Here is a 454,066-nt window from a genome sequence, read left to right as displayed (position 1 = left end):
TCAGTGGCTACTATCGCCGTCGTGAGACTCGAGGGCGGGCGGCCCGCTGTCACGCCGCGCCTCGAGGAACTCGTGCTCGTCGTCTGAAAGATCTCGGTCGCGAAACTCCTCGAGACCGGCCTGATAGCGCTCGCGCTCGTCCGGGTGCCAGTCGTCGGTCGGTTCCGAATACTCGAGGATCAGTTCGGCGATGCCGGTCGTCTCGCCGGTATAGGAAAAACCGGTCCGGTAGAGCGCCTCGTAGGCGTAGGGGTTGTTGACGGCGATTCGAAGCCGGTCGTAGCCGCGTTCGACCGCGCGATCACGGACCAGCCCGCAGAGTCGGGGACCGATTCCCTCACCCCGAAGCTCTCGGTCGACGGTCACGTAGCGCAGCCACAGCGTGTCCGCGTCGGTGCGATCCTCGTTGAACGCCACCGCTGCGACGATCCGGCCGTCGGGGGCTCGAGCCACCGCCTTGCCGGAGTTCGTCATGACGAACTTGCCGGCGTAGCTGAACCGTTCGTGATCGAGCCGGAGTTTGGGGCCGTCGGGCGGCCAGCCGAGCAGTTCGTACTCCACGGGATCGCTTGGCGGGCGATCCACTACAATGTCCGGGTTCGGACGGTCCGCGACGGGTGACTGTCCCCATCGCCGACCGTGACGAACACTTTTGGACCCGTTCGTGATAGCCTGTCCACGATGAGCGGCGAATCCGACACGACGACTGCGTTCGGACTGCGCGGCACCACCGGCTGGTTCGTCGGCGGCGCGCTCGGCGGTGCGATCGGCGCAGTCGCCTTTGGCATCGTCATGGTGCTCCTCGAGCCGGGCGTCCTCGAGGCCGCCATCCCCGCGATCTACGGCCTCGAGCCCGCCGGCCCCCTCGGCTGGGGGATCCATATCGCCCACGGGGTCGTCCTCGGAGTGCTCTTCGGCCTGCTCGTCACGCGACCCTGGATCCTCGGAGTGCTCCGGACTGACGTCGAGACCGACGTGCTCTCTCGTACCGGAATCATCATCCGGCTGATCGGAGCCGGACTCGTCTTCGGACTCACGGTCTGGGCGATTCTCCCGCTGATCGTCCTCCCCGTCTGGGTATCCACGCTCGGCGTCGGCGAGCAGACCTTCTCGTCGGTCGCCGCCGGCAGCCTGCTCGGGCACGCACTGTTCGGCGTCGTCCTCGGAGCCGTCTTCGCCGCAATCGTCGATCTCCGCGATCGGAATCCCGACACCCCGATATAGCGGGACCGCTCAGCCGACAGTGCTCCCAACCGACGACTGTTTATTGACTGACCGTCCAGTCAGTACTAGAACGATACCGCCATGAAAGCGATCCACGTCGACAGTATCACCAAGGAGTTCGACGGCGTGACCGCGGTCGACGACCTGTCGTTCGCGGTTGAGCGCGGCGAACTGTTCGGACTGCTCGGGCCGAACGGCGCGGGCAAGTCCACGCTGATCAACATGCTCGTGACGCTCCTCCCACCGAGTTCCGGAACGGCGTCGGTCAACGGACACGATATCCGGTCCGAACGGGGGGCCGTTCGATCCAGTATCGGCATCGTTTTCCAGGAACCTGCCCTCGACGAGGAGCTCACCGGCGCGGAGAACCTCGCGTTTCACTCGCGACTGTACGGTCAGAATCGAGCCGAACGCGCAGAGCGAATCGACGAGGTGCTCGCACTCGTCGGACTCTCCGCCGAGCGCGACGAGCCCGTCGGTACCTACTCCGGCGGCATGAAGCGCCGCCTCGAGATCGCCCGCGGGTTGCTGCACGAACCCGCCGTCCTCTTCCTCGACGAGCCGACCGTGGGCCTTGACGCGCGCACTCGCCGCGACACCTGGGAGTACATCCAACGGCTGAACGAGGAGGCCGGCGTCTCGATCGTTCTGACGACCCACTACATCGAGGAGGCCGACCACCTCTGTGACCGCGTGGCGATCGTCGACAACGGCGATATCGTCGCGATGGACTCGCCGTCGGCGCTTAAAGCGTCGCTCGGCGGCGACGTCGTCGCCCTCGAGTTCGCGAGCGACGACGACCCGACAGCGCTGTTCGACCGACTCGAGGAACAATCGTGGAGCCGCGAGTACACCGCGAGCAACGACGGCGTCCGGGTTACAGTCGACGACGGCGACGCGCGGATCGCCGACCTCGTTCGACTGGCCGACGACGCGGGCGTCCGCATCTCGTCGGTTGATCTCCGCGAGCCGACCCTCGAGAACGTCTTCCTCGAACTGACCGATCGCTCGGCGGCGGGCAGCGACCGGAACGGAGCAGCCGGAGATCAGACCGTGATGGCGAGCGGTGACCAGACGGGGACGGCACTCGAGTCCGGCGACGACCGCTCGAGCGCGGTTTCCACGGAGGATCGGCCATGAGACTCGTCGATCCGCAGGCGATCTACGGGCTCTGGCTGCGCGATACGAAGCGATTCCTCCGGTCGCCGTCGCGGATCGTCGGCTCGCTGGCGATGCCGCTGTTGTTTCTGGTCTTCATGGGATTCGGGTTTCAGGGTGCGGCGATCCCGGGCCTTCCCGAGGACGTCGACTATCTGCAGTACCTCGTGCCCGGAATCGTCGGCTTCACGATGCTGTTCGGGGCCTCGTTCGCCGGCCTCTCGATTCTGGCGGATCAGGATGTCGGCTTCCTGAAGGAGATCCTCGTCGCGCCCGTGAGTCGCACCTCGATCGTCCTCGGCCGGATCGCTGGCGGGTCGACGACGGCGCTCGTACAGGCCCTCCTGATCCTCGGGCTCTCGATACCGCTCGGGTTCGTACCTGTAAGCCTGCTCTCGCTCCCGATCGCGGCCGTCTTCCTCGCGCTCCTCGCGATCACGTTCGTCGGCTTCGGGATCGCGCTGGCCTCCCAGTTCAGCGACAGCGAGGGGTTCGGCCTGATCGTCCAGTTTGTCATCTTCCCGCTCTTCTTCCTCTCCGGGGCACTGTACCCGCTCGAGGGGCTCCCGAGTTCGGTGCGGTATCTGGCGTACGCGAACCCGTTGACCTACGGGGTCGACGGACTGCGAGGGGTGCTGGTCGGCACCTCGTCGTTTTCCGTCTGGCTCGATCTCGGCGCGCTCGTCGTCTCGTCGGCCGCGATGGTCGCGATCGGCGCGGCGCTGTTCCAGCGCGTCGAGGCGGTCTGAGCGGCGTCTGTCGTTTTATCACTCGGCTAACTCGTGCCGTCGGACGGGGTCGCCTACGCTTTGTCGGCGATCGGGAGGTCGTCGACGGCCCCGACGATCCGTTCGCGCTCGGATTTCGCGGCTTCCCAGTCATCGACCAGTCGGCTGCCGATCGCGCGCAGTTCCTCGTTTTCCAGTGGCTCTTCTTCCGGCAGCGAACGAAGCCGCTCCTCACCCGTGTGTGTCCTACTGTACTTCCAGTTCGCACCGCGAACGCACGTGGTCGGATTCCGATTCCGCGTGATCACCCAGGGGTCCGTCACCGCCTCGTAGTCGCCGCCCGCCGCCAGCGTCGAGACGAGTTCGGGCAGTCGGCGCAGGGAGAACGGCTCCGTCACGGTATCGGTCGGCCCGTTGGCGACGACCAGTGGCACCTGCGCGAGCTCTTCGTGCGGGTACCCGCCGTGGCCGTACCGGCCGTGTTCGCCGAACAGTTCGCCGTGGTCCGCATGGATCACAAGCAATGGATCTTCGTCCATCTCGTCGAGATCGTCGAGCAACTGCGAAAGGAACGCATCGGTGTGTCGAACCGTATCCTCGTATGCGTCCAGAAGCGCCGCGCGGAACCGCTCGTCGAACCAATCCGGTCGGCCGGCGTACATCCATATATTCGCCAGATACGTCATCACTCTCGAGCGCGAGCGATACTCGTCGCCCGGGATGTAGGGGAGGTGCGGATCGACCAGGAACGACCACATAAAGTAGGGCTCGTCGGCGCTCTCGAGCCAGGACGACAGCTCGTCGTAATACGTCTCCCACGACATGAACATGTCCTGGCCCTGCCACCAGTTGAGGGCCTGGACGAGCGCGTAGCGGATCGAGTCATCCGGCTTCCCGCCCTCGATGAGCCCCGACGAGAGGTCCTCGTCCATGAAGTCCTGGAAGTGGTCGAAGCCGGCATCGAAGCCGAAGTGACTCGAGGTCCACGGATTCGCGGTGAACCCCGCCGTGTCGTACCCGGCCGCCGACAGCCGCTCGGCTATCGTCCGCTGCGAGCGGAGGTGCGACTGGATATGGGTTCGCATCTGTGCTTTGGTGAACTCCGTGCTCCCCGATCGCTCGACGGCGTGCGCTCCCGTCATGAACGTCGTCGCCGACTCGTGGGTCGCCGGCCCCGTCGCGATCGCGTTCTCGAACGCGAGTCCCTCGTCGGCGAGTCGCTCGAGGGTCGGCATCGATCCCGACGAGTCGTCCGCATAGCCACAGTAATCGAGTCGAAGACTGTCGACAGTCAGTAGGATAACGTTCCGTTGATCGCCCATTCTGTCGAGAGGCTATCCGGCCACGATAATTAATGCCGGTGTCGTATTCGGCAGCCTCAACCGTTTATACGCCGGGTAATTATCTAGCTCGTGCGCCGATAGTCGCGTCATGGCTTCGAATCAGACCGTTGAGCTGGACCGCGATGACCACGAATCGATCGCACTCCCGTCGGAACTCGTTTCGCGGATCGAATCTCGAGTTCCCAGAAGCGACTTCGACTCGGCCGACGAGTACGTGACGTTCGTCGTTGAAGAGGTCCTGGCCACCGTCGAAGCCGAAACCGAAACGGACGACTACGAGGCGGAAGCGCAGGACGAAGTCGAAGCGCGCCTCGAGTCGCTGGGCTACCTCGAGAGTTAGCGATTCGTCACCGCCGGTGGCTCCGTTCGGGGCCGAGTCGGTCGAAGTCTGCTCGAAGACGGTCGCGTTCGCTCCGCTCGCGCCCCGGGACGTCCGTAATTTCAAATCTCGTTTCCGATCCTACTCGCTCGCGAGTTCGTTTGCGACAGAATGTGCGGATCGGGAGTGGTTCAAATCCCGCTATCGCGCATTTTCTCCTCACGTCCGTTTTCCGTGAGGCGATGGTCAACGAGCGTTCGGCCGACGTAGAGAGGGAAAAGAAGGTACCTCATCCCGAAGACCATCGGACAACCAAAACCGAACAGGCCGATCAACCGGCGGTTTGCTGGCTGGCGTCGACGGAGGGCACAAGGAGGAACGCGACGAACGACCCCGCGCTGGCAATGGTAAACCGTTGCGTCCATCGTTGAAGGCCAGCGGAGGTAGTCGTGGTGGGTTATGATGCACCGGTTATGAAAGTGATTTGATCGGTACATATCCGCCTACTTCACTTCGATGGGGTTTATCATACGTTCGGCCTCCTGATCGATGGATGTGACAAGACAACCAGTGATCTCGTCCATGACGAAACCAAACTAGCATACATCTGACAATGCCGAAAGCGGGAACGTCACAGGGCGGACTGTTTAGACCGGATGGCGGGTTGGTCTATCGCCTAGGGACATCACTGTTGGTCTCGGCCGCCGCACCACACGAGTCTGTATCCGTACCCTCGCCGCGACCCACGAGCCGAGCCCAGACGACCAATAGACTTGGAAGGACGAACACGCTTGCAAGGAAGGCGAAGACGATGGTGAGCGCAGTAATAAGGCCGAATGACTGGAGGAACGGAAGTATCGCGACGAGCAACACAGCAAATCCGCTGGCAGTCGTCACTGCACTCGAGAGCAGTGCGCCGCCAGTACCACTCACAGTCTCGTGCAGTGCCGCCGCGACTGTCTCCGTCTCCTCGAGTTCCTGGTTAAACCGTTCGCTGATGTGGAGACTATAGTCCACTCCGAGTCCGATGGTAAGTCCGGTGATCATGCCAGTGACGATATTGAACGGGATATCGAGCAGCGCCATCGTTCCGAGTACCCATGTCAGGGTGAACGCGACAGGAACGATCGTTATGACTCCGAGTGAGGCGCTCCCCTCAGTGAACCGGTAGGCGGCCGTAAGGACGACGAGTACCGACACAAGCGCGACCACCAGACTCATGAAGGCTGTCTCCGCGAGCTGATCAGCCGTGATCTGGTTCACGATGGTGTCCCCCGTTGCGATCGTTGAAACGCCCTCGCCGTCGACGTCCTCAGCGATCCACCCCATCTGGTCACGGACGGTTTCGTCTTCAGCACTCCCGTCGACCATTACAACCATCCGAATCGCCCGGTACTCGCCGTCATCACGGTAGATGACATTCTCTGCCTCTTCGGGCGCGATTCGGTAGAGTTCTTCGTAGACGGTGGCCACGTTTTCGTCCGGGACACCATCGTTATCGGTATCGGCGGCCGCGAGCGTCGCGTTGAACGAGTCGTTCTCCGCCGCGACTCGATCCATCACCGTTATCGGATCAGTGATCGCGGCCTCGCCACCGATGTACGTCTCCGTCGTATCCATGCTGCTGGCGTTCTTCCGCGCCGAGTTGAGGCGATCAAGCGTTGCGGGGTCGGCTACGTCACCCCTGACGAGTATCGTCGTCGTTGTATCCTGTCTAATAAAATCAGAGTCGAGCGTGTCAATTGCCGTTTCTGCCGTGTACGTTCCCGGTGCAATCGGGCCGGGTAAGTTCTTCAGCCAGTCGTCGGGGTCCTCCGCCAGGAAGTCGGACTGCTCGAAGCTGGCGTTGATTCCCGTCGCACCGTAAACGCCCACACTACTAACGAGGAGTGCGACAATGATAACGACGTATGGGGCCGTCGTTGCGAGTGTCGCACCGGTATCGAGGAGGCGACTGATTAATCCGGTCCCAGTCCCGACTGCCGGTTTCACACGGTCAACACCGCGGCTCTCGAGCAGCTCGTCGAGTTCGACCTTCAGCGCAGGGACGAAGACGCCGAAGATGAGTAGTGTGGCAACGATCCCGATCGCGCTAACGATCCCGAGTTCACGGAAGACTGCCAGCGGACTCGTGAGGTTTGAAAGGAAGCCGATGACAGTCGTTGTAGTCACGTAAACGAGCGCGACACCGACACTACCGAGTGCGACGGCCATGGCGCGACTGGGTGCCGTTTCACTGGACCCGCGGGCCTCGCGGTAGCGCATCACGACGTGGAGCCCGTAGTCGATGGAAAGCCCGGTGAGAAGAACGAGAACGACGATGAACGGCTGGCTGAACGCGATGTCGAACCACCCCATTGCACCGAACGTCCACGCGAGGACGAGGACGATTCCGAGGAGTCCGAGCAGGATGTCGGGCAAGTCCCTGTAGACGACCACGAGGACGAGCAGGACGAACGCGACGGCCAGCGGCCCGACCAGCAGGACGCTGTCGACCATTGAGTCAATAATCTCCGTGGACACGATGCCATCCCCGTAAATCAGGACAGACATAGAGTCGTCGTCCGGTGCGAGGTCTGTCATGGCCACTTGGGAGTCCTCAATCTCGTCGGGCGCGTCACCCGGCGCAAACGAGCCACCAGGTGTCTCCTGGGACACCACGAGCAGTGTCGCGTTGGCTTCGGTTGATCCCCGCTCGTAATAGTCGGGCATGAACGCGAGCGCCTGTGTCGATCGACTCGTGTTTCCAGTGAGTACGTTGGTAACGATTCCATCGACCTGTGACTCGTTCAGCGACCGGAGTTCGTCGATTTGAGTACTGAGAGAGGGGTCGAGATTGCTCAGGCGCTGCTTGTCCTCGGAGAGGGCCGCGTACTCTTCGGCCAGTATACGTTGCGTGACGTTCCCGTCACCGTCTCCGGTCCCGTTTTGGCCGTCGGTAGTCGCGTTCTCATCAGTCGCCGCGCGACGCTCCTCGACGGCGTTCGTAAAGAGCGCGTACTCCGTCTCGGTGAGATTTATCGACGTGTTCGCGTTGACATCCTCGAACGCCGGTCGGATGCTGGCGTTCGGGTTATGAGCGAGCGAATCGAGGGTAGCGTCGAGCGTCGATTCCGTCTCGGAGAGTTCGCGCTCACGGGTTCGAAGCTCCTCGGCTTGGTCGTCACGGAACGCCGTAGTTGCGATCAGATTCGCGACGCTCCGCGTGGAGTCGTTCTCGACGAGTGTGCCGTTGACCGTTTCGTTGTTCCGTACTGTTTGCTCGTATTCGAGTATCGAAACGAGTGTCTCCTTGTCGAGGACGTCATCGTCTTGGACGATGATCTGTGCAGACGTCGTGTTCGTCGTGCCCGCAGAGAAGTTCCCCTCGGAGTAATCGAGCGCGTCAGCTTCGTCAGCATCAGTCTGGAACTGATCAAGCGAAGTCGAGCGTTCGACCATTGGGATCCCGGCGACAATGACGGCCGATGCGATGAGCATGACTGCGATCACGAGACGAGCGTTTTCCGTGATCTGCTCGCTTATACCGGGCGTCATTGTGAACTCGTCCGTTGGTTTGACATTTCTGTGATTGTTTGTAATTCAAGAAATACCAGCCTGTCCGTGTCGTGGAAAAGACTATCGATACCATAAAAGGAAACAACCCTGGATTCAGCTTGTAGTACGCTAAACGCCTCATGAGCTGTGATTTCCAGCATTATGTATGAGTGCGAGTCTATACCGGTTAGTCGCTAGTGCGAACCATTGAGCGTATCACGAACATATTAGTGACTGGTGTTATTCAGAACAATTCCCGACGAGGAGTTACCCTCAATGCCACACGCGAAACTCACGATCGATCTCCCAGAGCACATCTGGATTGGAGATCTCTCGGCTACCCATCCGGAGTTAGTGTTCCAAGTTGTCACAAGTATCGTCGGAAAAGACACCGGCATCGGACTCATCCGGCTTACCGCCACCGATCCGCTGCCGATCATTACCGACATTCAGGCCCGCGATGACATCGATAGCCTCGAACTGCTCTGGAAACACGACGACGAAGCGCTCCTCCAGATACAGACGTCGAACCCCCTCCCACTCCTCCCGATCTGGCGAGCTGGCGTTCCGCTCAAGATGCCGTTCGACATCCAGAACGGGCAGGCCACGTGGAACGTGACTACATCGAACGACCGCCTTTCGAGCCTCCGTACACACCTTGATGATCTCGGAATCGGATTCACTATTGAACACATTCGTGATATTGATACGAGTCAGGCGGATCGATTGCTAACTGACCGCCAGCAAGAGGTGTTGGCAACGGCCGCCGAAGAGGGATATTATCAGGTGCCACGGGAATCGACGTTAGGCGACGTAGCTGACACTCTCGGAATCGCAAATGCCACGTGTAGCGATGTTCTCCATCGTGCCGAGGGCCACATCATTCACTGGTTTATAAATGAACATATGGAAGTGTAACACCTCCATCACGAGTACGTCGATAGACACCTACCGTGGTCGTTAAAATCACATCGAAGAGTAGTTTCAGACAGCTCCAATGTGAGTTGACCGGTGCCAAACGTGGTGGTCTTCCGGCAGTTCGAGATGGGGCGCGCCGGGCTTCTCGTACTCCGCCGTTTTGAAGGCCTTCCGGACCGATTCGTGGACGATGTTCGGCTCGTTAAGCCGGGCGTTCCACTTCGTAACCGGATCGAACATGTCGACGACATCGATGGCCTGATGACTCTCCGTGCTCCGGAACCACAATGACTCCATCGACCTTGTCACGTTCATCCTGCAAAAGCCCCTACCTCCGATTCCGCGAAAACCGGGGAACTGCTGACTACACCTCTAGTATGACTGAAATTTTTTACATCTCTGGGACGGCTCCGGGGTGCGATACGCCAACCCACGTTGTAAGCTTCGAATGGCATGGTCGGGTCATTGCTGGAAAGCCGGAAAACCAACGAGCGAACGGCTGAGGAGTGCGCGGACCGGGATTTGAACCCGACTGCGAGACGGTCGTCCTCACTTCGTTCGGACGCTGCGACTCGCGTGCTTCAAATCCCTCGTACGATTGCTGTCGCTCGCGAATTTGCTTGCGACAGCAATGCGCGGACCGGGATTTGAACCCGGGCCATGAGCTTGGAAGGCTCAGGTCCTACCACTAGACCATCCGCGCGCATTCTCGGATTTTCGTTCCACGTTTAAGGCTCTTCCTTTTCCTCGTGGCTGCCCGCTGGCGATCAACGTCGCCGGTGGGGACGAATTAGCCACCTTCGAAACGGGACTATTCGGTCGTCCCAGTGCCCGCGACCGTCGCATAACAGTTCCCGCTCGAGAGTTCCCACTCGAGTACCTCGAGGTCGCTATCGATGAGATCGGTCTCGAATTCGTCAGGGGCGTAGATATGGTAGAATCGGTCGACCGCCTCGCCGTCGGGGAGAGTCCACTCGACCGTCGTATCGAACCCCTCGGTTTCCTCGAACCGGTCGTGGGCGGTCGACCACGCGCTGACCAAGGCGCGGCCGTCGGGGGCGAGTACCCGCGCGAGGTCGTCCAGACTCGCCCGGCGGGCCGCCCGCGTCGGCAGGTGGTGCAGTGTCGCAACGTAGATCGCGATATCGATGCTGTCGTCGGCCAGCGGGAGTGTCGACGCGTCCCCCTGAACCAACTCGACGTCGAAGTTGCGCTCGAGCGCGCGCTCCCGGCCCGTCTCGAGCAAGCCGCGGCTGACGTCGAGGCCGATGACCGTCTCGAGGCGGGGCTCGAGGAGCTCGGCGTGGCGACAGTTGCCGCAGCCGAGATCGAGTCCGACGCCGGCGCGGTCGGTCGCGTGGGCGTCGACGAAGGCCTCGACTTCGGGCCAGGCGTACTCCCGCGTGGACGCGAAGTGGGTCGCGATCCGGTCGTAGGTGTCCCGCACGTCGGCGCGGCGGGTGCGCTCGTCGTCGTGACTGTGAGTTCGATCGCGACCTTGATCCCCGGCCATCGTCGGGTTTCGTCGACGAACCCGCAAAAAATGTTCGTAACCTCTCGAGGATTCGTATTTAGATCCTCCTGTGAGTACCCTCTACCCACTACGAACATCACGAAAGCCCCTGCCGCGCTCGACCGTCCGGGCCTCGCTTCGCTCCTCGCTCCCATCGGTCGCTCCGGTGCTTGCGTCGTCCGGGACGGATCGACCGCGACAGCCCCTTTCAGTCCCACCTGTATCGGCTGACCGGGATGCCACCGCGGGTGGGACTGAAAGGGGCTGCTGGCTCCGGGAAGACGGACGACGCAAGCACGCGACCGACGGGAGCGCGCAGCAAGTCCCTCGACCGGAGCCAGCAGGGGCTTTCGTCGTGGTTTCGGACAGTCCCGTCTCTGCGGTTCTCTGGGAAATCGGTACACCAGTCCGTATCAGAGCCACTGGACCTGGCCGGGGCTGAGCCGACAGCCACACGGACCCGCGATATGCTCCATCGGCCCGCGAGTCGTGACCGTGATCACCGCGTCGTCGCACTTCGGACACGGCGGAAAACTCGAGCGCTCGTCTCGATCGTCGTCGCCGTCACCGGCGGCTCCGGGATCGCTCGAGCCCGAGTCGCGGTCGGTCATTGCGGCTCTCCGTTCGCGTTTCGGGCGTCGTGACTCGAGGGTCGGCGATCGTGGCGGTACTGGTGTCGTCGTGCGAGGCGTTTATGTCTCGGTAGAAGTAATTGAATCATGGCTTGCAAACCGTGCCGTTTGGAAGCCACGCTTCGGGTGCTGTAACACCCGGGGCATTTTAACGCATGCCCCCGCGTTCGGAACCGTCGCTTCCGTTCCGATACTGTTTGTACTGTAACTTATAGCTACTGGAATAAACGGTCTGCGTCGTGTTTCGGCACGTTGGTGGGTATTCGAGTGGGCTCGGACTCGCTCGAGGAAGGGGAGTTAGATTCGTGTGAATGCGGGACTGTGACGGGGACTCGAGGAATTCGAGGGGTTTATCTATTCCCGTCGGAAAGTGAGAGATGCGCTCGAGGGCTTGTAGATCAGCGGTAGATCACTCCCTTGGCATGGGAGAGGCCCCGGGTTCAAATCCCGGCAAGTCCACTCGTAATTAAATACCATAGAGAGGGTTCTATACCGCAAGGTAGAACCTTCAAAACGTCTGGGTTTGTCACTTTTGGGCTGACGACTATTCCCTCACAGAATAGAGTTCAACAGAAAATCGTATGCAGGCAGACGCCTGTTGGCGGTTTTTTGAGGGAATCGAGGTGGTTTGCGTGATTTGTCGCCTGACCGGCGACTATCATTCGCCACTGATCTGTGAGTTCTGCGGTTGCGAAATCGACTATCCGAAAAAGCGCTGCCGGGCGCTCGAGGATGGGAGGTGTCAGCCGTGACTCGAAAGGAAATCGCGAGAGCCGGTCACTCGTCCAAAGTTATCTCGGCTCTCTGCGGCGCACTGCTCCGATCTCCGGGAGCAATCACCCGACACATAGCGGAGGTGATCGGGCGTGCAAAATGACCGCGCGATCCGGTTTGAAATTTCCGCTACCCGCATACAGCGGCTCACAGTTGGGTGGTCGCTGTGAGCGCGCGGAAGTTCCTGCGGTTCCAGTGCCACGAGTTTGACGGTCACTTCCATCTCATTCGGGATGGGTTGAAGCCGTACTACGCACTTACGGACGTCCGGAAGAACCACGACTGGACCAATGACGGAAAGCCGTCCACCACTTTCGAGTCTGGTGGCGAGACCTGGCGGGTCTGTCTTGACTATGACAACCAGTCAATCCTTCCGTGGGATGATTTGTCCTATAATCTCGAGACGGCGTATCTGTACCGGCTCTATTCCGTCCGTGAAGACGAGACGTACGACGACGATGTCCAATGGACTGGTCCCGTCAAAGACGTAAATGGCTACATGGACCTCGGCGCGCCGTACGTCGATGCACAGGTCAGGGATCGAACATCGAGTTCGATCGCTACTCCGACTTACTCGCAGAAGCAGCGGCGACGTTTGGGATCACGCGACGGTACTTCGACGAGTTCTACAAGACGAGCAACATCGTCGACGCAGCAGTGTCTGTTCGACTGCTCCGGTCGAAGTCCGGTCCGATCTATGCGGCGGACGGTCCGATCGCCCGGATACATTCGCTCTTAGAATCTGATCGCTCTGGGTATCGGAAACACGTCGAAGACAATCTCGACCGCCCCGGTGACTACGTGACCAGTGTCGGCAACGATCAGCGGGCCGGACAGATCGTCCGAGTCCATGAGAGCGGAAAGGAGGCCAAGCACTACTATATGAAGGATCCCGACAATTACGATCCTGACGAGTTCGGGTGGCATCCCAAACTCGAGGTCGGATATCAAACGAGCGTCACTGATCAGACTGTCTACTGGCAGCGGGATGACGACGAACTCGGCCGCGAGCTCTGCGAGGCTCACTGCTCGCGGTTCACGGAAGTATCCCCGTGCGTAGGCCAGTGCCAGCGTTTCGCGCTGGATATCGGTAAGTCCGTACGACCTCGTCGGTTCCGGGTCGACGAGATGGCGGATCCGCACGAGATCGATCTCGATGTCGTGTGCCGTACAGTACCGCTGAAAGGTGCGGACACAGGAGTGGTCCGCGAACCGCAGTTCGAACTGCCACTCCACCGCGGAGCCCGTCGCCTCGAGGACGGTGGCCACCGCCGTCTCGATGCCGGTGATGACGCCGTCCACGTCCTCGGCCCACTCGGCGCGGAACAGCGTCCGATCTCCGACCGTGTCGACCGCCGTCAAGCGCTCTATCGCCGGTTCCGTCCGCGCGGCCGCCGAGAAAGCGTCCACGTCGGACTCCGTCCCCGTCACCCAAAAAAGGGCAGCACGGCCTCGCCGACGGGATCGATCCGTTATCATTCGCGGTTCCAGCGGACACTGACCGGTGGTGCGCCGACGGTATCTCCGCCGTACAGTTCGGAACGGACTCGTCGTGAGGAGTTATGCTACCGGTTACTTCGCTGGCGACGCGCGTGATTCCGTCGTCCGCTCGCACCGCTCCATGTCTCTCTCCAAAACACCAACTGGATGTCACTATCTCCTTGTTGTGTTCCCCTACCTGTGAATGTCGGTATCTCGCCGATATCGACCGGCCGCTGACGATTTCGCGTCCGTTCTCGAGACGAAACGGCAATGCCTTTGCGAACATTTCTGGAAGAATCGCACGACACAGCCGGGATGCCGTGACGAGAGACTGGTTCTTCGTCGCGAAATGTGTTCGAATCCCGTCTTTCAGTAATTGCTGAAAATAGCGGATTCTAGCCTCGAAGGAGTCAGGAAGTCCGTACGTTTCGGAAGGAATCATATTACAATACCTGATATTCCGGTACCGGATCCTGTGTTAGCAGACACTCACACGAGAGCTATTTAGCATGGATCCGGACAATACGAACAAAACGGAAGAGGAGAACCGACTGCCGAGCAGTCTCGACTTCCCGACGAGACGATCGTTCCTCAAGGGGTCGGCCGCGTCCGCAGGGATGCTGGCCGCAGCGGGGTGTCTCAACGGCGATTCCGCCAGTAACGGCGACAAGACGGAGACGATACCGGGCGACGAACCGGCGCCGGGCGGACAGGTCCGACAGTTCACCGTCCACGCGATCGAGACCGACGTCGTCTACAACGCGTTCGGGCTTCATCAGCCCAAGGCGACCGTCTACGTCCTTGAGGAGAATCTCGTGGAGGCACTGGCCGCCTCGGACGTGACGCCCGACGACGCCTTCGCGGATCTGCCGGACGACGCGCGCGATAAGAAGCGTCAGAAGAAAGACTACCACCGCGACGATCTCAATAAGAAAGAGCGGAAGAAAGCGGAGAAGAAACTCGAGACGGCGGAGAAGGAGATCGAAGAGGCGAAGAAACGCAAGGAGAAGGCGAAAAACGACAAGGAGCGCAAGAAAGCGCGGAAGGCGCTCCACCGAGCGCGCAAGAAGAAGGCGAAAGCAAAGCGGAAGCTGGGCGACGTCGACACGTCAGTCCTGCAGCCGCTGACGATCCGCGCGAACGTCGGCGACGTGTTCGAGATCGAGTTCGTCAACCACCTCGATCGGCACGCCTCGATGCACCAGACGGCGCTGCCCTACCAGGTGACCGAGTCCGACGGCGCGAGCGTCGGCGACAACCTGGACACGACCGCGGCTCCCGGGGAGACGGTCAGCTACGAGTGGTACGCCACCCACGAGGGGACTCACTTCTTCCACGACCTCGCCAATCCGGCGTTCGACAGCGCCGACGCGCCGCCCGAGGAGGCTAACCTCGTCTCCCGCGGCCTGTTCGGCTCGGCCGTCGTCGAGCCGCCGGAAGCGACGTGGACTCATCCCGAGACCGGCGAGGAACACCGTAGCGGCGTCCGCGCGGACGTTCACGTGCCCGGCGAGGACGAGCCCGCCCACCGGGAGTTCATCATCCACTACCACACCCCGGAGGGAGTCTACCCCGCCGACGGCAGGGAGCTGATCTGGCCCGGCTCCGACGAGCCCCAGACGGTCCACGCGATCAACTACCGGGCCGATCCGACCGGCATCAGGCTCGGCGAGGAGGGGCTCGAGCTCGTCGACGACCCCGATCCGGACGCCGAGGATGTCGAGGAGTACTTCTACAACTCCTGGATCTTCGGCGACCCTGGTGGCGGCGACAACGTCTACCGGACGTATCTGGGCGATCCGGTCAAGCTGGTCGCCGTCGGCGCGTCCCACGAGGAACGCCACTCCCACCACCTCCACGGCCACCGCTGGAAGGAAGTCGGCGAGCGCGAGGATGTCGACACCCTCGACGTGCAGAACCTCGGGTTCGGCGCGACCCACGAGACGAAACTGGTCACCGCCCACGGCGGCGTCGGCTTCTTCGACGTCCGGCCGATCGGCTTCGGCCCCGGAGAGGTGCCCGACCGGCTTGAGGACGGGCTGAACCTCGTCGACGACGAGTTGGACCTCGACGACGATGACGACGACCTCGAGGGGATCGCGGACCCGCTCGAGACGGTCCGGCCGGGGATGGACTGGGACGAGGCGTTCGACGTCGGTGCCGGCGGTGCCCACGGGTCCACCGGCGACTACCTGCTGCACTGCCACCTCTTCCCCCACTACGCCGAGGGAATGTGGGCGAGCATGCGCGTCTACGACAAAGTCCAGGAGGATCTCGAACTGCTCGAGGACAACGCGCCGCCGCTGGACGCGGACGACGAGACCCCCGGCTTCCCCGACTTCATCCCCGGGGAGCAGGGCGAAGCGCCGCCGAAGCCGCCGTACGATTTCATCCGCGATCCGACGCCCGAGGAGGCCGCGGCGCTCGGCGATATCGTTCCCGGCGCGCCGTACACTGATCCGTGCGATCCCGAGATCGCTCCCGAGGAGTTCGGCGGGCCGCCGGCGGGCGAGGACGCGCCGGTGCGCGAGTACAACATCGTCGCGCTCCCGGCCGAACTCGTCTACAACGACGCTGGCGACCACGACCCCGACGGGCAGGTGTTCGTCCTCAAAGAGGACGTCGCGGACGTCCTGACGGGGAAGATGAACCCCGAGCCGCTGGTAATTCGAGCCAACGTCGGCGATTGCGTCGACATTACGCTGACGAACCTGATGCCGTCGGGACGGTCGAACCACATCCACTTCGTCTCCTACGACGTGCTGGGCTCGGACTCGCTGGCCAACGGATTCAACTACGATCAGGCGGCCGAGCCCGGCGGCCAGATGACCTACCGCTGGTACGCCGACGAGGAGGGGACGATCCTCTTCCACGACCACATTGACGGGATCGACGAGGTCATGCACGGCCACTTCGCCGCGCTGATCGTCGAACCCGAGGACTCCGAGTGGTACGATCCCCACACCGGCGACCCGATCGAAGCTGGGACCCAGGCGATCGTCTCCCAGCCTGACGGCGAGGACTTCCGCGAATTCGCCCTGCTGTACCACGACTTCGCGCCACTTCGCAACCGGCAGGGCCAATTCGTCAACGAACTCGAGGAACACAATCGGAACGCCGGCGTGATGGCGATCAACTACCGGAACGCGCCCTACTACCGCCGCGGGCCCGATCCGGACCCGGCGTACGTCCACAGCTCGTACGTTAACGGCGATCCGCCGACGCCGGTGCTGGAGACCTACGACGGCGACCCGGTCCGGATCCGCGTGGTCCAGCCGGCCTACGAGGAGCAGCACAACTTCTTCATCGACGGGACCAAGATCACCCCGGCCGGTGCGAGTCCGGAGGATACGGCCTCGCAGGCCATCCACGTCGCCGAGGCGTTCACGTTCTTCCTCGACGCGGAGGCCGACGACCTGCCCAATCCGGACGGGATCCCCGTCTACGACCACCTCTACGGATCGGGCGTCACCGACGACCTCTGGGACGGGATGTGGGGCGTCCAGCGCGTCTTCGGCGCGAGCGTCGATCACCTGCAGCCGCTGCCCGACCGCGGCGCTCCGAAAGGGAAGATCACCGAGGACCAGCTCCGCGAGATGGGCCACCCGGCCCCGTTCCTTGACTGGAAGAAACTGGGCCGCAAGGCGTGGCTCACCTACTCCGAGGACGTCCAGCGGAAGTACGACCTCGGTAAACACGCCCTCGACGAGCAGTGGCAGCGCGATCTGGTCGAGGCGTTCGAGAAGACGAACCACGAGGGACTCCTCTCGAAACTCCTGTACGGCGACCTCACTCTCGAGGATATCCTCGCGGCGCTCGGGCTGACGCGCAAGGAACTGAAACACGAGACGGACATCGATCCGAAGCGGCTGAAAAAGCGCCTCGAGGAGTTCGACGGCGTGGGACGGCTCGACAAGCCGCCGTTCCCGGCGGACGAGCCGGCTCGTCAGAACCCCAACGTCGGCGAGATTCCGCCGCGGGCGCCCGAGCCGGGCGATCCGTGTCCCGACGGGTCGGTCGTCCGCGAGTACGACGTGACCGTCTTCCAGACGGACATCGTGTTCAACGAGTACGACGACCACGATCCCTATGGGATCGTGATCGCGCTCGACGAACACGTCGAGGAGATCCGGGCCGGCGAGCGCCCGTCCAAGCCGCTGACGCTCCGGGCCAACGAGGGCGACTGCATCCAGATCAACCTCACCAACGAGCTGCCGGTCGAGTTCGCCCCCGATCACGCCCACCCCGAGATGCGCACCCGGGAGCAGGACCTGAACATCGAGTGGGAGGAGTCCAACCGCGCCTCACTCAGCCCACAGCGGCTCGAGATGGACGCCCAGGGTTCGCAGGGTGTGACCATCGGGTTCAACTTCGACCAGACGATCCCGCCGGGCGAGACGATCACCTACCGCTGGTTCGCCGACGAGCTGCTCGGCACGTCCATCCTGTGGGACATGGCAGACGTGCGCGGCCACCGCCATCACGGCGCGTTCGGCCACCTGCACGTCGAGCCAGAGGGGTCGATCTGGCTCGATCCCGCCACGGCCGAGCCGCTGGCCGACCACGGCGATCGCTTCGCGCCGTCGATGACGACCGAGAGCATCATCGTGCCCGACGACGGCCCGGCGTTTCGCGAGTTCCCGCTGTCGTTCAGCGACGGCCGGTACATCGTCAACCGCGACGATCCTGACGACTGCGTCGTGCCGCCGGGACCGGACGACGACGCCGATGCGGCGTGTAACCAGATCCCGGACGATCCTGAGGATCAGGGCTACATGGCGATCAATAACCGCGCGGAGCCGTTCATCCGGCGGTTCCAGACCGGCCCGGACGACCAGCACCTCGTCTTCGACTCGGAGGTCCACGGCGACCCGGCTACGCCCGTGATGAACGCCTTCGTCGAGGATCCCATCCGGTTCCGCGTCAGCCACTCCGCCGACAAGGCTCGCGGGCTCGACTTCCATCTTGCCGCCCACCAGTGGCTCCGTGCTCAGGACGTCCCCGAGTCGGAAATCGTCGGCGTCGGCGACCAGTTCATGCCGGGCAGATCGCGCAAAATCGATCCGCTGGGCGGTGCCGGCGGCCTCGTCGACAGCGTCGGTGACCACATCTACATGGAGACGAAAATGCGCCGCCGCCTCGAGGCCGGCGCGTGGGGAATCTTCCGGGTTGGCGAGGACGACGACTTCGCCGAGCCGGTCCAACCGCTGCCGGATCGGATCGAGAAGAAGAAACTGAAGCCGGAGGCCCGCACCGGTTGGACCGTCGCTCGCGGCGACGCCACCGGCAACGGGACGACCGACGTGCTGATCGGCGTGCCCGGCAGCCGCATCGCCGGCGACGACGCCGGCGCGGCCTACCTATTCCACGGGCCGGTCGACGAGAGCGATCTCACCGACCTGTCGAACGCCGACGTCCAGTTCCTCGGAACGCCCGGGAAGCGAATTGGCTCCGCCGTCAGCATCAAGAAGAACGAAATCCGCCTCTCCGCGAAGAACGGAAAGCATCAGTACGTCTTCGACGGCACGAAGAAGCTACCGCCGTCCGTCGAAGTGGCCGACGCAGACGACGTTCGCTGACGAGGCGGTCACCCGCTCGTGACGCGGCGAGCGGTCGTTCCCACCCGCTTCTGTCCGAGCGGTCCTTGCTCTCCGATAGCCGACTGGAGACGCCTCGTTGAGCGGTACGGATCCGCGAAGGCGATGCCGCCGATCCGATACTCGGTATGCTGCTCGGCCTATCTACGGAGACGGCCGTACCACGACGCGCTCCGAACGGAAACGCGTTTTCGGACCACACTCCCCTCTCGAATTGACTCGAGTCGATCACGTAGTCGACGAACGGACCACGTGAGAGACGGTTCGCGAATCCGGCTTTTACGTTCGCATGACTGCCGGGCATCGAGCCCTGCCGAAAGACGGGACCTGAAAGGGTTTCAGGTGCGCCCTCGTGAGTAAATCAGACTCGAGGCGCATATTACGTATTCAGGCGAGTGTTCAAATAGAATCTGCCCGATTTCAGCGCTCGAGACCGTATAGTTTCACGGACATGTGGTGAAACGGGTGAAAACGGTCTACAAGCTATTCCGAACTGATAATCCCGAATTCATCTCAGTACTGGTGACCTCTACTACCGCCTGACTACCCCGCAGTACCTCGGTTTCCCATCTAGCAAGTGCCGCGGAGCTAGACGCGTATCACCGAAGAGAGGTGATGTGTCCGACATATCGACAGTCTCCGACACGTGGGGACTGCCTACTGGAACGATACGTCCCCCTCATTATCGTCGTCGCAGACCGGGCTGCCATGAGAGACGACTCATACCGGACTCTCGGAAACGATAGCTTTCGACGGACCTTCCTGCAGCTCGTCGCCACAACGGGCGCCGTTGCAGGAGTCGGCATGGCCGCGGCCACGCAGGAGGGTGGGAGCGAGTTCGCGTTCGACGGTGACGCGGACGGATGGATGGGCACTGCACCCGCGGCAATCAGCGGCGAGACGAACCCGACGCTGCAGGTACGGGCCGGTGAGACCTACACGTTTACCTGGACGAACGTCGACGGGGCACCGCACAACGTCGTGATCGCCGACGCCGACGGCAACGCGCTCGAGCGGACGGCGATTCTCGAGACGGAGGGCGAAACCCAGTCCCTCGAGTTCGAGGCGACCGCGGAGATGAGCACGTACTACTGTGAAGTACATCCAGACTCGATGCGCGGGGAGATCACGACGGGAGATGGGGCGGCCGCTGCTGGCGACGAGATGGCGATTTCGGAAGCCTTCAGCGCCGGCCAGCTCTCTGGCGAGCAGCAGACCGACCCCGTCGAGACGGCGGCGTCGGGAGCGGCCCTCTTCGGTCTCGGAGCGGACGGGAACGAACTCCACTACGTCCTGCTGGTCGCCGAGATCGAGAACGCCACGCAGGCGCATATCCACCTCGGCGGCTCCGACGAGGACGGCGACGTAGTCGCGTGGTTGTTCGGGCAACGAGACGAGCAGGACGCGTTCGCCGACCCGCTCGAGCAGGGGGTCTCGGGCAGCGGGCTCCTCGCGGAGGGGACGATCACGGGCGACGACCTCGTCGGCCCGCTCGAGGGCGAGTCGCTAGATGCCCTCCTCGACGAGCTGCGCGGAGAGACCGCGTACGTGAACGTCCACACCGAGGCGAACCCCGGTGGCGAGATCAGAGGTCAGACCGGGACCGCCGACGCGGCCACCGTGGAGTTCACCGAGCGCGTCGACGCATCCGTCACTGAAGGCGAGTCGATGCAGGTCGGTACGCAAATCTCTCTCGACGTGTCAGACTCGAACGGGGATGTTGCCAACCCGAACGACGCTCCGGGAGACGGCCCAGTGACGGGAGAAACGGAAGGCGACATCGAACTCACCCACGAGGGGACCGTCGCACCCGGAAACACCGTCACGATCACGGCGACCGCCGACGGCGAACCGGTCGTCGATGCCAATGTCGAAGTGGAGGACGGAGATGGCGACCGTCGACCTGCGGGCCAGACCGACGAGAGCGGACAGATCGAAGTTACGATCCCCGAGAGCGGTGACAGGGTTGGCGAACTTCGCGTTCGGGTCCGTAAGGGCGAACGCGAAGGGGAACTCGAAATCGAAGATAATGACTGAACAGTCTCGAGTACGGCCGATACCCACGCTACAGCGCATAATTTTTGCGCTAATAACCATAACTATGCCGTTTTCGTGATTTTTGTCCAGTATAGTCGCTGATTATCTTCGATCCCTCAGTTTCACGTGGCAGTTTGATAACCGCCGCTCCTTCATCATCGACAGTGCGTTCAATATCCAGTTAGTGACTCTTCACAAGATCCTGATAGTCGAGTAAGCCTGTTATCGGAGGTCGTAGTAATCCCTCTCGGAAGATGGCAGAGAACTCAAGGTGGGTGATATCGATGCGCTTGCTCTCTCTGGTCGCGTCGAAGAGGCGCAGTCTCGATTCGAGTCGCTGTGTTCGTACCTGAATCCGCTCGGACTCATCGTGGAGGAGATCGATCCGGAATCCGGTGCGCATCTCGGAAACTACCCACAGGCGTTCAGTCATATCGGCACCGTCAACAGGGCACTCTATCTCGGCTACATCGGCGGCCACGAGACGCCCGGTCCGGCACCGATGGGGATTCGACTCGGCGATCCGGTCGCGCTTCCCAGCGAGGAATAACGGACCGGCGCTCGAGCACCGGACCGACCCCGTGACGATGTCCAACCTCGGGACGGCGCTATCGTCAGCCAATCTCGATCGCGCCGCGCATACTCTGGGGATGGACCTGACAGTAGTACTCGGCCATTTCTTCGGTAGCCGTGAACGTGACCGTCTGTGTAGCCCCTTCGTCGTCGACGAGTTCGGACGCCTGAAGCTGGTCCCCGTTTTCGTCTTCGATCGCGAAGTTGTGCTGGAGTCCGTCGGCGTTCTCTCAGACGAGTACGTATTCGGTCCCCGCCTCGAGTTGGAGTGTCGGGTTCTCCGTGTCCGCGATGGCAGCTGGAGCCACCCCTTGCCAGGCCGATGCGGTACCTGCTAACTGAAAGTCGGCGTCTCCATCTGCCGATTCCTCAGCGTTCGACGCCTCCTCGTCCTCCTGGCCGGGGAACTCCCACTCGTCGAACGGGCCCTCGACAAGTAACGGCTAATATGATCTTACTAAATCCAGACCGTCGGAACGCCATTAGTCGCGGAATCGGCCGTCTTAATCGTTCAGTGTTCCCGAAACTATAGTAGTCACTGAACGTCACTGCACACTCGATCGTACGACAACTGTGCGATCAGTGTGTGAATCGTTTCAGTTGTTACTATAGGGACAGGATGGTTCGAAATACACTGCATCGAGACTGTTGCAACTGTTTTCTCCGCCGGTCTCGTACCGACAGCCATGTCATCACCCGACAGCGAGCTGGTTATCTACGAATGTTCGACCTGTGGCGACCTTCGATTGAGCGACGGGGACGCGAGATGTTGCGACGGAGCGATGGACACCGTTGAGACGACGGATCCGACCGAGTCACCGGATGTCGAGGAGATAATGCACGACGTATTCGATATCTCGCCGACTGAACTCGAGGTCTGTCGGCGAGTGATGGCCGCCGGCGAAACGACCATCGGCGAACTCGCCGAGACGATCGACCGCGACCAGAGCGTCGTCAATCGCCACCTGAATCATCTCGTCGATCTCGGCGTCGTCGCGAAGACGTCTCGCGTCCTTGCCGAAGGTGGCCGCGTCAACGTCTATTCGCCGCGTTCTGAGGAGGAAGTGCGACGCCAGCTCGAGCTCGGACTGTACGCGTGGTGTCTCGATGCGATCGAACTGCTCGAGGAGGTCAATGAGGTAAAGATCGCAATAATGGCCGAAAACGCGGAGGACGACGCGAGCGGCCTCGGCCGATCGATGGTCGATCGATTACTCGCTCGGGGCGACACCTCATGATCGAGTGACCGGTCACCGATCACAGAGCGATACAGGAAGAAATCGGTGGGTGCGGTCTGTTATTTTGAGACACGCGTATTGATTTGTTCGGATATTCGTTCATCAGCGCGGTGGAGAGCTACGCCTGCATCTCGCTCGACGTCGAGGCGGCCCCGGAGAGCGAAGGCGCCGACGGTCAGATTCGATTCAGCAGTCGGCGACGCCATCCCGGTCCCCGACCCGCTACATACGAGGCGGCCTACCGGCTGATCGACGAGCTGTTTTTGGCTCCCGACGGCTCGGTCCGGTATACGGACGTCGAACAGGAGCCCTGGCCGCTGTGTCCGGCCACCGCCGATATCGAGATGAATACGGTGTTGGCCGCCGACGGCTTCGCGCACCCGGAGTCCGAGCCGGTGTACTTCTATAGTAGCCACTGAAACGATTCACACACTGATCGGACAGTTGTCGGTCGATCAGGCGTACAATGACGTTCAGTGGCTACTATACAGGTAGGGCCTCGATGTCGTCGAATCGCCGGGTAAACGACTCGAGGTGCGGGAGTAATCAAGTCCGAATGAGAACTGATCGACGGCACCCAGCCGTTCCCCCTTTGAAACTCCACGTCGACGCGTCGAGTGCGCAACCGTCGTAGTCGGCCAGCGGCAGCCGGTAGCATGCGTCCCGGCGAGAGACGGGCCGTCCGTGTCGACTGGACGGATCGAATGAGGTGGTCCTCTATCCGATTCACAGATTGAATTTTTGGGAAAATTTCATCCATCTCTCTGGATAAATCACTCTCGCATGGCGAATGGAGAAGGCAGTAACGTAACCCGTCGAACCGTCTTGCGATCGACCGGCATCGTGTTGGCTACTGGTGTCGGTTCCGTAGCAGTGACTGGCAGCGCTGCCGCGGCCAGTCCATTCGAAGTCTGCGATCAGGTGCAGGTGTGGCCCGATCAGGGGAACGCGGCCCCCGGTTGGGAGAACAGAGATCGGTCGGGCGACTATCAGCTTATCGATCAGGGATACGCTGGCATCGTCAGAGAGGTCGACTCGTCCAACAGCACGGTCAGAGTCGACTGGCACCACTACGACTACGACTGGTGGATGTGGGTCGGTTTCCTCCGCGAAATCGATCCGCCGCAGTACCGCGAACCGCCGTGTGCATAACGGCCATCGGCTCGTTTTTTCTCGAGATCGAGCCGAGCAGCACGGAGACCGTCACCGCAGTAGTGTCGGGAGGCGGATCCGAATCGCGAGCGCGTCGTTTGCGGTTGTCACACCAGCCGTTGCCCTATCGCTGACCGTTCGGATTCGAGCGATCGGTCCACCGTCACATCCTCACTGCAGACGTCCGATCCGCCACCCCTCCAGTCGGGAGCCGTACTGTCTCCGTGAATGGTGCATTCCGATCGCGACGAGCACGCGGTACTGTCGCCGCGCCGTCACCCCTCGTCGAATTTGCGACGCACGATCTCGCGCTCAGCGTCCGTCAGTCCGTACAGCGAACACGCGCGATCGTCGATCCGCCGATCGGTCGCGTCGATCTCCGTCTCGAGTTCCGCGGCCCGGTCTCGGGCGTCGAGAAACCGCCGAAGCCCGTCTTCGACCTCGGTCGGACGGGGCAGCGTCAGCGCCTCGAGGCGGTCGAGTGGCGAGATCGTCTTCGCGGCGGTCGGTCTGAAGCCGGCGACGCCGTCGCCCGCCTCGGTGGCGTAGGGGACGACGGCTTCGACGAGCCCCGCGAGTCGGGTCTCGACATCGACGAGTTCGACGGCCGGAATCGGATCGGTTTCCGCGTAGCCCCACCGATCGGTCTCGGCGGCCGCGGCGGGGTCGGGTTTGTACCGAACGGTCGCCAAGAGGACGACGTCCGAATCGCTCGAGTCGACCGCGACCGAACCGAGCCGCAGGTTCGGCCACTCCTCGGTCGTCGACGCAAGTTTCGTCGCCGCGACGCCGTCCGTCCGTCGAGCGGCGTCGAGATCGCCGAGCGACGGCCCGTTCGGATCCCGGCCGAGATAGTCGGGGACATACAGGTCGATCGCCGACCGGTCGGCGGTGAGCGCGAGCCGTTTCTCGACGGCCGCGACGAGTTCGGCGTCGGGCCCGTCGGCCATCGGGACGGGGAGCCCCTCGAGCGTCGACTGGTTGATCTGCGGGAAGACGGCGCGGTACGCGGCGTGCGTGTAGTGGTGGTAGAACGCGAGCGCCGACGAGTGCAACACGCCCAGGAGGTGTTTCAACTCGGCCGGCGAGTCGGCGTCGCTGCGGACGTTGTAGGCCGACTTGATCGTGGCGAGGCCGTCAGCGTCGTAGGTCCCGACGAGCGAGTCGCTCGTCTGTCGGACGAGCAGCTTGGGGCTCTCGTAGTTTTGGGTGGGTTTCTCGAGGTCGGCCGGCTCGACGAACCGGAGTTCGTCGGCGTCGAGCCCGTATCGGCACACGGCGCTCCCGGGGGCGATCGGGCGCGTCGTCGGTCCTGACCGCTCCCGAAGGATGTCCGCTCGCTTGCTGATCTCTTCGCCGCGAGAGATGGAGACGGCGTCCCCCAGCGGCGGATGGGCGGCGACGGTCGAGCAGACCGACCGCGTCTCGCGGTCGAGATAGACGAGGAACCGGTTCGCGTCTTGCGCTTCGAACACGCTTGCGGGGATCGAATTCGCCCGATCCGAGTCGGCGGAGAGCGACGCGAGGTCCGCCTCCGTCGTCGCGTCGGCACAGCGGACGTCGGTTCCGTCACCGCCGCTCACGAGGATCGCCGCGCCGCTCTCGACGCCGTCGAACGCGGTGCCGAGCCTGACGATTTCCGCGAGCGACGTCTCGCTCAGGACGTACTCCCGGATCGGCTCGTTCCCCTCGCGAGCGAGGATCGAATCGGGGACGACGATGCCGACCCGTCCGTCCCGGGACAGTCGGATCGACTGTTCGTAGAACGCGACGTAGAGATCGAACTGGTTCTCGGTCGCGCTGAACGCGTCCTCGAGGTAGGAGCGCAGGCTTGCGTCGATGGTCGCGCTGATCGTCCCGCGACCGGCGGTCGCGACCCAGGGCGGGTTGCCGAGCACCGCGTCGAAGCCGGGGGCTTCGAGTCGGTCGTCGTCACCGTCGCTGTCGCCGTCAGCGTCGTCGTCGCCGTCGGCGTAGATCTCCGGGAACTCGAGCTCCCAGTGGAAGTACCCCTCCTCGTCGGCCCGCCGCTGGGCCGCGGTGAACCACTCGGTTCGAGCGAGCGTCTCCCAGTCGTCGTCGCTCTCGAGCGCGGCAACGAGCCGTTCGAGCGCGTCGTCAGGGACTCCCTCGAGCCCAAACTCGCGGGCGGTGTGGACGTTCGCCATCGCCTCGAGTCGCTGTCGCCGGTCGCGCCGCTCTCGACCGTCCGTCCGCCCGAATACCGCGGATCGAGTCGGCTCGGTTTCGAGACGCGTCGCGTCATCGCCACCGAGATCGTCGCTCGATGCGCAGTCAGCGAGCGCCTCGAGGTCGCTCCCGACGAGCGCGTCGCCGGTTTTCAGGTGGTGATCGAGGGCCACCGGCGGCCCCTCGGCGGACAGCGTTCGGAGCTGCAGCGAGGCGATCGCGATCTCGACAGCGAGGGGATCCCGGTCGACGCCGTAGAGACAGCGCCGGGCGACCCGCCGCCGTATCTCGTCCACACCGCGCTCCGCCGGCACGGACTCGATGCCCGCTCGAGCCGCCGCGTCTTCGGCGGCGACGATCTCGCGCGTCAGGTACTCGAGCGCGCACGTCAGGAAGTGACCGGTCCCCATCGCGGGGTCGAGGATCGAGCGGTCGAACGCGCGCTCGGCGACGCCGTCCGTCCGGTCGATATCGGCGTCGGCGAGTCCGCCGTCACAGTCGGTATCGACGGCGGCGAACTTCGCCCGGATCTCCTCGAGGAGCGGCCCCACCGTCTTCTCGACGACGTGTTCGACGACGTGCTCCGGGGTGTAGTACGACCCCGACGCCTTCCGCTGGTCGCCGTCCGCGGTCAGATACACCTCGCCGGCCGCGACCGCGACGGTGTCGCCGTCGCTCGCGGGACCGTACTCGCCGTCAGCGAGCGCCAGCGGTTCGTCGGCGATCGCGAGCCGGTACTCGAGCAGCCCCTCGTAGATATCGCCGAGGCGGCGACCGTCGAGCGACGAGTAGTCGATAAACGGTTTCTCGCCACCGTCGGCCTGCCGTCGAGCCAGCAAGTCGATAGCCGTCGCCAGCGACGCGTCGCCGATGCGGTGGTTCTCGAGGAATCGAGCGGTGTGACTGTCGTCCTCGCCGGATCGATTCCCGCGGCCGATCGGCGAATCGAGCTCCTCTAGTCGCGACCAGAGCTCGGCCGTTTGATCGGTGTACGACGGACCCGAACCGTCGGATTCGGCCGCGATGGACCGAGCAAGCGATCGGAGGGTCGCCGGCTCAGCAGGTCCGGTATCGTCCGCTGTCTCTCCGCGGTCGCCGCTCGGTTCGGCGGGCCGGCGACCTCGACTCTCCGCGGCGAACGCGATCAGGAGTCGAACGAGCGCCACGAGCGAGGCGTCGTAAAGCACGTCGAACTCCTTCGCGCTGAGGGCCTCGTCGAGATCGTTCCCGGGATATCGACGGAATCCCCGCGCGAGGACCTCGAGCGCGTCGGCGGCGTTCTCCTCGAGCGTCGCCCCCATCTCACGAGTGAACTCGGCGGACCGGTCGTAGAGGTCGTCGAGCAGGCAGTCTCCCTCGGTGTCCTCGAGGAAGGCGTCGCGGCGGAAACACAGGTAGAAGTATTTGAACGCCTCGAGGTCACCCGTCTCGAGTACGGCCGGCAGATCGATCTCGTAGTACGCGTCCAGTCGATGGCCCGTCCGCTCGGTGTAGAGTCGCCACCGCCGGCCGTTCGTGAGCACGGCCCACTCGACCGACGACTCGCGCAAGGCGGCGTGGATCCGGTAGCACGGCGTCTCGGCGTCGCGTTCGCGCTCACCGCTCCCGCGGGCCTCGAGCGCGCGTTCCCAGCGCCTGACGTCGGCGATCGCGACGATGGCTTCGTCATTGTCTCCGTTACCGTGGCTGTCGTCGTTGCCGTCGGCTCCGGTGCACTCGAATACGTCGCGAGCGCCGTCGGACTCGAGGAAGACGTAGTCCGCTCGATGTTGCGTTCGATCAGTCCGCTCGTCGCGCACGAACGAGTGTCCCAGCGTCCGAAACACGGGTCGGACGAACGCTTCCTCGAGCCGGGATCGGCTTTCGTTCGCAACTGTTTCCCTCACTCGTTCCCAGCAGGCACTAATCTCATCGAACGCCGCTCGGAGCTCGTCTTCGTCGATCTTGTCCCAGGCGTCCGTCTCGGGAAGGTGGTCCTCGAGGTATGCACTCGAGAACACATCGTGGCTAGTCCGGTAGGGACACCCCTCGCGACGAGAGCGGTCGGTGGGAGCGCCGACTCGGTTCCGGGACACCGCTTTCCTTTGCGTGATCCGAGTCGCGGCATATAGCTGTTCCCCCGGACGGGGGTTCCTCCCCGTCGGTTCGTCGGGTCGCTGCTGCCTGCTCACAACTGGTGTCCCCTCAGCGAATGTGGGAGCGCTCCCGTCGGACTCGAGAGTAACATCGTCTTACAGCTATCCGCGCCTCGACCGATAGCTGCGGCTGTCGCCAGTCTCTGATTGGCGTTCCATAATGCCGATTTGGAGCCGGTCGTGATTCCTTACTCGAGACTGAGCGGGGCGATCTCCCAGCCGATTTTCTCGGACGAGACGGAACGGTCGGCGCGGTTTTTGAGCCCGGTCGAGGGAGTATCGGTGGACGGTATGAGCGAGTCCGCGACCGACGACCCGACGACCGACGAATCGCACACTCGCGGACGGGGTGAACCGGCCGGCCAGCGGTGGCTGAGCGGGATCGTCTCCCTGATCGGGCTGTGGCTGGCCGTCTCGCCGCTGGTCTACGAGGCAGCCAACTCCGTGCTGTGGAACAACCTGTTGATCGGCGGCGCGATCGTCGTGTTCGCGGGCTACAATTACTACCGGATCACCATCGACAACTCCACCAGTATCGGCGTCATGTCGCTGGCCGCCCTGCTGGCGCTGTGGCTCGCCGTCTCCCACTGGGTGATCGCCGGGCAGTTCGCTCTGGGTGGCCTCGAGGAAGCGAGCACGGGGCTACTCTGGAGTAACGTCGTCTCCGGGTTGGTCGTCGCGGCACTGTCGGCGTACATTGCGTACGCCGGGGACCGTGAGATGTCGACGCAGGCGGCCACCGGAACGTGATCCTCGCTCGAACGGGTTCCCCGATAGAACGCGATTCAGGCCGATACGATACCGAACTGATCGTTTCCTCCTCGGCGGTTCCGTCACTACCCTGTGGGCGGTTCCGTCACGGGTACCGCTCCGAATCGGCGTCGGGCGTGCGTCGCTCGAGCAGGTCGAGGACGGGTTCGGTCGCGGCCAGTCGAATCCCGGTTCGCGTCAACCGATCCCGGATCGCGGCGGGAACGAGCGTGCCGTAGAGCGATCCGAGGAGCGGAACCGGGCCGACACGGTAGTGCGTGTCGGGGTTCGGAACGGTGGCAGCCTCCCGAATCGTCGCGGCGACCCGATCGGGCTCGTTGATCAGTGGACCGCCGCCCTCGACGGCGCGAACTCGCCGGAGGACGCGGTAGAGGTCGGTGTACTGCGTGGGTCTGACGACGTTGACGTTCCGGCGTTCGGCCGCGGTCGTCTCCGCGTCGGCGTCGGAGCGCGACGGTGACCGCGCGGTCGCAGCCGCGTCGTCGACCGCCCGCAGGGCGCCGTCGTAGAACGGCGTCGCGACGACGCCGGGCTGGACGATAACGACTTCGACGTCCGAGCCGACCAGTTCCTGTCGGAGCGCGTCGCTGAGACTCGCGAGCGCCCACTTCGAGGCGGTGTAGCCCCCGATGCCGGCGAGCGCGAGGCGATCCGCGGCGCTAGTGACGTTGACGATCCGGCCGCGGCCCCGTTCGCGCATTCCCGGCAGGACCGCTCGAATCAGCCGGTGGGGCCCGAAGCAGTGGACGGCGAACTGGCGCTCGAGCAGGCTGGTCGGCACGTCTTCGATCGGCCCGAACTGCCCGTACCCCGCGTTGTTGACGAGGCAGTCGACGCCGCCGTCCTCGTCTCGGACGCGAGCAACGACGCGCTCGATGGCCTCGGGATCGGTCAGGTCCATCGCTGCGATCTCGGCCCCACGGTCGGCCAGCTCCTCGAGGCCGTCCCTGTCGCGGTCTCGAGCGGTCGCGTAGACGCGCCAGCCGTCGGCGACCAGCGCGCGAGCCGTTTCGTAGCCGATTCCCGTGGAGCAGCCGGTCACGAGTGCGGTCGAGGGCATGGGACTGGCTACGACGAGGCCGGTAAAGGGAGTCCCCGTCAGTCGAGTCCGAGGAGTGTCACGGGGTGTGACGAATCCCGCGGCGAAGTGCGGGCTGCCGTGCGGTCAGTCGTCGAACGGGTCGTCGTCAAAGGGCTCATCCTCGTCGCCGAACGGACCGTCGGTATCGTCGTCGACCGGTCCGTCATCGTCCTCGTCCGCCGGGCCCGCATCGTCCGGCGGACCAGCGTCCTCGGGCGGCCCGGTATCGTCTTCGTCGACCGGTCCGTCATCGTCCACGTCATCCGGTTCGTCGTCGCCGAATATTTGCTCGAACAGATCGGGTTCGTCGTCGGACGAGTCGTCGGTGGTCGTCCCCTCGTCGATCGACGTGTCGGAATCGGTCGGCGAATCGTCCTCGCTCGGCGACGAGTCGTCGTCGGTATCGGCGGTCGGATCGCCGTCGTCGGTATCATCTGATGGGGCGTCGGCATCGTCCGCGGAGTCCTCGGTGGTCGTCTCGGATTCGCGCTCGTTCGAGTCCTCCGACGTGGTCGCGTTCGACTGGGCGGCCGACGCGTCGTCGTCCGTCTCGAGCGACGAATCGCTCGGGTCGCCGGCCGTCATGTCTGGGGCGAATAGCAATGCGAGTACCCCGAACGCGAGCAGGACGACCGCGATCGTGGCGAGCAACGCCGCGCCCGATGGGGTGTCGTCGCGTACGCGTGACATTCATTGATCGGTACCGGGCCTACCCGCTTTGTTAATTTCAGCCCACAGCGCCACAGGCACCGGATTCCCGCGCTCCGTGAGAGGGAAGGAACCGCTCGAGCGGGTCTCCGTCGGCCGAGAACGGCTCCGGCCGGTCCGATGTCGACCGCAATGTCCGCGGTCACGTGTCGACCCCGATGCTCGCAGCCACATGTCAACCACGATGCCCGCAGCCACATGTCGACCGCACTGCCCGACAAGGCCGCCGTCCGCGGCCGAACAATGATATAGCCGGCCCACCGAGTGAAAGCCAACGGATCTCTCCGATAATGACGAGCCACTACGATCACGCGCAGGTACAGGAGTTTTGGCAGTACGTCTGGGAGCGCGACGACGTTTACGCGCTCGACGAGGACGCCGACGATCCGACCTACGTCCTCGGCATGTTTCCCTACACGTCGGGCACGCTCCACATGGGTCACATCCGAAACTACGCGATCACGGACGCCCACGCTCGCTATCGCCGAATGCAAGGCGACGACGTGCTCCACCCGATGGGCTGGGACGCGTTCGGCCTCCCCGCCGAGAACGCCGCGTTCGAGCGAAAGACCGATCCCGAGTCCTGGACGCAGGCGTGTATCCGGCGCATGCGCGAGGAACTCGAGAAGATGGGCTTTGGCTACGACTGGTCGCGCGAAATCACCACCTGCGAGCCGGACTACTATCGGTGGAACCAGTGGCTGTTCAAGCGACTCTACGAGGCCGGACTCGTCGAGTACGAGGCGGCGACGGTCAACTGGTGTCCCGATTGCGAGACCGTGCTGGCCGACGCGCAGGTGGCCGAGCGCGAGGACGAACACAGTGAGTCCTCGGATCAGGAGAGCGACGAAGCCGCGAGCAGCGACGGAGACCGCGTCTGCTGGCGCTGTGAGACCCCCGTCGGGCGGCGCGAACTCGACCAGTGGTTCTTCACGATCACCGACTACGCCGAGGAACTCCACGACGGGCTCGCGGACCTCGAGGGCTGGCCCGACGGCGTCCGCGAGATCCAGCGCAACTGGATCGGCCGGCAGGACGGGGCGCGGATCACGTTCGACGTGTCCGACTCCAGTGGCGAGAGGAGCGACGGCGATGGTGACAGTGATCGACCCGTCGACGTGTTCAGCACGCGGCCGGAGACGATTTACGGCGCGACCTACCTCGCCGTCTCGCCCGGCCACGAACTGGCGAGGACGCTGGCCGACGGCGACGATGCGGTCGCCGAGTACGTCGAAACGGTCCGCGAACAGGACCCGGACGAAGTGGGCTTCTCCGGCATCGAGACGGACGCGACCGCGGTGCACCCGCTGACCGGGGCGGAACTCCCGGTCTACGTCGCCGGTTACGTCCTCGAGGACGTCGGCACCGGTGCCGTGATGGGCGTCCCCGGCCACAACGAGCGCGACCACTCGTTCGCGCTCGCACACGACCTGCCGATCGAGCGCGTGATCGTTCCCGACGACGGGACGGCCGAATCCGGCGTCGAAAGCGAGGCTTACACCGGCGAGGGAACGCTCGAGGGAAGCGGCGAGTACGACGGCCTCGAGAGCGAGAGTGCCCGCGAACGGCTCGTGGCCGACCACGACGCGCTCGCGGAAGACGTCACCTACCGGCTGCGCGATTGGCTGATCTCCCGGCAGCGCTACTGGGGGACGCCGATCCCGGTTGTCCACTGCGACGACTGCGGGCACGTGCTCGTCTCCGACGACGACCTCCCCGTCGAACTCCCGGAGTTCGTCCGGACGACGGGCAACCCGCTGGACGCGGCCGAGGAGTGGAACGAGACGACCTGTCCCGACTGCGGCGGCCCCGCGCGCCGAGAGACGGACACGATGGACACCTTCGTCGACTCCTCGTGGTACTTCCTGCGCTTCCTCTCGCCCGACCTCGCGGACGCGCCGTTCGACACCGACCGCGCGGACGACTGGATGCCCGTCGACGTCTACGTCGGCGGCGAGGAACACGCCATCCTCCACCTGCTCTACAGCCGCTTTTTCACGAAGGCGCTGGCCGATATCGGCCTCCTCGAGCAGCGAGAGCCCATTCGGGAACTCAAGAGCCAGGGGACGGTGCTGTACGACGGCGAGAAGATGTCCAGTTCGAAGGGCAACGTCGTCGACCCAGAGGAGTACGGCGCGGAGACGACGCGGCTGTTCGTCCTCTCGGCGGCCCACCCCGAACAGGACTTCGAGTGGACCGCCAACAACGTCCGCGGGGCCTACGACCTCCAGCAGACCCTCTACGGGATGGCAGCGGACTTCGTCGAGGCGGGCGACACCCGCGTCGAACGGCGAGATCACGACGAGTACGTCGACCGGGAGATCGACCGGACGATTGCCGCGGTCACCGAGGAGTACGACCGGTTCCGGTTCCACCGCGCAGCCACCGAAATTCGGGAACTCGCGCGCCTGCTGCGACGCTACCGCGAGTACGATCTGCCACACGACGACGTCTACCGGCGGGGCATGTTGACGCTCGCCGCGGTGATCGCGCCAATGGCCCCGCATCTCGGCGAGGAATGCTGGAACAAGCTCCGGGGCGATGGGCTCGTCGTCGAGGCCGACTGGCCCGAACCCGACGGCGACGCCTCGGCCTACCGACTCGAGCGGGGACTGGTCGAGCGGACGCTCGAGGACGTCCGGGATATCGTCGACGTTGCCGCGATCGACGAACCGGAACGAATCGAACTGGTCTGCGCTCGCGAGTGGAAGTACCGAGCCGCCGAACTGGTCGACGAAGCGGCATCCGACGACCCTGACGCGGTCCCGGACACGGACGCGATCGTCGACCGACTCCTCGCGGCCGACGGCGTCGCGGCCGACCGCGAGACCGTCGGCTCGTTCGTCGGCCGACTGGTCGGTCGCGACGGCGGCCCGGAACCCGGACAGCGGCTGGGTGCAGATCGCGAACTCGAGGTTCTCGACCGCGCGACCTGGCTCGTCACCGACGAGTTCGGTGCGGATGTCACCGTCCGCCGGGCGGCCGCTGACGACGACCTGGCGGAGAAAGCGCGGCCGGGCAAACCCGCGATCCACATCGAGTAGCACGCTTTTGCGTTCGATCTCGCGCGACGGTATCGAGTCTCGTCCGACGAGGTTCGATTCTGCACGACCGGCTTCGAACCCACACGATGGATCCGTGTTCGTGGGCGGTGTGATCGGGTGTCGTCTGGGGACGCGGCCCATTCGAGAAGGACAGTTTTATTCCACCGGCTTCGGAAGGTTCGAATACGATGGTGGAGGGTGGCGATAGTGTCGGCGCGCCGTCAGTGGTACCGCCGAGTCAGGCAGTGATCGAAACGGTCGCCAAAGCCGAGGGCGTGCAGCCGGCGGAACTGGCGCCGCCGCAGTACGAGTCGCTTCACGCGATCGTCGACCCGACGGCGCTCGATGCGCTCTTCGCGGACCGACCGAACGGCACGAACAGACCGGACGGAACCGTCTCGTTTCGGTTCTGTGACTACCACGTCACTGTCGACCGAAACGGGACGGTCACGCTCGAGGAACCGACCGAACCCGCGGACTGAGATGGCGGTCGGACGAGGCGGCCGTTTCCGATGGATGGAATCGACGGTGAACACGGAAAGACTCTTTTCGACGAAGCATCGAGTACTCCATCGATGGAGAGCCACTACGAGGTCCTCGGGCTGTCGCCGGACGCCGACGACCGGGCGGTCCGTCGGGCCTATCGGAGCCTGTTGAAGGTCCATCACCCCGATCAGGGTGGCTCTCGAGAACAATTTCTGCGGATCAAGGACGCCTACGAGGCGATCCTCGGCGAACGAGCGCCGGGCGACCGCGAAACGGACGGCGGCGCGATCATGCGGGGCGATATGGGGTCCAACCGTCGGCGCGATCCGACCTACGATCCCTCCGGGTGTGTCGAACGCGGCGACCGCGAATACGAACTGACCGTCAGCGGTGAGTACCTCACGCTCAGCCTCGTCGGACTGGTCCACGACGTCGATCTCGCCTCGCTGGTCGACGGCCCCATCACCGTCGCGACCACGTGGACGATGGCCTTCTTCCGCGCCCACAACACGAGTTCGCGGCCGCTTCCCTGGCAGGGGAAAGCGAACACGAGTTTCTTCGGCGACGACGGCTTCCTCTACGAGGGCTCGAGCATCGTCGCTCCACACGCGAACGACCTCCCCGAGCGCTGGACTGGCACCGACGTCGAACTCGAGCCGGGCCGCGCGGTAGACGGCGTTGTCATCGCCCAGGAGCTCCCCGACGACGTCTCCCTCGACCAAGTGATGTACACCCAGCACGTCCCCGGCGAGGACGCCGATGAAATCGTGGACACGGAGCGCTACCTCTTCGAACTGCGGCCGCTCGTTCGCGAGCGGTTGAATCGGTTCCCGTTCGCTCGAGACTGAGAAATCGGTTCTCGAGGCCAGTTCGTTCGAGGCTGAGCCTCGAGCGCCGACTCGTGTGCTGGGCGTGTGCGAGCCGTGCTGGAACAGCAAACGTGATACGGCGGTGCTCCGAACGTCCGATAATGGCAACCGCTGACGCGAGACGCCGGCTCCGCGAGCGCCCGATGGGCGTAACGGTCCTCCTGACGATCGTCGGATACGCGCTGGTGCTCGGGACGTTCCTGTTGGACATCCCGATCTACCCCGATCTGACGAACGCGCAGGTCAACCTGCTTTCTCATGTGATCGCGGTCATCAACACGACAGCGACGGTGGTGTTGCTGTTGGGCTGGTACTGGATCCGCGCCGGCGATGTCGAGAAACACCGGCTAGCGATGGTCACCGGCTTCGCGTTGATCCTGGTGTTCCTGGTCGTCTACCTGCTCAAGGTCGGCGGCGGCGGCACGAAAGAGTTCGTCGGTCATCAGGGCGTCTACTACGCCTATCTCGTCATGCTGGCCATCCACATCATCCTCTCGATCGTCTCGGTTCCGGTCGTCCTCTACGCGCTGATCCTCGGGCTGACCCACACGCCCGCGGAGCTCCGGCAGACGCCCCACGCCAGAATCGGCCGCATCGCCGCCGGCGCGTGGATTCTGAGTCTCTTCCTCGGCGTCGTCACCTACGTCCTCCTCAATCACGTCTACGACTACGAGTTCGCGGCGATGCTCGTGCCGATCCTGTAAGCGGCTCGAGTCGGCAACGCGAGCCCGTTCACCGGACGGACCAACAGCTTCTCCCGTCACCCGCCCGTACCCTGCACAACGAATGCAATTCGTCGAAGAAATCGTCGTGGACGAGTTCCTGCCCACCATCCGATCGCTGCTGGCCGGTGACCTCCGGGAACGCGGCCTCACGCAGAGCGAGGTCGCAGAGGTGCTCGGCATCAGCCAGAGCGCCGTCTCGAAGTATGCCCACGGCGACGTGACCGTCAACGATCGCATCGCCACCGACGAGCGCGTCCGCGACCTCGTCGAGGAACTCGGAACGGGACTGGCGGCCGGCGAAATATCCCCGGTGCAGGCCCTGATTGAACTCGAGGTGCTGATCCGCGAACTCGAGGCCGGCGGGGACCTCCTCGCCCAACTTCACGAGGCGGCCGTCCCGGAGCTAGCCGACCACGGCTCGGGCTTTCGGGTGCACGATCCCGAGAGCGACCTCCGGACCAGCGAGCGGATCCTCTCGTCGGTCCGGCGAGGGCTGCGCATCCTCGAGACGACTGGGGGATTCACCGCGCTGATCCCCGCGGTCGGCTCGAATCTCGTCGCGTGCACGCCTGGGGCCGACGATGTCGACGACGTGGCGGGCGTTCCGGGCCGGATATTCGACGTGAAAGGCCGGGCGACCGTCCCCGCGGATCCCGAGTTCGGCGTCTCGGAACACGTCGCAGGCGTCTTGCTGGCCGCGCGCCGCCACGGTGCGGATGTCTCGGCGGGGATCAACATCGCCTACGAACAGGCACTCCTCGACGAACTGGCCGAGCAGGGCTACGTCGCCGCGGAGTTCGACGAATCGGACGACGTCGCCTCGAGCGTCGGCGCGGCGATCGAAGAGGAACCCGAGGCGACGGTGCTCTACCAGACCGGCGGGATGGGGATCGAGCCGCTGATCTACGTCCTCGGCTCCGACGCGGAGTCGGTCGCGGACACGATTCGATCGCTCGTTTGAGCGGTCATCACTGACACTGCATGACGTCCGAATCCGAATCTGAATCCGCACAGGAGTTCTACGGCCGCTGGGCGCGCCTCTACGACCTGATCGCCCGTCGGACGCCCGGAATCGCACGGCTCCGAGAGCGAGCGGCGGTCGCCTGTCGGCTCGAGCCCGGCGACACCGTCGTCGAGATGGGCTGTGGGACGGGCGCGAACCTGCCGTTTCTGCGCGACCGGGTCGGTCCCAAGGGGACCGTGATCGGGATCGACTTCACGCGACCCGTGCTCGAGCGGGCCCGCGCAGCCACCGCGGCGTCCGACAACGTCCATGTCCTGCAGGGCGATGCGACGCGACCGCCGATGAGGGCCGCGCTCGAGGCGGTGGAGGGACAGCCGGACGACGGGGTCGACGCCGTCCTCGCGACGTTCGTCGTCGGGATGCTCGAGGATCCAGCGGATGCGGTCGACGACTGGTGTGATCTCGTCGGCTCCGACGGCACCGTCGTGCTCGCCAACGCCGCCCGAAGCCGGGAATGGTACGCGCCGCCGGTCAACGCCGTCTTCCGGGCGATCGTCGTCCTCTCGACGCCGCCGACGACTCGGCTCCGATACGAGAGCGATCCCCACATCCGGCTCGACGAAAAGATCGACGCCGCACACGCTCGTCTCCGCGAGCGCGCGGTCGCCGTGGCGGACGAGACCCACGTCTTCGGCGTCGTCCGACTGACGGGCGGGCGACTCGAATAGCGAACTGCCCGTTTCGGATGACGGGACGACAGCTCAATTCGGACTCGCCGTCTCTCACTCGAACCGATGCGACGGCGTCGTTCGGTACTCGTTCTAATTACTGGCCGCCGCCGCGAGGCCCTCGTGCTCCCGAATGCGCCGTGCCATCGCGTCGGGGATCGGACTCGGCCGCTCCGTGTCGGGATCGATGTGAACGATCGTCGTTTCCGCCGTCGCCGCGACGTCGCCGTCGACGCGGATCTCGTAAGACATGGTGCAACTCGAGTCACCCAGCCGGGTCACCGAGAGCGCGACCGTGGGCTCGTCGCCATTGGTGATCGGCCGCTCGTAGGAGATCTGGAGGTCGACGATGACGAACGAAATCTCCTCGGACTCGAGCCCGGCCACTTCCTCGAGGTAGGCGGTCCGACCGGCTTCGAGGTAGCTCGCGTAGACGGCGTGGTTGACGTGGTTCATCGGATCGAGATCTCGGAAGCGAACGGGAACGTCGACGGTAAACTCCGCACACATTGTACGTTGTCAGAGTCGACTGAGACAAAAGTACGCACCGGTTCACCGAGAAGTCGCCGCATGTGTGTACGAGAATGAAGGGTCGAGCGGACCGAGTGCCCTGCTATCGCGACAACAGGGAATCGCCACGCCCTCCCCAGCCGATTTCTACTCACGGCGGCGGAGCCGCCGTCTGCTTACGGGCCTTCGCACGTTCGCATGGTCTGCGAGACCTCCGGTCTCGCACTATTCGTATGGTTCGCGGAACCGGAGGTTCCGCGCTAACACTCGCTCCCTTCGGTCACTCGTTCATCCAACGGAAGACGCGTACGCGTCTTCCGAGCCGTTGCTCACTCTGTTCGCAAAGCCCTCGCGCACCGTCGACTCGCGGCTCGCCAGCGCTCACGGCTCCGCCGTTCGCGTTTTCAAGGCGCTCGCACCGCTCGCGCCTCGCTTGTCTCGCCGCGATTCAGTACGCGCCACCGCACCGCATATCGGGAGATTCATCGGTGAAACTCATCCCTCGTACAATGGCGCGTGCTCGCTGCAGAACGCCGGCTCGCGCAGTTGCGCGTCGATCAGGTCCTCGTGGTAGTGGGCGTTGAAGAGTCGACAGCCCTCCCGATCGCAAAAGGCCTCGCCGGTTTCGAGGTAGTGGGACGCCTGTAACGCGTACCCCTTCAGCGCGTCGGTGGTCCGCGGGTCGTCCTCGACCAGGAACTCGCCGTCGACCTGGTTCTCGAGGACCTCCCGCGGCGGCGCGTCGCCCGACAGGAGCGCGTGGCGCTGCTTTTCCTTGTAATAGTCCTCGGGCTTCGCGGGGGCCTCGTAGAGCCCCGGCACCGAAATCAGCGCCGGCTGGCCGAGGACGTTCACGCGCTTGTGCCAGCGGCCGTCGTGGTCGCCCCACGTCCCGATCGCGCGGTCGAGGATCGCCACGTGGAGGGTCTCGAGCCCCCGTTCCTCGACGGGAAGCGCCGCGTTGAGTGCGCGCTGGACCGCCGCGCCGTCGTAGAGGACGCCGCCCTCACGCTCGGGGTGCTCGAGCGCCCGTTCCTCGTAGCGGATCGTCCCCAGCATCGTGTTGCCGGTCTCGCGCTCGTATGGTGAGGGAACCCGCGCCTCGGCGAATTTCTCTGGGAGGTCGTCTGTACGGTGGACCTCGAGGAATCGGTCCCGAACGCGCACGTCGGCGTCGACCCGCGCCTGTAACCAACCGGCTAGCTCGTCGACGTCGGCGACCGTCGTCGGCGCACGGTAGCAGATGACTCGCTCGACCATGTATAAACCCGTGGTACCACCGCGTGAAACACTTACGATCGGGCGCTGCCGGACGCGGGTTCACGGCGGCCGGACTGTCGGTTCGATCGCTCGACGGACTGTCGAACGCTGTGGGAGCCAGTACCCGCCCGGTCGGCGATGCCGTCGACTGCGACGCCGTCACCCCGCAGACCGCTGTCGCTCGCGGTAAAAGGACGCTCAATTCACAACACTACTCTTTACACTATCTATAATTATGCAAATTACTTCTGGTATGGACAATATAGTCTGGAATCAACACGCCATTATTCCCGATCGTGGTACGGGTGGGCGGACCATGACAGACGATACGAACGATATCGACCGAACCGACTCGAGCGACCGATCGATCAAACCGAGTTCCGGCCACAGGGCCTCCCGGCGGGCCGTTCTCGGGAGTGTCGCAGGACTGACAGCGGCGAGCGTCGGGAGTACAGGGGTGAGCGCCACGTTCTCGTCTTCGGTCTCGAGTCCGACCGTCGAGGGGCCGATCGAGGGCGGAAGCCGGACTGGCGGGCCGCTGCTCGCAGCGCCCCACGACCTCGAGTCGTACGGCTACGTCGAAGAGGAGTATTTCATCGCGGGCGAAGCGCGCCACGACGACTCCTTCATCGACGGGGAACAGGCGGGGGAGACGAGCGAATACAAGACGCGCGTCCTCGTCTACCGACCGAAACGCCGGAGGGATTTCAACGGTACCGTTACCGTCGAGTGGCTGAACGTCAGTACGCAGATGGACGCGCCCGTCGCGTGGCCGAACGCCTACGACTCGCTGATGCGCAACGGGACCGCCGTCGCGCTCGTCTCGGCCCAGAAGGTCGGGGTCGACGACTCTCAGACCGACCAGGATCTGGTACGCTGGGACCCCGAGCGGTACGGGAGTCTCCACCACCCCGGCGACCGATACGCGCTCGACATCTTCGCCCAAGCGATCACCGCGCTCAAGCCGCGCGGCTGGGACCGCTGGGACGTTGAGACCGATCCGCTGGGACGTCTCCGACCCGACAACGCTCTGGCGACCGGCCACTCGCAGTCGGCCTTCTTCCTGCTGCGGTACATCAACCTGGCCGCGCCGGCGTACGGCGTCGTCGACGGGTTCCTGCCCGCGGGGAGCCCGCTCACGACGGCCCGGACCGACCAGGCGCCGATCCTGTGGTTCAACAGCGAGGACGAGGCCGGCGGCCTCGAGGACTTCTCGGAGAACGGCGAGACACCGGAGATCGACATCCCGACGTCGGGGCTCCGCCTCGACGAGCTGTCCATCGGGCCCCGGGACGACGAGCGCAACTTCGTGCTCTGGGAGGTCGCGGGGGCCTCGCACGTGAACAACTGGCTCAGCCGGTGGACCGAGGCGGTCCGTCGGCGGGACTTCCAGGGCCTCGAGCCGAACTGGGACCCCGAAGCCGCCGGCGACTACGGCCAACAGCCCGACGGCACCTACGGCGAGTGCGGTTACAACTACTTCACGGCGCGGTACGCCTGGCGAGCCGCCCTCGAACAGCACCGGGAATGGGTCGCCCGCGGTGACCGGCCGCCCCGCGCCGACCGCATCGAGCGCACCATCGACGACGAGGGCGTGACCCTCGAACGCGACCGCTTCGGCAACGCCGAGGGCGGCCTCCGGCTCCCGCCGCTGGACGTGCCGGTGGCGACCTACGACGCCGCGAGCTGCGACCTGACCGGCCGGACCGATCGCTTCGACGCGGCGAGGCTCGACCGGCTCTACCCGTCCCACGACGCCTACGTCACGGCGATCAGGACGGCGAGTGCGGCGGCCGTCAGGCGCGGCCACCTGCTCCCGAGTGACGCGAGAGACCTCCGGCAACGCGCTGCCGACTCGCCGATCGGCGAGTAACTGCCGGCGGGCGACGGCTTGGTGCAAGTGACCGTCGTCGAGCTTCCCGTTCCTGTCCGACGACCGGCGAGAACTGTCAGCACACGAGGGCGCCGTAGAAGAGCTGTGTCGGGTCGCGGGGGAAGCGCGGGTCGTTCCGCTGGCGTCGTTGGATGGGCAGAAGCGGGAGTGACTGCGGAACCGATCAGTCGTCGGCCGGTGCGGCCCGAGAGGTCAGCTCGACGGGATCGGCGTCGACCTCGAGTTCGTCGAGCGCGACCTGGGCGGCGCGCTTGCCGGAGACGAGCATGGCACCGAAGGTCGGCCCCATCCGCGGGAGGCCGTAGGTCGTCGCGGTCGCCATCCCAGTCGCAATGAGTCCGTCGTGAACGAGCCCGGTGTGTTCGACGACGGCGTCCTCAGACTTGCCGACCCACATCGAGTCGTGGCCGGGCGAGTCGTGTCCGGGCGCGCCGTAGGTGTCGTCGCCGGTGCTGTCCATGCCGGTCGCGTTCTCCTCGGCGTCGGCGATGCCGGGCGCGTCGAGCACGCCGCGCTCGTCGAGTTTTTTGACGGCCATCGCGTCGTGGCCGGTCGCGTCGATGACCAGATCGGCCTCGACCGCAATCGGGTCGACGCAGGTGATCTCGCGGGGCAGCGCGTGGACCGGCGTCCAGTTCATCACGATGCCGCCGACGCGGTGGTCTTCGCGGATGACGATGTCCGTGAACTCGGTCATGTTCTGCATCTTCGCACCAGCGTCGCAGGCGGCCTTGATCAGGCCGGAACAGGCCTCCGGCCCGTTCGCGACGTAGAGTCCCTCGCTGTCCTGAGACTGCTTGTAGTCCACCTCGAGTTCGTCGAGGACTTGCTGGGCGGGATCCCGGACCGTGACCTTGTTCATCAGGAAGCCCCCGAGCCAGAAGCCGCCGCCGAGGTAGTTGTTCTTCTCGACGACCATCACCTTCACACCCCGCTCGGAGAGTTCCTTCGCCGCCGTCAGCCCCGAGGGACCGCCGCCGACGATGATGACGTCCGAGTCCGAGAAGTCCATGAACTCCTCGGTCCACTCCTGTCCGATCGCGCGGGTGACGTCGGCTTCGCCGACCTGACTGAACTGCTCGAATTCGCTCATACAACTGGGTAGTAACACTTGGTGGTGTTAAGTCTATCGTCGCCGCTACCCAGAATATAATCAACGTTCGTGGAGCTCTACCGGTGTGATACGTCCGTGAGTAACAGCGGCGCCCGTGCGTTCGGCCAGCGACCCGACTCCTCGGTCACGAACGGCGATCCCGACGACTCAATCGTCGACGTATTCGGGCTCGCTCTCGTCGACGGTAGTCGGCTCGTCTCGAGGTGACTCGCTACCGCTTGCGGACTCGATCTCGTCGATGACGCCCTCGGTCCACGTCCCGATCCGGAACCAGCCGACGGCCACGACGAACGAGCCGACCATGCCCGCGACCAGTGCCAACCAGATGCCTTCGACGCCCCAGCCGAGGCCGGAGATTGCGAGGTTGGTTCCGGGGATCGTCACGGTCCAGGCGAACGCGAGGCCGATGACCAGCGGGAACCTGAAGACCCACCGCGAGAGGATCGAGAGGACCATCGCCTCGCGGGTGTTCCCGGCCCCGCGGAACGCGCCCTGAATGACCATCACGCCGGCGAAGGGTGCCCAGAAGAGGGCGGTGATCCGAAGGAAGATCACGCCCTCGGCGATCACGGCCGGGTCCGCGACGAATACCCTGATCGCCGCGGCCGGAAACGCGAACAGGACTGCCGCGACGGCGAAAATGAACACCATCGTCGCCGCGGTCGCGGTTCGCGCGACGGCGACGGCCCGATCGGGCGTCTCCGCGCCGAGATTCTGTCCCACCCCGGTCGCGGTCGCTTGCCCGACGGCCCCGGCGACGGCCCACGTCACCGACATCAACCGGACGCCGATCCCGAACGCCGCGGTGGGTGCGGGTCCGAAGCGGGCGACGAAGCCGGCCATCGCAACCGCCGCGAAGCTGCGCGCCCAGCCGTCGAACGTGGCCGGATAGCCGATGCCGACCAGCCGCTTCAGGAGCGCGACGTCGGGCGTGAGATCTCCGATTCGGAGCCGAACGCCGAACCGGCCGTCCAACAAGATTGCGATCCCCGCGAACGTAGCGAGCCCGCGCGAGAGAAACGTGGCGATAGCCGCTCCCCGCGTCCCCATCGCGGGGAATGGACCCCAGCCGAGGACGAAGAAGGGATCGAGCACGACGTTGAGGCCGGCCGAGACGAACACGAGCCACATCGCCGTCTTCGTGTCGCCCGCTCCCTGCAGGGAGGACCGAAAGGCGAAAAAGAGGAACGTGAAGGGAAGCGCGAGGAAGATCACCTCGATGTAGGCCAGCGCTTCGACGAACACCGGCCCGCGAGCGCCGATCAGGGAGAGCAGCTGCCGCCGGACGACGTATCCGAGGACGGCGAGGACGCTCGAGACGGCGAGCGTGAGCAGGATCGTCTGGGCGACGACGCGGTCGGCGGTGCGGTCGTCGCCGGCACCGACGTACTGGGAGACCAGTGCGATGGTGGCGGCGGTGATCCCCATCGCAGTGGAGACGAACAGCCACGAGAGGGGAAACATCAGTGAGACGGCGGCGACGGCGTCGCTGCTCACGCGGCCGACCCAGAACATGTCCGCCAGATTGTAGACGGTCTGGAGGAGGTTCCCCAGGACCAGCGGCCACGCGAGGCGGCAGAGTTTCGGGGAGATCGCCCCCGTCGTCATGTCGACGCGCTTGCGCTCGGGTTCCGGTGTTGACACGAAACGGTCCGTTCCGTGTGTCGCTCGGGCGTGACAAAAGGGCTCGGCTCGCGGGCTCGGGTTGCCGGATCCGCACGGTCGTTCGCACGCGCGACCGCACTCACGCGAGCCCGCGCGGCGCGCACACCCGCGCTGTCGGCCGGTTTCGGCGAAAACGTTATCAGATCCTCAGCCGTACCGAGCGACGATGACCGATATTCGTCCGCGACGACGGCCGGACGCTCGAGGACCGAGAGGTGAGCCGCGGTGGAGCTGATCATCACGGAGAAGGACAACGCGGCCCGCCGGATCGCCGACATCCTGAGCGGCGGGACCTACGACTCGAGTCGCGAGAACGGGGTCAACGTCTACGAGTGGGGCGGCAAGCGCTGCGTGGGGCTGTCGGGTCACGTCGTCGGCGTGGACTTCCCCTCGGAGTACTCCGACTGGCGGGATGTCGAGCCCGTCGAGCTGATCGACGCGAGCGTCGAGAAGACGGCCACGAAGGAGAACATCGTAGCGACGCTGCGCCTGCTGGCCCGTCGCGCCAATCGCGTGGCGATCGCGACGGACTACGACCGGGAGGGGGAGCTGATCGGCAAGGAGGCCTACGATATCGTTCGCGAGGTCGACGAGGACGTTCCGATTCGACGCGTGCGGTTCTCCTCGATCACGGAAAACGAAGTGCAAAACGCGTTCGACGAGCCGGACGAACTCGACTTCGACCTCGCGGCCGCCGGTGAGGCCCGCCAGATCATCGACCTCGTCTGGGGGGCCGCGCTCACGCGCTTTCTCTCCTTGTCCTCGGGGCAACTGGGTAACGACTTCATCTCCGTCGGCCGGGTGCAGTCGCCGACGCTGAAGCTGATCGTCGACCGCGAGCGCGAGATCGAGGCCTTCGATCCGGAGGACTACTGGGAGCTGTTCGCGGACCTCACGAAGCGCGAGGGTGATTCGGCCCCCTTCGAGGCCCAGTACTTCTACCGCGACGAGGACGACAACGAGGCCGAACGCGTCTGGGAGGAGGCCGTCGCCGAGGACGTTTACGACACGCTCTCGAGCCGCGACGCGGCGACCGTCGTCGACGTCAACCGGCGGACCCGGACCGACACGCCGCCCGAGCCGTTCAACACGACCCAGTTCATCCGCGCCGCGGGTGCCATCGGCTACTCCGCCAAACGGGCGATGTCGATCGCCGAGGACCTCTACACCGCCGGCTACATCACGTACCCGCGGACTGACAACACCGTCTACCCCGACGATCTCGAGCCCGAGGAGCTCTTGGACGAGTTCGTCGGCCACCCCTCGCTCGGCGACTCCGCCGAGTCGCTGCTCGAGGCCGACGAGATCGATCCGACGGAAGGTGACGAAGAGACGACCGACCACCCGCCGATTCACCCCACGGGCGAGATTCCGACCCGCGGCGATGTCTCGGACGACGAGTGGGAGGTGTTCGAACTCGTCGTACGGCGGTTCTACGCGACCGTCGCCGACGCCGCAGTCTGGGAACACCTCAAGGTCGTCGCCGAGGTCGACGACTGCCGGCTGAAGGCCAACGGCAAGCGCCTCGTCGAGCCCGGCTACCACGACGTCTATCCGTACTTCTCGACGACGGAGAACTTCGTCCCCGACGTCGACGAGGGCGAGGAACTGGCGCTTTCCGACGTCGAACTCGAGGCCAAACAGACTCAGCCGCCCCGACGATACGGCCAGTCGCGGCTCATCGAGACGATGGAGGATATGGGGATCGGGACGAAGTCGACCAGACACAACACCCTCGAGAAGCTGTACGATCGGGGCTACATCGAGAGCGATCCGCCGCGGCCGACGAAGCTCGCGATGGCCGTCGTCGACGCGGCCGAGAACTACGCCGACCGCGTCGTCAGCGAGGAGATGACCGCCCAGCTCGAGGCCGACATGGACGCCATCGCGAACGGCGAGGCGACGCTCGACGACGTGACCGACGAGTCTCGGGAGATGCTCGAGGAGATCTTCGAGAACCTCGCGGACTCGCGCGACGAGATCGGCGACCACCTCCGCAAGTCGCTCAAAGACGACAAGCGCCTCGGACCGTGCCCCGAGTGCGGGGAGGACCTGCTCGTCCGCCGGAGCCGCCACGGCTCGTACTTCATCGGCTGCGACGGCTACCCCGACTGCGAGAACACGCTGCCGCTGCCCTCGACGGGGACGCCGCTCATCCTCGAAGAGGAGTGCGAGGAACACGGCCTGAACGAGGTCAAGATGCTCGCCGGTCGGCAGACGTTCGTCCACGGCTGCCCGCTCTGCAAGGCCGAGGACGCCGGCGAGGGACCGATTCTGGGCGAGTGTCCGGAATGTGGGGACGAGCACGGCGGCGAACTCGCCGTCAAAACGCTCCAGAGCGGCTCACGCCTCGTGGGCTGTACGCGCTACCCCGACTGCGAGTACTCGCTGCCCCTGCCCCGCCGGGGCGATATCGAGGTCACCGACGAGTACTGCGACGAGCACGAGCTGCCCGAACTCGTCGTCCACAGCGGCGACGAGCCCTGGGAACTGGGCTGTCCGATCTGTAACTACCAAGAGTTCCAGGCCCGCGAGAGCGAAACGGGCTCGGACCTCGAGGCGCTCGATGGGGTCGGCGCGAAGACCGTCGAGAAGCTCGCCGCGGCGGGGATCGAGGACCTCGAGGACCTGACCGACGCCGATCCCGACGCGGTCGCGTCGGACGTCGAGGGCGTCAGCGCCGACCGGGTTCGGACCTGGCAGGCGAAGGCCTAGACGCGTTTCTCCACTTGCCGAACGCCCTCGGCGAGTTTCTCGCGATTGAAATACATCCCTTCGACGGCGAAGACCGCCGCCGCGATGGCGACGACCAGCCAGAAGACGCCCGGGAGCTGGGAGTAGAGGTACCACGTCAGCATGACGAAGAAGGCCGCCGAGCCGATGACGCCGAGCAGCGGCGGAATCGGGTTGACGTCGACGCCCGCCGCGTCGCGCACCGAGAGCGCGAGGGCGCTCATCGCGCCGAAGACGACGATGAAGGCCAGCGAGGCGAACTCCACGACGGCCTCGAGGCTCCCGAGGACGGTGAAGGCGGCCGTCAGGAGCCCGATGACGATCACGGTCCGCGACGGGGCGGCGTCGGCGTCCGCGTCGCCCATCTCGTGAGGGAGGATGTCGTCGCTGATCAGGTTCTTCGCGAAGATGGCTTCGCTGAACAGCGTCGAGTTGATCGCGCTCGCCGTCGAGATGAGGCCGGCGAGCCCGACGGCGAGCGCGAGCCACTTCGAGATGGTCAACGCGGCGTAGAGCAGCGACGGTTCGGGCTGGGCGGCGACCACCTCTTCGGGCAACAGCGTCGTGATCACGAACCCGACGAGGATGTAGATGGCCGCCGCGATGGGAATCGAGATGGACACCCCTTTCGCGAGGGTCTCGTCCGGGTCGTCGAACTGCTCCTGATCGTAAAACAGCAGTTGCCAGCCCTCGAACGAGACGAACCCGACCGAGGCGGCGAGGATCGGATTGAGGCCGAACTCCGCGAAGCCGAGCCGTAGCTGGTAGTTCGCCGCGCCGAACCAGAGCCCGATCAGGCCGAACGCGGCGATGATCCCCGCCTGGACGAACACGAGATACCGTTCGACCGCCGCCGACGAGCCCGCGCCGAGGAGGTTGATTCCGACGAAGACCGCGAGCACGCCGACCGAGAGGAACTGCCGAATCGGGAGCCCCCAGACGTACTCGTAGCCGATCAACATCTGGCCGTACATCCCGAACGCGTAGGCGTACATCGCCATCGTCCCGATGTAGCCGACGACGATCGTCCAGCCGACCACGCCGGCGACCGTCGATCTGCCCGTGAGTTCCTCGATGTACGAGACCGAGCCGCCGTCGCTGTCGGTCGCGTCGTTGAGCTTGATGTACGAGTACGCACAGCAGAACACGACGACGGTCGCGAGACTGTAGGCGAACCACGTCAAGATGCCCGCCGCGGCGACGACGATCCCGATCGCCGCGTAAATACCGCCGCCGACGATGCCGCCCACGCCCAGTGCGACGGCCGTTCCGACGCCGAACTTGTCGTCTCCGTTTTCACTGTTTCCGCCCTCACCGCTGCCGTTCCCGCTGCCTTCGTTTCCGCCACCGGCGTTCTCGCCGCCGTTCTCACTCATGATTCCGACCCCACCGTGACGACCTCGTCACCCGCTGCGAGCCGCGGATTGACCCGTGTGATGGGATGGACGCGGAAGTTCTGCACGTCGGCGGCCACCGCGAAGCTATTCTCGAACGAACAGATGGGGAGACAGACTCGGTCCTCGAGCAGCCGGGTAATCGCCTCCTCATAAAGCCTGCGTCGCCGTTCGCGGTTCTCGGTCTCGCGAGCCGCTGTGAGCCGCTCCATGACCGCATCCTCGCGGTAGAAGGTCCCGTTCGTCACGCCCGCCATGTTCTCGTGGAACGTCGGGTAGAGGTGCGAGTCCGGATCGGGCGTGCCGCTGCTCTCCCCGACGAACACCGAGTAATCGCGCTCGGAGCCGGAGACGTATCGCTCGAGAAACGTCGATTCCGGTTTCGAGACGACGAGCGCGCCGTGGCCGGCGTCCCTGAGCCCGCCGGCCAGCGCCTCGCCGAACTCCTTGTGTTTCGGATCCGTCGAGGTCAGGATGCGGAGCTGGCCGCTCGCTTCGTCGGCCTCGCGGAACAGCTGGCGGGCCCGTTCGGGGTTCGTCTCGTTCGCGAGGTCGGCCCACTCGTCGGTCGGCATGTCCCACTCGTTGGCGACCTGCGGCGGCAGCGGACTGTACTGGCGCTGTCCCACCGGCTCGACGAACTCGGCGACCGCTTTCTCGAGGTCGAGACAGTAGCTGATCGCCTCCCGCACGCGGGGATCGGTCGTCGGTCCCTGGTTCAGGTTGAAGCCGAAGTAAAACGACGTGAACCCTCTCCGGCGCTTCACCGACGCGTTCGCCACGTCGCTGACGTGGTCGACGATCATCGGCGACACCGGCTCGATCGCGTCGTTGCGGTTCGTCCGCAGACTCGTCAGCTGCGTCATCGGGAACTCGACGTACGCAACGGTGAGCCGATCGATTTCGGGAACCGTCTCGTCCCAGTAGTCGTCCCAGCGGCGCAGTGTGACCTTCTTCTCCGCGCTGAACGACGACACCTCGAACGGGCCGGCTCCGACCGGCTCCGTCGCGAACGCCTCCCTGTCGTCTTCTCGCTCCTGCCGGGGGACGATCGGCCGCGTGAGCGCATGCTCGAGCGCCGGATACGGTTCCTCGAGCGAAAACCGAACGGTGTGCTCGTCGACGGCGTCGACCGAATCGAACGGGCTCACCCGCCACGCCGTCGGCGCGTCCTCCTCGAGCGGCGCGGTAAATGAGTAGACCACGTCGCCGGCGACCACCGACCGCCCGTTCTGAAACCGCGCGCTGTCGTTGAGTTCGACGACGGCCGAGCGGCCGTCGTTCTCGAACTGCGGCTCGCCGGTCGCGATTTTGGGGACGGTGTCGGTCCCCTCGCCGTACTCGTAGAGCCCGTCGAACACCCGCCCGATGACCTGTTCGGAGCCGATCGATTTCGCGGTGATCGGATCGAGCGTGATCGGCGGACGGAGCGTCCCGAGCCGGAACCGCGACCTCGAGCTCGTCTCGAGCATCGTCGAACACCCGGCCACGGCCGCACCGCTCGAACCCCCCAACGTGGCGAGCAGGGCGCGCCGGGTCGTCCCGTTCTCGTGCGTCGTCGTCTCGTTATCGCGCTGTACCGCCTCATCCAGTCGACCGTTCGTTCCGTCGTCCATCCGTCTCGAGGTCCAGTGATCGGCTGCTGTCGTCCCGTGATCGGTTCCGATTGCACTCGTTGTCGAGAACGCTTCACTGATCCGTTAGTGGCGGCTGACTGTGTGCAGTCGGCCTGCACCTGATGGGGGCCGTTACCGATGTCTCACTCGAGTAACCGACCGATGAGCAACTCGGCAGGGCCGCTCAGTTCCCCCGTCTGACAGCCGCTACCGCACCGGGACGGCAGAAGTCACTACCCTTTTCACGACAGCTCGCCCAGTCGGTACTGAAACGTGGCCTCGCTCGTCGTTACAATTCTGGCCGGCGTCTGCTTCGGGCTCGCGCTCGCTGCCCCGCCGGGACCGATGAACGCGATCATCGCAGAGGAGAGCGTCGTCCGCGGCTGGGGAGCCGGTTTCCGGGCCGGCCTCGGTGCGATGCTCGCGGACGCGATCTTCTTCGTCCTCACGCTGGCCGGAATCGTCGCCGTGATCGATCGCCTTTCGGGCGTCCGTCCCGCGCTGTATCTGGCCGGCGGCTGTCTCATGCTGTACTTCGCGATCGGTGCCATCGACGAGGCCAGAACCGCCACGTCGTTCACCGACGCCGGTCGAGCCGCCGCCTCGGGGTTCAGGAAGACGCTCGTACTGTCGTTGACCAACCCCTACCAGATCGGCTTCTGGCTCACTGTCGGCGTCGGCCTGCTCGAGCCCGGAACGCTGGACGTGCTCGCTTACGCCCCGGCGGTCGGGCAGGCGCTCGAGGGTGCGCTGGTCGTCCAGACCGGCTCACCGGCGCTGCTGGTTGGCTTCTTCGGCGGCGTCGCGTGCTGGATCGTCGCCTATCCGGCAGCGCTGGTCGCGGCGGGGCGCCGCGTCGACGCCTTCGCACCCGTAATCGCCGTGCTGAGCGCCGTCGTCCTCGTCGGGTTCGGACTGCTGTTTCTCGCGATGGGCACGCTTCGACTCGTCTGAAGCTTCAACTCGCCTGAAGACGGTTACTCGCCTAGCGCGGCGATCTCGTCCTCGAGCCACTCGCTGAACCATTTGACGCGTTTCAGACGCTGGTGGGCGATGCTCTCGGCGGTCTCGCTCTCGACCCGCGAGGCGGCGTCGTAGCCGCGCTCGAGGACGCGCTCGATCATCTCGTCGCACTCCATGTGAGTGCGGGCCTCGTAGCCCATCCGGAGCAACATGAGGGCGGTGCCGTTCGCGCCGACCTTGTCGAGCAGGTCGGCTTCGATGAGACACTGCGTCTCCAGTGCGAGGTCGGTCAAATCGCCCTGATGGGAGTGGTGTTCGATGGCGCGACACACCTGCTGGACGAACGATTCGGGGTACTCTCCGCGCGACTCGAGGTACTCGCGGGCGACGCGAGCGCCGGCCTCCGCGTGGAGTTCCTGATCGGTCTCGAGTTTGGCGACGTCGTGGAAGAGGGCGGCGACGCGGGTGACGTCAGTGTCTGCACCCTCCTTCTCGGCGATCTCGACCGCGAGATCGACCACATTGAGGATGTGGTTGTGCCGGTATTCGGCGGAGTGCCAGGGATACCAGCGCATCCGACCGCCTTCCTCTTCTTTCTCGACGCTCGCGGCGAGATACTCGAAGACGAAGCCCTTCATTGCCTCGAACTCGGCGTCGGCCACTCGCGTTTCTTTTATTTCAACGCCCACGATAGATCCCTCCGCAGCAGACGAATGATAGTCATTACCGGAATGTTCGGTCGTTTCGCTCTTTAGCCTTTGGTTCGGAACGGTTTCGTGATAACGTGACAGTTACGACATGAAGAACGGTCGACTGACCTCGCACTCCCCGAATCGCTCTCGTCTCGAAATCCTATCGCTGCGCGTCGGATGCGAACTATTTTCCGTTAAAGTCAAACGGTCGGCTCGGAAAGGTGTGGGTATGAGCAGCGAACAGGAAGCGGAGTCGATTCGGTGTCTCGTCGCCAAAGTCGGCCTCGACGGCCACGACCGCGGGGCTCACGTCATCGCCCGCGCGTTCCGAGACGCCGGCTTCGAGGTCATCTATTCCGGACTGCACAAAGCCCCCGACGAAATCGTCCAGGCCGCAGTGCAAGAGGACGTCGACGTCCTCGGCATCTCCATCCTCTCGGGGGCCCACGACACCCTCGTTCCGAAGATCATGGACGGCCTCGAAGAGTACGGTGCCAAAGACGACACGCTCGTCCTCGCCGGCGGCGTCATCCCCGACGAGGATCGGGAGGGACTCGAGGAAGCGGGCGTCGCGGCGATTTTCGGCCCCGGCACCTCGATCGAGGAGACCATCGAGTTCGTCCGCGAGAACGTGCCCCAGCGATGAGCGTGGACCCCGACGACCGAGCGCTGCTCGAGGCGCTGCTGGCGGGGGAACACCGCGCGCTCGCCCGGACCATTTCGAAAATCGAGAACCGTTCGCCGGGGTATCGCGATCTGGTCTCGGAACTGTACGCCCACACGGGGAGCGCCGACGTGATCGGCATCACTGGCTCGCCGGGCGCGGGGAAGTCCACTCTGGTCGACAAACTCGCCGAGTCCTACCGGGATCGGGGTGAAACCGTCGGGATCATCGCGATAGATCCCTCCTCGCCGTTTACCGGTGGGGCCGTACTGGGTGATCGGATCCGGATGGCCTCGACGGTGGGCGATATGGACGTTTTCGTCCGGTCGATGAGCGCCCGCGGCACGCTCGGGGGTCTCTCGACGGCCACCGCGGACGCCGTGAAGGCGATGGACGCCTTCGGCAAGGACAAGATCATCATCGAGACCGTCGGCGCAGGGCAAAACGAAATCGACATCGTCCGCACCGCCGACACCGTCGCCGTGCTCGTGCCACCTGGCTCCGGCGACGACATCCAGACGCTGAAAGCCGGCATCCTCGAGATCGCCGACATTTTCGTCGTCAACAAGGCCGACCGCGACGGGGCCGACCGGACCGTTCAGGAACTGCGAGAGATGATCCAGCTCGGCGACGGGGGCGACCTCGCCGGTGGCGGCGGCCACCACAGCCAGGAGGTCATCGACGCCCACGACGACTGGGACGGGGAGCCGGACGAGGACGACGGGATCGACGAGGGCTGGACGCCGCCGATCGTCGAGACCGTCGCCATCCACGGCACCGGCGTCGACGAGTTCATCGACGAACTCGCAGCCCACCGGGACTACCTCGTCGACTCCGGCGAGCACGCCGAGCAGGTACGCACGCGCTACGCCGAGGAGATTCGCACTCTGTTGCGCGAGGATGTCCACTCGATGCTTGAGGAGGAACTCGCCGCCGCCGGCGGGATCGACGGCCTCGCCGAGGCCGTCCGCCAGGGCGAGACCGATCCGTACACGATCGCCAGCGACGTACTCGAGCCCGTCGAAGACTGCCTCGAGGACCTCGAGACCGATACGCACGTAAACTCGCGATAGAGCGCTCGCTCGCAGCACCGTCCCCGACACGTTCTGAACCCGAACCCGAGGTCTAAGGCCGTTGCCGTCGTACGGTCACGTATGAAAGCCCGAACAGTCCTCGGTGCAGCGCTCGGAACCGTCGGCGGGGCCGTCGTCGGTAATTACCTCCTGAAGCGGCGCGCCGGCGACCTCGAGAGCCCGCTTCCCGGTATCGAACGAACGTATCGGTGGCGGGGAATCGAATCGACCTACACCGTCGCCGGCGATCCGAACGACCCCGATATGCTCTTGCTCCACGGAATCTACGCGGGTGCGAGCAGCCGCGAGTTCGCGCCGATCATGGAACAGTTGGCCGACGACTACCACGTCTACGCGGTCGACCTCCCCGGCTTCGCCCGATCGGAGCGGCCGCCGCTGATCTACTCGGCATCCCTCTACACCGAGTTTATCCGCGATTTTGCGGCCGAGATCACCGACGAGCCGATCGTCGTCGCGTCCTCGGTGACCGGCGCGTTCGCCGTCGACGCCGCCGACGAGGCCGATATTGAACGGTTGGTGTTGATCTGCCCCACCGAGGAGACGAGCGACGCGCGACCGTGGGTCCGTACCCTTCTGCGGACGCCCATCGTCGGGACAGCGCTGTATAACCTGCTCGCGAGCAAGCCGTCGATCCGGTACTTCTACGACCGCGACGGCTACTACGATTCCGACCGCATCGACGCCGACGAAGTCCAGTACGCCTGGGACAGCGCCCACCAGCCCGGCGCGCGCTACGCCCCCGCTTCCTTCGCCGCGGGTACCCTCGACCCCGAGTTCGACCTCGCGACGGAACTGGCCGCCCTCGAGACGCCGACCACGCTCGTCTGGGGGCGCGATGCGGAACTCGTCCCGCTCCGGGAGGGCCGCGATCTCGCCGAGGCGGCCGACCTCGATCTGGTCGTCATCGATTATGCGACCCAACTGCCACACGCCGAACATCCCGACACGTTCGTCGAGTACCTGCGCGCGGAACTCCCGCGGGCCGGTATCGGCGTCGACGAGTAGCCGGCCGTCTCCGGCGGCTTCGATCCCCTATTTCGGGACGTTCTCGATCGCCGTCGGTGTGACGGCTGCTTCCTCTCGTTCGTCGCCCATGCCGGTCGTGACGATGAGGCGCATCCCGCGGCGCACGCTCATATCGATCTCGTGAACCTGATCTTCCGGAAGCAACACCAAGCGGCCGGCGGTCGGGTTCGGGCTGTTCGGCAGGAAGACGTTGTAAGCGTCCTGCCCGGCCACGTCCTCGACCGCCCGCGGGCTTTCGCCCGTGACGAGACCGATCATGTAGACGCCCTCTCGAGGGTACTCGACCAGCACGACGCTCTCGTAGCCCGTCTTCCGCTCGACGAGCGAGTCGGCGACCTGACGAACGCTCCCGTAGATCGTGCTGACCAGCGGCACGACGTTGACGAGCCGACCGATGTTGCCGAACAGGTGGCGTCCGACGCTCTGCTGGGCGAGAAAGCCCAGCACGACGATCGCGGCGACGATCAGGACGACGGCCAACAGTTGCGCGACGACTTCGACGTTTCTCGTGTACTGCGCCAACCCCGCGGCGCGAACGACCGGCGTGACGAACTGCAACGACCAGTTGACGAGAAATCGAAGAATGTACAGCGTGACCGCGAGCGGCGCGACCAGGATCAGTCCCGCGACGAAGCTGCTCTTGATACGAGATGAGAGAGTCATAGCATGTCGTACTCGCCGAAGTAAAAATAGCCTCTGGCGACCGAAAGAAACCGCGCGTCAACCGATCGTCGCGACGGCCCCGATCAAACTGGAATCGGTTACACCGGCTGGAATCCGATGACTCGCTCGCCGGTCGTCTCGGAGACCGTGATCTCGAGTTCGACCGTCATGCCGGTCTCGACGTCTCCGGGTTCCACACCGATAACCTGTCCCGTGATCCCCACTGAGCCGAAGTCGGCGATGGCCGTCGCGTACGGAGCGTCCTCCTCGAAAGCCGGCGTCGGAACGTGCGTGATGGTGAACGTCTGGACCGCGCCGGTCTCGGGCAGGGCGACCTCCTCGAGGTCGGTCGAGCCGCAGTCGGGGCACACCCGTCGCGGCGGCAGGGAGCCGTGACCGTTGGCGCACTCAAGGGCGTAGGCCTTGCCGTCTTCGGCGGCGTCGAGCCACTCGTCAAAGCCGGCGTCGGCGACGGATTCGGCGTCGCTCATCGATCCGTCACCTCCAGGACGTGAACGGTTGCGCTGGCGACCGTGCCGCCCGCGTTGTGGGCGACGCCAGTCGTCGCCCCGTCAACGTGTTCGCTGTTGGGATGCTCGCCGGCCAGCAGGTCGGTGACTTCGGCGATCTGAGACGCGCCGGTCGCGCCGACGGGATGGCCCTTGGCCTTGAGCCCGCCGGAGAGGTTGATCGGCGTCTCGCCGTCCGCGGTCGTCCGCCCGTCGCGGGCCGCCGAGATCCCCTCGCCGATCGGCTCGAGATCTAAGGCCTCGAGCGCGAGCACTTCGGCGATCGTAAAGCAGTCGTGGACCTCCGCGAGGTCCACGTCGCCCGCGTCGACACCGGCATCGGCGTAGGCCTCTTCGCCGGCCTCGCGCGCGGCGGGCGAGCGAGCGAGATGTTCGCGGTCGTGTAGTGCCATCCGGTCGCCGCCCTGCCCGGTGCCCGTGATCGCAACGGGTGCTTCGAGGTCGTGCTCTTTGGCGTAGGACTCGCTCGTCAGCACGAGCGCGGCCGCGCCGTCGGAGATCGGACAGGCATCGTACAGTCCGAGCGGTTCCGAGACCGGCGGGGCCTCGAGGACGTCCGAGACCTCGATCGCGCTCTGGTACTGGGCCTTCTCGTTGGTCAGGGCGTTCGCGTGGTTCTTGACGGCGATGTGGGCCAGGTCCTCGTGTTCGCCGCCGAACCGGTCGAAGTAGGCCTGGGCCATCAGCGCGTACGCGCCGGGGAAGGTCACGCCGGCCCGCACCTCCCAGAGGTCGTCCGCGGCGATCGCGAGCGCTTCGGTCGCGCCCGCGGTACCGAGGTTGGTCATCCGTTCCGCCCCGCCGACCAGCAAGACGTCGTTCTCACCGTTTCGGATCCGTTTGACGGCCTCGCGGACGGCGGTGCCACTCGAGGCACACGCGGATTCGTAGCGGGTCGCGGGGGCCTGTACGCCCGCCGCTTCGGCCATCAGCGGTCCCTGATGGCCCTGATGTTCGGAGAGTTCGCCCATGAAGTTGCCGTAGAGGACGGCCTCGACGTCGTCTCGAGGGACGCCGCTCGCTTCGAAGGCCGTGATGCTCGCTTCGGCGAAGAGATCGCGGCCGGTCCGTTCGGGGCTGTTTCCGAACGGCGTCAGCCCTGTTCCTGCTACTCGTACGTCACTCATAGACACAGTTAGCAGTTGGATCCGTTAATACTCCGCGGTTACGGATCCCGCCTCACGTTCGGTGATACGTCAGATGGAGTGACGGTCGCTCTTTCCGCGGCCTTTTATGAGAAGCCGACGCAGTTTCGAGCATGGCATCCGTTCCGTTCGATCTGGATCTCCTGACGGAACTCACCGAGACAAGCGGTGTCCCCGGCTACGAGGATCGCGTTCGCGACCTCGTCGTCCGAGAACTCGAGGAGTCCGTCGACCGAATCCGTACCGACGCGATGGGCAACGTCGTGGGGACGCTCGAGGGCGAGAGCGACTATTCGGTGGCCGTCGCAGCCCACATGGACGAGGTGGGGTTCATGGTCCGCCACGTTCGCGGAAGCGAGGACGAGTACGGCTTCGTCGAACTCGACGCGCTCGGCGGCTGGGACGCCCGCGTCCTCAAAGCCCAGCGGGTGACGATCCACGCCGAGGCGGAGGATATCCCCGCGGTCATCGGTTCGCCGCCGCCGCACACGTTGGACGAGGACGAACGCGAGAAAGCGGCTGAAGTCGAGGACGTCGTCGTCGACCCCGGCCTCCCCTACGAGGACCTCGAGGAGCGCGTCTCCCCGGGCGACCTCGTGACGATGGCTCAGACCACCGAGCGGGTCGGCGAGACGATCACCGGCAAGGCGCTGGACGATCGGGTCTGTCTGTTTGCCATGCTCGAGGCCGCCCGCCGATTGACGGACCCGGACGTGACGATCCACTTCTGTGCGACCGTCCAGGAGGAAGTCGGCCTGCGGGGCGCTCGGACGCTGGGCGTCGACATCGACCCCGACCTCGCGCTGGCGATGGACGTCACCGTCGCCAACGACATCCCCGGCTTCGACGCCGGCGAGCGCGTCACCGAACTCGGCGACGGCACCGCGATCAAGCTCAAGGACTCGAGCGTCATCACGAACCCCAAACTCCACGGGCGACTCCAGTCGATCGCCGACGAGGAGGGGATCGACTACCAGCTCGAGATCCTCCCCGCGGGCGGCACCGACACGGCGGGCTTCCAGCAGGCGTCCGGCGCGAAACCGGTCGGCGCGATCTCGGTTCCGACGCGATACCTCCACACCGTGACCGAGACAGCCCACGTCGACGACGTTGCGGCGACGATCGACCTGCTCGAGGCGTTTCTGGCGACCGAAGACGGAGCGTACGACTACACGCTCTGAGCCGGTGACCGGGCGTCGTGACCGCTCGCACGGTTCCGTTCAGCGGCGATGGACGATAAGCCGCTGACGGCCGCGGCGAGCGAGGCGATCACCGTTCGTTCGAAGCAAGCTGGGGCAAGCGACGGCGGTGCCTGACGAAGCACATTTCAACGATGCCTCTCATTTCACTCGTACCAGACTTTCATGGACGCTTCCGACGTTCCCGATCTCGACGGTATCTCACCGCGTGCGTGGCGGCTCCTTCGGGTCGCCGCCGGGTACGACCAGCGGGCGGTCGAACGGGAAGTCGACGAGCTGATGCAGGCCCACATCTCGATGCTCGAGAGCGGGAATCGGTCCCTGTCTCGCTCCCGCCGACGGACGCTCTTGAAACTCTACGGCTCCGAACTCACTGACGACCAGGTACGAGCGATCGTCGACCACTTCTAGCCGTCACGGTACGGCGCGTTCGCGAATGAAAGGGCTTAAGAATAATAGTGATAATTCTCGCTGTATCAATGATACATAGACTGTTGGGCGGCTCAAATGGCCGAATAATACAATTTCTCCTGGCGGGGATCGGGTTGGTGGCGATCGCGGCCGCGCCCTCCCCGTCGGGGCTCTCGACGACGGGGCAGTACGCCATCGCGACGATGTTCTTCGCCGGCTTTCTCTGGGTGAGCGGCGCGCTCCCGCTGGCGGTCACCGCACTGACGATTCCGGTGTTGTTGACCGGGACCGGCGTCTACGACACCATGGACGCCGCTCTCGTCGGGTTCGCCGATCACATCATCTTCCTGTTCCTGGCCGGATTTATGCTCGCGAACGGGATTCAAAAGTACGATATCGACCGACGGATCGCGCTGTACGCCATCGCCAGGATGGGAAGCTCACCGCGACGGCTGATCCTCGCGATCATGGTCGTGACCGCCGTCTTGTCGATGTGGGTCTCGAACACCGCGACGGCCGCGATGATGACGCCCATCGCGGTCGGCGTCCTCACGCAGGTGCTCGACCGGGACGATCTCGCGTCGGCGGGGGAATTGACCCGAGATCCCGAGGCGGCCGAAACGACCGATACGGTCGCCGACGGTGGGGCCGTCGAACAGACGGCCGACTTTACGAACCTCCAGATCGGGATGCTCCTCGGCACCGCCTACGCCGCGAGCGTCGGCGGCGTCGGAACGATCATCGGCACGCCGCCGAACGCCATCCTTGTCGGCCAACTCAACGCGATTCTGGACTACGAAATCGGATTCGCCGACTGGTTCCTCGTCGGCTTCCCGGTCGTCGTCGTGACGCTCCCGATCGTCTGGTTCGTTCTGACGTACGTGCTGTATCCCCCAGAGGTTCCGGAAGTCGAGGGGGCTCGAGCCACCGCCCGCGACCAACTCGAGGCCATGGGCGAACTCGATCCCCGCGGGAAACGGGTGGCGGCGATCTTCGCCGTGACGGCTGGGCTCTGGATGCTCGGCGGCCTCGGCGAGTTCTTCGAGCCGTACCTCTCGAGCGTCTGGCTGACGACGCTGTTCGGCGGGGACGGAATGACGGTCTTCGGCGTCGAGGGCCACCAGGGGCTGCTCTACTACGTGATGGTCGGAGTCGCTGCGATTCCCGCGCTCGTGCTGGCCGATACGATGGAGTGGGACGAACTGGTCGACATCGACTGGGGAACGCTGTTGTTGTTCGGCGGCGGTATCTCGCTCGCAAACGCCCTCGCGGACACGGGCGCGACGGAGTGGATCGCGGATACGGTGTTCGGCGGCCTCGTCGGTGCCCCTATCGTACTCGTCATCGGTGCGGTTGTCCTGGTGGTCATCTTCCTGACCGAGATGACGTCGAACTCCGCGACGACCAGCATCATCGTCCCCATCCTGATCAGCCTGGGGAGCGTCTTCTCGGCAACGCTCGGGCTGACCGACTTCTCGACCGCGCTCTTTCTCTCGGTCGCCGGTGCGATCGCCGCCAGTTTCGCCTTCGCGCTCCCGGTCGCGACGCCGCCGAACGCCATCGTGTTTGGCAGCGGCTACGTCAAGCAGCGCCACATGCTCCGGACGGGGCTCGTTCTGAACGCAATTATGACCGTCGTCCTGACGGGGCTCATCTGGTTCCTCTTTACGTTCGTCTGGCCGCACTTGTTGTGGTAAGCGACCGAAGACGGCGGCACAGTCGCTCGGAATCGATCGAGCGCTCCTCGAGTAGTGACCCAAAATACGTGTTTTATTCTCCGGAAATGACCGCGTTGAAACCCCATCTCTCCTACACATTTGGATCAGCAAAAGACCGATACACTGCGGGTGTATCAGGACGTGTTCTTTCGCACGCCGAACCAACCGTCGGTGACCTCAGTCCCGAGTATCGGCGGGAACGGTATACTGGCTGATAACGCGAATGCCGTGGGGATTACCCCCGAACCGATTCACCCGGTCGCGTCGCGCACAACGAGCGTCTCGTCGGCGAGGTATCGATCGAGGACGTGCGCGTCCGCTTCGAGTGTCTTCAGGTGGCGGCGCAGGAGTTCGCTCGTCGCCACATCGCCGAACTGGTCCGCCAGTTCGATATGTTCACGCCACTGCACCGCGAGCGTCGCGTACCCATCGAGGTCACGCTCGAGCGACGAGCGGACGTCGTAGTGATGGGCTTCTTCGATGAACATTGGCGCGTGTTGGCGGATACCCATCGGCCCACAGGCCGGAACACCGCCGAGCGCGGTGATCCGAATAGCGATATCGTCGGTCATCTCCGTGAGCCGGTCGGCAGCATCCTCGAGGAAGTCACCGATTGGCCCCGATTCGACTCCCTCGACGAGCCAGTAATGCTTGCGCACCTGATTGAAGAGGATATACAGCCCCGATATTTCGCCGTTCAAGGCTGTGACCAACTGTTCAGCCACGTCCCGTTCGAGACGGAGCGCATTGTCGGCTACCGTCCCCCACTTCTGACGGACGTGAGACGGGTCGGGTTGTCGAAGGTGTGGTGTACTCGTCATTGTTCCCGCAGCACCGCCGCCCGAACGAGCGTCTCATCTTCGAGTAATTGCTCGATGACGTGGGCGTCCGCTTCGAGGTCTTCGAGGTGGTCACGGAGCAGTTCGGCCGTCCCCGGATCGCCTCTTTTTTCCGCGAGAGCGATGTGTTCGCGCATACTGACCATCAGGGTCGCATACCCCTCGAGATCACCGTCCAAGGAGGGACGAAGGTCGTAGAGATCCTCGGCCTCGAGGTGGACTTCGGCCCGTTCCTGAAGCGTCGGCGGCGTATTTGGCGGAATCCCCCCGAGTTCGACGATCCGAATTGCGAGGTCGTCGGTACCCTCGCGAACGCGCTTGTAGGCATCCTCGAGGAAGTCAGCGACTTCCTCGTGTTCTGCACCTGCAGCGGTCCAGTAATGCTTGCGAAGCAGGTAGAACAGATTGAACAATCCTGCGTGGTCGATGCTCAAGGCGTCAACGATTACCTCGGCGTCGGCGCGGTCGACCCGGAGTGCGTTCTCCGCGATGGTACCCCACTCTTGACGGCGCTCGCTCATCTCGGGCTCCCGAACGAGTCGGCCTTGTTTCTGTGCCATTTGGGTCACCCGTTCAGTGAGTGGCACTTTCGAGGACGAGCGTGTCGTCTTCGAGGTAGTGTTCGAAGTGGTGACCGTCTTCCTCGAGCGTGACGAGGATCTCGCGCAGCATCTCGCCGGTCGCGGGATCACCGAGGTTCTCGGCGAGTTCGATGCTGCCGCGCATCGACTCGATGATCTCGCCGTACATCTCGAGGTCGTTCTCGAACATGGTGCGGACGTCGTAGACGTCTTCGCCCTCGAACTCGACGGTCGCGCGCTCCTCGAGGTTCGCCGGGCCCGAGACGGGGACGCCGCCCAGCGCCTGTGCGCGCTCGGCGATCTCGTCGGCACCTTCTTCGACGTGTTCGTAGGCCTCCTCGAGGAACTCGTGAAGCGGCAGGAACTCCGCACCTTCGACGACCCAGTGGTGCTTTTTGAGTTGGTGGTAGAGGACGTACGAGTTCGCCAGTTCGGAGTTCAGTGTCTCGACGATCTGTTCGGCTTTGTCCTGATCGAGCCGGAGCGCGTTTTCGTCGACGGTGCCGGCCTGTTGACGGACGGTCGTCTCTTGGGTACTCATCACATGGGGGTAGTCGCTCGACAGCCTTATACCTTTCAGGCGTCGCACATTTTCGGGAGACCTAAAATCGTTTCGTAGAACCAGTGATATCAGTCTTCAAACCTACTCAACGGGACATTCGGCGCAGCAGAACTGGAAGAACCGAACGCTCCGTACTGGAGCGACCCTCTGTATTCAGCAGACCGCTTTTGGCAGTTATCACGGAGGCCGTTGAACACAACGGGAGAGACAGCCGGTTCAGAACGCGAGCGCGTCGACGAGGATCGCGACGAGCACGGCCCCGAGGAACGCGTTCGAGGCGTGGAACGACCGGAACGCGGCGGCCTCGGTCCGCTCGAAGTGGAGGCGAACGGCGGCCCAGAGGAAGATTCCGCCGAAGACGACGACTGTTCCGGCGTACAGCGCGCCGAGTTCGGTGATCCACGCCAAGGCGATGGTGCTTACGAACGTCGCGGCGATGTAGTAGAGGATGTGTTTGCGGGTGACGGTCTCGCCCCGGACGACCGGCATCATGGGAAAGCCGCCGCGAGCGTAGTCGTCCTTGTAGGCCAGCGCGAGGTTGTAGAAGTGCGCTGGCGTCCAGAGGAAGATGACGCCCGCGAGCGCGAGTCCGGGCCAGCCGATCTCGTTCGTCACGGCGGCCCAGCCGATCAGCGCGGGCAGCGCGCCCGCAGCGCCGCCGATAACGGTGTTTTGCACCGTGTTCGGCTTGAGCACCAATGTGTAGACGACGCTGTAGAACATGATCGCGGCCAGGCCGAGCGCCGCCGCCAGCCGATTGATCGTCAGGAACGCCCCGAGTGACAGCGCGGTCAGCCCGAGTCCGAACGCGAGCGCGTTGCGGACCGGGATCAGGTCGACCGCCAGCGGTCGATCCGCGGTGCGGGACATCTTCTGATCGACGTCGCGCTCGAGGACGTGGTTGAAGGTCCCGCTTGCGCCGATCGCGAGGACGCCGCCGCCGAGCGTCGCGACGATGGTGTAGATCTCGAGTCCGGGGCCGGCCGCGAGCGCCATTCCGGCGGCGGCGACCAGACAGAGCAGCCACATCAGCCGCGGTTTCATCATCTGGAAGTACGCGAAGGCGGTGAGCCGTGCGCGAGCCAGCCGACTCGAGGGGAGCGTGCGCTCGGACGCGGCCGGGACTTCCTCATCGAGGTCCGCGAGCGGTTCCGGCGAGTCGCTGGCGTCGTCGTCGCTCCCGGTCGCGATCTCGAGGTCCCACGCGAGCGCGAGGACGACCCCCGAGAAGATCACGAGGCCGAGCGCGAGGTGGAGTCCGGGGAGGATCGCGGCGGGCCCGATCGTCGCGGTGACGGCGCCGACGCCGACCTGAACGATGTAGAGGAGGGCGGCGACGACCAGCACCGCTCGGACGCGACTCGAGGCGTCACCGAGGATCGCGGCGAGGGCCGTCGCGGTGACGAGCAGGCCGACGACGACGGCCGTGAGTCGGTGGGCCCACGCGATGGCGAGTTCGGTCTGGCTCAGCGGGTCGACGGGTGCGTGACAGGTCGGCCACGTCGAGCACGACGCGGCCGCGTTCGTCAGCGATGTCGTCGCGCCGACGATCAACAGCAGGTAGACGCCAAGCGCGGTCGCTGTGAGCAGTGCGGAGAAGCGGCGTCGCGTGCCGATCGGGCGGGGAAACGACTCTGTTGCCACGGCTTTTCTCGTCTACACCCTTCGACTCCGCGTATTTATGGCTCCCGCTTCTTCCCGTTTGCAGCGATTTTTCCGCACATTGAACCGGTCACGGGGAGCGTACTGACAGCCATCGGTATCGCCGTCGGCGCCGCAGCAGTCGAGGGCCGCCCGAAGAGGGATTGGGCCGGCCCGCATAGTGGGTAGCGTGTCCGGTGACTCACAGGGGCAAGTCCCTGCGATCGATACTCTCTCCGGAGCGAGCACAGCCACTGGAGAGCCCGAACTCGACGTGCGTGATCAGCCGCCGGCCCGCTGTCCCTACTGCGATCGACCGTTTCGGCGAGCGCGCTACGAGTCGCTCCACCGCGGCCTCGAGCACGCCGACCGACTCTCGGAGCGCGAACGCGCGACCGTCGAGCGGGCCGTCCGCGAGGAACGCGCGGAGACGCGCCGCTTTCGGCTGTACGCGCTCGGCGTCCTGGTCCTGCTGTACTTCGGACTGCTGATCGTCGCCGCGTTCGTCGTCTGATACGGACTGTTGTACGTCATTCGAGTCTCGCATTCGTCGTCCAACTCACATCCCCATATCGTCGGCTGCGTCCGGAACCGGGAGATCGTGTGGCGAGACGCCGAGCAACTCTCCGACGTGATCGAGGGCCATATCGAACCCGTAGTAGCGCTCGAGTTCGTCGCTTTCGGCCGTCGGCCGTACTTTCAACATCGCGTACCCGTCGCGGTTCTGGGCGATTGCAGCCGTCGGGCCGGTTCTGCCGCTATCGGACTCCATGCGCTCGAAGGAGAGGATGCGTTCCATCTCGGTTTCGTCGTAGGTGGCCCTGATACCGCTGGCCTCGGCCGTTCGATCGTCGGTCATGCCGGCAACTCGCGGGGCGACCACCGGGAAGCTGTCGGTTCCCGTCGGCGGCCCGCGAGGAAAGCGGACATCGACACCGATTTTTCGGTCGCCTTCGAGAGTCGCCACGTGAGCCGTTCCGAGCCCTCCACGGCCCGCCGACCGCTCGCGGCGTTTCGACTCACGCGAGCGGTCACGCTCCAGTGGCTCGTCGTCTCCGCGGTCGGATTCTTCGGCTTCGCCTACTGCTTCGGGCACGTCCTCGCGTGGGTTCGCGGAACGTCGCTCGAGCCGATCGTGATCGCGCCGTCCTCGCCGCCGACGGTGGTCGGGCTGATCGCCGTCTCCCTCGGACTGCTCGTCTGCGTGGTCGTCCCCCACGAACTGCTCCACGGGGTGTTCATGGCTCGCTACGGCGACGCCCCGAGCTACGGCATCGGTCTCTCGTACTTCGTGTTGCCGTACGCGTACGCCGAAACGAGCGGCGCGAGCTACACCCGGAACCAGTTGCTCGTCGCCCTGCTCGCGCCGTTCGCGGTGATCACGACCCTCGGACTCGCAGCGATGGTCGTCGTTCCGTCACCACTGTTGATCGTGCCGCTGGCCGCGAACGCGGCCGGTTCGATCGGCGACCTCTGGATGGCCGCCGTCCTCTGTCAGTACCCCGCCGACGTTCGCGTCGGGGACCCGCCCGGCGGCGTCCAGGGGTTCGGAATCTACGGCGCTGACGACCGCTCCGTCAGCCGGCTTCCGGGCGCGCCGCTCCTCGCACGGTTTCTGACCGGGAGCGTCGGAACCCTCGCCGCGATCGTGATCTACGCGCTGTTCGCCGTCCTCCTCTCGCTCGCGGTCGGCTCCGGCGATGTCGTCCTCGGCGATCCGGAGAGTGGCTGGCTGCTCTTCCGTCACGACCGCCACCCCGACGGCACCGCACTCCTCGAGATCGGCGACCGAGCGCTGCTCGCCGCGGCCGCGCTCGGTGGGATCGCGTGGACGATCATCGCGACCGTCCGTCGGCAACTCGAGCGCGACTGAGCCGGGACGTGCGAGCGAGCACTGAAACCGTAACGCTCGAGCGTCTCTCGGACGCACCTCGAGTATGAGCAAGTGGCTCCGGAGCGGTCGTCGTCGGGACATCTGTTTCCTGCTCGCCGCGGCCGAGGCGGGCGAGCTACGCGGCCAGGAGCTGAAATCGCGCCTCGAGTCCCACTACGACGACCGGCTTGACCCGAAATCGTTCTACGGCTCGCTGTCGGCCCTGGTCGACGCGGGCTTCGTCGAGAAACGAACCGAGGGACTGCACGACGTCTACGCACTAACCGAGGCGGGCGACCGACGGACGCGCGAGCACGGAGCGTGGGTCCGGGAGTGTCTCGAGGACGGCGACGAGACCGTCGGATAGGTCGTGGAACACCGTATCGGTCACTCGAGGGACGGGTTTCTGATGAGGCGGACGGCCACGTACAGCGGGATGGCGAACAACAGCCCGAAAAGCGGAACCATCGCGAAATCGACGTACTCGCCCTCGATTGCGAACGTCATCACGATCAGCGTGTACGCGATGATCGCGAGGAACAGCTCAGTTCGGTCCATGCGCCCACTGCACGCTGGAATACTGTAAACGTACTGTGATATATCCAGTGGAACAAACGCTGCCGGCGACGAATCGCGGCGGCCGGTGCTCGAGGCGGGCCGAGAGGCTATTCCTCGAGCAACTGGTCGCCGATCGTGTTGCGCAGCACCTCGCTGGTGCCCTCGTAGATCTCGTTGAGCTTGGCGTCGCGGTAGAAGCGCTGGGCGGCGAAGTCCTTGGTGTAGCCGTAGCCGCCGTGGATCTGGATCCCTTCGTTCGCGACCTCGCGGCTCACTTCGGAGGCGTAGAGCTTCGCCTGGGAGGCGTCCTTGATGTAGTCCTCGCCGCGGATCTTCTTGTCCGCGGCCTTGTGCATGAGCATCTTGGCGGCCTGGATCTTCGTGTCCATGTCCGCCAGCTTGTGTTTGATCGACTGGAACTCGCCGATTGGCTGGCCGAACTGCTCGCGCTCGTTGGCGTAGTCGCGGGCCTCCTCGAAGGCCGCGCGAGCGATACCGACGCCGCGGGCCGCGATCGTAATTCGGCCGCCGTTCAGCGTCTTCAGCGCGTGGACGAAGCCGTCGCCCTCCTCGCCGAGTCGGCGCGATTCCGGGATCCGGAGGTCGTCGAATCGGAGCTCTGCGGTCGGACAGCCCTTGTCGCCGAGCTTGTCCTCCGTCCCCTCGACGATGAAGCCGTCGTCCTCCTCGGGCCGAACGATGAAGGAGGAGATTCCCTTGTTGCCCGCCTCCGGATCTGTTTTCGCGAAGAGCGTGACCGTATCGGCCACGGAGCCGTTCGAGATCCAGAGCTTGCCGCCGTTGATGACGTACTCGTCGCCGTCCCGTTCGGCGATCGTGTCCATCGCCGGCACGTCGCTGCCCGCGCCCGCCTCCGAGAGCGCGAACGCCCCGATGTCCTCGCCCGCCGCGACGGGGGTCAGATATTCCTCTTTCTGGGACTCGTCACCGAACTCGTAGAGCATATTGCCCGCCAGCGAGGTGTGAGCGGCGACGATCGTTCCCAGCCCGCCCGAGCCACGGGCGATCTCCTCGAGACCGATCGCGTAGGAGTGGTAGTCGAGTCCGGCACCGCCGTACTCCTCGGGGAAGGGCATCCCCATCAGCCCGAGTTCGCCCATCTCGCTCACGAGATCGGCGGGGAACTCGTCCTCGTGGTCGATTTCCTCGGCGACGGGGACGACCTCCTCGTCGACGAACTCCGAGACCATATCTCGAATCTGTTGCTGCTCGGCCGAGAGTGCGAAATCCATATCACGGAATTCGAGGCCTCCATCCTTTATTGTTCTCTCTTCGACGAATTCATCTCGAGACGCTGTCAAAAACGAGAGGATCGTAGCGGAGATCGGGACTTCTCGTGACTCGGCTCCGATCCACCGTGTCTATCCGCTCGTCGCTCAACTCGAGCCGATCGTCTCGAGCGCGTCCTCGATCGACTCCTCGCCCGAGAGGATCTCGAACGTCTCGCCGGAGACGGGCTCGAAGTCGATCGCGGCCACGAGCGTTCGGGCGACGTCTTCGCGAGGGATATCACCGTCACCCAGCTCGAGCCCCTCCCCCGCTCGAATCTCGCCGGTGCCGGATTCGTTGGTTAGCTCGCCCGGCCGCACGATCGTATAGTCGAGGCCGCTGTTGCGGAGATACTCGTCGGCCTCGGCCTTGGCGATCAGGTAGTCCCGAAGCGCCTCGGGTCCCGATTCCGGGTCGTCGGCACCCATCGAGCTGAGCATGACGAACCGGTCGACGCCCGCCGCGCTCGCCGCGTCGATCAACCCGATCGCGCCGTCGCGGTCGACGCCGTAGACGTCCTCGCCGCCCGAACCGGCCGCGAAGACGATGGCGTCACAGCCCTCGACTGCGTGGTCGACATCTCCGGTCAGGTCTGCTACGACCGGCTCTCCGCCCAGTTCAGCCATCTTGTCGGTCTGGGACTCGTCGCGGACCATCGCTCGAGCGGTGCGATCGCTCGCGCCGAGGAGTTCCGTCACGTGCTGTCCGACCTGCCCGTGCGCGCCGGCGATGAGTACGGATTCGGTCACGATTACGGCTTCGCGTCGTTCCGTGATACCGGTTTTGTCGGGAGTCGCCGGGTCGTAGTGAACCGCGTCCGCGGTCGATGGCTCCTTCGGTTGGCCACCGATCGGAAGAGCACGCCGCGACCGCGGTGTTTTTCCCCGATGGTCACCAAACTAACTCGAGTAGATGACCACGGGCCAGTCTGAATCCCCCACTGACGCCGACCTCGAGTGGTGTTACGACGCGGTTCACGGCGTTTCGCGGACCTTCTCGATTACGATCGACCGGCTCGAGGAGCCGATGTCGAGACACATCTGTGTCGGCTACCTTCTTTGTCGAATTGCCGATACGATCGAGGATGCGGGCCATATCCCGCCGGACGCACAGACCGAACTGCTCGCGACGTACGATCGACTGCTCGATCCGAACGCGGATGGCTCCGTCTCGGCGTTCATGGACGACGTCGAGCCGTGGATTCCCGAGGAGCGAACCGACGACTGGGACGTCGTCGCCGAGACGCCCCGGGTCCTGCAAACGTTCGAATCGCTCGAAGAGGAGCCCCGCGAAATCATGCGCGAACCGGTCCGCGAACTCGTCGACGGAATGGCGATGTTCACCGATCGCTACGCGAGTGAGGGTGGGTTACGCCTCCAGACGATCGAGGAACTCGAGGAGTACTGCTGGTACGCCGCCGGCACCGTCGGGACCCTGATCACCGGACTGGTCGCCCGCGGCACGTCGCAGGAACGGGCCGACGAGATGCGGGGGAACGCGCGCTCGTTCGCGCTCCTCCTCCAACTGGTCAACATCGCGAAGGACGTCGAGTCCGATTACCACGACGAAAACAACGTCTACCTCCCCGCCGAGTGGCTCGCGGCGGAGGACGTCGAAATCGAATCGGTGACCGACGAGGACCACCACGGCGGCGTCACGAACGTCATCAAGCGGGTGACGGGCCGCGCCGAGCGCTACCTCGACGACGCCCACCGCTACCTCGAGGTCGTGCCCGAACACCACGGCAACCGGCTCTCGGCGTGGGCGATCCCCTACCTGCTGGCGGTTGGGACCCTCCGCGAACTGCGCGAACGCCCCGAAGACGTCGTTCGCGAGGGCGACGTCAAAGTGTCTCGAGCGGAGGTGTACGCGCTCCTCCAGCAGTTCGAGGACGGCGTCTCCCCCTCGCGACTGGACGAACTTCGCACCAAGATGGCCGAGCAGCCGCTCCACCAGTAGCAGCGACCGATGAGACGCGAGCAGCCAGGGATCGACATGTTGACTTCGGACCAGTTCTAACGATCGAGTACCAATGAGTTCGGATATCCCGGACGGGCCGATCGTTCTTTTCGACGGCGTCTGCAACCTCTGTAACGGGTTCGTCCAGTTCATCCTGCCCCGGGATACCGACGGAACGTTTCACTTCGCTTCGCTCCAGTCCGATATCGGCACGGAGCTGCTCGCCGAGCACGGGCTGCCGACCGACGAACTCGAGTCGATCGTGCTGATCGAGGGCGACGACTGTTACGTGAAGTCGTCCGCAGTCATTCGCATCGCGCGGCTCCTCGGCGGCGTCTACGCGCTGCTCGGCCCGACTCGATTCCTGCCGCGCTGGCTCCGGGACCGAGCGTACGATTTCGTCGCCGCCCGCCGCTACCGTTGGTTCGGCAAGAAAGAGCAGTGTGCCATGCCGCCAGCGGACGTGGACGTGAACGCTCGGTTCCTCGAGTGAGACGGGGATGAGAGACGAGTCACGGTTTGCGGTTCAATCGGTATCGATAGCCAGCCGCCGACCGAGCAGCGCGAGCGGGTAGCCGAACGCGGCGACGCTGGCGACCCACGGGAGCAACAGGAGGCCGTAGATGGCCGGCCCGTATCCGAAGACGGAAACGGGTGCGACGGCCGCGATGGCGGCGATCGGCGTGAGTGCGGCGACTGCGATAAGCGCAACCGCCGTCCGCCCGCGTTCGGCGGCGTGCCCGATCGGGAGACAGAGCGCGGTCGCCAGGCCGAACAGCGCGGGAAACGCGTACACCGGCGGCCCGGCGAGCAGGAGGGTGACCCCTGCGGCGGCGACCGTCGCGAGCACCGACAGACCGACGAACCCGCGAGTCTCGAGTCGTCCGCCGACCCGACGCGCCGCGCTCCCCAGCAGGGCGTACCCGATTCCGAGCGAGGCCAGCGCGACGGGTCCCGGCGCGAGTCCGTCACCGGTCGACACCGCGCCGACGACGAGGAAGCCGACCGCTCCGATCGACCCGACGGCGACGATCAGCCGCTCGAGCGTCGTCGCATCGAAGTCGGTAACTCCCCAGTCGATGCGAGTGATCGCGATTCCCACGATTCCGATCAGTAGTCCGGGAACGAGCCCGCCGCTGACGCCGTGAGAGAGCGCCGTCGGGCCGACATCGAGGCCGATCGTCGCGTAGCCACTCGCCGTTCCGAGGACGCCGCCGCTGCCGTACGTGGCGCGCGTCTGCTCGCCGAAGTCGCCGTCCGCGCCGCGCTCGGTTCCGTTTGTCCACGTCGCGGCGTTGCCGTCGATCTCGGCGCCGGGGATCCGGTTCGTGATCTCCGTCCCGTCGGGCGCGTGAATCGTCATCCGCTCGGCCACCAGCTGGTAGCGCGTCGGCGACGTGCCGGTCGCGAAGTAGTCGACGATCCATTGCTCGCCGACGCCGCGTCTGGCCACGTCATCGACCGCGTAGGTCACGACGACGGTCTCGCCGTCGAGCCTCGACTCCACGGCCCGGACGTCGCCGTCGGCGACGTGGTATCGTGCCCAAGCGTCGCCGACCGCAGCCTCGAGGGCGCTCGCGTTGCTCCGGTAGCGCTCGGCGGCCGATTCGTTGACGGGGACTCGGGCCACCCACCGGGAATCGCCGGCCTCGTCGACGTACACGTCGAGCGTTCCGTGCCCCGTCGCACCCGCGATTTCGGCATCGTTCGCGACGCCGGGCCCGCAGACGCCACAGAGCTGCGACGGTGGGGGTGCGCCGGCGACGGCGGTGACGCCGGCGACGCCGATAAGGCTACAACAGAGGGCGATGACGGCGAGACGAACGAGGCGCATCGAGTCGACAGACGCGTGTCAACTGCAAATACGTTACGACGGTCTGAAAGGAACTGGCGATACTTTCGGGCTCTCTGTCGGACGATACGGTGCGGGATCGACGACTCTTCCGGACGACACGATACCGGATCGACGACACCGCCGGACGACTGCGGTTCGGTCAGTCGTACTCGTAGAACCCCGTCCCGTCTTCTTCCCGAGGTCGCCGGCCTCGACCTTTCGTTTGAGGAGGTAGGCGGGTTTGTAGCGGTCGCCCAACTCATCGTGGAGCGTTTCGGTGGCGTGGAGGCAGACGTCCAGTCCGATGTGATCCGCGAGAGTGAGCGGCCCCATCGGCACGTTCGTTCCGAGTTCCATCCCCGCGTCGATATCGGCTTTCGTGGCGACGCCCTCGTCGTAGGCCCGAATCCCCTCGTTGATCCAGGGCATCAGGATACGGTTGGTGACGAAGCCCGGCTTGTCGTCGGCCTCCCAGGTCGTCTTCTCGAGGTCCTCCGCGAGGTCGTGGGCCAGCGCGGTCGCCGTCTCGGTCGTCTTCTCGCCGACCACGATCTCGACGCCCTCTATGATCGGGACGGGGTTCATGAAGTGCAGGCCGATCACGCGCTCGGGGTGCTCGAGGTCGGCCGCGATCGAGGTGATCGAGATCGTGCTCGTGTTCGTCGCCAGCAGGATGTCTTCGTCACAGATCCGCTCGAGGTCGGCGAAGATCTCCCGCTTGATGTCTAACTCCTCGAGTGCGGCCTCGACCACGAGGTCGCAGTCCGCGAGGTCCTCGAGGAGCGTCGTTCCCTCGATCCGGTCGCGGATCGTCTCGGGGTCCGATTCGAGGCTTTCTCGATTTGCGAGTCGCTCGAGGCTGTCGTCGATGGTGTCGAAGCCGTTCGCGACGAACTCCGATTCGATGTCGCGCATCACCACGTTATAGCCGTGCGTGGCGGCGACCTGTGCGATACCGCTGCCCATCGTGCCCGCGCCGACGACGCCGATCCGGTCGATTCGTTCGCGAACCATACGGACGCTTCCCCCGTTGGAGCCGTAAGCGTGCCGGTGAACGGTCCGTCGCACCGTGGAACACTCGGTCGGGACAGAACGAACGGGTATCGGGTCGACGGGCCGAGGATAAGTTTCAAGATGCGAGAGTGTGAGCTACGGATATCCGGTGGATCGCGTGAGCAAGAAAAACGTCGCCAGCGACGCGGGAACGGGGACAACGAGTGAGGACACGACCGACGAGACCGGTGTCGTCGATATCGGAATCACCGTCGACGTCAGCGGCGACGACTCGAGTATCGACGGCGACGCCGACGACGCCATCGAACTCGAGTTCGACGAGGGAGCGGAAGACGAGTCGGCCGAGGCGGCCGAAGCGGCCCACGAGCTCGAGACGGCACCCGATTCCGCGCTCGAGCCCGCCGAGCGTGAGGCCCTCGAAACCGTCGATATCGACACCGACGCGGTCGCGGAAAAGGAGTACTCCTATCGCCTGTTACTGGATGAAGGGGTCGACGAGTCGGTCGCCGATGCCCTCCGACGGCGGTTCTCGCTGTCGTGGTCGTTCGAATCCGACGGCGACCTCGAGCGCCGCTCGAGCGAAGTCCGCGGGCTCGGCGACGCCGAGCGCGAGTGGATCGCCGTCAGCGGCGACGAGGACTGGCAGGCCTTCGAATACGACCACACGGAGCCGATCTCGGTCGGACGGGAGCGACCGACGGAGCGTCCGTATCCGGAGCCGACGCCCGTCACGGCGGTGGCGGGTGTCGGTCCCGACGACGCCGACGCACTGGCTGAGGCCGGCGTCCGCTCGGCAGAACGACTGGCGACGGTGGACGCGATGACGGTCGCACGCCTCCTGGATCTGAACGTGTTGCACGTCCGAACGTGGCGTCACAACGCGCGCGAACTACTCAAGTAGTTACTTTCGACGGGGGAGTCGAAACGAATTGTCCGTTTTTGACACGACTGGCAGACGATGCAAACCGAAATTACTACTTTTGTATGGAATTTCTATAACCCGGATCATCAGAGATTTATAGCGGCCTGTTGGACCGTCTAACAGATGATTCCGATCGACGACTCTCCGATCGTTCGCGACGGCAAGTCACTGATTCTGGCGATGGACCACGGGCTCGAGCACGGCCCCGTCGACTTCGAGGCGGTCCCGGAGAAACTCGATCCGTCGACGGTCTTCGAGACGGCGACGCACGACGCCGTCACGTCGATCGCCGTCCAGAAGGGGATCGCGGAGGGTTACTATCCGAGCTACGAGGACGACGTCAATCTCCTCGTGAAGCTCAACGGGACCTCGAACATGTGGATGGGCGAGCCCGACTCGGCGATCAACTGCTCGGTCGACTACGCGGCCGAGATCGGTGCCGACGCGGTCGGCTTCACCGTCTACAGCGGGTCGAACCACGAAGTCGAGATGTACGAGGAGTTCCGCCGGGTTCAGGAGAAGGCTCGCGAGTACGACCTCCCCGTCGTCATGTGGTCCTATCCACGCGGCCAGGGACTCAAGAACGACACCAAGCCGAGCACGATCTCCTACGCCACGCGCATCGCCCTCGAGGTCGGTGCCGACATCGCGAAGGTCAAGTACCCCGGCAGCGCCGACGCGATGGAACACGCCTGCAAGGCCGCGGGCGACATGAAGGTCGTCATGAGCGGCGGCTCGAAGACCTCCGACTACGACTTCTGCTCGACCGTCGAGTCCGCCGTCACCGCCGGCGCGAGCGGACTCGCCGTCGGCCGCAACGTCTGGCAGCGGGAGAATCCGACGCGGATCCTCGACGCGCTCGAGGAGGTCATCTACGAGGAGGCGACCGCCGACGCCGCACTCGAGGCCACCGAATAGGATGACGGTCTCCGACCCAGTCGTCGAGAGCGTCGTGGCGACGATCAGTCGCTCGGCGACCGAGATCCGGCAGGGACTGATCGGCCGCCGCGGGACGGTCGACGAGGAAAACCCCAGCGGCGAGACCCAGGCCGAGGCCGATATCTGGGCCGACGAGTTGCTGGGCGATCGGCTCGCCGAGATAGACGGTGTCGGCCAGTACGCCAGCGAGGAACGCGCCGAAGCCGTCGACTGCGGTGCGGATCCGGCTGCGAGCGACGCGTACGCCGTCGCAGTGGATCCGCTCGACGGCTCCTCGAATCTCAAATCGAACAACACGATGGGAACGATCTTCGGCGTCTACGACGCCGCGCTTCCCGCTCGCGGTGAGACCCTCGTCGCCGCCGGCTTCGTCCTCTACGGGCCGATCACGACGATGGTGATCGCGACCGACGACATCGTCACCGAGTACGAACTCTCCGGCGGCGAGCGGACGGTCGTCGACCGCGATCTCGCCCTGCCAGACGAGCCGGTCGTCTACGGCTTCGGTGGCCGGGTCCCCAATTGGCCCGACGACTTCCGCGAACACGCCCGCGAGATCGAATCGGAGCTCAAACTCCGCTACGGCGGCGCGCTGATCGGCGACGTCAATCAGGTGCTCACCTACGGCGGCACCTTCGGCTATCCGGGCCTCGAGTCCCGGCCAGAAGGCAAGCTTCGGCTGCAGTTCGAGGGGAACCCCATCGGCTACGTCGTCGAGCAGGCCGGCGGGCGCTCCTCGAACGGTGTGCAGTCGCTGCTGTCCGTCGAGCCCGACGATCTCCACGACCGGACGCCGGTCCACGTCGGCAACGACGAGTTGATCGACCGGCTCGAGGACGCGCTCGCGTAGCCGGCGAGCGGAGCGGGGGCGTCACGGCTCACTTCGACTCATTTCGATTCGTTTCGATTTTCGTGCTCCGCGCCGATCCAGGCCGCCGTGAGGGCGACGTAGAGCCCAACTCCGCCGAGCAGCAGGGCGTAGAACGCCCAGCGGGGCCACCCGTTCTCGAGGAACACGAGCGTCAGGAACAGGACCCACAGCGAGACGACGAGCAGGTCGACGAGAATGCGCAGGCCGCCGCTCGTGACGGCGGTGAGGGCCCGTCGAGCGCGTCCGTTTCTCGAGGTGCGAGGGGTATCGTTACTCATGCTGCGTCGGTCGGTCGTATCGGCGCGGTTCGGTTCGTCGTCGATCAGAAGTGGTAGCCATGTTGTTCGGTCAGTCGATAGGCCCCGACACCCCAGACGTAGCTCTGTCCGGGCCACCAGGTGCGAGCGTTGTTGAAGCCCGCAACGAGGACGTCCTCGTCCTCGCCCTCCGGATCGCGGTGATAGCTCACGGAGCCGCTGTCGCCGTCGGTCAGGTCCATCTCGCCGCCCCAGCGGATCTGTCCGCGGCGACAGAACTCGTCGGTGAAACAGGTCACCGCGTCGATCCCCTGGATCTTCCCCGTCGTGTGGCCGGACAGCGCGCCGACTTTCTCGAGTTCCGCGTCCCGGGCGACGAGATCGGCGAGGCCGAACTTGGTAAACTGACCGCGAACGCGGGGTTGTCTCGGTGTCTCGATCCGGCTGGTGGGCTCGACTCGGCCGGTCGGCTCGACGGCGGCGACGTCCTCGGCGGGATGATAGTGTGCGACGGTCCCCAGTTCGATGGCGTCTCGCTCCTCGCGAGGAAGGTGGAGTGTGCCGTCGGTTGCGTCGTGGTCGTCCATGAACGCGTGTTCGGCCGTCACGAAAAACTGGCGCTGCCCGTCGGGGTGATACAGCGCCGGCCCGAGCGTCGCCATGCTTGAGGGGGTTTCGCAGGCGACGCCGCTCGGGACTCCGCCGTCCGGGATGGCATCGGCGAGTCGCGGTTCGCGGTGCTCCGGACCGTTCTGAATATCGCCGACATCGATGATCGTTTCGGCCTTGATATCGATTCCCTCGGCGAGTTCGCCGACCATTTCGGAGACGGAGTGGCCGTCTCCCGAGACGCCGACGGAGACGGTGGCGGTCCCACTCTCGTGGTCGCCGGGAACGACTGCGCTGCCGAGATAGCCGGTAAAGGCGATACGCGCCAGCCGTTGATTCAGTTCGAAGGCGGACTCGACGGCGGCGTACCACTCCGCGGGGACCGTCCGGGTTCGTTCCCGTATCGACCAGGGATCGTCGGGGTCCTCTCTGACGAGGGCCGTGACCACGGGCACCTCGCCGTCGTCGGCCGCGAGGAAGTCGTCGACGCCGAGCCACGCGGCCATCCCGAGGGCGTACCCGCCGCTGACGAGGGTCCGAAGGAACGAACGTCTGTCCATTCCGCGATCGATTCGGTCTCGAACCGTTGCGAGTCGCTGGGTTGACTGCTCGGTGTGCGCCTCGGACATGTCGCGATACTGATCCTCGCTACTGTCCCGTTCCGCCACTGCAACCCGTCGAACGGACCGATCGCAAGCGTCGCGGAACGGGATCGGTAACCGTCGAAGTAAACGCCGAAATCGAGCAAAGGGATTTTGCCTGCAGGTGCCGCCGACGGAACTGCAGTCACCGTCGGCGACGGCAGCCGGATATAATGACTGCACGACTGAACGCGAGCGTTCGTGACACGCGGCCGATCAGTATCGCCCGTCTCCGTGTTGGTGACCGCGGAGGCACGACGCACTCTCGACCGGTTCGCGCCGCGACCGCGACGCATCCTCCTCATCCGCTCGCGGCGACCTCCGGATCGGTTGGCAATCGACCCGGCGCGAACCGCCCTCTCCTCCGACTGTGCCGTCAGCGTTCCCGAGCCGATCGGCCCGCAACTCGAGCCCGCCGCGGCGAAAACGGTATCCCGCCGCCCGACACAGGTGGGAGCATGCGAGTTCGTATCGCGGCTGGTGCCGCCGACGACGAAGCGGTGGCGATCGCCACCGCTCTCGCCGAACACCTCGACGAATCGGTCTCGGTGTACGTCGGCGACGAGACGGAGCCCACGGCGGTCCACGACCTCGAGGAAGACGCGGTCGCACCGACCGACGGCGGTCCGACCGCGCGGAACGATGAGCGCGATCGACCCGACGCCGATCGTGGTGACGCCGATCTCGGACCGACCGAACGCGAGGAACGCCTGTGGGACGAGATCGACGACATCCTCGAGGGTGGCCCCGAGAAGTACAAAGAGCAACTTCCCGAGCAGGGGAAGCTGTTCGTCCGCGACCGGCTCGAGCTGTGGTTCGCCGGCGAGGACAGCGAGTTGCGCTTCGAGGACGGCACGTTCGCGGCGTTCGACGACTGGCATCCCAGCGGTGCGGGGACCGACGACGTCAGGGACGAGGTGGACGGAGAGAGCGGTAGCGAGGACGACGTTGACGAGGACGGAGCCGCTGCTGACGCCGACCGATTGCCGGCGGACGGGCTCATCACGGCCGCGGCGACGTTCGAGGGGCGGGACGTCCACGTCATGGCCAACGATTACACCGTCAAACGGGGCAGCATGGCTGCCAAGGGTGTCGAGAAGTTTCTCCGGATGCAACAGAGAGCGCTCAAGACGGGCAATCCGGTGTGCTACCTGATGGACTCCTCTGGCGGCCGGATCGATCAGCAGACCGGCTTCTTCGCGAACAGGGAGGGGATCGGGAAGTACTACTACAATCACTCGATGCTCTCCGGGCGGGTGCCACAGATCTGCGTGCTCTACGGTCCCTCGATCGCCGGTGCGGCCTACACGCCGGTCTTCGCGGACTTCACGATTATGGTCGAGGGGATGTCCGCGATGGCGATCGCGTCCCCGCGAATGGTACGGATGGTCACTGGCGAGGAGATCGACCTGCAGGAACTCGGCGGTCCGCAGGTCCACATGCGGGAGTCGGGCTCGGCGGACCTGATCGCGAGGGACGAGGAACACGCGCGCGAGCTAGTGGCCCAACTGATCACCTATTTACCGGACAACGCCGACGAGAAGCCGCCGAAACGGGAGCCGACGGCACCCGCGAAGTCTCCAGACGGAATCGACGCCGTCGTCCCACAGGAGCCGAACAAGGGGTACGACATGACCGACGTGATCGACCGGCTCGTCGATGAGGGGTCGTACTTCGAGTTACGACCCGATTACGGCCCGGAAATTATCACGGCCTACGCCCGGATCGACGGCCGCCCGGTCGGTATCGTCGCCAATCAGCCCGCCCACCGCGCCGGCGCAATCTTCCCCGACGCGGCCGAGAAGGCAGCGGAATTCGTCTGGAAGTCGGACGCGTTCAATATTCCCTTACTCTACCTCTGTGACACCCCCGGCTTCATGGCCGGCTCACAGGTCGAGAAAGAGGGCATTCTCGAGCAGGGAAAGAAGCTGATCTACGCGACGTCCTCGGCGACGGTCCCCAAACAGACCGTCGTCGTCCGCAAGGCCTACGGCGCGGGGATCTACGCGATGGGTGGCCCGGCCTACGATCCCGAGAGCGTCATCGGTCTCCCGTCGGGCGAGATCGCCATCATGGGCCCCGAAGCGGCGGTCAACGCAGTCTACGCCCGCAAGCTCGCCGAAATCGACGACCCCGAGGAGCGCGAGCGGATGGAGGAACGGCTCCGCGAGGAGTACCGCGAAGACATCGACGTCCATCGGATGGCCAGCGAGGTCGTCATCGACGAACTCGTCCCGCCGAGCACGTTGCGCGAGGAACTCGCCGCCCGATTCGACTTCTACGCCGATGTCGAGAAGTCCCTGCCCGACAAGAAACACGGGACGATCCTCTGACGGCGGGCGAGCGATAGCCGGAATCGGGGCCCGAATCCCGAACTCCCGACCCGCGACCGAGGTCGCGGCAGACGCTTCGACGAAGGCAGGGGTTATCACAGGCAGGCCCCTGTCACCGAACGATGTCGGAACACGATTCTCCCATCGATAGTACACCGTCTCGGTTCGGTCGTCTCCTCTTCGCGACCGGGCTCGCCGTTCTCGCGGTTCGAAATCTCATGAACCTCGAGGGGCGTATCGCCTACGCGGACGCGAAAGGCGTCCCTTCGGCAAACAATCTCGTGCCAGCGGCGACCGGACTGCTCCTCGGCGGAAGCGTCGGAATCGGTCTCTGGCGGCTTCCGAAGCTGTCCGCCGGAAGCGTGATCGCGTTCTTCGCGGGAGTCACGCCCGTCATGCACGATTTCTGGAACGTCGACGCCGAGTCACGCGGTGAAGAACTCACGTCCTTCCTACAGAACCTCGCGCTAATCGGCGCTGCGGTCGCCTTCCTCAAGCGCGCACGCGAGAACTGACGAACCGCTCGAAACGCTTCCGTTGACGAACCGTTCTAAACGGTATCCGTTCGCTTCTCGCGTCGCACTGCAAGTCCCGTTGTCGGGTAAGCCGTGATTGACACGGATACCGTCCAGTGAACCGCTCGTCCATCAGTGTATACTCGCTCGCGGATCCGCTCTCGCTCGAGTCGGCCGATAGTTACGACGACTTACCGATGGCGGCTGCCGGCCTATGACTGACATAACAATACATCGAACGCTGGAACTGGAGCGTGCTCCCAGTGGGACGGCTCCGGTTCGACTCCGGGAGGGAGGCTATGAGCTCCGAGGGCGCGTTCTTGCGCCGCCGCCTGCCCGGCGACGTCACGCCGGTCTCTCTCGAGCGACTGTGCTGGGCGTTCGTCGCGCTCGCCCTCATCGCGGACGTCGCGACGACGTTCGTCGGCCTCCACCTCGGACTGTCCGAGTCGAACCCGGCCGCCCGCGGCGCGATCGAGGGGTACGGCCTGGCCGGGATGCTCGCGCTGAAGGCGTTCGCGATCGGCGTCGGCCTCGTCTGTCGCCCGCTCCTCGAGCAGGCGTACCGTCCGATCGTTCCGGCGGGACTCGCAGTACCCTGGCTGGTCGCCGCGATGGTGAACCTGTACATGATTTCGCTCGTTCTCTGATCGCTCGACGGTCTGATACGGAGCGGTCGGCGGCCGCGACGCGGACGAACCGCGGTCGTCCGTTCCGCGCGTCTCCGAGTTTATACGGGATACCGGCAGAAGTGTCGCTATGGCTCGCTCTCGAACGTCGACTCGACGACAGTGGCTCCGCCGCGGGACCTCACTCGGCCTCGTCGGTCTGGCAGGGTGTCTGAATCCGTTCGCCGACTCGACGGGCATCGAATTTCCACCCGGGCTGAGCGCCGACGGCGTCGACGATTCCGACGCGCTCCTCGAGGCGCACGAAGCGGCCGTGACGGCGACGTCTTTCACCGGCGAATACGACCGTCAGCTCTCCGTCGATGTTCCGGAGATCGATGACTCCAGGGAGTCACCGGTGACGATGGACGCGTTCGAGATCCGGGCCGAACCGAGCGCGGAACGCGTCGTGCGATCGCGGCGCGGAGGGAGTCCCACCCCCTCGCTGGAGCGGGTGGTCTACATCGACGGCGACCATCGAGCGACCGATTATCCGGGTCCCCTCGAACAGGAATCGGCAGCGGACCTCATCGAGGACTCGCTCGAGCCGATCGGTGACTGGCTGCTCGAGGCCGTCGCCGAATACCGTGGAACGCGATCGAACGAGACGGGTCCCCTTCACGAGTACCGTCTGTCGGGGATCGATTCCGAGCTGATCCCGCGAGGGTTTCCGGACGGAGAGACCGACGGTGACGGACTCGTTCTCGTCGACGAGAGGGGCCGAATTCATCGGTATCGAACGACACAGAGCGGGCAAAACGATGAGATCACGATGGAGCTCGAGGTCGAATTCGAATTCGGTCGGTTCGGAGAGACGACCGTCGAAGAACCCGCAGGGGTCGATGCGGTCGGGCCGGACGGCCATCAGGTGATCGAGCCGGGAACGCGGATCGAACTCGAGGCACAGACCGACTGGGTCGCCGTTGCGCCGTCGAAGATCGAGGGGTTCGAGAACCCGCCGTTCGCACTCGAGGAGGGCGAATCCTACGAGATCGGGTGGACTGCGGGAGACGGTGGAACGCACAATCTCGAGATCGTGGATGCAGACGGGACCGTCGTCGGCGATCTCGCGACCGAGCAGATCCACGGGGAAGACGGCGAACGGTGGTTCGAATTTACCGCGACCGAGGAGATGGCTGCATACAGATGTGGGTCGGACGAGTCGAGTGCGGTGGGAACGATCGCAGTTCACTAACTCGAATCGGTCGGATCGGTACCGTCGGTACACTGTCGCGCGTTCGTGGCTGTTGACGGCCGGCCGGTTGACGGCCCTCTCCTGCTCACGAACGCCGCTCTGCGACGCGTCGCCACTCCCGAACCTCCTCGAGGATCGCGCCCCACTGCTCGGGTCGGCCCGGAATCTCGCCACCCGTTAGGCGCTCTCGTTCGGCCTCGAGTCGCTCGCGGATTCGCGCCGGCTCCTCGACGTTCCAGAAGGCGAGCTCCGAGCCGCTGGCCGTCTCGATCGTGACGGTACCGTAGCCGACGAGGCGACCGATCGGGTCCTGTTCGACGGTCGTGTTCTGGATCCGCTCGAGGGAGACGGTTCGGACTCGGATCCCGAGAACGCCGTGGCGGGTCGCGGCCACCGAATTCGTGACGACGAACGCCGTCCGCGAGACGCGGGCGTACTGCCACAGCGCCGGCGCGACGACGATCGGAATCCCGACGACCGCGAGGGCCGGAAGCATCTCGGTAGCGACCGCGGCCAGCACCGCCACCGTTCCGACGAGTGCGAACGCCGCCCACGGGAGCACGGTCTGTATTCGCGGGCTACCCCGCCAGCGGATCCGCTCGCCGCCCTCGGACTCGAGCGGGAGCCAGTCCGGGACCGCCGTCGGATCGCCGGGAGCGGCCGTTGCGTCGGACGACCCTCCTGACTCCGCCACCGAATCAGATGGATTCGTCCGTGTCATGCTCGTTTCACCGTCGATCATCTTTCCGATCGACCGTTCGATCGTCGCTCCGGGTGGCCGTTCGATCGTCGCTCCGGGTGGCCGTTCGATCGTCGCTCCGGGTGGCCGTTCGATCGTCGCTCCGGGTGGCCGTTCGATCGTCGCTCCGGGTGGCCGTTCGATCGTCGCTTCGGTCGGCCGTTCGATCGTCGCTTCGGTCGGCCGTTCGATCCGTGGTTCCGTCGGCGTCGCCACCGTTCGCTCGAACGGATCGGTCGTCCTCGACGGCCTCCCGAATCGCCCGTAGTTCGGTGAGGATTGCCGCGAGCGTGTCCTCGCTCGAGTGGCCGTCCGCGGGCTCGCCGCGGTTGCGGTCGACCCGTTCGCTGATCCGTTGCTGGACGGCTTTCGGGTCCGGTACGGATTTGAAGGCCATTTCGACGCCGGAACCGCCGGCGGTGCTGACCTCGACGTTCCCGTAGCCAAAGTGGGCCCCAAGGGCGCTCTGGCTGTAGGAGATGTCCTGTACCTTCTCGTGTTCGATCCGCTTGACGTCCCGCGAGAGCACGCCGGTCTTCGCGTACAGCGCGCGATTCGTCACCACGTAGTGGGTGTTAGTCACGCGGAGGTACTCGCTGGCGATGATGATGATCCCGATCAGGACGATCGCGAGCGGAATTCCGATCGCGAACGCCGGAATGAGCGTTCGCCGGTCCGGACCGCCGGCCCAGACGATTTCTTCGTCGTCGTCCAGCGAGAGCCACTCGAGGTCGGCGGGGTCGACGCCGTCGGTTTCGATTTCGGAACTCATCGCGCGTCCTCTCCGTCGTCGGCCGCGCGCTCGCGTTTCAGCGAGAGCACGGTCCGGTCGAACTCGCAGACGAGGGGTTCGTCCGGATCGTTCGCTTTGAACGCCTCGACGTGCATGGTGACGATCCCGCGCTCGCCGTCGCTGGTCTCGCGCTTGTCGGTAACCGTCGACTGGGCGCGGATCGTATCTCCGTGAAAGACCGGGTTCGGGTGTTCGACGTCGTTGTAGGAGAGATTCGCGACGATCGTTCCGTCGGTCGTCTCCGGGATCGAAACGCCCACGGCCAGGCTCATCGTGTAGAGGCCGTTGACCAGCCGCTCGCCGAACTCGGTGTCGGCCGTGAACTCCCCGTCAAGGTGGAGGGGCTGCTGGTTCATCGTCATGTCGCAAAAGCGCTGGTTGTCGCTCTCGGAGATCGTCCGCCGGCGCTCGTGGGTGATGGTCTCGCCCACGGCGAACTCCTCGTAGTACAGTCCCGTCATAGGTCCGGTGTCTCGCAGTACCTACAAAAACGTGGTGTCGCGCTCGAGGCGAAAACCCGGCGTCTCGCTCGAGCGCCCCGCCGTCGCCTCGCGATCGATCGGCGTTACTCGACCATCCCGGTCTCCTCGCCGGCGTCCTGCTGGACCCAGATCGTCTTCGTGTTGACGAACTCCCGAATCCCGTGTCGGGAGAGTTCTCGCCCGTAGCCCGAGTCCTTCACGCCGCCGAAGGGGAGTCGGGGATCGGACTTCACGAGTTCGTTGACGAACGCCAGCCCCGACTCGAACCGGCGGGCGACACGCTCGCCGCGCTCGAGGTCGTCCGTCCAGACGCTCGCGCCGAGCCCGAACCGGGTGTCATTGGCCTTCTCGATGGCGGCTTCCTCGTCAGGGACCCGGAAGACCGTGGCCACGGGGCCGAACAGTTCCTCCTGATCCGCGGGCGCGTTTTCGGGAACGTCGGTGAGCACCGTCGGCGGGTAGAACGCGCCGTCGCGATCCATCGGTTCGCCGCCGAGTTCGAGTTCGCCGCCCTGCTCGAGCGTCTCCTCGACCTGTTCGTGGAGGTCTTCCATGAGATCCTCGCGGGCCTGCGGGCCGATGTCGGTGTCCTCGTTCATCGGATCACCGACGGTCTGGGCCGCCATCTCGTCGACGAACCGGTCGAGGAACTCGTCGTAGACGTCGTCGACCACGATGAAGCGCTTGGCCGCGATACAGGACTGGCCGTTGTTGATGAGTCGGGCCTGCACCGCCGTCTCGACGGTTTCGTCCATCGGCGCGTCCTCGAGGACGACGAACGGGTCGCTGCCGCCCAGCTCGAGGACGTTTTTCTTGAGTTGGCTGCCGGCGGTCTCGGCGACGGCCCGACCCGCGCCGTCACTGCCCGTGAGGGTGACGCCCGCGATGCGGTCGTCCTCGATCACCGCGTCGATCTCGTCGGAACTGATCAGCAGCGACGTGAACGCGCCCTCGGGGAATCCCGCCTGCTCGAAGACATCCTGAATGGCCTGCGCGCAGCCGGGGACATTCGAGGCGTGTTTCAGCAGACCGACGTTGCCCGCGGCGAGATTTGGGGCGGCGAAGCGGAACACCTGCCAGAAGGGGAAGTTCCAGGGCATGATCGCCAGTACCGGCCCCAGCGGCTGGTAGGCGACGACCGTCCGCGCGCGCTCGTCGCTCGCGATCACCTCGTCCTGCAGGTGTTCGGCGGCGGTCTCGGCGTAGTAGTCACAGACCCACGCACACTTTGCGACCTCGTCGCGGGCCTGGCCGATGGGTTTCCCCATCTCTTCGGTCATCAGTTCGGCGTAGTCGTCCTCGTTCTCCCGCAAGACGTCGGCCGCGTTCGCCAGGAGTCGCTGGCGCGTCTCGATCGGCGTCTCGCTCCACTCCTCGAAGGTCTCGCTCGCCCGCCGAAGGCGTTCGTCTCGCTCCTCGTCCGACGTCTCCTCAAAGCGATCGATCACGTCTCCCGTCGCCGGATTGGTACTCTCGATGGACACGTAGCGACCGACCACGACCACCGGCTTAGTACGCAGGGCTGCCCACTACGGGAGTCACTGTTCGTCACGGTCGTTCGTCTCACACAACTCCTATTCACGTCGAGTCCCTAGCAATGATAATGTCGACCTACACGTACCGCGACGATTCACACCCGCCGCCCGAGCGCCCGAAGATGGTCCTCTTCTGCCCCGAGTGCAGTCACGAAGGCCCCCTCCCCGACGACTGGGATATCGCGACGACCGGGAGTGATCGACTGCTCGTCTGCCCCGACTGCGGAACGACCATCGACCGGCGGTCGCGGCCCCGCTCTGATCTCCTCGAGGCGACGTAGCTCGAGCCAACCCCACTCGCCCCGTCCCGGTCGTCCCGCTTCGATTGTTTCGTCTCACTCGTCAGTTTTCTCTCGTCGCTCGCCTCGAGCCGACGACTCAACGACTTTGTCCGTGGACGATCAACCGAACGGTATGGCCCGCAGAAGCATTCTGTTCACCCCCGGCGATCGCCCCGAAATGTGTCGCAAAGCGCCCGAGTCCGGCGCGGACGTCATCATCTTCGATCTCGAGGACGCCGTCGCCCCGCAACGCAAGGCCGAGGCCCGCGAGGCGGTTCGAGACGTGCTGTCGGATCCCGATTTCGATCCCGACTGCGAGGTCTGCGTTCGGGTCAACGCGATCGACGCGGCCGCGGGGACAGCCGCAGCGGACGATCTCGATGAGTTGCTCGATGACAGCGAAGACGCCCTCGAGAGCCTCATGCTCCCGAAAGTCGACTCGCCCGACGACGTCCGTGCGCTCGTCGACGAACTCGACGACCACGACGCGTCCCTGCCCGTCTTCGCACTGCTCGAGAGCGCGGCTGGGATCCTCGCTGCAGCGGAAATCGCGGCCGTTCCCGCGACCGACGCACTCGCGTTCGGCGCGGAGGACCTCGCGGCGGATATCGGCGCGACGCGGTCCGCGGAGGGTCTCGAGGTGTGCTACGCGCGCGAGCGGGTCGTCCTCGCGGCGGCCGCGAACGATTGCGCGGCGATCGACACCCTCGTCACCGACTTCGAGAACGAGGAGCGACTCCGCGAAGACGCCGACCGCTCCGTTCGATTCGGCTACGATGGCAAGCTGGCGATTCACCCCGCACAGATCGGGCCGATCAACGAGGCGTTCACGCCGTCGGCCAAGGAACGGGAGTGGGCCGACCGCGTGTTCGAGGCCAAACGCGAGGCCGACGCCGAGGGGCGGGGCGTCTTCGTGGTCGACGGCGAGATGATCGACGCGCCGCTGATCGCACGCGCCGAGCGAATCCGAGACCGGGGCGAGGCGGCCGAGGAACGGTGACCGGCGGAACGGCGACCGAATGGCCAATATAAAAGGTAATTACGCCGAGACGGTTGGATGAACGACGTATTCCGTGATAGATATTCGCTACGCTTATCCCCCGGTCGCCAAAACCATCGGTGCATGAGCGAGGATGTCAACCCATTCGAGAGCCTGCAATCGCAGATAGACGATGCTGCAGCCGTTCTCGACGTGGGCGACGACGTGATCGAGCGGCTCAAACATCCCGAACGGGTCCTCGAGACCAACCTCACGATCGAACGCGACGACGGAACGCTCGAGCGGTTCACGGCCTTCCGCTCGCAGTTCAACGGCGACCGCGGCCCCTACAAGGGCGGCATCCGCTACCACCCGGGAGTCTCCCGCGACGAGGTCAAGGCGCTGTCGGGCTGGATGACCTACAAGACCGCGATCGTCGACATTCCACTCGGTGGCGGCAAGGGGGGCATCGTTCTCGATCCCGACGACTACTCCGAAGCGGAACTCGAGCGGCTCACCCGCTCGTTCGCGAGGGAACTGCGCCCCCTGATCGGCGAAGACCGCGATATCCCCGCGCCCGACGTGAACACGGGCCAGCGGGAGATGAACTGGATCAAGGACACCTACGAGAGCCTCGAGAACACGACCGAGCCGGGGGTCATCACGGGCAAGGCGCTCGACTCCGGGGGCAGCGAGGGCCGCGTCGAGGCGACCGGCCGCTCGACGGTTATCGCCGCGCGCGAGGCGTTCGACTACCTCGACAAGGATCTCGAGGGCGCGACCGTCGCCGTCCAGGGCTACGGCAACGCGGGCTGGATCGCCGCCAAACTGATCGACGAGATGGGCGCGACCGTCGTCGCCGCCAGCGACTCGTCGGGCGGTATCTACGACCCCGACGGTTTCGATCCGGTCGCGGCGAAGGATCACAAGAACGAGACGGGCAGCGTCGTCGGCTTCGAGGGACGCAAGGAGATCACGAACGAGGACGTGCTCACGCTCGACGTCGACCTGCTGATTCCGGCCGCACTCGAGAACGCCATCGACGCCGACCTCGCCGAGGACGTCGAGGCGGACGTCATTTCGGAGGCCGCGAACGGGCCGCTGACTCCGAAGGCCGACGAGGTCCTCGAGGGGAAGGACGTCTTCGTCATCCCGGACATCCTCGCGAACGCCGGCGGCGTCACCGTCTCCTACTTCGAGTGGGTCCAGAACCGCCAGCGCTTCTACTGGTCGGAAGAGCGCGTCAACGAGGAACTCGAGACGGTCATCGTCGACGCCTTCGACGCGCTGGTCGACACCTACGAGGAACACGACCTCGAGAACCCCCGGACCGCGGCGTACGTCGTCGCGATCCAGCGCGTCGCCGACGCCTTCGCGGAAGCCGGGAGCTGGCCCTGATAGCGAGCCGACGGCCGTTTTCGCGACTCGAGCAGTAGTTTCGGGGAGCGCTTTGCCGTCCGTTCCGTCGACTCTTTTGTTCGTGGGGGCTTGCCGAAATTGTCCGGCGTGTTCGATGCAGTGACTGCCAGCCGCCCCTATTCGCTCTGAATGCTACTGGAAAAACGATTTCATATTGACAGACAGTCGTCGTTCCAATAAACACTTACCACCTGAAACACCACATGGTGGGAAATGGATCGACAACTGAATCGACGAAGCGTCATCGCGGGCCTCGGGGTCGCCGGCCTCGCGAGCCTGTCGGGCTGTCTGGGATTGATTGGAATGGCCGAACACGAGTCCTCACCTGCGGGCGTCGAGGCCGCCGCCCGCGAGGAAACCGGCTACGAGCAAACCGAGATCGAGGAGCTCTCCATCGAGCGTGACGTCGGTCCCACGAACGAGACCGTCACGGTCATCAATTACATGACCAAACACGAAAAACAGGTCGGGATCATGGGGCTCGGCGAGCGGCGCGCTGCCATCTACAACGTGTTGACGACCCCGCAGGTCAACATCTTCGGCCGAGAACTCAACCCCGTCGGGGAGATGTCGACCCAGGAACTCATCGACCTCGTCAGGAGCAACTACGACGGGATCAACGACATCTCCCACGAGGGAGACAGCGACGTCACGATCCTCGACCAGTCGACGACCCAGTCGCGGTTCAGCGCCGACGCGACGTTCGACGGGCAGGAACTCGCGGTCGACATTCACATCACCGAGGCCGTCGAGGCCGACGACGACCTGCTCGTGACCATCGGCGTCTACCCCCAGCGCCTACAGAGCCAGGAGCGGCCGAACATCGCGACGCTCACCGAATCGGTGACCACCGACGTCGATCCAGACGACTCGACCGGCGGTTCCGAGGACGGCGGGAACAGCGACTCGAACGAAAGCGACGACGGCAGCGGTGACAACAAAAGTGACGACGGCAGCGGCGACAACGAAAGCGACGACGGCGTCCTCGGCTAACGCCGTCTCGACGGAGTGTTCCCGTTCGGCCTCGAGACGGTCGATCGGCCGGTACCCACGACGCGGTCGTCGATCTGACCGCGTGCCCGTCAGAGCCCGAGTTCTCGACCGATCACCAGGTGCTGAATTTCGCTGGTTCCCTCGCCGATTTCCATGAGCTTCGCGTCGCGGTAAAATCGCTGCGGGGCGAAATCGGTGGTGTAGCCGTAGCCGCCCAGCACCTGGACGGCGTCCTCGGCGACCTCGCGGGCGGCCTCGCTGGCGTCGAGTTTCGCGAGGGCCGATTCCTTGGTTACCGGATCGCCCTGGTCGTATTTCCGGGCGGCCTGGCGGGTGAGCAGTCGCGCTCGTTCGGTCTTGCGGTACATATCGACGATCGTGTCCCGAATCGCGTCGAACTCGCAGATCGGCTGGCCGAACTGCTCGCGCTCCTTGCTGTAGGCCGTCGCGTGTTCGTAGGCACCCTGGGCGAGCCCCGTCGAGAGCGCGGCGATCGAGATGCGGCCGCCGTCTAACGTCTTCTTGGTCTGCTCCCAGCCGTCGCCTTCCGCACCGAGCAGGCGGTCGTCGGGGAGCCGAACGGCCTCGAGCGAAATTTCGCAGGTCGGCGAGGCGTTGAGTCCCATCTTCTCCCAGGTCGTCGTCACCTCGAAGCCGTCGTCCTCGCGGGGATCGACGATGAACGTCGAGATGCCGTCGTAGCCCGCGTCGGGGTCCGTGACCGCCTTGACGAGGATCGAGCCGGCCTCGGAGGCGTTCGTGATGAACTGTTTGGTCCCGTCGAGCACCCACTCGTCGCCCTCTTTCCTCGCCCGGGTGTCCATGTCGGACGCGTCGGAGCCGCTATCGGGTTCCGTCAGCGCCCAGCCGCCGACGTACTCGCCCTCCGCGAGCGGGCGCAGCCAGCGCTCCTTCTGTGCGCTCGTGCCGAACAGTTCGATGGGTTTCGAGGCGAGGGAGGTGTGGGCGACGTAGGAGAGCCCGATCGCGCCGGAGACGCGACCGAGTTCCTCGGCGACGAGCGCGTACATGAGCGTATCGCCGCCGAGACCGCCGTACGATTCGTCGATCGGAACGCCCATCATGTCGAGGTCGGCGAGTTGCTCGAAGATTTCCGCGGGGAACCGATGCTCGTCCTCGATCTCCTGGGCGATCGGTTCGATCTCGGTCTCACAGAAGTCCCTGACGGTCTCCCGGATCATCCGGTGTTCGTCGGGTAGCTCGACGGGCATATGCGATACTTGCCGGGGCGAGGAATAAACGCACCGCCGACCGTGAACGGGCCGACCGCTACCAGCCGCGGTCGTCGTCCGACTCGCTCGAGTCGGTGCCGTTCTGCGAGTCGGTGTCGTCCCAACCGGTGTCGTCCCGCGAGTCGGTGTCGTCCGTATCGTTCCACCCGTCGTCTCGAGACTCGTCGCGGCCCCACGGATCGGACTCGTCGTCCCGACCGCGCCCGTCCCCGTCGGGACCATCGTCATCGGGACCGTCGCCACCGGAGTCCCAGCCAGCGCCCGCTCCGCCGGTGCGGTCCGAACCGCCGTCGCGGACCGCCGCTCGCTGCTCTGGGATCAGATCGAGTTCCGAGTCCGTGTCGCCGAGGACCAACAGCGCGTAGTATCGCAGATACGTGACGACCGGCACCTGAATCAGCGCGCTGAGAAGGACGAACAACAGGATGAACAGCGGGATGAACAGCAGGGCGAGCAGGTTCACGAACGGGATGAGCAGGAGGATGACGAGGAGGATCACGAACGGAATCAACAGCACGATGAGGAGGATCGTCGTCGCGAAGCCGATCACTAACTGGAGCACCCAGACGAGTAGGAGGTAGACGACGTACTCTTTCCAGTTTCCGGTCAGTGTCGGCCAGAACCGTTTCCAGGCGGCGAGGACGCCGAGCTCCCGCTCGAGCATCGTCGGTGCGACGAAAACGGTGGTGAACCGGTCGGCGATGGCGAACCCGATGCCGACCGGGATCGCAAACAGGATGAACAGGCCGATCAATCCCCACGCGATACCGTCCGAGGTTGAGAGGACGATCGCGACGAGGGGACCGCCGAGGAGAAGCAACGCGATCAGCCCGAGCGCGACGCGGAATCCGAAGAGCCGGGTACCGCGGCCGACGTTGCGCGACGTGTAGCGGCGAACGTGAACCTCTTCGGAACGCAGCGACTCGAGCAGCGTGAACTCCAACAGCGAACTCACGAAGAGGAATCCGAGGCCGAGGACGAGAAGGATCGCCCCGATCGCGATCAGTATCGGCAGCCACTCGGCGAAATCGACGCTCGTCATCGGATCAGTTCCGGTGTCGGGTGGCGTCTCACCGCCGATCCCGCCGCCGCCACCGGAGAACGACGAGCCGCCGAATCCGGTACCGCCGACGAAGAAGACGATGAGCGCCAGTTTGAGCCACATCCAGGGACGGACCGGCGTCAGAAACTCCCGAGTCACGTCGATAGCGTCACTCAAATCGTCGATCGCAAACATTTCCTTCAAATAGGATGTCTCGAGTGTTAACCTTGTTGTTCTGTCAATAGTCGTAGTCGTACGATCGGCAGCGAATCGCGCTCCGAGTCCGGATCCGGTGCTCCAGCCCGGACCTCCCATACGGGCCCGGAACCCGGTCACGGAACGCCGACCGCCGAACGCGGGACACGTCCGGCCGGTAACAGTTCGGGACGCATTTAACGCCGACGCTCCTGACTGAAACGTATGGACATCCGCCGGCTCGCGCGAGGGACCGTCGAGTGGAGCCGCATCGAGCGCGTCGTCCGGACGCTGGCGGACCGCTACGACCGCGAGTGCGTCCGCGTGGAGTTCCTCGAGGCCGACAACTGGCTCTCAACCCCGTGCGTTATCGACGACGAGTGGTTCGTCAAGATCGTCTCCCGGCAGAACGCCCTGGTTCACGCGGTGTTGACGACCGGTCGGAACGTCGGCGCGTTCTCCTCCGGGACGGAGGGGTTTTTCGACCGGTTCGACACTCCTCGAGAGATGGTCGAACACGAGTACGACGCGACCGAGCGCATGCAGGAGATCGGCGTCAACGCGCCCCGGCCGATCGACGCCTTCGAGGTCAACGGGCTCGGCGTACTCGTCCTCGAGTATCTCCCCGAGTTCGAGTCCCTCGACGACGTCTCAGACGACATCGTCGCCGAGCGAGCCCCCGAACTGTTCGCGATGCTCGCCACTCTCCACGAGCACGGGCTCGCCCACGGTGATCTGCGGGCCGAAAACATTCTGCTCTGTGACGGCGAGTTCTACTTCATCGACGCGACCAGCGTCCACGAGGACCGCGCAGACGAGACGACCGCGTACGATCTGGCCTGTGCGCTGGCCGTCCTCGAGCCCCGAATCGGTTCCCGAGACGCCGTCGACGCGGCCGCGACGGTGTACGACCCCACGAAACTGCTCTCGGCGCGGGAGTTCCTCGATTTCGTCCGCCTCCGCCCCGACCACGAGTTCGACTCGACGACGCTCCGCAGCGAACTCGAGAAGGCGGCCGATCTCGGCGAGCAGTGACCCGCGTTGGGTCCGTTTCGAGACCGTCGACGATCGACGACGATTGTCCCTTGCTCGCCGAGGACTGGACTCCCATCGCCGACGGACCGGCCAGTGCAGGCACCACGAGTTTTCGCGATCTGGCGCTACGCCGACGTATGTGCGCGACGTTCACCGACGACGATGTCGGCAAGCGTGTCGAAACCGCCGGCGGCGACCCGCTGGGAACCGTTCGGATGACCGAGGCCGAAACGGCCTACGTCGACGCGAATGAGGGGGCGACGGGGACGATCCGGGCGATCCTCGAGTGGGAGACCGACGAGGAAATCGTCCCGATGGACGAGAGCGCCGTTAGCGAGATCACCGAGACCGCGATTCGGCTCGAGGACGAGCGCTCGTTGCCGGCGGAACCGGCCGAGGAGGGCACCGATCCCGTCATCGAGCGCGACGAGAGTACCGACGCGCGCGGCGATAGCGACGAGCAGCGGACGCTGGGTCCGCAGCCGGGTGCGCCCGACGAGCCGGCATCGAGCGAGGAGGGGCGGACCGGGCAGGGCCTCGAGCCGTCGACCGAGGGGATGACGGAGTCCGGCGCGGAGCGGCATCCGGATACCGAGGAGGCCCCGCCGGAGGGGGACCGGACGGTTACGAAAGACCGCGGCGAGGACGAGGATCGATAATCGGGCGTGTAGACGGGTCGGTACGTTTTGATGGAATCTCGTGAGACAACCGTCCTGCTATCGTGGCACCAGGGAATCGCCACGCCCTCCCCAACCGAATTCTGCTCACGGGCGCTGCGCGCCCGTCTGCTCACGGCGGCTCCGCCGCCGTTCGCATGGTATGCGAGACCTCCGGTCTCGCACTATTCGCATGGTTCGCGGAACCTCCGGTTCCGCGCTAACGCTCACTAGCGTTCGCTCATCCACATGAAGACGCGAAGCGTCTTCCAAGCCTTCGTTCACTCCGTTCACGAAGACCTCGCACGACGTTGCGTCGCGGTTCATTCGCATTCACCGCGGCCCAGCGCGCGCCACCGCACGCCGGTTGATCGATCTAAGTACTCTCGAGCCTCTCTCCTTCTTGCATTCGGCTGGCTCGAAAAGCGAGAGTTGTCGGCTATCACTGCTCGAGCGGTTTACCGATCGAAAAACGGGCCGGTCGATTCAGGCGCGGGCTCGCGTTTGTTCCGGCGTGTCGGCCTTGTTGTTGGCGTAGGCGTTGTAGGCCGAGAGGGCGGCGACGAGCAGACCGGTGATCGCGGTGCCGGTCGCGAGCGTACTGCTCCCCATCTCGATGAACGAGGGCGAGATGAGCGCCCACAGCCCGAGCAGGACCGCGAGCGATGCGACGCCGACGCTCGCCAATCGGTCCCTCGAGAGGCGGACGAAGTTGTAGCCCGCGGCGAGGAAGATCGCCGTTCCGACGAGCGTATCGTTCCAGATCGCCGCGTCCGTGGCCTCGAAGAGGAACGGCGAGGCGACGAGGTAGAGCCCGAGCAGCGCGACGAGGGCGCTCAGCCACTGCATCGCGTCCGTGTTCAGGGAATTGTAGTCGGTTCGGGTATCGCGGCCGGTTTCGGTGTTCGGTGTGTCACTCATTTGTTACTCACACTGAGGTAGCGGCCATTCGAGCAAAACGTGCGTGCCTGCAACTGTCGGGAAATTCGCCGGCTGGAATTTCTGCGTTGTTGGCCAGTTCGGGACTGTTCGTTGCTCGGTCGGCTCTCCGAGTCAGCTATCGGTCGATCCACGACGCGCTCGAATCCCGAGGAATCGTCCGTGTTCGCGCGTTTCTCACGAGCGACCTCGAGCGAACGAACGGTGGGGTTTCGAGTATCCAACCCTGCAGTCCGTTCGTGTGATGTGAACCACCAGCAGGATTTTCACCGTGCCCGCCGTTTCATCTCGTATGAGCCAGCAACGCACCGAACGGGGACGCGGCCACTACATCGGTGGCGAGTGGACCGACGGGAACGGCGCGGAACGCGGTCCCGCCGGCGATCGGACGCAGCCCGACGCCGGACGGGCGTTCGAGAGCGAGAACCCCGCGACCGGGGAGCCGCTGGCGACCTTCCAGCGCGGGACGGTGGCCGACGTCGATGCCGCCCTCGCGGCCGCCGAATCGGCCGCCGAGGAGTGGCGCTCCCTGTCCTACATCGATCGCGCGGAGTACCTCTGGGACATCTACCACGAACTGCGGAACCGCCACGATGAGTTAGGGAAAATCGTCTCGAAGGAGTGTGGCAAGGAGATTTCGGAGGGAAAAGCCGACGTGACCGAGGCCTGGCACATGGTCGAGTGGGCGGCTGGCAACGCACGCCACCCGCACGGGGACGTCGTCCCGAGCGAGATCGGCAGCAAGGACGCCTACATGCGCCGGAAGCCACGAGGTGTCGTCGGCTGCATCACGCCGTGGAACTTCCCGGTCGCGATTCCGTTCTGGCACATGGCCATCGCCCTGGTCGAGGGTAACACCGTCGTCTGGAAGCCCGCCGAGCAGACCCCGTGGTGTGGCCAGATCATCGCCGAGATGTTCGAGGAGAGCGGGATCCCTGACGGCGTCTTCAACATGGTTCAGGGCTTTGGCGACGCCGGCGCGGCGATCGCGGACGACGAGCGCGTCGACACCGTCCTCTTCACCGGGTCCGCCGAGGTCGGCCACGAGATCGCTGGCAAGGTCGGCGGCGAACCCGGCAAACTCGCGGCCTGCGAGATGGGCGGCAAGAACGGGATCGTCATCACCGAGGAAGCCGACCTCGATATCGCCGTCCACGCCGCGATCATGTCGAGTTTCAAGACCACGGGCCAGCGCTGCGTCTCGAGCGAGCGCCTGATCGTTCACGAGGACGTCTACGACGAGTTCAAGGCCCGATTCGTCGACATCGCCGAGGACATCGCGGTCGGCGATCCGCTCGAGGAGTCGACGTTCATGGGCCCGGCGATCGAGGCCGATCACGTCGAGAAGATCCGCCGGCACAACGACCTCGCCCGCGAGGAGGGAGCTGAGGTGCTGGTCGATCGGTTCGAACTCGAGGACGGCGAGATTCCGGACGGCCACGAGGAGGGGGCGGCTACTGCCGTCCCAGAATCGCAACGCGATTCTGTGGGCACATCAGAAGCACAACGTGCTTCTGAGGACGCCGATGGTGAGCGTAGCGGCAGCTACGCGAACGGCTACTGGGTCGGGCCGTTCGTCTACGAGATCGACTACGAGTCCGACCTGCGCTGTCTGAACGAGGAGTGTTTCGGCCCGCACGTCGCCCTGCTCGAGTACTCGGGAACGATCGAGGACGCGGTCGAGATCCATAACGACACCCCCTACGGACTGGCAGGCGCGATCATCTCGGAGGACTACCGCCAACTCAACTACTTCCGAGACCGCGCCGAAATCGGGCTCGCGTACGCGAATCTGCCGTGTATCGGCGCGGAGGTCCAGCTTCCCTTCGGCGGCGTCAAAAAGTCCGGAAACGGGTATCCGAGCGCCCGCGAGGCCATCGAAGCCGTCACCGAGCGGACGGCGTGGACGATGAACAACTCCAGGGAGATCGAGATGGCACAGGGGCTGTCGGCCGATATCAAGACGACCGAGGACTGACGATAGTCGGCGAGCTATCGGTTCCGTGCCGATACGACGCTGACTCGCTCGCCAGTATCAACGAGCCACTCGACTTTCATTTTCTACCTCCGAACGAATCGCTTATCCGGGGATTCGTGGAAGGGAGGAGTACATGAAGGCAGTCGTTCTCGCGGCGGGTCAAGGGACGCGGATGCGACCGTTGTCAGAATCGGTTCCGAAGCCCATGCTACCGGTCGCCGATCGACCGCTCGCGGCCCACACCGTCGACGCGGCGGTCGACGCTGGAGCCGACGAAATCGTCCTCGTAATCGGATACGAGGGCGAAACGGTCCGGAACTACTTCGGTGCCGAGCACCGCGGCGTCCCCGTTTCCTACGCCGTTCAGGAAGAACAGGCCGGGACCGCCGACGCGGTCAACGCCGCTCGAGACCACATCGAGGGTCCCTTCGCCGTGCTCAACGGCGACAATCTCTACGATCAAGCCGCGATCGACCGGTTGTTCGATGCCTGTCCGGCCGTGTGCGCGATCGAGGTCGACGAGCCGAGCAACTACGGCGTCCTCAGTACCGACGGCGAGGACGGCCTGATAACAGAAATCGTCGAAAAGCCCGCCGATCCGCCGACGAACCTCGCCAATGCTGGGGCCTACGCCTTCCCCCCCGAAGCCCGCGAGTGGCTCGAGGTCCCCGCGAGCGAACGCGGCGAACACGAGATCACCGACGTCGTCGCGCGGGTGATCGACGAGTACGACGTGACGCCGATCACCCTCGAGCGGTGGCTCGACGTCGGTCGGCCCTGGGAACTGCTCGAAGCCAACGAGTGGAAACTCGCGGAGATGGAGCGCCGGATCGACGGCGACGTGAGCGAGGACGCGCGGCTCGAGGGAGCGGTCGTCGTCGAAGACGGCGCGACGGTCGAACCCGGCGTCGTGATCGAGGGACCGGCGCTGATCCGCGAGGGCGCTGAGATCGGGCCGAACGCGTACGTTCGCGGCGCGACGCTGGTCGGCCCGGACGCCGAAATCGGCCACTCGGTCGAGATCAAAAACAGCGTCGTCTCCCGCGGAACGTCGGTCAGTCACCTCTCCTACGTCGGCGACAGCGTCCTCGGCCGCGACGTCAATTTCGGCGCGGGGACGAACGTGGCGAACCTCCGCCACGACGACGCCGATATCCGATTCACGGTCAAGGGTGAGCGCGTCTCGACGGGCCGACGAAAGTTCGGCGTCGTCGCCGGCGACGAGGTCAAAACTGGGATCAACACGAGTCTCACACCCGGACTGAGACTCGAGACCGGAGCGACCTCGAGGCCCGGCGAAACCGTCGAGCGAGATCGGTAACGGATCGGTTGCCGGCTCCGTCGAATCGTCCTCGGCGGTATCGTCGGCTACTGTACTGTCTCAATTGCGCTCCCATAGCCGACGGACGGTAATCATCCCCGGATATTCGATATCGAAACCAGCGATTCAGGCCGTTCAGCGCCGAGACGCCGCCCCTTCCGGAAGTAGTTGCTCGAGGGCAACTATTTATGTAGCATTGGTATCAGTTACCATCCATGTCGACGGCGACGGTTCGCGGAACGATCAGGGGGATGGGGGAACGAGCGAATCCGGCCTTCGCGGTGGCTGTCGTGGCCGTGCCGCTGGCCGCGCTGGGTTACGCGGTGACGGTCGGGACGCTCCAACAACACACCTACGTGCACGTGATGGCGGGGATACTCTGGACCGGGTTCGATCTCTTCATCGGAGCCGTGCTCGGGCCGGTCATCGGCGGCCTCGACGACGATCAGAGTTCGGCCGTGTTCCAGCGACTCACGCCGAAGACGTCGTTTCTCCTTCCGTCACTGGCGTTCGTCACGATCGCCGGCGGTATCACATTGGCCCAGCGGATCGGCATGTTTCCCCACGCCGAGTCGTGGCTGGCGCTGTTCACCGCGGTGAACCTGATTCCAATCTTGCTCTTGCTCGGGTGGCGACTGAACGCGTGGACCGACCGCCGCTGGCAGATTCCCTTCGCCGTCGCGACGATCGGCTCGCTGTCCTGGGTCGCGCTCACGATCGACCAGTTCGCGATGACCGAGCCCGCGATCGCCGTCGCGCTCGGCATCGTGACGATCCTCTCGGTACAGGGGTTCGGATTCCTGCTCCCCGGCGAGTTGCGGATGTACAGAGAGATGCGCTCGGCCACCCCCGATCCGTCGGTCATCGCCGCGATCGGCCAACAGAACGCGATGCTCGGCGGCGTTCAGGGGTTCTTCCAACTCCTCTTGATCCTCGATATGGTCTATCTCCGCTACGGCGGGTTCCCGTTCTGACTCGACGGCACTAGACGGCCGTCCACCACAGTCTCGATAGCCGTCTGCTCAGTACAGCCGGTGGAGTTACCGCTGCGGTCGGGTCCGCAAGGAGTGCACCCGCGAGTGACCACCGGGAGCGAGCGGCCTTTTTAGCGTAGATTTTTGCAAGCGGTTCGAGTGAGCGAAGCGAACGAGGACCCGCAGCGAAAAGGTACGTATACAGATGGGATGGGCAGTCACTTCGAATAGGCGGACAACAGTCCCTCTCGGTAAACTGTACACTGGATTCAGGTTCTGCTGGAGGTTTCACGTCGATCGAACTGACTCTCACTCGAGCGAACGAGCACGAAACTAAGCTGAAAGGTGGGAGGCGAAAGGTGGGACGAGGCGGGTGCGGACGTGGTCGCTCGGTTCCCGCGGGAAACCGAGCGTGCGACGGGCCGGAGCGACGCGCTATGCCGGATAGACGTGAAAAGCGCCTGTGCCGGCATCCGAACCAAGGATCTGGTGAAGTAAAAAGTCAGCGGTCGGCAGCCGGTGACGGCCGCGGTGCAAAGGCGGTCACGGCCGGCCGGTTCCGAGCGGTCACAGCCGTCGATCCCGCAGCGCCGGGAACTCCGCGCGGACCCTGTCAACCGTTCCGGGGTCGATCTCCGTCGTGACCAGCGCCGGCTCGTCGCCGCTCGAGGCCAGCGAGACGCCCCAGGGATCGTAAACGCTCGAGCGGCCGAGCAGCGTGGCGTCGTCGAACTCGCCCGCGCCGTTGATCGTCGCGACGTAGGCCTGGTTCTCGATCGCGCGGGCCCGCGAGAGGGTCTCCCAGTGTTCGATGCGCGGGTAGGGCCACGCGCTCGGGACGAGGACGAGGTCGACGCCGTCGTCGACCAGTCGCCGGTAGAGTTCCGGAAATCGCAGGTCGTAACAGGTCGTCACGCCGACGGTGAAGTCGCCGATCGTGGCCGTCTCGAGGCGGTCGCCGGGGACGAGCAGTTCGGACTCCGCGGATTCGTAGCCGAAGAGGTGGTGCTTTCGGTAGACGAGTTGCAGGTCGCCGTCGGCGTCGAACAGCGCGGCGGTGTTCGCCAGTCCCTCGTCGGCCGGCGTCTCGACGCTATCGGTCGCCGCCAGATCCTCGACGATGCTCCCCGCGAGGACGGCAATGTCGTGATCGTCGGCCGCCTCCCGAAGCCGAGTAAACGTCTCGCCGCCGAACGGTTCGGCGGTGCGCGCGTAGAGGTCGAACGCGAAGTAGCCCACGGTGAACAGTTCCGGCAAGGCGACCAAGTCCGCGCCGCGATCAGCGGCCCGCGACACTGCCTCGAGCGCCCGGTCGACGTTCGCGTCGACCTCGCCGGCCTCGACGTGGATCTGTGCGAGTGCGAGCCTGAGCGAGTCGCCGGTCTCGGCGTCCGCAGCGGCGGCGTTCGCGTCAGCAGTCATTGTTCACCTGTGGCCGCCCCACCACCGTTACTGTGTCGGCTGCGGTACCGTGTCGACCGCATGACTGTGACAGCTGCGGTACCGTGTCGACCGCATCACTGTGACAGCTGCGTTACTGCGTCGTCTGCAGGTCCCGCTCGAGCGCGCGCTGGAGGTTCTCGAGTTCCGAATCGAGATTACGCTTGAAGAACCGTTCGACGCCCGGGAGCTTGCCGTCGACGACGAAGGCGTTCTCGAGGCGAGCACCGTCGTCGGTCTCGACGATCTCGTGTTCGCCGGTGACGTCCATCACTTTCGATTCGCCGACGAACTTGACGTACTCCGGCGGTCGTCGCGTGACGTCTTCGGTGTTGACGGTGACGGTTTTTCGAACGAGCGGGATCGGGAGCGAAACCTGCCAGGTCGCGCGCCGTCCTTCCGGATCGTCGATCGCGTAGGATTCGACGACGCTGATCGCCTGGGCACGGTTCGCCGGATCGACGATAAACTCCCAGACTCGTTCCGGCGACGCATCCACCTCAAATGATCGGTCGATCCGTACAGTCATGCCCGTACCTGTGCGATTGTCGGATAAAAAGACCGTGGACCGGCAGGGAAACCCGTCGCTGCGATCGTGGCGAGCCACAGCAAAATCGGGCGAGGGTGAGAGAGTCGAGCGATGGGACGTCGACGCCGATTAACTGATCGTGACTCGCCAGGTCGTCGACCGGGCGCGGCCCCATTTCTCGATATCGACATCGTCCGTTTTCTCCGCGAGGTGTGGCAGTCGAGCGCCGACCTGTTTCGACGAGAGTCCGATCGCGTCCGCGATGTTCTTCGCTCGGAAGTACTGTTCGCCGCGGGCAGCGCTCTCGCGGAGGTACGAGACAATTCGCCGCTCTTCGTCGGAGTAGTCGGTCATCGTCCGTACGTTACCCTAGGTGGCCGTTGGTCTTAACTGTTAACGGCCGGAACGTGCCGGGTTCGGTACCGAGCGCCGGTCGATCGGCCGTCTCGAGCGCCGATTCGGTTCGAGCTGTCGATCCGATTCTACTGTCGGTCCGTCGCTGTGCCTCGTCAGTCGAAGAGGTGGATGCCGACGACCGCGAGTGAGCTAAAGAGAACGGCCCCAGCGAAGCCCCACGCCGCCGTCACGTCCGGTGCGCCGACGAACATGACGAGTGCGCCGATCACTGCGAGTGCGCTCAGTGCGAGCGCCAGTCCGACGCCCTTGTCCGTCGTCTCGGTTTCCGTAGCCATGCTCGGGCGTTGTGTGTGGGGTCTCTTAACTTCTCTCTTTTGTGACCGAATGACGGCCGACGACGCCGGTCAAACCGGTGTCGCAGTCACTTGATCGTGGTGTGCTCGGACTCCTCGTTGAGCGAAAGGTTCGCCGCGATTTCGGCGTTTCGCATCGCGTACTGGGCGGTCTGCTGGAGGCTGACGAGCACTTCCCGGACCCGTAGCAGGTCTTCGTTATCCATCTCCGGTAACTCCGCGAGGATCTCCTGCTCGAGGTCGGAGATCTCGTGAAACAGCGCGCGAACCTCGTTGGACTTGTTGTAATCGCGTTCGACGGCCGCTTCGACGGCTCTGGACGTGATATCGTCGACTAGTTCGTTCAGTTCCCGAATGTCGCGCATCACGGAGCTGTCGACGTTGAGCGAGTGGCCTTCGGTCTCGATGACGATCTCGGCGATGTCCTCGCCGTTATCGGCGGTCAGTTCGAGGTTCTTCGCGATCGAGCGGTAGCCGATCAGCGGGAAGCCCGTGTTGAGACCGACCGCTCGCGCGAGGTTCGGGTTCTGGTAGGCCGTAAAGATCAGGCGAAGCAGGAGGACGAAGATCTTGTTCGCCTGTCGCTCCCGATTCAGGGCGCGCTGGGCCAGATCGGGGTTGCCATGAGCCAGCGCCTTGATTCCCTCGCCGCGCATCGTCTGCCCGGTTCGCTCGAGGCGCTCGAGGAGGTTGTCGAGCGTGAAGTCCTCGGGATCGACCGAGCAGCGGATCGAGATGCTCTCGGGGGTCTCCTCGATGACGCCCAGTCCCATCAACTGGGTCTCGGCCTGATAGACGGCGTTGATATGATCGGACTCGAGGGCGCCGTCCTCGCGCTCGATGCGGATGATGCGCCGCCCGAGGACGTACTGGGCGACGATCGCGCGCTCGACGGCGTCGGCGTCGAGTTCGTCGGTGTGGATGATCGCTTCGGTCTCCTCCGTGTTGGCCGACTCGGGCATCACGGTCAGCGTGCCCTTGCCGCTGGTCCGTAGCGATACTTCGTCGCCCTTTTCGACGGCGTGTTCGGACGCCCACTCCGCCGGGAGCGTCATGGCGAGGGTCGATGGACCGAGTCGTTGCACTTTCCGCGTTTCCATGTGACACCATAGTAGCGACTTGACCTTAATCTTGACTATATGGTCATTATCGTGAGTCCAATCGTTATATGGTTGCAGTCAGCGGCCGTTTCAACATCACCCTTATATAATTTGCTTCGTGGCCGTCCGTTGAGCGGTTTTCCGGGGTGCGGACGGCGGGGTTCGACCTGTGACCGAACCACGACGAGACGGTAACTGAGACGGCGACACTCGAGCGGACCAGAGGGGTCAGGCGACGGGAACCATCCGCGTGGTAAACCGACCGGTCCGAACCTGCAGCCACCCCTCGAGTCGGTCGTCGATCTCATCGTCGTCGGTATCGACGTGCAACGTATCGATTCCGTCCAGTTTCTCGTCTGCTGCGACGACCTCGATGTCGTCGGCTCGGCGAATTACTGCCGGGGAAATCTGGTGGTTCCCCCGACCGAAGATGAACCCTTGCCCGCCGATCGGCGAGACGACGATGGTGACCGGATCCGCGAGCACCGCGAGGATGTCCGACTCCGCGGCGTCGCGAGCGAGAATCTCACCGCGTTGGCCGTCCGACTCCGCATCGTCTCCCCCCGTTCCGTCCGTTCCGTCCGTTCCGTTCGTTTCGGCCCCAGCGCGCCAGACATCGACGCCCAGCGGCGAGGGGTCGATTCCCAGTTCCCGCTCGATGGCTCCGACGGTGCTGCCGGGACCGAAGACGTAGGTCCGTCCCGGTTCGACTTCGCGGGCGAATCCCGCGGCCAGCGAGTCGACGCTGCCACTCGAGACCTGCTTGCCCGACTGCAGCGCTGGCGCGACGGGGACCGGAACGATCGCTCGCAGTTCCGACCGGACCTCCCCCTCGCGGTAGGCCGCCTCGTCGATGTCGTTTACCTCGCGGGGCTCGACGCGCTCGAACTCGGCGGCGATCCGGCCGGCGTCGGTCGGGGTGACGCCGAAGACCGACGAGTAGATCTTGACTCCGGCCGGCACGCCGAGCATCGGCGTCTCTCCCGCCGCTTCCTCGAGCACCGCGGCGACGTCGACCGCGGTGCCGTCGCCCCCGACGAACAGAACCAGGTCGACGCCCCGCTCGAGCAGCGCGCGGACGGCAGCGCGGGTATCGTCCGCCGTCGTCTCGGCGGCTCCGGGATCGCCGGGTCTCGCCGGGTCGCTCGAGTCGCCGTCGCCAGCCGCCGCCGGATCGTAGACGACCGTGGGCTCGAAGCCCGCGTCCTGGGCCGCCCGTTCGCCCAGCACGCCGGCGGCGGTGTAGACGGTGAGATCCGGTGCACGTCGGTGGAGCGAGCGCAACGCCTCGCGCGCCCGGTCCGGCGCTCGCGGCTCGGCACCCCGTCGGCGCGCCTCCTCGACGTTCCCGTCGGTCCCCTTCAATCCGACCCGACCGCCCATCCCCGCGATCGGGTTGACGATGACGCCGATTGACTCCATGGCTGGCTATCCGAACGCCAGTGGGAAAGCGGTATCGCAGCAGTCCGTCGGTCTCGCGCCGCGAGCGGTACTGCAACTGCCCTGTGACTCACTCGCGACTGCTCTACGATTCATCCACGACTGTCCCACGCCCCATCCGCAACCGTCCTGCAACTCACCTGCGACTCATCCACGCCTCGAGACCGACGAGCGACGACCTATCCGCTCGTTTTCTGAAGGATTAAGAGGGATGGGAACCGATCGCCGACCATGCCTGCACTGATCGACGCCGCCGTTCTCGCGACGGAAACGGAACTGCCCATGGACATCGTCGGCTGGAGCGCGCTCGCCCTGGGTCTGCTCGTAACGGTCGCCTGGATGGCCTACTTCTACCGCTGACGATCCAATCTGGTTACGGAGACTCGATCTGCTCGCGGAGCCACGCGGCCGCTTCCGCGACGGTCGCTTCGTCGGTCCCTTTGAGTTCGACCCGGACCGACTCGCCCGGATAGCTCCCGACGGAGACGTCGTAGCGCTCGCGGAGGGCAGCAATCCGATCGAGGAGCGCGCTCTCGGGTTCGTCGGCGACGATCGTCTTCCGGTAGGTCGGCGTCCCCGTGAACTCGTCGGCGATCGTCTCGAACATCGCCTTCATCTCCGAGGGGACGCCGGGAAGCACGTACACGTCCTCGAGGACCGCGCCGGGAGCGACACCGGTTTCGTTGTGCAGCGCCCGCGCACCCGCCGGCAGGTCGGCTGTCCCCGCCGCGAGGTCGTCACGGGTGTAGCCGTCCGTCTCGAGCCAGGCGAGGGCGTCGTCGTGTTCCTCGAGCGAGCGCCCGAGCGCGGCTGCAACGCCCTCCATCGTGAGGTCGTCGTGCGTCGGACCGAGCCCCCCGGTGACGATCACGGCGTCGTACTCGGCGCGGTACTCGTTGACGACGCGGGCGATGTCGTCGACCCGGTCGGGGAGCGTCGTCACGCGCTCGACGTCGACGCCGCGATCGTCGAGCTGCTCGCAGAGCCACGTTGCGTTGGTGTCCGCCGTTCGTCCGGCGAGCAGTTCGTCTCCGATCGTCACGACCGCGACGTTCATACCGCCTCGTTCGAGCCGGGTCCTCAAATGCGTCTCGCCCCTCGCCGACGCACGGATACACCACGCTTCCAATGGGATCGACACCTCGACCGTTTACTCTGCGAGTAGATATCACATTAGTTGTATCCGAAATAATACTCTGCGAAGGAGAGTGTTAATAGATCAGGTAATTCAGTATAACAGGTAACTCGTAATAACCAAAAGATTCAATTATGGTAATTGATAACGAGCGGAGTATGTCTCGCAGTCGGACGGAACGAACGGACGCGGATTCGACCTCGGTGCTCTCCGCGCTAGGCAACAAATACAGCGCAGAAATCCTCTGCGCAGCGGGAACGCCGAAATCAGCCCAATCACTGAGCGAAGCGATCGAGATTCCGATCGCGACCTGCTATCGCCGAATCGAAGAGCTCGTCGACGCCGGGCTGTTGACCTGCGAGGGCCGACAGCTCTCCGAGGAAGGACGACGAACGAATATCTACCGACGCACGCTCGACGAGATCGAGATCGACTTCTCGGACGACGCGCCCGAGTTTTCGCGCAAGCGTCGCACCGAGGCGAAAAATCGGCTCCAGGATCAACTCCAGGACTGACACGAACTGTTGTCAGTGCCGAAGCAACTGCGAACCGTTCTGCGATTGCTCCAGTGCACCGGTACAGCAGATCGTATGACGACGGCTTCGATACCGGGTCCTCGCTGCTTCGCCACCGATTGACGCCGTCCCTCGCTACCGGGAACCGCATCCTCGTCGGCGCCGACCCCATTGGCCGTCCGTAATCGGCCATCTTTAAGTATTCTCTCGAGAATACCTGAATATGACTGAATCAGTCGAAAACTGCGAGTCCGGACCGGCCGCCACGGCGGACGACGGCGTCGTCGGGAGCCGTCGCGTCCTTCACGTCGGCCGCGACCGGCCGATCAGAATCAGCGCCGGTCACCGGATTAGACACCACGACGGCAAGTGTTCTCAGCCCCACGGACACAACTACGAGGTCGCAGTCACCGTCGCAGGCCACCTGACCGAAGAGGGATGGATCGCTGACAAAGGGGATATTACTGACGTAATATCCGAGTGGGACCACATGTTCCTCCTCGAGGCCGGTGATCCCCTCGTCGAGGCCTTCGAGACTGCCGGCGACGACGATGCCGTCGTCGTCCTCGAGCACCCGCCGACGGCCGAGGTGATGAGCGTGATCCTGGAGCGAAAACTCGAGGCGGCCCTGCCCGAGACGGTCACCGACATTTCGGTGCAGGTCAGCGAGACGCACGAACTCTGCGGCGGAAGCGGGTTCTGAGATGCCGGTTTCCGATTCAGTCGACCTCGAGAACGCGGCCGAGGGCGCGGCCGAAGTCGACGCCGAGGACGGTCGTTCCACCGAGGGGCTCCCGATCAACGAACTGTTCTACTCGGTCCAGGGAGAGGGAACGCTCGCGGGCGTCCCCTCGGTGTTCGTTCGGACGAGCGGCTGTAACCTCCGGTGTTGGTTCTGCGACTCCTATCACACCTCGTGGGAGCCGACCCACGCGTGGCTGGGACTCGAGGAAATTCTGGCGGAAATCGAGTCCCACGACGCCGATCACGTCGTCCTCACCGGCGGCGAACCGCTGATTCACGAGGAGAGCGTCGCCCTGCTCGAGGCGCTCGCGGACCGCGGCTATCACACCACCGTCGAGACCAACGGGACGATCTACCGGGACGCGCCGATCGACCTCGCCTCCGTGAGCCCGAAACTCGAGAGCAGTACGCCGACGCCCGAGCGCGATCCCAACGGGGAGGGCGAGTGGGAAGCGCGCCACGAGAGCGATCGAATCGATACGGACTCGCTCGTTCGACTGGTCGAGAGCTACGACGTTCAGCTGAAGTTCGTCGTGACCGACGCCGAAGACATGCCGGAGATCCTCGACTTGCTCGCGGAGCTCCGCACCGCCGCCGACGTTCCGATCGGCGATGACGACGTGCTCTTGATGCCCGAAGGAGCGACTCGAGAGCGCCTCGCGGAGACCCGCACCCAGGTCGCCGACCTCGCGATGGAGTACGGCTTCCGGTACACGCCGCGACTGCACGTCGACCTCTGGAACGACGCCCCCGAGACGTAATCACAGCGTTCGAGATCACTATGACCGAAACGACCACCGACACCGCGACCGACGAATCGACCGCCGAACGCGCCGTCGTCCTTCTCTCGGGCGGCATGGACAGCGCCACCGCCGCCGCCGAAGCCCGCGAACGGGGCTACGAGATCTACGCGCTGCACACCTCCTACGGCCAGCGAACGGAGGACCGCGAACTCGAGTGTGCGCGCCGACTCGCCGACGAGTTCGACGCGGCCGACTTCCTGCAGATCGAGACTGGCCACCTCTCGGCGATCGGGGCCTCGAGCCTCACCGACGACGAGATGGCCGTCGACGACGCCGATCTCGAGAGCGACGAGATCCCCTCGTCGTACGTCCCCTTCCGGAACGCGAACCTGCTCTCGATGGCGGTTTCCTACGCCGAAGCGAACGATTGCGAGGCCGTCTTCATCGGCGCCCACAGCGAGGACTTCTCGGGGTATCCCGACTGCCGCCCCGAGTTCTTCGAGGCCTTCGAGGCGGTCGTCGATGTCGGCACGAAACCCGAGACCGGAATTTCGATCGAAGCACCCTTCGTCGACGACTCGAAGACCGACATCGCCGAGCGCGGCGTCGAACTCGAGGTCCCTTACGAGCACACCTGGAGTTGCTACCGCGAGAACGAACCCGCGTGCGGGACCTGCGATTCGTGTGCGTTCCGGCTGCAGGCCTTCCAGACCATCGGCGTTCGCGACCCGATCGAGTACGCCGAGCGACCGTCGTACGCGGACGAAACTGGCGGTCAGTAGCCCGCTCGCGATTCGTCAGGCCCCATCGGGATCCGTCGGAAACCGTGAAAATTAGCCGCGATCTGCCGGAATCCGCCAGAGTTTAGCAGAAGCTGTCAGAAACTGTCCGGGTTCCGGCACGCGATGAAAACCTTCAACAGCCGACACGTCGAACTGACTGCTCGTGACGCATCCCGTGTTTCGATGGTTCCGAGACGACGACGGGAGCTGGCAGTTCCCCGAGGGACGTCGCGGCGAGTTCGTAACGCTCGCACTCTCTCTGCCGGCTCTGGCCACGTTCGTCCACATCGATGGAGGGCTTCCCCGGCCGCTCGAGTACTGGCCGGCCGTGATCCTTGGCGTCTGTTCCGGGTTCCTGTACGCGACATCCTATCGAGAACCTATCGTCGAGCGCGTTCCCGATTTGGTCTCCGTCGGGCAGGTGTTCTCCCTCTTGGTCGGCGGGTTCGGCCTCACGCTCCTCCGGCTCATTCACGTCGCCGATCCCACAGTCCTGTTCATCCTCGCCGCCGGCGGGACGATCACGCTGGTCTACGGCGTCAGGTTGTGCTCGCCGTTCCACCCCGGTCTCGATCCGCCGCGTCGCGGCGTCGAACCGCCACCAGCGGTCGAATCGGAGTCGGGGACTGTGACGGAGACAACCGCGACCCGTGACCGCTGACTCCGACCGTCGCTACCGCGCCGCCTCGAGTCTGCGTTTCACTCGTCGTCGCCGGTCCGTCGGCGCAGCCACTCGAGGGCGAGTGCCCCGCCGGCGATGCTCGTCCCGGCGGTGAACCCGGGAGTTTCGTCGGCATCGTCGGACGATTCGGTATCGGTGTCGTCGGTCGATTCGTCGCCGGCACCAACCGATTCGTTTCCGCCGTCGGAGCCGGTCTCGTCTTCGCCGTCGTCGCTTCCGTTGCCGGAGCCGGTCTCGTCTTCGCCGTCATCGATTTCGTCGCCGTGCTCTTCGCCGTCGGTTCGGATCGCGAACAGGGCATCACCGCTGACGTAGACGGTGTCGCCGACGACCGCCATCTGTCGCGGCTCCGTCCCGGTGTCGATGCGCCACTCGCCGCGTCCGTCCGTTCGGGCGAACGCGGCCACGCCGGATTCCTCGAGCCCCACGTAGACGGAGTCGTCATCGACGACCGCCGACGCGAACGAATCGTCGCCGTCCGACGGCTGCCAGACGCGATCCCCCGTCTCCGAATCGTAGCCGGTGACGGTCTTCCGGTCGCCGTCTTCGGCGTCGGTCACGGCGTACACGCGATCGTCGGTGAGCACGTCCAGCGAGTGGGTGGGTACCGTCGATCGCTCCGTACCGGTTTCGGCGTCGTATATCGTTACAACGCCGGCTTTGACGGCGGCGGCGACACCGTCGGCGACGATCGGCCGACCGGAGAACGTGCTCGAGGCCCAGTCGTCGACGGTGTCCGTCCACCGTTCGTCCCCGGTTTCGGCGTCCAGGGCGATCAGCCGCTTGTTGCTGAGGGCGAACACCGTTCTGCCGGCGACGGCGACGGAGTCTCGCTGCAGGTAATCGCCTCGTTCTCGCCCGTCGTCGGTCGTCACCGTGCCCGGTTCGAACTGCCAGCGCCGCTCGCCGCCGCGTGCCTCGAGCGCGTACAGGACCTTGTCGGCGACGAGAAATACCAGTCCGCCCGCGACTGTGGGTGATAGATTCGTTTCGGACCCGAGGCCGCTCTCCTGCCAGCGGATGTCTCCGGTCGCAACGTCGAGTGCGGTCAGATTCGGCTCGTCTCCTTTGCTGGTGACGTACACCGTGTCGTGTGCGATCGCCGGTGGCCCCGTGGCAGCCATCGGCTCCTCTCGACTCGCCGCCGTGATCTCGGTCTCCCACTGGAGCGAGCCGTCGATCGCGTCGATCGCGCGTACCTGCCCGTCGTCGGCGACGAGGTAAACCGTCCCGTCGACGACGGCGAACGTTCCCCCGTGATCGTCCTCCCAGGCGACGCCGACCGGCGGTTTCGGTCCGGTCGAACCCGGAACGAAACCCGTGTTTCCCGCATCGCCGCGGATCGACGACCAGCCCCTCGAGCCGTCCGCAGTCACCGATTCGTCGGTCGTCGATTCCCCGTCCGTGGTTTCGTCGCCCGCGGATCCGTCGGCGTCGGTTTCCTGGGCCGCTCCCGTGCCCGTCGCCGCCCCCATTCCGGCAGCAAGCGTGAGCCCGGCGTACCGGAGAACGGTCCGTCTTTCGTGCTCGCTCATGATCTATCCGAACGGCGGTATCGAGCACTGTTATTTATCGGTCCGATAACAGCGTTCCGTCCCGGAAATGCGGGAGGTAGAACGGTTGCGACAGCGGAAATACTCGTCAGTGAAACGAGGTGCTGGCCGGTTTTTCGGCTCCTCACCACGCCCGCTCGAGCACGCCCTCGATTTCGTCGACGGTCGGCTCCAGCCCCGGCGGCGCGTTCGCCATGAACGCGTCGTTCAGAATCGCCTCCGCCACCGCGGTGAACGCCTCGGGTTCGGGGCCGTCGACGTCTCGCAGCCGCGAGGGAAGGCCGAGTGCGTCCCGGATTTCGGTGACCGCCTCGACGACCGCGGCCTCGTGATTCGCGGCGTCCCCGACCCCGAGCGCGTCCGCGAGCATCCCCGCTTGAGCGTCCACGCCGTCGCTCTCGAAGAGATACTCGAGGACGTGCGGGACGACGATGGCGTGGGCCGCCCCCTGCTGAACGTCGTCCGTCCGCGTGAGGCCGTGGCCGAAGGCGTGGACGATCGACGCCGTCGTCTTCCCGGGTCTCGAGATGCCGTACTGGACGAGGACGACCCCCTCGAGGATCGTCTCGAACGTCCCGATATCCCGCTTGCCGTCGCCGAACGCTCGCAGTCCGTTCTGGAGTGTCTCGAGGCCGTGGCGGGCGGTCGCATCGGTGATCGGCGTCGCGTTGCGCGCGTAGAGCGTCTCGATTCCCTTGTCGAAGCCGTTCATGGCCGAGCCCGCGAGGATCGAGGCGGGCGTGGTCGCGACCAGCTCCGGATCGTAGACCGCCGCCGCGGGCATCAGTCCCGGATCGGAGATGCCGCCGCCGATCTCCTCGTCGACCAGCCCCGACTCGGGGGACGCGGTGATCCCGGCGACCATCGAGAGATCGGCTCCGGCGAGCGTCGTGGGAATCGCGACGATCGGAATCAGCCCCTCGTCGGGGACCGTGATCGTTCCGGTCTCGGCGAACTCGGTGGCTACCTCCTGGGCTGCACGGTCGCTCGCCGCGAGGATGCTGATGACTTTCGCGACGTCGAGGCTGCTGCCGCCGCCGAGGCTGACGAGCACGTCGGCGTCGTCCATTCGCAGCCGCTCGCGGCCGTCGATCGCCGTCGCGAGCCGTTTTGTCGTCGTCGTCTCGTCGAAGACGCCGGCCAGCCGATCACCCAGCCCCGTCCTGACCGGCTCGATCACATCGGGCGTGCTCCCGACGGTCGAGCCGCAGACGATCAGCGCCCGCTCGAGACCCTGTGCCTCGAGTTCGCCCTCGAGGTCGTCGACGCAGCCGGTTCCGAATCTGACGGTGGCGGGTTCGTACTCGAATCGGAAGGCCGGATCGCGGTCGCTCGAGTCGGATGCGGTCATGGGCATTCGTACGGGACGGGCAGTGTTAAAGGCGCGAGCAGCGGCGATCCGCTCGGACTCGTAGCCGGTTTGCAATCGCCCGTCGAGATCGACGCGTTATCGACCGGCTCGGTCGGCCCAGGGCCGCAGAATTGCGTGAACGGCCTCGTTCATCGGAACGTCGACATCGACCTCGCTCGCATGTCGAACGACGGAGCCGTGCAGTGCGTCGAGTTCCAGTCGCTTGTCGTGTGTCAGGTCGTAGTGGAGCGAGGAATACATTTCCGAATCCAGCTCGCGCGCAAACTCAAGCCACTCATCGACGGTTTCGTCGGGGAGATCGACGTCCTCCGCTCGAGCGACGGCACAGACTTCCTCGATGATCCGGCGGTACATCGCCCACGAGGCGTCCGTCTCGCGGAGTTCGCCGATCGGGAGCCGAGTCGTGGCGGTCATTCCCGCCTGCGCACAGATGAACGCGAACTTCCGCCAGAGTTCGACGCGGATGTCCGTGGCAAGGACCGCGTCGATCCCATCGCTCGCCGACAGTGCGTCGTCGAGTCGTTCGATTCGGTCGGTTCGCTCGCCGTCGAGTTCGCCGTAGACGAACCGGGCCGGCCCGCCGGTGTGTTCGACGACGCCGGGCTCCCCGATGGTCGAGAAGATGTAGGCGACGCCACCGACGACGTGGTCCTCACCGATTTCGTCGGCGAGCCATCGCTCGTTGTCGACGCCGTTCTGGACGGAGACGACCGCCGTCCTCTCACCGAGTAGCGGGGCGAGACCCGCGGTCGCGTCTCGCGTATCGTGGGCCTTCACGCAGAACAGGACGACATCACACGGCCCGATGTCCGCCGGGTCGTCGGTCGCCGGCAGCTCGACCGACGTATCGCCGCGGATGCTCTCGACGCGCAAACCGTCGGATCGGAGTGCAGCGAGGTGGTCGCCTCTCGCGACGAGATGGACCTCGTGGCCCGCGTCCGCGAGGCGAGCCCCGAGATAGCCGCCGACGCCGCCGGCACCGAATACAGCGACTTTCATACCGTTCGTACGGAGAGATCAGTCAAAGGAATTGTGGGTTTCCGGCCCTCAGCGGCTCGAGTCAGTCCCTACTCGAGTCGACGTTCGGCCCCTCGAACTCGGGTAACTGGGCCTCGATCTCCTCGCGTTCGTTCTCGAGCCACCCCGGGAGCGCTAGCCGTTCGCCCAACGCCTCGAGGCCCTCGTCTTCCGTGAAGCCGGGCCCGGTCGTCGCCATCTCGAAGAGGACGCCGCCCGGTTCGCGCGTGTAGATCGACTGGAAGTACTTCCGGTCGATAACCTCGGAGGGCGACAGCCCCGCCGCGGCGAAGGCCTCGCGCCACTCCTCCTGTTCCTCGACGCTTTCCGCCACGAACGCGACGTGGTGAACGGTTCCGATGCCCATCTGCCCGCGTCCGGCATCGGTCTCGACGAGGTCGACCACCGAGCCCGGACCGCCCGTTGCGCTTCGGTAGCGCCGACGGCCGCCCGCTTCGGCCTCGAGTTCGTAGCCGAGGACGTCGGTCAGAATCGTCTCGGTCGGGCCGTAGTCGTCGACGGCGAGCGCGACGTTGTAGAAGCCCCGGAGCTGGTGCTCGGTCGGAACCGGGCCGTCCTCCCACGGCGTCGCGTCAAATTCGTCATCGGTCGCGACGAGTTCGAGTTCGATCCCGTCCGGGTCCGAAAACCGGAGCACGGTCTCGTCGAACCGTTCTTCCGCCGTGAACTCGACGCCCCGAGACTCGAGGCGGTCGCGCCAGTAGTCGACCGAATCCGAAGCGATTCCGTAGGCAGTCGTCCGTGTCTGTCCAGCGCCGAACCGACCCTCGTGTCCCTGATCGGTCCACGGGAAGAAGGTGATATTCGTCCCGGGAGAGCCCTCGCCGTCGCCGAAGTAGAAGTGGTAGGTGCCCGTATCATCGTGGTTGACGGTCTTCTTCACGAATCGCAGGCCGAGCGTCCCGACGTAGAAGTCGGCGTTCGCCTGCGGGTCCTCGGCGATCGCCGTGACGTGGTGGAGTCCGGATGTGTTCGGTGACATTACCGCTGTTAGGGACCCAGTGTTTGAATCGTTTGCTCGCGTTCGCGTCACCGGGGGACACGCGGGTTACCGCTTATTCCGACTCGCCCAAAACCGGATCACTCGTGACTCGAGACGACGGTTCGGGACCGAACCTCGAGGCGGGCGACGGAAACAACGATGACCGTTAACAGACGCCATGGCACGTATGAGCTGTCCATCTCTCGAGTATCGTGACGGTGCCGAGAGCAACGCGCAACTGGTCGAACGCGTTGTCCGCGTCGCGGCGGAACTGGGCCGCGAGGGCACGACGCCGGTGCAGGCGCGGGAGATACTCGGGCTCTAGGTGTCGACCCGGTCGGCTGTGAAGCGCGGCTCGGAACCGATGGAGAGCAGGAACCGTCCCATCAGGAATACACTGACGAGCGTCAGCGCGCCGAAGATGACGATTTGCGGGAGCGGTACCGGTTGGCCATCGCGGACCATGAACACCGACATCGCCAGCACGGCTCCACCGAGGGTCGCGATCTTGACGAGGAGGACAGCCGTGAACGCGTATCCCCACGCCTGGCGCTGCCAGAGCCAGTACGCCGAGAGGGCGAACGCGGGCACGACGACGCCGAGATCGAGCGAGTAGATCACCGACGTCGGGAGTCCGGCGTCGGCGATGCTCGGCGGTGTCGTCCCCGAAACGGTCGCCGGCAGGATTTCCGACAGCCAGAGCAGCGAGATCAGGACGACCAGCAACAGCTGGAAGCCGACGTACGAGCGGATCGACGCGTCTCCGACCTGCCGTTTCAACGCGGATGCATCGAGACGGACCGTTCCGCCAACGAACGTAAACAGCGTCAGCCAGAGCAACGCGACGTAGACGAGGTAGAGTTCGTTGAACGCGGTCATGAACGCGTAGGAGGCGTACGTGTACAGCAGGTAGCCGGTGACGCCGAGCCACGAGACGTATCCTCTGAGCGAGCCGCGAGCGGCGAAGAACAGCGAGACGGCCAGCGCGGGGACGGCGACGACGAGCGTCAGCAGGTCCTGGCCGTATACCTGCGGGAGCAGTACCGGCGCGTCGCGGTAGAAGCCGGGGACGAACAGCCCCACCAGCGTCGCAATGACCGTCAGGACGAGTGTCACGAGCGATGCGATGCCGTACGAACGTGGAATGAGGGGGTGAGCGGCGGCCATTCGAGTCAGTTCGCGCTGCCTTCTTCGGGCGATCCCAGGCCGAGACGACCCTCGACGAACGCGGCGAAGTCCGCGGCAAAGGCCTCGACCTCGTCCCAGTCGGTGTACTCGTAGTCGCGGGAGGTGTCCGTATCGCCGGTCGCATCCGTGGCGATCCGTTTCATCATGAGCCGCTTGAGGAAGCCGTACTTCGAGTACCGGAGCGCGCCCCCGAAGCGGGCGATTCGGTCGGGCTGCCAGTCGGTCTCCTCGAGGAACGCATCGACGTAGCCCGCCGCTTCAGCACGCCGGGTTTCGTCGCTCACGGCGTCGGACATGGACAGCTGGAAGAACGCCGTCGGACGGGCGGCCAGCGTCTCGCGGGTAGTTCGCACGAAATCCCGAACTGCCGGCTGGTGTTTCCCCATGTGGATCGATGCGCCGACGAGCACGGCATCGTACGCCTCGCAGTCGAAGTCCGCCGGAATCTCGTCGACGTTCATCACGGTGGCATCGTGCCCGCGGTCAGCGAACACGTCGCCGATTCGATCGGCGACCGTCGCCGTCTGTCCCTCACCGGTCCCGTAACTGACGAGAATCGAACCCATCGTTGCTCTCCGTTTCAGTACGGCCTACGAGCCGATAAAAGAGCAGGGCGGACCCCGCCCTCGCTGCGGCGGGCTCGAACGACGGCCGCGGGGCCACGGACCCAAATGATTAGCCGGCTCCGGTCGTAGCGTCGATATGGACGTTCTCGAGGCGCTCCGAGCGGAGTCCGGCGTCGTCGCCGTCGTCGGTGCGGGCGGCAAGAAGACGACGCTCTATACGCTTGCCGAACGCGCCGCAAGCGATCGCTCCCTGCGAGCGGTCGTGACGGCGACGGTTCGGATCCCGATCTTCGATCGACACGTCGAGGAAGTCGCCGTGACTGACGACCCGGTTGCGGCCCTCGAGCGAGCGGACGCGTGGCCCGTCGGCGTCGTCCCGGAGCGGGAGGGCGAAGACCGGTACGTGGGGTACGATCCCGATGTCGTCGACGACATCGCGACGGCCGACGTCGCCGATCTCGTTCTCGTCAAGGCCGATGGTGCGCGGACGCGGGAGTTCAAGGCACCGAACGAGCGCGAACCGCAACTTCCCCGACACGTCGACACCGTCGTCCCGATCGCGAGCGTGCAGGCCGTCGGAAAACCGCTCTCGGCCGACCACGTCCACCGGCCGGAGCGAGTGGCGGCGATCACCGGGCTCGATCGCGGCGATGTGATCCGGCCCGAAGACGTCGCTCGAGTGCTCGCGAGCGATCGCGGCGGGCACAAGGGAGTTCCGGACGGAGCGACGGTCGTCCCGCTCCTCAACAAGGTCGATGACGCCAAGATGCGGGATGTCGCAGCGGACATCGGACGGGAGTTGCTCGAGCGAGCGCCGGCCGTGAGGCAAGTCGTTTTGGCGCGGATGGTCGGTGAGGAACCGGTGATCGACGTCCTCGGGACCTAGTTCCCGACTCGTGTCACAGTCCGAGGCCCAGGACGGGATCGGTTCGTTTCCTCGAGTCGATTCGGCGCTCTCTCGAACTCCTCGCGACTGTACTCGCGTTCTCTGGTCGAAAATGGGGTACGACGGAATCTCTCACGAGGAACGGACGAGCCGGTCTTTCGACAGGTCCGATTCGAGTACGAATTGATACTGATTTCCCACCTGCCGTCGAGCGAGAACCCAGTTCGAACCAAAGAATTAGACATATCTAATTTAATTACGAGGGATTGATACCACGGTTGCATCGATCGAAGCGACTGTCGCCAGAAGAATCCGTGGTCGAATAATATTTTCAGTTACCACGGGACGAATGCGCAAGAAACTTCCAGTGGCGGTATATTGACCGAACTGTCCAGTCAGGCACGGCATCCGCGACTTCCCGTTTACCGATTGACTCGTTAGATATTTTGATTAGACATGATCTAAATTTAGACGCGTCAAATTCATATAGGGGGTCGACTAACACCCGAACGTGAACGGACGAGTACCCAGATCGGAATCGAGACCATGCCATCACTAGATTATACCAGCGCAGCTGAAGTTACAGCACAGCTTGAGGAACGACTCGTCGAAGCGGTCGGGGAGAAACCGGACGTCAGCCGACGAACGGTGCTCGGCGGGCTCGGGGTCGCCGGGAGTGCTGCGGTCGGGATCGGGAGTACGCGAGCGGGTGCCGATTCCGGCCACGACGAGGACGAACACGGGACGTTCGGTGCCGTCGACGAGTACCGCGATTCGACTTTCGATCCCCACGAGTTCCTGAGAACGTTCAACACGGGCGAGAGCGGTCAGGACGCCGTCCCACAACGAATCTACGAGGAGAACGGCCGAACCGTTCGGGAGTTCGAGTTCACCGCAGTCGATACGACGATTACGATCGCGCCGGGCATCGAGTTCGAAGCCTGGGCGTTCAACGGGCAGGTACCGGGGCCGACGATCCGCGCCGTCGAGGGTGATCTCATTCGGGTCACGTTCGAAAACTTCGGGCGACACGCCCACACGATTCACCCGCACCTGAAGAATCTCGACCCCGAAATGGACGGCATTCCCCAGAACGGACCCGGCGTGCTCGAGACCGGCGAGTCGTACACCTACGAGTGGATCGCACAGCCCGCCGGCGTGCACTTCTATCACTGCCACTCGCTGCCGTTGAAAGAGCACATTCACCGTGGCCTTTACGGCGCGATGATCGTCGATCCGGATCCCGAACGGGTCAGGGAGAACCCTGCCGATTACGTGACGGACCATCCGAGTCAGATCACCGACGCGATGGTCGACGATCTGGTCGACGAGGCCAAGACGCGCAACCACGAGTACGCCGAGAACGACGCCGTCAACGAGTTGGTGATCGTGATGAACTCGTTCGATACCAACTTCGACGGCGGAAACGAGGTCTACGCTGCGAATACGCGGGCCTTCGCATACGGCGTCGGCGAGACCGACGGGAACGGCGACTGGACGGCTGGCGAGACGAAACGCCCCATCCGGATCGACAAGAACGAACGGCAGCGAGTGTATCTCGTGAACGCGACGGAGTTCGACCTTGTCAACTCTTTCCATACCCACTCGCAGTTCTTCGATTACTACGACCACGGGACGACGTTGCTACCGACGCGCCAGACCGTCGACACGGTCATGCAGACGCAGGCCCAGCGAGGTATCATCGAACTCGACTACTCCGATCACGAGCCGGGGCTGTACATGTTCCACGCTCATCAGTCGGAGTTCGCCGAACTCGGCTGGATGAGCTTCTTCGAGGTGGTCTAAATGGCGGACGAACGGCGGGATACCACGACGGACGGAGGCCTACCGGCCGAAACCGAGGTCGGGCAGCCGCTCGGCGTCCCGCGATGGGTCACTGCGGTGCTCCCGATCGTATTGCTCGTCCTCGTCCTGGGCGCGTTCGTGTTCACCTCTCCCCTCGCAGGGATACAGGGTGGTGAACCGCTCCCCGACGTGACGGTCACTCACTCCACGCTGCCGAGCGATGACACCGTCGTCTTGCACGTCACGAACAACGGCCCGGAGGAAGTAACGATCTCGCAGGTCCTCGTCGACGAGGCCTACTGGAACTTCCGCGTCGAGGGCGCCGGCGGTGATCGGACGCTCGAGCCGCGAGAAAGCGCGCGCGTCGTCGTTCCGTATCACTGGAATCCGGGCTGGGACCTCGAGGTCGATCTCGTGCTCTCGGACGGCGCGACGGTCAGTCACGGTATCGAAGCGCCCCAGCAGAGTCCCGGCTTCGGCGCTGACGTCCTGTGGACGCTGGCGCTTATCGGACTGTTCGTCGGGGTGATTCCCGTCGCGCTCGGCATGCTCTGGTTCCCATACATCCGGACGATGAGCGACCGGACCTTGCACGCCGTTCTCCTGTTTGCCACCGGTGTGCTCGCGTTCCTCGCGTTCGACGCCGGATTCGAGGCGTTCGAACTCGCCGAGCGAATCCCGGGGGCTTACGAGGGCAACCTCCTGGTCGTCTCCGGGGTTCTCGGCGCACTGTTACTCGTGCAATCGATCAGTTCGTGGCGGGAGGGACGCGCCGCCGGCGACGGTCGAGCGGGCGGCGGTCTCTGGGTCGCGTATCTGGTGGCGCTTGGCATCGGCCTCCACAACCTCGCGGAGGGACTCGCCATCGGGAGTTCGTTCGCGCTCGGTCGCGTCTCGCTCGGCGCGTTCCTCGTCATCGGGTTCATGCTCCACAACGTGACGGAAGGTCCGGCGGTCGTTGCGCCGGTCGCGCGTGACGAGCGCCCGGCCTGGTGGCACTTCGTGGCGCTCGGTCTCCTCGCCGGCGCACCGGTCATCCTCGGCGGATGGATCGGGAGCCTCGCCTACTCGCCGACGGTCGGTGCGTTCTTCCTCGCGATCGGTGTTGGTGCGATCCTGCAGGTCGTCTGGGAGATCACACGGATGGTTCGTGACGCGGGTGGACGCGTCGGCAGTGCGACGAATCTGCTGGCCTTCCTGATCGGCTTCGCCGTGATGTACGCGACCGATATCTTCGTGGCGATCTGAGACGGCCACGCTTCAATACTCGTATTCATGCCATTCAACCGCGCTGATCGGCGGGCGATCCTCCGTCTCGGCGGTACCGCACTCGCGACGATCGGGACCGCCGGGTGTCTGCAGAGTCGGTCGTCGACCGATCGGACCGTCACGATGACCGGCGGGTTCGGGTTCGATCCGGAGGCGACGACGATAGCACCCGGACGGACCGTGACCTGGAAGAACACGAGCGACGTCGATCACACGGTCACCGCTTCCGAAGCCGAGCTTCCGGACGGTGCCACGTACTTCGCGAGCGGCGGCTTCGAGTCCGAGCGCGCCGCGAGAAATACCCTGACAGCGGGTCTCATCGAACCGACTTCCGAGTACGAACGGACGTTCGAGGTGCCCGGCACGTACCACTACTACTGTATCCCCCACGAGAGTTCCGGGATGCTCGGGACCGTTCAGGTCGAGTAGGGCCGGACGTAATCCTTCGCTGACACGGTGATTCAGTATCCACGAGAACGACCGCTGTGTTCCATCACAGTGGACTCATCAGTTGGCCCGGTTGGAATCGCGGTGTACCGAACCGATCCGATCCGCGCATTCCGATCGCGCGGGGGTCTGATTGTCCTCGAGCAGTGAGCAGTCAGACGTACTTGGCGTCACGCGCCGTCCTCCTTGAGTCGCTCGAGCGCCGCCTCGAACTCCTCGCGTGTGTTGACGTTCTCGAACGTCTCGAGCGGCGCGTACTCGCGTACCTCGTCCTCGTCGACGACGATGTAGTCGAGGTCCAGCAGGGGCTCGACGACTCTGCGCTCGTCGCGCTCGAGGGCGCGCTCGCAGGCTTCGGCCATCGGCCCGGCGCGATAGACGGCCTGGGTGGTCTGAAACCACTGGTCCTCGAGCCGCGGCACCGCGGCCTCGTGGCCGGCCGCCCGGTCGAAGAGGTGGTCGACGAGGGCTGGCTCGACGAAGGGCATGTCACAGGCGACGACGGCGGCGTACTCTCCGCTCGCGTCGCGAAGCCCAGTCATGATGCCCGCCATTGGCCCGCGGTCGGGGATCGGGTCGACCGCGAACGAGAACTCCGGTCCCCCCTCGAGGACCGAGCGGATCGCCGTCACCTGCTCGTCCCGGCAGTTGACGACGATTTCGTCGACCACGGGGTCGAGGCGATCGACGACGCGGCGGATCATCGGCGTCCCGGCGAGGTCGGCGACGGCCTTGTCCGCCTCGCCGAAGCGGGTCGAGTGACCGCCCGCGAGGATGATAGCCGTGCGCTCGTCTCGTCCGCTCTCGAGGGACATAGTCGACCGTTCGTCCAGCGATGGCAAAAGGGTCAGGTCGCGGTCCGGGTCGAATCGAACGGTGTCGATCAGTCCGAGAGCCGCCAGAGCGCCCGATACAGCGTCCACAGATCGCAGTCGAAGCGGTCGGCGAGCGAGCGACAGCGCTCGAGGTAGGTCTCGTACTGCGGAACCGACGGCGGATCCGGATACGAGTGAGAGAGTTCGTCCGCGTCCCGGAGCGTTGACCACTCGCGAGGACCGACGACGACGTACTTCGCTGGGTCGATAAACATGCAAAACGCCGAGGCGACGGGGACGTCGACGGCCTCGAGGGCGGTCAGCGAGTCGATCCCCGCGGCGGCATCGTCCGAGCCGCCTGCGTCGATAGCATCGACGGCGTCGGCGATGGCGTCTCTGACGGTTTCGAAGTCGTTGCTCCAGAATCGATCTTCTGCGTCCCGTCGCTCGGCGTCGGGGTAGCCGCCGAGAAATCGCCGGTAGTACCACCTGACGACCCAGGCCGCGTCCCGCCGGCCGTACTCGCCCGACTCGAACGCTGCCGGGAGCGTCTCGAGGTTCTCTTCCTCGACGGCGTACAGGGGCTCTCGCTCTCGATACTCGCGCGCCTGGGATTCCACGAGCGACCGCGTGAGCTCCATCGCGTGACGGTTTCGCACGCGTGACCGTTAGCGTTTCCCCGTCGAGTACTCCCGGTTGATCCGTCGCTCGCTCCAACTTACCGCCTGCATGGTAGAAAGCCTCATGCACACTCGGATAGTGAGATGCGTCTAACGGGTGCGACACCTGGAGGCTATCCAATGTCCAGTGATCAGCAAGAGCCAGTCAAGACGATCTGTCCGTACTGTGGCGTCGGGTGTGGAATCATGGTACAGCCCGGCGAGGAGCCCGGCGACGTCCAGTTCATGCCGTGGGGTGACGCCCCGGTTAACGAGGGGCGCATCTGCATTAAAGGCGGCGCGGCGACGGAGGTGGTCGACCACGAGGACCGACTCACCGACCCGCTGATCAAAGAAGAGGGGGAGTTCCGCGAGGCCTCCTGGGAGGAGGCCTACGAGTACATCGTCGGCGAACTCGAGCGGATTCGCGACGAGTACGGCCCGGACGCGATGGGCTTTTTCGGCTCCTCGAAGGTGATGAACGAGGAGAACTACCTCCTCCAGAAGCTGGCTCGCCGGTATGGCACCAACAACGTCGACAACTGCACGCGGATGTGTCACGCCTCGACGGTCTGGGCGCTCCGGACGAGTCTGGGCGCGGGCGCGATGACCAACAGCATGCGCGACCTCCGCGAGGAGGCCGACGTGTTCTGGATTCAGGGGGCGAACCCCGGCGAGCAACATCCGATCGCCAACAGCCAGTACTTCCGGCAGGCCGTCCTCGAGGGGGCGACCGTCATTCAGGTCGACCCGCACGCGAACAAGACGACGCGATCGTTCCAGATCGACGACACCGACCGTCACCAGCACCTCCAGTTGAATCCCGGCACTGACATCCCGCTTCTCAATATCGTCCTCACGAAGATCCTCGAGCACCACGAGGACCACCCCGAGGACGGTTGGATCGACGAGGAGTTCATCGAGGAGCGCACCGAGGGGTTCGACCACCTGAAAGAGACCCTCGAGGATTTCGACAAGCAAGCAGCGGCAGAGGAGTGTGGCGTCGACCTCGAGGCGATCGAACTCGCGGCCGAGAAGTACGCCGAAGCCGACAACGCGGCCATTTTCACCGGGATGGGGATGAGCCAGCACGCTTGCGGCGTCGATAACGTGCAAAACGAGATCAATCTCGCGCTGATCACGGGTAACCTCGGGCGACCCGGCACGGGCGTCAACCCGCTTCGCGGCCAGAACAACGTCCAGGGGACCTGCGACGTCGGTGCGATGCCGAACGTCCTGCCGGGCTACCAGCTAGTCGACGACGACGAGGCCCGCGAGTCCGTCGAGGAGGTCTGGGGCTTCGAGATTCCGGCCGAGCCCGGGCTGACGAACGTCGAAATCTCCTACGAGGCCGGTGACTCGATCAAGGGCCTCTACGTCATGGGCGAGAACCCCGTGATGAGCGAACCCGACGCTAACAACGTCGCCGACCGGCTCGAAGACCTCGAGTTCACGGTCGTCCAAGACATCTTCCCGACCGAAACCGCGGAGTACGCCGACGTCATCCTCCCCGCCACTACCTGGGCCGAACGCGGCGGCACCGTCACCAACACTGACCGGCGCGTCCAGCGGATGCGCGGCGTCGGGAAGGTCCACGAGAACACGAAACACGACCTCGAGATCGTAAGCGAGGTCGGGACGCGGCTGTTCGATGATGGCGACGACCTGTTCGGCTTCGACGACCCCGAGGCGGTCTTCGAGGAGCTCCGGCAGGTCTGTCCGAGCTATCACGGGATGACCTACGATCTGCTGGGCGAGGAGGGACTGCACTGGCCGTGCTACGAGCCCGGTGACGAGGGGGATCCGTTCCTCTACGAACACGAGTTCGACACCGAGAGCGGCCTCGGCCGGATCGAGGGTGTCGCCCACCAGCCGCCGGCCGAGACGCCCGACGACGAGTACCCGCTGATCCTCACGACCGCGCGCCTCGAGGAACACTACAACACCGGGACGATGAGCACGCGATCGCCGACGCTCAACAAGCAGACTCCGGAGAACTTCGTCGACGTGCATCCGACCGACGCCGAGCGCTACGGCATCGAGGACGGCGAGTACGTCCGTCTGCACTCGAGACGGGGCGAGATCACGCTCGAGGCCCACGTGACAGAAGACACCAAAGAGGGGGTCGTCTGGACGACGCCGCACTTCGCGGCCGCCTCGGCGAACAAGCTCACGAACCACGTGCTCGACGAGCGCTCGAAGATTCCCGAATACAAAGCCGCCGCCGCGGAGATCGACGTCGATATCGAACCTCTCGGCGAAACCGCGGATCCGGCGGCCGGGGACGACTGAGACGGCCGTATTACGCGGTTCGGTTCCTAGAGGGTGGACGCCGAGTCGTCCGCGACCGTCACCCCGGCCAACTCGAGCCACGGGTCGGCGCTCGACTCGGTGACGACGACCTCGACCAGCGGCCGATCACACGTCTCGCAGACCGATCGAATCCCGACGCGGGGCCGCCGACAGCAGTGCTCGAGGCGTTCGGCCGTCGTCGTCACCCCACTGTCACAGGCCGGACAGCGGTCTCGAAGCACTCGCAGTCCCGTCAGGAGGTCGCGACGCTCGTCGACCGCGAGCGCGTCCCATCCCTCGAGTCGGGTTCGGAGTTCGGCCGCCGCGGCCACGTCCGCCGCGAGCGCCGCGGTCGACTCCCATCGGACCTGTGTTCGACCGTCGAGAACGTACGACGCGTCGCCGAGTTGCCTGATTTCGTCCGCGCCGAGCATCGACCGCACGTCGTCCGAACGCGGTTCGGGAGCGCCGTCGCGCGGTAGTCGCTCGTTCCACTGCCGCTGAAAGGACGGTTCCAGTCGGATCTCGTCCCCGTGTTCAGTCGCGACGGTGGTGTCGGTCAGAACGGTTTCGAGGGCGTCGGGCGAGACCGTCTCGACCGTCAGGGCGTCCGACGGGGATTTGCCGAACACGGCGAGAAGGCGATCCGGAAAATACCGTCGGGTGATCGTCGGGGTGCCCGGAACGAGGTAGCCACGGAGGCGGATGAGTCCCAGAAAGACGGTGAGCGCGAGCGCGCCGACGGGTGCGGTGGTCGCGACACCGATCCCGACCGCGAGCGTAATCGCGATGACAACGTTGATCGCCGTACACGGGAGACACCGGTTTTCACCGGTGTACGCGGGCTGCTCGAGTCGCGCGAGAACATCGGGAAGGTCGATCACCGGTCTCCACTGTCGCTCGGTACGCGCCGGACGGTGAAAAACTGCTGCCGTCATCGCGTCGGGGACCGTGCTCGGTGGCGATACCGATTCGCTGTCCCGATCGTATGTGACGGGCGGCGGTCACTTTCGGGAAGGCGACCGCTACAGGCCGTAATCGACACCGTACCGGACTCCGTCCGCTCTACGGGTTGGTCGCCGCCTGCGACGAGGGTCGAACGGACCGAAATCGACTCTGTCCGCAACTTTATCTATTGCAGCCTCACTCTCATTTAGACAGGCCGTAGCGATCCGGAATTCTTTGATAAGCATTATCAAAATACGTAATGGAGTTCTTTGTGGCGTGGTATCATGACACAAATATCCACTGCGTCAGATATGACGGTCGCGGAACAACGCGATCTGGCGACGGCTCTCGGCGTCGATACCCCAGGGGACGGGACGGTAACGTGGGAGCTACTCGCCGGACAGATCGAACCGCGGTCCGACTCGGCGTTCGCCTCTCGAGGCGAAGCAATCCGGGCCGATCTCGCCGGGCGACTCGATCGCGAACTGCTCGAGCGAGAACGGGAGAACATCGCGGACGAAATCCGCCGTTTACCGGACGTCCGCGATGTCGGCGTCCCGGACGAACCGAGCGGACTGTATACGGACGTCGCAGCACCCGGCTGGCGACTGTACGACCATCTCCTCGAGGTGAACTTCTTCGAGAGTCTCGACGAGAATCTGCCGCGGTTCACGGCGGACCACATCGAGACCACGGCGCGCGAACTCCTCCTCGCGGACCCTCTGTCGTCGTCGCTCGACGACGTCGGATTCGACGAGTCGGAGAAGACGGCGCTGTTGCTCGACGTAGCGAACAACGACGAGCGCCTCGCCCACTGGGTCCCGTCGAACCAGATTCCGGACGGCGTCGAGTTCGAGACGGAAACCGTCCCGCCGCTCCACCAGCGCGCGATGGGCGGGGCGCTGCTGTGGATCCGCGGGCTCGACAGACACCTCTGGCAGAACGAGGTGATGATCACCGATGAGATCCTCGACGACGCGGTCAGGTACGTCAAGGCGATGCTGGGCGGACTGTTCGTGACGGCGACCGCTGCGTGCGACCTCGCCGGGGACGGGCAGTTCACGGACGAGCAGCTGACCGCCGCACTCACCGCGGGTTCGGCCGTCCAGATCGTCAGCCAGGAGGAACTGCTGCACAGCGTCTTCTACATCAGAGACGACATGCGCGCTCCGAGCGAACTGAGGTGATTCCGCATGGCACTACGCAACGACAGGGCCGTTCAGGCCGCACGCGATATCGAACTGCAAGAGATCGAAGACGGCTATACCTTGGTCGGAGGCCCCGAGGAGGCGGTCACCGAACAGCATGACACCGACCGAATCCCCGAGGTCGACGTCGACCAGGAGATGCTGAGCAACACCGGGGACGATCCGGAGTCGTGGCTCATGTACGGCGGGAACTACGAACAGCACCGGGCCACGCCCGCCGACGTCATCACCCCCGAGAACGTCTCCGACCTCGAGCTCGAGTACGAGCTGTCGGTCGGGACGGGCTCGAGCATGGAGGGAACGCCAATCGTCGTTCCGGGGGACCCGCCGGTGATGTACCAGACCAACGGACCGAATCACATGAAGGCGATCGATCCCCGCGAGGGGGAGGTCCTCTGGAGTTACACGTACGCGCCGCCGATCGGCGTCGAACTCTGTTGTGACGACAACAACCGCGGAGCGGCCGTTCTCGGCGACAAGGTGTACATGACGACGCTCGACTCGGGCGTCGTCGCGCTGGATCGCTACACCGGTGAGGAGGTCTGGCACACGAGCACGGCCGACCACGAGGAGGGGTACTCAGCGACGTGGGCACCGGTGATCCGTGACGGGACGCTGTACACGGGTAGCGCCGGCGGCGAGTACGGCGTGCTCGGGTTCGTCGCCGCACTCGATGCGGAGAGCGGCGAAATGCAGTGGCAGACCGAGACGCTCCCGGAAGACGAGTGGGTCGGCGCGAGTCGAGAGCACGGCTGTGGGACGACCTGGATGACGCCGACGATCGACGAGGAGAGGGGCGTTCTCTACACAGCAGTCGCGAATCCCGGTCCCGACTTCGACGGCACGGTGCGGCCGGGACCGAACTTCCCCACCTGCGGAACCATCTCGCTGGACCTCGAGAGCGGAGAGTGGGAGTGGGGGTTCCAGAGCAGTCCGCACGACGTCTGGGACTACGACGCGGTCGCGCCGCGAGTGTTGGTACGCGACGTGGACGTCGAGGGCGAGTCGATGGACATCGTCGCTGGCTCGGACAAGACCGGCTGGGTTTACATGCTGGACGCCGAGTCCGGCCAACTCCACGAGCGTAGCGAGGAAATCTGCCAGCATATCAATATGTGGGAGATGATCCCTCACATTAGCGAGGACGAACGGATCCCGTTCGTCCCCGGTGCGCCGGGCGGCAACGACTGGCAGCCACCGTCGTACAACCCCGAAACGGGGCTGGTGTACGTCATCCACCAGAACTATCCGCAGGACCTCTACTGGCGCTACGAGGAGTTCAGCGAGGGCAACCCCTACTGGGGCGGCAACCTCGACGATCCGGCCAGCGAGTTCCCCGACGAGTGGAACGAGTCGATCACCGCCTTCGCGGCGGTCGATCCGGCGACGGGCGAGCGCGTCTGGCGCGAGTGGATCGAGAGCGAGGAAGAACGGTACATGTGGGGCGGATCGCTGTCGACCGCGACCGGACTCGTCTTCAACGGGACCCAGAACGGCACCTTCGTCGCCTACGACGGCGAGAGCGGCGAGCGCCTCTGGGAACACGAGTTCGACGTGCCGATCAGTGCCTCGCCGATGAGCTGGTACGACCCCGGCGAAGAGAAACAGTACGTCGCCGTGCAGGTCGGCGGCAGCGGCTGGCTCCGGCAGGGCCCGCGCGGCGACACCCTCGCCGTGTTCTCGATGGACGGCTGACCAGACAGACAATCGAATCCGACTGATACACGACACACCATGACGAACGAACAACGCTCACGCGTGGACGTTTCCCGTCGCGGCGTGCTGAAGGGAACGGCGACGATCGCCGGAGCGGTGGCGACCGCGGGTCGCGCAGGTGCGTATCGCGACCTCGATGTCACGTTGCCCGCTACCCAGAACGACGGCGAGGGCCGCACCTTTCAGTTACTCGGGATCGTCGGCGGCTGGATGGGGGTCGCACCCCACGACGTCGACGCCGTCTCGAACCCGACGCTGCGATTGATCGAAGGCGAACAGCACGAAATCATCTGGACGAACGGCGACGGCGCGACCCACAACTTCAACATCACCAGCGGCAGCGCCGTCGGCGACGACGGCGAGATACTTGAGTCGACGGAGACGGTCTCCGAACAGGGAGCGACCACCTCCCTCGAGTTCACCCCGCAGGAGGAGATGGAGGAGTACTTCTGTGCGCCGCATCCGGCCCAGATGCGCGGTCCGGTCGAACTGATCAGCCCGGACGAGACTCACGAACTGGTGATCCATGTCGAGGACGAGAGCGGCGAGCCGCTCGGCGCGGAGGTGCTCGTCGGCGACCGACACTCGTTCTCGAACATCGCCGCTCGGCCGACCCCGCCCGAGGAGGCGTCGGACGAGCAGGCGATGGCCCGCTTCGACCTGCTCGAGGACGGCGAGTACGACATCGAAATCTGGACCTACGGCCACGAACGGATCACGGATACGGTGACGATCGATGGCAGCGACAGAGAGTTCGTCGCGACGCTATCACCCATCGAACCCGGCGAGCCGACCGAGACCTACTCGATGCGACTCGAGGAGGGCCAGTGGGTCGGCCAATCGCCCGACTCGATCGCCGATGAGACGAACCCGACGCTCGAACTCGAGGCGGGTGAAACCTACGCGGTCGAGTGGGAGAACGCGATCGGCCGCCACCAGCCCGAGGGAGAAAACAGACACTACGAACCCCTCCCCGGCCACAACTTCGCGATCGCAAGCAACGGTGAGACGAACCAGTGGGACACGTACGTCCGGTCGGACTTCACCGCCGACGAAGGTGCGACCCAGAGCGTCGAGTTCGTCGCCAAAGAAGAGATGGCCATCTATCTCGACCAATCGCAACTCGATGCGCTCGGTGAGATTACCGTCAGCGGAGGGAACGGCGAAACGACCGGCGACTGAAACCCTTCCGCCGTTCGGCGATCATTTTTCTTCGGTGTGGTCCCGTTTCAAATCGATGGAACTGACGCGGATCGCACCGCTCGGAACGCATCATGCGACCGCGAATGAACACTCCAACAGTGATCAGTCGGCCACGATGCTCCAACGGTGGTCCGCCGGCCGCGATGAGGCGGTTTGACGGGAGTACCGGATCCTCGATCGAGTGGCCTCGGAGACTGTCTAGGGGTCCGGAGCGTCACCAGCGAAGCCAGCTCTGTCCGATTTCGGCGCGATAGTCCGGCCAGATACGGATGGACGAAAACTCGTGGCGGGACGTTACGAAGAGAGTTCGTCGAATCTGTCGACGCCGGATTCCGCGACGTCCATGTCCTGCTCGACCGCTCCCCCGCTCACGCCGATCGACCCGACGACGTCACCGTCTCGCAGCAATGGGTAGCCGCCGCCGAAGATGACCATCCGCCCCTGGTTGGTGTTCTGCAGGCCGTACAGCGATTCGCCCGGACGGGTCGGATCGGCCAGTTCGTCCGTCGGCATATCCAGGGCGGCCGCCGTGTAGGCCTTGTTCCGCGAAATGTCGACCGACGCGAGCCACGCGCCGTCCATCCGGTGTTGAGCGATGAGGTTTCCCTCGGAGTTCGCGACCGTTATCACCATGGGATTGTCGATCTCGTCGGCTCGCTGTTCGGCCGCGTCGATGACCTCCGTCGCTGTCTCGAGGTGTATTGTCTCTACCATGCGGGTTTCTCCCACACTCTAGAGCGCTATAAACACCCTCTATGAAAAAATTCATATATCTTGTATACTCACCTGTACTTTCCACTTAATGTAGCCATTTACACTCTGATAATGTTGTATTTATGTGTAATGGTAGTGTTCGCACGAACATTTACAACGGAGCTTGTGGTCCGTTCACCGGGGCTTGATAGCAAATGTCAATGGACGCCGTCGTCTACCAGGGACCGCACGACGTGGCCGTCGAAGCGGTTGACGAACCCGAGATCGAACACGAAAACGACATCATCGTCGACATCACGACCACGTGTATCTGTGGCTCGGACCTCCACATGTACGAGGGACGAACCGCGGCCGACCCGGGGATCGTCTTCGGTCACGAGAACATGGGGAACGTGATCGAGACCGGCGACGCCGTCACGTCGCTCGAGGAGGGCGACCGGGTCGTGATGCCGTTCAACGTGGCCTGCGGGTTCTGTCGGAACTGTGAGAACGGCTATACCGGATTCTGTACCAACGTCAATCCCGGCTTCGCCGGCGGTGCGTACGGATACGTCGCGATGGGACCGTACAAGGGCGGCCAGGCCGAGAAACTCCGGGTACCCTACGCCGACTTCAACGCGCTGAAGCTACCGGCGGGTGACGAACACGAGGATTCCTTCGCACTCCTCGCGGACATCTTCCCGACGGGGTGGCACGGCACCCGGCTCGCGAACCTCAAACCCGGCGAGTCGATCGCGATCTTCGGAGCCGGCCCCGTCGGCCTGATGGCCGCCTACAGCGCGAAGATTCAGGGAGCCTCCGAGATTTACGTCGTCGACCGCGTCGAGAGCCGCCTCGAGCTAGCTGAGGACCACTGCGATGCCCGCGCGATCAACTTCGAGGAGAGCGATCCCGTCGAACAGATCAAAGATTTGCACGGCGGGGGCGTCGACAACGGCGTCGACGCGGTGGGCTATCAGGCGATCGACCCCGAGACGGATCCGACCGACGACGCGTACGATCCGGCCCGCGAAAACCCTGCGGTCGTGCTCAATCAACTCATCCAGACCGTGCGCCCGACCGGGGAACTCGGTATCCCGGGACTGTACGTCCCGTCGGACCCAGGTGCGCCCGACGAGATGGCGGCGCAGGGCCGTCTCGGCATCGACTTCGGAAAGCTCTTCGAGAAGGGACTGAAGCTGGGCACCGGCCAGTGTAACGTCAAGGAGTACAATCGGGAGCTTCGAGACATGATCATTGAGGGACGAGCCGATCCCAGCTGGGTCGTCTCCCACCGTGTCGACCTCGAGCGCGCGCAGGAGATGTACGAGAAGTTCGACGAACGCGAGGAAGGCGTCACCAAGGTCCTGCTCGAGCCCTAGCTGTTCCGGCCGGGCAGGATTTCGATCCGTCGGCGAAACCGACGTTAGCTCCGCAGCCACGCTGTCGGGTGTTCGTCGCGAAGGTGATCCTGATACCGTTTGATCAGCTCCGGATAGGATCCCGCAGCCCCGCGCCACTCGCAGCGATCGCACTCCCGTTCGACCCTGTCGGTCGCGCTACTGACGTAACCGCCCCGTCGGTTCATGCTCACCGTCGCGTTCTCACGTCGGCATAATCCTTCTGGTCCGACCGACGATCACCCGCGTTCGCTACCGCCGGGAGTTCGCTCCGCGCCTGCGATCGACTCGAGTGAGAGCGGCCGCTCGACCGGAAAAACTGGTATGGCGACGACCGGCGTAGTCGACCGTATGTGCCAGTACTGCAGCTACTCCCTACACGACGGCTGGACGCGGCTGCTCGAGTACGACGATATCTATCAGGACGCCCGTCCCGACCGGCCGACGGATCAGTCGACGCACGGCTTTCACGAGTCATGGGCGGAACTCAGTGACCAACTGGAGTCGTAGGGACGGGGTAACAGCTACAGCGGGAACGGATCGGCCGCGGCTTCCGTCTCCGCCGCGTCGTCACCCTCGATCAGAGACGCCTCGAGGTCCTCGCGGATTCGCTCCGCGTTCATTTCTCGACCGATGAACACCAGTTGCGTCCGACGGTCGTCGTCCGGTCGCCACTCGCCGATCGGACCGGCCCTGACCGACGGCCCGGCCTGACTGACGCCGATCACCTCCTCGCGGTTCGCGACGTGACAGACGCCCTTGGCGCGGACGATCGATCCGTCCCAGTCCTCGAGCCAGGCCGCGAGTCGCTCCGGGTGGAACGGTCGGTCGGACCGGAAGACGAACGAGGAGACGCCGTGTCGTTCGGCGACGCTTTGATCCGGGTCGTGATCGTGCGCCTCGTGGTCGTGGCCCTCCCCGCGCAGGTGACGTTTCCACCCCTGAGAGCGCTTCGCCGTCTCGAAGTCGAACCGACCGGTGTCGAGAATGACGTCCGGATCCACCTCGCAGTAGGTCGTTTGGAGCCGTTTCGCCCGCGGCTGGAGGGTCTCGACGACCGCTTCGATCTCCTCGAGGACGCCGTCGGGAACCATATCGGCCTTGTTGAGAAGCAGGACGTCGCAGAACTCGACTCCCTCGACGAGGACCTCGCTCAGGGGTCGGTCCTCCTCGGGTTGGGCGTCCTCCGGTAGCTGGGCCCCGGCGTCGAACTCCTTCCAGAAGCCGTACGTGTCGAGGACGGCCACCATCGTATCCAGCCGAAACAGGGCCGTCGGGTCCACGTCGCTTTCGTCTGTCCCCTCCGTGAACACCTGCGCGACGGGAATCGGTTCGCTAATCCCCGACGACTCGACCAGCAGGTAGTCGAACGCTCGGTTCTCTGCCAGTTGCGCCGCTTCCTCGAGGAGATCACCCTGTAACCGACAGCAGATACAGCCGTTCGAGAGGTCCACGATTCCCTCGTCGTCGTTCTCTCGTGCGATCAGCTCCGCATCGACGTTCACCTCACCCATGTCGTTGACGATCACTGCCACCCGTCGGCCGCCCGGATTCGACAGCACGTGATTGATCAGCGTCGTCTTTCCCGCGCCGAGATAGCCGCTGACGACGGTGACCGGAATCGTGCCACTTCGTGTCATGATATGGGGTGTATCACGAGCGGAACGCTACTAAGTAACCGGGCGGTTCGCGCCGACAGTCTCGAGTGTGTGATTGTTTTGCACTGATCAGGTCGGCGATGGGAGGACAACGTGTTACTCGTCGGGAAGTCGGCTCTCGCGATAGATCACCGCGGTTTCCATGTCGACCTCCTCGAGTCCGACGATGATGTCCTCCTCGGGCGTCAGGTCCTCCGCCTCCCATTCCTCCAGGAAGGCGACGGCGTCCTCGCGTTCGGCGTAGGGACGCGGATCGATCCCCATCGGATCCTCGGCGGCCTCCTTGTCGGTGATGAGCACGAAGTGCGCCGCGGTCGCGTCGATGAGATCCCGGGTCTCGTAATCGGTCGTCCAGGCAGCTGCGATCGGCGAGTTGGGCGTCGACGACACCGTGTACGCGAACAGACAGCCCGGCGAGTCGAAGACGGCCGCCAGCCCGTTTTCGTGGACGAGTTGCCCGGTTCCGAAGTATTCCTTCGCCGTCATGCCACAGACAGCACAGCGCTCCCCGTCGTCGAAATCGAACGGGCCGTCACCGTCGAACTCGATTTCCATCGACGGCTCGTACACCTGCGCCTCGGAGTCATCGTTCCCGTCGCCTTCGGAGCCGTCGTCGCCGAGACAGCCCCCGGCGCACGCGGCCACGCCCACCCCGAGCGCGCCTAGCAGCCGACGACGCTCGAGTCCGTCCCGTTGAGTCATACCCCCAGTACGGGACCGCCGATCAAAGCCGGCGTGGTTCGGGCGTCGAATCCGACCGCATCGTCTCCGGTGACTGCGAGCGTGGCCCTCACTCGAGTTGCGCTTTCGCCAGTCGGTGGCGGGCCCGAAACATGGCTTCGAATCCCGGCTTCGAGACCGGTCCGACCGCATCGCCGAGGCGACCGAACGGCAACTCGTAGTCGACTCGGTCCCGGACGACGGTCCGATCCCCGTCGGCGAAGAAGCTGTGCGTGTGCTCCCACCGATCGAACGGGCCGTGGACCATCTCGTCGCGGAAGTACGCCGAACCCTCGTCTCGCTCGCGGTCCGTGATCACAGACGTCCAGTGCTGGCGCGGCCCCGCCCCGAACGGGCGCAGTGAAAGTGCGACTTCCGAACCGGGCTCGAGCACGTTCGGATCCGGCTCGCCGTCGGGGCCGATCACGCGCTCGACGCGCAGATCCAGCCAGTCCGGCGTCACCGCCTCGAGGCCGGACACCTGTGAGTGAAACGCCCAAACGTCATCAAATGGTGAGTCGACAGTCGTTTCGCGTTCGTACGTCGGCATCGCTCGTGCGTCCTACGACGGCCAGCGGGAAAACGTTCGTCCCACGAACGGCGACGGCGGAGACGAGAGTCGAGCGACCTACTTCAACCGTTCCTGCAGAAACGAGGGATGCGCCGCGGTGACGCCGTCTATCTCGAGCAGATCCTCGGAGATAATCTCGCCCAGCGAGTCGCCATCCTCGGCGCGCACTTCCGCCATCAGCATGTGATCGCCACTGGAGCTGTACAGCGCCTCGACCTCCTCGAGGTCTTTGATCGCCTGCGTCGCCTCGACGTAGCGTTCGCTCGCGACGTCGAGCCCGACCAGCGCGATGGTCTGGCTCGAGAGTTTCTTCGGGTCGATGTCGGCCGAGTAGCCGATGATGACGCCGTCCTCCTCGAGTTGGTTGATATACTTCCGCACCGTGGGTTTCGAGACGTTCGCCCGGTCAGCGATCTCGGCGTAGGACGCCTGTGCGTCCTCTTCGAGAACCTCAAGGATACGATCTTCCGTCGCCTGAGTACTCATGGCTGTATGTTTTGCTCCGGCAGAAAAATATCTTTTGTATACGAAAACGACGAATATCCGAACGGAAGACGATGCGACGGTGGTTCCGACGATTATCTACGCGGGCACGTAACCGCCGGACTTATTCGCCCGCTGGCCGCAGGTTCGCTATCGATATGGTCGAACCGAATCTCGTCAGCGGTGCCGTCTGGGTCGTCTGCGGGCTCGCGATTCTCGGTCTCGGTTCGCTCATCGCGTTTCGCGGACGAGTGGACCTGCACGCGAACTACGACGAGTCGGTCGACCCCGCACACGTCGCTCGCTGGGCCGGCGGAACGGCGCTGCTCATGGGGCTCCTCGTCGTCGCTTACGGCGTTCGCGAGATGCGGTACGGATTCCAGCCCGACCTACTCGCCGGCCTGGTCGTCGCCTTGCTCGTTCTGAGCTACCTCTCGAAGCGCTTCGCCGGCGGCTTCGGTGCCGGCGAGTAGTGAGCGCCGATACCCCGCTCCCGCCGTTGACCGGACCGATGCGTTAATGAGACGCGACAGGTGACGTAGTAAACATGTTCGTCGGCGATAGCGACTATCGGTCCGCGCTCCCCGTGCTGGCGCTGCTACTGGTTCTCCTGACGGCCGGATGCGCCGCCCTTCCGAGTTCAGGCCCGACTCCGGCGGACCTCGAGCGAGAGATCGCCGCGGCCGACCCGCCCGAGGAGGTCTCCGCGACGGTCGAGGTCCGCCGGACGATCGACGGCGAAACGACCCGCTACACCGAGGACGTCTGGCTCCGCGCCGACGGTCGGAGCCGCGTCGAAACGAGCGCCGACGGGACCGAGACCGTCGTCGTCGACGACGGCGACGATCGCTGGCACTACGATCCCGCCGCCGACTGGGCGACTCGCCTCGAGACCGATCCGAACGCGACGTCGTACCTCGAGGGGATTTACGCACAGCAAGAGCGGTACCTCGAGGCCTACGAGATCACGGGCGTCGAGGAGGCGACGGTCGACGGCCGGGACACCTATCGCGTCGCGTTCGATCCGCCGACCAACGAGACGATCGAGCGCTCGATCAGCGTCCTTATCGAGGACACCGAATACGTCCTGCCGCTGGCGACCAGCGAGGGAGAACCCGCTCAGCGCGGCGCTGATCGCGTCGAGGTCTGGTACGACCGGGAGACGCTATTCCCGGTCAAACACGCGATCGAGGGCGACGGCGTGACGCTGGAGCGAACCTATCGGAACCTCGAGATCGACGGCGGGATCGACGACGAGCGCTTCGCGTTCGATCCGCAATCCGCGACGAGAAACGAAACGATCACGCTCCCGTCGATCAACTCCTACGAGACCGTCGACGCGGCCGACGAAGCAGTCCCGTTCGATGTCGCCGAGCCGCCCGCGGACGCGCTGCCAGACGGGCTCGAACTCGACTCGATTACGGGCTATGAGTTCCACGGCGAGAACCGGACGCAGGTGTCGCTCCAGTACCGGACGCCGGGCGACGAAACGGTATCGGTCGTCACGAGCGACGGCCCGCGGCGGTTCGCAGTCGGCGGTGACGCGGTTGCGATCGGGCGCGTGACGGGAACGATCGCCGAAACGGATCAGGGGACGGAGCTACAGTGGTCGTGTGGCGAGCGCTATCACTCGGTGTTCGCCAGTCACGCGTTCGACGACGGGACGGCGCTCCGAGTCGCGCAGTCGCTCGAAACCGGCTGTTAGCCGACGGAACGTCCTGAAAAACGGGACTGCGACTGACAGTCGGTACCGAGACGGCCCCCGACTGTCGGGCTATGGGAGCGGACCGCAATTCGGTGTGCGCTCAGGTGTGGCGCTCGAGCAGATCGTAGCTGCGCTCCCACTCGGCGTCTTCGTCGAAGTAGCGCTCGGCGAGGGGCTGGTCGGGGAGTTCGCCGACGGCCGACTTCTCTTCCTGGTAGGACGGCCGGTCTTCGTCGACGTAGTAGCGACCGGTCAGGACGGTGCCCTCGTTGAGGACGTCCTCGGTCTCGTGCATCATCTCGGCGGCCTCGCGTCGGTCGGTGATGTCGTGGTCGTAGTCCTCGGACTCCTGGATGTCGATGTAGGGGACGTACTGCCGAGCGTCCTTGTTCCAGGTCGGACACTGGGTCAGGAAGTCGACGTGGGCGAAGCCGTCGTGTTCGATGGCTTCCGCGATGATCTCCTTCGCCTGATTCGGGTTGACCGCGGCGGTGCGGGCGACGTAGCTCGCACCGGCGGTCAGCGACAGTGACAGCGGTCGGATCGGCGTCTTTGCGCTGCCCGAGGGCTGGGTCTTGGACTTGTGACCCTTCGGGCTCGTGGGCGAGGTCTGGCCCTTCGTCAGGCCGAAGATCTCGTTGTTGAACACGATGTAGGTCATGTCGTGGTTCTCCCGGGCCGTGTGGATGAAGTGGTTGCCGCCGATCCCATAGCCGTCGCCGTCACCGCCCGCCGCGATGACCTCGAGGTCGGTGTTCGCCAGCTTCGCGGCGCGGGCCACGGGCAGCGATCGGCCGTGGATCGTGTGGAAGCCGTAGGTGTCAAGATAACTGCTCAGTTTGCCCGAACAGCCGATCCCGGTGACGGTCAGGACCTCTTCGGGCGTCTTGCCGACTTCCGGCAGCGCCTGTTTCAGCGACTTCAGGACGCCGAAGTCGCCACAGCCCGGACACCAGGTCGGTTGGGGTTCGACGCCGGGGGTGAACTCTTCCCGGTCGATCTCTCGTTCCTCTCCGATTGCGTTGAATGCACTCATTGTTAGTCACCTGCCGCAGGTTCGATTCGTACCTGTGCGGTCGGTTCGCGGTCGTCGTCGGCGAGGTTGACTTCGTAGCCCTCGACGATTTCGGCGGGCTCGAAGGGGTTGCCGTTGTACTTCAGCAGGCTGGTCATCTTCTCGCCGAAGCGGCCCAGTTCCTTCTGGATCAGCCCGCGGAACTGCGCGGTGGCGTTCATCTCGACGACCATCGCCTCGTCGACGCTCTCGAGGAACGCCGTGACTTCGGCTTCGGGGAACGGCATCATGTCGGAGACGCTGACCCCCTTGACGGAGTGGCCGCTCTCGTTGAGCCGGTCGACCGCCTCGTTGACGGCACCGTGGGACGAGCCCCACGTGATGATGCCGTAGTCGGCCGTCTCGTCGCCGAAGTACGTCTGGTTGGAGTCGTGTTCCTCGTCGAGTTCCTCCCGGATGGTCTCGAGTTTCTCGATGCGCCGCGTCATCTGTGCGACGCGGTTGTCGGGATCCTCGCTAATGTGGCCCACTGGCGAGTGCTCGTTCCCGGTCGCAAGGTAGCGCCCGTCCTTCTGGCCAGGCAGCGACCGCGGGGCGACGTTGCTCTCGGCGTCCTCGTAGTTGAAGCGCTTGAACTTGCCGCTCGCGTCGTGGGCGGCTTCCGAGAGCTCGTCTTCGGTCAGCGTCGATCCCAGATCCGGCTGGGGCTCGCGGTCGAAGAACTCGACGTCGACGTTCTTGTTCTCGCCGGAGAGCTTCTGATCGTAGATGACGATCGCCGGAAGCTGGTAGTCCCACGCGATCTCGAACGCGAGTCTGGTCTGTTCGTAGGCCTCTTCGATGTTGCTCGGTGCGAAGACGACTCGCGAGGAGTCGCCCTGGCTCGTGTAGAGGACGAACTCGAGGTCGCCCTGCTCGGGCTTCGTCGGCATCCCGGTCGAGGGACCGGCCCGCATCGACTCGACGAGGACGAGCGGCGTCTCGGTCATCTCCGCCAAGCCGAGCGGTTCGCTCATAAGCGCGAAGCCGCCGCCGGAGGAGCCGGACATGGCCTTCGCGCCCGCGTGGCTCGCACCGAGTGCGAGCGCCGCGGCGGCGATCTCGTCTTCGACCTGTTCGGAGACGCCGCCCATGTCGGGGAAGTTCTGGGCGAGGATCGTGAACACGTCCGTCCACGGCGTCATCGGGTAGCCGGCGATGAATCGACAGCCGGCGTCGATCGCGCCGTAGGCGATCGCGTTCGAGCCCGACAGGAGCGCCTGCTCGGTCTCGTGAGAGCCCTCGGGTGCGCGAAGGTCGTGCTCGAACTCGTACTCCTCGTTGATCGTGTCGTAGGCCTCGTGGAGAATCTCGAGGTTCGCCTCGAGAACGTCGCCGCCCATGGCGTCGGACATCAGGTTCTCGATGTGCTCGAGATCCATGTCGAGCAGCGCCGCCGTGACGCCGACACCGGCGGTGTTGCGCATGACTTCGCGGCCGTGTTCGCGTGCGAGCGACCGGAGGTCCATCGGGAAGACGTGCCAGTTGTTCTCCTCGGCGCGGGCCTCGAGATCGATCGCCTCGACGTCCTCCTCGCTGATGAGGCCCTCGTCGTAGACGATGATCCCGCCCTCGCGGAGTTCGTCCAAGTTCTCCGAGAGCGGTTTGATCTCTTCGTTTCCGTAGTAGGCCTCCTCCTGCGGGTTGCGGGCGAACGAGTCCCCCAGCGAGAGCAGGAAGTTGTAGCCGTCGCCGCGTGACTGTACCTCGCGGTCTGCGGCCCGAATTTCGACGTACGTGTGGCCACCGCGGATCCGCGACGGATAGTGGCGGTGTGTAAATACGTCGAGCCCCGAGCGCATCAGCGCCTTGGCAAAGTTCTGGCTCGTCGAGTCGATTCCGTCTCCGGAACCGCCCGCGATTCGCCAGATGAGTTCGTCGCTGCTCATATGTGGATCAGTGGCCTGTGGGCCAACCGTACTCGGAATTCGCACTACCGAACCTAAAGACTTTGCTATAGATTACCAAGGAACTTTCGTGAAGAATGGACATCCATTGAAGAATATGTGTGAAAGACCATTACTTTTGTCGCGAGTTCCGGCCATGATTGTTCACATTTGTTCATGGAACACGTCTCCCGTTTCTCACCATTGAATTCTACGCACGTTTCTAAGCGTTTCTACAGCGTCGACGCGATCCCGTCGGGAGTGACCGGCTCGAGGCCTGTCTCGTCGACGAACGCGGCGAGGAAGTCCGCGCGCTCGGGTATTTCGGTCGGGTGGTGGGAGTCGGTGCCGAGGGTGACGGCGATGTCGTGTTCGCGAAGCACCGTCAGGAAGGACTCGGCGGGGTGGACTATCTCGGCGTCGGAGAGCGCTCGCCCGGCGTTGATCTCCGGGACCGTCCGCGAATCGGCGAGCGCTTGTGCCACCCGTCGATACTGGTCGGTCGTCGCCCGGCCCCGCAACGGCGGCGTTCGCTCGAGCAGATCCACGTGAGCCGCGATATCGAACAGTTCCGACTCGACGAGCGCAATCAGGGTCTCGAAGTACTCGTCGACGACCGCGTCGCGCTCGGCCTCGCTCATCTCGGCGAAGTGGGACGCGACCTGCACGTTGTTCTCGTCGACGTCGTGGACGCTTCCGATCGCGTAGTCGAAGTCAGCCTCCGAGAGGAACGCGTCGATGGCCGCCTCGTCGCGCGGATCGTAATCCATCTCGATGGCGTCGTAGATCTCGAGGTCGAAATCCTGACGCAGGCGGTCGATCCCCCGCCGTCGGCGCTCGTAGGTCAGATCGAGATTGAACCCGTAGACGTTTCGCATCGACGCGTGGCGCTCGCGCGAGGCGACGTTACAGTGGTCGGCGAAGCCGACGCCCTCGAGGCCGGCCGACTCGGCCGCTCGAACCATCGACCGGAGGAAGTCGCCGTCCGAGTAGTTCGAGTGGACGTGAAAATCCCGCATACGTGGCCGACCACGGGCGACGAGTTAGTCGTTTTGCTCGCGGAACGCGTTCCAATCGCGGGGTTCGCGAGCGGCGAGACGGTGGTTTTCGGTCCCGTCGGACGACGTGAACCGGTCGCCGGCTGACCGGAGTAACACCGGGGTAATCAGCTAACCCCGGTATCCGCGAGCGCTTAAGTCGGTCTCTCCCCCAGACAAACGTACGGAACTAGTAGATGTCACAGCAGAAATCCGATTACGTAGACGACGCCGAGATCGACGCGACGCTCGACGGACTGCCGACCGAGGAGGCCGTCGAGACGGCCGCGGAAAACCTCGAGGCCAACGGCTTCGAGGTCGTCGTCGCCGACTCGGCCGAGGAGGCGCTCGAAACGATCCAGTCGCAGATCCCCGCCGGCGCGTCGGTGATGAACGGTCACTCGACGACGCTCGAGGAGATCGGCTTCGCCGACTACCTCTCCGAGGGCGACCACGAGTGGGAAAGCCTGGCGGACGAGATCTGGAGCATCGACGACGACGCGAAGCGCCAGGCCGCCCGTCGCGAGTCACAGACCGCCGACTACTTCCTCGGCGGGATCAACGCGATCTCCCAGACCGGCGAACTCGTCGCGGCCGACCGCTCGGGCAGTCGGATCGGCGCGTACCCCTTCGCCGCGAGCAACGTCGTGATCGTCAGCGGCGTGAACAAGATCGTCCCGACGCTCGACGACGCGCTCGAGCGCCTCGAGTCGGTGGCCTACCCCCTCGAGAACGAACGCGCACAGGAGGCCTACGGCGTCGATTCGGCCATCGCCAAGGAACTCATCTTCCGACAGGAACTCGAGGAGGGTCGCACGACCGTCGTCCTGATCCGCGATCAGCTGGGATACTAACGAGCCGGTCCGTCGGGTAGGGTCTCTGCAGTGCAGAGACACCACCTGACACGGTATTTTCTCTTGAACTCCACTGATCAGTACAGACGAAGGCGTTACCGGAGCGGCTCTCTACTTCTCCGATAGCTGGCAAAAACAGCGTGCTGACTATAGAGCGTGGATGCAGCAGTAACTACTAGAGGCCACTAGTCCATCATTCCAGCCGATATCAGATACTAGCGCCCCGAATGAGAGCTTCGTCACCTACTCAACGACCAGCATCTTGTTAGCACCACGCTGAAATTCGAATGGGACCTCTCGGATGTCTGTGGAATACCCCTCTGACTGGAGACTCTCGATGAGTTCCACAATGAGTTCGGATTGGTCGGCATCGAAGCCGTGCAGCGGGAACACTCGGAGTTGACCGCTAATTCGGTGTAACTCCCGGATCGTTTCGTGGTGAAACTCATCGGACAACCGGTCGTCATAGAGGAACAAAAAGTGTGCCGAAAGGACAAGATCAAACGCTCGGTCGGCAAACGGGGTCGCCGGTAAATTTGCATAGATGTATCGATCGCCGTTGTGAGCAAAATCAGACAGGAAACGGGAGGCTGCCCGTTCACGGTAGGCTCTGAGCTCGGAGACACGATCATAGAACTCCCACACGTAGAGATCCTCGACACCATCGAGAGCAGCCATGGCCGTCTCGATATCCTCAACACAAATTTTCGACAACGCGGCCGGCGACCGATCATACATCTTGTCGACACCAATAGCCTCAATCCCGTGATTGTTGGCCTCCGCGACGAAAGAACAGGGGCCAGCAGGACAGTCGAGAACACGTTGCCCGACCCACGTAGCGGGGTCGAAATCAAACATCTGTTGGTATTCGATGAATGTTCGACCGATGAAAGCGACCTCATCAATGCCGTACTTCTTTTCACCCATAGTTCCCCATCGTCACCGCACACAAATATACATTGGTGTATAACTATGTCTATTCTTGTGGCATTTTGCCGTCATTGGATGCAAGATTCCCGCTCTGTATTTCGCACAACTCAATGACACTGACCAATATCTGCTAGAACGTTCCGTGTTCAATTCGTGTGTATCAGGTACTTTCCTTCCGTAGGTGTCTGACGAATCGGAAGGAGACAGCGTCGATTGGTTCTCTCTTGTCTGCTATCGACTCACTATACCGTCTCCGTCCACGAAACAGAATCGAGTGCGTGCTTCCCGACCGGCGAGCTACTCGTTGCGCGGACTGCTCGGGTGATAGTCAGTGTCGTACTCTCCGGGCTGATCGTCGACGCGGTCGGGGTTGAGCCGGCCCGACAGCAGCATGAAGTCCACCAGGGTCAGGGCGAGCATCGCCTCGACGACGGGGACACCTCGTGGCGGGAGAACGGGGTCGTGGCGGCCGATGACTTTCTCCTCTTTGAGTTCGCCGGTCTCCCAGTCCGCGGTCTGCTGGGACTTCGGGATCGACGTGGGCGCGTGCAGCGTCACTTCGCCGTAGATCGGCTCGCCGCTCGAGATGCCGCCCTGAATCCCGCCGTGGTCGTTCTCGACCGGCGTTGGATTCCCCTCACCGTCGAACTCCCAGTCGTCGTTGCGCTCCTTGCCGGTCCACTCGGCCGCGTCGGTACCGAGACCGAACTCGAAGGCCGTCGTGGCGGGCACCGCCATCATCGCCTGTCCCAGTCGCGCGGACAGCGAGTCGAAGCGGGGCGCGCCGAGGCCGACGGGGACGCCCTGCGCCTCGAAGTAGATGCTGCCGCCGATGGAGTCGCCTTCCTCCTGGTACTCCGCGATCAGTTCTTGCATCCGCTCGGCGGTCTCCGGATGAGCACAGCGGACGTCGTTTTCCTCCGAGTGCGCCACGATCTCCTCGAAGTCCACCTCAGGGGCCTCGATGTCGCCGATCTGGTTGACGTGGGCCGTGAGCTCGATCCCCTGTTGAGCGAGCAGTTTCTTCGCGATCGCTCCCGCGGCGACCCAGTTGACCGTCTCGCGAGCCGACGAGCGGCCGCCGCCGCCCCAGTTTCGCGTCCCGAACTTCGCCGAGTAGGTGAAGTCACCGTGGCTCGGTCGGGGTGCGGTGATGAAGGGCTCGTACTTGCCCGAGCGGGCGTCCTTATTCTGGATGACCAGTCCGATCGGCGTCCCGGTCGTGTAGCCGTCCTGAATCCCGGACTTGATCGAGACCGCGTCGGGTTCGCCGCGGCTGGTCGTGATCATCGACTGCCCCGGCTTTCGACGGTCGAGGTCCGCCTGGATGTCCTCCGCCGATAGCTCGAGGCCGGCGGGACAGCCCGAAACCGTACAGCCCATCGCCTCTCCGTGACTCTCGCCGAACGTGGTCACCTGAAAGAGGCGACCGAAGCGGTTGCCGTTCATTACCACGTCCTCGGTGGCGGGGCCACTTAGCGGTGCAGGATTCACGCAGGGCGTCCGAGATCGCTGACTATCGAACTCGCTGACTATCGAACTCGCTGACTATCGAAGGCTCGGACCGGGTCGACGGCGGATCGTTCCTCCGCGTCGCTTCAGTTCCGGGCCGCCGACACACTCATCACCATCGGAGTCATACAATCGTACTGGTATTTAATGGGACGACGCCGTCGGCGATCTCGAGGGGGGAGTACGAGACGCCGGTTTCTCGCGACGGGATCGCTCGTCGGCGGCGGACTCTTGCTTTTCGGTGGGACGGGAGCGTTCTCACAGCTCGGCGCGAGCCGGGCCGTCTCGATGAACGCGACCGAGGACGGCAGCGCGTTGCTCGGACTCGACATCGCTTCGTCGGTGCGGGCCGGTACGGCCGACCAGAATATGGTCGCCCTGACGAATAACACGAGCGACACAATCGACGTCTCGCTTTCGCTCTCGAACTCCGGTCAGGGGACGCTCTCGCCGTCCGCCCTCTCGATCGAGAGCGGAGCGACTCGGTCCGTCTTCGTCTCCGTCGATGCCGACAGCCCGACCGGGAGCGACGCGCTGGCGTTCGACGTCGTCGCATCGAACGAGACGCTGAGCGTCTCACTGGAACGCCGCGTTACGGTCACCGCTGGTCCGGCGTTCAAACACCAAATTCGTGACGATTCGCGGAACACCAACGCCGCGTTTACGATCTCCTACCGCGTGAGCCGACTTCCGAACTTCGACCGGGTGGAGCTCGAGGTCGAGAACCTCGACGCCGGTCACATCGGCACGACGACGTACACCGAGAGTGGCCCGGAGCAGACCGTCTCGTATCCGCCGGGAGGGGGCACTGACGGTGGCGCTGCCGGCGATACCTACGAGTTCCGGTTTCGGGTCTACGACGCCTCCGGCGAGGTCACCGATTGTTCCACGGTGGTCACGACGACCGCCGACGGTTCGAACCCGCCGGGCGACGATCTCGCTGACGAAGGCGATCCGACGCTCGTCGGATTCACCGTCACGAACGACGTCCTGCATACGAACAATCGGTTCACCGTCGATTACGAAGTCGATCCGGGCGAGGAATTCGGGGAGGTCACCGTCGGTTTCGACAACACCGAACACGCCTGGTCGGATGCCACGGAAACGAACGATGCGGCACCGACCGGGACAGTCAGCTATCCGTCGGCGAATAACCGACAGGGCGGTGTCAACGGGGACACGTACGACGTCACCGTCTCCGTCTCCAATCAAAGCGGTATCCCCGTCGACAGCGGCACCGTCTCTATCGCCGCCGGCTCCGGCGAAACGGTCGACTGGCCGTAATCGAACTCGCTCGAGCGCCCCATCACCGTACAGCTATTTCAGTACAGATCTCGTACGATAACCGAATGGGCAACGACGAGTTCGAACCCGACCCGTTCGCCCTCGACACAGCGGCCGGTGAGCTCCCGGTCGATGACGTATTCCGTCTGCTCGCGGATCGGCACGCCCGCTACGCGCTCATCTATCTTCACGACAACCCGACGCCGACGGTCGAGGAGCTCGCGGACGTCCTCGCGGCCAAGGACGCGAGCGACCGAGCGACGATCGCGACGCCGGCCGATCGGAATCCGATCCGAATTCGGTTGTATCACGCGATACTCCCCCGGATCGACGCACTGGGGTTCATCGCGTTCGACTCCGGGACGAACGCCGTCACCGACGCAGCGATCCCGACCGCAGTCACCGACGCCATGGGAGTAACCGATCCACCGCCATGAACTCGCTCGGAACCCTCATCGAGCGGATCGAACGACAGCGGAAAACGCTCGAGGTCTACGCGGACGACGACGCGATCAGCGCGGAACTCGGACGCCAGTTCGAGACGCGGAACGTCGACGTGGTCCACCGATCGCTCGGCTCGCTCGACGATTCGGGGTTCGTGATCGTTCGGAGCGCCGACGGCGAGTTCCGCGGCGCGCTGGGGATCGACCAGTTTCGCGCGATTCTCTCGCCACAAATCCATCCGCCCTGGGAACTCGCCGACGCCGATTACGACCGAGCGGAACTGTTCGATTTCCTCGAGAACACGCTGTTTACCACCTACGATCGCCGTCAGATGGTGGCCACAGCTCGCGAAATCGAAGAGCGGGCGTGGCGCGTCGGTTCCGGCCGGCTGTATACGGGGTTCCAGCGAGCGGCGGCGCTCGCCGCACAGACTGCGGTCTACGAACGACTGGGGAGCCACGGCTCGCTCGCGGTGGCAGTCTTCCTCAACGACGCGTGGAACAGAGCGGCGCTCGACGGCATGACGGTCGTGTCCAAACCGGGCAGCGAGCTCGGCGAGTTCTGGTTCGTGGCGTTCGATGGCGGTGACACCGAGATGGAATCCTGTGCGTTACTCGCCGAGGAACGACGAGACGGCGAATTCTACGGCTTCTGGACGTACGACCCGTCGATGGTCGACGAACTCGTTACGTATCTCGAGACGACGTACGACGTCTCATGACATCCTCCCCGGCGTTCACGCCGGGGAGGGGAGATGTTACCCGTGTTTCGCTTTGGAAACGCTCGACGGGCAGACGCTCTTCGAGCGCTCCCCCGTTCTCGAGAACGTTCTCGGAGAGACAGTTTCACCTATCTATTTTCGGTATACCGGGCAGTAGCGCGCATATCTATTCTCGAGAGAAGATATATGAGTTAGTCGCTCGAAGTCGAGACAATGACGGATCGTCCAGCGCCCGCGGAGCCGCCGACGGAAGGGTGGAAGACGGATCGGACGACGTTTCAGCGAGTCTACGACGTCCTCGTCGGAACCACCGAACCCGTGTCTGCACAGCAGTTCGCAGCATGGGCAGACTGTTCCGAAAACGGTGCTCGTCGAGCGCTCGAGCAACTCGCCGAGATGGGAATCGCGGACCGATCGAACGAGCGGCCGGCACTGTACCAGCGGAATCCATCGTACTTTCGGTGGAAACGCATCGAGACGCTCGCACGCGACCACAGCGCGAGCGACCTTCGCGCTCGCCTCGAGGACCTCATCGAAGCGGATCGGAAACTCCAGGAGAAATACGGCGTCCCCGATCCGGATGCCGTCGTCGCAGACGACTCGATCGAGGATCACGAGACCCTCCACGACCGCTGGGAGGACCTCACGGAGTGGCGGACGACCCGACGGGACATCACACTCCTGAAACGGGCCGTCCAGCGAGCGGAGTCGTCCTCTGACGGTCAGGTGAAGGTTTGAAACGTGGCCGAACGAGAAGAGGGACCGAGCGGTCCACTCGATGTCCCGACGCTCGAGGTACTCGCACAGCGGACAGCCACGCATTCGCTCGTTTCGAACTGGGAGTTTCGACCCGATTCACTCTCCCCGAGGGTCCTCGAACTCCGGCTCGACGAGACGCGGTATCCAGCAGCCGTGAGTGAAAGTCGCTTCGACGTACGCTGGTTCGTCGGCGGAGACTATACGATTCAGTATCTCGAGACGCACGAAGACCGAACCTGGCAGTGCCGATGGGATCGACATCCGAAACCGACCGCCCCTCGGGAGCATTACCATCCTCCCCCGGACGCGTCGTCACCTGTCGAATCCTCGTCGCTCGAGTTAGCCCATCACCTCGGGGTCCTTTTCAGCGTCCTGGAGCGTCTCGAAAACCGAATCCGAGAACTACACGAGTGACCCGCTCCGGGCAGTTCGAACGGAGTCGCCGCACACCACCGCGGCTACGTTTCGTTTCGCTTGTCGCTCGCAGTTCTCACCGCCTTCGTTCGCGAAGCGACCAAAAAAACTCAGGGTGAGCGTCTCAGGGCAGTTCGAACTCGATCGCCGCTCCCTGTCCGAATCCGACGCACTCGGTCGCGATCCCGCGGTCGACCCCGCGGCGGTTCATCTCGTGGACGAGCGTCACCGGCAGGCGCGCGCCGGAACACCCCAGCGGGTGCCCGATCGCGATCGCGCCGCCGTTGACGTTGAGCTGATCGTCCGGAATCCCGAGTTCGCGCTGGGAGTACAGCGTCTGACTGGCGAACGCTTCGTTGATCTCGACGAGGCCATAGTCGTCGATCTCGCGGTCCGCTCGCTCGAGCAGGCCCTCGGTGGCGGGGACCGGGCCGACGCCCATGACGGTCGGATCGACGCCCGCGACGTAGCTGGTCCCGACCTCGGCGAGGACCTCGAGGTCGTTCTCATCGGCGAATTCTCGGCTGGTCAGCAGGACACCGGCCGCGCCGTCGGCGATCTGGGAGGCGTTACCGGGCGTGACGGTGCCGTCTTCCTTGAATACGGTCGGCAGTTCGGCGAGCGTTTCGGTAGTCGTTCCGGGACGCAGGCCCTCGTCCTCGTCGTGGACCCCCTCGTCGGTCTCGATGGGGACGATCTCGTCGTCGAACTTCCCCTCCTCGGTGGCCTCGACCGCGCGCTGCTGGCTCCGTGCGCCGTACTCGTCCTGTTCCGCCCGGGAGATATCGTGCTGCTCGGCGACCTTCTCGGCCGTCATCCCCATCTGGAGGTTCCGCATGCCGTACTCCTCGTCGAGTCCGGGGTACATCTCGCCGCTGTCGGCGGCCCCCATTTTGACGCGGCTCATGCTCTCGACGCCGCCGGCGATGACCGCGTGATGGCGTCCCGCGGCGATCGAGTCCGCGGCGCTGATGATCGCCTGCGCCGAGGAGGCACACTGCCGGTCGACGGTCGTCGCCGGAACCCCTTCGCCGAGTTCCGAGAAGAGCGCGATCTGTCGCGCGATGTTCGTCCGCTGTTCGGCTCGCTGCTGGGCACAGCCCCACATCAGGTCGTCGACATCCTCGCCGTCGACGCCCGTCTCGGCGAGCATCTCGTCGACTAGCGGAATCGAGAGATCTTCGCTCCGGACGTCCGCGAGCGCACCGTCTTCTCTCCCCTGTGCCGTCCTAACAGCGCTAACGATTACCGGCGTATTGCTTGCCATTGTATATAATCATTTTTCGAGGGGTTAAAAAACTATCTCTGTCGGAGGGCAACCGGCGTGGCCGACGAGCAGGCGGTGACGGCGCTTCCGAGAGCTTACTCCAGTCGCTCGAGTCCGACCCCTAACTCCTCGAGCATCCCGAAGAAACCCGGGAACGAGACGTCGACGTGGTCGGCCCCTTCGATGGTGGTCTCGCCGTCGGCGACCAGTCCCGCGAGCGCGAGCGCCATGATGATCCGGTGGTCGTCGCGTCCGGAGACGGTCGCTCCCGAGAGGCTCGAGTCGCCGCCGTGGACCGTCAGCGAGTCCCGTTCCTCGGTCGTTTCGACGCCCATTTTGCCCAACTCTTCGGCCATCGCGCTCACGCGGTCGGTCTCCTTGTACCGGACGTGCTCCGCGTTCGCGATGTGCGTGTCGCCCTCCGCGACCGCACCGAGGGTGGCGATCGTCGGGAGCAGATCGGGCGTGTCCTCGACGTCGACTTCGATCCCCGAGAGCGCGGCCGTCGAAACATCGATCGTCCCCGCGTCGCGGTCCCAGTCCACGTCGGCACCCATCCGCTCGACGATGTCGACGATCGCGGTATCGCCCTGCGCACTCGGATGAGCGCCCTCGATGCGGACGCCCTCGCCCTCGGTGCCGGCGATCGCACCCGCCGCCAGCGGGTACGAGATCGACGAGAAGTCGCCGGGCACAGCGTAGTCGCCACCCGCGGGACGGTAGGACTGCCGGCCGTCGACCGCGAACCCGGCGTCCGTCTTCCGCGCCTCGACGCCGAAGTCGTCGAGCACCTCGAGCGTGATGTCGACGTACGGCGCGGATTTGAGTTCGGTCTCGAGTTCGATCGAAATCCCCTCGTCGGTGACTGCACCGGCCAGCAGCAAGGCGGTGATGTACTGCGAGGAGACGTCGCCGGGGATCGATAGCTCGCCGCCAGCGAGCGGGCCGGTGACGACCAGCGGGGCCTGCCCGTTCCCGCGGGTGCTGTCGGCTCGAACGCCGAGATCGGTCAGTGCCTCGAGCAGCGGCCCCTGAGGGCGCGAGCGCAGGGACTCGTCGCCCGTCAGCACCGCGGTACCGTCCGCGAGTGCGGCCGCGGCGGTGACGAGTCGCATCGTCGTCCCGCTGTTCGCGCAGTCGATGACGTCCGCCGGGACCTCGGGTCGGCCGTCGAAGCCGTCGATCTCGAGGGAGCCGTCATCGCACCGGTCGACGTCGCCGCCGAAGAGTTCGACCGCGCGGGCGGTCGCCTGCGTGTCCGCGCTCCAGAGCGCGTCGCGGACGGTCGCCCCGTCGGCGTAGCCCGCCGCGAGGATCGCCCGGTGCGTGTAACTCTTCGAGGGCGGTGCTCGCGCCGTCCCGCGGACGCTCGAGGGCGTGATAGTGACGTTCATGGTCGGTCTGTGGAGGGGGCCCGCCTTACCGATACCGATCCCGTTAGTCCCGTCTCGAGAGATATCGACGAGCGAGTGATGGCGTGTTTCCGCGACTGCGCCGCGCTTATCGGAATTCAGAAGGGACCTCGGCGAACCTATAGTAGCCGCTGCAAGTCACTGCACACCTGATCGCGCGACAGTAGCGCGGTTCGGAGCGAGCGCGGTTCGGAGCGAACGGAGTGAGCGAGAACCGCGGGGATGCGAACGGCGAGCGAGAACCGCGGACTGTGCGATCAGTGTGTAAATAGTCGCAGTTGTTACTATACTATCAAGCGTCGTGTGAGAGGACCCAATCGTTTTCACGTTCCGTAGCGTACCTCCATCATTGGGGGATGTTAACGTGAAACAGTATACTAGAGACTCGCCGGTCGTCGACATAGCGTATCTCGCGCGGTCCGAACATCGTGTCCCGACGCTCGTCGCACTGACGGAGCGCCCCCGGAGCCGCTCCGAACTCTGCGAGTTGGCCGGGGTTTCGTCGTCCACGATGCGCCGGACGCTGGACGAATTCGACGACCGGCTCTGGATCCGCAAAGACGAGTACCAGTACGTCGCGACACGACTGGGAGAAGCTATCGCGTCCGGGATGGAGGACTTGATCGAACGGGTCGAAACCGAGCGAACGTTGCGTCACGTCTGGCACTGGCTCCCCGACGCTATCGGCGAGTTTCCGTTCAAGACGTGGTCGGAACTGACCGTAACCGTTGCCGAACCCGACGCTCCGTATCGTCCGGTGGGACGATTCGAGTCGCTTCTCCGGGAGACGACCACCGTACGGTCTCTTCGCCCGGAAGTCGCGCTGATGGATCCGTGTTTCGACGTGCTCCACCGACTGATCGACGAGGGCGTAGACGTGACGTTGATCGACCGGCCGGAGTGTCACGAGTATTTCATTTCGACGTACCCGGATCGCAGTTCGGCGATGATGCAACGGGACAATTTCACGGTTCTAGAGCACGATGACCTCCCTCCATACGGGATCGGTCTGCTCGACGAACGCGTTACGATCAGTTGCTACGAGCAGGATAGTGGAACGGTACACGCACTGATCGACACCGACGCGCCGGCGGTCCGCGAGTGGGCGGCGTCCGCCTACGAAACCTACAGGTCCGATGCACGCCGCGTCGAACCGCAAACGAGCGTCGGGTAAGGCTTCCAGCGACGCAATCCGACCGATTACGTGCCACTCACTTTCCGCAGGATTACGAGGCGAACTGCTACTTTACTGTGATCGGACTCGACGAGGGTCGGATTGCAGTCGGTGGTTCTTTTGCAGTGGGTGCGTGAACGGCAGGAATCGACTATTTTTCACGATATAGCTACTATACGCCAGGGTTCGTAATCACTCTCGCCGGCTGGAGACACAAAAAACGCTCTAACCGGGGGAGACACAAACGATGGCTGACGAACGACAACTATTGCACGGTATCGACCTCGAAACACTCGAGGGGTTCGCCGCACACGCAGCGGAGAACCCCGAAGCCGTCCAGTTCGGCCTCGGGGCGTCCGCGACCTACGAGGGGACGGCCGCGCACAGTCTGGCGAAAGTCGATAGCTACGAGCTCGGGGGTGAGACGATTACTCGTGAAACGCGCGAATACACGATTCCCTACGGTGCCTGGAAGGAAGTATTGGACGCCGGTGGGTGGGTCGGCGGGACCGATCGGCTCGAACCGGTCGAAGCAGCGCTGTCGGCGCTGGCTGCCTGTATCAACGTCGGCATCAGCATCAACGCCGCCGCGAACGGCGTCGATATCGACCACCTTCAGACGCACGTCCGGACCGATTTCGATCCAGCAGTTCTCTTCAGTCTCGAGGAACTCAAAGAGGCCGACTCGGTCTTCGAGAACCTCTCTGCCGAGGTCGAGATCGACGGCGAGGGTCTCGATCAGGACCTGATCGACGAATGGGCGCGGCGGGCACCCGTCTACACGTTCGTCTCTTTCGCCCAGGACGTCGATATGAGCATCAACGCGCCCGCCGAGGTGGTGGGCGACGACTAACCGGTGACCACCGATGAGCAAATCGCTCGACACGGACAAACTCGAACGTGAGGTCAAGTCGATGTATCGGGACGTCGCCGAGTCCGTTGACGCGGCGTTCCACTTCGAGACGGGTCGCAACCTCGTCGACCGTCTTGGCTACGACCCCGACGATCTCGAGTACGTTCCCGACGCGTCGATCGACTCGTTCGCGGGCGTCGGCTACCACTTCGATCTGGCCGAGCTCGAGCCGGGCGAGGCAGTGCTCGACCTCGGTAGCGGGTCGGGAATGGACACCTTCGTCGCGGGAGTACATGTCACTGAGACCGGCACGGTGACGGGTATCGATATGACCGACGAGCAGGTCGAGAAGGCTCGCAACCTGGCAGCGGATGCCGGCTTCCACAACATCGAGTTCCACCAGGGGTACATTGAGACCCTTCCGTTCGAGGATGGATCGTTCGATGCGGCAATCTCGAACGGCGTGATCAACCTCTCGGCGGAGAAGGATCGTGTCTTCGAAGAGGTGAGCCGCGTGCTCAAGCCCGACGGTCGGTTAGCACTCTCGGATATCGTCAGCGAGCAACGACTGTCTGAGAGCATCAAAACCAACGCGGACCTCTGGGCGGCCTGTATCGGTGGCGCCGAACAGGTCGACGACTACACGGCGATGATCGAAACACCTGGCTTCGAACTCATCGAAGTTCGGGATAACCCGCAGTACGAGTTCACCTCAGAACGGGCGCAGAGTGCGTGCCAGAAGTACGGCGTGAAAAGCATCTCACTCGTCGCTCGAAAGCGCTAATATCACTTTTCTATTGGACGGGGTCAGATCGTATGAGACGCCATTACCGTACTATATAGCTGCTCTCTGTTCAATACACATTTCTAACGTCTTGCTTATGTATCGGCTGTTGCTTCGGCACCTACCCAACCCGTACTGATCAGCGGGGCGTTCCTGTCTGAACGGCAGTCGAAGAGAGGTGTCTACCGGCGGAGCAGGCCGAGTGCCTCGGGGTCGTCCGAGAATCGGAGGTTCTCGGGATGACGAGAGAGCGTCGCTCTCTCGAACCACTTGACCCCGAGGCGGTTCACGAACGAATCACGAACAACCGATCGACGCCGCAATTTCGAGCAGCGGCGTATCGTCAGTGAGACTCGAGACCTCGTAGCTCAGGTCGTCACACGTCCAGAAAATGGTTTGAATTCGGCCGTCGCGACGGTAGGCCGTGGTACCGTCGACCTCGGTTTCCTCGAGCGTCGGCGACGTCGGGCTGAACCGCTGGAACTCTCGGACGGCCACGTAGAGTTCGCGTGCGACCACGTTCGGATCGTTGTACCACAGCATCGCGGTGGTCCCACCGTACTCGTCTTCTCGATCGATAACGGTGATCCGATCGAGCGCGTACGCGTCCGGCACGTCCGGTTCCGGAAGCTCGTACGGGAGGTGCGCTTCGGCAGCCCCTCGACGCTCGAAGACACCTTCGGGCTCGCGGCCATCGGTAACGACGGTCACTCCGTTCGGTGGTTCGTACGTGAACGTCCCCGGTGCGAGCCCCTCGTCGACCGAAAGATCCTCGTACGTGACGGTCAGGTCGTGGCGCGTTTCGCCGTCCTCACGCATCGTGTTCCGTTCCCTGATCGGATACCGATACTCGTCGTCGATCCATACGGTCCGGACCACCTCGAGTTTCTCGAGGTCTCGGATGATGTTCACCGGCATGACGTACGTCGTGTCTCCGACGACGAGCTCGACCTTCGGTCCGATGTCGTCGACCGGCGGTTTCGTCTCGACGACGTGTGCAGTGCGGCCGTCGACGGTCTCCGTCCCCTCGTAGCCGAGGCGGTACTCCTCGAGGAGGTTCTCGAGAACGAGGCGCGTCTTGTCGGTGTCGACCTTGTTCGGATGGAACTGTTTGTCCACCACCGCCGATGACGGGTTGTACTCCCACGTCGTCGCTCGGTTCGTCACGGTGACCGAACCGACCGGAACGTCCGGATCGGTCGACTCGAGCACTTCGATCCGCTGTTTGGCCGGCGGTCGTCGAGCGATGCGCTCGACCCGTTCGACGGTCTCGTCCGGGGCGTCGACCGACACGGTTCGCCGGGCCTCGAGGGACCGCATGTGGCGGCGCGTCTCGATTGCGTCTCGGACGAGACCCGCGCCCGTCGGCGGCTCGTCGTCGTCGGAATCACTGAGACAGCCGGCGAGTGCGACAGCGGCACTCGTCGCGAGGAGCCGACGACGGTTCATACCCGGGAATTACCACCGCTAATGATAAGTTTGTGGGTTCGAGCCGATCCTCGACCCGACGGCCGGGATCCTCGGGATTATGTACGGCGCTGACACACATCCGTCTATGAACCTCGACGTCGATCTCTCCCCGCTTCGGGATTTTCTCGAGGCCGAAGAGTTGGACGGCTATCTGATCGATGACGACGCTTCGGATTCCGACCAGCGGTACGTCTCCGGTTTCACGGCACCGGATCCCTTTCAGACGCTCGTGACCGCCGACGGAGTCCATCTGCTCGTCTCCGGCCTCGAGTACGGTCGCGCGAGCGCGGAGGCGAGCGTCGACTCCGTCACTCGTCGAGCCGCGTACGAGTACCAGCAACTCGTGGCCGAGTACGGCCGCTACGAGGGGAAGATCCGTATGCTGGCGGCGTTTCTCGAAGACCACGACGTTGACTCGATCGCAGTCCCCCAGAACTTCCCGACGGGGACCGCGGACGGACTCCGCGAGCACGGTCTCGCGGTGACGGTCGAACGTGAGGGGATCGTGACGGAGATCCGCGCGACGAAGACCGAGTGGGAGATCGACCAGATCCGGGCGAGCCAGCGTGCGAACGAGGCTGCGATGGCGAGAGCGGAGGAACTGATCGCCACCGCGGACGTCGAGGACGGCGTCCTCGTCCGCGACGGCGAGGCGCTCACCAGCGAACGCGTGACGGAAGCGATCGAGGTCACCCTGCTCCGCCACGGCTGTGCGCTCGACGAGACCATCGTCGCCTGCGGGTCTGACGCTGCGGACCCCCACGACCGCGGGAGCGGGCCGCTCGAGCCCGACGAGTTGATCGTGATCGACATCTTCCCGCGGGACAAGGAGACGGGCTACTTCGCCGATATGACCCGAACCTTCGCCCGCGGCGACCCCGGCGAGGAGGCCCGGCGACGCTACGAGGTCACGCGGGAGGCCTACAAGGCCGCGCTCGAGTCCGTCGCGGCCGGCGTGACGGGTGCCGACGTTCACGCTGTGGCCTGCGACGTGATCGAGGACGCGGGCTACGAGACGCTGCGAAGCGATCCGAACACGGAGACGGGATTTATCCACAGCACCGGTCACGGCGTCGGCCTCGACATCCACGAGGAGCCCAGCGTCTCGCCCTCGGGCGGCGAGCTCGAGGCCGGCCACGTGATCTCGATCGAACCCGGCATCTACGATCCTGCGGTCGGCGGCGTCCGCATCGAGGATCTGATCGCCGTCACCGAGGACGGCTACGAGAACCTGACCGAGTATCGGATCGGGCTCGAGCCGATGGTTGGCGGTGGACAGGATGGTGGGATGTCCGGGTGAAAGGGTCCAGCGGGAGACAGGGGGAAAGCCCTGCATCCGTGACCGGGTCGTTTCCAGTCCCCCAGCAAAGCGGTGGGTATACACGGTCTCGGTTTGACAGAACGGGACCTGCTGGTCCTGCTCGACAGCAACTCGGGAGAAAGGCTTCGCCGCCGAACGAAACACTGCCAGTCCGTGAGCGGGAGTACGATAGACGTCACCGCTGTACTTCGCTACAACTGCCGACAATGCCGAAATAGCGGTTGGCGTGCTCTCGTGTCGTCGCCACCACCGCTATTCGACCTGAATATCGGCAACCATCGTATTCGGATGGACCTCACAGATGTACGTGACCATCTCGCTGCTGGCCTCGAACTCGAGCCACTGATCGTCGCCGGGTTCGGTGACCCGCTCGGTTGCGAGGTCGCCGACGACAGCGTCGTTTTCGTCGTAGATTGCGATGTTGTGCTCGGCGCCGTCGCCGGTCGTCCAGCCGATCTCGTAGGTCTCCCCCTCCTGAAGGATGAGCGTCGGGTTCTCCTCGTCTGCGATCGAGTCGGGCGCGATGCCGAGCCAGCCGGCTGTCTGCCCATCGAACTCGATTTGTGTGTCGGGATCGATTTCAATACCGCCGGTCCCACCGTTGCCGCCGTTCCCACCGTTGCCGTCGCCACTGCAGCCGGCGATGAACGCGATCGACGCTGTGGCACCCGTTAGCTCGAGCATCCGTCGTCGGGACACGCCTCTATCTTGTGTCATGACTCTCACTTCGGATCTAATAACGATAAGTAGCTGGAGAATTCCCCCAGAATGGGAACATAGTTCCAGCGACAAGTGACCAGTTCAGCGATAGTCGCCGCCGTCCGCGCCCCGCGCCGCGTTGATCCGCTCGAACTGGTCGTCGCTCAATTCGAATTCGACCGCACCAACGTTCTCCTCGAGTTGATCGGACGTCCGCGCGCCGACGATCGGCACGCAGGTAAAGCGGTCCTGTTCCATCAGCCAGCGCAGCGAGACCTGGGCCGGCGTGGCGTCGACCTGCTCGGAAACGGACTCGACGGCCTCGAGCACGCCCCAGGCGGTCTCGCTGGTGTAACGGTCCTCGAAGAGGTCGGTGAGGGTGCCCCGGGAGCCGTCGGGCGCAATCACGCTGCCGTCCTCGGCCCGTTCGTACTTCCCGGTGAGGAAGCCGCCCGCGAGCGGCGAGTACGGACAGACGGCGATATCCTGATCCGCACAGACCTCTAGGTAGTCGGTCACGTCGTCCGTATCGGCCGCGTTGAACATCGGCTGAGTCACGTCGAAGCGCTCGAGGCCCTCGACATCGCTTTCCCACAGCGCTTTCGTGAGCTTCCAGGCGGCCATGCTCGAGGCCCCCAGATAGTGGACCTTCCCCTCGCGAACGAGTTCGGTGAGCGTCCGCATCGTTTCCCGGATCGGTGTGTTCTCGTCCCAGCGGTGGATGTAGTAGAGATCGAGGTAGTCGGTTCCCAGTCGCTCGAGGGTGCCCTCGATCTGTGCGCGGATGTGCTTGCGTCCCAGCCCGGAGTCGTTCAGACCGGGCTCGCCGCGACCGTCGAACGGGAAGTAGACCTTCGAGGCGATGACGATATCCTCGCGGTGAATATCGCGGTCCTCGAGCCACTCGCCGATCCACTCCTCGCTGGTGCCGTTCGGATCGCCGTAGACGTTCGCGGTGTCGATGAAGTTGATCCCGGTATCCCAGGCGGTGTCGAGCAGTTCGCGGGCCTCCTCGCGGTCGGTCTCGACGGTGCCGTCGCTCTCCTTTCCGAAGCGCCAGGTGCCGAAGCAGAGCCTCGAGACCGTCGTGCCCGTATCGCCGAGCGTGGTGTACTCCATGGGAACGGGTTCGTCCGCGGGGTGCAAAACGGATGGGGAAGCGGCGAGCGAGCGTCGGTCACTCGAGCGCGGTGACGATTCGCCGAACCCGGACGCGGTGGGACCGCGAGCGGTCCTCTCGTCGTTCCGAAACGATCTGCTCGAGTTCGGTCGCCGTCTCGTCAGTCAGGGTGTCGTAGTACTCCTCGAGTCCGGTCACGTCTCCGCGTTTGGGTTCGAATAGGAAAAAAGCTCACTCGAACGAGGGCAGTACCTCCTCCTCGTAGAACCTGATCGCCTTCTCCTGTTCGTCCCCAATCTGGTGGAAGTAAACGTGGTCGTAACCCGCGTTGATCGCCTCCTCAATGCTGTCGATATGGGCCTGCGGGTCGGGTTCGGTGGTGGTCCCGGCCTCGGCGATGTCTTCCTTCTCGACCATCTGTGCGGCCTGTTCGAAGTGGGCCGGCGTCGGGAGTTCCTGGCCGAGCTCCCCCGGGAGCGAGCCGTTGGGCCACTGCTCGTAGATCGTCTCGATCGCTTCCTCCTCGCTGTCGGCGTAGCAGCCGTGGAGTTGGCTGTATTTCGGCCCGTCGCCGCCGGCGTCCTCGTAGGCCTCGATCGGCTCCGATTTGGGGCCGGAACACCAGAGTCCGTCGACGGTCTCGGCGACCCACTCGGCGGTCTGCGGGCCGAACGCGCTCCCGATCGTCGTCGGCTGCTCGTCCGGCACGGTGTAGAGGCGCGCGTTCTCGACCGTGTAGTGTTCCCCGTGGTGGCTCGTCGGTTCGCCGGTCCACAGCGAGCGCATGACGTCCATCGCCTCGTCTAACATCTCGAGGCGAACGTCGTGTTCGGGCCAGCGCTCGCCCGTGACGTGCTCGTTCAGGTTCTCGCCGGTGCCGACACCGAAGGTAAAGCGGTCGCCGAACATCTCGTCGACGGTGGCGACGGCGTGGGCTACGTTGACGTATGTGTTTACCCCGAAGTCTCGACAGCCGGCACAGCGTGAGCCCGTAAGATCATCTCATTGTTGCTGACGACTCGACGAAGTTCTTCGTAGGGATTGCGTCCCTGCTGGCGCCATGTCGCCAGCAGGGACAAGAGCGTCTCGTGAACGAACATACCTCGGTCGTTACGGAGTGTGCCGATGATTTTCCGGAGAACGACTGGTTCACGCAGTGCGTTCTCAGCTGCGTTGTTCGTCTGGGAGACCGCTGGCTCACCGACGAAGGTGAGCCAGTGGTCGATCCCTCCTTCGATCTTCCCGAGTAGTGTTGCCACTGTTTCGTCGGTTACTGACCGCTCAACGAGCGATCTAAGCCCGTTCTGGCATGATCGGTGCATCTGTGCTCTCTCACGAGGACTCGGGTCGGTCTCCAGCCACGACTGGAGACCGACGAACATCTGTTTGAGATACCGGTGAACCGGCTCTGCCTCCTCGTGGTCACTAGCAATGTCCTCGGCTTCCCGGAGAAGATGTGCCCAGCACCGCTGAAGATTACTGGTGAACGCTGGATACGCCGTCCACCCATCGCAGATGACCGTTCCCGCGAAGTCCTCTCCGAGGACTTCCGCGGGGACATCGCTCCCACGACTTTCTCTTACGGCGTACAGTGTGTGCTCTCTCGTCCGAAACGTCCAGATCCACGCTTGCTCACCCTCGCGTTTGATACCAGTTTCGTCGACGTGAACGATCTCTGCTTGCTGAATCTGTCTTCGAATCTGTTCATATTCGTAGCGACCGGCGCGCGCAGCGCGCTCGGTCGCGTGCCACGCGGACGCGCCTGAGAGTTCTAGCCCGTGCAGTTGCTCGAAGCGATCAGCGATTTTCCGGTAGGGAAGGCGGTGATCGTACCGAGAAAGTGCTGCTTGAGAGATGACGTTCACCCCGAACTGCCCCTCATTGGGGCAGTCGGGGTGTGTAGCAACAGTTTCTGTTCCACAAGAGTCGCACTGGTAGCAGTGGCGGTTGTACTGGGTGACTTCAGGAGGCTGCGGATCAGGAACCTCCTCAACGAGTCGGGGGCTGACGCCCACCGACTCGTCGAAGTGTTTGCCACATTCGGGACAACAGTCACGGGTGACTTCGATCTCTTTGTCGGGACCAGCTGTTACACGCCACTCTGGATCATGACCGTCCTTCCGTCCAGGAGTGCCGCCGTCGGTTCGAACATTCTCGTCTTCGTCGTCCTGCGAGGTCGGGGACTCGTCAGTCCCCGACCGTCGCTTACTGGGTGGCGTGTGCGGATTTTCGTACTTGCGAAGACGTGTTTCGAGTTCTTCTATCCGCTCGTCCTTCTGATCGACTTCCTGTTGAAGTTCTTCGACTTGTTGTTCAAGTTGAAGAAGTCGAGAAAGGAGCTCTTCTTTGGTGAAATCGTCTGCGTTCACAGACTCCACCAACGAGTTATGACAGCAGAGGCAACGGGATGGGCTCCGCAGTGGAGCCCATCCCTGAGAGTCGTATCCGATGTCTGCTGCCTGTTCATATCGTGTCCGTTGAACGCTTCCTACGAGACAGTACCGAAATTAGCTCGGGCTAAACACGTACACGTTGACTGGATGGATCCGGGTTGTCGGGCAGGTGACGCCAACGCCGACTTCGATCTCGTCGGTCGCGGTCGCAATGGCGCCGAGCGTCGACCAGACGAACGGCGATTCGCCCTGGGACGATGTCCAGGGATGGAAGTGATCGGAAACCGAGAGAAAGTCGAAGCCGGCCTCCTCGGCTTGCACGGCGATATCGACCAGTTCCATCGGGCCGAACTCCTCGCTCGAGAGGGTGTATCCGAGTTTCGTCATTCCCGATCTCGTATCAGGACCGGACGGGTAACGGTTGTACCTGCGACGGCAAGAGCGCGTGCGCGGTTCGGAGCGAACGCGGTTCGGAGCGAACGGAGTGAGCGAGAACCGCGGGAATGCGAACGGTGAGCGAAGCGAGCCGTGAGCGAGCAACGCGAGCGAGAACCGCGGGGTGAGCGGGGAACGAAGTGACCCGCGAACGGCGCATCGAGCCGTGAGTAGGCGGCGAAACCGCGAGTGAGAACTGCGCGTTGCGAACGGAAGCACAACGACCCGCAACCCCGGCCGGCGGAATCGAACCCCTTACCCGCGATGCGCGGAAACCCGTCGGTATGGAAGCCGTAGTCGAAGCGACGGACCTCGAGAAGGTCTACGGCGAGACGACGGCCCTCTCGGGGGCGTCGCTCTCCGTCGAGAGCGGCGAGGTCTTCGCGCTGATCGGTCCGAACGGGGCCGGGAAGACGACGCTCGTCCGGTCGCTGACGGGGACGACCGAGCCCGACGGCGGCAGCGCGCGAATCCTCGACGCGTCGCCGTCGGCCGTCGACCGCGACCGGCTCGGCGTGCTGCCACAGGAGTTCTCGCCACCCGGGAGACTCAGCGCGAGGGAACTGCTCGCCTACTACGCGGGGCTATACGACGACGCGCGGGACTCCGACGACGTCCTCGCGGACGTCGGCCTCGTCGACGCCGGCGACACCTGGTATGAGAATCTCTCGGGCGGCCAGCAGCGCCGGGTCTGCGTCGGCTCCGCGCTGGTCAACGACCCCGATCTGCTCTTCCTCGACGAGCCGACGACCGGGATCGACCCCGCCGGCCGCCGTACCGTCTGGCGACTAATCGAGGACCTCGCCGCAGGCGGGACGACCGTCGTCCTGACCACCCACGATATGGCCGAAGCCGAGCGGCTCGCCGACCGCGTCGGCCTGCTCGCCAACGGCTCGCTCGTCGCGCAGGGAAGCCCCGACGCGCTCGTCCGCGAACACGGCGGCTCGAGCCGGCTCACGATCGAAACGGCGGCCGATCCGGAGGCTTTCGCGGAGCTTGAGTACCCGGTCGAACGCCCGGAGCGCGGCCGGGGTCGAGGCCCCGATAGCGCGGTCGTCGTCCGCGACATCGATCCGGCCGCGATCGGCACCGTCGTCGACTATCTCGAGGCCCGCGACATCGAGTACACCGAACTCTCGTGGGCCGAACCGGACCTCGAGGACGTCTATCTCACCCTGGCCGACGCGACCGAGCGGGAGCGAACCGATCGGCTCGCGGGCGGGGAGCGCGGGGGAAGCGGGCAGGGCGATTCCGACGAGTCTGATATCGCGCAGGCGGGTGAGACGGCGTGAGCCGGATGGGACGCGTCGGGGCCGAGACGAGCGCCGGCTGGCGGTCGTTTATCCGCCGGCGGACGGCGGTCTTTTTCACCTTCTTCTTCCCGATGATCCTGATCGTCATCTTCGGCGCGCTGATCCGCACCGATCCGACCGGCGAGGGCCTGTTCACGGAGCCGGCGGCCTACTACGTCCCGGGCTACCTCGCCGTCGTCGTCCTTTTCACGCCGCTGTCGCGGATGGGCAGCGAGGTCGCGCGCCACCGCGAGGGGAGTCGCTTCGAAAAGCTTGCGACGACGCCGCTGACTCGAGGCGAGTGGTTGCTCGCCCAGACCGTCGTCAACGCAGCCATTATCGGACTCGCGAGCCTGCTCATCCTCGGGCTGGTGGTCCTGCTGACCGGCGCGGAAATCGCGTTCTCCCCGCTGCTGGTTCCCTACACCCTCGTCGGCGTCGTCTGCTTCTGTGGCGTCGGCGCGATGCTCGGGAGTTACACCGATTCGCAGGACGGTGCGGTCGCCGCGAGCAACGCGATCGGGCTCCCGCTGCTCTTCCTCTCGGAGACCTTCATCTCGCTTTCCCAACTGCCCGGCTGGTTCGAACCGCTCGTGAACCTCTCGCCGCTGACCTACTTCGCGCGGGGGGTGCGGGCCGCGACCTATTCGGGTGCGGAGACATCCGCAGTCGCCGGCGTCGATCCCGCGCTCGCGAACCTCGTGATTCTTGCCGCGCTCGCGCTCGTCGCGTTCGCGCTGGGTGCGCGGTCGATCCCGCGGACGGACTGATCCCCGCGGACGGACTGATCCCATCGCTCCGCGACGAATCCGCGGGCCGTCGCTCGCCTCGAGAACGAACCGATTTACGCGCGGCACTCGAATCGACGCCAACCAGTATGCGCTCAGGCCACCCCACGGAGCAGGCCGTCGGTATGGAGTATTACGTCAGCGACGCGGACGGCGTCGGCGGCCGCCTCCGCGAGGACGACGCCGATTTCCGGGTGCGCGAACTCGAGCGCTTCGCCACGGAGCCCGTCGACGCGCCGACGGACGCCTACCCGCACCTCGTCTTTCGAGCGACGCTGCAGGGGTGGGACACCAACGACTTCGCCTCGCGGCTCTCGGACGCGTTGGGGATCTCGCGCGAGCGGGTCAACTGGGCCGGCACGAAGGACAAGTACGCCGTGACGACGCAGCTGTTCTCGGTCTACGGAGCCGGCCCCGCGGCCCTGCCCGAGATCAACGGTGTCGATATCGAGGTTCTGGGGCGGGCCGGCCGGAACCTCGAGTTCGGCGACCTCGCCGGCAACGAGTTCGAACTCGTCGTCACCGATCCCGAGCGCCCGGAGAACGCCGCGGCGATCACCGACGAGTTGAGCGAGTTCGGCGGGCTCGAGGACGGCGATGGCGGCGCGACGGACGGCGATTCGGACGAGGGCTCCGCAGTTTCGATCGGCGTCCCCAACTTCTTCGGCCAGCAGCGCTTCGGGAGCCGCCGGCCGGTCACGCACGAAGTCGGGCTCGCGATCGCCCGCGACGACTGGGAGGGTGCGGTGATGGCCTACCTCGGGAACCCGACTGAGGCGGAACCGGAGGGGACGCAGGAAGCTAGAGGGTTCGTTGAGGAGACCAGAGATTGGCAGGAAGCCCTCGAGCGAGTCCCGCACCGCCTCCGCTACGAGCGTTCGATGATCCACGCGCTGGCCGAGTACGACGGCGAGCCCGGTCCCGAACAGTTCAGGGAGGCCCTCGAGCGGGTGCCATCGAACCTCCAGCGGCTGTTCGTCCACGCGGCCCAGTCCTACGCGTTCAATCTGATGCTGAGCGAGCGCCTCGAGCGCGGGCTGCCGTTCGATCGCCCCGTCGCGGGCGACGTGGTCTGTTTCTCGGATACCGATGCGCCCGACGGGCTCGAGCTTCCCGATACCGACCGGCTTCAGCGCGTCGACGAGCGCCGGGTCGACTCGGTGACCCGCCACTGCGAGCGCGGCCGTGCGTTCGTCACCGCGCCGCTGGTCGGCACCGAGACGGACCTTGCCGACGGCGAGCAGGGCGAAATCGAGCGTGCCGTCCTCGAGGATCTCGGCCTCGAGCCCGCGGACTTCGATCTTCCCGGAGAGTTTCACTCGAGTGGCACTCGGCGAGCGATGCTCCTGCGAACGGATTTGTCCCTCGAGACCGAGCCGCTGACGCTCGAGTTCGCGCTGCCCAAGGGGTCGTACGCGACGGTCGTCCTTCGGGAGTACCTGAAGGTGGATCCGGTCGACCTCGGATAGGGGGCGGGACGTCGACAGCGTCGGCCACCCGTCACGGTCACCGCAGTTTTTAGGTTGCTCTCTCGAGTATCGAGGGAACGACATGGACACCGCGACTCACTACGCGCCGAAGCGATCGGGTCCGCGAGCATGATCGGGACGAACGAGGACCGCGAGATCGTCGACTGGCGAACGCTAACCGAAGACGGGCAGACTGTGTACGAGATCGAGTACGACGAACCCGTCTCGGCGCCGACGGGGAGATCGAAGTCGCTGTTCGGCGCGAGCAGCGGCGGGACGGTTCCGGCGGGCGAGCAGTACTTTCACCTGCCGGACGGAGAGCGGATTCCAGCGAGCGAAGCGGTGTTTGACGCCGACGGGACGACACTTCGAGTCCGTCACGAACCCTCGATGGTCGCTCGCCTCCGGCGATACCTGCCGTGGTGACGGGGTCGACCGTTTCTGTCCGCTCCCACTACGAAAGGACCGGCCGTCACGATTCGCAGTGAACGAACTGACCGCCGGAACTATCGCTCTCGTTGCGGAGGACAAGAGTTCCCATACTGTCACGTGAACCAGTATCGTCTGTTCGACCCATTCTCGCTGTTTATGTCGGCGCTGTACGTCGTTCAGGGCTTACTGGGACTGACCGAACAACGCATCTATACCGGCGATCAGCGATCACGCGCACCGCTCGTCTCGAGGATACATCTCGCCGTCTCGGTACTGTGTACCGCGACCGGCGTCGCCAGCATGCTGTGGATACGATGGAACGGACTCCCGACGACGTGGTATCCGACGATTCTCGCCTGTGGGCTGCTCAGCTCTATTCTCGTTCAGAGGTGGATGTACCGAGCGGTGGGCGTCGCGCACAGCCCGGTGATCGATCGGGTCTCGGCGCGTTTGCACTGAAATCACTCGAGTCCGCCGTTATCCGAAATAGCCTCGGAGCACCGCACCGAAGCCGGCGGCTCCAATACAGATCGAAAGGAGACCGCCGACCCCGGTCGCGGTGAGCGCCCCGCTGATTCCCGCAGCGACTAGCAGCGGCTTCAGCCAGCCGTCGTCGCGATCGACCAGCCGATCGGCGATCGCGAGGTAGGCGATAGCTCCGCCGATCGCCCACACCAGATACACGACGAAGAAGAGCGGAACCGCCACCAGGATCCCGACGATCGTGATGAACAGGAGCAGTATCAACAAGCCGAGAGCGAGCAGCGAGACGATCCCGTATACGAACGACCCGATCGGGTCCTCGAGCATGTCTCCCATCATCCGCTCGGTGAACTCGGGGACGACGGCGACGAGGATCGCGCCGACGACAAGCGTGGTCAGGAACGCGGTGATCGCGCCCCCGAGGAGTCCGTTCATCGTGCCGATATCGATGTCGACGCCGGGATTTGTTTGTACGATCAGCGTGACCGTCAAGAGAGCGTGACCGAGTACGATCATAACGTCTAGAGGGATTGCAGTGATGTGAACGTACTGTGTCGTCACCGTTCCGGGACCTGCTGACGGGTTTTTGCTCGCTCGTCTCCTACTACAGCTATGCGCAGCAAACACCTACAGCGGGAAATCGACGACCTCGTGGCGCAGGGCTGGAAGATCGAGGAAGAAACGCCCGACCGCGTCGTGCTGGTCGACCGGGAGTTCGGCTCGGTGATCTCACACGTCCTGGTCGCCCTCCTGACGTTCTGGTTCTCGATGGGGCTGGGAAACGTCGTCTGGGGCGCGTACAACTACGTCTCGAACTCCCAGCGTCGCGTCCTCTGGGAGGGCGGTGGCGACTGTCCGTCCTGCGGTGCAGACGTGCCGTCGTCCGCGGATTACTGTCCGTCCTGTGGCGCGGACCTCGAGTCGGTCGCCGAGCCGAACGGGGGTGTCGTCTGTCCCGAGTGTGACGCGGTTGCCGCCGACGGGTCGCGGTACTGTCCGTCCTGCGGGACGAAACTCGCAGCCACGTTCGGTCGCTCGTCGTCGGGGAACCGAACTGATACGTAGCTCGCCCGCTATCGACCGAACAGGCAATGGAACTGGACTCGGACCCACACATCCTCCTGACGAACGACGACGGGATCGACGCGCCCGGCATTCGGGCGCTGCACGACGCGCTCACGGCGGTCGGTACGGTCACCGTCGTCGCACCCGATCGAAACCGGAGCGCCGTCGGCCGGTCGCTCTCCTACGGCCGGACGAAGTCGTCGGACGACGACTTCTCGATAGAACTGGAAACGGATTCGTTCACCTCGCCGGTTCCACACACCGATCACGAACTCGGCTACGCCGTCGACGGTACCCCCTGTGATTGCGCCATCGTCGGCACGAAAGGACTCGAGCCCCAACCCGACATCGTCGTTTCGGGCTGTAACTCGGGTGCAAACCTCGGGGCCTACGTCTTCTCCCGATCGGGAACCGTTAGCGCCGCGATGGAGGCGGCGTTCCTCGAGACGCCGTCGATCGCCGTCTCGATGGACACCCTCGGCTACGACCGGGACCTCGAGCCGGTCGACTTCGAGCGAGCGGGCGAGATTACCGCCAATCTCGTCGCCGGTGCCGCAGGGACCGGACTGTTCGACCGCGTCGATTATCTGAACGTCAACGTGCCCCGGCCGGATCGCGAGCCGAACGGGTTCGAACTGACCCGGCCGACCGAGGTCTACGAGATGGACGCCGCGTTCGAAAACGGCGCGTTCCAGTTGACCAACCGGCTCTGGCAGCAGATGGCGAACCGGGATATCCCCGACGACGAGGACACCGATCGTCACGCCCTGCTCGAGGAGTGGGTATCGATCTCTCCGCTCCGGGTCCCCTACGAGGTCGTAGACACCGAGCCGGTCCAGCGGATACTCGAGGACGTCCTGTAGCCCCGAGTACCGGCTGAAAAACACGGCCGTTTTACACGCCTACGTTCAATTGAGTGCTATGGAGTGTCGCCACTGTGCATCGCCGCTCGAGAAACCCGGAGACTTCTGTCTGGTCTGCCGGGAGGCCAACACCGAGGCGATCGTCCTCGAGGCGGCACGCGACAGAGCGACCATCACGATGCTCGCCGGCGAACCCGGCGAGCCGACCGAGCGAGACCCCGAAACCGACCGCGACGAGCTAGTACTCGGCGAGACGACGATCACGACGACGCCGGAGGACGGCGAGAACGAGCCCATCGAACTCCGGAACTTCGCGGGACTGATCGGCGACGAGATCCGCCGCAAGCGACCCGAGGAGGTCTACGCCGGCGGCGTCCGGACGGTGATTCGCGCCGTTCGCGATGACACCCACCACTCGTTCTATCGCGTCGACGACGACGATCCGGTTCGGGCGGTCCTCGAGCGCCGCGGGAATCGTGCGCTGGATGTCGTCGAGACGCCGCCGGCCGAGAAGATCGGCGGCAGCCACACGACCCTCATCGGGGGGCGGACCGGGATGCGGGCCATTCGGACCGTCGCGGACCATCCGCACGTCAAGAAGGTGATTCCCGGCCCGATCGACGCCGGTGGCAAGGGTTCTCAGTCCGGTATGCGCGCGAAGGTTACCCGCGCCGACGACGGCGGCAACGTCCGGATGCTGTTGCGGGACGGCTCGAGCGTTCAGGAAAACCGCGTCGTGACGACCGCTCGCGACCGGGAGATGGGCGAGCGGATCCGCGATGATTTGAACGACGTACTCACGGACGGGGAGTTTCAGTAGTTGCCAGCTTCCGCCATCGATGACAGTATCGCGGTCAGGAGATTCTCGAGGCAAGTATTGTGGCTTCCCGATGGCGGTGACAGGTGCTGCTGGTTCTCCCAGCCTTAATGGGACCGATGTAATTAGATATAATTAGCCATGCTCGAGCGACCGGACGCCGTCCTGACCCTGATTCCGCTGGTGGCGGTCAGCGGCCTCGCGATGCGAACGCTGATCGCGACCACGGGTATCGGAACGTGGCTGCTCGGCGCGCCGCTCGCACCAGTCGGATACGTCGCCGCGCTCGCGCTCGTCTTTCTGGAGCTGCTGGCGTGGCCGGTCGCCGAGCGGATCGGCGAGTCGTAGCCGTCCCAATCCGACTGAACCGTCTCGACCGCGGTGGCTCGATCATCGCGTCTCACCGAGTCGCCTCGTCCCACCGCGATACGATCCCGCCGTACGAGCCGACGTGACTCAACAGGTTTAAGAATCCGCTGGCGATAGACAGCACTACTATGGCCAACAAAGGAGAGGTCGGTAGCGCCGGTCGGTTCGGAGCCCGCTACGGCCGCGTCGCACGGCGTCGCGTCAGCGAGATCGAAGACGACATGGAAAACGCCGAAGTCGACGGCGACGACGTCACCCGTGTCGGCACCGGCATCTGGAAGAACGAAGAGACCGGCGAGGTCTTCACCGGCGGCGCGTACCGCCCCGAGACCCCCGCCGGCCGCACAGTCAAGCGCTCCATCCGCGCTGCCCTCGCAGAAGACACCGAGGACGAGTAACCCGCTTCGAGACCAGTATGAGTTACAAATGCTCCCGCTGTAAACGCGACGTCCAGCTCGACGAGTACGGCGGCGTCCGCTGTCCCTACTGCGGTCACCGCGTGCTCCTGAAAGAGCGCAGCCGCGACGTGAAGGAAGTCGACGTCCAGTAACGCGTGTCTTCTCACGACGCGACCCTCGAGTTCGAGTACGAGAGTGCGTCGCGTGCCCGATTGATCGCCGAGAGCGTCGCACGTGAAATCGGCGAGATCGACGACGAGCGCTCTCGAACGAGCCTCGAGCGAGACGGCAGCCGGCTTCTGATCGAGATCGTCGCCGCCGACGTGGTCGCCCTGCGGGCGGCGCTGAACACCTGGTTTTCGCTGATCGACGTGGCGGAACGGACCGCCGACGCGGGCACACGGGTTCTCGAGTCGCGCTAACTCCTCGGTATCGACTCTGAGAACGCCCGTGATCCCGGAACAGGCAGGCACCGGCGTTTTTATCGCTTCGTTCGAGGAACCAGTATGGCCGAACGTGACGAGACGTGGCTCGGATTGCGACGGGACGCCAAGCCGCTGGTGATCGCCGGCCTCGCACTCGGAGTGGGGTTAGGCGGCTTCTTCGATGGGATCGTCTTCCACCAGATCCTCCAGATTCACAATATGCTGTCGTCGTATCCCGACTCGAGCGTCGCGACGGATCTGGAACTCAACGTGATGGCTGACGGACTCTTCCACCTCGCGACGTACACCTTCACGATCATCGGGCTCGTCCTGTTTTCCCGCGCGTGGCGGTTTCATCCGGTGCCGAAATCCGGACGCATCTTGCTCGGCGCGGTGATCATGGGCTGGGGCGTGTTCAACGTCGTCGAGGGGCTCGTCGATCACCAGCTACTCGGGCTGCACCACGTCTGGCCTGCCGGACCCGGCCCGATCATCCTGTGGGACGCAGCGTTCTTGCTCTGGGGCGCGCTCTTCACCGTCGGCGGCTATCTCGTGATTCGGACCGACAGCGCCGCTGTGCCGGGGGCCAGCGCCGAAGCGGTTGCAGCGGACGGTAACGGCTCGGAGTAGCCCGTTCGGACGCTGCTGATAGGTTGGCAGCCGGTCCGCGGCCGGACGGCGAATCGGAAGACAAAGCTGGCCTTTATCAGTCCGGAGGGCGACGGTCGAGATATGCAAGGAAACCTGCCGCCCGAAGCACAGGAGAAAATCGAGCAGCTACAGGACCTTCAGGAGACGGCACAGGAAGTCGCCGTCCAGAAACAGGAAGCGGAGTCGGGACTCACCGAGGCCCAGAACGCTCTCGACGAACTCGAGAACATTGACGAGGGAACGACCATGTACCGGAACGTCGGCGAACTCCTCGTCGAGACGGACTACGACCAGGCCGAGGAAGACCTCGAGGAGAAGGTCGACACGCTCGAGATCCGCCTCGAGACCCTCGAGAAGCAAGAAGAACGCGTGCAGGACCAGTTCGAGAGTCTCCAGGAGGAACTCGAGGACATGCTCGGCGGTGGCGGCGGCATGGGCGGTCCGGCCGGCCCCGGCGGCCCGGGCGCTGGCGGCGCATAAATGTCGACCGACGAGCCGTCTGACGAGACCCTCGTCCAGACGGCAGCCGACGCTGCAGAGGGCGTGATCTTCTCGCAGTACAAACAATCCGACGTGCGCGATTACGACGTGACCGTCGTCTTCGAGGACGGCGTTCTCGAGGTCGATGTCTACCTCAACGCGCCCGAGGACGAAGACGAGGCCGACCCCGAACAGGTCGCCGACGACGCCGCGCTCGCGGCGCGACACGCGGTCGACGAACTGTTCGAGGAGTAGCGAACTCTACTCGCGTTCACGTATCAGCCCAGAGAGCCACTGCCGACGTACGCGAGTCCGACGATACCGATGAACAGCACGACGCTCGCAACGGGCTCCGAAAAGGGACCGAGCGAATCGCCGACGAAGCCGACCGCGACGAGCGCCGTCGCGATCGCCGTCGGAAGCGGGTGTGCGACCAGTTGACCACCGAACGCTCGGAATCGCCAGGGGAGCATCGCGAGGCTCGAGGCCGCGATCTCCCCGAGCGGCCGATTCCCGTCTGGGTTTTCCGCCGGCTCGAACACCTCGAGTTCGCCGTCGCTGACCGTCACGATTTCGCCGGTGTTGACTCGGCGACCGTCGGCGTCTCCGACACGGAGCAGCGTCGCGGCCCCCTCGCTCGTTCCGACGACGCGATAGATCCCGTCCGGGTAGTCGCCGCCGGTCGGGCGGACGTGATCACGCATGGAGAGCGACTGCATGCTGCTACGGCGTCGCCGGAGCCACGTAATAGTAGAGGCTCGAGTCCCGATGCTCGAACGGCACGGACAAAAATCCGACCGCAGGCTGTCGAGGGGCTCGGGCTGGTCTCCCGGAGGCACCGGACCGTGCGGAAATTTTACACGCGTACTCGGTGACGTGACCGACCATGTCGGCCAGCATCGACACCGAGTTTGCCGATCGCGTCGTCACGATCACGATGGACGAGCCCGAGCGAGGGAACCCCCTCTCTCGAGACGATTATCTCGCGATCTACGACGCGTTGCAGGCGGCGCGCGACACCGAGGCGCGGTGTATCGTCCTGCAGGGTGCCGGGGACGCGTTCTCGTCGGGGTTCGACGTGGAGTCGATGGGTGAGTCGGACGACGAGGACGGATCGATACACGACTCCCTCGAGCAAATTCAGCGCCACGAGCACAGGCTCGTCCGAGAGATCATCACGCATCCGCTCCCCGTCATCGGGAAGATCGACGGACCGGCCATCGGCGATGCGGCGGGGTTCGCTATCGCGTGCGACGTTCCGCTCGCGAGCGAACGAACCAGAATCGGCTTTTCGCACGTGCGCTTCGGCCTGAGCATGGACTGTGGGATCTCGTACGTCCTCCCCCGGCTCGTCGGTCGCGGACTCGCCATGGAACTGACGATGACCGGCCGGATCATCGACGGTGACCGCGCTCGCGATCTCGGACTCGTGAATCACGTCTTTCCGACCGACGAGTTCGAGGACCGGGCCGACGAGATCGTCGCGGAGATCGCGAACGGGCCGCCGATCGCTCTCAAACACATCAAGGAGCTCATCAGGACGAGTCACGAAACGAGCCTCGACGACGCGCTGGCAAACGAGGCGACGCGGCAGACGATCGTCTTCGAGACCGAGGACTATCAACGTGCGGTCGAGGCGCTACGCAACGGCGAGGAGCCGGAGTTCCGAGGGCAGTGACAGCCACTCGAGACCGGCCGGAACGCGGTTAGTGTCCTTCGAACGAGGGATCGCGGTCCTCGCCGAACGCCTCGACGCCTTCCTGGTGATCCCGCGTGCTACTGGCGAGGTTCTGGGACTGCGCTTCCCGCTCGACGACCTCGCGGATCGAACTGTTGTGCGATCGGTCGATGTTGCGAACGGAGTAGTGCAGCGCGACCGTCGGTCCGGTAGCGATCCGCTCGATCAGATCGCCCGCCTCGGCCTCGAACTCGTCGGACGGATACGCGTGGTTGATCAGCCCGATTTCGTCGGCCTCCTCGCCGGTGATCGTCTCGCCGGTGAGCGCCAGTTCCTTCGCGACGTACGGGCCGACGGCTCGCGTGACGAACAGCGACGTCGCGTAATCGAGCGTCAGGCCGATGTTCCGGAACGCGAGTCCGAACCGGGCGCGGTCGCTCGCCAGCACCATGTCACAGGACATCGCGACGCCGACGCCGGCCCCGACGCAGTAGCCGTCGACCGTCGCCACCGTCGGCAGCTCGAGGTTGTAGATGCGAATCGGGATCGCCGCGCAGTCCTCGACGATGTCCCGAGTGCGTTCGTGGTCCGTGTACTCGGCGTCGTCCATGCCGCTGATGTCGCCGCCGGCGCAGAACGCCTTCCCCGCCCCCTCGAAGACGACGACTCGTGCGTCGTCTCGGTCGGATACTTCGTCGAGGGCTTCCTCGATACCGGTTTTGATGCCCGCCGAGAGGGCGTTCATCCGATCCGGTTGGTTCAGCGTGACGGTCGCGATGCCGTCCTGTACGTCCAGGAGTACGTCTTCACCAAGCATACCAGCTCTACCATCAACGGTGAGACGTATATCACTATCCCAGACTGTTTCGGTGGCCGAAGCGACGCGAAGGCGGCCCCGAGGCTGCCGTCGTCAGCAGTTGCGCCTGCGGAACGAGGACCCTCTCCGAGAGACCGATACGGTCACCCATCACCTGGCGACCAACGTCACGGCGTGAGACGTGACCCTGTGCGGCGGTGGAGCGAGTCGCCGATGGTCCGGAGTAGCTGGTCTACGTTACTCTCGGGTTCCGCACCAGTCGATAGCCGTCAGCGCGAGCGTTTGCGCCGTTTCGACCAACGAATCTATCTCCACGTACTCGTCGGCACCGTGGATGTTGTCGCCGCGCGGACCGACCGATGGACAGGGGATGTCGTAGTAGCGGTTGTAAAATCGCTCGTCGTTGCCGGCGCTTCCGCCCCCGAAGGTCGTTTCCCCGCCGGTGACCGTCTCCGCGTTCGCCCGCGCGAGCCGAACGATCTCCGCGTCGGTGTCGAGTTCGTGCGGCGCGGCGTTCCAGCCGAACCACTCGAACTCGGGCGCGTGTTTGGACAGCCACTCGTCGTTCTCGGCGGTGTCTCGCACGGCCGCTTCCACGTCCGCCCGAACCTCCTCGCGTGTTTCGCCGGGCGGCCAGCCGATCCGCCCCTCCAGTACCGCCTCGGACGGGACCGTCGAAGGCCAGTCGCCGCCGTCGATGTTGCCCACGTTCAGGTTGGTCTCGTGACCGTCGAGTTCCGGGTTCTGCCGAACGGCCGGCTCGTAGGAGATGCGCGATTTCCGTTCCTGGTCCAGCTGGTCGAGCGCCCGATAGAGTTTCGTCGCCTTCCCGATCGCGTTCACGCCAGCGTAGCCCTGCGCGGCGTGTGCCGACTTTCCAGGCACGCGAACGCGGAAGTACATGACGCCGGCGCTCGCCATCCCGATGTTCGGGAGACCCGAGGGTTCGGTGATGATCGCCGCGTCGGGCCGATAGCCGCGCTCGAGCGCGGAGAGGACGCCGCCGGGGCCGCCGTCTTCCTCTTCGACGGTCGTTTGGATCGTGAGGTCGCCGGTCAGTTCAACGTCGAGGTCGTCGAGCACCTCGACGGCGACGAGAATGGACGCGACGCCGCCGAGCATATCGTTGCTACCGCGTCCGTAGAGGCGACCGTCTTCGACCGTGGCGCCCCACGGATCGTAGCGCCACTCGTCTTCGTCGACCGGAACGACGTCGACGTGTCCGCTCAGGGTTAGTGATCGCCCGTCTCCGACGCCGTTCCTCGTCGCTGCGACGTTCGGGCGGTCCTCGTACCCGTACTCCGCGTAGGACGAGGTCTCGAAGAACCCGGGGTGGTCCCGTAGTTCGTCGGCGTCGGGTTCCCACGTGTCGACCTCGAGACCGCGGGATTCCAACCGCGACATGACGACCTCCTGTGCGGGCTTTTCGTTGCCGGTCACGGACTCCTGGGCGATGAGTTCTTCGAAGAGATCGACGAGTTCCTCGCGCTTGTCCTCGACCCGATTACGGAGAACCGCCCTGTCTACTGTGGACATTTACCGCGTTATGTTACACCGCACCACATACTTACATCTTTCTCCGATGATCCCCCGGATCGACGGTCGGGACTCGACAGTACCTCCCAACGACATCCGCGAAAGGGACCGCGACCGCTGCGGAAGATGCCGAGCGTCCGCTACGCCCGATACCCACCGGGGGCGAGCAACTCGATCGGATGGGGAACCTCTCGCTCGAGCAGCGTCTCGAGCTGGTCCCCACAGGAGGTTCCCGAGGCCACGACGGTCTCCGCGCCCTCGACTTCCGACGCCAGCCGCTCGCCGACGTCCATACTCAGCTCGTAGTACTCCCGCTTGTAGCCGAACGAGCCCGCCATGCCACAGCACTCGGCGCTGGAGGTCTCGGGTGCATAGCCACAGCGCTCGAGGACGGCCACGGTCGGTGCCTCGAGGTCGAGCGTGCGCTGCTGGCAGTGGGAGTGATACGCCACCGGCTCCGCGCCGTCGCCGGTCGACAGCGTCTCCGGATCGGCCCCGTTCTCGAGCAGCCCGTAGACGTATTCGCAGATCTCGTAGCTGTTCGCGCGGAGCCGCTCGACGGACCCCTCGGGGAGCAAGCGCTCGTACTCGCGATGGACGGCCGCCAGATCGGAGGGCTCGATGACGACCACGTCCCGGCCGGCATCGAGATCCTCGGCGAGGGCGGCGTAGAGCTCACTGGCCTGCCGGTCGGCCGTCGCGATCATCCCCTGGGAGAGCGCTGCGCGCCCGCTCTCGGGCAGGTCCGGAACGCGAACGGGAACGCCCAGCGCCTCGAGCGTCCGGACGGCGGCCTTCCCGCGGTCGACGTCGACGTAGTTCGTGTAGACGTCGGGATAGAGGACGATCTCGCGGTCGAGGGCAGCCCCATCGCCGTCTGCGTCTGCTCGAGACCCGGCCCGTTCGACCCGTTTACTCGATGCCTCCACCCCGCCTCGCTGTGCTCGCGGCTCTGCCGCTCGCTTTTTCGAGGTGGCTTCGCCACCTCGCCCCTCGAACCAATCCACGAGCGATTCCCGCTGGAACGAAGGAAGATCGCGCCGCCGGTCGATGCCGAGGGTGTGCTCGAGCGCCGCACGGACCGGACCCGCGTCGGCCAGCCAGTTCGAGACGGGCGCGGTCGCGCTGGCGACCTTCGCGACGGTGCCGATATTGCCGAAGAAGCGCTTGCCGGGATCGAGTCCGCCCTCCTCGAGGTCGGGCGTGAGGCCGTCGACGAGGAAGTCGTACGATTCCGACTCGCCGCTCCGATTAACTCGGTCTCTGACGACGGTGTTGATCCACGGAATGTCGATCTTCACCGGGCAGGCGTCCACACAGCGCGAACAGCCGGTACAGAGGTCGTTGAACTCGGCCGCGGACTCCTGCCCGTGGACGCCGGCCTCCCAGCCGGTGGCGATCCCGCCCGAATAGGTCTCGCCGCCGAAGCCGTGGCCGCCGACGGACTGAAAGTTCGCACACGAGTTCGAACAGGCCCCACAGCGGATGCAATAGAGGGTCTCCCGGAGCTGGTCGTCCTCGCGCATGTCCATGCGGCCGTTGTCGAGCAGAACGAGGTGGAAGTCCCGATCCGGATCGCCGGTTCCGTCCGCCCCGCTCGGCACGTCGGCGGCTCCGTCGCCGTCGCCCGTAATCGGATCGTCCGGTCGGTCGAAATCGAGCGTCGGCGAGTCCGTCGGCGGCGACAGCATCGTCACGTACTGGGAGATCGGTTGGCCCGTCGCGCTCTTGGCGATGATGTCGACGAACGGCTCGAGGTCCGACAGCGTCGGGATGAGCTTCTCCACGCCCGCGATCGCGACGTGGGTATCGGGCGTCACCGCGCACTTGCGGGCGTTGCCCTCGTTGGTGATCAGCGTGATCGTCCCGCTGTCGGCGACGACGAAGTTCGCGCCGGTGATCCCCACGTCGGCCTCGCGGATGTGCTCGCCGAGGTGGTCGCGCGCGAACCGAGTGAGTTCCTCGGCGGTCTCGAAGGGCTCGTCGGGCTCGAACCGCTCGTTGAACAGCTCGGCGATCTCCGGCCGCGAGATATGCATCGCCGGGCCGACGATATGCGAGGGCGTGTCATCGGCCACCTGCAGCACCCACTCGCCGAGGTCGGTCTCGGTGACGTCGATTCCCTCGGTCTCGAGCGCGTCGTTGAGGTCGATCTCCTCGGTCGTCATCGACTTCGATTTGACGACCGACGGCGTCTCGCCGTCCCCGGCGATGCCGTTCTCTTCGGTCCCGGTCCGGACGACCTCGGACACGTACGCGTTCGCGTCCGCAGCGTCGTCGGCGACGTAGACGGTACCGCCGTTTGCCTCGACCGCCTCCCGGACGGTGTCGATCAGGTCGGGGAGCCGGCCGATAGCGTCTTCCTTGATCGATCGGGCGTCCGTTCGCAGCGCCTCGAGGTCGTCGGTCGCGCCGTAGGTCTCGTACCGACGGGCGTTCGAGGCGCTCGCGTGGGAGTGGATCGCTTCGCCTTCGGTCTCGAGCAGGTTGCGGATCCGATCGGCCTGCTGTGATCGCGTGCGCTGGGCCATTCTATCGGTCCTCCAGGACGATCACGTGAACGTCGCCGGGGCCGTGGACGCCGTGGACGAGATCGCCCATGTCGGCGGTGGCGCTCCGGCCAGTTGCGAAGACGACGCTGTCCCGACCGTCCGCGAAGCCGTCGGCGAGGCGATCGAAACCGGCGCTGATGTCCGGCACCACGTCGCTCTCGGCAACGACGGCGACGTGGCGCTCCGGGTAGAGGCTGATCGGCTCCGCGCCGTCGGCCGTCGACTCGACGGCGACGGTGCCGTACTCCGCGATCGCGAAGCCGACCGGCGTGACGCCGGTCTCAGCCGCCTCGAGTTCGCGGTTCGTGGGCGCCGTCGTCACCGAGCCGGGTAGCGCGACGCCCTCGAACGGCAGCGGTGCTCCGACGGCCGGCTCCTGGACGATGGTTTCGATCCGATCGGTCGCCTCGGCGGCCGGGACGCGCTCGAGCCCCACGTCGAGTCCCTCGAGTGCGCGTTCGAACCGACCGACAGTGTCGACTGTCATCATTTCTCACATCCGGGCGGACGGGCAAGAGGCTGCCGGTCAGTTTCGGCAGTCCCGAGGCGGTCGTCGTCGAACCCCGTCACACGACGCCCGAACGCCACCGCTCGCCCGAAAAAGATGTGGAGCGGCTCGTCGCTACTCCGAAACCGTCAGTTCGCCGTAATCGAACTCCTCACCCATCTCAGAGAGGCTGTCGAGTTCGTCCTGTTCCTCCCGGAGAGTCCGCTCTAAGGTGTCCGCGACGTCGTCCATGCCGAGCTGGTCCGCCATCGGGATGAGGTTCCCGTAAACGGCGATCTCGTAGTGTTCGGACTTCTGGCCGGCGGCGATGTTGAACCGGTCTGCGGCCTCGTCGCTCGGGTCCTTGTCCATGAACTCCTCGTGGGCCTGAATCATTCCCTCAACGACCGGATCCTCCTCGGCCTCCGCGTCGGCGTCGACCTGGTCGAACACCTCTTCGAGGCGCTGGACCTGCTGCTGTGTCTCCTCACGGTGTTCGGCGAACCCGGATTTGAGTTCGTCGTTCGTCGATGTCTCCTCGAGTTCCTCGAGCGCGTCGAGGAGTCGCTGTTCGGTGTGATACGCGTGCTTGAGGCCGTCTACGAAGAGGTCTTCGGTCGAATCTACGGTCATAAGCGATCGTGTGAGTGGACAGCGCTGAGTTCCATAAGCGAGTAGCTTGCAGCTGAGACGGACGATATTGACCGCCAATAAAACCGAATCGTCCGGAGCGCCTACTGCGATTCGCAGATTGCCAGGAAGTTCTCGAAAATTTCGTCGCCCTCCTCGGTGTGGGCAACCTCGGGGTGCCACTGGACGCCGTAGAGATCGCGGTCGGTATCGCTCATCGCTTCGACGTCGCAGACGTCGCTTTTCGCCGTCAGCTCGAAGCCCTCGGGCAGCTCCGTGACCTCGTCGGCGTGGCTCGCCCAGACGCGGGTCTCGGGGTGCAGCGAACCGGTTAGCGGGTCCTCGGCGTCGACGATGTCGACGGTGACGTCGGCGTAGCCACCGTACTCACCGCCCCCGACGCGACCGCCCAGCTCTTCGGCGATCAGTTGCATTCCCAGGCAGATACCGAGGACGGGGACGTCCGCGTCGAGGTATTCGGCAGACCGTCCGATCCGATCCATGTCCGGGCCGCCCGAGAGGACGACGCCGTCGGCGTCGACTTCGGTGGGCGGCGTGTCGTTGTCGATCAACTCAGTGTCGACGCCGAGGTCGCGAAGCGCCCGGCGCTCGAGGTGGGTGAACTGTCCGTGGTTGTCCACCACGACGATAGTCGTCATTGGGTGTTCGTAGCGGATCATCGGGTAAAAACGGTCCGAAACGCGCCCTCGAGTCGACCGATGCCCGCGATCGTGCGCCCGCGAACGGAAAAAGAACCACCCACTCGAGGCGCGGCTTTTTGACCCATCGCTCCAATTCCGTCGTCAAACCAATGAATCGGGCGAGCGCGGACGCCGGCGATATGCGGTGGGGCTGGATCTGTCCGCTGTGCGAGACGGACGCATCGGTGACGAGAGACCCCCACTCGGAGACCTTCCGCTGGGAGTGCGACGACGATGACTGCGAGGCAACCGGCTTCGGGTTTACCTCGCGGCGCAGAGCGAGGCTCGCGCTGCGGGAGTATCGCGAGCGATACGAGAACATCTACCGGTAGTCGTCCCGGTCGACGGACGCTCGCAGCCGGTCTCGAGTGCACTCTCGAGTCCGTACCGACCGCGGGAGTCGGTGTTCCGGTACGTTTAAGCGTTCGTCACCGGATGGCAAGCACATGGCAGTCGATCTCGGCGAATTCGACCATCCGGCGTGGCTCACCGCGGCGGGAACGGGCATCGGATACGCACTGATCCTCGCGGTGCTGACGCTGGCGCTGTTTATCGTGCCGTGGCTCGTCTTCACGGCTCTGTAACGTGGAGATGTGTACTGGCGGCTGATTTGACACCACCTTCTCCTCATCGCTACGCAACCACTCCGATTAGTACAAGAGAGTACCGTATCGCTCCAGATCGGTCAACCAGCATGCGGTGGCGCGCGCTGGGCCGCGGCGAATTTCGAGGCCTGAACGAAGTGAAGGCCTCGGTAATGTGAGCGGTGATCGGAGGGAACCGCGAACAAACTGTGAGCCGCGGCATAACGCCGTGCGAGGGATGAGTGAGCTCCGTCAGGCGCGATCGAATCGGCTGGGGAGGGCGTGGCGATCCCCTGTTGCCACGATAGCAGGACGCGATGTCTCAACCACTCCTTCCAGGACACGCCGTTCCGTTCATATAACCTATTGCACAGCAATGGCATCGCTTCTCCTGTCGAGACTGCCGACGTAGATACTCGAGCCTTACCGCAACCCCCGCTATCCGCTCCCGGTTACTCGAGCGCCGTCGCTCAGGCAGACGAAAAACGAAGCGAGAAACGACACCGACCTCGAGAGCGAGGACGAATTCAGGCGAACGTCTTCGAGACCTCTTCAGTCTCGTCGGATTCGGCCTGCACTTTGTCCCAGGCGTTGTGGAAGTCCTCCATCCGGATTTCGGTGCGGTCGTCGCGGATGGCGAACATACCGGCCTCGGTGCAGACGGCTTTGATGTCGGCACCGGAGGCGTTGTCGGCGTCTTCGGCCAGTTGGGCGAACTCGACGTCGTCCGCGACGTTCATCCCGCGGGTATGGATCTCGAAGATGATCTCGCGACCCTCCGCGTTCGGCTTGGGCACCTCGATGAGGCGGTCGAACCGGCCGGGACGAAGGATGGCGCGGTCGAGCATATCGAAGCGGTTGGTGGCGGCGATGATACGGATCTCGCCGCGCTCCTCGAAGCCGTCCATCTCCGAGAGGAGCTGCATCATCGTCCGCTGGACCTCGGCGTCGCCGGAGGTCTTGGACTCCGTTCGCTTGGAGGCGATGGCGTCGATCTCGTCGATGAAGATGACGGCGGGTTCGTGCTCGCGGGCGACATCGAAGAGGTCGCGGACGAGTTTCGCACCCTCTCCGATGAACTTGTGGACCAGTTCCGAGCCGGCCATCTTGATGAAGGTGGCGTCGGTCTGGTTGGCGACGGCCTTGGCGAGCATCGTCTTGCCCGTCCCCGGCGGCCCGTAGAGGAGCACGCCGCTCGGCGGGTCGATCCCGACGTCGTCGAACATCTCGGGCTTCTCGAGGGGCATCTCGACCGTCTCGCGGACCTCCTGCATCTGGTCCTCGAGGCCGCCGATGTCCTCGTAGCTGACCTCCGGGCTCTCGGTGACTTCCATCACGCGGGCGCGCACGTCAGTTTCGTTCGAGAGGGGTTTGACGATAGACAGCGAGTTGTTGACCGCGACCCGCGCGTCGGGTTCGAGGTCGTCGCGCATCTCGTCGGTGACTTCGGTCAGCGCCTCCTGATTGTTCCCGTGTTGTTTGATGATGACGCCGTCGTCCGTGACTTCCTGGACGGTGGCGACGAACAGCGGGGACTGCTTGAGCTTCTTGTTCTCGTGCGTGAGTCGCTCGAGTTTCTGCTGGTACTTGTTGTTCTCGGCGTTAGCGTCGAGGAGCTTGTCGCGCATCTCCTCGTTTTGCGCCTCGAGGATCTCCAGCCGTTCCTCGAGTGACTGTATTTTCTCCTGTTGGGACGCCTCGTCCTCGTCATATGGGAGGTCGACGTCGTCCACGGTGTCGCTCATCACGCACCCTTTGGGTGTTGGTTCATAAGAGGCTTCGGGTAGGTGCACTCAACCGTGAGGTATTACCACGAAGCATTAGATGGAATAGAAAATATTATCACTCCGTATTCGGAATGGGGAGGTAGGATGAGTGCTTCAGAGTCGCTTCGACAGGAACCCGACGAACGAGGAACGTGGGACGACGTTCGAGATCTTCCACCGAGCGCGAAACTCGTCGCGAAGGTCCTCGAGTACAACGAGACGATGACCCAACAACAGATCGCCGACGAGACGCTCCTGCCCTCCCGAACGGTCCGCTACGCGCTCAATCGCCTCGACGAGGAGAACGTCATCGACTCCCGCTTTTCGTTCTCCGACGCCCGCAAGCGCCTGTACAGTCTCGATATTCGATCGTAACGGCCGATCGCCGCTCTCGGTGCCTCGATTCGTTTCGCTTCGATTTGTCGTCGCAGTCGATTCGAACGCGTCGCCACTGAACGGCGGTCCATCAGGACGGTTCGACACGATCGTCAGCCTGGCGCGACACGATCGTCAGCACGGCGCGAGACGAATGTAACCTTCCGCTTCGCGTGACGTATCGGTTCTACTTTCACTTCGGTCACGGAACCCCTTTAGGGTCGGCTCGCCAACGACTGGCCAATGACGCGGGTTATCCATACGGGCGATACCCACATCGGGTACCAGCAGTACAATTCGCCCGACCGACGACAGGACTTCCTCGAGGCCTTCCGGACCGTCGTCGAGGACGCGGTCGCCGACGACGTCGACGCGGTGATCCACGCCGGCGACCTCTTTCACGACCGTCGGCCGTCGCTGATTGATCTGCAGGGAACCGTCGAAATCCTCCGGACGCTCGCCGACGCCGATATCCCCTTTCTCGCGGTCGTGGGAAACCACGAGTCGAAACGCGACGCGCAGTGGCTCGACCTCTTCGCGGATCTCGGACTGGCGACCCGGCTCGGTGCCGAGCCGGTCGTCGTCGACGACGTCGCCGTCTACGGACTCGACTTCGTCCCCCGATCGCGCCGGGAGGACCTCACCTACGACTTCGACTCGCTACCGGACGAAGCGGACCACGCGAGCCTGGTGAGTCACGGCCTCTTCGAACCCTTCGCGCACGCCGACTGGGACACCGAAACCGTCCTCGAGGAGTCGACCGTCGACTTCGACGCCGTCCTACTGGGGGACAACCACAAACCGGACACGGCGGAGGTGCTGGACACCTGGGTCACCTACTGCGGCTCGACCGAGCGCGCCAGCGCCAGCGAGCGCGAGGATCGAGGCTACAACATCGTCGACTTCGAGACCGACGGGACCGTCGCGATCAGCCGCCGCGGCCTTCCCTCGACCCGCGAGTTCGTCTTCGTCGACGTCGAACTCGAGGAGGGGGAGGGAGTCGACCGCGTCCAAGAGCGCGTTCGTCAGCACGACCTCGCGGACGCGGTCGTCATCGTCACCGTCGAGGGCGAGGGCAGACCGCTCGCCCCGGCGGCCATCGAGGAACTTGCGATCGATCGCGGGGCGCTCGTCGCCCGCGTGAACGACCGACGGGACCTCCCCGACGAGGACGACGACGTGTCGGTGAGTTTCGCCAATCCGGACGAAGCCGTTCGCAAGCGGGTGCGCGAGCTGGGGCTCAGCAACGCCGCCCTCGAGATCGATGAGAGCGTCCGAAACGGTGATCTCGCCGACTCGAACGTCCGCGAATCCGTCGAACGACGGGTTCGCGAGTTGCTCGAGGACGACGAGTCGGCGTTCGACCCGGCGCCCGAACGCGAACCGGGCGACGAGGACGTGACGACGGTTGCCGATCAGCTCGCCGACGAGAGCGATTCGGCGGCCGCCTCGGTCGCTTCGACCGAGGCGGCCGAAGCGGACGGAGGCACCGAGACGGCAGCCACCGATACCGACGGCGATGCGACGGACGATGTCGACGCGACGGAAGACAGCGACGAGCCCGAGGAGACTGCCGATGCCGACACCGCCTCGCTGGGTGATTTCGCGTGAGGGTCGACCGCGTCCGCCTGCTGAACTTCAAGTGTTACGGCGACGCCGACCTCTCGCTCGAGCGCGGCGTCACCGTCGTCCACGGCGTCAACGGCAGCGGGAAGTCGACGCTGCTCGAGGCGGTCTTCTTCGCGCTCTACGGCTCGAAAGCGCTAGATGAGCGCACGCTCGACGACGTCATCACGACTGGTCAGGAGGAGTGCGAGATCGAACTGTGGTTCACCCACGACGGCCGGGAATACCACATCGAACGCCACCTCAAGCTCCGCGGTGATCGCGCGACGACGACGAAGTGCGTCCTCGAGACGCCGACGGAGACCATCGAGGGAGCGCGGGACGTTCGTCGGGAGGTGACCGAACTCCTGCGGATGGACGCCGAGGCGTTCGTCAACTGCGCGTACGTCCGACAGGGCGAGGTCAACAAGCTCATTCACGCCTCGCCGAGCGATCGCCAAGATATGATCGACGACCTCCTCCAGCTCGGCGCGCTCGAGGACTACCGCGAGAGAGCCAGCGACGCCCGACTCGGGGTCAAAACCGTCCTCGACGGCCAGCAGGAGGTGCTCGAGGACGTTCGAAAACAGGTCGACCAAAAGGAGGACAAGGAGCTCCACGAGCGGCTGAACGGTCTCGAGTCCCGCCGCACGGAGATCACCGACGAGATCGACCACTACGAATCACAGCGCGAGCAGGCCCAGGAGACGCTCGAGACCGCCGCGGACGTCCTCGATCGACACGAGGAGACCCGCGAGGAGATCGAAACGCTCGACGAGGAAATCGAGGAACTGCGGTCGAAGATCACCGAAACCGAGCGCAAACGCGAGGACGCGAGCGACGAAATCAGCGAGATTCGGAGCCGGCGCGAAGCGCTCGCAGACGAACGCGTCGACCTCCTCGAGGACGTCGATCTCGAGGCCGACGATCCCGCCGAGGGAGCGATCGAGCATCGAATCGCGGCGCTCGAGGCCCGCGACGAGGAGCTCCGGGACGACCTCGAGGACGTTCGCGTGACGATCACGGAAGGGACCACCGAGATCGAGCGACTCCGCGAGGCGGCCGACGACCTCGAGGACCGAGCCGAACAGGCTCGAACGGAGGCGGACGAACTCGAGGACCGGATCGAGGCCGACGAGGAGACGATCGCCGATCGCGAGGAGAAACTCGACGACCTCGACGAACGGATCGACGACGCGCGGGCGACGTTCGACGACGCGCCCGTCGAGTTCGGGGCGACCGAATCACACCTCGAGGACCTCGAGGCCGAGCGGGAGGAACTGGTCTCGGCACACAACGACATTACCGCCGATATCCGGGCCGCCGAGAACGCGATCGAGGAGGGCGAACGACTGCTCGAGGAGGGGAAGTGTCCCGAGTGCGGCCAGCCGGTCGAGGACTCGCCCCACGTCGACGTGCTGGACGAACGCCGGGAGGAACTCGCTGATCTCGAGGCCGAGCGGGAGGAACTCGAGGCCGAGCGAGACGACATCGACGAACGCATCGATCGCGCTGAGGAACTGCGAGCGGCCGAACGGCGGGTCGATCGACTCGAGGAGAACCGCGACAACATCGAGCAGTTGCTCACGGAGAAACGCGAAAGCCTTGCAGACCGGCGTGACCAGCGCGACCAGTTGTGGGACGACGCCGAGGAGTACGAGGTCGACGCCGAGGAAAAGCGGGCCACAGCGGACGAGCGCGAGGAGGAGGTCGCCGACGCGCGAACCGAACTCGGGGCGATCAACACCGAGCGTGGGGAAATCTCGGAGACCCTCGAGTCCCTCGAGCGCAGTTCGGAAATCGCCGACGAGCGAGCCGCCCTCGAGAGCGATATCGAAACCCTCCGCGAGCGCCTGCAGGATTGGGAGACGATGAACGACGAGCGCCGAGAGGGACTGGCCGAAAAGCGCGACCGCAAGCGCGACCTCGAGTCCGAGTTCGACGAGGAGCGAGTCAAAACCGCGCGAGAGGATAAGCAAAACGCAGAGACGTACATCGAACAGGTCGACGAGAAACTCGCGGAGCTCGAGGAGCAACGAAACGGGATCCAGAACGCCATCGGCGCGGTCGAGAACGAACTCGAGGAACTCGAGCGCCTCCGGGAGCGCCTCGAAACCGTCGAAGATCGGTGCGAACAACTCGAGTCGCTCTACGACGAAGCCGAGACGCTGCAGACGACCTACGGGGAGCTACGGGCGGAACTGCGCCAGCGCAACGTCGAGACCTTAGAACGCCTGCTGAACGAGACGTTCGATCTGGTCTACCAGAACGACTCCTATGCGGCGATCGATCTCGACGGTGACTACCGGTTGACGGTCTATCAGAAAGACGGCGAGGCGCTCGAGCCCGAGCAGCTCTCGGGCGGCGAACGAGCACTGTTCAACCTCAGCCTGCGGTGTGCGATCTACCGACTGCTCGCCGAGGGTGTCGAGGGAACGGCCCCGATGCCACCGCTGATCCTCGACGAACCAACTGTCTTCCTCGATTCGGGCCACGTCACGCAACTCGTCTCGCTGGTCGAGTCGATGCGAGATCTCGGCGTCGAACAGATCGTCGTCGTCAGCCACGACGAGGAACTCGTCGGCGCGGCCGACTCGATCGTCCGCGTCGAGAAAGATGCGACGTCGAACCGCTCGCGACTCGAGCGCGGTCAGCCGCCGGAGGCGGAACTGCTCGCGTCGGACTGATCCCAAACGAACCGTCGCCTCCATCTCGAACCGGCCAGTTCGCTCGCGCTCAGGACTCTTCTACCGCCGACTCGTTCGTCGTCTCGATATCCGTCCGGATCGCGTCGAGTGCGGTCTCACACGTCTCGGTGATTCGATAGCCGCGCTCGCCGGCGACATCGGTTTCCTCGAGCAGCCCTGCGGCGGAGAGGACCGCGAATCGCCCGTGCAGATCGCTCTCACAGAAGTCGTAGGCGTCGAGCAGGGTGCGCACGCCGAGCGGCCCCCGCTCCGAGAGTTCGACCAGTAGACCCAGTGTTTCCTCGTCGTGGACATTCGTCAGTAGCGTCAAAACCGGATTGCTCACGCTTCGCGCAGCCGTCTCGAGGGCCGATTCATCGCCGACCGCCTCGAGGCGGTCGTTCTGGATGTAACACTCGTTACCGGTTTCGGGATCGCGAACGAGACTCGCTGTGTCCGATCGTTTCCGAAGCAGGTACCGTTTGCCGGTGTCGTCTTCGACTGTTTTCATGAGCGGTCGTTCCGGTTCGACGGCCGTTGTTGCGTCCCGTCTTCCGAAGCAGTTTCGGTTGTCTCGTCCGCAGTAAATCCGGCCGTTTCCGGGTTGGCAGTGGGGGTGTCGTCCGCCTTGGTGTCGCTCCCAGTGGTAGCGTCGCGTTCAGTGGGGACATCGCGTTCAGTGCTAGCGTCACGGTCAGTAGTTTCCCCGTCGGGAAATCCGCTGTATCGGCGACCGGCCAGCCCGAACAGAACGAGCCCGGCGATGAGAAGGATCCCGCCGCGCCTGAGGTCGCCCTCAAACGCGACTAGCATCAGACCGAGCGACACGACCAGAACGGCGACGTTGATAACCAACACCAGCACCCAGAAGGTTTCGATAATCTCGTCCGGGGCATCCATCTCGGAGGTGGAGACGCGAGGGATGTCGACTTCGACCGGCTGTTCGTCCGGGTCGCCGTCCGACTCGTCCCCGGTCGTCACCTGTGGGATCGTCAACCCGTCACTGTCGGGATCGTAAAACTCCTCCTCGGGGTCCCACTCCTCGGGCTCGTTCTCGTTCCGGTCGAGTACCACATACGGCCCGATGACCAGCGGGAGGAAAAACGTTCGCTTCGCGATGCCGTTTCATACGGACTACTGTCAGTCATTTCTGGCGCACCCGCGGCCCGCCGTGCGGGTGCGCCGGTACACAGTGACAGCAGACCGTCTCAGGCCAGCTCCTCGAGCGTGAGCGTTCGGGAGGTCTCTACCCACGCCAGCGGGTTCTCGGCGTCGTAGAAGACGACGCCGTCGTCGGTCTCGTAGGATTCGATCGTTGCGGTCCCCTCGGGTTCGCTGCTCGGTTCACTCCGATCCGTCGCGTCGTCTTTCATGTGGGTGGACACATCGATCACCTGATTTCATGCTATGTGTTAGCAAGTTATAGGTCTTGTTGCTCCTGCAAACCTTCGATACAATATATAAATGGGTCCACCATAGGGGATAAATAACCACCTTCTATAGTGGAATAATATTGCTAAAGTCACTATGGCTATGAAACGACGACGGTACGTTCGGGCTCTGTTGGGGGCCGCGACGATCGGTCCCGCGCTGGCACGTCTCGGGTTCCGGGACAAGCTGCTCTCCCGGCGGATGCGGGACTACTGGACGACCTTCGCCGCGACCGGGAACCCGAACAGTCGCCTCCGACCCGACTGGCCGCAGTTCACCGCAGGCGAGCAGACACAGGTGCGGCTCACCGAAGACGAGATCATTCGGGAATCCGGCCCGAAACCGGAGTGTCAGCTCTGGGAGCCGGTCTACAGGGACAACGTCGGTCTCTGAGTGGATCGTGGTCGCACCGTCCACTCCCTTGTGTCGGTCACAGCACTCGAGTGCTCCCGTCGCAGCAGTCAAGCGCACCCCGTGTGATACCGCTCGCGGGCGGGGATTGCAGGGGTTTTTATTCGCCGACTGCAAATCTCGCTATCATGACTGAGGCGGGCCAGACCGGACTCACGGAGTTCGGCGGCGACTCCGAGGAGACCGACGACCGGCCGGCAGAAGAGGCGGTTGCCATCGCCGGTAACGGCGGATCGAACGCCGCAGAGGTGATCGACGTCGTCGAGGAGACCCTCCCCGAACCCGAGGGTGAACTCGAGCTCGCCGTGATGCAGGTCGACTACACGATCGCCGGCTACGGCGACGAGGAGCGACCGATCATGCACGTGTTCGGGCGGACCTCCGAGAACGAACTCGAGCACGTGCAGGTCGTCGGCTTCCAGCCGTACTTCTACGCGCCGACGGAGACGCTCGATCGACCGCCCGAGGAGCAGTACGACCGGCTCACCGGCAGCGAAGAGTACGACGCGGACGGCGAGCCCTACGAGAGCATTCGGGGCGAGAAACTCACCAAGATCCTCGGCCAAACGCCCCGAGACGTCGGGCAGATCCGCGACGACTTCGATCACTTCGAGGCCGACATCCTATTCCCGAACCGGTTCCTGATCGACAAGGATATCCGGAGCGGCATTCGGGTACCGGAGCGACGCGCGGACGACGATTCACTGGTCGTCCCCCACACCGAAGTCGAGGCGGCCGATGTCGACGCCGACCCCCGCGTGAACACGTTCGACATCGAGGTCGACGACCGACAGGGATTCCCCGAGGACGGCGAGGAGCCGATCGTCTGTCTGACGAGCCACGACTCCTACGATGACGAGTACATCATGTGGCTCTACGAGGCCCCAATCGGCGACGGCGAGATCCCCACCGAAATCGACGGCTACGACCCCATCGAGGGCGCGATCGACCACGAGGTCCGGTGCTTCGAGGAGGAGGAGGCGATGCTCGAGGCCTTTATCGAGTACATCGACACCACTGATCCCGACATCCTCACAGGCTGGAACTTCGAGGACTTCGACGCGCCCTACTTCCTCGACCGCCTCGAGGAACTGTCGGGTCCCCACCACGAGTACGACCTCTCTATCGACCAGCTCTCTCGGGTCGACGAGGTCTGGCGCAGCAACTGGGGCGGCCCGGACATCAAGGGCCGGATCGTCTTCGACCTGCTCTATGCCTACCAGCGGACAGTCTTCTCCGAACTCGACTCTTATCGGCTGGATGCGGTCGGCGAGGCCGAACTGGGCGTCGGCAAGGAACGGTACGCCGGCGACATCGGCGACCTCTGGGAGGGCGATCCGACGAGATTGCTCGAATACAACCTCCGGGACGTGGAACTGTGCGTCGAACTCGACCGCCAGCAGGAAATCGTCACCTTCTGGGACGAGGTGCGTTCCTTCGTCGGCTGTAAACTCGAGGACGCGCCGACGCCGGGCGACGCGGTCGACATGTACGTCCTCCACGAGGCCTACGGGCGGTTCGCGCTGCCCTCGAAAGGCCAACAGGAGGCCGGCGAGGAGTACGAGGGCGGCGCGGTGTTCGAGCCGATCACGGGCGTCAAGGAAAACGTCACCGTGCTCGACCTGAAGTCGCTGTACCCGATGTGCATGACGACGATCAACGCCTCGCCAGAGACGCGAGTCGATCCGTCGGAGTACGACGGGGAGACCTACGTCGCGCCGACCAGGCCCGAACCGACCCACTTCCGCAAGGAGCCCGACGGCGTCATGCGGGAGATGATCAACGAACTGCTCGCCGAACGCGAAGAGAAGAAATCCCAGCGTAACGAGTACGAACCCGGTACTCGGGAGTACGAGCAGTACGACCGACAGCAGGGCGCGGTGAAGGTCATCATGAACTCGCTCTACGGGGTGTCGGGGTGGGAACAATTTCGGCTCTACGATAAGGACGCGGCATCCGCGATCACCGCGACCGGTCGTGAAGTGATCGAGTTTACGGACACCGCTGCAGGCGAGCTGGACTACACCGTTGCGTACGGGGACACCGACAGCGTCATGCTCGAGCTCGGCCCCGACGTGTCGAAAGAGGATGCAATCGAACAGTCCTTCGAGATTGAGGAGTACATCAACGGCCGCTACGATGACTTCGCGCGCGATGACCTGAATGCGGAGGAACACCGCTTCCAGATCGAGTTCGAGAAGCTCTACCGCCGATTCTTCCAGGCCGGCAAGAAGAAACGCTACGCGGGTCACATCACCTGGAAGGAAGGTAAGGACGTCAACAACGTCGATATCGTCGGCTTCGAGTACCAGCGTTCGGATATCGCCCCGATCACCAAGGAGGTCCAGCACCGCGTCATCGAGATGATCGTCCGCGAGGGCGATATCGAAGGCGCGAAGGAGTACGTCAACGGCATCATCGAGGACGTTCTGGACGGTGACATCTCGCTCGAGGATATCGCGATTCCGGGCGGTATCGGCAAGCGACTGGACAACTACGATACCGACACGGCGCAGGTCCGCGGCGCGAAGTACGCCAACCTGTTGCTAGGGACTAACTTCCAGCGCGGGAGCAAACCCAAGCGGCTCTACCTCGACCGCGTCGATCCCTCGTTTTTCGAACGACTCGAGGCGGAGGAAGGGTTCGACGCCCGCACCGACCCGCTCTACGGCGCGTTCAAGCGCGATCCCGACGTCATCTGTTTCGAGTACGAAGACCAGATCCCCGAGGAGTTCGAGGTCGACTACGACAAGATGCTCGAGAAGACGCTGCAGGGGCCGATCGAACGCATCCTCGAGGCACTCGACATCTCGTGGGACGAAGTGAAAAACGGGCAGGAGCAAAAGGGCCTCGACAGCTTCATGTGAGTCGGTCGGTGACGACCTCGAAGCGAGCGCCGCCGTCGTTTCCGCGATTGCCCGAATGAACCCCACTGTGCTCGAGCCTGTGGGTTTCCGAAACGAAAAATAATTTTCTTGAAATCGGACCGCATCCAATCGAACACGAAAACGTTATGGGGCGAACGCCCCTTGGTCAAGACGACAGAATACTATGGCACGCCTCGAACTAAACAACCTACACGCGGAAGTGGCGGAGGGCGACGAGACGATCCTCGAGGGCGTTTCCCTCGAAGTACAGTCGGGCGAAATTCACGCCCTGATGGGGCCGAACGGCTCCGGGAAGTCGACGACGGCGAAGGTCATCGCCGGCCACCCGGCCTACGAGGTCACCGACGGCGAAGTCCTGCTCCACCTGGAGGACGAGGAGTTCGGCGAGGATATCGATATCGACGAGGACCAGCGAACCTGGAACCTGCTCGACCTCGAGCCCAACGAGCGCGCCGCGCTCGGCATCTTCCTGGGCTTCCAGTATCCGGCCGAGATCGAGGGCGTCACGATGACGAACTTCCTCCGAACGGCACTGAACGCCAAGATCGAGGAGCGCGAGGAGCTCTTCGAGGACGAGGAGGAAGCAGTCGAAGAGGAAGACGATGAAGGCTTCGAGACTTCGCCGATGGAAGGGAACGTCGACGAAGGCGAGGTCGGTGTCGCCGAGTTCCAGCAGATTCTCCAGGAGAAGATGGAACAGCTGGAGATGGACGAGAAGTTCGCCCAGCGCTACCTCAACGCCGGCTTCTCCGGCGGGGAGAAGAAGCAAAACGAGGTGCTTCAGGCCGCCATCCTCGAGCCCTCGGTCGCCGTCCTCGACGAGATCGACTCCGGGCTCGACATCGATCGACTGCAGGACGTCTCGAACGGGATCAACGCGCTGCGCGACGAACAGGGCACCGGGATCCTCCAGATCACTCACTACCAGCGCATCCTCGACTACGTCGAGCCCGATCACGTCCACGTGATGATCGACGGTCGAATCGCCAAGAGCGGCGGGCCGGAGCTCGCCGAGAAGCTCGAGGACAAGGGGTACGACTGGGTCCGCGAGGAAGTCTACGGCACCGCGTAACCGAATCTGACTAGAACAACCGTAATAACGCTACAGCCGTAAACACAACTACATCAACCAATGAGTTCCGATCAAGACCACCTAAAAGAGACAGACACTGAGGCCCGGTTCGAGTTCAAGAAAGAAGAGAACTCCGCCGTTAGATCCGGGAAGGGCCTGACCGAGGAGGTCATCCGCATGATCTCCGACGACAAGGACGAGCCCGACTGGATGCTCGAGCGGCGTCTTCGCGCGCTCGAGCAGTACCAGAATATGCCGATGCCGTCCGACTGGCCCGGCATGCCCGATCTCTCCGAACTGGACGTCGAAGAGATCATCCCCTACATCCGCCCGGACGTCGACAAGCGCGAAGGCGTCGACGACTGGACGGAGCTGCCCGACGAGATCAAGGACACCTTCGACAAACTGGGCATTCCGGAAGCCGAGAAGAACGCACTCTCCGGCGTCGGTGCCCAGTACGAGTCCGAGGTCGTCTACCAGAACATGCAGGAGCAGTGGGAGGAGAAGGGCGTCATCTTCTGCAACATGGACAAGGCCGTTCAGGAGCACCCCGAAATCCTCAAAGAGCACTTCATGACGACCTGCGTGCCGCCAAGCGACAACAAGTTCGCGGCGCTGCACGGAGCCGTCTGGTCCGGCGGATCGTTCGTCTACGTCCCGGAGGACGTCACCGTCGAGATGCCAGTGCAGGCCTACTTCCGGATGAACTCGGAAGGGATGGGGCAGTTCGAGCACACGCTCATCATCGCCGAGGAAGGCTCTGAGGTTCACTACATCGAGGGCTGTTCCGCACCCAAGTACGGGACCCACAACCTCCACTCGGGCGGCGTCGAGGTCTTCGTCGGCGAGGACGCACACGTTCAGTACTCGACCGTGCAGAACTGGTCGAAGAACACGTTCAACCTGAATACCAAGCGCGCCATCGTCGAGGAAAACGGCACGATGGAGTGGGTCTCGGGCAGCATGGGATCGAAAGTGACCATGCTCTACCCGTGTACGATCCTCAAGGGTCGCGGCTCGACAGACACCCACATCACCATCGCCCTGGCGGGCGAGGGTCAGGACATCGACACCGGCGCGAAGGTCTACCACAACGCGCCCGAGACGAGTTCGACCATCGAATCCAAGTCGATCGCCAAGGACGGCGGCCGCACCAACTACCGCGGCCTCGTCCACATCGCCGACGGTGCCGAGAACTCGAGCACCGCCGTCGAGTGTGACGCCCTGATGTTCGACAACGAGTCCACGTCGGACACCATGCCGTACATGGAGATCGAGGAGTCGAAGGTCGACGTCGCTCACGAGGCGACCGTCGGCAAGATCGGCGATGAGGACATCTTCTACCTCCAGTCGCGCGGACTGGACGACGACGACGCCAAGAAGATGATCGTCGCCGGCTTCATCGAGCCGATCACGGAGGAACTGCCGATCGAGTACGCGGTCGAACTTAACCGCCTCATCGAACTCGAGATGGAGGGGAGCCTCGGATAATATGAGCGCAGGAACACAGGTACACGCCAATCTGACCGAAGAACAGGTACGCGAAATCAGCGGCGACTTAGACGAGCCCGAGTGGCTCCTCGAGATCCGTCTCGAGGCCCTCGACGCCCTCGAGAACCTCGACATGCCCGACGTCATCCGGACGCCGGGTCAGGACTGGACGAACCTCTACGAACTGGACTTCGAGTCCCTCGTGGACCCGCTGAACGCAGCAGAAAACAAGGACCAGGTCGGTCCCGACGAGGCCGAGGTCCTCTCGTGGGCCGACGCGGTTCAAGAGCACGAGGACCTCCTGAAGGAACACTTCGGTACCACCGTAGACCCCCAGGAGAACTACCTGACGGCGCTCTCGACCGCCCTCTTCAGCACCGGGACGGTCGTCTACGTTCCAGAAGGCGTCGACGCCGAAGATGTCGCCATCCGAACGGAGCAAAACTCCCGGTCGCTGTTCAACTACACGCTCGTCGTCACTGAGGAATCGTCCTCGGTTACGATCCTCGAGCGCCAGTCCACCGGCGAAGCGGCCGAGGAGCAGTACTACAGCGGCGTCGTCGAAGTCGCCGCCGGCGAGAACAGCTACGTCCAGTACGGCAGCCTCCAGAACCTCTCGGAGGAGGCCTACAACTTCACAGTCAAGCGCGGCGTCGCCGACACCTACGCGACGATCGACTGGATCGAGGGAAACCTCGGCACCCAGCTGACGAAGACCGAAGTGTCGACGACCCTCAGCGGCGATAGCTCGGAAACGCAGATCGTCGGGGCGTTCTACGGCCACAACGATCAGCACTTCGACCTCGACGCGAAGGTCTGGCACCGCGCCGAACACACGACCGCCGACCTCGTCACCCGCGGCGTCATCGACGACGTCGCCCGCTCGGTCTACGAGGGTGTCCAGGACGTCGGCACCGACGCCTGGGACACGAGCTCTTACCAGCGCGAGAACACGCTGATGTTAAGCGACGAGAGCGAGGCCGACGCCTCCCCGCAGCTGATCATCAACAACCACGACACCGAAGCCAGCCACTCCGCGACGGTTGGCCAGATCGACGCGGAGGATCTGTTCTACATGACCTCCCGTGGTGTCGACCCACGTTCGGCCCGCAACATGCTCGTCGAGGGCTTCTTCGTGCCCGTCCTCGAGGAGATCGATGTCGACGAACTCCGTGACGACCTCGAGAGTCTGATCGGTGCACGTCTTCGGCAGCGAGACTAGCGAGGCCCTCGAACGAACAGGGCGCTTCGCGCCCAGTGTATACCGAGACGCCGCCCGCTCTCTTTCCGTTCTTCTGTTTCGATCTTGTTCTGACGCCCGTTCTCCGAGACGACTAAGTAACAGCGGCCCTCTTGTCACGATATGAGTCTGGGACAGCGTGTCTCGAGCGACCACCAGTTGACCCGATTGCTACAGATCGGGGTCGTACTGGAGGAACTCGTCGAGTCACGCGCCGCCCACCACATCGAGTCCCTGCCCCCCCAGGAGCGGGCGGAGTTCGACGAGGAGGTGGAGGAGTTGCTCGCCGAGGCGGCCGCCGAGTCGGCCGACCACCGCGAGCGACTCGAGGCGCTGATCGACGATCTCGAGGCTGAAACGGTCGGATACGAGGAGATCAACGCGCTGGTCGACGCCCAGTATGGGCCGCCGGAGGATACGGACGGCGTTCTCTACGATCAGCTGGCGAACGAGGAAACGGCCTACAAGTTTTACGACGACCTGATCGACGCGATCGAGGCATCGGACGCTGGATTCGCCGTCGATCGGGATCGGCTACTCGAGACGCTGTACAGCATCCGCGAGGAGGAAAAAGAGGGCGTCGAGGAAGTGACCGAGATCATGGAGCACAGAGCATGATCGAGGGACGGACGACCGCGACGGCCGCTATCAGCGGCTCGCCGTCTGACGCCCGTATCGGCTCCCGGATTCAGTTACACCGGCGCAACACGAACGCGATCCACGGCGGCCCCAATGGAGGGAGAGCATGAACACCGCAGATCAATATCTCAAAGCGATCTACCTGGCGCAGCGAATCGAGGATGGCCCCGCATCGACCGGGACGCTCGCGGATCTGCTCGAGGTGAGTCCGGCCAGCGTCAACGAGATGATCGGCAAACTCCAGGACCGCGAACTCGTCGACCACGAGAAGTACAAGGGAGCCAGTCTGACCGACGAGGGGCTCGAGCGCGCCCACAATGCCCTCCAGACCTACTGTATCATCGAGCGGTTCCTCGCGAACGTCCTCGAGGTCGAGGAGTTTCGCGACGAGGCCCGCGCCCTCGAGAGCGTCATCGACGACACCGTCGCAGAACGGCTGGACACGATCATCGACCGACCCGAGCAATGTCCTGACTGTTTCGACGCCGAAGCGGACTGCTGTGAACTGCTCGAACTCGAGGCCGGCAGTCACGCGGATTAAGAAATCCTTTTTCCCTCTCTCAATCCCGTCCGAGTACACCGTTTCATTCAAGCGACGGAACCCACGAGACGGCCGATTCGATGCGACAGTCACCGTCGGTCAGGTGCGGTCGGACAGCGTCTGATCACCGAACCGAATGTACCGCCGTCCGATAATCGCTGCAGCAGCGAGTGCGACGACGACCGCCACGCTGAGTCCGATCGGGAACGACCAGGTATCGCCCGACCAGTCGGAGTCGAACACGTCGGCGTAGTAGCTCGCGACCCGCTCGCCGTGGAGCGCGACGAGCACCTCGCGGTTGTTCTCGAGCGAGTTCGCGTTCCAGTTGGCACTGCCGACGATCGCGACCTCCCGGTCGATCACCACCCCCTTGGCGTGGATTTTCTCGAATCGGTCGGTGTCCGCGACGAGGCGGACCTCGAGCGGCAGGTCCGCTCGATCGGCGATTCGCTCGAGGTCGGCCGCGAGCCGTTCGTTCTCGTCCGCGTTGTACCACGCCGATCCGAGTAGAATTTTCACGTCGACGCCACGGCGGGCCGCCTCGAGGGTCGCTTCAAGTAACGAGACGTCGGCGGCGATACTGGGCTGGATGACGAGGATTTCATCGTCCGCCCCGGCGAGTAGCTCCCGCAGTCGGCCCTCGGCGTTGTCCGGCGCGAGCAGGAGTTCGGCGGAGTCGACGGGGACCGTCGCAGGCTTGTGAGTCGTCGGGAACTCGGACCCGGCGTCGGACGAAAAACCCTGCTCCGTATCATCGACGAACGAGGCGTTCGCCCGGTAGGCGTCGCCCGATACCGTGTCCCAGCCCCGGAAATCGGCTCGAAAAACGCTCGCGAGATCGGCTGCGAGCGTCTCGTCCTCGAAGCGAACGCCCCAGCCGCGACTGCTCTCGCCCCCGACGCCCGAGGGCTTCCAGTTTTCGCTGGTGACCAGCACGCGGTCGTCGGCGACGGCGTACTTGGGGTGGTGGTACCGGTAGCGCCCGCCCTCACCGCCGATCACGCGAACGTCGACCCCGCCGGCCGCGAGCGTCTCGAGGACGCCCTCGGTCGCCGCCGGCGTGCCACCGACGGGGCTCGCCTCGAGGAGCACCGAGACGTCGACGCCACGCTCAGCCACGTCGACGAGGTCCGCAGCGATCGTCTCCGAAGTGACGGTGTAGCCGGCCAGCAGGAGCCGATCGTCGGCGTTCCGGATCGTCTCCCGCGGGATCTCGGGGCCGTCGGGGAGGACGAACGCGGTGGCCTCGTCGATCTCGGCGCTCGAGACGGGGAGACAGGTCGCGTCTCGTGGCCACCACTGGCCGCCGCTTTTGTTCTCCCCCTCGGCATCGGCCGACTCCGTTCGGTACCACCGTTCGGCTGCCGACGCGCTGTCGTAGGAAACGGAAGCGATCGTGGTCGTCGTATTTCGGAGTCGCAGGTCGTCGCCATCGTTCGCGAGCTGAAGGTGGCCCTCGAGCCCGAGGACGGGGAGCTCGGTCAGCGATTTCGTGGCGTTCGGGGACGGACTCACGGCGATGTTCCCGGTGACCGTCTCGTTCGGGAGTGTCGCCGTCGTGTGGCCGTCCGTGAGCGTCAGGGTCTCGAGGCGGGTTTCGGATGGAACCGCGAGGACGACGAACTCGCCGGCGTTGCCGTCGGTGGTGGGATTCGGGTAGAGACCGACGATTTGGGGTTTCTTCGTCGTGTCAGTGGCGGTCGAATTCCTGTCCCCTGCCCGAGGCGGACAGACGAGTTCGGACTGGCTCGGTGTTCCATCTGGGGCTGCTCGAGTGGCGGCCAGTTCGCGCCCCGACGTTCCGTTGGCGACCGCGAACCCAGCGAGTATCGTTGCACTGGCAACGAGACAGCAGGCGAGTACGGTGACGAGGGCGGCTCGCCGGAGATCCATCGCTCCGTCTGGCCGCCTTTCCCTACTTAAAATATCGGCGTCAACGGGTTCTGGTCGCGATTAAATCCGTCCGTAGTGCCGGGATGCCGAGATTTAGTACTGGTCGTATTGTCCTTCCTGCTTTCGGACGATAGAAGCTAAGCAAAAGACGGCTCTCCGCGATTTCGATCGTCAGGCCGCGGGCTCGAGGTCAACGCTCTCAGCTTCGGCCTGCACGAGGTAGGCGCGGTCGTCGTCGTAGTCGGCGACGATCTCGAGGGCGTCTTGGGTGCCGATGCGGTTGAGCGCCCACGCGGCGCTGGCCCGGACGCGGTCGGAGTCGTCGTCCGCGAGGACGTCCGCGAGCGGCTCGACGGCGCGGGTGTCGCCGATCAGACCCAGCGCGCGGGCGGCCCAGCTCCGGACGTCCGCCTCGTCGGCGACGAGCTGTTGAGCGATCGGTTCGACCGCGTCCGCGGCACCGATTTCGCCGAGGGCGCGGAACGCGGGCTGCTGGAGGTTCGGGTTGGAGTCGACGTAATCGACTAAGGTCTCGACGATCTCCTCGTCGTCGACGCCGATCTTCCCGAGGACGGCCATCGCGGCCTGATCACGGCGATTGGCCTTCTGGAGCATCGGGTCGATGGCTTCCTCGGGACCCATCCGCACGAGGGCCTCCATGCAGTGTTCTTCCATGAAGTCGGAGTCGAACGTCTCGAGCGCGAGCAGGATCTGCTCGACGTTGCCCTGCTTCTCGTGGACCTTGAGCGCGTGCCACTCCGGCGGGAAGTCCTTGACGTGATCGAGCACGTCGTAGTAGCCCTCGCGGCGGAGCTGCTCGCGGATCTCGAGATCGGTCCACTCGGTCGCGTCGTCGATACCGCTCTGCAGATCGTCGGTCGCCTCGAGCAGGCCGGCGATCGTTTCGGCGTCATCGTCGGCGTCGAGTACGGCGTCCTCGACGGCCTCGCTCGCGTCGTCGAGGGTCGCGTCGAGTTGCTCGGGCACCGTCTCGCCCTGATTGACCAGCGTGACCGAACTCCCGAGCAGGTCGTTTAACTCGTCGAGGAAGTCATCGACCGCCTCGATCAGTTCAGCCTTGCCCTCTTCGGTCCAGCGAGTGCCCGTGATCGTCCCGCTGGCATCGTCGATCTCGCTCACGACGTCCTCGCCGTAGGGGCCGCGCTGCTCCTCGAGGTCGGACTCGAGGTCCGAGAGATCGCTCTCGATCTCGTCGTACTCCTCTTGCAACTCTTCTTCCGGCGCGGGTTCTTCGTCTTCGTCCGCCTCGTCCTCGTCGGTTTCGGGCGGCTCCGGAACCTCGATGCGCTCGAGTTCGGTCCGGAACGACTCGAGGTCCGCCTCGACCACGTCGAGGTCGTCCTCGGTCTCGGCCGCTTCGAGGGTCGAATCGAGTCCCTCGAGATCAGCGGCCAGTGCCTCGAGTCGTCCGCGGATTTCCTCGAGGTCGGCGGGCTGCTCGTCGTCGCCCGGTTCGTCCTCGACGGCCCCGTCGTCACCGTTCGCCTCGTCCTCGCTCATCGTCCCACCTCGAGGCGACGCCGACGCGTGACAGTGTACATACCCTACGGTCGTGTCAGCACGGCCCTAAGCGTTTCCATGCACGTCGACCTCGCCGGTCCGCTCGGCGTCGCCCCAGTACAGCCAGGGGCTGAGCACCATGTACGCCAGCCCGAGTGTCAGGAGGGCGTACGGAAAGGTCCGACCGACGAAATCGGGAACGAGGATCGCGAGAGCGTGGATGACGCCCATGATAGCGGCGTCTCGAGCCAGCAGGTCGGGGTACTGGATCCGCGAGACCATCAGATAACAGAACGCGCCGGTGATCGCGAGCACGAGCCACGGCTGGGTCTCGCCGGCGAGGATCGCTGCACCGAGGATCGTCGCGGCTAGCGTCGTCTGAACCCCTTCCGTGTAGCTACCGGAGATGTCGTAAGCGGTGTACATTCCGAGTCGGGTGACGGCCATCGCGACGAACAGCGCACAGACCGTCGTCACGAGCAGGAGTTCGGGGGCGACCGCGCTGAAATCGATTTCGAGGCCCTCGGTGACGACGACGAAAGAGAGAACGGCGGGCGCGACGGCAAAGGAGGCAACGTCGGCGAGCGAATCGAGGTACGGGCCGGCGTCCGTGCCGCCATAGCGACGTGCGAGGATGCCGTCGAGGCCATCCGCGATGGCCGCCAGGAGGATTAGCCGGGCTGCCAGATCGATGTCGACGACCGCGACGACGACCGCGACGAACCCCAGTGCGGCGTTGGCGATCGTCACCGCGTCGGCGACGCCGAGCCGACCGACGAACCGGGGGAGCATATGCCCGGAATCGACGGGGAGCTACCTTACGTGTTTTCGTTTGCAGAGCGTTCCCACGTTCGAGGATTGAACCGGGGCGGTTATACCGCAACTCTCCTAACCGTTACGTATGCACCGGCGTGCCTATCTCGCTGCCGTCGGAACCGCCGCCTCGACCGGCCTCGCGGGCTGTTCGTCCGCGCTCAGCGTCCTCGAGGACGACCCCTGTACCGGCGACGACTGCCACATCGGGATGAACCGCACCGAGTTTCTCCCGGCGGAGTACGAGGTGTCCGTCGGCGACACGGTAATCTGGAAAAACACGAGCGAGGCAGACCACACCGTCACGGCCTACGAAGCGCTCATTCCGGACGACGCCGAGTATTTCGCGTCCGGCGGCTACGAGAGTCAGGCGGCCGCGTACGACGCTTGGGACGACCGCGGCGGCCGACTCGGGACGCGAGAGACGTTCGAGCACACCTTCGAGATCCCTGGCACGTACGAATACTTCTGCATTCCCCACGAAGGGGCCGAGATGACTGGCGAAATCGTCGTTTCGGAGTGACGGCCGCCAAAGGCCGCCGGCTCGAGCCTCGCGGACTACTTTTATCCCCTCCCGGTCGAACTATTCCATTGGAATGATCGTTATTCACGCGAGCTTCCCGATCGACCCTGACCGGCGCGACGACGCGCTCGAATTGATCGAGGAACTCGTCATCGAGTCACAGCGAGAAGAGGGGATAATCGACTACCGGGCGACCACGGACGTCTCCGATCCGAACCTCGTCCGCTTTTTCGAACAGTATGAAGACGAGGCGGCGTTCGGCGCACACGCCCAATCAGACCACTTCCAGGAGTTCTCCACGGCGTTACCGGAACTGCTCGCCGGTGAGCCCACGGTGACCCGATTCGACGTGGAGTCGGCCGAAGAACTCGAGCTTTGAGAGGAACTCGAAGTCGGACAGCAGTGGCTGGAAACGGGCTCGGTGATCGGAACGCGTCCGCTCGTTCTGGATCGGCCGTCACACGATCGATACGGTACCGGCTGGCCTCACACTCACGCTCGGCCGAAAGTCGCGTTCCCGATTTTCGGGCAGTCGATCGCCTCGAGAAATCGGTTTCCGGTCGAGAACCGGTCGCAAACCGGCCGTCTCATTTATGATATTCCGGCAGAATGTGGTCGTGTGAGTAACGGTTCTCAATCGGAACGCGCCGAGCAGCTTCGTGCTCTCCACGAAACCACGCGCGAGATGATGGCAGGTGAGACGCGGGAGGCGGTCGCGGATATCGCTATCTGTGCGGCGTCGGATATTCTCGGATTCAGTGCGAACGCGATTCATTTCTACGAGGACGAGCGCGGTCTCGTCCCGGTCGCTGCGACCGACAGGACGCGCGAAATTATCGGGGACGTGCCCGTGTTCGCCGAGGGGGAGAGTATCGCGTGGCGCGTCTATCGGACCGGGGAGGCGGCGATCGTCGAAGACGTCCACGCAGATCCCGACGTCTATAACCCGCAGACGCCGATTCGAAGTGAAATCCACCTCCCGATCGGAACGCACGGAATTTTCATCGCGGGCTCTGAACCCCGAGCGAGTTCGATGCGGCCGAACTCTCGCTGGGACAGGTGTTCGCCGCAAACATCGAATCGGCGCTCGAGCAAATCGAACGCAAGCAGGAGCTGCTGCGACAGAACGAGCGTCTCGAGGAGTTCGCCGGCGTCGTGTCACACGATCTCCGCAATCCGTTGACGGTCGCGCAGGGGTATCTCGCCCTCGCGCGCCAGGAGGGACTGCCGGAACAGTTCGACCGGATCGAAGAGGCTCACGATCGGATGGAACGAATCATCGACGACGTGCTCTATCTCGCTCGGGAAGGGGACGCTATCGGGGAGACTGAAGCGGTTTCCCTTTCCGCGGCGATCGATGCGGCGTGGACCATCGCGAGCGACGAGTCCGTGTCCGCGAATCTCGTGATAGCGGACGATCTCTGTGCGGTAACCGCGTATTACGGCCGTCTCTGTCAACTTCTCGAAAACATCTTCCGGAACGCGATCGACCACGCTGGCCCGGACGTGACAGTGACGGTGGAACGGACCGAGTCGGGGTTCGCAGTCGCGGACGACGGCCCCGGAATTCCCGCCGCGGAGCGTGACCGGGCGTTCGAACGCGGCTACTCGACGCGAGAAGCGGGTACCGGCTACGGTCTCCACATCGTCGCCGAAATCGTCGCGGCTCACGGCTGGGACGTTCGAGTGACCGAGAGCGACGCGGGCGGAGCACGGTTCGAAATCTCTGACACCGATTTAGCCTAACGCACCTCGATACGCGCGGTTAGATCCGCCGCAGCAACTGCTTTCGGAGCGACTGCGACGCTCTCGAGTTCGCCATCGGCGGCCCGTCTGGATGCGCTCCGCGATCGCTGCGGCTCTCGGTCGCCGTGAGCGGTGCGGGGTCGCTCCGAATCCCCGAGCGGATAAAACGGCGTGTCAGCGAGAACCGATCGATTTCGCCGTCGAAATCAGTCGTCCGCAGCGATGTCTTCGTCGTCGACGTCGACCGCAGTTGCTTCCTCTTCGGCGACTTCCTCGGGGTGTGCCTCGAGGGTGGCCTTCTGGATCTCGACGCGGCGAAGCGGGTAGATCGTCTTGGATTCGCCGTAGATCGCGGAGGAGAGATGTCCCTCGACGACGCTGTCGATGATCTCCTCGAAGGAGCGCTCCTCGGCGGCCTCTTCGATCATTGCGACCATCTGCTCGCGGATGGCCTTCTCCTGGCTCGCGTCGGCCTTTTTCGTCGTGAAGGCGACGGGCTGGATCTGGACGCGGTAGTCGTCCGTCGTGAGGACGGTGACGTAGGCCTCGATCTTCGAGGCACCGCGGCGGACCAGCGAGCGCAGGTAGTCCCGCGTCAGGGAGTGTTCGACGAACTCCGTGTACGCGCTGTCGCTCCCCACGTCGGTGATCTTGAAGGTGAGCTTCGTGTTGTTCTCGCTGGCGTTGTTGTTGAGGTCGCCGAGCGTCGTTTCGATGGTTCGGTCGTAGACCTTTTCCGGTTCGTCAGCGGGGGTTTCGCCGAGTTCCTGGCGGTCGAACTGCTCGGGTGCCAGGACGGTGTACCACCGCTTCTCCTGTTTCGCACGTGAAACTGATCGTTCACTCATTGTGTTGTATCGTGTGTTGAGTCGCTACCGCGTTCGGACACAGGTCCCGTGTCCGTCGGTTCCGCGTGCTGTACTGTCCGTGCCTGCAACATCACGTCGATCGCGACCTCGAGGTTGACGACGTAGTCGTCGACCGTCGATCGGAGACCGCTCGTCGTCTCGCGGTCGATCCGCGTGACGATCGTGCCCGCCGTCCCGTCGGTCGCGTCCGCTGGCGTCTCGTCGCCTGCGGCGTCTGCCGTTGTCTCGTCGTCATCCGCGTCTGTCGTCTCACCGTCGCGCTCGACGGTCGTCGACATCTCGTCGGTGTTGTCCGGGCTGAGCGCCCGCGCGATGAGGGCCGCGTCCTCGTGGTCCGTCCTGATCGTCGCGCGTCGGCTCATCGGAACTCCCTCACTGCTGCGATGATCGTCGATTTGTCCACGTCCGGGTCGTAGCGAAGGTAGCCGCGCCGGTGGCCGACGTCGTACTCGACGGCAGTGCCGGCGTCGGCAGCCGTCTCCGAGTCCGCGTCGGTCGCGCCGGTCTCGAGTTCACGAGCGACGCCCTCGACGGTCGCGCCGAGAGGATCGGCGTCTCGGGTCGCGATGGCAGCCTCGTCGTTTCCGTCATCGGACTGCGTCCGATTGCTCGAGGGACCGTGTCCCTCGTTGACGGCGAGAACGGCCGACTCCGGTGACCGGTAGGCCGCCGCAATCTGTGCGACCGCTTCGACGGGACCGTCGTCGATCCCGACGACGAACAGGCCGTCGTATCGTCCGGTCGAGGCGTCCGCGAGCGCAGCGTGAGCACGGCGTCCGTGCTCGCGCCAGGCATCGAGTGCCGCCTCGAGGACGTCGTGTCCCATCGCGAGTGCCGTTCCCGTGCCCGGTTCGGTTCGGGCCAGGGCCTCGAGCACGTCGGCGAAGCCGCTGAGCGTCGCAAAGGGGCCTTCGGGCGTGGCGTACGGCCGTAGTGCGCGTCCGATCGACGACGCGGCGGCGTCGGCCGCTCCGTCGGCTCCGACCACGTCGAGTGCAACCAGCGAGCCGATCGCACGGTGATCGTCCGTATCGAAGTCGACGGGGTCGCCATCGGTTGCGTCCGCGAGCGCTTCGTGCGTTGCGTCGGGATCGCCCGACCACGGTGCGTGGAGGCGCGTCGAGTACGCGAGTCCGTCGACCGGATCGGCGGTCGGCACCGCGACGCCCGGTCGCTGTTCGACGAGGCCGCGTTCGCGCGCGGTCTCGAGGAGCCACTCGCTCTCGCCGGCACCGGGTTCGCTCCCGCCGGCGACGACGCCGGCGAGTGCGAGCACCGGATCCGGCGTCGCACCCATCTCGCGGACGAGATCGACGGCTTCCAGCGTCGCCGGTCGACTCGCGGCCGCGAGCCGGACGAAATCGTCCGTCCCGGCCGCATCGGCGGCGCCAACGAGGATCGTGGCGTCGTCCTCGTCGCTCGAGGCCGGGACGCGCTCGGATCGCTCCGCGATCGTTCGGCCGACGGTCACCTGGTACGGCGTCTCGCGCTCGGCGAGGGCGCTCGCGAGGAGGCCGCTCGCAGCGAGTGCGTCGCCGTCGGCGCGGGCGATCAGGCGGACGAAGCCGGCGCTCTCGAGTGCGCTCGTGGCGGACGCCGGCTCGGCGGATCGACCCTCGGTGGACATGCGGGTTATTCGTCCTCGAGTTCGAGCAGCTCGGTCGCGACCTCGTAGGAGTACTGGAAGTCGGGCGCGATTTCGTCGCCGCGGTAGTACTTGACCAGGCGGCGAACCTTCGCTTCGGTGTTCTGCAGGGCGCGCTTGTTCTGGAAGTCCTGCTGGTTCTCACGGACGTGCTCGCGCAGGCGCACGGCACGGATCATGAGGTTCCGGAGGTCCTCGGGGAACTCCGATTTCGCGTCGTTCTCCTCGAGGATCTCGGTAATCTTCTTCCCGGTCGCCAACTTGACGTCCGGGACGGGCGTGCCGGTGACGCCTTCGTCACGCAGCTTCATCCCGACCTGACTGGGATCGTGGCCCTGTTCTGCCAGTTCGACGACTCGGGCTTCGATATCGTCCGAGTCGACGTCGCTCCACTCCGGCGGTTCGTCTGCCGACGGCTTGTCCGAACCGGACGAGCCGCGACGGCGGGTGTGCATTCGTGCCATTGGTTGAGGATAGGAATCGCACTGACCGCGAGTGTCGTCTGTCGAGCGACAGTCACTGCTCCCGCGTCGGGAGTCGCGCTGTCCGACAGTACGTGGCTCTCGCCGTGCACTTCCGCAATCCCAAGCCACCCGAAAGAGGGGGTGACACAGTCGGATTTGCGGCCGTGCGCTTCCCACTACCGCTTCCGTCGTCGGGGACTAAAGCGTTTCTACATCGACACCACAGTCGTCGGGCGGATGGCGAGTCCGCCGCGGCTCCCGCGGGGCTGCCGGTCAGAGCAAAATCGCGAAGACCAGCACGGAGAGCCCGATCATGGCGGCGGCGTGTTTCGTGCCCGCTCCGACATCCCCGGTGCTCAACTGGCCGGCGATTAACCCCGAGAACGTTCCCTGAACGAGGGTCGCGTGGTAGAAGAGCATGGCGTAGGCGTCGGCACTGACCTGGGAGAACCCGCTCAGGCCGCTGATTCCGGAGCCGGACGCGGCGGGTAGCTCCGCACCCCCGGTCGGGAGGTTCGGGATCAGATAGCCGGCGAGCACGGCGATGATGAACAGGAAGACCAGAAACGAGACGTAGACGACCACCATGTACTCGACCATCGCCTGCTTGCGCTCGCGCTCGAGACGGCGATCCGCCGCCGCTTGCCGCGCGGCGATTCGGAGGGTGGTCTCGAGGTTGCCGCTGGCCTTCATCGACTCGGTGAGCAGGGTGACGACCCGGGAGATCGAACGGGTACCGACGCGACCCTCGAATCGGCCGAGCGCCGTCTGGAGATCGGCACCCCACTGGATGTCGTTCCAGATCCGGTCGAGTTCGGGACCGAGCGGCCCGAGATCGGACCCTCGAACGCGGCCGATCGACGCGACGATCGACAGGCCGGCCTCGTTGACGCTGGCGAGTCGATCGAGCAGATCCGGGACCGCGCCTTCGATCGCCGCGAGCCGGCGACGGTGGAGTTCGTAGGCGATCGCGAAGATGGTCAGGACTCCGAAAGCCCCGACGGCGACGGTGTCGTCGACCGCCGTCGCGTCGAACCCGCCCTCGAGCGCCGTCGGGAGCTGACCGACCAGTGCTCCGAGCACGATCGGGACGGTGATCGCGAGCGTGAGCGTCGGCCGCTCGACGAGCGTTCGAATCGGGTGGCCGAACCGATCGCGGATCCCGGCCAGCAGGCGGTAGTACCGCACCCGTTCGACGTTCGGGTGCGGAGTCGGGGTCGGCCCGGTGGCGGCATCCCTCTCCGTTCCGCGCCCGCCGTCAGCCCGTTGTTCGACGCCGGAGGGAGCCGCATTGACGGACGGCGCGTCGACGGCGGGCGACTCCCTGGCGACCCCGTTGCTGGGGTCGAGCTTGTCGGTCACCGTACTCAGATACACCATGAAGCCGACGTTCGCCAGGGGCAAGACGAGGTAGACGAACAGCCGTAACTGCCCGAACGTGTCGTCGCCGGCGATCCCCATGACGACGAGAATGGTGATCAGAAAGAGCGGCCCCGCGACCAGCACCGTGACGTAGGCTTCGGCCAGCGTCCCGAGCAGATCGAGGGCGCTTTCCTGCTGGGATTCGGCGTCCTCGCGGTAGTCCTGATACTGGCGCTCGAGGAACGGCGAGAGCCCCTGCCCGCTCTGGAGGACGCTGACGAGGTTCTCGGTGAACTCGCGGAACTGCGGGCTGGGCGAGCGCCGCCCCATCGTCTGGAGGGCGGTGATGACGTCGGTGCCGAACGTGTCCATGCTCCGGAGTGCGACCGAAAACTCCGCGGCGGCCTCGCCGTAGGTGTCCTGCTGATCGGCGACGACGCGGACGACCGCTGGGAACGCCATGCCGCTCCGCGAGAGCGCGTAGATAAAGGCGACCAGCGCGGGTAATCCTGCCTCGATCCGTCGGGCGCGGGCATCAGCGACGTACCCCGGATACCACCATCGGAACCAGTAGGTGGCGTAGCCGGCCACGGCCCCGAGCGTGAGCGCGGAACCACAGAAGAGGACCACGAGTTCGACCAGCGACAGGGACGGGAGCCCGCCCATGGCCGCGAGGAACCCGAGCGGGTCCGGGAGCGCCGCCCGCAGCGTGTCGGGATCGATCGAGAGGAGAACGAGGAGGCCCCAGATCGCGTAGATTCCGAGAATCGAGCCGGCGACGGCGGTGATGGCGGCGTACAGTAGCGTCTTCGACCCGTAATCGCGGCCGGTCGTCGGAACCCGTGCGGCTCGTAACGCCGCTTGCCTGTCCGGGCGCTCGCCGCGGACCGCATCGACAGTGCTCCCGAAGAGCTGGATCGCGATCCGGCTCATGGCCCGATCGACGCGGTCGGCGTCTCTGGCGATCACGACCAGCGCACAGAGCAGCAGCGCGAACGCCAGCGGACCGACGGTGACGAGTCTCATCGGTCTCGAGCGTCGTCGCTCTCAGTTCCGATCGATCCGTTTGCACTTCCCGAATCGAGGCGGGTGGGACCGCTATCGTCGTCACCGGTCGGCTCATCGGCGGTCCCGTCCGCAGCAGCAGCCCGGTTCGTCGCATCGTCTACGTCGTCCGCAGCAACGGCCATATCGTCAGCAGCGACGTCCACATTGTCCGCGGTATCCTCCACGTCGGCCGCAGTTTCGTCCGCGATCGTCTCGAGGATCCGATCTGGGTCGCTGTAGTACTCGTTGACGAGCGCAGTAAAGCGGCGGTAGTCGGCGATACCGTTTGCCTGAAGGTACTCGAGGAACCGCTTTCGGTTCGCGAGTTCGGTTAGTAGCTCCTGTTGGCTCCAGCCGCGTTCGTCCCGGATCTCCGAGAGGAGCTTGCTGCCGGCGCTCCGAAAACTGTCGGTCTCGCCGTTCCACGTGTAAGCCGTCGAGTAATCGAGTTCGCCGGTCCGCTGGTCGACGCCTTCGATCTCCGCGAGGACCTTGTTCCGGCGCACGCGCTGATCGCCCGTTCGCGTCAGCGTCTGCACCGCGAGCACGTCGAGGCTCTGGACCATCGACCGGGGAACGTTGATCGGCTCGTTCTCGAGCCGGTTGATGGCCGTCTGCACCGAATCGGCGTGCATCGTCGAGTACGTCGTGTGGCCGGTGTTCATCGCCTGAAAGAGGGTCATCGCTTCCTCGCCGCGGACCTCGCCGACGATGATGTACTCGGGGCGGTGCCTGAGCGCGGATCGCAACAGGTCGTACATCGTCACGTCGGTTCCCTCGTGAACTCGCTCGCGCGTGATCGAGGAGAGCCAGTTGTCGTGAGATAACTGGAGTTCGCGGGTGTCCTCGATCGTCACCACCTTCGATCGAGGCGGGATGAACATCGAGATGGCGTTCATGCTGGTCGTCTTCCCCGACGCGGTGCCGCCCGCGAAGAGCAGGCTCTTGTTGTGCTCGATCGCGAGCCAGAGGTAGGCCAACTGTTCGACGTCGAACGTGCCGTACTCGAGCAGATCGATCGGCGTGAACGGTTCGTCAGCGTACTTCCGGATCGTAAAGGCCGAGCCACGCGGCGTCACCTCCTCGCCCAGCGCGAGTTCGGCCCGGGAGCCGTCGGGGAGGGTCGTCTCGACCATCGGGTCGCCGATGGAGATGTGTCGGCCGGAGTGTTGGGCCAGCCGGACGACGAACCGATCGAGTGCGGCCTTCTCGAAGGAGACGTTCGTCGCGATGTCGGTATACTCGTCGTGGTAGACGAAGAGGGGCAACTCGTAGCCGTCACAGGATATATCCTCGACGTGCGGGTCGTGCATGATCGGGTCGAGCGGGCCGTACCCCCGGAAGTCCCGGTGTATGAAATAAAACAGGCGGTAGAACGTCGCCGTGTCGATCTCCGCCCCGTAGTGCGCCAGAAACTCCCTGATCGTCTCCCGGAGCAGCGATTCGATGTCGTTGCCCTCGTCCTCGCGGTACAACAGTGGATCGCGAACGTCTTCGAGCAGCGTCTCGAGCAGGACCGCCTCCTCGTCGCGGAGCGTCGGTTCGACGGTCCGGTACCGGTGTTCGCTGGCGTCGTGGTCGTAGCCGATCGAGACGAACGAAAACGGCGCGTCGACCCAGTAGCGGTCGATCTCCTCGAGCCCCTGGGGGTCGTCGAACGTGACCAGCGGACCGTGACTGCTTGGCTCGTAGGCGCCAATGTCCACGGTTGACCCCCGGAGGGTCTCGACGAACCGTCGGAGCGTGCGCCGAGCGGCGTCGATCGTCGACTCGAGTCGGTCGCCGGCGGCCACATCCGAACCGTCGGTGTCAGTAGCCGCGGAATCATCGGATAGGCGGGTGCCGACGTTGCTCTCGCCGTTGGTTCTCGCTCCGCCCGAGCCGTTGTGATCTGAGGAGTCCATCGATCGCGGGTTTCGTGACACGTCCGGACGCGACTGGCATAAAGGAGACGGCCGACCGACGTGTAGATTGCCCGCTTCGAGTCAGTGTGACGAATCGCCGTGCTCACGATATCGTGGCGAATTATCAACCACTATTGATGAATTGCGCTTCGAATTACGGCCGCTTACATAATTTGCCGTGCGTTACGTTCATACCGCGGGAGTCCGAAGCAACAGGTACGGAATGAGGCGCGAGCACTTCACGTTAGATGTCACTCATATTGACTGGGTCGAGACCGGCGGCGAACCCAAAAAGCCCGTGGTATCGATCGATTTCACCGGCCCGGCGACGATGCTTCGCGAGCGCCTGACCGGTCCCGGCGGCGACGTTCTCGAGGCGAGCGAAACGGACGTAGCCCTCCGATTACAGGGGCCGCTAGCGGACGACACTGCGGGGGTAGTGAGCGTTACTAATCGTATCACCGGCGAGTTCATTCTCGAACTCAACGAGGACGCCGCCGACGTCCTCCAGTTCATTCAGGCCGCGCGCGGGTACGGCGATGCCGCTGACGACGAGGGCCGGTACGCGGTCGAGATCACGCTCGACGGTGACTCGTTCGTCGACTACGAGAAACGAACGTTTCTCGTCTACGACGACGAGGGGAGCCTGCTCCGGCAACACAGTCTCATCCCCAGCGGCGTCGAACTCTGAGCGTCGAGTCAGGACTCCTCCCCCTTTCGTCTTCCAGCGGCCCTCGCCTGTCTGTTCGGATCTGTCGTTCGAGACCCGTTTCTGTCGGCCGTCCCCGAATCGGTTTGACACGGCTGCTTTCATCTACACGATCGCTTTCGACTGCACAACCGTTCGCTCTCACCAGAATCATCGATCCGAATAGTCACGTTGATTGATGTTCACATGCGAGTCAGGGCTATGGCGACCAGGAGACGGATCGCGACGTACTGTGGGTTCGCCGGGCCGATCGTCTCACTGGGTGCGATCGTGCTCGCCACGATCGTTGCACCGCCCGAGACGTTCACGTGGCACGGACGGGCGCTTTCCGATATGGGTCGATACGGCGCGCCGACGTTTCTCCTGTTCAACGGTGGACTGATCGTCGGCGGACTGCTCGGTTTCCCCTTCGCGTGGCGGCTGTGGCTCGAGAGTCGAAATCGCCTCGAGCGCGTCGGCGTCGCGCTACTCGCGGTCGCCGTCGTCGGGATGATCGGCGTCGGGATCTTCTTCCTCGAACACACGACCCTCTACCTCGAGACGAGTTTGCACGGCCTCGCGGCACTGACCGTGTTCGGCGTGGCACCGTTTGCGGGGTGGATATACGGTACCGGTGCGGCGCTGGCCGGCGATGGCCGTCTCGCGGTCACCTCATTCTGGCTCGGAATCGTCCACCCTGTTGCGTGGCTGGGCTGGCTGGTGTCCCTCGGCGGTGCAATCGATACCGGAACGTGGTTCGCCGTCCCCGAATTCGTCGCTGCCCTCGCGTTCGGCGGCTGGATCCTCTCGCTGGCACTCACCGTCTCTCGTCGGGCTGACAGCGAACCGGACGTATCGGCCCACTGAGCGCTCCCGGTCGTTATTGCGACCGTCGGCCACACAACGCTTAAATCGAAACCGTTCTTACACGTGGGTATGCATAAAGACGAACTCCTCGAGCTTCACGAAGAACTCGTCGTCATCATGGAGTACTTCTCGGAGCGCGAGGAGGTCGACGAGACGCTGTTCGATCACTACCGACAGCTCGATGTCGACCCCTCGCACGTCCACAAATCAAAGAGCGAACACAAACACGCGGTCTTCGTCCTCGGCAACGCGCTCGCGAGCGCCATGAGCGAAGACGAGTTCTCGAGCGCCGGTCGGATCGGCAAGCGGATGAAGGAACTCGCCGAGGACGCAGAATCGAAGATATAGAAAATAGCGCGGTCGTCTAGGCGAAACGTATTTGGTGTGGTTCCCGCTTGTTGACGTATGGACTCGCGCACGCAAGAGCGCGTCGAGGAGTGGGACTCCCGCCCATTCAACGGCGGTTTCGACGGTCTCTCCGATCTCGCTGATGGTGATTTCTCCGGTGCAGTATCGGCGACGGGCACGTGGCTCTTTATGCTCAACGGCCGCATCGTCGGCATCATCGATGGCGACATTGCGGACTTCGAGACTGCCTCGGGCACTCGGTACGAGGCACCCCACCCGTCACTCCCCTTACTCTGTACGATGGAAGAACGTGGCGGCGAGCCGCGGGCGAAATACTATACGAACGAGACACCGCTTCGCGAGGTCGACGGCACGCTGCAAAGCGGTTCGTTCACCGGCTACATCGAACTGAGCGAGAACGTGCTCAGCGGCGACTACTACGCCGTCTACTACGGCGGTCGCCGCATGGCCGCGGCCTACATCGGCAACGCCGAACGGCTGCACACCGGGGACGATGCCTTCGAGCGAGCGGCCGACGAGGTCGGCATCTACGCGGTCACCGACGTCGAGATCGATGTCGTCGACGTTCCGGGGACGGCCGACGCCGACACCGGCTCGAGGTCGGAGACGGATCCGACAACGGACGCCGAGACGGTTGACCCACCCGTCGACGCGGGCGCTGCCGACCTGTCCCCGGCTCCCGATTCGGCATCCGATCCGACCACTGACTCAGCTACTGACTCACCGACCCCGTCGATCGACCCGATCGACGTCTCGGACACTGACCCAGTCGCCACCGACGACGCGGCCGGGAGCGACGCAATCGAAGAAGCTGCCGACGACGAGCCGACGCTGTCCTCGGAGATCGACCTGACGGGGGAGGCGACTGGTATCACGACGACCGACGAAAGCGAAGCGGAGCCGGAGTCGGCCACTGCGGGCATTACCGATTCGGGGCTGTCCGTCGATCTCGATCCGGCCTCTGATCCGGACGAGACCGCTGCGGACAACGAACGCACCCCAGCAGAGCAGGACGCGCGCGCGGAGACCGAGTCGACAGCGTACGCGGATCCCGACACCGGATCCACTGGATCGATCGGCTCCAAATCGGAGTCGGAGTCAACATCGGCGGAGTCGGGAGTCGAAGGGTCGTCGGCCGACGAGGGTACCACGCCAGATCCGACGGACGGTGACAGCACTGAGAGCGAGCCGTCGACGACCACGGAGACGACTACAGCGTCCACCGAGACGGCCGTAGATCCGACCGAAACTGTGGATTCCGCCGAGGTCGACGGCGCCGACACCGATGATCCACGACCGACATCGGACGACGGGTCCGCTTCGAGTCCCGACCTCGCGGAGGTCGAGGCGGCGGCCGAGGAACTCGATCAGAACGATATTTCCTGGGTCGACGAGGACGACGCGGACGAAGACCGTGGGGCGGACGAAGACGATGAGACATCGGCAATGGAGTCGTCCGACGACGACCCCGCAACCGCGGGCGAGGAGGTGAGCGCGGAGGACGGCCTCGAGGAACAGTTCGAACGGGAAGAAGAGTGGCGCGAGACGCGACGCATTCCCTCGATCGATCCGGAGAACAGCGAGGCGGTTTCCGACTCGAGTGCGGGCGGACGCGAGGCGAAATCGGATCAATCGTCGCCGGACCGATCCTCGTCGGTGCAGTCGTCGAACCCGGCCGACACCCCGTCGAACGACGCTCGATCGGACCCGAAGGACTCGGCGGCCGAGACGTCGGAAACGTCGCCCGCAGCCGCGTCCGGGTCGCGAACGGGACGATCCCAGGACCCTGAGTCGGAGCGTTCACGGAGTGAGGCCGCCGACGCGACCGACCCGAGCGACGAACGGGTCGTGGCCCTCACCGAGAAGGTCGAGACGCTACAGGAGCACCGCGACGCGCTCGTCGCGAAAGCGGACGAACTCGAGGCCGAACGCGACCGGCTGCAGTCGAAAAACGAGGATCTCTCCGGGACCGTCGAGCGGCTCCAGGCGCGGATCGAGGAGCTCGAGACGGAACTGCAACGCGCCCGTCAGCGCGAGGTCGGCGAGACGGAAACCGGAGCGAGCGCGGGCACCCAGCTCTCGCCCCAGCAGGCGCTCTCGGGGACGAACCTCTTCGTTCGGTACGGGTCGAAGAGTCAGCCGACCCTCGAGACAGCTCACGGCGGCAACGCGGATCGCAGCGAGGTCGCGTCAAACCTCCGACTGGAACACCACACCGGGTTCGATTCGACCGACGCCGCCGTCGACGGGACGCCCTACGAGGAGTTCCTCGAGTCGACGATGGAGTACCGGTTCGTCGACTGGGTCACCGAGATGCTGCTCTACGAGATTCGCGACACCGGCAACGCGGACGGACTGGGCGACCTCTATGACGCGATTCCGCGGATCGACCGGGCCGAACTCGGCGCGACCATCTCGCTCGCGGACGACGAGACCGAGGACGTGCCCGATCAGGTCACCTTCGATGTCGTCGCCTACGACAAAATGGGGAATCCGCTCGTGCTGGTCACGCTCAACGACTCGCGGGAGCCGGCGACGCAGGAACTCCTCGGCGAACTCGAGGAAGCCGCCTCTGCAGTGAAGGCGAACTATCCGGATCTGGCGGCCGCGATCGCCGTCACCTCGAGTTACTTCGAACCCGGCGCGCTCGAGGTGGCCGAGCAGGCCACGAGCGGAGGCTTCCTCAGCCGGGGCTCGAAACTGAGTTACGTCAACCTCTCGCGGAAGGACGGCTACCACCTCTGCTTGGTCGAGTCCCGTTCCGAAGGGTTCCACATGAACGTCCCCGAGCTGTAGGTCGTCGCCGTCGAATCCGGTCCGGTTTTGTCGTCGATAGCAGTTCTCATCATCGTACCGACGGTACCTACTACTGATCAACCAAATCGGCCGCGGTGGCTCTCTCGGCGCAGCGACGCTCTGAGAGGGACACGTACGCTATAGTGGCCGCTGTCCGGCAAAAAACGGCGGGAAGAAGTGTAGTTCGTCGGCGACGCACCGGCTGGTGGCTGCGGGGTCGGGCGACGGCGTCCGAACCGGACGCGAGACTAACCTTCGATCTCTGCGACGTCTTCGATCTTCATGCCGTCGAGCTTCTCGACGATTTCGTCGAGTTTGCCGTCGAGTTCGTCGACGAACTCAACGGTGCGCTCGGTCTTGATCGCTCCCTGACTCGAGGGCTCGATCAGGTTCTCCTCCTCGAGGACTCGAAGCGAGTAGCGGACCTTGTGGTGGGGGTATCCCGTCTCGTTCGACATCTTGACGATCCCGATCGGTTCGTTCTCGATAACCATCTTCAGGACCTGCAGATGACGTTCCAACATATCGACTTCCTTCTCAAGTCGGTCTATCATGGCATTTGTTAACTTGTCTTTGGACCTTTTAAAAGTTCCCCTCGAGAACCGGAACGTCCACTCTCAACTAGGTGTTCGTTCCTGTGAGTAGTTAACGCTTCCGGTGACGACAGCGCGTTGGAGGTGCCCGCGAGTGAGCCACCCGAATCGGTTGTTCCGGTACCCGAATCGGTTGTCGGTCCGATCGGGCCTCGAGCCACAGACCCGAGACCGGCAGGGAAGCGCGTTTGCGCGAACGCTGTCGCTCGGGTGGGGGACTCGCGGCCCTCGGGAGAGGCACCCGCATACCGTAATCTGTTTATCGGCCCGGCAAGAACCCGCCGCTGTTATGACCGTCACTATCGTCGGGTCGCAACTCGGCGACGAAGGCAAAGGTGGGGTCGTCGACCTCTACGGCGACGCCGCCGACGTCGTCGCCCGGTATCAGGGCGGCGACAACGCTGGCCACACCGTCGTTCACGACGGAACGAAGTACAAACTGTCGCTCGTGCCGTCGGGGGCCGTCCGCGGGAAGATCGGCGTCCTCGGCAACGGCTGCGTCGTCAACCCCGAGACGTTGTTCGACGAGATCGACACGCTGCGAGAGCGCGGCCTCGAGCCGGACGTTCGGGTCGCCGAGCGCGCCCATGTTATCCTCCCCTATCACCGCGCGCTCGACGGCATCGAGGAAGCGGAGAAGGAGGATCTCGCCGCCGGAACGACCAAACGCGGCATCGGCCCGACCTACGAGGACAAGGCCGGCCGCCGCGGCGTCCGCGTCGGCGACCTGCTCGACCCCGACGTGCTCCGCGAGCGCCTCGAGTACGTCGTCCCCCAGAAGAAAGCCCTCGCGGAGGAGGTCTTTGACAAGGAGACCGGCGAGGAGTTCGATATCGACCATCTCTACGAAACCTACCGGGAGTACGGCGAGCGCCTCGCCGAGGAGAACATGACCGTCGACTGCGGGACCTTCCTGCAAGAGCGGATCGACGCCGGCGAGAACGTCATGCTCGAGGGCGCGCAGGGAACCTCTCTCGATATCGACCACGGGGTCTACCCCTACGTCACCTCCTCGAATCCGACCGCGGGCGGCGCGACCGTCGGCACCGGCCTCGGCCCGACCGTCGTCGGCGACGGCGAGGTCATCGGCATCGTCAAGGCGTATCTCTCTCGAGTCGGGACCGGCCCGCTGCCGACCGAACTCGGCGGCGTCGAGGACCAGACGCCCGGCTACGAGGACGGCGAGGCGCAACGCGCCTCGGACGAGGAGGAACTCGCGACCTACATCCGCGACGAGGGTGGGGAGTACGGCACCGTTACCGGCCGCCCGCGGCGGGTCGGCTGGCTCGACATGCCGATGCTTCGCCACGCGGCCCGCGCGAACGGATTCACCGGGCTCGCGGTCAACCACATCGACGTGCTGGCGGGCCTCGAGACGGTCGAGGTCGGCCACAGCTACGAGTTCGACACCGCCGAGCAACGCTCGGCGAGCAATCAGAACTCGGGGAGTTCTGATGACGGTGAAGAAATCTTCACGATGCCGCCGACGACCGAACAGTGGGGGCGCTGTGAAGCCACGTTCAAATCGTTCGACGGCTGGCCCGAAGTCGACTGGGCCGCGGTCGCTGACGACGGCTACGAGGCCATCCCCGAGAACGCGCGGACCTACCTCGAGTACATCGCCGACGAACTCGACACGCCGGTCTACGCCGTCGGCGTCGGTCCCGGCCGCGAGGAGACCATCGTCGTCGAGAACCCGTACGAGTAGCGCGGCGGTCGGTTTCTTCTCTAGTAGCCACTGAAACGATTCAGACACTGATCGCATCGCTGTCATGCGATCAGGTGTGCAGTAAGTTTCAGTGACTGCTCTCTCACCGTCGGTTCCGTGCTCGAACTGCGAGCAGAGCGCTCGATTCGTCACCACTGCACCCACCACCGCCCAGTCGCCCGTCCGCTCGCGAGCGACGTTCCCGAAACCTTTTGCTGGAGGCGACGAGCCTACGTAGTATGAAGGAGTCGTTGCTGGACATTCTCTGCTGTCCGCTCGATAAACACGACCTGGAACTCGAAGACGCCGAGTACGACGACGAGGAAGTCATCGCCGGCACCCTCGTCTGTTCCGAGTGCGGCGAGGAGTATCCCATCGAGGACGGCATTCCGAACCTGCTGCCGCCGGACATGCGCGAGGAAACGCCGGCCTGACCGGCCAGATTCACCGTGTCTCCACCAGAGGTCACCGTCCACGTCAACCGCGGGTCCGCCGAGGCGCTCGAGCCGTCGAGCACGTCGCTCGAGACCGACGACTCGTTTCTCCTCTCGCTGTCGGGTCACGAGTCGCCCGCGCACGTCCACTGTCGCCTCGCGGGTGACCTCGAACGGATCGCATCGCTCGAGGAGACGAACTACTTCGTCGAACCGGACGACGTCACGACCGTTCCGATCGCCGTCAACGCCGACGTGATTGAACGTCCCGTCGACGGCCACCTCGAGGTACTGACGGGCTACGGCTCCGAGTCGATCTCGATCGCCGTCACCGTCGTCCCCGGCCCGCCGGACGTCGATGTCGACGAGTCCCTCGCCGAACCCGCCCGCTCGGAGCCCGAGCCGACGACGCTCGAGCGCGCGGTCGACCGGGTCACCGATGTCGCCGGGCTCGAGCCGGGAACGCTGGCGGTACTGGCACTCGGACTCGTCTCGGTCGGGATCGCCGCGCTGACGGCGGCATCGATCGGCAGTCCGGTCGTCACGGCGGGGCTCGCGATCGTCGTCGTCGGGTTTGCGGTCGCGTTGTTTCTGTTGATTCAGTAGACCGTTGCGTATCGTCGGTGTGGATTGTCGGTACAAATCCCCAGTACGAACCAGCCGACGGCTCGAAATTCGAGTTCCGGCGGGTCGCGGCCTCGAGTCCGAACCGCGAGCCGCGAGGCAGAATTCGAGTTACGACTCGGCGTCCGATTCAGTCGTCTACTTTCGTCGCCTCGAGCCCCTCCTCGCCGAATCGCTTGGCCCGGAGGTACCGCGCCCGGTAGCGGTTCGCGCCGTCGTTGACGTCGGCCTCACGGATCTCGTCGACCCGCCCCTCGGCGACCGCGTCGATCAGCTCCTCGAGCTGATTGAGTTCGCTGGTCGTCAGCTCGAGCTCGTAGGTTCGCTCTTCCTCGGACTCGAGGATGGCCCACTTGCGAGCGGCCGCGATGACGAGCGAGCAGGGCTCTCGGCAGGGGAAGGGGCCGTCGCCGCCGTCGGCGTCGAGGTCGTCGCCCTCCTCGTACTCCCACTCCCGCCGACGGAGACACTGGGAGTCGACGCAGCAGGCCTCGGTCATCCACTCGACGGCTTCGCGGGGGAGTTCGTCGATCACGTCGTAGATCCCGGTCTGTCGCTCGGCGGTCTCGAGCCAGTGGTCGACGTCGAGGGCTCCCTGTCGTTCTCGATGCCAGTTGGCGATCGTTGCCGGATAGAAGAACCCGACCGCGTCGACGAGGTCGTCGCCCGAGAGACCGGTAAAGGCCCAGCCGGCGGGGAGCGTCGGGGCGGTCTTCAGCGGCCGATAGCGGCCGTCATCGTCGTGCGTCGCGATCTCCCGCGCGTCTCGCGGCTCGTCGTAGACCTCGAGGTCGGCGAGATCGCTGTCGGCATCGTCGACGTGCCACAGGTCGTAGACGCGCTCGCCGTCGGGATTGTCGATATCGACGAAGCGGGCCGTGATAGACAGCTGGCCCCACTCGCGGTCGATACCGTCGCGAAGCGCGTCATACCGTTCGGGGACGCCGAGGGGCGCGTCGACCGTGGCTTCCGCATCCGCTTGGTCCTCGGCGTCCGCGAGCGGCGCTCGTTCGCACCACCGGAGGAAGGCGCGTCGCGCGGTCCCCTCCCCGCCGACCGTCTCCTGCCAGTAGCGCCAGTTCGTGACGTACTCGTCGCTGGACTCGAGGGCGCGCCCCAACGCGGCCTCGTCGAGGCCGGGCCACCGGTTCTCGCCCGCCTCGAGGTTGTACCCGTCGTCCGTCTCGTCGATTCGGAGGCCGTCCAACGCGACGCCCGACGACGCGCGGTCGAGCAGCGCCTCGAGATCGTCCGCCGCCACCGTCACGCGTCTAATCCCCCGCGCCCGCTCCCGCGTTCGGGTCCGGAATCGGCCCCGGTTCCGGCGACAGATGCGGCCAGTTCGCGGACCGCCTCGCGCGCGTCGCCGATATCGGCTCCGGCGTCGGCCGCCCGCTCGAGGAGGACGTCGGCCAGCAGATCCTCGGTGCCGACGGCACCGGTGTACCAGATCCGGTGGCCGTCAACATCGGCCGGCACGTCCCAGCCGAGTCGATAGTCCTCGGTTAGACCCATATCTTCGGGAATGTCTTCCTGCGTGTGGTAGCCGTCGGCGATGAAGAGGGGCACGACAACGATGTCGTCGCTCTCGAAGTAGTCCGTGACGTCGTCGACCTCCGGCTCCTCGTCCATGAACAGCGCCTTCACCTCGTCAAAGCGGTCTCGCTCGGCGATTCGGTCGCTGTGGTATTTGATAGCCTTCGCGGAGTTCTCGTTGCGGTCGGTACCGTGGCCGACGACCGAGAGGCCAAAGCCCTCCCCGACGTCCGGATTTTCGGTCGCGGTTTCGGCCCGCTGGACGATCACGTCCGTCATCGCGTCGTGCGTGCCGACCGGCCCGCAGTAGTGGATCGTCTTTCCGACGTCCTCGGCCTCGAGCGTGGCCTGTGATGCGCTGGTGCCGTCCGACTCCCACCTGTCGGGGTCCCACTCCTCGAGGCGCAGTTCCCGCGGAATGACTTGCTCAGTGAAGTAGCCCTCGCTGATGAAGAGCGGGACGACGAACACCTCGTCGGACTCGAGGGTGCGGATCACCTCGCGGAAGTGGGGTTCTTCCTTCCAGAACGCCTCCCGGACCTCATCGAACGCGCCCGTCTCGCGGATCGTGTCCGCGTGGGCGTAGGTCGGATCCGAGGCGTCCGGATTCAGATGCGATCCGTGTGCCGCGATGACCAGCGCTTGCATGGCCGGCGCTTAGGAGGGACACAGTATAGGGACTTCGCTGCCGGTCCACGTCGCCGGGTCCGATGACGGCGATGGAACCGTTCGACCCCGTAAACGACGGGTCTCACGACGGCATCGAAGCGCCGGGCGTTACGATGGCACCGAAGCGGCAAGCGTCACGACGGCACCGACACATCGGTTCGCGTCTCGCAGCTCTCATCGGTCGCTCGCAGTTCCGCGATCGCAGTGTACGCTCCCGGCTGAGGGTCGGACCACTCCGCCTCGTAGCTCACCGACTCGCCGGGGGCGAGGATGTCCGAGCTAAGCACCTGCGCGAACACCCGCCCGTCGGTGAATCGCCAGACTTCCTCCCCGTCCACGGCGAGCACGAACTCCGCCGTACACGCGTCCGTAAACTCGAGTTCGACCGCCTCGTCGCCCGCGTTGGTGACGGTAAACACGAACAACACGGCGTCACCCGCGTCGCCACCGGCCGTCTCGAGCGTTCCCTCGAGGCTCATGGCTCGACAGTGGGGGCCGTCGCGGATAGGTCTTGCCGGCCCTTGGTATCGAAAAATGACGGGGCTGCGCGAGACTATCTCGAGAGGACGACGTTGTCGAGATAGCTCGTGTCGTCGCCCGATCGGTACTCGCCGCGGATCCGGAGGGTCTCGAGAGCCGTGAGGACCTCGCGGAAGCGCTCCTCGGTCGCGATCGGCTCCTGACTCGTCAGATCGATCCAGGTGGCATCGGCCGAAATCGGTGCGTCGAACGTCGTCCACTCCTTCCCCGGATTGCTATCAGCCCCGCGGAACTCGTAGACGAGTTTCACGTCGCCGCTGGCGAGCAGGATGTCCCCGCCTTCGACCGGTTCGGCGTCGAACTGTCGGTCGGTCTGGCCCTGTCGGAGGTCGAAGGAGAGGGTCCCGCCGTAGAACGCCTCGCGATCGCCGAGGAACTTAAATGGAGCCTGATAGTACCAGGCGACACCGCCCTGATTTTCCTCGTCGCTGACGTGACCGCCGGGATTCCCGCCACTCTCGCGGTAGACCGGGTGATTGCTTCCGCCGTTTTGGGAGATGAGCCAGCCATCGGCGTCTCCGTCGAACGTGCTCTCGATGCGGTCCGCCGACGCGGGATCGGCCCCGGCGTCGATATCGTCCGTGTGAATCGTCTTTGTGAACTGCTCGGTCCCGTGTTCGTCGTAGATCCCGATCGTCAGGGTTTCACCCGACTCGTCGACGTCGACGGTACCGAAGTTGGCGTACTCTCCCTTGGCGAAGAACTCCGTCGGATTGAGTGCCGGATAGAGGTCGTCCGGTTTGCCGGCCGGCGCACCCAGCGGCCCCGCAATAGCCTCGACGAACTCGAACTCGCCGTCGTCATCCGGATCGAACGCGCCCACGACCGACTTGTGTACGTCGCCCGCGACGACGACCAGGTTCGATACCGGCTCGGTCTGAATGTGCTCGATAACCTCGAGTAGTTCCGCTTCGTAGCCGGTTCGATCGGCCGGCGTCGCCCACGAGTCCGACGGATACCCCAGCGGAGCCGGCGAGGCGAGGAGCTTCCACGTCGCGTCGGAATCGGCGAGGGCTCCCTTCAGCCACTCGAGTTGCTCGCGACCCAGCAGGGTCTTCGAGTCGAGGTCGACGTTCGGATCGCGGTACTGGCGGGTGTCGATGACGAACAGTTCGACGTGTTTCCCCCACCGGAAGGACTCGTAGAACCGGTTCGACTCGCCGGGTTCGGCGTCGTCGTCACGGTCGAGCGGCCAGTACTCGCGGAAGGCCCGCCGTCCGTCGGGCATCAGCGGCTCGATCGGCCCCGCGAAGTTGTTGATGACCTCGTGATCGTCCCAGACGGTGTACACCGACGTGGACTCGAGTAGCTCCCGCAGATTCGTCCGCTCCGCGATCTCTGCTGGCGGATCGCGCATCTCCTTGTACTTGTCCCGGTAGATCTCGAGCGACTCGTCGATCGGGGTGTCCTCGGTGATCTTCCCGGCCGGCGTCTGCGCGTCGGCGTAGATCGTGTCGCCGTGATAGAGGAAGAAGTCCGGCTCTCGCTCGGCGATCGACCGCAGTCCGGGAAACGGCGGCTCGATCGGGTCGTCTCCGTAGCCCCACGTGTCGCCGCTCCAGGCGAAGCTGACGCTCGCCTCATCGTCGGGGGCCGGTGCCGTCACGAACGTCCCGCTTTCGACCGCATCGGGAATCGCGCCGTCGGCCGTCTCCTCGCCGCCTCGGCCGTTGTCTTCCGGTTTCTCCCGGGGTCCGCGTCCGTTTCGACCGGATCGCTTCGAGCCGTCCTCCCCGCTTCGGCCCCGCCCTCGCCCTCGAGCACCCGCACCGTCGTCTCGGTCGCGCAGCGGTCGATACGACGTCTCCGTCGTCGTGGCCCAGACGTGGTAGCGATACTCGGTGCCGGACTCGAGGCCCTCGAGTCGGACGTGGCCGGTGTAGTCGGTCTCGCCGTCGATCGTCGTCCGATCGTAGCCGACGCTGTCGAATGCTCGGTCGTGACTGTACGCGACGTGTATCGTCGCGTCGCCTTCCGCACGCGCCCAGATCGTCGCCGTCGTCGCGGTAACGTCGCCCGCGGCGACGCCGTGTGTGAGTTCGATGAGGTGGCCTTCGCCGCCGTCATCGCTCCGGTCAGCCGCCTGGTCCGCCCCTGCGTCCGCCGCTGTGGTTCCGACGAGGCCGGTCGTCGTCGCGGCCAGTCCGACCGTCTGGAGAAATCCTCGTCGATTGTTCGTCGCCGAATCGTCTCGTTCGTTGGAGTGCGTGTCTGCCATGACTGCGGGAGATTCTCCCCCGGACCGACACAATATATTATATATTAGATCTAAATTAAAATATTGTTTTTCATCACTGATTTATTATCAGTCATACCGGTATGTACGCGGTCGTAGTGGCGGGGACCCGATCCCTACCGACGAGAACCGAGCGCAACGCTCCCGCCGCGGAGCGCTACGCCTATTTACGCCCGGTCCCAACCCGAACCCGTGCAACTGGTCGGCTACCGCTCGAGCGGGAACGGCTCGTCGCTGCTGGTGAGCGACGCCGCCGGGGAGGTCGATCACCGACCGCTCGAGGCCGGCAATGACCTCGCGTACTCGCTCGGAGAGCGCCACTGTGCCGGCACCATCGACGAAGACGGTGCGCACGTCGCCTGTGATCGGCCGTCGGCCCCCTACTGCGAGTACCACACGAGCACGTGGGTCTGTGCCCGCTGTACCGGCACCTGCCTGAAAGACGAAATGGACTGTTACGAGGCGCACGCGGTCTACATCGCGGCCTTCGCCCCCGACACGTTCAAGGTCGGCGTCACCAAACGCCGGCGGCTCGAGACCCGACTGCGCGAGCAGGGGGCCGACCGCGCGGCCCACGTCCACACAGTCTCGAACGGCCGGATCGCCCGCGAGATCGAGGCCGAGATCGCCGAGCGACTGGTCGACCGCGTCCGAACGGGGCCGAAAGTCGCCGCGCTCGCTGCAGCCGTCGACGAGGCCGCGTGGGAGTCCGCCCTCGCAGAGTTCGACGTCCTCGAGCGGTTCGATTTCGACTACGGGATCGACCTCGAGGCACGGCCGGTTCGCGAGACGATCGCTTCGGGGACCGTCGTGGGCGTGAAAGGCCGGTTGGTCGCGCTCGCGAACGGCGGGACGACTTACGCCGTGGACATGCGCGATCTCGTGGGGTACGACCTCGCGGAGGGCCCGTCGAATCGCGATCTGCAATCGTCGCTGGGATCGTTCGGGTAGGGATCACGGTCGGGCCGGCGTGCTCATCAGAGACATGGCAACCCTTTTCCCCGCCGCTCCAGAATCGGTTGGTATGACGGACGAAAACGAATCTCCCGACGGAGAAGACGCAGGCGAGAATAGCGAGGAGAAATCATTCCGCGAGCGAGTCGAGGAGATCCGCGAAAAGCGCGCCGAAGAGGGCGACGGCGAGGGAGAGGCTCCCGAGAACCCGTTCGGCGGCGGTGGCGGTCCGGGCGGCCCCGGCGGTATGGGCGGCGGCAATCCGTTCGCCCAAATGATGGGCGGCATGATGGGCGGCGGTGGCGGCCCCGGTGCCGGCCCGGGCGGTCCGGGCGCAGGTCCCGGCGGTCCCGGTGCCGGTGGACAGGACGAGAGCAACGAAGAACTCGTGCGTGAGGTCCGACAGATGCGCGACGAACTGCGCGATCAGACGCGCGCACTCAAGCGCATCGCCGACGCGCTCGAGGATCGATAACGCCGCACTGTCTCGTTTTCGACGCTTCTTCGGCAGATGAGTGACGCGAGAAGCGCGTCCGCCGCGCTCACTGACGGGAACACGACGCGATTACTGTCTGACGCGGAGTCGGTCCTGCTCGTCGTATCGGAAGCCAGCGTCTTCGAACGCCAGTTGTACCGCGTTGGCGTTCACTTCCCCGTCGGTCCCCAGAAACGGCGTTTCGGGGTCGTTCCCGTCCCACTCGAGGCTTTCGGGAACCCACTCGTCGATGACCGGCGTTGCCACGGGTCGAGCGTTTCCGTGGAACACCTCTTCCACTATCCACTCCTTGTCGACCAACTGTGCGAGGACGCGCCGGAACCGCGGATTGCTGAACGGTGCGTTCCGCGCGTTGAAGCCGAGGAAGTAGAACGTCCACGACGGCGACTCGACCAACCGGCCACTGTCGGATCTGCTGACGCCGTCGATGAGGTTCGTCTCGAGTGCCGACAGCGTGACGTCGGCGTCGTCGTTCTCGACGGCCTGAACCGCCGTTTTACTGCTCGGGGCGATTCCGACCGAGAACTCGTCGACGGTCGGTGACGGTAGATCGACGCGGCGGTCGAGCGTGAAGTGGGAATCGAACCGCTCGAACGTGAGCTGTTCGCCTTCGGTTCGGTCCACGAGTCGGAACGGGCCGCTTCCGACCGGCTCCATATTGTTCGTGACGACCGCCCTCGTGGTCCCCTGAGCGATGCTGACAGCGCCTGGGCCCCTGGCATCGGCTGCCCGGTCGCGCCAGACGTGTTCGGGGAGTATCGGAACGAGAAGGGCGCGTTCGCCGACCGCTCGATTCGTCCCGACCGTAATCTCGACGCGATTGCGGCGCCGAGCGTCGACCGTCTCGACGGATTCGACCTGGCCGCGAAAGCGGGGTGCTGGAGAGTCGATATCCCCGTCACCGAGGGACATGTCTTTGAGAAACTCGTACGTGAATTCGATGTCGCTGGCGGTTATCGACGTGCCGTCGTGAAACTCACACCCATCTCGCAGTCGGATATCGATCGTCGCCCCGTCCCACTCCCACGATTTTGCGAGCCACGGGTGGACGGCGCCAGTGGGATCGTCCGTCGCCAGCGAGTCGTAGAGCAACTCGGTAATCGTTCCGCGACCGCGATAGTCGACCGCGAGCGGATTGAGGTTTTCCGTCGGTCTTGCATCCGTGTGGGTGGCGCGAAGCGTCTCGACGCCCGCCGACGGCTCGAGACCGAGATAGCCGCGACGGGTCGCGAGGTGGTTTTCGCTCCAGCCGGTGAACCGATCCGTTCTGACGGACCGATGTTCCTCGGGAACGCAGATCGGAACGAACGGCTGTTCGACCGCGATTGCCTCGAGCGCGCTCGTGACAGCGTCGCGTCGTTCATCACCCTCGGCGCGGCGTTGCTTCTCGAGGAGGTCGTCGACGGCCAGGTTGGTGTAGCCGAATGGGTTCTGCCAGCCCGATTCGTCGGCATAGCGCGAGTACAACGCCTGATAGAGGTAGTCGGGATCGGTTCCGCCGGGGTGGCGACTAATGCAGATGTCAAAGTCGTGGTTGTACAGCACCGTCCGGTGGAAGTCGATGCCCGATCGGACGTCCAAGGAGACGTCGATTCCGGCGGCTGTGAACGCCTGTTCCAGTTCGTTCGCGATCCTGATGCATGCCCGATCGCTTTCGGCGGGGAGGGTGACGATCGTTAGCGAGAGCTGGTCGATGTTGTCTCGAGTTACGAGATTCCGGAGGCGTTGCAGACAGCCGCTGGTCGAGACCGTCAGACCGGCGGTCGCAGCGAGTGCGGCTCGACGGCTGATGGATGTGCCGTCAGTGTCGCGACTACTGCGTTTCGGGACGCCACGTCGTCCGTTCATTATGGTCGTCTCTCATCGTTACCCGCCGCGCTATAACAGTATTATGTTCCCCGTGGATATGAGTCGTCGGTGACGGCACTCGACTCGAGCGTATCGGCTGTGGGAACCCCATCGACGCAGTCGGACCGTGCCCGCCGCGTTCAATCCTGTTCCTGACTCGAGGGGAGTCGCTCCTGCAGCCAGGGGAGCCGGTCGCCGTATTTCTCAGTTAGTTCCTCGAGCGACCAGCGGCCGACGAGCCGATGCGAGAGGGCGACACAGAGGGCAGCGAGCAGTAATCCCGCAGTGACGTCGATTCCCCAGTGAATTCCGAGATACATCGTCGAAATCGCGACGCTCGCCGCCAGCACGACCGCGACGGGGAGCCACTTCGGAAACTCGGACCGCGTTTGCCACGCGAACGCCGCCACGGTCGCCGAAAGCGAGGTGTGAAGCGACGGGAAGACGTTCGTGCTGGTGTTGACCTCGCGGGTGAGATACTGGTACTCCGGGTTCGTATCGTACAACATCCGCTCCATGAGCTCGGCGGGCATCAGGTTCCGGGGGCCGTACGCGATCACGAAGATATACAGGATGAGACCGATCGCGTAGTTGAGCGCGTAGGCCGCCAACAGGCGGCGGAAGGCCCGGGTATCGGAGAGGGTAAAGTAGGCGATCACCGGGAAGATCAGCAGGAACGTGTAGCCGTAGACGTAGATCGATGAGAAGTACGCCGACGTCTCCGGGGTCTGAATCGCCTGAAAGACCAGGATAAACTCCCCTTCGATGTTGTAAAACGCCGATGTCAGGCGGATCCCGATCTGCCGCGATAGCTTCGGTGCGACCTGTCGGGCGACCCGGTTGATCAGTAAGACGACGATCAACACAGCGATCACCGGGGCAGTCGTCTTGAGCCGAGTTCGCCACTCCGAGCGCGTTCGAGCGAGGCGCTCACGGCCGATGAAGACGATGATCGACACCGGCACTAGAATCGCGATTACAACGGCGACCTGAGTCAGCACCTCGGCAAGCATCGCACCTAGTAGCCTCCAAGCAACCGACCGTTATCATCGTACCGGAACCCGGCGCTCTCGAACGTCGCTTTCGCCGCTTCGACGTTGAGTTCTCCGTCCGACCCGAGGAACCGCAGTACGGGGGCTTCGCCGTTCCACTCGAGGCTCTCGGGAATCCATTCGTCGGTGACCGGCGTTGCGACGGGGGTCGCGTGTCCGTAGAACACGTCCTCGACGATCGCTTCCTTGTCGATCAGTTGCGAAACCGCGCGTCGGAAGTGCGTGTTGCTGAAGGGTGCGTTGCGGACGTTGAATCCGATATGGTAGAAGGTTCTCGAGGTGGATTTCAACTGTTCGACGTCCGGGGAGTCGGGAATCGCGTCCAACGTGTATGCGGAGAGCATCGAGGCCGTCACGTCCGCATTCCCGTCGGCGACCTGCCTGATCGCAGACGAGCTGCTGGGGGCGATATCGAATCGGAGTTCGTCGACGGTCGGCCCGGGGAGATTGACGTCCTCACGGAGCGTAAAGTGGTCCTCGTATCTAGTGAGGCGAAGTTGCTCGTCTTGGGTTCGACTGTCGAACTGGAACGGGCCGCTTCCGACCGGCGGGATGTGGTCCCCCGTGACGGCGATCCACCGGCCTTGCGGTGCGGTAAAATCGCCGTCGGCAGCCCGTCCGTCTACCAGATCGTGCCAGTAGTGTTTTGGCAGGATCGGGACGGTAAACGCCCGCTTTGCGGCCTCCCGCCCGCCCTCGAACGAGAACAACAGTTCGTACTCGCCATCGACGGCGTCATCGTCGACGGAGATCTCATTGATACCGTCGACGTGCCCCTGATACCGCGGTGCCGGCGACGAGGGCGCTCGTCCGAGCGACGTGTCTTCGAGGAACCGATAGGTAAAGGCGACATCCTCGGCGGTCAGTGGCTCGCCGTCGTGGAACTGACAGTCTTCGCGGAGGGTGACCGTCGCGGTCAGCGTCGACGCCTGCTCGCTGTCATCCGGTTCCGTCCAGTCCCAGGACGTGGCCAGCCACGGCTCTATCTCGCCGTTGTTGACCGTCCCCAGCGAATCGAAGAGCAGGTCGATAGTCGTGTTTCGCTCACGCATTGTCGCCGAAAGCGGATTGAGGTTGCTCGTCGCGCGAGCGTCGGTTCTGAGCGCGTGGATCTGATCGACGCCGTCCGCCGGCTCGAGACCGAGGTAGCCGTGGCGGGTCGTGAGATCGGCCTCGTTCCAGCCCTCGAACCGACCCGCTCTGGCGAGGCGATACTCGTCGGGCATACAGATGGGGTCAAACGGTTTCGCCTGTGCCAGCGCTTTCAGGACCGAATGGACGTCTCGCTTCCGCTCGTCGCCCTCGGAGTGGCGCTGACGTTCCAGTAGCGTGTCGAACGCCATATTGGTGAGTCCGAAGGGGTTCTGCCAGCCGGCTTCGCTCGCGTACGTCGAGTGGAGCGTTTCGTAGAGGAAGTCCGGATCGTAATCGGCTGGGTGGAGGCCGACGTAGATATCGAAGTCGTGATCGATCAGGACCGCTTTGAGCATCTCCGATTGCGAGCGGACGTCCAGTGTGACCGCCATGCCGGCCTTCTTGAGGTTGCTCTCGAGACGGCGAGCGATCTGGATGCTCTGCTTGTCGCCTTCCGCCGGGACCGTTGCAATAGAGAGCGATAGCTGATCGTCGCCGGCCTGACCGACCACGCTTCGCACGCTGTTCATACAGCCGCTCGTCGTGATTGCAGCCCCCGTTGCGCCGGCCGCCAGAAACGACCGCCTGCTGAGACCGTCGTCGGGGAGGGTGGGGTTCCAATTCATAGCGTTATGTAGCACCTCCTATCATGTGATATATAACAATATTGCGTACTATGATTGAAGACGTGTCACTGTAAAGAATCTTTCTACTCGAGAGCAGATCCGCCTTGGACGCGAGTCGTGTGATAAGTTACCGATCAACTGGATAGCTGTCCGCGATCTGACGCCGGTTTCGGAGCGCAACATCAATAGGTCGACCGACGAAACGTCAGGTATGGATGTCGCCGCGGAACGAATCGAGCGGCTTCACGACCTCGCTCGAGCGGCGGCAGCGGACGGCGACGCCGATCGAGCTCGCTACTACGTCCGCCTCGCGCGGCGAGTCGCGGAGCGAAACCGCCTCACGCTGCCCCTCGCGTTTCGCCGATTCACGTGTGATCGGTGTGACGCGTATCTCCGGCCGGGAGCCAACGCTCGCGTCAGGTTACAGGACGGTCACGTCGTCATCACCTGTGACTGCGGTGCGCACGCGAGATATCCGTACGAGGACTGCGTCTCCGACGCAGACTGAACCGCGACCTGTGACTGCTACGACCTATGACTGCCGCGACCGAACGACGGCCGAATCACGACGCAGTCACTCCGCTGCCCGTCCGTGCCGAATCGAGAAGATTGAAACCGCTCCTCTTCCTTTCACGGGTATGGATCAACAGGAACTCAAGCGCCGCGCACACGACCTCGACGTGACCGTCTGGGTCGGCAAGAGCGGCATCGATGCTGTCGTCGACGAACTCGACGACCAACTGGACGACAGGGACCTCGTGAAGGTAAAATTCTTGCGGGCCGCCCGCGCCGGCAGTTCGACCGAGGAGAAAGCGGCCGACCTCGCCGACCACGTCCACGCGGACCTCATCGACACGCGCGGGCACACCGCAGTGTTGCATCGATGAGCGGTAGTCCCGCGCATCCGCTACAGAACGGAACTGGAGATCTCGGCGTGATCGGAAACGCGCTCGAGGACGCTGGACTCAACGCGACACAGGCCGGGATGGCCGAGGGAGCGATTCGATTCGCCATCGCGCTCGCGGTGATCTGGGTGATCGGTCGGTTGGTGCTCGTCCCGCTGGTCAGGCGAGCCCTCGACAGGCGCGAACTGGACGAACACGCCCAGAACCCGCTGTTGTTGCTCACCCGGTTCGGAGTCGGATTCCTCGCGTTCGCTGTCGCCTTCGGCTTCGCCGGCTTCGGCAACTTCCTCGTCTCGATGGCCGGCATCGCGGCGGCTGGTGCGCTCGCCATCGGACTCGCGATGCAGAACGTGATCTCGAACTTCGTCGCCGGCGTGTTCATCTACACGGACAAGCCGTTCCGCATCGGCGACTGGATCGAGTGGGAGGACGGCACCTACTCGGGCATCGTCGAGGATATCAGCCTCCGCGTGACCCGCGTCCGGACGTTCGATAACGAACTGCTTACGGTCCCCAACTCGGCGCTCACCGAGGGCGTACTCAAAAACCCCGTCGAAGCTAACAAGCTCCGGCTGAAGTTCGTCTTCGGCATCGGCTACGACGACGACATCGAGCAGGCGACCGAGATCATCGTCGACGAGGCCGAACGCCACCCCGACATCATGGACGACCCCGAACCCTCCGTCCGCCTGACGGAACTGGGCGACTCCGACGTCGGCCTCCAGTCGCGGATCTGGATCTCGAACCCGTCTCGTGCCGACTTCGTTCGAACCCGCGGGGAGTACGTCACCGCGGTTAAACGTCGCTTCGACGAGGAGGGGATCGACATTCCCTACCCCGTCCGCACGCTCGAGGGTGGCCTCGACCTCGAGAGCGGCCAGAGCGTCGTGCAACCCGCAGAGTAGCGGCAAAAAGCCTCCATCGTTCCGTCCGTTCTCCGCTGATCGACCTATGAGATATCCTGAACGGTCACGTTTTCCGGCGGCTCGAACGCGAACGTCTCGTCCTCGAGGCCGGTATTGAACGCGACCGTCTCGAACCGCTCGGTCATGACGATGCGCTCGCCGTTTGGCTCCTCGAACACGACTCGCTCCTTGAGCGGGTAGTCGTACTCCGTGTCGATCCACAGCGTCTGTTCGACGGCCTGCAGTTCGTCTTTCGGGTCGCTGGTCTCGAGGGCGTAGACGTACTCGGTGTCGCCGACGATCGCCGAAATTCCTCGTTCAACGGTCTCGTTTTTCGCGTCGACGTCGAGAACGTGTGCCTCCCGGCCCGCGATCCGCTCCGTCCCCTGATACTCGAGATCGTACTTCTCGACCTTCTCCGCGGCCATATCGGCCCGGTCCGATCGGACCGCGTCATCGTCGAACGGCTCGTCCGGCTCGAAGTACTGAGCCACTCCCGAATCGGGGAAGTAGAACCAGTTCATCGTCGCGTTCGAGACGTAGATGTTCCCGATCGCGGCGGAGTCCGATGCCTCGAGCACCTCGGTCCGCTCGTCGACGTACGGCCGTTTCTGGACGCGTTCGACCTCGGTAACAGTCACTGACCCGTTGGTCACCTTGGTTGTCCGGTTCCCCTGCACGTCCTCGAGATTGTCGGCGTGAACGAACGCGCCCTCGAACACCGCTTTCGGATCGGGGTCGTCGGAACTGCCAGGATCGTCGGGACCGCTCGAGGGAGCGTCGAATGCGACGCAGCCACTGAGGAGAACGCCCACGACAATGACTCCGAGAACGGCTGCGGATCGACGAGTCGTCATTAGTTTACACAGCTAGAAGAGTTACCGTAAGTGTTTCTGTTACTGTGTCCAGATAGCGGGCTGCTTCGTGACTCGAGTTGAAGCACACAGTCAGTGGCCGGGAGTGCGGCTCGAACAATAGTGAGAGCCGCGCGACCCGGGGAAAGGCAGGCGGTAACCCGGTACCGGCCGCGAGCGAAGCCGTGCGCGGCGCTACGCGCCGCGAACAGGCGAACGGCCGAAGGCCGTGAGATAGGCTGAGCGAGCGGGCCGACGACTGACTCGAAGCGAGCGAAGCGAGCAGAGAGGAAGGAGAAGTGCTTTTGATCGACCTTTTACCGAGTGAGCACGGCGCGCAGCGCCGCTGCTCACGCAGCGTAAAAGGTCGGTATGAATGCGGACAACCCCGATTGCCCGGCGTTCCGACCGGGGGAATCTCGGTTGCCTTCTCCACCCCGCAACCCGTCGAGCGACAGGTGTCCGGCGGTCCACTGCTCGCTTCCGCGCCTGATGGGCTGTCGCCGACTAACCACGATGGGGCGTCCCTGCGGACGGCCATCGTAGACCGCTGTCCCCGACGGACGAGGCTTCTCTGTTGGCTCCCGAGGCCCCGGTCGGTCTGACCGGACGCCCGCGGTGTTCGGTCCCCGCTAATGACCATAGCGCGGGTAACGAGCAGGGCCAAACTGCCCGACCTAGTCCATCTCAGTATAGTCGGGTGAGACGTAAGGGTCTTTCGTCTTTCCCGCAGCCGGCCGTGTGAAATCGGATGGAAAGAGAGCGGCCGAACAAGCTCCATACTCACCCGAGACACGGTCCGTCATCTCTGCGCTAGCCGAAACGATCAATTACGAGTAGTATAGATACGTGACTGTCAGCTTCGGATATGAATCGGCGGAAGTTCATCAAAACGACAGGTGGGGGAACGATAGTCGGGAGTGCGTTACCGTACTCGGCGGGACTCGCTCGAGGTACCTCGGGGATGCAGTGGCAGACTCCTGGTATCGAGTGGTCCCAAACGTTCGATCGAGGCGGCGACGATATCGCGATAACGGCAGTGGACGGCTCGGGTGACGGCTACCTGTTCGCCGGCCAGACGACGAGTGGCAGCGGCGGTCGTGACGCGTGGGTGCTCAAAACCGACGGGAGCGGGCGCGAAACGTGGCAGAAGACGTTCGGCGGCGGCGCACACGACTGGATTTCGGCGGCGACGCCAGCCGACAGCGGCTCCCTCTTGGCTGGCCAGACCGCCTCTCGAGGGAACGGCCAACTCGACGCCTGGCTGGTGAAGCTCGCGGCCGACGGCACCGAACAGTGGCAGCGGCCCTACGGCGGCACGGGGGACGACCGCGCCTCGTCAGTGCTCTCCGAACCCGGCGGCTACGTGTTCGCGGGCGGGACGAAATCGGCGGGGAGCGGCGGCGTCGACGCCTGGCTCATGCGGGTCGACGAGAGCGGAGACGGCGACTGGAACGAGGTCTACGGCGGGACCGGGGACGACTGGGCGTTCGACCACGTCCGGACGGACGACGGGGGGTATCTGCTCGTCGGCGAAACCGACTCCGCTGGAAGCGGTGGCCGCGACGCGTGGGTGCTCGCAACCGACGGCGACGGAACCGCGCAGTGGAATCAGGTCTACGGCGGGAGCGCGGACGATTACGCCCGCGCCGTCGTGCCGGCTCACGACGACGGCTACGTGTTCGCGGGCGGGACGAAATCCGCGGGGAGCGGCGGGACGGACGGCCTGATCGTCGAGATCGATTCCAGCGGCACGGAGACGTGGCGAAAGCGGGTCGGCGGACGCGACGACGACCGATTCACGTCGCTGGTCCGGCACGGAGAGGGGTATCTCGCCGTTGGTTCGACCGCCTCGACCGGTCGCGGCCAGCAGTCGACGTGGGTCGTGAAGCTCCTCGCCGACGGCAAGGTCGTCTGGCAGACCACGTACGAAACGAACGCCGTCGACTACGCGAACGCCGTCGTTGGCGGTGACGATCCGCTCGTGGTCGGAGCGCTCGAGCAGGGTGGAACCGGGAGCGCGCGGCTGGTGAAACTGGCGGGTGAATCGAATACCGGGGAACCGACCGCGGATTTCTCGGTCACGCCGACGCCGCCCGAGACGAGCCTGGAAACGAAGTACGAGGGGACGGGCTCGAGTGCGGCGAACGGGACCATCGCGACCTACGAGTGGGATACCGACGGCGACGGCGAGTTCGAGGAAGTCGGCGAGTCGGCGACACACGCCTACGAGCAAGTCGGGGAGGTACCCGTGACGCTCCGTCTCCGGACGGACGACGGTGGGACGACGGAGACGACGAAGACTCTCGACGTACGGGTCGCGCGAACGAGCGCCCTGCGGGAGCACGCTCGCGAGATCGACGACGTGACAGTGACCGATATCGACCACGAAGCGACGGTCGCGTCGGCGGTGTCGCGACTCAACGATCGGGTGAGAACCGATCGGCTTCCGCTCGAGACTGCGGAAGGAGCGACCCAGCGGTTGGTACTGGCCGAGACGTTCACGGTGGATGTGCTCAGCGGACTCGGCTCGGAGTCGTACGAACAGTCGGTTGAGGAGTACGATCTCGCTGGACATACGGCCGAACTCGTGCTCTCCTTACTCGTCGACCTCGCGATGATTGGCGTGGGTATCGCCGGCGGAAAACTCGGCACGTATATCGCTGACAAGCTTCCCTACCTCTCGGGATACGTCGACGATCTGGTGGGAAAGCTCGACGACGCGATCGCGAAACTCGCGGACTACGCCGCGGATCTGAGCGGCGAAGCGAGTACCGCACTGAAGGAGTCGTCCGACGAGATCGCGAAGGGAGCTGTCGACAAACTCGTCGAAGAGACCAGCGGCGAGATCGCGAAGCTTGCACTCGGTGAGTACATCGACGAGCAAATCTCGGCGTTTCAATCGACGGTTGCCGACACGTTGCGGCGGCCGATCGAATACACCATCGAGACGGACGGCGACAAAATCGACGACGACTACGACAACAGACTGGACGACGGACTCGCACTCGCATACACGCGGCTCGATCCGGACAGGCTCGGTCGAGAGGGACTCCGCGGCTCACTCACAGGTGCGCGGACCGCGCTCAACGACGGCGTAATGACTGTCACCGACGAGCTTCGGACCGCCCACGCGGGTCTTCAGGCGATCCAGGACACGCTCGACGAGTTCGGTCTCTTCGAAAACCTCGCCGACGCGTACGCGGCGCTCATGGAGGGCGATGCGGTCGAGACGATTCTCGAGATCCTGTGGGCGATCGGTTCGCTCGTCGGGGACATCGTCTCGGCGGTATACGACCTGCTCGGTGCCGGCTACGGCGTGAAAACGATGCAGGATGTCGCGAACGTTCACTACGAGACGGTCGACGGAATCGTCGAGGGAGCACCACAAACCAAACGATGAGCGACGAGATACCCGCGCTTCTCGAGCGATTCGAATCGCGGATCGATACCGAGGAGTACGAGTCGGCAGCCGAGACGCTGAACGAGATCGCCGAGGCGTTCGCCGGGACCGAGCGAGAGAACTCGCGCGTCTACGTCCAGTCGCTGGCAGCCAGCGGTCGCGCGGACGACGAGGAGACGCTGACGGCCTTCGCGGAGTCGGCAGCGACGCTCGACCTGCGGCGGTCGCAGTTCCTGTTGCAAGCGGCCGTCTATCTCTCCGCGCCGGCGAACTTCGAGGAGTCGACACTCAGGTCACGCATCGACGAACTCGAGGATGCCGAATCGACGACGGTCGAGCGGCGAACCGCTGCCGAATCGACCGTCGAGTCGGTGACGCTGCCGCCCCAGCCAGTGATTATCGACGTCGAGGGGCCGCGCCGACTGTCCGTCGGCGAGACGGCGACGCTGGACGTGGTGGCGGCGAACGTCGGTGACGAATCCACCGCATCCGTAACGGTAACCGGCAGTTCGGGAGACGGGCTCACGGTCGAGCACGGACCACAGACGATCGGACGAATACAGGCCGGTAGCGACCGTCCGGTCGAAGTTTCGATAACCGGACGGACGGCTGGCGAGTACACCCTTTCGATCGAGCTCGCCGCGGACGGTTCGGTGGCCAGCACGGAATCGGTGACCGTCGTCGTCCTCGAATCGGGCGATACGGATAGCACGACGGACTCACCGGGTGACGGACGGGGTGATGACGGCAACAGCGGACTACTGCCCCTCGTCGGCGGTGCGGGTCTCGGCGCGCTGGGAGGCGGTGGAGCGCTGTACAGGTACCTCTCGAAAGAGAGCGAATCGGACGCGGAGACGGACACGAATACGGGGACGGATGACTAATTTCACACGAGACGGCGACAGCGACAGACGTAGCGTTTCCCGACGGCGATTCGTTTCGACGACGGCCGCCGCCGGTGTACTCGCGACCGGACGCACGGCGGCACAGAATGACGATGACGGCGGGGGCGGGGACGGTGGCGGAAGCGCCGTCAACGTCGGAACCACCGACACAATCGAGAACGCCGACGAGGTCAGATTCGACGAGGCGATTCCCGTCGGCGAACTCGCGCAGTTGTTCATCGAGTTCGATACGGCCAATCATCCGGTCATCGGAACCGACGTTCAGTTTCAGGGGGTCGTCCTCAACACGGTGGCCTCGAACGAGGAACGAACCGCCGTCTCCGCCAATCTCGAGTGGGACGAGTTCGAGTGGGAGGGAGATCGCATACTCAGCCCGCTGTTCGAGCCGATGGCGTGGGTGAGCGGCGGCGACGTTTCGCTCGAGTCGTCGTTCTACGACGAGTATCAGCTGGTACGTCTCGCGGGAACCGCGGACGCGGATCAGCGCTTCTTCGATCGGTACGGATCCGTCCCCTACGTCTGGGGCGTCGTCCCCGCGACGGAGTCCGTTCAGCCCGGAACGGTGGTCGACGTGACCGGGACGGTCGAATACGCGGGGAGAGACGACAGTACGGTTGAGTTCGGCGCGAGCGGCGTCTATCTCACCGTCACCAGCCTGGTCGACCGTGGCCAGCGAACCACGATCTCGGCGAGTACCTCGAGCGGCGACCGTGCCTCGTTTCTCGGGACCCAGATCCGAACGCAACCCCAGCTGACAACCGGCCTCGCCGACCTCGAGTATTCCTACGAGACCGAGTTCCCGCGGCCGGCGGGCGGCTCGATCGTCACTCACGAGGGACAGGTCGAATCCACTGATTACGAGAGCGGTGGCATCGATACGGCGTCGATGCGGACGACGGGACAGCGGATCGTCGTCGGGGAGACGCGCCCGGGACAGTGGGAAGCCGAAAGCGGAGACAGCGGCGATTCCGAGGAACCCGAGTTTCCCAACACCGTCGCGGTACTGGACACGTCGGGAAGTATGGACCAGCGGGACACCGTCTCGGGAGACTCCCGAATAGCGGTGGCCAAGCAAAGCGCCCGATCGCTCGTCAACTTCGTCGAGAACGGCAACAAACTCGGCATCGTCGATTTCGATTATCGGGCAACGACGACCTCGTCACTCGAGTCACTCGACGAGGACGCTCGGGGCGTCATGAAAGACGATATCGACCGTCTCTCTCCAAGCGGGGGGACGTCGATCGGCGCGGGGCTGCGAGAAGCCCTCGATCTGCTTCGGGGCACGACCGGGCCGAAATCGATAATCTTGCTCTCGGACGGGGAACACAACGAGCCGCCGTCGCCGGATTCGATCCTGCCGGAGCTGAAGTCACTCGGCGTGACGATTTACACGATCGGGATGGGATCGTCGGCGGGGGAGACGCTCCTCGAGCGGCTCGCAGACGAAACCGGCGGCCAGTCCGCGTTCAGACCGGAACCGGGAGAGATTCGGCAGGTGTTCCAGCAGTTCTCGATTTCCGTCCAGAATCGCTCTCAGATCACTTCCGAGCGGGCGGAACTCACGGAGGGCGACACGGCTTCGGGCAGCGCCACTGTCGACGGCAGCTGTGACGAGGTGCAGTTCTCCCTCTCGTATCCCGGGAGCGAGATTACGTTGCAGCCCGAGACGCCCGCTGGTGAACCGCTCTCCGAGGGCGACGGCGTCGTTCACCGCGTCGGAGAGACGAGCGAGATCTGGACCGTCGAGGAGCCCGAAACCGGCGACTGGTCGTTCACCATGACCGGCGAACAGCTCTCCCGGCCTGAGGTGGCGACGACCGAGGTCAGTGCGGACTCGCCGATCGACGCCGACCTGTTCATCAACGATTTCCACTACGAGCAGACGGGGATGTTCCGCGTCGAGTTGAAGGCCACGAACGGAGAACGACGGTACACCGGCGGTGACGTGACGCTGACCGCAACCAACGGCGACGAGACCGCGGAGATCGCCCTCCGCGACGACCGCGGCGGTCCCGATCCGGTCGGTAACGACGGGATCTACACGGGGTATTTCCATCCGGAATCGACGGGCGAGTACACGTTTTCGGCCGCCATCACCGGCGGCGAGGTGGCCGATCTGCAGCGGGACTTCACCCGCCGACTGCAGGTCGACGAGGTGGTCGACCCCATCCGACCGTACCGCGAACGCGAGCCGCTATCGAGTGATACGTCGTCGACCGGCCTGCTCGAGCGACTCGAGCAGTACGCGCCGTTCGTCGGGATCGCCGCCGTCGGGGCGATCCTGGCCAAGCGCTACTGGCTCGGCGGAGACGACGGAGCTGGAACTACCGCCGAAATCGGCGCTGAGACCGATACCGGGAGGGATGCCGAGGCCGGGACTCACGCTGAGACCAGTACCGAGACCGGAACTGACGCCGAGGCCGATATCGAGGCCGGAACTGACGCCGAGGCCGATATCGAGGCCGGAACTGACGCCGAAGCCGATACTGAGACCGGAACTGACGCCGAGACCGGGATCGAGGTCGGAGACGCCGAGCGAGAGTAATTCGCGGTTGCCAATCGTCTCGAGGCCGTTTCACGGTCGAACGTGGCGTTCGTAGTATCGATTTCGTTCACTGCCGCGGAACGGACCACTTCTCGTCCCCCGACAGCTGTGTCGGTCGGGACGGGAACACTCACCCAAAAAGGCCGCGAGTCACGGCGAATGGCAACCCGACGAACGGCCGATCAGTCACTCCGCTTCGGCACCCTCGAACGCGTCGTCGAACTCCTCCGTCGTCGCCCCGAACTCGCCGGCCGGCTCGGGTGAGACCGCCTCGAGCGCTCGCTCGAAGTGCTCGCTCGTCAGTTCGATCGCCTCGACGTCGCGCTCTTCCCCGGTCGCTTCGGCGTGGACGTGTTCGCGGACGGCGATCGTCGCGGCCTCGCGGCAGACGGCCTCGACGTCGGCCCCGGTGTACCCCTCCGTCCGGGCCGCGAGGTCGTCGAGATCGACATCGTCGGCGAGCGGGCGCTCCCGCGTATGGATCTCGAAGATCTCGCGGCGGGCGTCCTCGTCGGGGTCGCCGACTTCGACGTGCCGATCGAGCCGTCCCGGTCGGAGGAGCGCCTCGTCGATCAGTTCGGGCCGGTTCGAGGCCGCGATGACGACGACGTCCTCGAGCGCCTCGAGCCCGTCGAGTTCGGTCAGGAGCTGGGAGACGACGCGCTCGCCGACGTTGGAGTCGCCGACGCCGCTGCCACGCTCGCTCGCGATGGCGTCGATCTCGTCGAAGAAGACGATGGTCGGCGCGTTCTCGCGGGCCTTGCTGAAGACCTCGCGGACGCCCTTCTCCGACTCGCCGACGTACTTGTCGAAGAGTTCGGGGCCCTTGACCGAGATGAAGTTCGACTGGGACTCGTTGGCGACGGCCTTGGCGAGCAGGGTCTTGCCGGTTCCCGGCGGGCCGTGTAACAGGACGCCCTTCGCGGGCTCGAGCGCGACTCGCTCGTAGGCGTCGGCGTGTTCCATCGGCCACTGGACGCTCTCGCGCAGGCGCTCTTTGGCCTCCTCGAGCCCGCCGACGTCCTCCCAGCTGATGTCGGGAACCTCCACGAAGACCTCGCGCATCGCGGAGGGCTCGATCCCCCGCATTGCGCTCTTGAAATCGGCTTCCGCGATCCCGATGGCCTCGAGCGCCTGCGCGTCGATCTCGTCCTCGTCGAGGTCGAGTTCGGGCCGCACTCGCCGCATGGCGGTCATCGCGGCCTCCTTCGCGAGGTTCTCGAGGTCGGCACCGACGAAGCCGTGCGTGGACTCGGCGTAGCGCTCGAGGTCGACATCCTCGGCCAGCGGCATGCTGCGGGTGTGGATCTGGAGGATCTCCTCGCGGCCCGCGGCGTCGGGGACACCGATCTCGATCTCGCGGTCGAACCTGCCGGGCCGGCGAAGCGCGGGATCGATCGCGTCGATCCGGTTGGTCGTCCCGATGACGGTGATCTCGCCGCGCTGCTCGAGGCCGTCCATCAAGCTGAGGAGCTGCGCGACGACGCGGCGCTCGACGTCGCCCTGGACGTCCTCGCGCTTGGGCGCGATGGAGTCGAGTTCGTCGATGAAGACGATCGATGGCTCGTTCTCGGCGGCCTCCTCGAAGACGTCGCGGAGCTGTTCCTCGCTCTCGCCGTAGTACTTCGACATGATCTCCGGGCCGGAGATCGTCTGGAAGTGAGCGTCGATCTCGCTCGCCACCGCGCGGGCGATCAGGGTCTTTCCGGTCCCCGGTGGGCCGTGCAGCAGGACGCCCTTCGGCGGCTCGATGCCGAGCGCTCGGAACAGCTCGGGGTGGCGCATCGGCAGCTCGATCATCTCGCGGACCTGCTCGAGTTCGTCGTCGAGCCCGCCGACGTCCTCGTAGGTCACATCCGGCGGCTGGCCGTCGGCGTCATCGCCGGCCTCGAGCGGGCCGGTCGCTTCGACCGAGAGTTCGTCGGCGTCGCGCTCGGTCACCGCGACCTCGGTCTCGCCGCCGACGACGACGGAGCCGCTCGGTTCGGTGTCGACGACGGTGACCGGGAGCCGCCGGCCGGAGCGCGTCGAGAGGAGCCCGAAGCCCAGCGACAACGAGAAGGTGTCGCCGGGGCTGACGGCCCGTTCGGAGAGCTTGTCCTTGAGATACGAGCCGACATCGCCCTGAATCCGGACGTTTTCGGGCAGCGCGAGCGTGACCCGCTCGGCCGGTTCGACATCGGCGGCCTCGACATCGACCGCGTCGTCTATTCGGACGCCCGCGGCCTGTCGGAGCTGGCCGTCGATGCGGACGATACCCCGTCCGGTGTCCTCGCTGCGGCCCGGCCAGACGCGCGCGACGACGCGCCCCTCCGGCCCCTCGAGCGCGACGAACTCGCCGCTCGAGACGCCGAGTTCGGCCATCGTCTCGCGGTCGATAGCGGCCAGACCGCTGCCTGCGTCCTTCCGTTTGAGCGGTTTCACTCGGAGTCGCATAGTCGTGAGTCGGGGTCGTACTGGTCGTGCTGGATACCGCTCGCCGACGCGTTCGAACGCGTGAACGACGGAATCAGGACGGGGGCCGACCGATCGACGCGTGCGGAACGTCAAACGCGTCGACGGGGAGGTGGTTCACCGGCTGGACCCGGGAAGCGGTTCACCGTGGTGAGCGCGGAGGTGAGGGAGGTCGGTTCGACCGTCCCGAGTCGGGGAGCGATCAGCCCTCGAGCGGGATCTCCTTCCCTTGGGCGGTCGACTCGGCGGTCGGTAGCCGGACCTCGAGGACGCCGTTCGTGTACTCGGCGGCGATCTCCTCGTCGTCGACGGTTTTGGGGAACCGGAACCGACGGTGGTAGGTCTTCTTGCGCCCGCGGTTCTCGTCGGCGTGTTCGGCGGCGATGTTCAGGACGCCGTCGTCCCACGCCAGATCGATCTCGTCGGTCTCGAAGCCCGGCATGTCGATCGTGAGGACGAACTCGTCGTCCTCCTCGTACAGTTCGTAGTCGCTGCCTCCGGTCTCACCGAACAGCTGAGACGGGAGGTCGAGGCCTTGCATCCACGTGCTCGGTGGGCTCGCTCGCACCATGGCTGTTCACCTCGAATACAGTTTGTGCTTGTCAGCGGTTCGTAATAACTTTTTCGAATCATGGTGTTTGGTACCAAGTAACGCTACGCGCGAGCGAGCGGAGGAAAAGGCCCATTAGTTACCCGACACATCCTTCGGGTATGGGACTCGGCAGCACCGCAAAGAAGATTCAGGGCATCTCGGACCGAGCGGAAGCGATGTACAAGCAGGTACAGAAACTCCAGCAGCGTATTACGGGGCTGGAAGAGGAGATGGACGAAACCCACGACACGGTCACGCGCATGGACCACCAGCTCACCGAACAGCGCGCGCTCTTGCTCGCCATCGCCGAGGAACAGGGGCTCGACGGCGAGGAAATCCTGGCGGAGGCGGCGATCGACGAAGCCGAACTCGAGGACGAGACCGACGATTCGGCGACCGACGGGGAGACGACGGCCGAGGCTACTGCGAGCGACACGCCCGCAGAATAACGGCTCGAGACTCCCGCCGTTTCGTCCGTTCACGTTCCCGGCGTCAGGCACCTATTCGGGACAAGAGCTAACAGCGGGGATACCTTCTGCCAGCACGATGACGACCCACGAGGAGCCGGCGGACTCGGTCCTCGAGACGATCGGTCGAACGCCGCTCGTTCGGCTGCAGGACGGGCCCGCGGACGTCCCCATCTACGCGAAACTCGAGACGTTCAATCCCGGGGCCAGTATCAAAGACCGGATCGGGAAGTACATGCTCGAGCGAATGCTCGAGCGCGGCGACGTGGCGGCCGGCGGGACGATCATCGAGCCGACCGCCGGTAACACGGGGATCGGGCTGGCGATCGCCGCCGAGCAACTGGACCTTGACGCGGTCTTCGTCGTCCCCGAGCGGTTCAGCGTCGAGAAACAGCAGCTGATGGCGGCGCTGGGCGCGGAGGTCATCAACACGCCCTCCGACGACGGCATGGACGGTGCGATCGCGCGCGCTCACGAACTCGCCGCGGAACTCGAGGACGCCGCCGTCCCCCAGCAGTTCTCGAATCCGCTGAACACGGAAGCCCACTACGAGACGACTGCACCCGAAATTTTCGAGGCGCTCGACGGTCGAGTCGGCGCGGTCGTCGCCGGCTGTGGCACCGCTGGCACGCTCATGGGGATCGCCCGCTACGCGCTCGAGCAGGATCCGGAAACCCACATCGTCGCCGTCGAGCCCGAGGGATCGGTGTACGGCGAACTCCTCGGCGAGGAGCGCGCGGAAGCCGAGTACAAGACCGAGGGCATCGGCACCCACGACACCGCGACCAACGAGCTGTTCGAGCCCGAACTGGTCGACGCGGTCGACGCCGTCTCGGATCGGGCGGCCCACGCGGAACTCAAACGGCTCGCCCGCGAGGAGGGCCACCTGATCGCCTCGAGTGCGGGTGCCGCGAGCGTGGCGTCGAAACGGGTCGCCGAACGGATCGACGACGGCGACCTCGAGGTTCCCCACGAGACGGTCGTCACGATCTTCCCCGACTCGAGCGAGCGCTACCTCTCGAAGGGGATCTACCGCACGTTCGAGGAGTGGACGTCGTAGACCGCCCCCAGACCGGGGCATCGATCGACCGACGGACCGGTGACCGATCCCGATGCACCCGCTAACCAGTACACTCTTTTGATTTCCCCGGAAGGAGTTGATATGAGCCGGCTGTCGGACCCCCTCCAGTCCGAAGCGGATCTGCCGCCCGCCCTACGGCCGAAAGTCGACGCCTACGCCGACCAGGGCGGCCTGTTGGGTGCGTTCACGTACTTTTTCGCGTCGCTCGAGACCGACGACGAGGAGCTCGCCGCGACGCTCGCGTCGATCCCGACCGATCTCTTCGTCGCGAGCGCGCTCCACGACGACGCGATCGACGAGGCCGACGAGTGGGGCGCGGATCGCAAGCAGCGACTGAACGAACACGTCTCGGTCGGCGACCTCGCCTTCGCGAACGTCGCCGCCGCCGTCGCCGAGACGCCGGCCGACGTCGACCTGCGCCCGGTGCTCGAGACCGTCCGCGAAATCGGGTCGGGCCAGCTCGCGGAGGAATCGTTCGACGCGACGACGGCGACCGTCGACGATGCGATCGCTCGCATCGAGGAACGCGGCGGCATCTGGGGCGAGCTCGCGGTCGAGATCATCGCGGCTCTGGGCCGCTATTCCGACGCGCAACTCGAGTACCTGCGGACGATCGCGACGAACGGCCTGTTCGTGTTGACCGTCATCGACGACCTCGCTGACCTGCCCGAAGACGTCGAGAACGGCGTCGCGACGCTGCCGCTCGTCTGCTTCGACGGGGAGCCCGACGAGTACCGCTCGACCGAGACGCTGATCGAGGCCGTCCTCGCGTCCGACGTTCCCGACCGACTCGAGGAACTCATCGCCCAGCGCCGGGCCGAAATCGACGCCGCCTCGTCCGAACTGTCCGCGTCGCTCGACCGGTCGAACGAGGCGCTGCTCGCGGCCGCCGCTCGAGCGCTGACGTGGTACTGTGAGTCGATCTGTTCGGTTCCGGTCGCCGAGACCGTCGCGCCGGAGCAGCGACGAGACATCCGCGACCGGCTGACGGGGGACGAGCGCTCGACGCGTCGGTACGTTGCCGAGCGCGTCGAAGAATACCGGTACCCGACTGCCGTCGACGCCGACGAAATCGGTTCGACCGTCACCGAACTCCCCGACGAACCGGTCGTTCGAACGGCGATCCGCCTGCAACACCTCGAGTCGATCGTCGACGGTGTGATGCACACGACCCTCGAGGACGCGCTAGCCGATCTTCGAACGGCGTCCGGGTCGGTTTCGTAATCGAGCGGTCTACGGCGGCTTCTCAGGACTGCAGTCTCTCTCTGGCCACCCTTCAGGCCATCAACCGTCGATGCTGGACCTTCATGCATTGATCCTGGACGACGGTTCGACCGTCGGTCTCAGCGCGGGCCGCCGCCTCGTCGTCGCGAATGCCCTGCTGGGTCCAGATGACTCGCACGTCGTCGCGCTCGAGGGCTGCGTCGACGATCTCGCTCACCTCGTCGCTCGGGCGGAAAATACAGACGACATCGATCTCCTCCTCGACGTCCGCGAGGGAGTCGTACACCTCGCGGCCGAATATTTCGTCCGCGAAAGGGTTGACCGGAATCACGTCGTAGCCGTGCTCGAGCAGGTACTTCGGTACGTCGTGGGCCGCCTTCCCGGGCGTGCTCGAGCAGCCGACGACGCCGATCGCGTCGTATCCGAGAATCGTCTCGAGTTCGTCCGCGGATTTGACTGGCATACCGCAGCGTACGGGCTCGAGGAGTAAACGTCTCGGGATCGTGGCGGCAGTGAGTTGTGGCGCGGGGGTATGGCGGCAGTGAGTTGTGGCGTCGAAAATGTCGATCCTCGGGAGATCCGATGCCCTACCCTCCCCGAAACCCCCTCCCTCGTGCTCGCGGCCTGCACCTCGCTGTGCGCGGCCCGGCGGCCGTGGTCACGTCGGTTCGGCTCGCGAGCGTTCGGCCCCGTTCGATTTCCCACCCGATAGCGGACGGGCGGTCGGCCGTTACAGCGCCGAAATCGCAGTGGCTACGGCTATCTCCGATTGAGGATGGAAAAGGCCGTGACTGATACCTACGTCGAAAGCCCGGCCGTCCGAATCGTGGGCTCCTCGCCGTCGGCCGCTTCCTCGAGTTCGATGACGGCGTCGAACAGCTGTTTGAGCGTGTTCATCGTCTGGTCGTCGTGAGCCGTCGAATCGATGACGTAGACACCCAGCGCGTCTGCACTCTGGATTCGACCCGTGAAGACGTGGAGGAACCGGAAGACGGTCTGCAGATCGGAGTACATCAGCAGCGTCGAGACGGAGTGCAACAGAACGCGGTTTTGGGTGACCCCTCGCGTCTCGTAGAACTCCTGGAGGTACTCCGAGAGTTTGATTCCGATGCCGGTCATATCAACTGGCGAGGAGGCGTATTTGATCCGCGGATCGTCGTCGATAGTTCCGATACCGCGCTGTTTCGTTACGCAGTCGACGACGCCGATGTCAGGTTCGACGCCCTCGTCGACGCGGTCGTCGAAGCTCTCGAGAACCTTGTCTGCGCTATCTTTCGTGGTGACGATGATCGAGCCGTCACCGCGGTTCGCGCCGCTCGCGAGGATATCGAAGGCGATCCGTCGTTTCCCAGTCAGTGGCGGGCCAGCGACGAGTACGTTCGTCCCCGGATTGAGTTCGGCGTCCGGCAGGACATCTGCGAGGTCATACATACGGGATACTCACATCCATTGCCGTGGCAACGAGCTGGTACCACAGCCCACTCCGATAGCCGGCGTGTTGTATGAGAATACGCGAAGCCGCTTATAGTACTTTTGATTGAAATACACGGCACATTCGTTCAATCGTCACACATGTCCGGCCTATCGTCCACTTCCGATCGCGCTATACCGGTGCAATCGCACACTATAGCGACAGTGACATCGAGAGGGCAGCACGACCGACGATAAACGCCACTGCAGCGAGAAACATCCCATACTTGAGATGTGATTGGCCGGCGGTCGGGTCTTCGAAACTCTCGTAGGCGGCGACGAGCATGATTGCGTCTGCGGGGACGACGACGAGTAAATACGCGACCCCGAACTCCTCGCGAAGGTACGGTATCGGACTGGCGACGACTGCCGCTACGAGCAAGAGGGCCGCGATGGCGAGCGCCCTGCGTTCCCCGATCGCGATCGGGAGCGTGCGGAGTCCCTCCTCGCGATCGCCCTCGAGGTCTTCGACATCCTTGATGATCTCCCGGGTCAACGTCGCGATCGCCGCGAGCACGAAGAGCACGACCGCTGGACCGATTTCGCCCCCCTCGATCGCCGCCGCGCCGAAGAGGAACGTGCTGCCGACGAGGTAGGCGACGAGCGCGTTTCCCAGTCCCGGAAGGCCCTTGAAGAACTCGGTGTACGCGATCAACGCCAAGAGATTGACGATCGCGATACCGATCGCCAGCCGGGGCAGTGCCAGCGCGAGGACGACCGCGCCGGCGAAGAGGACGACGCTGAACGCCAGCGCGCCGCGCGGACTCACCGCACCGCGGGGGATCGCCCGCTCGGGTTGGTTGATCCGGTCGATCTCCCGATCGAAGTAGTCGTTGATCGCGTTCCCCGCACCGACCGCCAACGCGGTGGCACCCACTGCTGCGGCGACCGCGATCGGCTCCTCGGTCACGCCGCCGGCGACGAACGAGCCGATGAACGTCAACACGCCCGCCGCGATCACGTTCACCGGCCGCGTCAACTCGAGCAACCCGCGACCGGTCTCCCCGGCTGTCATACGCTGGAGTGGTCATGCGGACCGGTTAAACGGTGCGGTCCGCCGTCGGGAGGCCGTGTACGCTCTCGGGTCGGTTGCTTCGGGGTCGGCTTGGCCGCTGGAAGCTTCGCTGTCGGTCAGCTCGATCGGCGCGTGACGTATCATTTCGGTGAAGTGTCGACCACTGGATCAGGCGGAGGCGACATCGGGCTGGCTTCCCTCGCAATCAGAACGAGACGGGAGTCGAACGAGAGAAAACTGGCTTTCGTTTCGTCTCAGTCCGCCGTTTCAGCGCCACTTCTCGAGGTCGCAGAGCACCTCGTCCTCGACCTCGAGCCACTTGCTCACCCGCTCGTCGCCGCTTGCGTCCGCGGGGACGGCGGTCCAGACGTACTCGTCGTCGGAGAGTAACTCGAGCGGGGGCGCACCGGACTGCACCTCGTCGGGGACGGGGGCCTCGGATTTCGTCATAGTACGTGTAGACGTTGGGACTACATAACAAAGACCCCTGATGGCGATTGTCAGTGGGTGAAAACTCTCGAGGCGTGGGCGTGTCTATCACTGGCGAAAGCGGTGAAAATCGAGTGACTTATACGGATACATCGGGAACGAAGCGATGCGGGCGCTTAGCTCAGTCTGGACAGAGTTCTTGGCTTCGGACCAAGCTGTCGCGGGTTCAAATCCTGCAGCGCCCATCCGTTTTCCGAACGATCTAGATTCAACAGACGGCGTAGACTTCCTTTTAAAGAAGACACTCTGAGCGCGAAAGAGTCCGTTCCGATTCATCACGGGGGTCGTCGCCGTCATGCGGTTCGCTAGATCTAAACTCTAGGTCTAACGACAAAAAGATAGGGGTCGTTGTGGTGATCGATTGGATAACTCATTACACCGCCTCACACTTCGTCAAGTGCACACACTCCCAGTCCTGTCGCACTCTGGTGGAACAATCAATCTCATCTCCGAAACGACCAGAGAACAGAACGGCAGAAGACAGAGCAGCGGAGGAAGTACTAAGTCCAGGTGTAACGGGCGGGAGAGAGGCAGGCACCCCCAAACCCGCGCTCACTCCTCAATGTCCTCTCCCTCTTCTTCGAGCCCGTACCGGTCCAGATTATCCAGTGCCCGCCCGATCGTCCGATCAGCGACACCGAGACGCTCCGCAGCCCTCCGCTTCGACAGCCCATCAGGACTGTCGTCCAACACCATCGACAACACACCGCGAACCTCATCGTAGTCCTCACCAGGAACGACTGTCCCCGAGTCATCATAGGCGAAGCCGAGCGGAGCACGCCCGCGGTCACGGTCAATCCCGTCCGCCCAGTCACGAACGTCCTGCACCTTAGCCTCCCGCTGAAGTTCGACCCCCGCTTTATCGAGCGACCGCAAACCGCCCAGTAACGCGTCTGCAGAGTCACTGTTGATCTCCGCTGCAGTATCGTTCAGATGGAGTGTCACGCCAGCGTTGACCAATGTATCGACCCTGTCTTGGATCTCTGCATGGTTCTTCCCGAGCGTCGCTAAGCTGTCAACGACCACGTCAGTCATCGGGCTCTGCTCAACCTGTTCAACACCTGCCGAGACGTGCGCCCTGTCAGAGTCAACACCCAGCGCCAAGACATGCCCGCGTGACACCCTCACCCCACCATCGAGAGAGAGCACCCCCGTTGAAACACGCCGACCAAGCTCAGCTCGCCCAGCAGAATCAGCCCAATCCGTACCGACAATCTGGGAGGCATGCGCTAAGCACGACCGTGCCGCATCCGCCAATTCCGTTCGAGTGGGGGCGTGGACAATCACACAGACCACAGTACCCGAGTCATCGTCATCAGTGACCTGTCCCCCATCGATATCAGTCAGTTGCATCTGATTCTCATCGTCTAATTCTGTCCCTGTCATCACATGTCAATGTAGTTTCGCCACGCCCATAAGTTTCCGCAGGGGGTTTCCGCGTCGGTGCGAAAACCATACGCGGAATAGTGAGCTCGTGGCGGAAACCCTACGCGGAAATGAAACAGATGTATGCGGAAACCATGCGCGGAAACTGTTCCTGGAGGATGTCTCAAACTGTTGGGTGTTGGAATCATGGCGCGGGTTCTAAGCGTCTTAGAAGCAGCGCCAAGCAATCTGTGTCTTTGAGAGGCGTTTGGCGCGGGTCTATACCGGCCAATATCGTCCGAAGACGTGTATTGATATGGAGTGGATGGAGGATTTACCTCCCAGGAAGTTGAGACGTTGACCACTGGGGGGCAGGACACTCAGACGCCGCTGGGCTTCGAAGTGTTACGCAACCCGCGGTCACGGGACAGTGTCCTCCCCGCGGCACTTGGGGTGCAGACGACGTCGGCGACACAGTCACGATCGACACCAACGAACTTGTCAACGACCAGCCGCTCACACACCGCCAGTACTCACCCACACCCAAGAGAAAACCTATAACGACAACCCAGAGACCACCCGAGGCATCGCACTAGTTATCCTGCAGTCTTAATAATAGGTTAGGGTCTGAGGAGTGACCAACACCATCGACGGAATGCTATACCAGCCTATTAACGCTTGAGGTCGCCAGCAATCCTATTTTGTTGAATTCATTTTCCGCTCGTAAACTCGCTGGTGGACATCTGCCCTCACCTACGTTTACAATGAATTTTTTAGAATCACGACAGAGCAGCAGAGCCGCTGACTGCCAGTAATGAAATAGTATTCGACAAGGCAACACATACCACCGATTGGCACTACTGTCGAACCAACGTTGCAAGTCTCCGTTCGACAATTTCCGACGGCCACGACGACTCGATTGTATCTCGTTCGACGCCGAATGTCTCTACTGTCCGATCCACTGGGTCTTCGGAACTCTCCTGCTGCTCGAAGAGGTACGAGTAAGCAGTTACTTGGAGTTCGTACCGGCGTCGCGTCTCCGGTGTTTGATCCGTCAGCGTGATCTTCAGATCGGCCACGTACTGTTCGCCGGAGGGCGATTCAACGACAAAATCGCTCGTGCCGTGTATCTCTATTTCGACGTCGTCAACAGTGACGAGACCATCGATGGGTCTCTCAACGGTAACCCGTTCGGCTCGTTGGATTTCTTCCCACAAGTCGGACGCGAGGAAGTCGTCCAGTACCTCCTCTCGGAAGAAGGAGAACAGTTTGTCGCGTTCATTGTCTCCGGTTCGCGGAGCGTGGTCGCCTACGACGTCATCGAACACGCGCCGAACTTCGTCACCCAGCGATCGAAGAGTGTGTTCCGGAACCTCGCGTTCGACAAGCGTGGTCAACACCTCGTGTAAGCAAGAGCCGACGTCGTCTGGGCCTAACCGGTCGAACTGCAGGGGGACGTCGTCGGGAACGTCGTTAGCATCTGTGTGCAGGGCATTGCCGAGGAGGTGGTCAAGTACCTGTTCGTCGGGATCGTCCGTGAGTGGATACAGCGTACTCGGGTGGGCGAACCGTGGAACCCATGGATCGAGATCGGTGCGTCGTGGTGGATTGACGGCGACGTCGTCGTCACGAGACGTGACCCTGTTTGTCCATGTTGCGCGAAGTGCGACATCATTGACGCCGACGTCGAACGACCCGGTGTCCGTATCGACCGTGTACGACCCAGTTTGCTTACCGGTGAAGTTGAGCCCGTCTCGGATCGTGTCAAGCCACCGGTCTCGGGGCCGGGATTCATCGGGCAGTGACCGTGGGAGTGGGACAACGAGGTGGTCTCTCGCCCGCGTGAGCGAGACATACAGGAGCCGCCAGGCTTCGGCTCGTTCGTTCGCCGCAACCCGTTTGAGACGGTCGGGGCCAACCAGCGATGTTGCGTCCGCGGACTTGGCGACGTCATCGCACCAGTGGCCCGTAGCCCACCGCAATCCAACATCGCGGTCCCGGGTGTCCTCGGGATCGTAGAGTCCGTTGGCGAACGGTGGGAGAGCAATGTCTGAGGGAATTTCGGTGTCCGTCGGCGGGGCAAGTCCGGCGATGCTCCCCTGAGTGAGGAACCGTTGTGCTTGAGGCCCGTGCTTCCAGAGGCTGAATCCGGGATTCGCAACGGCGACGACGTCGTCTTGGTCGCCCTTAGCGTCATGGACCGTCCGAAATTCGACGTCGTGACTCGTGTCGGCAGTACTCGGCTGGTTCGGTCCCATATACGGGCTCACTCGAAACGGTTCGACCAGCTCGGTGAGTTCACGTGGAGTGAAATGTTCGTCCGCTTCCCACTCCTCCAAGGTCTCTACGAGTGCATCGAGGTTGGCGACCCGTTGTGCAGGATCGACGTCGAAGCACCCATAGGAATCTGCGCGAAGGGCAAGTGTCTCGATGATGTCCTCGGCGTAGGTGCCAGCGGGGCGGGAGAGGAAGCTATCACGTCGGTCGTGGAGTTCGGAGAGGCCATCGAGTACGTGCTGGTGTGCGTCCGTGAGGTCGCAGTCATCGAGAACCGCGTCGATATCCCAATGGTGGGCCTCAAAGTTGTCTGCGAGTGGTTCGAGACCGAGATTCGACTCGGTGACGAGCGCGCGGGTTCTTTCGGGGTCGGCAGGTGCGACTAGCCATTCACAGACGTCAAGGACTACATTGACGACTGAGCACTCGAAGAGATCTTCACTCGCGTTCCGAACACTGAGCCCCATTTCCTCGAACGCCTCTTCATACACATCCATCTTCGACGTCCATCGGAACAACACGGTGATCCCGAGAGGGTCATCGTTCTCGTCAGTGAACGACCCATCTGCAAGCCCCTTCGAGAGGAGCGTCGCCAGTGTGGTTGCTTCCCCACGACCTTCGACAGGACTGACCCAGGCGTACGAATCAGGGTCTGAAGCTATCGGATCGAATGCCGCGATGTGGACATTCGACTCGTCGGTCGAACCACGATCAGCTTCTAGCCCAGGGTACCGGACGTCCAGTTCTCCGAGGTTCCCACGTGCTGGATCCGTGAGCGTTGCTTCCGAGATTTCGTTGATCGCACTGGCGACATCGGGGACGCACCGGTACGTCGTCTTCGCAGTCCGGTGCTCGTGGACATCCCAGTTGATTCCGAGATACTCTCCTTCGACCGTCGCGGTCTCGAAGAGCGTTGGTTCAGCGTGCCGCCACAGATAGACGCTCTGGAGCAGATCGCCCGCGCCGAACACACGCGCACTGGAGGTGACCAGATGGGAAAGTGCGGCGTGCTGTATCGACGACACGTCTTGGGCCTCATCGATAATCAGACTCTGTATTCTTGTCTGGTATCGCTGTCTGATTCTGGCCCGGTGAGCATCATCGACATTACCGAGTCGGTCGTCGAAGTACGCGTCCACGAGGTACGCAACATCTGTGTGGGAGACAACGCCACGGTCGCGGATAGTCTGACGATACGTAATTCGATACTCTTCGAGTACTGTACAGAAATCGTCAATACGGGCACGCCAGTCGCCGTGAAGTCTCGAATCTGCGTCACAGATTCGGCCTCGTTCGTCGTCGCCGATGTCGTCGTAGGCACTCTCGTCAATGTCTGCCCCGACACAGTGTTCCACCGCGGCGACGACATCGCTGAACGATCTTGGGCGACCCTCTGCGTAGACGTCTTCAACAATCTGTTCGAGATTGGAGCGGAACCCCTCCGTAGAGATACGGCGATCTCGACAGTAGGTGACGGCAGTCTCAAGCATCTCGCTCACGTCGTCGTCATACTCGCCAGTGGGATACGCGTCCTCCAGCCGCTCTACTCGCTGTGCCAAGTCTGGATCCTCCTGAATGCCCCGGTAACAGGCAGCATGCAGGTGTTTCTGCCGAGCCGTTTTGCCAACGACCGGCATCTCCTCAAAGCCGATGTCGGAGGCGATCTCACTCAGCACGTCCCGAAGGATACTGTCGATAGTACCGACGAATGGTGCTTGTCTGATCCGTTGGATCAGATATTCAACCTCTGTATCTGAGACTTTGCTTGCAGCGGGGACCAGATTGTGTTCGACAATCTCCCGAAGGCGGTCACAGATATCTGGAATGATGCTCTCCGCCTCACTACGGTTGAACGAGATGGCTGCAACTCGCTGTTCGGGTGTCGGGTCTCCAGCAACGTAGCGACGGAGAATGTCCTCTGCGGAGATATGGTCAGTGACCTCGGATTTCCCTGCACCTGGGACGCAGTTGAGAGTATACAATCCCGAATCGTGGTCGAAGTACGCGTCCCGAATGTCTCGTTGCGCGTTCTGGAGGCGGATCGGATCGTCACTCACTGTTGGCCACCTCGTGGTTAAGCATCGCTCGAACGTCGTTCGGGAGTTCTCGTTCTTCGCTCATCAGCTGTCGGCGCTCGTCGGGAGGAACAAGGTCGGTGTCCAGATGGTCTAGCAGTGGAGATGGACGGCGTTCTTCTCCAGAAGTGGATTCTGTGTGGCGAGTCACAATCAGTCCATTTCCAGCGGCCCGCAACGTGTCGTCAAACTGGTCACGGTCTCGACCCGTTGTCCACGCTGTTCGTGGTGCGAGCGTTCCAACACGCCCGTCGCCACGGAGGATTGCTTCTTGGAGTTCCGGGGGGACGACACTCTCTGTTTGCTGAGGCCACTCACCGTCGATCAACCCGACAGCGAGGACGTACGGCACGTTCAACAGCCAGATGTCGTTCGCTTCAACGATGTCGATAGCACGTGCGTTTGAGTGTTCCCGTCGGCCTGGGCGCTGGGTAGCGATTAGCTGACTTAACTCTGCGACGCTACTCCACGACCGGCCAAGTATTCCTTCATCGAGTCGATCTGCGTACTTGTGGCGCAGCTGTTGGACGAGAGTTTTCACACGAACGGTTGCTCGGGCGTCACGCTCTGTTTCGATAAGCGAGGGGGAATCATTCTCCTTCGTTACCGGGAGCCCGAGTTCCTCGTACGTATCGACGACGTCGGTAAGGACGTTCGTCACGGCTTCCGGGGTCGGTTCGGGGCAGTCACCGAGCCACTCGGCATACGTCACGAAGCGTTCGTCGATCCCCGGATTCGCTTCGAGTTCGTCGTGCCACTCACTGAGGGTTCGTGATTCGTCCGGTAACGCCTGCATCGACACCTGGACCGTCTTGGGATCGATTGGCCACTCCGACGACATCGCCGACGGAGGGGCCCAACGGTGTTCGAGCGGGCGACATAGGATTTCCCGAGATGGGTTATCAGAGGCGAGGACGTCGCATACCGACTCGATGAGTGCGAATGGGCGTGTCTGTGTTACCCTGAGCTGGACCCAAAACACGGGCGTTAGTCCATAGTGAACGGAAGCACGGTACAACGGCTCCTCGTAGTTGTCGAGGTCGCGTACTACTACGGCAATATCCCGGGTTGGGACACCGTGGTCTCGGAGACTTGCTACGGTAGCCATCACACTTCTCGCCTCCGCTCGCCGTGTCCTCGCTTTGATCTCAGCAATAGGCACGTCAGGGGGTTCAAGTGGTTTCGAAAGGCTGAGGCGATCTTCAGCGGTCACGACTCGAACACCACCGTACCAGGCTCGGTAACATTGAGAAGTTCAGGGAGACGACGCGAAAGGTATGATCCGGTTCCACGACGGAAATGGATGTGAACCGGGACCTGCGTTGCTTCCAGAATTGCGTGCAGTAGATCGACGTGTGCTGCAGGGAGACTACTGACTCCAACAAGCGAGATTCGTTCGACATCCGGAAACGCGGCTTCCAGACAGGTTCCATTAGTCCGAAGAAGATTTTGTGAGGCACGTCGAACAAACTCCACGTCAGAAACCACCTTCTCGATATCCTGACGGAGGGCGCGCTCGACTGCTACAGCCCCCTCCAAGATCTCAGCGGAATCAGCATCAATTGGAGATGGGAGTTCCTCCGCAATTCCGCTAAATGTCTCAAGGCGTTCTGGGTGAAACCCCGTTACACTCTCAACTACCGTTCTAATCTGCTCAATCTCTTGCGGAGCAGACGGTATCGTTGGTTCAGAGGTATCCAACCTATCATTCTCTGCCAAGAGCGACTGAATCATCGATAATCGATCGATACGGTCAATCGCATCTCTCGACTGCTGGTCGTCTGGAAGGAGGCGCTTTCCAACCTCTGGCGGATCTGCGAAGCGGAGGCGGTTTTTGGGGAGTTGGGCTTCACGAAGTCGGCGCTGTATGTTCCTTCGGTGTAACTCGACTGGTGCGAGAACTAACTCCGTTCTATTGGTTGAGTGCCGTACACGCTCCAGGAGCGTCTCTTCATGACCGACATGAAGCATTAGGTTCCGTGGGAGCTGGGTTTGGATGGTTCGTTCCATTGATTGGCCAGAGTCTGCCAGTGGAGGGAGAGTAAGATGTAGAATCTCCTTGTCAGCAGATTGTTCTTCTCGGATAGTTACATTAATCATAGCCACATCAACTATCTGTTTCTTCTGGTTTCTCTGACCGTTCCACAGCAGGACTGTAGCAGGTTCCACTCGATTCCTCAATGGTAACCTGTTGAAGCCATAACCCATCATCGGCGTCAACGGCGCTCAGTCGCGCAGTCGCTACTACATCTAACCCATCAGGCTCCGGATTCAGCGACAGGTTGCAGGAGTCACACGCGACAGCAGCGATGTACCAGCTGAGCAGCCCAGCGGGACGACGTCCACGGACCTGTATAGAACTCCCCTCAGACAGGGATCGACCACAGTGGTCACACTCTGCTGTACTCTCGGGAAAAGACTGGCCCGTTAACACCTGCTTTGCAGCCCTCTCTACGTCGCCACGGGAGTATGACTCTACGATACAAGCAAATGGGTCAACTCCGTCTGTGGACAGTCCGTAGAGCAACTCCTGAAGTCGGACCAGTTGGTAGCCAAGCTTTTGCTGGACTAATTCATCAGAGACGCTGCGTGCTTCTTCCGGAGTCATACATCTTCCTCCGAGGGTTTGTAACACGCAGTCGAAATCTGGCGAATGTGCGTGGCCAAGGGGTCCGTTGCTTCCGTCGGTGCAACCTGCTTGGATCGGCTATCGTATACTGCAGCACCCGTTTCATCAAGCGTTTCCAGGTGAGATTGGATAAGTGAAATATATACGCGTGTGCGCTGCTTCGAGGTTACCTCACTTGGGTCGGTGAGGTTCTCGATTGCCGCAATTTCGACGGCGAGGTCCGATACAGAGAGAACATCCTCACTTTGCGCTAACGACAGAATGACGCTCCGGCGACGGCTGTTCGAGATTGCGCGAAACGCATCGTCTGGATCCATCGGGATCGCACGGCAGGAGCTAGTCTGCTCCATTCGCCACCTCCCGAAGCCGGTCGATTACTTGGAAAGTGACCTGTACATCTCGGTTCTGTTTCCCGTGCTGTGGAGGAATCAGTCCCTCAATCGCGTGAGAGACAGAGTTATCACTCACGACACGAGTAGTGTCTTTCGCTGTCATAGCTGGCAGCATCTGCCCGGTGCTTCCACCACCGGGCGGCGGTTTCACGCCGTCATAAGGTACTGAATGGAGTATAAAAACTATTTGTATAGTTAGTGAGCAGTCAGCGATTTTGACGCTCTCCGGCCACAGGAGGAAGATTAAACCATGCAGTTAGCAGGACCCTAGTTAGGGTTCACTGGCTCTGTTGAGGTTCTTTAGTTCGGTTCTATCTGTCGTGAAACAGTCGGCGAGGAGGATTGCGAATTAACCGTGGAGGAAGGGTGTCACCGTGGGTCGGAATTCATCACTCTACAGATAATTATTATTCATAGGGGAAAGCCTATTATACAGTCTCCAAGAATATCTGTCGTGAATTATTGCATATGACTGGACAGAAGGCAGTTGAGGAATTCGAAGTGGATAGGTGGGCTAATCCAGATAACGTGTACGAAGCAGTATGCACGGAGTGCGGTACTGCAGCCAGATTTGAATCACCTAGGGTTCGATCTTCTGGGGAGACTTTTCAGCAGATCTGCTATAGTTGTAGCTCAGGCCGGTTTCTAGACCTGGGAGAAAGTCATGAATTCCGAGTAATTGACGTAGACCCCGATCTCGATGCTAGCCCCATCGAACCATCCCGAGTACCAGTCTATCAGTCGAATGACTCGGTTTGAAAACATTTCTCACCCCTCGGTTGAACTTAAACTCCCGCTCAATAGAACCAGCCAAACCCGTGTGATCCCTACGGAAACGACGTTGTTCTTCTGGGGTGCTATCGCCCTCGGAACACACGACAAACTCGCCCCAGCTGACACACAACGAGGGTCCAGCCAGATGCGTGCTGGGAAACGTATCTATGACCAGATTTCATGGTCGCTCTCTATCGATGGTGAGAAAGTTCCTCTTCTTCAAAAGTCTAAGTATCGGAATTCGGGCTATCACGGCTTAGCATGGTGGATTGCTCATGACCCGATTACGTTACCTGCCGTCGTTGATGTACACTTCCAGACGACCGGCGAGCAACCCACAATTGGCGGAGAGCCACTTGTACTCTGGAGTGAAACCGGAACACGAATCCCATGGAATAAATCAGTCAAGAGTACGATTCACTTGCGATCTGCAGACAATCCTGATCGTGATTTCGATACGCACCATGAACAACTCTGGGGAAATCATCTGGTATACGAACCGTATCAAGGAATGTTTCGCTAGTATTCCAGATATCGCAGAAAGCCGTGTGAGAAGATTAAATCCGGGGGCTCCGTGAATCAGACGATTTTGAAGAGGAACTGGCTACTATCTCCGAAGCAAAACGAGCCCCCTTCTCGTTCAAGACTATAGGCCAGTTCCAAGCATACAAACATCTCCTCGAAGAGGATTATCAACACCTCACAAAGCCAGTTAGTTAGAACGGCTGCTTACTGAAGGTGTGTTCAAAGACGGCGACGCCGCGCCGAGGGGGGCGTTGCCTCTGGTGGTGGCCATGCAATAAGTTCGTCAATATGGTTCGGCGGACTCCATGGACGATCCTCCCGGTGCGTCGGGCCCTCCACACGAACCGACTACCTGACAACCTGATCCACCGGTAGTTACTGGTCTAGTACCTCTCCTCATGAGTGGAAACGCTGTCACTGTCGCGCTTCCATCCTGCCAGTGATGTCCCTGAGGGACGTGAGGGCCACAACGGGTGGTGACTACCCAAACGTCTGTGGGTCTCCAAGAACTAACGGCTCCGTCATACTGCTAAAGGCGGAGCTTGCCATCATATCGACATCGTCATCGTCATCATATCGGTCAGTACGATAGACCTCCCCGACGAGTGCAAGCGGTTGCTGGACGACAACCGGGATAACCTGATTCTGGGGCAGGTCCCACTCACGAGCAAACAGACTTGCGTAGCCAACGGCTTGCCCGAACGCTCGCTGGAAATCCGAAATTGCCGTGTCGTTCATACTCTCCTTGATCTCGATGACGAACCAGTGATCGTTTACTGGAACCACTACGTCCGCTCTAAGCGATGTCTGTTTGTCCGGGTAGAGATGAGATCCAATTGGAACCTCTTTGAACACACGCTCGTTCTCAAACACTCCTGAAACAGCTTCCCAGAGCTGTTCTTCAGTGGAACTGCCGAGCGAGTCGCGGGAAACCCCCTCAATCCAACCCGTTATTGGGGGTGTTCCATCAGGAGACCCCACGCCGACCACGTCGGCGTTCAACTCCCGCCACGTCCCGCTTGTCCGGTGTTTAACCGTCATTCCCAGATCGAGGTATGCTGAGAGAAGCGGGGCGTCTGAGGGAGAAACCTCACAGACTGCAAGGATTTGCTCAATCTCCTCAAGTGCCGGTTTCGCGTGGACTGTTCGTTCGGTCCCACAACCCTTCTCGATCAGGTGTGTCTCGTCTTTCTCAATCTCCTTAGTCGTCTCCCAGTTTGTCTCATTGTCGTTGTCTTGCTGTCGAACCAGTTCACGGTCGCGCCGCCGGAAGTATGTATAGAGGATGAGTTGGCCGAGGCCTCGAAAGGTCGGGGAGGTCTTGCACTCTACGAGCCGCTCACGGCCGACATCGGATTGCGTGTATAGTGCGTCGATCGAACCAGCGAATGCGCCAGCTGCCGCATCCATAAGGTGATCAGTATCTCTCAGGAGGGCATTCGCCACTTTGACCTCTCGCTCGTATGCCTCCGATTGTTGTTTTATGTAGTCCTCGCAACACTCTTTCTCAGATAGCATTCATATGTTGAGGACGAGCGGACTCCATTTTAATGCACGCAACGGATTTGCTAGATCGCTCAGATATCCCATACTGTTGACTCCAAAGAGTGCCTTGACAGCGTTCTTAACTTCTCTCGACTAGATTCACCACATTCGGCTCTTTTCGAATCCACGTCTCTTGATAGATTTGTAGAGAGTCAGTAAGTATGGTCCCTGTACTGACCACTGTCCGCGGAGCGGCATTGCCACAGTTTTCGGAATCACGTCGGGAACCTAATCGATGGCCTACAAAAAAGCGGCAGCCGCGGCCCCGATAGCAACTGGCGTCCTTCTCGCTGGGACGGCTCCACGAGAAGTCACACAGAACGGACTCGAAATCTGGACGACGCCGGCGCTCACCGGTGGTCTCTCCGCGGTCGCTGTCGGCCACGGCGTTCTGACCGGTATCAGTGGGTTCGACTCCGGCGATGACCTCGATGGACACTACGACTGGACAACAGTCGCACTCGCGGGTCTCGCGCTGACGAGTATCGCCGTCGGTGCCGGAATCGCGCTGGCGTAGACGACGCTAACCGACCCGCGTCCGCGCTACGTCCGATACCTACTCGACGTATGCTGTCGTTCGGAATCTACAGAACAAGCCAACGCTCCTTACCGGTCAAAGTACGATCGGTCTCCAGAGTACTACAGAATTTCGCCCAGACTTTGTGGAATCATCCGACATACAGCTGATTCACCAAAATATTGATTTACACGTGATATTCTGAGTCTCAACCTGCGAAGTGATATACGACTGTTTATGGGGCTTTCTGCACTGTGTTTAGTTGCCGTGGGAGTTAACACACGGCATCCGTGAGAGAGAGAGAATGTGTTCCCGAAAATGCCGGACCATCGTGTGGCGTGGTGGCTACCACGATGGTCGTACTGGCATTAACTCGAAACGCAATCCTGCTTGGTAGGGCAATTCGCTGTATCGACTCAAATCACCGTTTATCCGAGTAGATTTGGTCTGGTACAGCGACAAGATGCAATCGAGACTCCAGAGTGGCAGATACTTTTTAAGAACTGTGTCACTGATCACGCTGCCTTTGTTCGAGAAACCCCGGTTTCTCGAAAACATGGATTAGTACTAAATATAGGCCTATCTAAAGGCCTATACAGAGATGCCAAAGACAAGAGTCAGTCAGGGGGCGAATGGACAGTACAAGGTCACTGTTCCGAAGGGGATCGCGGAAGCGATGGCCTTGGATGGACGACGATTAGAATGGAAAGTCAAGTCGGGGAACACATTGGAGGTGACCGTTGTCGATGAGTGATGTTTCCGTGCTTGAATGGAATACCGAGTGCTGGAAATGTGAACGGGAGACACCCGTTGTTTGGCCAGAGGAAGGACATCTGAATAGTGACGTAGGTGAGCAGCTAGCAGAAACAGACGAGTACCTAGTCCAAAGGGTGTACAGTAGGACCCAGGGGAGAGAGGTTTGGGGGAATGTCTGCGAACATTGCGACTCATACCAAGGAAATCACTATATCGAGCAGGAGGCGCTTGAACAGAATCCACCGCTAGTAGAGTGCAACGTCTGTGGAGAGCTGCACGAATGGTATCCCGACAGTGGAATGGGCGGCGCATTCGGACAAGGTTGGATTGACTGCCCTGAGTATGGGGCAGTTCCGGTCGGTGACCCCCGAGGTGAAGACGATGGCTGAGGTAATCGGATACACTCGACTCTCACAGGACTCAGATACATCTATTGAGCGTCAAAAGCGCCACATTCGGGAATACACTGATCAACACGAGATGTCCCTCGAACGGATCTACGACGACGGCGAGAGAACATCAGGTTGGGATGAGAGCAGGGAGGAGTATCAACAGGCCCGTAGTCGTGTCCAATCTGGAGAAATTGATGCAATCGTTATCAACGATAAACGCCGTCTCGCACGCGACTTCGACGAAACGATGAGGCTCATCCTGGATCTCCGTGAATACGATGTTGAAGCCCATACTTTCCAAAAGGGGCAGCTCGACCTCTCCGATCCAGTTCAAGCTGCCGTCGAAGTTCTCCAAGCAGCTAGCGAGCACGAAGCTAAGAAAAAAGAAATTGAGCGCGCACGCGAGGCTGTCCAAGAGCGGATGGACAAAGGGTACGACCACGGTCGCCCACCAATCGGATTTCGATTCGATAACGAGGGAGAACAATGGGTACCTGATCGTGACGGGGAATTTGACACCGTACTCGAAGCAATTCGTATGGTTGAGACTGGATCGACCTACCGTGAGGTGGAGGACGAACTGGAGATTGTCCCATCAACGATGTCCGGTATCATGGACAGAAAGGAACAGTATCTCAGCCTCAATAAGAACGGTTAGCTGGATATAAGCACCTTCGGGAGGGTGTCATGGAACGTTTCACACGGCCTTGAGTTCACCTAGCTCTACGGTGAACACGTCGATAAGTAGGTCTGCCCACCTATCGGTGTCAAACGTGGGAATTCACGCGCATTTAGATGATATCAAAGTACTGGAGACTAGCGATTAGCAGGATGGAACCAACTAGTACGAGTTTCATTACCCAAGACGGGACGTCTTTTCGAATTCTGAAAGCCCAGTCCATACGGACGAATAGTGGGCCCGATTATTATAAGCGAGGCTTCAATAACACGTATAGTTGAACTGAACACCGTATAGAAACCCTACACTTAGCAGTTGAAAGGCAGAACCTATTAGCTATTTAAGGTTTCAACAGAGCCCAAGTAACCTATCCGATCACCGCACCGAGCGGAGTTCTTCCGCGAATGGCACGGTGAATCCTCGCTACATAACGTGTGACCGCAACAACGACTCCGGCGTCCCCTCACGAACCATCTCCTTTACATCCTCTCGGTCCCATCCTACCATCTTCGGATCAGTCTTTGACTGCATCAACTGCTCTGCACCAATATTTCGCTCCGACGTGAACCCGCTCATACTGACGAAATAACACACTTTGCACGAAGCAGTTGCCATTGTGACCTTATCGTGAAACACGCTAATATCATCTGTCCCGGTAGGCTTCTCACGCCACTTGTTCTCCAATAGCGTCGCGTCTCCCACTAGTCGGTGCAGCCAATCCGGAGCGTCTAAACACGCCACAAAAACATCAATCTCCCCTGTCGCTATTTCCCGACCAATCACCACGTTAACATCGGGAAGCTGGTTGAACAACAGACCAACGAAGTAGTCGAAATACCGGCCCCTAGTTGCACTATCGTCGATATTCTCTAGCTCTTCGAACTTCGTCTGGAAATACTCTGCACTCAAGGTCGTCGCTGAATCTACGAAGGTCTCGAACTCCAGTTTGAGGTCAGAAAAAAATCGACGTCCTCCACGAACTCGTAAACCACCGACCAATTCGTTTTCTCGCTCGGATTGAACTCCTCACCACAGAAGCAATGTATTGGTCCACTCGGCACATCACTACGAGAGGCATATGTCCCGTGCTCTTGGTGACAGTTCGGGCACCGAACCTTCAGCTTCGCCGCAACCACCCCTTCATCGCACAACTCACTGAGGAACACAAGAACTTGTGACTCATCGACCCCCGAACGCTTCGCTAAGCCCGACCGAGTGAATCGATTTTGCTCGGTCTGAAGCTCACTCAGGGATGTTTTCAAATCCCTGAAGTTTTTGTTGGGGATATCCTCCACTTTCTCTGAGAACATCATTGATGAGTTCCTCAATCTCGTTGAGTCGCCCTTCCCGTTCGTAGCTCCTGAACCAAATTTTGCTTTGGGGTCGATTCAGGTACAGCGCGAAGTCGCCGTCATTGAGCTTGACGTACCCCTTCGATATCTCACCATCTTCTTCGTTAAGCTCTTGCTGTACTTGGTCGTCCTCAAGCAAGTTCATGTAATCTCCGCTTTCGTCTTTCTTCGAGGTATACCGGACTGAACTTGCTGTCCGACCATCGCCTTCGTTCACAACAACGTTCAGGTTCACGTACTTCTCAATCTGGTCGCTGAACTCGTCAACGAACGCCTGATCGAAGGACGGTTTGTAGAACACGTCCTCATTATTGTAATCCATCCCAACCGAGGACGCGATCTTCCGACAAATCCGTCGGGCCAACGGAACCTCAGCCGTTCGGACGTGTACTAAGTCAGTGTCTTTGTTGATGACGGCCACGCACTCATCTGGTTTCAAGTCGCGCTGTGGCTTACCGGTAGATGGATCGACTGTCTTCATCGACACGTACCGGCCAAGGATGACATACAGTCTGTTGTCGAATTCTTCGGTATCGACAAGGAACGGTTCGCCTTTCTGGTCTTGAACTTCTTCGGCTCGCGGGAATTCGCTGACGATACTCGCTGGGATGTCGTCGAATTCGTCGGAGATCCCTGTCAAGACGAAGAAGTTCAGGCTTTGTTTCCCTCCGAACCGGAATTGCTTCCGGAAGTCGTCGAATTCAACCTCATTGAGGACTTTGGCCACGTGCTCCTCAAGATCTCGATCTCCGTTGGGGTGTTCTTTGTCGTGGTTTCGGAGGAAGTCTCTGAGCGCCGTGTCGGCTATTTCTCGGTCTCGAATCCACTGCGTGCGTTCCTGGACGGTTTCCAGAGACCTTGGGATGGTTTCGCTACTCTCGCCAGCACCCATTTTCCTACTTATTGGGTGACATGCTATATAAAACCACTCCACAAACGTACCGGGGTCTGCGTTCTATCACCGAATCACGCAGAAATCAGAACTCACCGAGAGTCTTATGCTCTGCTTCGTCCACCCAATCTTCGGGTACGGTCAGTCCTAGGTCTGTACTTATCGCTTCCCGAGGTCACCAGAACAAGGTATACAAACTGTTGGCTCTGTTGAAGTCCTTGACCCGTGACAGATTTGGGGATGATAGGTAAGTGAAACAGAGTGAACCAAACGTTTTTTCTCCAGCGTAAATGATTCCCATAGTATGGATAGAACCGATATCGCGGGAATCAGTTTCGCCTTCGTTGGCACAATCGGACTCATTCGATTCGCGCTTGATCCATCACTCGAGCCTGTCGCACTGTTCTCCGCATTCCTGAGTGTCGTATTTCTCGCTCTTGGTGGAGTTTCTTTCTTCCGTGAGTCCACCTCCACGCCGTCCTCAGAACAATCAATCCGTGTCCCTGCCATTGCAGTTGGCTTGTTCATCCTCGGCGTCGGTGCCTACTTCGCCGTATAGTCGCAATCTTGCTGTTCCGAAGTCCCAGCATAACAGAGCCTCTGACGGCGCTTGTGACACGCAGTCCACCATCCCTGCGGGTGTACTAACTGTTCGGTAGGCACACCCACTCACCGGCTGTTTCACCGCATATAGTGTCCGACCAATAGGATTTCAACAGAGCCAAACTGTTCTATAGCATCCTCACCAGCAGACCAATAGGAATCTGCTTATCTCTTGAACGGGATTTTATATACTCAGCCCTACCTGTATCTGGTAATGAGTGACTCGTCGGACGACTATACGCTTGAGGACGCCCAAGACGAAGTCGGAATTCTTCGACGTGTAACCGACGACGTCGTCGAAGCAATCCAGAACGCGGAGAGCGAAGACGTACTGGAGTTTTTGATTGAGGACGAAAAACTCGACGTGGTCCACGACGGAGAGCGTGGTCTGGGTCAGGTTCGACGTGCCGTACTTGAGTCGCGGTTGGCGTCAGATCGACTCAAGCGTGTCGTAAGTCTCCGCGGCGACGAAACACCTGAAGAGATACTCGTTCCAAACGACGTGGAGCGGAACGCGAAGGTCGCGCTGGAAGCGGGCAAGCCAGTCGTCCTGTATGGGCCGACCGGGACAGGGAAGACGACGTTTGCTAAGCAACTCGCTCGTGAAACCGGAATCGGATACACCCTCAACACCGCGACACCCTCGTGGACGCCGTCGGACATCATCGGCGGCATCAGTCCGGACTACACCGGCGACTCACTAAGCTACCGGACGAAACTCGGCTGCGTGTCCGAAGCCGTTCAGCGTGCTCGCCGGTTCGACGTCGAATACGGCGTCATCCTCGATGAGATTACGCGAGCGGACATATCGAAGATCTTTGGCCCGCTGTACACTGCAATCGAGAACCCACACCAAACCATCTTTGAGACTGACGAAGGTGAGACTATTGAGCTGGACGAGCGGGTGAACATCATCTGTACGATGAACATGTCCGACCGGACGGTGAACGAACTCGATAACGCCATCACCCGCCGGTTCGCCATGATCGAGTTAGACGAGTACGAGGAGGACAAGCGCCGTCAGCTGTTCAAAGACTGGATCACCACGCACGTCACGGACCACACAGATCTTGGAGAAAGCGAGATTCTCCGGCTGTTCGAGCGGGACTACCAGGGTATCAATCACGGCCATGAATCGACGTCGCAGGGGTCGATCATGCGGTTCGGTCCGATGCACTACCGCGACGTCGCCGTCTTCCTCGGCGTTGGCTGTCGGGAAGGCGGAGAGTACGAGTACGACCAGACAGACGCGGTCGGACAGGCATTCCGGACGTACATCGTTCCGCGACTCCTGAACGCCGCCGCGTTCCCACAGATCGAGCGGATCGCGGAACACTACCGCGCGATGAACGGCGAGTTCGAGGAGTTCGATCTCGCCCCTGCTGCTGAGCTCGCCGAACGGGAACTCGAACAGGAACGACGCCAGATGGGCTCCTACGAGTAATGAGTACGGTTGACGAAGTTTACGAGTACGGGCAGGACACCTTCAACGTCCCTGAGCGCGGGGAAATCCGGATAGAGGGCTGTCCGTCGTCCATCGGGGACCAGCTTCGTCGCGCGTCCTTCACGCAGGAGAGCCCCGGCTTCTTCACGAAGAGCCAGGCGGCACTCGACGGTGAGCAGGAGTACGAAGTTGTCACGGTCACCGTAGATGGCGACGAAAACGAGGTACTCCACGTTGAGGCGACGGACATCATCGGCGTCGTGAGTCTCACGCCGTCGTCGAAGGTGCAGGTCGATCCGAAGATCGACTGGGAACACATCTTCGACATGCTCCTGGCCGTCTACGACCAGAACCGGTCTATCGAGTATCACGGGATCCCGCTGCAGGACTTTCTCTCCGACGATATCCATCTTGACGACGTGTTCGTGGTGCTGGCGATCAACTACCTGGATGGCTTGGAGACGATCCACCGGCAGGGGTACATCCGCGACTTGGTCATCCGCCGGCTCGACAGTCTTGACGGACGGGGGGAGATCGACGTCGAACAAACGCTGTTGAACCACGGGCGCGGGACGTTGGAGCCACACTGGATCCGCAACGAGACCGAGTATGACAACGCTGCGAACTCGCTACTCCACTTCGCTGGAAAGACGCTCCTTCGACTCTTCCGGCAGAATACCCACGAAAACGACCACCCTGCATACGATCGAATCTTCTCGGAAGTACACCGCGAGGTGGAGCGCCTGGAGAGTATGGGTGTCAGCAGCGGGTTGGACAGGATGGACGAGTATCGACGCCTCTCACTCAGCGACCTTCCAAAGCAGCGACGGTACTACCAGAAGGCGTTCGATGTTGCCAAGGCAGTGATGTCGTCGTCGCTCGGCCAGCAACTCCGTGATGGACCACGAGAGCTGGTCGTGGACTACGTCCTGAATATGGAGTCGCTGTTCGAGCAGTACTCTCAGGTCGTCATTGAGCGCGAACTCTCGTACATCAAGTCCTACGACCACCTCGGCGACCTCAACGACGTGACGCCCGTCCGGTCACCGTCCGTGAATCCGTTCGAGGGTGAAGGCCAGATCTACCACGAACCAGATCATGCGGTACAGGAGGGCGACGAAACGCTGGCGGTGCTGGACTCGAAATACTACGCAGAAGGCCACGATCCGGTGAAGGAATCGCCGTCCCGGTCGCGGTTGTTCAGCTACGCCTACCTTCTCCACTCTGATAGGCTCGCGTTCCTGTGTCCGCTGCTCGAACCGAAGCGTCGCCGCGTCGCCCAGACTGGAGCCGAACTGCAGATCGTCTCACCCGTGCAGGAGTTCACTCTGGACAGATACGGCGATGTCGTCCACGACTACCTACACGACGTCCTCGTCACGATATCACCCGAACTCGAAGCCTTCCGCGCTGTCGCGGAGAACCGGCTGTGCCTCGACGGCGTCGAAGAAACGGACCTGAGCGATGCGAAGTCGATGAGCGGCCCGTTCACCTTCAAGGACACACGGGACTTCTCGCTCCGCGTCCTCAAGGCTGCTGCCGACGAACACTCGTGGGAAGTCCGCAATCGGTATGACTTAGAACAGGACGGCGACTGGACGCGAGAGCAGATCGAAACGCGGTGTGAACAGCGCTACGAGCATACGACGACGTGCGTACCGGTGTTCTGTCGTGACCAGGGGCAAGAGTGGATCGACCTATACTTCCTAGGCGGCGGGGGAGACGTTGAGAAGGAAGGCCCATTGAAACTTTTATAGAGATAGTATGTACCAAGCACCGTACCAGTGGACGACCAACGAAGGAACGACACACGTCTTCTACGACAATAATCTGCCTCCGAGCGAAGGATTCGGCTGGGATAGTCTCTGTGATATAGAGAGAATTCCCATTGAAGGAGAGCACTTCGAACTCCAAGAGGATGTTACAGAGGAGTCGATAACGTGCGAACGTTGCCGTGACCAGCTCGGCAAATCGTATGTGGGTCTTGGAGACGACGATATCGCGGGTATTCGAAGTTGCTTGGTTAGAATTCGTCGGGATGGTGATGGGGTACTAATCGGGGCTCGTCGTCTCTGTCGGGGGAGACCTCTCCACTATGAAATCACGTTCGAGCCTACGTCCTTTACTGGTGATCTTCAGACAGAGATGGACGAGGTTTGCGAAGACTGCTGGCAGAACTACGTTGATCGTCAGTGGAGCGGCGACGTCGAAGGAGGAGAGCTTCAAGTCGAATGCTGGGTAGATGGTGAGAAAGAAACGTACTATGCAGCCTCCGTTGAAGCAATTAATACGGGCCCGAAAGCGAAGCTTCGACTGACCAGTGAGAATGGTCTCAAACAGGAACTTGCCAGAGAGAAGATCGACTCAATCACACTAACGCCAGCACAAATCGTGGACTACTGATTCCGTCAGCCGGGCAGTTTCTTCAGAGAGGCTATTGATTCCGTGGTTCAGGTTTCTGGTCAGAACGGTGCGACGAGCCACTTGCCATCTTCTTTCCGTTCAAGTTGGGGGCCGAAAACCTGCTGGAGAGAGTGAAGTTCACCCTCGTACCGAAGGTCGTACGTTTTCCCACTACGATGGAACGAACCTTCGACGACAAACTGTACTGTCGGACTCTGGTACTCTAAATCGTTTGCACGTTGATCCATCTCGCGGGCCAACTCATCCGCCAGATCCTCATCCGCCAAGGCATCTGCGAGACCAACAACACTCACACTATCTGGAACATCGTCTTCTTGGAGTCGCTGTACAAACTCTTCCACAGGAATCTGATGCTCGAAGGTCTCATACGCACCTTCGATAACGAGATTGTAGCGTCCGGGTATCTGTCCGGGACCTGCCATTACGCATACAACGACTCCGAAGGGACAAAAATGGATACGGTACCGTAGTTCCCAGTAGTTGCTAACGGGATTTCTATATTCAGATAGGTGTCTAAAGCTCAAACGACTGCGTTGGTAAGTAAATCTGCGTGCTGTGGTATTCGATACCTAAGGTGAGAACAGCGGGTGGGGGCCTGGAAGATGCCACGAAAGCACTATCTCGGTGTAGTCTTGCTAATTTTGAGCAGACATGACTAGTCGTAGGTCATCGGGTTCAACAGTACCCCCATCAGTTGGCGACGATGTCACGTCGCGTTCTAAGCTCACACATCTAAACCTGGTTGAGGGGAGCGCAACTCTACCCCGACTAAACGTAGAGCGGCCCGATGGTATACCGGGGGCTGAGCTTTATACGTGGCAGCAGGGTATAACAACATGTAATGGTAACAGCGAGCACATCTGACCGCATCGACCAGCAAACCCGGGATGACATCTACTCATTCTATACGGAACACCTCCAGGAGATCCGTGAGAAGTACGATGTCGCGTACGAGACTGAAGACATCGTCGTGATTACTGGTGCGAACGCTGAAATCAACGCTATCGCTGATTACTACGATGTTACGTACTCCGCAGTATGTAGTTTAATGCGCGAAGAATACCCCGAGCATCTCGGACGCAGTCTAAACACCTCGACAGAATACGGCACGCCACTCGTCATCCTCAAAACCGCGTAACAGGCGATGTCCTCTCAAGTAACCCTGTTGAAACCAGCGGCCAGACACTTTTCTTCCCAACAGGTAGTTGAATAAATGCACGATAGAAGCTAGAGAGGTCTAAGGTGTTCTCAATCTACGATACGAACTGGACAGAAAGTGAAGCCGACGCGATCTTCTAAGAATATTCAGTCAGAAATCAGGTCGTCCACATCAGCTGGTCGGATTCATCAGGTTTCGGTATCTCTGGATCTGAGTCAGCAAAACTCGACAAGAACGTCTGTTTCTTGCTTCTTGGAGGAAACACCGCGGAATCATTAATCATGATCTCTGTTGCTGGTGCAACTGTCGGATCAATCTCCTGCAACAGTCGGTAGGCATGTGGCGTAGTGAGTACCATCATACATTCACCACAGATCAACTCCGGATCTGACTCATCGAGATGAATTTGATATCTGGCGGATCCGTCACACCAACGGCACTCTGGTCTTCCGCGTTTTAATCGTTCTATCAGTTCCTCTGACCTCATCCTCCGTTTGGCGATCATGTTCAGCTGACTATGTTCTTTTCTATGCAAATCGATTGTCGAACCTTGCCGCCGGAGGGTGTCGTGTAGGTGTTGTAACCACGGGTTTACTTGAGAGAGATCGTCTTTCTGAGATTGGAACTCGATCTTCTCAGTCACATTATGTAGTATCTCCTGCCGTTCTTCCCGTGTGATCGAGATTGTACTGTATGCCGGGACCTCTTCTACGATCAGAACTCTACGCTCCGTTGCTGCCATCAGCATCACCTCTCGTTATACAGTAGGAACTCACTGGTCGAACTCTTCGTAACCGGTAGATGGGGTCGGTACCCAACGACCGAATCCGGAATTGCACCGTTGAGTCGAAATGTGCTTTCGGTATCATACTCCGGAATAGTGGAGTAACCAGGTGGGTAAAAACCTCTGCCCTTGGAACACCGTGATATCGCCCCAATAGAGCCTATACGTCCAATATCCGGATTGAGAGTCAGGGCAGCAGACTCACAGCACGACCATATCGCCGACTCGCCTTAGACAGGCCGTGGGAAGATGGGGTACGGCAAGCAACGGATGCACTCTCAGCGAGAGTTTCGAAATGGTTTATCGAAAAGCGCCACCGGGAGTTGTCTTCGCGTTCAGCTTCGGGGTTCCTATTCGCCGTAGCTCGTGATGTCCCGATCCCCGAGCACGCGCGTGTACGTGTCGTCGCCGGTCACGTCGGCGAGCCGACCGGCGAGTTCGCGCAGGTCGTCATCGACGTCCCACTTTTCGACGTAGTTCTGGATCGCCTGTCCCTTCTCGTAGCGATACCGCAGGAACTGGAGCTTATCGAGGTTCGAGAGGTGGTCGCCACCGTCGCCGTTAACTCGCTCCTGGATGTACGCCTGGCGCTTCTCGTTGTCCCAAGTGCCGAGTTCGAAGCCGTCGTCCTGGTTGTACAGGCGCGTCTCCTTGAGATCTTCGGGTGTGGCGTTCGTCCCGCGGCAGAGCTTGTTGACGTCGTCGAACGAGGGATTCGGCGTGTCCAGCAGGTCGATGAACACGTCCTCGACGCCGATGTCGCTTGCTTCTTGGATGATGCCGTAGATCTCCTGGACGACCTCCTTTGCGGACATGATCTCTCCGTCGCGCTGGACCTTACCGTGGTGCTTGGAGTACTCGCGGAAACACGCACCCATCTCCATCACGCCGATGTCGCCGCGAGAGAGGTCACGGTTTTCTTCGAGTTGCTTGCGGGTCCGTCGGGCCGTACGGTAGATGTCGCGGCGGAGGGAGTTCCACGACGCCGGGTCTGTCTCATCGATAGGCCGAGCAACGACGGCAATATCGAAGGACACGGCCTCCCCCGTGATGAATTTATTAGAGTCCGCACTGATTGGATACGTCGCTGTGACCTCGAATCCGTTAGCACATAACGATGCAAGCAATTCGCCCCACGACTCTGAGTCAGAGTGGTGATAGGTGAACGCCAGAACCCCATCGTCCTTTAGAGCTCGTCGGATTACAGCGAAGGCTTGCCCAATCTCGGTTTCGAAGTCCTCGACTGTTTTGTCCAGATACGGGTTAGTTACGATTGATTCGGCGCGCGGTGTCTGGTCGTGGTCAAATCCAGGGTATTCATCTTCAAGCAGAATCTTCTGCCAGACGTAAAAGTAGTCGGAGACCTCCGAGTAAATGATGTTGTCGTAGTATGGCGGGTCAGTAATCACTGCATCAAATTCATCCTCGAAGTCGAGGTTCCGCATATCCCCTTGGTGAAGAGAGAAGTCCTCACCAATTGACTGTGCGAACTTTCCCGTTTCCTGGGTTTCCCCGTCTTCAATAAACCGCTCCGTCGGAGAAGATCCATACTCAACACCGCTCATCACTTTATCAACAGAGTTTGAGAACGTACCTCGACCTGCTGAAGCGCCCCAGACATTGTTCTCAATAGCCTCTGAGGTCGGGACGAACGAGTTCATCCGGAAGACGCCCTCAACCTTGTTTGCAGGTTGGTTGTAGATACAGAACATATTCTGGAACATGAGGGAGTCCGTTAGAGCCAAGAGGAGGTAGTCTCGTAACGGCGGATCCACATCTTCGATAGACCGCATAATCTTCGCAATTGAGAGCAACTGACGCTCGTTTTGCATATCAGTCCAGTACTCGTATCCGTGGTCAAAGACATCATTCCCAGCCAGCTCAGAGGACGCAGTAATTGCTCCTTCTGGGATTTTTTCGTCGGGGACGTACTTATGAAGGTCATCACTACTCTCCCATTCCTCTATTGCCTCATTGAGGAGTTCGATGTCCGCCTTTTCGACGCGTTTGTACCCTTTATATTCACTTCGTTCCCCACCGGCGGATTCGCAGTGGTCGCAGTAATACTCGACCGCGTAAAGACGAAGATTTGGTGGGCCCTGTTCCTGGATGGCGTCCGTAATTGCGTACTTCTGACCGCAGTCAGGGCAGTTGTACTTCCCTCCCCGCGACACATTCCCGTTCTTCGGGATGAAACTATGACCACAGGCATCGCAGAGGCTTTCAGACTGCCAGTCGTCCACTAAAGTAACCGCCCCACAATCCGGACAGAGGACGTTGTACTTATCGTCGTTCTCATAACGACCCTTGGCCACTCTGTAGTCCTTGAACAGCGGTACAGTGTGGCTACAGGAGACACAGTCTAATTCCTTCACCCAGAAGTTGTACATCACATCTGCGTCGTGGTCGCCGTTAGGACAGGGCGTTTTGTAGTACTGGGTGACCTCCTCGGCGACATCCTTCTTCACTTTCTCGAAGGCGTCTTCCAGTTCATCTACGTCTGTCTGGCCAGCTTCGAGCTCCTTCTTCGTGACGAACCAAGCCACAGGGTTCAAATCATTCCCGACCACTTCTGCTCCGAAACGTGATGCTTCAACCAGTGAAGTTCCACCACCCATGAAGGGATCGAGCACTTTCTTACCTTCAACCCGGACATCCTTTGGATACAACTGCCAAAGACTCTCAGGGTCCGCCATATCGACCCGTTCAAGAATGGAAGCAATATCTAACTCGGCAGAGCCATCATCATTCCAGCTCGCCAGCGTCTCCCCATTGTCGCCCGGCTCGAACACATCCACTGTATCTGGGTCATCAAGGAGCGAGTAGAGTGAAATCGCTCGGAAGACACACCCGAGACGACGGGCCCACCATTTGTGCATGGTGTAGATAGGGCGGTAGTACATTTTCGCTCGCCCTTCTCGCTCGGCCAACTCATTCACGCGCTCAATAGGGAAGCCTCGCTCAATCGGAAGTTCCGTCCGCTCAGACGTCTCGGGTGATGACCCAGATTGTTCAGACATGATTCAGTATGGTAAAGGGATACAGAACTATCCCCTTAAGTGTGCAGTCTCCACGACTCCACTTAACGAATTAAGAGCCCGTTCCCTAAAGGACCCGCTGATGGTGGAAGTGTTATAACTGGGTGTTGAGAAAAGAGACGTATGACTAAGTCGGTGTTTCCGTACCCTGGGGGAAAAGCCTATCTCGCTCCCTGGATCATCGAACATTTCCCATCTCACAAGTGCTACGTCGAAGTGTTCGGTGGGAGTGCTGCCGTCCTCGTCACAAAGGAAGAGAGTCACACAGAGGTCTACAACGACAGAGACGGGGATCTTGTTCAGTTCTTCAAAGTGCTACGAGACCACGAAGAAGATCTGGTAGATTGGCTCGACAAAACCCCGTACGCAAGGGATCTCCACAAGGAATGGAAAGAGGACTTCTATTCCGGCGAGCGACCGGATGACCCCATCGAGCGGGCAGGGAGATTCTTTTACCTTCGGTACTCTCAATACGCCTCAAAATACCGAACAAAATCGGGATTCGCATCCGCAAGCCAACGGAATAAGGCTCGAAAGCTCCGTAATGCGACAGAGAAACTCCATAGTTTTGCTGAGAGGTTCCAAAACGTCCAGATTGAGAACCTTGATTACGCAGACCTGATGGATCGCTTCGACAGTGAGGAAACCTTCTTCTACGCTGATCCGCCGTACGTTGATGAAGGCGACGCTCTGTACCGCCACGGGGAGTTCGACCACGACCGATTCGTCGATACGCTCGAAGAAATGGATGGGAAGTGGGCAGTCTCCTACCAGCGACTCCCTGAGCGGTTGAAGAAATACCACGTTGTGGAGCAAGGCCGCTCCCAGTTTATGAACAAACAGCACGACAACGAGACTCGTAGCACAGAAGTCACTGAGCGTCTTGTGATGAACTACGATCCAAGCGAGGTGGGATCTTTCCAGACTGGTAGTCAAACGACGCTTTCAGGCCACTCTGACGAATGAGCTTGACCGTCTAATAGCGATCAGGAGTCAAATCCGTTCATCTGCCGATGTTCCGCAAGGAATTTGCGGTGTGGTCTCTTGTCGTCTTCTTCAGGAAGGTGTATCCTATCACCCTCTAACGGGCTGAAATCGTCATACCCGTTTAGCCCCGATTCATCCTTGACAAGGATCTCGTAGTCGTCAGAGAGCGAGATCCACCCACAATCAAAGGCCCAGTGATGGAGTCTACAGAGGGCAATACCGTTTTGAACGTGATCACGGCCATTCATACTCTTCGGGAAGATGTGCGCTGCCTCTACCTCAGGGTTCCCAGCAGGTGACAACCGTTTGCTCCCACAGACAGCACATCTTTCGTCATAGGCATCTCTCACTACCTTAGTGAATGCAGAGTCTCGTGCACGGCGTTGAGTCTCATTGAATTCCTCTTGTTCCTCAGTGAGTGTCGGTTCAGATGGAATCTGTTCTTCGACCGAATCACGTTCCGCTTCGATTTCATGCGGTGTAGGCTCTCCCAACCAATCAGATCCCATTCTCGACAAGATATCATATAGTCCCGGTTTATCCGGTAATCCAATCTGATTCAAAATATCAGATGTAATATTATGCGAGAGTTCTTCGGCACGATTACATCGTTCAGAAACTGTGTGTGTTTGATCAGTTTGTGTAAAGAAGCAGTCAACAAAAAGCTCGAAGCGATGAATCCGGATCGATTCATCATCTGATGAGTTGCTACGCCAATCACCTGGGAGATACTCTGAAAGAAGGTCCCGGGTGTGTTCTAATCGATACCGCATCTGAACGGCGCGTCGAAGGGAGCCTTTCCTGGCTGCGATCACGGTTTCACCCCCCGAACCACCGTTACGATGCTGAAAGCCGACTCCTTTTGTTTCCGCTTCGTCGAGGGTTCCCTCTTTGATTTGTAGATGCCGTACCCAACCGTAACTGTCATACAAATCATCGTCCCAGAAGGCGAACACCTCCCTTTCTGGGTTGTACCCGCCAACTAGAACCAAGTAGTCCCCTGAACGGTCTGGAGCCGCGGGGGAAACATTTCCCCCCTCGTGGTTTGGCAATCTTAGGTCGATTCGATATTCATCTTCTGATCGATGTTCTGATCCAGTAGAAGTCAAAGTGAACATGTAGAATCGGCATCTGGAGGGTTCTCCCTCCTCCAAGTACACTTCGAAAGGCGGGTCCGAATCAACACCACTATTTTGAACTACGTCATTGCCAATCGACTCTACAACAAGCGAATGGAGCTCCGACTTATCAAGTGAAGGCATATTATAAAGATATCATTATGAAGAGGCCGTATAAGTGTGGGTCCTCCATCACAGCGATTGGCCAGATGAGTTCTGAGATTCCCGATAACAGTAATCCCAATGAAACGTTCGTGAGCGCGTCAGGAGATAGGAAACAGGGGCTATCATTGGGACATCAGAGATAGTCGGTTCCCTCACGCTTTATTTCAACTGACACACTTATACCTCTATGGCTGACGATAACGACGAGATTTTAGGCGATCACCGCTGGCGGCGGACGACCCTCGTCCCACCCCTTGTTGATTCTGTTGGGGGATCTATGGAGATGGTGCGGTGGGCTCGTGAGCGAATGCCTGACTTCCTCGGGATCGCGTTAATGTACGATGCTGTCGGTGGAAAGCGGACAGTTGATATCGCTATCGCTTGCGCAGAGGAGGCACAAGAGATTCATGAGGGAGGGGATTTCGTTCTTTCCAGCGACTACGATGAACTCTCATCCTCAGAATTCGGTAGCCTGAAAGAGGCATTGGATGACGATGTCCTTGAGGATCTGTTTCACGGCTTAGAGCCACTTATCGCCTACTATCCGTCGTATCCTAAGGCGTCACTCTTTGATGAAACACCACCGGAAGAAGATCATCACCTCGGCTATCTGGCTGAGATCGTGGATGAACTTTCGGACCGACGGTCTCACCTTTCCACGTACGTTCAGGGTATTTTTGTCGGAACTCTGATGGCGACAGGTGGAATGATGATTCCTCCGGATAGCCCTCTTGCGGATATCAACGAAGTGTTTCGATACCCGGATACGGAGAAGTCAAGGGAGCTAGCGTCGGTAGTGAGAGCATCGACCAAAGCGACTAATGCCTCGGATGAGGCCGACGAAAACCAGAGTGACTGGGCTCGTCGATTCTGGCAGAGGGGATTTGAGATAACAGAGTGTATCTTTCCGCAGGAGGACCAAGACGCGGAGGAACAGGGAGAGAACCCCGATCAAGAGTTCTTTCAGGAACTTGCGGCAATCGGATATGAATACGAGACAGAGCTTCGAACCACTCTACTTGATCTTTGGTGGGATGCGAAGCATGATGCGGAGTTCACCGGAAAACACGAGGTACTGGACGGTTTACTTCTGAGACAGGTTAACTTGGCTACATCCCTTGCAGGGACTCCGGCAATGTGGTCACACGACATCGGCAGTATCATCCTTCGGTGTATGGCTGAGACGCATATCACGCTGGAGTGGCTCAATCAAAAGGGTGGCCGTAGTGATTACCAGGATTTCATTGAATACGGTCTCGGCCAAGAGAAGCTACTGCTGGAGCATTCCAAGAACGTGGCCTCCGAATTCCCAGATGAAGAGGTGGGGGATCTTGAACAAGGATTGGATGACTTAGAGCAGAAAATCGAAGCACAGAGAGCGATGTACCTGCTGCCGGTAGATGTGGGTCATTGGGCGGATAAGAATACCCGAGAACTCGCTCAGGAAGCTGGCTGTAAGGATGTCTACGATATGCGTTTCCAGCAGTACAGCGCCGCAGTGCATGGCCAGTGGAATGCGATGGACAAAGCGAATTTAGTCACGTGTCATAATCCGCTACACCAGTATCACAAGATTCCAGAGTTTAGGCCTGTGTATAAGAACCCCTACGCGGTCGTCGAAGCGGGGAACTTGATGAATCGAAGTTTCAGTAGTTGGATTGAGGCGCGAGAGATTAACGCTGAAGACCCTCAGATACCAGACTTGGCTGGGTCAGTAAAGCAGTTTATGAGAGAGTGGAATGACAGCTGACGTCGATTTCACGCCGCTTAGCAGGTACGTAGTTACTTCTGGAAGCTGATCTCGATTTTTAGGCTCGACGCCTCTTCCGGCATCCGCTCGAAGAGGTCTTGCACCTTCGTGTAGTCCTGTTCGGATCGCAACGTCAAGCTGACCTGTGTGCGCTCGACGTCGGCGGTCCCCTGAAGAGCACCGGGAACACCCTCCCTGTCGGGCAGCATGAACGTGACGTCGCCGTAATCGACACTTCCCGTCTGGTGGTTGTTCCGCCACTTGCTCCGCATCGCGGCGACGTCATCGCCGTTGTACTCGAAGCGCCACGTGGGTATCTCCGTGTCGGCCTTCCGGAACGGGTACCCGGGGACCCAGTCGGAAGCTTTCTCCGAACCGGTCGTGTTGACGACGTACTCGGGTTCTTCGTCCTTTCCGATGTTCTCCAGCAGGTACGTCCGCACCATGTACTCGGTAACGCTGCTGTCGAACCGGTCGCCGACCTTGTTCACCGTGAACTGATCCCCGGGTTCCAGGTCCTCGATGTACTCCAGGATCTGGTCGCCGATCCGCTCGGGAACGGTCGGGACGATCTTTACCGTCGTCGGGTCACGGTCGCCCAGCGAACCGAGATACCGACCGCCGGCTTCCAGGACGTAGTCGTCTACGAGGAATTCGTTGACTGCCTCGCGGGCGACGGACTCGGTCTCGTCCGGCGGGAGGAATACTGACTCCTCGGCACGGATTTCGCCGATGATCGTGTCGAGGTTCGCGTAACCGTCGTCGTCGATGTGCGTCTCGATGCGATCTACGAGGGACGATGCACCGACGACCTCCGCACCGCCGACGTCGCGGACCGTCGCGTCGGATTGGGGCTTATCGAGGATCTCGTTCCCTTTGACGATGACGTACTGCTCCTCACGAGCGAGCCGACCGATGGCCCGCATCACGACGTCGTGGCTGTCGCCGTCGATCCAGATCTCGCCGTCTTCGACGAGTTCCAGTTCGAAGTCACCGATATCGAGGGCGGTCGTTCCGCTCCCGAACCGCTGACGCAGTTCCTGCTCGACATCATCGACACCCCACACGTCCACGTCGTCTTGCTGGACGAGGACGGTGTCCAGCGAACTCCCGGAGAGATCATCGCGGAACCCTCCAGTGTCACGGGCGAGCACCGGTTTGTCCGAGAGCGCTTTGACAGTCGCATTTAGGACGTCGTTCGCACTGCCAGGGATCGGAAGGTCCGGGTCGCGGAGGAACTGCTCGTAGATGTCCTCAACCGAGATCTCCCCGCGTCGTTCTAAGAGATCTTCAGCGATATCCCAGACGTGCGACTGGAGGTCGAATGGGTCTGCGGATGCTGAGTCCGCGATGTTCGAGGCATTCAGCTCTGCCTCGTCGTGAACGTACACGTCAAGTTCCATCGGCGTCATCTGCCCCCAGTCATTGAGAAGGTCGTTCCCGTCAAGCACCTCTCCGTACAGGAGTTGGAGTTCTTCGCGGAGTTCGTTCTCCTCCTGCTCCCTCATGCCCTGAATCGACGCCCGGATTTCGTTATCGAGGGATTCGTCGGCGAGTACCTGCCGTGCGCCCTCGATGTACCGCGCCTTGTCGATATACCGTGTCCCCGACTCGATGGCCTTGTCGCCCGAGGGTTGGACGAACACGAGCGTGTTACGCCACTCGCGGCCACGCCCGTCGTTCGTGATGACCTTCTCGACCTCCTCGTTCGTCCACTGGTCGTCCTTCACGACGACCTTGACCTCACGGTCGTCCGGGATGTCCCGCATATCGTTCGTCCGGAATCCGACCGGATGCGCGTTCGACCCGAAGATATCGGTGATGAAGTCCGCGACTTCAGCCTTCGCCGACGTCTCAGAGACGTCTACGGCCGCGTTCCGGATGAGCGCGTTCGGGTTCTGCCGGTCGCGGATCGCGTACTTTCCGTTCAGCTTGTGGAGATGCCACGCGACACCGTGGAGACGTTCGAGGTTGAGGACAACGTCTGAGACGAGATCGCCTGTCTGGTAGGCACCCATGACGATCTCCGAGACCTCCGCGCCCTCGCCCTCGCTCGGCTTCAGCGAGTACAGGAGGATCGTGTTCAGAATACGTCGGCCGTGGGGAACATCGTCTTCATCGATGCGGCTTTTGATGTCGCCCGTCGCCGCGTTCAACCGCTCGTAGTTGATCTTCGCCAGCTCGTCCTCAAACTCGATAGCGTCGATATCACCGTGCGTGATCAGATCCGTCTGATCCTGCATCTCCAAGAGAACCTTCGAGAAGAGGTAGATCATCCCCCGCGTGTTCTGGTTATCCTCGTCAGCGTAGTACCGCGTCTCAAGCGCGTCCAGAAGCACGGGATGGAATGGATAGAGATCGTGCATCTCCGACAGCAGATCATCGGGAATGGAGACGTGATCGGACTGGTCGTACGCGTCGTAGTACCCATTGACGATTTCGCGGGCGGCGTTCTCGTTCACTGAATCAATCAGGCGGTGACGCAGGACCTCGCGTTTGTCCACCTGATTATTCATGTTGACCTCGACCGCCTGTTCCCGGTTCAGGATGTCGTGGACCTCGGAGCCCTCACGGAGGACAGAGACGATAGTGTATAGTTCGAGATCGGAGAGCGCCGTCGATTCGAGGAGCGACTGGAGGAAGGCTTTGTTCGCACTTTTCCGGTCGCCCTGGAGTGTATCGAACCAGTCCTCCAGTTCGTCCACGAAGAACGCGACCGTGTCGTCGCCGACGGCGTCCTGAATCGTCTGCATATCGGGATACCCGCCCGAACTGAACGTTCCAGGATCGTAATCGAGCGCCTCGAAGAACGGTTCCCAGAGATACTCATACTGCTCGTTCTGCATAGCGACTGTGACCGGCGTCGCCGACTCGGGAAGTGCCGTGTCGAAGCCTTCGACCGAGTCGCTTGCCCACGTACCTGCTGCGTCGGGGTCGTCGAAGCAGTGGTACAGCGCCACCATCTGGTGGGACTTCCCACTGCCGTACGGACCGTAGAGAATGTGCGTCCCGCGCGGGTCACCGCCCGTGAGCGAATCACGGAGAATCGAAAGCGCCTCACGGAGCCCCTGGGTCATCAGGGTTCGCTCAAAGAAGAGTTCCGCGTCTGACTCGAACTCGTCATCGTCATCCACGTTGTAGAGCTTCACCTGGCCATCGATCTGCCCCTCTTCCCGAAGCTCACGGCTGAGAGTTACCGTGTCTTCGAGGGTGTTCGACAAGGATCCTGTCTGTGCCATCTTGATACTTAAACACACCTCTTGGACACCCAATAAACACTATGGTCCTGCGAACATCTCCTTCTCAGGACCAACCAGACGTGCTCGCCTGCTTCGGTCGGTCACAAAACGTATTTCACGCGAACCTGTCTCTACGAGACTATGGGAAGTTACGACCTCGTTGATGTTGAGGTCACACACGAGTCTGCGGACGATCTTCTCGATTCATTGTCTGAGGATGGTGCAGAGGAGGATCATTTACAGAGCATCCAAGCTCTTCGTCTCCAAGCGGGCCAGCCGGACTCCGAACTTCGGTCGCTGAAAGAGTTGGACGAAAACTCCGTCAAGCTACTGGAACATCAGGTGGACGCAGCCTATCGGGCCCTCTTCGAAATGGACGGGAAGGCCCTTCTCGCTGACGAGGTCGGGCTGGGGAAGACCATCGAAGTTGGGATGATTCTCAAGGAGATGCACTTTCGAGAGACGGACGAGTCGGTCCTCATTCTCACGCCTGCGCAGCTGGCGAAACAGTGGCAGGCTGAACTCCGTGAGAAGTTCGGCCTTGAATTCGTCTGCAACTACGACGATGAATTCGAGGACTTCGACACACATGACTACATCATTGCGAGCATCGACACCGCGAAGAGTGAGAGACACCGTCAGACGGTTCTCGACCGTGACTGGGACGTTCTGGTTCTTGACGAGGCGCACTACGTCAAGAACGAAGAGACGGATCGATACGACCTGATCAACCGACTTTCGTATAATTACGCGTTCTTCCTCACGGCGACGCCGATCCAGAACGAACTAACGGACCTGTATAACGTCGTCTCGCTTCTCCGTCCCGGACTGTTCGGCACACGCGACGTCTTCCACCAGTACTTCGTGAACAGTAATCAGGAGACGCTGGTGAACCGAGACGAACTTCAGGACCGCCTGAACAGAGTCATGATCCGGAACCGACGGGAGGACACGGACATCGACTTCACCGACCGGACTATCGACACACGGACGTTCGATCCAACTCCGAAGGAACGTGAACTCTATCAGGCGGTCTCTGACTATGTGAAAGGTGCCTACAGCCAAGACCAGGGCCAGAAGCTCGTACTGATGCTCTTACAGAAGGAGGTCGTCAGCAGCCCGGTCGCGCTCAAGCAGACTATCGAGAAGCGACTCTACGACCAGTCGGAGCTCACGCACGCGGACGAACTGGAGTCCATCTTAGATTTGATTGATGAGATCGATACGGTGACCAAACAGGAACGACTCCTGGACATTGTCGAAGAAGCCCGTGACAACGTCGAGATGGGGAGAGTCATCGTCTTCACGCAGTTCCGAGCAACTCAACAGCAGATTCTCGATAGGCTCACTACGGAGGGGTACACGGTACACGCGTTTCACGGTGGACACTCCAGTAGCGAGAAGGAACAAATCATTGAGGACTTCGAGGATGAGGGTGGGATCCTCGTTTCAACCGACTCAATGAGTGAAGGCCGTAACTTACAGTTTTGTAACATATTAGTCAATTTAGACTTGCCGTGGAACCCGATGCGCGTCGAACAACGTATTGGACGCGTACATCGAATCGGGCAGAAACGAGACGTATTCATCTTTAACATGGCACTGAAAGATACGGTCGAAGAGTACGTTTTAGAACGGCTCTACCACAAAATCGACCTGTTCCAACAGAGCGTGGGCGAGCTAAGTGCGATCTTGAGTCGGTTAGAAGAGTCTGGTACGAGCTTTGAGGACCAGATTTTCGAGCGACTGGTTAATGCTGGTTCAGAGGTCGATCTGGAGAACGATTTCGATGCGATGGCCGTTGATCTGCAGGAACAACGTGAACTTGCGGACAAACTGGAGGAGTTCAACAACGGAGTCTTCGAAGGATTCGACCTGGGAGAAAGCGATGACTGAGGCAGCACTCGCGGTCACGCAGTCTCTCGTTGAGATATTCACCGAAGGCTACTTGGAGTCACTCGGTGGCACCATTGAGAAACGAGGGGACACCTGGGAAGTTACGATCCCAGACAATGAGGATACGGAATTGCCGGCGGGAAGCCTATCGTTGCTTTGTGGCGCAGACAGAGACGAAGATGCTACCGGAGAGTCTCTTCATCCAGAGAGTGAGTTTTTTCAGCGGATCCTCAGAGAGGCAACTGAGCGCCATCCCACCGGGAAACTATCGATAGAAGCCGATTGGGACGATGTGGAAATCCCCCAGTGGATCAAAGAAGGTGACGTCGAAGTCAAGGAGGCCCAGTTCACTCCGTATTACGACCGCACAGCGATTGTGGTTCTCTTCGAGGTGAGTATCGAAACCGTCAGTGAGTACCAACAAGAGCTCCTTCGCGCCATTGCTATCGACCATCGCTCGGAGCAGAGACTTCCAGCGTTGGAAGAGACGTTTCTTCATATGACGTCGATAACCACGAACGGCTCTCCCACTACCACGCAATCGTCATTGTCGGAGACAGACGCACGATCACTGCTTAACACAGCCCAGGATCAGCTGATGAAGAGCATCCAGAACGAGATTGAGGAGGTCCATAATGAGGCATCCAGAGCAGCGGACGCAGAGGTCGAAGAGTACCGCCAACTGCAACAACAACGGATCCAAGAGCTGGAGGAGGAACGTTCTAAGCTGTCTTCGAAGATCGATGAGTTGAGTGAATCGATCAATGGCGGTGATCAGGACGATCGCGTGGAGGCACTGAAGAAACGGAAAGAGGCAAAAGCTGAGTATGAAGATGTCGATTCGGAATTGCGTGCTCTGCACGAACGACGAGACCAGGGGTTTCCCCAGAAGCAGGATGAGATCCGAAAGCGGCATGCGTTGGATATTCGAGTGGCTCCCCTCACGGTAACACAGGTAGAGTACGAACGGGGAGAGATCGATATCGAACTGGCTGAGCAGGGAGTTTCCCGAACGGTGACGCTCGGATATGGGAGCGGGATCGGGACTATGGACACCGTCCAGTGTTCTTCATGTGATAGTGTGTTGAGCGTAGAGAATCCACTGAATACCATCAAAGACTCTCTTCGATGTAGAGCCTGCAGTTCCTCTAACGACTAGAGTCGGTACAGCAAAATCATCGAATTCATCGACAAACGGAGACCTCTCAGCGAACCTTAAGCATCGTCTCCCATGAGAATTAACTCATCACCCTCGATCTTTAGTAGGTCCTCATTCTCCAGATCGTGGCGTTTCACCCTTTTCACATCAACTCCCAGTGTTTCCCGATCTTGGTTGTATTCGTATCCTGGTGAGGACTCAGCGATTTCTCGCATCAATTGCCGGATCGTACTTTTCCGTATTTGACCTTTGAATAGGTCAACTGCATCGGGAATGCTGAAGGCCGCTTTTATTGAGGTGGTATCATCGGAGCGGTACGCAGCAACCTTGATAGCTAGCCGCTTGTCATCTCGATCCATAAGCATCAACGGCTTTTTAGTCGGATCTCGTGGATCCGTGAGCTCTAACCCTTCCGGATTAACGTATAACTTTGAGTTATTCGGATGCCACGTGAAATCCAATTCATCAAGCACTCTGGGGAGATACTGCTCACGAGTGTAGTCGCTAGCACTGATACCTTTGGCAGCCTCGATAGCCTGATCGAGATCATCGAGAGTGAATCCTCCCTCTTTAGGTCGTCCGAGTTCGTTAACGATCGTGTTGGTACGACGTTCTTTCGCCCCCATCGAATTATCGACATCCGGTTGAGACTCCTCCGAGATCCTCTGAAGCGTCTGTGTTACCCGTTCGATTACGCTACCGTCGGTGATGTATCCGTACATAATCGCCTCTGCTAGTTCACCGGCGGAACGATAATCGTCTTGAGAAGCCGATATCAGGGCTGTACGAACGTTTTCTTCGATTCGGTGGGAAGCAACGACTGTCTCTCCTCGATTAACCTCACGAGTTTTTTCTTTGCTTTCTGAACCACCCAAGGTGTCCGTGAGGTCATCAACTGCGTCTTGTAGATCCGCGAGTTCTCCCTGGTGGAGGAAGTATCGGAACTCCCGTTCCAACTCGATACCGGCATATGGCCGGCACTTTCCGAACTTGGCCTTGATTGCGTTGTTGAAATTCCGTTTCACGTCTTCGTCGATACGGAGATTCAATCTCACGCGATTGGTCTCACCGCTCACACAGACCACCCCGCATCAAGCTGCGGGAACCAACTGATGATGATCTGATAGATACGATGATGATGTATGCAATTGGTTACAGACAGTAGTAGTGTCTGTAGCACTTCGGCAACGTGGTCGGTCAGTTGCTCTCGTAGATCGGCGTCATGAATGGTTCTAGCAGTCCGACGCGACTGCCGAATGCTCTCCCCCTGTAGTGGGATCCCTGATCGGCGCGAAAAAGAAATTCTGAGAGCGGATTTGATAAGTCTCTCTTCGAGAATGAGTTGTTCTAATTCGATACCTCTCCGGTCGTGTCTTCGAACTGGTGTCATGGAGGAAAGCCTCCACCCGCCCATGTCTGGGCGAACCCCTGCGGCCGGAATTTGGAATTGAAGCTGTGAAGACGGTAGCCTAATTCGATTTATCCCTCCATCTCTCGGTGAAGCTGGTTGAGGGCAGGATTCTGTCCCGATCCAAGAGCCTGGATTGCGTCCCGTGTTTGTTGTTTCACAGTACGTAGGAGCTCCCCCTTCTTTTTCGGGAGGCGACTGTGATCCCCATCTTGATATCCCTCATCGGCAGCAAGGAACAGGGCAATTCGGGATCGTAACAAACTACGATCGTTCTCCTCACCAGCGATCAGGACGTAGGTTGCGATATATAGCGAAGCATCCTCCTTATACGGTACCAGATCAGCAGCATTCTCGCGGAACCATCGATACACGTCGTACATCAGATCGTCTACTTCTTCTGGCGAATCTGGGAAATCCCCTTCTGCGAAGATGAGGCTCGCTTCTTCGGAGCAACCATCCGACTGGCATTCCAAGAAGACTTCGTACGCCGTCAGGCCATCGATGCACAAGAGTTGTCGTCGATCCACCTCCTGATGTTCATGAGAGTAGATCTCTGGGCCCGATGGGAGGACGTGTCTATTACTATCAGTGCCGATGCTATCTGCGTCGTGGAACTCTGTCATGTCTATGAATTCGAAAACCGGGGTTAGTTAGCGAGCTGCTCTGCAATTGCCTGACTTCGGGCTTCCATGCGCTCGGACTCACTACGACCATCGTAGTGCGTCCGAATCACGGATGGGCTGACATCACAACGATCAGAGACGTAGTCGATTGGGACGTCCTCCCGGAGGAGATACGTGATCACACCGGCACGAACCATGTGCGGACAGGCGTTGTTCCCGCATCGCCACGCGTCAGATGACGTCATCGAATCATCGTGATCACACTCGTCTCCGAGCGCCTGTGGGCAACTCCACCGATAAACGGACTTCCGGATCGTTGATCTAGCAACTCTTCCGTTGCGGGTCGTGAGCAAGGGCTCACGACCGTACTCATCAGTGGCTGAGACGCGCTGATCATCGATGTACGCCTGAAGGGCTTCGACCGTCCCGTCTCGGATCAAGCCAACGAGCCGCTCGCTCCCACGGTCGTTCTTGAGCGATGTCTCCGATTCTGGCCGATAACGGAGTCGAAGCGTCCGATTGTCTGGATCGAAGTCCTGAACGTCCAATGAGCGGAGAGCGCCAATCCGGAATCCTGATTCGGCGAGCAGCGTCCAGATGATATGATCCCTGGATGCGTAGTGATACGTCTCCAGGTAATTGTGAATCTCCGAGATCCGTCCCATATCCAGCATCTCGTCGCGGACTTCGTCAGCTTCCTTGACGCGGAATGGGAGAATCTGCTCATGGAGCCCGACTCGGACAGCATCGATCGTTTCGCAGTACTCAACGAATTTCCGAGTGATGTCGATCTGCGTCTTCTCTGACTTAGGAGCTAAGTGATCAACACTCGTTGGAGCTTCTTCGGCACGCCAAGTGAGGTAGCGCTGGATCGCACGACCATCTAGCTCGTTGAGGTTTTCGATGCCGACCTGCTCTGTCCACTTCGTGAAATGACGGAGACTGGAACGATGTGTCTTCAATGACGAAGAGGCGAGTTCATTACGACGTCGGTGAAGATACCATTCAACGGCCTCTGCTGGCGAGATCGGCTTCAGATTGGTTGATCTGGGATCTCCACGAGTATTGTTCGACCTGTTGGGATCCGAACCGACTCGTCGATCATTCGGATCGTCATCCTTGCTGCTCATCGCTTATCACCTCGCTGGCTACGGTCTCTCTCAATCACTCGGTGAGAACACTGCTGAGGGTGAGCGGGGAGATATCTGGTTCGAGGATTGTGCTGTTCTTCAAAGGCGATTCCTTCGTGGATTTGATTTCCTGTTCTGGGCATTGTGTTGCCCTCATGCGCACCTACGGGCAACACGCAGAGCGGCCAGGCATTCCGTAGATCCGTACAACAACGGCCTGAACAGCCGCTACACTCTCAACCGGTATGGTGATCTACGATTGGGCGGCCAGCGCAATCAGCGCGGGCCGCCCATACGGTGACGGAGCTGGCGGAGCGTGAGCTGATCACTCCCTGGCTGTGGATTCCGTAAAACAGAGATGCTCCTTTCACTGGATCTGAATGCCAATTCCAATCGAAGCTAGAGGAGGAGTGTTCTACTGATCAGGAAGCCAGGAGGTTAGATGTGGAGAGCAGGCCCCTCTAACCAATAATCATAGACTTAGGTTGTCTTATCGATGGTAGTAGGTCAAATGTACGCTGGATTGAAAGGGTTAGCATGGTAGATAGTGGCAAATGACTATCCCCTGAACCGTCCAATACAAAGCGGCTGACGGGAAAGGACAAACCAGAGCCAATGGTTACGTACGACCTATCGAGAATGGACGTAGGATTGATTGCAGAGATGATTGCAGGGCGGCACGGCGGGTTTCCGGAGCGGCTTGAGGAGACAATTACGGCACACGCGACAGACCAACCTGAGAATGAGGAGTATAGCAAAGACGACGTCCGAATTCATTCGAAGAGTCGGAGTCTGACAAAGGAAACTCACTTAGGGTGTTACGTTGCCGGAAGACGGTGACTGGGGGTATTCGCAAGGCTGGATACCTGACGATATCCTAGTGGCGAAGGCACTGGCTCCACTGGAGGGGGCACCGAGTCCGTCACGTTCGAGAGAGGAGTTGGATCCGACGACAGATCTGCTGGCGTACTACGCGGTGGAGGTGAAGGCGGTATCGAGCGGAAATCGAGTTCGGTTGACGGAAAATCAGCAGGAGATGTTGGCAATCGTGAGCGAGGAGGTGGAACGAGTCTATCCTATCATCGTAATGGTGGACGTGGGCGGTCTGCCGGAGTCGGTGGAGGTAGTGGTTGATATTTATGAGGAATCGGTTTGGGCGGACGGTCAGATGTCAAAGACCGTCTAACTAATGTTGTGTTTTTCTAGAATACCCTGCATTCTATCCTTGGTTCTGGCCCGTTTGCGAGGGTTAATCGGTAAATATCGTCCTTGGGAGATGAGCCCCTTTTGGATAAGGGAAAAGAGTGTCATAGAACTATTCACAAGTGTTTTCTAACGCTCGTTGTTCGCTGAATATTCCGGTAGATAGAACTGCGTATGGAATACAAGGGTTCTTTGCCGGTTAGTGATTAAGAGATTACAATAATGGAGTTGCCGAAAGAGAAATACCAGGAACTCGTCAGGCATCTCTCTAATGGGATTCTCATCGTGGGTGAGTCAGGCGATATTCTGTACGAAAGCCCGTCTGTACAGCGTATTACCGGGTATCCGCCTGCTGAGCGTGTCGGTAATCAGGTATTCGAACACGTCCATCCCGACGATCAACAGAAAGTTCGTGAGACGTTCGCTGAAATCCTCGACGCTGAAGACGATGAGGTTGTTACCGATGAATTTCGCTACCGGCACAAGGATGACTCATGGATCTGGCTTGAGACCAGAGGGAGTAACCAAACGGCGACCGCGATTGGCGGATACGTCGTGAGTGTGCGCGACATTACGGAAACCAAAGAGCGTGAGAACCGTCTCAAACAGACCACAGCCCGTCTCGAAGCCCTCTTCGAAAGCTCCCCTGATATGATCGATATTCATACCACTGATGGGACTATCGTTGATGTCAACCAGCAATTCTGCGAGGCGTTCAACCAACCAAAAGACGAGATTGTCGGGCAGAAAGTCTGGGACATCGATCAGGAAATCGACTCAGACGAATTACAGGCCATTTGGGATGGAATGGACGTTGGAGATCGGAAACGAATCGAAACGGAGTTCGAGACGCATGACGGAACACGGTTTCCGGTCGAAGTTCACCTTACTCGCCTCCCGGTGGGAGATGGTGACCGATTTATGGTCGTCTCGCGGGACATCACTGAGCGAACGCAGCGGATTGAAGAAATCGAGAGGCTCAAGGAACGTCTCGAACTCGCAATCGAAGGCGCGAACCTCGGCGTGTGGGATTGGGACATGACGACCGATGAAGTCGAGTTCAACGAGCAGTGGGCCGAGATGCTCGGCTACACGCTTGACGAACTCGAACCACACCTCCACACATGGGAGTCGCGGGTTCATCCGGACGATCTTGATGACGTGACGGCTGCCCTTGAGGCTCATCGCCAGCAGCAAACGGACTACTACGACACCGAACACCGAATGCGAACTGCTGATGGTGAGTGGAAGTGGATTCGGGATCTCGGCAAAATCGTTGAGCGAGATGACGACGGTGAGCCAATCCGTGCGGTCGGCATTCACCTCGATGTTGATGAGTGGAAGACCCGTGAACGGCAACTCGAAGCGTTGAATCGGGTCACCCAGGAGTTGATGAGTGCGGACACGCGGGAAGAGGTCGCCGAGATCGGTGTGGAGACGATGAGAGATCTTCTGGAATTAGAAGCGAATTCAATCCATCTGTACGACGATGTTGCCGACGGGCTCGTTCCGGTGGCATCCACCGACGCCGTATACGATCTTATTGGCGAGCCACCCACATTTGCGGGTGGTGACAGTATTGCGTGGCGGGTTTATCAACGCGGGGAGACACTCTCTGTTGATGATGTTCACGAGGATCCGGACCGGTATAATCCAGCCACGCCGATTCGGAGCGAGCTTATCTTGCCACTCGGTAAATACGGGGTTTTGCTCGCCGGGTCATCGTCCCCAGAGACCTTCGACGAACAGGACGCACTCCTGGGTGAGATTCTGGCCGGCGGACTGGCGACAGCGCTTGAACAGTTAGAACGAACCGAGCAGCTCCGTGCCCGTGAGCGAGAACTCACCGAGCAAAACGACCGACTCGAAGAGTTCGCCAGTATCGTCAGTCACGATCTTCGGAATCCGCTCACCGTTGCCGAAGGGCGTTTGGAGCTGGCGGCGACGGAGTGCGACAGTGAACATTTGGACTCAATTGAACAAGCCCACGAGCGCATGCGGACGCTGATAGATGAACTCCTATCGTTAGCACGAGAGGGAGACGCCGTTACGGATTTCGATCTGGTCGCGCTCGATCCACTGGTAGAGGAGTGTTGGGCAACCGTTGAGACGGGTGCTGCCACGCTTATCACCGACACCGACCGCACCGTTCGGGCAGATAAAAGTCGGCTCAAACAGCTGTTTGAGAATCTGATTCGTAACGCTATCGACCACGGTGGTGAAGACGTCACCGTAACGGTCGGTGCACTCGATGATGGATTCTACGTTGAGGACGATGGGCAAGGAATCCCGGCCGACAAGCGTGAAGATGTCCTTAGAGCTGGCTACTCAACAAGTGAGGATGGCACTGGGTTCGGATTGAGCATCGTCAAACAGATTGTTGCAGCCCACGACTGGCAGATTCGTGTCACGGATAGTACCACGAACGGGGCCAGGTTCGAGATTCACGGCGTAGAAGCAGTTACTGAATAGGGCTGCTGTCTCCATCAATCAGCAACTTGGGTGTGCCAACCGTTCTATGACACCCTCTAAGGGAAATGGATTTCTTGCCAGACTCGCATTTGTGCGTATGCCCAATCCGTACGATGTCCTCGGAATAACAAAAAATGCGAGTGAGATCGTGGTCGAAGCTGCATATCGAGCACTGGTAAAGGAACATCACCCAGATCAGGGCGGGAGCCAAGAGCGTTTTCAAGAGATCCAAGATGCGTACGAGCAGATCCAGAACGGTGATCCAACTGCTGGTTCCACGGACGGTACCAGTACGTTCAGCGGATTTGCCCGTGGACTTGCGGCACTCGGCACACCTGTGAGTGCAGCGTCGATAGAGGGCACGCTCGCGGATGGTTTAACAATCGAGAAGGGGCCACTGCGCGTTTCCCTTGTCGGACTGTTCCGAACCGACATCGAACCACTTGCTTGGCCACACGAGGTTGATTCTATCCAGACTGAGAACCGATTTCTCTGTGTGACTCGAATCGAGAACACCTCCGAGTACGTACAGAAATGGAATGGAATCAGCAAAACGAAATTCGTCGGGAGTGACGGGCAAACGTATTCACCGACCCATGATTTGGCATCAACAGAGGCCGATATCCCACCCAACGTAGACCCGCGTGACACGAAACTGTCTCCACAGTTTTCGACCAACTACACTAAACTCGAACCAAAATCATGGACGCTCGGGATCACGGTCGCCCCAAACCTTCCAGGAGAGGTGGATCTTCAGCGGATGTCCTATACCCATAGTGTGTTTGAGGGTCATCAGACCGATGGGGTTGTGAAGGAAAAGATTCGATATGAGTTCTCGGTTACGCCGGAGCGACGGCAACAGATGCTTTCACTTATTGCGCAGGAACTGATGGACGAGATCCCAGACGGAACACCGTTGCAAGCGCTGGCGTCTACAGAGGACACTTCGGCGCAGGCCATGGGCAGCAGTTCACAATCTACGCAGGATGGTTCTAAGTCACAGGAGACCTCGACATCAACGACTGATGGAGCAACGGATGATGACACTAGCTTATTAAATTCGGAATCTCCGGTAGGGGGTGAGCTCTCGGAGCAGGAACGGGAGCGAGTAGCAGATATTATCCGGTTGGCACCGACGTCGAATGGAGACCTCGCTTCAGAGTGGGGGTTCGAGACTGGGAAAGAGGCGTGGCAGTACCTTTCACAACACCTGGACGATTACTACCGTCGGAACGAAAACAGTCGTATTGAACCGACGGAAGAAGCGACACAGATAGTTGGATAACGAATCTCTCTTACTGACCTGCGCCAGAATTCTTAGTAGGAGAGATCGGCTGACTTGGATTGTCGGAATGGAATTACCACTCTCCCTCTAACTGGATCACGTGAATGTCGTCTTGAACGTGAAGTAGCGTCGTACCATCTTTTGCCAGAAGGATTTCGCCGTCGCCATCCCATCTGTATAGATCAGCGGAGTATTTTCCGCGGTTAGGTTCGACAGTCACGTAGTCCTTTGCTACAACTCGTTCAATCGCGTTCCGCACCCCTTTCTTGCTAGGATCTTCCATTAACCGGTTATCTTCATCGATCAGCTCGTGGATTTTCGTGATCGACCGTAGCGCTCGGTCTGGATTGTCCTCCTGTTGAAATACCTCGAATAGTTTTACGAGAACTGCGCCTTCCAACTCTTTCGACTGAACGTTGAATTCAGTCTCTACATCGAACCAGTCTGGAAGCGCGTAGGTGCTAATATAGACTGTCGCACCGCCGTTTTCGAATACGGTTTGATCCCGACCAAATCTGAGTACCGCCTGTACGACTTGATCATGAGCGAAATACTGGTAGATCTTATCGCCAAGGTCGCCGAATGACTTCTCAACGTCCTCATCGTCGCTACGTGTTATTTCGACTGCCTCGCCGCATAACCCCGCCCAGAGACGGACAAGATCGTCTCCTGGGTGAGGCATGCCGGCGACGACCCCCAAGGATTCTGTTTCGAAGTCATTCGAGCTTTTGACCGTTGCATAATGTAGTGCCTGATGTTTATCGGACACTCGGGTATCGTCGGTCTCCCGCTCAGAATCAGTTTGTTTGACGAAAGTGTCCAGTAGTCCTCTGTTCTGATACCTCTCTAACGCTCGCTTTGTCGAAATTAGTGCGAATGGGTCTTCTTCAAGCGCCTGAACAGCAGCAAACCGGTCTGGGTCTGAGTCACTAATATCTCCAGCCGCATATGGGTACCATCCATCACCGATCTGGATGAGCGACATGTTCATCGCAGAACGGAGATACGTTGGGAAATCCTCGCGGTCAATTACCTGCTGATGATCAAACCCATCCTCTGGTGCAAAGAGGAGATTCCACAAGTCAATGGTAGGTGTCCCATCGAGACCGATAACCTGCTCTGCCTCGGAAAGATTTGGGGGATTAGAGCATACATCTCTCCCGTATTTCGATCTCGAAGGCATTTCGTCGCAGGTCCAAGGTCTGCACTTTGCCATATCTCGTCAAGTGAACCACCAGGTGGTGGAGCGAGGTCAATCCCTGGACCGATTCGCTCCATACAGAGCAAGCTAAACGTAAGAAACGGCGCATAGGCGTGAACATCATCATACTTCTCAAGTGTAGGATCTAAGAGATCAGAGTTCTGGGCCTCACGACGACTCGCTTTATGCTCTTGGAACCAGTTGATTGCTTCCTGCCAGCCCTTGGGGCCGTCTCGTCTCTGAATCAGGTCAGTGACATCATTGTAGACGTTTGTTGGGAAGTCTGTGTCCCCCTCGTCCAATGCGTGAAGGAAGCTGGGGACAATATCACCGGGATTGTCGATAACATCTGAATTGTCCCCAGGGAAAGGCTGTAGAAATGGTCCAGGGTTGAATTCGTCAATGATTACAATCCGATCTTGGATGTACTGACGTCGTTTACAGTGGCTATGATGCCCGATAAGGAGGTCAATCGACGCAGTTTCCCCATCAATCGTCTCCATCTTCTCCATATAGTCGCAGTCCATCCCACAGGGAGCCTGCTCTTGGAATTTTAAGTGAATCGTCCGCCCTGAATACCCCTTCTCATAGAGACGTTGAATATCTGCTGCGGACCCCTCGTTTTCTCCGAGGAATGTCTCGCAATCACGCTGGGGTGCGGGAATTCGCTCATACCGGATCTCACCATGTTCCTCTGCTTTCTCTTCGGCCTGTTCATACAGATCAATTCGGCGTGCGAGATACGTGACCGGCTTCTCTGCTTCGAGTGCTAATTTGACGGCGTTTGTTGTTTTACCGCTATTCGGAGGTGCTTCGATGAGTACGGGTTCCTCTGCGTCACCGGCATCCTCAATGAGTTCGTGAGTGTGTTCACGCACCGCAGAAATGTCGCCAGCGGCAGTAGAGTCAAGCATGCTGTCTTGTTTCAGTAACTCAGTAAAGATACCATGGGTTGAGGAAACACAGGCCCTCCACAACTCGGGAATAATTGAAAAATAAGATATTGGAACAGGCCGTTTAACAGAGATTAGTTACGGCTGGTTCTCAATCCATCCGGGCATATCATGGGAAGGAATTATTAAATAGCCAATTCTGAGTTAGCCTATTCTGAAATAGGCTATCCGGAAGTATTATTCTCCAGTGGGAGAGAGTAGACACATGGAACGCTTCGTGGATCGGGAACAGGAACTCTCACGGCTGCGTGGATGTTACGAATCTGACGACGCCGAGATGGTCGTTATTTTTGGTCGGCGACGACTCGGGAAGACACAGCTCGTCCAGCACTCGCTTTCCGACCGGGACGACGCCGTCGTCTACCAAGCCACGGAGACCACTTCACAGATACAACTTGACGAGTTCGTCGATGTTGCGGCCGACACGTTTCCTGGGATAACGGAGATCAAACAGAACTGGGAGTCCCTCTTAGGGTATCTCGGCGACCACGACGGAATTGTGGTCCTTGACGAATTCCCCTATCTCATCGATGCCGACGAAAGCCTTCCTTCGGTTATTCAGCGGCTGTGGGACCAACGCTTCCAGAACACCTCGGGTACGCTCATTCTGGTCGGATCCTCGATTAGCATGATGGAAGAAGCGACTCTGCTTGGAAACAGCCCACTGTACGGGCGGTTTACCGAGAAACTTGACCTCCGACCACTCGATTTCGCAGCCGCACAGGAGTTCCTTCCGGACGACTACTCGCCTGAAGAGCAGATTTTCACGTGGGGCATTTTCGGCGGTGTCCCGTACTACCTTGACGGTGTCAATCTTGATCAGGATCTCGGAGCCGTTCTCACTGAGGAAGTACTCTCTCAGAAGGGGTATCTCCACAATGAACCAGAGTACGTCCTCCGAACAGAACTCACAGACCCGAATCGGTACTTTGCGATCCTCACTACGATCGCTGCAGGGAAGACGACATCAAACGAGATTGCGCAAGCAGTAGGGATCGATGGGAAGCAGATTTCGACGTACACCCAGAAGTTAGAACGGCTCCGACTCATCGAGCGTGAGGTTCCAATTACCGAAGAGAAAGCGAAATCACGCCGCGGACGCTATCGGATCCTTGATCCCCTGTTTCGCTTCTGGTTCCGCTTCGTCTACGGCAAGGAAGACCGATACGAACGTTTGGGTGAAGACGCCTACGAGGCGGTTATCGAACCAGAACTTCCTGACTTCGTGAGCCAAGAATTCGAGAAGCTCTGTCAGGATGCACTGCCGAATCTGTTTCCCGAGGAGACGTTCCTCGATATCGGCCGCTGGTGGTACAAGGAGCATGAGGTTGATGTCGTCGGATTCACGACAAACGGAACCGTGGTTGCCGGGGAGTGTAAGTTCACGAACGCACCCCTTGACTACAGTGCGCTCGCCTCACTCGAAGACCATTCTGCGGAAATCCGCTGGACTCCAGATACTGGCGACACCAAGATGGAATACGCATTGTTCACGCGTAGCGGCGTCACACAATCCGTACAGGAAGCGGTCTCCGAACGCGATGACCTACATGTGTTCGACCTGCGCGACGTCACACAACACGCCTGAGAGCGCCGTTCGTTGACAAGAAAAGTTCTGAAAACAGCCATCAATGCCGGCTGGGTAACAGACCGAGAATCCCGGAGAAGGACCGAGTGTCGTCGTCGAATGCTTGAGCAACGGTAGTGCGGAGCTCGTCATGACCACAGATACTGATGCAGGGAGAGGGTCGTCGCCGCACTCTCAGCGAAGGGCTTCGAAGATCGCGGCCGATTCAAAAATGGATACGGATTAATTGATGAGATCGTCTGACCCCTGGACAGCGCAGTAGTACTGCCTGTCAGAGGTTATCCAGGTAATCCCGCCGTTGCTCCATCTTTTCGCGCTTTGTCCGGCGGTCGTAGTGCTGTTCCAACACGACTTTCGAGACATTCGCTCTGTCTGAAACGGCGTTTTCAGGTATTTCGTTGTTGAGTGAGTGCGTGATGCTCCCACGACGAATCGCGTGCGGGCTCACACTCGATGGACAGCTGGACGCAGCGTCCCGATCAGTCGCTTCACAGTCTTTTGGATCGCGGTCGTGCGGACACTCGGCACCGTATTCGCATGGTCGAGTCGCCCGATAACAATATCCGCGTAGCGTCGTCCGGTGTGCTCGACCTTGGCGTGACGCGAGTAACGGCTTTCGTCCCTGGTTATCCGTTACGTCCGGGCGCTTGTCGGCGATCCAGTCATTCAGGAGTTCACAGAGCTGATCAGACAGTGCCACGAGTCGCTCCCCGTCCTCCTTGTTCTTGATTGCCGTCCCCTGGTCTGGGCGATGACGGACATCGAGGTACTGCTCGTCTGGGTGGTAGTCACCAAGGTCCAATGCGTGCGCGGCTCCGACGCGCATCATCGTGTGCCACAGTAAGGCGATTGTGACGTGTCCCAACGTCGCGTACTGGTACTTTTCGAGGTGAGCCAGTACGTTCGTAGCCTGATCCGAATCAAGCATGACATCCCGAGTGTTCTGCTCTGGCGTCAGTGAGGGGGAGCGAACCTTCGTGCTCAAGTCCTGCTCAACTCCATCCACCTGCTCTAACCATCGGACGAAGACTCGCAGGGTGTCCATCTGAGTCTTCTCCGAGGCAAGTGAGAGATCGCCTTCGTCGCGCCGCCACAGTCGGTAACGGTGAAGTTGGCGACCGGTGAGATCGTTGAGATTCCCGATACCCTGTTCGTCGCACCAGCGAACGAAGTGCCCGAGCCGCGACCGGTGCGAGTAGATTGTTGCTTCGGTCAGCTCGTTTTCTCTGTCTGCTATGTACAGTTCGAGTGCCGTCTCTGGGTCGATTGGTTCCAGTGACATAATTGCCAGTCGGGTGGCGAACCGATCACCGACGATCGACTGGCCCGGGATGAGAGAACGAACAGTATCGCCACTGGGTCTGTTGAAGTAGGATCGCTCAGGGGACGACTGGAACCGGTTGAAACTCTCGTGTTCGAGAGTCGAACCGATGCCTGCAGCGCCCATGTTTTCGCGACTTGATTAGAATCCAACAGCCTGTAGTGGGACGTTTTCATCAGGTACAGACAACCAAGACAGTGAGCCTTGTCATTCTCCTATTGCCAATAGGATGATGACTTCGTAAGATGCCCGATAATACCGTCTCAACGATCATCCGGCCCGACGGCGGACAGTACCGCGTGATGGTTCCCCTGTCCAATCCTGAACACGAACAGGACCTTATCAAACTCGCCTCGACTATCGCTAAACACCGTGGCGGCGTAGTTGAAGCAGTTCACATCGTAACTGTGCCCGATCAAACGCCCCTCGAGCAAGCTGCCAGTCACGTCGATGAGAGAGACGATGAATCAGCGGACCTTCTCGCAAGTGCGCGTTCGGACGCAAATATCTTCGGCGTTGACATCGAGACTCACACTATCTTCGCACACCGTGGCTTTGAGCAAATTTTCGATACGGCCCGTAATTACGGGGCCGACATAGTGGTGATGGGCTGGGGTGAACACGGCCACGCCCGCGCCGAGACACGCCTCGATGAACTCACGGGAAATCCACCATGCGACTTCCTCGTGTTGCGAGATCGAGGGTTCGATCCGGCACACGTTCTGGTACCAACTGCAGGCGGTCCCGACTCGGATCTCAGTGCGGAAGTCGCGTCCCTGCTCCGTCAGGAGCATGGCTCAGAGGTGACGTTACTACACGTCGCCGACGATTTGGACGAGGGCGAATCTATCCTCCGAGAGTGGGCCGCTAAGCACGACCTAGAGGACGCAACCCTTCGGGTTGAGTCCGGCGATGTAGAAGCAGCTATCGAGCAGGCCGCCCGAGATGCGACGATGGTCATAATCGGAGCGAGCGAGCGAGGACTGTTGGCCCGTTTGGTGACTGGGTCACTGGTGGTGGGTGTGGTTAACGAACTGGAATGTTCGGTGCTACTGGCCGAGCGTCCAACGAGACGTTCCTTTCGGGAGCGGCTATTCGGGTTGGGAAAGTAGACTTTTTCAGGTTGAGAAATCGCCCCCGGTAAAGTAGAGAGTGAAGCGACCATTGCATGAACTCGCAGGAAGAGGCACGTCTCCTACTCACTGTCTCCAATATGATGGGGTGAGTTACTCGTCGATGTCGAGCCACGACCGGACCTGTTCGGTGATAGCAGCGGCGATGGCGTCACCGATGCGATCAGCCGACTCCGAGAGGTCCCACACGTGGTCGCCACCGCGAGACACCGTCACCCAGTCGACGTAGTCGTGACGGTCCAACTCGAGCAGGAGGTCCTTGAGAACCGTTTCGTCGAGCCGGCAGCCGAGCGCAGTCTCGATCGAGTCGGTCAACTGGGTCGTCGTCGCGAGAACGCGATCCTCGGGTCCGGTATTCGCGATCGCAGGCGCGGCAGTCGGTGTCGATGGGGATGGCGGCCGATCGGTCATTCTCGGCCACTGATTGTGGTGGTGGTAGTATTAATGCTGGTGGTAGTCGCGCGTGGCTGACTTCGAAACGCAGTCGTCGAATCGGTCGATCGCAGACTATCGCCGTCAGCCGATCACTGACTGTAGCCGCCAGTCGATCGCTCACTCGGCGTCGACGAGCTTGTAGCCGCCACCGTCGGTATCGATATCCTCGTCGGACGAGTCTTCGTCGTCTTCCGGCGGGTTCGGGGCGCGTTCGGCGTAGTAGATGGCGCCGTCGATCACGCGCGGCGTGCTCGTGACGACGCCGTCGTTGTCGACCTCCCAGATCGGCTCGCCGGTGCGTTTCTCGAGCGCGTAGAGCGTCGTGTCCTTCGAGCCGACGAGCACCCGCTGGTCGCAGACGGTCGGACAGCCCGTGATCGCGAGGTCGGTTTCGAACGACCAGTGTCGCTCGCCCGATTGCGCGTCGAGCGCGTACAGGTTGCCGTCGTGGCTCCCGATGAAGACCGTGTCCAGTTCGGGATCGAGCGCCGGCCCCGACATCACCAGGTTCCCCGTCTGGAACGACCAGTCTTCGGTGCCGTCCTCGAGGTTCACCCGGTAGACGTTGTGATCCCACGAGCCGAAGTAGGCGCCGCCGTCGTAGGTCGCGATCGGTCCCTTGATCTCGCTGTTGTTGTCGTCTCGGTCCTCGGTCTCGAACGACCAGGCGAACTCGAGGTCGGAGAGGTCGGAGTAGCGCCACCCGTACAGGTTGCCGTCGTTCGATCCACAGACCAGATGGCCGGAGTCGGGATCGATCGCCGGCGTCGAGTGCGGGTGATCCGTCGGCCGCCCCTCGGGCTCCTCCCAGACGATCGATCCGTCTTCGGCATCGACCACGAACGTGTTGCCCTCGGGATCGTAGTATTCGACGGCGATGACGATGGTGCCGTCGTGATAGAGCGGACTCGAGCCGATGGCGTCGCCGAGGTCGTTTCGCCACTCGATGTCGCCGGTCTCGAGGTCGATGGCGTAGAGCACGCCGTCGTACGCACCGACGTACGCGCGGCCATCGGCGATCGCTGGGGTTCCGTGGATGCCGCGGCTGTCGGTGTCCGTCCCGGTGCGCCAGCGCTCGGTGCCGTCGGCGTCGAGCGCGACGAGGTACCCCGTATCGCCGGGGAAGACAATACCGCCGTCCGGTAAGGGGACGGCGCTGGCCTTCGCGGCGCCGTGGGAGCCCGTATTGAGTCGGTCGAGCCGCCACTCCCGTTCGACCTCGTCGGGAACCGTGGCGTCGGGATAGTACCCCCACCGCTCGAGCGAGCGCCTGAACTGGGCGACGCCGTCGGGAACGGTCTGTTCGAGTCCGGTGTTCGCCAGTGGAATTTCGTCCGTACCGCGTTGCCCGAGACAGCCCGCGATCCCGGCGGTCGCAACCGTTGCAGTGCCGACGGCCTGGAGTATTCGGCGCCGACTGTGTGCCGTCTCGAATCGCCCGTCGACGGCACGTGAATCGTCTGTCATCGTCACGACGGTCTCACTCGAAGGGTACCAGCTTTGCGTTCTTCGCGACGAGTCCCCGTGCCGATACGCCGTCGACTGTAACCGGATATACCATTCGACGCCAAATCAACCGAGTCCGTCGCACTGGTTGTATCCGAACGGAGAGCGACTGCTATCCATCCTGTCGTCCCAACGCTCGGTCGCTCATATCGCTCGGCGTCCGAAGTTTCGGTTGCGAAACGGGCGACCGGCGTTGTCGCTACTCGTCCGCTCGCCTCGAGCGACGCGTCACTCGTCGGGCAGTTCGTTGATGATGACGACGGCTTCGCCGTCGATGACCGTCTCATCGTCCTCGTCGACGACCGCGGTGTGCAGCCGGTAGCGATCGCCGCCGAGATCCTCGACGATCTCACACTCGGCGGTGGCTGTCTCGCCGATTCGGACCGGCCCTGCGAACTCGAGGTCCTGCGAGAGGTAGACGGTTACCCCGGGCAGGCGGGCCAGCGCGGCGCTGATGGTGCCGGCCACGAGCGTCCCGTGGGCGATCCGGCCACCGAACTGGGTGGCTTCGGCGAACTCGGGCTCGAGGTGGAGCCGGTTCGTATCGCCGGAAACCTGTGCGAACGCCGTGACGTCGGCGTCCATAATCGGTTTCGTGAATCGGACGTAGTCGCCGACGCCGAGGGTATCGAAGTCGTCGGTCGACCGTTCCATGACCCAGTTCTCGTCGCCGAACGCGACCTCGACGGCCGGCGTCGATGTCGTCGTGTCCACGTCCGGTTGGGTGGCGGATGCCTCGCTCGGACGTGTCAACCCCATCGCGGCGAGGAAGACGTTGTTGGCCTCGACGTAGCTGTTGAAGACGTGTCTCGAGATATTGGCCCACTGCTCAGTTGCTGGAGCGGAGTCGACGCTGTCGGTGTCCGTACAGTGACTACTCATTGATCTGGTTCTGGGTCGGAGTGTCATTCGAGTGACCTGCCGATGCCGCAAGTGCGTACCACGGTCGCTGCCTTCGTGGTATCGCCAAATCATGTTGGGCCGCCAACCGTGACTCTCGTGAGCGTTGATGGGCGACTCCGGACAGCGATCGGCGTCGACTGCGACTGACGGTATCCCTGTGCGAGCGACTCACCGGAGCGGTCCGGCGAATCGGTTTCGAGAGGGAGCGACCGCCTACGCAGCGGGGAGGTCCTCGAGAAAGTCGGTCGCCGCCGCGTTGAACGCTCGCGGCCGATCCTGATTGACCAGGTGTCCCGACTCCGCGAGCTCGAGTTGCGTGCCGTCGGCGACGGCCGAGGCGATCTGTCGACCCTGTCGCTTGACCAGCGGAGCCTCTTGCTCGCCGTGGACGACGAGCGTCGGCGTTTCGATGCCGGATAGCTCGGGCGGATCGTACCGGTAGAGCGCGTCGAAGATCTTCCGGAACTCGGCCGACGGGATGTCGCCGACGTCATCGATCGCGTCGGCCCTGGTCTCGGGGTCGACCGACAGCCATCGCTCACCGGTCGTCGCCTGGATCGAATACAGCATCGAGCGGAAGGTCCCCGCCGACCCCGAGACCGACAGCGACGTGGCCAGCGCGGGCATCGGCGACCAGAACGATTTCACTCCCGACGGCATTTCTACGGGTGGCATCGACCGTACTGCTCCGCCCAGAATCGCGCCCGCCGCGTCGTCGGAATGGCGATCCAGATACTCCTGAACGACCATCGACCCCAGCGAGAGCCCACAGAGGATTGGCCGTTCGATCTCGAGTCGCGAGAGCAGTGCCTCGAGGTCGTCGGTGAAGAGGTCGATCGAGTACTCATCGGGCTCCGTCACGCCGGTGTTGCCGTGGCCCCGCACGTCGAGCGTGACGACCCGATAGTCGTCGGCGAAGTGTTCGATCTGTGGCTCCCAGGTCGTCCCGTCCATCCAGCCGCCGTGGACAAACACGAGCGGCGGCCCGTCACCGGTCGTCTCGTACCAGATGGTCCCGTCGTCGAGTTCGAGTTCTGCCATACACCGACTGGGGGCCGCTCGCTCTTAGAACGCCGGGTTGCATGCGACGCTCCGAGTGTCGGTCAAAACGGATTGCTGGTTCGTTCTCACTGCTGTCGCTCGAGGGATCCTCTCGAGAACTGCGCTATCGCTCCGTCTCGTCGGCCGCACGCTCGGCGGCCGTTCTGACGGCGTCGGCCGACAGGGTGGCGAGGTCGACCAGTTCGCCGTCGGTTTCGCTCGCGACGAGTGCCGAGAGGCCGGCGCGGGAGTCGTCGCCGGCGTCGACGACGATCACTCGAGTGTCCCCCGCCGCGAGCGCTCGAGCCGCGGTTCGCGTCGCCTCGGTCGGGCTCCCGTCGGCGACGTTCGCTCGCCCGTCGGTGACGAGGACGACGACAGAGGCGTCGGTGTCGGCACGCTCGAGGACGCGTCTCGAGGTCTCGAGGCCGGCCGGCAGCGGCGTCCGATCGCCCGAGGGGAGGTCCTTCAAGTGGCGAGCGGCCAGCGAGACGCTGTCGGTCGGCGGGAGCAAGACGTCGGCGTCCTCGCCGGCGAAGGCGACGAACGAGACCTGATCCCGGTGTTCGTAACTGTCGCGCAATAGCTCGAGGACGACGCCTTTCGCGGTTCGCATCGCCGGCCGCATCGACGCGCTGGCGTCGACGGCGAAGACGATCGTCACCGACGTCTCGCCGGTGCGGACGAACTGCCGGAGGTCCCGCTCCTCGATGCGGGACTCGCCCCGGGACGCGGCCGATCGGACCGACGCCGCGGCGTCGATCGCCCCCTCGCCCGAGGCGGGCTCGGTGCGGACCCGAGCGCCCCGGTTGTCCGTACTCGGTGCCGTGCTCGCCCGCGACCCCGTCGCCGTCGCGCTCCCGCCGCGTTCGGCCGTCGGCGTCTCGAGGTCCGGTGCCCGCGCCTCGCCGACGCCGGCCCGCTGCTGGCCGGGGACCAGTGGCTGGGCGGTTTCGTCGTCCCCATCGTCCCCGCCGTCCTCGGACGACTCGTCCGATTCCGAATCTTGTTCGCTCGAATCGTCGTCCGACTCGCCGTCACCGGCTTCAGCGGGCGACTGGTTCGCCGACGCCGGTCGCTCGCCGTCGTCGGGTCGCCGTTCGGGACTCGAGTCCTCACCGGTTCCGGACTCGTCGCCGTCGGAACCCTCCTCGTCGCTCTCGCCGTCGCCGTCCGCGCCGCCGTCGCCCTCGCCGCCGTCTCCGCGTTCGTCCCCGTCGCCGGGTTCCGATTCAGTTTCCTCGTCCGTGCCGTCCGCTCCGTCCTCGCTGTCACCGTCGTCCGCGTCGCTCTCGCTGTCACCCTCTCCCTCGTCCGGCGACCCCTCGTCGAATCGGTCCTCGAGCAGGTCGTCGAGCTCCGGTTCGTCCTCGAAGGGGGTGCTCCGGAGGCGGTGAGGGAGCGCGTACGTCGCGGCCTCGTGGATATCGGGCTCGATGACGGTCTCTCGGCCCTCGAGCGCGGCCAGCGTCATGGCGGTTCGAGCCGTCGCCACGTCACCGCGGTGGCCGTCGACGCCGGCCTCGAGGCAGAGTTCGGCGATCTCCGCTTTGAAATCGGGCGGGAGATCGACGCTCGAAAGGCGATCGCGGGCCGCGGCGAGGTCGTCGCGCAGCGTCTCGACCTCGTCGGCGTACTCCGTTCGCGGACCGGGAGCGCCGCCAGCGCCGCCGTCGGCCTCGAGCGCGCGGTCGATGATTTCGACGCGGTCATCGATCTCCCGACAGCCCTCGACGGTGGTCTGGAGGGCGAATCGATCCCGCAGTTGGGGCCGCAGCTCCCCCTCCTCGGGGTTCATCGTGCCGATCAGGGTAAAGCTCGCGGGGTGAGAGACGCTGATACCGTCTCGCTCGACGGTGTTGACGCCGCTCGCGGCGGAGTCGAGGATCACGTCGACGAGGTGGTCGTCCAGCAGGTTGACCTCGTCGACGTAGAGGATGCCGCGGTTCGCGCGAGCCAGCAGCCCGGGATCGAAATCCGCCTCGCCCGCCAGCGCGTCTTCGACCGAGAGGGTGCCGACGACGCGGTCTCGAGTCGCGCCCAGCGGGAGGGTGACGAGCGGGACCGGTCGCGTCTCGATCGGTAGGTCGTTGGAGTCGCGTTCGCGGCACTCATCGCACTGCAGATCGGGGTCGTCGGGCGAACAGCCGTACGGACAGTCGGTGACGGCCCGCTGCTCGGGGAGGAGATCCACGAGCGCTCGAACGGCGGTCGACTTCGCGGTTCCCTTCTCGCCGACGATCAGGGCCCCGTCGAGGCCGTCGTTGGCCGCGACAGTCAGCAGCACGCGTTTCAGATCGTCCTGTCCGACGATCGCCGGAAAGGGGAGTGACGACAGCTTTTTGCCCCCGGCGTTTGCAACCATACTTGCGCTAATACAACAGAGGTTTAAAAACACGATGGCACGGATCGGGATCTACACTGCGACGGAGAACGAACTCGGCTCGATCGGCCGGGCCGCACAGCGCCTCGAGGGGGTCGAGCTGGTCGTCCGGTCGGAGAGCGACCTCGACGAGGAGGCCGACGTCGAGGAGTTCGTCGAGGAATTGCGCGACGCCGCGGCGGCCGTCTTCTGGCTGCACGGGGCCGAAGACAGCATGCCGGGCTACGATTACGCGACGGGCGCCCTCGAGGAGGCGGGCGTCCCGCTGATCGTCAAGGCGACCGGCGACGCTTTCGCCGTCGAGGACACGACGGTTTCGGCGGCCCACCGAGACCGTGTCTACGACTACCTCGAGAAGGGTGGGACGATCAACACCGCAAACCTGTGTCGGTTCCTCGCCGCCGAGTACGAGGGTCGCGACGTCGAATACGACGAGCCGACGGAACTCCCCACCGAGGGCGTCTACCACCCGGATCATCCGGGGATCGAGTACGAGGACCTGCTCGCGACGCACGATCCCGAGAAGCCGACCGTCGCGGTCTGGTTCTACGAGTCCCATTGGACCCACGAGAACACCCGGTACGTGGACGCGCAGGTCCGGGCACTCGAGGAACAGGGTGCCAACGCCCTGCCGATTTTCTGTAACCCGGCGACCGATACGGACGAACAGGAAGACGCCGAGTGGGTGACGGACAACTGGCTGATCGACGGCGAGGCGTCGGAGACGCCTCGAGAAGGCGGTGGAACCGTCGACGGACAGTCCACCGTCGACGCCGTGCTCTCCTCGTTCATGTTCTCCCTCTCGATGGACGAGCGCGGCCGCAGCGCCGACGACGAAGGGAGTTCCGCGGAGGATGTCTTCCTCGATCGTCTCGGGGTTCCCGTTCTGCAGACGGTCACCACGATGCGCTCGCGCTCGCGGTACGAATCCAGCGACACGGGCGTGATGGGCTTCGAACTCGCCCTCTCCGTGGCGCTGCCGGAGTTCGACGGGAACGTGATCACGCACCCCATCTCGGGGAAGGAGCGCACCGACGACGAGGCCGGGATCGGCTCCGCGCCGAAACATCACTTCCCGATCGAGGACCGGATCGATCACGCGACGCGGCTCGCGGTCAACTGGGCCGAGTTACGGCATACGCCCAACGAGGACAAACAGGTCGCCGTCGTCCTCCACAACTACCCGCCGAGCGACGACGGGATCGGGACCGCGTTCGGCCTCGATTCGCCGGAGTCGACGGTCAATCTACTCGAGGAACTAGATGAGCGTGGGTACGACCTCGGCGATGAAATGCCCGACAGCGGGCAGTCGCTGGTGGAGAAGCTGACCGCACAGCTCACGCTCGAGGACCGCTGGGTCGCACCGGAGGACGTCCGCGACCTCTCGGTCGACGTCGTTTCACCGGACACGTACGAGCAGTGGTTCGCCGACGCCGACGAGCGCTTTCAGGAGAATATCGTCGAAGAGTGGGGCGAGGTCCCCGACCGCCCGTTCGCGATTCCGGGCGTCGAGTTCGGGAACGTGCTGGTCACCGTCCAGCCCCCGCGCGGGTTCGGGATGGATCCCTCGAAGGTCTACCACGACTCGAACCTGCAGCCCCCACACGACTACTACGCCTTCTACGGCTGGCTGCGCAACAGCTTCGAGACCGACGCGGTCGTCCATCTGGGGACCCATGGCAGCCTCGAGTGGCTCCCGGGCAAGACCGTCGGTCTGAACGGCGAGAGCGCACCGGATCAGCTGATCGACGACATCCCGAACGTCTACCCGTACATCGTCAATAACCCCGGCGAGGGGACCCAGGCCAAGCGCCGCTCCTACGCCGCGATCGTCGACTATCTGACGCCCGTCATGCGGAACGCGGGCACCTACGACGAGTTATCCGAACTCGAGGAACTCGCCAACCAGTACCGCGAGGCCGGGATGGAGGACGCCCGCGCCGACGACGGCCAGCACCTCGAGGACCTCATGCGCGAGAAAGTCGAGGAACTCGACCTCGCCGTCGAGTTGGGTATTACCGGGACGATCGACGAGAAGGCCGACGTTCGCGGGCCCGACGAGGCCGGCTCGAGCCTCGCTGAAGGCGACGTGTCGGGCGATGAGGTCGACATCGACGAACTGGTCGAACGAATCCACGAATACCTCACGGACGTGAAGACGACGCAGATCCGGCTCGGGCTGCATACGATGTCAGAACCGCCGGAGGATGAACGTCTCACCGAGTATCTGGTCGCCCTGACGCGACTCGAGAACCCCGGCGCACCGAGCCTTCGCGAGAGCGTCGCCGGTGCGCTCGGCGTCGAGTATCAGACGATGCTCGACTCGCCCGGCGAGTACGCCGAGGATCTCGGGATGACCTACGCCGAGGCCGCGGACGTCGTCTACGAGACCAGCGTCGACCTGATCGAAACGCTCGCGGAACACGACTTCGACATCCCGGTCTCGGGGCGCGAGGCCGATCCAGAGGACGAGGTGAACGTCAATCTCCTGATCGTCGACCTCGAGACGATCGGCGACGGACGCGCGAAGTCGGGGGCCCACAACGACCTGCGGAAGGCCCTCGCCTACATCTGCGAGGAGGCCCAGCCCCGCGTACAGGGGGCCGAAGACGAGATCCCCAGAACCGCGGACGCCCTCTCGGGCGAGTACGTGCAGCCGGGGGGCTCCGGCGCGCCGACCCGTGGTGGCGTCGACCTGCTGCCGACCGCGCGGAACTTCTACACGCTCGACCCGCGCAAGGTGCCGGCCAAGGCAGCCTGGCAGGTCGGGAGCGAAGTCGCGGAAGGGGTGCTCGAGCGCCACCACGGCGAAAACGACGAGTACCCCGAGGAGATCGGCGTGGTCGCCTGGGGAACGCCGACCGTTCGCACTCGCGGCGAGACCATCGCCCAGGTGCTGGCCATGATGGGCGTCGAACCGCAGTGGACCGACGCCGGGCGGATCGACGATGTCGAACCGATCCCGCTCGAGGAACTGGACCGACCCCGCGTCGACGTGACGACGCGCGTCTCCGGCCTCTTTCGGGATGCGTTCCCGGCCGCGGCGGGCGTCATCCACGACGCCGTCGACGCCGTGGTCGACCTCGACGAGCCCCTCGAGATGAACTACGTCAAAAAGCACGTCGAGGAGGAGGCCGAAGAACTGCAGGACCAGGAGGACCTCGACGAATCAGATGCACGAAAAGCGGCGAAGCACCGCGTGTTCACGACTCGGCCCGGCGGCTACGGTGCCGGGACGAACAAGGCCGTCGACGAGGGAAACTGGGACGACCGCTCGGACCTCGCCGAGGTGTACGTCCAGTGGGGCGGCTACGCGATGGGCTCGCGCGGTCGGGTTTCCGACGCCCACGCGTCCTTCGAGCGTCGCCTCTCGAGCGTCGACGCGACGGTCAAGATCGAGGACACGATGGAGCAAGACGAGTTCGACTCCTCGGACTGGTACGCCTTCCACGGCGGCTTCATCTCCGCCGTGAGCGAGATTTCCGGCGAGGAGCCCGCCTCCTACGTCGGCGACTCCTCGGACCCGGACAACGTCGACGTCTACACGAACGAGGAAAAGGTCCGCAAGGCGATGCGCTCGCGCGTGCTCAACCCCGACTGGCTCGAGTCCATGGAGGAACACGGCTACAAGGGCGCGGGCGACCTCTCGACGACGGTCGATGTGACGCTGGGCTGGGACGCGACAACCGGCGTCGTCTCGGACACGCTGTGGGAGGAGGTCGCCGAGAAGTTCGCCTTCGACGAGGATCGCCAGGAGTGGATGCGCGACGTGAACCCGTGGGCGCTCGAGTCCATTACGGACACCCTTCTCGAGGCCATCGAGCGTGACCTCTGGGACGCCGACGACGAGACGATCGATCGGCTTCGAGACCTGAACCTCGAGGTGGAAGGCGACCTCGAGGCGCGGACGACAAACGAGGGCGTCGGTGCGGAGGTGTCGACCGATGACTGACGGCGAGCGCGAACGCGTTCGGCCGACTGACGATACCCGCGGCACGCAGAGTGATTCCCGATGAGTGACCAGCAACAGGAGTTCGAAAACGAGTACGCCGATCTGGGTGCAACGACGCAGAACGCGATGGACATCGCGGAGACGAGCATGGACATCGTCCGGCAGTTCGTGCCGGACGAGACGCTGGCCGACCGAATCCGACAGAAGTCGGTTCACTCGATGGGCGACATCGAGTTTCAGCACTTGATCGAGTTCACCGGCAGCGACGAACTCGGCGACGACGAGGACGCGCCAGTCCGGGCCGGCGCTCGAGCCGTGCTCGACGAGGCGACCATCGTCACCGACATCACGATGTCGAAGGCCGGCATCACCGGTCGCGGCCACAACTGCGAGAAGCGGAAAGCGATCGGGAACGGTGCGGAACTGGCGAAGGAGACCGGAATGACCCGGACCGCGGCCTCGGTGCTCGAGCTCGATAAGCAGGGCGTCTACGACGGCGCGATCGCGACGATCGGCAACGCGCCGACGGCCGCCTTCGCGCTGGCGGACTGCATCGAGGACGGTACTCGACCGGCCGCCATCGTCGCGACCCCCGTCGGCTTCGTCAAGGCAGAAGAGAGTCGCCAGCGCATCCGCGAAGTCAGCGAAGAATACGATGTGCCGGCGATCACCAACGTCGGCCGCCGCGGCGGCAGCGGACTGGCGGCGGCGCTGACGAACGAACTGATTCACGTCGCGAAAGACGTCCGGACCGACGAAATCGACCTCGAGCTCGACGCCGAAACGCGAGCCGCGGACGGCCGGAACCGATGAGCGGCGAGTACGATCTCGATGCTGGCCCGGATCCGGCGACGTTTGCGGCGGGAGCGACGGAGTCAGATATCGACGAAGCGGCCGACGACCCGGTCTACGCCGTCGGCGTCGGCCCTGGCAATCAGGAGTATCTCACCCCCCGCGGCGAGCGCGCGATCCGCGAGGCCGACGTCGTCGTCGGCTTCGCGACCGTCGTCGAGTTCGTTGAGGAACTGACCGACGCCGACCTGCTGACCTGCGGGTACAAGGACGAGGCCGAAGCCCTCGAGGCGTTCGGCGAGCGCGTCGCCGCCGGCGAGTCGGGGACCGCGGTCGCGATGGGCGATCCGAACCACTCGGGCTACCAGTTCGTCGGGAAGGTCCAGGACGCCGTGGAACGCAGTTCCACGAGCCCTGACTCGCAAGCTCGTCAGGATACGGTGGAACGCCACGATTCCGAAATTTCGGTTCGCGTCATTCCCGGTATCTCCTCGATCCAGATGGCCGCCAGCCGCGCCCGGACGCCGATGGAGGACACCGAGTTCGTCACGCTGCACAAGAGCGGCGACCTCGAGGCGGACATGGACCGACTCGCCGCCGCAGCGACGGTCGACGACCGGCACCTGCTCGTGCTCCCCCGGCCGTACGACCGGATGCCCGGCGATATCGCGAAATTTCTGCTCGAGGAGGGTGCTGAGCCCGACCTCGAGGCGCTGGTGCTCGAGAAGCTGACCCACGAGGGCGAACAGATCCACCGGTTCACGCTCGGTGAACTGGCAGAACACGCCGGGGGGAACGGGAAAGACGACACGCCGTTTTCGGATCTGGTTGTGCTCGCGGTGCGACAGCCGGTATAACGGTCGCGTCGTCGTCTCGCCGCGGTCCGGTTCGAGACGGCCCCGTTCTCGAGCGCCGGGCGACCGTCAGTCGGCAACCCAGTAGTACAGTTCCTCCCGCGGTGCGGCGCACCCGGGACACGCCTCCGGCAGCTCCCCCTCGAGCCGTCCCATCTCGCCGCAGGACCGACAGCGCCACATGGTGCTCCCGCGGCTCTCGGGCTCCTGGGCCTCGCCGATCGGGATCTCGGTCTCGTCTTTGTTACGCAGTTCGTCCGCGTTCGACGGGTGGTCGGTTTCGGGCTGCATCACGATCGTTCGTACACACCATGGTATGTTAAATCATACCGTGGAGAGGGCTAGACATCGCTCGAGGTCGGAACTCAGAGACGACCTGTGGCATCGAAAAATCGACTGTGAACGGTTCTATTCGTCTCCTTCGTACTCGCGCAGTACCGACGAGACGGTGTTCGACACTTCCTCGAGCGCGACGGCGTTGGTCTTCCTGAGAGTATCGTCGTCCTGTGCCTGACCCAGGTGACGAAGCGCCTCGCGGAGGTGCCGTTCGGTGTCGGTTCCGTTTGCTTCACTCATAGTTTGAGGGGGCGGTCGTAACCGATTCGAGCGGTTAAGTTCGTCGGTGGTCCGAAAACAGTCGCCAAAACGACGTTTTGTAACCCGATTTCCAAAACACGACTTTTGTGCCTGATATGATAGTATGTCGCTTGGAGCGAGTGTCGCTGGCCATCTGTCCGGGGCCCCATCCGATCAGTGCGGATCGTCGCTGCGATGAGCGGTGATCTGACCGGTCGGTGCCACCGATGGATTCAAGTTTAGTTGTTCTAATACAAACGTATTGATGAACGGCCTCGAGACGACAACCCGATACGAACGGATCACCGGAGCGGCGGAGCGGATCCCGGGACGCGGACCATGAAGGGGTTCGTCCTCGGCGGCGTCAGCTCCGGCGTCGGGAAGACGGTCGCGACGCTGTCGATCGTGCAGGCCCTCGAGGACGCCGGCCACGAGGTCCAGCCCGCCAAAGCGGGGCCGGACTTCATCGATCCGAGCCATCACGAAGCGATCGCGGGGCGTCCCTCCCGCACGCTCGATCGCTGGCTCGAGGGCGCGGACGGTCTCCGTCGGAACTACCGGCGCGGCGAGGGCGACGTCTGCGTCGTCGAGGGAGTCATGGGGCTCTACGACGGCGACGGCTCGAGTACTGCGATGGTCGCCGAAGCGCTCGATCTCCCCGTCGTCCTCGTGGTCGACGCGAAGGCGGGCATGGAGAGCGTCGCGGCGACCGCACTGGGATTCCGCGAATACGCCGAGACGATCGGGCGGGACATCGAGGTCGCCGGCGTCGTCGCCCAGCGCGCCCACGGCGGTCGCCACGAACAGGGGATCCGCGACGCGCTGCCAGACGACATGGAGTTCTTCGGTCGAATTCCGCCGAACGACGACCTCGGGATTCCCGACCGACATCTGGGCCTCGAGATGGGGGCAGAGGCCGCGCTGCCGCGAGACGCGCTGCGGGAGGCCGCCGAATCGCTCGCGGCCGAGCGGCTGGCGGACGTCGCGAGGGAGCCGCCCGCTCCCGAGTCACCGTCGCCGAGCGTCGCGAGCGCGGAATCGGTCGACGCCACGATCGCCGTCGCCAGCGACGCCGCGTTTTGCTTCCGGTATCCCGCGACGATCGAGCGGTTCCGCGAGCGGGCCGAACTGGTCACGTTCTCGCCAGTCGCGGGTGACGCCGTCCCGGACGCGGATGCCGTCTATCTTCCCGGCGGCTATCCCGAACTCCACGCCGCGGAACTCGAGTCGGCGGGCACCCTCTCGGAGCTCGGTGACCTCGCGGCTGATGGGATGCCGGTACTCGGCGAGTGCGGCGGCCTGATGGCGATGAGCCAGTCGCTGACGACGGTCGACGGCGAACGGAGCGAGATGGCCGGCATTCTCCCTGCAGACGTCACCATGCACGACCGCTATCAGGCGCTCGATCACGTCGAACTCGAGGCCACCGGCGGAACGCTGACCGCACACGCCGGGGAGACGATACGGGGCCACGAGTTCCACTACTCGAGCGCCGCGGTCGACGGCGATGCCAGCTTCGCCTTCGAGACGGTTCGTGGCGACGGCATTGACGGCGACCACGATGGATTGACCGAGTACGAGTCGCTGGGAACCTACGTTCACGTCCATCCCGAGAGCGGGGCGTTCGATCGGTTCCTCGAGCGCGTCTCAACGAACTGAGCGTGTTCGCGGTCGACTCGGGGGCAGGAACCGTGGCTTGTAATAAACTATATATGTGCCATCGAACTACGATGTCGCATGCAACATCACAGTTCCGGAGATCGATCGACCGACCGGAACGAATCGGCGGGTGCCGCCATCGGGTTAGCGCTTCCCGTACGGGATCCTGGGCTTTTCAAACACAGTGCCGGCCCGCACGTTCTCAATTTCCTCAGCGATAACCCCGACATCGACGTTTCGGTTCGCCAACTCGCGACGGTGACGCCGGTGAGCGAGCGCGCGACGCGGGACGCGGTCGACGCACTCGAGGCCAACGACCTCGTCGAAACGTTTCACGAGGGAAATGCGCGGCGGGTCCACATCAACCGGACGCGACTCGACCGGCCGAACGACCCGATACGCAGCGTCCCACAGACCCGATTTCAGACGCCCGTTCGCGTCGCACAACAGTACATCGACGATGAACTCGACCGCGTCGAAGGGATCGTACTGTTCGGGAGCGTCGCCCGCGGGGAGGCCGACCGGCAGTCGGATATCGACCTCTGGATACTCGTCGACGGGGACCACCTGCAACGGCGACACGAAGCGAACAAACTCGCGAACCGTCTCGCTGATCTCCGGATCCCGCCGACCGTCGCGGCCGCGGACGCGACGGCTGCTGACTTCGATTCCAACTGGGGAGAGATCAAAACCCGACTCGAGGCTGAGGACCAGCAATGGGCGTCAGCAGAGCGGTATTCCTTCGAGATGGTCGTCGAAACACCCCAATCGATTATCGGTCAATCGGACCGGGTCGACGCCGAGAAACTGTTCGGTGAAGGCATCACGCTCCGATCCACGGAAACGCTCGAGCGGGTCAAACTGGAGGTACTCGCCGATGAGTGACCCCATCGAACTACTGGAGCGAATCGACGCGGCCGCGGACGCCTTCGGACACGCCCACGGTCGGCCGACGTTCGAACCGGAACTAAACGCGGCTCCCGACGCCGACGACGGTGAAGTCCAGACCCAGAAAGCGTGTCGCCTTCTCGAACTGACGAACCGAATCGACGACGTCGGTGACTACTACGGAGCTATTCTGGAGCATTCGTTTATCATTATCGAGCATACGTTTCAGGGATATCTACTAGCGGTGACCGGAACCGATGTGAACGAACTGCGGAATCACACGTCGCCGTACGAGTTCGCGAAAGGGCAGGTCCCGCTCGAAGACGAAACGATCGATTCGCTGAAAGCGCTGTACGACGCTCGTCGGACCGAACACTACTACGGAACGACCGTGACGACGGAGGCACAAGTGCGTACGATGCGATCGGTGGCAGCGACCGTTCACGAACGTGTCGTTACGTTCGACCACGACATCGAGCAGTTCTGTCTCTGTTCGTCGCTCGAGTAATCCATCGAGTCCTTGAGCCCCCGTTCACGAAATCTGAAACGAGGGTCAAATCATTAACACGACCCTCGACGTGGGTACCCGTATGGCCGAAACGATGCAGCGCCTCGAGCCCCTGGAGCGCCGTCCACTGACCGACCGAACCTGTCTCGTCACCGGGTCCTCACGGGGGATCGGTCGCGAGATCGCGTTCGAATTCGCCCGTAGTGGGGCCGATGTGGCAGTGAACTATCGATCGGCTGAGGACCGCGCGCTGGAGGTAACGGAGACGATCGAAGCCAACGGCGAGACGTCCGTCCCCGTGCAGGCGGACATCTCCGAACCGCAGGAGGTCGAACGGATGGCCGAGACGATTCACGAGGAACTGGGCGAGATCGACGTCCTCGTCAACAACGCGGGGATCACGATCGACCGCACGTTCGAGGACATGACCTACGAGGACTGGCAAACCGTTATCGACGTCAACCTCAACGGGACGTTCAACTGCACGAAAGCGTTCTACGAGGACATCAAGACCTCCGATCACGGCCGACTGATCAACATCTCGAGCGTCGTCGGCCAGCAGGGCAACTACGGACAGGCCAACTATGCGACCTCGAAGGGGGGCCTGTTCGCCTTTACCCGGACGCTAGCCCTCGAGTTGGCCAGCCACGGCTCCACGGCGAACTGCGTCGCACCGGGTTTCACGGAGACGGACATGCTCGAGAAGGTTCCCGAGCGAGTCCAGGAGAAGATCCGGGAAGATATTCCGCTGGGCCGGTTCGCAACGACCGAGGACATCGTCGGGATGGTCCGGTTCCTCGTCGGCGATCAGGCGGAGTACATGACCGGGCAGGTCCTCGGGATCAACGGTGGCATGGAGTGGTAGCGATACGGTTGGCGGAATTCGAACTGTCGTAGCCACAGAACGTCACTACTGTGGTGGTGTGTCGGCCCGAGAAACGTCCAGTGGTTTCCGTTTCTACTTCGCTTCAGCAGTTCTCGACCGTGTTTTTCGCCCGAGACGAACGGTTGATCCGGGCATCAAACGCAATTGTTCTACTCCAAGTGCACATTGACAATTGCAGTTGTTTTACTCCAAACAAAATTGTTTTAGGGGCGGCCTCTGTTCCACCTGATGATGCCACCCATCGCGCTGCCACACGACGCGAAGGCCGGACCGACTAAGTCGGAGGTCCGCGCTGTCGTCGGCTCGAAGCTCGCGCTCGAGCCGGACGACCACTTCGCGGAGGTCGGCTCCTGTACGGGGGCCGTCACGATCGAAGCCGCACAGCGAGCCGGGCGAGTGACTGCCCTCGAGCGGAAACCCGAGCGACTCGAGACGACCGAGAAGAACCTCGCCGCGAACGAGGAGTCGGTCCGCGCCGACGTCGAACTGCGAAACGCGGAAGCGCCTGAGGGGCTGCCCGACGACGCCGACGCGCTCTTTCTCGGCGGAAGCCGCAACTTCGAGGAAGTGCTCGATCACGCCGTCGAGACCGAAACCGATCGCGTGATCATGAACGTGTCGCGACTCGAGGTCGCCGGCAAAGCGACCGAAGCCTTCCGAGAGCGGGACTTGCTCGAGGAGGTCGTCCAGTTTCAGGTGAGCCACGGCTACGAACTCGCCGGCGCGACGAGTTTCAACTCGGATAACCCGGTGTACATGCTGGTCGGGAGCGCGACACCCGACGGAGAGACTGACGGCGACGACGGCGAGAAAGTCGTCGCGGACGGAAGCGGCGGTGAGCGATTCGCTGAATCGCGATCCTCGTCGGAGCAGCGCTCCGGCGTAGGTCGAATCGCTACAGGCGATTCGAAAGCGCGAGGTGCCGAGCGATGACGCTCTACGGCGTCGGACTCGGCCCCGGCGAGGCCGACCTCGTCACGGTTCGCGGGAAGGAGGTCCTCGAGGAGTGTGACGTGGTGTACTCGCCGGGCCGCTTATCGCGGACGGTCGCGCTGAACCACGTCGACGAGTCGAAGATCGGGGACCTCGATTTCCCGATGACGAAAGACGAAGAGAAGTTGCGAACGGCGTGGAAGGCGGCCGCGGCGGAGATCGCCCCGAACGCCCGCGACGGTGACGTCGCCTTCGTGACGCTTGGCGATCCCAACGTCTACTCGACGTTTGGTCACCTGCGCCGGACGATCGACGCCTTTCACCCGGACGTCGAGTTGGAGATCGTCCCCGGCGTGAGCGCGGTGACGGCCTTCGCGACCGCGATGGGGGTCGAGATCGAGGCCGGTGCGGGGCTCTCTTTGCGAGAAGCTGCAAGCGGGGCGAGTCCGACCGGTCCGGATCGAATGATCCTGTTCAAGGTCACCGACGCGCCGGCGACTCACGAGGGCCTCCTCGAGGCCGGCTACGACGTCACCTACGGCCGTCGGCTGTTCATGGAGCAAGGCGAGACCCTGGTGACGGACGATCCTGGAGAAATCGACGAGCGCGATTACTATACGTTGGCGTACGCCGAGAAGGACGGCCTCGAGGTCGAGCAGGCGACGGCAGCCTTCCAGACCGACGACGAGGGGGGGTCAGACGAAACGACCGCAGACGGTGAGCCGGTGACCGACGGCGGTCGGCTAATCGAGATCGAGCACGCTGAAGGCTGCGAGGGCGGCGACTGTGGCGGACACCGCGGAGGACACCGATGACTGACGAGACACCGAACGACCCGCAGGACGCGATTGACTCGCAAGGCGAAGCCCGCCGCGAGGAACTCGACGACCGGATCTTCGAACACAGCGCCGGCGACGAACAGGAGGGAATTCCCTTCGTCGGTGCCGGCCCCGGCAACCCGCGCTTGCTGACCGTCGCCGGGAAGGAACTGCTCGAGGAAGCCGACCTCGTCGTCCACGCGGGCTCGCTGGTCAACAGCGAACTGTTGGACGAGTACTGTGGCCACGCCGAGTTGGTCAATTCGGTGGGCAAGGACCTCGAGGAACTGATCCCGCTGATGCGGGATGCCTATGAGGAGGGGAAAAACGTGGTGCGACTCCACAGCGGCGATCCAGCCATCTACGGGGCCGCGCTCGAGCAGATGGACGCGCTGGAACACGAGGGCGTCCCGACTCACTTCATCCCGGGCGTCACGTCGGCGTTCGCGGCCAGCGCGACGCTGCGGACCCAACTGACGCTCAACGAAGTGTCGAACCACGTCTCCTTCACCCGGCCGCAGGGGAAGACCCTGACGCCCGAGGAGGACCACATCTCCGACTTCGTCGAGATGGGCGACGTGACGACCTGCATCTACCTCGGGACCCACGCGGTTCGGGACACGATGGATCGGTTGCTCGAGGACGATCACGACCCCGAGACGCCGGTCGCGGTGATCTACCACGCCTCGTGGCCGGACGAGGACGTGATCATCGGCTCGATCGGCGATATTGCCGATAAAGTGGAGGAGGCGGGCTATCGCGCCTCGGCGCTGGTCGTCATCGGCGACGCGGTGACCGGCGCGGGCTACGAGCGCTCCTTCCTCTACGGCGACTGGGCGAACCGCAGTTCTTCGGGAAATGCAGGCGAGACGGAGGCGAGCGATGATTGAGGCGAGTCATTACAACCGCAAACACGATGAAAGCCCCTGCCTCGCTCGACCGGCTGCGGCTCGCTGCGGTCCTCGCTCCGCTGCGGTCCTTACTTCCCCTCGCCGGATCGACCGAGGCAGCCCCTTTCGGTCCCACCCGAGCGGTGGTCCGGTCGGGTCGATCGAACGTGGAACGAACAATTTCGCTATGACAGCAATCGACCAATGAGTTCAGGAACTGAGAACGCGGATACGACGGACGACTCGAGTACGGATTCCGGCGGCGGCCACTGTTCGACGGCGGATTCGGACGGCGAGGTCGCGGAGGAGATCGCGATCGTCTCCTTCGGTCGGAAGATGGACACCGCCGAGGAGATCAAAGCCGAGATCGGCGATCGCTACGAGGCGATCGACATCATCGAGTACCACGGCGACGTCTTCGAGGAGCACTGGGGCGAGTACGACTGCTTCATCGGCCTCATGGCTTCGGGAATCGCGATGCGGAAGACGGCCCACCTGCTCGACGACAAGTGGGAGGACCCCGCGATCTGCGTCGTCGACGAGGAGCTGACGTGGGCCATTCCGATCACGGGCGGCCACCACGGCGCGAACCAGGTCGCACAGGACCTGGCGACGATGGGGGCCGTCCCGGCGATGACCACCGCTTCCGAGGCGGCCGGCAAGCAGGGCGTCGAGTCCCGCGCGAAGGCGATGGACACCCACGTCGTCAACGGCGATTCGACGGTGAAGACGAACCTCGCCGTCCTCGATGAGAACCTCGGTCCCGTGGCTCGGCTCGAGGGCCCGAAAGCCGTCCTCGTCGGCGACGACGTGACCGTCCTGAAGCGCAACATGGACGACGGGATCGTCATCGGCACCGGCAGCGTCTCCGGTGCGAGCACGGAGTCGTTCATCGCCGCGTGGGAGGAAGCCCTCGAGCAGACCGACTACGATCTCTCCGACGTGGAGTTCGTCGGGACTGCGACCCGGAAGGAAGACGAGGAAGGGCTGCTCGAGGCTGCCCAGAAACTCGACCTCGGTGTGGTCGCCTTCGACAAGGAGACGCTGCTCGAGCACGAGGGACCGACCCCCTCGAAGTCGAAGGAGCTGATCGGCTGGCCCGGCGTCTCCGAGGCCTCCGCGATCGCGGGCGGTGCCGAACAGGAACTCGTCCTCGAGAAGATCGGCTACGAGAACGAGGTCACGGTGGCGATCGGTCGATGAGTTCGGACGCTGAGGCCACCGAGATGGACGCGAACGCGGACGCCGCCGGCGGTACCCCCGACGACCACGGCACCCTCTACGTCGTCGGCATCGGCCCCGGCCTGCCCGACCACATGACCAAGCGGGCCAAGGAGGTCATCGAGTCCTCGGAGGTCGTCATCGCCTCGAGCCTCTACCAGGAGTTCCTGCGCGACGACGGAACCCTGCTACCGGAGGAGGCGACGGACGACGATGGCATCGCGATCCGAGACGACGGTTTCGAACAGGAGATCATCCGCTCGACGATGGGCCGCCAGATCGAACTCGCCCGCGCGGCGTTCGAGTACGTCCGCGAAGGGAAGGACGTGGCCCACGTCTCCGGCGGCGATCCGTCGGTCTACGGCAAGTCCGACCTCATCTTCAAAATGGCCGACGAGGACGACGCGACCGATATTCCGATCGAGATCGTCCCCGGCCTGACGGCGGCACTGGGCGGGTCGGCCAACGTCGGCGCGCCGCTGTGCAACGACTTCTGTACGGTCTCGCTGTCGGACAAGTGGCGCGGCTGGGACGAGATCGAGGAGAAACTTCGCGCAGCAGCGATCAGTGACTTCGTGATCGTCCTCTACAACTGCTGGCGGAATTACGAGAAAGCGGTTGACATCGTCCGCGAAGAGCGGACTGACGACGCCGCCGTGGCCATCGTCAACGACGCCGGCCGGGAAGACGCCGGCCGCAACGGCGAGAGCCAGTTCATCACCACCCTCGGCGAGGCCGCCGACCACGACGACAAGGTGTCGGGGATGGGCACCTCGCTGATCATCGGCAACCACGAGACCGAGACCTGGCGCAACGACGACCGAACGTACCTCGTCACCCCGCGCGGCGGGCGTGACGTCGACGACTTCTGAAACAGACGAGACACAATCATGAGTACTGATACCAACGCGGACGCCGAATCGACTTCGAAATGCGGTGCCTCGAGCACGGAGAGCTCCTCCAGCGAGGCGAGTACCGATAGCTCGAGCAGCTGCGGCGCATCGACCAGCACAGACGACTCGAGTGGCTCCACGTGCGGAGCCTCCTCGAGTTCCGGTTCCTCGTCGTCCTCGAGTAGCTGCGGGGCCTCGAGTTCGGACGACGATAGCTCCAACGAGAAGGAGGTCGGCTCGACGGTCGACGACTTCGACGCCGAGCCGGGCCAGCTGAGCGCCGTCGGCCTCGGTCCCGGCCACCCGGAGGGGATGACCGACCGCGCGAAGACGGCGCTGCTCGAGGCCGACCACATCGTCGGCTACACGACCTACATCGACCTCATTCCGGACGAGATCACCGAAGAAGCCGACGAGCTGTACGACACGCCGATGTGCGGCGAAGTGTCGCGAACGGAGGAGGCGATCGATCGCGCGCTGGCGGGCCACGACGTCGCCATCGTCGGCAGCGGCGACCCCAACGTCTACGCGCTGGGCGGCCTCGCACTCGAGATCCTCGAGTCCAAGGGCGCGACGGCGTCGATGGTCGACTTCGAGGCCGTGCCGGGCGTCCCGGCGGCCCAGTCCTGTGCGGCCCGGCTGGGCGCGCCGCTGGTCAACGACACCGTCTCGATCTCGCTGTCGGATCACCTCGTCCCGATGCCCGAGATCGAGTCGCGACTCCACTCCGCGGCCAAGGAATCGTTCACGATCACGATCTACAACCCCTGGAGCCGCAAGCGCCGGGAGAACTTCGAGAAGGCCTGCGAGATCCTGCTGGCGCACCGCGACGCGGACACGCCGGTCGGCATCGTCCACGGCGCCGGCCGCGACGACGAGCAGGTGCTGATCACCGAACTCGGCGAACTCGAGGAACTCGGCGAGAGCGAGATCGTCGACATGACGACGACGATCGTCGTCGGCAACGAGGACACCTACGTCTGGGACGACCGGATGGTGACCCCGCGCGGCTACGAGACGAAGTACGACTACTGAGCGCGATTCGGAGCACATCCACAATGTCACGATACGAAGTTACCATCGAGAAAGACGCCTGCGACGGCATCTTCGCCTGCCTGACCCGCGACCCGCGATTCGTCGAGGGCGAGGACGGCCTCGCGACGATCGACCCCGGCGCGGATCCGGTCTACGACTGCGAGGGCGAGGTCACCGACACCGACGAACGGGTCGTCGCGACGTTCGACGACGACCGCATCGACGAGGCCCAGCAGGCCGCCGCGGCCTGTCCGACGGACGCGATCATCGTCGAGGAGGTGGGCGAATGAGCGACGCGGAATCCGCGACCGAGATCGAGGTCCCGTCGGACCCGCTGGCCGGCCACGCCGCGACGGCGTACTTCTGGGGTCACGTCGCCGGGAGCGGCGACGTTTCGGACGACAGCATCGAGGTCGTCACCAACGACGAGGCGTCCGCGCAGGTGCTTGCTGCGGTCGCGGGCGGCGACCTCGAGCACGACACGACCACTCGCGACTACGCCCACGACACCTCGATCACGCGGACCGAAGACGAGTACACGCTCTCGATCGGCGATGACGGTGACGGAGGTGGAAGCGGCGAGAGCGACGATGCCGGCCTGCTCGGGCGCAGCGGCGCGCTCGGCCTCCCCGTCGACGGCCGCGGGAACTACCGCTTCGGCGCGTTCTCGAGCTACGATCGGGAACTGCTCCGCGGGCTGCTCGAGGGCTGTGGCACCATCTGCTTCAAGTCCTCGAGTGGTACCGTCGGCATCTCGTTCGTCCACGATGACGAGGAGTTGCTCGAGTTTGCCCGTGAGCTGATCGCGGAGTGCCCCATCGATGCTCCGATGGGCGACCTCTCGGAAACCTCGTCGGGCGGCTACTGGTTCGGCGTCGACGACGACGCCGCGCCCGACTTCGGCACGTGGCTCTACGAGAACTGCGAGGAAACCGGCCTGTTCGCGCCGAGTCGCCGCCGCAAACTCGAGAAGAGCCTCGAGCAGGCGTCGGCGTACGACGGCGACGAGACGTAGGACACCACAATCGATGAGCACTCCCGACCAGACCACACCCGCGTCCGCGGCCGGCTTCGACGACGAGGCCGTCCTGCTGATCGGGCACGGCTCCCGGCGCGAGAAGTCGAACGAACAGGTCCGCGAACTGGCCGCCGACCTCGAGTCCCGGCTGGGGATCCCGGTCGACGCCGCGTTCCTCGAGCTCGCGGAGCCGGCGATCGACGAGGCCTTCGCGGGGCTCGAACCCGTCGCGTCGCAGGTTACCGTCGTCCACTGCTCGCTGTTCGCCGCGAGCCACGTCAAGAACGACGTTCCCCTGGCGATCGAACAGGCCCGAGCCGAGCGCGACCTCGAGATCGCCAACGGCGCGCATTTGGGAGTCCATCCCGCAATTCTGGACCTGTTGGACGACCGCGCCGCGGCCGTCGAACGTGAACTGGGCGTCGACCGCGAGGCGGACGACGTCGCCGTCGTCGTCTGCGGCCGCGGCTCGAGCGATCCGGACGCTAACGGCGACGTGCACAAGCTGGCCCGGCTGCTCTACGAGGGCCGCGAGTTCGACCGGGTCGAGGCGTCGTTCATCGGCGTCACCGAACCGACGCTCGAGGAGAGCCTCCACGGACTCTCGAAGCACCGGCCCGACGCGGTCGTCGTCCTGCCCTACATGCTCGGCGACGGCGTTCTCACGCAGCGGGTTCGGGACTGGACGGCGGAGTTCGACGAGGACTATCCGTACGTCGACGCGCTCGCTGGCGACCCGCTCGGAACGGACTCCCGGCTGCTCGACGTCTTCGCCGACCGCTGGGAGGAGGCCCGCACCGACAGCGTCGAGATGTCCTGTGACACGTGCAAGTACAAGGTCGACCTCGAGGGCTACGAGGAGGACGTCGGCGGGGCTCGAGCCATGCTGCGCGCGCTGGCTCATCAGGAGGCTCACGCCGACCGCGAGGACATCGACGACGAACCGCACAGTCACGACGCGCCGGAAAAGCACGTCGCGGTCTGTACCAACCAGACCTGTGCCAAGATGGGGGCGCCGGCGGTCCTCGAGCGCCTGCGCCAGGAAGTCCGGGATTCCGACCACTGTGACGCCCGTATCACCCGCTCCTCGTGTCTCGGACGCTGCGGCGACGGGCCGATGGTCGCGGTGTATCCGGATGGAATCTGGTACGGCGACGTCGAAGACGACGACGCCGAACGGATCGTGGCCGACCACCTCGACCGGGACCGCATCGTCAGCGACCTCGTCGATCAGACACTGTAATCGAACCGACCGACGCGAAATCAACATTTCACGATATCCAACCAATGAGCTGCTACGAAATCGAAGCGCTACGACTCGGACTGATGACCGTCCTCGGCGTCGGGGACGACAGCACCCGCGATCACGCGGAGACCGAACTCGAGGGCCACCTCGAGGGCCCCATTCAGGGCCTCGCGGAGGCGGACAGCCTCGCGGAGATCGAACGCCACCTCGACGCTGCGCTGGTCGACTTAGAGGAGGAAGTCGCGTCGATGGACAGCGACGACCCCGAATACGACTACACGCGCGGGCGACTGCTGGCGGTCCGCGACGCCGAGCGGGCGGTTCAGCGGCTGCGCGCGCAGGGTGAGAGTATCGTGGACGGGCTGGGCGACGCCCACGATACACTCCACGAAACGTTCCCGGTCGAGGAGTGACGATGAGCGAAACTGTACCTGAAGCCGAACGCACAGTGAATTTCCGTCGGGTTCCACTCGGCCAGATCGAGACCGCCCGCAGCCGCCACATGTGGACTCGATCCGCGGTCCACGTCGCCGAGTCCGGTGGGCTCGTCGTCACGGGGACGTGGGACGGAACCGTCACCGCTCGCGACGCCGACACGCTCGAGACCCGCTGGACCGTCGATCATCCGGACCACGCGGTCGGGATCGCGTCGCTCGAGGCCGCTATCGATGAGGGTGCGGACACGATAGTCGTCGCCGGCCGCGGCGAAATGGGGACGATCGCGGCCTACGACGCCGAAACGGGCGACCGGCGCTGGCGGTACGACACCGTCGACGACGTCGGCGAGGCGGTCAAGGAGACTGTTTTCTACCTGCCCTACGTCGTCGCGCTCGAGACCGGAACCGATTCCGACGGCAACGAGCGGCTGTACGCCGCCGCGCGACGCTACGAGCGCGACGGCGAAACCCGACGGTGGCACAGTACCGTCTACGCGTTCGGCGCCGACGGCTCGGTCCGCTGGACGTACGAGACCGACGCCTCACCGATCGCGCTCGATCTCGATTCGTCGGGCGAACGGCTCGCGGTCGGTTATAACCGCTGTATGGGCGAGCACGACACCGGGCTCGTCGTCCTCGAGGCCGATTCGGGCGACCTCGAGTGGACCTGGGACCCCGGAACGGACGGCGACCGGCGCGTCGGCGACGTTTCCGTCGACGGGGACTCAATCGCGGTCTCGAGTCACGGCGACAAACGCGGCTATCTCCTCGGGCCCGGCGGTGCTGAGCGCTGGCACGTCGATCTCGCCGTCGAGACCGAAATCGAGGGAGAGACGCTGTACGCCTATCCGAATCACGCGTACGCGAGCGACGGCCGAGTGGCGTTCGTGACGGGCAATACCTACGCGGTCGAGAGCCGTGAGACCGAGAGTCGACACCCGAACGAACACCGTATCGCCGCGTTCGACGCCGACGGAGACCTCGTCTGGGACGACGACGTCCGTGGCTTCGTTCACGGACTTGCCGCCGACGATGGGCGACTGGTCACCCCCTGCGCACAGAACTTCCGGGTTCGCGATCCGGATACCCACGCCGTTCGCTGGTTCGATCTCGAGTCCGGCGTAAGCGGTTACGAGCACCTCGACGGAATCGCTACGGCGGCGGCCGTCGATAGCGGAACGGTCGCAGCCGTCGAGGAGCCGGTCGAGTACCACGACGAGGGCGAGACGCGCGGCGAGTACGCGCTTCGCGTCGGTTCCCTCGAGTAACGCGGTCGATCGGTTCGGCCGTCGCGGGGTGTTCTGTCGCAGTCCGTCGGACAGTCGCATACGCAAGGCCAACCCCCACAACGCTCACTCTCGTCTGTGGTTTCGTATAATGATCGAGGATCTCGCATCCGACGGCGCCGAGGAACGTTCGGATCTCGACGGAGCCGAACGGGCCTCGAGCCGTCCCGACGAGGCCGAGTTGATGCCAGGACCGCCACGCCGGGTGCTCACCGATGGCGGGCAGGCGGAGATGGAGGAGTCCGACGCCGAGCGAGACGACGACTCGAGCGAGGAAGCATCCGGAGATGAAGGACAGGGTGTGGAAGAGCCCGAAGGCGAAGCTGCGGAGGCGGAATCCGAAGACGAGCCAGAAACCGAGGACGAAGCGGAAACCGAGGATGAGTCGGAGGCTGAAGACGAGTCGGCGGAGGAACCGGAGATCGAAGCCGAAAGCGAGGGCGAGGATGCGGACGAAGACGAGGGCGAGGCGGACGAAAACGAGTACCACGTCGAGGGTGCCGACGAGGTCTACCAGGGCGACGACGCGTCGGGCGTCGTCCACCTTGATCTCGACGGGTTGTTCCTCGATCTGCTCGGACTCGAGGTCAACCTCGATCCGGTGACGCTGGATGTCTCGGCGCGACCGGGCGAGAACAACCTGCTGGGGAATCTGCTGTCGGCGGTATCGGGGCTGCTGGACGGCCCCGGCGCGATGATCGACACGGCGAAATCGCTGTTGAGCAAGCCGATCGAGTTCGTCAAAAGTCTGCTGAACAAGCCCGTCGAAAAGCTCACGGGGCTCTTCGGCGGGGACGAGGAAGCGAGCGAGGCGGACGCCGAAGAGGAAGAAGCGTCCGAAAGTGAAGAGGAGTCCCCCGGTCCGCTCTCGTCGGCGGTACAGCGTCTGAAGGACGGAGTCATGGGGGCGGCGAGCTGGGTGAGAGAGAAGCTGGCCGAACTCGTTCCGAGCGTCCCCACCGAGGAGATCGTCTCGGCGATCGTTAGCGCGACGCTCGAACAGTTGCTCGAGCAACTCGAGCCGGATCAAGACGAAGAGAGCGGTGGACAGGCGGAGCCGTCACAGGCGGAGGCAGCATAATGAGCGACGAGTCACTCACACAGCGGGTCGATACCGAGAAGATCACCGAGAACATCGACGTCGACGAACTGGTCGAGGGAACCGAGTGGGAAGACGAGATCGACGGGGACAAGCCGCTCGGAGAGGCGCTGGGCGGACAGATCGGCGCAATCCTCGGCCGGGCGATCGGCGAATCCCTCGGGCGGACGATCGGGAATATGGTCGTTGACGAACTCCTCAGTTCCGGCGAAGAAGCGGATGAAACGGATGAGGAGTCCGACGAAGGTAGTGCCGAAGACGGCGATGAGTCCGACGAAGAAGCCGACGCGGACGAAGCGGATGCAGAAGAGACCGACGCCGAGAGTGACGACGAGAGCGCCGAGAACGAATCCGAGGCTGATGCCGACGAGAGCGAGGCGCAAGGCGACGACGAATCGGACGCGGCGGATGAGGAATCGGCGGACGACGAATCAGAGCAGACGGCCGAAGCCGAGGAATAAGACTGTGATTCAGGGAACGCACTCGCTCCACGAATCGACTCGAGGTGGTCGCTGTGAGTGACGAGTCCGGTGGACTGAAGAGCATGGTTGCCGACGAGGTCAGCAACCAACTCGATGTCGCCGATATGCTCGGTGACGGGAGCCTTGAGGACAACATCGACGGCGGCGAGGTCGGCGCTTCGGTCGGTCGCCAGTTCGGCGAACGGTTCGGGCGCGAAGTCGGCGCGTCCATCGGTCGAGAGGTCCACGAGACGATCGCCGCGGGCGTCGAGGACGGGAAGGAACTCGACGAGATCCGAACGGATCTCTCGACGGCGGTTCGGGACGCCCTCCGCGAGTCGGTCGCGAACGTAGAGGGCCGCGACTCGCTCGAGTCCATGGCCAGGGGCGTGACCGACAGCAGTAGTCTCGAGGGACTCCTCGACGGCGTTGGAAGCGACGAGGCCGACGAGACCGATGAGGACGAATCCGATGGCGAAGAACAGGCAGAATCCGAAGACGAGGAGCGGACGGACGAAACGGACACACAGGCGGAAGACGGCACTGAAAGCGACGAAACGAGCACCACGGAGTCAGTTAAAGAGACCGCCGATACGGCCAAAGAATCGGTCGAAGGAGCTGCCAGCAAAGCCAAAGAGACGGTCGGCGGAGAGAGCGAGGACGGCGACGAGACGGGCGACGAAGCTGACGAATCGGCTGCCGACGGTGACGAGGCGGCTGACGAACGCGAAGAATCGACCGACGAAGCCGAACCGTCCGAAGCGGGCGCAGACGAGCCGTCCGCGGAGGACCTCGAGGATCTCCGGAAGGACACGCTCGAGGACTTCCTCGGCGTGATGTCCTACAGCGATCTGCAGTCGGTCGCGAAGGACGTCGATGTGAAGGCGAACCTCAGCCGAGAGGAGATGACCGACGAGATTATCGAGACGGTAACGGACGAGGAGCCTGACTCCGACTCGGACGGGGAGTCGGAAACGGAAGCGGAAGCCGAGTGACGGCTGCCGGGACGAGACGATCGACTGTACTCCGTCGCTCCCGAGCCGACTACCGCGCACGAACGGCGGGATATCCGAGGGCTACAGATGACCGACTCACAACTCCACGATCGAGTGCACGAGGTACTGGACGAAGCCGACGCGTTCAGCGGGTCGATCGTTTCCGGCAGTGATTCGGATGGCGAGAGCGACTCGGGCGATGAGAGCGAGTCGGCCGAACGGGACCTGCTCGAGACCGCTCGGGAGGCGAACGACCTCCTCGAGTCGGCCGACCCAGACGAACTGCTCGCGGCGGTCGGCCTGGACACGTTCGAAGACGGCTCCGAACCGGATTCGATTCCGGACGCTATCGCTCGCGGCGAGCGGGAGAACCTCGAGGACCTCCAGCGATTGCTCCACCTCGCGAACCTCGCCGACCGGGCTGACGACGATAGCTTCGAAGGGGCTGTCGGTGATCTCCGAGAAACGGTGAGCGAACGGGCCGAATCCGACGCCCAAGCAGCCGAGGAAGCGGAGAGCAAAGCCGACGAGGACGCGCCGGACGACGAGTCACCGGCTACCGAAGACGACGCGGCCGAGTCGGAAGCGGACGAGACGGCCGACGATCTCGGGGACCGCCTCCGATCGTCGATGGAATCCTCGTTCGAGCAGTTCGGGGACGACGTCCAGCAGCTCAAAGAGCGACTCGAGTCGGCGAGCGCCGGAAGCGCCGATAGTGAGACCGCAGGCGACGCCGATGCCGCCGACGAAGCGACAGTCGACGATGAAGCGGACGAGGCGGACGCTGACGAGGACGACGAGGGTCTTCTGGGATCAGGTCTCGGCGGCGAGGAAGAGCGTGGAACGGCGTCGAGCGGCCCCAGCCGCCACTCGACGATGGCACCGCCGCCGTCCAAACGGGCGGATATGCGCAAGACGACGCGGCACTCGACGATGCCGGACAAGCACTGAGAGCGCGGATTCGGGTCGCTCGCCCGATTCCGGCTCGAGGCGGGCGTCTCCTGTCAGCTTCGCGAAGCGGAGACTGTGCAAGTGGAGTCTCGAATCTATCCCGACTGTGTCCCGGCAGGCGCTGATGGGCGGGATCATGGCCATCGCGACGAGCATGCGCTCCGTTCGGAACGTCGTGGTAGCGGTGGCGGAGTCCGACGAGGTTTGACCAGGCGTCGATCGAATCGGTCCCGTTGACGTAATCGGTTACAGTTACGTTTTCACCCGTATCTCACTCGAGAGCGGTTTCGGTAACCACTGTCGGATACCCTGAGCGGTACGTTTATGCCACTGTGTTCCATCGTTGTTCCCAATATGGAATATCGACGACGAGAGCTCCTCGGGGCGAGTGCGGCGGGGATCGCCGCCGCCGTTGGCGGCTGTCTCGGGCTCGGGAGCGACCAGGGTGAGGGGTCGATCGCCGGCGAGGAACTCGCGCTCGCGACGACGACCAGCACGTACGATACGGGGCTGCTTGACGAGATCAACACTGCGTTCCAGGAGCGGTTCGGAACGCCCGTCGCGGCCAACGCTCAGGGGACGGGCGCCGCGATCGAGTCCGCTCGCAACGGCAACGCCGACGTGATTCTGGTCCACGCCCGCTCGCTCGAGGACGAGTTCATGCGGGACGGACACGGGGTCAACCGGCGGAGCCTGATGTTCAACGACTTCGTGATTGTCGGGCCGAGCGACGATCCGGCGGGGGTCGGCGACACAGAGCAGGCAACGGCGGCCTTCGAGGCCATCGCGAGCGCGAAAGCGCAGTTCGTTTCGCGCGGCGACGACTCGGGCACGCACACGAAAGAGGGAGCGATCTGGGACGAATCGGGTGCCGAGCCCGGCGGCGAGTGGTACCAGGAACTCGGTGACGGGATGGGCAACACGTTGAACAACGCGAGCGAGTCGGGTTCGTACACGCTCGCCGATCGGGGGACGTTCCTTTCGATGCAGGATAACGTCGACCTCGAGATCCTGCTTCAGGGCCCGATCGAGGGCGGGCCGGAGCTGCTCGCGAACCCCTACGGGATCATGGCGGCCAATCCGGAGATCCACTCGAACGTCAACTACGACCTCGCGATGGCCTACATCGGCTTTTTCACGAGCCCGGAGGGTCAGGAACTCGTCGGGGACTACACGGCGAACGGCGAACAGCTGTTCTACCCCGAGGCCCTGTCGGCGGACCCGAACTTCCAGCAGTACGTCCCGGAGGGATGGCAACCGGCCTCGAGCGAGGAGTGATCGACAGACCCACTACCCGGACGAAACGACTCACTATCCGGACGAAACAACCTACTACCGATGCCATTCGAGTCCCTCGCCGAACCGAACTATCTCCGGAGCATCATTCAGGTCTCGCTGACGGTCAGCCTGACCGCCATCCTGTTGAGTACCCTCCTCAGTCTGCCGATCGCCTTCGTCGTCGGCTTCGCGGATTTCCGCGGAAAGCGACTGATCACGGCCGTCATCAACACGGGGATGGGCTTTCCGAGCGTCGTCGTCGGACTGCTCGTCCTGATGGCCCTCTCGAACAACGGCCCGCTCGGGGCGCTCGAGCTCGTTTACACGCCCCAAGCCATGATCATCTCCCAGTGCGTCCTCGCCGCGCCGGTGATCACCGGCGTCGCCCTGTCGGCCATCGAGAGCGTCGACGACGCCGTTCGGGACGCGGCATACGGCGTCGGAGGGACTCGAGCCGATGTCGCACTGATCACCCTCAAGGAAGCCCGATACGGCGTCATCACGGGGATCCTCGCTGGCTTCGGTCGTGCGATCAGCGAGGTCGGATCGGTCCTGATCGTGGGCGGCAACATCGCCTACGCCGACGGGACGTCGAAAACGCGGACGATCACGACCGCGATCACGCTCGAGACGCGCCGCGGCGAGTTCGAGACGGCGCTTGTTCTCGGCGCGGTGTTGCTCGTCCTCGTCTTGCTCGTCAACGGGATCGTCTTGCGGCTCGGAGGTCGATAATGATTCGAGCGACTGCAATGGAGGCGGATCAGCGATGAACCTCGAGCTCGAGCACGCGTCCGACGGCGTCGACGACACGGACATTCTGGACGATGTCTCGCTGACTCTCAGGTCCGGCGAAATCGTGACGGTGATCGGCCCCTCGGGAGCCGGCAAGACGACGCTGTTGCGGCTGGCCGCGCTGTTCGAGCGGCCGACCGACGGTGTCGTCCGCTGTGACGGGACGGATCCGTGGTCGCTGTCGCGAGACGACCGACTCGAGTTCCGTCGGCGGATCGGCATGGTCTTCCAGCAAGCGAGTCTGTTCGAGACCTCGGTCGCGCGGAACGTCGATATCGGCCAACGGGTTCGCCGGCCGTGGTCGCAGCGCATTCGGGGATTCGTCCGACGGGTCGCAGACCGGTGGATCCGGAGCGCGCCGACGGTCGACGACCGGACGCTCGAGGCCCTCGACCTCGTCGGGCTCCGGGAGGCGTGGGACCGCGACGCGGGCTCGCTGTCGGGCGGCGAGGCACAGCGGGTGTCCTTCGCTCGCGCGCTCGCCGCGGGGCCGGACCTGCTGGTCCTCGACGAACCGACCTCGGACCTCGATCCGCGGAACACGGCCATCCTCGAGCGCGCGATCGGACGCGCTCGCGAGCGCGATCACGGCGTCTTGCTCGCGACCCACGACATGCACCAGGCCGAGCGGATCTCGGATCGCGTCGCTTTCCTGCTCGAGGGCGAACTGATCGAGGTCGGCCCGCCCGAGCGGATCTTCGACGATCCCCGCGACGAGCGAACCGCACGGTTCGTCAACGGAGACCTATTGTACGATGAAAACGAACTTCTCGCGTGAACGCCAAGAGAGGTTCGAGCGACTCGGAAACCGCCTTCGATTCGAGTGGAACCGCCGCATAATTCACCGATGACCATGGAAAAGGAGTTCGACACCTACCTGCGGATCGAGGACATTGCCGTCGATCGCAGTGACGTCGCGATGTTGCGCGCGATCGACGACCGCGGCTCGCTGTCGGGGGCTGCCGACGCCCTCGAGCGATCCTACCCCCGCCTCCAGCAGCGGGTAGTGGCGCTCGAGGAGGCGATCGGCCCTCTGGTCGAGCGCACTCGCGGCGGAGCCGACGGCGGTGGCAGTTCGCTGACGCCGACGGCGCGTGAGCTGCTGGCCCGATTCGACCGGCTGGTCGCGGCCTACGAGGGCGTCGCCCGCGTCGACGAGACGGTGCTCGGGGGTGTGGTTATCGACCGCGACGGGGAACTCGCGACCGTCGAGACCGCTGCGGGGGAGATTCTGGCCGTCGTTCCGGCCGACGCCGCGACGGCGTCCGTGACGATCCGCTCCGACGCCGTGAGTCTCCACGCGCCAAGCGACGTGCCGCGAGCCGAGGGGACGAGCGTTCGGAACCGGTTCCCGGGGACCGTCTCGTGGCTCGAGGCCGGGGACGCCGTCGCTCGAGTGGGGCTCGATCTCGAGGATGCAGACGGTGGCGACGGCGGGAGCGACACCGAACTCGTCGCGCTGGTCACGCGGCGGAGCGTCGAGACGCTGGGGCTCGAGCCCGGGCGATCGATCGTGGCCTCGGTAAAGGCGACGGCGGCGCGTGGTGTCGGGGTCGAAGATCGCTCACGCGAGGATACTGGAGACTGACAGTCCTTCGAATCCTTATCAGCCGTCTCTCTCTCTCGAGACTCGTCGAAGTCCAACTTATTGTCTTCCCTCGCCGATTTCGCTCTCGAACTGTGCGAAGAAATCGTCCATGAACTGTCGTCGCGAGTCGCCGAGACGTCGTCCCGGCGGGGTATACAGCTCGTTTAGACGCTCCTGGGCCCACTCCCGGAGGAGCGTGATGTCGGGACGGTCCGACGAATCCACTCCGGACACCGATGCATCGTCGATGACCGCGTACTTTTCCCCGGCTCTGCCCGACCGCTCGCCGACGATACAGGCCATTCGAACGATACCGCGTGCTCCGGCAGCGTCTAACTTGTCCGCATCGAAGAGCAGTTTGGCCTCGAGCGTCTCCGGCTCCGGAGAGTTCGCCCGAATACTGTGCGCCCGAATGCAGTGCGTGACCGCGTCGATTCGATCCGCCGTCACTCCGTCCGTCTCGAGAAGCTCCGCGGCTTCGGCCGCCGCCCACTCGGCGTGATCGTCGATCGCTCCCGTTCTCTCCCGCGGGCGACCGATATCGTGTAACCATGCCGCCGCGGAAAGGACGGCTCTGTCGACCCCGCTCTCGCAGTCCGCTGCTAACCGAATCGAGACGTTTCTGACTCGGGCAGCGTGGAACAGATCGTGCGCCGGAAGGCCGTCGTCGTAATAGGGCTTCGACAACTCTCGAGCGCGGGAACCCAATTCCTGCGACATTATACAACTGGTGACTATTTGACGAGAAATAATCGTTCTGGAGCGTTCGGATGGTACTCGGACGGGGCGGGTAACCACGTCCGAGGACGCCGCCCCGCGAGCCCCAATGCTTTCTCGAGGGGGCACGTACTGACGCCCATGTACGAGTCCATTCTGGTCGCGACCGACGGGAGCGAGGCCGCGGCGACCGCGGTCGATCACGCAATCGCGCTCGCCGAGCGCTTCGACGCGCCGCTGTATGGCATCGCCGTCGTCGACGAGCGCACCGAATACGATACCGGTATCGTCGATCCCGAAGAGGCACGCCAGCACCTACAAGAGCGCGCAGCGGGCTGGCTCGAGGAACTGGAGTCGACGGCGACAGAGGCCGGCGTGACCGTCGAGACGACCGTTCAGTCCGGCGTTCCCCACGAGGAGATCCTCGACGAAGCGGCCGATCGGGACGCCGGGGCGATCGTTCTCGGTTCTCGCGGCCGCTCGTCGTTCAAGGGGGCGCTGCTCGGGAGCACCGTCGACAGAGTCGTCAGGATCGCGGACCGGCCCGTGCTGGTCGTCGGTGGCGGCGGCGAGCGGGTCGATGACCGGTCGAACGGTGAGTCACCGCACAACGCCGACGGGAGCGATGTCTGAGTGGGGTCGAGCGGAGGGAGAACATTTACCTCTGCTGTCGTATGAAATAGTCGTATGTCACTGCTCGTTCCATTCGACGGGTCGAAGTTAGCGACGAAAGCGCTCGAGCGAGCCGACGCATTCGGCGACCTGCTCGACGAGGAGGTCATCGTGCTGACAGTGATTCCGGACGATGCCGAGTACGCGCGCGATCGCGGCTGGATCACGCAGGGCGAGCCGTTCGATCCGGACGCGATCGCGACGGGAATGCAGACCCGGGCCAAGGAGGTCGCGCCGGAGGCGACCGTTCGGATCGAGCGGGTCAGTTCCGACGAGCCCACTGCGACATCGACGACGAACGTCGTCCGCGAGATCCGACGGATCGCCGGCGAGATCGAGGCCTCCGTCGTCTTCATCGGCTCCGAGAACGCGGGCTCGGTCATCGCGCCCCAGTCGAGCGTCGGGAGCCCGGTCGCGAACGACCACCGATACGACGTCTACGTCGTTCGCGAACCCGGTCACGAAATCGATCCCGAGGAGATGGCCGATATCGATTCGACCCAGGACGATCTCTGATCGGCCCGAGGAACGTCACCTCGAGCAGCGGGATCGAGATCCGTACACTGCACGGCGATTGGGAGGAACGTTTATTCCTCTGACCGACTACCGTTCGGACGATACATGGTCGAACGGAACGGGCCGGATCGAGACGCGTCCGCACTGACCGGCTCCCCCTACAGTCCTCCCGACTCCTTCATCGAGCAGGCGAACGTCACCGATCCGACGCTCCATGAGACGTTCGAGAGGAACTGGCCGAACTGCTGGACGCGTGCGGCTGACCTCCTCTCGTGGGACGAGGCGTACGACACCGTCCTCGAGACGGCGGATGCTCCGTTCTATCGCTGGTTCGCGGACGGTCGGCTCAACGCCTCGTACAACTGTCTGGATCGCCACCTCGAGTCGGGGCGCAAGAACCACGCCGCGATCCGCTGGGAGGGGAAACAGGGCGAGCGCCGGACCTACACCTATCGGGATCTCTACGTCGAAGTCAACGAGCTCGCGGCGGCCCTGCGCGACCTCGGCGTCGCGGAAGACGATGTCGTGACGATCTACCTGCCGATGATCCCCGAGTTGCCGATCGCGATGCTTGCCTGCGCCCGGATCGGTGCGCCCCACAGCGTCGTTTTCGCCGGCCTCTCCGCGGACGCGCTCGCGACGCGGATGGACGCCGCGGACAGCGAGTTTCTCGTCACCTGCGACGGCTACTACCGGCGGGGCGACGCCTTCAACCAGAAGAGCAAGGCCGACAACGCCCGCATCGACCTCGAGCAGGACGTGCGAACGGTCGTCGTCGACCGGCTCGGCGATGACCTCCCACACGTCCTCGGAGACGGCGAGTGGGACTACCATGAGCTTCGCGACGAGTTCGCGGGCGAAACGGTCGAGCCGGTCTCGCGCGACGCGGAGGACATGCTATTTCTGATGTACACCTCGGGGACGACCGGTGAACCAAAGGGCGTCGTCCACTCGACGGGGGGCTACCTCGCGCACGTCGCGTGGACGACTCACGCCGTCCTCGACGTCAAACCCGAAGACACCTACTGGTGTGCGGCCGACATCGGCTGGATCACGGGGCACTCCTACATCGTCTACGGGCCGCTCGCGCTGGGGACGACGACCGTGATGTACGAGGGGACGCCCGACTATCCCGACCGGGACCGACTCTGGGAGATCGTCGATCGGAACGCCGTCGACGTCTTCTACACCGCGCCGACGGCGATTCGTGCGTTCATGAAGTGGGGCTCGGACTACCCCGCGCGCCACGACCTCTCCTCGCTGCGCCTGCTCGGCACGGTCGGCGAGCCGATCAGCCCCCGGCCCTGGAACTGGTATCGCGAACACATCGGAGACGGGGACTGTCCGGTCGTCGACACCTGGTGGCAGACGGAGACCGGTGCGGTGACCATCTCGACGCTGCCGGGTATCGACGAGATGAAACCGGGCTCAGCGGGGCCGCCGTTACCGGGGATCGACGCCAGCGTGGTCGACGCGAAGGGCGAGCAAGTCGCTCCCGGCGAGGCCGGCTACCTCACGATCGAGCGCCCGTGGCCGGGGATGGCGCGGACGCTGTACGACAACGACGAGCGGTTCGTCGCGGAGTACTGGCGGCGCTTCTCCGATCCCGAAACCGACGACTGGCGCTACTTCAGCGGCGATACGGCTCGAGCCGACGACGACGGCTACATCACCGTCCTCGGCCGGGTCGACGACGTAATCACCGTCTCCGGCCACCGACTCGGAACGATGGAGATCGAGGGCGCGATCGCCGACGTCGACGGCGTCGCCGAAGCCGCCGTCGTCGGCCGCTCGAGCGAGACCGAGGACACCGAGATCTACGCGTACGTCAGCACGGAGAGCGGCCACGAGTCCGACGCGACGATTCGGCGGGCGATCCTCGAGAGCATCGAATCCGCGATCGGTCCGATCGCCCACCCCGCGGAGTTGATCTTCACGCCGGAACTGCCCAAGACTCGCTCGGGCAAAATCATGCGCCGCCTGCTCGAGGACGTCGCCAACGGCGAGAAGTTGGGTGATACCAGCGCGCTCCGCAATCCGGAGATCGTCGGCGAAATTCAGGCTGAGATCGGCGACGAGAGCGACTTCGACTGATCTCGTTTCGCAGAATCAAGTATCGCGAAACCAGGACTGTCCGCTCTCACCCGTCGAATCAGGCGAACGGTTACGACTATCGACGAGAGGCGATACAATTATGTTCGCGTCTCCAGAACGAGCGAACCATGAGCCTCGAGGGGGGGACCGAGACAGTACTCGAGCGTCGGGAGTACGAGTCGCTTCTCGACGCCGCCGAAACCTACCGCGAGGCGCTGGTGATCCGTCTCTGTGGCGACGTCGGGCTCCGACCGCCCGAACTGGCGCGGCTCACGATCGGCGATATCGAGCAGGTTCGGATCGATCCGCCGCGGTACCTGATTCGGGTGTCGACCGACGACGGCGCGCGGGACCGGACCGCGTACCTGCCGACCCGAGTCGAGCGCGAACTCCGACGATACGCCCGGAGTAACGATCTCTCGAGCGCCGATCGGATCTTTTCGGTCACGCCCCGTCGGCTCCAGATGCTGGTTTCGGACGTGGCCGAGCGAGCGAGCGAGCTGTCCGACGAGGCCGGGCTCTCCGACGCCTCTACGAGCGATCTCCGGCAGTACTTCGCTCACACTGCCCTGGCCGAACACGACATCAACCCCCGGGTCGTCAAGACTGCGGGCGGCTGGCGCAGTTTCGAGGCCCTCGAGTCCTATCTCCCCGAGCCGACGGACGCCGAGATCGTCGACGCGTTCGATGCCGTCGAACGACCGTCGGGGGCCGGCCACGGACGATCGGGCGGCCGATCCGGGCCGGTGGTGGGCGACGATAGCGTCATCCGCCTGTTGCTGGCCGCGAGCGACCGATACGCGCTGCTCCGACTCGACGCGGATGGCTACGTCGAACGCTGGAATCGCAGCGCGGCCGCGATGTTCGGTTACCGGGCCGGCGAGATCGTCGGCACGCACGTCTCGACGTTCTATCCCGACAGCGCCGTCGAGGACGGCGCTCCCGAGCGGGCTCTCTCACAGGCCCTCGAGGAATCGGGCACCGAAACCGACGGGTGGCGCGTCCACGAGGACGGGTCGCAGTTCCGTGCGACCGAGGTCGTCTCGCCGCTGCGGGACGATCGGGGGACCACCGGGGGTTCGCCGTTTTCGTCCGCGATGTCACGGCCGCACACGAGGAGTTAGCGGACGCGCGCGAACAACGCAACGAGCTCGATAGACTGTACGCCGTCGCCGGCCAGCACCGCGCCGTGACCCACGCGCTGCTCGATTCGACCGACCACGAGGAGATCGAGACGGCGACCTGTGGAGCGCTCGCCGACGGTCGAGCCTACGAGTTCGCGTGGATCGACCGCGCAACGGTGTCGGATCGCCGCCGCGAGTGGCGCGCATCCAGCGGGATCGATCCCGACGCTGTCGAGCGGATCGCCCCCGACGAGTGGGACGACGAGGAGCCGATCGCCGACCTCACGGACGCGACCGCGGTGTCCGATGACCGCTACGGGGACCGGACCGTGCTCGTCGCAGACGACGTGACGGCGACGCTCGAGGCCGATTCGTTCGAGAACGACGCGTTCGAGGGTGCCGTCGCCCGGATTCCGCTGGCGTACGGCGATACCGTCTACGGGACGCTCTCCGTCGCGACCGAGCGCCCGGCGGCGTTCGGCGACGACGAGCGCGCGTGGCTCGCGACGATCGGTCGGCAGGTCGGCTACGCGATCGCTGCCATCCGCCGCCGAAACCTCCTGCTGTCCGACCGAGTGACCGAACTCGAGGTCGTCTGCCGCGACGACCGGTCGTTCTTCGTCGACGTTTCGCGCCGACTCGACTGTCGGTTCGAACTCGACTCGCTGGTCCCGATCGACGAGTCGACACAGCTCTACTACGTCCGCCTCGAGGACGCGTCGCCGGCCGACGTCTTCGACCTCGCCGACGACGAGCCCGGGATCGAGGACTGTCGGCTGGTCGAGACCGACGAGGAGGGCTGGCGCATCGAAGTCGTCGTCGACGGCTCCTGTCCCATCGTGACGCTCACGGAGTACGGTGTGACGGTTCACGAGGCGGTCTTCGAGGGCGGCACGGCGACGATCACCGGCGATTGCGCCGTCGACGCGGACCTTCGGACCATCGTCGACGGCCTCCGATCCGCGTTTCCGGACTCCGAACTGGTCGGAAAACGCGAGACCGAGCGGGCCGTCCAGACCGCCCGCGAGTTCCGAGAGGGGCTCGAGGATCGACTGACGGACCGACAGGAAGCCGCGCTCCGGGCGGCGTATTTCGGCGGCTACTACGATTGGCCCCGGGAGAGCACAGCCGAGGAAGTCGCGGACGCGATGGGCGTCTCCTCGCCGACGCTGCACAACCACCTGCGGAAGGGCCAACACGAGTTGCTTCGGACGTTCTTCGACGATCCGGCCGAGTAGTCACGGCGTCGCGAGGGATCGTCACCTGATCCGATGGGGGCTACGTCTCTAGAGGTGCCGTTCTATCCCCGCACGAAAATGTAGTATAAAAGCCCGCTTCGAGGGAGATCAGCTCGTTTCGCTCTCGATTCGTCCCGTTCGAGCGAGCGACGACCGAATATCAGGTCCTAATACAGTCAATATATGCTAGGTTCCCTTCCGCGTATCGGGTCGATTTTGCACAACTAGAGGCCGTCTTTACTATGCTCGTTGGAGATTGATTGGGTGTACCATGTCACAGGACAATGCCGATCTCGAGGCGCGACTCGAAGAACAGGAGGCGTTCGAGCCTCCCGAGTCGTTCGTCGAGCAGGCAAACGTCACCGATCAGGGGATCTACGAGGAGTTCGAGGAGAACTGGCCGGAGTGTTGGGAGCGTGCCGCCGACCTCCTCTCGTGGGACGAGGAGTACGATACGGTTCTCGAGGACGGGAACGCCCCGTTCTACGAGTGGTTCACCGGCGGCGAACTCAACGCGTCGTACAACTGCCTCGACCGGCACGTCGAGGAGGGGCGGGGCGACAGCGTCGCCATCGAGTGGGAGGGTGAACTCGGCGAGACGCGCACGTACACCTACGACGAGTTGCTCGACGAGGTCGAGGACTTCGCGGCGACGCTGCGCGACCTCGGCGTCGAGGAGGACGACATCGTCACGCTGTACATGCCGATGGTTCCGGAGCTTCCGATCGCCATGCTGGCGTGTGCCCGCATCGGCGCGCCGCACAGCGTGGTCTTCGCCGGCTTCTCGGCCGACGCGCTGGCCACCCGGATGAACTCGGCCGACAGCGAGTACCTCGTCACCTGCGACGGCTACTACCGTCGCGGCGACGCGCTCGATCACATCTCGAAGACCAACGAGGGCCTCGAGGGCGTCGAACACGAGGTCTCCGACGTCGTGGTCGTCGACCGACTCGGTGACGACCTCGATCACGAACTCGCGGACAACCAGCACGACTACGACGAGCTCGTGGCCGACCACGAGGGGTCGACGGTCGAGCCGGTCCCGCGCGACGCCGAGGACATGCTGTTCCTGATGTACACGTCGGGAACGACCGGCCAACCGAAGGGGGTCAAACACACCACCGGCGGCTACCTCGCGTACACGGCCTGGACGAGCCACGCGGTACTGGATATCGAGGCCGACGACACCTACTGGTGTTCGGCCGACATCGGCTGGATCACCGGCCACTCCTACATCGTCTACGGACCGATGGCGCTCGGCACGACGAGCGTGATGTACGAGGGGACGCCGGACTACCCCGACAAGGACCGGCTGTGGGATATCGTCGAGCGGAACGAGGTCGACATCTTCTACACCGCGCCGACGGCGATTCGCGCGTTCATGAAGTGGGGCGCTGAGTACACGGAGAACCACGACATCTCGAGCCTGCGCTTGCTCGGCACCGTCGGAGAGCCGATCAACCCGCGCGCGTGGAAATGGTACTACAAGCACATCGGCAACGAGGAGTGCCCGATCGTCGACACCTGGTGGCAGACGGAAACCGGGGGGATGATGATCACGACGCTACCGGGGGTCAACACCATGAAACCCGGCTCGGCGGGGCCGCCGCTGCCGGGGATCGACGCCCGCGTCGTCGACGCGCAGGGTGAAGAAGTCGACGCCGGTCAGGCCGGCTACGTCACGGTCAACAACCCGTGGCCCGGCATGCTCCGTACGCTGTACGACAACGACGAGCGCTTCCTCGAGGAGTACTGGCAGGAGTACTCCGACGAGGAGGCCGACGAGTGGGTCTACTTCCCCGAGGACGGCGCGAAGATCGACGAGGACGACTACATCACCATCCTCGGCCGGGTCGACGACGTGATCAACGTCTCCGGCCACCGGCTGGGGACGATGGAGATCGAGTCGTCCGTCGTGGGCGTCGAAGGGATCGCCGAAGCCGCCGTCGTCGGCGGCGACCACGAGGTCAAAGGCGAGGCAGTCTACGTCTACGCCATCCCCGAAGACGGCTACGGGGACCGACACGCCGAACTCGAGGAGAAGGCCATGTCGGCCGTCCTCGACTCGATCGGGCCGATCGCCAAGCCCGAAGAAATCGTCTTCACGCACGAATTGCCCAAGACGCGCTCGGGCAAGATCATGCGCCGTCTGCTCGAGGACATCGCGAGCGGGAACGAACTCGGGAACACCTCGACGCTGCGTAACCCGGACGTCGTCGACGACATCGCGGCACAGGTCGAAACGGACTGACGCGGTCCGTTCAGAACTATCTCTTCGAACTGAACGAAACAACGACACGAACTGAAACACGATACACGAAACCATGTCAGACAAAAACAGACACGATATGAACGACGATACCCACCAGATAGCGACCGACGGTGGGATGAGCGACGTCGAGCGCGAACGACAGATCGACTACATGGACGTCGAGATCAACCTGTTGAAGCCGGCGACCCCGTTCATGCGGGATCACCTGAAAATCATCTGGATCGGCTTTGGCATCTGGGTTTTGACGACGTTCGCACCGATCACGGCGACGCGTCTCGCACCCGATCTGATGACGCAGACGATGCCGCTCATCGGATTCCCGCTTCACTACTTCCTGCTCGCGATCGTCGGGCCGGGCGCGGCGCTCGTCCTCTCGGTGTGGTACGCGCGCAAGCGCGATCAGATCGACGAGAAGTACGGGATCGAACAGGGCGTTGCCGAACCGGAGACGACCGACACCGACTCCGTCCCGGACGACGCGGCCGCGACTGACGGAGGTATCGACGAATGATCGACGGCGCACCGATGCTGGCGGACCTCGCGATCGGAGCGATGGAGACGATGCCGTTGCAGTCGAGCGAAGCGCTGCTTCCGGAGGACTTGAACGTCTCGTTCAAACTGCTCCCGGCGATCATCGTCATCGGGATGATGGGGCTGTTCATCGTCGCCGGCTTCATGTTTCAGGTCGCCGACACGGACGACATGTGGGTCGCCGGCCGGTCGATCGGGAACATCGAGAACGGGATGGCCATCGGGGCCAACTGGATGTCGGCGGCGACGTACCTCGGAGTGGCCGCGACCGTCGCGATTTCAGGGGTCTACGGCCTGGCGTACGTCATCGGCTGGACGACGGGCTACTTCATCCTGCTGATCTTCATGGCCGCCCAGATGCGGCGGTTCGGGAAATACACCGCGCCGGACTTCGTCGGCGACCGCTTCAACTCCGACGCCGCGCGCGCCCTCGCGGCGCTCACCACGTTCCTGATCGGCTTCGTCTACGCGCTCGGTCAGGCTCGCGGGATGGGGCTCGTCGGACTGTACATCCTCGGCGACTGGTCGGCGATCACCGGCGGCGCGCTGTCCGCCTACCAGACGATGATGGTGATCTTCATGGTCATCACCGTCGCCTACCTCTCGCTGTCGGGGATGCTCGGCGCGACAAAGAACATGGTCCTGCAGTACGTCATCCTCATCGTCGCGTTCCTGCTCGGACTGGTCGTGACCGGCTGGTCCGGCGGCTTCACGACGGTGCTCCCGCAACTCGAGTACGGGATGATGATAGATACCCTCGGGAGCGAGTTCTCCGCCCCGTTCGCGGGCGGCAGCTACTACCTGTGGGTCGCGACCTGTTTCAGCCTGGTCTTCGGGACCTGCGGACTGCCCCACGTGCTGGTCAGGTTCTACACGGTCAAGAACGAGCGAGTCGCCCGCTGGTCGTGCACCTGGGGACTGTTCTTCATCTCGCTGCTGTACCTCAGCGCGCCCGCCTTCGCCGCCGTCGGGACCGCCCTGTACGGCGAGGAGGTCGGTGCCGTTTACGGCGATCCCGGCATGACCAGCGCGGCCGGTGACGTTCTCGTCGTGTTGGCCGCACAGCTCGCGGGTCTGCCGTCGTGGTTCGTCGGCTTCGTCGCGGCGGGCGGTATCGCCGCGGCCGTGGCGACGACCGCCGGCCTGTTCATCGCCGCCTCGTCAGCGATCTCCCACGACATCTACGCGAACATCATCAACGAAGACGCGACCCAGCGCCAGCAGGTGCTCGTCGGTCGCCTGAGCATCATCCTGATCGGTCTGCTCACGATCATCTTCGCGCTGAACCCCCAGCAGCCGATCGCGGCACTCGTCGGGTTCGCGTTCTCGCTCGCGGCCATCGTGCTGTTCCCGATGTTCTTCCTCGGTCTCTGGTGGGAGAACACGAACCGGCCGGGTGCGCTCAGCGGGATGACGACCGGCATCATCGTCTGGTTCATCCCCATGCTCAACGAGGGGAACTTCGGCCTCATCGACGGTGGACTCGCCATCGACGCCATCTCGACGTGGATGCCCGCCATCGGCTCGGCGCTCATCGGCACGCCCATCGTGTTCGCGGTCACGATCATCGTCTCGCTCGTGACCAGTGAACCGCCCCTCGAGACCAAACAGATGGTCCGGCAGTGTCACAGTCCGGATCCGATGCCCAAGGACAAGACCGCGGCGGACATCGTCGCCGAGAAGAACCGAGACGGAAACGCACCTGCGGATGACTGACCATGTACGAACGAATACTCGTTCCCACCGATGGGAGCAACGTCGCTGAGGCAGCGGTCGACCAGGCGATCGATATCGCCACGAAATACGACGCGGAAGTCCACTCGCTGTTCGTCGCCGACACGGACGCAATCGCGTACGGGTTAGGGACCGAACAGGTCGACCGGATCCGACAGGGTCAGTTCCAGGGAATGACCGAGCTGCGCGAAGACGCCGAGGCGGCGACCGGCTACGTTACGGACGCCGCCGAGGCGGCCGGCCTGACTGCCCACGAGCGTCACGCCGGCGGCCAGCCCCATCGGATGATCGCCGACTACGCCGAGGACAACGACATCGACCTCATCGTGATCGGCAGTCACGGTCGCTCCGGCGTCCGCCGGGCGCTGCTCGGGAGCGTCACCGAGCGCGTACTCCGCTCGACGACTGTCCCCGTGCTGGTCGTCGACTACGACGACGAGGACTGACTCGGACGCACAAGACTGACGGACGACCGACTCCATTCTTTCGACATGCCACGACACCACTGCCCACGGACAGGAGAATCGCCGCAATGAGCGTCGTTGATCGCTTGCGCGAACACGTCGAGGAAAACGGAACCGGTATGGTCTACGATCTGCTGTTCGCCGTCGTCTGGGTCGCCATAGTGAGCTTCCTCTTCGACTTCGTCTTCGTCGATGCACCCAGATGGGTGTTCTACATGTTCATGCTCGCCGGCATCGTCGCCTACTTCGGCTTCTTCTTCTCGCTCGAGCAGGCGAAACAACAGTAAGGGTCGGCGGTGGTCCCGATTCGACACGGACCCGCCGTTCGATCGCGTCTCAGACGGACGACTGTCAGTCAGTTTCGGCGTGCCCGACCGCCGTGTGGGTGCGCGTGATAGCAGCCGGACTCAGTCGTCCTCTCGAGCCGCGACCGCTCGCTGGCGGAGGCGGAAACAGAGGAGGGCGACACCGGCGAAAATGATCGGTGTTAGCAGATCCGACGCGGATCCTGACAGAGCGGGCTGAACGGTCATTCCGGCCATGACGGCGAACAGCAGCGCCAACAGTCCGGTGATCGGAACGACGAATCCCTCCGTGAACGTCGACCACCGCTCGTCGTTCGGCTCGTTGCTCATACCGGCCGTAGGTCGCGTGCTAACTAATATCCATGCATTCCCGCACTCCCGCTCTCCTCGAGCGCCTCGGTAGGTCGAGTACTCGTTCCCCTTCTCACCGGTGCTGTTCAGTCGACGTGCGGTCGCCCGCAGTGAATTCACCGCTCGTAGAATTCGTCGACTTCGGCGTCCGGGAACGCCGGCGTCGCGGCGGAGACGTACTCGAGCGTGCTGTCGCCGGTGTTCTCGAGGCCGTGTTCGGTGTTCGCCGGGATGTGGACCAGCTCGCCGGCCTCGACCGCGCGCTCGTCGTCGCCGACGGACATCACGCCCTCGCCGGAAACGATGACGTAGACCTGTTCCGGGTCGTGTTCGTGGCGGACTTGCCGCGCACCCGGCTCGACGTCGACCCAGGTGATCGTCAGGTCCGTCTCCGAGGCGTCCCGCTGGGAGTGCAGAATGTGGGACACGAGTCCGTCGTCTCGGCTCAGTGCCGGCGCATCAGATTTGTGTACTGATCGCATATCTGTAGAATATAACGGAGAACAGTTAATTCCACCCCCGCGTTTCAGAATCGCTACTCGTCCCAGTACTCCGTCTCGTCATCGGTGCGGTAGTAGCCCTCGAGCGACCGGTCGTCGCGACCGCCCGGCGGCGAGCCGACGTAGACGCCGAACTTATTCATCTCCGGGTAGACCGTGATATCCGGCTCGTTCATCGTCGATATCGCCAGATATCGGAGCGGTTCGTCGCCGTCGTTGACGACCCGATGGCCGCCCGACTCGTCGGCGGGAAAGGTGGCGTAGTCGCCGGCCGTCAGGGGCTCGAGGCCGTCTTCCGTCTTCAGTTGCCCCTCGCCTGCCAGCACGTAGATCGCTTCCTCGTTGGCCGTGTGGTAGTGGTAGGGCCACGAGCGCATCCCGGGCGGGAGTTCATAGAGGCTGCAGCCGAGGTCCGAGGCCCCGACGGCGGTGGAGAGTTCCTTCCGCCGGAACGCCGTTTGCTCTCGATCGTACTCTTTCCAGTCGACGGCCGACTCGTTGATCGTTTCCATACTATCTGTTACTCACGTCAATTATGTATACTTTCGTGTCACCCTCGGGCGTCGCGGATGATTCGCCGTGTAGTAGTCGCGAGTATGGAACAGTGGGTTCTGATAAGAATACGGTGAAAGAAGTGTCCTGCTATCGTGGCACCAGGGAGTCGCCACGCCCTCCCCAGCCGATTCACTCGTTCGCTCTGCTCACTCGCTCATCCCTCGCGCAGTATTGGCGGCCGCCCTCGCTTGGCTCACGGTTCCCTCCGGTCACCGTTCGCTTTCCGAGGTGCTCACTGTGTTCGCACCTCGCGACGCTCGGACGGCCGCCAGCGCGCGCCACCGAACGCCGGCTGGCCGGTCCGGAGTGAAACATAGTCCGTCTCTACTAACTGAATCGTCGCACTGGCCGCAAACAGGCTCGGCACGTGGAAAACGAAACCCCCTAACCGCCGCCGAGAGTGGCTAGCGGTATGCACGACGATAGCGAGGTCGCCGTCCTTCGGCTCGGCCACCGCCCCGGCCGAGACGAACGGATGACGACCCACGTCGGCCTGACCGCGCGGGCGCTGGGGGCCGACCGCGTCATCTTCCCCGACAACGCCGGCCAGTCGCTCGAGACGGTCGCGGACATCACCGACCGGTTCGGGGGCCCCTTCGCGGCCGAACTGACCGATTCGCCCCTTCGGATCATCCGGAACTGGGAGGGACGGGTCGTTCACCTCACGATGTACGGGGAGCGCGTTCAGGACGTGGAAGCCGATATTCGGACGGCCCACCTGTCCGAGGGAGAACCGCTCTTGCTCGTCGTCGGCTCCGAGAAGGTCTCCTTTGATGTCTACGAGGAGGCCGACTGGAACGTCGGCGTCACCAACCAGCCCCACTCCGAAGTGGCCGGGCTGGCGGTCTTTCTCGATCGGCTCTTCGAGGGCCGGGAACTCGAGCGGGACTGGCAAAACGCCGACCGGCGCGTGATCCCGATGGAGACGGGCAAACGCGTCGAATCAGCGGATTCGGAGCCCGATTCGGACCGGGAACACCAGTCGAACGGCGAGTAGTCGAGTGATTTCGAGGCTCGTTCTCAGCGGTAGCCGGCCGGTCTGAAGAGCCGAAACGGCCGGAACAGCCTGCTCTTGACCGTTCTAAGGAGGCTTCGGACGGCTGCGGTGGATCCCATCTCGTCCTCGTCGATCGCGTAGCCGTTGCCGGTCCGTTCAATCGCTCCCGATTCGCCGTGGATCTCGAGGAGGCGGTCGAAGTCCTCCGCCAGCAGCCCGGTTCGGTCACAGAGCTCCGTCTTCGTGAGCGGGCGGTCGGCCTCGCGGAGCTCCTCGAGGAGCCAGCCGCTGTGGAGGGCGGCGAGGTGGTAGTCGTCGTCCGTCAGGTCCTCGTCGGTACCGCTCGAGCCGTCGGTCCGCCGCGCGTACAGGCCGTCGAGACAGATCCAGCAGCCGACGGCGAGCAGCGACCCGCCAAACCAGTACCCGCCTTCCCGTAGTTGGATCCCTCCAACAGCGGCGGTGAACAGCCCGAGACCGAGCCAGGCGAGCGCCGGATCGACATCGTATCTGTCGAACACGCCCTCGAGAAGCGGCGCGCCGATTGCGATCCCGAGTAGCGTCCCGATGACGTTCAGATCGACCCCCAGAAACGAGAGAACGACGGCGATACCGACGGCAGAAATGATATCGGAGAGCCCGATTTGGTCGCGAGTCCAGGCGGCGAATTCGGGGACCATATATTGGGGATAAAACAGGAACGGTACTAAGTGTATCGCTCGAAAGGGGTCGATCTGTTCGCGTGATCGGCCGGCTCGCGAACCCGGACGTGTAGCCGGGACGGGTGGCTGATTAGTTCCGCACCCGGGCTGTAAGATGGATACGATTTTAAGCGCGGGCTTCGGTACCACGATACATGGATCTGGAAGCGGTCGATCAGTCCGCTCGAGCGGGCAACGTCGCAAAACTGTTCGACCAGACCGCCGCACAACACGGGGATGCACAGGCGATGGAACACCACGGTCGCCGCTGGACCCACGAGGAGGTCCGCGACTGGACCGCCGAACTCGCCGGCGGACTCCACGATATCGGTCTCGAGCCCGGCGACCGAATGCTGCTCTTCCTGCCGAACTGTCCGCAGTACCTCGTCGCCTCGATCGGTGCGTTCAAGGCCGGCGTCGAAATATCGCCGGTCAATCCACAGTACAAGCGCCGCGAAGTGGCCTATCAGCTGGAGGACACGGACGCGAGCGCGATCGTGACCCATCCGGCGCTGCGGGAAGTCGTCGATCAAGCGATCGAGGACGCCGAGATGGAGCCCGAAATCATCACCATCCGGAGCGAGGACTGGCCGCGGGACGACGCGGACCGCGCCTTCGAGGAACTGCGCGGCGAGCCGACGCTGGTCGATCGTGCGGACGACGACGTGGCCCTGTTGCCATACACTTCCGGGACGACGGGCGACCCGAAAGGCGTCCAGCTCACACACGAGAACACCCGGGCTCAGCTCATGTGGCCCCTGACCGCCTCGAACGTCGACGTCGAGCCCGAGGACGTCCGCAGTCTCACGTGGCTCCCCCTCTACCACATCACCGGCTTCACCCACACGGCGCTCCAGCCGCTGGTCGGCGGCGGCCGCCTCTACTTCCGCAGCGCCCTCGAGTGGGACGCCCAGGAGTGTATGCAACTCATCGAAGACGAGGGGATCACCCACTTCGTCGGCGTGACAACGATGTACGCCGACATGGTCGACTCCGATGACTTCGGCGAGTACGATCTCAGCAGTCTCGAGTCGGCTTCCGAGGGCGGCGCGAAGCTCTCGACCGCGGTCCAAGAGCGGTTCGAGGAGACCGCAGGCGTCGACATCTCGGAGGGGTACGGCCTCACCGAGACCCACGGCGCGACCCACACCCAGAGCGGCTCGACGTTCGGCCTGAAACACGGGACGATCGGCCAGCCCCTGCGGATGACCGACTGCAAGATCGTCGACGAGGCTGGGGATGAGGTCGCGCCCGGTGAGAAAGGCGAACTCGTCGTCCGCGGCCCGCAGGTCATGAAAGGGTATCTCAACTTGCCCGAGGCCACCGAGCAGGCCTTCACCGAGCACGGCTACTTTCGGACCGGCGACATCGCCCGCCGCGACGGGAACAACTACTACGAGATCGTCGACCGGAAAAAGCACATGATCAACACCGCCGGCTACAACGTCTACCCCAGCGAACTCGAGAACCTCCTCCTCGAGCACGAGGCCGTCGCGGACGCGGCCGTCGTCGGAATCCCGGACGAACGACGCAACGAGGTGCCAAAGGCGTTCATCGTCCCCGCCGAGGGCGTCGAGCCCGGCAGCGACGTGACCGCCGAGGATCTCACGGAGTTCTGTCTCGAGGAAGTGGCCAGCTACAAACATCCCCGCGAGATCGAGTTTATCGACGAACTCCCGCGAACGACCTCCGGGAAGATTCAGAAGTTCAAGCTGGCAGACGACGAAGAGTAGCAGCAATTTCGGCTATCGGCGTTTACGGAAAAGCTGGCGATTCGGTTCAACGGGTATCATCGAACAGTTCCGCTTGGCGTTGTCCTATCCGATGATCGAGATGTAACGTGAGAGTCGCGGCGTCTCTACCTGACAGCATTATCGCTCTCGCAGACCGTCGATGAACAGATACCCGATCCAACATCCTGTAGTACCAACAACGACGACTCCGACAATGCTGGATAGCAAGCTATCGCCTTGCGTCACCAGCCCGAGACCGGCTAGACCAGCTAGCGCGAGTAGATAGCCAAGGAGTGATCGGTGGAGCGAGGAAAAGAATCTTTCAGTTCCAGTGTCATTTCTACTCATATTTTATGATACAGCATCGAGTGTATAATTTTATTGGTTTAGTCAGACACGTCTCTCCGGCTAATTAGGTGCTGATTGATAGTACTCTGCCAACCCCTATTTCTGGTACTTCCTGGTGTTGAACTCGGCTGGGCAGTGCCTACGCCGTCTCGTAGTACCGGACGCCGTCGTCGGTTTCGTACGTTACGTCGTCCCGATTTTCGAGCGTGCCGAGCGCTCCGATCGTGTCGAGCACCGGTGCCATGTGCCGAACGTTGCCGGCGCGCTCTTCGGCGATCTCGAGCGCCGTGGCGGGTTCGATCGCCGCGGTCGCCGCTCGCGTCTCCTCGAGGAGCGCGTCGAGTCGGTCGCGCGTCGTGCCGACGGTCCGCTGGGGGTCCTCGAAGGTCGGGCCGTGGCCGGGGAAGACGTGAGTGGCAGTCGTCTCGGTCAGCCGCTCCATCGCCTCGTAGTAGGCGTCGATGGCCTCATCGGCACCCCGATCGAGCCCGACCTGAAAGGCCCCGGCACGGAACGGCTCGATGAGCGCGTCGCCCGAAAAGAGGACCGTCGTCCCCGCGACCGTCGTCTCGAAACACAGGTGATCGACTGCGTGGCCCGGCGTTTCGAACGTCTCGAACTCCTGGTCGCCGATCGTGACCGTCGCGTTGGGCTCGACCGCGCGGGCGGTCTCGGGTTCGACCAGCCGCCGATCGCGGTGCAGCTCCTCGAGTTCCTCCTCGACGACTTCCGTGCGCTCGTCGCCCACGTAGCCCGCTGCCGTCGTCATCTCATGAAAGCCCTCGCGGGCGGTCTCGAGATCGCGATCGAGTCTGGACAGCCCGGTTCGGGGGACGTGAACCGTCGCGTCGGCCGCTCTGAGAGACGGTAGCTGCCCGATATGGTCGCTGTGAACGTGGGTCACGAGCACGTGGTCGATATCGGCCGGCTCGAAACCGACGGCCTCGAGTCCCTCGCGCAGTTCCGCCTCGCCCGCGTCGTCCGGCGCGCCCGCGTCGATCAGAATCGGTTCCGGCCCGTCGAGGAGGTAGGCGGCGACGTGTTTCGGTGGCCAGGGAACGTCGAACTCGAGGCGATGGATCCGCGAGAGAGCGTCGTCGGCTCGAACGGGGCTGCAAGAAATGTCGGTCGTCATTATCTCGAGAAGTGAGATCCAGCTTGATAAACGTCGCGTCCGAACGCGCAGCCGACGGTCGGATTCATCGCGTTCGTGGCGGAATTTGCCTCGATCTGCTCAGTGGGCGTTTCATCGAACCGTCTCTCCGAGAGAGAAATGGAGTCTCGTCCCAGCGCGATACCACCCCTTCGGATCCCGACTCGATGGGGAAGGGCACTTGACAAGCTTTAATGGCTCCATGCCGTTACATAGAGGTAATGGCTTTTGAGGACCTGCTCGAGGATCCGGTAATCCAGAAATATTTGCACGAGCTGGTCGGTCCCAAGGGGATGCCCGTCGCTGCGGCACCGCCGGACGGCGAAGTGACCGACGAGGAGCTCGCAGAGGAACTGGACCTCGAGTTGAACGACGTGCGGCGCGCGCTGTTCATTCTGTACGAAAACGATCTCGCCACGTATCGGCGACTGCGCGACGAGGATTCGGGGTGGCTGACCTACCTCTGGACGTTCGAGTACGACAACATTCCGGAGAATCTCGAGGAGGAGATGTACCGGCTCCACGAGGCGCTCGACGACCGCCGAGAGTACGAGCGAAACCACGAGTTCTACCTCTGCGAGATCTGTTCGATCCGGTTCGAGTTCGGCGAAGCGATGGACTTCGGCTTCGAGTGTCCGGAGTGTGGCTCGCCGCTTGAATCGATGGATAACGACCGCTTGGTCAACGCGATGGACGACCGCCTCGCGTCGCTCGAGGACGAACTCAACCTGGACGCCTAATGGTCGTACTCGCAACCAAGCTGTACGTCGAGGGCGACGCCCGCGAGCGCTCGCTGGATTCGCTGCGGTCGCTGGTCGATAACGAAATCGGAGAACTCGACGTCGAGTTCGAAATCGGGATCCGTCACGACGACTTCCCGTCGGTGACAATCGAGGGTGACGACGCCACTGTCGCGAGAAACGTCCTCCGCGAAGAGTTCGGCGAGATCGTCCCCGATCTCGAGGCCGGCGAAACGTACGTCGGCACGCTCGAGTCCTGGGACGACGACGGATTCGTCCTCGACGCGGGACAGGGCGACGGCGTTCGAATCCCGACCGACGAACTCGGGCTCGGCCCGGGGTCGGCGACGCAAATCCGCGAGCGGTACGGACTCGTTCAGCACCTGCCGTTGCAGTTCGTGTACGGCGGCGATGCGGATAGCGACGATGACGCCGACGTCACTCCGTCCCGGCTCGCCGATGCCGAACAGGATCGGCTCTACGAGTGGACCCGCGGTGACGGCCGGCTCAACGTCAACAGCGCGACGCGAGCCGAGGTTCGGGCCACGCTCAACCGCGCTGGCCACGCGCAAGACTACGTCACCGTCGAACGACTCGGGCTGCTCGAGCAGAGCGTCATCTGTACCGAAAACACCGACCCGCCGGGACTCCTCGCGAGCGTCGGCGAGTACCTTCCGGCCGAACTCCGCTGTGTCGTTCCCTAGCATGAACCGACGGCTCGTTTTCGCGACGATTGCGGCCGCGTTGTTGATACTGGGAGCGGGCTGTTCGGCGTTCTCCGGTGGGATCTCGGACGAGCAACTCGATCAGGAACAGAACTACAGCGACATCCGTGACACCGACGCCGACGTCACCATCGCGCTCGAGGACGGCAACCTGCTCGGCGGCGGCGAGTTCCGGGCCGTCTACGACCTCGACGGGACCGACGAACTGGAGCTGTACCAGTCGACCCTCTTTAGCGACGAACCGCTGAACATCCACAGCGTCCGCTACTGGCATCCCAACGGCACCGAACTCACGGGCTCGGAACTCGAGATCGAACAGGGCGGATCGATGACCACCGTCCAGGTTCCTGACGGGGACGGCACGCTCGCGTTCTCCGGCGAGGCCGGGCGCAAGACGTTCCAACAGCCGGCATACGTCGGGGGCTCCTACGAGGTGCTGGTTCCCGAGGGGCATCGGACCTCGAACTTCCTGTTCGGCGACGTTTCACCGAACGGGTACGAGCGCACGGTCGCCGACGATCGGGAGCGACTCTACTGGGAGGAGATCGACGAGGACAGTACGATCTCGCTTCGATACTACCTCGCGCGTGACATCCCGCTGTTCCTCGGTCTCATCGGGGCTGTCGTCCTCATCGGCGGCATCGGGATCGGCTACTACTACCGACAGGTCAAGCGACTCCGGGAGGAACGAGAGGAGTTCGGCGTCGACGTCGACGACGATTCCGACGGCGGACCGCCGGGACTCCTGTAGTTAGTTCGACGTCTCTTTTCCGCAGATTCAGTGTTTGCTGCTCTCGGTTGAGACGGCCGCTCAGCCGTGTATCGTTCGTTCGTCGAGCCAGATGACGTCCGAGCCGTCCATCTCGAGTCGGCCTTTGACGTGGGTCGTGTTCGCGTGTGGTGGCTCGAGCGCGGCTGTTCGGACGGTTCTGGTCGCATCGACGTGGTCGACGAGCCAGCTATAGTAGCGGTCCGTCTCGTCGGTGACGGCGAAGACGAGCAGTTTCGGATCGTCGACCCGGGTCGCCGTTTGAAACGTCGATCCGAACACTCGAGGGAGGTCGACCACTCTGACCCGTTCACCGGCGACGGTGATCGTCCCCGCGTTCCACGGATCGGTGGCGTCGGCGAGGGACGCATCGTCAGCGACGCCCAGCACGGAGGCCACGGACTCGGCCCTGACGCAGTATCGCCGCTCCTCGAGGTCGAACGTGAGGACGGTCACGCGTTCGTCGTCGGTGCCGGTTTCGTCATTCGAAGCCGATACCATTTCGTCTGAAGACTTCTCGTTCGGAAAATAAGCCTTCCGGTGCGCGACGTGGGTGAACCCGTTCGGAAAACAATCAGTATATTGAACATACGTGATGGAGTCAACGTTTTAGTGATGGACGCTGATACACGAACGAGACCATGGCCCCGGACCTCTCCGAGAAGCTCCTCGGAATCGATATCGACGATGCCGATCGCACCCGCGATTCGGACGGCGGGGACGACGAGCAGGAAGAACTCCGCCAGTTCGTCTTCGTCGGCGTCGGTGAACACCGACTCGCGCTGCCGGTCGACGCGGTCAGAACGATCACCGAACCACCGGCGGAGCTGACCCGCGTCCCACGCGCGCCACCCGCGATCGAGGGGCTGATGGACCTCAGGGGCGAGATCACGGCCGTCATCGATCCGCGGGTTCACTTCCCGGTTTCCGAATCCCGCTCGGGCCGCGAACGACTGCTCGTGCTCGATCGCTCGAGCGACCGACAGTCGGCCGCGATCCGCGTCGACGAGGTGATCGGCGTCGAGACCGTCCCCGAGAGCGACGTGATCGACGCGGACACCGTCGATGCCAGTGAGCTGTCGGGCGAGGCCCTCGACCATCCCCTGGTCCTCGCACTCGTGACGCAGGAACGAAAACCGGAACCGGAGCCGCGCGTCGGACACGTGACCACGGACGGATCGACCGACAGCGGTGTCGAGACACCTGAGGCCGGAGCAACAGTCGGTGGCGGCGATTCTGCGGCGCTGTCGTCGGCTCGTCGCACGAGCGGCGTCGGCGAACCGATCGGGGAGGCGTTCGAGATCGAATCGGACGAGGACACCGGCGACGACATCGATGAGGGCAAGAGGGACGATTCGACACAGGAGATCATCGTCGAAGCGACCGCACTCGTCGATATCGACCGACTGCTGTTGGCGTCGGGAAACCGGTAAAACTGCTGCGAACCGGCGGTTATCGATCCACTGCTCTGAGTGGGGTCTCCGGGGCAGATTCGACATTTATCATGACTGATAATCGAGAGACAGCATTTATGGTAGTTGTATCTCTACGGACGTTTGGTGTACTACTGAATGTCGACAGGGGTGCTCATCGTGGACGACTCTCATTTTATGCGGAACCTACTGCGGCAGATCTTGGAACAAGATTACCGCATTCTCGGAGAAGCGTCCAACGGAGCAGAAGCCGTCAAACTGTACAAAGAACACGACCCCGACATCGTCATGATGGATATCGTGATGCCGAAATGCAACGGCATCAAGGCGACCGCGGCGATCAAGAAAATCGATCCGGACGCCCGCGTCATCATGTGTACGAGCGTTGGACAGCGTGAGAAAATGAAACTCGCCGTGAAAGCTGGTGCGGACGGCTACGTGACGAAACCGTTCGAAGAGCCCAGCGTTAGAAAGGCCCTCTCAGACGTCGTCGCGGCATGACGCGAGTACTCGTTGTCGACGACTCGAGGTTCATGCGGACAGTCATCGGCAACGCGCTCGACGAGGCCGGCTACGAGGTCGAAACGGCGGCGAACGGTGCGGACGGTGTGGAACTCGCCTCGACCTTCGACCCGGACGTCGTCACGATGGACGTCGAAATGCCCGAGATGGGTGGCATCGACGCCGTCGAGCGGATCATGGCGACGAATCCGACCATGATCCTCATGCTCAGCGTTCACACTGAACGCGGTACGGAGGCCACGCTCGACGCTCTCGAGCGCGGTGCCGTCGATTTCCTTCACAAGCCCGACGGCTCCGACTCGCGCAACATCGCCCACCTCACGGACGAGGTCGTCGCGAAAGTCGACGACTTCGCCGAGGCGAACGTCTCGTCGGTCGCGCTCGCTCGTGCCACCGCGGCGGCCCACTCGACCCGATCGGGACGCGCCGGCGGCCCGGGACACAACACTGTGACCGGAAACGCGGTCGCGGGCGGCGGATCCGACGCACAGCTTCGCCACGACAGCGGGACGACCGGTCCCGACGCCACTCCGGATATCGGGACTACGTCCGCCACCGACGAAGCGGCCGAACCGATCGCCGTTGACGGTGACCGGGCGGACGCGCCGACGATCGTCCTCGGCGCGTCGACCGGCGGCCCGAAGATCGTCGAACGGCTGTTCGAACGGCTGCCGGCGGCTCTCGAGGCGAAGGTGCTGGTCGTCCAGCACATGCCCCCCGACTTTACGACCCGCTTCGCCGAGCGACTCGACGCTCGGAGCGCGTACGACGTCACCGAAGCCGCGGATCGCGATCGGCTCGCGGCCGGCGAGGCCGCGGTCGCACCGGGAAACGCCCACCTCGAGGTTGCGAGCGACGTCGGCGGCCGCCTCCGCCTGCGACTCGACGACGGCGAGCGGGTCCACGGCGTGCGGCCGGCGATCGACGTGACGATGGAAAGCGCCGCCGAACGGGTCTCCGACGCGCTCTGTGGCGTCGTGCTGACCGGGATGGGCCGCGACGGCGCGGCCGGCATCGAGGCGGTCAAGGCCGCGGGCGGTCGAACGATCGCTCAAGACGAGGAAACGAGCCCCGTCTTTGGCATCCCGTGTCGGGCGATCGAAACGGGCTGCGTCGACGCGGTCGCACCCGCCCACGACATCGCCGACGCGATCGTCAACGCGTTCACGACGGACGGTGAGACCGATGACTGATTATCTGACAGACTTCGTTCAGGAGAGCGAAGAACGAATTACGGAACTGAACAACGCCTTGCTCACCCTCGAGCGGGACCCCGACGACGAGGAGGCGATGGAGAACATCTTCCGGATCGCCCACACCCTCAAGGGGAACTGCGGGGCGATGGGGCTGGATGCGGCCAGCGACCTCGCCCACGCGATCGAGGATCTGCTCGACGCCGTCCGCGGGGACGAGATCGACGTGACGCCGGAGCTGATGGACGTCGTCTTCGACGGCGTCGACGAGCTCGAGACGATGGTCGACGAAGTCGCCGCGACCGGCGAGATCGAGACGGATCCGTCGGCGACGATCGAGGCGCTTCGAACGCACCTCGAGGACGTCGAGAACGAGGCGGCAACCGGACTCGTCACGCCCGCGGCGGACGAGATCGACGACGTGTGCTCGCGGTTCGAGCCGCCGGCCGACGCCGGTCACGACGTCTATCTCGCACGGCTTTCGATCGCCGAGCGGGAGGGCGTCAACAACGGCGAGTTGGTCGTCGACGCATTGATCGACGCGTTCGATCTGATCGGGACCGATCCGCCCCGCGAGACGATCGAGGCCGGGGCCCACGGCGACCAGTTCGACGCCGTCTTCGCCACCGCGGTCGGCGAGAGCGCGATCTCCTCCGGTCTCGAGCCGGTCGAAGAGGTCGCGGACTTCGAACTCGTCGACGTCTCCGATCGGTTCGAGACAGCCGACGAGGCGGCGCCGACGGCGGATCAGCTTGCGGATTCGGCCGAGCGGGCCGACGATATTTCGCCCGAGGAAGCCCAAGATCTCGAGGTTGACGACCTGCTCGACGAGTTCACCGAGTTCGACGACTTAGACGAGATGGTCGAGGACGTCGGTGACGACGAACTCGAGGTCTTCGAGAACATGGGCGAGGCCGGCTCGTTCGACGACCTGTTGGACGAGGATGATCTCGACGCCGAGCCGCGAGAACCGCCCGCAACGCCTCTCGACGAGGCCGACGACGCGGCGACTCCCGACTCGGAGACGGCGACCGACGACAACCCCGATACGGCTGAGGCGGACTCAACGGCCGAAGCCGACAATGTCGACGACGCCGGCGCGGTCTTCGACGAACTCAAAGACGAGGTCGAAATGGTCGGCTTCGACGAGTTGCAGGACGAACTCGCGGAACTCGAGTTCGACGAGTTCGACGACGAGGACGAGGTTGGTATGGACGAGCTCCTCGGTGAGGACGTCGACGACGACGCGTTCCTCGACGGCGAGGAGCCGTCCGAGAGCGCGGTCGACGACATCCTGGTCGATGCGGAGTCGGACGAGGCCCTCGCTGCGGACGCGGCCGATGACGAGGACGAGACCGAAACATCCGGTGTCGACACGACGGCGGCCGTCGGCGTGGACGAAGACTCTGTGGCGGACGACAGCGGCCTCGAGCCGGCGACCGAGCCGGACGAGGACGTGATCGCCGATGACGATGACGTAGCCGGTGCCGAAGCGGATGATAACGTGGCTGCTGCCGAAACGGATGATGTGGCTGGCGGACCGGACGACGAGATCGAGGCCGCATCCGCACCTGATCGGATCGACGAGTCCGAACCAACGGACTCGAAATCCGACGTTCCCAGCGACGATCCGGTCGAGACAGCCACGGCCGAGGACGACGCAACGGCCGACGAAGCTCCCGTTGGGGACGTCGCGGCGGCCGACTCGACTTCTGACGCCGTTGCGGACGAGCAAATCGCCGACGAACCAGTTGCGGACGAACACGCTGTCGACGAATCAGTTGCGGACGAACACGCTGTCGACGAATCAGTTGCGGACGACACAGTCAGCGACGATACCGATGAGACTGACGCCAACGGAGTCGACGACGATGCAGCCGACGACGGTATCGCCGCGGCCGATACCGCTGACGCCGAACCGGTCGGCGACGCTGACGAGTCCCCGACAGCCACCGATGCAACCGAAACCGAGTCGACCGACGATGCTCCCGTCGAAGGCGACGATTCCACCCTCGAGACCGACGAAACCGGCGGCGGTTTCGAAAACGACGATGGCCTCGAGTCCGCGCCAGACGATGTCGAGCAAGCCACCGCTACGGACGATGACACCGTATCCGGCGGTTCCTTCGGTGCTGATGCTGACGTCGAAGCGGAGTTCGAGCCGACGGCGGCCTTCAGCGACGACCTCGAGGAGGCGACGGACGACTCGGATCCGTTCGATGACGAGGATGAGGGAACGTTCGACGACGATGTGTTCGATGACCCCGCGACCGAGTCGGATGATTCAGACGCGGACGATGACTTCGAAAGCGAGTTCGGGGACGATCTGTCCGACGACCTCGACGACGAGGCGTTCGCCGGAACCGATGAGTTCGACATCGGCGGGGTCGACTTGGACTCGCCCGCCGCGTCTGGGGAAGACGACGACTCGAGCGAACCGTCGGCGGCGTCATTCGGCGACGATGCGGCCGATTCGGACGCCGACACGGACGATGAAGCGGCCGTCCGGATCATCGACGAACCCGAATTCGAGCGTCCGGAGATCGACATCCCCGAGTCGAGCGATCGGCCCGACGCCGATGCCGAAACCGACGAAATCCAATCGGTCAGGGTCGATGTCGAACAGATCGACTCGCTGCTCACGCTCGTCGAGGGGCTGGTGACGAGCCGCGTCCGACTCCGTCATGCGGCCGAGGCCGACGACGACGGCGACGACGCGCTCGAGACGGAACTCGACGCGCTGTCGGGCCTGACGACCGATCTGCAGGAGACGGTGATGGACATCCGTCTGGTGCCCCTCGAGACGGTGACGAACCGCTTGCCGCGGGTCGTCCGCGACATCGCCCGCGATCAGGACAAGGCGGTCGAGTTCGAGATGACCGGCGAGGACGTGGAACTCGACCGGAGTATCCTCGATCGGATCGGCGATCCGCTGATCCACCTGGTCCGCAACGCCGTCGACCACGGGATCGAACCGCCGGAAGACCGCGAGGGGGGCGGGAAACCCCGCGAGGGGACCGTCGAGGTACACGCCGATCGCGCGCGCGATCGCGTGACGATCACGGTCGAAGACGACGGTGCCGGGCTCGACCCCGACCGACTTCGCTCGGAAGCCGTCGCGGCTGACATCCTCGACGAGGAGGAAGCGGCGGCGATGTCCGACGACGAGGCCTACGACCTCATCTTCCATCCCGGCCTCTCGACGGTCGACGAGGTGACCGACGTTAGCGGTCGCGGCGTCGGGATGGACGTCGTCAAGCGGACGGTCGAAGAGCTGGACGGCACGGTCTCGATCGACAGCGAGGCGGGCGAGGGGACAACCGTCACGATGCGGCTCCCGGTAACGGTCGCTATTGACGAGATCCTGTTCGTCGAAAGCGGTGGCGAAGAGTTCGGCGTCCCGACCAAAGCCGTCCAGGACATCGAGTCCGCCGGGGCGATCGAGACGGTGGACGGCGAATCCGTCCTCCCCGGCGACGGCAGCGACTATCCCGTCGTCTCGCTGGCCGACGTCCTCGAGACGCCGACTCCCGGCGCGAACGGCGACGGGATGGTCGTCCGGATCCGCGGTGAGGTCCGCGACGTCGCGTTGCACTGCGACCACGTCCACGGTCAGCAGGAGGTCGTCGTCAAGCCCTTCGAGGGCTTCATGAGCGGCGTGCCGGGGATAAGCGGTGCGACGGTTCGGGGACGGGGAGAGGTAGTCAACATCCTTGACGTGACGACACTATGAACGAACGCAACCACCCAACCCTACGGAGGAATCTATGACGATGATGGTCGACATTCGAAAGCTGAGCTTCATAAACGAAATGGCGAAGGTCGGGACGAACGGCGTCGCCAACAACATGAGTAAACTGACCGGCGAAGACGCCCAGATGGAGGTGACCAAGACGAACTTCATCGACGTCGACGACATCGGGTCTCAGCTCGACGGCGGGAAGCGAGTCGGCGTCCGCGTCCGACTACTGGACCCACCACACGGACACATCCTCATCCTCTTCCCAGAGGCGAGCGCGAAGAAGATCACGGCGATCATGCTTCGCGATGTCGTCGATGACATGGGAGACGTCTCCGGCAAGATGGCCCGCAGCGCCGTCGAGGAGATGGGGAACATGATGGCAAGCGGCTTCATCGACGGCTGGGCCGACGTGCTCGGGCGCGCAATCGATATCGCCGCCCCCCAGCTCGTCTACGCGCCGACCGGTGACATCGTCACCCGGACGGCCGGGCTCGGTGGCGACGACCTCGCGCTGTTCTTCGATTCGGACCTGTCGGTCCCGAGCTACCAGATCGAAGCCGAGATCTACGCGTTCCCGGACCTCGAGGAGTTCGTGGAAATGGTCAACGGCATCGAAGTCCACCCCGCATGAAACTCGACGTCAACGCGCTCGGTACGTTCTACCGAATGGCTCGAGAGGGGGCCGGCCTCGCGGCGGGCCGACTCACGCACATGCTCGGCGTCGAGACGCAGCTTGGCGTGACGAAACTCAACTTCATGCGGGGCCAGGAGATCCGGCGCGATTTCGAGGACTCGACCGAGAAGGTCGGCGTCCGGGTCAAGCTGACCGGCGCGATCGAGGGCTATTCTGTCGTCGTCTTCGAGCGCGAGAACGCGCTGCGAATCGTCGAGACGTTGCTCGCGGAAGCGGGTCCCGACGCGGACGTCGATACCGATGCCGGCGAGATCGACGAGTTCGACGAGATGACCGAGAGCGCCGCGACCGAGGTCGGCCACATCATCAACAGCGGCTTCATCGACGGCTGGGCCGACGTGCTCGAGGCGGTCATCGACGTCTCGACGCCGGAGTTCGTCGAGGGTCAATCCGCCGAGCCGTTCTTCGGAGACATCGACGAAGCCCCGGGCGACGACGATCTCGCCTTGCTCTTCCAGAGCCGGATCGAGACCGTCGGCACCGAGGTCGGATTCAGTCACTACCTCTTCCCGAAACGCGAGTCGATGGCGACGCTCCTCGAGCAACTGCGAACCAGCGAGGGCATCGAGTACGACAAACTCGACGGCTTCGACCGGATGGCCGAGCGGGGTGCCGAGGAGGTCGCCAAGACGGCGACCACGCTGACGGGGATCGACACCAGCGTCGAGATCCGTCGGCTCAACTTCGTCTCGCTCGAGGCGATCCCCGAACAGGTAGCGAACGAGAAACTCGTCGGCGTCGCCTTCGAGTTCGACGGGATGCCAAGCGGCTATCTCCTCTTCCTGTTCGACGAGGAGTCGGCCCACGAGATCGTCGACGCGATGGTGCCGATGGAAGTCGACGAAGACGGCTTCGGCGAGATGGGAACCAGCGCGATCAAGGAACTGGGCAACATCATGGCCAGTGGCTTTCTCGACGGCTGGGCGAACGTCCTCGATACGACGATCGATCACTCGCCGCCGGAGTTCATCCACGATATCGGTGCGGCGGCTGTCGACCCGGTGATCATCCAACTCGGCGAGAATCAGGAGTTCGCGTTCGTCTTCGACACCGTCGTCATGGCCGACGGCCGCGAGTTCGACTGCGAAGTGTACGCGATCCCCGACGAGTCGGACCTCGAGCGGGCGCTGAACAACCTCGACGTCGATCGGATCGAGGAGGCCCCGACGACGGCTGAGTTTCAGGAAGTCGATACCACATGAAAACCTACGGTACCGAACCGGGCGCACCGACGCCGGTCCAGGTCGGCATCTCGGAACTCGTCGTCAGTGACGGCGACGACACGCTCAAATCCTACGGGCTGGGTTCGTGCCTGGCCATCGCGCTGTACGATCCCGGATCGGGAATCGGTGGGCTGGCACACGTCATGTTGCCGGACGGCGACGCCGCGGATAACAGCGATCGCAAACCCGGGAAGTACGCCGACACGGCGATCCGCGCACTGCTGCGCCGGATGGTCGAGCAGGGCGCCAACTACACCACCGTTGAGGCGAAAATCGCCGGCGGCAGCGATATGTTCGAATTCGAGAGTTTCGGAGAGGGCGTCGGCCAGCGAAACATCGCCGCCGCGAAGAGCGAACTCGAGAAGCTCGGCGTCCCGCTCGAGGCAGAAGACGTCGGTGGGGAATACGGTCGGACCGTCGAATTCACGCCGGGAACGGGAGTACTCACCATCAAGACCTCGGACGGCGACAACGGAGTGACGGAGCTGTGATTGGCGACGGCGGTGGCGATACGGACACGACCGCCAACGGCGCTGCCGGAACCGGTTCCGACGCTGACGATGAGGAAGCTGTCGCCAGTGACGACGCGTTTACCACCCTTCTCGAATTCGTCGAGGACGAACTGGCGTTCGCGACGAGCCACTACAACGACAGCTATCTCGATCGCCGCGTTTCCTCCCGAATGCGGCGCACCCAGAACGACAGCTACGCGACGTACTTCGAAACGCTTCGCTCCGATCCGGACGAACAGGACGCGCTCCTCGAAGCGCTGAGCATCAACGTCACGGGGTTCTTTCGCAACCCGGACGTCTGGGCCGGAATTCGGACGATCCTCCGTCGGCTCTCCGAGACAGCGGACACGGTCCGGGTCTGGAGCGCCGCCTGTGCCGACGGCCGGGAGCCGTACTCGGTGTCGATGCTCGCCCACGACGACCCTGAAATCGACGAGTCGGCCGTCTCCGTTCTCGGGACCGACATCAGTTCTCCGGCACTCGAGACGGCACGCAACGGGGTCTACGAGGAATCGCGGACCATCGATCTGGACGACCAACTTTCCTTTCTCGACGACTATCACCGCTATGTCGATGTCGACGGCCGGACCTACCGGATCGGCGACGCCGTGAAACGATCCGTCCGCTTCCAGCGCCACGATCTGATCAACGACGAGCCGAAGTCGGGATTCGACCTCGTCATCTGTCGCAACCTGTTCATCTACATCGACAACGCGTACAAGGAGTCGATGCTCGAGACGATCGCGCGGTCGCTTCGACGGGACGGCTACCTCGTCATCGGCAAGGCCGAGACGATTCCGCCGACACTCAAGTCGGCGTTCGACGTCCGCGAGGCGCGCCTTCGGATTTACCAGCGAGAGGGCAACGGTTCGGATGCTGACCGACTCACCCGGCGTCCGAACTCGAGTTCCGAGTCCTAACTCGTCGGCTACCGACGTCCGTAACGGGAGGTTGTAATTTCAGGTTTCGACTGCGATCGAGACGACGCGGGTTCGCGAGGTGGAAGACAACCAATCGTTACATGTTGGTCCGCCGAATACATCCGACGAATGCCTTCGCTCGGCCTCGATGCGTTCGTCGCCCGCACCGCGGCGCTGGTCGATTCCTCACCGCCCACCACCCTGCGGGAGACCCGAACGTGGCTCGTCGAGCCCTTCCTCGAGACGCTTGGCTGGACCGTCCGCGCCGAGTCGTGCGTGACCGATCGGATCGTCGACAACGTTCGTCTCGAGTACGCGCCGACCGTCGACTCGGTGCCCGGCCTGTTCGTCGCCGTCGAGTCCGCGACTGACTCGCTCGAGGAGTCGCGAGCGAACGCCCTCCGCCGGGCGATGTCGTGGACGGGCGTCGACCGCGCGATCTACACGAACGGCCGCCAGTACCTCCTGTTGGCCGGAACGACGGACGTCGAATACCACGCGCTCGAACGCGCCGAACTCCCCGCGAACGAGTCGATAATCGCTGACTATTCGCGGACAGCGGTCGGACAGCGACTCGGACGACACACCCGGGGCCACGTCGCCAGACGGCTCGCGGTCGAACGGCCGAGGCTCGTCGGATCGATCGCCGAGGGACTCGCGGACGACACCGCACAGGGTGAGCTCTACGCTGACGAGTTCGAAGCCGCGGCTGACAGATTCCTCGATCAGCTCGTCGTCGCGTTCACCGAAGACGGAAGACCGTCACCGGACGACGCCACGGACGTCTCGATCCGGTTCAGCGAGTCGACGATCAGCGAGGACGAGTCGCCGAGTGAGCGGGCCGTCGACACAGACTCGAGTGCGGATACAGCTCCCGAAAGCGAGACAGACGGTTCGAATGCGACCGGAACCGCCGACCGATCGGGAACTCCCGCTCGAGACGGGGACTCGACCCGGACGACGACCGATACGGAGACGGATGACGACAAAAGCCAGGAACGAGAGGGCGACGAGGACGGCGAATACGTCGTGCGATTCTTCAACGATCGGAGCTCGATCGGTGCGATCGGCCACTCGACGTCTGCAGGGGCACTCGTGGAGGCCGCCGACTACCTCCTCGAGCGCGGTCTGGCAGGCGTCGACGTTCCTTGGTCTCCAGATGAGGGCGAACGAACGGTTCTCAACGCTAATCCTACTCGCGCCGACGGCTCACCGATGGACAACCCGGAGCGACTCGCGAACGGCCTCGTTCTCGAGACCGCGGGCGACATCGACGAGCGTGCCGCCCGCGTCGAGGCGCTGGCCGCTCGAGCGGGACTGCGAGCGATGCTCACCGGGGACTGGGAGACGGAGTGAGGAGGAGTTAGCGATCAGTACTCGAGATCGACGTCGACGATGGTGACGACGACCCGTCCGGAACTACCGGAGCCACCGAAGTCACACGTGCCCGTATTCCACTTGCTGTCCTCGAGCGTCTCGTCCCAGGCATCCTCGTACGTAGGTGTAGTATCCGAAACGGCTACGGAAACTTTCTCTTTATTGGGATAGACTTTGCTGCTGCGATCTTCGACGCTCATCGTGAGCCCGAGCCCGCCGCCGCTCTGAATCGATCGATCGTCCGCCGAAATCCTTACGAGCGAGATGATAGCAACGTCGTCGCCACACCGAAGCTGTGGGCGTTTGAGGACGGTACTCCACGACTCCGACTCGTCGCCTCGAACGAGGCCACCGCCCTCGTACGTGATTCGATTCCCATCAGGGGTTGTGTACGTGAACTCGCCGAGATCGACCGTCGCTCCGCTGCCGTAGCCGGCGAACTCATTGCTGGTATTCTCAATTGGATCCCCACTGACATTGATGTTCAGTTTCGTCCCGGTATCGCCGGTGGAAACCGTCCCTTCCCGAAGCGAGAGTTCACCGTAGCGCTGCTCGATCCCGTCGTACCGGATAACGTCGTTGAAGTTCACTGCGAGCGCGTCCATCGCCCGTTCGGCATTTTGCAGTTGCTCACCCTCCTGATAGTCCTCCATCGCCTGAAAACCGGTCATCGACAGCAGCGCAACGGAACTTAGGATGATCGCGAAGACGAGGATAAACGCGAGTACATCGGATACCGCGCGGTCGTGATCCCGTCGCTTTGTCGATGTCTTCGGATGTGTCCGTCTCATTGGCTCCCGTCCTCGATGTGTATCTCGCCGCTCTCGGAGACGATTTCGATCGTTCCGCCGGCCGTCGAACTCTCGTTGATAGTCGCAGTGGTTTTGATCGGGACGTGGACGGTCGCATCGACGTCCTGTGCCGTCAGCCTCACGCAATCGGTATTCTCGTCGATCAGGGGTGCCTTCTTACATTCAGCGTCGTTCAGTAACTCGACAGTGTACCGCGAGTTCGCGACCGTTCGCGGATGGTCGGTCCTGACGGTCACCTTATCATTCGCTTGGTTTCCAATCTGGTCGACGTTACCGATCTCGTCGGCCAGTCGCTCGCCGATCGTCTCGAGTGAGGAGTCAGCACTGCGATCCTTCTCGGTTTCCAGCATGGTCCCGGCGCTGGTCAGCAACATGGCGATGAGGATCGTCGTGATGCCGATCGTCAGGACGTGGGTGATCGTGATCGAGACGGCACGATCTCGTCCCGGTTGTGTCTCGATCGGATCCATTTCACGGACACCCCGTTACGATGGTGCGATTTTGTTTATAACTAAGGCTGTTTGAGTAGTATTCGATCGTTAGACTTGCATTCTCGATATGAGATTTGTTGGTGTCGCTGGTGTGTACCTCAATGGCGGTGAGATTCACAGACGTTGTCGTCGACCGAACAGTCGTATTTTGATAGGACGAACTGAACGCCGAGATATTCTCTCTCGTTTGATTCTGCAAATCGGTTCCGTTCTGGGCAGATTCGTTCTCGACCCGTTCAAGGAGGCAGCCGACACCTTGCTCAATCTCGAGTTCGATGACATCAGCGTTGCTCGCGGTCTGGCTCGTCCCACCCGAGGACAGGGTTTCCGTGTAGAGAACGCCGTTGAAGACGACGACGATGCCCAGAATGATAAACGCGAGGGCGATGGCACCGATGAGGATTACCTGCGCACGCTCTCGGCGCTCGCTTACCATAGTATCACCCGAACTTCAACGACGCTGTACAGGGGCGTGTCATTCCCGTGTTCGCGCGTAATAACCGCGTATCTCTCGTCCTCTGCTGCCCCTTTGAGAGTGTCATCGCCACCGCTCTCTGACGTTACCGACTGATTGTCGTACAGCGTAACCGTATAACTCGCCGTCTGAGCGCTCGCTGGGGGACTCCCCTGATACACGAGCGTTCGCTCGTCGCCGCTCTCCGGATGGAGTTCCACATTATAGCTCCACCCCTTTTCAGCGAAGCGTTCCTTCAGAATCTGTCCGAGTTCGGATTCGTTCGCGAATCGGTCCACGGAGTACGTCTGGTTCTCTTCGGTGTCGTCATTGCCAGGTGCTGCCGGTTGATTCGCCCCTTCGAACCCACCGTCGCTTTCGTTCCACCGCCGAATTGTTTCTGAGAGGTTTCCGTCCTGGTTCGAGACAACTAGGGCATCCTGTATCTCCTGCTGGATCTGCGCCTGAACCGTCCGGTCGGCTAAGCCGCCCGTCGTCGGCATGATCACGACCGACTGTAGCGCGAACAGGACGGCCATCAGAACGACCATCGCACCGATGAATCCCTCGAGGGTGTAGGCCTGTCCGCGGTCGGTTTCTGAATCGGTGATATCTATGCTGGGCATCGTTTCACCAGACCCTCACAACGAGTCTACATGCGGGATCGCACTTTCCGTCGTCCTCTATCGTGACGATCCGCGCCGAACTGGCCGCTGATTGATTGTCGTACGCATCCCCAGCGGCCCACGTATTTGAGCTTCCAAGAGGTGCGCTCTCATTGAGGGGTTCAAAACGTATATTTACCCGATCGATTTGGTTCCCATTGCTAGACCGAAGACCAAGCGTTTCGGTCAGGTTTCCGCTCGCGTTCACATATGTGTCATTGAACTTATCTCGGCTGACATTGTTTGCTGTCTCCGTTGAAACGTTATGAACGACCAGATCCGCTATCCGATCGGCTTGTGCCGTCTCGGCCCCACCGACCGACGAGTCGAAGGGTGTGATGACCGACGGCAGAAACGAGAAGACGAAGGCGATCGCTAGCAGGAAGACGCCGATTCCGACGGCGAAGTCTTGCGTGGTCTGCCCTCGCTCATCGAAGGAGACCGAAATCGTTCCCGGTCGCCCCGTATGCAGCCGATGACCCCGTTTGTTCGTTCGTTTCCCGATCATCTTAGGCCACCAACATCCAGCCGATGAGTGCGATCGAGGACAGACCGATCGCGTACTTCAATCCGCTCAATAGGTCTGCATCCCGGATGTATCCACAGATGAATCCGGAGATGATCGCCTGCAGCGTCACCGCGTGGAAGAACAACACCGACAGCATGTCGACGTCGATGTTCTCGCTGAGGTTGGCTCCTTCCATTCCGCTTCCCCCGCCAGCACTGGAGCTGGCTTCGGCACCACCACCGCCGGCGTTGAGTCCCGCCATCGTGTCGATGAACTGCGTCTTGAGGATAGCGATCACCGCGAGCACCGTCATGAACGTCATGATGATGATCACGATCTGCATGCGGGTCCGGGACTTCCGTTCGCGCTCGATATCGTCGTGGTTCTCGCTCGCAGTCGCAGCCGTCCGGAGCACGTCCGAGATCTGGTTCGACGCTTCCTGGGCCTCGGTGATCAGTCGAGTCGTCCTGGCGAGTCGCGGAATGTGGTACTTGTTGTTGAACTCGATGAGCGCCTCCTTCAGGCTCGTCCCGTAGTTGACCTTCGTGTGCATCATCTCGAACTCGCGAGCGAGTTTCCCGTTCGTGGTATCGGAGACGGACTTGAGCGACTCGAGCAGGGTCAACCCGGTATCGTTCGAACTCGAGAGCTTTCGCAGGTCCTCCGAGAGCTTGTTGACGACGGAGTTACGGTGTCGAACGTTCCACTCGCGGAAGATCGAGAGCGGGATCGCCGTGATGTAGAGGGGGAGATAGACGTAGATGAACGTCCCCCAGATCGGCTTGTCGAGCATCCCCTGCCAGGAGGTGGGAGCCGACCCGGTTACCATGGCCGTCACGACGATGACCAACACCATCGGTACGGTCAACGCGAGCGTCACCAGGGGATTATCTCGGAAGAAGAGGTGTGGCTTCCGCAGCACCTCGAGCGTCTCGTAGGTCCCCTCGCGGTTCTTGACCCGGTCGAAGACGCTGTGCGCGCCGGTAAACTGCTCGACGAGTCCGAGGCTCAGCAATCCGCCTTTCTGCCCGGTTTCGGTCCGTTGGCTGGTGTTTCCCATCGAGAGGTAGCCGTCGCCGGGCTCGTCGTGCTTGACCGTCGACACGAGAACGAGAAACCCAACGCCGATCATTGGAATTAGCCCGTAGACGACCATGTAGAGCATCTGGTCCGTTACGTTCGCGTTCGGTATCATCTTCATGACGACCATGATGATGATCAACAGGAGCGGGAACAGCGACAGCGTCATGTACATCTCGCCGAAGAGTTCGAGCGTCTCGAGGGTGAGCTCCTGTTCTTGCTTCGCGGTGCGCATGTGCTTTTCTTTCTTGTCCTCGAGGAAGCTCTCGATGTCGCCGCCGCTGTTGACGATCGAGAGCATGTCGGTCAGGAACTGCGAGAGGTCGTCGCTTGGCGTCTGGAGTGCCTGTTTCCGGATCGCCGTCCGGTAGTCGATATCAAAGTATTCGGTCTCCTTGACGATGCTCTGGAACTCCTTTGCGACCTCGCCGTAGGTATCGTCGGCCTGAGCCATCGCCTCGATTATCTCGAGTTGGTTTAGGCCGCCGACCGACAGGGCGTACATAAACGAGACCGAGTCGGTCATCAGCATGTTGATCTCGCGCTTGCGGGCCGAGGCGCGCGAGTAGGGAATCGCGACCATCGAGCCAAAGCCGATCGCGAAGCCGATCGAGCCGAACACCAGCCCGGTGAAGAAGACGACGGCCGGTACCCGAAGCAGTTCGATGATGCTGAGGAGGAGTCCGTGACCGACCGGAATACCGATAAGTGCCTCGTTCGAGAGGAGACCGATCGCGAAGATGCCGTAGCCGAGCATCAGGCCGACCAGCCAGAGACTTAGGCCGCTGATGAACCCGATTCCGATCGCCCGTGAGAGGTAGAGTTCGACCGTATCGCTCATCCGAGCCTGTGCGAGCTTCGTCTCGATGTCGGCGACGAACTCGTTGTCCTCGCCGAACAGGCGATCGTACACCGGATAGAACCGGTCACCCAGCGCGTCGGAGCTGGCCGACATCCCTGAGCCGCCACTGTCGTCAGTTTGCAGACTCATGCGTCGTCCTCTTCAGTGCCGTCCGCGTCGGTTTCGTCGTCGAAAATCCCGGTATTGCCGTCCGTCGGTTCGTCACCGGAATCCGTCTCGTCGTCTCTGAAGATCGACCCGTTGTCATCCGTCTCGCTCCCGTCGAACAGCGACCCGTCGTCATCGTCGGCTCCGTCCTCGTCGTCGCCGAAGATGGAGTCGGATCCGCCGCCGAATATCGAGTCGCCATCGTCGCCACCGTTTTCGGCGTCGGTATCCGTGTCGGAGGGGGTATCAGATTCGGCATCGACGCCATCGTCGGCATCGGTGGCGACAGTGCTATCGGAATCGGTGTCGGCGTCGGTATCGGTGGCGTCGTCGATCGCTGCCGGCTCGCCGGTTGCCGCCTCCGTGTCGTCGTTCGCGTCTTCAGTCCCGTCGTCCGGCGGATCCGAAGTATCGTCATCGATATCAATCGTCGGCGGTTCAGTGTTCGACTCGTTCCGATCGGAGGCTGACTCGCTGTCGACGTCGATCGTGGGGGTCTCCGGCCCGTCCGCGTCGCTCGTGGCCGGCGATCGACCGGTATCGGCGTCGGTCGCGGCCGCCGAGGTGGTACCGGGCTCGTCGGGCTCCGCATCGAATTCGTTCGCCGGCTCGTCGTCGGACGAATCCGGATCGAAGATCGAAGCGAGGTCGTCCTCCGGGAACATCGAGTCGAAGCCGGAGGTGTCCGGTTGGGCGGTTGTCGTCTCCTCGCTGCGCTCCGGTCGGCCGGCGTCGGGATCATCCAATTCGTCGATCGTCTCGCCCATATCGTCGAACAGTCCGCCTAGATCGCCGTCCTCGGCGTCGTCGGTCGGGAGTACCGTCGATTCGTGGTGAGTCGAGTCCGCTCTCTCACCGTCTGCTCCGGCGGGCGGACTCGAGGCAGCTGACAGATCCGCTGTTGTCTCCGCCTCCTCACCGGTGACAGCTTCGGAATCGGCTGTCTTCGTTCCCACCGTCGATTCGGTACCCGGCGCAGTCGAGGGCTGTGAACCGCCGCTCGAGGCGGTAGTGTCCGAAGTTTCATCGACAGTGGGTGCCGGCTCGATCGCGGTCGAACGACCGCCGGCGTCGGACGCACTGTCCGACGTACTCGCATCGGTTGGGGAAGCAGCGTCGGTCGCGCTCGCAGTAGCCTCGTCGCTGTCACTGTCACCGCCGATGGCGAACCCTGTCTCTTCGCTGAGCCACGCCGGTTCGTCACCGCCGTCATCGTCTTCGGCGGCGAACGACGACGAGCCGGCGCCGAGTTCCCACTCGTCCTCGTCGACGGTCTCGTCGACCTCACCGGCGAAGTCGAACTCCTCGCTGTCGGCGCGGTCGACGTCAATCGTGCTCTCCTCTTCGACGTCGCCGAGGGCGCTCGCGAGGCCGCTCGGGATCTGCCCCCGATACTCCTCGAATAAGGACTCTTCGGCCCGCTCGAGGAGGTCCATCGAGAGGTTGTACGTCTCGCTGCTCGCGTCCGGACGCGGGACGAGCTCCTCTTTTTCCGGGTCGACGTCGATCAGGACACTCTCCATCTCGCGGAGATCCTCGAGACTGTCCTCGAGCTGGCCGTTCGCGATGAGGGTGAGGATCGTCTCTGGGTCGTTGATGAACGCCTGCACCGTCGCGGCGACCTCCGCGTACGTGTTCAACCCTTTCTTGATGAGATATGCGAGGATGACTTCGCGCTTGAACAGCTCTTCTTGGAGTTTCTCGTTGCTCCAGCCACGGTCGAACTGGATCTCCTCTAACGTGTTCGAGTCCCCCATCTTGAGGTACTCGTCGGTCTCGGCCTGCCACTGGTAGACGTCTTGGACGTTGATTTCGTCGTGTTCGGCCTCGTAGTGGTTGATCTCGGTCAGGGACTTGTTCCGGCGGACCTTCCGGCCCTGCACTCTGGTTTGCGTCTGGATTGAGACCAGATCCAGCGCCGTGAACATCGTCTTCGAGACGTTGATGGGGTCCGTCGTGAACCGCTTGAGGACCTCGTCGACGGAGTCGGCGTGGAAGGTGGTGTAGGTGGTGTGACCGGTCGACATCACCTGGAACAGCGTCCGCCCCTCTTCGCCGCGGATCTCACCCATGACGATGTAGTCGGGTCGCTGGCGCAGTGCCGCCTCGAGCAAGTCGAACTCGTCGACGTCGCCCTGCTCGTCGTCGGCGAACGAGGGACGGGTGACGCTGGCAATCCAGTTGCGTTGGGGAAGTTCGACCTCGCGGGTATCTTCGATGGAGACGATCTTCGCGCTCGAGGGAATAAACAGGGAAACGGCGTTCAACGAGGTCGTCTTCCCGGACGCGGTCCCCCCGGCGAAAATCAGGCTCTTGTGGTTCTCGATGGCGAGCCAGAGGAACGCCATTTCGTCGAGCGAGAAGGTGTTCCAGTTGATGAGATCGATCGGGGTGAAGGGGACGTCCTTGAACTGGCGGATGGTGTAATTCGTCCCGTGAGCGGACACCTCCTTGCCGAGCGTGAGCTGTGCACGCGAGCCGTCCGGCAGCGTCGCGTCGACCTGTGGAAGCCGCTTGCTGATCCCCTTCCCCGAGCGCTGAGCAAGCTTGACGACGAAGTCGTCGAGTTCGTCCTCGCCGTGGTAAATGTTCGAGATGATCTGTTCGTACTCGGAGTGGTAGACGAAGACGGGCGAGTTGTAGCCGTCGACGGAGATGTCCTCAACGTTGATGTCGTGTTTGATGCCGTCGATACGCTCGTAGCCGATGAAGTCCCGCTTGAGCAGGTAGAGCAGTTTCTCGACCTGGTACTCGCTCAACGTGTCCGGATCGTCCGCGAGGATCGCCGGCTCGGGTCTGACCTCGATCCCCCCGAGTTGACTCGGCCCGTCGTCGACTTCCGACTCGTCTTCGTCGTCGTCGAGGAGCCCTCGGAGCGTCTCGAGGATCCCCTCCGCGGTCTCTCCGGAGGTCGCCTCGAAGAGATCGTATCGCTTGAGAAGCCGCCGCGTTTCGTCCTCGATAACCGTCCGTCGGCCGTCTTCGGTCGCTTTCTCTTTGATACCGTCTTCGGAGTACTTGATCGCCGTCCTGAGTTTGCCCGAGAGGAACTCTTGGAGTTCGTTCTCGATCTCGTTTTGGTACGGCTCGATCATGTAGTACTTCTTTTCGTTTTCCTTCTCCGAGTGGAAGATGATAACGTAGGCGTAGGGTTTGTTTACCCAGTACCGCTCGATCTCGCGGAAGTGGGTCTTCTTCTCGAAGGGCACCGCTTTCTCGAGATCGTAGCGATTGGAGACGGTGGTATTGCCCGCAACCGTCGAGAAGAACTCGTCTTCCTCGATATCCTCTTGAATGTTAACGGTCCGTTCCTCGACGATATCGTCGAGTTCCAGCGCTGCATCGTTGCCGGCCGCAAGATGTCCTTTTACCGTGTCAGAATCGAAGCCAAGAGCATCCTCCTCGTCGTGGCGGATGATCTCGCCATCACCGTCTCGTGGGCGACTTCCGTCGTCCTCGTAGTAATATTCCCACTTGTAGTGCTCCCAGGTCCAGGTATCCTTGACGACCGGCGTCGTTTCGGGGTCGGCGTACTCACAGAAGCGTTCCCAGAGCGTGTCAGCGTTGTCGCCGGCGATCGGCAACACGTGGCCCGCGAGGTCGTCCGGATGATGGCCGAGATACGCTTCGGGATCGAATTCGACCTGATTCCAGTCGTCCCCGCTGGGGACCGTCGTTCCGACATCCTCGTCAGTGTCGAGCCCGAGCTGATCGTCCGCGTCGGCCGGTTCGGGATCGTCTGGATACAGGACGGATGACTCGTCGCTGTATCCGTATTCGTCCATAAATTCTTCCCACGTGTACGTCCCAACGCGGATGGCCGAGTTCGATATCGGCTCCGACTCGTGGGCCCGTTCGTCCTCCGACGCAGGGTCGGACGCCTCCCCCTCAGAAAAGTCCCCGGCATCCGATTGGTCGGCCTCGTCAATAGCCATTGCAGCTATCCAAACAGTCATCCCTCAAAAAATTCATCCGCCCATTACCATTTCTGATAATTCTGCGCGTACGGGGTTTCGACCGTTTCTGCGTTGCTTCGTGGTCTCACGTCACTCGAGGTTCCGTTTACTACCGAATTCAGTGTGACGCCACGAAACTCAGAACGGTTCGTCTCTGAAGAGATACATCACGCTTATATTCGCTCTTTTCCCTGTTTTCAACGTGATTGTCAATGCCAACCAGTATGCGTAAGGAAGCTATCAGTAACCGTTGGAACCACACCGATCTGTTCGAGACGCGTTCGACTCCCTCGATGGCAGAGGGCGGACTATTCGACCGTCGCTGGCAGTGGTGATCGTCGATGACGGGACTGACGCTCCGACCGTTCTTCTGGCGGCCGACCCACCTCTTCCCGGAGACGCGACTCGTCTCGCGGACGCACGACGGCATCGTCGAGAGTTCCTACGGCGAGTTCGGCGACCGCGTCCGATCGCTGCTCGCGGCGCTCGCCGACCGCGGCTTCGGTCACGGGGATCGAATCGGGACGTTCGGCTGGAACCACCACCGGCACCTCGAGGCCTACTACGCCGCGCCGCTGTCGGGCGCGCAGTTGCACACGATCAACGTGCAACTCGGCGACGACGATATCACGTACATCGCCGAGGATGCCGATGACGACGTCCTGTTCGTCGATCCGGGCGAGCCGTTCGAGACGATCGAGCGGCTGTGGGACGAGCTGGCGGTCGACGAAGTCGTCGTGATGGGCGAGGCGGTGCCCGACACCGACATCGACGCCGTCGCCTACGAGGATCTTATCGCGGAGTACGACCCGGTCGACGAGGGCAACCTCCCCGACCTCGAGGAGGACTACCCCGCGGGGATGTGTTACACTTCGGGAACGACCGGTCGGCCGAAGGGCGTCGAGTACACCCACAAGATGATCTACGCCCACGCTATGATGGTGATGACCCCTGCCGGCCTCGGCATCGAGGAAGGCGACGTGGTCATGCCCGTCGTGCCGATGTTCCACGTCAACTCCTGGGAGTTTCCCTACGCCGCGACGATGGCCGGGGCGACGCAGGTCTATCCCGGTCCGTCACCGAGCGCGGCCGACCTGCTCGAGTTAATCGAGCGCGAGGGTGTCACCATGACCGCCGGCGTTCCCACGGTCTGGATCAATCTCCTCGAGCACGTCGACGAACGCGGCGGCGACCTCTCGAGTCTCGAGCGGATCGTCGTCGGGGGCAGCGCCGCGCCGGAGGAGATGATGCGCCGCTACGACGAGGAGTTCGACGTCACCGTCGAACACGCCTGGGGGATGACCGAGACGATGAGCATCGGCTCGGTCTCGAGACCGAAATCTCGAATGGCCGACTGGGACCCGAGCCGCAAGTATGAGAAGCGTCGGAAACAGGGACTGCTCTCTCCCGGCCTCGAGATGCGCGTCGTCAACGACGCGGGCGAGGAAGTCCCGTGGGACGGTGAGTCGGCCGGCGAACTGTGGGTCCGCGGGCCGACGGTCATCACGGAGTACTACAACCGCCCGCAGGCCAACGAGGAGGACTTTGCGGACAGCTGGCTGAAAACGGGCGATATCGTCTCCGTCGACGAGGACGGCTACATCGAGGTCGTCGACCGCGCGAAGGACGTCATCAAGAGCGGCGGCGAGTGGATCTCCTCGATCGCGCTCGAGAACGCGCTGATGGCCAATCCGGACGTCGTTGAGGCGGCAGTGGTCGGCGTGCCCCACGAGAAATGGCAGGAGCGACCGCTCGCAACCGTCGTCACTGTCGAGGGTGCAGATCCCGACGAGGACGAACTCCAAGAGCACTTGCGGGAAACGCTCGAGCAGCCCGACTGGTGGCTCCCCGACGAGATCCGCGTCCTCGAGCGGATTCCCAAGACGGCGACAGGAAAGTTCGACAAGCAGGGACTGCGCGAAAAGCTTGACGTAGGCGACGCCGAAACGGAGGACCGATGAGCGAGTTATTCGATCTCGACGGGAGGGTCGCAGTGGTAACGGGCGGCGGACGCGGCATCGGCCGCGCCATCGCCGTCGAACTGGCGAACGCAGGGGCTGCGGTGGTCCCGAGCGCCCGCTCGGCGGACGAGATCGAGGCCGTCGCGGCGGCAATCGAAGACGCGGGCGGTGACGCGGTCGCCGTCCCCGCGGACGTGACCGATCCCGACGCCGTCCGAAACGTCATCGACCGAGCCGCCGCCGAGTTCGGCGGCGTCGATATCGTCGTCAACAACGCCGGCTTCAATCCGGACGACGCGCTCGGCCGGCCAGAAGACGTCGACACCGAGAGCCTCGACCGCGTGCTGGACGTCAACTTGAACGGCGCCTACGAGGTCTCCCACGCGGCGGCGGATCACCTCCTCGAGAGCGACGGCGGTTCCGTGATCAACGTCGCGAGCGTCGGCGGACTGGTTGGACTGCCGCGCCAGCATCCCTACGTGGCCTCGAAACACGGGCTCGTCGGGCTCACGAAGAGCATGTCGCTGGATTGGGCTCCCGACGTCAGGGTCAACGCCGTCGCGCCCGGCTACGTCTCGACGGAACTCACCACGGAACTCGAGGAAAACGATCGGCTGCGCCAGTCGATCCTCGACCGGACGCCACTGGATCGATTCGCCGAACCCGAGGAAATCGCCGGCCCCGTCGTCTTCCTCGCGAGCGAGGCCGCGAGTTACGTTACCGGCTCCGTGCTCGCGGCCGACGGCGGCTGGACGTCGCGATAGAGGGCCCGCTCTTCTGCGCGTTCGAACCGATTACGTTCGGCCGATCTCGTTTTCCACTAAAAATCACGGGGGTAGTTGTGACCACCTGGTAGTTCTCCGAACGCTTAGCTTTCGACCCGGGCTACCTCCAGTATGCGATACAATGACAGTGATCGAGCACGCGAGGTCGCCGAGCGTGCCAACGATTTGATGGAAGAAGTCGTTCTTCCGATCGAACGCGAGCGGGCCGGCGGGATGGCCGTCTCGAGCGGTACCGTCGCGGAACTGCGCGAGGCCGCTCGCGAGTACGACATCTACGCCCCACAGATCCCCGAGGAGTACGGCGGCATGGGACTGAGCTTCCGCGATTCGCTGCCCGCGTTCGAGGAAGCGGGCCGCAGTCTCCTCGGCCAGGTCGCGATGCGTGTCGACGCCCCCGACGAGGGGAACATGCACCTCCTCGAACTGGTCGGCGACGACTTACAGAAAGAAACCTACCTCGAGCCGCTGGTCGCGGGCGACATCAAGTCCGGCTTCTCGATGACCGAGCCGATGCAGGGTGCGGGATCGGATCCGAAAATGATTCGGACGACGGCTGAAAGGGATGGCGACGAGTGGGTCATCGACGGCCACAAGTGGTGGACGACACAGGGCGTCGAGGCCGACGTCCTGATCGTCCTCGCCCGGACCGATCCCGACGCTCACCCCTACGAGGGCTGTTCACTCTTTCTCGTGCCGGCGGACGCCGACGGCGTCGACGTGATCCGCGACGTTCCCCACATGGGCGGCGGCGGTCACGGGGTTTCCCACGCCGAAATCCGCTACGAGAACGTTCGCGTGCCCGAAGAACACCTGCTCGGCGAGCTGAATCAGGGATTTGTCCACGCCCAGGAACGCCTCGGCCCGGCCCGACTGACCCACTGTATGCGTTTTTCCGGCATGGCCCAACGCGCCCTCGACATCGCGAAGGCCTACACGAGCGAACGCGACGGGTTCGATTCCACGCTCTCGGACAAGCAGTCGCTTCGCCACCGAATCGCCGACGCCGAGGCCAAACTCCACATGGCCCGAACCGGAATCCGCGACGCCGCCGACCGGATCGCGGCCGGCGACGAGGCCCGCATCCCCGTCTCGATGTGCAAAGTGTTCACCGCAAACACCACCCAGGACGCAGTCGATCTGGCCGTCCAGTGTTGTGGTGCAAACGGGATCGGGAAGGACCTTCCGCTGTCGGACTTCTACGAATCGGTCCGGCAGTTCCGCATCGTCGACGGCGCAGACGAGGTCCACCGTCGCGTCATCGCTCGAGCCGCCTTCGAGAACGTTCCCGAGGAGGAACTCGAGCCACTGACCCGCTTTGGCGATCCGAATCGAGAGCGACGGACGGAGCACTGACGACTCGCTTGCGACCGGCGGTTCTCCGTTTCCAGTTTCGGTCGTCCACTCCGCATGCCCGTCGTTCACATGGAACGATCGTCTAGGACGACAGTACGTGACCGACGGGCTGAACTGGGGGCGAGACTGCATCGGCGTCAACTCCTCGAGTGGGCGTCATAGTCGTTCGTGACTGCCACCTGCGTCGCTACTTGGACCCCATTGGGCCTCGAGACTAATTGTAAAACGGGCGTAGCGGGATTCGAACCACGCGAAGACGGTCGCTCGCTTCGCTCGCGCTGCGTCTTCTCTAATTCGAATCCCGCCATGCCGGTTCACTCGCCACTCCGTGGCTCGTTGCACGGGCGTGGCGGGATTCGAACCCGCGATCAGAAGGTTAGGAACCTCCTGCCCTCTCCGCTAGGCCACACGCCCCGGCGTGAAAAAAACGTTAGTTGGTTTCCGTTTCCGCTTCGGTTTCAGCGTCGGTGGTCGTCTCCTCTTCGGAGGTGACGGGCTCCGTGTCAACGAACTCGTCGTCGTTACGGTCTGCCTCGTCGACGTTCCCGCTACCGTCACGCATTTCTTCGAGTTCCGTTTCAACTTTCTCGCGCCCCTTCTGGAACTCACCCATCGCCTCACCGGTCGACCGTGCGAGCTTCGGGATCTTGTTCGCCCCGAAGAGCAAGACCGCGATGATGAGGATGATTGCGAGTTCCGGAGGTCCCATGCCGCCGGGGATGAACAGCGGTGCAATTTCGGCTACCATCTCTATGCGTGGCTTACCCGCTGGCAATTATAACCTTTTTGGACCGCTTAGGTAAACAAGACACCGCGACAGTCCGTGTGAGGACGTGATTCGTCGAGAATGATAGCTCCTCACATTGAACGGGAGAAACGCGCCGGTTCGTTTCACACCGCTATCGCAATCTCCAACCGTTCCGCGAACGAAACTGTCTTTCCCGCTTGTACGGTATTGTCGAACGATGGTAACGACCGGCGATGCTGCACCCGACTTCACCGCACCGCTCGCAAACGGCGACATCGAGGAGTTCACGCTCTCCGAGCGCCTCGAGGACGAGGCACCGATCGTCCTCGCCTTCTTCCCCGGCGCGTTCACCGGCGTCTGTACGACCGAGATGTGTACGTTCCAGGACCGCCTGGCCGCATTCAATGGATTAGACGCCACCGTCTACGGCGTCAGCCGCGATTCGCCGTTTACGCTCAACGAGTTCCGCGAGCAGAACGGCCTCGAGTTCGGTCTCATCAGCGACTACAACAAGGAGATCATTGACGACTACGAACTCCCGATGGACTTCGCCGATCTGGGCGTCTACGGCGTGGCCAAGCGCTCGGTGTTCGTCGTCGACGCCGACGGCGAAATCGCCTACTCGTGGGTTAGCGACGACCCCGGCGTCGAACCCGACTACGACGAGGTCGAAGCCGCCGTCGAGAACCTGTCCTGACGCTGCACCGAGAACCGTTCGATCCGCGACCGTCGCAGGGCTTTTTTAGCCTGCAACCGACGTTCAGATATGAGCAACTCCCCCGTCGACGAGGATTCCCGCCGCATCTACTTTCCCGACAGCGATCACGACTTTCCCGACGAGAAACTGAACTCGGTTCTCGAGTTCATCGACGACGACGAGGAGATCACCGCGTATCTCGAGGCCCAGAACGTCAACGCAGTCGACCGGATGCAGTACAACGACCACGGCTCGAAACACATCGAGATCGTCCGCAACCGGGCGCTGTGTCTCTACGACCTGCTCAAGGCCGGTGACGTCGACTTCAACGGTGCGCGCCAGCAGGGACTGGCCGAGGAGGACGAATCGGTCATCATCGCACTCGCGGCGACGATACACGACGTCGGCCACGTCGTCCACCGCGACAGCCACGCCTATTACTCGATTCCGCTGGCCGCGGACATCCTCGATCGAGTCCTGCCCGAGTTCTACGACGTCGGCGACACCGTCCGGATGAAAGGCGAGATCCTCCACGCGATCCTCTGTCACCACACCGCGGAAACGCCGCTGACCACCGAAGCGGGCGTCATTCGCGTCGCCGACGCCCTCGACATGGAGAGCGGTCGCTCCCGGATCCCCTACGAGTACGGCGGTCGCGGTATCAACACCCTCTCGAGTCAGGCGATCAAGCGCGTCTCGCTCCAGCCCGGCGACACCACGCCCGTGATGGTCGAGATCGAGATGACCAATGCCGCCGGCGTCTACCAGGTCGACAACCTGCTCAAGGCCAAGCTCAAAGACTCAGGCCTCGAAGAGGAGATCCGGATCGTCGCGCTCAACACGAACGAGAATCACGAGCAGTTGGTCGAGCGGATCGAGCTGTAAAACCCACCTTTTGCCCTGCAGTCTACCGCGCTGGTGACTTCGTCACACAGCGCGGCGTCCCTCGGCAAAAGCTGGAGCAAAAGCACTCCTCCCTCCGTTCGCTCGCGCTGCTCGCTCACATCAGTCGTCGGCCCGCGAGCGCCGTAGGCGCTCGTGGCGGGTATCGGGTACCTGCCTGCCCTCCCCCGTTGAGCGGGCGCCTCGCGTCCGCGAGGTCGTCGGCGCGAAGTCGTTCGAAACGGCGAAGCCGTTTCGTGATGCCACAAATCTTCGATTTGTGAGCACGCCGACTGCTCGAGGGACCTCTGGTCCCTCGCCGCTCGGAAGAGCTTGCTCTTCCGTAGGGTCGCGAGTTCCTCGCAACGCTCGGAACTCGCTCCCGGCCATTCGAGTCAGCTACTCTCTCCTCAGGCGAGTTCGAATCGCCCGTCCGCTCGCTCGAGATGCCCGCGATCCCGAAGCGTTCCGGTAATCGAGAGGACCGTCCCTTTCGTGACCGCGAGGTCGTCACAGAGGTCTTCGGCGGTCGCCCCACCGCTCGCGGCGAGATACAGGTAGACGAGTTTCGCTCGAGCGGAATCGAGATCGGTCGGTACCGAGACGGCAAGGTCAGTCGTCGCTGGCTGCGCCATACTTCCACGTCTCTCTTTCGACGATAATAAACTCTGCCTACAACGATTGTCGAAAATCCGGCGACGAGACGCCAGCCATCATTGTCGATGCCGTATACGTCATCCGTCGAACCTACAGCGATACTACGGGCCGACCGCTCGAGCGGCCGTTCTCGGGTATAGGCAATCGTCGTGATCGGGGAGCGATGACGACCGTTAGCGGGACGGCGACGGGCGTTTCGCTGGCTGCCGTCCGACAGTATAACTTACGGTCGGCGATATGAGGGACCCAATGTCGACGCAACTCACCGTCCTCGCGCTGCTGACCGGACTGTTGACCGGGGCAGTGTTTCGATTCTTTAATATCCCGATCCCTGCCCCACCGGAACTCCCCGGTATCATGGGTATCGTCGGAATCTACCTCGGATACAAAGTTATCGAATACGCCGATGTCGGCATCGACCTTCTCGAGACGCTGGGGTTGTAGCGACCGATCGAGCGACGAGAGTCGGCCGCGCTCAGGCCGCCGACCCAGTGCTGAAGAAAAGCCGCATGAGAACCCACAGCACCATCAGGAGCGCCGCGGGTGCGAACACTATCGCCACGAACAGCAACGGACCGGCCAGGACGGAGGCGCTGAGGAGAGACGCGACGATGCCGAGCAGCAAAACGGTACCCATAGATTCCCCAATAGCCGGGATGGGTATAAACGATTCTACTCGAGATGACGACCGGATCGCACGCCGAAAAACGGAACGAGAAAACGGAAGCGACGCCGCGGTCAGTAACTACGCTCTTTGGGCTCGTAGGTCTTGTTCTCGCCCTCGAGGATGACCGGTCGGTAGAAGATCGAGGGTTCGCCATCGTCCCACGAGATGAGCGTGTGTTTGAGCCAGTTCTCGTCGTCGCGGATCTGATTCTCCTGTCGCCAGTGAGCGCCGCGGAATTCGTTGCGAACGAGCGCGCCGAGCGCGATCGTCTCGGCGACGTCGATCAGGTTTCGCGTCTCGATGGTCTGCTGGAGGTCGGTGTTGAACGTCCGCGACGGGTCGTCCACGTAGACGTCCTGGTACTCCTGCCGGCACTCGCGGATGAGCTTCAGCGCCTTCTTGACCCCCTCTTCGGTGCGGAAGACGTTGACGTAGTCCGTCATCGCTTTCTGGAGCTTCGCGCGGATCTCGGCGTGCTGGACGCCGTCGTCTTTCTCCATCAGGTGGTCGACGCGTTCGCGGGCCGTTTCGACGGTCCGCTCGAGGATGCCCTCGGCGTCGGCGGTGACGCCCCCGTCTGCGGCGACGCTTCCGCTCGTATCGAGTCCCGCTTCGCCGGGGGCGACCGGGAGTTCGGTGTCGGTTTCGTCCTCCACATCGTCGCCGTAGCCGGTCCGGATCTCGGGCTCGCCGAGATCATCACCGGCTGCGTGGCGACCGGCGCGCTTGCCGAAGACGATCAGTTCCGGCAGGGCGTTGCCGCCGAGGCGGTTGCCGCCGTGGACGGAGACGCAGGCGCACTCGCCGGCGGCGTAGAGGCCGTTGACGCAGCTCTCCCCGTTCTCGTCGACTTCGATGCCGCCCATCGCGTAGTGCTGGCCGGGCTTGACCGGCATCGGCTCGACGAGGCCGTCGACGCCCTCGAAGTCCTCCGCGAGGTGGAGGATGTTCTCGAGGCGGTCCATAATCCGTTCCTCGCCGAGGTGGCGCATATCGAGGTGGACGTACTCATCGTCGACGCCGCGGCCCTCGTTGACCTCGGTCAGTTCGGCGCGGGCGACGACGTCCCGCGAGGCGAGCTCGCCGGAGTTGTTCGCGTAGCCGTGCTCGAACATGAACCGCTCGCCTTCGCTGTTGTAGAGGATGCCACCTTCGCCGCGGACACCCTCGCTGATGAGCACGCCGGTCGAGGGCAGCGAGGTCGGGTGAAACTGGATGAACTCCATGTCCTCGAGCGGTGCGCCGGCGCGATACGCCATCGCGTGGCCGTCGCCGGTACAGGAGACGGCGTTGGTGGTGTGATCGAACGCCTGCCCGGGACCGCCGGTCGCGAGGACGACCCCGCCGTTGGCCTTGAAGCCCTCGATCGTGCCGGATTGGACGTCGTAAGCGACGACGCCGTGGCACTCACGGTCGTTCGGATCCGGTTCGTCCGTCGTCGCGAGGTCCATCACGTACCACTCGTCGTAGACCTGAATGCCTCGCTTGACGACCTGCTCGTACATCGTGTGCAGCAGGTGATGTCCCGTCTCGGCACCGGCGTAGGTGGTCCGCGGATACGAGAGCCCGCCGAACGGTCGCTGGGAGACCCGGCCGTCGTCCTCGCGGGAGAACGGCATTCCCCAGTGCTCTAAATTGATCGTCTCTTCGGGAGAGTTCTGCGCGAGGGCCTCGACCGCCGGGGCGTCGGCCAGGTAGTCCGACCCCTTCATCGTGTCGTAGGCGTGGAGTTCCCAGTCGTCGCCCTCCTGGAGCGCGGCGTTGATTCCGCCCTCCGCCGCGCCGGTGTGGCTGCGGACGGGGTGGAGCTTCGAGACCATTGCCACGTCGGCTCCCGCTTCGTGTGCTGCGATCGCGGCTCGGAGGCCAGCGCCGCCTGCGCCGACCACGATAACGTCGTGTTCGTACATGGATTACCAGAATTTCAGGTTCTTCTTGACTGCCTCCCGCTTGAGCTCCTGAATGTGCTCGGTGAGCGGGATGTCTTTCGGACACACCTCGGTACAGGAGAACTGGGTCTGGCACCGCCAGACGCCGTGTTCCTGCTCGAGAATGCGGAGTCGGTGCTCTTTGATCTCCTCGCCCTCGCGGTCGTCCATCGCGAACTTGTAGGCCTTGTTGATCGCCGCGGGGCCCAGATACTCGTTGTCGCCGGCCGCGATGTTACAGGAGGACATGCACGCACCACACCAGATACACCGCGAGGACATCTTGATCTTCTCGCGGTTTTCGGGGCTCTGGCGCTGCTCTTCGAGGTCGTCGGTCGCGGGTGTGTCCTCGTCCTGAAAGTACGGCTCGACCGTGTGCATCTGGTCGTAGAAGTGGTCCATGTCGACGACCAGGTCCTTGACGACCTCCTGGTGGGGCAGGGGCTCGATGCGAACCGGCTGCTCGAGGTCGGAGATCTGGGTCTTACAGCCCAGTCGCTGCCTCCCGTTGACGAAGAAGGCATCGGAGCCACAGACGGCCTGCCGACAGGAGTGTCGGAACGTCAGCGACGAATCGTACTCGTCGCGGGCGTACATGACCGCGTCGAGGACGGTCATCCCCTTCTCGAAGGGGACGTGGAAGTCGTCGAATCGGGGTTCCTGTTTCCCCTCGACTTCGGGGTCGTAGCGGAACACCTTGATGAGGACCGTCTCCCCCTGAAGTTCGGCCTCCTTTTCGGCGTGTTCGTCGACCATCCCGTCGTCTTTGTCGTCGAGTCGCCGCTCCTGGGGCGACTGCGTGCCTTTCATCTCCGGGTCTTCCGGTGCTTCCTGGCTCTCGGGTTCGGCCTGTTGCGTGCTCATATTAGATCATCCCTCTCATTGCGAGTGCGACGTAGATTCCCTGCGCGACGAGCGCGACGCCGGCGATGACCAGCACCGCCAGCACGACCTTCTTCTGGGTCCCCTCGAGGCCCTGATTGACTAGCGCGTTGTAGACGCCGTTGACGCCGTGGAACGCGGCGGTGATCAGGAACAGCACCATCGTGAGGAAGTAACCGATGTTTTGCATTCGGGCTTCGGTACCCAAGAAGGTTACCTCGTACGCGTGGTTGACGAAGTGCAGGAGGAAGAAGTGGAAGGCGAGAACGACGACGAGGAACGCGGCGGTGACGCGCTGGAGGAACCAGCCGGTGCCGCCGGGCGTAAAGGAAGAGTAGCGCTCCGCCATTAGATCGACACCCCCGCGAGGAACGTGGGGACGCTGGCGACGGTGATCGCACCCGTCAGCACCAGCGAGGCGTAGAAACTCTTGTCCTGTGCCTCGAGCCCGACGCCGAGATCGACCATCAGCAGGCGGAGGCCGTTCAGGATGTGGAAGACGGCCACCGCGAGCAGGCCGATCTCGAGCAGACGGACGAGAAACAGGCCCTCGAGCCCCTGTAGCGTCGCGGTATACACGTTAACCGCTTCTCCGTCGACCATCGTCGTTTCGCCCTGTGCGCCACCGATAGAGGTACTCAGCACGGCGATGTGAGTGAACAGGTAGCCGATTAGCACCCATCCGGTGAACTTGTGGAAGATCCACGCCCACATGCCGGCCGAGAACTCCTTCCAGCGACCGAAGTCCTCGATGAGACCGCGATTGTAAGACTGACTCATACGCTCATGTGGTGCGTTAGACCGCGGGGGTATAGAAGTTACTTTTATCTCTTCCACCCGGCCATTAGTGCACGATAACACCACAAGAATCAAAGGAGATTTTTTCACAAAGGCAAAATCACTTCGGTCGCATCCCCTCGGATGTCCGACTTTCCGGCGACAGTCGGGAAGTCCCCTCCATACGGACTGCTGTCCGTCGGTTTCGGTGCACCCGCGGGATGGTCGGAGTTTCGTCGACAACCCGGTCCAGGGAGCCGTCTCAGAGATCCGAGCGCGAACTCTCCGTCGTCCGCTCGCGCTCGAGGGCCGTGAGCGTGTCCGGCGAGAGGCCGACCAGGTGACAGAGCGGGTTCCCCGGGTAGACGACCGGGTTCTCGAGGACGCCGACGATGAGGCCGGTGAAGGGGGCCTCGACCGTGACGATGTCTTCTTCCTCTTTGAACGGGTTCGTGATCGTACAGATCACTTCGCCTTCCTCGACGAGCGCGCCCCGACCGCGTTTCATGTCGACGATACCGCCGGCGTCCGCGCGGAGCCAGGTTTTCTCGTTATCGTCGTCGATGATCGTTCGCCAGCCGGGCCAGTGAACGGAGGACTCCCGATGCAGGCCGAACTCGGCGAGGACGCTCGCGACGCCGGTGAGCGCGCGGTCGATCAGCCGCCGCTGGAATCGGTGGGCCTCGCCCATTTCGACGGTGATCGTCGGGATATCGGCTTCGGTCGCTTCGCGGCGCAGCGTCCCCGACGGTCCCTCGCCGGCGATGATGACGTTCGAACTGAACGCCATAGCGAGTCTGCCGACGTCGGAGCGCTCCATGTTCGCCCGGACGTGAAGCATGTTCGTCCGCCCCCGCGTAGACGTATGGAAGTCGACGCCGAGGTCACACGGTTCGATAAAGTTCGTGTAGATCTGGTGGGCCATCCGTCTGGCACTCGTCGACCCCTCGCGCCCGGGAAACGATCGGTTCAGGTCCCGGTCGTAGATCGGCAGATACCGCTCCTGTGCGAGGAAGCCGGGAACGTTCATCACCGGCAGGCAGACCAGCGTCCCGTGGAGCACGGAGTGGTCCCAGTCGTGGGCGACCTCGCGAACGACCTCGATCCCGTTGAGTTCGTCCCCGTGGGCCGCCGCCGAGAGAAAGACCGTCGGCCCGGGATGTTCGCCGTTGATCACCGTGACGGGGATCCTGACGGGATCGCCGAGATACGTCTCGCTGATGCCATAGCGAATGTTCGCCGATTCACCGGGATCGACCCGGCCGCCGTTGTAGGTAAAGGCCTCGGCCATCGTCTCGGATTCGTCCGCTTGGTCGGGTGGCTCGCTCGTTGTTGCGTCGTCGCTCATATGACGTGCTCCGGCGGCACCACCGTGAATGTTCTCCCTTCAATATTGCCGACCAGTTTGTGGTATACCCTCTCGAGCGGTTCCATATTTCGTTTTCCGGAGAAAAAACAGTTTCCCGCCGACTCGGTCAGGCAGACCCTGGGACTGTGGGCATACGTTTTGTATCTGGCTGTGCTACAGACAGCCATGGAAATTCGTGAAGCAACTGACTCGGACGCTGCAGCGATTCGCTCGATCGCACACGACTCGCTCAACTCCACGTACACGGCATTTCTCGAGGAAGAGACCATCGACGAGGCGATCGACCAGTGGTACGGCGACTCGCTCGACGACGAGCTCGACGACGACCGCTCGCTCTTTCTGATCATCGAGCGTGACGGCGAGATCGCTGGCTTCTCACAGAGCGAACTGGTCGGTCAGCAGGCGAACACCGGCCACTTGCTCTGGTTGCACATTCATCCCGACCACCGCGGTGACGCGACGGGCGTTCGATTGCTGGTCCGCACTCGCGAAGCGTTACTCGAGGAAGGAGCGGACGGAATTCAGTGCTTCGTTCTCGCGGACAACGAAGGTGGTAACGAGTTCTACCGATCTCATGGCTTCGAGCAGGCCGGCCAGCGCGAGGTCGAGATCGGCGACGAAACCTTCACGGAAAACGTCTACGTCGAGGCGAACCTCGAGGGCGACGACGAGTGGGGGGCGATCGACGAGGTCACCACCGACGGCGAGACGGTCTACGTGAGCTACGGGGAGGCCGCTCGCGGAACGAGGGCGCCGTTCTACACGACCTACAAGAGCGAGGATCGACACGACCGCTACGCCTGGTTTTGCGGGAACTGCGACTCGATCGACAACGCGATGGACGCGATGGGTCGGATCGAGTGCAACAACTGTGGCAACCGGCGCAAGGCGACCCGGTGGGACGCGTCGTACCTCTAGCAGAGTCGGCCCTTCCGTCTCCGACCCCTTCCGTAGTCGCTCCTGTTCTCCTCTCCGACGACTTCCCCTTTGACGATTGGCTACACCCCTGGCTCTGTTGAACGGCATGTCTCACTCCAGACCGACCATCCGGCGTGCGGTGGCGCGCGCTGTCGACAGGCCGAACGAAAGTGAGGTCGGTCGATGACACTGCGCGAGGGATGAGCGAGAGAACGAAGTGAACGAGCGAATCGGTTGGGGAGGGCGTGGCGATTCCCTGTTGCCACGATAGCAGGACACTTCTTTCATTGAACTCACTACCGAATACCCTGCTCAGTAAACGGACTCTCTTGAGCAGACGTACTGTGAGAAGTCAGCAACTCGATTCAAACCGATCCAGCGCTCGAGGCCATCCCTCGAGCCGCCCCTACCTCGACTCAGGCGTGTTCGTCGACGAACGCTTCGATCCGGTTGAGTGCCCGTCGGAGATCCTCGAGCCCGGTCGCGTAGGAGACCCGAAGGTGGCCCTCACCGCTCCCGCCGAAGACATCGCCGGGGACGACGGCGACGCCCTGTTCGCGCAGGACGGCCTCGGCGAACTCCTCCGCGGTGAACCCCTCGGGAACCTCGGGGAAGCAGTAGAACGCCCCCTTGGCCTCGAAGACGTCCATCCCGATCTCGCGAAAGCGCGAGAGGACGAACTGCCGCCGGCGGTCGTACTGGTCGACCATCTCCCTGACGTCGTTCGCACAGGAGTCCAGGGCCTCGATCGCGGCGTATTGGGCCGTCGTCGGGGCCGAGAGCATCGTGTACTGGTGGATCTTGTTCATCGCGCCGATGGCGTCGGCCGGACCGAGCGCGTACCCCAATCGGAGCCCGGTCATCGCGTGGGCTTTCGAGAAGCCGTTGAAGACGATGGTTCGCTCGCGCATTCCCTCGAAACTCGCGATCGAGGTGTGCTCGCCGTCGTAGGTCAACTCGGCGTAAATCTCGTCGGAGAGGACCGTCAGATCGTTTTCGCGGGCGAAGTCGGCGATCGGCTCGAGGTCCTCGGCGGGCATGATCGCGCCCGTCGGGTTGTTCGGGTAACAGAGGACCAGCATGTCCGCGTCGGCCGCGCCGGCTCGCTCGAGGCCCTCGACCGTTAGCCGGAAATCGTCTTCCTCCCTCGTCGGGACGGGAAGCACCTCGCCGCCGGCGAAGATGACGCCGGGTTCATACGAAATGTACGACGGCTGGGCGATCGCGACCGTGTCGCCGGGATTGACGAACGCCCGGAAGGCAAGATCAACCGCCTCGCTCGCGCCGGCGGTGACGATGATCTCTTCGTCGGGATCGTACCCCAGCTCGAAGCGGTCGGCGACGTAGTCCGCGATCGCGTCGCGGAGTTCGCGCTTGCCGCGGTTGGCCGTATAGGAGGTCTTTCCCTGCTCGAGAGACGTGATCGCGGCGTCACGGGCCGCCCACGGCGCCGCGAAGTCGGGTTCGCCGACACCAAGTGAGATGACCTCGTCGCGTTCCTCAGCGATCTCGAAGAAGCGCCGAATGCCCGATGGCGGGACCGTCTGCACCCGGTCTGACAGTTCGAACGTCATGATCAGGGTGAAAAGGAGAGGCGGTCGTCGCCCTCTCCGTCGCCGAGTTCGATCCCGTTCTCCTTGTAGGATGTCATCACGTAGTGGGTGACTGTCTGGGTTATCTCGGGGACCGGGGCGACCTTTTCGCTGATGAACTGCGAGACCTCGCGGATCGAGTCGCCCTCGACTTCCATATCGAAGTCGTAGTCGCCGCTGATCAGCCGCAGGGCTTTGACCTCGGGGAATCGTGCGAGGCGCTCCGCAATGTCGTCGTATCCCGTCTCGCGGTCGAGCGTGACGTTCAACTCGACTTCCGCGCGGACCCGCTCGTCTTCCAGTTTGTCCCAGTCGACGACCGCCTGGTAGCCCCGGACGAGGCCCGCTGCCTCGAGCTCCTCGATGGCTGCCTCGACCTCGTTCTCCTCGAGGTCGGTCATTCGCGCGATATCCGCCGTGGAGTAGCGCGCGTTCTCACGAAGCAACTCGAGCACCTCGCGTTCGCTCATACCGCTTGGAAGCGCGAGCGCGAGTAAAGTTCTAACGTTGTTCGGCCGGCGGACCGCGGCGGGTCCGGAGTGCGCCGACTCCAGTTGGGATCGGCTCCGTGACGCGGCGTCTTCCCGCGTGACCTCGTTCGGTGGCACTCGAATTCGAGATCACGCGACGTTCGTCGTCGCGGGGGCTCCCTTCGCCCGTCCCGTCTTCGATTCCAGTCCGCTGCCGATCGCCGTGGGAGCGCAGACGTCCGGCTTCGATGGCGAGCTTTATACCCCAGTACACTGGAATTTACCGATACGTTTCGAGGTACCTATGGACGATTCGAGACAGCCGCCGTCGATCGATCAACTCGAGGCGCGCTTCGAGGCGGAACCGCGAGAGCGGCTCGTGACCTGGGCCGAACGGCTCGCGGAGCGCGAGACGAAAGCGCGGAAGACGACGCTTCGCACCCTCCGGCAGTTCGCCGAACAACAACCGGCTTCGCTCGAGCCCGTCCTGACGACGCTGTCGCTTTTTCTCACTGACGAGGAGCGCTCGAGTCGGCTGACGACCGCGAAGCTGTTCGTCGCCGTCGCCGAGGCCGAACCGGACGCGGTCGAGTCGGTCGTCTCGCCCCTCGCTGCCCGGTTGGCCGACGACGACGAGTTCTACTACGTGCGCGCTCGTTCGGCGGAGGTGCTCGGCTACGTCGCGCGGGATCACCCGGAGGCGGTCGCTTCACCCGAGGTCGTGGCCGACCTGCGAATCGGACTGTCGTTCGACGAGCCCGAGGTGAGAGAGAAGCTGGCGAAAGCGCTCGAGTACGTGGCGCTGGGCGACCAGGAGCGACTCCGACATCACGTGTCGGAGCTGGCCAGCCATCTCACCAATTCGAACGAACTCGTTCGCTATCACCTCTGTACCGCGCTGGTCGCGGTCGGCTGTGCGTATCCGGACGCGTTGTCCGAGAGCACCGCCCCACTGTGCGACCGGTTGGACGACGAGAGTCCCTACGTCCGGGGACGGGCGGTCGAGGCGCTGGGCCTGCTGGCTCGGTCAGATTCGGACGTGGCGATACCCGACGTGCGTTCGGCCGCGGACGACGATGCCGCGGCGTTCCTCGTCGATCGAGTCCGCTATGCGACCGATGAGGACGACGGGCCGGGAGATACCACTCTCGAGAAAATCGGGACGATACCGGGGCTCCGTGACCGAACCGACGAAATCGTCGATGAGATCACCGCTCCCGACGGCGACGAGTGTCCCTACTGCGGGCTCTCGCTTCCCGAACCGGGGCCGCCGATCTGTCCGCAGTGCGGTGGCCCCCGCTGACGCGGCGCGTTAATTAGGCCAGCCTAAAAACCGGAACGCCTTTATATTTTAGGCTGGCCTAAACCAGTATGACCGGCGAATCGGGGGAGATCGATGTACCGACTCGACGAGAACGCGTGACGGACGGTGGGACGGCCATCGGCGGCGTGCCGGTTCCGGGACAGTCGACGGTATTCGGTATCAGTAGCGTGTCGGTTCCCGGACAGTTGTCGCTGTCCGGTATCGGTGGCGAATCACTCGACGGAACGACGGGCCGTTCCTCGCATACCACCCCGATCGAACCAACCGGTGTGCGCCGACGATGAGCGGGAGGAAGTCACGCGTCGCGACGGGAGAGCCCGCGATGTCGCGACGAAACGAGACGCGGTTCGGGTGGCTCCTCGATCCGAAACTCGCCACAGTGGTACTCAGCAGCCTTGCCATCGTGTTCGTCGGCGGACTGATACAGGTGAGCTACGGTGCGTACTCGATGACGCACATGGAGGCGTGGCTCGCACTCTTCAACCCGAACGTGGTGTTCAATCCGCAGGCCTGGGACGCGTTCTTGCTCGGCGAGGCGATGCCCGAGATGAGCACCGAAAGCCTCATCGTTTGGAACATCCGCCTCCCGCGGGTGTTCGTCGCGGTCCTCGTCGGGATGAACCTCGCCGTCTCGGGAGCCATCTTTCAGGCGGTGACCCGGAACGAACTCGCGAGCCCGTTCATCCTCGGCGTCTCCTCCGGGGCGGGGCTCATGATCTTGCTGACCCTCGTCGTGTTCGGGAGTTTGACGGCGTTCCTTCCGCTGATCGCGGCCTTCGGTGGGGCCGGTGCGTTTCTCATCGTCTACGTCATTGCCTGGAAGAACGGCACCTCGCCGGTCCGACTGGTGCTCGCCGGCGTGATCGTCGGAACGGTCTTCGGCTCGTTGCAGACGGCGCTCTTTTTCTTCGCGGACGATATCGGCGTCGTCCAGTCGGCCATCGCCTGGACCACTGGGTCGCTTACCGGGACCGACTGGGAACAAGTCCGACTCGTGCTCCCGTGGACAATAGTGGTTGTTCTCCTCTCTATCGCCGGCTCGCGACAGATGAACGTCCTCTTGCTGGGCGAGCAGACGGCGAAGTCGTTGGGGATGTCGATCGAGAAAGTGCGGTTCGCTCTCTCGGGGGTCGCGGTCCTCGCGGCGGCGGCGAGCATCGCCGTCGCCGGCATCGTCGGATTCGTCGGCCTCATCGTCCCGCACATGGTTCGAAACCTGGTCGGGAGCGACTCGAAGAAACTGGTCATCGGCTGCCTGTTCGTCGGTCCGGCGTTGATGGTCGCCGCCGACGTGGGCGCGCGACTCGCGTTGAGTCCCACGCAAATTCCCGTCGGCATCGTCACCGGACTCATCGGCGGCCCGTACTTCCTTTATCTGATGCGAAAGCAAGAGAGCATGGGTGAGATCTGAATGGGACGCGCCGGTATGGACGGGCGACGGACGAGTCGTCGAGCGTGGTACTCACGACAAGTTGCTCGCAGCGAACGGTCTGTGCGCTACTCTGTGGGGCGTGCAAGCCGGCGAAATAGATGAGCTGTCCGAAACACACCTCGGACGGGACGCTCACAGCACGATCGATGACCGACGGAAGTTTTTAGGTCCGCCTAACAATCGATGGAGTTTTAATGTTTTAGGTTAGCCTAAAAACATGGAAGGGGAAGAGACGATGCGCGAAGTACCGACACGCAGAGACGCGCTGAAGTACGGTGGAGCGCTTGCAACCGGCGCTACCCTCGCTGGCTGTTCGGATCTGGTCGGACAGGAGGGGGACGCGGGAACCGAGACGACCGGGACCGAATCGTACTCGGTGTCGATGGAGCCGATGGGGACGGTCTCGTTCGACCAGGTCCCCGAGCGATGGGCCGCGTACGACGGCGGCTACGCCGATATGGCCGTCGCACTGGGACAGGCCGACGGGTTGACTGGCGTTGGCGGCGCGGATCGCTACTACACCTATGTTTACGACGAACTGCCCGGTGTGACGGTCGATCGAGACGTCATCGAGCGGTATCCGGAGGTCCGAACCAAAGAGGAGTTCTACGCGCTCGAGAGCGATGTTCACCTGTACGACCCCCAGATGCTCATCAACTGGTTCGACTGGAACGAGGGGGACGTTGAGGAAATCGCGTCGACGGTCGCGCCGTTCGTCGGAAACCTGATCTTCCGACGATCCGACGAGTGGCACGACTATCGCTACTACACGCTGTACGAGGCCTTCGAAAAAATGGCCGAGGTGTTCCAGCAGCGGGAACGCTACGAGGCGTTCAGCGAACTCCACACCGAGTTCATCGCGTCGATACAGGAGCGACTCCCGCCGAGCGATGACCGACCGGAAGTCTTCCTCACGTTCGAGGGGACGGAAGAACCGGAGACGTTCTCGCCGTATCGACTCGACGACGCGGGGACGAGCAAGAAACAGTGGCGTGACCTCGGCATCAACGACGCGCTGGCGGGGACGGACGTCGACAACCTCAGTACCACGAACCGCGGCGAACTCGACTACGAGAACCTCCTCGAGATCGACCCCGACGTGATTCTCGTCCGTGGCCACGAGCGCAAATCCGCCGCGGAATTCCGTGACACCGTTCTCGACTACATGCAAAGCCATCCCGTCGGGAGCGAGCTCACCGCAGTCCAGAACGGGCGAGTGTATCGCGGCGGCTACCTCAATCAGGGACCCGTTCACAACTTCTTCCTGACCGAGCGAGCGGCGAAGCAGCTGTTCCCCGATGAGTTCGGGGACGTGACCGGCGACGACCAACTATTCGATCGGCAGGAAGTCGCGGACATCATCAACGGGGAGTTCGACCGATGAACGACACTACCGACGGAGCGACTGGAGCACCGACGCGGCGAGACTACATGAAGTACGGCGGAACGGTCGTCGGTGGCGGACTGCTCGCGGGCTGTTCGGACCTCGCCGGCCAGAGCGAACCGGGTTCGTCCGACGAGTCGGACGGCTCGTACTCGGTGACGATGGCCCCGATGGGCGAGGTTTCGTTCGACTCGCCGCCGGAGAGCATCTTCACGCGGCTGACCCACCACGCAGGCATGGCGTTCGCCCTCGGACGCGGGAACGACGTCAACGCGATGCACGCTTCCGACTACTACGACGGGCTCTGGAACCAGTTTATCGAACGACTGCCGGGCGTCACGTTGGACTGGTCGGGATTGTATTCCTCCTGGGATCCGGGCGAGGAGATGCTCTACGATCTCGACAGCGATATCCACCTCGCCGACCCGGCGAGCGTGAACGCCCTCGATAGCTGGGACGTGGCGGATATCGAGGAGATCGGCGAGACCGTTTCCCCGTGGTTCGGGAACACGTTCAGCGATAGACACAATGAACCGCCGACCGAGTGGGTCGACCGCTACGAGTATTACACGCTCTGGGAGCTGTTCGAGAAGGTCGCAGCGGTGTTCCGCGAAGAATCGCGCTACGACGCACTCGAGACGATTCACACGGATCTGCTGGCAACGATCGAGGAAAACCTCCCGCCGGAAGGGGAGCGCCCGACCGCGGTCCTGGCGGGGATGAGCGACATCGAGAGTATATACGTTTACGCGCTGAAATCGCCCGGATTTCTGACCGCGCACATGCGCCCGCTCGGTCCGATCGGTGCCTTAGGCGACGATATCTCCGCCAACAACACGATCGACATGGAAGGGCTGCTCGAGGCGGATCCCGATGTCCTCTTCGCGCTGGGCGGTATGAGTCCGCAAACGGATATGTTGCAGATACGGGAGGGACTGGGGAACCACGCCGTCGGACGGGAACTCTCTGCGGTCCAAAACGATCGCGTCTACGCGCAGGGGGCGCGCTACCAAGGGCCGATCCTGAACCTGTTCCAGCTCGAGATGACCGCCAAACAGCTCTATCCCGAGAGATTCGGGGAGTGGCCGACCTACGCCGAGGGTCCGTACCCCGAAATTCCGGAGGACGAACAGCTATTCGACCGGCAGGCGGTCGCGGACATCATCGCGGGGGACCACTGAATGCGTGCTCGAGAGTGGGCGATCGCGGGTGCCTTCCGTGACCCGTCAGACTACGACATCCCCGTCCTTCCGTCGTGGCGAGTCCGGCGCAGCGAGTGTGGCGGGCTGGCGTTCGCCGACGGGGACGGTGAGCCGTTCATCGCCGCCGACCAGCCAGTGACGGTCAGACGGTAACGACGACCGATGATTCACGCCACTACCGACACGACGTACGGAAGACGCGGGAACTCCGTCTCGAGTAGCGCTACTCGTGTGTGCGACACGAGCCTTTCAGGGGACTGTGACGTCGCTCTCGACGTTCGCGGAGACGAACAGCGCTTCGACCACCAGCAGGTTACGGATAGCAGGTCCAAAAATGAGTGAAATCGATACCGCTCGATCGGAGACACCGTTCGATCACGATGTCGTCGTCGTTGGTGGCGGTCCCGCGGGCTGTGCAGCGGGCGTCTTTACCGCGCGGTACGGGCTGGATACGATGATCTTCGACCGCGGGCGGTCCTCGATTCAGCGATGTGCCTACCTCGAGAACTACCTCGGCTTCCCCGCGGGGATCGACATCGAGACGCTGTACGGGCTGTTGCACGACCACGCCGAGGAGGCGGGCTGTGAGATCGTTCCCGACCTCGTCGAATCGCTCGAGCGCGTCGACGGCGAGGGCTTCGTCGTCAGCCCGCAAGAGGGGGACCCGGTCACGGCTCGTCGAGTGATCGCGGCCACGCGCTACGACGGCGAGTACATGCGCGGTCTCGACGACGAGACGGCGATGTTCGAGACGCACGAACACGACGGCGAGGAACACGAGCACTTCGACAAGGGGTACGCCGAGAGCGACGGGACGACGCCGGTCGAGGGACTCTTCGTCGCGTCGCCGTACGGCGAGACCGGCTATCAGGCGAGCATGGCCGCCGGACGCGGTACGCGAGTCGGGATCACCGTCGTCGAGGACGTTCGACGGGAAGCGGGGTACCCCGACGCCGTGGCGAACTACTACGACTGGATGCGACGAGAGGCGGAACTGGACGGCGAATGGCGCGACCGGGATCGGTGGCGGGAGTACTTCGACGACCGAGTGCCCGCCGATCACGACCTCGAGGCGGATCGCCTCGCCGAGATCCGCGAGCGGGAAATCGACCGCAGGCTCGAGACGTATCTCGCCGACGACGACATCGAACGACGGATCGAACGCGGACACGAACGACTGCTCGAGCACATCGACGACGACCTGATCGTCGAAGCGGCGCGCGAAATCGAAACCGAACGCGAGAACGGAGGGTCGTGATATCACCCCCGACGGGACGATGGCGGATCGCGGAACGCAGCTCGAAGCCGATGCGGTCCCACGGCCGCACTCGAGCGTGAAGAAGCGCTGCGTCTGTGCGTCGGGGTTCGGATTCGCAGCGATCGTCCACACGCCGATCCACTACACGTCGATTCACTGATCGATGACCGGGGCCTCCCACTACCTTCTTGTTCTCTATCTTGCGGAACAGCGGGGCTCCCCACCGATTTCGCCCGGACACGTGGCCGACGCGGTCGACCGTTCGCCGGCGGCGACGACGGAGATGCTTCAGCGGCTCGAAGCCGACGGCTACCTGACGTACGAACCGTACGACGGAGCGACGCTCACGGCCGAGGGACGAGCGACCGCCGAAGAACTGTCCGAGACCTACGATACCCTTTCGCGGTTCTTTCAGGACGTGTTCGGACTCGAGGAGTACGAGAGCGAGGCGATGGAACTGGCGGGAACGGTCAGTCCGACGGTCGTCGACCGCCTCGCATCGACGCTTCTCGCTGATACTGACGACCCGTCCGAAGACACGGAGCAATCGCTCTCTTCCGCGCAGTCGGACTCTCGGTGAGCCGCGCCGTCGGTCTCGGACGCGACCGACGACGACTGAGCGAAACCGCACTCTTTTTATTTTAGGCCTGCCTAAACAAAGCCAATGACCACCGGTACGCAATCGGACGCCGAACGTGACTCCGAACCGGCTGCGACCCGCGGACCCGAGATATCGGTCTGTGAAAGCGGTCCCGACAGAGTCGTCTTCATCGAATCGGGGAACACTGAGGGCTGGATTTCGAGCGACCGCGTCGTCGAATCGACTCGATAGTCCGTCTTCCGGCGGCCGCTTCTCCCTCCTCGAGAGCTATCACGATCGCGTTCAGCGAGTCCTCTGAGCAGTAGCTGTCGAGAGATCCGTCCGCGCCGGTCGATCGGAATCGGAATCAAAAAATCGAACTGAAACTCTCGGAGCGAACCGACGAGAGACCACCCGGAACTCGGTTGCGGTTGACCGCCCGAGTTACTGCGTCGCGGACTCGAGGACGAGGGTGTCGTCTTCGAGGTAGTGTTCGATGTGGTGGGTGTGTTCTTCGATGGTCTCGAGTTGCTCGCGAAGCATCTCTCCCGTCGCGTAGTCGCCGAGCCCCTCGGCGAGTTCGATGTGCTGGCGGTAGCTCTCGATGATGTCGCCCATCATCTCGAGATCGTTGGCGAGCGAGGTCCGGACGTCGTAGACGTCTTCGTCTTCGGCTTCGACCGTCGCGTTCTCCACGAGCGTCGTCATGCTCGCGTGCGGAACGCCGCCGAGCGCCTGAAGTCGTTCTGCGAGTTCGTCGGCCGCGGCTTCGACGTCCTCGTAGACCTCCTGGAGGAAGACGTGGACGTCGAGGAACTCCGCACCTTCGACGTTCCAGTGGTGCTTGTGGAGTTGATGATAGAGGACGTACGCGTCCGCCAGATCCGTGTTGAGCGCGTCGATGATCTGCTCGGCCTTTTCCGTGTCGAGTCGAAGCGCGTTCGATTCGACCGTGTCCGCTGCCTGTCGAGTGGTCTTTTGCGTGTTCATCACGTCCCATACTTGGGATGGAAGCCTCTTATAACTTTTCAATTTACGAACTATTTTTCGTACTGCCTAAACTATCGGTACCACCCCGTCATATAGTAGCCACTGAAATGATTTACACACTGATCGTACAGCTGTCGGTCGATCAGGCGTGCAATGACTTTCAGTGGCTACTATAGGCGTAGCAGAAACTGCGCAAACAGTGTCGCAACGGCACGAGTCAGCGATAATTCTTGAACAAAAGCGCCCGGACATCGTCTTTCGTCTGGACCTGTTCGCTCGAGCCGTCCGGGAGTTCGACGCTGTACCGGTAGTCCGCCGAACTCGACTCCTCCCACTTGTCGTCGTGGGTCTCGAGCAGGCTCATCATCTCGTCCAACATATCGTCGTCGTCGGCCGAGCCGTCTCCGTCCGAATCCGCAGCCGAACCGTCTCCGTCCGCGGCCTCGGCGTCGGCGTCGTCCTCGTCGTCGGCGTCGGCTTCGTCCTCGGTCACCTCGCTCGCTCCGTCGTCGGTCGATCCATCGTCGGCGTCCCCGTCGGTCGTTTCATCCGACTCGGACTCCGGGTCCTCGTCGTCTTCGTCCATGATCTCGTCGGCTGACGGCGTCTCGCCTTCGACGTAGGAGACTTCCTCGAGTTCGTGCGGATCGGTTTCGCCGTCGATGGCGGCACCGACGGACGCGGCGACGTCGTCGGTGGCCGACGAGTCGAACTCGTCGGCATCGATTTCGACATCCTCGTCGAGATTGTCGATCAGGAACTGGACGGCGTCGCGTTCGCGGACGAAGCCGTACTTGCCGACGACCGACTCGGAGATCTCCTCGCGGAGGTACTGGATGAACGCGTACTGTTCGTCGGTGACCTCGAGCGTCTTCATACCCTGTCGATGCGGCCGGGGGTACTAATATGTAAGTCGTCACGAGCCGCGCTGCGAACCGATATCGCCTCTCGGAGCGTTGGAATTAAGGAGCTCCGACGGCCAGATCCGGGCGATCATGGACGACGTACTCGACTTCGTTGATGTCATCGCCGATTCGGAACTCGAGGGCGCGTTCGTGTGGTTCCTCCGCCTCGTCGGCCTGCTCGCCGTGCTGGCCGGCCTCGGTCTCTGGCTGCTGACTGATATGGGACTGCTCGTCGTCCCGCTCGCCCTGATCGTCGTCGGGCTCGCGGTGGCGATCGCCCCCGACGTTCTCCTCTCGATCGCGGAGCTCTTCGGCTAGGGTCCTTGCCGGGCAGCCGGCAGCCGTGAGGAGCGGCTCCGCCCGCTCGGGTCAGTTCAGTGAACGTGATGATTAAGGACGAACGAGACGAATCGGCGGTATGGTCATGAAAGAGTCCGACTCCGCACTCGAGGCCGGCGACGCTGCGCCCGACTTCGAACTCGAGGGCGTCGACGGCGAGACGTACACGCTCGAGTCCTTTGCCGACGCCGAGGCGCTGTTGCTCGTTTTCACCTGCAATCATTGCCCGTACGCGCAGGCGAAGTTCGACCTGCTGAACGAACTCTCCGCCGAGTACGACGACGTCGCGGTGGTCGGAATCAACCCCAACGACGCCGAGGAGTATCCCGACGACTCCTTCGAGAAGATGCAGGAGTTCGTCGCCGAGGGGGAAATCGACTACGACGCCTACCTGCGCGACGAGAGTCAGGCGGTCGCCCGCGAGTACGGCGCGGTCTGTACGCCGGACCCGTTCCTCTTCGCTCGGCGCGCGGCGCAACGCGCCGCGGAGGGGCGAGCGGCAGAGCCGCGAGCCGAGGACGGCGAGTTCGAACTCGTCTACCAGGGGCGCCTCGACGACGCGCTGAACCCCGACGACGAACCGACCCGGATCCACATCCGCGAAGCCATCGACGCCGTGCTGGCGGGCGAGACCGTCGACCTCGAGTGGCAGCCGTCTCGAGGCTGTTCGATCAAGTGGAAAGACGAGTAGGGGCTGATTTGACGCGGAACATCTGATTGGGACGCTGTCGGAGCCCTGGTTTAAGTGCTGGGCGTGGTAGGGTGGGTCGTGAGCCATCAGCCACGCGGTAACGCCCTCCGTGAGACCCTCGAGTCCGGCGAGGTCGCGCTCGGGGTCCTCGAGAACACGTACAGCCCGACGGTGGTCGAACTCTATGCGGCGCTCGGCGTCGATTTCGTCTGGATCGACCTCGAGCACGGCGGTCCGAGTCCGCGAGACGCCGGCCAGCTGGAAGCACTGCTTCGCGCGGCGGACGGTACCGACACGGAGTTGCTGGTCCGCGTGCCGGACACCGATCCCTCGCTCGTTCGGAAAGCCCTCGACGCGGGCGTCCGGAACGTCTTCCTCCCGCGGGTCGGGAGCGCTGAGGAACTCGAGGCGGCGGTCCGAGCGGGCAGGTTCGAGTACGACGGCGAACCCGGGCGGCGCGGCATGGCCAACCCACGTGCCAGTCGCTGGGGGCTGACCGACGACTACGTCGCCAGCGAGGACGAGTCGGTCGTCGTCGGCGTCACGATCGAGACCCAGTCAGCCCTCGACGACCTCGACGACATTCTCGCGGTGCCCGAACTCGGCTTCGTCTTCATCGGCCCGCTCGATCTCTCAGTGTCGCTCGGACATCCGGGCGAATTCAATCATCCAGCGGTCGAGGAGGCCGTCGAGACGATCCGGTCGGCCGCCGTCGACGCGGACGTACCGGTCGGCGGACTCGGGTTCGGCATGGATGATGTCAACGAGAAAGCCCAGAACGGGTATCAACTGCTGAATATCGGGACGACGGCCGGCGCGTTGCAGTCCTCGGTCACCGGCTGGCTGGACGACTACGACGGCGAGTGATCGGCACGCGACTCGAACCGGACGGCGAGTGATCGGCACGCGACTCGAACCGGACGGCGAGTGATCGGCACGCGACTCGAACCGGACGGCGAGTGATCGGCACGCGACTCGAACCGGACGGCGAGTGATCGGCACGCGACTCGAACCGGACGGCGAGTGATCGGCACGCGACTCGAACCGGACGGCGCGAGTCGCGTTATCGTTGGACGGCACGCCGATACTGGACCGGCCACTGCTTCGCGACGGCTTCCGGATCGCGCTCGAGGTCGCCGGCCGCGCGGAGTCCGAAGTACGGATCGCGCAGGAACTCCCGACCGACGAGGACGAGGTCGGCCCGGCCGTTGCGGACCAGCGCGTCGGCCTGTTCGGGTTCGGTGACGCCGCCGACCGCGCCGACGGCGACGTCAGCACCCGCTCGGACCCGCTCGGCCAGCGGCACCTGAAAGTTTGGCCCACCGGAGACTAACTGGTCGGGGTGGATCCCGCCCGAACTGACGTCGACCAGATCGACGCCCAGATCGGCGAGCGCGTCCGCCAGCCGCACCGACTGCTCGACGTCCCATGACTCGCGGTCGTCGAGCCAGTCCGTCCCGGAGATGCGGACGAACACCGGCTTTCCGTCCGGCCAGACCTCGCGGACGGCCGCGACGACCTCGCGGACCAGCCGGGTTCGGTTCTCGAAGCTGCCACCGTAGTCGTCCTCGCGGCGGTTCGTCACCGGCGAGAGAAACTCGTGGAGCAGGTAGCCGTGGGCCGCGTGGATCTCGGCGATCTCGAAGCCGGCCTCGAGCGAGCGCTCGGCCGCTTTGCGGTAGGCGTCGATCACGCCCTCGATATCGTCTTGATCGGCCTTTCGCATCGCCGGTCGGTCGCCGTCGAACGGCGGATACGCGTCCGGTGAGGGCGACAGTACCTCCCAGCCCGACGCGCCGGTCGGATCGGTCTCGTCCGGCGCAAGCGGCACGTTGCCGTCCCAGGGCCGCGTCTTACTCGCCTTGTGGCCCGCGTGGGCGAGCTGGATCCCCGGCACGCCGCCCTGGTCGCGGACGAACTCGGTAATCGGCTCGAGCGCGGCGGCGTGCTCGTCGCTCCAGAGTCCGAGGTCGTGCGGCGTAATCCGGCCGGCGGGATCGACGGCCGTCGCTTCGGTCATGACGATGCCGGCACCGCCGACGGCCCGACTGCCGAGATGGACGCGGTGCCACTCGGTCGGGAGCCCGTCCGTTTCACAGGAGTACTGACACATCGGCGAGACAGCGATTCGATTCGGAGATTCCACGTCGCGTAGCGACAACGAAGAGAGCAAGTCTGTCATCGGTCGGTGTAGCCACGCCGGTGAGAAAACGGCCGTGAAGGGAGCGGGGATTGCCGCCTCGAGCGACGGCGAGGTGGAGGCCCCTCCCATGAGCGAGGTCGAGTCTCACCGTCGCCCGACGGGGCCCCACGACCACTTATTCCGCCAGCGGGCCCAGTACGGATATGACCACGAACGGCCCCGTGCTGGATCGATTCGATGCCGACCGCCCCGTCATCGGGATGGTTCACCTCCCGGCGCTTCCGGGCGCGCCGGGGTTCGACGGTGATCGCGAGGCCATTCGAACTCACGCGCTCGAGGACGCCCGCCGGCTCGAGGCGGGCGGAATCGACGGCATCATCCTCGAGAACTTCGGCGACGTGCCGTTCTATCCGGATACCGTCCCGCAACACGTCGTGGCCGAACTGACCGCTATCGCGACGGCCCTGACCGACGCCGTCGACGTCCCGGTCGGCATCAACGTGTTGCGAAACGACGCCGCCGCAGCGGTTTCGATCGCCGCGGCCGTCGATGCGGATTTCGTCCGCGTCAACGTCCACGTCGGCTCCGCCGCGACCGATCAGGGGGTCCTCGAGGGACGCGCTCACGAGACGATCCGGCTTCGCGACCGGCTCGAGACCGACGTGGCGATCATCGCGGATGTCCACGTCAAACACGCGACGCCGATCGGCGAGGCGGATATCGGGCGCGCGGCGCTCGAGACGGTCGAACGCGGGAACGCCGACGGCGTCATCGTCTCCGGCTCCGGAACGGGTGTCGAAACGCCGGTAGCGGCCATCGAGCGCGTTACCGATGCACTCACCGAGCGGGAAGATCCAGGAACGCCGGTGTTCGTCGGCAGCGGCGTGACGGACGAGACGGTCGCCGACTGCCTCGAGGCGGGCGCGGACGGCGTTATCGTCGGCACCGCACTCAAACGCGGCGGCGTGACGACCGATCCCGTCTCGCAGGAGCGCGTTGCGGCCCTCGTGACGGCGGCTCGAACGGCGGGCTCGAGTGACGGATCCGAGTAGTGGACTCGAGCGGCGGACTCCAGTAGCTGACCGAGTAACTGATCGATCCACGGCGGCTCATACAGCTGGGTCAGACAGAGTGTTGTAACCGCTACCGGCGCAACTGCGACCGTCCTGCGGGTGTGCCGAAAGCGATGTCCAGTGCTCCGCATCAGAGCCCGAGCATCAGCGGTCCGATCAGGACGCCCATCAGATGCACGCGTCGACAGCGCAATCGAACCGGAACCATTCCGATCGCGGTCGCGACGAGGAAGATCGCGATGCCGACCGGACCGGTAAACAGGTACGAGAGCCCGAGCAGCACGGCGAGGACCGCACCCGAAATCTTCCAGTACGCGAGCCGACCGACGAGGTCGAGATAGGCGTCCCCGGCGACGATAACGAGCGCGAAGCCGACCAGCCCCGCGAGGACCACGCTCGCGAGCAAGATCGGTAACTCGAGCGGGGCCGCCGTTCCCTCGAAGGCGACGAGCACGCCGGTTCGGGGCTGCCCGATGGCGACCAACGCGAAGAGGGCGAAGATCGTGTTGGCCGTGTCGACGCCGCTGGTCGCGACGATGTACCCGCGGTCGCTGGCGCCGTTCGGAACGATCGCCAGCACTGCGACGGCCGCGATGGCGGCCGAGATACCGGGAATGTAGCCGACCACGGCCCCCGCGAGCGCGCCGGCGACCGCGGTCGTGCCGACGAAGCGCCGGGAGGTCGTAATCTCGTTGCCGTCCTGTGGCGGGATCCCGCTGCCGCGAATCGCATCGATCAACACGGGCGCACCGAAGAGCCCGGCGAACAGCGGCGCGAGAGTGCCGCCCGCCTCGAGCGGGGCGTCCGCGGTGAGATCCAACGTGAGCGCGCCGAGACCGGTCGCGAGCGCGAACGACAGCAGGCCGCCCAGGCGGCCGCGCCACGTGCGTTCCGACGCGATCAGCGCGACCGCTACCATCGCGAGCAGGAGCGACAGGTGTGCCCGGATCGTGGGATAGGCGGCCGTCACCGTCCACGTGACGGGAACCGCAAGCGGCACCGCAGCGAGGACGGCGAGAACACTGCCGAGCGCGGACAGTCGAACGGCCTCGTACCCCCGCCCCTCGAGTACCATCCGATGACCCGGCAGCGCGGTGACGGCCATCTCGGCGTCGGGAACGCCGAGCGCCATCGCGGGGACGGCGTTACAGAAGGTGTGGACGACGCCTGCGGCGAGCATCGCACAGCCGACGAACAGCGGTGGGCCGGGAACCGAGGGTGCGATCCCCGCCAGCAAGAACGCGAAGTTGTTCGCGTGCAGCCCGGGTACGAGCCCGCTGCAACTTCCCAGCAGCGAGCCGGCGAGCACCCACGCGAGCAACTGCACTGCCAGCGCTGGCTCGACGACGACCTCGACTGGGCCGGGCATCGCCGACTCTGGCCGCGTCCTCGTTTATATGGTCTCGGACCAGTACCGCCCCGCTCGAGCGGAATCAGTCGCCTCGAGGCGGCGCAGCGTCGCCACTCCCCCTCGAACCGAAATAAAATGGATGGTAACAGCTCGTCGAAACCGGATCGACGTGAGCGGGCGTTATCCGAAGAGTTCGCCGAGACCCTCGCCGTCGGCCTCGTCGTCCTCGTCGTCGTCGTCCGTCGTGTCCGGCACGTCGCTGGTCTCTTCGGCTTCCTCGTCCTCGTCGCCGCCTTCGTCGGCAGCGGCTTCGTCGGCAGCGGCGCCGCCTGCGGCGGCTCCGCCAGCGGGAACGGCGGCGGCCTCGGAGACTGCCTCGTCGATGTCGACGTCCTCGAGCGCGGCGACGAGCGCCTTCACGCGGGATTCTTCGACGTCGACGCCGGCAGCGTCGAGCACGTTCGTCAGGTTGTCTTCGTTGATCTCTTCGCCCGATTCGTTCAGGATGAGTGCAGCGTATACGTATTCCATTGTTGGATCCTCTGTTGGTGGTCGTTATCCGAACATCTCGCCGAGACCGGCCGCGCCGTCACCGTCGTCTTCGTCGTCATCGTCGGTGTCGGCGTCAGCGTCCTCGGTCTCGGCCTCGTCTTCGGTCTGGTCGTCTGTCGATTCGTCTTCGTCCTCGGCTGCCGCCGGCTCGGCGGCCGCCGCGACGTCCTGAAGCTCGTCAGGAAGCGCCTCCTCGTCGTCGATCTGGGCCGCGATCGCACGCAGCTGTGCGTCGGCCTTGCTGACGAGGTCTGGCATGAGGGCTTCGTCCTCGATCGCAGCCTGCAGGCCGAGGCTCTTGGCCTCGCCCGTGGCCTTGGCGATGAGCGTCGGGGCCGTCGTCGCGGTCGGGAAGCTCGCGTTGAGCGAGAGGTTCCGAGCACGGGCGGCGGCCGTCGACACGTCGCTCCGGTAGGCCTCGATATCGATGTCGAGATCTTCCGGGCTGAAGAGCACACCGTCGGCGATGACGGCGCGAAGGTCGAGACCGACCTCCTTGGGCTCGATGCCGAGCTCGTTGAGGACGTTCGTCAGGTCCGCGGAGACGGTCCCGCCGGCCTCGAGGACCGTCGAGTCCTCCATGACCTGGATCGAACCCTCTTCGATGCGCGCGTTCGCGCCGACACCCTGGAGTTCGCCGACGAACGGCCCCGGATCGACACCGGTGTCCCCTTCGGGGATGACGATGTCGTTCGGGGCGACTTCGCCCTCGTTGATCGGTGCGGGTGTCTTGGATGCCTCGAGTTCCTTGTAGAGCGAGAACGGGTTCTCGTCGGTTCCGACGATACCCACCTGTCCCTCGATGTGCTCGACGAGGTCGTCGAGTCCGGCGTCCTCGAGCGCACGCGTCTGCAGGGTGTTGCGGCTGACGCGCAACACGGCGGTTCCGTGCAGGTCGCGGCGCATATCCTGGAGCTGCTTCGAGGGAATGCCGGCGATGCCGACGACGCCGACGCTCTCGTACTCGTCGATGATCTGTGCGAGCTCGTCGACTTCCTCTTTCTTCCACTGGGGAAGGTTCTCGGTCTTGCGTTCGGCCTGTGCGCTCATTCTAGGCCACCTCCACGGACGGCCCCATCGTCGTCTTCACGTAGACGGCGTCAATGTTCTGGGGCCCCTTCTCGAGGTCGGCGTGCAGTCGGCGCAGGATGACGTCGATGTTGTCGCCGATATCTTCCGTATCCATATCTTCGGCGCCGACGAGCGTGTGGAACGTTCGTCGGTCGCCGGAGCGAAGCTGCACGGTACTTTTGAGTCGGTTGACGGTTTCGACGACGTCGTCGTCGGGCGCGAGCGGGTCCGGCATCTTCCCTCGGGGACCGAGAATGGTACCCAGGTGCCGGGCGATGTCTTGCATCATCGACTCTTCGGCGATGAAGAAGTCCGTCTCGTCGGCCATGTCCTTGGCTTCGTCGTCGTCCAGATCGGCCACGTCGTCGCCCGAGAGGACCTCGTCCGCTGCCTCTTCGGCGCGGACTGCGGTCTCACCCTCGGCGATGACGACGATGCGAGTTTCCTGGCCGGTTCCGGACGGCAGGACGATTGACTCGTCAACGCGGTTCGACGGTTCGTTCAGGTCTAAGTCGCGCAGATTAATCGCGAGGTCTACCGTCTCGGTAAAGTTCCGGTCCGGCGAGTCCTCGAGTGCGCGGGCTACTGCTGTTTGAATATCCGAATCTGCCATCGTTCACCTCCGTAGTACGCAGGGTTTGCTCCTACGGGTCAGTGAAACAGGCGATGCCTGTCTCCCTTGGACCAAGTGCCATCCCGAACTTAAACCCGTCGAACTGCGCGTACGCCCGAGTGCTGGCCGAACGCGGTCGTTTCCGCTCTCGTTCCCGACGCCGGTGGTGCTCGTCGTCCGACCGATTTCACACTGACCCGGTGTACCACTGAACCGATACCGTTCCGATAACATTCAAAAAGAGACAGTCATGATAACCGGAACATCTAATAGACGCCATATTGTAACTCACGTCCATGTGGCCATTAGACTTATATACAATGGTTGGGCCGCCGGTCCTTGATTCGGCCGTCCCGGTATCGGGGGATGGGGGGACTCTCGAGACGTATCGTTCGATCGAACCGATCGTCCGGGCGGGAATCCAGTTCGCCGGAACGGTGCTCGTCGCGATGATGGTACTCGGACTGCTCCAGACGTACGGCGCACGCTCAGTAACGAAATCGCGGCGCAGCCCGATCATCTCTTGGTGTATCGGGTTACCAGCGTTGCTCGTCGTCGCCGGCCTCGCGAGCACGGGGTATCTCATCGCGGACACGAGCGTCGGGATCTTCTTCGGAATTCCGATGGTGATTCTCGGTGCGACGGTCCTGCCAGTGGTGACGGCGATCGGCTTCACCGCGATCGGCCGCACCATCGCCTCACGGTTCGGTGCCGATCGGCTGTGGGTCGGCGTCCTCGTCGGCGCACTCAGCAGCGGACTCGCCGGCCTGTCGCTTCCGGCGACCGTCATTCTCGCTGGCCTCGCGGGCGCACTCGGACTCGGTGCGAGCATTCGCGTCCTGTTCGGCGGCGTCGGGACGGCGCGGCCGGACGACCGAACCGTTCCGCCCGCGAACAAGATCTGACGTTCTTGACTCTTTGACGTGCTCGAACCGGCCGCTATCCCGATCAGTACACGTATCGTACACCGGTTTCTCGGCCGTCACTGGTCATCCACACGTCGCTGATTCGCTCCGTGACGACCGCAGTCAGCACTCGAGATTCGACCAGCTCGAACGTCACTACAGACAGTCGCGAAAACGAAGCGGCGATTTCGGCCCGCGGGGTACGCTTCCGCGCCGTCCAGAAGGACAACGAAGCGCTCACGCTGTTCGCGCTTCGAGCACTTGCGGTCTACGCTTCCGCTTCGGCCGCAAGTACGAAGAAGAACTCGCTACGTCGTACTACTTCAGGCGCTCGCCTCAGCGGCGAGCACAACGAAACACTCACTGCGTTCGTGTTTCGAGCGCGTCCGGACTACGCTGCCGCTTCGTCCGCAAGCACGTCGTCGTATTCGCCGTCGTCGACGAGTTCCTTGAACTCTCGAGCGTCGTTGCCCTCGATGGTGACGCCCATCGACGCGCAGGTGCCGACGACTTCCTTCGCGGCGTTGATCGTGTCGTAGGCGAGCAGGTCGGGGTGTTTCTGCTCGGCGATCGTCTTGACTTGTTCGACGGAGAGGTCCGCGACGAAATCCTTCTGCGGTTCGCCGCTCCCGGTCTCGAAACCGGCCTCGTCCTTGACGAGCGCCGCCGTCGGCGGGACACCGACATCGATCTCGAAGGAGCCGTCGTCGTCGTAGTCGACGGTGACGGGGACTTCGGTGCCGTCGAACGCTTCGGTCTGATCGTTGATTTCCTGTACGACAGCCTGCACGTCGACGGGGGTCGGTCCGAGCTCGGGACCGAGCGGCGGGCCAGGGTTGGCCTGACCGCCCGGAACGAGCACTTCGATGGTTCCAGCCATACCCGTCACAACCCGTGCGCGAGTTTTAAGGGTTGCTAATTCGGGCAGTCATCGCCTGTGAGCGACTGACGTGCGACCGGTCGACTGGATCTCGAGTGCGAGAGCTACTCGACGCTCTCCGCTCGCCACGTCGCAAACGACTCGAGGGCGTCGTCCTCGTCGAATCGCTCGAGACAGGATACGTCGTCGGAAATACGTCGTCGGGATGCAGATCGCAGACGTGTGCGACGAGATCGTCGTGCGCCTCGTCAGTCGTCTTCGCGAGGAGAATCGCCTCGTCGTCGCGGTGGATCTCGTCTTCCCACCGATACGTCAAGCTCGTCAAGAGTCGATTCACGCAGGCAGCGAGTCGCTCCTCGATCAGCGTCTCAGCGATGTCGTCGGCCGCCGCTGTTGGCGCCGTGATGTAGACGGTCGGCATGGTTGACGCGACGCTCGAGACGGGGAAACTGGTGCTGTCACGGTGCGGGGACGACCGTTCGTCGCGTCGGGGTTGACCGGGTATCGAGGCGACCGGGTGTCAGGGTCGCTCAGGTATCCGGACCATCGACCGGATTGAACGTGCCGTTGATATCCCACTCGTGAATGCAGTGTGGATTGCCGACCTGTTTCTCCCCGTCTTCGCGAGCGAGTTGCCACGCCCCGAGGGTTTCGTCCCATACTTCACCGCGACCGCACTCTTCGCAGACTCTCGCGGTCGGTTTTCGTACCTGTGCGCTCATTACCGAACCGTGGGAACTCGACACATATAACGGTATTCGTGTGCGGCAAGTGCTGCCCCGCCGGTCGGGGGCGATATCAAGTCTGAAAACCGGGTGCCCCGCTCTTGGGGCGACTCTCGAGCGATGATCGAGCGCTCAGTAGACGGCGTCTTCGATCTCCTCACGGAGGTCGTCGAACTCGGCGAGGTAGTCGCGACGCTCGGTGCGCAGGTCCGCGAGCGCGTCCTCGTAGTCGTCGACGTGATCTGGCACATAGTAGTCCTCGATGTCGAGCCCCGGGACCGAGTCGGGAATCGTCAGGTCCGTTCGCTCGTCGTCGGTCCACTCGATGGTGCCGCGAGCGGCCTCGGTGAGGATCGTCACGGACTCGGTGACGCCGATATCTTTCGATTTCTCGCCGAGATAGCCCGTGTTGATGACGTAACAGTCGATATCGAGAATGTCGATGAGCTCGTGGAAGATGTTCCCCTCTTTGCCTTCCGAGCCGATAATGAAGGGGTTGGTTCCGACGACGCGGATTGACTCGCCGGCGCGCGCCGGGTCGCCCGCGCTGGTTTCGATCGACTCGCCGAGCATGAACGCGACGGCGGCCTGTTCCTCGTCGAGTTTGGCCACCGGGGGCATCAGCGGGTTTCGGGTGATGAAGAAGAGCTGATCCATCCGGCTGAGGTCGATCTCGTCGTCGGCGCTCTCGAGTTCTTCGCGCTGAACGACCGCTCGCGAGTTAGAGGTGTACCGGTCCTCGTCGAAGTGGATGGTGCCGTCGTCGTCGACCGCGACGTTCTCGAGGATCGCCGACTCGGCGGTCGCGGCCTCGTAGAGTTCGGGTTGCTCGTCCTTGCCGAGGCCGATCGTCTTGATGTACAGTCCCTCGCCCTCGCTGCCGGCGACGGAGCCGTCGGAGAGGAGGCCACAGACGTCGTCCTGTAGCATGGACGCGTCTTCGGGCTCCTCAAGCCAGCAGCCATGGGAGGTCAGCGTGGACTTGCCGGTCGCGGAGAGGCCCATGAACACCTGCCCGACGGTCTGGAGTTCCCCCTCGTCGTCGCGGACGCGGACGCGTTTGCTCCCCGCGTGGAGCCCGAGCCCGCCCTGCTGCTTGATTCGATACATGAACAGTCGGAGGAACGATTTCTTGGCCTCGCCGGTGTAGTCACTGCCCAGTACTGCGGTGAATCCGGTGTCGGGAAGGATGCGAATCGCGGTCTCGTCGTAGTCGGGCAGCTGGACGGTGTACAGATCGGGATCCCGTCCGTCGGACGGCTCGAACAGATTCGCCCACGCGTACGCGATTCGAGCATACTTGACGGGGATAAAGAGGCGACAACAGAACGTCGCATCCGGATGTCGTCCCATCAATCGGTCGATGCAAAGCAGTTCGATGTCGTCAGTGCTGTCGACGGCGTCGTCGATCAGACCGTGGTCGCGGTCGTCGAATTCGTCGTCGACAGCGTTCTTCGTTCGATCGGCGCTTCGAGAGCGGAACTCGCTGACGTACGACGGCGACCCGAACTCGGTCGTCGTTTCGTCGGGCTCGGCGAGTTCGCGCAGTTCCTCGAGCGACGGATTGTACCGGACGTTCGACGCTGTGGTCGGGTCCGGAAGCTGACGGACCAGTGGACGGGACTCCGTCCCGGTTTCAGACATACACGTGATCCACCATCATCCTGATAGTTAAACGTGAGGATTTCTCTCGTCGTGTGCTACGGTCTCACCAGGGACGATGTGTCGTACGCTGTCTGTTCCCCGGTAACGGACGGGATACCCGATTTCGAGGCCCCCCGACAAACGACCCGTGTGCAGGAAGCTCACAAGTATTCAGATGTGAGATAATTCTCGGAAGAATCTCTCGCTCCGAGCCGATTTTCATATCTGGTACTTCGGGGGTAACTTCCAAGAGGGTGGTTCGAGTTACCGGGGGCATGTATTACGGTCTCGACATCGGACCGGGGGCAATCCGGGCCGCAACCGACGCCGGCGACGGCCCGACGATCGACTCGATCCCGCCGGTCGTGGTACCGGTCGACGAGGAAGATCTCGAGGCGGCCGGACCTTCGAGGGCCGGCAGCACCGTCCGGGTGGACGGAACGACGCACGCGGTCGGCGCCGCCGCTCGAGCGGTCGCCGACGCCGATGTCGCGGCCGCGAACGCCGAACCGGAGTCGCTGTTCGCGGCCGGCGTCCTCGCAGCGGAGACTGCGGTGGACGCGCCGACCGCGTTGGACGCGCTCCTCGACGACGTGCTGGGGGACGCGACGGACGGGCGACTCTGTTACACGACGCCAGGTTCGCTCGCCGACGCGTCGGTACCGACCGACGCACACCGCGAGGCCGTCGAGTCAGCGCTGGCAGATCGCGGAGTCGACGCGACCCCGATCAGCAAGGGCTTCGCCGTCGTCTACGATCAGCTCGCGGCAGACAACTACACCGGGCTCGGAATCTGTCTCGAGTCCCAGACGACGAGCGCAACGTTGGCGTACTACGGCGTTCCGGCGATGGCCGTGACGATCGCGAAAGGGCGCGAGTGGATCGTCGAGCGCGCGGCCGAGGAGACCGGGCACGCGCCGGCACAGGTCGCCGGCGTGCTCGAGGAGTTCATCCTCGATCCCGACGCGGCGGCGGGCGAGATCGAAAACGCGCTTGCGGGGGCTTACGACGCGCTCGTCGCCGAACTGATCGGTGCGGTCCAAGCGGAAGCCGACGAGACCGATGTCAAGCAAGGACTGTCGGTTCCCATCGCGATCGGCGGCGACGGGGCGATCGATGGCGTCGAGTTTCTCGTCGGCGGTCGGTTCGACGCGGCGGCACTGCCGTTCTCCGTTCGGGGCGTTCGACTCGCGGACGGCCCCGCCGAGAGCGCCGCCAGGGGTGCACTCGCCGCCGCTCGAGACGATGTCGAGGCCGACGATGCAGTCACCTGGTCCGAGTCCGCCACAAACAGCGACGGGACTGGCGGCGTCCCGAACGCCGCCGACGTGACCGCGGGAGCCGAGAGAGCCCAACGGACCGAACTCGCGTTCGACGAGGTCGAAGCCGGCGACGTGGCCTCCGATCGCGAGGACGATGCCATCGATCAGCTGTTCGACCGGCTCGCAAACCGCGACGACGAGGTCCGGTCCGTCCGCGAGCGTCTCGAGGCGCTATCCGAGGACCTCGAGTCCGTCGAGGAACGGACGGCCGCCGCAGACGAGGTGGACGAACTCGACGAGCGCCTCGAGTCGTTCGCCGACGATCTGAGCGACCTCACAGCCGAGAGCGAGAGTCACGCGAGCGATTCGGCCGTCGCCAGTCTCGACGCCGAAATCGATCGCCTTGACGACGAACTCGAGGCGCTCTCGGACGCGCTCACAGCGATCGAGGACGACATCGACGACTCCGACGATGCGCTCGCGGATGTCGAGTCGACCGCTGCAGACGAACGGGCCGATCTCGACGACCGGCTCACCGATCTGGCGGGCGACCTCGAAGCCGTCACCGACCGGACGACGACGATCGACGAGGCGCTCGACGAGGTGCGGACGGACCTGGAAGACTTCGAGGCGACTGCCGCGACCGAGGCGGCCCTCGAGACCGTCGAGGGAATCGCCTCGCAACTGCGCGACGACGTTGACGACCTCGGGGCGGGCATCGAGCGAACCGGGACGCGCATCGACGGGGTCGCCGGCCGTCTCGAGGAACTATCGACGCGTCTCGACGACATTGCGGGCCGCCTCGAGCGGCGATCCGATCGAACGGACGCGCGCTTCGACGCGGTCGAGGCGACGATCGACGAGGAGATCGAGAACCTCGAAACGACGGTTCGCGATCTCGACGAGACGATTTCGACGGCCACGGCCCAACTGAACGATCTCGAGACGCGCGCGGCCGGGACGGAGCGGGTCGACGGCCTCGCGGCGGACCTCGAAACCGTCGACGGACGGATTGACGACGTTCGGGCGACACTCGAGGGAGAGATCGCGACTCTCGACGACGACCTCGACTCGATCGCGGAGCGGATCGACGATGTCGACGCCGGCGCGAACGAAACTGCCGTTACCGGACTCGAGGACGACGTGTCGGTCATCGTCGACCGCCTCGAGTCGCTCCGGACGGACCACGACGAACTCGTCCGGACCGTCGAATCCAGTCCGGACGAATCGGCGGTGCAAGCGCTCGAGGAAGTGCGGACGCTCGACGCCGAGATCGACTCCCTGAACGAGCGGATGGCCGCGATCGCCGAGCGACACGCGAGTCTCGAGGAACGGATCGAAACGATGGGGACACGGATCGGAGAGATCGAATCCATCGACGGTCGAGACGACGAGATCGAGGCGCTCCGGACGGAACTCGAGGCCGTTCGCAGCGAGGCGACCGCGACGCCGGCGTTCCCGTCATCGATTATCGCCGGTGGCGGGGGAGCGGGCGTCGTCGCCGGTAGCGCTACCGCCCTCGCCGGCGACGGCGCGATCGGAGCGGGGGTCGCCCTCGTCGGACTCGTCCTGATCGGCGTCGCGGTGGGACTCGCCCGCTGACGGATAGTGCAATGATCCCGACCGCTGACGCAGCGTCGTGGAAACCGTGAAATAGGCTGCTTTGGCGGCACCGCTCGGGGGAGTTCACATCGTGCTAACCAGCACGGGGACTCGGCTACTCGCGGATCAACTCGACGTTTCGCATCTCGCCCCCGCACTGCTGGCAGGTGCTGAGGAGTTCGTCACCGACCGTTTCCCGTCGGCCACAGTGGACGCACACGTACTCACGTTGCTCCTCGAGCATCATATGGTAACATACATGCTGGTTTGAGTTAACTCTTTCTGTGGTAAATCCGCGCCAAACGGACAGCGAGGCCGATGGCCTGACCGCGACCGCTGCCGCTCGTCTCGTTCAGTTAATTGAACTCGACTAAACCGATTCGAATGGACGGGTCCTATACTATTGTCATTATATGCCATACTAATTATAATAGTTCCTAACGGACGGGACTTATATGATAGTTCCTGATAGATTCCGGTACCGATGACAGCCACCACGTCGACAGACTGGAGCGACCCGATCACCTGTCCGTTCTGCGGAGACGAGCTCGCCTCGCCCGGTGCCGGATTCGTCGATCACATTCACGACAATGCCGAGTGTGAGAACGGGTTCGAACACTGGCGGGAGAACATCGCCGGTGACCTCGCGGGCGAGTGGACCGGGTAAGCCGACAGGCGATCGGTCGACGTTCGAGCCGGGTCGGTTTCCTTGCTTTCTCCGATCAGTCTGAGCGCTGATGACTGTTTTATCCCCGTTTACGTCGTGTCCCGTACTCGTATAACACAACGCGGAAGTCCAGTCGGCCCGGACCAGTCGTATGGGCTATCACACGTTTCCGGTCGATCGCGCGGACGCGCTCGAGGATCCCGGCCGCTACCGATACTGTTCTCGCGAGGAATTACTGGCGATGCTCGAGCCGGCGGCCGACGATGTCGTGGCCGACCTCGGCTCGGGAACGGGATTCTACGCGGACGACATCGCACCGTTCGTCGAGACGCTGTACGCCGTCGACGTGCAATCTCCGATGCACGATCGGTACCGGGAGAAGGGCGTCCCCGAGAGCGTCGAGTTCGTCACGGCCGAGGTTTCGTCACTGCCGTTCGACGACGATCACCTCGATGGCGCGTATTCGACGATGACGTACCACGAGTACGCGCCCACGACGAGCGGGGGCGCAGAGACCGCGAGCGACGACCGCGGGTCGCTCGACGAACTCGCACGCGTGATCCGTCCCGGCGGCCGACTGGTGACGGTCGACTGGTCCGCCGACGGTGATCCGGAGATCGGCCCACCCCTCGAGGAACGGTTCGGGCTCGACGAAGCGACGACCCAGCTCGCGAACGCCGGCTTCGACATTGAGCTGGCCTCTGACCGACCGGCGACTATCGCGATCGTCGCGACGCGCTGACGACAATATTTGTACGATCGGTCAGTATATTATCGAATTTAACCGCTTCTAGTCATCCGATGCCAGTAGAAACTAGTTGTACGTAACGCTTTTCCATGAGAGTGTGTGTATATATACCATGGTATACGACGATCCGTACACGCCCGAACGAGCGTACTACGAATGCCTGGACTGTGGCCACCGCGAGACGACCGACTCGCTCGAGTCCTGTCCGGAGTGCCACGGTCGCGTCCGAAACATCGCTGTCGCACGAGAGTGACGGCACGGCCAGTCTCTGACGACTGGTTCAGTTCCTCCGACGAGCAGTGGGGCTGACGCGGTTCGTCCTCGCGTCGGTCCCACTGCGCTCGTCGTTCGCTCGAGGACGCCACTGCAGACTCAATCGAAGTCGGGCAGATCCTCGGGCGGTTCGTACTCGGCCTCCCAGTCGACGTACTCCTCCTTGAGGATGACCGAAACGATCTGGCCGAACTCGGTGAGTTCGGCGTTGATCGACGACACCGTCCCCCAGGTATCGAGGTCGGGATGATACTCCCGGGCCTGCCAATCCTCCGGAATGCCGGGCGCGTGATAGCCGACACGATCGGCGAAGTCGTCCCAGAAAAAATCAAACCCCGCGAAGAGGTCGAGATCGCGAGCGATTCCGTACTCCCGCTCCTCGAGATCGGTGTCCGCGCGCCACTCGTCGAACGCTTCCGTCCAGGCTCCCTCCTCGAGAAACCCCTGTAGCTCCTCGCGGCGGTAGTCGATCTCCTCGTCCCCGTCGGCGCTGACGGTCGCGTCCTCGTACTCGTTCGGGTCGACGAACTCCAGTTCCGGCGGCTCGGGGGGTTCGACCTCGAGTGTCATACGCGGTCGTTGGTCGGGTCGCCGGATAAGAATTCCCACGTCGCATTGCCAGTCACGGCCGGTCGTCCCGCGATGCCGTCTCCGTGGATGGTGAGACGACGCGCTCGAGTGACGGCTGTCGCCCTGCTCGGCTCGTCACTCCCAGGTGTAGCCGAACTCCGATCCGTTGCGAAGGATGTAGTCATTTTCCAATACTTCGCTTACCGTCCGACCGAGCGAATCTAACTCCTCTTCGATATCCTCGACGTCGTCTTCGTCGAGTCCGTCGTGGGCTGCATCGTCCGGAACCGTCGGTGCGCGATAGCCGACGTCTTCTGCGGACTGATTCCAGTAGAAGTCGAACTCCTCGATCAGTCCGAACTCGAGGACGGTCCGAAACTCGTCCTCAGCCATGTAGGTGTCTGCAGCCCATTCGTCGAAGGCGTCCTCCCAGGCACCCGCTTCCAGAAAGTCGGACAGGGCTTCGCGGCGAGTGTCGTCGCCCGTCCACTCCTCGGGTTCGTCGACGGCGTCGTAGTCGCCTGGGTCCTGCGGTCCACTGAGCGTCGGCGGATCGGGAATCTCGACATCGAGTGTCATATCATCCCGTTCGGTCGGCAGCGGTATGGGCTTTCCCGTCGAGCAGCCAGCTTCGCCCGGTATATCGGTACTCAGCGACCAAATGTCGACTCTGGGCCCGACGATTCGCGGACGCACAACCCCTATCCAAACACTCAATCGACGGCCGACCGTACCGGCGGACGATGACAGCATACGAGGCGGTGATCCTCGACGTCGACGGGACGATCGTTCGAGGCGAGGAGTTGCTCCCCGGTGCGACCGACGGCTTGTGCGCACTCGAGGCGGCGGGCTGTTCGCGGCTTCTCTTCTCGAACAATCCGACGCGCGGGGCCGACCACTACGGCGAGCAACTCGCACCTCACGGAATCGACATCGATCCGGCCACCGTTCTCACCTCCGCGACCGTCTCGGCGGAGTATCTCGCGGCGACTCACCCCGACGAGCGGGTCTATCTCGTCGGTAGCGAACGACTCGAGGCGATCCTTGACGACGCGGCCGTCGAACTGACGGCCGACCCCGACGCGGCCGAGGTCGTGCTGGGATCGTTCGACAAGGACTTCTCGTACGGAACGCTCTGGGAATCGCTGCGGGCGCTCGAGGGGGACGTTCCCTTCTACGGCACCGATCCCGACGCGACGATTCCGATCGACGAGGGAGAGATCCCGGGTTCGGGTGCGATTCTCGCCGCGATGGAAGCCGTCGCCGGCCGCGAACCGGATGCGATCCTGGGAAAACCGTCATCCATCGCGGCCGCGACGGCCATGAACCGGCTGGATGCCGATCCCACGAAAACCCTGGTCGTCGGCGATCGGCTCGACACCGATATCGCGCTCGGGAATCGTGCTGGCATGGAAACCGCCCTCGTCCTCACCGGCGTCACCGATCGCGCAGCCCTCGCCGCGGCCGACGTCGAACCCGATTACGTCCTCGAGTCATTGGCTGCGGTCGAGACGCTCCTCTATAGTAGCCACTGAACGTCATTGTACGCCTGATCGACCGACAGCTGCACGATCAGTGTGTGAATCGTTCCAGTGGCTGCTATAGGTCCATGAGCACCCACCATCGCGTTTTTGCGGTGTTGTATGCTCTGGTTGTACTGTCCGCATGCCCTCGTGCTCGGTAGATCGACCGCCTCACCGCACATTCAAGAGACATATTTATCCGTCATAGTCACCATATAGAACATATGAGAGAACGTATAACAGCAGTGTTGCTTCGCGCACGGTACGCAGCGATCGGCGCGGCAGTCGGTGCGGGAATCGGCGGACTGTTCAGTCGAAACGCCGCGAGCACCGGCGGTGCGATCGGCGGCCTCGTCGGTGCCACCGTTGCGGAAACGCGCGGGACCCTCGAGGGCGCCCTCGAGGAGGTCAAAGAGCGCGACCCGCGAACTGATTCGGTCGACACCGAGTAGTTGGGTTCGACTCTCCCGATCGTATTCGAATCGAAACTCGCTCTAGAACGTCCCCATCCTCACGGCGATCGGAACTGCTCGGGTTTGCGGCCGGAATCCGCGACATCCGTTCCAGATCGCCAGCGCTCGAGTTGCGAGAGACGTTCGAACGACCCCGGACGGCGAACGAACGTCTGGAGCGGTTCGACCAGCACCTCACGAACCGTCGGCGGTCCCCGCCTCGCTCTCGAGCGCCGCCCGCCGCAGCCGCTCGCCCTCCTCGGTGGTGACGGTCAGATCGGGAACCGTCGTCGGCGAGCTATCGTCGTCGATCGCCACGTAGACGAAGTACGATTCGGTTGTCTGCTCACGTTCGCGCGTCCGCAGGTCCTCGCGCTCTGTGATCAGCCTGACCTTCACGCTCGAGGTGCCCGCATCATAGACGTAGGCGGTGATGAACGCCGTGTCGCCGACGGCGATGGACCGCTCGAAGTTCATCTGGTCGACGCGGGCGGTGACGCAGGTCTCCCCCGAAAACCGCATCGCCGACATCGCACCGACCTCGTCCATCCACTTCATGACGTGGCCGCCGTGGGCCGTCTCCAGCATGTTGGCGTGGTTGGGCTGTACCATCTCCCGGTTTTCGATCACCGTCTCGATGAGGTCCGTCATCAGCCGACGTTTTTCGACGCCGGCAATCAGTCTTGCTTTGACCGGATCGCGACACCTCATGAGTAGCCGGCGATCGCTGTCAGGGAAGCGGTGATCGCCCTCTGGAAAGCGGTGATCGCCCCTCGGCCAGTAGTGATCGCTGCCGGCGTTGGGCTCGAGACCGCAAATGGGCCCTCTAAACGCGTAACCCCGAGCGAACGCGGGAATCGGTGGCGACCGTCGACCCGCCGTCCCACCGTCCCGCCCCGTTGATCCGGGTCTCGGTCGTCCAATCGGAGCTACAGTCTCGAGATGGGACGCTTCGCGGTTCGATACTGGTAAAAGTCGCCGCCGAGTTGAGCCGGTAATGAGCGATGCAGGCGAGGCCGACGTGCCGGAGCCGCCAGCCCCTCCCGACCGCGAGCGCGGCTCCGTCGAGGTCCTCGGGACGGCACACGTCTCGCAAGCCAGCGTCGACGAAGTTCGCGAAACGATCGACCGAGAGGACCCCGACGTCGTCGCCGTCGAACTCGACGACGGTCGTTACCGGCAGATGAAAGGCGGGACGCCCGACGACATCGAAGCGGAGGACCTCCTCTCGGGCAACACCGTCTTTCAGTTTCTCGCCTACTGGATGCTCTCGTACGTCCAGTCCCGACTGGGCGACCAGTTCGATATCGAGCCCGGAGCCGACATGCGAGCCGCTATCGAGGCCGCCGAAGCGAACGGGAGCGGCGTCGCCCTGGTCGACCGCGACATTCAGGTGACGATCCAGCGCTTCTGGAGCCGCCTCACGTTCAGCGAGAAGCTGAAGATGGTCGGCGGACTCGCGCTCGGGGTGACCGATCCGCGGACGATCGGCCTCACCTTCGGTGCCGTCACCGGGATGGTCATCGGGCTCGTATTCGCCGCGTTTCTCGCGCCCGTACTCGGCGTCGGCGACCTCCTGTTGTTCGGCGGGCTCGCCTCCACTCCGCTGCAGTACGCCGGCGGCGCCGCCATCGGCGCGTTCGCCGGTCTCTTCGTCGGTCTCATCTTTCTCCCCTCGCTCGAGTCCGTCGAGCGATATACGGACGGCGCCCTCTCTGGCTTTTCGGGGCGACTGCTCGCCGGCCTCGTTATCGGTATCGCGGGCTGTCTCGCACTGGTCGCCACCGGGACGTTCGTCGGGCCGTTCTCCGCGGCGAGCGTCGAGAACGTCGGCGTCTACGCGGTTCGCGGGACGGTCGGAACGCTGGCCGGGCTCGGTATTGGCGTGACGATCGGTGCGATCCTCGGCCTCTCGCTCGACACGTTCGGCGGCGATGTCGAGGACATCGAGGAGGTCGACATCGAGGAGATGACCGACGGCAACGTCGTCGACGCCATGATGGAAGAGTTCCGCCAGTTCAGTCCGGGCGGCGCGAACGCCCTGATCGACGAGCGCGACGCCTACATCGCGTCCAATCTCCACGAACTCCGCGAGCAGGGGTACGACGTCCTCGCCGTCGTCGGTGCCGGTCACAAAGCCGGCATCGAACGACATCTGCTGAACCCCGAGGGAATCCCGTCGATCGAGTCGCTGTCCGGCACCGCCTCGAGCCGCCGGTTTTCGCCGCTGAAGGTCGTGGGCTACCTGATCATGGTCGCCTTCTTCGCCTTCTTCTTCCTGTTGCTCATGGCGGGGGTCAGGAACGTGTTCCTGCTGAAGGTGTTCGTCGCCTGGTTCCTGTTCAACGGAATCTTCGCGTTCACGCTGGCGCGGCTGGCCGGCGCGCACTGGACGAGCGCGGGCGTCGGCGGTGCGGTCGCGTGGTTGACGAGCATCAACCCGCTGCTCGCGCCGGGCTGGTTCGCCGGCTACGTCGAACTCAAGTCCCGACCGGTCAACGTCAGGGACATCCAGACGCTCAACGAGATCATCGACGACACCGAGCGACCGGTCGACGAGGCCATGTCGGCGATGTTCGACGTGCCGCTGTTCCGGCTGATCATGATCGTCGCGCTCACGAACATCGGGAGCATGATCGCGACCGGGCTCTTCCCGTTCGTCGTGCTGCCGTGGCTGGCGCCCGAGATCGGCGGCGTCGACGCCCTGATGGGGCTCCTGCTCGAGGGCGCCGAGAACAGTCTCGAACTGCTTCGGGGGCTGCTGTAATGAGCTATCGAACCGAGCGGGACCCCGATCCCGAACTGACGTTCAGCGATACGGAACTGCGGGATCTCGCCGTCGCCTGGCTCACGCTCAGCGCCGCGTTCGCGCTCCTGTTCGAGCCGATCCACCGCGGCGGAAACGTCGCGCTATTCGGAGAGATGGTCGTGTTGAGCCTCGTCACCGTCGGCACGGGGTTCTTGCTCCACGAACTCGCACACAAAGTCGTCGCGATCGAACACGGCCAGGTCGCCGAGTTTCGAGCCGATTATCAGATGCTCTTTCTGGCGATTATGGGCGCGCTCGTCGGCTTCCTCTTCGCCGCACCGGGGGCCGTCTACCATCGCGGTCAGATCACCGAACGGGAGAACGGACTGATCGCGCTCGCGGGACCGGTCACGAATCTCCTGCTCGCGCTCCTCTTCCTTCCGTTGATGATCCTCCCCGGAATGCTGGGCGTGATCGGTCAGATGGGGATCTGGATCAACCTCTTCCTGGCCGCGTTCAACATGATTCCCTTCGGGCCGTTGGACGGGAAGTCCGTCCTCAAGTGGCACAAGGGCGTCTTCGCGCTGGTGTTCGTTCCGAGCGCGTTGTTGGCCGGTTACGTCGTCTTCTTCGTCGGGCTCTTCTGAAACCGGGTCGAACTTGTTTCCGACAACCGCCTCGAGCGCTCTCCGCGGCAATGTCGATCCCTCCGCCGGACCGGTGACCTTTTGCTCGCCCCGAGAGGTCCTTCGAGTATGACCGACACGGACGACGAGGAAACCGACGTGGACCGACTCACGTACGCCGAGACAGGCGTCGACATCGACGCGAGCGAGGACGCGACCGCGGCGCTGCTCGAGGCCTTCGGGAGCGACCTGCGGACCGAGTACGCCGGACTGCTCGATATCGGCGACCGGTATCTCGCGCTGGCGACCGACGGCGTGGGAACGAAACTGCTCGTCGCCGAGGCGATCGAGGACTTCTCGACGATCGGCATCGACTGCATCGCGATGAACGTCAACGACCTCGTCGCGGCGGGCGTCGAACCCGTCGCGTTCGTCGACTACCTCGCGATCGACGAGCCCGACGAGGAGCTCACGAACCAGATCGGCGAGGGGCTCGCGGTCGGCCTCGAGCAGGCCGATCTCACGATGCTCGGCGGGGAAACGGCGGTCATGCCGGAGGTCGTAAAGGGGTTCGATCTGGCGGGGACCTGCGCCGGCCTGGCCGACAAAGACGAAATCTTCGCGGGCGAGGCCGAGGTCGGCGACGCGCTGGTCGGCTTCCCCTCGAACGGGATCCACTCGAACGGGTTGACTCTCGCTCGCGAAGCGACGACCCGCGAGCACGAGTACACTGACGAGTTCCCGCTCGATCCGGAGCGGACGATCGGCGAGGAACTGTTGCGGCCGACCCGGATCTATACGGATCTGCTCGAGCCGATGCGCGAGCACGGGGTTCGCGCGGCGGCCCACGTCACGGGCGGCGGCTGGACGAACCTGCTTCGGATGGGCGAGCACGAGTACGTGATCGAGAAGCCGCTGCCCGCTCAGCCGGTCTTCGAGTTCGTCCAGGAGGAGGGCAACGTGACCGACGAGGAGATGCACCGGACGTTCAACATGGGCACCGGGTTCGTCGTCGCGCTTCCGGGCGATCGCGCCGAGGAGTTGATCGCGACGACCGACGGACGGCGCATCGGCCGCGTCGAGGACGGGGATTCGGTCGAGATTCGCGGGCTGTCGCTGACCTGATCCCTGGAAACGCGGCTGCACGATCTGAGGGCGTTCCGGTCAGGCGCGTTCGGCGGGACGATACTACAGCGGTGATCGCAGCCACAACCGAGTCACAGACGGGGGTTTTCCGTCTCCAGTCCGTGCCTACACGGTTTCGCCCGTCGCTTTCCTGACCGTCTCGACCTCCTCGTCGCTGTAGGCGATGAACCGCACGTCCTCGAGCGAATCGGGCTCGTACGCGGCGATTTCTTCGCCGATGATCGCGGCACCGTCGGCGAGATCGAACCCGGCGACACCACAGCCGAGCGCCGGGATCACGAGCGACTGACAGTCCAGTTCGTCGGCGTTCTCGAGGGCGTTGTGCGTGGCCTCCCGGATGCTCGACGCGGTCGCTTCGCCGTCATCGTAGTGGGGCATTGCGGCGGCGTGGATGACGTACTCGGCCTCGAGATCGTAGGCGTCGGTGACCGCGACCGCACCGAGGTCGACGGGACCCTGCTCCATCGCCGCTTCGTTGATCTCGTTGCCAGCACCGCGTCGGAGCGCGCCGGCGACGCCGGAGCCCATCCGGAGGCTCGTACCGGCGGCGTTGACGAGCGCGTCGGCGGATTGTCCGGCGATATCGCCCTGAACGACGTCGTACTCCATGCGCGAGCGTTCCACGTGGAGCGCAATGAAACCAGACCGTCTCAGTCCGTCCGAACCCAGTCGGTTCCGGTCGAACCGGGCGAGATATCGGCGTTGGCGAGTCCGTAAAACTTCTCGCGCCCGACGGGCGTTCGAAGGCGGAGGACGCACGTGTAGTCGGTCACTTCGAACGCGGTCACGGTTCGAGCGGAACGTCGGTGTGCGAGTCGAAAGAGCGACTCCGCGCTGGCATCGACGGTCACGCGGCTGCCGAGGGGCCAGCTCAGCGACTCGACGCGTTCGGTGTCGACGTCGAACAGGTGAGCGATCAGGTGCCGTCCGCGCAGACCCATTGCTCCCTGTGAGCGGTTCTCGTGTGAACTCATATGATGGGAATTTTGTCGCATCGGGAAAAAGGATGTTATCTCCGCGCGAGATAACCCTACGGGCTCGACACTACCCCGCGCGAATCACCGGATCGATTCCGAAACCCGTCAGCTCCCAGTATCCTAGGTCGACCAAAACCTTTTTAGATTTAGGCTCGCCTAACTCCACGTGATGGACGTGCCCGCTCGCAGGGAGGACCCTGAACACGACGAAACAGTCGAAGAGCCGGCGGCGGTCGTGACGAGTCACGAGACCCGCCCCGGAAAGATCGTCTTTACCGAACGAGACAACTGCGACGGCTGGATCGCGACGGATCTGGCGGTCGACCTCGAACGCTGAGCGCGCCCCCGCTCGAGGTCTCGCTCGGTGCGACAGTATCGCGACGCGAACGCCCCGCTTCTCTCTCTCGCTTTGCGAAAAATCGGTTGACGCTAGCGACCGTCGACGCGGGCTCGTGCTCGAATCCTCAGTGAGTCGCTTCCTCGAGCACCAGCGTGTCGTCCTCGAGGTAGTGCTCGAAGTGGTGGCCGTCTTCCTCGAGCGTGACGAGGATCTCGCGGAGGATCTCGGCGGTCGCGGGATCGCCCAGGTTCTCGGCGAGTTCGATGCTGCCGCGCATCGACTCGATGATCTCGCCGTACATCTCGAGGTCGTTCTCGAACATCGTTCGGACGTCGTAGACGTCCTCGCCCTCGAACTCGACGGTGGCGCGATCCTCCTGGTTCGACGGACCCGAGACGGGGACGCCGCCCAGCGCCTGCGCTCGCTCGGCGATCACGTCGGCACCTTCCTCGACGTGTTCGTAGGCCTCCTCGAGGAACTCGTGGAGCGGCAGGAACTCCGCGCCCTCGACGACCCAGTGGTGTTTCTTCAGTTGGTGGTAGAGGACGTAGGAGTTGGCCAGCTCCGTGTTGAGCGCGTCGACGATCTGCTCGGACTTTTCCTGCTCGAGGCGAAGTTCGTTCTCCTCGACGCTGTCTGCCGATTGGCGGACGGTCTTTTGAGTACTCATCCTACTCTTCAGTAGGCGCGCATTCCACATAAAGCCTTCCCCTGAGTGAAGATTTCTTTGGTATACCTAAAGTTGTTTTCTCGATATACAGCTATTTATTCGCCCGGGAGGTCCGAACGTGTTACCGAACGACACCATCAATATATTCTTTATTTTTTCGGGTCTGAGTAAACATTTTCAGTGATGCGCTCCAAGGGACGACTATGGCAACCAGAATCGCACAGCGGCGAGAGCGGCTCTACGTTGACGGCGAGTGGCTCGAGACCGAGAACGTACTGTCGGTTTCGGACCTCGCCGAGGGCGGAACTTTCGCGCAGATCGCCGCAGCAGGGCCGACGGAGGCCCGAGCCGCCCTCGCGGCGGCCCACGAGATCAAACCAGAGATGCGGGAGACCACGGTCGTCGAGCGCGCCGAGTGGTGTGAAACGATCGCTGACCGACTCCGTGAGCGCGAGGAAGAGATTGCGGAGGTTATCGTCCGCGAAGCTGGGAAACCGATTTCGTCGGCTCGCGGCGAGGTCGGACAGGCGGCCGAGCGCTTCGACCGAGCGGCAGAGGAGGCGCGCAACGTCGTCAGCACGGGCGAGTACCGCGAGGGCTCGACGGCGGGTCACGAGGGATGGCAAGCGATCGTCAAGCACGAGCCAATCGGTGCCGTCCTCTGTATCACGCCTTACAACTATCCCCTGGCGACGACGGCGTTACAGGTCGCGCCCGCGATCGCGGCCGGTAACAGCGTGCTGCTCAAGCCCGCCAGCAAGACCCCCATCTCCGCAGCGATCCTCGCCGACGTTATCACCGACGTCGACGGGATTCCAGACGGCGCGTTCAATTTCGTCCCCGGTCAGGCCAGCGAGATCGGCGACGTGCTCGCCGGCGACGACCGCGTCAACGCGATCGCCATGACCGGCTCCTCGGGCGCGGGCAAACACGTCGCCCGCGAGAGCGGCATGGTGAATCTGCACATGGAACTCGGCGGCAACGCTCCGGCGGTCGTCTTCGACGACGCCGACCTCACCGACGTCGCGGGCAACTGTGCCAAAGGATCCTTCAAGTACGCCGGCCAGCGCTGTTCGGCCATCTCGCGCGTGCTCGCCCACGAGTCGATCCACGACGATCTCGTCGACTTGATCGACGGCCAGATGGACGCCTGGCAGGCCGGCGACCTCTTCGGCGAGGACACCGCCTTCGGTCCGCTCATTAGCGAGGACCAAGCCGACTGGGTCGAAACGCTTGTCGAGGACGCCCTCGAGAAGGGAGCCGAACTCGTCCGCGGTGGCGAGCGACGCGCCCCCGAGGGCGTGCCGGACGAACTCGCCACCCAGTTCTTCGAACCGACGCTGCTCGCGAACGTCCCGCACGACGCCCGCATCGTCGACGAGGAGCAATTCGGCCCCATCGCCGCGATCACGACCTTCGAAGACGAGGCCGAGGCCCTCGAGATCGCGAACGGTTCGGATCTCGCGCTCGACGCGGCGGTTTTCACGAGCGACTACAAACGCGCGATGCGGATGGCAGAGCGCATCGACGCCGGTGCGGTCCGGATCAACGGCGCGCCGAGCCACGGCCTCGGGGACGTGCCCTTCGGCGGCAACAAGGACTCGGGGATCGGCCGCGAAGGCCTCGACGCCTCGATCCACGCAATGATGCGCGAGAGGAGCATTATCCTGTAGACCGGCCGACTGCTATCGATTCGCTATCGGTTTCTACACGCTGTTCCCATCCCGAAAACGCTCTCTGAGCCTCTCTCAGAACGAGACGGGTTCGGTTATGAGGACGTTCTCCTCGCCGTCTCTGACGGCGACGACGGTGATCGTCGCCGACGTGCCGGACTCGTACTCGATCGTCTCGGCCTGGCCGACCTCGGTCAACTCGACGCGGACCCCGCTCTCGTCGCGCACCTCGACCCGGTCTGCGGTGCCACTCGAGTGATACATCACGACGACCGCGTTCGGTTTCCGATTGGTATCGAGGCTCACCCCTGCATACGGCTCCGTCGGTTGGCTACCGCGTTCGGCGAACATGTCCTGATACTCGTACTCCTCGGTCGGGATCGTTTGCGTCGCGATGCCGACGTTGCCGTCCGTCTCGACCGTCACATCGTCGGGCTGGTCCGTGAAAGATTCCTCAAACTCGTCCGTTCCATCGGCGTCGACATAGACGGCGATACGTGAATATGTCGTCGTATCGGCACCGAGCGTCCACGAAACGGCGGCCCCGTCACCGTCGTCGCTCCCTTCGTATTCGCCCCACAGGAACGTCCCGGCGCCGACTCGCTCTGTCAACTGCGCGAAGTTCCCGTGCGCATCGATTCGGCGATCGGTTCCCTCGACGCCCGCCTCGAGGATCACCTCGAGATCCGCGCCGTCGGCAGGGCTGACGACGACCGTCTCCGCGGAGACGGCGACCGAGACGTCGTCGCGCTCGAAGACCTCGAAATCGCCGGCCGGCGACTCGAGGTCGGTGTCGACTGCACCGGGATCGAACGAGCCGGAAACGACGACGTTCCCGGCAACGCCCTCGGAACCGAACCTGCACACGGAATCTACTGCCGACTCGCCGTCCGTTACCTGCTCGACGACCTCGCGACCCTCTCCGTCCGGCAGCGTTGGAACGGATTCGACCACGTCCGCTCGCAGTTCGTTCTCGTACTGCCGAACCGCAGTGAGGTCCCGGTAGTGAAATAGGAGTTCCGAACTCCCCGATGCGGGGACCCAGCGCTCGAGGGGAGACAGGTCGCTCCCATCGTTCCCGTCGCTCTCGTCCGGTTCCTCCGAGTCAGCGGCCTCGTCATCTGAAAGGCGGTCGAGACAACCCGCACTCAGTGCGGTGAGGCTCATCCCGGCTGCGAGCAATCTGCGACGTGAACTGTGTTTCATACGAGTATATTCCGTTTGTAACCTCCCTTGTATATAGCTTACCTGTCGACAGAACTACCGCCGTCGGTGGCGGACACTCGAGCATGTCTTCCGAGGTCCTCGTCGCCGGCGAAACGCTCATCGACTGGGTTCCCGAACAGGCCGGCCCGCTCGAGGACGTCGCCGGCTTCGAACGCCGCCCCGGCGGGGCCCCGGCGAACGTCGCCGTCGCGCTGGCCCGTCTCGAGCGCCCACCGCTGTTCTGGACTCGCGTCGGGGCGGATCCGTTCGGCCGGTACCTCGAGCGCGTCCTCGAGAACGATGGCCTCCCCATCCGGTTCGTCGAGCGCGATCCGGGCGCGAAGACGACGCTCGCGTTCGTCACCCACGACGAGACCGGCGAACGCGCGTTCACCTTCTACCGGGATGGAACCGCCGACACGCGCCTCGAGCCCGGTCGGATCGACGACGACACGCTGGCCGACTGCGAGTGGGTCCACGCCGGCGGCGTCACCCTCTCCAGCGGATCGTCGCGCGCGGCAACGCTGGACCTGCTCGAGCGAGCCGCGGCCGCGGGCTGTACGGTCTCGTTCGATCCGAATCTGCGGCCGGCGCTATGGCCGAACCTGGAGACGTTCGCGAGCGTGGTGGGCGACGCGCTCGCTCACGTCGACGTCTGTCTCGCGACGGCGGCGGAGCTCGAAGCGCTCGGTTTTGATGGTGGGTCATCGACCGAACACGCGCGGGCAGCGATCGAAGACGGATCGGTCCACACCGTCTTCGTGACTAGGGGTGACAAGGGTGCGGTCGCCGTCGCGGACGACGGCGCGCCGTGGGCCGCGAACGCAGTTGCTCACCCGGGGTTCGATGTCGAGACTGTCGATACGACGGGGGCCGGTGACGCGTTCGTCGCCGGAGCGATCACCGCCCTGCGGAACGGGCGAGCGCTCGCGGACGCGGTGGCGTTCGCGAACGCGGTCGCCGCGACAGCGACCACTGGCAGGGGAGCGATGGCGGCGTTACCGACGCGCGAAGCGGTGCGCCCGTTGCTTGAGGACAGGTCGGATTGATGGGGCGACGTTCAGAGCACCGACCAGGTGAACCGCGTGGTTGCAAGCCGGAGTCCTATCCGGGTTTGTGGCGGAGACTGCGGTATGGGTATCAACGTCCGCAGCGCGGTTCCCTTCGGAAAGTCGGTTGTCGCGGGGATCCAGGAGAAGAACGTGACGTTCATGGCCGCAGGAATCGCCTATCAGGCGTTTATCTCACTGATTCCGCTGCTCGTCCTCGTCTTCTTTCTCGTCTCGTTCGTCGGCGACGAGGCGCTCGCCCAGCAGGTCTCTTCGACGACCGAAGGATTCCTCCCCGAGAGTGGGCAGATCATCCTCGAGGACGGGATCGAAGGCGATACCGGCAGCGTCGGCACGTCGATCATCGGGCTCGTCGCACTCGTCTGGGGATCATTGAAGATCTTTCGGGGATTGGACACCGCTTTCTCGGAGATATACGCGTCGACCGAGGAGAACTCACTCGTCGATCAACTCCAAGACGGTGCCGTCGTCTTCGGGACGATCGGCGTCGCGCTGGTCGCCGCAGCGATGACCACCATTGCGTTCGCGTTCTTCCCGAACATTCCCTTCCTCGGAGTGTTGAACCCGCTGTTGCTCGTGGTCGGGCTGACGATCGCATTTCTCCCGATGTACTACTTCTTCCCCGATGTCGATGTCTCGGCCCGGGAGGTACTCCCGGGCGTTATCGTCGCCGCCGTCGGCTGGGCAGCGCTTCAGGCGCTCTTCCAGATCTACGTCGCCATCTCGAGTAGCTCCGAGTCGGCCGGCCCGATCGGGGCGATCCTCCTCTTACTGACGTGGCTCTACTTCGGCGGCCTGATACTGCTCGTGGGCGGCGTCGTCAACGCGACACGGTCGGGGCACATCGAGATCGACTCCGACGAGACGGCCGCCGGAGACGGATCGCTCGAGACGATTCCCGAAGATGCGGACCGCGATCCCTTCGTCAATTCGACCCGGTACGAACGCGACCGTCTCGAGGCCCGACTGACCGAACTCCGGCGGGAGCGCGATCAGTTGCGAAACGACCGGGACGCCCAGCGAACCCGTCGGTACCGACTCGAGGATCGCGTCGACGCCCTCGAGGCCCGGATTGATCGCCTCGAGGCGGACAAGGGGGAGCTCGAGGACGAAAACGAGCGGCTTCGGCGCGAACTGGCGGCCAGTCAGGGGTCGTCGTGGCGACGGCGGGCACGCGGCGTCTTGCGGCGGGTCCGGACGCTAACCGTTGGGTCCGTCGAGAGTCGAAACGAGTAGCGTTGGACCGGTAAGCGATCGACCGGTAGAGAACGAGTTCCTCGTCTCGATCTGCTATCTGCGGTGCGGTACGGAGGAACCACGTATTACTCCGGGCCAGCCAACCGGCATGCGGTGGCGTGCGCTGTCGGCCATCCGAGTGGTAGCGAGGGTGGCCGACGATATTGCGCGAGGTCTTCGTGAACGGAGTGAACGAAGGCTTGTCAGAGCGTGCTCTGACAGTGGATGAGCGAATAGTGCGGGACCAAAGGTCCCGTATACCATGCGAACGGCGGCGGAGCCGCCGTGAGCAGACGGGCGCTGCGCGCCCGTGAGCACCAATCGGCTGGGGAGGGTGTGGCGATTCCCTGGTGCCACGATAGCAGGACATTTCTTTCATCGAATTCACACCGAGCATCCTGCTCAATAAACACGGCTACGCAGCGGATAATTCAACCAGAATCCAGCGAAACGAGCCCCGTGAGAGTGATTCTGTGCCATGGATGCGATTCGAGTCGGGACATCTTTGTAAGTCCCCGTTCCACCGAAAGCCGTGTCCCATCCAGTTCGTGACGCTCGGCGACGGATCCAGACGGATCACGCGCCGATCGTCGCCGGGATCGACGCCTGCGCTGACGCGGTCGCCGACCCCTGGGATACCTCGAGAACGACGGACAGCCACGCGGTCGCCGACGGACTTCGCCGACTCCTCGAGGAAACCGGAATACTCGAGGCCCTGCCTGGGGTCCTCGCCGACGCGGTCGAGGCTACTGGCTACGACCTCCGGGCGAGTCCCGTGGCGGGACCGCCCTACGTCGTCGTGACGAGTTGCGGCCCCGTCCTCCGGGCGACGATCGATCCCGGGCGGCTCGTGATCCGATTCGAGGCGTTCGAGGTGGTTCGCGATTCCGATCCGGGCCGCTCGTCGGCCTATCGTCGACTGGACGGGACGCAACTCGAGGTCTCGCTCGAGTGATCGTGTCGCAGGTAATCCCAACCCGTCGACGACACTGGATCGACTTCGCTCGAGACGACCGGACTACTAACTCAGTTCGCTATATCGCCAGTTATTGTTAATAGACTCGACCATCTCGCGGTGCAGTTAACAAAAACCACCTATAGGATAATAACTCTTATACTCCGGCGGGACCAGTCCCGAGTATGAACCCGACACGACGCGCGCTGCTCAAAGGGGGAGCCGGCGCGCTCGCGGCCGGCACCGTCGCCGGCTGTCTCGACGACATCGACGCGACGAACGCGGACCTCGAGACCGGCTACGCCGCCTTCTTCACCCTCTGGGACTGGGCCGAGCAGGTGAGCGGCGACGCGATCGAGTTCGAGAACCCGGTCGGAGCCGGCCAGCCCGGCCACGGCTGGTCGCCGAGCGGCGATCTCACTCGGAACGTCGCCGACGCTGGCGCGTTCGTCTACTTCGATACGCCGGAATTTTCGTGGGCCCAAGATATCGCGGCGACGCTCGAGTCCGACTACGATACCGTCGCCGTGATCGACGGGTTCGAGGGACTCGAGGGGGAACTGCTCGGCTGGGACCACGAGGTCGACATCCATGCTCACGACAGCGAGGACGACCACGGCGACGAGACCCCTGACGGCCACGATCACGACCAGTCGTCGGTGGATCCCCACGTTTGGCTCGACCCCGTGCTCGCGCAGGATATCGTCGATACCATCGCGTCGGGACTCGCCGATGCCGACCCGGACAACGCCGAGACCTACGAGGAAAACGCCGCCACGTACACGGACGACCTCGCAGCCCTCGACCAGCGATTCGAAGACCTTGTCGACGCAGCTGACCGTCAGATCGCCGTCTTTGCCGGCCATGACTCGTTTACCTATCTCCAGGAGCGATACGGGTTCGAAATCCACACGCCGACCGGCGTCAGCCCACAGGAACCGAGTCAGAGCGATATCTCGGCGACGACCGAACTGGTCGACGAGGAGGGAATCGAGACGATCCTCTACAGTCCCTTCGAAGAGCGCGACGGACAGTACCCGCCGCTCGTCAACACCATCCTTCGGGACACCGACGCGACCGACGCGATGGCGATCACGCACCTCTCGGGCACCCTCGCGACGTGGCAGGACGAAGGCTGGGGCTACCTCGAGCAGATGGAAGAAATAAACGTCCCCGCGTTCAGAGAGGCACTAGACGCACAGTGACCGTCGTCGACCTCGAGAACGTGACGTTCGCCTACGGCGCGCAGCCGGCGGTGAAGGACGTCTCGTTACGGGTCGAAGAGGGCGATTTCCTCGGGCTGATCGGCCCCAACGGTTCGGGGAAGACCACGCTCCTCCACCTCATGCTCGGACTTCGCAGTCCCGATAGCGGCTCGATCGAACTGTTCGACGAACCCGTCGACGACTTCGACGACGGCGAACGGATCGGCTACGTCTCCCAGCAGGCGACCAACCGCGGCGGCTCGATGCCGGTCACCGTCCGCGAAGTCGTCACGATGGGACGGTTCGCCCACGCGGGCCATAGCCGACTGACCGACGAGGATCACGCGACCGTCGACGAGGCCCTCGAGACGGTCGCAATTGCCAACCTCGCGGACCGGCAAGTCAACCAGCTCTCCGGCGGTCAGCGCCAGCGGGCCTACATCGCACGCGCGCTGGCCTCCGAGGCCGACCTGCTGGCGCTCGACGAACCGACCGTCGGCGTCGACGCCGAATCCCGCGACGCGTTCTACCAGTTGCTCGAGTCGCTCAACGAGTCGGGAATCGCGATCATCCTGATCGAACACGACATCGGCGTCGTCACGGACCGGGCGAGCCGGATCGCCTGCATCAATACAGAACTGTACCACCACGGCGACACTGAATCGTTCGTCGAGAGCGACGCGCTGACCGAGGCCTACGGCGCGACGGGACAGGTCGTCCACCACCACCACTGAGATCCGATGACGAAGCACAACTCTCTCCGTCGTCGGCTCGAGCACGTCGGAATTGGCCTCACCGCAATCCTCGCAGTCGCGATGGTTGGCCTCCTCGCTATCGACGCGTTGCGCGGGGTTCCCGTTGTTGGCGAACTGTACGATCAGGCCAGAATTGCGGGCTGGTGGGCGGATTACTACCTCGGGACGAACGTCTTCTACCATCCGTTCATGTGGCGTTCGATCGCGACGGGGATCCTCATCGGGGTCGTCGCGCCGCTGGTCGGCACCTATCTCGTCCATCGGGAGATGGCGCTGATCGGCGAGACGCTGGCACACACGGCCTTCGCCGGGGTCGCGGTCGGCCTCCTCGTGAGCGCGACGACGGGCTGGGACGGTTCGCTGATGCTCGTCGCGCTGGTCGTGGGGATTCTGGGCGCGCTCGGGGTCCAGTGGCTAGCTGAGCGGACCAACACCTACGGCGACGTGCCGATCGCGATCATGTTGACCGGCAGCTTCGCCGTCGGCACACTGATTATCAGCTACGGCCGCGGGATGACCGGATTCAACGTCGAGGGCTACCTCTTCGGGAACATCTCGGTCGTCACTCCCTCGGGTGCGCGGTTGATGGCCGTCATCAGTGTGGTCGTCGTGATCGTCACCGTCGCGACCTACAAGCAGCTCCTGTTCATCACCTTCGACGAACAGGCCGCCCGCGTCGCGCGGCTCAACGTGACGTGGTACAACACCCTGCTGATCGTGATGACGGCCGTCGTCGTCGTCGGCGCGATGCAGATCCTCGGCGTGATCCTCGTCGCCGCGATGCTCGTCGTCCCCGTCGCCGCGGCCACGCAGGTCGCCCACAGCTTTCGCGAGACGCTCTACTGTTCGATCCTCTTCGGACAGGTGGCCGTCATCGGCGGCTTCGTCTTCTCGATTTCCCAGGGACTGCCCACCGGCGGCTCGATCGTCGTCGTCGCCATCGCCTGCTACCTGCTCGCGATTTTCGCCTCGAGCCGGTCGACGGCAGCCATTTCGACTCGCTAACGGGCCGCGAACCGTTACGTGCGGGCTCGAGTCCGGGATCCGTCGAGGTGCTGAAAGACGACGCCGAGCATCGAGCAGCCGATCCCGATCGGGACGAGTACGAGCCCGATTCCGGGCCCCCACGCGGGACCGGGGACCAGTATGTTGAACACTCGTGCGACCAGCATGGGGACGACCAGCAGAAGAATTGAGAGGCTCCCGGCGACGGCCCCTATCGTGAGCGCCCGTTGCGACCGTTCGGATGGCTCCCGCAGACGCGTGACGAAATACAGCGATCCCGATTCCACGAGCGCGAGGAGGCCCGCGATCACGGACAGCAACACGAAGATGCCGGTAAGGCCGGCCGCGAACCCGTCACCGGGCGGGTTTTCTGGAATCGCCGCGAACAGCAACGCCGCGGTCAGGAGGCTGACCACACCCAGCGCTGCGGTGCCGGCAGCGACAGTTCCGGACCGACGGAGAGATGTCGACGAGATATACACTACTACTGATAGATGTGTGATAAACGTTGCGCGTCACAGCAGACGGGTGTGGATCTATAGTAGCCACTGAAAGTCACTGCATACCTAATCGCACGAGTGCGTTGCGATCAGTGTGTGAATCGTTTCAGCGGCTACTATATTTCGGCTCACTCGGCATCGTGTGACGATACCCGGTGTCTCGAACGACGACCGACGACCGACGACCGCCGTCCGGAACCGTCCGACTTCCATTCGGCTGGAACACGCCGCACACTTAACACGCTACTTCGCCAACCTGCGAACGATGGGACGGTTATCCGCACTCTTCGATCCCGAGACCGTCGCCGTAGTCGGCGCGACCGACCGCGAGGGCGCGGTCGGCCGGGCGATCCTCGAGAACCTGCGCGACGAGTTCGCGGGCGAGGTCGTCCCGGTCAACCCGTCGCGCGACGAGGTGCTCGGGCTCGAGTGTTATCCGGACGCGTCGAGCGCCCCGCCGATCGATCTGGCGGTGGTCGTGGTCCCGCCCGAGATCGTGATCGAGTCGATCCGCGACCTCGCCGAGGCGGGCACCGAGAACGTCGTCGTCATCACCGCGGGCTTCGCGGAGACCGGCGGCGAGGGTGCCGAGCGCGAACGGCAACTCCGCGCTCTCGCCGACGAGCGCGACCTCAACGTCGTTGGCCCGAACAGTCTGGGGATCATGGCCACGTCGAACGGCATGAACGCCACGTTCGGCCCCGAGAGCGCGCTCGAGGGCTCGATCTCCTTCATGAGCCAGTCGGGTGCGTTCATCACCGCCGTCCTCGACTGGGCCAACGAACAGGGAATCGGCTTTCGGGACGTCGTCTCGCTGGGCAACAAGACCGTGCTCGACGAGGCGGACTTCGTCCGCGAGTGGGGCGACGACCCGGACACCGACGTCATCATCGGCTACCTCGAGGACATCGGTGACGGTCGGGACTTCATCGAAGCGGCCCGCGACGTCACTGCAGAGACGCCGATCGTGCTCGTCAAATCGGGCCGGACGGACGCCGGCGCGCAGGCCGCCTCCTCGCACACCGGCGCGATAGCCGGCAGCGAACGGGCCTACGAGGCGGGTCTCGAGCAGGCCGGCGTCCTGCGCGCCCGCTCGGTCCAGGAACTGTTCGACTACGCGCGGGCGCTTTCGGGGCTCCCAGAGCCCGAGACCGACGGCGTTGCGGTCGTGACTAACGCCGGCGGCCCCGGCGTCCTGACGACCGACGCCGTCGGCGACTCGTCGCTCGAGATGGCCTCCTTCACCGACGAGACGATCGACGCGCTCGCGGACGCGATGCCCGACGAGGCCAACGTCTACAACCCGATCGACGCCATCGGCGACGCCGACGTCGACAGGTTCGGCGAGGCCCTCGAGATCGCGCTCGAGGATCCGAACGTCGGCAGCGCCGTGGTCGTCGCCGCGCCGACCGCGGTCCTCTCGTACGACGACCTCGCCGAGCGAGTAGTCGAGACGCTCGAGGCCCATGAAACGCCCGTTGTCACGTGTCTTATGGGCGGGAAACGGGCGCGCGACGCCGAGGAAACGCTGCGCGAGTCTGGCGTTCCGAATTACTTCGATCCCGCTCGAGCGGTCTCGGGACTCGACGCGCTCGCTCGCTTCCGCGATATTCGCGAGCGCACGGTCGACGAGCCCGCGACGTTCGACGTCGATCGCGAACGCGCCCGCAAGATCCTGACGCGCGTCAAGCGGCGGGATGACAACCGCCTCGGCGTGGAGTCGATGGACCTGCTCGAGGCCTACGGCATCCCGACCCCGAAGGGGGAGATCGTCGACGACCCCGACCGCGCCCGCGAGGTCGCCGAATCGATCGCCGGCGACGTCGTCCTGAAGATCGTCAGTCCCGACATCTCGCACAAGTCCGACATCGGCGGCGTCAAAGTCGGCGTGGCGGACGAGGACGTTTACGACGCCTACGAGGACGTGGTCGCTCGAGCGCGAAACTACCAGCCCGACGCCACGATCATCGGCGTGCAGGTCCAGGAGATGCTCGATCTCGAGTCCGCGACCGAGACCATTGTCGGGATGAACCGCGACCCGCAGTTCGGCCCGTTGCTGCTGTTCGGGCTCGGCGGCATCTTCGTCGAGATCCTCGAGGATACCTCGGTCCGCGTCGCGCCGATCGGCGAGGGCGAGGCCCGCGACATGGTCGATGAGATTCAGGCGGCACCGCTGTTGCGGGGTGCACGCGGCCGCGAGCCCGCCGATATCGAGCGCGTCGTCGAGACGATCCAGCGACTCTCCCAGCTGGTGACGGACTTCCCGTCGATCCTCGAACTCGATATCAACCCGCTCGTGGCCGGCCCGAAGGGCGTACAGGCGATCGATCTGCGACTCACCGTCGATCCGGATGAACTCGACACGGAGAAACCATGACCGACACCGATATAGAACCCGAATCAGCGGACAGCGATACCGACACCGATAGCGGAACCGACAGCACGTCCCCTCACACTACCGCCGAGACGCTGCTCGTCAGCTCGCTCGAGGAGAGCACCGGCAAGACGGCCATCACGCTGGCGCTCGCCCGGCTCGCGCGGGACGAAGGGGACAGCGTCGGCTATATGAAACCGAAGGGCACCCGGCTGCAGAGCAACGTCGGGAAGACCCTCGACGAGGACCCGCTGCTCGCCCGCGAACTGCTCGGACTCGAGGCCGAGATGCACGACCTCGAGCCGGTCGTCTACTCGCCGACGTTTATCGAACAGGCGATCCGCGGGCGCGAAGATCCGGACGAGCTGCGCGACCGCGTCCGGGAGGCGTTCGAGACGCTCGCGGCCGATCGCGACCGGCTGTTCGTCGAGGGCGGCGGCCGGTACGATGTCGGCGGCATCGTCGACCTCGCGGACCCCGACATCGCCGACCTCCTCGACGCGCGCGTGCTGCTGGTCGCGCCCTACGAGCGTCCTGCGGACGTCGACGACGTCATCGCCGCCGCCGACCGGTTCGGCGACCGACTCGCCGGCGTCGTCTTCAACGACGTTTCCGACGCGCCCTACGACGGACTCGAGACGGACGTCGTCCCCTTCCTCGAGGGGCGCGGGATTCCGGTCCACGGGGTGCTCCCGAGCGAACGGGAGCTGTCGGGCGTGACGGTCGCCGAACTCGCGGACGAGCTCGGGGCGTCGATACTCGTCGATGACGGGCAGGACGGCTACGTCGAACGCTTTACCGTCGGCGCGATGGGGCCGGACAGTGCCCTGCGACACTTCCGACGGACGAAAGACGCCGCCGTCATCACCGGGGGCGACCGCGCCGAGATCCACACCGCCGCGCTCGAGGCGCCCGGCGTCCGCTGTCTCATCCTCACCGGCGGCCACCGGCCCCCGAGAGCGATCGTCGGACAGGCCAGCGAGAAGGGCGTCCCGATCCTCGCGGTGCAGACGGACACCCTCACGACGGTCGAACGCGCCGAGGACGTCGTCCGCAGCGGCCGGACTCGAGACGCCGACACCGTCGACTGGATGCAACGACTGCTATCGGATCACGCCGCCGTCGACTCGATTCTGGGGTAAATCTACACGCATTCCGCTTCTCCGTTCGGTGCAGAAAATGTGCCAATCGTTATACTACACAGTGATCGGACTTATCGGTATCACCCTCAGTATTGGATTGGCTATGTGGGCATTGTGATTCTCAACGGAGAGCTATTTTCAGCAATGTGGATAGACTCCGTCGTTCTGTTTTCCAGCCGCACAGTATAGATGGGGCCTATCACGTCTGACTAAAAGTTAAGAGTCCACCGCGCATGAGGCCAGACATGGACGACACTCCCCAAGAAATTACGTCCCTCGTCGGCCGCGAGGTCTACTCGAACAACGGCGTCTTCGTCGGCGAAGTCGAAGATCTCCGACTGAATATCGACAGCGAAGCCGTCACCGGACTCGCACTTGCGAACCTGAACAGCGAACTGTTTGCAGACGAAGCCCGCAGCGGACAGGGAATCATCGTCCCCTACCGCTGGGTCCGCTCCGTCGGCGACGTCATTCTCATCAACGATGTCGTCGAACGCGTCCGCGAACCCGACGAAGAAGAAGACGAACTGCTGGCGTAACTGATTTCTGCGATCGTCTCAGCTCCCGTTCGAGCCCTCGCTGCCCCCTCCTTCGACGCCCATCGCGTCGAATAGCGTCCGCTTGACCGCTTCTTCGGTCAACTCGAGCAGCGTCTCCCGCGTGTCCTCCGAGATCTCGATCCCGGTGAAGATCCCCAGCGGGATCTCCGCGCTTGCTTGCGTGGAGTGGCCGGCCGTCTCGCCGATCTCTCCGTAGGCGTCGTCGAGCACCTTGCCGATGTTGATGCGGATGTCCTTCGAGCGACCGGCGAGGAAGATCGTCTCGTCGGCGATCCCGAAGACGGCGGTCGTGGTGACCCCCTCGAGATTGAGCAGGTGGCTGGCGGCCTGGGTCAGCGCCTCGCGGTCGCGAACGAAACCCGCGTTGGAGACGAGGTGACTCCCTTGGACGTCCCGGTTCGTGATGGCCTCCGCGAGCACGTCCAGCGTCTCGGGGGACATCGACGGCGACTCCACTTGCTCGAGGGTGTCGTGGTTCGCGAACGGATAGAGGTAAGCGGCGGCGGTCAGATCGGCGGGGGTCGTGTCGCGTTTGAAATCCAGCGTCTCCGCGCGGATACCGTAGAGTAAGGCCGTCGCGACCTCCTCGGAGACGTTCATGTCGAACTCCTGAATGTACTTCGTCATGATCGTCGACGTCGAGGACATGTTCGGTCGGATGTCGACGAACTCGGGTTCGACCCCGTTCTCGGTCTCGGATTCATGGTGATCGATGACGATATCGATCGGGAGGTCCATCTCGCCCGAGGTCGCGTGATCGACTAAGGCCACGGTGTCGTAGATCGAGTGGTCCTCGATCTCGTCCCACTGGACGAGGTCGATCCCGAGCAGATTGACGAACGCTCGGTTCTCCTGGTGGCCGACATCCCCGAGATAGATAATATCGGATTCGATGCCGAGATGCTCGGCGATCGCCTGTAGCGCCGCTGCACTGGCGATCGAGTCCGGATCCGGGCTGTCCTGAGTGACGATCGCCAGCCGCGTCGACGTCTGCTCGACGATCTCCGCGAGCTTTCCCGCATTGTACTCGAGTTCGCCCGACTCGAGGGCACGCAGGGCGGATTCGGCGATGACCGTGGAGGGGTTGATGACGATGTCGGCCCCGAGTTCGGAGAGTTCGTCGCCGGAGACGGGGTCGCTCGCGCGGGCGACGATGAACTGGTCGCCGTCACTCTTGCGGATGTGTTCGACGGCGCGCTTGTTGGACTCGACGTCCGAGGCGAGGATGAGGATGACATCGCGGTCGGCAACGAGGTCGGCGACGCCGGATTCCCGGATGTCGGCCGTTCGGGCGTCCAGGTCCTGGTCACGGAGCGATTCGACGCGGCTCTCGTCCTGATCGACGATGAAGACGTCCTTCCCCTGTTCGACGAGTTCCTCCGCGACGGCGTAGCCCACGCTCCCACAGCCCAAGATAGCGTAGTCAGAGATCGACGAAATCGTAACCCCCGTACTCATATGCCCGAGTGGTCGGACCGGCCGCACTTAACGCTCCCGAAGAGTGGCACAAAGTGATGGTTCAGTTCGGGTGACTCGAGACCGAGTGACTGTCACGCCCGTGGATCACTGCCACGCTGCCCGCCAAGGGAAACGTATTTGAACGACGGAGGGAAAGTCGCAGGTACAGGGCCGGTAGCTCAGTCCGGCAGAGCGTCTGACTCTTAATCAGACGGTCGCGTGTTCAAATCGCGCCCGGCCCGCTTTCCTGTCGCGAACAAATCCGTGAGCGACAGGTAACGGATCCGAAGCGATTTGAAGTAGAGAAGTCGCAGCGCGAGCGAAGCGAGTGACCGTCTTCGCGTAGTTCATAATCGCGCCCGGCCCGCTTCTCGCCGCGAGCAAATTCGCAAGTGGCAAAACCGATCCTGAATCGAGGCGGAGACGGATCTCCGACAGCGTCGGTGCAAAAATCCTCCGAACGCTCGAGCCTGAAACGAATCGCGCCGTGTCTGATTCGACGCCCCCACTGCCTTACCGAGTGTCTCGAACCCCGTCGGGGAACTCGTTGTTCGCGAGGGAGACGGAACCGGAGTCGCTGATGATAGTCAGGGAGCTCACATCATCCACGGAGTCGGCATAAGAGTTCTCGATCGTGACGGCATCCGCACCGTGGACGACGATCGGCGTGTGCGTCGTCGTGAACGCCGAGTCGACGACGGTCGCGTCGTCGCCCCGCAACTCGATGCCGCGTCGCTTGTTGGGGCCGTGCTGTTCGACCGAGAGTCCGTCGAACCGACAGCCGTTTCGCTTACAGAGGATCGCGTGGCGCATCGTCGAACCGTCCGCGTCGCCGGTGATTCGAACGTCTTGCAGGTCGACCGCTCCGGCGTCCTGCCCGTGGATCTGAACCGCGTTTGCGCTCCCGTCGATCTCGATGTCGACGTCCTGGATCGCCGTCGCTCCCGCCTCGGGGTCGATCCGAATACCGTTGCTCAACCCGTCGGCGACGGAAATCTCCGAGTTCACGATCGAGGTGGTGTCGACGCCGTTCATGATCCTGATCGCGTCGCCGTTCGGTTGGGGGATGTCGATACTGATGCCTTCGATAGCGAACTGGTCCCCGTGATCGAGCCGAATCGCGTGCTGACCGTTCGAGTCGTGCGGATTCTCGTCGACGACGATGGTCGCGTCCCTGATCGTGCCCGTCGCACCACCGAGGCGGATCGAGGCGGTCCCGCTGTTTCGGAACCGGCCGCCGTCGACGTCGATTCGACCGGTTTCGTTCGAGGCGTACAGTCCGGTGCCCGGAAAGCCGCCGAGCACGCAGTCGTCGAAGACGAGCGTTCCGCGATGATTTGGGTCGACCCCGATACCGGTCGGTCCGCGCCACATGTTCCCCGCGTTCGGCGTATCGTCGACGTGAAGGCCGCCGTCGGCCGCACAGAAGCGTTCGACGAGACCGCGCCCGTCGGGGTCGGTGATGTCGAACCACCCCGGCCCCCACGTCCCGCTGTCGTGGACGCCGCGGATGAAGACGTTCCGCACGACGAGACCGTCCTCGACCACAGCACTGAGGACGCGGATCCCCGTGTCCGACGCCGTCTGGTCGATGTCGAATCCCTCGAAGCGGAGCTCCCGTCCGGGGGTGTTGCTCGTTCCCATCCGGAACAGGCGATACTGCGGGCCGTCGAACTCGTGGTAGGTCGCCGGGACTAGCGTCGCGTCCTCACCGACGAATCCGACGTTTTCGAACCCGGTGAACCGCAGTTGCTCGTCCATGTAGTACCGCCCCGGCGGGAATGTGAGGAGCGTGTCGTCGTCGACGTGTTCACGCAAAACGGGCGTGATAGACTCGTCGCCCTCGTCGTCCGCGCCGGCCTCGACCACGTCGATGACATCTCCGTATTGCTGTTCGTTCTGTTCCTCGCTCTGTGCTCCCGCCACCCCGGCAACTGAGAGCGTCGAACCGAGTCCGACGACACAGCCTTTTAGATACGATCGCCGACCGAACCGCATAGTTCGTGAGTCGTTTGAAGTCACGACTCCCCATCGGAAACGGGGACTATTACGTATAATCGAGGTAATTCAATCCGAACCCGTTGAAATGAACGAACGATCGCCAGGGCCGTTCCTGACGGGCTCTCGAGCGGATACGAACGGAATAGGCGCGCCGACCGCTCGAGTCCTTAGCACCGAATTAAGCGATTGCACAGACTGACTCGACAGGCGAAACAGTTTCGCTCGCCCGGAGGATCGTCGCTGTGTCCCGAACGACCGACGGAGGAGACGATGCACACCGTGCGCTCGAGAAACTCCGTCCGCCGACACCGTCACGCGAGGGACTTGCGTTCGGTCGAACCGGTCGCGCGAGCGTTCGTCTCGAGTCCGACGCCGAAGCCGTCGCCGACGGCCTGGCGGTCGACCGGATCTGCATCGAACTATAGGAGCCACTGCAAGTCACTCCACACCTGCTCGCACGACAGTAGCGCGGTTCGGAGCGAGCACCGCGAGCGAGAACCGCGGACTGTGCGATCAGTGTGAATAGTTGCAGTTGTTACTACATCCTGACGAAGCGACTCGTCGGTTCGAACAGCAATGCCAACAGAGCGGGTGATCGAACGGGGCGTTTGTCCAGCCACGACGATCGGTTCGGGTCGGCTCCGAGAACCCGTCGAGCGGTGCTCACCACGGGCAGTCAGGTCAGCGCCGTTCTGGCCGGACATTCGTTGCCCCATCCGTCATGGCTCAGCCGGTCGTTGTCCCACCGTTTCTCGTCGTCACCGCTCGCGCGCAACCCCATCGCCGCCGGGATCGTTCTGACGTGGGTTTGCCGTTGGGGCGGACGATCGGCGAGTTCGGTGTGCTGATGGTTGCGTACACGCCACGAATCAGGGTGCCGTAAATCCGCGTCTCGGTACTCGCGAGCGAGGTCGGTGCGATGTTCCGATCGCGCTCGCTCTGGTCACGATCGCGGTCACCGTCACCGTCCAACTGCTGGTCGGAACGGCCTGACGTAGTAATCCGCCGTCTCTGCGACACTGTCGCGTTTCTCAGTTCGCGAACCAGTCATACAGAGTGATAGTCACTCTAATCTCCTCTAAGTGCTTTGGAAGTGGGGTTATGGATGTCCTCGTGCTATTCACGGGTGAGACTCATGACATCTATCGCAGACATCGAGATTCCGGCAGACGGAACCGGAACCGGCGAGCTGTTCGAGTCCGTTCCCTCACTCACGTGCGAGATGGAGCGAGTGATCGCCTCGAGCGGCCACGGCCTCTGGCTCTCCGGCCCATCACAGTCGGAGGTCGAGGACGCACTCGACGAGGCGGGGGCGATCGGAAATCACTCCCAGATCAGTAGCGACGAGGACCGCTGGCTCTACGACATCGAGTTCGAACCCGACACCGTCGACCCCTTCGAAATCGTTCTCGAAGAGGACGGAACGGTACTGAGCGCCTCGGCGTCCAACGGCACGTGGCTGCTCAGCGTCCGCGTAGTCGACCGCGAGAGCGTCAGTTCGCTGTACGATCGTCTCGACGACAACGATGTGACGCCGACGATCGTCCGACTCTTCGATCTGGCCGAGGAAAGCCACTCCCAGTGTGGTCTGACGGCCCGCCAGTACGAGACGCTGGTCGCGGCGATCGATCACGGCTACTTCGAGATCCCGCGCGAGGTCTCGATGCAGGAACTGTCCGAGGAACTGGGAATCTCCCATCAGGCGCTTTCCGAGCGCCTGCGCCGCGCCTACCGCGCGCTCGTCACGTCCGAACTCAACGTGACCGAAGAGGACACCGCCGCACCGGCGATTCCGACGAACTGAGCACGTTCGTTTCCAGACGACCCCGTCCGACGTCCGACTCGATGTTTTTCACCGGCTGGCGACCGACGGAGAGTGGCCCACGAGGTGAATACGCACCTCGAGGCGCGCACAGCATTGACGAAGACTCGCGCGGAGACCACCTACCATTACTATCCTCGCACTCGACACGTACGGCATGAAGATAGACAGCGACGACGGCGTGTTGCGACTGACGTTCGACCGTCCAGACGCGCTCAACGCGCTCACGACGGAGACCGCGGACGAACTGGCTGACGCGATCGAAGGGGCCACTCCGGAGACCGAGGACGTGATCGTCATCACCGGCGCGGGCGACGCCTTCAGCGCGGGTGGCGACCTCGAGTCGCTGGCGGAGACGCCCGGATCGTCTGCGGACGCCTACGAGGAGGTCACCGAGACCTTCGGCCGCGTCGTCGAGGCGATGCTCGAGTGTCCGGTCCCGATCGTCGCGAAGGTCAACGGCGACGCCATCGGCGCTGGGCTCTCGATCGTCGCGCTCGCGGATATCGCCTACGCCGCCGCCGACGCGACGTTCTCGTGTGCGTTCGTCAGGGTCGGCCTGCTCCCCGACACCGGCGGGACCGTCATGCTCCCCCACATCGTGGGACTTCGAGCCGCGAAGAAACTCGCGTTCACCGGCGAGTTCTTCGACGCCGAACGCGCGGCCGACCTCGAACTGGTTAACGAGGCGGTCCCCGCCACGGAACTCGACGACCGGGTCGCAGAGACGGTCGACGGGCTCGCGAACGGCCCCACGGCCACGATCGGGATGATGAAACAGGCGATGCACGAGAACCTGGGTCGGTCGTGGGACGACGCGCTGGATTACGAGAACTTGCTGCAGGCCCAGGCCCGGACGTCGGGCGCTCACGAGGAGGGCGTGACCGCCTTTCTCGAGGATCGGGACCCGGAGTTCGAGTAATCGAACCGGACTCGCATTCGTCCCGACCAGCCGTCTCGCAACCCGCAACGCGTCCGGTCGCAAGCGCCCGCAAGCACCACGACCTTGCGCAAATCTATCCTTCGTCAAAGCGCAATGTCCCCACAGATTACCGACGACGACGTTGGCAAGTCCGTCGTCAACGCGGACGGTGACGAGGTCGGAATGATCGTCGATGTTCAACACGGTACGGCCCACGTCGAACCGGATCCCGGAATCACAGATTCGATCAAGGCGACGCTCGGTTGGGGCGATAGCGGTGAAGATACGTACCCGCTGCAAGAAGAGGCGATCGGTCGCGTGACCGACGACGAGATCCGCCTCGAGCGAGACCTCTCCGGTGCCAACACGACCGGCGGGACCGGCGATATGAATACCGGAACCGGAACTGGAACGACGGACGGTCGCGGTATCGATCGGGACGAAAACGATATCAGCGGCAGCGATGACGAGGGCGTGATACGGGACGACGACGATGACGACCTCCTCGGCGGCGATGACGACGACGAGCGTCTCGGCAACGACACCACCCGATAACACCGTTCCTCGGATTCCTTCGGATCTTCCGTCCCAGCTGTAAGCCGATTTTCGTTTTTTCGTCCCGTTACTGAAACCGAGTTCGTGGACTCCGATTCACCTCGAGAAACGCCTCGGGCCGCACGTCACCGACGAGTCCGGGTTCGGTTGCCCTCGCTACTCCTCATCGATACCGTGCTCCTCGTCGGCGTCCCCCTCGGGTGCGGCCGATTGCGCGGATCGGTCCGACGAGCGATCCGTTTCGGTCGTCTCATCGGTCTCGTCGGTCAGGTTCGGTTCGCCGCGATCGGGCTCGCGGACCGCGTCCGCTTCGGAACTTCGCGGAGACGGTCGTCCGCGCTGGGCCTGCTGGTCTTGCTGCCCCCGATCCGTCGAGGGGTGCCGTTCGCCCTGTCCCCGCCGGTCGGGATCGATCCGCTGTGAGTACTGGTCTCGCAAGCGGCCCTGGCCGGTCTGCATCGGCGACTGCCGTTGCTGTGCCGACTGTCCGCGTTCCCGGTCGGGGAGTCCCTGTTCGCTATGTTGGTTCGGGCCACCGTGTTGGGCCCGCTCCCGTCCCTGCCGCGTTTCAGCCCCCTGGTGTTGCTGCGTTTCAGTCCGCTGGCGGGGTCCCTGCGTCTGCCGATCTTGCTGCTGTCCCCGTCCGAACTGCCCCGACGAGTGTGCCCGTTGCAACCGATCCGTTTCGCCCGTTCGGGGCCGTCCGCCGGACTGCTGAAACTCGGACTGTCTCGAGTGGCTCGGTTCGGCGGTCATCGGCTGCTGCTGGGGGCCGGTCGCACCGGCCGATTCACCGCCGTACTCCCCCGGCGAGATCCACTCGCCGGTCTGTGGGTACTGTTGGGACTGCTGGGGCTGCTGAGACTGAGACCGGTCGCTCGTCCCCTGCTGACTGACGGTCCGCATCTCGTCTCGTTGAGCCGGTTGCCCTCCCTGTTGCTGGCCCGGCTGCATCCCCTGTTGTCGCCCTGTCGAGGGGCCGGCCGCCTGACCCGTTCCCTGTCGATTCGTCGTTCCCTGCACGCTCGTCGACTGCCCCGTCTGCTGGCTTCCGGCCGACTGGTGCTGCATTCTCTGGGTCGACCGCTGGCTTCCTCGAGCCTGGGGCGACTGGGATTCCATCCGGCCGCCCGTCCCGTGCTGAGCGCGCTCCCGTTGGCCCTGCCGTCCGCGGTCAGTGAACTGCCCGCCCGTCTGCTCTCGCTGGCCCTCCATTTGCTCTCGCTGATTCAGCTGGGGTCGAGACGCGGCCTCGAAGCCCTGTTCCATGACCTGCTCCATCTCGGGCATCACGGCCTCCATTCCCTGCAGGTAGCGCTGCATCATCGACTCCGTGAACTGCTGGCCAGGTGTGTTCTGCAGCATCGATCGCGTCATCTCGAGGCCCTGTTTCTGCGCGGTCTCTTGCCACTCGAGCGCGCTGAGCGTCATGCGGGCCATGTTCCGCTGCAGCTCGATCAGTTGCTCCATCGCCTGCTGGCCCTGGTCCATCGTCGATTCCGCCGTCTGCCGCGTGTCAGCCGACTGCTGGGAGTGATTCTGTCGCATAGTAGTCAGCCGAGGATTCGCGGTCACCGCCGTGATCCTCGGTCACGACTGAGCGCGACCGAGACGCAGATAAAGGGTCGCGTCGGTTCCGTCCGGAACGCGACGTAACCGCTCGTAATCTGGGCGAACGCGAGTAAACTGAACGCGTGCGGGACGGATCTGATGTCGCCGAGCAGTTTCGAGAACGCGCTGTCTGGCGAGTTTTACACCGATACCGACCGAGAGAGGGAAGTAATAGTCACTTGGGACCGACGGTGGACGCCGACCGCGGTCAGGACTCCGATCCACCGCCCGGTTCGCCGTGGGTTACGCCCTCGCGTTCGTCGGCCTGCATCCGCCGCAGGGCCGCTCGTCCGTTACTCGCCTCGTAGCCGAAGAAGACCCCGTTGGCGTACTCCTCGGCGACCTCAGTCGCGTGAATCAGGTTGTCGACATCGACGTTTACCGCGTACAACTCGATATTAAACGGGGTCTCGAGCGCGCTCTGAAATCCCTTCGCGATGGTCTCGAGCCAGTAGGTCGTTCCGTAGGCCGTGTCGTACAGCGGGACGACGAACTCGTCGACGTACTCCTCGACGGCCGCGAGGTCGATGCCGGCGCGCTCGTAGAGGTGGCCTGGGTAGGGGTCGGGATAGAGCGTCATGTAGACCGTCCCGGGGATGTGCTCGACCGCTTCCGCGACGAAGTCGGTGATGACGCTGGCCCGCCACTCCGTGCGGTCATCGTATTCGCTCGCCTCGAACTCCTGCTCGCAGACGCCGCAGTGACAGTACTCCGCGCGGGGGAAGCCGATGTCGTCGAGGCGGACGTCTCCGTTTTCGGCGACGCAGTCGTCGATGATCTCGAACAGGCCCTCTCGGTAGTCCTCGCGGGACGGACAGATATAGGCCCAGTCGAAGTACGCTCGCTCCCGGTCGGCGGGTCGGCCCATGTCGTCGACGGGGAGCAGCGACGGATCGGCGTCGGCGGCGGCGTTGTCGCCGAAACAGGAGACCATGTTCACCCCGTCGGCGATCGGTTCGGCGGACCGGCCGGTCACGTCTTTGACCTCGTAGAAGCCGCGGTCGAACTCCGGCCACCGTACTTCTTCGGCGTTACGGGTGACGACGCCGTACATAACTCGGAGTACGCCGCCATCCCCGTAAGCCGTTCGGAATCGGATCTATTCTTCGGTCGGTTCGTAGTCGACTTCGACGTCCGACGAGCCGCTGAAGGCGACCTTGTAGAGGACGGCGATGACGAACAGGGCGAGTACGACTTTGACGGTACGTGACATGTACACGGAGTAATACGGGCGGCAAATACTTAGATATTCTGGATGGTCTTCTCACCGAGATAATCGGAGCCGAACGCCACGTCGACTCAGACGGTCTGGTGTACCGATGTATCGGCGTACCCGAAGGACGGTCATCGGTGCGCCGGGAACCCGGTACAGCAATCCGTCTCAGGTATCGATCAACGATGCGATCTCGTCGCGAACGATCGTCTCGCAGTACGAACAGCGCACGCCGTCCTCGAGCACCGAAAACCGCGAGGTGACGGGCTCGTCGCCGGTCGTGATACAGCCGGGGTTCGGACAGGAGAGCACGCTCTCGACGACGTCGGGTCGTTCGACGCGGTGTTTCTCCACGACGTCGAAATCCCGGACGATGTTGATCGTCGCGTCGGGCGCGATCAGCGAGAGGACATCGACTTCGTCCTGACTCAGTTCGCGACCTTCGACCTTGACGATGTCCTTGCGCGCGAGGCGATCCGAGGGGACGTTCATCCCGACGGAAACCTCCTCGCCGTTGGTGCCGTCGATACCGAGGATGGCGAGGACGTTCAGCGCCTGGCCCCCGTGCACGTGATCGATAACGGTTCCGTCGCGGATCTTGCTGACCCGCAGCTCGTGATCGTCGTTGCCGTCGTGGTGGTCGTGACCGTTACTCATCGCCGTCACCTCGGATTCCCGCGTCGTCGCTCAACAGGAGATCCAGTAGCGCCATTCGGATCGGAACCCCGTTGTGCGCCTGTTCGAAGTACGCCGCGTGATCGGTTTCGTCTATCTCGGGCGCGATCTCGTCGACCCGGGGCAGCGGATGCATCACGGTCAGATCGTCGCTCGCGGCCTCGAGCGTCTCGGCGTCGATCTGGTACTCGCCGGCGACCTTCTGGTACTCGTTCTCGTCGGGGAAGCGCTCGCGCTGGATCCGCGTGACGTAGAGGACGTCCAGCGAGGGCAGGACCTCCTCGAGGGCGTCGTGCTCTCGAATGCCGGTCCCGTCCTGTTGCTGGTGGAGGTCGTAGACGACCTCCCGCGGTAGCTGGAGGCTCTCCGGGCTGATGAAGTGCTGGCGGGTATCGAAGTTCGTCAGCGCGTAGGCCAGCGAGTGGACGGTCCGACCGTACTTCAGATCGCCCATGATGCCGATGGTCAGGTCGTCGAGCCCGGCGTTCTCCCGGATCGTGTAGAGATCGAGTAGCGTCTGAGACGGGTGGTGACCCGCGCCGTCGCCCGCGTTCACCAGCGGGACGTCGACGAACTCGCTCGCCATCGTCGCCGATCCCTGCTTGGGATGGCGCAGGACGAGCGCGTCGGCGTACCCCTCGATGACGCGGACGGTGTCGGCGAGGGTCTCTCCCTTCGTCACGCTCGAGGACTCGACCGAGCCCATGTCGACGATGTCGCCGCCGAGTCGCTTCATCGCGGTCTCGAAGCTCATCTTCGTCCGCGTGCTCGGCTCGAAGAAGAGCAGGCCGAGCACCGTCCCCGCGTGACGGTCCGCGACGGCCGACGGGTCGGCGTCGATCTCGGCCGCGTAGTCGAGAACGGTCTCGATGTCCGCCCGCGAGAGTTGTTTGCTCGTGATGAGGTGATCGTGGCGCATTCGTTCGTGTAGGCTGTGGCGGTCCCCTTGAATCTCCCCATTCGACATCGTCCCCACCGCGTCGGTTCTCGTCGGACCCCCACCGCGTCGGTCTTCGGCGGGCCATTACTGTGGCGGCGTTCTCCAGATTCCGTTCTACTCAGGTTGTGAGACAGCCACGGCGCTTCGGACCGGACGGCCCCCGAGGGCAAAGAGTTATACAGACACTACAGTAATTGGTCATAATTGTATGGTCGGTCGGCTAGATACTGGAATCGACGTACTCGATCGAAAGCTCGACGGCGGACTCCCGCCGGGATGTCTCGTCGCGTACACCGCCGAGCCGGCCAGTCAGTCCGAACTCCTCCTCTACGAACTCACGGCCGCACGGGGAACCCTGTATCTGTCGACCGAACGCTCCGACGACGCCGTCCGCCACGCTATCGAGTCCTCCCCGTCGTCCGTCGGCAGCCCGACCGTCAGACACGTCACCAGCGACGATCCGCTCGAGGAGGCGACGCGACTGATCGGCGCGCTGCCCGACGGTGCCAACCTCATCATCGACACGATGGACGTCTTGGAGCGGTGTGATCCCGACGAGTACATCGATTTCCTCAACGAGCTCAAGGCCACGATGCTCGAGACGGGAAGCATCGCCGTCTTGCACTGTCTCAAAGGAGACGACGAACCGTCGAACCGATCGCGGACCATCCACGCCGTCGACGCCGTCTTCGATCTCCGAACCATGATCGCCGGCACCGAACTCGAGAACCACCTGACGATCCCGAAGTTCCGCGGCGGGAGCCAGCCGACCGAAGCGATCAAACTCGAGTTGACGGAAGAGGTCGCGATCGACACCAGCCGCGATATCGCGTAAGAGCGCCGCCGTTCCCCCGTTCGCTCACGGTTCTTGCTCGGGCGTCGTAAACGGCGTGATCGCGGCGGTCCGCTCTGTGACCGTCGCCGTTCGCAGGATGTACGCGAACAGCAACGCGAGGGGGAAGACCCCCACTGCGACGGTCACCGGAAAGAGGACGACACGGACCGGTTCGCCGAATGGCGGACCCGCCGCCACGGTCATGACGAACAGCGTGGCGATGGCGGTGCCGACGGCGGGGACGCCCGCGTAGAGCAGGTATCGCGAGAGCCGGGAGAGTTCGACCTGCAGGTACATCGATTTGAAGTACTGACGGGCGATGTCCATCTCCCGCAACCGATCGCGAACGTCGCTGATCGCCTCGTCCACCGTCGCGGGGATGTCCTCCCCGTGCGTTCGCTGGACCGACTCGAGCCGCTGGATCTCGTGTGCGAAATTCGTCTCGAGCATCATCGAGAGCGTGTTGAAGATACCGTCCGCGGACGCCTCGATGTGGGCGTCGATTCGGTCGAACTCGTCGGTGATCTCCGTCGTGATCTCGTCGATCTCGTCTCTGGCGTCCGCCGGCACCGAGCCGACGGACAGCCCACCGAGCCGCTGGGCGTCTCGACGCGTGCTCTCCGCGACGAGCCGAAGAAACCCGGCCGGCTCGGCTGGCGCGGTTCGGTTCGTAACCGCTTCGACCTCCTCGCGGAAGTCGGTCGTCCGCTCGATCTCCGACTCGAGTTGCCCCGGGGTTCGGAGCTCTCGCGAGAGCACCAGCTGATTGATCGAGACGACGACGGTTATCAAGGTGAAGTTCCCCGATATCAGTCCGCTGAAGACGTAGAACAACGGTTGCGTGTCCACCAGCGGTGCAGCGCCGCTGATCGACAACAACAGATACGACGACCCGAGCGCGGCCGAGAGGACGGCAGCGATCGCGAACCGATTACCGGTGAGCAATACCCATTGTATCGGCTGCCCGACGCCGGTTCCCGATTTCGATCCCCCGCGGTCGTCGCTCGTCGCATCGTCCATCGTGGTCGGCCGACCCTACGTTTCCCCGGACGAAAAAGGCGAGACGCGCACGTTCGGGGCTGTCAGTGGCGTGACCTGCAGAATGGATAGCGGCCGCAGACTGCGTTACTCTTCCGCGCCTTCGAGCTCTTCGACGATCTCGTCGGCGTCGACGTCGGCGTCCTCGAGCGCTTCCTCGATGTCGCCGCCGCCCATACCGCCCATGCCGCCCATCATTCCGCCCATGCCCATGCCACCCATACCGTCGATGACTTCCTGGACGATGACGCGGTCGACGCCGACCTTGTCGATGATGTCCTGACCGATCTGCTGTTTGCCCATCATCCACTGCTGGTTCATCGTCATCTGGGGCGTGGCCTCGAGGTAGAGCGTCTCCTTCTCGACGGTTTCGGTCTCGAACTCGGGCTCTGCGGGTTCGTCATCGTCGTCCGCGTCCTCGTCGGGCTCGACGGGAACTTCTTCCTCGACTTCGTCCGTGTCGATCCAGAGTTCGGGCTCCATCCCGAGGTACATCTCGAACAGGCCGGCGGCCTGCTGCTCGCGATCGTCGACCTTCTCGGTGACGGTGTACTCGTACTCGACGTCCTCGCCGGCCAGCGGGTGGTTGAAGTCGACGCGGGCGCGGCCGCCGATGATCGTGCTGATGTAGCCCTGTTCGCCCTCGATCTGGACGTTCGCACCGGGGTAGCGGTCGTCCTCGTCGATCTTCTCGGCGCTGACGGTCTGGACGTCGTCCGGATCGTACTCGCCGAAGGCGTCCTCGGCTGAAACGGTCACGGTGCCGGAGTCGCCGGGTTCGGAGCCGACGATCGCGTCCTCGACGGCCTCGAAGATGTGACCCTCGCCGACGACGATCGTTCGCGGTTTGAACTCCTGGCCCTCCTGGTCGACGCCCTCTTCCTCGGCGACCTCGGGGTCGGTCGTGTCGACCAGCTGTTCGTCTTCGACGGTGTACGCGGTGTACTCGAGTTCGACGAAGTCGCCCTCTTGAAGCCCCTCGGCTTCGTCGGCGGCTTCTTCGACTGCTTCTTCGTCGACGTCATCGGCCTGCTCCTCGAGCTCGGCCTCTTGATCCTCAGTCATACGTTGTACGTCCGGCCGTCTACATTTAAGTACGACGTTTTCGGGCGAGAGCGACCGATACTTACGACCGCCGTCCGTCCCCCCGGCCATGTACGAGGTCGAAGTGAAGGTCCCCGCCGATCTCGAGGCCGTTCGCGACCGTCTCGAGGCCCTCGAGGCGACGCCTCGCGGTGCCGTCGTCCAGGTCGACACCTACTACGACGCGCCCCACCGCGAGTTCGCCGAGACCGACGAGGCGTTGCGTATTCGCTCGGAACGACCCGAAGATGCGCCCGATGAAACCCGCGTCACCTACAAGGGGCCGCTCGTCGACGACGAGTCCAAGACCCGCAAAGAGGTTGAGACGAGCGTCGCGGACCGCGAGACGATGGACGCGATCCTATCGAACCTCGGCTTCGAACCCGCCGCGACCGTTCGCAAGGGCCGAGAGCGCTTCGTGCTCGAGGGCTACACCGTCACCCTCGATTCGGTCGACGGCATCGGCGAGTACGTTGAGGTCGAGACCGACGTCGGAGAGGAGACCGAACTCGAGGCGGCTCTCGAGGGCGCATACGACGTGCTCGAGCGACTGGGTCTCGATCCCGACGACCAGCTCAGAACCTCGTATCTCGGGCTGTTGCTCGAGTCCGAAGAAACTGGCAGTTGACAGCAACATAACCCGCAAGCATTTTCTGGGCCGTATCTGTTTCCGCAAGTTATACGAACTCGGTCCGTCAACTCCCGTCAATGAGTAAGCGGAACATCCGGATCGAGTCTATCGAGCGGCAAGCGGTCGAAGACCAGGAAGTCGAAATCGTCGAACGAAAGGGAATCGGACACCCTGACTCCATCTGCGACGGGATCGCCGAGAGCGTCGCGGGGGCGCTCGCACGCGAGTATCTCGACCGAGTCGGCGAAGTGCTTCACTTCAACACCGACGAGACGCAACTCGTCGCCGGCGAGGCGGCACCGGCCTTCGGCGGCGGCGAAGTCGTCGACCCCATCTACCTGCTGATCGTCGGCCGCGCGACCAAACACTACGAGGGTCAGACGATCCCCGCCGAGACCATCGCGCTGCGGGCCGCCCGCGAGTACCTCGAGGAGAACATCCCCCAGCTGACCGTCGGCGAGGACGTCGTCGTGGACGTGAAACTCGGCGAGGGTAGCGGCGACTTACAGGAGGTCTTCGGCGAGGACGAAGTGAGCGTCCCGATGGCCAACGACACGAGTTTCGGCGTCGGCCACGCGCCGCTGACCGAGACGGAGGAGATCGTCCTCGAGGCCGAGCGACGACTGAACGGCGAGTACGCGGCGGAGAATCCGGCGCTCGGTCCGGACGTGAAGATCATGGGCAAGCGCGAGGGCGAGGAGATCGACGTCACCGTCGCCGCGGCGATGGTCGACGAGTACATCCCGAACATGGACGGCTACATCGAGGCCGTCGAGTCCGTCCGGGAGTTCGTCGACGGTGTCGCGCGCGAGCATACGGACCGCGCGGTCAACGTCCACGTCAATACGGCCGACGACTACGAGGAGGGCTCGATTTACCTCACCGTCACCGGCACCTCCGCCGAGCAGGGTGACGACGGCTCCGTCGGTCGGGGCAATCGCGCGAACGGACTCATCACGCCCAACCGCTCGATGTCGATGGAAGCGACCAGCGGGAAGAACCCGGTCAACCACATCGGGAAGATCTACAACCTGCTCTCGACGCAGATCGCCGAGGAGGTCGTGGGTGACGTGGACGGGATCCGCGACCTGCGCGTGCGCCTCCTCTCCCAGATCGGCCGCCCCATCGACCAGCCACACGTCGCCGACGTGCACGTCGTCACCGACGACGGCGTCGCGATCTCGGACGTCGAGGCCGATGTCGAAGCGATCGTCGACCGCGAACTCGCCGACGTCACCGGGATCACCCGCAGCGTGATCGAGGGCGAGCTCTCGACGTTCTAACCGGCCGCAGCGTTTCTTTCTCGAACCGGAATCCGTGGAAGTCAGCGAGTGGAACCGGCATCACACGTGTGCCGTCGGAATAGTCAAGAACGGGGCAATCGTACGGCGTTACGAATCGAAACACGCAGTGACCGCCCGTGTCCGACTCGAGTTCGAAATCGACCGAACGCCCCGTCGTCTACGCCGTCGTCGCGAGCACCTTCTTCGTCGGCTTCGGTGGCGGCGTCGTCTTCCCCATCCTGCCGAATCTCGGCGAGGTACTGGGAATTTCGGCGTTCATGGTGGGCGTCATCCTCTCGGCGAACCGCTGGACCCGGCTGGTCGCGAACGGACCCGCGGGCGTCCTCGTCGATCGGATCGGGACCCGGAAACCGTTCGTCGCCGGGTTAGCGATCGAGGGGCTCGCGACGTTCGGCTACGTGATCGCGATCGAATCCGCGATGCCGGAGCTCTGGTTCGTCGTCGCGCGAGTCACGTGGGGGATCGGCAGTTCGCTCGTGTTCGCGACGGCCTACACCATCACCGCCGATGTCAGCGAGGCCAGTTCGCGGGGAACGAGCATGGGTATCGTCCGAGCCGGGATCACCTTCGGCTTCCCCGCCGGGATGGTGCTCGGCGGGATCGTCAGCGAAGTCTACAGCAACGTCGCTGCGTTCGTCCTCGCGGCCTCCTTCGCCGGCCTCGCGAGTATTATCGCCTACTTCATCGTCCCCGAGACGCACGTCGAGTCGGTCGACTCGTCGATCAGCCCCTGGGACTTCGAGACGACCCTGCCCGCGCTCACCGTCGGCCTGGTCAACTTCGGGCTCTACTTCGCGTACATCGGCGTCCTCTTCTCGACGCTCGTCCTCTACCTCGAGGTCGAGTCGCTGACGCTCTCGCTCGAGTTCGCGGGCTACGGCATCGACTACGGCGAACAGGGGACGTCCGGACTGTTGATGGCTGTTTCCGCCCTCTCGGGAGCCGTCTTCACTATTTCGGGCGGGAAGATCAGCGACGCCGTCGGCGCTCGCATGCCCGTCCTGCTCGCCTTCCTCGCGACCAGTTGCGCCGGGTTCGTCGTGCTCACGGTCGCACCCTCGTTCGGAGCCGTCATCCTCGCCTGCGGGTTGATCGGCGCGGGCCAGGGCGGCGTCGGCGGCCCGTTGACTGCACTCCTCGCGGATCTGACGCCCGAGGAGCGGATGGGTCGAGCGATGGGGACCAACAACATCTTTGGCGACGTTGGCGGGGGACTCGGCCCGCTGATTTCCCTGCCCTTCGCCAATGCGGTCGGCTACGATGTGCTGTACGCGCTCAGTGCGATCGTTCCGCTGCTGGCCGGGGCGGTTCTCGTCGCCGGGATATACAGCTACACGGGGAGCCTGAGTCCGACGGTCGAGGAATCCGCCATCTGACCCGCCCTCCGAAGCGGTTCGAGACCGATTCGCCCCTCGTAACCCCCTTATAGCCGCGGCCGACTAGCACAGTCCATGCACCCGCCGGGAGCCGACACCGTCCTCGTCCGTCACGGGGACGTCAACACCAAGAGCAACAGGGTCAAGCGGTACATGGAGGGGCTCCTCGCGGAGAACCTCGAGGCGCTCCTCGCCGACCGATCGGTTCCCGGCGAGGTCGAGCGCCGGTGGAACCGGCCGCTGATTCACACGAGCGAGGACGCCGTCGAGGCGGCGACCGCAGCCGCGGCGGACACTTTCGGCGTCGTCTCCGCGAGTCCCGCCCTGACCGTCAGCATCGAGAAGGCGCGGATCCTCGAGGCCGTAGAGGAGACCGCTCGCGAGCACTACGACGGCGGGACGTTCGCGGTCGACGCGCGCCGGTCGGACAAGACGCTCCCCTACGACAGCGAGGAGCTGGCCCGCGAGGCCGGCACCGCTATCTGGGAGACCGTCGCGGACGAGTTCGAGCCCGAAGTCGACCTCGACGATCCGGATCTCACGTTCGGCGTCGAGGTGCGCGAGGACGTGGCGTTCATCTACCTCGAGCAGGTCGACGGCCCCGGCGGCCTCCCGCTCGGCTCGCAGGAGCCGGTCATCGCGCTGGTCAGCGGCGGCATCGACTCGCCCGTCGCGGCCTACGAGATGATGAAACGCGGGAGCCCGGTTATCCCGGCCTACGTCGACCTCGGCGACTACGGCGGGATCGACCACGAGGCGCGCGCGCTCGAGACGGTCCGGATCCTCTCCGAGTACGCGCCGAACTTCGGCATGCAGGTCTACGAGATTCCCGGCGGCGAGACCGTCGATCTCCTCGTCAGCGAGATGGAGCAGGGCCGAATGCTCTCCCTGCGGCGCTTTTTCTACCGCGCCGCCGAAACGCTGGCCGAGCGCGTCGACGCGGACGGCATCGTCACCGGCGAGGCCGCCGGCCAGAAGTCCAGCCAGACCGTTCGAAACCTCGGCGTCACCAGTCGCACGACCAGACTGCCGATCCACCGTCCCCTCCTCACCCGCGACAAACAGTATATCGTCGCTCAGGCCCGCGAAATCGGGACCTACACCGATTCGACCATGGACGCGGGCTGTAACCGAGTCACTCCCGATCAGGTCGAGACCAACGCCCGCCTCGAGCCGCTGCTCGCGGCGGAGCCGGACGACTTGCTCGAGCGCGCCGAGGAAGCGGCGAAGAACGCGGATCTGGTCGAGCCCTGATGCTTCGAATACGTTGCTTTCCCGTCGCTCGTAGACCGCTTGGCTTACCACCGCTGGGTGGGACTGAAAGGGGCTGGGCGGGTCGAGGAAGGACGGCGATGCAAGGACCGCAGGGAGCGAGGGACGAGCGACCGAGGACCACAGCGAGCCGCCCGACTCGAGCCGTCCAGGGGCTTTCATCACAGTTGTGGTCCCATGGAAAGCTGTGTATCTGAGAGAATACGCTCCACTGGAATTCACATCTAGAAGCCGAAACCGACATTACACCGTCGCACCCACCACAATACAGTGACCCGCGTCTGTCTCGTCGGCAAAGACGGGAGCAATCTCCAGTACGAACTGCTCTCCCGGGAGACGTCCCGCGAGGCTCTCGCGACGTACAACCTCGAGCGGCCGTTCGAGAACTCGCTCGCCGTTCGGACGGTTAGCGTCGGGGCTGCCGTCTCGTTGTTGAACGACCTCAACTGGTATCTCACGCGATTCGTGGACGAGGCGCTTGTCCAGGAACCCAGTATCAGCGACGCGGAGTGGCTCTCGCGACCGCTGGCTGAACGGCTCCGAAACGGCGAAACCGAGCCGGTGGAAACGGCCGAGTTCTGCAAGATCTACGGTCTCGAGCGGATCGGCGCGGGGACCGAGCCGGACGACGGTAGTGCTACCGAGCCAACGGGGTCGAGTCCCGAGACCGACCGTGATTCGACCGCTACGACCGACGCGACGGGCGGAGACGAGAGTGAGGTGACGGACGACCCCGCCTCGGGCGAAGCCGAGCGAGCGAGGTCCACCGAGCCGACCCATCGCCTCGTCGAACCGCTGTACGTGCGCCGGACCGGCGGCGAACTCCCCGAGTACGATCTCCGAGACGTCGAAGACACCCTCGCCGTCCGCCTGACCGAAGCCGAATACTCTCCGTGATCGGGTTCTCGAATTGTCACGAACCGTCAGCAGTAGATAGTAGTGCGGCATATTCACACAGAGTTATCTATGAAATTTTCATTCAGTGCAGGCGAAGTAATTACCGGAGCGTCTATCGAACCCTACAGACTCTGCCAAAAGTTCCCTGCTAAACAGGAAACTCGAAACCGAACTTGCTGACTACCAATGCTACTATAGCACTCAGACCCTTTTACAGTCCTCAGTAATCTAGTCAAAATTCGCACCTTCGGAGTGGAGTGGATCGACAGGTACCGAAGTATACTCAGCGCGTTGAATTACCAACAATCCCACTGAATCTTCTAGAGTCCAGATGAATTTCGGCCCCTATCGACTCCTCCCGTTCCTCGCGGACTACTGCTACTTGCCGCCGACGCTGTTGAGCGCGCTGTTCAACTCGAAGAGTTCGCGGACGACGGTACTGTCCGCAACCCGGTACCGACGCGGAGACGTGTCCGGAACCTCCTCGATGAGTTCGACCTCAAGTAGGATGTCAGTGTAATTGCCGACGGTCTGGCGCGTGACGCCAGCGTGCTCTGCGAATTCGGTTTTGTTGAACTCGCGGTTCGGCGGAAGATCGAGCAACGCGTCTACAAGGATCGGGATAGCGTCGTGCTGAGTGAGGTAGAGCCACCCACTGGGGTGCTCCTTCCGGAGTTCCTTCTTCTCTCCCCGATCAGCCGCGTACTCCATACTACCCATACAGAGAAACACTGCCAGAGCGTTTATAAGTATTTCCACTAGCGTTAACCCCGATTAACTGGATTTATATGAACGTGGTTTCATCCACCGATATGGAGAAGCCGTCGGTGAAATGCGCCCTCTTGGCGACGATGATAGCAAAACACAAGTGGGGCACACCGATCACAGAGGAAGCTCTCCTCAATCTCTCAGCAATCGATGGCGACTACCCGACTGCGCGTGATGTCTACGCCGACCTTCGCAGCGAGCCCTACATTACCTACCGCGGGAACCGCGGTATCGAACTCAACAAGAGTAACTTCGACAAACTCGCCGACGTCCTCTACCACGAATGCAGCTGGGAGTCTTGGGAGATCGACAGTCGCCTGAAGCATTACGAGGGCATCGAGGATCACGACTGGGTATGATTACGAGTCTGCGCTATAGTAGCCACTGAAACGATTTACACACTGATCGCAACGCAATCGTGCGATCAGGTGTGCATTGACTTTCAGTGACTACTATAGATTACCGAGGACTGTTCACCTACTGTTGCCGGGTTAGCTATCGCTACCGCTGCCCGATGCCGAATCGACGCTCGTGCTCTC

Annotated in this window: 429 protein-coding genes, 5 tRNA genes, 1 other RNA gene and 15 pseudogenes (1 of these 450 running past the window's edge); 254 read left to right on the top strand and 196 right to left on the bottom strand. The window is 63.3% G+C overall.

Going from position 1 to position 454,066, the window contains the following annotated elements:
• Entirely contained in the window at nt 1-561 is a 561-nt protein-coding gene (locus tag CP556_RS02715) for a GNAT family N-acetyltransferase (RefSeq protein WP_098727260.1), read from the bottom strand.
• Between the two features lie 120 nt (nt 562-681).
• On the opposite strand from CP556_RS02715, the gene CP556_RS02710 reads away from it, so the two are divergent.
• From CP556_RS02710 to CP556_RS02700, 3 genes are all read left to right on the top strand, one after another.
• Nucleotides 682-1,224 (top strand): hypothetical protein, encoded by a 543-nt coding sequence (locus tag CP556_RS02710; protein WP_098724216.1) that lies wholly within the window; start codon nt 682-684, stop codon nt 1,222-1,224.
• An 81-nt stretch (nt 1,225-1,305) separates the two neighbouring features.
• The gene (locus tag CP556_RS02705) at nt 1,306-2,364 is read left to right on the top strand and encodes an ATP-binding cassette domain-containing protein (protein WP_098724215.1); all 1,059 of its coding nucleotides are present in this window, start codon (nt 1,306-1,308) and stop codon (nt 2,362-2,364) included.
• Complete coding sequence (locus CP556_RS02700; RefSeq protein ID WP_098724214.1) at nt 2,361-3,131, top strand: ABC transporter permease; 771 nt, start codon at nt 2,361-2,363, stop codon at nt 3,129-3,131. The genes CP556_RS02705 and CP556_RS02700 overlap by 4 nt, the downstream gene beginning before the upstream one ends.
• A 53-nt stretch (nt 3,132-3,184) precedes the next feature.
• Here the strand turns inward: CP556_RS02700 and CP556_RS02695 are convergent, their stop codons facing one another.
• Entirely contained in the window at nt 3,185-4,432 is a 1,248-nt protein-coding gene (locus CP556_RS02695) for a sulfatase-like hydrolase/transferase (RefSeq protein WP_098724213.1), read from the bottom strand.
• A gap of 109 nt (nt 4,433-4,541) precedes the next feature.
• Between CP556_RS02695 and CP556_RS02690 the strand changes: the two genes are divergently transcribed.
• Nucleotides 4,542-4,793, top strand: coding sequence for a hypothetical protein (locus CP556_RS02690; RefSeq protein WP_098724212.1), 252 nt, complete (start codon nt 4,542-4,544; stop codon nt 4,791-4,793).
• A 648-nt stretch (nt 4,794-5,441) separates the two neighbouring features.
• Here the strand turns inward: CP556_RS02690 and CP556_RS02685 are convergent.
• Nucleotides 5,442-8,309, bottom strand: a complete 2,868-nt coding sequence (locus CP556_RS02685; protein ID WP_255291391.1) for an MMPL family transporter — start codon at nt 8,307-8,309, stop codon at nt 5,442-5,444.
• A 276-nt stretch (nt 8,310-8,585) separates the two neighbouring features.
• On the opposite strand from CP556_RS02685, the gene CP556_RS02680 reads away from it, so the two are divergent.
• Nucleotides 8,586-9,227 carry a helix-turn-helix domain-containing protein gene (locus CP556_RS02680; RefSeq protein WP_098724211.1) on the top strand — a complete coding sequence of 214 codons (642 nt, stop codon included), beginning with the start codon at nt 8,586-8,588 and terminating at the stop codon, nt 9,225-9,227.
• A gap of 108 nt (nt 9,228-9,335) precedes the next feature.
• Here the strand turns inward: CP556_RS02680 and CP556_RS02675 are convergent.
• The 4 genes and pseudogenes from CP556_RS02675 to CP556_RS25760 form a co-directional block, all read right to left on the bottom strand.
• A pseudogene (locus CP556_RS02675) lies at nt 9,336-9,497 on the bottom strand (acetolactate synthase large subunit); the annotation flags it as partial.
• A gap of 362 nt (nt 9,498-9,859) precedes the next feature.
• Nucleotides 9,860-9,930, bottom strand: a tRNA-Gly gene (locus CP556_RS02670).
• Nucleotides 9,931-10,038: 108 nt separating this feature from the next.
• Entirely contained in the window at nt 10,039-10,740 is a 702-nt protein-coding gene (locus CP556_RS02665) for a class I SAM-dependent methyltransferase (RefSeq protein WP_098724210.1), read from the bottom strand.
• Between the two features lie 413 nt (nt 10,741-11,153).
• Nucleotides 11,154-11,351 carry a hypothetical protein gene (locus CP556_RS25760; protein ID WP_176548103.1) on the bottom strand — a complete coding sequence of 66 codons (198 nt, stop codon included), beginning with the start codon at nt 11,349-11,351 and terminating at the stop codon, nt 11,154-11,156.
• Nucleotides 11,352-11,759: 408 nt separating this feature from the next.
• Between CP556_RS25760 and CP556_RS02655 the strand changes: the two genes are divergently transcribed.
• The 3 genes and pseudogenes from CP556_RS02655 to CP556_RS27510 form a co-directional block, all read left to right on the top strand.
• Nucleotides 11,760-11,831 (top strand) — tRNA-Ala (locus CP556_RS02655).
• 472 nt (nt 11,832-12,303) lie between these two features.
• Nucleotides 12,304-12,534 (top strand): annotated as a pseudogene (locus CP556_RS27515) (DUF7845 domain-containing protein); the annotation flags it as partial.
• A 77-nt stretch (nt 12,535-12,611) separates the two neighbouring features.
• A pseudogene (locus CP556_RS27510) lies at nt 12,612-13,106 on the top strand (DUF7845 domain-containing protein); the annotation flags it as partial.
• 81 nt (nt 13,107-13,187) lie between these two features.
• Here CP556_RS27510 and CP556_RS27505 read toward each other — a convergent pair.
• Nucleotides 13,188-13,625, bottom strand: a pseudogene (locus tag CP556_RS27505) (helix-turn-helix domain-containing protein); the annotation flags it as partial.
• A gap of 512 nt (nt 13,626-14,137) precedes the next feature.
• Here CP556_RS27505 and CP556_RS02645 point away from each other — a divergent pair.
• From CP556_RS02645 to CP556_RS02635, 3 genes and pseudogenes are all read left to right on the top strand, one after another.
• Complete coding sequence (locus CP556_RS02645) at nt 14,138-19,207, top strand: multicopper oxidase domain-containing protein (RefSeq protein WP_098724208.1); 5,070 nt, start codon at nt 14,138-14,140, stop codon at nt 19,205-19,207.
• 726 nt (nt 19,208-19,933) lie between these two features.
• Nucleotides 19,934-21,262 (top strand): CHRD domain-containing protein, encoded by a 1,329-nt coding sequence (locus tag CP556_RS02640; protein ID WP_141551624.1) that lies wholly within the window; start codon nt 19,934-19,936, stop codon nt 21,260-21,262.
• Nucleotides 21,263-21,542: 280 nt separating this feature from the next.
• A pseudogene (locus CP556_RS02635) lies at nt 21,543-21,812 on the top strand (glycoside hydrolase family 15 protein); the annotation flags it as partial.
• A 64-nt stretch (nt 21,813-21,876) separates the two neighbouring features.
• Here CP556_RS02635 and CP556_RS26520 read toward each other — a convergent pair.
• Nucleotides 21,877-22,041: pseudogene (locus tag CP556_RS26520) on the bottom strand (cupredoxin domain-containing protein); the annotation flags it as partial.
• A gap of 480 nt (nt 22,042-22,521) precedes the next feature.
• On the opposite strand from CP556_RS26520, the gene CP556_RS02625 reads away from it, so the two are divergent.
• The 3 genes from CP556_RS02625 (at nt 22,522) to CP556_RS25170 (ending at nt 24,225) form a co-directional block, all read left to right on the top strand.
• A complete protein-coding gene (locus CP556_RS02625; RefSeq protein ID WP_098724206.1) occupies nt 22,522-23,073 on the top strand; it encodes a helix-turn-helix domain-containing protein in 552 nt (183 codons plus the stop codon).
• Nucleotides 23,074-23,183: 110 nt separating this feature from the next.
• Nucleotides 23,184-23,492: a DUF2071 domain-containing protein gene (locus CP556_RS02620; protein WP_255291390.1), complete on the top strand. Its 309-nt coding sequence runs from the start codon at nt 23,184-23,186 to the stop codon at nt 23,490-23,492.
• Between the two features lie 454 nt (nt 23,493-23,946).
• Entirely contained in the window at nt 23,947-24,225 is a 279-nt protein-coding gene (locus tag CP556_RS25170) for a hypothetical protein (RefSeq protein WP_176548102.1), read from the top strand.
• A gap of 275 nt (nt 24,226-24,500) precedes the next feature.
• Here the strand turns inward: CP556_RS25170 and CP556_RS02610 are convergent, their stop codons facing one another.
• Complete coding sequence (locus CP556_RS02610; protein WP_255291389.1) at nt 24,501-28,490, bottom strand: Eco57I restriction-modification methylase domain-containing protein; 3,990 nt, start codon at nt 28,488-28,490, stop codon at nt 24,501-24,503.
• Nucleotides 28,491-28,841: 351 nt separating this feature from the next.
• Here CP556_RS02610 and CP556_RS02605 point away from each other — a divergent pair, with 351 nt between their 5' ends.
• The gene (locus tag CP556_RS02605) at nt 28,842-29,300 is read left to right on the top strand and encodes an SPW repeat domain-containing protein (RefSeq protein ID WP_098727258.1); all 459 of its coding nucleotides are present in this window, start codon (nt 28,842-28,844) and stop codon (nt 29,298-29,300) included.
• A gap of 106 nt (nt 29,301-29,406) precedes the next feature.
• Here the strand turns inward: CP556_RS02605 and CP556_RS02600 are convergent, their stop codons facing one another.
• Together CP556_RS02600 and CP556_RS02595 are read right to left on the bottom strand one after the other, a co-directional pair.
• Complete coding sequence (locus CP556_RS02600; RefSeq protein WP_098724202.1) at nt 29,407-30,381, bottom strand: SDR family oxidoreductase; 975 nt, start codon at nt 30,379-30,381, stop codon at nt 29,407-29,409.
• A 105-nt stretch (nt 30,382-30,486) separates the two neighbouring features.
• On the bottom strand, nt 30,487-31,092 hold the full coding sequence (locus CP556_RS02595; protein WP_098724201.1) for a hypothetical protein: 606 nt from the start codon (nt 31,090-31,092) through the stop codon (nt 30,487-30,489).
• 308 nt (nt 31,093-31,400) lie between these two features.
• On the opposite strand from CP556_RS02595, the gene leuS reads away from it, so the two are divergent.
• The 6 genes from leuS (at nt 31,401) to CP556_RS02565 (ending at nt 37,926) form a co-directional block, all read left to right on the top strand.
• Nucleotides 31,401-34,154: a leucine--tRNA ligase gene (gene leuS, locus CP556_RS02590; RefSeq protein WP_098724200.1), complete on the top strand. Its 2,754-nt coding sequence runs from the start codon at nt 31,401-31,403 to the stop codon at nt 34,152-34,154.
• A gap of 188 nt (nt 34,155-34,342) precedes the next feature.
• Entirely contained in the window at nt 34,343-34,636 is a 294-nt protein-coding gene (gene ddfA / locus CP556_RS02585) for a DdfA family disk-determining factor (RefSeq protein WP_098724199.1), read from the top strand.
• A 93-nt stretch (nt 34,637-34,729) separates the two neighbouring features.
• A complete protein-coding gene (locus tag CP556_RS02580; RefSeq protein WP_098727257.1) occupies nt 34,730-35,488 on the top strand; it encodes a DnaJ domain-containing protein in 759 nt (252 codons plus the stop codon).
• A 122-nt stretch (nt 35,489-35,610) separates the two neighbouring features.
• Nucleotides 35,611-36,213: a DUF420 domain-containing protein gene (locus CP556_RS02575; RefSeq protein ID WP_098724198.1), complete on the top strand. Its 603-nt coding sequence runs from the start codon at nt 35,611-35,613 to the stop codon at nt 36,211-36,213.
• 82 nt (nt 36,214-36,295) lie between these two features.
• Entirely contained in the window at nt 36,296-37,195 is a 900-nt protein-coding gene (locus tag CP556_RS02570) for a thiamine-phosphate synthase family protein (RefSeq protein ID WP_098724197.1), read from the top strand.
• Between the two features lie 20 nt (nt 37,196-37,215).
• On the top strand, nt 37,216-37,926 hold the full coding sequence (locus tag CP556_RS02565; protein WP_098724196.1) for a class I SAM-dependent methyltransferase: 711 nt from the start codon (nt 37,216-37,218) through the stop codon (nt 37,924-37,926).
• A 93-nt stretch (nt 37,927-38,019) separates the two neighbouring features.
• Here CP556_RS02565 and CP556_RS02560 read toward each other — a convergent pair whose 3' ends face one another.
• Together CP556_RS02560 and CP556_RS02555 are read right to left on the bottom strand one after the other, a co-directional pair.
• Nucleotides 38,020-38,436, bottom strand: a complete 417-nt coding sequence (locus CP556_RS02560) for an acyl-CoA thioesterase (RefSeq protein WP_098724195.1) — start codon at nt 38,434-38,436, stop codon at nt 38,020-38,022.
• 495 nt (nt 38,437-38,931) lie between these two features.
• Nucleotides 38,932-39,696: a DUF7001 family protein gene (locus tag CP556_RS02555; RefSeq protein WP_098724194.1), complete on the bottom strand. Its 765-nt coding sequence runs from the start codon at nt 39,694-39,696 to the stop codon at nt 38,932-38,934.
• A gap of 316 nt (nt 39,697-40,012) precedes the next feature.
• Between CP556_RS02555 and CP556_RS02550 the strand changes: the two genes are divergently transcribed.
• Complete coding sequence (locus CP556_RS02550) at nt 40,013-41,569, top strand: alpha/beta hydrolase domain-containing protein (protein WP_098724193.1); 1,557 nt, start codon at nt 40,013-40,015, stop codon at nt 41,567-41,569.
• A 184-nt stretch (nt 41,570-41,753) separates the two neighbouring features.
• Here the strand turns inward: CP556_RS02550 and CP556_RS02545 are convergent, their stop codons facing one another.
• On the bottom strand, nt 41,754-42,683 hold the full coding sequence (locus tag CP556_RS02545) for a sulfide-dependent adenosine diphosphate thiazole synthase (RefSeq protein WP_098724192.1): 930 nt from the start codon (nt 42,681-42,683) through the stop codon (nt 41,754-41,756).
• A gap of 168 nt (nt 42,684-42,851) precedes the next feature.
• Entirely contained in the window at nt 42,852-44,312 is a 1,461-nt protein-coding gene (locus CP556_RS02540; protein WP_098724191.1) for an MATE family efflux transporter, read from the bottom strand.
• Nucleotides 44,313-44,594: 282 nt separating this feature from the next.
• Between CP556_RS02540 and CP556_RS02535 the strand changes: the two genes are divergently transcribed.
• Nucleotides 44,595-47,084 (top strand): DNA topoisomerase I, encoded by a 2,490-nt coding sequence (locus CP556_RS02535; protein ID WP_098724190.1) that lies wholly within the window; start codon nt 44,595-44,597, stop codon nt 47,082-47,084.
• On the opposite strand, the gene CP556_RS02530 is transcribed toward CP556_RS02535, so the two are convergent.
• Together CP556_RS02530 and CP556_RS02525 are read right to left on the bottom strand one after the other, a co-directional pair.
• Nucleotides 47,081-48,478, bottom strand: a complete 1,398-nt coding sequence (locus CP556_RS02530) for an APC family permease (protein ID WP_098724189.1) — start codon at nt 48,476-48,478, stop codon at nt 47,081-47,083. The genes CP556_RS02535 and CP556_RS02530 overlap by 4 nt on opposite strands.
• Nucleotides 48,475-50,112, bottom strand: a complete 1,638-nt coding sequence (locus CP556_RS02525; protein WP_098724188.1) for an ABC transporter substrate-binding protein — start codon at nt 50,110-50,112, stop codon at nt 48,475-48,477. Before CP556_RS02525 ends, CP556_RS02530 begins: the two co-directional genes overlap by 4 nt.
• A 273-nt stretch (nt 50,113-50,385) precedes the next feature.
• On the opposite strand from CP556_RS02525, the gene CP556_RS02520 reads away from it, so the two are divergent.
• Nucleotides 50,386-51,066 carry a LysE family translocator gene (locus CP556_RS02520; protein ID WP_098724187.1) on the top strand — a complete coding sequence of 227 codons (681 nt, stop codon included), beginning with the start codon at nt 50,386-50,388 and terminating at the stop codon, nt 51,064-51,066.
• A gap of 23 nt (nt 51,067-51,089) precedes the next feature.
• Here CP556_RS02520 and CP556_RS02515 read toward each other — a convergent pair whose 3' ends face one another.
• Nucleotides 51,090-51,764 carry an HD domain-containing protein gene (locus tag CP556_RS02515; protein ID WP_098724186.1) on the bottom strand — a complete coding sequence of 225 codons (675 nt, stop codon included), beginning with the start codon at nt 51,762-51,764 and terminating at the stop codon, nt 51,090-51,092.
• A gap of 232 nt (nt 51,765-51,996) precedes the next feature.
• Between CP556_RS02515 and CP556_RS02510 the strand changes: the two genes are divergently transcribed.
• From CP556_RS02510 to CP556_RS02500, 3 genes are all read left to right on the top strand, one after another.
• On the top strand, nt 51,997-52,413 hold the full coding sequence (locus CP556_RS02510) for a cobalamin B12-binding domain-containing protein (RefSeq protein ID WP_098724185.1): 417 nt from the start codon (nt 51,997-51,999) through the stop codon (nt 52,411-52,413).
• Nucleotides 52,410-53,504 (top strand): methylmalonyl Co-A mutase-associated GTPase MeaB, encoded by a 1,095-nt coding sequence (meaB, locus tag CP556_RS02505; RefSeq protein WP_098724184.1) that lies wholly within the window; start codon nt 52,410-52,412, stop codon nt 53,502-53,504. The genes CP556_RS02510 and meaB overlap by 4 nt, the downstream gene beginning before the upstream one ends.
• 81 nt (nt 53,505-53,585) lie before the next feature.
• On the top strand, nt 53,586-54,530 hold the full coding sequence (locus CP556_RS02500) for an alpha/beta fold hydrolase (RefSeq protein ID WP_098724183.1): 945 nt from the start codon (nt 53,586-53,588) through the stop codon (nt 54,528-54,530).
• A 27-nt stretch (nt 54,531-54,557) separates the two neighbouring features.
• Here the strand turns inward: CP556_RS02500 and CP556_RS02495 are convergent, their stop codons facing one another.
• From CP556_RS02495 to CP556_RS02485, 3 genes are all read right to left on the bottom strand, one after another.
• Entirely contained in the window at nt 54,558-55,214 is a 657-nt protein-coding gene (locus CP556_RS02495; protein WP_098724182.1) for a DUF502 domain-containing protein, read from the bottom strand.
• 98 nt (nt 55,215-55,312) lie between these two features.
• Nucleotides 55,313-55,705 carry a Zn-ribbon domain-containing OB-fold protein gene (locus CP556_RS02490; protein WP_098724181.1) on the bottom strand — a complete coding sequence of 131 codons (393 nt, stop codon included), beginning with the start codon at nt 55,703-55,705 and terminating at the stop codon, nt 55,313-55,315.
• Nucleotides 55,702-56,871 carry a thiolase C-terminal domain-containing protein gene (locus CP556_RS02485; RefSeq protein WP_098724180.1) on the bottom strand — a complete coding sequence of 390 codons (1,170 nt, stop codon included), beginning with the start codon at nt 56,869-56,871 and terminating at the stop codon, nt 55,702-55,704. The genes CP556_RS02490 and CP556_RS02485 overlap by 4 nt, the downstream gene beginning before the upstream one ends.
• Nucleotides 56,872-57,002: 131 nt before the next feature.
• Between CP556_RS02485 and CP556_RS02480 the strand changes: the two genes are divergently transcribed.
• The 3 genes from CP556_RS02480 to CP556_RS02470 all read left to right on the top strand — a co-directional run bounded on the left by CP556_RS02480 (nt 57,003) and on the right by CP556_RS02470 (nt 60,196).
• The gene (locus CP556_RS02480) at nt 57,003-58,070 is read left to right on the top strand and encodes a M42 family metallopeptidase (protein WP_098724179.1); all 1,068 of its coding nucleotides are present in this window, start codon (nt 57,003-57,005) and stop codon (nt 58,068-58,070) included.
• Nucleotides 58,071-58,253: 183 nt separating this feature from the next.
• The gene (locus tag CP556_RS02475; RefSeq protein WP_098724178.1) at nt 58,254-58,499 is read left to right on the top strand and encodes a hypothetical protein; all 246 of its coding nucleotides are present in this window, start codon (nt 58,254-58,256) and stop codon (nt 58,497-58,499) included.
• 68 nt (nt 58,500-58,567) lie between these two features.
• The gene (locus CP556_RS02470; RefSeq protein WP_098724177.1) at nt 58,568-60,196 is read left to right on the top strand and encodes an SLC13 family permease; all 1,629 of its coding nucleotides are present in this window, start codon (nt 58,568-58,570) and stop codon (nt 60,194-60,196) included.
• 272 nt (nt 60,197-60,468) lie between these two features.
• Here CP556_RS02470 and dpsA (CP556_RS02465) read toward each other — a convergent pair whose 3' ends face one another.
• From dpsA (CP556_RS02465) to CP556_RS02450, 4 genes are all read right to left on the bottom strand, one after another.
• Complete coding sequence (gene dpsA, locus CP556_RS02465; RefSeq protein WP_098724176.1) at nt 60,469-61,038, bottom strand: DNA starvation/stationary phase protection protein DpsA; 570 nt, start codon at nt 61,036-61,038, stop codon at nt 60,469-60,471.
• Complete coding sequence (gene dpsA / locus CP556_RS02460; protein ID WP_098724175.1) at nt 61,035-61,616, bottom strand: DNA starvation/stationary phase protection protein DpsA; 582 nt, start codon at nt 61,614-61,616, stop codon at nt 61,035-61,037. The genes dpsA (CP556_RS02465) and dpsA (CP556_RS02460) overlap by 4 nt, the downstream gene beginning before the upstream one ends.
• A gap of 13 nt (nt 61,617-61,629) precedes the next feature.
• Nucleotides 61,630-62,178 carry a DNA starvation/stationary phase protection protein DpsA gene (gene dpsA / locus CP556_RS02455; RefSeq protein WP_098724174.1) on the bottom strand — a complete coding sequence of 183 codons (549 nt, stop codon included), beginning with the start codon at nt 62,176-62,178 and terminating at the stop codon, nt 61,630-61,632.
• Between the two features lie 237 nt (nt 62,179-62,415).
• Nucleotides 62,416-63,843 carry a heme o synthase gene (locus CP556_RS02450; RefSeq protein ID WP_098724173.1) on the bottom strand — a complete coding sequence of 476 codons (1,428 nt, stop codon included), beginning with the start codon at nt 63,841-63,843 and terminating at the stop codon, nt 62,416-62,418.
• A gap of 187 nt (nt 63,844-64,030) precedes the next feature.
• Here CP556_RS02450 and CP556_RS02445 point away from each other — a divergent pair, with 187 nt between their 5' ends.
• Nucleotides 64,031-64,354, top strand: coding sequence for a DUF7410 domain-containing protein (locus tag CP556_RS02445; protein WP_394340726.1), 324 nt, complete (start codon nt 64,031-64,033; stop codon nt 64,352-64,354).
• Nucleotides 64,355-64,399: 45 nt separating this feature from the next.
• Here CP556_RS02445 and CP556_RS02440 read toward each other — a convergent pair whose 3' ends face one another.
• Nucleotides 64,400-64,699 carry a DUF7111 family protein gene (locus CP556_RS02440; protein WP_098727256.1) on the bottom strand — a complete coding sequence of 100 codons (300 nt, stop codon included), beginning with the start codon at nt 64,697-64,699 and terminating at the stop codon, nt 64,400-64,402.
• Nucleotides 64,700-64,807: 108 nt separating this feature from the next.
• Between CP556_RS02440 and CP556_RS02435 the strand changes: the two genes are divergently transcribed.
• Nucleotides 64,808-65,713 (top strand): DUF3267 domain-containing protein, encoded by a 906-nt coding sequence (locus tag CP556_RS02435; RefSeq protein ID WP_098724171.1) that lies wholly within the window; start codon nt 64,808-64,810, stop codon nt 65,711-65,713.
• A gap of 64 nt (nt 65,714-65,777) precedes the next feature.
• On the top strand, nt 65,778-66,080 hold the full coding sequence (locus CP556_RS02430; RefSeq protein ID WP_098724170.1) for a PadR family transcriptional regulator: 303 nt from the start codon (nt 65,778-65,780) through the stop codon (nt 66,078-66,080).
• 20 nt (nt 66,081-66,100) lie between these two features.
• Here the strand turns inward: CP556_RS02430 and CP556_RS25755 are convergent, their stop codons facing one another.
• The 3 genes from CP556_RS25755 to CP556_RS02420 all read right to left on the bottom strand — a co-directional run bounded on the left by CP556_RS25755 (nt 66,101) and on the right by CP556_RS02420 (nt 68,310).
• Nucleotides 66,101-66,271 carry a hypothetical protein gene (locus tag CP556_RS25755; protein WP_176548101.1) on the bottom strand — a complete coding sequence of 57 codons (171 nt, stop codon included), beginning with the start codon at nt 66,269-66,271 and terminating at the stop codon, nt 66,101-66,103.
• A gap of 107 nt (nt 66,272-66,378) precedes the next feature.
• Nucleotides 66,379-67,524 (bottom strand): acyl-CoA dehydrogenase, encoded by a 1,146-nt coding sequence (locus CP556_RS02425; RefSeq protein ID WP_098724169.1) that lies wholly within the window; start codon nt 67,522-67,524, stop codon nt 66,379-66,381.
• 144 nt (nt 67,525-67,668) lie between these two features.
• Complete coding sequence (locus CP556_RS02420) at nt 67,669-68,310, bottom strand: SDR family oxidoreductase (RefSeq protein WP_098724168.1); 642 nt, start codon at nt 68,308-68,310, stop codon at nt 67,669-67,671.
• 163 nt (nt 68,311-68,473) lie between these two features.
• Between CP556_RS02420 and CP556_RS02415 the strand changes: the two genes are divergently transcribed.
• Both CP556_RS02415 and CP556_RS02410 read left to right on the top strand, forming a co-directional pair.
• Entirely contained in the window at nt 68,474-69,520 is a 1,047-nt protein-coding gene (locus CP556_RS02415; RefSeq protein WP_098724167.1) for a phytoene/squalene synthase family protein, read from the top strand.
• Between the two features lie 73 nt (nt 69,521-69,593).
• Nucleotides 69,594-70,013 (top strand): thiol-disulfide oxidoreductase DCC family protein, encoded by a 420-nt coding sequence (locus tag CP556_RS02410; protein WP_098724166.1) that lies wholly within the window; start codon nt 69,594-69,596, stop codon nt 70,011-70,013.
• Nucleotides 70,014-70,046: 33 nt separating this feature from the next.
• Here the strand turns inward: CP556_RS02410 and CP556_RS02405 are convergent, their stop codons facing one another.
• Nucleotides 70,047-71,354, bottom strand: a complete 1,308-nt coding sequence (locus CP556_RS02405; RefSeq protein WP_098724165.1) for a hypothetical protein — start codon at nt 71,352-71,354, stop codon at nt 70,047-70,049.
• Between the two features lie 160 nt (nt 71,355-71,514).
• Nucleotides 71,515-72,368, bottom strand: a pseudogene (locus CP556_RS02400) (3-hydroxyacyl-CoA dehydrogenase family protein).
• A 157-nt stretch (nt 72,369-72,525) separates the two neighbouring features.
• Between CP556_RS02400 and CP556_RS02395 the strand changes: the two are divergent.
• From CP556_RS02395 to CP556_RS02385, 3 genes are all read left to right on the top strand, one after another.
• A complete protein-coding gene (locus CP556_RS02395) occupies nt 72,526-73,269 on the top strand; it encodes a hypothetical protein (RefSeq protein ID WP_098727255.1) in 744 nt (247 codons plus the stop codon).
• A 144-nt stretch (nt 73,270-73,413) separates the two neighbouring features.
• A complete protein-coding gene (locus CP556_RS02390; RefSeq protein ID WP_098724164.1) occupies nt 73,414-74,208 on the top strand; it encodes a class I fructose-bisphosphate aldolase in 795 nt (264 codons plus the stop codon).
• A gap of 1 nt (nt 74,209) precedes the next feature.
• Nucleotides 74,210-75,079 carry a class 1 fructose-bisphosphatase gene (locus CP556_RS02385; RefSeq protein WP_098724163.1) on the top strand — a complete coding sequence of 290 codons (870 nt, stop codon included), beginning with the start codon at nt 74,210-74,212 and terminating at the stop codon, nt 75,077-75,079.
• Nucleotides 75,080-75,117: 38 nt separating this feature from the next.
• On the opposite strand, the gene CP556_RS02380 is transcribed toward CP556_RS02385, so the two are convergent.
• Both CP556_RS02380 and CP556_RS02375 read right to left on the bottom strand, forming a co-directional pair.
• Entirely contained in the window at nt 75,118-75,378 is a 261-nt protein-coding gene (locus CP556_RS02380; RefSeq protein WP_098724162.1) for a DUF8119 family protein, read from the bottom strand.
• Between the two features lie 44 nt (nt 75,379-75,422).
• Entirely contained in the window at nt 75,423-76,595 is a 1,173-nt protein-coding gene (locus tag CP556_RS02375) for a hypothetical protein (RefSeq protein WP_098727254.1), read from the bottom strand.
• 470 nt (nt 76,596-77,065) lie between these two features.
• Between CP556_RS02375 and CP556_RS02370 the strand changes: the two genes are divergently transcribed.
• The 4 genes from CP556_RS02370 to CP556_RS02355 all read left to right on the top strand — a co-directional run bounded on the left by CP556_RS02370 (nt 77,066) and on the right by CP556_RS02355 (nt 81,318).
• The gene (locus CP556_RS02370) at nt 77,066-78,940 is read left to right on the top strand and encodes an acyl-CoA carboxylase subunit beta (RefSeq protein WP_098724161.1); all 1,875 of its coding nucleotides are present in this window, start codon (nt 77,066-77,068) and stop codon (nt 78,938-78,940) included.
• Between the two features lie 122 nt (nt 78,941-79,062).
• Entirely contained in the window at nt 79,063-79,455 is a 393-nt protein-coding gene (locus tag CP556_RS02365; protein WP_098724160.1) for a DoxX family protein, read from the top strand.
• Nucleotides 79,456-79,754: 299 nt separating this feature from the next.
• The gene (locus tag CP556_RS02360) at nt 79,755-80,105 is read left to right on the top strand and encodes a DUF5658 family protein (RefSeq protein WP_098724159.1); all 351 of its coding nucleotides are present in this window, start codon (nt 79,755-79,757) and stop codon (nt 80,103-80,105) included.
• A 109-nt stretch (nt 80,106-80,214) separates the two neighbouring features.
• Nucleotides 80,215-81,318, top strand: a complete 1,104-nt coding sequence (locus CP556_RS02355; protein ID WP_098724158.1) for a plastocyanin — start codon at nt 80,215-80,217, stop codon at nt 81,316-81,318.
• A gap of 85 nt (nt 81,319-81,403) precedes the next feature.
• Here CP556_RS02355 and CP556_RS02350 read toward each other — a convergent pair whose 3' ends face one another.
• From CP556_RS02350 to CP556_RS02335, 4 genes are all read right to left on the bottom strand, one after another.
• Nucleotides 81,404-82,039: a PH domain-containing protein gene (locus tag CP556_RS02350; RefSeq protein WP_098727253.1), complete on the bottom strand. Its 636-nt coding sequence runs from the start codon at nt 82,037-82,039 to the stop codon at nt 81,404-81,406.
• Between the two features lie 7 nt (nt 82,040-82,046).
• Nucleotides 82,047-82,829 (bottom strand): PH domain-containing protein, encoded by a 783-nt coding sequence (locus tag CP556_RS02345; protein ID WP_098724157.1) that lies wholly within the window; start codon nt 82,827-82,829, stop codon nt 82,047-82,049.
• Nucleotides 82,826-83,311, bottom strand: a complete 486-nt coding sequence (locus CP556_RS02340; protein WP_098724156.1) for a MaoC family dehydratase — start codon at nt 83,309-83,311, stop codon at nt 82,826-82,828. Before CP556_RS02340 ends, CP556_RS02345 begins: the two co-directional genes overlap by 4 nt.
• 104 nt (nt 83,312-83,415) lie before the next feature.
• The gene (locus tag CP556_RS02335) at nt 83,416-84,816 is read right to left on the bottom strand and encodes an NAD-dependent succinate-semialdehyde dehydrogenase (RefSeq protein ID WP_098727252.1); all 1,401 of its coding nucleotides are present in this window, start codon (nt 84,814-84,816) and stop codon (nt 83,416-83,418) included.
• Nucleotides 84,817-84,935: 119 nt separating this feature from the next.
• Here CP556_RS02335 and CP556_RS02330 point away from each other — a divergent pair, with 119 nt between their 5' ends.
• The 4 genes from CP556_RS02330 to CP556_RS02315 all read left to right on the top strand — a co-directional run bounded on the left by CP556_RS02330 (nt 84,936) and on the right by CP556_RS02315 (nt 88,539).
• Complete coding sequence (locus tag CP556_RS02330; protein WP_098724155.1) at nt 84,936-85,148, top strand: DUF8106 domain-containing protein; 213 nt, start codon at nt 84,936-84,938, stop codon at nt 85,146-85,148.
• A gap of 133 nt (nt 85,149-85,281) precedes the next feature.
• Nucleotides 85,282-86,148, top strand: coding sequence for an HpcH/HpaI aldolase/citrate lyase family protein (locus CP556_RS02325; RefSeq protein WP_098727251.1), 867 nt, complete (start codon nt 85,282-85,284; stop codon nt 86,146-86,148).
• Between the two features lie 123 nt (nt 86,149-86,271).
• Nucleotides 86,272-87,525, top strand: coding sequence for a Glu/Leu/Phe/Val family dehydrogenase (locus CP556_RS02320; RefSeq protein WP_098724154.1), 1,254 nt, complete (start codon nt 86,272-86,274; stop codon nt 87,523-87,525).
• 246 nt (nt 87,526-87,771) lie between these two features.
• Nucleotides 87,772-88,539: a DUF6517 family protein gene (locus CP556_RS02315; RefSeq protein WP_098727250.1), complete on the top strand. Its 768-nt coding sequence runs from the start codon at nt 87,772-87,774 to the stop codon at nt 88,537-88,539.
• A gap of 89 nt (nt 88,540-88,628) precedes the next feature.
• Here CP556_RS02315 and CP556_RS02310 read toward each other — a convergent pair whose 3' ends face one another.
• Together CP556_RS02310 and CP556_RS02305 are read right to left on the bottom strand one after the other, a co-directional pair.
• Nucleotides 88,629-89,771: an acyl-CoA dehydrogenase family protein gene (locus CP556_RS02310; protein WP_098724153.1), complete on the bottom strand. Its 1,143-nt coding sequence runs from the start codon at nt 89,769-89,771 to the stop codon at nt 88,629-88,631.
• A 58-nt stretch (nt 89,772-89,829) separates the two neighbouring features.
• Nucleotides 89,830-91,029, bottom strand: a complete 1,200-nt coding sequence (locus tag CP556_RS02305) for a DUF7544 domain-containing protein (RefSeq protein WP_098724152.1) — start codon at nt 91,027-91,029, stop codon at nt 89,830-89,832.
• A gap of 225 nt (nt 91,030-91,254) precedes the next feature.
• On the opposite strand from CP556_RS02305, the gene CP556_RS02300 reads away from it, so the two are divergent.
• Nucleotides 91,255-92,064, top strand: a complete 810-nt coding sequence (locus CP556_RS02300) for an RIO1 family regulatory kinase/ATPase domain-containing protein (protein WP_098724151.1) — start codon at nt 91,255-91,257, stop codon at nt 92,062-92,064.
• A gap of 137 nt (nt 92,065-92,201) precedes the next feature.
• Complete coding sequence (locus tag CP556_RS02295; RefSeq protein WP_098727249.1) at nt 92,202-92,723, top strand: hypothetical protein; 522 nt, start codon at nt 92,202-92,204, stop codon at nt 92,721-92,723.
• 483 nt (nt 92,724-93,206) lie between these two features.
• Here CP556_RS02295 and CP556_RS02290 read toward each other — a convergent pair whose 3' ends face one another.
• The gene (locus CP556_RS02290; protein WP_098724150.1) at nt 93,207-93,641 is read right to left on the bottom strand and encodes an SPW repeat domain-containing protein; all 435 of its coding nucleotides are present in this window, start codon (nt 93,639-93,641) and stop codon (nt 93,207-93,209) included.
• A gap of 310 nt (nt 93,642-93,951) precedes the next feature.
• Here CP556_RS02290 and CP556_RS02285 point away from each other — a divergent pair, with 310 nt between their 5' ends.
• The 3 genes from CP556_RS02285 to CP556_RS02275 all read left to right on the top strand — a co-directional run bounded on the left by CP556_RS02285 (nt 93,952) and on the right by CP556_RS02275 (nt 97,932).
• Nucleotides 93,952-95,637 (top strand): aldehyde dehydrogenase family protein, encoded by a 1,686-nt coding sequence (locus tag CP556_RS02285; RefSeq protein ID WP_098724149.1) that lies wholly within the window; start codon nt 93,952-93,954, stop codon nt 95,635-95,637.
• Between the two features lie 133 nt (nt 95,638-95,770).
• The gene (gene glmU / locus CP556_RS02280) at nt 95,771-96,958 is read left to right on the top strand and encodes a bifunctional sugar-1-phosphate nucleotidylyltransferase/acetyltransferase (RefSeq protein ID WP_098724148.1); all 1,188 of its coding nucleotides are present in this window, start codon (nt 95,771-95,773) and stop codon (nt 96,956-96,958) included.
• Between the two features lie 251 nt (nt 96,959-97,209).
• Nucleotides 97,210-97,932 (top strand): hypothetical protein, encoded by a 723-nt coding sequence (locus CP556_RS02275; RefSeq protein ID WP_098724147.1) that lies wholly within the window; start codon nt 97,210-97,212, stop codon nt 97,930-97,932.
• A gap of 567 nt (nt 97,933-98,499) precedes the next feature.
• Here CP556_RS02275 and CP556_RS02270 read toward each other — a convergent pair.
• The 6 genes from CP556_RS02270 to CP556_RS02245 all read right to left on the bottom strand — a co-directional run bounded on the left by CP556_RS02270 (nt 98,500) and on the right by CP556_RS02245 (nt 103,133).
• Nucleotides 98,500-99,354, bottom strand: coding sequence for a carbon-nitrogen family hydrolase (locus CP556_RS02270; protein WP_098724146.1), 855 nt, complete (start codon nt 99,352-99,354; stop codon nt 98,500-98,502).
• Between the two features lie 112 nt (nt 99,355-99,466).
• On the bottom strand, nt 99,467-99,901 hold the full coding sequence (locus tag CP556_RS02265; protein ID WP_098724145.1) for an SRPBCC family protein: 435 nt from the start codon (nt 99,899-99,901) through the stop codon (nt 99,467-99,469).
• Between the two features lie 129 nt (nt 99,902-100,030).
• Complete coding sequence (locus CP556_RS02260; protein ID WP_098724144.1) at nt 100,031-100,255, bottom strand: DUF7123 family protein; 225 nt, start codon at nt 100,253-100,255, stop codon at nt 100,031-100,033.
• A 155-nt stretch (nt 100,256-100,410) separates the two neighbouring features.
• On the bottom strand, nt 100,411-100,593 hold the full coding sequence (locus CP556_RS02255) for a DUF7525 family protein (protein ID WP_098724143.1): 183 nt from the start codon (nt 100,591-100,593) through the stop codon (nt 100,411-100,413).
• Nucleotides 100,594-100,679: 86 nt separating this feature from the next.
• Nucleotides 100,680-101,711 carry a phosphate signaling complex PhoU family protein gene (locus CP556_RS02250; RefSeq protein ID WP_098724142.1) on the bottom strand — a complete coding sequence of 344 codons (1,032 nt, stop codon included), beginning with the start codon at nt 101,709-101,711 and terminating at the stop codon, nt 100,680-100,682.
• A gap of 228 nt (nt 101,712-101,939) precedes the next feature.
• Nucleotides 101,940-103,133 (bottom strand): ATP-NAD kinase family protein, encoded by a 1,194-nt coding sequence (locus tag CP556_RS02245; RefSeq protein WP_098724141.1) that lies wholly within the window; start codon nt 103,131-103,133, stop codon nt 101,940-101,942.
• Nucleotides 103,134-103,382: 249 nt separating this feature from the next.
• On the opposite strand from CP556_RS02245, the gene CP556_RS26515 reads away from it, so the two are divergent.
• The gene (locus CP556_RS26515; RefSeq protein ID WP_255291387.1) at nt 103,383-103,511 is read left to right on the top strand and encodes a hypothetical protein; all 129 of its coding nucleotides are present in this window, start codon (nt 103,383-103,385) and stop codon (nt 103,509-103,511) included.
• 13 nt (nt 103,512-103,524) lie between these two features.
• On the opposite strand, the gene CP556_RS02240 is transcribed toward CP556_RS26515, so the two are convergent.
• A complete protein-coding gene (locus tag CP556_RS02240) occupies nt 103,525-104,208 on the bottom strand; it encodes a competence/damage-inducible protein A (protein ID WP_098724140.1) in 684 nt (227 codons plus the stop codon).
• A 236-nt stretch (nt 104,209-104,444) separates the two neighbouring features.
• On the opposite strand from CP556_RS02240, the gene CP556_RS02235 reads away from it, so the two are divergent.
• From CP556_RS02235 to CP556_RS02215, 5 genes are all read left to right on the top strand, one after another.
• Nucleotides 104,445-104,801: a winged helix-turn-helix domain-containing protein gene (locus CP556_RS02235; RefSeq protein WP_098724139.1), complete on the top strand. Its 357-nt coding sequence runs from the start codon at nt 104,445-104,447 to the stop codon at nt 104,799-104,801.
• A gap of 223 nt (nt 104,802-105,024) precedes the next feature.
• A complete protein-coding gene (locus CP556_RS02230) occupies nt 105,025-105,504 on the top strand; it encodes a 6-pyruvoyl trahydropterin synthase family protein (RefSeq protein ID WP_098724138.1) in 480 nt (159 codons plus the stop codon).
• 1 nt (nt 105,505) lies between these two features.
• Nucleotides 105,506-106,306, top strand: a complete 801-nt coding sequence (locus CP556_RS02225) for a 7-carboxy-7-deazaguanine synthase QueE (RefSeq protein WP_098724137.1) — start codon at nt 105,506-105,508, stop codon at nt 106,304-106,306.
• A gap of 20 nt (nt 106,307-106,326) precedes the next feature.
• Entirely contained in the window at nt 106,327-107,070 is a 744-nt protein-coding gene (gene queC / locus CP556_RS02220; RefSeq protein WP_098724136.1) for a 7-cyano-7-deazaguanine synthase QueC, read from the top strand.
• Between the two features lie 163 nt (nt 107,071-107,233).
• On the top strand, nt 107,234-107,731 hold the full coding sequence (locus CP556_RS02215) for a hypothetical protein (protein WP_176548100.1): 498 nt from the start codon (nt 107,234-107,236) through the stop codon (nt 107,729-107,731).
• 38 nt (nt 107,732-107,769) lie between these two features.
• Here the strand turns inward: CP556_RS02215 and CP556_RS02210 are convergent, their stop codons facing one another.
• From CP556_RS02210 to CP556_RS02195, 4 genes are all read right to left on the bottom strand, one after another.
• Nucleotides 107,770-109,287, bottom strand: a complete 1,518-nt coding sequence (locus tag CP556_RS02210) for an outer membrane protein assembly factor BamB family protein (RefSeq protein ID WP_098724135.1) — start codon at nt 109,285-109,287, stop codon at nt 107,770-107,772.
• Between the two features lie 142 nt (nt 109,288-109,429).
• Nucleotides 109,430-110,656 carry an iron-containing alcohol dehydrogenase family protein gene (locus tag CP556_RS02205; protein WP_098724134.1) on the bottom strand — a complete coding sequence of 409 codons (1,227 nt, stop codon included), beginning with the start codon at nt 110,654-110,656 and terminating at the stop codon, nt 109,430-109,432.
• Between the two features lie 96 nt (nt 110,657-110,752).
• Nucleotides 110,753-111,676: a 2-dehydropantoate 2-reductase gene (locus tag CP556_RS02200; protein ID WP_098724133.1), complete on the bottom strand. Its 924-nt coding sequence runs from the start codon at nt 111,674-111,676 to the stop codon at nt 110,753-110,755.
• A gap of 61 nt (nt 111,677-111,737) precedes the next feature.
• On the bottom strand, nt 111,738-112,697 hold the full coding sequence (locus CP556_RS02195; RefSeq protein ID WP_098724132.1) for a ring-cleaving dioxygenase: 960 nt from the start codon (nt 112,695-112,697) through the stop codon (nt 111,738-111,740).
• A gap of 208 nt (nt 112,698-112,905) precedes the next feature.
• Here CP556_RS02195 and CP556_RS02190 point away from each other — a divergent pair.
• Nucleotides 112,906-113,022: pseudogene (locus CP556_RS02190) on the top strand (3-keto-5-aminohexanoate cleavage protein); the annotation flags it as partial.
• Here CP556_RS02190 and CP556_RS02185 read toward each other — a convergent pair.
• On the bottom strand, nt 113,019-113,864 hold the full coding sequence (locus CP556_RS02185; protein ID WP_098724130.1) for a hypothetical protein: 846 nt from the start codon (nt 113,862-113,864) through the stop codon (nt 113,019-113,021). The pseudogene CP556_RS02190 and the gene CP556_RS02185 overlap by 4 nt on opposite strands.
• 5 nt (nt 113,865-113,869) lie before the next feature.
• Nucleotides 113,870-114,451, bottom strand: coding sequence for a flavodoxin domain-containing protein (locus tag CP556_RS02180; protein ID WP_098724129.1), 582 nt, complete (start codon nt 114,449-114,451; stop codon nt 113,870-113,872).
• A gap of 136 nt (nt 114,452-114,587) precedes the next feature.
• Here CP556_RS02180 and yqeC point away from each other — a divergent pair, with 136 nt between their 5' ends.
• The 4 genes from yqeC to CP556_RS02160 all read left to right on the top strand — a co-directional run bounded on the left by yqeC (nt 114,588) and on the right by CP556_RS02160 (nt 118,841).
• Complete coding sequence (gene yqeC, locus CP556_RS02175) at nt 114,588-115,337, top strand: selenium cofactor biosynthesis protein YqeC (RefSeq protein WP_098724128.1); 750 nt, start codon at nt 114,588-114,590, stop codon at nt 115,335-115,337.
• A gap of 546 nt (nt 115,338-115,883) precedes the next feature.
• Nucleotides 115,884-117,143, top strand: a complete 1,260-nt coding sequence (locus CP556_RS02170) for a multicopper oxidase domain-containing protein (protein WP_098724127.1) — start codon at nt 115,884-115,886, stop codon at nt 117,141-117,143.
• The gene (locus tag CP556_RS02165; RefSeq protein ID WP_098724126.1) at nt 117,144-118,391 is read left to right on the top strand and encodes a ZIP family metal transporter; all 1,248 of its coding nucleotides are present in this window, start codon (nt 117,144-117,146) and stop codon (nt 118,389-118,391) included.
• A gap of 27 nt (nt 118,392-118,418) precedes the next feature.
• Nucleotides 118,419-118,841 carry a plastocyanin/azurin family copper-binding protein gene (locus CP556_RS02160; protein ID WP_098724125.1) on the top strand — a complete coding sequence of 141 codons (423 nt, stop codon included), beginning with the start codon at nt 118,419-118,421 and terminating at the stop codon, nt 118,839-118,841.
• 188 nt (nt 118,842-119,029) lie between these two features.
• Here CP556_RS02160 and CP556_RS02155 read toward each other — a convergent pair whose 3' ends face one another.
• Both CP556_RS02155 and CP556_RS02150 read right to left on the bottom strand, forming a co-directional pair.
• Nucleotides 119,030-119,674, bottom strand: a complete 645-nt coding sequence (locus CP556_RS02155; RefSeq protein WP_098727247.1) for a molybdenum cofactor guanylyltransferase — start codon at nt 119,672-119,674, stop codon at nt 119,030-119,032.
• A 68-nt stretch (nt 119,675-119,742) separates the two neighbouring features.
• Nucleotides 119,743-120,315: a hypothetical protein gene (locus CP556_RS02150; protein ID WP_098724124.1), complete on the bottom strand. Its 573-nt coding sequence runs from the start codon at nt 120,313-120,315 to the stop codon at nt 119,743-119,745.
• A gap of 159 nt (nt 120,316-120,474) precedes the next feature.
• Between CP556_RS02150 and fdhF the strand changes: the two genes are divergently transcribed.
• The gene (fdhF, locus tag CP556_RS02145; RefSeq protein WP_098724123.1) at nt 120,475-122,625 is read left to right on the top strand and encodes a formate dehydrogenase subunit alpha; all 2,151 of its coding nucleotides are present in this window, start codon (nt 120,475-120,477) and stop codon (nt 122,623-122,625) included.
• Between the two features lie 26 nt (nt 122,626-122,651).
• Here fdhF and CP556_RS02140 read toward each other — a convergent pair whose 3' ends face one another.
• The gene (locus CP556_RS02140; protein ID WP_098724122.1) at nt 122,652-123,509 is read right to left on the bottom strand and encodes a DUF8054 domain-containing protein; all 858 of its coding nucleotides are present in this window, start codon (nt 123,507-123,509) and stop codon (nt 122,652-122,654) included.
• Nucleotides 123,510-123,884: 375 nt separating this feature from the next.
• Here CP556_RS02140 and CP556_RS02135 point away from each other — a divergent pair, with 375 nt between their 5' ends.
• The 3 genes from CP556_RS02135 to CP556_RS02125 are packed head-to-tail and all read left to right on the top strand — an operon-like array spanning nt 123,885 to nt 127,679.
• Nucleotides 123,885-124,760, top strand: coding sequence for a hypothetical protein (locus CP556_RS02135; protein WP_098724121.1), 876 nt, complete (start codon nt 123,885-123,887; stop codon nt 124,758-124,760).
• A 6-nt stretch (nt 124,761-124,766) separates the two neighbouring features.
• The gene (locus tag CP556_RS02130) at nt 124,767-126,476 is read left to right on the top strand and encodes a pyrroloquinoline quinone-dependent dehydrogenase (RefSeq protein ID WP_098724120.1); all 1,710 of its coding nucleotides are present in this window, start codon (nt 124,767-124,769) and stop codon (nt 126,474-126,476) included.
• Nucleotides 126,477-126,515: 39 nt separating this feature from the next.
• The gene (locus tag CP556_RS02125) at nt 126,516-127,679 is read left to right on the top strand and encodes a plastocyanin/azurin family copper-binding protein (protein ID WP_098724119.1); all 1,164 of its coding nucleotides are present in this window, start codon (nt 126,516-126,518) and stop codon (nt 127,677-127,679) included.
• Between the two features lie 315 nt (nt 127,680-127,994).
• On the opposite strand, the gene CP556_RS02120 is transcribed toward CP556_RS02125, so the two are convergent.
• On the bottom strand, nt 127,995-128,414 hold the full coding sequence (locus CP556_RS02120) for a GlcG/HbpS family heme-binding protein (protein WP_098724118.1): 420 nt from the start codon (nt 128,412-128,414) through the stop codon (nt 127,995-127,997).
• Nucleotides 128,415-128,614: 200 nt separating this feature from the next.
• Between CP556_RS02120 and CP556_RS02115 the strand changes: the two genes are divergently transcribed.
• Entirely contained in the window at nt 128,615-129,775 is a 1,161-nt protein-coding gene (locus CP556_RS02115; protein WP_098724117.1) for a glutathione-independent formaldehyde dehydrogenase, read from the top strand.
• Between the two features lie 44 nt (nt 129,776-129,819).
• Here CP556_RS02115 and CP556_RS25750 read toward each other — a convergent pair whose 3' ends face one another.
• Nucleotides 129,820-129,981, bottom strand: a complete 162-nt coding sequence (locus tag CP556_RS25750) for a hypothetical protein (protein ID WP_176548068.1) — start codon at nt 129,979-129,981, stop codon at nt 129,820-129,822.
• 163 nt (nt 129,982-130,144) lie between these two features.
• On the opposite strand from CP556_RS25750, the gene CP556_RS25745 reads away from it, so the two are divergent.
• Complete coding sequence (locus CP556_RS25745) at nt 130,145-130,303, top strand: hypothetical protein (protein WP_176548099.1); 159 nt, start codon at nt 130,145-130,147, stop codon at nt 130,301-130,303.
• A gap of 14 nt (nt 130,304-130,317) precedes the next feature.
• Here the strand turns inward: CP556_RS25745 and CP556_RS02105 are convergent, their stop codons facing one another.
• From CP556_RS02105 to lrpA1, 4 genes are all read right to left on the bottom strand, one after another.
• On the bottom strand, nt 130,318-131,433 hold the full coding sequence (locus tag CP556_RS02105; protein ID WP_098724115.1) for a CobW family GTP-binding protein: 1,116 nt from the start codon (nt 131,431-131,433) through the stop codon (nt 130,318-130,320).
• Nucleotides 131,434-131,547: 114 nt separating this feature from the next.
• Nucleotides 131,548-132,153, bottom strand: coding sequence for a nitrous oxide reductase accessory protein NosL (locus CP556_RS02100; protein WP_098724114.1), 606 nt, complete (start codon nt 132,151-132,153; stop codon nt 131,548-131,550).
• 88 nt (nt 132,154-132,241) lie between these two features.
• The gene (locus CP556_RS02095) at nt 132,242-132,721 is read right to left on the bottom strand and encodes an SRPBCC family protein (protein WP_098724113.1); all 480 of its coding nucleotides are present in this window, start codon (nt 132,719-132,721) and stop codon (nt 132,242-132,244) included.
• Nucleotides 132,722-132,799: 78 nt separating this feature from the next.
• Nucleotides 132,800-133,228, bottom strand: coding sequence for an HTH-type transcriptional regulator LrpA1 (gene lrpA1, locus CP556_RS02090; protein WP_098724112.1), 429 nt, complete (start codon nt 133,226-133,228; stop codon nt 132,800-132,802).
• 155 nt (nt 133,229-133,383) lie between these two features.
• Here lrpA1 and CP556_RS02085 point away from each other — a divergent pair, with 155 nt between their 5' ends.
• On the top strand, nt 133,384-133,698 hold the full coding sequence (locus CP556_RS02085) for a hypothetical protein (protein ID WP_098724111.1): 315 nt from the start codon (nt 133,384-133,386) through the stop codon (nt 133,696-133,698).
• A 74-nt stretch (nt 133,699-133,772) separates the two neighbouring features.
• The gene (locus tag CP556_RS02080; protein WP_098724110.1) at nt 133,773-134,930 is read left to right on the top strand and encodes a LolA family protein; all 1,158 of its coding nucleotides are present in this window, start codon (nt 133,773-133,775) and stop codon (nt 134,928-134,930) included.
• Between the two features lie 100 nt (nt 134,931-135,030).
• On the opposite strand, the gene CP556_RS02075 is transcribed toward CP556_RS02080, so the two are convergent.
• The 3 genes from CP556_RS02075 to CP556_RS02065 all read right to left on the bottom strand — a co-directional run bounded on the left by CP556_RS02075 (nt 135,031) and on the right by CP556_RS02065 (nt 138,889).
• A complete protein-coding gene (locus CP556_RS02075; RefSeq protein ID WP_098724109.1) occupies nt 135,031-135,966 on the bottom strand; it encodes a thiamine pyrophosphate-dependent enzyme in 936 nt (311 codons plus the stop codon).
• Between the two features lie 2 nt (nt 135,967-135,968).
• The gene (locus CP556_RS02070) at nt 135,969-137,873 is read right to left on the bottom strand and encodes a 2-oxoacid:acceptor oxidoreductase subunit alpha (RefSeq protein WP_098724108.1); all 1,905 of its coding nucleotides are present in this window, start codon (nt 137,871-137,873) and stop codon (nt 135,969-135,971) included.
• A 230-nt stretch (nt 137,874-138,103) separates the two neighbouring features.
• Nucleotides 138,104-138,889 carry a PHP domain-containing protein gene (locus CP556_RS02065; RefSeq protein WP_098724107.1) on the bottom strand — a complete coding sequence of 262 codons (786 nt, stop codon included), beginning with the start codon at nt 138,887-138,889 and terminating at the stop codon, nt 138,104-138,106.
• A 215-nt stretch (nt 138,890-139,104) separates the two neighbouring features.
• Here CP556_RS02065 and CP556_RS02060 point away from each other — a divergent pair, with 215 nt between their 5' ends.
• Nucleotides 139,105-139,761, top strand: a complete 657-nt coding sequence (locus CP556_RS02060) for a lactate utilization protein (RefSeq protein ID WP_098724106.1) — start codon at nt 139,105-139,107, stop codon at nt 139,759-139,761.
• 243 nt (nt 139,762-140,004) lie between these two features.
• On the opposite strand, the gene CP556_RS02055 is transcribed toward CP556_RS02060, so the two are convergent.
• Both CP556_RS02055 and aroC read right to left on the bottom strand, forming a co-directional pair.
• Nucleotides 140,005-140,688: a class I SAM-dependent methyltransferase gene (locus tag CP556_RS02055; RefSeq protein WP_098724105.1), complete on the bottom strand. Its 684-nt coding sequence runs from the start codon at nt 140,686-140,688 to the stop codon at nt 140,005-140,007.
• Between the two features lie 300 nt (nt 140,689-140,988).
• Nucleotides 140,989-142,140, bottom strand: coding sequence for a chorismate synthase (gene aroC, locus CP556_RS02050; RefSeq protein ID WP_098724104.1), 1,152 nt, complete (start codon nt 142,138-142,140; stop codon nt 140,989-140,991).
• 210 nt (nt 142,141-142,350) lie between these two features.
• On the opposite strand from aroC, the gene CP556_RS02045 reads away from it, so the two are divergent.
• The 5 genes from CP556_RS02045 to CP556_RS27500 all read left to right on the top strand — a co-directional run bounded on the left by CP556_RS02045 (nt 142,351) and on the right by CP556_RS27500 (nt 145,825).
• Nucleotides 142,351-143,487 carry a hypothetical protein gene (locus tag CP556_RS02045; protein WP_098724103.1) on the top strand — a complete coding sequence of 379 codons (1,137 nt, stop codon included), beginning with the start codon at nt 142,351-142,353 and terminating at the stop codon, nt 143,485-143,487.
• A 65-nt stretch (nt 143,488-143,552) separates the two neighbouring features.
• On the top strand, nt 143,553-143,924 hold the full coding sequence (locus CP556_RS02040; protein WP_098724102.1) for a DUF7344 domain-containing protein: 372 nt from the start codon (nt 143,553-143,555) through the stop codon (nt 143,922-143,924).
• On the top strand, nt 143,921-144,652 hold the full coding sequence (locus CP556_RS02035; protein ID WP_098724101.1) for a DICT sensory domain-containing protein: 732 nt from the start codon (nt 143,921-143,923) through the stop codon (nt 144,650-144,652). The genes CP556_RS02040 and CP556_RS02035 overlap by 4 nt, the downstream gene beginning before the upstream one ends.
• A gap of 213 nt (nt 144,653-144,865) precedes the next feature.
• Complete coding sequence (locus tag CP556_RS02030; RefSeq protein WP_098724100.1) at nt 144,866-145,390, top strand: DUF7342 family protein; 525 nt, start codon at nt 144,866-144,868, stop codon at nt 145,388-145,390.
• 3 nt (nt 145,391-145,393) lie between these two features.
• Nucleotides 145,394-145,825 carry a toxin-antitoxin system TumE family protein gene (locus CP556_RS27500; protein WP_098724099.1) on the top strand — a complete coding sequence of 144 codons (432 nt, stop codon included), beginning with the start codon at nt 145,394-145,396 and terminating at the stop codon, nt 145,823-145,825.
• 124 nt (nt 145,826-145,949) lie between these two features.
• Here CP556_RS27500 and CP556_RS02020 read toward each other — a convergent pair whose 3' ends face one another.
• Together CP556_RS02020 and aroA are read right to left on the bottom strand one after the other, a co-directional pair.
• Nucleotides 145,950-147,092, bottom strand: coding sequence for a thiolase family protein (locus CP556_RS02020; protein ID WP_098724098.1), 1,143 nt, complete (start codon nt 147,090-147,092; stop codon nt 145,950-145,952).
• Between the two features lie 95 nt (nt 147,093-147,187).
• Entirely contained in the window at nt 147,188-148,486 is a 1,299-nt protein-coding gene (gene aroA / locus CP556_RS02015; RefSeq protein WP_098724097.1) for a 3-phosphoshikimate 1-carboxyvinyltransferase, read from the bottom strand.
• Between the two features lie 382 nt (nt 148,487-148,868).
• Between aroA and CP556_RS02010 the strand changes: the two genes are divergently transcribed.
• From CP556_RS02010 to CP556_RS02000, 3 genes are all read left to right on the top strand, one after another.
• A complete protein-coding gene (locus tag CP556_RS02010; RefSeq protein WP_176548098.1) occupies nt 148,869-149,678 on the top strand; it encodes a helix-turn-helix transcriptional regulator in 810 nt (269 codons plus the stop codon).
• Between the two features lie 247 nt (nt 149,679-149,925).
• Nucleotides 149,926-150,531, top strand: a complete 606-nt coding sequence (locus tag CP556_RS02005; RefSeq protein WP_098724096.1) for an OsmC family protein — start codon at nt 149,926-149,928, stop codon at nt 150,529-150,531.
• 13 nt (nt 150,532-150,544) lie between these two features.
• Nucleotides 150,545-151,315, top strand: coding sequence for a methyltransferase domain-containing protein (locus CP556_RS02000; RefSeq protein WP_098724095.1), 771 nt, complete (start codon nt 150,545-150,547; stop codon nt 151,313-151,315).
• Between the two features lie 297 nt (nt 151,316-151,612).
• On the opposite strand, the gene CP556_RS01995 is transcribed toward CP556_RS02000, so the two are convergent.
• Nucleotides 151,613-152,764: a LolA family protein gene (locus CP556_RS01995; protein WP_098724094.1), complete on the bottom strand. Its 1,152-nt coding sequence runs from the start codon at nt 152,762-152,764 to the stop codon at nt 151,613-151,615.
• Between the two features lie 106 nt (nt 152,765-152,870).
• Between CP556_RS01995 and CP556_RS01990 the strand changes: the two genes are divergently transcribed.
• Complete coding sequence (locus CP556_RS01990) at nt 152,871-154,085, top strand: M24 family metallopeptidase (protein ID WP_098724093.1); 1,215 nt, start codon at nt 152,871-152,873, stop codon at nt 154,083-154,085.
• A gap of 273 nt (nt 154,086-154,358) precedes the next feature.
• Here the strand turns inward: CP556_RS01990 and CP556_RS01985 are convergent, their stop codons facing one another.
• The 6 genes and pseudogenes from CP556_RS01985 to CP556_RS01965 form a co-directional block, all read right to left on the bottom strand.
• The gene (locus tag CP556_RS01985) at nt 154,359-154,823 is read right to left on the bottom strand and encodes a cupredoxin domain-containing protein (RefSeq protein WP_255291385.1); all 465 of its coding nucleotides are present in this window, start codon (nt 154,821-154,823) and stop codon (nt 154,359-154,361) included.
• 84 nt (nt 154,824-154,907) lie between these two features.
• The gene (locus tag CP556_RS01980) at nt 154,908-155,924 is read right to left on the bottom strand and encodes an aldo/keto reductase (RefSeq protein WP_098724091.1); all 1,017 of its coding nucleotides are present in this window, start codon (nt 155,922-155,924) and stop codon (nt 154,908-154,910) included.
• Between the two features lie 58 nt (nt 155,925-155,982).
• The gene (locus CP556_RS25740) at nt 155,983-156,123 is read right to left on the bottom strand and encodes a hypothetical protein (RefSeq protein ID WP_176548097.1); all 141 of its coding nucleotides are present in this window, start codon (nt 156,121-156,123) and stop codon (nt 155,983-155,985) included.
• Between the two features lie 33 nt (nt 156,124-156,156).
• Nucleotides 156,157-156,870 (bottom strand): annotated as a pseudogene (locus tag CP556_RS01975) (TIGR03557 family F420-dependent LLM class oxidoreductase); the annotation flags it as partial.
• 8 nt (nt 156,871-156,878) lie between these two features.
• Nucleotides 156,879-158,294 (bottom strand): IS66 family transposase, encoded by a 1,416-nt coding sequence (tnpC, locus tag CP556_RS01970; RefSeq protein ID WP_098727245.1) that lies wholly within the window; start codon nt 158,292-158,294, stop codon nt 156,879-156,881.
• Between the two features lie 159 nt (nt 158,295-158,453).
• Nucleotides 158,454-158,705, bottom strand: a pseudogene (locus tag CP556_RS01965) (LLM class flavin-dependent oxidoreductase); the annotation flags it as partial.
• A gap of 332 nt (nt 158,706-159,037) precedes the next feature.
• On the opposite strand from CP556_RS01965, the gene CP556_RS01960 reads away from it, so the two are divergent.
• The 5 genes from CP556_RS01960 to CP556_RS01940 all read left to right on the top strand — a co-directional run bounded on the left by CP556_RS01960 (nt 159,038) and on the right by CP556_RS01940 (nt 163,193).
• Nucleotides 159,038-160,045 carry an ABC transporter ATP-binding protein gene (locus CP556_RS01960; protein WP_098724090.1) on the top strand — a complete coding sequence of 336 codons (1,008 nt, stop codon included), beginning with the start codon at nt 159,038-159,040 and terminating at the stop codon, nt 160,043-160,045.
• The gene (locus CP556_RS01955; protein ID WP_098724089.1) at nt 160,042-160,815 is read left to right on the top strand and encodes an ABC transporter permease; all 774 of its coding nucleotides are present in this window, start codon (nt 160,042-160,044) and stop codon (nt 160,813-160,815) included. Before CP556_RS01960 ends, CP556_RS01955 begins: the two co-directional genes overlap by 4 nt.
• 107 nt (nt 160,816-160,922) lie before the next feature.
• Nucleotides 160,923-162,302, top strand: a complete 1,380-nt coding sequence (gene truD / locus CP556_RS01950) for a tRNA pseudouridine(13) synthase TruD (protein ID WP_098724088.1) — start codon at nt 160,923-160,925, stop codon at nt 162,300-162,302.
• Nucleotides 162,303-162,431: 129 nt separating this feature from the next.
• Nucleotides 162,432-162,728 carry a hypothetical protein gene (locus CP556_RS01945; protein ID WP_098724087.1) on the top strand — a complete coding sequence of 99 codons (297 nt, stop codon included), beginning with the start codon at nt 162,432-162,434 and terminating at the stop codon, nt 162,726-162,728.
• A gap of 162 nt (nt 162,729-162,890) precedes the next feature.
• Entirely contained in the window at nt 162,891-163,193 is a 303-nt protein-coding gene (locus tag CP556_RS01940; RefSeq protein WP_255291384.1) for a hypothetical protein, read from the top strand.
• An 18-nt stretch (nt 163,194-163,211) separates the two neighbouring features.
• Here the strand turns inward: CP556_RS01940 and CP556_RS01935 are convergent, their stop codons facing one another.
• A complete protein-coding gene (locus CP556_RS01935) occupies nt 163,212-163,733 on the bottom strand; it encodes a DUF8173 domain-containing protein (protein ID WP_098724086.1) in 522 nt (173 codons plus the stop codon).
• 96 nt (nt 163,734-163,829) lie between these two features.
• Between CP556_RS01935 and CP556_RS01930 the strand changes: the two genes are divergently transcribed.
• The 10 genes from CP556_RS01930 (at nt 163,830) to CP556_RS01885 (ending at nt 168,540) form a co-directional block, all read left to right on the top strand.
• Nucleotides 163,830-164,282: a zinc ribbon domain-containing protein gene (locus CP556_RS01930; protein WP_098724085.1), complete on the top strand. Its 453-nt coding sequence runs from the start codon at nt 163,830-163,832 to the stop codon at nt 164,280-164,282.
• Between the two features lie 26 nt (nt 164,283-164,308).
• A complete protein-coding gene (surE, locus tag CP556_RS01925) occupies nt 164,309-165,145 on the top strand; it encodes a 5'/3'-nucleotidase SurE (RefSeq protein ID WP_098724084.1) in 837 nt (278 codons plus the stop codon).
• Nucleotides 165,146-165,203: 58 nt separating this feature from the next.
• Nucleotides 165,204-165,965, top strand: coding sequence for a DUF2103 domain-containing protein (locus CP556_RS01920; RefSeq protein ID WP_098724083.1), 762 nt, complete (start codon nt 165,204-165,206; stop codon nt 165,963-165,965).
• 138 nt (nt 165,966-166,103) lie between these two features.
• Complete coding sequence (locus CP556_RS01915) at nt 166,104-166,310, top strand: hypothetical protein (RefSeq protein ID WP_098724082.1); 207 nt, start codon at nt 166,104-166,106, stop codon at nt 166,308-166,310.
• Nucleotides 166,311-166,459: 149 nt separating this feature from the next.
• Complete coding sequence (locus CP556_RS01910; protein WP_098724081.1) at nt 166,460-166,729, top strand: eL43 family ribosomal protein; 270 nt, start codon at nt 166,460-166,462, stop codon at nt 166,727-166,729.
• Nucleotides 166,730-166,746: 17 nt separating this feature from the next.
• Nucleotides 166,747-166,881: a DNA-directed RNA polymerase subunit P gene (locus tag CP556_RS01905; protein ID WP_006181151.1), complete on the top strand. Its 135-nt coding sequence runs from the start codon at nt 166,747-166,749 to the stop codon at nt 166,879-166,881.
• Between the two features lie 3 nt (nt 166,882-166,884).
• A complete protein-coding gene (locus CP556_RS01900) occupies nt 166,885-167,151 on the top strand; it encodes a KEOPS complex subunit Pcc1 (RefSeq protein WP_098724080.1) in 267 nt (88 codons plus the stop codon).
• Nucleotides 167,152-167,235: 84 nt separating this feature from the next.
• Nucleotides 167,236-167,784, top strand: coding sequence for a DUF2243 domain-containing protein (locus tag CP556_RS01895; RefSeq protein WP_098724079.1), 549 nt, complete (start codon nt 167,236-167,238; stop codon nt 167,782-167,784).
• Between the two features lie 102 nt (nt 167,785-167,886).
• Entirely contained in the window at nt 167,887-168,285 is a 399-nt protein-coding gene (locus CP556_RS01890; RefSeq protein ID WP_098724078.1) for a prefoldin subunit beta, read from the top strand.
• Nucleotides 168,286-168,540, top strand: coding sequence for a DUF3194 domain-containing protein (locus CP556_RS01885; protein ID WP_098724077.1), 255 nt, complete (start codon nt 168,286-168,288; stop codon nt 168,538-168,540). It begins immediately after the preceding gene.
• A 23-nt stretch (nt 168,541-168,563) separates the two neighbouring features.
• Here the strand turns inward: CP556_RS01885 and CP556_RS01880 are convergent, their stop codons facing one another.
• Nucleotides 168,564-169,004, bottom strand: a complete 441-nt coding sequence (locus tag CP556_RS01880) for a hypothetical protein (protein ID WP_255291383.1) — start codon at nt 169,002-169,004, stop codon at nt 168,564-168,566.
• Nucleotides 169,005-169,171: 167 nt separating this feature from the next.
• On the opposite strand from CP556_RS01880, the gene CP556_RS01875 reads away from it, so the two are divergent.
• Nucleotides 169,172-169,963 carry an enoyl-CoA hydratase/isomerase family protein gene (locus tag CP556_RS01875; protein ID WP_098724076.1) on the top strand — a complete coding sequence of 264 codons (792 nt, stop codon included), beginning with the start codon at nt 169,172-169,174 and terminating at the stop codon, nt 169,961-169,963.
• A gap of 28 nt (nt 169,964-169,991) precedes the next feature.
• Here the strand turns inward: CP556_RS01875 and CP556_RS01870 are convergent, their stop codons facing one another.
• The 6 genes from CP556_RS01870 to CP556_RS01845 all read right to left on the bottom strand — a co-directional run bounded on the left by CP556_RS01870 (nt 169,992) and on the right by CP556_RS01845 (nt 176,644).
• The gene (locus CP556_RS01870) at nt 169,992-170,780 is read right to left on the bottom strand and encodes an enoyl-CoA hydratase/isomerase family protein (protein WP_098724075.1); all 789 of its coding nucleotides are present in this window, start codon (nt 170,778-170,780) and stop codon (nt 169,992-169,994) included.
• 237 nt (nt 170,781-171,017) lie between these two features.
• The gene (locus CP556_RS01865; RefSeq protein ID WP_098724074.1) at nt 171,018-172,316 is read right to left on the bottom strand and encodes an ArgE/DapE family deacylase; all 1,299 of its coding nucleotides are present in this window, start codon (nt 172,314-172,316) and stop codon (nt 171,018-171,020) included.
• 140 nt (nt 172,317-172,456) lie between these two features.
• Nucleotides 172,457-174,847 carry an LUD domain-containing protein gene (locus CP556_RS01860; protein WP_098724073.1) on the bottom strand — a complete coding sequence of 797 codons (2,391 nt, stop codon included), beginning with the start codon at nt 174,845-174,847 and terminating at the stop codon, nt 172,457-172,459.
• A gap of 1 nt (nt 174,848) precedes the next feature.
• The gene (locus CP556_RS01855; protein WP_098727242.1) at nt 174,849-175,355 is read right to left on the bottom strand and encodes an LUD domain-containing protein; all 507 of its coding nucleotides are present in this window, start codon (nt 175,353-175,355) and stop codon (nt 174,849-174,851) included.
• A 135-nt stretch (nt 175,356-175,490) separates the two neighbouring features.
• Entirely contained in the window at nt 175,491-175,988 is a 498-nt protein-coding gene (locus tag CP556_RS01850) for a YciE/YciF ferroxidase family protein (protein ID WP_098724072.1), read from the bottom strand.
• 101 nt (nt 175,989-176,089) lie between these two features.
• Nucleotides 176,090-176,644, bottom strand: coding sequence for a GMP synthase subunit A (locus CP556_RS01845; protein WP_098727241.1), 555 nt, complete (start codon nt 176,642-176,644; stop codon nt 176,090-176,092).
• A 152-nt stretch (nt 176,645-176,796) separates the two neighbouring features.
• Between CP556_RS01845 and CP556_RS01840 the strand changes: the two genes are divergently transcribed.
• On the top strand, nt 176,797-177,018 hold the full coding sequence (locus CP556_RS01840) for a hypothetical protein (RefSeq protein ID WP_098724071.1): 222 nt from the start codon (nt 176,797-176,799) through the stop codon (nt 177,016-177,018).
• Between the two features lie 114 nt (nt 177,019-177,132).
• Nucleotides 177,133-177,270 (top strand): hypothetical protein, encoded by a 138-nt coding sequence (locus CP556_RS25735; RefSeq protein ID WP_176548096.1) that lies wholly within the window; start codon nt 177,133-177,135, stop codon nt 177,268-177,270.
• Between the two features lie 527 nt (nt 177,271-177,797).
• On the opposite strand, the gene pan1 is transcribed toward CP556_RS25735, so the two are convergent.
• Nucleotides 177,798-179,015, bottom strand: coding sequence for a proteasome-activating nucleotidase Pan1 (gene pan1 / locus CP556_RS01835; RefSeq protein WP_098724070.1), 1,218 nt, complete (start codon nt 179,013-179,015; stop codon nt 177,798-177,800).
• Nucleotides 179,016-179,141: 126 nt separating this feature from the next.
• Here pan1 and CP556_RS01830 point away from each other — a divergent pair, with 126 nt between their 5' ends.
• The 3 genes from CP556_RS01830 (at nt 179,142) to rad50 (ending at nt 183,703) form a co-directional block, all read left to right on the top strand.
• Nucleotides 179,142-179,411: a MarR family transcriptional regulator gene (locus tag CP556_RS01830; protein ID WP_098724069.1), complete on the top strand. Its 270-nt coding sequence runs from the start codon at nt 179,142-179,144 to the stop codon at nt 179,409-179,411.
• A 243-nt stretch (nt 179,412-179,654) separates the two neighbouring features.
• Nucleotides 179,655-181,022 (top strand): DNA double-strand break repair protein Mre11, encoded by a 1,368-nt coding sequence (gene mre11, locus CP556_RS01825; protein ID WP_098724068.1) that lies wholly within the window; start codon nt 179,655-179,657, stop codon nt 181,020-181,022.
• Nucleotides 181,019-183,703, top strand: a complete 2,685-nt coding sequence (rad50, locus tag CP556_RS01820) for a DNA double-strand break repair ATPase Rad50 (protein WP_098724067.1) — start codon at nt 181,019-181,021, stop codon at nt 183,701-183,703. Before mre11 ends, rad50 begins: the two co-directional genes overlap by 4 nt.
• Nucleotides 183,704-183,752: 49 nt before the next feature.
• Here the strand turns inward: rad50 and CP556_RS01815 are convergent, their stop codons facing one another.
• The 3 genes from CP556_RS01815 to CP556_RS01805 all read right to left on the bottom strand — a co-directional run bounded on the left by CP556_RS01815 (nt 183,753) and on the right by CP556_RS01805 (nt 185,076).
• Nucleotides 183,753-184,214 carry a DUF7346 family protein gene (locus tag CP556_RS01815; protein ID WP_098724066.1) on the bottom strand — a complete coding sequence of 154 codons (462 nt, stop codon included), beginning with the start codon at nt 184,212-184,214 and terminating at the stop codon, nt 183,753-183,755.
• Nucleotides 184,211-184,777 carry a DUF7322 domain-containing protein gene (locus CP556_RS01810; protein WP_176548095.1) on the bottom strand — a complete coding sequence of 189 codons (567 nt, stop codon included), beginning with the start codon at nt 184,775-184,777 and terminating at the stop codon, nt 184,211-184,213. The genes CP556_RS01815 and CP556_RS01810 overlap by 4 nt, the downstream gene beginning before the upstream one ends.
• A 134-nt stretch (nt 184,778-184,911) precedes the next feature.
• Complete coding sequence (locus CP556_RS01805) at nt 184,912-185,076, bottom strand: DUF7331 family protein (RefSeq protein WP_176548094.1); 165 nt, start codon at nt 185,074-185,076, stop codon at nt 184,912-184,914.
• A 154-nt stretch (nt 185,077-185,230) separates the two neighbouring features.
• On the opposite strand from CP556_RS01805, the gene CP556_RS01800 reads away from it, so the two are divergent.
• The 8 genes from CP556_RS01800 to CP556_RS01770 all read left to right on the top strand — a co-directional run bounded on the left by CP556_RS01800 (nt 185,231) and on the right by CP556_RS01770 (nt 193,416).
• Nucleotides 185,231-185,527: a carboxylesterase family protein gene (locus CP556_RS01800; RefSeq protein WP_141551620.1), complete on the top strand. Its 297-nt coding sequence runs from the start codon at nt 185,231-185,233 to the stop codon at nt 185,525-185,527.
• 146 nt (nt 185,528-185,673) lie between these two features.
• On the top strand, nt 185,674-188,412 hold the full coding sequence (locus tag CP556_RS01795) for a DNA-directed DNA polymerase (RefSeq protein WP_098724063.1): 2,739 nt from the start codon (nt 185,674-185,676) through the stop codon (nt 188,410-188,412).
• Between the two features lie 184 nt (nt 188,413-188,596).
• Nucleotides 188,597-189,505, top strand: coding sequence for an ABC transporter ATP-binding protein (locus CP556_RS01790; protein ID WP_098724062.1), 909 nt, complete (start codon nt 188,597-188,599; stop codon nt 189,503-189,505).
• 60 nt (nt 189,506-189,565) lie between these two features.
• Nucleotides 189,566-190,996, top strand: a complete 1,431-nt coding sequence (gene sufB / locus CP556_RS01785; RefSeq protein WP_098724061.1) for a Fe-S cluster assembly protein SufB — start codon at nt 189,566-189,568, stop codon at nt 190,994-190,996.
• Between the two features lies 1 nt (nt 190,997).
• Nucleotides 190,998-192,218 carry a Fe-S cluster assembly protein SufD gene (sufD, locus tag CP556_RS01780; RefSeq protein ID WP_098724060.1) on the top strand — a complete coding sequence of 407 codons (1,221 nt, stop codon included), beginning with the start codon at nt 190,998-191,000 and terminating at the stop codon, nt 192,216-192,218.
• A gap of 141 nt (nt 192,219-192,359) precedes the next feature.
• Nucleotides 192,360-192,854, top strand: a complete 495-nt coding sequence (locus CP556_RS01775) for a rubrerythrin (protein ID WP_098724059.1) — start codon at nt 192,360-192,362, stop codon at nt 192,852-192,854.
• Entirely contained in the window at nt 192,851-192,985 is a 135-nt protein-coding gene (locus CP556_RS26510; protein WP_255291382.1) for a hypothetical protein, read from the top strand. Before CP556_RS01775 ends, CP556_RS26510 begins: the two co-directional genes overlap by 4 nt.
• Nucleotides 192,982-193,416 (top strand): metal-dependent transcriptional regulator, encoded by a 435-nt coding sequence (locus tag CP556_RS01770; RefSeq protein ID WP_098724058.1) that lies wholly within the window; start codon nt 192,982-192,984, stop codon nt 193,414-193,416. The genes CP556_RS26510 and CP556_RS01770 overlap by 4 nt, the downstream gene beginning before the upstream one ends.
• Nucleotides 193,417-193,515: 99 nt before the next feature.
• Here CP556_RS01770 and CP556_RS01765 read toward each other — a convergent pair whose 3' ends face one another.
• From CP556_RS01765 to CP556_RS01755, 3 genes are all read right to left on the bottom strand, one after another.
• Complete coding sequence (locus tag CP556_RS01765; protein WP_098724057.1) at nt 193,516-195,309, bottom strand: phospholipase D-like domain-containing protein; 1,794 nt, start codon at nt 195,307-195,309, stop codon at nt 193,516-193,518.
• Between the two features lie 171 nt (nt 195,310-195,480).
• Nucleotides 195,481-196,830: a HEAT repeat domain-containing protein gene (locus CP556_RS01760; RefSeq protein WP_098724056.1), complete on the bottom strand. Its 1,350-nt coding sequence runs from the start codon at nt 196,828-196,830 to the stop codon at nt 195,481-195,483.
• A 66-nt stretch (nt 196,831-196,896) separates the two neighbouring features.
• Nucleotides 196,897-197,622 carry a protein sorting system archaetidylserine synthase gene (locus CP556_RS01755; RefSeq protein ID WP_098724055.1) on the bottom strand — a complete coding sequence of 242 codons (726 nt, stop codon included), beginning with the start codon at nt 197,620-197,622 and terminating at the stop codon, nt 196,897-196,899.
• A 109-nt stretch (nt 197,623-197,731) separates the two neighbouring features.
• On the opposite strand from CP556_RS01755, the gene CP556_RS01750 reads away from it, so the two are divergent.
• The 4 genes from CP556_RS01750 to CP556_RS01735 all read left to right on the top strand — a co-directional run bounded on the left by CP556_RS01750 (nt 197,732) and on the right by CP556_RS01735 (nt 199,912).
• Nucleotides 197,732-198,166: a cupredoxin domain-containing protein gene (locus CP556_RS01750; RefSeq protein ID WP_098724054.1), complete on the top strand. Its 435-nt coding sequence runs from the start codon at nt 197,732-197,734 to the stop codon at nt 198,164-198,166.
• Nucleotides 198,167-198,239: 73 nt separating this feature from the next.
• Nucleotides 198,240-198,545 carry a putative quinol monooxygenase gene (locus tag CP556_RS01745; protein ID WP_098724053.1) on the top strand — a complete coding sequence of 102 codons (306 nt, stop codon included), beginning with the start codon at nt 198,240-198,242 and terminating at the stop codon, nt 198,543-198,545.
• Between the two features lie 240 nt (nt 198,546-198,785).
• Nucleotides 198,786-199,349: a GAF domain-containing protein gene (locus CP556_RS26365; RefSeq protein ID WP_141551619.1), complete on the top strand. Its 564-nt coding sequence runs from the start codon at nt 198,786-198,788 to the stop codon at nt 199,347-199,349.
• On the top strand, nt 199,322-199,912 hold the full coding sequence (locus tag CP556_RS01735) for a sensor histidine kinase (protein WP_218011950.1): 591 nt from the start codon (nt 199,322-199,324) through the stop codon (nt 199,910-199,912). The genes CP556_RS26365 and CP556_RS01735 overlap by 28 nt, the downstream gene beginning before the upstream one ends.
• A 206-nt stretch (nt 199,913-200,118) precedes the next feature.
• Here CP556_RS01735 and CP556_RS01730 read toward each other — a convergent pair whose 3' ends face one another.
• From CP556_RS01730 to CP556_RS01705, 6 genes are all read right to left on the bottom strand, one after another.
• Nucleotides 200,119-200,760 carry a 30S ribosomal protein S3ae gene (locus tag CP556_RS01730; RefSeq protein ID WP_098724050.1) on the bottom strand — a complete coding sequence of 214 codons (642 nt, stop codon included), beginning with the start codon at nt 200,758-200,760 and terminating at the stop codon, nt 200,119-200,121.
• Complete coding sequence (locus tag CP556_RS01725; protein ID WP_098724049.1) at nt 200,757-201,143, bottom strand: KEOPS complex subunit Pcc1; 387 nt, start codon at nt 201,141-201,143, stop codon at nt 200,757-200,759. The genes CP556_RS01730 and CP556_RS01725 overlap by 4 nt, the downstream gene beginning before the upstream one ends.
• Nucleotides 201,140-202,408 (bottom strand): exonuclease, encoded by a 1,269-nt coding sequence (locus CP556_RS01720; protein ID WP_098724048.1) that lies wholly within the window; start codon nt 202,406-202,408, stop codon nt 201,140-201,142. The genes CP556_RS01725 and CP556_RS01720 overlap by 4 nt, the downstream gene beginning before the upstream one ends.
• Before the next feature lie 5 nt (nt 202,409-202,413).
• Entirely contained in the window at nt 202,414-202,890 is a 477-nt protein-coding gene (locus CP556_RS01715; RefSeq protein ID WP_098724047.1) for a 30S ribosomal protein S15, read from the bottom strand.
• A 273-nt stretch (nt 202,891-203,163) separates the two neighbouring features.
• Nucleotides 203,164-205,278, bottom strand: a complete 2,115-nt coding sequence (locus CP556_RS01710; RefSeq protein ID WP_098724046.1) for a type II secretion system F family protein — start codon at nt 205,276-205,278, stop codon at nt 203,164-203,166.
• The gene (locus tag CP556_RS01705) at nt 205,275-207,203 is read right to left on the bottom strand and encodes a type II/IV secretion system ATPase subunit (protein ID WP_098724045.1); all 1,929 of its coding nucleotides are present in this window, start codon (nt 207,201-207,203) and stop codon (nt 205,275-205,277) included. Before CP556_RS01705 ends, CP556_RS01710 begins: the two co-directional genes overlap by 4 nt.
• 223 nt (nt 207,204-207,426) lie before the next feature.
• Between CP556_RS01705 and CP556_RS01700 the strand changes: the two genes are divergently transcribed.
• From CP556_RS01700 to CP556_RS01685, 4 genes are all read left to right on the top strand, one after another.
• Entirely contained in the window at nt 207,427-207,894 is a 468-nt protein-coding gene (locus CP556_RS01700) for a DUF5793 family protein (protein ID WP_098724044.1), read from the top strand.
• 219 nt (nt 207,895-208,113) lie between these two features.
• The gene (locus tag CP556_RS01695; protein ID WP_098724043.1) at nt 208,114-208,758 is read left to right on the top strand and encodes a DUF998 domain-containing protein; all 645 of its coding nucleotides are present in this window, start codon (nt 208,114-208,116) and stop codon (nt 208,756-208,758) included.
• 69 nt (nt 208,759-208,827) lie between these two features.
• Nucleotides 208,828-209,106 (top strand): UPF0058 family protein, encoded by a 279-nt coding sequence (locus tag CP556_RS01690; protein ID WP_098724042.1) that lies wholly within the window; start codon nt 208,828-208,830, stop codon nt 209,104-209,106.
• 57 nt (nt 209,107-209,163) lie between these two features.
• The gene (locus tag CP556_RS01685) at nt 209,164-211,923 is read left to right on the top strand and encodes a DUF7527 domain-containing protein (RefSeq protein ID WP_098724041.1); all 2,760 of its coding nucleotides are present in this window, start codon (nt 209,164-209,166) and stop codon (nt 211,921-211,923) included.
• A 248-nt stretch (nt 211,924-212,171) separates the two neighbouring features.
• On the opposite strand, the gene CP556_RS01680 is transcribed toward CP556_RS01685, so the two are convergent.
• Entirely contained in the window at nt 212,172-212,477 is a 306-nt protein-coding gene (locus CP556_RS01680; protein WP_098724040.1) for a hypothetical protein, read from the bottom strand.
• A gap of 328 nt (nt 212,478-212,805) precedes the next feature.
• Between CP556_RS01680 and CP556_RS01675 the strand changes: the two genes are divergently transcribed.
• From CP556_RS01675 to CP556_RS01665, 3 genes are all read left to right on the top strand, one after another.
• On the top strand, nt 212,806-214,224 hold the full coding sequence (locus CP556_RS01675; protein WP_098724039.1) for an adenylosuccinate synthase: 1,419 nt from the start codon (nt 212,806-212,808) through the stop codon (nt 214,222-214,224).
• A 239-nt stretch (nt 214,225-214,463) separates the two neighbouring features.
• On the top strand, nt 214,464-214,658 hold the full coding sequence (locus CP556_RS01670) for a methytransferase partner Trm112 (protein WP_098724038.1): 195 nt from the start codon (nt 214,464-214,466) through the stop codon (nt 214,656-214,658).
• Between the two features lie 15 nt (nt 214,659-214,673).
• Entirely contained in the window at nt 214,674-215,264 is a 591-nt protein-coding gene (locus CP556_RS01665; RefSeq protein WP_098724037.1) for a DUF7524 family protein, read from the top strand.
• A 148-nt stretch (nt 215,265-215,412) separates the two neighbouring features.
• Here the strand turns inward: CP556_RS01665 and CP556_RS01660 are convergent, their stop codons facing one another.
• The 4 genes from CP556_RS01660 to CP556_RS01645 form a co-directional block, all read right to left on the bottom strand.
• Entirely contained in the window at nt 215,413-216,549 is a 1,137-nt protein-coding gene (locus CP556_RS01660; RefSeq protein ID WP_098724036.1) for a DR2241 family protein, read from the bottom strand.
• Nucleotides 216,546-217,466, bottom strand: coding sequence for a CbiX/SirB N-terminal domain-containing protein (locus tag CP556_RS01655; protein WP_098724035.1), 921 nt, complete (start codon nt 217,464-217,466; stop codon nt 216,546-216,548). The genes CP556_RS01660 and CP556_RS01655 overlap by 4 nt, the downstream gene beginning before the upstream one ends.
• Before the next feature lie 155 nt (nt 217,467-217,621).
• Nucleotides 217,622-217,966 carry a BsuPI-related putative proteinase inhibitor gene (locus tag CP556_RS01650; RefSeq protein ID WP_098724034.1) on the bottom strand — a complete coding sequence of 115 codons (345 nt, stop codon included), beginning with the start codon at nt 217,964-217,966 and terminating at the stop codon, nt 217,622-217,624.
• Between the two features lie 74 nt (nt 217,967-218,040).
• The gene (locus CP556_RS01645; RefSeq protein WP_098724033.1) at nt 218,041-220,245 is read right to left on the bottom strand and encodes an alkaline phosphatase D family protein; all 2,205 of its coding nucleotides are present in this window, start codon (nt 220,243-220,245) and stop codon (nt 218,041-218,043) included.
• A 210-nt stretch (nt 220,246-220,455) separates the two neighbouring features.
• Here CP556_RS01645 and CP556_RS01640 point away from each other — a divergent pair, with 210 nt between their 5' ends.
• Nucleotides 220,456-221,214: a DUF2797 domain-containing protein gene (locus tag CP556_RS01640; RefSeq protein WP_098724032.1), complete on the top strand. Its 759-nt coding sequence runs from the start codon at nt 220,456-220,458 to the stop codon at nt 221,212-221,214.
• Nucleotides 221,215-221,287: 73 nt separating this feature from the next.
• Nucleotides 221,288-221,692, top strand: a complete 405-nt coding sequence (locus CP556_RS01635) for a hypothetical protein (protein ID WP_098724031.1) — start codon at nt 221,288-221,290, stop codon at nt 221,690-221,692.
• A 90-nt stretch (nt 221,693-221,782) separates the two neighbouring features.
• On the opposite strand, the gene CP556_RS01630 is transcribed toward CP556_RS01635, so the two are convergent.
• The 3 genes from CP556_RS01630 to CP556_RS01620 all read right to left on the bottom strand — a co-directional run bounded on the left by CP556_RS01630 (nt 221,783) and on the right by CP556_RS01620 (nt 226,373).
• Nucleotides 221,783-223,561, bottom strand: coding sequence for an ABC transporter substrate-binding protein (locus CP556_RS01630; RefSeq protein ID WP_098724030.1), 1,779 nt, complete (start codon nt 223,559-223,561; stop codon nt 221,783-221,785).
• Between the two features lie 140 nt (nt 223,562-223,701).
• Nucleotides 223,702-224,574: a phosphatase PAP2 family protein gene (locus tag CP556_RS01625; RefSeq protein ID WP_098724029.1), complete on the bottom strand. Its 873-nt coding sequence runs from the start codon at nt 224,572-224,574 to the stop codon at nt 223,702-223,704.
• 5 nt (nt 224,575-224,579) lie between these two features.
• Nucleotides 224,580-226,373, bottom strand: coding sequence for an ABC transporter substrate-binding protein (locus CP556_RS01620; protein WP_098724028.1), 1,794 nt, complete (start codon nt 226,371-226,373; stop codon nt 224,580-224,582).
• 211 nt (nt 226,374-226,584) lie between these two features.
• Between CP556_RS01620 and CP556_RS01615 the strand changes: the two genes are divergently transcribed.
• From CP556_RS01615 to CP556_RS01605, 3 genes are all read left to right on the top strand, one after another.
• A complete protein-coding gene (locus CP556_RS01615) occupies nt 226,585-226,881 on the top strand; it encodes a ribonuclease P protein component 4 (RefSeq protein WP_098724027.1) in 297 nt (98 codons plus the stop codon).
• A 130-nt stretch (nt 226,882-227,011) separates the two neighbouring features.
• Nucleotides 227,012-227,260: a YhbY family RNA-binding protein gene (locus CP556_RS01610; protein ID WP_098724026.1), complete on the top strand. Its 249-nt coding sequence runs from the start codon at nt 227,012-227,014 to the stop codon at nt 227,258-227,260.
• Nucleotides 227,257-228,183, top strand: a complete 927-nt coding sequence (locus CP556_RS01605) for a mechanosensitive ion channel family protein (RefSeq protein ID WP_098724025.1) — start codon at nt 227,257-227,259, stop codon at nt 228,181-228,183. Before CP556_RS01610 ends, CP556_RS01605 begins: the two co-directional genes overlap by 4 nt.
• 44 nt (nt 228,184-228,227) lie before the next feature.
• Here the strand turns inward: CP556_RS01605 and CP556_RS01600 are convergent, their stop codons facing one another.
• Nucleotides 228,228-229,040 (bottom strand): LolA family protein, encoded by an 813-nt coding sequence (locus CP556_RS01600; protein WP_098724024.1) that lies wholly within the window; start codon nt 229,038-229,040, stop codon nt 228,228-228,230.
• Between the two features lie 373 nt (nt 229,041-229,413).
• An RNA gene (gene ffs, locus CP556_RS01595) (signal recognition particle sRNA) lies at nt 229,414-229,725 on the bottom strand.
• Nucleotides 229,726-229,905: 180 nt separating this feature from the next.
• Between ffs and CP556_RS01590 the strand changes: the two genes are divergently transcribed.
• From CP556_RS01590 to CP556_RS01585, 3 genes are read left to right on the top strand one after another with little or no spacing between them, the layout of a single operon-like run.
• Nucleotides 229,906-232,440, top strand: coding sequence for a PKD domain-containing protein (locus CP556_RS01590; protein WP_141551618.1), 2,535 nt, complete (start codon nt 229,906-229,908; stop codon nt 232,438-232,440).
• Nucleotides 232,437-233,324 carry a COG1361 family protein gene (locus CP556_RS25730; protein WP_176548093.1) on the top strand — a complete coding sequence of 296 codons (888 nt, stop codon included), beginning with the start codon at nt 232,437-232,439 and terminating at the stop codon, nt 233,322-233,324. Before CP556_RS01590 ends, CP556_RS25730 begins: the two co-directional genes overlap by 4 nt.
• Nucleotides 233,317-235,890 carry a vWA domain-containing protein gene (locus tag CP556_RS01585; protein WP_176548092.1) on the top strand — a complete coding sequence of 858 codons (2,574 nt, stop codon included), beginning with the start codon at nt 233,317-233,319 and terminating at the stop codon, nt 235,888-235,890. The genes CP556_RS25730 and CP556_RS01585 overlap by 8 nt, the downstream gene beginning before the upstream one ends.
• Before the next feature lie 186 nt (nt 235,891-236,076).
• On the opposite strand, the gene CP556_RS01580 is transcribed toward CP556_RS01585, so the two are convergent.
• Both CP556_RS01580 and CP556_RS01575 read right to left on the bottom strand, forming a co-directional pair.
• Nucleotides 236,077-238,326 carry a CDC48 family AAA ATPase gene (locus tag CP556_RS01580; protein WP_098724021.1) on the bottom strand — a complete coding sequence of 750 codons (2,250 nt, stop codon included), beginning with the start codon at nt 238,324-238,326 and terminating at the stop codon, nt 236,077-236,079.
• 220 nt (nt 238,327-238,546) lie between these two features.
• Nucleotides 238,547-238,915, bottom strand: a complete 369-nt coding sequence (locus CP556_RS01575; RefSeq protein ID WP_098724020.1) for an Hsp20/alpha crystallin family protein — start codon at nt 238,913-238,915, stop codon at nt 238,547-238,549.
• A 140-nt stretch (nt 238,916-239,055) separates the two neighbouring features.
• Between CP556_RS01575 and CP556_RS01570 the strand changes: the two genes are divergently transcribed.
• The 3 genes from CP556_RS01570 to CP556_RS01560 all read left to right on the top strand — a co-directional run bounded on the left by CP556_RS01570 (nt 239,056) and on the right by CP556_RS01560 (nt 241,708).
• Nucleotides 239,056-239,385, top strand: a complete 330-nt coding sequence (locus tag CP556_RS01570) for a DUF5798 family protein (protein WP_098724019.1) — start codon at nt 239,056-239,058, stop codon at nt 239,383-239,385.
• Between the two features lie 97 nt (nt 239,386-239,482).
• Nucleotides 239,483-240,463 (top strand): PLP-dependent cysteine synthase family protein, encoded by a 981-nt coding sequence (locus CP556_RS01565; protein WP_098724018.1) that lies wholly within the window; start codon nt 239,483-239,485, stop codon nt 240,461-240,463.
• 102 nt (nt 240,464-240,565) lie between these two features.
• Nucleotides 240,566-241,708, top strand: coding sequence for a polyprenyl synthetase family protein (locus CP556_RS01560; RefSeq protein ID WP_098724017.1), 1,143 nt, complete (start codon nt 240,566-240,568; stop codon nt 241,706-241,708).
• Between the two features lie 52 nt (nt 241,709-241,760).
• Here CP556_RS01560 and CP556_RS01555 read toward each other — a convergent pair whose 3' ends face one another.
• The 4 genes from CP556_RS01555 to CP556_RS01540 form a co-directional block, all read right to left on the bottom strand.
• On the bottom strand, nt 241,761-242,171 hold the full coding sequence (locus CP556_RS01555) for a CoA-binding protein (protein WP_098724016.1): 411 nt from the start codon (nt 242,169-242,171) through the stop codon (nt 241,761-241,763).
• 335 nt (nt 242,172-242,506) lie between these two features.
• Nucleotides 242,507-243,139 (bottom strand): RAD55 family ATPase, encoded by a 633-nt coding sequence (locus CP556_RS01550; protein WP_098724015.1) that lies wholly within the window; start codon nt 243,137-243,139, stop codon nt 242,507-242,509.
• A gap of 193 nt (nt 243,140-243,332) precedes the next feature.
• Nucleotides 243,333-244,193 (bottom strand): geranylgeranylglycerol-phosphate geranylgeranyltransferase, encoded by an 861-nt coding sequence (locus CP556_RS01545; protein WP_098724014.1) that lies wholly within the window; start codon nt 244,191-244,193, stop codon nt 243,333-243,335.
• Nucleotides 244,194-244,460: 267 nt separating this feature from the next.
• A complete protein-coding gene (locus CP556_RS01540) occupies nt 244,461-244,643 on the bottom strand; it encodes a DUF7511 domain-containing protein (protein ID WP_098724013.1) in 183 nt (60 codons plus the stop codon).
• Nucleotides 244,644-244,792: 149 nt separating this feature from the next.
• On the opposite strand from CP556_RS01540, the gene CP556_RS01535 reads away from it, so the two are divergent.
• Nucleotides 244,793-244,867, top strand: a tRNA-Arg gene (locus tag CP556_RS01535).
• 367 nt (nt 244,868-245,234) lie between these two features.
• Here the strand turns inward: CP556_RS01535 and CP556_RS25165 are convergent.
• The 6 genes from CP556_RS25165 to CP556_RS01510 form a co-directional block, all read right to left on the bottom strand.
• Nucleotides 245,235-245,717 (bottom strand): hypothetical protein, encoded by a 483-nt coding sequence (locus tag CP556_RS25165; protein ID WP_141551617.1) that lies wholly within the window; start codon nt 245,715-245,717, stop codon nt 245,235-245,237.
• 1,187 nt (nt 245,718-246,904) lie between these two features.
• The gene (locus CP556_RS01525; RefSeq protein WP_098724011.1) at nt 246,905-250,381 is read right to left on the bottom strand and encodes a UvrD-helicase domain-containing protein; all 3,477 of its coding nucleotides are present in this window, start codon (nt 250,379-250,381) and stop codon (nt 246,905-246,907) included.
• Nucleotides 250,374-251,612 (bottom strand): PD-(D/E)XK nuclease family protein, encoded by a 1,239-nt coding sequence (locus CP556_RS01520; protein ID WP_098724010.1) that lies wholly within the window; start codon nt 251,610-251,612, stop codon nt 250,374-250,376. Before CP556_RS01520 ends, CP556_RS01525 begins: the two co-directional genes overlap by 8 nt.
• Complete coding sequence (locus CP556_RS01515) at nt 251,609-252,568, bottom strand: hypothetical protein (RefSeq protein WP_218011949.1); 960 nt, start codon at nt 252,566-252,568, stop codon at nt 251,609-251,611. Before CP556_RS01515 ends, CP556_RS01520 begins: the two co-directional genes overlap by 4 nt.
• Nucleotides 252,507-253,007 carry a DUF8112 family protein gene (locus CP556_RS27495; protein WP_486187768.1) on the bottom strand — a complete coding sequence of 167 codons (501 nt, stop codon included), beginning with the start codon at nt 253,005-253,007 and terminating at the stop codon, nt 252,507-252,509. Before CP556_RS27495 ends, CP556_RS01515 begins: the two co-directional genes overlap by 62 nt.
• Entirely contained in the window at nt 253,004-253,378 is a 375-nt protein-coding gene (locus CP556_RS01510) for a DUF7344 domain-containing protein (protein ID WP_218011948.1), read from the bottom strand. The genes CP556_RS27495 and CP556_RS01510 overlap by 4 nt, the downstream gene beginning before the upstream one ends.
• Before the next feature lie 961 nt (nt 253,379-254,339).
• Here CP556_RS01510 and CP556_RS25160 point away from each other — a divergent pair.
• Both CP556_RS25160 and CP556_RS26505 read left to right on the top strand, forming a co-directional pair.
• The gene (locus CP556_RS25160) at nt 254,340-254,717 is read left to right on the top strand and encodes a hypothetical protein (protein ID WP_141551616.1); all 378 of its coding nucleotides are present in this window, start codon (nt 254,340-254,342) and stop codon (nt 254,715-254,717) included.
• A 230-nt stretch (nt 254,718-254,947) separates the two neighbouring features.
• Nucleotides 254,948-255,094 (top strand): annotated as a pseudogene (locus CP556_RS26505) (ISH3 family transposase); the annotation flags it as partial.
• Between the two features lie 105 nt (nt 255,095-255,199).
• Here the strand turns inward: CP556_RS26505 and CP556_RS01505 are convergent.
• Nucleotides 255,200-256,237 (bottom strand): hypothetical protein, encoded by a 1,038-nt coding sequence (locus tag CP556_RS01505; protein WP_098724009.1) that lies wholly within the window; start codon nt 256,235-256,237, stop codon nt 255,200-255,202.
• A gap of 262 nt (nt 256,238-256,499) precedes the next feature.
• Here CP556_RS01505 and CP556_RS01500 point away from each other — a divergent pair, with 262 nt between their 5' ends.
• Both CP556_RS01500 and CP556_RS01490 read left to right on the top strand, forming a co-directional pair.
• Nucleotides 256,500-256,781: a hypothetical protein gene (locus CP556_RS01500; RefSeq protein ID WP_098724008.1), complete on the top strand. Its 282-nt coding sequence runs from the start codon at nt 256,500-256,502 to the stop codon at nt 256,779-256,781.
• 1,137 nt (nt 256,782-257,918) lie between these two features.
• On the top strand, nt 257,919-258,587 hold the full coding sequence (locus tag CP556_RS01490; RefSeq protein WP_176548091.1) for a recombinase family protein: 669 nt from the start codon (nt 257,919-257,921) through the stop codon (nt 258,585-258,587).
• Nucleotides 258,588-259,031: 444 nt separating this feature from the next.
• Here CP556_RS01490 and CP556_RS01485 read toward each other — a convergent pair whose 3' ends face one another.
• Nucleotides 259,032-259,607 carry a hypothetical protein gene (locus CP556_RS01485; protein ID WP_098724005.1) on the bottom strand — a complete coding sequence of 192 codons (576 nt, stop codon included), beginning with the start codon at nt 259,605-259,607 and terminating at the stop codon, nt 259,032-259,034.
• Between the two features lie 243 nt (nt 259,608-259,850).
• Nucleotides 259,851-260,852: a hypothetical protein gene (locus CP556_RS01480; RefSeq protein ID WP_098724004.1), complete on the bottom strand. Its 1,002-nt coding sequence runs from the start codon at nt 260,850-260,852 to the stop codon at nt 259,851-259,853.
• Between the two features lie 304 nt (nt 260,853-261,156).
• Here CP556_RS01480 and CP556_RS01475 point away from each other — a divergent pair, with 304 nt between their 5' ends.
• The 4 genes from CP556_RS01475 (at nt 261,157) to CP556_RS01460 (ending at nt 265,302) form a co-directional block, all read left to right on the top strand.
• Nucleotides 261,157-261,411, top strand: a complete 255-nt coding sequence (locus CP556_RS01475) for a hypothetical protein (protein WP_098724003.1) — start codon at nt 261,157-261,159, stop codon at nt 261,409-261,411.
• Nucleotides 261,412-261,669: 258 nt separating this feature from the next.
• A complete protein-coding gene (locus CP556_RS01470; protein WP_098724002.1) occupies nt 261,670-262,899 on the top strand; it encodes an AAA family ATPase in 1,230 nt (409 codons plus the stop codon).
• Complete coding sequence (locus CP556_RS01465) at nt 262,899-264,656, top strand: 5-methylcytosine restriction system specificity protein McrC (RefSeq protein ID WP_098724001.1); 1,758 nt, start codon at nt 262,899-262,901, stop codon at nt 264,654-264,656. The genes CP556_RS01470 and CP556_RS01465 overlap by 1 nt, the downstream gene beginning before the upstream one ends.
• Nucleotides 264,657-264,663: 7 nt before the next feature.
• Nucleotides 264,664-265,302 carry a hypothetical protein gene (locus CP556_RS01460; RefSeq protein WP_098724000.1) on the top strand — a complete coding sequence of 213 codons (639 nt, stop codon included), beginning with the start codon at nt 264,664-264,666 and terminating at the stop codon, nt 265,300-265,302.
• Nucleotides 265,303-265,361: 59 nt separating this feature from the next.
• Here the strand turns inward: CP556_RS01460 and CP556_RS01455 are convergent, their stop codons facing one another.
• Nucleotides 265,362-265,745, bottom strand: a complete 384-nt coding sequence (locus CP556_RS01455) for a DUF8076 family protein (protein WP_098723999.1) — start codon at nt 265,743-265,745, stop codon at nt 265,362-265,364.
• Nucleotides 265,746-266,164: 419 nt separating this feature from the next.
• Here CP556_RS01455 and CP556_RS01450 point away from each other — a divergent pair, with 419 nt between their 5' ends.
• Nucleotides 266,165-266,461: a hypothetical protein gene (locus CP556_RS01450; protein ID WP_098723998.1), complete on the top strand. Its 297-nt coding sequence runs from the start codon at nt 266,165-266,167 to the stop codon at nt 266,459-266,461.
• Nucleotides 266,462-266,639: 178 nt separating this feature from the next.
• Here the strand turns inward: CP556_RS01450 and CP556_RS01445 are convergent, their stop codons facing one another.
• Both CP556_RS01445 and CP556_RS01440 read right to left on the bottom strand, forming a co-directional pair.
• A complete protein-coding gene (locus CP556_RS01445; protein ID WP_141551615.1) occupies nt 266,640-267,224 on the bottom strand; it encodes a hypothetical protein in 585 nt (194 codons plus the stop codon).
• A gap of 392 nt (nt 267,225-267,616) precedes the next feature.
• Nucleotides 267,617-270,286: a DUF1156 domain-containing protein gene (locus CP556_RS01440; protein WP_098723996.1), complete on the bottom strand. Its 2,670-nt coding sequence runs from the start codon at nt 270,284-270,286 to the stop codon at nt 267,617-267,619.
• A 141-nt stretch (nt 270,287-270,427) separates the two neighbouring features.
• Here CP556_RS01440 and CP556_RS01435 point away from each other — a divergent pair, with 141 nt between their 5' ends.
• Nucleotides 270,428-271,270, top strand: a complete 843-nt coding sequence (locus tag CP556_RS01435; RefSeq protein WP_098723995.1) for a DNA adenine methylase — start codon at nt 270,428-270,430, stop codon at nt 271,268-271,270.
• 20 nt (nt 271,271-271,290) lie between these two features.
• On the opposite strand, the gene CP556_RS01430 is transcribed toward CP556_RS01435, so the two are convergent.
• Nucleotides 271,291-272,553, bottom strand: coding sequence for an HNH endonuclease (locus CP556_RS01430; protein ID WP_098723994.1), 1,263 nt, complete (start codon nt 272,551-272,553; stop codon nt 271,291-271,293).
• Between the two features lie 208 nt (nt 272,554-272,761).
• Here CP556_RS01430 and CP556_RS01425 point away from each other — a divergent pair, with 208 nt between their 5' ends.
• On the top strand, nt 272,762-274,324 hold the full coding sequence (locus CP556_RS01425; RefSeq protein WP_141551614.1) for a DUF5677 domain-containing protein: 1,563 nt from the start codon (nt 272,762-272,764) through the stop codon (nt 274,322-274,324).
• 32 nt (nt 274,325-274,356) lie between these two features.
• Here CP556_RS01425 and CP556_RS01420 read toward each other — a convergent pair whose 3' ends face one another.
• The gene (locus CP556_RS01420; RefSeq protein ID WP_098723992.1) at nt 274,357-277,563 is read right to left on the bottom strand and encodes a DUF499 family protein; all 3,207 of its coding nucleotides are present in this window, start codon (nt 277,561-277,563) and stop codon (nt 274,357-274,359) included.
• A gap of 141 nt (nt 277,564-277,704) precedes the next feature.
• Here CP556_RS01420 and CP556_RS01415 point away from each other — a divergent pair, with 141 nt between their 5' ends.
• Together CP556_RS01415 and CP556_RS01410 are read left to right on the top strand one after the other, a co-directional pair.
• The gene (locus CP556_RS01415) at nt 277,705-279,459 is read left to right on the top strand and encodes a DEAD/DEAH box helicase (RefSeq protein WP_098723991.1); all 1,755 of its coding nucleotides are present in this window, start codon (nt 277,705-277,707) and stop codon (nt 279,457-279,459) included.
• Complete coding sequence (locus CP556_RS01410) at nt 279,452-280,618, top strand: hypothetical protein (RefSeq protein ID WP_098723990.1); 1,167 nt, start codon at nt 279,452-279,454, stop codon at nt 280,616-280,618. Before CP556_RS01415 ends, CP556_RS01410 begins: the two co-directional genes overlap by 8 nt.
• A gap of 56 nt (nt 280,619-280,674) precedes the next feature.
• On the opposite strand, the gene CP556_RS01405 is transcribed toward CP556_RS01410, so the two are convergent.
• The 3 genes from CP556_RS01405 to CP556_RS01395 all read right to left on the bottom strand — a co-directional run bounded on the left by CP556_RS01405 (nt 280,675) and on the right by CP556_RS01395 (nt 283,782).
• Complete coding sequence (locus tag CP556_RS01405; RefSeq protein ID WP_098723989.1) at nt 280,675-281,694, bottom strand: hypothetical protein; 1,020 nt, start codon at nt 281,692-281,694, stop codon at nt 280,675-280,677.
• A gap of 403 nt (nt 281,695-282,097) precedes the next feature.
• Nucleotides 282,098-282,652, bottom strand: a complete 555-nt coding sequence (locus CP556_RS01400; protein WP_098723988.1) for a hypothetical protein — start codon at nt 282,650-282,652, stop codon at nt 282,098-282,100.
• 23 nt (nt 282,653-282,675) lie between these two features.
• Entirely contained in the window at nt 282,676-283,782 is a 1,107-nt protein-coding gene (locus CP556_RS01395; protein ID WP_098723987.1) for a tyrosine-type recombinase/integrase, read from the bottom strand.
• A gap of 940 nt (nt 283,783-284,722) precedes the next feature.
• Here CP556_RS01395 and CP556_RS01390 point away from each other — a divergent pair.
• The 3 genes from CP556_RS01390 to CP556_RS01380 all read left to right on the top strand — a co-directional run bounded on the left by CP556_RS01390 (nt 284,723) and on the right by CP556_RS01380 (nt 288,742).
• The gene (locus CP556_RS01390; protein WP_176548090.1) at nt 284,723-284,968 is read left to right on the top strand and encodes a hypothetical protein; all 246 of its coding nucleotides are present in this window, start codon (nt 284,723-284,725) and stop codon (nt 284,966-284,968) included.
• 239 nt (nt 284,969-285,207) lie between these two features.
• Nucleotides 285,208-287,457 (top strand): PAS domain S-box protein, encoded by a 2,250-nt coding sequence (locus CP556_RS01385; RefSeq protein WP_098723985.1) that lies wholly within the window; start codon nt 285,208-285,210, stop codon nt 287,455-287,457.
• Between the two features lie 97 nt (nt 287,458-287,554).
• Nucleotides 287,555-288,742: a DUF5797 family protein gene (locus CP556_RS01380; RefSeq protein ID WP_176548089.1), complete on the top strand. Its 1,188-nt coding sequence runs from the start codon at nt 287,555-287,557 to the stop codon at nt 288,740-288,742.
• Between the two features lie 73 nt (nt 288,743-288,815).
• On the opposite strand, the gene CP556_RS01375 is transcribed toward CP556_RS01380, so the two are convergent.
• A complete protein-coding gene (locus tag CP556_RS01375) occupies nt 288,816-289,727 on the bottom strand; it encodes a hypothetical protein (protein ID WP_141551612.1) in 912 nt (303 codons plus the stop codon).
• 44 nt (nt 289,728-289,771) lie between these two features.
• A complete protein-coding gene (locus CP556_RS01370; protein ID WP_098723982.1) occupies nt 289,772-290,857 on the bottom strand; it encodes a hypothetical protein in 1,086 nt (361 codons plus the stop codon).
• A 244-nt stretch (nt 290,858-291,101) separates the two neighbouring features.
• On the opposite strand from CP556_RS01370, the gene CP556_RS01365 reads away from it, so the two are divergent.
• The gene (locus tag CP556_RS01365; protein ID WP_098723981.1) at nt 291,102-292,484 is read left to right on the top strand and encodes an ATP-binding protein; all 1,383 of its coding nucleotides are present in this window, start codon (nt 291,102-291,104) and stop codon (nt 292,482-292,484) included.
• A 271-nt stretch (nt 292,485-292,755) separates the two neighbouring features.
• Here CP556_RS01365 and CP556_RS01360 read toward each other — a convergent pair whose 3' ends face one another.
• Nucleotides 292,756-293,766 carry a tyrosine-type recombinase/integrase gene (locus CP556_RS01360; RefSeq protein WP_098723980.1) on the bottom strand — a complete coding sequence of 337 codons (1,011 nt, stop codon included), beginning with the start codon at nt 293,764-293,766 and terminating at the stop codon, nt 292,756-292,758.
• Nucleotides 293,767-294,047: 281 nt separating this feature from the next.
• Here CP556_RS01360 and CP556_RS01355 point away from each other — a divergent pair.
• Nucleotides 294,048-294,917: pseudogene (locus tag CP556_RS01355) on the top strand (universal stress protein); the annotation flags it as partial.
• Between the two features lie 114 nt (nt 294,918-295,031).
• On the opposite strand, the gene CP556_RS01350 reads toward CP556_RS01355, so the two are convergent.
• From CP556_RS01350 to CP556_RS01330, 5 genes are all read right to left on the bottom strand, one after another.
• Nucleotides 295,032-295,349, bottom strand: coding sequence for a hypothetical protein (locus CP556_RS01350; protein WP_098723978.1), 318 nt, complete (start codon nt 295,347-295,349; stop codon nt 295,032-295,034).
• Between the two features lie 141 nt (nt 295,350-295,490).
• A complete protein-coding gene (locus CP556_RS01345) occupies nt 295,491-296,840 on the bottom strand; it encodes an outer membrane protein assembly factor BamB family protein (protein ID WP_098723977.1) in 1,350 nt (449 codons plus the stop codon).
• 267 nt (nt 296,841-297,107) lie between these two features.
• Entirely contained in the window at nt 297,108-297,761 is a 654-nt protein-coding gene (locus CP556_RS01340; protein WP_098723976.1) for a MaoC family dehydratase, read from the bottom strand.
• Nucleotides 297,762-297,995: 234 nt separating this feature from the next.
• Nucleotides 297,996-298,823 (bottom strand): alpha/beta fold hydrolase, encoded by an 828-nt coding sequence (locus tag CP556_RS01335; protein WP_098723975.1) that lies wholly within the window; start codon nt 298,821-298,823, stop codon nt 297,996-297,998.
• 124 nt (nt 298,824-298,947) lie between these two features.
• Nucleotides 298,948-301,188, bottom strand: a complete 2,241-nt coding sequence (locus CP556_RS01330) for a VWA domain-containing protein (protein WP_098723974.1) — start codon at nt 301,186-301,188, stop codon at nt 298,948-298,950.
• 34 nt (nt 301,189-301,222) lie between these two features.
• Here CP556_RS01330 and cobN point away from each other — a divergent pair, with 34 nt between their 5' ends.
• The 3 genes from cobN to CP556_RS01315 are packed head-to-tail and all read left to right on the top strand — an operon-like array spanning nt 301,223 to nt 306,807.
• Nucleotides 301,223-305,158: a cobaltochelatase subunit CobN gene (cobN, locus tag CP556_RS01325; RefSeq protein ID WP_098723973.1), complete on the top strand. Its 3,936-nt coding sequence runs from the start codon at nt 301,223-301,225 to the stop codon at nt 305,156-305,158.
• A 60-nt stretch (nt 305,159-305,218) separates the two neighbouring features.
• Nucleotides 305,219-305,971: a precorrin-8X methylmutase gene (locus CP556_RS01320; RefSeq protein ID WP_098723972.1), complete on the top strand. Its 753-nt coding sequence runs from the start codon at nt 305,219-305,221 to the stop codon at nt 305,969-305,971.
• Nucleotides 305,968-306,807 carry a cobalt-precorrin-7 (C(5))-methyltransferase gene (locus CP556_RS01315; protein WP_098723971.1) on the top strand — a complete coding sequence of 280 codons (840 nt, stop codon included), beginning with the start codon at nt 305,968-305,970 and terminating at the stop codon, nt 306,805-306,807. The genes CP556_RS01320 and CP556_RS01315 overlap by 4 nt, the downstream gene beginning before the upstream one ends.
• 66 nt (nt 306,808-306,873) lie before the next feature.
• Here CP556_RS01315 and CP556_RS01310 read toward each other — a convergent pair whose 3' ends face one another.
• Nucleotides 306,874-307,095 (bottom strand): DUF7130 family rubredoxin-like protein, encoded by a 222-nt coding sequence (locus CP556_RS01310; RefSeq protein ID WP_098723970.1) that lies wholly within the window; start codon nt 307,093-307,095, stop codon nt 306,874-306,876.
• A gap of 117 nt (nt 307,096-307,212) precedes the next feature.
• Nucleotides 307,213-307,380 carry a hypothetical protein gene (locus CP556_RS25725; protein ID WP_176548088.1) on the bottom strand — a complete coding sequence of 56 codons (168 nt, stop codon included), beginning with the start codon at nt 307,378-307,380 and terminating at the stop codon, nt 307,213-307,215.
• Between the two features lie 339 nt (nt 307,381-307,719).
• On the opposite strand from CP556_RS25725, the gene CP556_RS01305 reads away from it, so the two are divergent.
• The 23 genes from CP556_RS01305 to CP556_RS01195 all read left to right on the top strand — a co-directional run bounded on the left by CP556_RS01305 (nt 307,720) and on the right by CP556_RS01195 (nt 328,262).
• Nucleotides 307,720-309,039 (top strand): cobyrinic acid a,c-diamide synthase, encoded by a 1,320-nt coding sequence (locus CP556_RS01305; RefSeq protein ID WP_098723969.1) that lies wholly within the window; start codon nt 307,720-307,722, stop codon nt 309,037-309,039.
• 78 nt (nt 309,040-309,117) lie between these two features.
• Nucleotides 309,118-309,924 (top strand): nucleotidyltransferase domain-containing protein, encoded by an 807-nt coding sequence (locus CP556_RS01300; RefSeq protein WP_098723968.1) that lies wholly within the window; start codon nt 309,118-309,120, stop codon nt 309,922-309,924.
• Nucleotides 309,917-310,435, top strand: a complete 519-nt coding sequence (locus tag CP556_RS01295) for a DUF8154 family protein (protein WP_098723967.1) — start codon at nt 309,917-309,919, stop codon at nt 310,433-310,435. Before CP556_RS01300 ends, CP556_RS01295 begins: the two co-directional genes overlap by 8 nt.
• Before the next feature lie 82 nt (nt 310,436-310,517).
• Complete coding sequence (locus CP556_RS01290) at nt 310,518-311,300, top strand: beta-ketoacyl-ACP reductase (RefSeq protein ID WP_098723966.1); 783 nt, start codon at nt 310,518-310,520, stop codon at nt 311,298-311,300.
• A 252-nt stretch (nt 311,301-311,552) separates the two neighbouring features.
• Nucleotides 311,553-312,254, top strand: a complete 702-nt coding sequence (cbiT, locus tag CP556_RS01285; RefSeq protein ID WP_098727238.1) for a precorrin-6Y C5,15-methyltransferase (decarboxylating) subunit CbiT — start codon at nt 311,553-311,555, stop codon at nt 312,252-312,254.
• On the top strand, nt 312,251-313,069 hold the full coding sequence (locus tag CP556_RS01280; RefSeq protein ID WP_098723965.1) for a cobalt-factor II C(20)-methyltransferase: 819 nt from the start codon (nt 312,251-312,253) through the stop codon (nt 313,067-313,069). The genes cbiT and CP556_RS01280 overlap by 4 nt, the downstream gene beginning before the upstream one ends.
• The gene (locus CP556_RS01275; protein WP_098723964.1) at nt 313,066-313,962 is read left to right on the top strand and encodes a cobalt-precorrin-4/precorrin-4 C(11)-methyltransferase; all 897 of its coding nucleotides are present in this window, start codon (nt 313,066-313,068) and stop codon (nt 313,960-313,962) included. The genes CP556_RS01280 and CP556_RS01275 overlap by 4 nt, the downstream gene beginning before the upstream one ends.
• A 204-nt stretch (nt 313,963-314,166) precedes the next feature.
• Complete coding sequence (gene cbiG, locus CP556_RS01270) at nt 314,167-315,165, top strand: cobalt-precorrin 5A hydrolase (protein ID WP_098723963.1); 999 nt, start codon at nt 314,167-314,169, stop codon at nt 315,163-315,165.
• Nucleotides 315,162-316,055: a precorrin-3B C(17)-methyltransferase gene (locus tag CP556_RS01265; protein ID WP_098723962.1), complete on the top strand. Its 894-nt coding sequence runs from the start codon at nt 315,162-315,164 to the stop codon at nt 316,053-316,055. Before cbiG ends, CP556_RS01265 begins: the two co-directional genes overlap by 4 nt.
• Before the next feature lie 18 nt (nt 316,056-316,073).
• Nucleotides 316,074-317,111: a precorrin-3B C(17)-methyltransferase gene (cobJ, locus tag CP556_RS01260; protein ID WP_098723961.1), complete on the top strand. Its 1,038-nt coding sequence runs from the start codon at nt 316,074-316,076 to the stop codon at nt 317,109-317,111.
• A 23-nt stretch (nt 317,112-317,134) separates the two neighbouring features.
• On the top strand, nt 317,135-317,401 hold the full coding sequence (locus CP556_RS01255) for a ferredoxin (protein WP_098723960.1): 267 nt from the start codon (nt 317,135-317,137) through the stop codon (nt 317,399-317,401).
• Nucleotides 317,398-318,126 carry a cobalamin biosynthesis protein gene (locus CP556_RS01250; RefSeq protein WP_098723959.1) on the top strand — a complete coding sequence of 243 codons (729 nt, stop codon included), beginning with the start codon at nt 317,398-317,400 and terminating at the stop codon, nt 318,124-318,126. The genes CP556_RS01255 and CP556_RS01250 overlap by 4 nt, the downstream gene beginning before the upstream one ends.
• A gap of 13 nt (nt 318,127-318,139) precedes the next feature.
• The gene (locus CP556_RS01245) at nt 318,140-319,372 is read left to right on the top strand and encodes a CbiX/SirB N-terminal domain-containing protein (protein WP_098723958.1); all 1,233 of its coding nucleotides are present in this window, start codon (nt 318,140-318,142) and stop codon (nt 319,370-319,372) included.
• A 44-nt stretch (nt 319,373-319,416) separates the two neighbouring features.
• Nucleotides 319,417-319,788: a DUF3209 family protein gene (locus CP556_RS01240; RefSeq protein WP_098723957.1), complete on the top strand. Its 372-nt coding sequence runs from the start codon at nt 319,417-319,419 to the stop codon at nt 319,786-319,788.
• A gap of 2 nt (nt 319,789-319,790) precedes the next feature.
• Nucleotides 319,791-321,080 carry an outer membrane protein assembly factor BamB family protein gene (locus CP556_RS01235; RefSeq protein WP_098723956.1) on the top strand — a complete coding sequence of 430 codons (1,290 nt, stop codon included), beginning with the start codon at nt 319,791-319,793 and terminating at the stop codon, nt 321,078-321,080.
• 109 nt (nt 321,081-321,189) lie between these two features.
• The gene (locus CP556_RS01230; protein ID WP_098723955.1) at nt 321,190-322,179 is read left to right on the top strand and encodes a hypothetical protein; all 990 of its coding nucleotides are present in this window, start codon (nt 321,190-321,192) and stop codon (nt 322,177-322,179) included.
• The gene (locus CP556_RS01225; RefSeq protein WP_098723954.1) at nt 322,179-322,658 is read left to right on the top strand and encodes a hypothetical protein; all 480 of its coding nucleotides are present in this window, start codon (nt 322,179-322,181) and stop codon (nt 322,656-322,658) included. The genes CP556_RS01230 and CP556_RS01225 overlap by 1 nt, the downstream gene beginning before the upstream one ends.
• A gap of 44 nt (nt 322,659-322,702) precedes the next feature.
• Nucleotides 322,703-323,653: a hypothetical protein gene (locus CP556_RS01220; protein WP_255291381.1), complete on the top strand. Its 951-nt coding sequence runs from the start codon at nt 322,703-322,705 to the stop codon at nt 323,651-323,653.
• A gap of 87 nt (nt 323,654-323,740) precedes the next feature.
• Nucleotides 323,741-324,604, top strand: a complete 864-nt coding sequence (locus tag CP556_RS01215; RefSeq protein ID WP_098723953.1) for a hypothetical protein — start codon at nt 323,741-323,743, stop codon at nt 324,602-324,604.
• Between the two features lie 354 nt (nt 324,605-324,958).
• Nucleotides 324,959-325,882: an ABC transporter substrate-binding protein gene (locus CP556_RS01210; protein ID WP_098723952.1), complete on the top strand. Its 924-nt coding sequence runs from the start codon at nt 324,959-324,961 to the stop codon at nt 325,880-325,882.
• A gap of 60 nt (nt 325,883-325,942) precedes the next feature.
• A complete protein-coding gene (locus CP556_RS01205; protein WP_098723951.1) occupies nt 325,943-326,614 on the top strand; it encodes an ABC transporter permease in 672 nt (223 codons plus the stop codon).
• 34 nt (nt 326,615-326,648) lie between these two features.
• Nucleotides 326,649-327,452, top strand: a complete 804-nt coding sequence (locus CP556_RS01200; protein ID WP_098723950.1) for an ABC transporter ATP-binding protein — start codon at nt 326,649-326,651, stop codon at nt 327,450-327,452.
• A gap of 75 nt (nt 327,453-327,527) precedes the next feature.
• Nucleotides 327,528-328,262, top strand: coding sequence for a TOBE domain-containing protein (locus CP556_RS01195; protein ID WP_098723949.1), 735 nt, complete (start codon nt 327,528-327,530; stop codon nt 328,260-328,262).
• A gap of 57 nt (nt 328,263-328,319) precedes the next feature.
• Here CP556_RS01195 and CP556_RS01190 read toward each other — a convergent pair whose 3' ends face one another.
• A complete protein-coding gene (locus CP556_RS01190; RefSeq protein ID WP_098723948.1) occupies nt 328,320-328,982 on the bottom strand; it encodes an HD domain-containing protein in 663 nt (220 codons plus the stop codon).
• A gap of 138 nt (nt 328,983-329,120) precedes the next feature.
• Here CP556_RS01190 and CP556_RS01185 point away from each other — a divergent pair, with 138 nt between their 5' ends.
• From CP556_RS01185 to CP556_RS01145, 9 genes and pseudogenes are all read left to right on the top strand, one after another.
• The gene (locus tag CP556_RS01185; protein WP_098723947.1) at nt 329,121-329,612 is read left to right on the top strand and encodes a universal stress protein; all 492 of its coding nucleotides are present in this window, start codon (nt 329,121-329,123) and stop codon (nt 329,610-329,612) included.
• Between the two features lie 54 nt (nt 329,613-329,666).
• Nucleotides 329,667-330,167 (top strand): universal stress protein, encoded by a 501-nt coding sequence (locus tag CP556_RS01180; RefSeq protein WP_098723946.1) that lies wholly within the window; start codon nt 329,667-329,669, stop codon nt 330,165-330,167.
• 105 nt (nt 330,168-330,272) lie between these two features.
• On the top strand, nt 330,273-332,261 hold the full coding sequence (acs, locus tag CP556_RS01175) for an acetate--CoA ligase (protein ID WP_098723945.1): 1,989 nt from the start codon (nt 330,273-330,275) through the stop codon (nt 332,259-332,261).
• 128 nt (nt 332,262-332,389) lie between these two features.
• Nucleotides 332,390-334,623 (top strand): annotated as a pseudogene (locus CP556_RS01170) (bacterio-opsin activator domain-containing protein).
• A gap of 271 nt (nt 334,624-334,894) precedes the next feature.
• On the top strand, nt 334,895-336,874 hold the full coding sequence (gene acs, locus CP556_RS01165; protein WP_098723944.1) for an acetate--CoA ligase: 1,980 nt from the start codon (nt 334,895-334,897) through the stop codon (nt 336,872-336,874).
• A 73-nt stretch (nt 336,875-336,947) separates the two neighbouring features.
• Nucleotides 336,948-337,406 (top strand): DUF4212 domain-containing protein, encoded by a 459-nt coding sequence (locus CP556_RS01160; protein ID WP_176548087.1) that lies wholly within the window; start codon nt 336,948-336,950, stop codon nt 337,404-337,406.
• The gene (locus tag CP556_RS01155; RefSeq protein WP_098723942.1) at nt 337,403-339,142 is read left to right on the top strand and encodes a sodium:solute symporter family transporter; all 1,740 of its coding nucleotides are present in this window, start codon (nt 337,403-337,405) and stop codon (nt 339,140-339,142) included. Before CP556_RS01160 ends, CP556_RS01155 begins: the two co-directional genes overlap by 4 nt.
• A gap of 2 nt (nt 339,143-339,144) precedes the next feature.
• Nucleotides 339,145-339,606, top strand: coding sequence for a universal stress protein (locus CP556_RS01150; RefSeq protein ID WP_098723941.1), 462 nt, complete (start codon nt 339,145-339,147; stop codon nt 339,604-339,606).
• A gap of 86 nt (nt 339,607-339,692) precedes the next feature.
• Nucleotides 339,693-339,911, top strand: coding sequence for a DUF8119 family protein (locus CP556_RS01145; protein WP_098723940.1), 219 nt, complete (start codon nt 339,693-339,695; stop codon nt 339,909-339,911).
• 120 nt (nt 339,912-340,031) lie between these two features.
• Here CP556_RS01145 and CP556_RS01140 read toward each other — a convergent pair whose 3' ends face one another.
• The 3 genes from CP556_RS01140 to CP556_RS01130 form a co-directional block, all read right to left on the bottom strand.
• Entirely contained in the window at nt 340,032-340,259 is a 228-nt protein-coding gene (locus CP556_RS01140; protein WP_098723939.1) for a hypothetical protein, read from the bottom strand.
• Between the two features lie 137 nt (nt 340,260-340,396).
• Complete coding sequence (locus CP556_RS01135; RefSeq protein WP_098723938.1) at nt 340,397-340,762, bottom strand: cupin domain-containing protein; 366 nt, start codon at nt 340,760-340,762, stop codon at nt 340,397-340,399.
• 53 nt (nt 340,763-340,815) lie between these two features.
• The gene (locus tag CP556_RS01130) at nt 340,816-341,292 is read right to left on the bottom strand and encodes a cupin domain-containing protein (RefSeq protein ID WP_098723937.1); all 477 of its coding nucleotides are present in this window, start codon (nt 341,290-341,292) and stop codon (nt 340,816-340,818) included.
• Between the two features lie 455 nt (nt 341,293-341,747).
• On the opposite strand from CP556_RS01130, the gene CP556_RS01125 reads away from it, so the two are divergent.
• Nucleotides 341,748-342,332: a tRNA (cytidine(56)-2'-O)-methyltransferase gene (locus tag CP556_RS01125; protein WP_098723936.1), complete on the top strand. Its 585-nt coding sequence runs from the start codon at nt 341,748-341,750 to the stop codon at nt 342,330-342,332.
• 23 nt (nt 342,333-342,355) lie between these two features.
• On the opposite strand, the gene CP556_RS01120 is transcribed toward CP556_RS01125, so the two are convergent.
• Complete coding sequence (locus CP556_RS01120; RefSeq protein WP_098723935.1) at nt 342,356-343,012, bottom strand: hypothetical protein; 657 nt, start codon at nt 343,010-343,012, stop codon at nt 342,356-342,358.
• Nucleotides 343,013-343,188: 176 nt separating this feature from the next.
• On the opposite strand from CP556_RS01120, the gene CP556_RS01115 reads away from it, so the two are divergent.
• The gene (locus CP556_RS01115) at nt 343,189-344,766 is read left to right on the top strand and encodes a class I adenylate-forming enzyme family protein (RefSeq protein WP_098723934.1); all 1,578 of its coding nucleotides are present in this window, start codon (nt 343,189-343,191) and stop codon (nt 344,764-344,766) included.
• Nucleotides 344,767-345,253: 487 nt separating this feature from the next.
• On the opposite strand, the gene CP556_RS01110 is transcribed toward CP556_RS01115, so the two are convergent.
• Nucleotides 345,254-346,249 (bottom strand): MBL fold metallo-hydrolase, encoded by a 996-nt coding sequence (locus CP556_RS01110; protein WP_098723933.1) that lies wholly within the window; start codon nt 346,247-346,249, stop codon nt 345,254-345,256.
• A 239-nt stretch (nt 346,250-346,488) separates the two neighbouring features.
• On the opposite strand from CP556_RS01110, the gene CP556_RS01105 reads away from it, so the two are divergent.
• Genes CP556_RS01105 through CP556_RS01095 form a run of 3 tightly spaced genes read left to right on the top strand, consistent with a single transcriptional unit; the run spans nt 346,489 to nt 348,483 of the window.
• Complete coding sequence (locus tag CP556_RS01105) at nt 346,489-347,007, top strand: transcription factor (protein ID WP_098723932.1); 519 nt, start codon at nt 346,489-346,491, stop codon at nt 347,005-347,007.
• The gene (locus tag CP556_RS01100; protein WP_098723931.1) at nt 347,007-347,711 is read left to right on the top strand and encodes a DUF2110 family protein; all 705 of its coding nucleotides are present in this window, start codon (nt 347,007-347,009) and stop codon (nt 347,709-347,711) included. The genes CP556_RS01105 and CP556_RS01100 overlap by 1 nt, the downstream gene beginning before the upstream one ends.
• Before the next feature lies 1 nt (nt 347,712).
• A complete protein-coding gene (locus CP556_RS01095) occupies nt 347,713-348,483 on the top strand; it encodes a DUF5803 family protein (RefSeq protein ID WP_098723930.1) in 771 nt (256 codons plus the stop codon).
• A gap of 60 nt (nt 348,484-348,543) precedes the next feature.
• Here CP556_RS01095 and CP556_RS01090 read toward each other — a convergent pair whose 3' ends face one another.
• The gene (locus tag CP556_RS01090) at nt 348,544-349,002 is read right to left on the bottom strand and encodes a chemotaxis protein CheW (RefSeq protein ID WP_098723929.1); all 459 of its coding nucleotides are present in this window, start codon (nt 349,000-349,002) and stop codon (nt 348,544-348,546) included.
• A gap of 140 nt (nt 349,003-349,142) precedes the next feature.
• Here CP556_RS01090 and CP556_RS01085 point away from each other — a divergent pair, with 140 nt between their 5' ends.
• From CP556_RS01085 to CP556_RS01045, 9 genes are all read left to right on the top strand, one after another.
• On the top strand, nt 349,143-349,934 hold the full coding sequence (locus CP556_RS01085) for a chemotaxis protein CheW (RefSeq protein WP_098723928.1): 792 nt from the start codon (nt 349,143-349,145) through the stop codon (nt 349,932-349,934).
• A 138-nt stretch (nt 349,935-350,072) separates the two neighbouring features.
• Entirely contained in the window at nt 350,073-350,435 is a 363-nt protein-coding gene (gene cheY / locus CP556_RS01080; protein ID WP_006181855.1) for a chemotaxis protein CheY, read from the top strand.
• Complete coding sequence (gene cheB / locus CP556_RS01075; RefSeq protein ID WP_098723927.1) at nt 350,432-351,649, top strand: chemotaxis-specific protein-glutamate methyltransferase CheB; 1,218 nt, start codon at nt 350,432-350,434, stop codon at nt 351,647-351,649. Before cheY ends, cheB begins: the two co-directional genes overlap by 4 nt.
• Nucleotides 351,642-355,382, top strand: a complete 3,741-nt coding sequence (locus CP556_RS01070) for an Hpt domain-containing protein (RefSeq protein ID WP_098723926.1) — start codon at nt 351,642-351,644, stop codon at nt 355,380-355,382. Before cheB ends, CP556_RS01070 begins: the two co-directional genes overlap by 8 nt.
• Before the next feature lie 34 nt (nt 355,383-355,416).
• Nucleotides 355,417-356,022, top strand: coding sequence for a chemotaxis protein CheC (locus tag CP556_RS01065; protein WP_098723925.1), 606 nt, complete (start codon nt 355,417-355,419; stop codon nt 356,020-356,022).
• Nucleotides 356,019-357,287 carry a chemotaxis protein CheC gene (locus CP556_RS01060; protein WP_098723924.1) on the top strand — a complete coding sequence of 423 codons (1,269 nt, stop codon included), beginning with the start codon at nt 356,019-356,021 and terminating at the stop codon, nt 357,285-357,287. Before CP556_RS01065 ends, CP556_RS01060 begins: the two co-directional genes overlap by 4 nt.
• Nucleotides 357,284-357,799, top strand: coding sequence for a chemotaxis protein CheD (locus CP556_RS01055; protein ID WP_098723923.1), 516 nt, complete (start codon nt 357,284-357,286; stop codon nt 357,797-357,799). The genes CP556_RS01060 and CP556_RS01055 overlap by 4 nt, the downstream gene beginning before the upstream one ends.
• On the top strand, nt 357,796-358,740 hold the full coding sequence (locus CP556_RS01050) for a CheR family methyltransferase (protein WP_255291380.1): 945 nt from the start codon (nt 357,796-357,798) through the stop codon (nt 358,738-358,740). The genes CP556_RS01055 and CP556_RS01050 overlap by 4 nt, the downstream gene beginning before the upstream one ends.
• Nucleotides 358,741-358,869: 129 nt before the next feature.
• Nucleotides 358,870-360,096 carry a hypothetical protein gene (locus CP556_RS01045; RefSeq protein WP_098723922.1) on the top strand — a complete coding sequence of 409 codons (1,227 nt, stop codon included), beginning with the start codon at nt 358,870-358,872 and terminating at the stop codon, nt 360,094-360,096.
• A gap of 14 nt (nt 360,097-360,110) precedes the next feature.
• Here the strand turns inward: CP556_RS01045 and CP556_RS01040 are convergent, their stop codons facing one another.
• Genes CP556_RS01040 through CP556_RS01010 form a run of 7 tightly spaced genes read right to left on the bottom strand, consistent with a single transcriptional unit; the run spans nt 360,111 to nt 369,071 of the window.
• Entirely contained in the window at nt 360,111-360,908 is a 798-nt protein-coding gene (locus CP556_RS01040; RefSeq protein WP_098723921.1) for a DUF7289 family protein, read from the bottom strand.
• Complete coding sequence (locus CP556_RS01035; RefSeq protein WP_098723920.1) at nt 360,905-361,399, bottom strand: DUF7266 family protein; 495 nt, start codon at nt 361,397-361,399, stop codon at nt 360,905-360,907. Before CP556_RS01035 ends, CP556_RS01040 begins: the two co-directional genes overlap by 4 nt.
• Nucleotide 361,400: 1 nt before the next feature.
• The gene (locus CP556_RS01030; RefSeq protein WP_098723919.1) at nt 361,401-361,856 is read right to left on the bottom strand and encodes a hypothetical protein; all 456 of its coding nucleotides are present in this window, start codon (nt 361,854-361,856) and stop codon (nt 361,401-361,403) included.
• The gene (locus CP556_RS01025; RefSeq protein ID WP_098723918.1) at nt 361,850-362,500 is read right to left on the bottom strand and encodes a DUF7288 family protein; all 651 of its coding nucleotides are present in this window, start codon (nt 362,498-362,500) and stop codon (nt 361,850-361,852) included. The genes CP556_RS01030 and CP556_RS01025 overlap by 7 nt, the downstream gene beginning before the upstream one ends.
• A 4-nt stretch (nt 362,501-362,504) precedes the next feature.
• A complete protein-coding gene (locus CP556_RS01020; RefSeq protein ID WP_176548086.1) occupies nt 362,505-363,047 on the bottom strand; it encodes a DUF7287 family protein in 543 nt (180 codons plus the stop codon).
• Nucleotide 363,048: 1 nt separating this feature from the next.
• Nucleotides 363,049-365,118 carry a type II secretion system F family protein gene (locus tag CP556_RS01015; protein WP_098723917.1) on the bottom strand — a complete coding sequence of 690 codons (2,070 nt, stop codon included), beginning with the start codon at nt 365,116-365,118 and terminating at the stop codon, nt 363,049-363,051.
• Nucleotides 365,115-369,071: an ATPase, T2SS/T4P/T4SS family gene (locus CP556_RS01010; RefSeq protein WP_098723916.1), complete on the bottom strand. Its 3,957-nt coding sequence runs from the start codon at nt 369,069-369,071 to the stop codon at nt 365,115-365,117. Before CP556_RS01010 ends, CP556_RS01015 begins: the two co-directional genes overlap by 4 nt.
• 362 nt (nt 369,072-369,433) lie before the next feature.
• Here CP556_RS01010 and CP556_RS01005 point away from each other — a divergent pair, with 362 nt between their 5' ends.
• From CP556_RS01005 to CP556_RS00995, 3 genes are all read left to right on the top strand, one after another.
• Nucleotides 369,434-371,053, top strand: coding sequence for a long-chain fatty acid--CoA ligase (locus tag CP556_RS01005; protein WP_098723915.1), 1,620 nt, complete (start codon nt 369,434-369,436; stop codon nt 371,051-371,053).
• Complete coding sequence (locus CP556_RS01000; RefSeq protein WP_098723914.1) at nt 371,050-371,817, top strand: SDR family NAD(P)-dependent oxidoreductase; 768 nt, start codon at nt 371,050-371,052, stop codon at nt 371,815-371,817. Before CP556_RS01005 ends, CP556_RS01000 begins: the two co-directional genes overlap by 4 nt.
• A 132-nt stretch (nt 371,818-371,949) precedes the next feature.
• Nucleotides 371,950-373,191 (top strand): acyl-CoA dehydrogenase family protein, encoded by a 1,242-nt coding sequence (locus CP556_RS00995; RefSeq protein ID WP_098723913.1) that lies wholly within the window; start codon nt 371,950-371,952, stop codon nt 373,189-373,191.
• A gap of 341 nt (nt 373,192-373,532) precedes the next feature.
• On the opposite strand, the gene CP556_RS00990 is transcribed toward CP556_RS00995, so the two are convergent.
• Nucleotides 373,533-373,605, bottom strand: a tRNA-Arg gene (locus CP556_RS00990).
• Nucleotides 373,606-373,621: 16 nt separating this feature from the next.
• Nucleotides 373,622-373,939 (bottom strand): twin-arginine translocase TatA/TatE family subunit, encoded by a 318-nt coding sequence (locus CP556_RS00985; RefSeq protein WP_098723912.1) that lies wholly within the window; start codon nt 373,937-373,939, stop codon nt 373,622-373,624.
• A 217-nt stretch (nt 373,940-374,156) separates the two neighbouring features.
• Here CP556_RS00985 and CP556_RS00980 point away from each other — a divergent pair, with 217 nt between their 5' ends.
• Together CP556_RS00980 and CP556_RS00975 are read left to right on the top strand one after the other, a co-directional pair.
• Nucleotides 374,157-374,636, top strand: coding sequence for a redoxin domain-containing protein (locus CP556_RS00980; RefSeq protein ID WP_098723911.1), 480 nt, complete (start codon nt 374,157-374,159; stop codon nt 374,634-374,636).
• A gap of 69 nt (nt 374,637-374,705) precedes the next feature.
• A complete protein-coding gene (locus CP556_RS00975; RefSeq protein WP_098723910.1) occupies nt 374,706-375,521 on the top strand; it encodes an HD domain-containing protein in 816 nt (271 codons plus the stop codon).
• Nucleotides 375,522-375,928: 407 nt separating this feature from the next.
• Here CP556_RS00975 and CP556_RS00970 read toward each other — a convergent pair whose 3' ends face one another.
• Complete coding sequence (locus CP556_RS00970) at nt 375,929-376,153, bottom strand: helix-turn-helix domain-containing protein (RefSeq protein WP_098723909.1); 225 nt, start codon at nt 376,151-376,153, stop codon at nt 375,929-375,931.
• A 271-nt stretch (nt 376,154-376,424) separates the two neighbouring features.
• Here CP556_RS00970 and CP556_RS00965 point away from each other — a divergent pair, with 271 nt between their 5' ends.
• On the top strand, nt 376,425-376,619 hold the full coding sequence (locus tag CP556_RS00965; RefSeq protein ID WP_098723908.1) for a XapX domain-containing protein: 195 nt from the start codon (nt 376,425-376,427) through the stop codon (nt 376,617-376,619).
• Nucleotides 376,620-376,650: 31 nt separating this feature from the next.
• On the opposite strand, the gene CP556_RS25720 is transcribed toward CP556_RS00965, so the two are convergent.
• The 6 genes from CP556_RS25720 to CP556_RS00940 form a co-directional block, all read right to left on the bottom strand.
• Nucleotides 376,651-376,812 (bottom strand): hypothetical protein, encoded by a 162-nt coding sequence (locus tag CP556_RS25720; RefSeq protein WP_176548085.1) that lies wholly within the window; start codon nt 376,810-376,812, stop codon nt 376,651-376,653.
• Between the two features lie 101 nt (nt 376,813-376,913).
• A complete protein-coding gene (locus CP556_RS00960; protein WP_098723907.1) occupies nt 376,914-378,752 on the bottom strand; it encodes an FAD-binding protein in 1,839 nt (612 codons plus the stop codon).
• 3 nt (nt 378,753-378,755) lie between these two features.
• Nucleotides 378,756-379,634 carry a succinate dehydrogenase/fumarate reductase iron-sulfur subunit gene (locus tag CP556_RS00955; protein WP_098723906.1) on the bottom strand — a complete coding sequence of 293 codons (879 nt, stop codon included), beginning with the start codon at nt 379,632-379,634 and terminating at the stop codon, nt 378,756-378,758.
• A gap of 1 nt (nt 379,635) precedes the next feature.
• Entirely contained in the window at nt 379,636-380,001 is a 366-nt protein-coding gene (locus CP556_RS00950) for a succinate dehydrogenase/fumarate reductase transmembrane subunit (RefSeq protein ID WP_098723905.1), read from the bottom strand.
• Entirely contained in the window at nt 380,001-380,432 is a 432-nt protein-coding gene (sdhC, locus tag CP556_RS00945) for a succinate dehydrogenase, cytochrome b556 subunit (protein ID WP_098723904.1), read from the bottom strand. Before sdhC ends, CP556_RS00950 begins: the two co-directional genes overlap by 1 nt.
• A 259-nt stretch (nt 380,433-380,691) precedes the next feature.
• The gene (locus CP556_RS00940) at nt 380,692-381,777 is read right to left on the bottom strand and encodes a succinylglutamate desuccinylase/aspartoacylase family protein (protein WP_098723903.1); all 1,086 of its coding nucleotides are present in this window, start codon (nt 381,775-381,777) and stop codon (nt 380,692-380,694) included.
• A gap of 186 nt (nt 381,778-381,963) precedes the next feature.
• Here CP556_RS00940 and CP556_RS00935 point away from each other — a divergent pair, with 186 nt between their 5' ends.
• Nucleotides 381,964-382,716 (top strand): GNAT family N-acetyltransferase, encoded by a 753-nt coding sequence (locus CP556_RS00935; protein ID WP_098723902.1) that lies wholly within the window; start codon nt 381,964-381,966, stop codon nt 382,714-382,716.
• Nucleotides 382,717-383,132: 416 nt separating this feature from the next.
• Here the strand turns inward: CP556_RS00935 and CP556_RS00930 are convergent, their stop codons facing one another.
• Together CP556_RS00930 and CP556_RS00925 are read right to left on the bottom strand one after the other, a co-directional pair.
• Nucleotides 383,133-384,290 carry a pyridoxal phosphate-dependent aminotransferase gene (locus CP556_RS00930; RefSeq protein WP_098723901.1) on the bottom strand — a complete coding sequence of 386 codons (1,158 nt, stop codon included), beginning with the start codon at nt 384,288-384,290 and terminating at the stop codon, nt 383,133-383,135.
• A gap of 2 nt (nt 384,291-384,292) precedes the next feature.
• A complete protein-coding gene (locus CP556_RS00925; protein WP_098723900.1) occupies nt 384,293-384,778 on the bottom strand; it encodes an Lrp/AsnC family transcriptional regulator in 486 nt (161 codons plus the stop codon).
• 304 nt (nt 384,779-385,082) lie between these two features.
• Between CP556_RS00925 and CP556_RS00915 the strand changes: the two genes are divergently transcribed.
• From CP556_RS00915 to CP556_RS25705, 11 genes and pseudogenes are all read left to right on the top strand, one after another.
• On the top strand, nt 385,083-386,081 hold the full coding sequence (locus CP556_RS00915) for a HEAT repeat domain-containing protein (protein WP_098723898.1): 999 nt from the start codon (nt 385,083-385,085) through the stop codon (nt 386,079-386,081).
• A 68-nt stretch (nt 386,082-386,149) separates the two neighbouring features.
• Nucleotides 386,150-386,386 carry a hypothetical protein gene (locus CP556_RS00910; protein ID WP_098723897.1) on the top strand — a complete coding sequence of 79 codons (237 nt, stop codon included), beginning with the start codon at nt 386,150-386,152 and terminating at the stop codon, nt 386,384-386,386.
• The gene (locus CP556_RS00905; RefSeq protein WP_176548084.1) at nt 386,383-387,513 is read left to right on the top strand and encodes a FecCD family ABC transporter permease; all 1,131 of its coding nucleotides are present in this window, start codon (nt 386,383-386,385) and stop codon (nt 387,511-387,513) included. The genes CP556_RS00910 and CP556_RS00905 overlap by 4 nt, the downstream gene beginning before the upstream one ends.
• 25 nt (nt 387,514-387,538) lie before the next feature.
• A pseudogene (locus tag CP556_RS26500) lies at nt 387,539-387,742 on the top strand (hypothetical protein); the annotation flags it as partial.
• Nucleotides 387,743-387,751: 9 nt separating this feature from the next.
• Complete coding sequence (locus tag CP556_RS00895) at nt 387,752-388,918, top strand: ABC transporter substrate-binding protein (RefSeq protein WP_098723896.1); 1,167 nt, start codon at nt 387,752-387,754, stop codon at nt 388,916-388,918.
• Nucleotides 388,915-390,099, top strand: a complete 1,185-nt coding sequence (locus tag CP556_RS00890; protein ID WP_098723895.1) for an ABC transporter substrate-binding protein — start codon at nt 388,915-388,917, stop codon at nt 390,097-390,099. Before CP556_RS00895 ends, CP556_RS00890 begins: the two co-directional genes overlap by 4 nt.
• Nucleotides 390,100-390,273, top strand: a complete 174-nt coding sequence (locus tag CP556_RS25715; RefSeq protein ID WP_176548083.1) for a hypothetical protein — start codon at nt 390,100-390,102, stop codon at nt 390,271-390,273.
• 181 nt (nt 390,274-390,454) lie between these two features.
• Nucleotides 390,455-391,378, top strand: coding sequence for an FAD-dependent oxidoreductase (locus CP556_RS00885; RefSeq protein WP_098723894.1), 924 nt, complete (start codon nt 390,455-390,457; stop codon nt 391,376-391,378).
• Nucleotides 391,379-391,397: 19 nt separating this feature from the next.
• Nucleotides 391,398-391,538 (top strand): hypothetical protein, encoded by a 141-nt coding sequence (locus CP556_RS25710; RefSeq protein WP_176548082.1) that lies wholly within the window; start codon nt 391,398-391,400, stop codon nt 391,536-391,538.
• Nucleotides 391,539-391,541: 3 nt separating this feature from the next.
• Complete coding sequence (locus tag CP556_RS00880) at nt 391,542-391,958, top strand: metal-dependent transcriptional regulator (protein ID WP_098723893.1); 417 nt, start codon at nt 391,542-391,544, stop codon at nt 391,956-391,958.
• A gap of 84 nt (nt 391,959-392,042) precedes the next feature.
• Complete coding sequence (locus CP556_RS25705) at nt 392,043-392,210, top strand: hypothetical protein (protein WP_176548081.1); 168 nt, start codon at nt 392,043-392,045, stop codon at nt 392,208-392,210.
• 192 nt (nt 392,211-392,402) lie between these two features.
• On the opposite strand, the gene dpsA (CP556_RS00875) is transcribed toward CP556_RS25705, so the two are convergent.
• A complete protein-coding gene (gene dpsA / locus CP556_RS00875; protein ID WP_098723892.1) occupies nt 392,403-392,948 on the bottom strand; it encodes a DNA starvation/stationary phase protection protein DpsA in 546 nt (181 codons plus the stop codon).
• Between the two features lie 217 nt (nt 392,949-393,165).
• On the bottom strand, nt 393,166-393,825 hold the full coding sequence (locus CP556_RS00870) for a hypothetical protein (protein WP_098723891.1): 660 nt from the start codon (nt 393,823-393,825) through the stop codon (nt 393,166-393,168).
• A gap of 118 nt (nt 393,826-393,943) precedes the next feature.
• On the opposite strand from CP556_RS00870, the gene CP556_RS00865 reads away from it, so the two are divergent.
• From CP556_RS00865 to CP556_RS00855, 3 genes are all read left to right on the top strand, one after another.
• Nucleotides 393,944-394,171, top strand: coding sequence for a hypothetical protein (locus CP556_RS00865; RefSeq protein ID WP_098723890.1), 228 nt, complete (start codon nt 393,944-393,946; stop codon nt 394,169-394,171).
• Nucleotides 394,172-394,271: 100 nt separating this feature from the next.
• Nucleotides 394,272-394,883 carry a thioredoxin family protein gene (locus CP556_RS00860; RefSeq protein WP_098723889.1) on the top strand — a complete coding sequence of 204 codons (612 nt, stop codon included), beginning with the start codon at nt 394,272-394,274 and terminating at the stop codon, nt 394,881-394,883.
• Nucleotides 394,884-394,961: 78 nt separating this feature from the next.
• Nucleotides 394,962-395,750 carry an HpcH/HpaI aldolase family protein gene (locus CP556_RS00855; protein WP_098727233.1) on the top strand — a complete coding sequence of 263 codons (789 nt, stop codon included), beginning with the start codon at nt 394,962-394,964 and terminating at the stop codon, nt 395,748-395,750.
• A 196-nt stretch (nt 395,751-395,946) separates the two neighbouring features.
• Here the strand turns inward: CP556_RS00855 and CP556_RS00845 are convergent, their stop codons facing one another.
• Nucleotides 395,947-397,065, bottom strand: a complete 1,119-nt coding sequence (locus CP556_RS00845) for an NADH:flavin oxidoreductase/NADH oxidase (protein ID WP_098723887.1) — start codon at nt 397,063-397,065, stop codon at nt 395,947-395,949.
• A 164-nt stretch (nt 397,066-397,229) separates the two neighbouring features.
• On the opposite strand from CP556_RS00845, the gene CP556_RS00840 reads away from it, so the two are divergent.
• A complete protein-coding gene (locus CP556_RS00840; protein ID WP_098723886.1) occupies nt 397,230-398,078 on the top strand; it encodes a BtpA/SgcQ family protein in 849 nt (282 codons plus the stop codon).
• Between the two features lie 151 nt (nt 398,079-398,229).
• Here CP556_RS00840 and CP556_RS00835 read toward each other — a convergent pair whose 3' ends face one another.
• The 4 genes from CP556_RS00835 to CP556_RS00820 form a co-directional block, all read right to left on the bottom strand.
• Nucleotides 398,230-399,468 carry a tripartite tricarboxylate transporter permease gene (locus tag CP556_RS00835; protein WP_098723885.1) on the bottom strand — a complete coding sequence of 413 codons (1,239 nt, stop codon included), beginning with the start codon at nt 399,466-399,468 and terminating at the stop codon, nt 398,230-398,232.
• Nucleotides 399,469-399,630: 162 nt separating this feature from the next.
• Nucleotides 399,631-399,981, bottom strand: coding sequence for a 50S ribosomal protein P1 (rpl12p, locus tag CP556_RS00830; protein WP_098723884.1), 351 nt, complete (start codon nt 399,979-399,981; stop codon nt 399,631-399,633).
• 24 nt (nt 399,982-400,005) lie between these two features.
• Nucleotides 400,006-401,052 carry a 50S ribosomal protein L10 gene (locus CP556_RS00825; RefSeq protein ID WP_098723883.1) on the bottom strand — a complete coding sequence of 349 codons (1,047 nt, stop codon included), beginning with the start codon at nt 401,050-401,052 and terminating at the stop codon, nt 400,006-400,008.
• Between the two features lies 1 nt (nt 401,053).
• Nucleotides 401,054-401,686 (bottom strand): 50S ribosomal protein L1, encoded by a 633-nt coding sequence (locus tag CP556_RS00820; RefSeq protein WP_098723882.1) that lies wholly within the window; start codon nt 401,684-401,686, stop codon nt 401,054-401,056.
• 320 nt (nt 401,687-402,006) lie between these two features.
• Here CP556_RS00820 and CP556_RS00815 point away from each other — a divergent pair, with 320 nt between their 5' ends.
• A complete protein-coding gene (locus CP556_RS00815) occupies nt 402,007-402,591 on the top strand; it encodes a hypothetical protein (protein ID WP_394340725.1) in 585 nt (194 codons plus the stop codon).
• Between the two features lie 391 nt (nt 402,592-402,982).
• On the opposite strand, the gene CP556_RS00810 is transcribed toward CP556_RS00815, so the two are convergent.
• The 4 genes and pseudogenes from CP556_RS00810 to CP556_RS00795 form a co-directional block, all read right to left on the bottom strand.
• On the bottom strand, nt 402,983-403,471 hold the full coding sequence (locus CP556_RS00810; protein ID WP_098723880.1) for a 50S ribosomal protein L11: 489 nt from the start codon (nt 403,469-403,471) through the stop codon (nt 402,983-402,985).
• A 104-nt stretch (nt 403,472-403,575) separates the two neighbouring features.
• Nucleotides 403,576-403,892: pseudogene (cutA, locus tag CP556_RS00805) on the bottom strand (divalent-cation tolerance protein CutA).
• A gap of 109 nt (nt 403,893-404,001) precedes the next feature.
• Complete coding sequence (locus tag CP556_RS00800) at nt 404,002-404,193, bottom strand: HEWD family protein (protein ID WP_098723879.1); 192 nt, start codon at nt 404,191-404,193, stop codon at nt 404,002-404,004.
• 135 nt (nt 404,194-404,328) lie between these two features.
• Complete coding sequence (locus CP556_RS00795) at nt 404,329-405,840, bottom strand: phosphoenolpyruvate carboxykinase (ATP) (RefSeq protein WP_098723878.1); 1,512 nt, start codon at nt 405,838-405,840, stop codon at nt 404,329-404,331.
• A 275-nt stretch (nt 405,841-406,115) separates the two neighbouring features.
• Here CP556_RS00795 and CP556_RS00790 point away from each other — a divergent pair, with 275 nt between their 5' ends.
• Nucleotides 406,116-408,704, top strand: a complete 2,589-nt coding sequence (locus CP556_RS00790) for a disk-shape morphogenesis protein volactin (protein ID WP_098723877.1) — start codon at nt 406,116-406,118, stop codon at nt 408,702-408,704.
• Nucleotides 408,705-408,819: 115 nt separating this feature from the next.
• Here the strand turns inward: CP556_RS00790 and CP556_RS25150 are convergent, their stop codons facing one another.
• Nucleotides 408,820-408,951 carry a rubrerythrin-like domain-containing protein gene (locus CP556_RS25150; protein ID WP_141551610.1) on the bottom strand — a complete coding sequence of 44 codons (132 nt, stop codon included), beginning with the start codon at nt 408,949-408,951 and terminating at the stop codon, nt 408,820-408,822.
• A gap of 237 nt (nt 408,952-409,188) precedes the next feature.
• Between CP556_RS25150 and CP556_RS00785 the strand changes: the two genes are divergently transcribed.
• From CP556_RS00785 to CP556_RS25145, 3 genes are all read left to right on the top strand, one after another.
• A complete protein-coding gene (locus CP556_RS00785) occupies nt 409,189-409,371 on the top strand; it encodes a DUF7501 family protein (RefSeq protein ID WP_098723876.1) in 183 nt (60 codons plus the stop codon).
• Nucleotides 409,372-409,522: 151 nt separating this feature from the next.
• On the top strand, nt 409,523-410,113 hold the full coding sequence (locus tag CP556_RS00780; RefSeq protein WP_098723875.1) for a class I SAM-dependent methyltransferase: 591 nt from the start codon (nt 409,523-409,525) through the stop codon (nt 410,111-410,113).
• Nucleotides 410,114-410,231: 118 nt separating this feature from the next.
• A complete protein-coding gene (locus CP556_RS25145) occupies nt 410,232-410,372 on the top strand; it encodes a rubrerythrin-like domain-containing protein (RefSeq protein ID WP_141551609.1) in 141 nt (46 codons plus the stop codon).
• Between the two features lie 119 nt (nt 410,373-410,491).
• On the opposite strand, the gene CP556_RS00775 is transcribed toward CP556_RS25145, so the two are convergent.
• Nucleotides 410,492-410,962, bottom strand: a complete 471-nt coding sequence (locus tag CP556_RS00775; RefSeq protein ID WP_098723874.1) for a DUF7992 family protein — start codon at nt 410,960-410,962, stop codon at nt 410,492-410,494.
• Between the two features lie 135 nt (nt 410,963-411,097).
• The gene (locus CP556_RS00770) at nt 411,098-411,541 is read right to left on the bottom strand and encodes a DUF7992 family protein (RefSeq protein WP_098723873.1); all 444 of its coding nucleotides are present in this window, start codon (nt 411,539-411,541) and stop codon (nt 411,098-411,100) included.
• A gap of 164 nt (nt 411,542-411,705) precedes the next feature.
• Here CP556_RS00770 and CP556_RS00765 point away from each other — a divergent pair, with 164 nt between their 5' ends.
• Both CP556_RS00765 and CP556_RS00760 read left to right on the top strand, forming a co-directional pair.
• Nucleotides 411,706-412,497 carry an HAD-IIA family hydrolase gene (locus CP556_RS00765; protein ID WP_098723872.1) on the top strand — a complete coding sequence of 264 codons (792 nt, stop codon included), beginning with the start codon at nt 411,706-411,708 and terminating at the stop codon, nt 412,495-412,497.
• A gap of 212 nt (nt 412,498-412,709) precedes the next feature.
• A complete protein-coding gene (locus CP556_RS00760) occupies nt 412,710-412,937 on the top strand; it encodes a hypothetical protein (protein ID WP_098723871.1) in 228 nt (75 codons plus the stop codon).
• A gap of 195 nt (nt 412,938-413,132) precedes the next feature.
• Here CP556_RS00760 and CP556_RS00755 read toward each other — a convergent pair whose 3' ends face one another.
• Nucleotides 413,133-413,588 (bottom strand): acyl-CoA thioesterase, encoded by a 456-nt coding sequence (locus CP556_RS00755; RefSeq protein WP_098723870.1) that lies wholly within the window; start codon nt 413,586-413,588, stop codon nt 413,133-413,135.
• Nucleotides 413,589-413,934: 346 nt separating this feature from the next.
• Here CP556_RS00755 and CP556_RS00750 point away from each other — a divergent pair, with 346 nt between their 5' ends.
• The 3 genes from CP556_RS00750 (at nt 413,935) to purM (ending at nt 417,437) form a co-directional block, all read left to right on the top strand.
• Nucleotides 413,935-415,704, top strand: coding sequence for a TraB/GumN family protein (locus CP556_RS00750; RefSeq protein WP_098723869.1), 1,770 nt, complete (start codon nt 413,935-413,937; stop codon nt 415,702-415,704).
• Complete coding sequence (locus tag CP556_RS00745) at nt 415,704-416,333, top strand: zinc metalloprotease (RefSeq protein WP_098723868.1); 630 nt, start codon at nt 415,704-415,706, stop codon at nt 416,331-416,333. Before CP556_RS00750 ends, CP556_RS00745 begins: the two co-directional genes overlap by 1 nt.
• 108 nt (nt 416,334-416,441) lie before the next feature.
• Complete coding sequence (purM, locus tag CP556_RS00740) at nt 416,442-417,437, top strand: phosphoribosylformylglycinamidine cyclo-ligase (RefSeq protein ID WP_098723867.1); 996 nt, start codon at nt 416,442-416,444, stop codon at nt 417,435-417,437.
• A 126-nt stretch (nt 417,438-417,563) separates the two neighbouring features.
• Here the strand turns inward: purM and CP556_RS00735 are convergent, their stop codons facing one another.
• Together CP556_RS00735 and CP556_RS00730 are read right to left on the bottom strand one after the other, a co-directional pair.
• Entirely contained in the window at nt 417,564-418,067 is a 504-nt protein-coding gene (locus tag CP556_RS00735) for a macro domain-containing protein (protein WP_098723866.1), read from the bottom strand.
• A 41-nt stretch (nt 418,068-418,108) separates the two neighbouring features.
• Nucleotides 418,109-418,432 carry a hypothetical protein gene (locus tag CP556_RS00730; protein WP_098723865.1) on the bottom strand — a complete coding sequence of 108 codons (324 nt, stop codon included), beginning with the start codon at nt 418,430-418,432 and terminating at the stop codon, nt 418,109-418,111.
• Nucleotides 418,433-418,604: 172 nt separating this feature from the next.
• Here CP556_RS00730 and CP556_RS25700 point away from each other — a divergent pair, with 172 nt between their 5' ends.
• Nucleotides 418,605-418,772 carry a hypothetical protein gene (locus CP556_RS25700; RefSeq protein ID WP_176548080.1) on the top strand — a complete coding sequence of 56 codons (168 nt, stop codon included), beginning with the start codon at nt 418,605-418,607 and terminating at the stop codon, nt 418,770-418,772.
• A 127-nt stretch (nt 418,773-418,899) separates the two neighbouring features.
• Here CP556_RS25700 and dpsA (CP556_RS00725) read toward each other — a convergent pair whose 3' ends face one another.
• Nucleotides 418,900-419,445, bottom strand: a complete 546-nt coding sequence (dpsA, locus tag CP556_RS00725; RefSeq protein ID WP_098723864.1) for a DNA starvation/stationary phase protection protein DpsA — start codon at nt 419,443-419,445, stop codon at nt 418,900-418,902.
• Between the two features lie 203 nt (nt 419,446-419,648).
• Between dpsA (CP556_RS00725) and CP556_RS00720 the strand changes: the two genes are divergently transcribed.
• The gene (locus tag CP556_RS00720; RefSeq protein ID WP_098723863.1) at nt 419,649-421,118 is read left to right on the top strand and encodes an aldehyde dehydrogenase family protein; all 1,470 of its coding nucleotides are present in this window, start codon (nt 419,649-419,651) and stop codon (nt 421,116-421,118) included.
• A 75-nt stretch (nt 421,119-421,193) separates the two neighbouring features.
• Here the strand turns inward: CP556_RS00720 and CP556_RS00715 are convergent, their stop codons facing one another.
• Entirely contained in the window at nt 421,194-422,324 is a 1,131-nt protein-coding gene (locus CP556_RS00715) for a hypothetical protein (protein WP_098723862.1), read from the bottom strand.
• Between the two features lie 83 nt (nt 422,325-422,407).
• On the opposite strand from CP556_RS00715, the gene CP556_RS00710 reads away from it, so the two are divergent.
• From CP556_RS00710 to CP556_RS00685, 6 genes are all read left to right on the top strand, one after another.
• Nucleotides 422,408-423,373, top strand: a complete 966-nt coding sequence (locus CP556_RS00710; protein ID WP_098723861.1) for a carbohydrate kinase family protein — start codon at nt 422,408-422,410, stop codon at nt 423,371-423,373.
• An 84-nt stretch (nt 423,374-423,457) separates the two neighbouring features.
• Complete coding sequence (locus CP556_RS00705) at nt 423,458-424,630, top strand: YhjD/YihY/BrkB family envelope integrity protein (protein WP_098723860.1); 1,173 nt, start codon at nt 423,458-423,460, stop codon at nt 424,628-424,630.
• Between the two features lie 532 nt (nt 424,631-425,162).
• A complete protein-coding gene (locus tag CP556_RS00700) occupies nt 425,163-425,585 on the top strand; it encodes a DUF7988 family protein (protein WP_098723859.1) in 423 nt (140 codons plus the stop codon).
• Between the two features lie 185 nt (nt 425,586-425,770).
• Complete coding sequence (locus CP556_RS00695) at nt 425,771-426,790, top strand: metal ABC transporter substrate-binding protein (protein WP_098723858.1); 1,020 nt, start codon at nt 425,771-425,773, stop codon at nt 426,788-426,790.
• On the top strand, nt 426,787-427,524 hold the full coding sequence (locus CP556_RS00690; protein WP_098723857.1) for a metal ABC transporter ATP-binding protein: 738 nt from the start codon (nt 426,787-426,789) through the stop codon (nt 427,522-427,524). Before CP556_RS00695 ends, CP556_RS00690 begins: the two co-directional genes overlap by 4 nt.
• A 6-nt stretch (nt 427,525-427,530) precedes the next feature.
• Nucleotides 427,531-428,550 carry a metal ABC transporter permease gene (locus tag CP556_RS00685; RefSeq protein WP_098723856.1) on the top strand — a complete coding sequence of 340 codons (1,020 nt, stop codon included), beginning with the start codon at nt 427,531-427,533 and terminating at the stop codon, nt 428,548-428,550.
• 14 nt (nt 428,551-428,564) lie between these two features.
• Here CP556_RS00685 and CP556_RS00680 read toward each other — a convergent pair whose 3' ends face one another.
• The gene (locus tag CP556_RS00680; protein ID WP_255291379.1) at nt 428,565-428,966 is read right to left on the bottom strand and encodes a hypothetical protein; all 402 of its coding nucleotides are present in this window, start codon (nt 428,964-428,966) and stop codon (nt 428,565-428,567) included.
• Nucleotides 428,967-429,315: 349 nt separating this feature from the next.
• Here CP556_RS00680 and CP556_RS00675 point away from each other — a divergent pair, with 349 nt between their 5' ends.
• From CP556_RS00675 to CP556_RS00665, 3 genes are all read left to right on the top strand, one after another.
• Nucleotides 429,316-431,427, top strand: a complete 2,112-nt coding sequence (locus CP556_RS00675; RefSeq protein ID WP_098727231.1) for an acetate--CoA ligase family protein — start codon at nt 429,316-429,318, stop codon at nt 431,425-431,427.
• Nucleotides 431,424-432,566: a phosphotransacetylase family protein gene (locus tag CP556_RS00670; RefSeq protein ID WP_098723855.1), complete on the top strand. Its 1,143-nt coding sequence runs from the start codon at nt 431,424-431,426 to the stop codon at nt 432,564-432,566. The genes CP556_RS00675 and CP556_RS00670 overlap by 4 nt, the downstream gene beginning before the upstream one ends.
• Before the next feature lie 245 nt (nt 432,567-432,811).
• The gene (locus CP556_RS00665; RefSeq protein ID WP_098723854.1) at nt 432,812-433,105 is read left to right on the top strand and encodes a PRC-barrel domain-containing protein; all 294 of its coding nucleotides are present in this window, start codon (nt 432,812-432,814) and stop codon (nt 433,103-433,105) included.
• An 18-nt stretch (nt 433,106-433,123) separates the two neighbouring features.
• Here the strand turns inward: CP556_RS00665 and CP556_RS00660 are convergent, their stop codons facing one another.
• The gene (locus tag CP556_RS00660; RefSeq protein WP_098723853.1) at nt 433,124-434,584 is read right to left on the bottom strand and encodes a DHH family phosphoesterase; all 1,461 of its coding nucleotides are present in this window, start codon (nt 434,582-434,584) and stop codon (nt 433,124-433,126) included.
• A 168-nt stretch (nt 434,585-434,752) separates the two neighbouring features.
• On the opposite strand from CP556_RS00660, the gene CP556_RS00655 reads away from it, so the two are divergent.
• Nucleotides 434,753-434,826 (top strand) — tRNA-Lys (locus tag CP556_RS00655).
• A gap of 271 nt (nt 434,827-435,097) precedes the next feature.
• Here the strand turns inward: CP556_RS00655 and CP556_RS00650 are convergent.
• Nucleotides 435,098-436,582 carry a hypothetical protein gene (locus CP556_RS00650; protein ID WP_176548079.1) on the bottom strand — a complete coding sequence of 495 codons (1,485 nt, stop codon included), beginning with the start codon at nt 436,580-436,582 and terminating at the stop codon, nt 435,098-435,100.
• Nucleotides 436,583-436,827: 245 nt separating this feature from the next.
• Between CP556_RS00650 and CP556_RS00645 the strand changes: the two genes are divergently transcribed.
• The 4 genes from CP556_RS00645 (at nt 436,828) to CP556_RS00625 (ending at nt 439,884) form a co-directional block, all read left to right on the top strand.
• Nucleotides 436,828-437,010, top strand: a complete 183-nt coding sequence (locus tag CP556_RS00645; protein WP_098723851.1) for a hypothetical protein — start codon at nt 436,828-436,830, stop codon at nt 437,008-437,010.
• Between the two features lie 710 nt (nt 437,011-437,720).
• Entirely contained in the window at nt 437,721-438,389 is a 669-nt protein-coding gene (locus CP556_RS00635) for a helix-turn-helix domain-containing protein (protein ID WP_098723849.1), read from the top strand.
• Between the two features lie 175 nt (nt 438,390-438,564).
• On the top strand, nt 438,565-439,329 hold the full coding sequence (locus CP556_RS00630) for an enoyl-CoA hydratase/isomerase family protein (protein WP_098723848.1): 765 nt from the start codon (nt 438,565-438,567) through the stop codon (nt 439,327-439,329).
• A gap of 114 nt (nt 439,330-439,443) precedes the next feature.
• The gene (locus CP556_RS00625; RefSeq protein ID WP_098723847.1) at nt 439,444-439,884 is read left to right on the top strand and encodes a hypothetical protein; all 441 of its coding nucleotides are present in this window, start codon (nt 439,444-439,446) and stop codon (nt 439,882-439,884) included.
• A 156-nt stretch (nt 439,885-440,040) separates the two neighbouring features.
• On the opposite strand, the gene CP556_RS00620 is transcribed toward CP556_RS00625, so the two are convergent.
• The 4 genes from CP556_RS00620 to pyrB all read right to left on the bottom strand — a co-directional run bounded on the left by CP556_RS00620 (nt 440,041) and on the right by pyrB (nt 444,302).
• The gene (locus tag CP556_RS00620; protein ID WP_141551608.1) at nt 440,041-441,432 is read right to left on the bottom strand and encodes a hypothetical protein; all 1,392 of its coding nucleotides are present in this window, start codon (nt 441,430-441,432) and stop codon (nt 440,041-440,043) included.
• Nucleotides 441,433-441,703: 271 nt separating this feature from the next.
• The gene (locus tag CP556_RS00615) at nt 441,704-442,549 is read right to left on the bottom strand and encodes a hypothetical protein (protein ID WP_098723845.1); all 846 of its coding nucleotides are present in this window, start codon (nt 442,547-442,549) and stop codon (nt 441,704-441,706) included.
• A 327-nt stretch (nt 442,550-442,876) separates the two neighbouring features.
• Nucleotides 442,877-443,365 carry an aspartate carbamoyltransferase regulatory subunit gene (pyrI, locus tag CP556_RS00610; RefSeq protein ID WP_098727230.1) on the bottom strand — a complete coding sequence of 163 codons (489 nt, stop codon included), beginning with the start codon at nt 443,363-443,365 and terminating at the stop codon, nt 442,877-442,879.
• Nucleotides 443,358-444,302 carry an aspartate carbamoyltransferase gene (gene pyrB / locus CP556_RS00605; protein ID WP_098723844.1) on the bottom strand — a complete coding sequence of 315 codons (945 nt, stop codon included), beginning with the start codon at nt 444,300-444,302 and terminating at the stop codon, nt 443,358-443,360. Before pyrB ends, pyrI begins: the two co-directional genes overlap by 8 nt.
• Before the next feature lie 229 nt (nt 444,303-444,531).
• On the opposite strand from pyrB, the gene CP556_RS00600 reads away from it, so the two are divergent.
• Nucleotides 444,532-445,158: an RAD55 family ATPase gene (locus CP556_RS00600; RefSeq protein ID WP_098723843.1), complete on the top strand. Its 627-nt coding sequence runs from the start codon at nt 444,532-444,534 to the stop codon at nt 445,156-445,158.
• Between the two features lie 24 nt (nt 445,159-445,182).
• On the opposite strand, the gene CP556_RS00595 is transcribed toward CP556_RS00600, so the two are convergent.
• Both CP556_RS00595 and CP556_RS00590 read right to left on the bottom strand, forming a co-directional pair.
• Nucleotides 445,183-446,178 (bottom strand): DUF7972 family membrane protein, encoded by a 996-nt coding sequence (locus CP556_RS00595; RefSeq protein WP_098723842.1) that lies wholly within the window; start codon nt 446,176-446,178, stop codon nt 445,183-445,185.
• 105 nt (nt 446,179-446,283) lie between these two features.
• Complete coding sequence (locus CP556_RS00590) at nt 446,284-447,261, bottom strand: FKBP-type peptidyl-prolyl cis-trans isomerase (protein ID WP_098723841.1); 978 nt, start codon at nt 447,259-447,261, stop codon at nt 446,284-446,286.
• 88 nt (nt 447,262-447,349) lie between these two features.
• Here CP556_RS00590 and cyaB point away from each other — a divergent pair, with 88 nt between their 5' ends.
• From cyaB to CP556_RS00565, 5 genes are all read left to right on the top strand, one after another.
• Nucleotides 447,350-447,907 (top strand): class IV adenylate cyclase, encoded by a 558-nt coding sequence (gene cyaB, locus CP556_RS00585; protein ID WP_098723840.1) that lies wholly within the window; start codon nt 447,350-447,352, stop codon nt 447,905-447,907.
• Nucleotides 447,908-447,987: 80 nt separating this feature from the next.
• Nucleotides 447,988-449,193: a methionine adenosyltransferase gene (locus CP556_RS00580; protein ID WP_098723839.1), complete on the top strand. Its 1,206-nt coding sequence runs from the start codon at nt 447,988-447,990 to the stop codon at nt 449,191-449,193.
• A gap of 137 nt (nt 449,194-449,330) precedes the next feature.
• Nucleotides 449,331-450,590, top strand: coding sequence for an MFS transporter (locus CP556_RS00575; RefSeq protein ID WP_098723838.1), 1,260 nt, complete (start codon nt 449,331-449,333; stop codon nt 450,588-450,590).
• Nucleotides 450,591-450,665: 75 nt separating this feature from the next.
• On the top strand, nt 450,666-451,844 hold the full coding sequence (locus CP556_RS00570) for a tRNA sulfurtransferase (protein ID WP_098723837.1): 1,179 nt from the start codon (nt 450,666-450,668) through the stop codon (nt 451,842-451,844).
• Between the two features lie 288 nt (nt 451,845-452,132).
• Nucleotides 452,133-452,759 (top strand): DUF5804 family protein, encoded by a 627-nt coding sequence (locus CP556_RS00565; protein ID WP_098723836.1) that lies wholly within the window; start codon nt 452,133-452,135, stop codon nt 452,757-452,759.
• A 378-nt stretch (nt 452,760-453,137) separates the two neighbouring features.
• Here CP556_RS00565 and CP556_RS00560 read toward each other — a convergent pair whose 3' ends face one another.
• A complete protein-coding gene (locus CP556_RS00560) occupies nt 453,138-453,479 on the bottom strand; it encodes a helix-turn-helix domain-containing protein (protein ID WP_176548078.1) in 342 nt (113 codons plus the stop codon).
• Between the two features lie 92 nt (nt 453,480-453,571).
• Between CP556_RS00560 and CP556_RS00555 the strand changes: the two genes are divergently transcribed.
• Nucleotides 453,572-453,886 (top strand): hypothetical protein, encoded by a 315-nt coding sequence (locus tag CP556_RS00555; protein ID WP_098723834.1) that lies wholly within the window; start codon nt 453,572-453,574, stop codon nt 453,884-453,886.
• 132 nt (nt 453,887-454,018) lie between these two features.
• Here CP556_RS00555 and CP556_RS00550 read toward each other — a convergent pair whose 3' ends face one another.
• A protein-coding gene (locus CP556_RS00550; protein ID WP_098723833.1) for a hypothetical protein crosses the window boundary here: on the bottom strand, nt 454,019-454,066 show its final stretch. Its footprint extends 723 nt past the window's final position; 48 of the gene's 771 nt are visible here — the last part of the coding sequence; the start codon falls outside the window, past its right edge; its stop codon occupies nt 454,019-454,021.

It is taken from the genome of Natrinema sp. CBA1119 (assembly GCF_002572525.1).
Lineage (GTDB): Archaea > Halobacteriota > Halobacteria > Halobacteriales > Natrialbaceae > Natrinema.
This window is presented reverse-complemented; position numbering and strand designations above follow the sequence as displayed.

Excerpts from the sequence above, each read along its gene's own strand:
- CP556_RS01310 (WP_098723970.1), bottom strand. The coding sequence starts at position 307,095 with ATGCAGCCCGAAACCGACCACCCGTCGAACGCGGACGAACTGCGTAAC.
- CP556_RS02260 (WP_098724144.1), bottom strand. The coding sequence starts at position 100,255 with ATGACCGACTACTCCGACGAAGAGCGGCGAATTGTCTCGTACCTCCGC.
- sdhC (WP_098723904.1), bottom strand. The coding sequence starts at position 380,432 with ATGAGTCAGTCTTACAATCGCGGTCTCATCGAGGACTTCGGTCGCTGG.
- CP556_RS01805 (WP_176548094.1), bottom strand. The coding sequence starts at position 185,076 with ATGAAAGACGACGCGACGGATCGGAGTGAACCGAGCAGCGAACCCGAG.
- CP556_RS02325 (WP_098727251.1), top strand. The coding sequence starts at position 85,282 with ATGGCCCGCAGAAGCATTCTGTTCACCCCCGGCGATCGCCCCGAAATG.
- CP556_RS01730 (WP_098724050.1), bottom strand. The coding sequence starts at position 200,760 with ATGAGTGAACGATCAGTTTCACGTGCGAAACAGGAGAAGCGGTGGTAC.
- CP556_RS01570 (WP_098724019.1), top strand. The coding sequence starts at position 239,056 with ATGGGACTCGGCAGCACCGCAAAGAAGATTCAGGGCATCTCGGACCGA.
- CP556_RS01115 (WP_098723934.1), top strand. The coding sequence starts at position 343,189 with ATGGATCTGGAAGCGGTCGATCAGTCCGCTCGAGCGGGCAACGTCGCA.
- CP556_RS01885 (WP_098724077.1), top strand. The coding sequence starts at position 168,286 with ATGTCGACCGACGAGCCGTCTGACGAGACCCTCGTCCAGACGGCAGCC.
- CP556_RS01600 (WP_098724024.1), bottom strand. The coding sequence starts at position 229,040 with ATGACGACTCGTCGATCCGCAGCCGTTCTCGGAGTCATTGTCGTGGGC.
- CP556_RS01475 (WP_098724003.1), top strand. The coding sequence starts at position 261,157 with ATGGATAGAACCGATATCGCGGGAATCAGTTTCGCCTTCGTTGGCACA.
- CP556_RS01775 (WP_098724059.1), top strand. The coding sequence starts at position 192,360 with ATGAGTCTGGGACAGCGTGTCTCGAGCGACCACCAGTTGACCCGATTG.
- CP556_RS01010 (WP_098723916.1), bottom strand. The coding sequence starts at position 369,071 with ATGGCTATTGACGAGGCCGACCAATCGGATGCCGGGGACTTTTCTGAG.
- CP556_RS00710 (WP_098723861.1), top strand. The coding sequence starts at position 422,408 with ATGTCTTCCGAGGTCCTCGTCGCCGGCGAAACGCTCATCGACTGGGTT.
- CP556_RS00835 (WP_098723885.1), bottom strand. The coding sequence starts at position 399,468 with ATGCCCGGCCCAGTCGAGGTCGTCGTCGAGCCAGCGCTGGCAGTGCAG.
- CP556_RS02120 (WP_098724118.1), bottom strand. The coding sequence starts at position 128,414 with ATGGTAGAGACAATACACCTCGAGACAGCGACGGAGGTCATCGACGCG.
- CP556_RS01395 (WP_098723987.1), bottom strand. The coding sequence starts at position 283,782 with ATGAGCAGCAAGGATGACGATCCGAATGATCGACGAGTCGGTTCGGAT.
- CP556_RS02305 (WP_098724152.1), bottom strand. The coding sequence starts at position 91,029 with ATGTTTGCGATCGACGATTTGAGTGACGCTATCGACGTGACTCGGGAG.
- CP556_RS01340 (WP_098723976.1), bottom strand. The coding sequence starts at position 297,761 with ATGAGTAGTCACTGTACGGACACCGACAGCGTCGACTCCGCTCCAGCA.
- CP556_RS01615 (WP_098724027.1), top strand. The coding sequence starts at position 226,585 with ATGGATGTCGCCGCGGAACGAATCGAGCGGCTTCACGACCTCGCTCGA.
- CP556_RS01580 (WP_098724021.1), bottom strand. The coding sequence starts at position 238,326 with ATGCGACTCCGAGTGAAACCGCTCAAACGGAAGGACGCAGGCAGCGGT.
- CP556_RS00810 (WP_098723880.1), bottom strand. The coding sequence starts at position 403,471 with ATGGCTGGAACCATCGAAGTGCTCGTTCCGGGCGGTCAGGCCAACCCT.
- CP556_RS02340 (WP_098724156.1), bottom strand. The coding sequence starts at position 83,311 with ATGACGGGACTGTACTACGAGGAGTTCGCCGTGGGCGAGACCATCACC.
- CP556_RS01295 (WP_098723967.1), top strand. The coding sequence starts at position 309,917 with ATGAGTGACCCCATCGAACTACTGGAGCGAATCGACGCGGCCGCGGAC.
- CP556_RS02245 (WP_098724141.1), bottom strand. The coding sequence starts at position 103,133 with ATGGAGTCAATCGGCGTCATCGTCAACCCGATCGCGGGGATGGGCGGT.
- CP556_RS02700 (WP_098724214.1), top strand. The coding sequence starts at position 2,361 with ATGAGACTCGTCGATCCGCAGGCGATCTACGGGCTCTGGCTGCGCGAT.
- CP556_RS25750 (WP_176548068.1), bottom strand. The coding sequence starts at position 129,981 with ATGAACCGACGGGGCGGTTACGTCAGTAGCGCGACCGACAGGGTCGAA.
- CP556_RS01480 (WP_098724004.1), bottom strand. The coding sequence starts at position 260,852 with ATGGGTGCTGGCGAGAGTAGCGAAACCATCCCAAGGTCTCTGGAAACC.
- CP556_RS01850 (WP_098724072.1), bottom strand. The coding sequence starts at position 175,988 with ATGACCGTAGATTCGACCGAAGACCTCTTCGTAGACGGCCTCAAGCAC.
- CP556_RS02385 (WP_098724163.1), top strand. The coding sequence starts at position 74,210 with ATGACGGTCTCCGACCCAGTCGTCGAGAGCGTCGTGGCGACGATCAGT.
- CP556_RS00940 (WP_098723903.1), bottom strand. The coding sequence starts at position 381,777 with ATGAGCGACGACGCAACAACGAGCGAGCCACCCGACCAAGCGGACGAA.
- CP556_RS01890 (WP_098724078.1), top strand. The coding sequence starts at position 167,887 with ATGCAAGGAAACCTGCCGCCCGAAGCACAGGAGAAAATCGAGCAGCTA.
- dpsA (WP_098723892.1), bottom strand. The coding sequence starts at position 392,948 with ATGAACACGCAAAAGACCACTCGACAGGCAGCGGACACGGTCGAATCG.
- CP556_RS01910 (WP_098724081.1), top strand. The coding sequence starts at position 166,460 with ATGGCCAACAAAGGAGAGGTCGGTAGCGCCGGTCGGTTCGGAGCCCGC.
- CP556_RS01130 (WP_098723937.1), bottom strand. The coding sequence starts at position 341,292 with ATGGAAACGATCAACGAGTCGGCCGTCGACTGGAAAGAGTACGATCGA.
- CP556_RS00780 (WP_098723875.1), top strand. The coding sequence starts at position 409,523 with ATGGGCTATCACACGTTTCCGGTCGATCGCGCGGACGCGCTCGAGGAT.
- CP556_RS02330 (WP_098724155.1), top strand. The coding sequence starts at position 84,936 with ATGTCGACCTACACGTACCGCGACGATTCACACCCGCCGCCCGAGCGC.
- CP556_RS01135 (WP_098723938.1), bottom strand. The coding sequence starts at position 340,762 with ATGCGATCAGTACACAAATCTGATGCGCCGGCACTGAGCCGAGACGAC.
- CP556_RS00705 (WP_098723860.1), top strand. The coding sequence starts at position 423,458 with ATGGGTATCAACGTCCGCAGCGCGGTTCCCTTCGGAAAGTCGGTTGTC.
- CP556_RS02085 (WP_098724111.1), top strand. The coding sequence starts at position 133,384 with ATGGTCGAACCGAATCTCGTCAGCGGTGCCGTCTGGGTCGTCTGCGGG.
- CP556_RS01440 (WP_098723996.1), bottom strand. The coding sequence starts at position 270,286 with ATGTCTGAACAATCTGGGTCATCACCCGAGACGTCTGAGCGGACGGAA.
- CP556_RS01630 (WP_098724030.1), bottom strand. The coding sequence starts at position 223,561 with ATGAACGGACGACGTGGCGTCCCGAAACGCAGTAGTCGCGACACTGAC.
- CP556_RS02300 (WP_098724151.1), top strand. The coding sequence starts at position 91,255 with ATGGACATCCGCCGGCTCGCGCGAGGGACCGTCGAGTGGAGCCGCATC.
- CP556_RS00775 (WP_098723874.1), bottom strand. The coding sequence starts at position 410,962 with ATGACACTCGAGGTCGAACCCCCCGAGCCGCCGGAACTGGAGTTCGTC.
- CP556_RS00580 (WP_098723839.1), top strand. The coding sequence starts at position 447,988 with ATGAGTAAGCGGAACATCCGGATCGAGTCTATCGAGCGGCAAGCGGTC.
- cobN (WP_098723973.1), top strand. The coding sequence starts at position 301,223 with ATGGCACGGATCGGGATCTACACTGCGACGGAGAACGAACTCGGCTCG.
- leuS (WP_098724200.1), top strand. The coding sequence starts at position 31,401 with ATGACGAGCCACTACGATCACGCGCAGGTACAGGAGTTTTGGCAGTAC.
- CP556_RS25760 (WP_176548103.1), bottom strand. The coding sequence starts at position 11,351 with ATGACCGACCGCGACTCGGGCTCGAGCGATCCCGGAGCCGCCGGTGAC.
- CP556_RS01565 (WP_098724018.1), top strand. The coding sequence starts at position 239,483 with ATGACGACCCACGAGGAGCCGGCGGACTCGGTCCTCGAGACGATCGGT.
- CP556_RS02310 (WP_098724153.1), bottom strand. The coding sequence starts at position 89,771 with ATGCCCGTCGAGCTACCCGACGAACACCGGATGATCCGGGAGACCGTC.
- CP556_RS00965 (WP_098723908.1), top strand. The coding sequence starts at position 376,425 with ATGTCGACGCAACTCACCGTCCTCGCGCTGCTGACCGGACTGTTGACC.
- CP556_RS01095 (WP_098723930.1), top strand. The coding sequence starts at position 347,713 with ATGAACCGACGGCTCGTTTTCGCGACGATTGCGGCCGCGTTGTTGATA.
- CP556_RS01045 (WP_098723922.1), top strand. The coding sequence starts at position 358,870 with ATGCCTTCGCTCGGCCTCGATGCGTTCGTCGCCCGCACCGCGGCGCTG.
- CP556_RS02045 (WP_098724103.1), top strand. The coding sequence starts at position 142,351 with ATGGGACGACGCCGTCGGCGATCTCGAGGGGGGAGTACGAGACGCCGG.
- CP556_RS26510 (WP_255291382.1), top strand. The coding sequence starts at position 192,851 with ATGATCGAGGGACGGACGACCGCGACGGCCGCTATCAGCGGCTCGCCG.
- CP556_RS00815 (WP_394340725.1), top strand. The coding sequence starts at position 402,007 with ATGGTTGGGCCGCCGGTCCTTGATTCGGCCGTCCCGGTATCGGGGGAT.
- CP556_RS02000 (WP_098724095.1), top strand. The coding sequence starts at position 150,545 with ATGAGCAAATCGCTCGACACGGACAAACTCGAACGTGAGGTCAAGTCG.
- CP556_RS00895 (WP_098723896.1), top strand. The coding sequence starts at position 387,752 with ATGGAAGGGGAAGAGACGATGCGCGAAGTACCGACACGCAGAGACGCG.
- CP556_RS02480 (WP_098724179.1), top strand. The coding sequence starts at position 57,003 with ATGGCATCCGTTCCGTTCGATCTGGATCTCCTGACGGAACTCACCGAG.
- CP556_RS02695 (WP_098724213.1), bottom strand. The coding sequence starts at position 4,432 with ATGGGCGATCAACGGAACGTTATCCTACTGACTGTCGACAGTCTTCGA.
- CP556_RS00845 (WP_098723887.1), bottom strand. The coding sequence starts at position 397,065 with ATGACAGACTTGCTCTCTTCGTTGTCGCTACGCGACGTGGAATCTCCG.
- CP556_RS01015 (WP_098723917.1), bottom strand. The coding sequence starts at position 365,118 with ATGAGTCTGCAAACTGACGACAGTGGCGGCTCAGGGATGTCGGCCAGC.
- CP556_RS02595 (WP_098724201.1), bottom strand. The coding sequence starts at position 31,092 with ATGTCACGCGTACGCGACGACACCCCATCGGGCGCGGCGTTGCTCGCC.
- CP556_RS02030 (WP_098724100.1), top strand. The coding sequence starts at position 144,866 with ATGACGGATCGTCCAGCGCCCGCGGAGCCGCCGACGGAAGGGTGGAAG.
- CP556_RS01155 (WP_098723942.1), top strand. The coding sequence starts at position 337,403 with ATGATCGACGGCGCACCGATGCTGGCGGACCTCGCGATCGGAGCGATG.
- CP556_RS01795 (WP_098724063.1), top strand. The coding sequence starts at position 185,674 with ATGACTGAGGCGGGCCAGACCGGACTCACGGAGTTCGGCGGCGACTCC.
- CP556_RS01110 (WP_098723933.1), bottom strand. The coding sequence starts at position 346,249 with ATGACGACCGACATTTCTTGCAGCCCCGTTCGAGCCGACGACGCTCTC.
- CP556_RS00660 (WP_098723853.1), bottom strand. The coding sequence starts at position 434,584 with ATGAGTACGGGGGTTACGATTTCGTCGATCTCTGACTACGCTATCTTG.
- CP556_RS01635 (WP_098724031.1), top strand. The coding sequence starts at position 221,288 with ATGACGGACGAAAACGAATCTCCCGACGGAGAAGACGCAGGCGAGAAT.
- CP556_RS00860 (WP_098723889.1), top strand. The coding sequence starts at position 394,272 with ATGGTCATGAAAGAGTCCGACTCCGCACTCGAGGCCGGCGACGCTGCG.
- CP556_RS01200 (WP_098723950.1), top strand. The coding sequence starts at position 326,649 with ATGAACCTCGAGCTCGAGCACGCGTCCGACGGCGTCGACGACACGGAC.
- CP556_RS00800 (WP_098723879.1), bottom strand. The coding sequence starts at position 404,193 with ATGAGCGCACAGGTACGAAAACCGACCGCGAGAGTCTGCGAAGAGTGC.
- CP556_RS25725 (WP_176548088.1), bottom strand. The coding sequence starts at position 307,380 with ATGAGTGAAGCAAACGGAACCGACACCGAACGGCACCTCCGCGAGGCG.
- CP556_RS02165 (WP_098724126.1), top strand. The coding sequence starts at position 117,144 with ATGGCGGACGAACGGCGGGATACCACGACGGACGGAGGCCTACCGGCC.
- CP556_RS00620 (WP_141551608.1), bottom strand. The coding sequence starts at position 441,432 with ATGCGACAGAATCACTCCCAGCAGTCGGCTGACACGCGGCAGACGGCG.
- CP556_RS02180 (WP_098724129.1), bottom strand. The coding sequence starts at position 114,451 with ATGGGTTCGATTCTCGTCAGTTACGGGACCGGTGAGGGACAGACGGCG.
- dpsA (WP_098723864.1), bottom strand. The coding sequence starts at position 419,445 with ATGAGTACTCAAAAGACCGTCCGCCAATCGGCAGACAGCGTCGAGGAG.
- CP556_RS01280 (WP_098723965.1), top strand. The coding sequence starts at position 312,251 with ATGACGCTCTACGGCGTCGGACTCGGCCCCGGCGAGGCCGACCTCGTC.
- CP556_RS01120 (WP_098723935.1), bottom strand. The coding sequence starts at position 343,012 with ATGGTCCCCGAATTCGCCGCCTGGACTCGCGACCAAATCGGGCTCTCC.
- CP556_RS00635 (WP_098723849.1), top strand. The coding sequence starts at position 437,721 with ATGACATCTATCGCAGACATCGAGATTCCGGCAGACGGAACCGGAACC.
- CP556_RS02360 (WP_098724159.1), top strand. The coding sequence starts at position 79,755 with ATGAGCTCCGAGGGCGCGTTCTTGCGCCGCCGCCTGCCCGGCGACGTC.
- CP556_RS01790 (WP_098724062.1), top strand. The coding sequence starts at position 188,597 with ATGGCACGCCTCGAACTAAACAACCTACACGCGGAAGTGGCGGAGGGC.
- CP556_RS25720 (WP_176548085.1), bottom strand. The coding sequence starts at position 376,812 with ATGGGTACCGTTTTGCTGCTCGGCATCGTCGCGTCTCTCCTCAGCGCC.
- CP556_RS01345 (WP_098723977.1), bottom strand. The coding sequence starts at position 296,840 with ATGACAGACGATTCACGTGCCGTCGACGGGCGATTCGAGACGGCACAC.
- CP556_RS01065 (WP_098723925.1), top strand. The coding sequence starts at position 355,417 with ATGACGATGATGGTCGACATTCGAAAGCTGAGCTTCATAAACGAAATG.
- CP556_RS01510 (WP_218011948.1), bottom strand. The coding sequence starts at position 253,378 with ATGGAGCAGACTAGCTCCTGCCGTGCGATCCCGATGGATCCAGACGAT.
- CP556_RS01765 (WP_098724057.1), bottom strand. The coding sequence starts at position 195,309 with ATGGATCTCCGGCGAGCCGCCCTCGTCACCGTACTCGCCTGCTGTCTC.
- CP556_RS01035 (WP_098723920.1), bottom strand. The coding sequence starts at position 361,399 with ATGGATCCGATCGAGACACAACCGGGACGAGATCGTGCCGTCTCGATC.
- CP556_RS00915 (WP_098723898.1), top strand. The coding sequence starts at position 385,083 with ATGGACGATTCGAGACAGCCGCCGTCGATCGATCAACTCGAGGCGCGC.
- CP556_RS01250 (WP_098723959.1), top strand. The coding sequence starts at position 317,398 with ATGAGCGACGCGGAATCCGCGACCGAGATCGAGGTCCCGTCGGACCCG.
- CP556_RS01445 (WP_141551615.1), bottom strand. The coding sequence starts at position 267,224 with ATGGCAGCAACGGAGCGTAGAGTTCTGATCGTAGAAGAGGTCCCGGCA.
- CP556_RS01705 (WP_098724045.1), bottom strand. The coding sequence starts at position 207,203 with ATGGACTCCTCAGATCACAACGGCTCGGGCGGAGCGAGAACCAACGGC.
- CP556_RS01000 (WP_098723914.1), top strand. The coding sequence starts at position 371,050 with ATGAGCGAGTTATTCGATCTCGACGGGAGGGTCGCAGTGGTAACGGGC.
- CP556_RS01945 (WP_098724087.1), top strand. The coding sequence starts at position 162,432 with ATGATCGGGACGAACGAGGACCGCGAGATCGTCGACTGGCGAACGCTA.
- CP556_RS00770 (WP_098723873.1), bottom strand. The coding sequence starts at position 411,541 with ATGACACTCGATGTCGAGATTCCCGATCCGCCGACGCTCAGTGGACCG.
- CP556_RS01505 (WP_098724009.1), bottom strand. The coding sequence starts at position 256,237 with ATGCTATCTGAGAAAGAGTGTTGCGAGGACTACATAAAACAACAATCG.
- CP556_RS01700 (WP_098724044.1), top strand. The coding sequence starts at position 207,427 with ATGAGGCGCGAGCACTTCACGTTAGATGTCACTCATATTGACTGGGTC.
- CP556_RS01225 (WP_098723954.1), top strand. The coding sequence starts at position 322,179 with ATGAGCGACGAGTCACTCACACAGCGGGTCGATACCGAGAAGATCACC.
- CP556_RS02570 (WP_098724197.1), top strand. The coding sequence starts at position 36,296 with ATGCAATTCGTCGAAGAAATCGTCGTGGACGAGTTCCTGCCCACCATC.
- CP556_RS00615 (WP_098723845.1), bottom strand. The coding sequence starts at position 442,549 with ATGTACGGCGTCGTCACCCGTAACGCCGAAGAAGTACGGTGGCCGGAG.
- CP556_RS01960 (WP_098724090.1), top strand. The coding sequence starts at position 159,038 with ATGGAAGCCGTAGTCGAAGCGACGGACCTCGAGAAGGTCTACGGCGAG.
- CP556_RS00630 (WP_098723848.1), top strand. The coding sequence starts at position 438,565 with ATGAAGATAGACAGCGACGACGGCGTGTTGCGACTGACGTTCGACCGT.
- CP556_RS02525 (WP_098724188.1), bottom strand. The coding sequence starts at position 50,112 with ATGGACGACGGAACGAACGGTCGACTGGATGAGGCGGTACAGCGCGAT.
- CP556_RS01255 (WP_098723960.1), top strand. The coding sequence starts at position 317,135 with ATGTCACGATACGAAGTTACCATCGAGAAAGACGCCTGCGACGGCATC.
- CP556_RS01915 (WP_098724082.1), top strand. The coding sequence starts at position 166,104 with ATGCTCGAGCGACCGGACGCCGTCCTGACCCTGATTCCGCTGGTGGCG.
- pyrI (WP_098727230.1), bottom strand. The coding sequence starts at position 443,365 with ATGAGTAACGGTCACGACCACCACGACGGCAACGACGATCACGAGCTG.
- CP556_RS02230 (WP_098724138.1), top strand. The coding sequence starts at position 105,025 with ATGACTGAATCAGTCGAAAACTGCGAGTCCGGACCGGCCGCCACGGCG.
- CP556_RS02205 (WP_098724134.1), bottom strand. The coding sequence starts at position 110,656 with ATGACCGCATCCGACTCGAGCGACCGCGATCCGGCCTTCCGATTCGAG.
- rpl12p (WP_098723884.1), bottom strand. The coding sequence starts at position 399,981 with ATGGAATACGTATACGCTGCACTCATCCTGAACGAATCGGGCGAAGAG.
- CP556_RS02625 (WP_098724206.1), top strand. The coding sequence starts at position 22,522 with ATGTCATCACCCGACAGCGAGCTGGTTATCTACGAATGTTCGACCTGT.
- CP556_RS01680 (WP_098724040.1), bottom strand. The coding sequence starts at position 212,477 with ATGATAGACCGACTTGAGAAGGAAGTCGATATGTTGGAACGTCATCTG.
- CP556_RS00750 (WP_098723869.1), top strand. The coding sequence starts at position 413,935 with ATGAGCGATGCAGGCGAGGCCGACGTGCCGGAGCCGCCAGCCCCTCCC.
- CP556_RS25160 (WP_141551616.1), top strand. The coding sequence starts at position 254,340 with ATGCGTGCTGGGAAACGTATCTATGACCAGATTTCATGGTCGCTCTCT.
- CP556_RS02055 (WP_098724105.1), bottom strand. The coding sequence starts at position 140,688 with ATGGGTGAAAAGAAGTACGGCATTGATGAGGTCGCTTTCATCGGTCGA.
- CP556_RS02500 (WP_098724183.1), top strand. The coding sequence starts at position 53,586 with ATGAAAGCCCGAACAGTCCTCGGTGCAGCGCTCGGAACCGTCGGCGGG.
- ddfA (WP_098724199.1), top strand. The coding sequence starts at position 34,343 with ATGGTGGAGGGTGGCGATAGTGTCGGCGCGCCGTCAGTGGTACCGCCG.
- CP556_RS00995 (WP_098723913.1), top strand. The coding sequence starts at position 371,950 with ATGCGATACAATGACAGTGATCGAGCACGCGAGGTCGCCGAGCGTGCC.
- CP556_RS00950 (WP_098723905.1), bottom strand. The coding sequence starts at position 380,001 with ATGGCGGAGCGCTACTCTTCCTTTACGCCCGGCGGCACCGGCTGGTTC.
- aroA (WP_098724097.1), bottom strand. The coding sequence starts at position 148,486 with ATGAACGTCACTATCACGCCCTCGAGCGTCCGCGGGACGGCGCGAGCA.
- CP556_RS00560 (WP_176548078.1), bottom strand. The coding sequence starts at position 453,479 with ATGGGTAGTATGGAGTACGCGGCTGATCGGGGAGAGAAGAAGGAACTC.
- CP556_RS02405 (WP_098724165.1), bottom strand. The coding sequence starts at position 71,354 with ATGCGCCTCGTTCGTCTCGCCGTCATCGCCCTCTGTTGTAGCCTTATC.
- CP556_RS00765 (WP_098723872.1), top strand. The coding sequence starts at position 411,706 with ATGACAGCATACGAGGCGGTGATCCTCGACGTCGACGGGACGATCGTT.
- CP556_RS00675 (WP_098727231.1), top strand. The coding sequence starts at position 429,316 with ATGGGACGGTTATCCGCACTCTTCGATCCCGAGACCGTCGCCGTAGTC.
- CP556_RS00745 (WP_098723868.1), top strand. The coding sequence starts at position 415,704 with ATGAGCTATCGAACCGAGCGGGACCCCGATCCCGAACTGACGTTCAGC.
- CP556_RS01365 (WP_098723981.1), top strand. The coding sequence starts at position 291,102 with ATGGAACGCTTCGTGGATCGGGAACAGGAACTCTCACGGCTGCGTGGA.
- CP556_RS01400 (WP_098723988.1), bottom strand. The coding sequence starts at position 282,652 with ATGACAGAGTTCCACGACGCAGATAGCATCGGCACTGATAGTAATAGA.
- CP556_RS01185 (WP_098723947.1), top strand. The coding sequence starts at position 329,121 with ATGTACGAGTCCATTCTGGTCGCGACCGACGGGAGCGAGGCCGCGGCG.
- CP556_RS01030 (WP_098723919.1), bottom strand. The coding sequence starts at position 361,856 with ATGGTAAGCGAGCGCCGAGAGCGTGCGCAGGTAATCCTCATCGGTGCC.
- CP556_RS00760 (WP_098723871.1), top strand. The coding sequence starts at position 412,710 with ATGAGAGAACGTATAACAGCAGTGTTGCTTCGCGCACGGTACGCAGCG.
- CP556_RS01305 (WP_098723969.1), top strand. The coding sequence starts at position 307,720 with ATGAAGGGGTTCGTCCTCGGCGGCGTCAGCTCCGGCGTCGGGAAGACG.
- CP556_RS01240 (WP_098723957.1), top strand. The coding sequence starts at position 319,417 with ATGAGCTGCTACGAAATCGAAGCGCTACGACTCGGACTGATGACCGTC.
- CP556_RS01090 (WP_098723929.1), bottom strand. The coding sequence starts at position 349,002 with ATGGTATCGGCTTCGAATGACGAAACCGGCACCGACGACGAACGCGTG.
- CP556_RS00905 (WP_176548084.1), top strand. The coding sequence starts at position 386,383 with ATGAGCGGGAGGAAGTCACGCGTCGCGACGGGAGAGCCCGCGATGTCG.
- CP556_RS02115 (WP_098724117.1), top strand. The coding sequence starts at position 128,615 with ATGGACGCCGTCGTCTACCAGGGACCGCACGACGTGGCCGTCGAAGCG.
- CP556_RS02070 (WP_098724108.1), bottom strand. The coding sequence starts at position 137,873 with ATGAGCAGCGACGAACTCATCTGGCGAATCGCGGGCGGTTCCGGAGAC.
- acs (WP_098723944.1), top strand. The coding sequence starts at position 334,895 with ATGTCACAGGACAATGCCGATCTCGAGGCGCGACTCGAAGAACAGGAG.
- CP556_RS00715 (WP_098723862.1), bottom strand. The coding sequence starts at position 422,324 with ATGAAACACAGTTCACGTCGCAGATTGCTCGCAGCCGGGATGAGCCTC.
- CP556_RS01360 (WP_098723980.1), bottom strand. The coding sequence starts at position 293,766 with ATGTCACTGGAACCAATCGACCCAGAGACGGCACTCGAACTGTACATA.
- CP556_RS01555 (WP_098724016.1), bottom strand. The coding sequence starts at position 242,171 with ATGCCAGTCAAATCCGCGGACGAACTCGAGACGATTCTCGGATACGAC.
- CP556_RS01930 (WP_098724085.1), top strand. The coding sequence starts at position 163,830 with ATGCGCAGCAAACACCTACAGCGGGAAATCGACGACCTCGTGGCGCAG.
- CP556_RS01375 (WP_141551612.1), bottom strand. The coding sequence starts at position 289,727 with ATGTCGCTCATCCAGATCGGTGATGGATGGTACCCATATGCGGCTGGA.
- CP556_RS02425 (WP_098724169.1), bottom strand. The coding sequence starts at position 67,524 with ATGGATTTCGCACTCTCGGCCGAGCAGCAACAGATTCGAGATATGGTC.
- CP556_RS01845 (WP_098727241.1), bottom strand. The coding sequence starts at position 176,644 with ATGACGACTATCGTCGTGGTGGACAACCACGGACAGTTCACCCACCTC.
- CP556_RS01420 (WP_098723992.1), bottom strand. The coding sequence starts at position 277,563 with ATGGCACAGACAGGATCCTTGTCGAACACCCTCGAAGACACGGTAACT.
- CP556_RS02665 (WP_098724210.1), bottom strand. The coding sequence starts at position 10,740 with ATGGCCGGGGATCAAGGTCGCGATCGAACTCACAGTCACGACGACGAG.
- CP556_RS01935 (WP_098724086.1), bottom strand. The coding sequence starts at position 163,733 with ATGATCGTACTCGGTCACGCTCTCTTGACGGTCACGCTGATCGTACAA.
- dpsA (WP_098724176.1), bottom strand. The coding sequence starts at position 61,038 with ATGACGAGTACACCACACCTTCGACAACCCGACCCGTCTCACGTCCGT.
- CP556_RS01675 (WP_098724039.1), top strand. The coding sequence starts at position 212,806 with ATGACCGTCACTATCGTCGGGTCGCAACTCGGCGACGAAGGCAAAGGT.
- queC (WP_098724136.1), top strand. The coding sequence starts at position 106,327 with ATGACCGAAACGACCACCGACACCGCGACCGACGAATCGACCGCCGAA.
- CP556_RS01685 (WP_098724041.1), top strand. The coding sequence starts at position 209,164 with ATGGACTCGCGCACGCAAGAGCGCGTCGAGGAGTGGGACTCCCGCCCA.
- CP556_RS02690 (WP_098724212.1), top strand. The coding sequence starts at position 4,542 with ATGGCTTCGAATCAGACCGTTGAGCTGGACCGCGATGACCACGAATCG.
- CP556_RS01205 (WP_098723951.1), top strand. The coding sequence starts at position 325,943 with ATGCCATTCGAGTCCCTCGCCGAACCGAACTATCTCCGGAGCATCATT.
- CP556_RS01460 (WP_098724000.1), top strand. The coding sequence starts at position 264,664 with ATGTACCAAGCACCGTACCAGTGGACGACCAACGAAGGAACGACACAC.
- CP556_RS27495 (WP_486187768.1), bottom strand. The coding sequence starts at position 253,007 with ATGACTCCGGAAGAAGCACGCAGCGTCTCTGATGAATTAGTCCAGCAA.
- cheB (WP_098723927.1), top strand. The coding sequence starts at position 350,432 with ATGACGCGAGTACTCGTTGTCGACGACTCGAGGTTCATGCGGACAGTC.
- CP556_RS01875 (WP_098724076.1), top strand. The coding sequence starts at position 169,172 with ATGTCGGCCAGCATCGACACCGAGTTTGCCGATCGCGTCGTCACGATC.
- CP556_RS01545 (WP_098724014.1), bottom strand. The coding sequence starts at position 244,193 with ATGACAGCCGGGGAGACCGGTCGCGGGTTGCTCGAGTTGACGCGGCCG.
- CP556_RS01265 (WP_098723962.1), top strand. The coding sequence starts at position 315,162 with ATGAGTTCGGACGCTGAGGCCACCGAGATGGACGCGAACGCGGACGCC.
- CP556_RS01770 (WP_098724058.1), top strand. The coding sequence starts at position 192,982 with ATGAACACCGCAGATCAATATCTCAAAGCGATCTACCTGGCGCAGCGA.
- CP556_RS01650 (WP_098724034.1), bottom strand. The coding sequence starts at position 217,966 with ATGAGCCTCGAGGGAACGCTCGAGACGGCCGGTGGCGACGCGGGTGAC.
- CP556_RS01300 (WP_098723968.1), top strand. The coding sequence starts at position 309,118 with ATGCAACATCACAGTTCCGGAGATCGATCGACCGACCGGAACGAATCG.
- CP556_RS01085 (WP_098723928.1), top strand. The coding sequence starts at position 349,143 with ATGGCCCCGGACCTCTCCGAGAAGCTCCTCGGAATCGATATCGACGAT.
- CP556_RS00695 (WP_098723858.1), top strand. The coding sequence starts at position 425,771 with ATGAACCCGACACGACGCGCGCTGCTCAAAGGGGGAGCCGGCGCGCTC.
- CP556_RS00685 (WP_098723856.1), top strand. The coding sequence starts at position 427,531 with ATGACGAAGCACAACTCTCTCCGTCGTCGGCTCGAGCACGTCGGAATT.
- sufD (WP_098724060.1), top strand. The coding sequence starts at position 190,998 with ATGAGCGCAGGAACACAGGTACACGCCAATCTGACCGAAGAACAGGTA.
- CP556_RS01055 (WP_098723923.1), top strand. The coding sequence starts at position 357,284 with ATGAAAACCTACGGTACCGAACCGGGCGCACCGACGCCGGTCCAGGTC.
- CP556_RS00555 (WP_098723834.1), top strand. The coding sequence starts at position 453,572 with ATGGAGAAGCCGTCGGTGAAATGCGCCCTCTTGGCGACGATGATAGCA.
- truD (WP_098724088.1), top strand. The coding sequence starts at position 160,923 with ATGCGCTCAGGCCACCCCACGGAGCAGGCCGTCGGTATGGAGTATTAC.
- CP556_RS01870 (WP_098724075.1), bottom strand. The coding sequence starts at position 170,780 with ATGCTTGGTGAAGACGTACTCCTGGACGTACAGGACGGCATCGCGACC.
- CP556_RS25745 (WP_176548099.1), top strand. The coding sequence starts at position 130,145 with ATGTGCCAGTACTGCAGCTACTCCCTACACGACGGCTGGACGCGGCTG.
- CP556_RS25715 (WP_176548083.1), top strand. The coding sequence starts at position 390,100 with ATGCGTGCTCGAGAGTGGGCGATCGCGGGTGCCTTCCGTGACCCGTCA.
- pan1 (WP_098724070.1), bottom strand. The coding sequence starts at position 179,015 with ATGAGCGACACCGTGGACGACGTCGACCTCCCATATGACGAGGACGAG.
- CP556_RS00795 (WP_098723878.1), bottom strand. The coding sequence starts at position 405,840 with ATGTCTGAAACCGGGACGGAGTCCCGTCCACTGGTCCGTCAGCTTCCG.
- CP556_RS01860 (WP_098724073.1), bottom strand. The coding sequence starts at position 174,847 with ATGGCCCAGCGCACGCGATCACAGCAGGCCGATCGGATCCGCAACCTG.
- CP556_RS00885 (WP_098723894.1), top strand. The coding sequence starts at position 390,455 with ATGAGTGAAATCGATACCGCTCGATCGGAGACACCGTTCGATCACGAT.
- CP556_RS00870 (WP_098723891.1), bottom strand. The coding sequence starts at position 393,825 with ATGAAGACGCTCGAGGTCACCGACGAACAGTACGCGTTCATCCAGTAC.
- CP556_RS01385 (WP_098723985.1), top strand. The coding sequence starts at position 285,208 with ATGGAGTTGCCGAAAGAGAAATACCAGGAACTCGTCAGGCATCTCTCT.
- CP556_RS01435 (WP_098723995.1), top strand. The coding sequence starts at position 270,428 with ATGACTAAGTCGGTGTTTCCGTACCCTGGGGGAAAAGCCTATCTCGCT.
- CP556_RS01450 (WP_098723998.1), top strand. The coding sequence starts at position 266,165 with ATGGTAACAGCGAGCACATCTGACCGCATCGACCAGCAAACCCGGGAT.
- CP556_RS01655 (WP_098724035.1), bottom strand. The coding sequence starts at position 217,466 with ATGCAAGCGCTGGTCATCGCGGCACACGGATCGCATCTGAATCCGGAC.
- CP556_RS02210 (WP_098724135.1), bottom strand. The coding sequence starts at position 109,287 with ATGAGCGAGCACGAAAGACGGACCGTTCTCCGGTACGCCGGGCTCACG.
- CP556_RS02295 (WP_098727249.1), top strand. The coding sequence starts at position 92,202 with ATGTGCGCGACGTTCACCGACGACGATGTCGGCAAGCGTGTCGAAACC.
- CP556_RS01380 (WP_176548089.1), top strand. The coding sequence starts at position 287,555 with ATGCCCAATCCGTACGATGTCCTCGGAATAACAAAAAATGCGAGTGAG.
- cbiT (WP_098727238.1), top strand. The coding sequence starts at position 311,553 with ATGCCACCCATCGCGCTGCCACACGACGCGAAGGCCGGACCGACTAAG.
- CP556_RS01980 (WP_098724091.1), bottom strand. The coding sequence starts at position 155,924 with ATGGAGTACACCACGCTCGGCGATACGGGCACGACGGTCTCGAGGCTC.
- CP556_RS02375 (WP_098727254.1), bottom strand. The coding sequence starts at position 76,595 with ATGTCCGAGGCGCACACCGAGCAGTCAACCCAGCGACTCGCAACGGTT.
- CP556_RS01025 (WP_098723918.1), bottom strand. The coding sequence starts at position 362,500 with ATGCCCAGCATAGATATCACCGATTCAGAAACCGACCGCGGACAGGCC.
- surE (WP_098724084.1), top strand. The coding sequence starts at position 164,309 with ATGGAACTGGACTCGGACCCACACATCCTCCTGACGAACGACGACGGG.
- CP556_RS02100 (WP_098724114.1), bottom strand. The coding sequence starts at position 132,153 with ATGACTCAACGGGACGGACTCGAGCGTCGTCGGCTGCTAGGCGCGCTC.
- CP556_RS02170 (WP_098724127.1), top strand. The coding sequence starts at position 115,884 with ATGCCATCACTAGATTATACCAGCGCAGCTGAAGTTACAGCACAGCTT.
- CP556_RS25700 (WP_176548080.1), top strand. The coding sequence starts at position 418,605 with ATGGACGTGCCCGCTCGCAGGGAGGACCCTGAACACGACGAAACAGTC.
- CP556_RS02475 (WP_098724178.1), top strand. The coding sequence starts at position 58,254 with ATGGACGCTTCCGACGTTCCCGATCTCGACGGTATCTCACCGCGTGCG.
- glmU (WP_098724148.1), top strand. The coding sequence starts at position 95,771 with ATGAAGGCAGTCGTTCTCGCGGCGGGTCAAGGGACGCGGATGCGACCG.
- CP556_RS00880 (WP_098723893.1), top strand. The coding sequence starts at position 391,542 with ATGACCGGGGCCTCCCACTACCTTCTTGTTCTCTATCTTGCGGAACAG.
- CP556_RS01550 (WP_098724015.1), bottom strand. The coding sequence starts at position 243,139 with ATGTATGACCTCGCAGATGTCCTGCCGGACGCCGAACTCAATCCGGGG.
- CP556_RS02080 (WP_098724110.1), top strand. The coding sequence starts at position 133,773 with ATGTTCGTCGGCGATAGCGACTATCGGTCCGCGCTCCCCGTGCTGGCG.
- CP556_RS01800 (WP_141551620.1), top strand. The coding sequence starts at position 185,231 with ATGGCTATGAAACGACGACGGTACGTTCGGGCTCTGTTGGGGGCCGCG.
- CP556_RS01330 (WP_098723974.1), bottom strand. The coding sequence starts at position 301,188 with ATGGTTGCAAACGCCGGGGGCAAAAAGCTGTCGTCACTCCCCTTTCCG.
- CP556_RS02640 (WP_141551624.1), top strand. The coding sequence starts at position 19,934 with ATGAGAGACGACTCATACCGGACTCTCGGAAACGATAGCTTTCGACGG.
- CP556_RS01840 (WP_098724071.1), top strand. The coding sequence starts at position 176,797 with ATGAATCGGGCGAGCGCGGACGCCGGCGATATGCGGTGGGGCTGGATC.
- CP556_RS02575 (WP_098724198.1), top strand. The coding sequence starts at position 35,611 with ATGGCAACCGCTGACGCGAGACGCCGGCTCCGCGAGCGCCCGATGGGC.
- CP556_RS02705 (WP_098724215.1), top strand. The coding sequence starts at position 1,306 with ATGAAAGCGATCCACGTCGACAGTATCACCAAGGAGTTCGACGGCGTG.
- CP556_RS01815 (WP_098724066.1), bottom strand. The coding sequence starts at position 184,214 with ATGAAAACAGTCGAAGACGACACCGGCAAACGGTACCTGCTTCGGAAA.
- CP556_RS01560 (WP_098724017.1), top strand. The coding sequence starts at position 240,566 with ATGAGCCGGCTGTCGGACCCCCTCCAGTCCGAAGCGGATCTGCCGCCC.
- CP556_RS00595 (WP_098723842.1), bottom strand. The coding sequence starts at position 446,178 with ATGGACGATGCGACGAGCGACGACCGCGGGGGATCGAAATCGGGAACC.
- CP556_RS00590 (WP_098723841.1), bottom strand. The coding sequence starts at position 447,261 with ATGACTGAGGATCAAGAGGCCGAGCTCGAGGAGCAGGCCGATGACGTC.
- CP556_RS01350 (WP_098723978.1), bottom strand. The coding sequence starts at position 295,349 with ATGACCGATCGGCCGCCATCCCCATCGACACCGACTGCCGCGCCTGCG.
- CP556_RS00840 (WP_098723886.1), top strand. The coding sequence starts at position 397,230 with ATGACCACGAACGGCCCCGTGCTGGATCGATTCGATGCCGACCGCCCC.
- CP556_RS25755 (WP_176548101.1), bottom strand. The coding sequence starts at position 66,271 with ATGGACCGAACTGAGCTGTTCCTCGCGATCATCGCGTACACGCTGATC.
- CP556_RS01585 (WP_176548092.1), top strand. The coding sequence starts at position 233,317 with ATGACTAATTTCACACGAGACGGCGACAGCGACAGACGTAGCGTTTCC.
- CP556_RS02290 (WP_098724150.1), bottom strand. The coding sequence starts at position 93,641 with ATGAGTGACACACCGAACACCGAAACCGGCCGCGATACCCGAACCGAC.
- CP556_RS25145 (WP_141551609.1), top strand. The coding sequence starts at position 410,232 with ATGGTATACGACGATCCGTACACGCCCGAACGAGCGTACTACGAATGC.
- CP556_RS02685 (WP_255291391.1), bottom strand. The coding sequence starts at position 8,309 with ATGACGCCCGGTATAAGCGAGCAGATCACGGAAAACGCTCGTCTCGTG.
- CP556_RS01940 (WP_255291384.1), top strand. The coding sequence starts at position 162,891 with ATGTCGGCGCTGTACGTCGTTCAGGGCTTACTGGGACTGACCGAACAA.
- CP556_RS01070 (WP_098723926.1), top strand. The coding sequence starts at position 351,642 with ATGACTGATTATCTGACAGACTTCGTTCAGGAGAGCGAAGAACGAATT.
- CP556_RS00865 (WP_098723890.1), top strand. The coding sequence starts at position 393,944 with ATGGACGACGTACTCGACTTCGTTGATGTCATCGCCGATTCGGAACTC.
- CP556_RS00790 (WP_098723877.1), top strand. The coding sequence starts at position 406,116 with ATGTATTACGGTCTCGACATCGGACCGGGGGCAATCCGGGCCGCAACC.
- CP556_RS02430 (WP_098724170.1), top strand. The coding sequence starts at position 65,778 with ATGAGCAAGTGGCTCCGGAGCGGTCGTCGTCGGGACATCTGTTTCCTG.
- CP556_RS00820 (WP_098723882.1), bottom strand. The coding sequence starts at position 401,686 with ATGGCAGATTCGGATATTCAAACAGCAGTAGCCCGCGCACTCGAGGAC.
- CP556_RS02105 (WP_098724115.1), bottom strand. The coding sequence starts at position 131,433 with ATGACACGAAGTGGCACGATTCCGGTCACCGTCGTCAGCGGCTATCTC.
- CP556_RS00960 (WP_098723907.1), bottom strand. The coding sequence starts at position 378,752 with ATGTACGAACACGACGTTATCGTGGTCGGCGCAGGCGGCGCTGGCCTC.
- purM (WP_098723867.1), top strand. The coding sequence starts at position 416,442 with ATGACCGACACGGACGACGAGGAAACCGACGTGGACCGACTCACGTAC.
- CP556_RS01490 (WP_176548091.1), top strand. The coding sequence starts at position 257,919 with ATGGCTGAGGTAATCGGATACACTCGACTCTCACAGGACTCAGATACA.
- CP556_RS01245 (WP_098723958.1), top strand. The coding sequence starts at position 318,140 with ATGAGCACTCCCGACCAGACCACACCCGCGTCCGCGGCCGGCTTCGAC.
- CP556_RS01610 (WP_098724026.1), top strand. The coding sequence starts at position 227,012 with ATGGATCAACAGGAACTCAAGCGCCGCGCACACGACCTCGACGTGACC.
- CP556_RS25165 (WP_141551617.1), bottom strand. The coding sequence starts at position 245,717 with ATGACTGACGTGGTCGTTGACAGCTTAGCGACGCTCGGGAAGAACCAT.
- CP556_RS01235 (WP_098723956.1), top strand. The coding sequence starts at position 319,791 with ATGAGCGAAACTGTACCTGAAGCCGAACGCACAGTGAATTTCCGTCGG.
- CP556_RS00665 (WP_098723854.1), top strand. The coding sequence starts at position 432,812 with ATGGACGACACTCCCCAAGAAATTACGTCCCTCGTCGGCCGCGAGGTC.
- CP556_RS02605 (WP_098727258.1), top strand. The coding sequence starts at position 28,842 with ATGAGCGAGTCCGCGACCGACGACCCGACGACCGACGAATCGCACACT.
- CP556_RS01880 (WP_255291383.1), bottom strand. The coding sequence starts at position 169,004 with ATGCAGTCGCTCTCCATGCGTGATCACGTCCGCCCGACCGGCGGCGAC.
- CP556_RS02275 (WP_098724147.1), top strand. The coding sequence starts at position 97,210 with ATGGGGGAACGAGCGAATCCGGCCTTCGCGGTGGCTGTCGTGGCCGTG.
- CP556_RS02350 (WP_098727253.1), bottom strand. The coding sequence starts at position 82,039 with ATGACACGGACGAATCCATCTGATTCGGTGGCGGAGTCAGGAGGGTCG.
- CP556_RS01715 (WP_098724047.1), bottom strand. The coding sequence starts at position 202,890 with ATGGCACGAATGCACACCCGCCGTCGCGGCTCGTCCGGTTCGGACAAG.
- CP556_RS01760 (WP_098724056.1), bottom strand. The coding sequence starts at position 196,830 with ATGAGCGAGGACGAGGCGAACGGTGACGACGGGGCCGTCGAGGACGAA.
- CP556_RS01180 (WP_098723946.1), top strand. The coding sequence starts at position 329,667 with ATGTCACTGCTCGTTCCATTCGACGGGTCGAAGTTAGCGACGAAAGCG.
- CP556_RS01370 (WP_098723982.1), bottom strand. The coding sequence starts at position 290,857 with ATGCTTGACTCTACTGCCGCTGGCGACATTTCTGCGGTGCGTGAACAC.
- CP556_RS00735 (WP_098723866.1), bottom strand. The coding sequence starts at position 418,067 with ATGGAGTACGACGTCGTTCAGGGCGATATCGCCGGACAATCCGCCGAC.
- sufB (WP_098724061.1), top strand. The coding sequence starts at position 189,566 with ATGAGTTCCGATCAAGACCACCTAAAAGAGACAGACACTGAGGCCCGG.
- CP556_RS01230 (WP_098723955.1), top strand. The coding sequence starts at position 321,190 with ATGATCGAGGATCTCGCATCCGACGGCGCCGAGGAACGTTCGGATCTC.
- CP556_RS01455 (WP_098723999.1), bottom strand. The coding sequence starts at position 265,745 with ATGGCAGGTCCCGGACAGATACCCGGACGCTACAATCTCGTTATCGAA.
- CP556_RS01920 (WP_098724083.1), top strand. The coding sequence starts at position 165,204 with ATGGAGTGTCGCCACTGTGCATCGCCGCTCGAGAAACCCGGAGACTTC.
- aroC (WP_098724104.1), bottom strand. The coding sequence starts at position 142,140 with ATGAACGGCAACCGCTTCGGTCGCCTCTTTCAGGTGACCACGTTCGGC.
- CP556_RS01540 (WP_098724013.1), bottom strand. The coding sequence starts at position 244,643 with ATGACGAAATCCGAGGCCCCCGTCCCCGACGAGGTGCAGTCCGGTGCG.
- CP556_RS01645 (WP_098724033.1), bottom strand. The coding sequence starts at position 220,245 with ATGGCAGACACGCACTCCAACGAACGAGACGATTCGGCGACGAACAAT.
- CP556_RS00730 (WP_098723865.1), bottom strand. The coding sequence starts at position 418,432 with ATGAGTTCACACGAGAACCGCTCACAGGGAGCAATGGGTCTGCGCGGA.
- CP556_RS01160 (WP_176548087.1), top strand. The coding sequence starts at position 336,948 with ATGTCAGACAAAAACAGACACGATATGAACGACGATACCCACCAGATA.
- CP556_RS02550 (WP_098724193.1), top strand. The coding sequence starts at position 40,013 with ATGACAGACGATACGAACGATATCGACCGAACCGACTCGAGCGACCGA.
- CP556_RS01215 (WP_098723953.1), top strand. The coding sequence starts at position 323,741 with ATGACCGACTCACAACTCCACGATCGAGTGCACGAGGTACTGGACGAA.
- meaB (WP_098724184.1), top strand. The coding sequence starts at position 52,410 with ATGAGCGTGGACCCCGACGACCGAGCGCTGCTCGAGGCGCTGCTGGCG.
- CP556_RS01060 (WP_098723924.1), top strand. The coding sequence starts at position 356,019 with ATGAAACTCGACGTCAACGCGCTCGGTACGTTCTACCGAATGGCTCGA.
- CP556_RS02320 (WP_098724154.1), top strand. The coding sequence starts at position 86,272 with ATGAGCGAGGATGTCAACCCATTCGAGAGCCTGCAATCGCAGATAGAC.
- CP556_RS02135 (WP_098724121.1), top strand. The coding sequence starts at position 123,885 with ATGACGGTCGCGGAACAACGCGATCTGGCGACGGCTCTCGGCGTCGAT.
- CP556_RS00650 (WP_176548079.1), bottom strand. The coding sequence starts at position 436,582 with ATGCGGTTCGGTCGGCGATCGTATCTAAAAGGCTGTGTCGTCGGACTC.
- CP556_RS02440 (WP_098727256.1), bottom strand. The coding sequence starts at position 64,699 with ATGACCGACGATCGAACGGCCGAGGCCAGCGGTATCAGGGCCACCTAC.
- CP556_RS02155 (WP_098727247.1), bottom strand. The coding sequence starts at position 119,674 with ATGTCCCTCGAGAGCGGACGAGACGAGCGCACGGCTATCATCCTCGCG.
- CP556_RS02345 (WP_098724157.1), bottom strand. The coding sequence starts at position 82,829 with ATGAGTTCCGAAATCGAAACCGACGGCGTCGACCCCGCCGACCTCGAG.
- CP556_RS00670 (WP_098723855.1), top strand. The coding sequence starts at position 431,424 with ATGACCGACACCGATATAGAACCCGAATCAGCGGACAGCGATACCGAC.
- CP556_RS25730 (WP_176548093.1), top strand. The coding sequence starts at position 232,437 with ATGAGCGACGAGATACCCGCGCTTCTCGAGCGATTCGAATCGCGGATC.
- CP556_RS00980 (WP_098723911.1), top strand. The coding sequence starts at position 374,157 with ATGGTAACGACCGGCGATGCTGCACCCGACTTCACCGCACCGCTCGCA.
- CP556_RS02235 (WP_098724139.1), top strand. The coding sequence starts at position 104,445 with ATGTCTCGCAGTCGGACGGAACGAACGGACGCGGATTCGACCTCGGTG.
- CP556_RS02510 (WP_098724185.1), top strand. The coding sequence starts at position 51,997 with ATGAGCAGCGAACAGGAAGCGGAGTCGATTCGGTGTCTCGTCGCCAAA.
- yqeC (WP_098724128.1), top strand. The coding sequence starts at position 114,588 with ATGGACGTTCTCGAGGCGCTCCGAGCGGAGTCCGGCGTCGTCGCCGTC.
- CP556_RS02285 (WP_098724149.1), top strand. The coding sequence starts at position 93,952 with ATGAGCCAGCAACGCACCGAACGGGGACGCGGCCACTACATCGGTGGC.
- cbiG (WP_098723963.1), top strand. The coding sequence starts at position 314,167 with ATGAGTTCAGGAACTGAGAACGCGGATACGACGGACGACTCGAGTACG.
- CP556_RS00985 (WP_098723912.1), bottom strand. The coding sequence starts at position 373,939 with ATGGTAGCCGAAATTGCACCGCTGTTCATCCCCGGCGGCATGGGACCT.
- CP556_RS02680 (WP_098724211.1), top strand. The coding sequence starts at position 8,586 with ATGCCACACGCGAAACTCACGATCGATCTCCCAGAGCACATCTGGATT.
- lrpA1 (WP_098724112.1), bottom strand. The coding sequence starts at position 133,228 with ATGAGTACTCAGGCGACGGAAGATCGTATCCTTGAGGTTCTCGAAGAG.
- CP556_RS01995 (WP_098724094.1), bottom strand. The coding sequence starts at position 152,764 with ATGAACCGTCGTCGGCTCCTCGCGACGAGTGCCGCTGTCGCACTCGCC.
- cheY (WP_006181855.1), top strand. The coding sequence starts at position 350,073 with ATGTCGACAGGGGTGCTCATCGTGGACGACTCTCATTTTATGCGGAAC.
- CP556_RS02355 (WP_098724158.1), top strand. The coding sequence starts at position 80,215 with ATGGCTCGCTCTCGAACGTCGACTCGACGACAGTGGCTCCGCCGCGGG.
- CP556_RS01720 (WP_098724048.1), bottom strand. The coding sequence starts at position 202,408 with ATGTCCACCGAGGGTCGATCCGCCGAGCCGGCGTCCGCCACGAGCGCA.
- dpsA (WP_098724175.1), bottom strand. The coding sequence starts at position 61,616 with ATGGCACAGAAACAAGGCCGACTCGTTCGGGAGCCCGAGATGAGCGAG.
- CP556_RS01105 (WP_098723932.1), top strand. The coding sequence starts at position 346,489 with ATGGCTTTTGAGGACCTGCTCGAGGATCCGGTAATCCAGAAATATTTG.
- CP556_RS01575 (WP_098724020.1), bottom strand. The coding sequence starts at position 238,915 with ATGGTGCGAGCGAGCCCACCGAGCACGTGGATGCAAGGCCTCGACCTC.
- CP556_RS01470 (WP_098724002.1), top strand. The coding sequence starts at position 261,670 with ATGAGTGACTCGTCGGACGACTATACGCTTGAGGACGCCCAAGACGAA.
- CP556_RS02370 (WP_098724161.1), top strand. The coding sequence starts at position 77,066 with ATGCGAGTTCGTATCGCGGCTGGTGCCGCCGACGACGAAGCGGTGGCG.
- CP556_RS00930 (WP_098723901.1), bottom strand. The coding sequence starts at position 384,290 with ATGACGTTCGAACTGTCAGACCGGGTGCAGACGGTCCCGCCATCGGGC.
- CP556_RS25710 (WP_176548082.1), top strand. The coding sequence starts at position 391,398 with ATGGCGGATCGCGGAACGCAGCTCGAAGCCGATGCGGTCCCACGGCCG.
- CP556_RS01415 (WP_098723991.1), top strand. The coding sequence starts at position 277,705 with ATGGGAAGTTACGACCTCGTTGATGTTGAGGTCACACACGAGTCTGCG.
- CP556_RS01605 (WP_098724025.1), top strand. The coding sequence starts at position 227,257 with ATGAGCGGTAGTCCCGCGCATCCGCTACAGAACGGAACTGGAGATCTC.
- CP556_RS02125 (WP_098724119.1), top strand. The coding sequence starts at position 126,516 with ATGACGAACGAACAACGCTCACGCGTGGACGTTTCCCGTCGCGGCGTG.
- CP556_RS02265 (WP_098724145.1), bottom strand. The coding sequence starts at position 99,901 with ATGACTGTACGGATCGACCGATCATTTGAGGTGGATGCGTCGCCGGAA.
- CP556_RS01905 (WP_006181151.1), top strand. The coding sequence starts at position 166,747 with ATGAGTTACAAATGCTCCCGCTGTAAACGCGACGTCCAGCTCGACGAG.
- CP556_RS02565 (WP_098724196.1), top strand. The coding sequence starts at position 37,216 with ATGACGTCCGAATCCGAATCTGAATCCGCACAGGAGTTCTACGGCCGC.
- CP556_RS02065 (WP_098724107.1), bottom strand. The coding sequence starts at position 138,889 with ATGCGGGATTTTCACGTCCACTCGAACTACTCGGACGGCGACTTCCTC.
- CP556_RS02240 (WP_098724140.1), bottom strand. The coding sequence starts at position 104,208 with ATGAACGTCGCGGTCGTGACGATCGGAGACGAACTGCTCGCCGGACGA.
- CP556_RS02095 (WP_098724113.1), bottom strand. The coding sequence starts at position 132,721 with ATGCCGACGTACGAACGCGAAACGACTGTCGACTCACCATTTGATGAC.
- dpsA (WP_098724174.1), bottom strand. The coding sequence starts at position 62,178 with ATGAGTACCCAAGAGACGACCGTCCGTCAACAGGCCGGCACCGTCGAC.
- CP556_RS02600 (WP_098724202.1), bottom strand. The coding sequence starts at position 30,381 with ATGCCCTCGACCGCACTCGTGACCGGCTGCTCCACGGGAATCGGCTAC.
- CP556_RS00625 (WP_098723847.1), top strand. The coding sequence starts at position 439,444 with ATGTCCCCACAGATTACCGACGACGACGTTGGCAAGTCCGTCGTCAAC.
- CP556_RS02225 (WP_098724137.1), top strand. The coding sequence starts at position 105,506 with ATGCCGGTTTCCGATTCAGTCGACCTCGAGAACGCGGCCGAGGGCGCG.
- CP556_RS02380 (WP_098724162.1), bottom strand. The coding sequence starts at position 75,378 with ATGAGTAACGATACCCCTCGCACCTCGAGAAACGGACGCGCTCGACGG.
- cyaB (WP_098723840.1), top strand. The coding sequence starts at position 447,350 with ATGTACGAGGTCGAAGTGAAGGTCCCCGCCGATCTCGAGGCCGTTCGC.
- CP556_RS01125 (WP_098723936.1), top strand. The coding sequence starts at position 341,748 with ATGCACGACGATAGCGAGGTCGCCGTCCTTCGGCTCGGCCACCGCCCC.
- CP556_RS01425 (WP_141551614.1), top strand. The coding sequence starts at position 272,762 with ATGGCTGACGATAACGACGAGATTTTAGGCGATCACCGCTGGCGGCGG.
- CP556_RS01710 (WP_098724046.1), bottom strand. The coding sequence starts at position 205,278 with ATGAGACTCGTCACCGTCGGTCCGCTGGCGTTCGCGCTGCTGCTCTGT.
- CP556_RS01040 (WP_098723921.1), bottom strand. The coding sequence starts at position 360,908 with ATGAGACGGACACATCCGAAGACATCGACAAAGCGACGGGATCACGAC.
- CP556_RS01745 (WP_098724053.1), top strand. The coding sequence starts at position 198,240 with ATGATCGTTATTCACGCGAGCTTCCCGATCGACCCTGACCGGCGCGAC.
- CP556_RS01315 (WP_098723971.1), top strand. The coding sequence starts at position 305,968 with ATGAGCGGCGAGTACGATCTCGATGCTGGCCCGGATCCGGCGACGTTT.
- CP556_RS01590 (WP_141551618.1), top strand. The coding sequence starts at position 229,906 with ATGAATCGGCGGAAGTTCATCAAAACGACAGGTGGGGGAACGATAGTC.
- CP556_RS01100 (WP_098723931.1), top strand. The coding sequence starts at position 347,007 with ATGGTCGTACTCGCAACCAAGCTGTACGTCGAGGGCGACGCCCGCGAG.
- CP556_RS00825 (WP_098723883.1), bottom strand. The coding sequence starts at position 401,052 with ATGAGCGCACAGGCCGAACGCAAGACCGAGAACCTTCCCCAGTGGAAG.
- CP556_RS00755 (WP_098723870.1), bottom strand. The coding sequence starts at position 413,588 with ATGACGGACCTCATCGAGACGGTGATCGAAAACCGGGAGATGGTACAG.
- CP556_RS00925 (WP_098723900.1), bottom strand. The coding sequence starts at position 384,778 with ATGAGCGAACGCGAGGTGCTCGAGTTGCTTCGTGAGAACGCGCGCTAC.
- CP556_RS00600 (WP_098723843.1), top strand. The coding sequence starts at position 444,532 with ATGGTCGGTCGGCTAGATACTGGAATCGACGTACTCGATCGAAAGCTC.
- CP556_RS01755 (WP_098724055.1), bottom strand. The coding sequence starts at position 197,622 with ATGCTCCCCCGGTTCGTCGGTCGGCTCGGCGTCGCCGACGCGGTGACG.
- CP556_RS01465 (WP_098724001.1), top strand. The coding sequence starts at position 262,899 with ATGAGTACGGTTGACGAAGTTTACGAGTACGGGCAGGACACCTTCAAC.
- CP556_RS25735 (WP_176548096.1), top strand. The coding sequence starts at position 177,133 with ATGGCAGTCGATCTCGGCGAATTCGACCATCCGGCGTGGCTCACCGCG.
- CP556_RS02040 (WP_098724102.1), top strand. The coding sequence starts at position 143,553 with ATGGGCAACGACGAGTTCGAACCCGACCCGTTCGCCCTCGACACAGCG.
- CP556_RS01290 (WP_098723966.1), top strand. The coding sequence starts at position 310,518 with ATGGCCGAAACGATGCAGCGCCTCGAGCCCCTGGAGCGCCGTCCACTG.
- CP556_RS02485 (WP_098724180.1), bottom strand. The coding sequence starts at position 56,871 with ATGAGTGACGTACGAGTAGCAGGAACAGGGCTGACGCCGTTCGGAAAC.
- CP556_RS02390 (WP_098724164.1), top strand. The coding sequence starts at position 73,414 with ATGATTCCGATCGACGACTCTCCGATCGTTCGCGACGGCAAGTCACTG.
- CP556_RS02645 (WP_098724208.1), top strand. The coding sequence starts at position 14,138 with ATGGATCCGGACAATACGAACAAAACGGAAGAGGAGAACCGACTGCCG.
- CP556_RS02560 (WP_098724195.1), bottom strand. The coding sequence starts at position 38,436 with ATGTGTGCGGAGTTTACCGTCGACGTTCCCGTTCGCTTCCGAGATCTC.
- CP556_RS02545 (WP_098724192.1), bottom strand. The coding sequence starts at position 42,683 with ATGAGCGAATTCGAGCAGTTCAGTCAGGTCGGCGAAGCCGACGTCACC.
- CP556_RS02710 (WP_098724216.1), top strand. The coding sequence starts at position 682 with ATGAGCGGCGAATCCGACACGACGACTGCGTTCGGACTGCGCGGCACC.
- CP556_RS01670 (WP_098724038.1), top strand. The coding sequence starts at position 214,464 with ATGAAGGAGTCGTTGCTGGACATTCTCTGCTGTCCGCTCGATAAACAC.
- CP556_RS02270 (WP_098724146.1), bottom strand. The coding sequence starts at position 99,354 with ATGACTGCTGACGCGAACGCCGCCGCTGCGGACGCCGAGACCGGCGAC.
- CP556_RS02005 (WP_098724096.1), top strand. The coding sequence starts at position 149,926 with ATGGCTGACGAACGACAACTATTGCACGGTATCGACCTCGAAACACTC.
- CP556_RS02490 (WP_098724181.1), bottom strand. The coding sequence starts at position 55,705 with ATGAGCGACGCCGAATCCGTCGCCGACGCCGGCTTTGACGAGTGGCTC.
- CP556_RS02530 (WP_098724189.1), bottom strand. The coding sequence starts at position 48,478 with ATGAGTGAGAACGGCGGCGAGAACGCCGGTGGCGGAAACGAAGGCAGC.
- CP556_RS01335 (WP_098723975.1), bottom strand. The coding sequence starts at position 298,823 with ATGGCAGAACTCGAACTCGACGACGGGACCATCTGGTACGAGACGACC.
- CP556_RS01410 (WP_098723990.1), top strand. The coding sequence starts at position 279,452 with ATGACTGAGGCAGCACTCGCGGTCACGCAGTCTCTCGTTGAGATATTC.
- CP556_RS02470 (WP_098724177.1), top strand. The coding sequence starts at position 58,568 with ATGATACATAGACTGTTGGGCGGCTCAAATGGCCGAATAATACAATTT.
- mre11 (WP_098724068.1), top strand. The coding sequence starts at position 179,655 with ATGACGCGGGTTATCCATACGGGCGATACCCACATCGGGTACCAGCAG.
- CP556_RS02495 (WP_098724182.1), bottom strand. The coding sequence starts at position 55,214 with ATGACTCTCTCATCTCGTATCAAGAGCAGCTTCGTCGCGGGACTGATC.
- CP556_RS02580 (WP_098727257.1), top strand. The coding sequence starts at position 34,730 with ATGGAGAGCCACTACGAGGTCCTCGGGCTGTCGCCGGACGCCGACGAC.
- CP556_RS01855 (WP_098727242.1), bottom strand. The coding sequence starts at position 175,355 with ATGACAGTCGACACTGTCGGTCGGTTCGAACGCGCACTCGAGGGACTC.
- CP556_RS02410 (WP_098724166.1), top strand. The coding sequence starts at position 69,594 with ATGAGTTCGGATATCCCGGACGGGCCGATCGTTCTTTTCGACGGCGTC.
- CP556_RS02020 (WP_098724098.1), bottom strand. The coding sequence starts at position 147,092 with ATGGCAAGCAATACGCCGGTAATCGTTAGCGCTGTTAGGACGGCACAG.
- CP556_RS02150 (WP_098724124.1), bottom strand. The coding sequence starts at position 120,315 with ATGGAGCTCACGCGGTCGCTCGTGGAATCCCAGGCGCGCGAGTATCGA.
- CP556_RS00890 (WP_098723895.1), top strand. The coding sequence starts at position 388,915 with ATGAACGACACTACCGACGGAGCGACTGGAGCACCGACGCGGCGAGAC.
- CP556_RS01195 (WP_098723949.1), top strand. The coding sequence starts at position 327,528 with ATGGAAAAGGAGTTCGACACCTACCTGCGGATCGAGGACATTGCCGTC.
- CP556_RS00910 (WP_098723897.1), top strand. The coding sequence starts at position 386,150 with ATGACCGGCGAATCGGGGGAGATCGATGTACCGACTCGACGAGAACGC.
- CP556_RS02540 (WP_098724191.1), bottom strand. The coding sequence starts at position 44,312 with ATGACGACGGGGGCGATCTCCCCGAAACTCTGCCGCCTCGCGTGGCCG.
- CP556_RS00720 (WP_098723863.1), top strand. The coding sequence starts at position 419,649 with ATGGCAACCAGAATCGCACAGCGGCGAGAGCGGCTCTACGTTGACGGC.
- CP556_RS01990 (WP_098724093.1), top strand. The coding sequence starts at position 152,871 with ATGAACCTCGACGTCGATCTCTCCCCGCTTCGGGATTTTCTCGAGGCC.
- CP556_RS00570 (WP_098723837.1), top strand. The coding sequence starts at position 450,666 with ATGCACCCGCCGGGAGCCGACACCGTCCTCGTCCGTCACGGGGACGTC.
- CP556_RS01895 (WP_098724079.1), top strand. The coding sequence starts at position 167,236 with ATGGCCGAACGTGACGAGACGTGGCTCGGATTGCGACGGGACGCCAAG.
- CP556_RS00935 (WP_098723902.1), top strand. The coding sequence starts at position 381,964 with ATGGAAATTCGTGAAGCAACTGACTCGGACGCTGCAGCGATTCGCTCG.
- acs (WP_098723945.1), top strand. The coding sequence starts at position 330,273 with ATGGTCGAACGGAACGGGCCGGATCGAGACGCGTCCGCACTGACCGGC.
- cobJ (WP_098723961.1), top strand. The coding sequence starts at position 316,074 with ATGAGTACTGATACCAACGCGGACGCCGAATCGACTTCGAAATGCGGT.
- CP556_RS01150 (WP_098723941.1), top strand. The coding sequence starts at position 339,145 with ATGTACGAACGAATACTCGTTCCCACCGATGGGAGCAACGTCGCTGAG.
- CP556_RS01430 (WP_098723994.1), bottom strand. The coding sequence starts at position 272,553 with ATGCCTTCACTTGATAAGTCGGAGCTCCATTCGCTTGTTGTAGAGTCG.
- CP556_RS01190 (WP_098723948.1), bottom strand. The coding sequence starts at position 328,982 with ATGTCGCAGGAATTGGGTTCCCGCGCTCGAGAGTTGTCGAAGCCCTAT.
- CP556_RS01620 (WP_098724028.1), bottom strand. The coding sequence starts at position 226,373 with ATGAATTGGAACCCCACCCTCCCCGACGACGGTCTCAGCAGGCGGTCG.
- CP556_RS02250 (WP_098724142.1), bottom strand. The coding sequence starts at position 101,711 with ATGGAAACGCGGAAAGTGCAACGACTCGGTCCATCGACCCTCGCCATG.
- CP556_RS00785 (WP_098723876.1), top strand. The coding sequence starts at position 409,189 with ATGACAGCCACCACGTCGACAGACTGGAGCGACCCGATCACCTGTCCG.
- CP556_RS01695 (WP_098724043.1), top strand. The coding sequence starts at position 208,114 with ATGGCGACCAGGAGACGGATCGCGACGTACTGTGGGTTCGCCGGGCCG.
- pyrB (WP_098723844.1), bottom strand. The coding sequence starts at position 444,302 with ATGCGCCACGATCACCTCATCACGAGCAAACAACTCTCGCGGGCGGAC.
- CP556_RS01625 (WP_098724029.1), bottom strand. The coding sequence starts at position 224,574 with ATGCTTGCCGAGGTGCTGACTCAGGTCGCCGTTGTAATCGCGATTCTA.
- CP556_RS02060 (WP_098724106.1), top strand. The coding sequence starts at position 139,105 with ATGTCACAGCAGAAATCCGATTACGTAGACGACGCCGAGATCGACGCG.
- CP556_RS01500 (WP_098724008.1), top strand. The coding sequence starts at position 256,500 with ATGGCCTACAAAAAAGCGGCAGCCGCGGCCCCGATAGCAACTGGCGTC.
- CP556_RS25705 (WP_176548081.1), top strand. The coding sequence starts at position 392,043 with ATGACCACCGGTACGCAATCGGACGCCGAACGTGACTCCGAACCGGCT.
- CP556_RS02195 (WP_098724132.1), bottom strand. The coding sequence starts at position 112,697 with ATGTCACCGAACACATCCGGACTCCACCACGTCACGGCGATCGCCGAG.
- CP556_RS01005 (WP_098723915.1), top strand. The coding sequence starts at position 369,434 with ATGACGGGACTGACGCTCCGACCGTTCTTCTGGCGGCCGACCCACCTC.
- CP556_RS01865 (WP_098724074.1), bottom strand. The coding sequence starts at position 172,316 with ATGTCCACAGTAGACAGGGCGGTTCTCCGTAATCGGGTCGAGGACAAG.
- CP556_RS01140 (WP_098723939.1), bottom strand. The coding sequence starts at position 340,259 with ATGAGCAACGAGCCGAACGACGAGCGGTGGTCGACGTTCACGGAGGGA.
- fdhF (WP_098724123.1), top strand. The coding sequence starts at position 120,475 with ATGTCCAGTGATCAGCAAGAGCCAGTCAAGACGATCTGTCCGTACTGT.
- CP556_RS02035 (WP_098724101.1), top strand. The coding sequence starts at position 143,921 with ATGAACTCGCTCGGAACCCTCATCGAGCGGATCGAACGACAGCGGAAA.
- CP556_RS01750 (WP_098724054.1), top strand. The coding sequence starts at position 197,732 with ATGCACCGGCGTGCCTATCTCGCTGCCGTCGGAACCGCCGCCTCGACC.
- CP556_RS00970 (WP_098723909.1), bottom strand. The coding sequence starts at position 376,153 with ATGGCGCAGCCAGCGACGACTGACCTTGCCGTCTCGGTACCGACCGAT.
- CP556_RS02255 (WP_098724143.1), bottom strand. The coding sequence starts at position 100,593 with ATGGCTACGGAAACCGAGACGACGGACAAGGGCGTCGGACTGGCGCTC.
- CP556_RS00955 (WP_098723906.1), bottom strand. The coding sequence starts at position 379,634 with ATGAGCACGCAACAGGCCGAACCCGAGAGCCAGGAAGCACCGGAAGAC.
- CP556_RS02200 (WP_098724133.1), bottom strand. The coding sequence starts at position 111,676 with ATGAAAGTCGCTGTATTCGGTGCCGGCGGCGTCGGCGGCTATCTCGGG.
- CP556_RS02365 (WP_098724160.1), top strand. The coding sequence starts at position 79,063 with ATGTCGGAACACGATTCTCCCATCGATAGTACACCGTCTCGGTTCGGT.
- CP556_RS01275 (WP_098723964.1), top strand. The coding sequence starts at position 313,066 with ATGACTGACGAGACACCGAACGACCCGCAGGACGCGATTGACTCGCAA.
- CP556_RS02160 (WP_098724125.1), top strand. The coding sequence starts at position 118,419 with ATGCCATTCAACCGCGCTGATCGGCGGGCGATCCTCCGTCTCGGCGGT.
- CP556_RS01690 (WP_098724042.1), top strand. The coding sequence starts at position 208,828 with ATGCATAAAGACGAACTCCTCGAGCTTCACGAAGAACTCGTCGTCATC.
- CP556_RS02075 (WP_098724109.1), bottom strand. The coding sequence starts at position 135,966 with ATGAGTGCATTCAACGCAATCGGAGAGGAACGAGAGATCGACCGGGAA.
- CP556_RS01145 (WP_098723940.1), top strand. The coding sequence starts at position 339,693 with ATGAGCGTCGTTGATCGCTTGCGCGAACACGTCGAGGAAAACGGAACC.
- CP556_RS00975 (WP_098723910.1), top strand. The coding sequence starts at position 374,706 with ATGAGCAACTCCCCCGTCGACGAGGATTCCCGCCGCATCTACTTTCCC.
- CP556_RS25150 (WP_141551610.1), bottom strand. The coding sequence starts at position 408,951 with ATGATGCTCGAGGAGCAACGTGAGTACGTGTGCGTCCACTGTGGCCGA.
- CP556_RS02185 (WP_098724130.1), bottom strand. The coding sequence starts at position 113,864 with ATGGCCGCCGCTCACCCCCTCATTCCACGTTCGTACGGCATCGCATCG.
- CP556_RS01985 (WP_255291385.1), bottom strand. The coding sequence starts at position 154,823 with ATGACACAAGATAGAGGCGTGTCCCGACGACGGATGCTCGAGCTAACG.
- CP556_RS02415 (WP_098724167.1), top strand. The coding sequence starts at position 68,474 with ATGACCACGGGCCAGTCTGAATCCCCCACTGACGCCGACCTCGAGTGG.
- CP556_RS01020 (WP_176548086.1), bottom strand. The coding sequence starts at position 363,047 with ATGATCGGGAAACGAACGAACAAACGGGGTCATCGGCTGCATACGGGG.
- CP556_RS26515 (WP_255291387.1), top strand. The coding sequence starts at position 103,383 with ATGCCTGCACTGATCGACGCCGCCGTTCTCGCGACGGAAACGGAACTG.
- CP556_RS02130 (WP_098724120.1), top strand. The coding sequence starts at position 124,767 with ATGGCACTACGCAACGACAGGGCCGTTCAGGCCGCACGCGATATCGAA.
- CP556_RS02555 (WP_098724194.1), bottom strand. The coding sequence starts at position 39,696 with ATGGTCGAGCGAGTCATCTGCTACCGTGCGCCGACGACGGTCGCCGAC.
- CP556_RS01830 (WP_098724069.1), top strand. The coding sequence starts at position 179,142 with ATGAGTGCTTCAGAGTCGCTTCGACAGGAACCCGACGAACGAGGAACG.
- CP556_RS01210 (WP_098723952.1), top strand. The coding sequence starts at position 324,959 with ATGGAATATCGACGACGAGAGCTCCTCGGGGCGAGTGCGGCGGGGATC.
- CP556_RS01320 (WP_098723972.1), top strand. The coding sequence starts at position 305,219 with ATGAGTGACCAGCAACAGGAGTTCGAAAACGAGTACGCCGATCTGGGT.
- CP556_RS01725 (WP_098724049.1), bottom strand. The coding sequence starts at position 201,143 with ATGAGCCGACGCGCGACGATCAGGACGGACCACGAGGACGCGGCCCTC.